The sequence below is a fragment of the Propionicimonas sp. genome (genome assembly GCF_049840635.1).
Lineage (GTDB): Bacteria > Actinomycetota > Actinomycetes > Propionibacteriales > Propionibacteriaceae > Propionicimonas.
Genome location: NZ_JASGKL010000005.1, coordinates 508,308 through 969,680, shown reverse-complemented (window position 1 = coordinate 969,680; position 461,373 = coordinate 508,308). Strand labels below are relative to the sequence as shown.

Sequence of the window (461,373 nt, the reverse complement as noted above, 5' to 3'; positions counted from 1 at the left end):
CTCGACGAGTTCGTGGCCGAGATGAACTCCGCCGAACTGGTCTGCGCCGACGGCGGTTCGGTGGTGCTCCTCGGCAAGCTCGCGGGCGCGACCCGGATGCAGCGAGTGCCGACCACCGACGCGGGCTGGGATGTGCTCAAGGCCGTGGGTGAGTTGCTCGGGCGCCCCACGCGGATCGCCCTGGTCGGAGCCCACCAGGAGGTGGTGACGGCCGCGGCGACGACACTGGTCGACGGTGGCGCAGGGGACGTGGTGCTGGTGGAGAACGGCTACCACGACGACTGGACTGCGGTGCTCGAGCGCGTGCGCGAGGCGGCCCCGGACGTGCTCGTGCTGGGCCTGGGTGCCCCCAAGGAGATGCTCTGGGTGCGGGACCACGCCCCCGAGCTCCCCGCCTGTCTCGTGATGACGTGCGGCGGCTGGTTCGGCTTCCTGAGCGGAACCGAGGCCAGGGCGCCCGAGTTCCTGCGCAAACCGGGCCTGGAGTGGCTCGCCCGGGTCGGACAGGCGCCGACCCGCCTGCTTCCGAGGTACCTTCGCGGTATGGCAACGACCGCAGTCCTCGCCGCAGGGATCCTCGTGCGGAGGAGCCGCTCATGGCTCGCGTCCCGCTGATCGTCACCGCCATCGTCGGGGTTGGCCTGTGCACGGGCTGCGTGGGTGCGCCGTCGACCACGGCGACTCCCGTCGCGCCGGCGTCGCCGACCCAGCGAGTCGTCCTGCGGCTGGACTTCGACGGTCCCGATCCGCTCGCGCTCACGGACGGTTCCGCGGCGGTGCGCGCCGCAAGTGTGTTCGGCGGCAAGCTTCAGCTGGTCACCCACGGAGAAGGGAAGGCCGTCGAGTTCCCCAGCTTCAGCTCGGCCGAGAACCCGCCGGGCCTGGTCCTGATCGCCACCGGCGAGGGCGACCAGTTGCCCGACCCCGGCGAGCGGGACTTCTCCTTCGGTGCGGACGTGCTGCTGCACAGTGATGCCGCCGACGCCGAGGACAACGGCGACAACGTCATCCAGCGGGGACTCGCGGCCGATCCGACCCAGTTCAAGCTGCAGGTCGACCACGGCGTCCCCAGCTGCGTGGTCGCGGGGGATGGTGGCCGCGTCATTGCCAAGGGGCACAAGCTGGACTCCGAGGTCTGGTACTCCCTCGCCTGCGCCCGCACGGGCGACACGCTCGTCCTCACAGTGACCCGCGGCGACTCCTCCGACCTCCCGGCGACGGCCTCAGGGAGCGGTCCGATCGGGGCGGTCACGATCGACGCCGATCGCCCGGTTTCGATGGGACGGAAGGTCACAGCCTGGGGCGAGCCGGTGGTGAACCAGCCGGATCAGTTCAACGGTGTGATGGACGCGGTCTGGGTCTCCATCGCCGAGTGACGCGACTGGTGCCGCTCAGCCGAGCAGCTGGGGGTCGTAGCCGGCCCCGACGAGCCAAGCGTTGCCCAACACGCGGAACTGGGAGATGAGGTCGAGGTCGCCCTCGTCCGCTGCCGCCTTGTTGATCTGCTTGGACAGGCTCACCATCTCGGGGAGCTTGTCCGCGCCCGGGCAGTCGGTCCCGTTGTCGGCCAGCTTCTCCACCGTCTTCACGAACGCCGTCGTGTACTTCGGGTGGTCATCGCGCCCGACGGTGTCGATCACGCGCTGCCAGTCCCTGGTGAAGTACGCGACCTGACGTCGGTTCACACCGCACTTCGCGGGGGTGGGATCGGTCTCCGCAGGATCCGGTGTGGCGGTCTCGGACTCCGGGAGTGGTGTCTGGATGGTCGAGGCCACGTCCGTGGGGGTGGCTGTGGCCGAGGGCGCCGGTACGGATGAGGTCGCATCGGGTGATGTCGGAGTGCAACCCGAGAACAGGACCAGCGCCGACGCAACGGCAGGCAACCATCGTCGCATGTTCACCCTCCCCCTTCGGTGACCGTGCAGTTGCCCACACTCTACTCGGCGCAGCAATCGGCTCGCCGTCTCTACTGCACGACGACGATCTCTCAGGCTCGTCTCAGGCTGAGAGCGAGAATTTGGCATTTTCACAGGTTTCGCTCTAAGCTTTCTCTCAGCGCGTCTGGGGTTGGTCCTTCGGGACAGGACCCCCGGGGGGATGCGTCGCTCACTGTCACCCATATAGAGGAATCCCCCCGAATATGTCTCGCTATGACTGGCGCTCGTTACGGCGCATGGCCACTGTGGTCGTCGCAGCCACCCTCGCGTTCGGCTTCCAGCCGTCACCGCTGGCACAGGGCGCTGCCAAGAACCTGGTGGACAACGGCACCTTCTCCGGTGGTGTCACCGGATGGAAGGTGAACGACTCCACCACGACCAAGCTCTCGACGAAGAAGGTCTCCGGCAACAAGGCGGCGCGGCTCACGTCCAAGGTGAAGGGGAGCACGCTCGTCCTGAACGATGCGGTGAACTCGGTCCAGAGCGGCGACGCCTACCTCGTCTACACGGCGACGGCGCGGGTGAAGAGTTCGGTCAAGAAGCGCAACTTCGAACTGCGGGTCCGCGAGGTGTATGCGGACCAGGTGCTCAGCCACTCGACCACTTACACCACGAAGAACAAGTCGTGGCACAAGCTCTCGCTGACCTTCACGACCACGATCCAGGGCGCAGCGCTCGACCTGAACGTCCTCGCCTACGACGTCGCCAAGTCAGCTCTCGTCTACGTCGACTCCGTCTCGCTGACCGTGACCGGAACCGCGCAGAAGAACGAGGCCGCCGAGACGCCGACGCCGTCACCGACGGCCACAGCGACCGCCACGGCCACAGCGACTGCCACAGCGAGCACGCCGGCGACGACGACAGGCGCGTACACGCTGTCCAACGGCTGCACGCTGAACGCCAGGGGCGTTGGCGCCTGCGACCCGCTGGTCGGCGGAGCGGTCGGTTCCAACACCGACCCCACCTCGATCGAAACGAGCGCCGGCGCCCACTTCGGCGTGCGCCGCACGTACTACCAGTCGAACCAGGTGGATGCCGCCATGCGGAACGCCGCGATCGACCTTGCTGCGGGCCGCATCCCGTGGATCAGCTTCAAGCTGCCGTACAACTGGACTGACATGGTCGCGGGCAAGGGCGACGCGTGGGCGACCGACATCGCCCAACGTATCGCCAAGCTGAACGGCCCCGTCTGGGTGGCCTTCCACCACGAGCCGGAGAAGGACGAGCCGGACATCACGAAATGGACGAAGATGCAGGAGCGCCTCGGCCCGATCATTCGGTCGAATGCCCCCAACGCGGCCTTCACCGTGATCCTCACCGGATGGAACCAGCTCTACGGGGCCTCGGAGTTCCGGTTCGACTCGATCTGGCCGAACACCACGGTCGACATCGCCGGCTTTGATGTGTACACCGCCTACGGAACCACCAAGAACGGCACCCTTCGGCTTGGGGATCCCAGCCTCAAGGCGACCTACTTTGACCAGAATCTCCGCCTGGGCCAAGAGCAAGGGCATCGCGTGGGGTCTCGCCGAAACCGGCCTGAACGACCGTGCCAGCGCCGACTACCCGCACTGGATTCGCGACACCTACAGCGAGTTGAAGGCGACCGGAGGCATCGCCCTCGCGTACTTCAACACCACCCTGAACAGCACCACCAACTGGGCGCTGACCACCACGGTCAAGATGAGTGACTTCACCGACACCCTGAAGCAGGCGCCGACTTTCCCCAAGCGCTGAGTGGGCGATTCCATCCGGCATCCGGCTCACCGGGCGACGGGATGCCGGATGGTAGCCTCACGATGGAGGTGGAACTGAAGAACGCAGTCCACCCGGGGACTAGGGGGGTCTCTTGTCGACGAGTGAGTCGGTGAGTTCCAGGTCGGCCTCGTTCAGGTCAGCCTTGGCGCGCGGTCTCGTGCTTTCCATCGCGATCGTGCTGGCTGCCGCTGTGGCCGGCGGGGTGTACGGGTGGTACCGCGAGCGCCTGTCCCAGGCCGAGGCTGTGATCCTGCTCAACCCCCTGGACGGCAACCCGTTCTCGACCTCCGGTCGTGGTGACAGCCTCACCAACCTCGAGACCGAGGCGCAACTGGTCAGGTCGTTCGACGTGGCGGAGCTCGTCCAGCAGAAGACCGGGACGACCCGGTCGACCGCGCAACTGTTCGCCAACCTCGACGTGTCGCCGCCGACCAACACCCAACTCCTCGAAATCAGCTACACCGACCAGGACCCGGACCAGGCTGTCGCTATCGCGCAGGCGTTCGCCGAGGAGTTCCTCTCCTTCCGCGAGTCCAGGGCGCGATCGCTCGTCGACGGCCAAATCGACCTGATCAATCAGCAGATTGACGAACGGAAGGCCGACCAGACTGACCTCGCCGAGGAACTGGCCAAGAAACAGTCCGCCGGCCAGACCGCAGTCCTCCAGACCCAGCTGGATGCGGTGACCACCCAGATCAACCAGCTCCGCGCACGAAGCGCCGAGTTGCAGATCAGCTCGTTCAATCCCGGCCAGGTGGTTACTCCGGCCCGTCTCCACACCGAGGGTCTGCTGGACTCGTGGATCGCCTACGCGGCCGCCGGTGCGCTCGGAGGAGCGTTGCTCGCCCTTCTCATCGCCTTCATCCGGTCCCGGATGGACAACCGGATCCACCACGTCGACGACATCCTGGTGACGGGCCGCACCATCCTGGGAACCGTCAGCCAGACTGACGCCCGCGCGGCCGAGTCGGCCACGGCCAGCGGCGCACCCACACCGGAGTGCTTCCGGAGCCTTCGGGTCGCAATGCTCACCGCAGAGCACCGTCGCCCGGCGGTGGTGCTGATCGCTCCCGGGTCGGACGATCCCGTGCAGAGCCCGGTCAGTGCGGTCGGGCTCGCGCTCGCGCTGGCCGGAGCGAACCTTCGCACCACCGTCGTGGACACGCTCGCCGTCTGGCCCGTGGCGCATGCACGGGAAGGGCAGCAGGGCCTCGCCCAACTGCTGGCCGACGGAGGCGACCCGCGGGACGCGCTGATCGCGGTGGCGGACAACCTGCGGGTGGTCTCGGCCTCGCACGGCGGGGACGGCGCCGACCTGTTCATGTCTCCCGCCATGGCCCGCTTCCTCGAGCGGCTTCGTCAGATCTCGGACATCGTGCTGGTCATCGGTCCCGGCATCGGCGACTCCGCCTCGCTGGCGCTCGGCGACCAGGCCGACGCGGTGATCACCGAGGTGGTCCAGGGCCATTCGCGCATCAAGGAGGCGATCCTTCCGCCGATCCTCAGCGGCCGCGACCTCGGTGTCGTGCTGGTCACCGGGGTGTCCCGGAAGCCCGAGCGGCCACGGCGTGGAGTGGGCGGACAGACGCCCGTGATCCCGGCGTCGATCCCCAGTGCCACGGCTGCGGAGGATCGCGTCGCCGACGATGCGTCGTCCGCGGAGTCTGGCGCGGTCCCGGAGGACCTGCCCGACACGGCTTCGGGCGAGCCGATCGAGTCTCCGGCGCTCGAGGCCGATGTCGATGTCGAGGCGGTGAGCCAGGTCGAGGCGGAAGCTGTGCAGGAGTCCGGCTCGCCAGCTGTCGCGGACTCGGATGCCGGCCCAGCCGCCCGGGTGAGGCGGCGTCGCAACCTGGGCCGGCTCGACGCCTCCCTCGATGCCGAGGACGGGGTGGGGACCCCAGCCAGCCCGACGTCGCCAGAGGACGTCGAGGCCGATGAGGACGCCACCCCCGATGAGGACAGCGTCCTGGACGACGACCACCCGTCTGCGGCGGACGACCATCCGGAGGGCGTCGTGCCCGCTGGCAGTGACGCCGCCTCCGCGTGACCGTGGGGCAGGATGACGACAAGCGCTGACCGCCACCTCGAGCGAATCGCCCGGGGTGGGGCGCTGAGCATCGCCGGGGCCGGGGTGTCGGCGATCGCGGGGTTCGTCGTCACAGCGGTGATCACGAATGCTTACGACAAGGAGACCGCAGGCGTCCTGTTCAGCGCGACGTCGCTGTACCTCGTGCTCGTTGCTCTCGGTGGTCTCGGGATCGAGGTGGGCCTCGGCCGGTTCGTGCCGCAGTTGGTGGTCGCCGGACGCTGGGCGGCGATCCGTATATGCCTGACGTGGACAGCCGTTGCTGCGCTGGTGTCGAGTGTGTTGATCGCCGTCGGGGTCTGGATCTGGGCGGAGCCAATCGCAGCGGCGATGTCGCTCCCTGCCGACAGCGGCCCCCTCGTCCTGCGCATCCTCGCGACGACGGTTCCACCGACAAGCCTTGGCCTGTGGGCGTTGGGCGCCACCCGGGCGTTCGCCAACATCCGGCAGACCGTCTGGTTCGACAAGATCTTCCGTTCGGTGGCCCAGCTTGTCCTCGTGGTCTGGTGCGCGGTCGCCGCGGGCAGCGTGGTGTTCCTGACCCTGGCCTGGGTCATTCCCTCGGTGCTGTTCGCGCCGCTGGCCATCATCGCGATGGTGCGGCTCGTACGGCGGCGCGCGGAACCGGTGGCAGACGAACCAACCTCGGCCGGAGTGATGGGCCAGTTCTGGTCGTTCACCTGGCCGAGGAGCGTGGCGATGGTCTCCCAGGTAGTCATCCAGCGTGCCGACATCATCATCATCGCCGCGTTGATCTCGCCCGCGGCGGCGGCCGTCTATACCGCGGCCACCCGCTTCGTGCCGCTCGGCCAACTGGGCGTCCAGGCCATCCAGCAGGTGATCCAGCCCCGGTTCACCCATCTCCTCGCGACGGGGGAGCGGGCCGCGCTCGACGAGGTCTTTCGCACGACGACGGCTTGGAGCATGGCCATGGCGTGGCCGCTCTACCTGGTGATCGCCGGCGTCCCGTCCCTGTACTTGAGCCTGTTCGGTGAAGGGTTCGACGATGAGGGTGTTGCCGTCGTCCTGGTGATGGCCGTGGCCATGCTGATCGGCGTCGCCTCGGGGCCGATCGACACCCTGCTGCTGATGTCGGGACGCAGCGGCTTGAGCCTGGTGAACTCGTTGGCCGCACTGACGGTGGACCTCGGCCTGTGCCTGGTGCTGATCCCGCAGATCGGCATCCTCGGTGCGGCGGTCGCCTGGTGCGTGGCCGTCGCCGTCCGCGCCCTGCTCGGGTGCTTACAGGTCTGGCGGCAGCTGCGCATCTCGCCCCTGTCCCGCGAGTCGCTCGTCGTCGCTGTCACCGCGATCGGCTGTTTCGCCGCGCCGCTGGCCGTCGCGTCGGTGTTCACGGACTCGATGGTGATGAGGATCGTCCTGATGGTCGTCGGTGCGGCGGCCTACGGTCTGGTCCTGTGGCGCAACCGCAGGAGGTTGAGGCTGGCGGCGCTGAGGTCTCTGATGCCCGGGGGTCGACGACGCCCGGACGGCAATTCCGTCGACCGGCCGAGCGACTAGCCTGAACAGCATGGGCACGGGGGGAGAAGTGTTGCTCTACATCGGCGGCTACGGCCGCAGCGGTTCGACGCTGCTGGAGTGCCTGCTCGCCCGACTGGACGGGGTCGTCGTCCTGGGTGAGCTCGAGCACCTCTGGGAGCGGGGCGTACGGCAGAACCAGCGCTGCGCCTGTGGTGAGCCCTTCGCCGATTGTCCGTTCTGGGCAGAGGTGGGACGAACCGCCTTCGGCGGCTGGGACCAGGTGGACGTGGAGCGCGTGCTCGCGCTGAAGGCCGCCGTGGTGCGCCAGCGTCACCTGCCCCGGATGCTCCGGCGCTCGCTCCCACCGGAGTTGGCGAACCAGGCCGCAGAGTTCACCGGTTACCACCACCGGATCTGCGACGCGGCGCAGCAGCTGACCGGTGCCCGTGTGGTCGTGGACTCCAGCAAGTTCCCGCCGCTCGCCGTCGCCCTTGCGCACGATCCGGCCATCGATCTGCGGATGATCCACCTTGTCCGGGACAGCAGGGGGGTCGCGTACAGTTGGTCCAAGACCGTGGCCCGCCCCGAGACCGAGGACGGCGAGGCCATGCCCCGCTACTCGTCCGTGCACAGCTCGGCGCACTGGCTGTCCCACAACCTCGCGATGCAGCTCGCCGGACGCCTGGGTCGCCCGGTCCTGCGAATTCGCTACGAGGACCTCGTGGCCGATCCGGAGGCCACGGTCTCACAGGCGTGGCGACGCCTCGGACTGCCGGGCCCGGGCACGCTGCCGATGGAGGACGCGCACACGATCGAACTTCTTCCCACCCACTCGGTAGCGGGGAACCCGATGCGCTTCACACGGGGGCGGACGGTGCTCCGCTCCGACGAGGCCTGGCGGCAGGGGATGCCGCGGGGGCGGCGTCTCCTGGTGACACTCCTCTCCGCGCCCCTGCTCCTCGCCTACGGGTACCGGCTTCGCTCCGCACAGGAGGGTTCCTGATGACGTCCGAGGCTGCGGCAGCACTCAGGGCCACGGTGGAGGACTTCCACCCCGGGGCATCGGTCAGCGAGGTCGCCACCCGCTCGGGTGATGTCCCGTTCCGGGGTCTGCCCGACCTGAACCGTCCGCGCCTGCTCGTGCCCGGCGCGCCGGGTCGCGCGGCTTCGCGCGCCCTGCTGCGGTTCAGTGTCGCGCTGAGCACCAGGGACGCGGTGTCCCGGATCGGCGCGGCCGCCGCGATCCGCGTGGCCGGCGTCGGCAGGGTGCTGCCGGCCGGCCTGGCGGTGCGCGGCGGGACCGCCGACGACCTGTCGTCGCACCTGGCCGGACAGTTGGGTGAGCCCGTGGTGTTCGGCGTGGGGGTCGGGACGGCCAGGGCGAACCGGAAGCCGGTCCTCGAGGTCTTCAGCAGGCGCAGCGGCGACACCCTCGCCTTCGCGAAGGTCGGCGACAACCCGGTGGCGAGCGAACGTGTCCGCGCCGAGGCCACTGCACTGGGGGAGATCGCCGGCAGGCTCGGTCCCCGGTTCGAGGTGCCGGAACTGATCTCGCTGACCCGCTGGAACGACCACGACGTGTTACTGCTCACCCCGCTGCGCACGGTGCCCCAGTTCTTCGCTGGCCGGCGCGTTCCGACCGGGCTGATGCGGGACTTCTCGGAGTCGTTCGACGCCGGCAGCGCGCCGCTGGTCGAGGCTCCCCAGTGGCGACGGATGCAGACCGCCGCGCTGCCGCCCGCACCGGTGGTGGATCGCTGGCGCGAGCTGTTCGACCGACTGGGCAACCTCGCGCACGACCGCCCCGACCTGCGGGTGGGCGCCTGGCACGGCGACTGGACCGCCTGGAACATGGCCTGGCGCGGTCGGCGCCTCCAGCTGTGGGACTTCGAGCGGTTCGAGACCGGGGTCGTGCGCGGGTTGGACGCCGTCCACTACCCGGTCAACGACGTGTTGCTGCGGAAGGGGCTGACCGCTGCCGCGGTGCTGGACGGGGTCGCGCGCGGGACGGCCGCGCTCGGGAACGGCGAAGAGGCCGACCTGATCGCGGCGGCCTACCTCGTGGCGATCACCTTCCGCTACCTAGAATCGGTGGGGCAGGGCGGCGAGAGTCTCGTCGCGGAGCGGACCAGGGTCATTCTGGATGCCCTCGAACTGTGGCTGGAGAAGTTGGTCGTCGGTGGGAGGGGCGGACGATGAGCGTGCGAGGGGCGGTTTCCAGGGCGAACAGGTCGATGCCGGCCTCGCTGAACCGGCTGGGACGATCGGCACTGACGGCGTGGGGAACGATCACGTCAGGGCTCCGGATGGAGCCTGACTTCATCATTCTGGGCGCCCAGCGCGCCGGCACCACCACGCTGTTCCGGGTCCTCAACGAACACCCGGACGTCGTCCGTCCCACTGTCACCAAGGGGACCGGCTACTTCGAGTCGAACTATGGCAAGGGTCGGGCCTGGTACCGGAGCCACTTCCCGATTCGGGCGCTGGCGCGGTGGCGGACGGGCGGCCGGGCCCGGACGTTCGAGAGCAGCGGGTACTACCTGTTCCACCCCCTGTCCGCATCGCGCATCGCGGCTGACCTGCCGAACGTGAGGGTGGTCGCAATGCTCCGTGACCCGGTGGAGCGCGCCTACTCGGCCCATCGACACGAACTGCGGCGGGGTTTCGAGACCGAGGAGTTCGAGCCGGCGCTCGCGCTGGAGGCCGAGCGGCTGGCAGGGGAGGAGGACCGGATCCGCACCCAACCGGGCTACGACAGCTTCGACCACCGCCACCACGCGTACGTCACGCGCAGCCGGTATGCGGACCAGGTCCAGCGCTACGTGGATGCCCTGGGACCCGAGCGGGTCTTCATCGTCGACGCGGACCGGTTCTTCACCGAGCCGCAGGACGAGCTCACCGAACTGTTCGCCTGGCTCGGTCTGAACCCGTGGCTCCCAGCCGAGGTGGAGCAGTGGAACGCCCAGCCCCGCGAACCCATGGATGACGAGCTCCGCGCCCGCCTGCGCGAGGAGTTCGCCGAATCCGACGAGAAGCTGCGCGGGTTGATGCGCAGGCCGCCGAGTTGGCGATCCGAGCCGGAGCGCCCGACCAGCGGAGCGTCCGAGGGAACCCAGGGCTGATGCGGGCCGTCATGGTGGCCGAGCGGCCGCCGAGCCGGGGCAGTTCGCCCCTGCTCACCCGGATCGATCGCCTCCCGCGGATCTGGCCCCTGGCTGTCGTGGTGATGGGCTACCCGCTGTGGTGGCTGCTCGGCGTGGCGTCCTTCATGCCCTTCGCCATGGCCGCCGTCATGGCCTGGCAGCTGCGCGGCCTGCGACACCTTCTGATTCCTCAGGGACTGGGCTGGTGGCTCGTCTTCATGGTGTGGGTGTGCCTCGGCGTTTTTGTGCTGTACACAAACGCGCCGGGCGCGGTGCCCGGAGGCGGTGCCGGGCGCATCCTCGTCTTCGCCTACAACCTCGGGCTGTACCTCGTATGCACGGTGGCGGTGGCGTGGGTGTTCAACTCGACCGAAGCCGAGTTGCCGACTTCCGAGGTCTCCCGGGTGCTGTCGTGGATGTTCGTCTTCACCACGGCAGGAGGTCTCGCCGGGACAGTTCTGGCGTCGGTCGACTTTCCTTCGCTGCTGGAGGTCGTGCTTCCCAAGAGCCTCGCGCAGAACAGCTTCGTCGCCTCTCAGATCCACCCCGGGTTGTCGGACATTCAGGACGTGCTCGGCACGCCGGAGGCACGGCCGAAAGCCCCGTTCGCCTACGCGAACACCTGGGGCAGCGTCATGGCGCTGTCGCTGCCGTTCTTCCTCGATACGTGGCTCAGGCGCGGGGGTCGGCTCCGCCGCCTTGTCGGCGTCGGGATACTGGTCAGCTCGCTGGTCCCGATCGTCTACTCGTTGAACCGCGGTCTGTGGGGCTGCCTGGCGGTCGGCGTGGTGATCCTGGTCCTGCTCCAGGCGAAGGACGGACGCTTCGGCACCCTGGCTGTCCTGGGTGGCGTTCTGGCCGTCGCTGCGGTCGCCTTCCTCGCCAGCCCCCTCGGCGACGTGGTCGGGGACCGGTTCGAGCACCAGCACAGCAACGACCGGCGCGAACAGCTCCTCGTGCAGACGGTGGTCAGCGCACTCGAGGGCTCGCCGATCATCGGTTTCGGCGGAACCAGGGACGTGCAGGGGAGCTTCGCGTCGATCGCCGGCACGTCCACCGAGGAGTGCCCCGCCTGCGGCGTGCCACCACTCGGCACCCAGGGGCACCTGTGGTTCGTGATCTTCGCGCAGGGCCTTGTTGGCGCAGCATTGTTCCTCGCCTTCTTCCTCTCGTCGCTGTTCCGCACCTGGCGATGTCGCACGACCTCGGAATCGTTCTCGACCACGCTGGTGGTGTTCTTCCTGGTCCAGATGTTCGTCTACGACACGCTGGGCGTCCCGCTGCTGCTGGTGATGGTGGCCATCGGGCTCGGCTGGCGCGCAGTGAGTGCCCGCGGTGAGCTGTCTGTCAGGACATTGCGCTACTGGCTGGATGCGCTGCGGGATAGCCGCCGCACGATCATCGCACTCGCGATCGTCGGGGGAGCGATCGGCGGAACGCTGGCGCTGTTCCCGCGGACCACCTACGAAGTGAAGGAGTACGTCCTGCTGGCGCCGTCGCCGTCCTACCTTCAGACGGACGCGAACAGCGATGACGCGCCACGAGACACGACGATCGACACCGAGGCTGCACTGGTGATGTCCGAGCAGACCCTTGCCCAGGTCGACAGCAGCGCGACTGCGCAGTGGCGGCTGCGGAGCGACCTGACGGTGACAGCGATCCCCAACACCCAGGTGTTGGTGATCTCCCTGCAGTCCGAGGATGTCGCGACGCTTCCCGCCCTCGCCGATCGAATTTCGAACGCCTACCTGAGTACGCGGCAGGCATTCCTGGAGAATCGCAGGACCCAGCTACTCGCGACCCTTCAGGCCCGCGCCGCGGAGTTGGACAGCCTCGGGGTGACTGCGGACAGCACCGAGCGGGAGAGCATCGATGACGCGATCAGCACCATTCTGCTGACCACCACGACCGCGGGTTCAACTCTTCGAACGGACCCCCCCACGGAGGTCCCGAGAGCATTCCCCCAGTTCGTCGGCAGTGGGATCGGAGTCGGCCTGATCGTCAGCCTGCTCTGGATGGAGCTCGTAGTGCGACGGCGGTTCGTCCTCTTACGTTCTCAGTCGGCGATCCGTTCACGGTCGGGTGCGCCGCGCAAGGTACACGTGGGCTCGTCCTAGAGTGCCGTGGCCCATCCACGCATGAGGCGCCGCCGGCTGTCGAGGACTGGAGGCCAGAGGACCTGGCCACCAGCATGACTGTTGCTCTGGCTGGCTCAGATCCCGTGGCCGCGTTTGTGGGCGATGTCGAGAACCTTCGGGGCCGAGATCAGCCGCGTGGTGACGAGAAGGGTGACATAGGCTCGCTTCTCCATGGGGGAGAGGCGCAAAGTCTTTCGCACATCTCGAAGCGCGTCCTGCGTGTCGCCCCGAGCAGCCTTTGCAAAGCTGCGCTGTCCGTAGAGCCTTGCCAACGCCTTCGGGTCGCGGTGGAACACTTCGTGCTTGTCGAGCATGTAGTCAATCGCGGCGATGATGGTGTCCCAGTCGCGCGAGAACATGGACTGTCCCCAGCGCACGACCACCAGCGGTTCCTCAACGATGGCGATCTGGCCGGCCTGTAGCGCACGGATGATGTAGTCGTAGTCCTCCCCGAAACTGCCGGGGAGCTCCTCGTCCACCAGACCGATCTTGTCGAGGATGGCATCCCGGCGCATCAGGACCGACGAAGGATGCGCCTCCATCAGCCGTTTGCGGACGAGGTTCTCAAGTGTGAAGGTGGATCGCGTTGGCACACGTTCGGTCTGGTGTCCGCCGTAGTCGATCTCGATCCCCGTCGCCGAAGTCAGAGCGGACCCGATTCCTGCCAGCTGCTTCGCGATCTTGGTGGGCCGCCAGTAATCATCGTCATCACAGAAGGCCACGTACTCACCGTGGGCCTGAAGGATGCCGGTGTTGCGCGCGCCCGCGAGCCCCGGGGTGCGGGTGTTCGGCATGACTCTGACGCTCCGCAGCGGCTCCTCGCTGTTCAAGGACTGGTCAACATCGGTCTGGTCGAAGACGATCAGGCACTCGATCGGGCCCTCATAACTCTGCGCAACGACGGCCGCGATGGCTGTTCGCAGCATCTCTGGGCGATTCCGTGTGGCGATGACGACGGAAACCAACGGCAGTTCGCTCATCTTCCAATCCCCCCGAGTCGGTTGCGGCTGCGCTGTCCAGCTAACTCTAGGGCACTTCCTGTGACCGGCAAGGCCCCGGGTCTGACCATCCTGGGCGATCCTGATCACAGAGGGCCCGGCTCACATTCGAGAGCCCGTCGGCTGCCCGACCGCTACCATTGGGTCGCAAGAGCCCGTCGGCATTGCCGCGGGCTTGACTCACGCAAAGGGGCAGGCAGATGCCGGGAATCGTGGTCGTCGGCGCACAGTGGGGCGACGAGGGCAAGGGCAAGGCCACCGACCAGCTGGGCGACCGTGTCGACTACACGGTCCGCTACTCCGGCGGCAACAACGCGGGCCACACCCTGGTGGTGAACGGGGAAAAGTACGCGCTCCACCTGCTCCCCTCCGGCATTCTCAACGACTCGGTCCCCGTGATCGCCAACGGCGTCGTGATCGACCTCGACGTCCTGTTCGAGGAGATCGACGGGCTGAACGCCCGTGGCGTCGACACCTCGAAGCTGCTGGTGAGCGCCAACGCCCACGTCATCGCGCCGTACCACAAGGTGATGGACAAGGTCACGGAGCGCTTCCTCGGCAACCGCCGGATCGGTACCACCGGACGCGGCATCGGCCCGGCGTACTCCGACAAGATCAACCGGCTCGGCATCCGCGTGCAGGACCTGTTCGACGACTCGATCCTGCGCCAGAAGGTCGAGGCCGCGCTCGAGCAGAAGAACCACCTGCTCGTGAAGGTCTACAACCGGCGCGCGATCGACGCCACCGAGGTCGCCGAGGAGCTCCTCGCGCACACCGAGCGGCTGCGTCCGATGGTCGCCGACACCGTCCGCGTCCTCAACACCGCGCTGGACGCCGGCCAGGTCGTCCTCTTCGAGGGGGCCCAGGCCCACCACCTCGACGTCGACCACGGCACCTACCCCTACGTGACCAGCTCCAACCCGATCGCCGGCGGGGCGAGCACCGGCGCGGGCGTGGGTCCCACCCGGATCGACCGCGTGATCGGCATCATGAAGGCCTACACCACCCGTGTCGGTGAGGGCCCGTTCCCGACCGAGCTGCTGGACGCGGACGGCGAGAAGCTGCGCCAGGACGGGGCCGAGTTCGGCACCACCACCGGACGCAACCGTCGCTGCGGCTGGTTCGACGCCCTCGTCGTGGAGGCGGCCGTGACGGCCAACGCGTTCACCGACATGTTCCTGACCAAACTCGACATCCTGACCGGCTGGGAGAAGATCCCGGTCTGCGTGGCCTACGAGGTGAACGGCGAGCGCACCACCACGCTGCCGATGACGCAGACCGACTTCCACCACGCGGTGCCCGTGTACGAGTACCTGGACGGCTGGACCGAGGACATCTCCGGTTGCCGGGAGTTCTCCGACCTGCCGAAGAACACGCAGGCGTACGTCCGCCGGCTGGAGGAGCTCGTCCGGTGCCGCATCTCCGGCATCGGCGTCGGCCCGTCCCGCGAGCAGGCGGTCATGCTGCACGACCTGCTCTGATCCTCGTGGTTCGTTCCTCACCACTCGTCAAGACTCCTCGGTTCCCCGCCGCTGGCGCGGCGGGGAACGTCGTCGTCTGATCGATGGCCAGGCGACCGCCCACCCCGACCCCCTGGTGGGTGCCGGTCCTGCTCGGCTTCCTCGGTCTCACCGCGTGCTTCCTCACGATCGCCTACCTCACCTGGGTGTGGGTGGACGGCCGGTTCTACTGGCTGGGGATCATGATGGTCGCGCTCAACCTCGGCGTGACGGTCGCTGCCGTCGTCGCCACCGGGATGGACGCCCGCACCGGCCGTGTCTCCTGGCGCTGGTGGACGACCCTGGGCGTCCTGGTGCTGTTCAGCATCGTGCTGTTCGGCTTCATGGGCCGCTGGGTGCCCGCCTGAGCGGGAGGTGAGCAGGAGGACAATTCCTGGTTACATTCCTGTGACGCAGCCCTCCCGGATTTGTGCGGGCGCATTCCGTGTGCTTACCGTGGATGCAGGGAAGGGCGAGGAGCCCGACCCTGACCAATGCCGGACCGGAGGATTCTCCGGGCCGGTTTCGCATTTTCCGGCGACGCCGCGGGTGTTCGCCGATGGGTGCACCCGTGGCGGCGAGAGATTGCACGAGGGGGCCACAGACAATGCTCAACCACGACCTCGCACGGGTCGACGACCGCGACCCTGAGACCCGCAGACGGCAGACCAGGAACCCGTTCTCCCCGGTGATCATGGTGCTCACCATCCTCGCCACGATCGGGGTGGTCGCCTACTCGCTCTTCCTTCTGAACCCGGCCAACCGCGGCGACTGGCTGCCGTACGTCCTGGTGATCACGGCCGAGAGCATCCTGATCGTCCACGCCGTTCTGGCGATGTGGACGATCCTCGCCGGCTGGCGCTCGCCGCGCACCGACGAGTACTACCTCGCCCGCAGGGAGCTGTTCGGTGACCGGCTGCCCACGTCCGCCGACCCGGCGCGCCCGGACTGGCCGCTCGCCCTCGACGGCCGCCCGATCTCCGTGGCCGTCCTGATCACCTGCTACGGCGAGCCGCTGGAGGTGATCCGGCGGACGGCGATCGCCGCCCGCGACCTCTGGGGCCAGCACACCACCTGGATCCTCGATGACGGCCGCTCGGACGCCGTCAGGGCGATGGCGGCGGAGGTGGGCGTGCAGTACATCCGCCGGCTGTCCAGCGGCGGAGCGAAGGCCGGCAACGTCAACCATGCGCTCAGCCAGGTGAAAACCGACTACTTCGCTATTTTCGATGCCGACTTCGTTCCGCGTCCAGAATTCCTCTACCAGACAATTCCGTTCTTCATCGACACGAATGTGGCCTTCGTGCAGACGCCCCAGAGCTACGGGAACATGAACAACCTCGTCTCCCGCGGCGCCGGCTACATGCAGGCCGTGTTCTACCGGTTCGTCCAGCCCGGGCGGAACCACTTCAACGCCGCGTTCTGCGTCGGCACCAACGTGGTGTTCCGGCGGGCGGCCGTCGATGACGTGGGCGGCATCTACACCGACTCCAAGTCCGAGGACGTGTGGACGTCGCTGATGCTGCACGAGCGCGGCTGGCGGACGGTCTACATCCCCGACGTGCTCGCCACCGGCGACGCGCCGGAGACCATCGAGGACTACACCAAGCAGCAACTGCGGTGGGCGACCGGCGGCTTCGAGATCCTCTTCACCCACAACCCGTTCAGCCCCCGCCACAAGCTGACGATGGACCAGCGGCTGATGTACTTCGTCACCGCCACCCACTACCTGACCGGCGTCGCGCCGGGGATCCTGCTCCTGGTGCCTGCGCTGGAGATCTTCTTCGACCTGCGCCCGGTGGTGCTCGGCACGACCTTCGCCACCTGGCTGCTGTTCTACGCCGGCTTCTACCTGATGCAGATCATCCTGGCATTCTACACGCTCGGCTCGTTCCGCTGGGAGGTGCTGATCCTCGCCACCTCGTCCTTCCCGATCTACATCCAGGCGTTCATCAACGCCTTCTCCGGCAAGGAGCAGAAGTGGCACGTCACCGGAGGGGCTGCCCGACGCACGTCCGCGTTCAACTTCATCCGGCCGCAGGTGTACCTGTTCACGTTCCTGCTGCTCACCTCGGTCGTCGCGGTCTGGCGCGACCTGGACAACCAGCAGCTCTCGCTCGCCACGGCGTGGAACATCACCAACACCGTCGCGCTCGGCCTGTTCCTGGTCGAGGCGTTCAAGGAGGGCCACCGCGCGAGGGTGGCCGAGCGGGCAGGGACGCGCGCCGCAAGCCCCGTCCCCGTCGCCCCCACCCCCGCGCCCGCACTACAGGGAGGACTGTCATGACCTGGGAGAACCGACTCCGCCTCACCCTCGGCGTCCTCGGCGTCATCGTCGTGGTCGGCCTGCTGACCGTGGTGTTCAACCAGCGGCAGAACCAGATCGCCAGCTTCACCGGCGCCGTGGGCGCCGACGTGTACACGGTCGGCGCCGACTACTCCGGCACGGTGGTGAAGCAGGACGTGGACGCCGGCGACAGCGTGACGAAGGGCGAGGAACTGTTCGTCGTGCAGAGCCTCCAATTGAAGGAGAACGTCGCCAACGGCCTGAAGGTCGGCAACACCGAGGCGTACCGCGTGGACCTGAAGAAGGGCACGATCACCTACTTCGCCGTGGTCGACGGGACGGTCCAGAGCCTCAACGCGCGGCTCGGCAACTCGCTCGGTGCTGGCAGCGCGCTGGCGACGATCGCGTCGAACGACCGCTACGTGCTGGCCAGCTTCCGGCTGTTCCCTCGGGACTACGCGCGCGTCCACACCAACTCCGTGGCACGGATCCGGCTGGCCGACGACGAGCTGATCACCGGCATCGTGACCCAGGTCAGCTCGACGACGGGCGACGACGGCACCGTCAGCCAGCTTCGGATCGAGTCCGGCGCGCTGCCGAAGGTTGCCGAGGGCCTGCGCAACCCGGGGGCGCCGGTGGGCGTGACCGTGACGCTCGCCGACTCGGGGCCGCTCGCGGGAGTGGGTGACGCCCTCACCGACTTCCTGGTGAAGATCGGCCTGAGGTGACCCGGACGCCCCGGCGGATCGCCGTGGCCCTCGTCCTGCTCATGGTCACGGGCTGCGCGGCCGTACCGGCGGGTCCGGCCACGCCGTCCACCGGGCCGACCGGCTCGGCGCCGCCCGCGGAGGCGGTGGTCCTGCCGGACACCCGGGTGGGGTCGCTGGTGGCCGGCCTGGCCTCGCGCACGCCGAAGCAGCTGGATGCGACGCGGCTGGCCGACGGCCGCGTCCCGCCCACCAACCGCTGGTACTCGGGGCTGGTGTTCGGCGACGCCCCGCAGCCGGTGTTCCCGCTCCCGCTGTCGTTCGCGCTCACCGGGGACGGGTTCGCGTTCGGCCTTCCCACCGTGGCGGCGACGGCCGACACGATCAGCGGGGGGTTCGCCGGAGACGTCACCGTGGGACTGGGCGCGACCCGCTCGGTGGTGGCGACCGACGACCCTGCCGTGGTCGGGATCGACAGCTACGCCGCCGACGGGACGCGGCTGGGGCGCACCACGATCGCGGAGGGCTCGCCGTTCGTCTCGTTCGTTGCGGCCGGAGCGACCTCGCTCACCGTCCCGGCCGGGTTCAGCGCGGCGGGGGACGTCTTCGTCGCGACGATCGGCGCGAGGAGGTACGCCTTCAGGGCGCCGTCGGCGACGGTCAACGGCACCCGGATCGACCTGGCCGCCGGCGGTGCGGTGACCTTCTGGGCCGTTCCCGAGGGCCACGACCCGGGCGAGCTGGCGCCCTACGCCACGCCGGTCACGGGTTCGACGGTCACCTACTCGGTGGGGACGGACGACGTGACCACCACCCTCGCCTACGCCGGCGAGGGGACGGCGATCGCCCGGCTGCCGCACCAGGGGACGGCGACCGGGTGCGACCTGGGCACCTACCCGTCGATCTACGGGCCGATGACGCTGTGCGCGGGGTCGTCCCTGACGTGGACGACCCCTCGGACGCGGGCGCGGGCAGCCCTCGACCTGAGCGGGCTGGACGCGACGCGGAAGGCGTCGCTGGCAGGGCAGCTGAGGTCGGACGTCGGTGCGCTGCCCGCGTTCCCGTCCGACACCTACTACGGCGGCAAGGTCCTGCAACGGACCGCGATGCTGCTGATGGTGGCGGAGGAATTGGGCGAACACGCGCAGGCCGCGACGCTCGCGTCCGCGCTGGACCAGCAGCTGTCGGCCTGGACCCAGCCGCAGGGGTGCACGCAGCGGGAGTCGTCCTGCTTCGTCTACGACCCTGAGGGCAAGGGCGTCGTGGGCCTGACGGCGTCCTTCGGGAGCGACGAGTACAACGACCACCACTTCCACTACGGCTACTTCCTCTACGCGGCCGCGGTGCTGGCCCGGTACGACCCGTCGGTCGTGGCGCGGTACGCGCCGGTCCTGGACCTGCTCGCTGCCGACATAGGAAGCGCCGGGAACTCGTACTTCCCCGACCGGCGCACCTTCGACGTGTACGCGTCGCACTCGTGGGCGTCCGGGACGGCCCCGTTCGCCGACGGCAACAACCAGGAGTCGGTCTCGGAGGCCGTCAACGCCTGGGCGGGCCTGAGCCTGTGGGCACAGGTGAGCGGGGACGCGGCACTGGAGACCGAGGCGGACTGGATGCTGTCACTGGAGGCGCACGACTCGTCCACCTACTGGCTGGAGCCCGACCTGTCGGCGTTCCCCGGCTACGCCCACCGGATCACCACGCTGAATTGGGGCGGGAAGCGCGATTACGCCACGTGGTTCTCCCCGACCCCGGCGGCCAAGCTCGGCATCCTGCTGCTGCCGATGAGCCCGACCTCGACCTACCTGGCCGGGGACGCGGACGCGATCCGCGCGAACGTCTCCGACGCCGTCGGCGACCAGTTCGACCAGGCCTTCGGCGACTACGCCCTGATGTACCTCGCGCTCGCCGACCCGGACGCCCGCAACCAGGCACTGGCCGCAGCGGCGAAACTGTCCGACGCGACCCTCGACGACGGCCTGAGCCGCACCTACCTCCTGGCCTGGCTCTACGCGCTCGGCTGAGCGCGGCGGGAGCGGCGGCCCGACGCGCGCCGTCGCTCCTCAGCGTCCGTGAGGCGCCCACGGGCCTGTCATCCCGGGCTTGACCCGGGATCTCCGCGTCCATCCCGTCGGCCCGCGGCGACGAGATCCCGGCTTTCGCCGGGATGACAGGGGGTCGGTCGACGAAGGGCGCTACGGCGGGCGGCGGCCAGAGGCGGGTTCTCGCTCCTCAGCGTCCGTGAGGCGCCTACGGGTTTGTCATCCCGGGCTTGACCCTGGATCTCCGCGTCCATCCCGTCGGCCGAGGCGACGAGATCCCGGCTTTCGCCGGGATGACAGGGGTGTCGGTCGACGAAGGAACGCGACGGCGGACGGCGTCCCGACGCGGGCGCTCGCCCTTCAGTGACCGTGAGGCGCCCACGGGTTTGTCATCCCGGGCTTGACCCGGGATCTCCGCGTCCATCCCGTCGGCCGCGGCGACGAGATCCCGGCTTTCGCTGGGATGACAGGGGTCGCCGGTCGACGAAGGTACGCGCGCCGAAACGGGCTTGCTTCAACGGTCCCTGAGGAGCCCCGTGAGGAACGAGCGGGGCGCCCGTGTTGGGCGGCCGTCCGCCTTCTCCTCGGTCGCTTCCGCGACGGCTGTCCTGGCGCGGGCGAGCGCATCGGGGGTCGCGCCGGCCGAACTCAGCGCGAGGAGGGCGGCGCCGACGATCGGGCGGTGGGCGAGCGTCACGAGGCGCGCGTGGGGGGCAACGTCGGCGATGCCGGCGGCGATGCGGGTGTCCAGCAGTGCGTTGCCCGCCTGCAGGACGCCGCCGCCCAGCACCACCGGGATCGCCGCGTCGGCCAGGTCGAGGCGCTCCACGCACGCCCGGACGTACGCCACCACCTCGTCGGCCTGCCGTTCGACGATCGAGCGCGCGACCGCGTCCCCGGCGTCCGCGGCGGCGAACACCGCCGGGGCGAGCGTGGAGAGCCGGTCCGACTCGAACTCGCCGAAGTGCAGCCTCTCGATCAGCTCCGCGATGGACGCCACGCCGGTGCCCTCCCGCACCACGGCGGTGAGCGCCGTACGCGGCCCGCGCCCGTCCTCGTCGCGGGCCGCGTGCCACAGCGCCTCCGCGCCCAGGCCGGAACCACCGCCCCAGTCGCCGGAGATGTGGCCGAGGGCTGCGAACCGGGCGGATGCCCCGTCCGACCGCACCCCGACGGCGTTCGACCCCGTTCCGCAGACCACGGCCAACGCGTTCGGGGCGTCGGTGCCTGCGCGGAGCAGGGCGAACAGGTCGTTGTCGACCAGGCTGTTGGCCGCCCACGGCAGGCCGGCGATCGCCGCGGTGTAGGCGGCGTGCTCGCGGGGCAGGTCGATCCCGGACAGGTACAGCTCCGTCCGTCGCACGGGGCGGCCGGACGCGACCGCGGTGACCAGCGCGTCCACGACGGCCACGGACCGCTCCAGCCCGAGTTGCTGGGGGCTGGAGGACGGCCCCCGGCGGTGGGCGAGCAGCGTCCCGTCGAGGGTGAGCGCCACCGCGTCGGTCTTGGTGCCGCCGCCGTCGACGGCGACGACCACGGGCTCTAGGTCCATGGCAGGAACCGTGCGTTCGCGGTGAGCAGCAGGTCCGTGAGCTTCTCGGCCCGGTCGTGCTGGAGTACGAGCGGGTGCGCCCGCATCGCCCGGAGGACGCGGCCACGCCCCCCGTGGATGGCCGCGTCCAGGGCGAGCCGCTCGTAGCCGGCAACCGCAGCGATCAGGGCGGCGACGTCGTCCGGCAGGGCGGCGATGGGTTCGGCGACGAAGCGTCCGCCGGCGAAGCGGGCCGGCACCTCCACGACGTGGTCGTCGGGCAGGAACGGCAACAGGCCGTCGTTGCGCAGGTTCACCACCCGCGGCACCGGCTGGGCGCCGGTGATCGCAAGGATCAGCTCGATCGCCGCCTCGGAGTAGAACGCGCCGCCGCGCCCCTCCAGCGCCGCCGGCTTGGTGTCGACGGTCTCGTCGGCGTAGGTGACCAGCAGTTCGTCCTCGATCGCCTTCACGGCCTCGGCGCGGGTGGGGGAGCCCAACTGCTCGGCCAGCACCTCGTCGTGCGCGTAGTAGTAGCGAAGGTAGTAGGACGGGACGAGCCCCAGGCCGCTGATCAGCTCGGGGGCCATCTCGGTGTCCTCGGCCAGCTCGCCCAGCTCCTCGCCGAGCAGGACGGGCAGCTTCTCGACCCCGTCCACCTTCACCGAGGTCTCCCAGGTGAGGTGGTTCAGCCCGACGTGGCCGAGGCTGACCTGCTCGGGCCGCGCGCCGAGCATGCCGGCGAAGCGCCGTTGGAAGCCGATCGCCACGTTGCACAGCCCGACGGCCTGGTGGCCGGCCTCCAGCAGGGCCCGGGTGACGATCCCGACCGGGTTGGTGAAGTCGATGATCCAGGTGTCCGGACGCGCGTGCGTGCGCACGGTCTCGGCGATCGACAGCACCTGCGGCACTGTCCGCAGTGCCTTGGCGAAGCCGCCCGGCCCGGTGGTCTCCTGGCCGATGCAGTGGACTTCGTGGGGCCAGGTCTCGTCCTGCTGCCGGGTGGCCTGGCCGCCGACGCGCAGCTGGAGCAGCACGAAGTCGGCGTCCGCGACGCCGGCGACGAGGTCGTTCCCGGACACGACCTTCGCAGGGTGGCCGGCGTGGGCGAGCATCCGGCGCGAGATGCCCGCGACCAGTTCGAGGCGGTGCGCGTCCGGGTCGATGAGGTGGACCTCGGTCAGGCCGAGCTCGGGGTGCCGTCCGAAGCCGTCGATCAGCTCGGGGGTGTAGGTCGAGCCGCCGCCGACGATGGCGAGCTTCATCAGTCCTCCTTGGTTCCGGACGCGACGATGGCGTCCTCGAGACGTTCGCGGATCCCGGCCACGAGCAGCCGTCGGGCTCCGAGCAGCACGGGCCGTTCCCCGGCACGGGCGGGTTGGACGGGCAGGTCCCTGCGGCGGCCCACCCGTTCCTGGACGAGCGCCGCGAGCTCGGTTCCGCCTGCGACGCCGGTGGGGCCGCCGAGGATGACCCGGGTGGGGTCGGCCACCGCGGCGACGACGTCGAGCAGCAGCGCGAGCCGGTCGGCCAGCGACTCCAGGGCCGCGTCGTTGCCGGGCAGCCGGGTCAGGGCGTCGGCGAGGTCCGTGCCGCCGAGCAGGGCGACGACGGCCTTGCCGCCGAGCAGGTCGGTGAAGTCCTCCGCGTCGGGCGCCAGGGTCGCTGCCGAGCGGGGCACCTCGAGATAGCCGATCTCGCCGGCCGACCCGGACGCCCCGCGCTGCACCACGCCGCCGACCTCGAGCCCCGCGCCGAGGCCGGTGCCCACCCACACGTAGGCGAAGTCGGACGCGCCGGTGGCGGCGCCCTCGGCCATCGTGGCGAGGTTGACGTCGTTCTCGAGCACGACGCCCAGGCCCGTGCCCTGTTCGATCAGGGCCCGCGCGCCGCGCTCGGGCCAGCCCGGCAGGGTGTCGGTGAAGGAGAGCCGGTCGCCCTCGTCGTCGACGGCGGCCTGGACGCCCACGACCACCATGCTGACCGTGTCGCGTCCGACCCCTGCGGCGTGGGCGGCCGCCTCGACCGCCCGCACGACGTCGGTGGCGGGGGAGCGGACGGCGCCGGCCACCGGCAGCACCACCGCCGGGTGGTCGGCGTCCGTCGGATCGACGAGGACGGCCTCGACCGCGGAGTCGAGGATGCTGACCGCGACCCCGGTGAGGCTGTCGGTACGGACGCCGTACGAGGTGGCGTTCGGTCCGCGCGCGCCGGTCACCTCGCCGACCGGGGCGATCAGGCCGGCGCGTTCCAGCCGGGCGATCATCTGCCCGGCCGTCGGCTTGGACGCCCCGGACAGCTCGCCGAGCTGGGAGCGGCTCAGCGGCCCGTGTTCGAGCAGCAGCCGGAACGCCGTCCGGTCGTTCTGGGTGGCCAGCCACGCCGGGCCGCCCGCCAGGTTCGTCATGCCGCGCCTCCGTCGGCGATCTCGGCGCGGACCTCGTCGCGGAGCTGGCCGAGCCGTTCGGGGTCGGCGGCGGCTTCGCGCAGCCGGCGGGTGTAGTCGTGCTGCGGGTGGAGGATCACCTCGTCCGCCGGGCCGCGCTCGACGATGTCGCCGCGGTACATGACCAGGATCTCGTCGGAGAAGTGGCGGGCCGTGGCGAGGTCGTGGGTGATGTAGAGCACGCCCAGCCCGTCCGCGCGCTGGAGGTCGGCGAGGAGGTTCAGCACCCCGACCCGGATCGACACGTCCAGCATGGAGACGGGTTCGTCCGCGATGATGAACCGCGCGCCGGGCGCGAGGGCGCGCGCGATCGCCACGCGCTGCCGCTGGCCGCCGGACAGCTCGTGCGGACGGCGGTTCAGGTAGGCCGGGCCGAGGGCGACCCGCTCGAGCAGTTCGACCGTCCGCTCGCGCACCTGGGCGGGCTTCAGCTCAGGGTGGTGGAGCTGCAGCGGACGCTCGATGTGGTGCGCGATCGAGTGGAAGGGGTTCAGGGACGCGAACGGGTCCTGGAACACCATCTGCACCTGGCGCCGATACGCGCTGTGGTCGCCGCGGAACTTCGTCGACGCGCCGTCGAGCAGCACCTCTCCGGACGTGGGGATTTCCAGCTTGGCGATGATCCTGGCGATCGTGGACTTGCCCGAACCGGACTCGCCGACCAAGGCCACCGTCCGTCCCGGCTCCAGGGTGAACGAGACGTCCTTGACCGCGTGCAGGGTGCTGAACCTCATGCCGTCGCGCAGCCGGAAGTCCTTGACGAGGTTGCGCACCTCGAGGCTGTGCCCGCTCACGGTGTCTCCTCCCCGGCGTGGTGCGGGTCTTCCCGGCCCTCGCCGTCGCCGTCCCGGCCGCCGTCCTTGTCATCCCGGACTTGATCCGGGATCTCGGTGTGGGTGTGGTCAGTTGTGTGGGTGAGATGCCGGGTCAAGCCCGGCATGACGGGGGCGGGGGTGTTGTCATCCCGGACTTGATCCGGGATCTCGGTGTGGGTGTGGTCAGTTGTGTGGGTGAGATGCCGGGTCAAGCCCGGCATGACGGGGGCGGGGGTGTTGTCATCCCGGACTTGATCCGGGATCTCGGTGTGGGTGTGGTCAGTTGTGTGGGTGAGATGCCGGGTCAAGCCCGGCATGACAGGGGCGGGTTCCTCGCTCGACCTCGAGCGGACGAAGCCGCCGCGCGACCCGGTCAGGCTCGGGAAGCTGGACAGCAGCTGCTTGGTGTAGTCCGCCCGCGGGTCGCGGTAGATCTGCTCGGCCGTGCCGACCTCGACGATCGCGCCCTCGCGCATGATCGCGATCCGGTCGCTGATCTCGATCAGCAGCGGCAGGTCGTGCGTGATGAAGATCACGGCGAAGCCGAGGCGCTCGCGCAGCCGCATGATCTGCCGGATGATGCCGCGCTGCACGAGCACGTCCAGGGCGGTCGTGGGCTCGTCCATGATCATCAGCTGTGGGTCGAGCGCGAGGGCCATCGCGATCATCACCCGTTGCCGCATGCCGCCGGAGAGCTCGTGCGGGTACGCCGACAGCCGGGACGGATCCACGCCGACCAGCTCCAGCAGCTCCGCGCAGCGGGCGTCCCGCTCGGCCCGTCCCATACCCGGGCGGTGGGTGAGGAAGACGTCGTCCAGCTGCGTCCGGACGGTCATCACCGGGTTGAGCGAGTTCATCGAGCCCTGGAAGACCATCGACACCTTGTCCCAGCGGAACCGGCGCAGGTGCTCGGCGTCCAGGGAGCCGACGTCGATGTCCTCGCCCGAGCGGTCGTGGAACGTGACGGTGCCGGACGTCATCACCGCCGGTGCCTTGAGGAGGCGATTCACCCCGTAGGCGAGGGTGGTCTTGCCGCAGCCCGACTCGCCGGCCAGCCCGAGGATCTCGCCCCGGTGCAGTGTCAGCGACACGTCGCGGACGGCGTCCACCGGCGGGTCGACCTCGTAGGTGATGGAGACGTGTTCTGCGGTGAGGACGGGTTCTGGGGTGCTCATGCGAACGCACCTCCTCCGGCGACGCCCTTGCCGGCCTTCATGGCCTTGCGCTGCTGCCTGGCGGCCTTGGGCGCGAGCCGCAGCTTGGGGTTGACGATCTCGTCGATGGCGAAGTTCACCAGGGACAGGCCGGTGCCGAGCAGGGCGATCATCACGCCCGGAGGGATGAACCACCACCAGGCGTGCGAGCCGACCGCCTGCCCGGTCTGGGCGTCGTTCAGCATCGTGCCGAGCGTGATCGAGTTCGTCGGGCCCAGCCCGAGGTACGACAGCCCGGCCTCGCCGAGGACGGCGGCCATCACGCCGAAGATCAGCTGGGCGGCGATCAGCGGCACCAGGTTCGGCAGGATCTCCACGAAGATGATCCGCAGCCCCTTCTCGCCGGCCACCCGGGACGCGTACACGTACTCGCGCGTCCGCAGCGACCGGGCGGACGCCCGCAGCACCACCGCCGAACCCGCCCAGCCGGTGACGCCGAGGATCATCGCCACCAGCGTGGACGACCGGGCGAAGTCGCCGAGCCCCTCGGTGTTCTGGACGTAGGCCGCGATCACCATCACCAGCGGCAGGCCGGGGATGACCAGCATGATGTTGGTGGCCAGCATCAGGATGTCGTCCGTCCAGCCGCCGAAGTAGCCGGCCAGGATGCCGAAGACGATGGCCAGGAACATCGCCACCAGGCCGCCGACGAGGCCGACGTACAGCGACTCGCGCGTCCCCGTCGCCAGCTGGGCGAACACGTCGTAGCCGAGCTTCGTCGTCCCCAGCCAGTGGTCGGCGGACGGGGGCAGCAGCCCCTTGTAGCTGGAGTCGCGCGGGTCGACGGTGAAGAACGGCCCGACCAGCCCGAACAGGACGATGACCACGACGATCACCAGGCCGACGCCGAGCTTGGCCGACCACTTCGGCATCAGGTAGCGGAGTCCCGCGAAACGGTCAGACATCCCACGCTCAGACATCGTTGCGCACCCTCGGGTCGATCAGGCCGTACAGCAGGTCCATCAGGAAGTTCGCGGCGAGCACGGTCAGCGTGATCACCAGGAACACCCCCTGCATCAGCGTGTAGTCCAAGCCCTGCACCGACTGGATCATCAGCTTCCCGATGCCCGGGTAGCTGAACACCTGCTCGGTGACGATCGAGCCGGCGACCACGAACGCCAGCGCGATGCTGAACCCCGCCAGGGAGGGGATCGCGGCGTTGCGCGCGGCGTACCGGTCGCGGATCCGGCCGGCCTTCAGGCCCTTGGCCTCCGCGGTGAGGACGTAGTCCTCGCTCATCGTGGACACCATCATGTTGCGCATCCCTAGCAGCCACCCGCCGATGGAACTGATCACGATGGTCAGCGCGGGCAGGAAGGCGTGCTGTACGGCCGAGACGAAGAAGTCCCAGCTCCACTCGGGTCCTGAGGGGAAGTCGAAGGGGTCGTACGCCCCGACGATCGGCAGCCAGCCGAGCTGGACGGCGAAGACGGCGACGAACACCAGCGCGAGCCAGAAGTAGGGGATCGACTGCAGCAGCGCGGTGGCCGGGACGAGCTGGTCGAGCCACGTCCCCCGCTTCCAGCCGACCCAGGCGCCACCCACGATGCCGAGGACGAACGAGATCACCGTCGCGATCCCGACCATGAACAGCGTCCAGGGCAGGGCGTTGCCGATCAGCTCGACCACCGGGTACGGGTACCGGGTGGACGACAGGCCGAGGTCGCCGTGCAGCAGGCGCCCCCAGTAGGCCAGGTACTGGTCCCACAGAGACATGTCCTTGCCCGCGCCCAGCAGCGTGTAGATGTCCTGGATCACCTGCGGTGACAGCTCGCGTCCGCCGCTGGCGCGGCGCAGCTTGCCGATCATGATCGCGGCGGGATCGCCCGGCATCATCCTGGGCAGCAGGAAGTTGAGCGACACTGCTGCCCAGACGGTGATGATGTAGAAGCCGATCCGCCGCAGGTAGAACTTCATTCCTGTCTCCCTGCGGCGGCCGCGGTCAGGCGACCGGCTTGAGGTTCAGCAGCACGATCGCCGGTGCCACCGACAGGTACGGCAGCGGGTCGGCGTACAGGTTGTCGTCGGCCGGCCAGCCGGTGAAGTTCTTCGTATTGAAGAACGCCTGGGACGCGTTCAGCACCACCGGGATGTAGGGCAGGTCGACGGCGATCTGGGCCTGGATCTTCGCGTACTCGGCCTTCTTGGTGGCCGCGTCGTTGGTGGCCCCGGCCGCCTCGACAGCCGCGTCCACGGTCGCGTTGGAGTAGCGCGAGTAGTTCTGGCCGCGGACGGGCGCGTCCCCGACCTTGGCGGTGGACTTGCCCGAGAAGTACTGGTCGTAGTTGCTGAACGGGTCGGCGACGACCGACTGGGTCAGGCCGTACATGGCCAGCTGGAAGTCGCCATTGGTGACCGGCGTCCAGTACTCGGCCTCCGACACCGTCCGCGGGGTGATCTTGATGCCCGCCTTGCCGGCCTCCTCTGCGATCAGCTTGGCGGCGTCGTTGTAGTCGGTCCAGCCGTCCGGAGAGAACAGGTCGAGGCTGATCTCCTTGCCGTTCTTGCCGTAGAAGCCCTTGTCGTCCTTGGTGTAGCCGGCGGCTTCGAGGATCTGGCCCGCCTGCTCGGCGTTCGCGGTCTGCGGGGACTCGGCCAAGCTCTGGTCGGTCAGCCACTGCTCGTCGCGCGGCAGCAGGACGAAGGCCGGGTTGGACTTGCCGACCAGGTTCACCCACGCCTTCTCGGCGAGCTGGCTGCGGTCGATGGCCACGTTGATCGCCTGGCGGACGGCGACGTCGGTCTGGTCGCCCTTGCAGCCCTTGGACGCGTCCGCGCAGGTGATGATGGTCGTCGGATCCTGCTGCTGGTTCATCGTGCCGATGGCGCCGGTGTTGGTGAGGTCGGTCGGGTTGGCGACGAACATGCCCGTCCAGTCGATCTGGCCGGTGCTCATCAGGTCCTGGCCGGACTGGTTGGAGTCGATGCCGAGGTACTGCACGTTCGTGATCGGGACGGCGTCGCGGTAGTTCGGGTTCGCCGTCAGCGTGTACGAGGCGTCCGAGGTGGTCTTAACGATGTAGGCGCCGGTGCCGACGGGGTTGTCGTTGGTCTCCTTCATGTAGCTGTCGACCTTCGACCAGATGTGCTCGGGCACGATCATCGTCGAGCCGAGCAGCTGGGACTCCGACGTGAACTGCGGCGTGGAGTAGGTGAGTACGACGGTGGTGTCGTCGGTGGCCTTGGCGGACAGCAGCTTGTCGGTCTTGTTCGGGCCGTAGCCCAGGGTGAACACGACGTCCTTGGCGGTGAACGGCTGGCCGTCGTTCCACTTCACGCCCGACTTCACCTTGATCGTGATCGTCTTGCCGTCGGCGCTGTAGGAGAAGCTGTCGCCGAGCATCGGGACGGGCGCGTCCGCGGAGAGTTGGTTGTAGAAGAACAGCGGCTCGTAGATCTGGCCGTACGTGCCGTACAGCGCGGTGTCGACGTGGAACGGATTGAAGTCGATGGTGATCGGCGTCATGCTGCCCGCCCACACCCGCAGCGTGGACTCCTTGGGTGCGGCGGTGCTCGACGCCGTCGTGCTCGCCGACGGTGCCGGGGACGAACAGCCCGCGAGGGCCAGGGACAGGGCCACCGCAGTGGCGGCCAGTGCCGACGGGATCTTCAACACGCTCGACTCCTCGCTGGAGAGACGTTGCCGCGACGGTGCGGCCCTGGCAGCAACATATCCGGAAAGAAGCTAACTGGAAAGAGTCTTTTCTGTTACGACTCGGTCACGATCATCGGGCCGGTCCCCGCTCGGTAGGATCGCGCCGTGACGCAGACGGTGTTGGTGATCGGAACCGGAGGCCGCGAGCACGCGCTCGCTTGGGCGCTCGCGCGCGACCCGGAGGTGTCCGTCCACATCGCCCCGGGCAACCCCGGCACGGCGTCGGTGGGCACGAACCACCCGGTGGACGCCTTCGACGGGGACGCGGTCGCCGCGCTCGCCGTCGAGGTTGGTGCGGACCTGGTCGTGGTGGGGCCTGAGGCGCCACTGGTCGCGGGCGTCGCGGACGCCGTCCGTGCCGTCGGGATCCCGGTGTTCGGCCCGTCCGGTGCGGCGGCGATGCTCGAGGGCAGCAAGGCCTTCGCCAAGGAGGTCATGGAGGCGGCCGGCGTCCCGACCGCGGACGCGCGGCTGTGCCTGGACATGGGCGAGGTCGTCGGGGCGCTGGACGAGTTCGGGCCGCCGTACGTGGTGAAGGACGACGGCCTCGCCGCCGGCAAGGGCGTCATCGTCACCACCGACAGGGACGCGGCGATCCGGCACGCGGCCGGCTGCCGGGCGGTGATCGTCGAGGAGTTCCTGGACGGCCCCGAGGTGTCGCTGTTCGCACTCTCGGACGGCGAGCACGTGCTGCCGTTCGAGCCCGCGCAGGACTTCAAGCGGGTCGGGGACGGCGACGCCGGTCCGAACACCGGCGGCATGGGCGCCTACACGCCGCTGCCGTGGGCGCCGGAGGGGCTCACCGACGAGGTCGTGCGGACGGTGATCCAGCCGACGGTGGACGAACTGCAGCGCCGCGGCACCCCCTTCGTCGGGCTGGTCTACGCGGGGCTCGCGCTGACGGCGCGCGGGGTGCGGGTGGTGGAGTTCAACTGCCGCTTCGGCGACCCGGAGACCCAGCCGCTGCTGACCCGGCTGCGGACGCCGCTGTACGAGGTGCTGCACGCCGCGGCCACGGGCGGCCTGGGCGGCCACGCGCCCCTGGAGTGGGGCAGTGGCGCCGCGGTGGGCGTGGTCGTGGCCGCCGAGGGCTACCCCGAGTCCCCGCGCAAGGGCGACCCGATCACCGGTGCGGACGCCGAGGGTGTCTTCCACGCCGGCACCGCGCGGGACGCGTCCGGGCGGCTGGTGAGCGCGGGGGGCCGCGTCCTCACCGTCGTCGGCACCGGCGACACCCTCGCCGAGGCCCGCGACGCCGCCTACGCCAAGGTCGCCGCGATCACCCTCCCCGGCGGCTTCCACCGCACCGACATTGCCTTGAAGGCGTCCGCAGCCCAGGAGGGTGCCCGATGATCCCCGACGTCCTGGCCACCCGGTACGCGTCCGAGGCGATGCGGCGGATCTGGTCGCCCGAGGCCAAGATCGTCGCCGAACGGCAGCTGTGGCTGGCCGTGCTGCGCGCGCAGGCCGAGCTCGGCGTCGACTTCGGCGGGGACGATCCGGACGCGGTCATCGCCGACTACGAGCGCGTCGTCGACCGGGTGGACCTCGCGTCCATCGACGCCCGCGAGCGGATCACGCGGCACGACGTGAAGGCCCGGATCGAGGAGTTCAATGCGCTCGCCGGCCACGAGCACGTGCACAAGGGCATGACGTCGCGCGATCTCACCGAGAACATCGAGCAGCGCCAACTGCTGAGCTCGCTCGAGCTCGTCCGCGAGCGGATCGTGACCGTGCTGGTGAACCTGTCCCGGCTCGCCGTGCAGTACCGCGACCTCGCGATGGCGGGGCGCTCCCACAACGTCGCCGCGCAGACCACGACGCTGGGCAAGCGGTTCGCGTCCGCCGCGGACGAGTTGCTGGTCGCCTTCGATCGGGTGGACGAGCTGATCCGCCGCTACCCGGCGCGCGGCATCAAGGGGCCGATGGGCACCGCGCAGGACATGCTCGACCTGCTCGACGGGGACGCCGGGAAGCTGGCCGCCCTCGAGGAGAAGGTGGCCGGCCACCTCGGCTTCGGCGGCGTCTTCACCTCGACCGGGCAGGTATACCCGCGATCGCTCGACTACGACGTGCTGACCGCGCTCGTGCAGGTGGCCGCGGGTCCGTCCAGCCTGGCCACCACGATCCGGCTGATGGCCGGCCAGGAGCTGGTCACCGAGGGCTTCAAGGAAGGCCAGGTCGGGTCGTCGGCGATGCCGCACAAGATGAACACGCGCTCGTGCGAGCGGGTGAACGGCCTGACGGTGATCCTGCGCGGGTACGCGTCCATGGCCGGCGAGCTGGCCGGCAACCAGTGGAACGAGGGGGACGTGTCGTGCTCGGTGGTGCGCAGGGTCGCGCTGCCGGACGCGAGCTACGCCCTCGACGGGCTGTTCGAGACGTTCCTGACCGTGCTGGACGAGTTCGGCGCCTTCCCTGCCGTGATCGAGGCCGAGCTGCAGCGCTTCCTGCCGTTCCTGACCACGACGAAGGTGCTGATGGCCGCCGTGCGCAACGGCGTGGGACGCGAGGCCGCGCACGAGGCGATCAAGGAGCACGCGGTGTCCGTCGCGCTGGCGATGCGGCAGGGCTCGGCCACGAACGACCTGTACGACCGGCTCGCCGCCGACCCGCGGCTGGGGCTGACCCGCGCGCAGCTGGACGCGGTGGTCGTCGACCCGCTGGAGCTCACCGGCTCGGCCCGCGACCAGGTCGACCGGATCGCCGCCCGCGTCGCCGGCCTGGCCGCGCAGTACCCGGAGGGGGCGGCCTACACGCCGGGTTCCGTGCTCTGAGCGGAGCCGGGCCCTCGCGAGGAGGGCGGCCACTATCCGCGACGTCGGCGCTGCGAACTGCGCAGCATGGTTCCTCCCGCGAGCAGGAGCAACAGCCCGGCAGCGATCAGCGGCAGCGGCTCGGATCCGGTGTAGGAGAGCTCCCCGCCCGGAAACGTGTTGGTCGCGACCACGTCGACGGTGGTGCCCGCGCGGACCGTGACCGTCGCAGGCTCGATTCGGGTGGACGTCGCGCCGCCGCTGGCGGTCTCGGAGAGCGTGCAGCGGGCACCGGCGGGAAGGTGGTCGAACACGGTGGCCAGGTCGTCCGGGGCCGACAGCGTCGCCACCCCTCCATCGGGGAGCGCGACCGGGGTGGGCGTGCCGTCGACGTCGCGCGTGCAGCTCAGCCGGAAGCCGAACCGCGTCCCGGCGTCGACCGCGCCGTGGACGCGCTTGTGCAGGCTGATCGCACCGGTGTCGAACCGGTTGGTGACGGTCACGACCGCAGGTCCCTCCCCGACGTCGGCGCCGACGAGGAACGGCCCTTCCGGCGAGATCGCGGAGTCGGTCGCCCCGCCCGTGCTGGGCTCGGTGACATCACAGCTGGCGGGTGCGTAGAGGTTCGTCACGTCCCAGACCAGCCCGTTCGCTCCGCCCAGCACGTGGTCGCCGAGGTAGACCGTGCGACCGGGGTCGTCGGCCGCCACGCAGGCAAGGCGGACGGTGAAGGGCCCCGTGCCGTAGGCCGACGCGCCGGCTCCCGTGACCTGCTTGGTGATCGTGAGCGACCCGGTCGCGAACGTGTTGGTGAAGACGCCGGTGTTCGTGGCCTGCCGGTTCGGGCCGTCGGCGGCGAGCACCAGCGGCCCGAGCGTCCGGTCGCCCGCGATGGGGGCCCGGTCGCTCGCTGTGCCCTCGGATCTGGTCGAGGACGCCGCGCCGGCATCGGTCTCGGTGGCAGTGCACGCTGCCCCCGCAGGCAGACCGGTGAAGCTCGCCGACTCCCCGCTCGAGAACGACGCGGTCATCTCGTGCTCCGCCGAGTAGCCGTCGGCGAACACCGGCTGGCCCCGATAGCTGCACGAGACGCCGAAGCGGAACGGTCCGTATCGCAGCGGATCGCCGTTGGCGTCCACCGCCGAGCCCTCGACCCGTTTGGTCAGGACGAGCGAAGCGGCCGGGTACGTGTTGGTGGCGAGCACGGTCGCCACGGGCTGGTCCGCGCGAGCCACGGTTGCCGTTGTCGCCGTGAAGACGGGGTTCCCCGATGACGGAGAGTCCTCCGATGCCGTGCACAGCGAGCCCAGGGGGAGGTTGTCGAGGCGGTACGGCTCACCGGGGACGACCGTGATCCGGCCGCCGTCGGGGAGGGGGACGTCCCGCGCCTGCCCGGCGTCGGAGCCGGACGTGCAGTGCACGGTGAGGGAGAAGCTGTCCGGCGCGAACGCCGCCGCAGGACCCCGGACAACCTTCTCGACGGCGAGCGGACCCGTGGCGAGGGCCACGCCGACCTTGTTGCCCTCGGACTTCGGGGACAGCCCCCTGGTCCCGCCGTCATCGGTGCGGGCTGCCACGGCAACCGTGTTCCAGGCGATCGGGTCCGCGCCTGCGGTGGGTGACACCGCCGGGGTGGTGGTCACGAGGTCGACCTCGACCCGACCATTGGGCTGGAACATCCGGGTGAAGAAGTCGGCCTCGATCTTGATCGCGGTCGCGTTCTCAGGAAGGGCGATGGAACTGCCCACGACCGGATCATCGACCTGGGTCAGGAGCGTCCACGTGCCGAGGGGACACGACTCACCGAGGTTGAGGTCGTCGGTGCAGAGGTCCTGGTCGGTGTCGTAGTAGACGCGCACGGCGCTCACTTCGCCGCCCGACACGCCGGCGAAGCGCACCAGGCGGGGGATCGGCGTCCAGGCGGAGTCGCGGGTGAGCGCGGTGATGCTACCGGTGTCGCCCGGCGTCGGCAGCCTGTCGATCGCGTACACGCGGTCCTGGGGCAGGTTGCCCGTGTTGGTGAACCGCAGCCGCCACACCTCGTCGCCGCCGGGCCTGGTGACGGGCACGCAGCCTCCTGCGGAGAAGCCGTCCGCGTCCGGTCGGCAGTCGTTCGCGTCGCCGCGAGTGTTCAGCACGCCCAGCGCGGGGTCGACGGCACGGACGAACTTCTCGCCGCGCAGTGCGCCGCCACGGGTCGGCCGGACGGTAGTGCGGGCCGTGCATTCGCCGGTGGCGGGGTCGAGAGTCTGGACGCAGCCGTCCCAGGGCCGCGTGCCCGTGATGCCGGTCGTGTTGGTGACCGGGGTGTTCCCGGCGAGCCCCGTCCGGAACTGCAGCGGCATCGAGATCGTGTACGTCTGGCCGACCTCGAGCACCGCCCCCGCGGGGAAGGTGAACGTGACACCGGTCGGAGTCTCGGCCACCGTGACCGCCGCCGGATCCTCGGGCAGCGCGGTGCCGTTCGACGGCGAGGGAGCCGCACCGGTGAGTGCGAAGGTGTACCCGGTGCCGGGCCCGGTGCGCGTCGGGCTGTAGACGAGGAGGGAGCCGTCGGCATCGGAAGGGAACCGGTCCGTGATCACCGGGTCAGTGATCGGGGTATCGCCCGAGTTGGTGAACGTCAGCCGGTAGGGGATGTCGGCGCCGGGTGGCTGGGCGCCGGTCGGAGACTTGGCGACCGTGACGGCGTTGCGCGAGTGCCGGTACACCACGGTGTCGACGGCGTCGTCGCTGGCGGTGAGCGGCAGGCCGCCGATCGTGTCGGCAGCCCGGTCCTGACCGTGCACAGCGTTGGTGGAGACCCCGGGCTCCCGCTCGCCGGGCAACGCCGGGTTGCCGGGCACATCGCTCAGCACGGGACCGCCGCTGCGCAATGTCGCTCGCCGCTCGAACACCAGGTTCACGACCTGGAGGGGGGTCGACGGGTTCTCCCAGAGAGCACCGTCCGCCCGGGTGAACGTGAACCGCAGACCCTGGACGTCGCCGGCGCCCACTCCGGCAGGCAGCACGAGGCCGGTTCCGGGGGTGCCGTCGACCCACCGGCCACCGGTGCGCTCCAACTGTCCGTTCACGGAGCTGTAGGTGGCGTCCACGAAGGCGTCCACCTGCACCCGGTTGATCGGTGCAGCGAAGGAGAAAGCGCCGAACCCCGCGAAGTCGTAGGCGTTGGAGAAGCGCGGGTCGGAGTCGGTCAGTTCCATCCACACCGCTCGGGACGGCCCGGACGGCCGTCCGGTGAGGCGAACCGCGACGGGACCGGCGGACGGCTCGGTCAGTTCTGCCGGCGTGATCGCCTTGTCGACCTGGAGCCCGATGCCGGCCGGCCGCAGGTCGATGGTGGCACCGGCGGTGTCGGTGCTCGTCCGCGGAGCCACGCCGGGATAGTCGATGAGGTCGGCAGCTTCCGCGCTCGCCTCGTCGCGCACCGTGACCGGCCCTGCCACCGGCCTGCCCCCGTCGCGGGCGACGTCACGGACGCGGGTGTCGACGCTGATCACGGCGGTTCCGGCCGCGACGATCCGGCCTGTGTACACGACGCTGAAGCCAACCACGTCGGCCAGTTCGGTCTCGGTCGCAGCCAGGGCCTGCGCGCGGCTGATCACCCTGCTCCCGCCGTCCTGCTGCTGCAGCACGACGACGACGTCCGTGGCACCGATGGAAGCGGGCGTGCTGATGGTCGTGAATCCGCGCAGGTTGAAGACCTCGAACGGGTCGCTGGTCCCGGTCGGCTCGCTGATGGTGAGTCGGTCGACCCTGCGTGGGGTGGTGTTCCTTGCCCGCAGGGTCACTCGCCCGGTCGGGTAGTCGGCGGGGAACACCGCGGTACCTGCCGCCGGGACTCCCAGCGGACCGCCGGTCCACTGCTTGGTGAGGTCGGCCGTCACGTTGACCGGGGTGATGGTGATGATGTCGGACGCGTCCTGCGACACGTAGACAGCGCCGTCGACGAGGACCTCCGCCCGTATCGTGTTGAGCACTTCGCCGGCCTCATCTGCGACGTTGTGGACGCGGTCGGCCAGCACGGGGATGGCGGGGTCGGAGCGCAGGTCGTCGCGTAGCTGGAAGACGGGATGGATCCTGCGGTCGTTGCCGCTGGAGCGGGCGACACCGCTGCCCACGGCGGGCGCGGACGGGTCGTCCCCGATTCGCTGCTGCCTGCTGGGGCTCTCGCCGAAGACCAGCCGGAAGGCGATGGTGTCGGCACGAGCCGTCGCGCTGAGCGTGTAGCCGGGGAAGGTGCCGTCGCAGGCCGAGGGGCAGGGGTCGCCCGGGGCATCCAGCCACGCGCCGGCCGCCGCGCTGAACAGTTCGACCCGCTCCACGCGGTCATAGGTGAGCGCGGGGTCCATGGACGCGGTGATCGGGTCGATCCGGACGAGGTCGAAACGGTCGAACGCGCTCTGCGGCAGCCCGGCCACCGACGGGTCGGGGACGTCACTGATCCGCATCTGATCGATCCCCGTCGCGCCGCTGGTGGACCACCTCAGCGTCGCTCCGTGCGTGGCCTCGGTCCGCTCACCGACGGCCTTCGGTGCGTCCCACCCCTTGTCGATGAAGTCGGCGTTGCCCGGGTTCGGGGGCACGAGGTCGATCCGCGGGCACTCCTCGCCCTCCTGCCTGGCCGCGGCGTCCCCGCCGTCCGGTGAGGTGGCGGTGGCGGCGGCACAGTCGGGAACGTCGATGTCCTCACCCGCGCAGTCGGCCTTCAGCTCGAAAGCGACATTCGGGTTCACCTGACTCCCCGGCGGGAGGCCCGCATCACTGTCGTACACGAACCGGATCCCGCGGGCGCCGGCCGTGACGTCCGCGGGGAGCCCGCCCGAGAAGACCTGGGGCCCGGCAAGGCCGGACTGGCCGGGAACGTCCACCCACTGGGTGCCGTTCCAGTACTGGACACTCAGGGTGGCGCCGGCGGGGATGGGTGTCTGGACGACCCCGGTGGGGGCGAAGCAGCCGTACCAGGCATCGGCGCCAGGCTCGGTCGGGTCCTGCACGATGATCCGGTTGGCCGAGGTGGTTGACGCGGGGAAGTCGCGCAACCGGCCGCCCAGCTCGGCGAGTGTGGTCTGCCCGGGGATCGAGAAGATCCGCCCCGGCACCACGCGCTTCGACACCGCGATGTCGACCCGCCGGACGACGGTGGTGAGGGTGTCCTGCGCCGTGGCGCTGCCGGCGTACCCGCCGGGTGCGGTCGAGGTGGCGGCCACGATGTTGGGGTGCTGCACCTCGTCGGAGCCCTGGCTGTCGGCGGCGGTCACCACGAACGGGATCGTGGCCTCCGCGCCCGGAACGATCGGGCCGGTGAACGTCACGGTGAACCCGACCACCACCCGACCCGACGGGGGGCCGGGCAGCGTGCCCTCGTCACTGCCGGCCAGGGTCTGGGTGGTGCCGTCGGAGAAGCGGTAGTCGACGCGCGCGCCGGTGGCTCCCCGCGGCCATGCGACGGACCCCCACCCGTCGAAGCGGACGCCGCTCTCGAACATGTTCGGCGCGGTGCCGGGCTCGGTGATGCTGAGGCTGTCCAGGGTCCTGCTGCTGGCGTTGGTGGCTCCGACCGTGACCGTGCTCGACGACCCGGCCGCGATCACGGAGGGGGCGAACGACTTGGTGGCGCCCACGGCGATGTTGCCCGAGGTGATCGTGTAGTCGTCGCTCGCGGTGACGGCATCGGAGGTGTCCCCGCCGGCGCTCACCGTCGTCGACACGACGTTGTGGATCGGTCCCTCTCCGGCATCGACAATGGTGCTCCGCTGGGTCAGTCCGGCGCTGAGCGAGCCGCTCGCGCCCGGAGGGATGTCCGCGCCGTCCGTGGAGAGGAAGTGCACCCGGATCCCACTGCACGCGGGTGGGTCGTCAACGCCTGCGGGAAGCCTCGCGGGTGGGGCGCCGGGCGTCCCCTCCTCCCAGGCACCGGCAAGGAAACAGTCGACCTGAACCTGTTCGGCTCCCCGGGGCAGGTCCACGTCCAGGTCGCCGGTCAGGCCCAGGTAGCGGAAGGCCCCTGGCGGATCGGTCGGGTCGGTCATCACGATCGCGTCGACCCCGACATTCGACGCGTTGCCGCCGCGCAGGGCCAGCCGGGTACCAGTTCCGGGGCTGGCGACCGCGCTGCTCGGCTCGAACGACTTGTCCGTCGACGCGCGCAGCTGGGTGGCGACGTCGGCGACCACCGTGAACGAGTCGGACGCAGGGCTCGCATTGGTCGCGTCGACGGTCGCCCGGTTGGACAGTTCGTCGCCGTTGCGGTCTGCCGGCAGGTCGTCCACCTGCACCGGTACCTGCACGGTGATCGTGGTGCCCGCCTGGATGCCACGAGCCCCCAACGGGTCAGCGAGCCGCTGGGTGAAGTCCACCACGATCTCTCCGCCGTCGAGGTCGACCGAACCCGCCCCCGACGGTTGTACCGCCACCGCGCCGGCGCCGCCGTCCAGCGAGATGCCGTCCGGCAGGGTCTCCCTCAGCGACGCAGCCGTGCACCCGCCCGAGCCGATGTTGGTACAGGTGATCGTGAGTGTGTAGACGAAGGTGTCACCCGGGGACACGTGATGGCGGTTCAGCCAACCGGTGACGCCCTTGTTGAGGGTCAACAGTGCCGGGTCCTCCGCATGCGCGGGCACGGGGGCCAGCAGCGTGGACGCCAGAGCGAGGAGCAGGGCCGCCACGGCTCCCACAGCCCACCGCGATCCGTTCCGCCGCGGTGGCACGGGAACCGCCATGATCGCCCTCCTTGGGCCGGTGGTGGGGTGTGGCCGTCGGCCGAAGTCGGGTTCGCGCCGGGCCGGGTCGCAGGGACCCTCGTCAGCCCGGTACCCCGGTTCCGGCGTCGTCACGCACCGGGACGGGATCCGGCAGGGCGCATCGACGTACGCCGCGCGGGCTCTGTAGTCTGCGAGCACACCTCGTGGGGGTAACGGGGAGCGAGGGGTGCACCATGCAACGCAGAGCTGTGGCGGCGGCCGTCGCGGGGAGCCTCGCTCTGGTGGCGACCCTCAGCGGCTGCGTCGTCGTGAACCTCGGCGGGGCGCGGTCACCGTCGGCGAGCGCGACCGCCGTGGCCACGTCCGCGACGCCGTCGGACAGCCCCACTCCCACGCCGAGCGACACCACCACGAGTGCGCCGACGGTCCTCGGACCCAAGGGGTACGGCGCGCTGAAGCTCCGCATGACCAAGGCGAAAGCACGGGCGACCGGCCTCGCCACGGGGATCATGGGGACGAAGGGGAGCTGCGGCGCGAGCAAGGACGGACGCCTGGTCGGCGCCGAGCCCAAGGACACCTACGACCTGGCGGGCAAACTGTTCTTCTCCGAGAACACCGGCAAGCTGGTGATCATCGGGGCGATGCCGGGCCTCGCCACCCCGGAGGGGATCCAGCTCGGCAGCAGCACGGCCGACGTGAAGGCTGCCTACCCGAAATGGAACGGCGACAAGAAGGACATGAACGGCGTCGGGTACGTGCTGGCGCCCGGCAGTAGTACTTCGTACTACCGGATCGCCGTCCTCGACGGCGGCGTCACCGAACTCACCCTGCAGGACATCGACCAGGACTGCGCGGAGTAGCCGACGGGCGCGAAACGAGAACCGTCCCCGGTTTCGCGCCGCGCCTCGGGACGGCCGGGGTCACTGCCAGCGGCGGGCGGTGAGCAGTTCCATCAGGTGGTCGATGACCTCGGTCCCCATCCGCAGGCCGTTGTGCTCGTACCCGCTGGTCACCCAGGTGCGGCAGTCGGGCAGCAGCGCGGCCGTCTCCATCGAGTAGCCGTAGGGGACGTAGGCGTCGCCGTGGTAGACCGCGGCGGCCACCGGCACATCGGCCTCGGCCAGCCGGTCGGGGAAGTAGAGCTGGTTCCACTCTTGGTCGGCGAGCAGGTCGGCGACCTCGGCGAACGGGGCGAGCTCGGAGTCCTCGGCGAACAGGCTGCGGTGCAGGTGCTCGCCGCCGAGCAGGGTGGCGTCCTCGCGGACGCGGTCGGGCATCGTCCGGTCGCCCGCCCAGCGCGTGGCGACGCCGTCGGCGTAGCTCGACTCGTGGATCACCGCGTAGAGCGGGTTGCGTCCCTCGAACGGCAGGGACGCGGCGAGGTCGTGCCGGAAGCCCGACGAGGTGTGGTCGAGCCCGAGCAGGTAGTGCAGCCGCTCGGCGCCCGGCTGCGTGCCGAGCAGGTGGCCGACGGTCCGGAACCGGTCGACGGACACCGCGTCCCCGTTCGGCAGCACGACCGCGCCCTGCGCGCACAGGCCGCTCAGCTCGCGCACCCGGTCGCGGTCGGACGGGAACCGCCGGTAGTAGGCCTCCGACTTGTCGATCATGATCTGCCAGGTGGTGGCGTACACGTCCTCGATGGGGTGCTGGACGGCGCTCAACCCGCCCGTGACCAGCGCTCCCGCCAGCGACTCGGGGTGGACGCTGAGGTAGTGCAGGGTGGTGAAGCCGCCGAAGGACTGGCCCAGCACCGTCCACCGCTCGGCGCCGAGCGTCTGCCGGACGAGCTCCGCGTCGTTGACGATCTCGTCGGCGCGCAGGTGGGTGAGGTACTCGGCCTGGCCGGCGACGTCGAGACCGGCCAGCGGCGCCTGCGTCGGTGACGAGACCGGCGTGGAACGGCCCGTCCCGCGCTGGTCGAGCATGACGACCTGGTAGTCGGCGAGCACACGGCCCAGCCACGGCGGGTTCATCGGGACCAGCGTGGGACGCGGCGCCTCGTGCCCGGGTCCGCCCTGCAGGAACACGAGGTAGGGCTTTTCGCCGCCACCCTCCCCGGTCACGACGCGGGCGAAGACCTCGATCGTCCCCGCGGCGGGGTTCGCGTGGTCGAGCGGCGCGTCGACGGTGAGGCTGGTGAGGGTCAGTCCGGGCAGGTGTTCGGTGGTCGTGGGCACGAGGTTCAGGCTATGCCAGCCGGGAGCACCCTCCGACCACCGGCCGGCCCTCCGGTCCGCCGGGCGAGGCTCAGCCGACCCACGCCCGCGCGTTGCGGAACATCCGCAGCCACGGGCTCGGGTCGTCCAGTGGAGCCGTGGTCCAGGACAGCTGGGCGTTCCGGGCCACCCGCTCGGGGTGCGGCATCATCGCGGTGAACCGGCCGTCGGGGGTGGTCACGGCGGTCAGGCCGTCGGGGGAGCCGTTCGGGTTCGCGGGGTAGCCGGACGCGGGCGTCCCGTCTGCGTGCACGAACCGGGCGGCGCGGACGACGGCGGCCTCGTCGCCCTGGGCCGAGAAGTCGGCCAGGCCCTCGCCGTGGGCCACGGCGATCGGCGCGAGCGTCCCCGCCATCCCCGCGAAGAACACGGAGGGGGACTCGAGAACCTCGACCAGCGACAGCCGCGCCTCGAACTGCTCGGACCGGTTCCGGGTGAACCGCGGCCAGGCCTCGGCGCCCGGGATGATCCCCGCGAGCGCGCCGAACATCTGGCAACCGTTGCAGATGCCGAGCCCGAAGGTGTCCGGGCGGGCGAAGAAGGCGCTGAACTGGTCGGTGAGGCGGTCGTTGAACAGGACCGAGCGCGCCCAGCCCTCGCCCGCCCCGAGCGTGTCGCCGTAGGAGAAGCCGCCGCACGCCACCAGCCCGACCGCGTCCGAGAGGTCGAACCGCCCGGACTGCAGGTCGGTCATGTGCACGTCCCACGCCTCGAAGCCCGCCCGCGCGAAGGCGTGCGCGGTCTCGACGTGGCTGTTCACGCCCTGCTCGCGCAGGATCACGACCTTCGGGCGCACCCCGGACGCGATGGAGGGTGCCGCGATGTCCTCGGTCACGTCGAAGCTCGGCCGGACGACGAGGGCCGGGGCCTCCGCGCCGAACGCCTCGTGCTCGGCGTCCGCGCACTCCGGGTTGTCGCGCAGGGCGGAGATCCGCCACGACACCTCGTCCCACGCCTGGGCGAGGTCGACCAGGTCCTCGTCGAGCAACGGCTCGCCGGCCACGCTCACCCGCACCCGCCGGTCCTCGCCGGTCTGGCCGACGATCCGGGCGAGCCCGCCCAGGCCGTGCGCGGCCAGAACTGCGAACACGGCGTCGACATCGTCATCGGCCACGCCGAGCACGACGCCGAGCTCCTCGCTGAACAGCGCCTCGATCCCCGCCACGTCCACGTCGACGCCGGTGCCACCCGCGAAGGCCATTTCGCAGACCGTCGCCCACAGGCCGCCGTCGGAACGGTCGTGGTAGGCGGTGACCACCCCGGTGCTGAGCGGAATTGCCCCGTCGATTCCCGAATCGGCCGGTTGGGGGCCCGAATCGGCGATCGAGTGTGCAATTCCTCCCAACCGCAGGTCGTTGAGGGCGGCGGCCAGGGCCACCACGCGGGCCGGGTCGTCGAGGTCGGGCATGACGTCGCCGAACTGGCCGGTGACCTGGGCCAGCATCGAGCCGCCGAGCCGGTCGGCGCCCGCGCCGAGGTCGACGAGGACGAGCGTCGAGCCGGGGCGCAGTTGCGGGGTCCACGTGCCGGCGACCGAGTCCAGGGACGCGAAGGCCGACACCACGAGCGAGACCGGGCTGGTCACCTGGCGGGTCTCGCCGGACGCGTCCTTCCACCGGGTGCGCATCGAGAGGGAGTCCTTGCCGACCGGGATCGAGATGCCCAGCGCGGGGCACAGTTCCATCGCGACAGCGCGGACGGTGTCGTACAGCGCCGCGTCCTCGCCCTCCTCGCCGCAGGCGGCCATCCAGTTGGCCGACAGCTTCACGCGGGGCAGCTCGACGGGGGCGGCGAGCAGGTTGGTCAGGGCCTCGCCGACCGCCATCCGGCCGGACGCGGGGGCGTCGACCGCGGCGAGCGGCATCCGCTCGCCGGAGGCCATCGCCTGACCGGCCAGCCCGTCGTGGTCGCTCAGCGTCACCGCGACGTCGGCCACGGGGACCTGCCACGGCCCGACCATCTGGTCACGGTGGTTCAGCCCGCCGACCGTGCGGTCGCCGATCGTGATCAGGAACCGCTTGGACGCGACGGACGGGTGCCGCAGGATCGCGTAGGCGGCGCCGCGGACGTCCACGCCGGCCAGGTCGACCGGCGGCGCGGAGCGGCGGACGCGGGTGACGTCGCGGGTCATCCGCGGCGGCTTGCCGAGGAGCACGTCCATCGGCATGTCGATCGGGCGGTCGTCGCTGTCCGCGTCCTCGGCCGAAGGGGCGAGGACGAGCTCGCCGTCGTCCCTCGCGACGCCCACGACGGCGAACGGGCAGCGCTCGCGCTGGCAGAGGGCGGCGAAGCGGGCCAGCGACTCGGGCGCGATGGCCAGGACGTAGCGCTCCTGGCTCTCGTTGCTCCAGACCTCCTTGGGGGCGAGCCCCGACTCCTCGACCGGCACGGCGGTGAGGTCGAAGCGGGCGCCGAGACCGGCGCCGTCCACGAGCTCGGGGAAGGCGTTGGACAGGCCGCCGGCGCCGACGTCGTGGATGGAAAGGATCGGGTTGTCCGCGCCGAGCAGCCAGCAGTGGTTGATGACCTCCTGGCAGCGGCGCTGGATCTCGGGGTTGCCGCGCTGGACGGAGTCGAAGTCGAGCTCGGCGGCGTTGGTGCCGGACGCCATGGACGAGGCGGCGCCGCCGCCCATTCCGATCCGCATGCCGGGTCCGCCGAGCTGGATCAGCAGGGTGCCGGGCGCGAAGTCGATCTTGGCGGTCTGGGAGGCGCTGATCGAGCCGAGGCCGCCCGCGCTCATGATCGGCTTGTGGTAGCCGCGGCGGACGCCGTCCACGGTCTGCTCCCAGACCCGGAAGAAGCCGCCGAGTCCCGGCCGGCCGAACTCGTTGTTGAAGGCGGCGGCGCCGAGGGGGCCGGCGGTCATGATCTCCAGCGGGGTGGAAATGTGGTCGGGGGCGCCGTAGGCGTCGCGCTCCCAGGGCTCGTCGGTGCCGGGGAGGTGCAGGTTGGAGACGGCGAAGCCGGTCAGGCCGGCCTTGGGGGCGGACCCGCGTCCGGTGGCGCCCTCGTCGCGGATCTCGCCGCCGGAGCCGGTGGCGGCGCCGGGGAAGGGGCTGATCGCGGTGGGGTGGTTGTGGGTCTCGACCTTCATCAGGACGTGTACGTCGTCGTCGCGTGCGCCGTAGGGGCTGGGGCCGTCGGCGTCCTGCGGCACCCAGCGGGAGACCCGTCCGCCCTCCATGATCGAGGAGTTGTCGGAGTAGGCGACGACGGTGTGCTGGCCGGCGACGGCCTCGGTGTGCCGGATCATGGCGAACAGCGAGCGCTCCTGCGGGACGCCGTCGACGACGAAGTCGGCGTTGAAGATCTTGTGCCGGCAGTGCTCGGAGTTGGCCTGGGCGAACATCATCAGCTCGACGTCGGTGGGGTTGCGGCGAAGGGTGGTGAAGGCGTCGACGAGGTAGTCGATCTCGTCGTCGCTGAGGGCGAGGCCGAAGGTGGTGTTGGCCTCGACGATGGCGTCGCGGCCGCGTCCGGTCACGTCGACGCGGGCCATGGGCTCGGCCTCGCGCTCGTCGAACAGGGCGGCGGACGCCTCGAGGTCGCCGAAGGCGGTCTCGGTCATCCGGTCGTGGAGGAGGTCGGCGCAGGCGGCGATCGCGGCGTCGCCGAGGGGGGCGTCGGACGCGATGGTGTATTCGGTGACGCGCTCGACCCGGTGGATCGGCACGCCGCAGCTGTGCGCGATGTCGGTGGCTTTGGACGCCCAGGGCGAGAGGGTGCCGAGCCGCGGCGCGACGACGAGGGAGGCGGTGTGGGGCGCGTCCGGGGAGGTCCCGGCGGGCGGGCCGTAGGTGAGCAGTCGGCGGACGGTGTCGGTGGTGGCGGCGTCGAGCGCGTCGGTGGAGGCGACCCAGTGAACGTGGCGCGCCGTCACGTCGGTGACGTCGGGCGCGACGGCCTGAAGCCGACGGACGAGTGCGGCGGCCCGGAAGGCCGACAACGCGTTCCCGCCGCCGAAGCTGGTCAGGACGAACGCGTGCGAGCGTGGCATGGCACCTCCGGGACGACAGGACGGGCGGCGGGAACAGGCTATCCGCCCCGGCGCGGAGCGAGCCTGCGCTCGAGCCTGCCGAGACGCGCCGGACGACGGGACACCGGCCTGCAACGAAAGGTCTGCAACGAACGTGGACGGCGTCGACTCTTTCTAGTGTGGAGGTCGTGGACGGTGCGCGAGCGCAGGCGGCCGTCGGTGTCGGCGGCCACCCGGCCTTCGACGTCTACGTCCGGGAGCGCTCCGAGGGCCTCGTCCGGCTGGCCTGGCTGATCACGCGCGACGGGGACGATGCCCGTGACGCGGTGCAGGACGCCTTGACGGCGCTCTATCCGCGCTGGACGCGGCTCCCGGCCGACGAGCGCCTGGAGGCGTACGTGTCGCGCAGCGTGGTGAACGCCTGCCTGTCGGTGCTGCGCCGTCGTCGCGCCGTCCCGGTGGCCGACCCGAGCCGGCTGGCTGACGCTCCGATCGGTGTGGACGTCTCGGGCCGCGTGGTGGACGCGGACCGGGTGTGGCGGTGGTGTGGCGAGTTGCCCGCGGTGCAGCGGGCCGCCGTGGTGCTCCGGTTCTACCGGGACCTGGACTATGCCGGAGTCGCGCAGGTGCTGGGCTGTCGCGAGGCCACGGCGAGGTCGCACGTGCACCGCGCGGTCGCCGCGATGCGGGCGAGGGCGAAGGCGGAGGAGGACCTGGCCGATGGATGAGTTCGAGCAGGAGATCAGGGACAGCCTTTCGCGGGCCAGTGGCGTCGAGATCGCGGCCGCACCGCTGGACGCCGACGAGATCGCGCGCCGGGCGGCGACGTGGCGGGCTCGGCCACGGGTAGCGCGTTCCGTCCGTCCGTGGCTCGCCGCGGCCGCGGCGGTCGCGCTGCTGGCCGGGACGGCGCTGGGGGTCGTGGTGTGGCTGGGAGGTGGCCGGACCGTGCCCGCGGTGCCGGCACCCGTGGCGACGCCGGCTGCGTCCGGTGACCGCGTGGTGGTGGAGCTGTACTCCGGACGGGAGAACCCCGAGGTCGCCCTCGACGCGGGGGTCGCGGACGAGCTCTACCGGATGCTCGCCGACCAGGAGGCGGCCGGGCTGCTCGAACCGGGCGATGCACCCACATCCGATCTCGGGTTTGCGGGGCTCCTGGTCGTGCCGGCCGACACCTCGCGTCCCTCGCTACGGGTGCTGCCGACCGCGGTCTACCTCGAGCAGGACGGACGCCCTTCGCGCCTTGACGACCCCGACGGCAACTTCTACAGCCGGGTCTACGACGCGATTCGCCCGCTGCTCGAAGACAGCGTCCGCCAGGCGCTGCCGGACACCGATCCGGCGGTCCCCACCGTGACCGCGACGGTCCCGCCCCAGCGCGGCGTCACGGCGACCTGGGTGCTCGCCGAGCCCCAGAAGCTCACAGCGGGTTCGACGACGGTCGTCATCGACGTGACCCGGCTGGAATGCTCGGGTGGCAGGACCGGAGAGTTGCTCGAGCCCGTCGTGTCGGTGGCAGCAGGCGAGGTGATCATCCGGGTCGACGCGGTGCCGCTCGGAGCGGGCCTTCGGACCTGCCCCGGCAACGACGCCGTCGAGGTTGCCGTCGGGCTCCCCGAGCCGCTCGGAGATCGCCGTCTGGTGGACGCCGCGTGCTTGGAGGGTGACGCCGTTCGCACGTCTGCCTGCTCGGCCGGCGCCGTCCGCTGGAAGCCGTGAACCGTGGCTTGGTGAGCAGACAAGCGAAGTGACACCGGTGGACTGTCACCTTCCGGAAGCGTGCGGACAAGACAGGGGTGTGGAGGTGCTGACCGACGAACAGGTCTGGGCGCGGGTGCGGTCCGGGGAGGCCGAGGGGTTCGGTTTGGTCTGGGACCGGCATCGTGAGCGGGTGTTCCGCCGACTGCTTCGGGAGGGGATCCGGTCGATCGAGGCCGAGGACCTGACCGCGGTGGTGTTCCTGGAGCTGTGGCGGCACCGGGAGTCGGTGCGGATCGTGGACGGGTCGTTGCTGCCCTGGCTGATCGTCACGGCGGGCAATGTGGCGCGGAATGCCCGGCGCAGCCGGAGCCGCTACCGGGCGTTCCTGGCCCGGCTGCCGGAGCCGGCTGAGGCTGCTCGTGCGGCGAGTGCCGGTGAAGAGGATGCCCGTGTGCCTGCGTTGCGCGAGGCGATGGCGGGCCTTGGCCGGGTGGATCGGGACTTGCTCGTGCTCACCGCGGTGGAGGGGTTCTCGGTCGCCACGTCCGCGCAGGCTGTCGGCTTGAGCGAGGGCGCGGCCAAAACGCGGCTGTCGCGGCTGCGCCGCCGGTTGCGCTCCACGATCGATGCGGCTGTGGTGGAAGGAGAACCATCATGAACGGCGAGTTCTCTGCGGAGCGGTCGCAGGCGATCCGGGATGGCCTGGTCGACGTGGCCTCGGCACGGCGGGCTCCGCGCCGGCGGTGGTGGCGGGCGGCCGGGCTCGTCGCGGTCGGTGTGCTCGCCGGCGCGGGCGCGACGGGTGGAGCGTTCGCTGCCGGGGTGGTGCCGAGCGGCCTGCCCTCAGCTGGCCCGTCCGCCTCCGCGTCCGTGCTGCCCTCGCCGGACGCGGACGGGTTCGTTGAGGCTCCGGCGGGCGTGGAGCCGGGTGCCTCGATCGTCTCGTTGCTGGGCACGCCGTCGTCCACGCTGGTGACGCGCCGCACGACGATCGGCCTGTCGCAACGCCCCGAGACCGCGACCGACGTACGGGTGACCGTCACCTGCGGCTCCGCCGGGGAGATCAGTTGGGGCACCGACGCCGGTGGAAACAACCCGTCGTCCGTCTGCTCGGACGCCGACGTTCAGACGCGACAAGGCGGCGCGTGGTTCGACTTCGCCCTCGGCGCGGACACCGACACCCTCTATGTCGAACCGTCAGATGGGATGCGGGCGACCGTCACGATCCAGTTCCTGGCGCAGGTGCCCACCCGGCTCGGGGTCAACGAGAACGGCCAGACCTACGGCGTCGGTGGGGGTCCGCAGGGCACCCCCGACCTCGTCCTGGTCGACGGCACGAGCCCGGAGGGCGAGTCGGTGTCCGGGTACGCAAAGTCCACGGACCTGGAGGCGTTCAGCCCCGAGCACGCGGGCCGGCCGGAGAACCCCCAGGAGGCCGTCCGCTGGCAGGCCGAACGCGACGCCAGGTACCCCCACGGCTGGGACGTGCCGGTCTATGCGAAGGACGGGACCACGGTCGTCGGCACCTTCCACATCGGTTGAACGCATCCTTCGACATCGGGCCGGTTCACGGACCGGGCGGCATCCGACGACCGTTGTGCCGCGGCGGTCCTCTCGTGGGCGTCTAGTGAGGACCGACGGAGGCGATGGCCGACACGGACGTCTCGTCGGGGTCGACGGTGACCAGGACGTCGCCACCCAGCCGATCCCGGAACGTGACTTGTTCGCCCAGGAACATGACCTCGATGTCCTCGTCGGGCCCGCCGGACGGGTCGCCGTCCGCGCCCCAGTCCCCCCGGCGGTGTGACATCTCCAGCGGTAGTTCCGACGGAGCACCGATGAACGCGTCCGACGGCAGGTCCGGATCGACGATGTCCGCCACCCGCCGGATCGATGCCTCCAGCCGGCTGTGCCAGTCCGGGACGCCGGTCAGCGATCCGCGAAACACCCAGCGCGTGGTCTGGAAGACCCGCCGGCGGTGCGTCGACGGGTCGCTCCTTGTCGGAAGGAACTCGACGCCGAACTCCTGTGACAGTTCCGCGGCCAGGCACTCCATCAGCGGTTCGTACCGGGAACGGGCAGCGTCGGCCGTGATCACTGGTCGTCGGTTGAGCTTTGCAGCCCGTCTGAGCTCGCGGAGGATGCGAAAGAGCCTGACGGGGCCGACGCGCTCGGTGTGCCACCGCTCTGCCTCCATGTGCGCATCGTCTCACCGCCGCCAACGGTCACGGGGCCGGACGCGCAGGTGGCCGCCGCCTGGAGGTACCGACGCAAGGCTGCGTCCGGCGCGCGTCGCAGGGAGACCGGTGGCGTCGCTCTAGGCTGCCGGGGTGGCAGTCAGCAGGACTCGCGCTGCGCGTGCGGCCCGGCGCAGGAAGCGCCGGCTCAGCCGTGTGGTGAACGACCTGACCAGCCATCAGTGGGCCGCGCTCCTGGATGCCTGGGGCGCGTGCGCCTACTGCGGTGCGAGTGGCGTGCCGCTGCAGCGCGACTGCCTTCAGCCGGTCTCGCACGGCGGCCGCTACACCCTCGCCAACGTCGTGCCCGCCTGCGCGTCCTGCAACACCAGCAAGTGGAACCTCGAGGTCACCTCGTGGATCCGTCGCAAGCACCTCGACGAGCGCGCCTTCCTGCTGCGTCACGCCGAGATCCAGGCGCTCCTGAGTGAGGAGTTCGCCTCGACCGTCGACGGCTGATCGGCGGCGACATCGGGCAGGGAGCGGATACGAACTGGTGGACGACCCGGCCGCCGGCCGGCGTCAGCTTCGGAACGCGGCGACCGCCTTCCACGCGGGATCGGACTGTGACTTCACCGTGACGACGCCCTGATCCCAGCCCACCACGGCGGCCTTGACCTGGCCGGCCGCCGGAGTCGTGGAGTCGACGTAGTAGTGGAGAGTCCGGACGCCGCCGCTCGTCTCCACCGCCACGAGTTGGCCGGACCCCCGCAAGATCCGGCCGAGGTGGTCCTCGAAGTCACGCAGGGCATCCAGTGACCCGGTCCCGGGCCAGCCGTCCTCGGTCACGTCGCGGAACGGCACGACGACGGCGACGTGTTCGTCGTGATCGGGCGCCTGTACGGGCGAGAGCCGGTTGAGACGGGACACGAGAACTGGACCGCGTGGGCCGTTACCGCGCTGGAGCGTCCACCCCATTTCGCCGTCAACAGTGGCGTCGGCGATTACCTCCGCCAGCTTCGCCGGAAGGTCGGCCAGCGGACGGCTGCCGGAGGGTTCGTGGGACATGCGATCGATCGACCCGATCCACAGCTCGACCGCCTCCTCGCCGAGGGCCGTGTCGAGGCTGAGGAAGGCAATCTGGGTCTGCACCTGCTCGGGGAGCCGCGCGAACAAGGGATGGTGCACCTCCACGTCGAGACCGCTTCCCCGCCGAGTCGCGGCCACCCGCACATCCCCGATCATCAGTTCGGCGTCCCCGACCCGAAGGACGGAGTCGAGAGCGGACGGTTGTCGCATGTCATGGAACGACCAGGTCCGGTCCGGAGGCGGGGCCGCGCGCAGCCATCGCCGGGCGACCCGGCGCAGGGAAGGGTCGCCCTCCGCAGTGACCGTCAGTCGGTGCTCGCTGCTCGTCCCCGGGCCGAACTCCCAGGCCAGGCCAGGGTCGATCGCGTGGACGTGGTGCGTCATGACCTCGACGTACCGCTCCACCGTGCCTGCGGGAATCGCCGCGGCGATCCCGAATGCGGCCCCGGACCACCATTCCCAGAACTCCGCGACAGCAGCACGGGCGTCGGCGGACGAGCGGGATCCCGACCTGCGGCGGCTGAACCACCCCACAACCGTCTCCTCACTACCCACAGCGATGCGGGCGTGCGCAGCCCATCGCGGACAATCGAGCGGCCGGTACGGCCCCGAACCTCATACTGACAGACCCTCCGCGCGACCCGACGACCCGCGTGGTAAGGGCGTCGAGCCCCGCGAGCTCATCGCTCACGGTGCGGCTCTCGCGGGGCCGTGGCGGGCGTGCCGGAGCGGCCTTCGCCGAGGGTCGAGCCGGGCCGGAGGGACGAACTCGGGCAGCTCGTCGTCAGCGATGTGGACCTGCCACTGGTCGCGGACGGCGTGCCGCGCGGGCTCGACGACCGGGTGGTGGCTGTGGCACAGCAGAACGAGGTTCGACAGCGCCGTGCGTCCTCCGGCCCACCACGGCACGATGTGGTGCGCCTCGCACACCGACGGCGTCGCATCGCATCCGGGGAACACGCAGCCTCCGTCCCGCGCGACCAACGCCGTGCGCAGCGCCGGCGTGACCAGCCGCTCCGCACGTCCCACGTCCAGCACCTCGGACGCCGAACCCAGCACCACCGGGACGATCTCGGCGTCACAGCACAGCCTGCGCAGTTCGCCGGCCGACAGCTGCTCGCCCGATCCGAGCAGGCCGGCGCCCGCCGCCGACCGCTGCAGCGCCTCGTAGTCGAGTTGGACGATCACCCGCGCGTCGGCGGGGCGTGGTTCCCTGCTCGCGGCGGACGGGGCCTGCGCCACGGCCCCAGCGGCAGGCCCGGCACCCCCGCGCGGCGCTCCCCGTTCGATCAGCTGGATCAGTGCGTCGGCCTTGCGTTGCGCGGGCGTCGTGGTCTCGGCGAGCGGGTCGCGGCGCTCCATCGCCGTGCGACGCGCCTGTTCTGCACACGCGTCGAGCTGCGCGATCCACCGCTCTGCCGCGATCCGGGGCAGCGAGCCGTCGAACCGCACCGAGCCGCCTTCGCGGAAGAATCGCAGCGACCGCTCGCGGTGCGCGCGCTCCGCCTCCCGCTGGAGCTTGACCTCGAGCAGTTCCCCGGCCGCCACAGGCGCCACCTCCTGCAGCACCCGGCCCGCTGACCTGGTGAGTTGCGCGGCGTCGAGGTGCGACGCCAGGTCGACCATCACCTGCTCCGCCCGCTCACTCTGCGCGGCGTCGAGTTCCGGTGCGAGGTCGTCGAGGACGCCGGCGATCGCGCGGGCCTGTCCCGTCCCGATCCGCCCGGCGACCGCCGCCTCGCCCACGAGCGGGTGTCGAGCGAGCGTGCGCGCCTGGTGCACCGCCCCCGAGGCCTCAGCGCGGGAGAGCGTCTCGCCCATGCCGAGCCAGGACACCAGCGGCGTGCCGGCCGCGTGCTCGGACGCCTTCGCCCGATCGGCCTCGGCGGTGAGCACCGCGCACAGGGCGTCGATGCGGCCGCGCACCCGTCGCGCCGTCCGCACCCACGCGAGTCGGTCGGCGCTCCCGGTCTCCGCACGGTTGGGCTCGATGCTGTCCAGCACGCGCTCGATCTCGGCCAGTGCGTCACCGGCCGGCATCAGGGTGCCGTTCGCCTCCATGTCCTCATCCAAACACCCGCCTCTGACACTCTCGCCCGAACTGCTTCATGAACTAGCTTGAAGACTGGTGAAATCTGGAAAGTAATAGAGCATATGAGCGACCACTTCCAGCGAGCGGTGACCCTCGATCCTCCTCGACCCGAAGGCAGGTCGCGCCATCACGATCAACCGCTCGGGCCGCAGGGCCTGTCCCCGCCGCCGTAGTGTGCAGGCGTGCAGTCGAGGTTCCGGGTCATTCCCGCGGCGTACGTCCTTTTCGTCCGCCGGCGGGATGACGTGAGCGAGATCCTCCTGCAGCTGCGGTCCGGTACCGGATACATGGACGGCTACTGGGCGACCGCGGCCGCAGGACACGTCGAAGCGGGGGAGTCGGTGGTCGACGCCGCGGTGCGGGAGGCCGCTGAGGAGTTGGGCGTGTCGGGCCTGGAGTTGCGGCCGCTGTGCGCGATGCATCGCCGCCAGGGGCAGGATCCGATCGGCCAGCGCGTGGACTACTTCTTCCTGGCCGAGAGCTGGAGCGGTGAGCCGACCATCAGGGAGCCGGGCAAGTGCGCCGACCTGCGCTGGTACGACATCACTGCGCTGCCAGACCGGGTCGTGCCCCACGAGTCGTACGTGATGTCTCGCTACCAGCAGGGCGCGCTCGAACCGATTGTGAGCTACGGCTTTGACTCGCGTTCGTAGCGACCTCACCCCGCACTGGCGGGGTTCGCTCGGTCGCGATGTCACCCGACTCAGACTGTGAGTTGGTCCACCGTGTTCGGTGGGTGAACTCACAGTCTCCAGAGGGAGGGCCGCGATGGGCGAGGCCGTGCGCCCCGCAGACGTCCCCGTGGTCCCGAGCGGAGCCACGTTAGGCTGACGGCGTGCTCGATGCCCCCATTCACTCCGGCAAGGTCCGGCGCCTGTACGCGTGGCCGGACAACCGCATCCTGATGGTCGCCACGGACGCGATCTCCGCGTTCGACCACGTGCTCGCCACCCCGATCCCGGACAAGGGCGCCGTGTTGACCCAGCTGTCGCTGTGGTGGTTCGAGCAGCTGGCGGGGCTCATCCCCAACCACGTCGTCTCCACCGACGTCCCGGACGAGGTCGCCGGCCGGGCGATCATCGTCGAGAAGCTGGACATGGTGCCCGTGGAGTGCGTGGCCCGCGGCTACCTCACCGGCTCCGGTTGGGTGGAGTACCAGCAGTCCCGCTCGGTCTGTGGCGTCCCCCTGCCTGAAGGGCTCGTGGACGGCTCGAAGCTCCCCGCGCCGGTCTTCACGCCTGCGATCAAGGCTCCGATGGGCGAGCACGACGAGAACGTCGACTTCGCCACCATCGCCGACCTCCACGGCGAGGACCTCGCCACCCGTCTGCGCGACGCCACCCTCGCCGTCTACGCCGGGGCCGCCGACCTCGCCGCCGGGCGGGGGATCATCCTCGCCGACACCAAGTTCGAGTTCGGCCTCCGGCCCGACGGGACGCTCGTCCTCGCCGACGAGGTGCTCACCCCCGACTCCTCGCGGTTCTGGGACGCGGCGGCCTGGCAGCCCGGGCAGAGCCTGCCCAGCTTCGACAAGCAGTTCGTCAGGGACTGGCTGGCCCACGAGTCGGGCTGGGACCGGGTCTCCGTCCCGCCCGCGCTGCCGGACGCGATCGTCACAGCGACGAGAAGCCGCTACCTGGAGGCCTACACCCGCCTCACCGGTCGCTCGTGGGAGGACTTTTCATCGCACGTCGGATAGGGCTATCCTGAGCGCAAGCTGAGAGTCTCTAAGGGAATCCCCCCGTGAACCTGGTGACTCCGGCGGCCCCCCGGATACAAGGAAGTTCACCACGATGCGTAGTTCTCGCACCCGTCTCGCTCGGGTTCTCACCGCGGCGTCCCTCGCCGCACTCCTCGCCGTCCCGACCTGGACGAGCTCGCCCGCCGCTTCGGCCGACGACACCGATTCCACGACGACAGCCGCCAGTTCCTCGCTCGTTGTCGCCACGTTCAACGTCCGTTGTGCGAACTGCTCCGCGAAGTCCAACAACTCCAGGGAGAAGAGCTGGGCGGTCCGTTCCGACGTCGTCGTCCGCCAGATCCTCGGCGAGAAGGTCGACGTGATCGGCGTCCAGGAGGCCTCGCCCGGACTCCTGCACGGTTCGGCCTACGGCGACTACGACGGGAAGTCCCAGTTCGAGAACCTCGTCGGCCTGCTCGGCAGCCCGTACAAGGTGACCAATGACGTCCGCTACAACTGCACGCGCACCGGCACCACCTTCACCCGGTGCGGCGGATTCCAGGACCGCGGGGCCTCCCAGGACTCCCGGATCATCTACAACTCCAACCGACTGACCCTGCTCGACAGCGGCTCGCTGCGCCTTGACAGTCGCGCCATCGGCAACGGCAGCGCCCGCTACATGACGTGGGCGAAGTTCACCGACCAGAACACCGGCAAGAAGTTCATCTTCGCCACTGCCCACTTCGAGCCGGGCGTCAGCAAGTCGAAGTCCGCGGTCCGGGTCAAGCAGGTCAAGAAGGCCACGGCCGAACTGGCCGACGTGAACACGTCCGGCCTGCCGATCATCTGGGGCAGCGACCTCGCCAGCAGCAAGCTCACCCACGTGGGCAACAAGTCCTACGACGCCTTCATCGCCAACGGGTTCGTGGATCCCCTCGGCAACTCCTACAAGGCGAAGACCATCCCCGCGAGCGCGGAGCTCACCGCGTCCACCGCGGTCAACGAGGAGTACTTCACCCTCAACAAGTTCAACAAGGCCCCCACGACCTACGAGGGCCGCGGCTACAAGCTGGGCGCCCACCTCGACTACATCCTCACCAAGGGCGACGTCGAGACGACCGCCTGGAAAGAGGTCATCAACCTCGACTCGTCGGGAGACTTCGCGGGCGTGATCCCGTCCGACCACAACATGGTGCGCGCCACCGTGACGCTCGGCTGAGCTGCTCTTCTTCTCGCTCCCGAAAGGCGGCCTTGCTCCCTGAATTCCGGGAGCAAGGCCGCCTTTCGGGAGCAAACGCGCGGACGGGGGACGAGCCCCGGGCGAGCGGCTCGGTGGCGCGGGGCCGTCAGAGTTCGGCGCGTGCCACCAGCGCGGCCAGCGGGCTGTCCTCGCCGAGGTTCGCCAGCAGCGCGGCCCCGTGCAGGGCGTTGCCGAGCGGTTCGGCGAGGCTCAGGTCCGGCCACTGCATGCGCAGGTAGCTGGTGAACCGGTCGCGGACGTGGGTCGAGCGCAGCACCTGGCCCAGCGCGCACACTTTCGGCGCCTCAGCGCCCATCAGTTCCACGCGGCGCAGGCCCGCGAGCACGGACTCACTCAGCTCCGCAGCCGCCGCGTCCATGATCCCCATCGCCACCGGGTCGGAGTCGGCGAGCTCGTCGACGACCTTGGCGAAGTCGGCGATCCGACTCACCTTCCTGCCGTCCGACTGCAGCTCGACGTAGGCGGCCGTCAGGTCGGGGAACAGCTGTTGCAGGCGTCCGGTGAGCGGTGTCAGCCGGCCGCGGCCGTCGAAGCCGCGCATCGCCGCGTCCATGCCTGCCCTGCCGATCCAGTACGCGCTGCCCGCGTCCCCGATCAGGTACCCCCAGCCGTCCACCCGCGCCACGGACGCCGCCCCGACGGCCAGCGTGACCACTCCGGTGCCCGCAGCGATCACCGCGCCGGACGCGTCGCCCAGCGCGCCGAGGTAGCTCGTCGTGGCGTCGTGCGCGACCGCGACCTCCCTGATCCCGTGGCGCGACACCAGACCCAGCAGTTCGGTCGCCTCCGGCGTGACCAGCCCGGACGTGCCCACGCCGACCACGGTGGGGGAGAGTCGGTGGCCGGTCACGAAATCGCCGATCGCCGCGGCCAGCTGGGGCATCAGCGGACGGTCCGTCAGGACCCCCGGCGCCCCGCCCTCGAGCCGTTCCTGGCCATGCTCCCAGCGCAGCCGGATCCCGGTCTGACCGGCGTCGAGCGCCAACAATCCACTCACGAGCGCACAGCCTAATCAGCGCCGGCCGACGAAGTGGTCCATGGTGTGATTCACGCCGAAGAAGTCCACGACCGCGTCGAACGCCCGGGTCGGCAGCGCCCGCAGCACGGGGAGCGTTCGCACCAGCGGCGGCATCGCCAGCACCGGACGGTCCCGCTCGATCGCGTCGAGCACCCTGGCGGCCACGTCGGCCTCCTTCAGGATCGGCAGCAACCGCGGGAACCTCGTCCGGACGCCCGCGAACATGCCGGTGTCGATGTAGAACGGTTCGACGGCCAGCGTCCCGACCCCGGTCCCGCGCAGTTCCGCGCGCAGCGACTCGGTGAACCCGATCGCCGCCCACTTGCTGGCCGAGTAGTCGGTCTGGCGGGCCACGCCGACGAGCCCTGCGGCGCTGGCGATCGTCACGACGGTGCCGCTGCGGCGCTCGAGCATGGCCGGAAGGAACGCCCGCGTGGTCCAGTACAGGGCGAGGGTGTTCACCTCGAACGTGCGCCGGATCTGCGCCTCGCTCGCGTCCAGCAGCCGCTGCCCGGAGACGACTCCCGCGCAGTTCACGAGGACGTCCACGGTCCCGGTGGCGCGTGCGGCCTCCACGACCGCTCCGCTGTCGGTGACGTCGACGACCTGGTGGGACGCCGCCGCGCCGATCTGCTCCGCCGTCGCGCGGCCCGCGGCCTCGTCCCGGTCCCAGATCACGATGCGCGCGCCGCGTCCCGCCGCCTGCACGGCGAGCTGGCGGCCCACGCCGCTGCCGCCACCGGTGACCAGCAGGGTGGCTCCTTCGAGGTTCATCGCCCCATCATGGCAGGCGGTTCAGCAGCCCCACGGCCCGGGCCAGCAGCGTCGCGTAGCCGGCGTTGTCGAGGCCGCCGAACGGTGCGATCGGGAACAGGCGCTGCTCGGCGACGGTCTGCGGCTCGGTGTACTTCAGCAGTCCGTGGCTGCCGTGCCGCCGTCCGATCCCCGACTCTCCCGCGCCTCCCATGGACGCCGCGTGCGAGCCCCACGCCGCCGCGTAGCCCTCGTTCACGTTCACGGTGCCCACCCGCAGCCGCGCCGCGACCTCCGGGCCGCGCCGGGCCGACCACACGCTCGCGTTGAGGCCGTAGCGGGAGTCGTTCGCTCGCGCGACCGCTTCGTCCTCCGACGCGACGCGGTACACCGAGAGCACCGGCCCGAACGTCTCGTCCCTGCACAGCGCCATGTCCTCGGTGACCCCGGTGAGCACGGTGGGTTCGTAGAAGAACGGTCCGAGGTCGGGACGCGCACGGCCCCCGGCCAGCACGGTCGCCCCCCTGGCCACCGCGTCGTCGACGTGGGCGGCGACCTTCTCCCGCTGCCCGGCGGACGCGAGCGAGCCCACGTCGACCGCCCAGTCGTAGCCGGCGCCGAGCCGCAGCGCCGACACCTGCGCGACCAGTTCCGCGACGTAGGCGTCGTAGACCGCGGACTCCACGTACGCGCGCTCGATCGAGATGCACAGCTGCCCGGTGTTGGCGAAGGCGGCGCGGACGGTCCCCGCCGCGGCCGCCCGCACGTCCGCGTCGGCGAGGACCAGCAGCGGGTTCTTGCCGCCGAGTTCCCCGGAGAACCCGATCAGCCGCTCCGCACACTGCGCGGCGAGCGTGCGTCCGGTCTGCGTGGACCCGGTGAACATCAGGTAGTCGACCTCGGCGACCAGTGCCGGCCCGAGCGTCCGCCCCGCGCCCGGCAGCACCTGCAGCAGGCCCTCCGGCAGCCCGGCGGCGGCGAACAGTTCGGCGGCGAGGAGCGCGGTGAACGGGGACTGCGAGTCCGGTTTGAGCAGGACGGCGTTGCCCGCCAGCAGCGCGTGCGCCGTGTCGGTCACCGGCAGCGTGAACGGGTAGTTCCAGGGCGTGATGATCCCCACCAGGCCGACCGGACGGTGGTACTCGACGGTCCGGGTCAGGACGGGAAACGCGCCCGGCCGCCGCGCCGGGCGGAGCAGTCCCGGCGCCGCCTGCGCGAAGACGCGGACGGCGCGCGCCGCGTCCGCCACCTCCTCGAACGCGCTCAGCCGCGCCTTCCCGGTCTCGGACTGGATCGTGTCGAGGATCCGGTCGCGCTGGGCGAGGACCAGCCGGCCCAGCCGCGTCATCACCCGGGCACGCTCACGGACGGGGACCCGCGCCCACGCCACCTGGGCCTCCCTGCCCCTGGCGGCAGCGGCCTGCACGTCCTCAGGGCCGGAGGCGGCGAGGATGCCGTGCACGGAGCCGTCGAAAGGGCGGCGGACCCGCAGCTGCGAGGTGGACGTCGGCGTCATGGCGCACACGCTACGCGTCGTGCCGGACGCAGGACGGCGCGGCCGCCTAGATTGACCCCGTGGCCGACGGCGAAGCGAAGGACGGCCGCGGATTCGGGCGGATCGACCCCGCGCGCATCCGCGAGCACATGGTGGACGTCAACGACGGCATCCTGGCCACCGCCGGCTTCGCGGAAGGGCTGCTGGGCGCCGGCCTGGCGAGTACCCAGGTGTACGCGATCATCGCGATCTCCGCGGTGGCGGGCGCGGTCGGCGTGGCCGGAGCCAAGTTCGGCGAGGAGTCGTCGAACCGCGAGGCCGAGCTCCAGCTGGTCGCGGAGGAGCGACGACTGCTCGACCTGAGCCCTGAGGAGGAGCGCGCCGAACTCATCGAGCACTACCGCGCGAAGGGCCTCTCGCTGGACACCGCCCAGAGGGTCGCGGACGAGCTGACCCTGGCCGACGCCCTCTCGGCCCAGCTGGAGACCGAGTACGGCATCCGCGAGCTGACCACGCGCTGGGACCCGTGGGTGGCCGCCCTGTGGTCGGGCCTGGGCTTCCTGCTCGGCGCCGCCGTCCCCGTCCTGGTGTCGCTGCTGATCCCCGGCGCCTGGATGGACGAGTTCATCCTTCTCGCCGTCGTGGTCTCGCTGGCGGTGACCGGGTTCGTGCTCTCCCGCCTCGGGCACACCCGGGTCGCCGCGACGCTGGTCCGCTCGGTCCTGATCGGCCTGGCCAGCCTGGGCGCCAGCTACCTGCTCGGCAGCTGGATCGGCTGAGCGACCCCGCGGGTCGGGGCTCACCCTGAGGGTTCCCGGGACTCGGCGGCGAACGCTGGGCGTGAACGTCGACGCTGCCTAGGGTGGGGTCATGGAACCGAGCAGCAGCACCCCGTCCGAGCACGACGACGTCGTCGAGGCGATCGAGCCCGCACCGACGGAGGCCGCCATCGAACCCCCCGTCGCCGAGCCCGAGCCCGTCGAGACGATTGCGGTCGAGCCGTCGGTCGAGCCCACTGTCGTCGAACCCGCACCCGAGCCCGTCGAGGCCACTGTCGTCGAGCCGGCTCCGGAGCCCGTCGCCGCCGAGCCCGCTCCCGTCCCGCCCGCGCCCGAGCCGGACGCGCCCGAGCCGGTCGCGCCGAGCGCGCTGAACCTGGAAGAGGCGGACGCGGTCGCGCCCGTAGCACCCGATCTGGGCGCTGTCGACGCGCCCACGTCGCAGCCCGGCCAGGCGACCAACCTCGACCTCCCCGACCTCGAGCTGCCCTACCCGGCCGCTCCGCGTCCGGCCGCCCCGTCCCCGACCCCGCAGGCGACGAGCGGGAGCGCCCAGGCCGCCGGCGCGTACGACGTCGAGAACCTCGCGCGCCAGTCGTACGGCGAACCCGCTCCCGAGCCCGCGACGCCGCCCGCCGCTCCGCCGTACGCGGACTCGCCCTACGCCACGTCTCCCGGTGCCTACGCGCCCACGGCCGCGCCGTCCTACGGCCAGCCTGCCTCCGGCCCCCAGTCCTTCGGCCAAGAGCCGACGTTCGGCCAGCCCGCCTACGGGCAGCTCGTCCCCGGTGGCGGGCTGTCGGCGACCGACCAGCAGACGTGGTCGACTGCCGCGCACTGGTCCTCGCTGCTGCTCAGCCTGGTCAGCCTTCCGTTCCTCGGCCCCCTGCTGATCATGCTGATCCAGGGCCCGAAGGACGCCCGCGTCCGCGCCAACGCCGTGGAGTCGCTGAACTTCGACCTGACCTGCATCATCGCGATGGTGGCCAGCTTCCTGCTGATGTTCGTCCTGATCGGCTTCATCACCGCCCCGATCGTCGGCATCTTCTGGCTGGTGTTCAAGATCGTCGCGACCGTCCAGACCTCGAACGGACGCGACTACCGCTACCCGTTCACCATTCGCATGGTGAAGTGATCCCCTGCCGGACCGGGGTCCGGCTGCCGGTAGACTTCGGGGCGTGCTGAGCCCGGGTGACGACTGGACCGACGACCCCGGGCCAAGGGACGCCTGCGGCGTCTTCGGTGTGTGGGCACCCGGCGAGGAGGTCGCCAAGCTCACCTACTTCGGCCTCTACGCGCTGCAGCACCGCGGCCAGGAGTCGGCCGGCATGGCCGTCAGCAACGGCGAGCGGATCATGGTCTTCAAGGACATGGGTCTGGTCTCGCAGGTGTTCGACGAACCGACGCTGAACTCCCTGCACGGGTTCATGGCGGTCGGCCACTGCCGTTACTCCACGACGGGTGCGAGCACCTGGGACAACGCGCAGCCGACCTTCCGCGGCACCCGCGACTTCGGGCTCGCGCTCGGGCACAACGGCAACCTCACGAACACCGACGAGCTCGAGGCGTGGCTGGGTGAGTCGGTGGCCGAGGCGGACGTCCCCCGCAAGAACAGGATGGACTCCACCTCCGACACCGCCCTGGTCACGGCCCTGCTCACCGCCCACGCGGAGAACGGGCTGCGGGACGCGGCCCTGACCGTGCTGCCCCGCCTTCAGGGGGCGTTCTGCCTGGTCTTCTCCAACGAGCGGACGCTGTTCGCCGCGCGGGACCCGCAGGGCATCCACCCGCTCGTGCTGGGACGGCTCTCCAACGGCTGGGTCGTCGCCAGCGAGACCGCGGCGCTGGACATCGTCGGCGCGTCCCTGATCCGCGAGGTCGAGCCCGGCGAGCTGATCTGGATCGACGAGTCCGGGCTGAACAGCACCCGGTTCGCCGAGGCCGACCCGAAGGGCTGCCTGTTCGAGTACGTCTACCTCGCCCGCCCCGACACCCTGATCTCGGACCGGCGCGTGCACGCCGTCCGCGTCGAGATCGGCCGGACGCTGGCGCTGGAGTCGCCGGTCGACGCCGACCTGGTCATCCCGACCCCGGAATCGGGGACGCCGTCGGCGATCGGCTACGCGGAGGCGTCCGGGATCCCGTACGGCATCGGGCTGGTCAAGAACTCCTACGTCGGCCGGACGTTCATCCAGCCGTCCCAGACGATCCGGCAGCTCGGCATCCGGCTCAAGCTGAACCCGATCCGCGACATCATCGAGGGCAAGCGGCTGGTCGTGGTCGACGACTCGATCGTCCGCGGCAACACCCAGCGCGCGCTGGTGAAGATGCTCCGGGAGGCCGGCGCCGCCGAGGTCCACGTCCGGATCTCGTCCCCGCCCGTGCAGTGGCCGTGCTTCTTCGGCATCGACTTCGCCACCAGGGCCGAGCTGATCGCGCCCGGCCTGAGCACGGAGGAGATCTGCCGCTCGATCGGCGCCGACTCGTTGGCCTACATCTCGCTGGAGGGACTGACCGCGTCCACCGGCATCTCGGGGCGGCGCCTGTGCCGGGCCTGCTTCGACGGTGTCTACCCGGTGCCGATCCCGGCCGACCGGGCCGAACAGATGGGATTGGAGCGGAAGTTTGGCTGCTGAGAGCGCGTACGCCGCCGCCGGGGTCGACATCGTCGCTGGTGAGCGGGCCGTGGAGCTGATGAAGGCGTCCGTCGCCGCCAGCCACCGTCCGGAGGTGCTCGGCGGGCTGGGCGGGTTCGCCGGGTTCTTCGACGCCTCGGCGCTCGCGCGCTACGCGCGTCCCGTCCTCGCCACCTCGACCGACGGGGTGGGCACGAAGGTCGCGATCGCCCGCGAACTGGGCATCTACGACACGATCGGGTGGGACCTGGTCGGCATGCTCGTGGACGACCTCGTTGTCACGGGCGCCGAGCCGCTGTTCGTCACCGACTACATCGCGTGCGGCAAGGTGCACCCCGAGCGGATCGCTGCGATCGTGTCCGGGATCGCCGCGGCCTGCACGGCGGCCGGAGCAGCCCTCCTCGGCGGCGAGACCGCCGAGCACCCCGGCCTGATGGACGCGGAGGACTTCGACGTGGCCGGCGCGACGACCGGCGTGGTCGAGTACGACCGGATCCTCGGCGCCGACCGGGTGCGTCCCGGTGACGTGGTGCTGGCGCTGGCCTCGTCCGGCCTGCACTCGAACGGCTACTCGCTGGTGCGGCACGTCTTCGCCAAGGCGGGCTGGGCGCTCGAGCGGGACGTGCCCGAGCTCGGCTCGACGCTCGGCGAGGCGCTGCTCACCCCGACCAGGGTGTACGCGAAGGACCTCCTCGCGATCATCGACGCCACGGAGGTCCACTCGATCAGCCACATCACCGGCGGCGGGCTCGCCAACAACCTGATCCGGGTGCTGCCGGACGGGGTCGCCGTCGACCTCGATCGCGGCACCTGGGCACCGTCCCCGGTCTTCGGCCTGGTGCAGGATCTCGGCGGGATCTCCCAGCCGGACATCGAGGCGACGCTGAACATGGGAGTCGGCATGGCGCTCGTGCTTCCTGCCGGTTCGGTGGCCGAGGCGCAGCGGGTGGCGGGTGCCGCCGGCATCGCGTCCTGGGTCGCCGGAACGGTGTCCGCGACGCCCGACGAACCGGCCGCCGTGAGGCTCCACGGAGCGCACATCGAGGCGTGAGAGTCGTCTTTGCGGCGGTGCCCCGAGCAGGTACCCTTGGCCTCACGACGAAACAGTGAATCTTGAAGCGGCTACGACCGCTGCGAAGGGGGCTGACCTCATGGGGCGCGGCCGTGCGAAGGCGAAGCAGACCAAGGTCGCTCGCGATCTGAAATACCGTTCCTACTCCACGGACTTCTCGTCCCTGGAACGGGAGCTCCGGGGCGACGCGTACGACCCCGAGATCGTGGCCGAGGAAGAAGCCGAGGACGAGGAAGAGGACGACCAGTACGGCGGTTACGTCGACCGGTACGCCGACGAGTCCGACGATGAGGACGACGAGGCCGGCGCCTACCGTCGCATCGGTTGAGGCAGCGTCCTACACACCCCTGAGCCCGCCGACGGTTCCCTGAACCACCCGGCGGGTTCGTTCGCGTCTAGTGCACGGCCTTCAGGCCGACCACGCCGCCGACGATCATCGCCAGGAACACCACGCGCAGCAGCGTCACCGGCTCGGTGCCCGTGACCATGCCCCAGGCGACGGTGATCGTCGCCCCGATCCCCACCCACACCGCGTAGGCGGTGCCCGTGGGCAGGTCGCGCATCGCGAACGCCAGCCCGCCCATGCTCATCAGCAGCGCCACGACGAAGACGACAGTGGGGACGGGACGGCTGAACCCCTCCGACCTGCCGAGCGCGACCGCCCAGACAGCTTCGAGGACACCGGAGAACACCAGGACGATCCAGGACATGACAGACCTTTCGATGGCCGTCTTGTCGCTCGCCGGGTACAGCTCCCTCGTCCGGTGCCTCGTTCCGAGGCTCCCTCGAGTGTCGCACACCCGCGTCCGCCCACCGAATCCGCACCAGCTCGGAGTGCGTCCCTCACCCCCCTGAGGTGCGGGACGCGCGCTGGTCCCTGTCGTCCCGGCTGGAAGCCGGGCTCTCGACGACACAGCCGCCACCACGGACTCGGAGATCCCGGGTCAAGCCCGAGATGACGAGGCCCTGTCATCCCGGCGAAAGCCGGGATCTCGGGTCGCGGTCCCGTTGTGCGGAGGTCCCGGGTCAGGCCCGGGATGACGAGGCCCTGTCATCCCGGCGAAAGCCGGGATCTCGGGTCGCGGTCCCGTTGTGCGGAGGTCCCGGGTCAAGCCCGGGATGACGAGGCCCTGTCATCCCGGCGAAGGTCGGGATCTCGGGTCGCGGTCCCTTTGTGCGGAGATCCCGAGTCAGGCCCGGGATGACGCCTACCACCCTGTCATCCCGGCGAAAGCCGGGATCTCGGGGACCCCGCCGCCTGCAGAGTCAAGGAGATCCCGGGTCAGGCCCGGGATGACGGGCACCATCGAACGGCGTCAGTACTGGCGGGCCAGGCGGGCGGCCTGGTCGCCGTAGCCGCCGCCGTAGAGGACGGCGTGGACGAGCAGAGGGTGCAGTTGGTGCAGGCCGATCAGGTCGCGCCAGTCCGGCGGCAGGTGCGCGCTCGCGTCCTCGTAGGCGGCGAGGACGTCGGGCAGGTGCGGGAGGCCGAACAGGGCGAGCATGGCGAGATCGGTGATCCGGTGGCCCCCGTGGGCCGCGGGGTCGATCAGGGTCACGGCGTCCTCGGTGAACAGGACGTTGCCGCTCCACAGGTCGCCGTGGATCCGCGCCGGGGGAGCGGCGTCGTCGAACTCGCCGGCGGCCACCCTTTCGGCGAGGGCCTCGATGGTGGCGAGTCCCTCGCGGTCGAGCGAGCCGGCCCGTGCCGCTGCCCGCGCGTAGGGCAGGACGCGTTGTCGGGCGTAGAAGCCGCCCCACGTGGCTTCGGGACGCAAGCTGAGCGGCGCCTCGCCGATGTAGCCGTCACCGCTCCACCCGTCCGGGCCGACGCCGAAAGCGGACGCTCCCGCGTCGTGCGTCACCGTGAGCTGGGCGCCGAACCGTGCCGCCGCCCGCGCGGTCGGCGGAGCCGTCGGCACCCGCTCGACGGTGATGCTGCCGGCGTCCACGTCCAACACGCGTGCGACCGGGACACCTCCCGGCACGTCCAGCCAACGCAGCCCCGCGGCCTCCACCTCGAAGAAGCCCGGGGGAGCGCCCGCCCCGCGCTTGGTGAAGCCGGTCACGCGCGGGGTCGGACGGACGGCAGGGACATGCGACGACGCTAGCAGCGGGGCGGCGTAGCCCCGCGACGCGGGATTTCGGGGGGAGTTGTCCACAACTTGTGTCACAAGGTCTTCCGGCCAGCCGGTCCGGTCGGCTCTACTGCGTCGATGCGGCTGCCACGACCTTTCATCCTCCCCGGCGAACCGACCACGAGGGGCGACCTGCTCGCCGCGGGCTGACGGCGGCAATGTTGCGCACCCGGCTGGCGAGCGGTGATCTCGTCAGGGTGCGTCCGGGCGTCTTCGTTGCCGCCGGGCAGTGGTCGGAGTCGGCGGTCGACCGGCACCTGGTGTGGGCGCGGGCCGAGCAGGCCGCCCATCCCCGCGCGGTGATCAGCCACGGCTCGGCTGCGCTCGGGCACGGCCTGCCGCACCCGGCGGGGTCGCCGTGGGAGGACGGTCCGGTGACCCTGCTCGTTGACGGCGGATCGCGGCCCTCGCGCCCGGGCGTGGTGTACCGCCACGGCCCGCTGCCGAGGGAGCAGGTGGTCCGTGACCCCACGGGGGCGCGCGTGACGAGCATCCCGCGGACCGCGGTCGACCTCGCCGACGGCATCGGGCTTCCCGAAGCGTTGGTGCTCCTCGACGCTGCGGCGCGGCTCACGTGCGGGCAGCTCGTCTCCCGTCCGCGCCGGACGGACTACCGGAACCCGCGGCTGGTGGCGGCCGCGCGTGAGCTGCTCACCAACGCCGCAACCACGATCCGCAGCGTCCGGGTTGTGCGTGCGATCGAGCTGGTCGAGCCGTGTCGGGAGTCGCCGATCGAGTCGCTGGCCGCCGGCCACTTCCACCTCGCCGGTCTGCCCCGTCCGCTGTTCCAGGAACCGGTGCGGACGCCGGTCGGCGTCCTGTTCCCCGACTGCCTGTGGCCCGAGCACCGCCTGATCGGCGAGGCGGACGGGGCGGTCAAGTACACGGGTCCGGAGCCCTATCTCGAGGAGAAGGAGCGGGAGCAGGTCTTCCGCGACCTGGGTTTCGGGGTGGTCCGCTGGCTCGGGAAGGAGATCACCTGGCGTCCGGGCGTGGTCGTCGACCGCGTGGCGAGGGCCCTGGGTGTCAGCTGATGGTGGTTGTGAGCGACGTGCTTCGAGCCGCCACGAGCGCGTGTCAGTCCGTGGTCGTTCTCAGGCCTCGAAAGGACGCCACAACCACCACGGACTGGCACGGAGTCCGAGCCGTCCGGCCGACCGGGCTGATAACCACCACGAACTGGCACGGAGGGCGCTGTTGGGTGGCGGAGGCGGTCCGCTCCCCTCACAGGGGTCGCGTGGACGGACGCGCCAGGGCGGCGAAGAAGGCCAGCACGGCGCCGGTCACGCCGATCGCCAGCAGGGGCGAGGCGACGGGCGCCGCGGTGACGGAGGCCACCGTGCCCGCGACGGCGGCGAGGTCGGGGGCCAGCGTGCCCTCGAGCAACCCCATCGCCACCCGCCAGCCGACCAGCAGGACGGCGGCCCACCCCAGCGCGGCCAGCCCCAGGCCGATCAGGGGGCCCCGCGCCCCCGGCCACACCCAGAGCGTGGCCGCCGCCAGCAGGGCGGTCAGCCAGGGGAGCCAGCCGCAGAGTCCGTCGAGCACGCGGTAGCCCGACTGCGCGAGCGGCAGGATCCGGGGGTCGATCGTCGCCAGCGTGAAGCCCCCGGTCACCTCGGGCAGCCGGTCGAGGAACGGCACCCCGGCGTCGGTGAGGCGTTGCGTGATCGCGTCCACGAACGGCGCGTAGGGGAGCCGGATCACCCCGTCGGTGATGTCCAGACGCCCGGTTTCCCCCTTGAGCTGCGCGGCGAGCTCCGAGTGGGCGAGGCGCAGGCTCGCGGTCGTAGCGGTCGCGAACGCGTCGCTGCCCGCCGCCTCGGTCACCGCCCGGGTCACGAGGGTGCGGGTGAGGATGTTGTCGCCCAGGCCCAGCTGGGTGATCACCGCGTCGGTCAGCCGCGTCGTCAGCGCCTGCTGCACGGCGGGACTGCTCACCACGGGCTGGTAGGTGGCGACGAAGGTGTCGGTGTCGCTGACCAGGGCGTGCGTCCACGACGCCACCACCGACAGGGACGCGGCGAGCCCGGCGAGGACGGCCAGCACGATGCCGACGATCGTCCTTACGACTCGCCCACCTGTTCGGCCAGTTCCAGCCACGTCTCCTCCAGGTCCTGCTGCCGACCCAGCGCCTCGTCCAGCTCGGCGCCGAGCGCGACCAGTCTCTCGTAGTCGGCGGCGTTCTCGCTCAACCGGACGTGCAAGTCGGTGATCTGCGTGCCGAGCTTCGCCAGTTGCGACTCCACGCGGGCGAGGTCCTTGCGGGCCTGCCGCACCCGGGCGGCGTCCGGCGCGGACGCCCGGGCCTGCGCGGCAGCGGCCTGCCCCGGGGTGGCGGTCCGCGTCCGGCGCCGGGCGAGGTACTCCTCGACGCCGCCCGGCAGCAGGACGCAGCTGCCATCGCCCATCAGCGCGTACTGCACGTCGCAGGTGCGCTCGAGGAAGTACCGGTCGTGCGAGACCACGACCAGCGTGCCGGGCCACCCGTCGAGGTAGTCCTCGATCACGGTGAGGGTGTCGATGTCGAGGTCGTTGGTCGGCTCGTCCAGCAGCAGGACGTTCGGCTCGGACAGCAGCAGCCGCAGGAACTCCAGCCGCCGGCGCTCGCCACCGGACAGCTCGCCGATCCGGGTCACCAGCCGCTGCCCGGTGAACCCGAAGTCCTCCAGCAGGTCGGACGCGGACGACTCGCGCCCGGTCGCCAGCTTCACCTGGCGCTGCAGCCGCTGCACCGACTCCAGCACCCGCTCGCCGAGGTCCGGACGGTCGGGTGGCGCGAAAGGAGTACCGTCCCCGTTTCGCGCCCGTGCGCCCGGACGCGCCACGGCGGCGGCATCCTGGGTGAGGTGGCCGATCCGGAGCGTCCGGCCCTGCTTGACGCGGCCGTGCTGCGGCGCCAGCTCTCCGGCCAGCAGGCGCAGCAGGGTGGTCTTGCCCGAGCCGTTCACGCCGACGATGCCGATCCGATCGCCGGGGCCGATCGACCAGTCGAGGTGGCGGAACAGCGTCCGCCCGTCGGGGAGTGAGTAGTCGACGCCCTCCAGGTCGAACACGTCCTTGCCCAGCCGCGTGGTCGCGAACTCCTTCAGCTGGAGGGTGTCGCGGGCCTCGGGGACGTCTCGGATCAGCACGTTGGCCGCGTCGATCCGGAACTTCGGCTTGCTCGTGCGCGCGGGCGGGCCGCGTCGCAGCCACGCGAGCTCCTTGCGGAGCAGGTTCTGTCGCCGGGCCTCGTTCGCCGCGGCCTGCCGGACGCGCTCCGCCCGCGCGAGGACGTAGGCCGCATACCCGCCGTCGTAGGCGTCCACGACCGCGTCGTGCACCTCCCAGACCCGCGTGCACACGGCGTCGAGGAACCACCGGTCGTGGCTGACCACCAGCATCGCGGTGCCGGCGGCCTGCAGCAGGTTCAGGTGGGACGCCAGCCAGTCGACCACCTCGACGTCGAGGTGGTTGGTCGGCTCGTCCAGCACGAGCAGGTCGTGCCCGGCCAGCAGGACCGCGGCCAGGCTCACCCGCCGCCGCTCCCCGCCGCTCAGCTCTGCCACCGGGCGGGCCAGGTCGAGCTCGCCCAGCAGGTGCGTCACGACGGCGCGCTTCGCGGCGTCCGCCGCCCACACGTGGTCGGGCCGTCCGCCGACCACCACATCGCGGACGGTCGCGCCGGACGCGAAGTCCTCCACCTGGCCGAGGTGGCCGATGGACGCCGACCGGTTGCGGACGACCTGCCCCGCGTCCGGCTCGCGCTCGCCGACCAGCAGCTCCAGGAGGGTCGTCTTGCCGTCGCCGTTGCGTCCCACGACGCCGACGACGTCGCCGTTGTCGAGCCCGAGGCTGACCTCGTCCAGCAGGATCCGGGTGCCGAAGGCCAGGCTGACCCTCTCGGCGTTGACCAGGTTCGCCAAGCTCAGCGCCCGCGCATCGCCCGGTTGACGCCCTTCATCGTGGGCATCGGGCCGCGCGGGATCGGCACCTTCGGCCGCACCGCGTCGAGGGCCCGCAGCCGGGCCTTCACGTCGGTGACCTGGCTGGCCTCCAGCTTCTTGGGCAGCTTCTTGATCACGTCGGCCAGCTTCGCGAGCGGCACCTGGCCCTCGCCGTCGCCCATCACGATGGACGTGACGGTGACGCCGTAGGCGACCTGCTCGTGCTTGCGGACCTCGGAAGCGAGCAGCGTCTTGACCCGTCCCGCCTGGCCCTCACCGATCAGGACGATGCCGCCCGGGCCGACCGCGCGGTGCACGACGTCCAGCTGCTTGGTCGCGGCGATCACCGCGGAGTACGCCCACTTCTTCGAGTCGAGCATGCTGAGCGCGACCTCGGCCGAGCCGGGCTGCCCGGCGTAGCGCACGAAGGTGGCCTTCTTGGCCCGGTTCAGCAGCACCCACAGGGCGGCAGTCATGCCGCCGGCGGTGCCGAGGATCAGCCACATCCACCACGGCTGGGCGATGATCCCGATCACGACGCAGATCACGAGTACGCCGACGAACGACCCGATCAGCAGCAGGTTCAGCTGCTTGTCGACCTCCGCGGTGACCTTGTAGGTCTGCCAGATCTGCTTGTACCAGGGCCAGTCCCTGGGGTTGGTCGAGGTCTTCTTCGCCAGCTTGGCGGCCTTGACCTCGGCCTTCTGCTTCGCGGCCAGTTCCTTGGCCTTCTCGCTCGCCATCTCTTTATGCGCTCCGTGTTGAATCCGTCGCCCGCTCGCGGGCAGCCATCGCCTGCCGGTACAGGCGGCCGGCTCGGTAGGAAGAACGTACCAATGGTCCGCTCAGGACGCCGACAAAGCCAATTGCGGTGGCGGCCTCGGCCAGTTCGTCGAACTCGGCGGGCGTGACCCAGCGGTCGATCGGGTGGTGGCGGACGGACGGACGCAGGTACTGCGTGATCGTGACCAGCTCCGTCCCCGCGTCGTGCAGGTCCTGCAGCGCGTCCACGACCTCGTCGCGGGTCTCACCCATGCCGAGGATCAGGTTGGACTTGGTGACCAGCCCCTGCTCGCGGGCCAGCGTGAGCACGCCCAGCGACTTCTCGTAGCGGAAGCCGGGCCGGATCTGCTTGAAGATGCGCGGGACGGTCTCCACGTTGTGGGCGAACACCTCGGGGCGGGTGTCGAAGATCTGCTGCAGCAGCTCGGCGCGTCCGGAGAAGTCGGGGGCGAGCATCTCCACCCCGACACCGGGGTTGCGGTCGTGGATCTGGCGGATCGTCTCCGCGTACAGCCAGGCGCCCTCGTCCTCGAGGTCATCGCGGCAGACGCCCGTGACGGTCGCGTAGCGCAGGCCCATGGTCCGCACCGACTCGGCCACCCGGACGGGCTCCGCGGTGTCGTACCCGGACGGCTTGCGGGACTCGATCTGGCAGAAGTCGCAGCGCCGGGTGCAGGAGTCGCCGCCGATCAGGAAGGTGGCCTCGCGGTCCTGCCAGCACTCGAAGATGTTCGGGCAGCCGGCCTCCTGGCAGACGGTGTGCAGGCCCTCGTCCTTCACCAGCTGCTGGAGTTCCTTGTAGTCCGGCCCCATCGTCGCCGTGGTCTTGATCCACGGGGGCTTGCGCTCGATCGGGGTCTGCGCGTTGCGCACCTCGAGGCGGAGCAGCCGCCGTGGCTGGGTGTCGGTCACCGGGCAATCCTAACTTGCCCGACGGCGATCCTCCCCAGCCGCCGCCGGCTCAGCGTCCCGCCACGGCGTCCACGTTGCCGTGCTCGTAGTGGAGCGGGGAGAGCGTTTCCGCAGACCAGATGGCCAGCACCCCGTCGGGGCCCTGGCTGAACGAGCCCGGGCCGGCCATCAGGATCCGGTCGGCACGTTCGCCGGCCTGCCGCACGACGGCGACCGAGCTGCCGAGCGACCGCGAGTCGGTGGGCTGCCCGGCGATGCCGTGGCCCTCCCAGAACTGGCGTGCCGGGCAGGACGTCGTGGTCTTCACCGGGATCACCCACACCGAACCGTCGGCGTCGTGGCCTCTGACGATGACCTCGTCGGGTCCTCCGACGACGACAGCGGGCACTCCGGTGCAGACCTGGCCGAGTTCCACCGACGACCCGAAGAGGTCGTGCGCCTCCGCCCTGCCCGGCACCCCGGTGGTGCCCTGCCAGAGCCGCCCGGCCGGCGTCACCGACGTCGCCCGGACCGTGAACAGCTGGACCGAGCCGGTCCTGGCCACGCCGCCGACGCGGTCACCGGGGGCGCCGACGGCGAGGGAGCCGTCCCTGGCAGCGAGGCTGTAGCCGAAGCGGTCGTGCGTGCCCGGCGCGCCGGAGACGCCCTTCGTGGCCTGGGTGACCACCTTCGCGGACGTCACCCCGGAGGCGCCGAAGACGATCTCGGTCACCGCGCCCGTTTCGCTCGTCGAACCGACCTTCGCGTACGGGGCGCCGACGAACAGCTGGTTACCGGAGGACGCCAGGCTCGTCCCGAACGAGCCACGGTCGGTCAGTTTGGGAATCCTGTCCGCTCCCGGGCGCAGGACGACGGGGTCGCCGGACGGGAGGCCGTCGGCGTCCAGCGGGTAGAGGACGACCACACCGGACTTCCCGCTCTCCAGCGTGGTCGTCGCGCCGACAACCAGGCGTGGCACCGGGCCGGCCAGCAGCTCCAGCGAGGACTCGGCGTGGGCAGCGTCCACCGCGGGAACAGCGTTCACGTGGAGCGTGCCGAGGTCGAGCCCGGACGCCGAGCCGAACACGACGCCCAGTTGCAGCTCGTCGGGCACCCCGTTCGCCGAGCCGCGCGCGGTGAAGGCGAGGTCGGTGTAGCCGTCGGCGTTCAGGTCGCGGGCAAGCGGGTGGCTGACGTCGCCCGAGGCCTTGGCGATCGTCACCTGCGTCGACAGGGTGAGCTCGCCGCCGGACCCGTAGCGCACGACCACTTCGCCGAAGCCGTCGCCCACGGAACCGAGGATCACGTAGTCGACGTTGCCGTCGCCGTCGAAGTCGGGACTCGCCGTGCTCGCCGTCGCTGCGGTCGGGCCGGTGGCGGACCCGGCGGAGGGCTCGGCCGATCCCGTCGGTGTGCAGGTCGCCAGGCTGGTCAGGGTCAGACCGATCCCGACCACCAGCGCTGTGGTCACCCTCCCGTGGTTCATGCCATCTCCTGTCGTGGTCTTCGGTTGTCTCTCAGCGTCCGGTGAGCCGTTCGACGCACTCCTTGACGTAGTAGCCGGCCTTTCGGGTCTGGGCCGACCACACGCCGAGGGCACCGATCGGGCTCATGTCCGAGAACAGTCCTTCGCCGGCGACGACCACCTGGTCCGCGCTGTCGCCGGCATCCCTCACGACCGCCAGCTGTTCGCCGAGGAAGCGTCCGCTCTGTGGCTTGCCGCCTAGTCCGTGGCCCTCGTACAGGGCCTCCGCCGCGCAGTCGGCGGCGGCGTCCAGCGGGATCACCGTGGCCGCCCCCTGCACCTCGCCGTCCGTGGTCACCGCCTCGTGCGGCGCCCCGACGATGACGCCCGTCACCCCGACGCAGACGGTGCCGATGGCCACGGACTGACCGAACCTGTCGCGGGGTTCGGAGGCGCCCGGCACGCCGGGGCTGGACTGCGAAAGCTGCTGCGCGGGGGTCACGGTGCCGGGGGCGAGCGTGAACAGCTGCACGGTGCCGGCCTCCTTCACCGTGCCCACCTTGTCGCCGGGGGTGCCGACCGCGAGGTAGCCGTCGCGGGCGGCGACGCCGGAACCGAACCGGTCACCCTTGGCCGCGGTCCCGGCCACCCCGGCCGTGTTCTGGGTGATCGCCCTCGCCGTGGTGACGCCGGACGTCCCGAAGCCGAGCGCCATCACCGCGCCGGCCTCCTTTGCCGACCCCACGGACGCCAGCGGGGCACCGACGAACAGCTGGTTGTCGGACGCCGTCAGTTCCCGTCCGAACGAGCCCGCGTCCGACAGCTTCGGCAGCTTCCCGGCCCCGGGCCGGACGATGGTCGGTGCACCGCCGGGGAAACCGTCCGCCCCGAGCGCGTAGACCGCGAGCTGTCCGGACGCGCCGGCCTTCGACGACACCTCGCCCATCACCAGCCGTCGAGTGGGCTGCTCCAGGAGGGCGAGCGACGCGACGTACCGCGTGCTGCTCAGGCCGGTCACCGTCCTGCACTGCAGCGAATCCAGCGGCAGCCCGGCGTCCGACCCGAAGAGGGCGCACAGGGAGGTCCCGGACTCCAGGCCCACGGCGATGAAGAGGAGGTCGGAGTGGCCGTCGTCGTTCAGGTCTGCCGCGAGCAGCGGGTTCCCGACCATGCCGATCTCGTCCAGGATTGTCCGCTGGGCGGTGATCATCACCGTGGTGCCGTTGCCGTAGCGGACGTGGATGCGCGTGTCCTCCCACGGCCCGAGGTACGACCAGGCGAGGTCGGCCTTCCCGTCGCCGTCGAAGTCCGGGGTGGCTGTCGTCGCGGGGACCGACGCGGGGTGGGACACCGACGTGGCGGAGGCCGAAACGGCGGTGGCGGGGACGGTGTCCGCGGCGGCGCCGGGAACGGCGCAGAGCGCTGCGGTCACGATCAGCGTGGCGAGGTTTCGTGGAGAGACCATTCCCGGCTCCTTGGTCAGCGTCCTGCGACGGACGTGGGGGACTCGTCGAGGGTCGCGATGGTGGTCGACGTCGCGGTCGACCACACGAACAGCCGACCCTGCAGCGTGAAGTGGCTGTAGCCCCGCCCGGCGATCACCAGGTTGTCGCTGGTCGAGTCCTGGTCGCGGATCAGCTGAACCGCGGTGCCGAGCTGCCGTTGGGCGGCCGCCTTCCCGGGGAGGCCGTGACCCTGGTACAGCTGGCGTGCCGCGCAGCCGGACGTCGGGGTGAGCGGGACGATCCACGCCGAGCCCTCCTGGCTCTTGGCAACGGTTTCCCCGGAGGCACCGATCGCCACGCCCGTCACGCCGGGGCAGACGGAGCCGACCGACACCGAGGCTCCGAACTGGTCACTGCCCTCGTCCTTGCCGGGGATGCCGGTGCTTCCCTGGGAGATCCAGCGGTCGGGCACGAGCGTGCCGTCGACGATCCGGAAGACCTGCACCGAACCGACGAACCTCTTCTTCCCCGCCCACTCGCCGGGCGTGCCCACCACCAGGTAGCCGTCGCCCGCGGCGAGCGCACGGCCGAACCAGTCGACCTCCTCGGGGTCGCTGCCCACGCCGGGCGTGGTCTGGTCGACGACCTGACTGGCGCTGACCCCGGCCTCGTCGAAGGTGAGCGCCACCACGGCGCCCGCCTGGGACGCGCCGCCGACCGTCGAGTCGGGTGCACCGACGAACAGCTGGTTCCCGGCGCTCGCCAGCGTGGCCCCGAACGCCCCGGAGCCGGTGAACGCCGGCACGCCATGGGCGCCGGGAGCGAGCACGAGCGGGTCCCCGGACGGCAGGCCGTCCCCGTCCAGCCGGTAGACCAGCAGGTTGCGGTAGGAGGTGCTGTTGCCGTCCGCGGAGAAGACGCTGATGACCAGTCGCGGAACCGGCAGGTCCACGACGGCCAGTGGACCCCAGGTGGCGTACTTGTTGGTGCTGGTCAGCGCCATCGTGTGCATCGAGGCGAGCTGCAGGCCGGAGGCGGAGCCGTACAGCGTGTAGAGCTTGTCGTCGTCGGAGTAGCTGGTGGCCGCGATCATCAGCAGGTCGGTGTACCCGTCCGCGTTGAGGTCGTGGGCGAGCAGCGGCCCGACGAGGTCGCCGTCGTCGCTGTCGGTCACCTGCACCGGTGTGAACACGGCGACCGTGTCGGTGCCGTAGCGCACCCGCAGGTCGCGGACGCCGGGGAAGTGCTCGTCGGTGAAGGCGACGTCGGCCTTGCCGTCCCCGTCGAAGTCCGGGCTGGCGACGGACGCGGCGGCCTGGGGCAGCGCGGGCATCGCGTCGGCACGATCCGGTGCCGACGGTCCGGTCAGGAGCGCGCCGGTGATCACCAGCGGCAGCAGCAGGCGGAGGTTCATCGGCAGCGCTCCTTCCGTGGTCAGCGTCCCGCGGGGTGGTCGTAGAAGCCCTCGACGGACGCCAGGCTGTTGAGGGTCTGCGCGGACCACACGTCCAGCACCCCGATCGGCCCCTCGCTGTAGCTGCCGCCCCCGACGATCGCGACCTGGTCGGCGCTCGCGCCCGCGTCCCGGAGGACGGCCAAATCCATGCCGATGAGGCGGTCATAGGTGGGCACGCCGGGCAAGCCGTGGCCCTCCCACAGCTGGCGGGCAGGACAGGTCGACGAGGTCTTCAGCGGGATGATCCACACCGAGCCGTCACCCTCGTGACCGTCAGCGACAGCTTCTCCGGGCCCGCCGACCACGACGGCCGCCTGGCCGTCGCACACGGTCCCGAGCGCCACCGCGTGGCCGAACAGGTCGCCGCGCTCCGCCTTTCCGGGCACGCCGGACGTGGCCTGGGTGATCCGGCGTACCGGCGTCACCTTCGTGCTGGTCAGCCGGAACAGCTGCACGGAGCCGGAGTGGGTGACCGTGCCGACCCGGTCACCCCTGCTGCCGACGGCGAGGTAACCGTCGCGGGCGGCGACCGAGTAGCCGAAGAGGTGGCTCTTCGCCGCGCTGCCGCCGACCCCGCTGGTCGCCTGCGTGATCCGGGTCACGGACGTGACGCCCGCCGTGCCGAAGGTGAGGACGACCACCGCTCCGGCGGACTTGTGCCCGGACACCGTCGTGAAGGGAGCGCCGACGAACAGCCGGTTCCCCTGGGCGGCCAGGGACTCCAGGTAGCGGGATCCGGTGGTGCCCAGCGACGGCATCTTCCCTGTTCCCGGCCGCAGGACCACGGGCGCGGCGCTGGGCAGCCCGTCACTTCCCAGGGTGTACACCACGACCTTGCCGGGCTTGTCGTAGCGCCCGGACAGAAGAACCAGGCGCGGGGTGGGCGACTCGACCAGGGCGAGGGCCCGGGGGGAGAAGTCCGCGCCGGTCGCCGACGCGCCGAAGCTGGCCTCCGCGGTGGCGTCCAGTCCGGAGGCCGATCCGAACAGGACCCCGATCGCCCCGTCCTCGTGGGCGGCCACGAGGTCGGTGTAGCCGTCGCCGTTCAGGTCGCGGGCGAGCAGGGCGCCGGCCGAGCCCAGTCCGGTGGCGGTCGTGCCAGAACCGTAGCGGACGGTGATCTGCGACCACTCCTCGTTGTCGTCCAGGGTCACGGCCAGGTCGGCCTTGCCGTCCCCGTCGAAGTCGGGCGATGCCGTCGACACGGGTACGGCCTCAGGCATCGCCTGCGGGGCGGCGTTGGCCGGCGTCGGCAGGACCGTGCAGCCGACGGCCAGGAGCGCGGCGAGCGTCAGGCTGAGGTGAGCGGTTCGGGACGACATGGAGCTACTCCTCGATCGTGTGGTTCACGGCTCAATCTAGGTACGCGCACGCGGGGGTGGCCCCGTCCGCACGGGGTTCGTACGACTTCGGCGCCGGCGGTCAGCGTCCGGCGATCGAGTACACGGATTCGGTCCAGGAACTGAGGACCTTGCGCGTCGTCGTCGACCAGGTGACCAGGCGGCCGGAGTCGTGGTCGTCGCCCGTCCCGCCGAGGACGACGGTGTCGCGGGTGGCGCCGGCCGCGCGCACGACCGCGACGGAGGATCCGAGCGACAGACCGTACCGGGGCTTCCCGGTCAGGCCGTGGCCGGGATACAGCTGGTGGGCCGTGCAGCGGGGACCGGCCTTGATCGGTACGACCCAGGCCGAACCCGCTGAGTAGTGGGATCCGAGCTTCTCGTTCGGTCCGCCGACCACCACGCCGGTCACTCCGCTGCACACGGTGCCGAGCGCGACGGAGGCTCCGAAGCGGTCGCTCTTCTCCGCGGTGCCGGGGACGCCGGCGGTCGCCTGCGAGAGACGCCGAACGGGCGTGATCACGCCGTTGCTGATCCGGAACAGCTCGACCGAGCCGGTGTTCTTCGTCCTGCCGACCGAGTCACCGGGGATGCCAACGGCCAGGTAGCCGCCCGCGGCGGCGAGGCTGGATCCGAAGCCGTCCTTGCGCGCCGGTGTGCCGGTGACCGACTTCGTGGCCTGGCTGACGATCCGACTCGCGGCGACCCCGTCGGCGTCGAGGGAGAGCACGGCGACCGCGCCGGCGTCGAGGACCGTCCCGACGTCGGCCACGGGAGCGCCGACGAACAACAGGTTGGCGGCACTGGCGAGGCTCTCGCCGAAGTGCGAGGAGGAATCGCTGATGCCCACCGAGGAAGGGGTGATCACCTGCGGGCTGCCGGACGGGCGCCCGTCCGCGTCGAGGTCGTACAGCACCACCGCGCCGACGAAGTCGCCGTAGACGTAGCCGACACCGATGGCCAGCCGGCGCACCGGCTCGTCCACCACGGCGAAGGACGCGCCGAAGGCGCCCTTGTCGCCGATCTCCGCCGGTGCGGGAATGACCACGGGCGTCTGCGGGTCGAGGCCGGCGGCGGAACCGGGGAGCAGGTCGACCTGCCGGCCGGAGGCGGTGGCGACGCTGACGACGAGATCGCTGTAGCCGTCGCCGTTGAGGTCGTGGGCGAACACCGCGCCCAGGCACTCGTCGCGGGCGCCGAGCTGGGCTGTGGTGAACGTGACGGTGCTGCCCGACCCGTAGTGGACGCGCAGGGCCGACTCATCCGCGTTCGGCGTCACGGCGGTAGCGACATCGACCATGCCGTCCCCGTCGAAGTCAGGGCTCGCCGCCGTCGCCGTCGTCGTCCCGGCCGGGCGGACGGGGGTTGCCGAGGCGGGGATGCTCGCCGTCAGCGTCGCGAGCGTGAGCCCGACGACGCCGGCGAGCGCGGTGAGTGCGCGGGAGGCTTGCATGGCCGTGGTCCTTTACCAGTGGGGGTGGTGGTTGGTCAGCGTCCTGCCGCGCCCGCGAAGAGGCCGTTCACTCCGAGGGTCTCGCCTGCGCTGGGGGACCAGCGGACGAGCCGTCCCTGGTAGTCCTCCGCGGAGCCGAACCCGCCGATGACCAACTCGTCCGTGGTGCTCGCAGCGTCGCGCAGGACGGAGACGAAGTCGCCCAGCGAGTGGCCGGCCGGCGATCCGCTGAGGCCGTGGCCCTGGTAGAGCTGTTGCGCGACGCACCCCTTGGCCTTCGCCAGCGGGATCACCCACGCCGAGCCGTCCCGCTCGTGGGACGCGACGATGACCTCGCCGGATCCGCCCACGACGGCCGACAGCACGCCGGCGCAGACGTTCGCGAGCTCGACCGAGCTGCCGAACTGGTCGTTGCGTTCGGCCTTGCCCGGCACGGCGGTGGTGGCCTGGGAGAGCCGGGTGACCGGCGTGATCTTCGACGACGTGAGCCGGAACACCTGCACCGATCCGGTGTCCTGGCGGGTGCCGACGTCGTCGAGCGGGGTGCCCACGATGAGGTAGCCGTCGCGGGCTGCGACCGAGAAGCCGAACGCGTCCCCGATTCCCGGGGCGCCGGGGACACCTGTCGTGGCCTGGCTCAGGACGACGGCTGCGCTCACCCCGGACGCCGAGAAGGTGACGGCCACGACCGCACCGGCGTCCCGCACACCGCCGACGTTCGTGTAGGGGGCGGCGACGAACAGCCGCTTGCCCCAGGACGTGAGGGCGGAACCGAACGACTCGGGGTTGGAGAGTTTCGGCAGCTTCCCCTTGCCGGGCCTCAGGACGACGGGATCGCCGGTCGGGACCCCGTCCGCGTCCAGCGCGTAGGCACGGACCGTCGAGAGCGAATCGGTCTGGACGCCGACCGCGAGCCGGGGCACCGGCGCGGTGACCAGGCCGAGGCTGGTGATCCGGGCGTCCTGGCTGTCGGGCAGCGGGAAGGCACGGCGGGCGGCGAGGTCGAGGCCGCCAGCGGAGCCGGGGACGATCTCGACGGCCGGACCCACGCCGCTCAACCGCGCGCTGAACACGAGGTCGGTGTAGCCGTCGCCGTTCACGTCGCGGGCGAGCAGGTAGGTGCCGATGCTCCAGGCGCCATCGACGTCGTCGGTGGTGATCTCGGCGGTGTCGCCGGAGCCGTAGTACACCGTGATCTGCCAGGCCTCGGTGTCGGCGGTGGCGTCGGTCACGGCAAGGTCCGCCGTGCCGTCGCCGTCGTAGTCGGGGGCCGCGGTCGCCGCGGGCGTCGCTGCTGGCGGGACGGCCTGGGCCGCAGGACTGGTGAGGACGGTCGATCCCGCCATGGTCAGGGCCGCGACACTGGCGGCCAGCAGTCGCTGAACGGACATTTCTGCCTTCCCCCGGGCAGCCTTGTGCGGCCCGGGAAATGTGGGGAATGCCTCCACGCTAGGCGTGCGCGGGCGGACACGCGCGACGGCACGGACTACTCGTACAAGGTTCGTACAGCCGGAACTCAGGCGGTGATGCCGTACCTGATCGTCGGCGCGTCCGTGGAGAGCGTCGTTGGCGCGGCGATGGTGGGGTGCAGGTCCGGAGACAGCTCGAACGGCCGGAACGCGAGCAGGTCGGCCAGGGGTGGCTCGAGGTCACGGGCCACCTCGGCGAGGCCGGGCGCCGGCCCGTCCATCTCCTGTGCCAGCGAGGTCACCCCCGCGTCGGCGATCCCGCACGGCACGATCCGTCCGAAGTCGGCCAGGTCGCTGGCGACGTTGAGGGCGAAGCCGTGCATGGTGGTCTGCCGGGACACCCGGATGCCGATCGCGGCGATCTTGCGCTCGGGGCGCGTCGCATCCGCTGCCAGCCAGACGCCGGTGCGGCCCGGGACGCGTCCGGTCGTGACCCCGTAGCCGGCGAGCAGCCGGATCAGGGCCTCCTCGACCCGGCGGACGTAGTCGACGACGCCCACGCCACGCGGCAGGAACACGATCGGGTAGCCGACCAGCTGGCCGGGGCCGTGGTACGTGATCTTTCCGCCCCGGTCGACCTCGACGACGGGGGTGCCGTCGGTGGGCCGCTCGTGCGGCTCGGTGCGGCGTCCGGCCGTGTAGACCGCGGGGTGCTCGACGTACAGCACCTGCGGTCCCCGGTCACCGGACGCCACGTCGGCGTGCACCGCGCGCTGCAGGTCCCACGCCTCGTGGTAGTCGGTCAGCCGCCCCTCGGCGAGGCCGAGGTAGCGGAACGTGACCGGACGGGGGTCGGCGACCTGCTCGCGCGGGGTCACAGCTCGAAAGCGCCCTCCTCGAGGCGGGTCTTGACCGCGCTCAGGAAGCGGGCCGCGTCCGCGCCGTCGACCAGGCGGTGGTCGTAGCTCATCGACAGGTACATCATGTCGCGCACCGCGATGATCTCGCCGAGGTTGGGGTCCTTGACGACCATCGGACGCTTCACCAGCGCGCCCGTGCCGAGGATCGCCACCTGCGGCTGGTTGATGATCGGGGTGTCGAACAGCGTCCCCGCCGAGCCGTAGTTGGTGATCGTGAACGTGCCGCCGGACAACTCGTCGGGGGTGACCTTGTTGCTGCGGCTGCGGGCGGCGAGGTCACCGATCTTCTTGGCCAGGCCGCTCACCGACAGGTCGCCCGCGTCCTTGATCACCGGGACCATCAGGCCCTTCTCGGTGTCGACGGCCACACCGAGGTGCTCGGCGTCGGCGTAGGTGATCGTGCCGGCCTCGGTGTCGATGGTCGCGTTCACCTTCGGGAACTGCTTGAGCGCCTCGATCGCGGCCTTCGCGATGAACGGCAGGTAGCTCAGGCCGACGCCCTCGCGGGCGCGGAACGCGTCCTTCTCCTTCGCGCGGAGCTTGGAGATGGCGGTCAGGTCGACCTCGACGGTCGCCGTCAGCTGGGCGGACACCTGCAGCGACTCCACCATGCGCTTGGCGATGGTGGCGCGGATGCGGGTCATCTTCTCCGTCGTCCCGCGCTTGCCGGCGTCGGCCGACGCCGCGGCGGCGGCAGGGGCAGGGGTGGACGCGGGCGCTGCGGCGGCCGCGGGGGCGGCGGCGGCCTTCTCGGCCTGCTCTGCGGCGCGAGCCGCCTCCTCCGCGGCCTTCTTGGCAGCCTCTGCGGCGGCGAGCACGTCCTGCTTGCGGATACGTCCGCCCACGCCGGTGCCGGAGATCGTGGCCAGGTCGACGCCCGCGGCGTCCGCCATCTTGCGCACGAGCGGCGTCACGTAGCCGGTGTCGGGCGTCTCCTCGGCCGCGCGACGGGCGGGAGCAGGGGCAGCGGCGGCCGGAGCCGGAGCGGCGGGAGCCGGGGCGGCGGGAGCCGGCGCAGGCGTCGGTGCGGGCTCCGCAGCCGGTGCGGGGACAGGAGCCGGCGTGGGCTCCGGGGCCGGGGCGGCGGGCTCCGGCGCGGGAGCAGGAGCCGGTGCGGCTGCCGCCGGAGCTGCGGCGGCGGACCCGATCACGGCGAGCACGGCCCCGACGGCTGCAACGCCGTCCTCGGGGACGCGGATCTCCAGGACGGTGCCGGACGCCGGCGAGGGGATCTCGGTGTCGACCTTGTCGGTGGAGACCTCGACGAGCGGCTCGTCGGCCTCGACCTGGTCGCCGACGCTCTTCAGCCAGCGGGAGATGGTGCCCTCGGTCACCGACTCGCCGAGCTGCGGCAGGACGACCTCGGTGCCGGACGCGGCCGGAGCGGCGGCGGCAGGAGCAGCGGGAGCAGCAGCCTCGGGCGCGGCGGGAGCCGCCGGCTCGGGAGCGGCCTCGGGCTCGGCTGCAGCGGGCTCGGGCGTCGCAGCGGGGGCCTCGGGAGCTGCCGGGGCCGCGTCGCCGCCGGCCTCACTCTCCTCACCGATGACGGCGAGCACTCCACCGACGGGCGCGACGCCGTCCTCGGGCACGCGGATCTCCAGCACGACCCCGGCGACCGGCGAGGGGATCTCGGTGTCGACCTTGTCCGTGGAGACCTCGACCAGCGGCTCGTCGACCTCGACGCGATCGCCCACCTGCTTCAGCCAACGGGAAATCGTTCCTTCGGTGACGCTCTCCCCGAGTGCCGGCAGGGGAACGGGAGTGGACATGCGCTGGCTCCTTCATCGTCTTTGCGAGTGCAGACGCCAGACTAGCCCGGATTCCGCCAGCCATAATGGGCGCCGTGGGGTGGTTCTCGAGAAAGCGCGACAGGGCGGGGGCGGCCGCACACGATGCCGCCATGGAGTCCGCGACGGTGGCACACCTCGAGGACTTCATCGCCAGCCGACGCGGCGTGGAGGCGTTCATCGAGCTCCCCACGTCCGTGACCAGGGCCACGTTGCTGCTGATCGCCCACGACGGCGAGTGGACGCGACGCAGCGTCGCGAGCGTCGAATGGGCCCGTCGCTTCGCGTCCCGGCACAAGCTGCCTGCCTACGACGCCGGCGTGGTCGGCTACCCGCAGCGCATGCGCGACTACAACGCCCGCCAGCGCCGCGCCCGCTGAGTCGGTCCGCCGGCTGAGCCGTCCGTCCCGCCGAGCCCCCGGCTTCCGCGCGCTCGTCCGCTGAGCCCGTCGGCCCTCCACCGCTCCGCCTGTTCTGTTCGCTTCCGGCCGCTCGCGCCGTCCCACCTGTCCCATCTGCGGCAAACGCTCCCGATACGCGCAGAAGCCACCGAAATTTCGGGAGCTTCTGCGAGTTTCGGGAGCGTTTGTGAGGGACGGGCCGGAGTTCGTGGGGACGCCGGAGCCGCCGTCCGTTCCGTCCCACCCGTCCCACCTGTGCGGTTTGCTCCCGAAAGGCGGCCTTGCTCCCCGAATTCCGGGAGCAAGGCCGCCTTTCGGGAGCAAACGCGGGCTGAGGCGGGACGGCGGGACGGCGCGCTAGGGACGCGGCTGGTCGGTGGCGGCGAGGAAGGCCTCCACGAGGGCCGCGCCCAGCGCGGCACCCGGTCCGGGCGAGGCGCCCTTGAAGATCGAGGCGGCGGCCCCGCCGCAGGCGTAGAGGCCGGCCAGCACAGATCCGTCCGCGCGGAGCACGCGGGAGCGCTCGTCGATCAGCAGGCCACCCTTGGTGCCCCGGTCACCGGGGTACACCTTGACCGCCCAGAACGGCGGCTTGTCGACCTTCGCGGGCTTGTGCCGCTTGGCGGTATCGCGGGTGCCCTCGGCCCAGGCGGACTCGCCGCGCGAGAAGTCGAGGTCCTTGCCCTTCGCCGCGAAGCCGTTGAAGCGTACGGCCGTCCCCAGCAGGCCTGCCCTGTCGACCCCGAGCGCCTGCGCCAGGTCGTTGAGCGTGTGGGCACGGACGATCTCGCCGGCCTCGATGGCCTTGCGCGGCGTCGAGCCGGCGGCCCACGGGCCCAGCTCGACGGACTGGCGGTGCCGGTTGTCCATGACCAGGAAGGACGGGACCGCGCGCATGCCTCGGCTCCGCTCGTACAACGCCCTGCCCGCGGAGTTCGCCGGCAGGGACTCGTCGAAGAAGCGGTCGCCGGCCGCGTCCACGATCACGCAGTGGGGACGCCCGCGCACGTCGTCGAGCGACCATGCCCTGCCCTCGGCGAGCATGACCGGCGTCCACCACGCCTCGTCGAGCCCGGCGGTCGCCGCGCCACGGTCGGTGGCGAGTTTCAGGAGGTCGCCGACGTTGTGGTCGGCGCCGGAGGTCGACCACGCCTCGTCGGTGGGCAGTGGCAGGTACTCCTCCCGCAGGCCCTGGTCGTGTTCGAAGCCGCCGCTGGCAAGCAGGACGCGGCCCGCCGTCACCGAGTGGTTGGCCCCGTCGTGGCGGACGACGACGCCGGTCACCGCCTCGTCCTCGGCGAGGAGGTCGATGACGGGGGAGTCCAGCCACACGTCGACCCCGTTGGCCGTCGCGCGGTGCAGGAGGTGGACGGTGAGCGCCTCGCCGGCTGTCCGCGTGGTGTTGCTGCCCGGCAGGAACCGGCCGAGACCGCCGGGGCGTTCCCCGGACGTCCGCAGCGACTCCTCCCACGGCCCGAGCACGCGGCGGTCGAGGGAGTGGGTGGACAGGACCCGGCCCTGTGGCCGGCCGCCGGGCAGGTCGGGCTGGTGGTCCGGCAGCCCCTTCAGCGCGGCGAGCGGCACGTTGGACGAGGTGAGCCAGCGGGCCAGCTTGGGTGCGGTCCGGGTGAAGGCGCTGCGGCGGGCGGCGGACGACGCCGTCGTGGTGTCGCCGAGGAGCGCGTCGAGGTAGGTGTCGGCATCCGCCGTCGAGTCCGGGGAGAGCTTGGCCGACAGGTGGTTGCCGGGCAGCCAGATGCGTCCGTCCGAGATGGACGTGCTGCCGCCGGCGAGCGGGTCGGCGTCCACGACGAGGACGCTGCTGCCGAGGCGGTGGGCGGCGACGGCTGCGAGCAGGCCGGCGGCGCCCGCGCCGACGACGACGAGGTCGTAATCCGGGGCCATGGTCAGCTGGCCAGCGCGTGCGCGAGCGCGACGAGCGTCCGCACGGCCGCTCCGGTGGCGCCGGAGGGCGTGTAGTCGTAGGCGGCGCCCTCGTTGAAGGCGGGGCCGGCGATGTCGAAATGGGCCCACGGGATGTCGGGGGGCACGAACTCGGACAGGAAGGCTGCCGCGGTCAGGGCGCCGCCGTACCGGTTGGCCGTCGACTTCAGGTCGGCCACCTTCGACTCCAGCTTGGGCCGGGCGTCCTCGGGGATCGGCAGCTGCCAGAACTGCTCGCCCGCGGCCTCCGCCGCGTCGAGGATCAGGTCGGCGGTCGCGTCGTCCCTGGCCATCAGCCCTGCCACCCGCTCGCCGAGGGCGACCATGCAGGCGCCGGTGAGCGTGGCCACGTCGAGGACGAGGTTGGGCTGCTCCTCGGACGCCTTGACCAGCGCGTCCGCCATGACGAGGCGTCCCTCGGCGTCGGAGTTCCCGTTCTCGACGGTCTTGCCGCCGTACATCGTGAGCACGTCGGACGGACGGTACGAGCTCCCCGACGGCATGTTCTCCGCCATCGACGCCCAGCCGGTGACCCGGATCCGCAGGCCGAGTTCCGCGATCGCGGAGACCGCGGCGAGGACGGCGGCCGCGCCGGCCATGTCGGTCTTCATCGTGTACATGCCGTCGGCGGGCTTGAGGTTCAGGCCGCCGGTGTCGAAGGTGATGCCCTTGCCGATCAGGGCGAGGTGGAAGCGGGCGCCACGGGGCGCGTACGACAGCTTGACCAGCCGCGGCTTGCGCTCGGAGCCGCCGCCGACGGCGAGGATGCCGCCGAAGCCCTCCTTCTCGAGCGCCTTCTCGTCCCAGACCTCCGCGCTGACCCTGGCGTTCCTCGCGAGCGACCTGGCGGCGTCCGCGAACGTCTCGGGGTAGAGCAGGTTCGCCGGGGTGTTCACCCAGTCGCGGGCGGTGTTGACGGCCGTCGCCGTGGTCACGGCGAGGTCCAGCGCCTGCCGGGCGTCGGGGCGCTTGTTGGGGCTGACCAGGGTGATCTGGCCGATGCCGGGGACGTCCGGGGCGACCGGGCGGTAGCTGTAGGCGCCGAGCAGCGCGCCCTCGACGGCGCCCTTGATCACCTCGGGCTCGGTCGTCTCCAGGCTGATGGTGACGGTCTTCGGGGCGGGGGCGGCGAGGCCGGCGACGACGCGGACGGCTGCGCCGGTCGCGCGGCGCACCTGCTCGGGCGTGACGTCGATCGGACCGAGGCCGACCACGACCACGCGCAGCGCGCCGGGGGCCGCCACGAGCACGGTCTTTCCGGGTTTGGCCGAGCCGCCGAGCTGGCGGGCGAGGTCGGCGAGGTCGGTGCCGAGCGCCTTGCTGAAGGACTTCGCGAGGTCGTCGGGAAGGCCGACGAGCACCTCGCCGTCGGACGCCTCGGCCAGCCCGACCACGAGGACGCCCGGGTCCTTGGCGACGCTGGTCGACAGGGTGATGGTGGGCACGGTGGTGGACGTCACGGCGGGATCCTCTCTTCAGCTGCACTGTCACTCCAGTGCGAGTCCTGAGCCTAGTCCGGAGTTGTCCACAGGTGCTCGCAACCGTCGCCGTGGTCTCGGGACACCCGACCCGGTTGAGGACGAGATCCCGGCTTTCGCCGGCCCCGCTCACTGTCATCCCGGGCTTGACCCGGGATCTCCGGCCCCCGCCCACTGTCATCCCGGGCTTGACCCGGGATCTCCGGTTCCGGTGCGGGTGGCTCGTCAGGGCCGATCGGCTCGACAGGGTGGGCGTCACCCGCACGACGACCCCCGCACGGAGTGTGGTGCAGACTTCCGCTGTGACCGACTTCACCTTCGCCACCGCCGGCCGGATCTCGTTCGGGGTCGGACGCCGCTCCGAACTCGCGGCCGCCGTTGCCGCGCTGGGCTCGCGTCCGCTCGTGTGCACGGGCTCCGACCCGACCCGGCACGCGGACCTGCTGGCGACCCTTCCGGACGCCGCCACCTTCGCCGTCGCCGGCGAGCCGACGATGGACGTCGTGCGCGCGGGTGCGCAGGCCGCCCGCGACCACGGCGCCGACGTCGTCATCGGCCTCGGCGGGGGAGCGGTGCTGGACGCGGCGAAGATCGTCGCCGCTCTCGTCACCAACGGCGGCGACCCGATGGACTACGCCGAGGTGGTCGGCGAGGGCCGTCCGCTGTCCGTTCCCTGCCTGCCGTTCGTCGCGGTGCCCACCACGTCGGGGACGGGGTCGGAGGTGACGGCGAACGGCGTGGTCACGTCCACGGAGCACAGGGTCAAGGTGAGCCTGCGCTCGCCGTCCATGCTGGCCAGGCTCGCGATCGTCGACCCCGAGTTGACGCTCGCCTGCCCGCCGTCCGTGACCGCGCACGCCGGCCTGGACGCGCTCGTGCAGTGCATCGAGCCGTTCGTGTCGCCGTTCGCGAGCCCGCTGGTCGACGGCTTCTGCCGCGAGGGCGTCCGGCGGGCCGGATCAGGGCTGCGGCGCGCGTACGCCGACGGCTCCGACCTCGACGCGCGGAGCGACGTCAGCCTGTGCTCGCTGCTGTCGGGGCTCGCACTGGCCAACGGCAAGTTGGGTGCTGCGCACGGCATCGCCGGCCCGCTCGGCGGGGCGATCGGGGCACCGCACGGCGCGATCACGGCCTCGGTGATGGTGGCCGTGTGCGAGTTCAACATCGCGCACGGGTCCGACGAGGTCCGTCGCCGCTACGCGGAGGTGGGCGAACTGCTCACCGGCAACCGCACCACCGACGCGCTGCTGGACTGGTGGAACGAGACCACCGCCGAGCTGGGCGTCGAGGGCCTGGCCGCCCTGGGCCTGGGCGAGGACGGGATCGGGCCGGTCGCGGAGGCCGCGGCGAACGCGTCCAGCACGAAGGGCAACCCCGTCCCGGTGACGCCCGAGGACTTCGCCGAAATCCTCCGCCGCTCGCTGTAGCCCTAGGCTGCTCGGTACAACGAAAGGCCCGCCGATGACCGAACCGCTCCACTCGCCGCTGCACGACCGCCACGTCGCCCTCGGCGCCAAGTTCTCCGAGTTCGGGGGCTGGCTGATGCCGCTGCAGTACTCCGGTGTCGTCGCCGAGCACCGGGCGGTGCGCACGGCGGTGGGCGTGTTCGACGTGAGCCACCTCGGCAAGCTGCGGGTGGCGGGGGAGGGCGCGTCCGACTTCGTGAACCGCTGTCTCACCAACGACCTGGGCCGGATCGCTCCCGGGCAGGCGCAGTACACGCTGTGCTGCAACTCCACGGGCGGCGCGGTGGACGACATCTTCACGTACCTGATCTCGCCCGAGGAGGTGTTCCTCGTCCCCAACGCCGCCAACAACGAGACGGTGTTCGGCCTGCTCTCCGCCGCGGCGCCGGAGGGGATCACGGTCGCCAACGAGCACACCGAGTACGCGGTGATCGCGGTCCAGGGCACCAGCTCGGACGAGGTGCTGGACGCCCTCGAACTGCCGACCGGCCACGACTACCTCACGTTCGTGACCGCCACGTACGCGGGCACAGAACTGATCGTGTGCCGCACCGGCTACACCGGCGAGCGCGGGTACGAGTTGATCGTCCCCGCGGCGACGGCCGGCCTGGTCTGGGACGCGGTGCTGGCGGCGGGGGCGGAGTACGACATCCTCCCGTGCGGCCTCGGGGCCAGGGACACGCTGCGCACAGAGATGGGCTACCCGCTGCACGGCCACGACCTGAGCCCGGAGATCTCGCCGGTGATGGCCAACATCAACTGGGCGGTGGGCTGGGACAAGCCCGAGTTCTGGGGTGCGGACGCGCTCCGCGCCCAGCGGGAGGAAAAGTCCGGCCCGTTGCTGCGCGGCCTGAAGGCGGTCGGACGCGGCATCCCGCGTCCGCACATGCGGGTGGAGGCGGCGGGCGAGCCGGTCGGCGAGGTGACGTCCGGCACGTTCTCCCCGACCCTTTCCACCGGCATCGCGCTCGCCCTGCTCGACCGGTCGGTCAAGCTCGGCGACGTCGTGGACGTGGTCGTCCGTGACCGGCGCGAGCCCTTCGAGGTGGTCAAGCCCCCGTTCGTGGAGCCCGGCGTCCGCGAGGCCTGAGGCACGCCAGGAACCGTCCCCTCGTGCCGGTTCCGAAGGAACCGTCCCCCGTGCCGGGTTCGCGGGGACGGTTCTTTCGTGCCGGGCACGCGGGGACGGTTCTTTCGTGCCGTCCTCGTGGCGCGGAAAAAGAACCGTCCCCGGTTTCGCGCCAACCCGTCGCGGCACGATGGGGACGGTTCCTGGCGTGCCGCTTTCGTGCCGTGGCGGACCTCGCCTCACCCGAGACTGGCTGCCCGCACCAACTCCGCGGTGTACTCGTGGGACGGTCGGGTCAGGACGTCTCGGGCGGGGCCGCTCTCGACCACGATGCCCTCCCTCAGCACGACGACGCGATGCGCGATCGCTGCCGCGAGTGCAAGGTCGTGCGTGATGAACACCATTCCCAGTCCCCGTTGCGCCTGGATGTGCTTGAGCAGCGCCACGATGTCGGCTTGGACGGACGCGTCCAGCGAGCTGGTCACCTCGTCGCAGACCAGCACCTCGGGGTCCGCGGCCAGCGCGCGGGCGAGCGCGGCCCGCTGTCGCTGGCCCCCGCTGAGGTGCTGCGGCATGGCGTCCGCGTGATCCGCCCGAAGCCCGACGTCCTCCAGCAATCGCACGGCGAGGACGCCAGCGTCCCTCCGGCTGAGGCCGCGGAGGTACTGGGCGGCGATCGCCACCGACGCGCCGACCCGGCGCCGCGGGTTCAGCGACCCCCACGGGTTCTGGAACACTTACTGCACGGCCCGACGTTGCGCGCGGTCGCGGCGAGCGATGTCGCCGGCCAGTGGCTCGCCGTGCAGCAGGACGCGCCCGTCGTAGTCGGGGTGCAGTCCGCAGATCGCCCGGGCCGTGGTCGTCTTGCCGCTCCCCGACTCTCCCACCACGGCCACGCACTCGCCGACGCCGAGGCTGAGGTCGAGGTCGTGGGTGACCTCCACCGAGCCGTAGCGGGCGGTCAGCCCGCGTACCGCGAGCACCTGGCGCTCGTGGGAGGCGGGAGCAGGGCTGCCACCGAGGCGCCACGCGTCCAACAGTCGCTGCGTGTAGGGGTGTGCGGCGTGGGCGAGGATGTCTTCGACGGTCCCGGTCTCGACCACTTCCCCTTCGTGCATGATCACGAGTCGCCCAGCGACCCGGAACAACAGCGGCAGGTCATGGCTGATGAACACCACCGCGGCCCGGTGCACCGCTGCGAGGTCGCGGGCGAGGTCGGCGATCAGGAGTTTCGTGGTGACGTCGAGACCGGTGGTCGGTTCGTCCATCACCACCAGCGAGGGATCCAGGCAGAAGGCGAGCGCGATCGCGACCCGCTGCTGCTGCCCCCCGCTGAGCTCGTGCGGGAAGCGCCGGGCGAACGCCTCCCCGATGGGAAGCCCCACCCGGGCGAAGAGTTCCGCCCGCCGCGCGGGCTCGAACACCATTGCGTGGGCGCGGTGGAGCTCCGCGAAGGCGTCCCCGATCCTCAGGTGCGGTGCGAGGGCGCCCGAGGGGTCCTGGGGGACGTAGGCCACGCGGCGCCCGCGCAGGCTGCGCAGGGTCCCTGCCGAAACGGGGTGCTCGCCGACGACCTCGGTCTCCACCACTTCGACGCTGCCGGCCCGTCGGCGCAGACCGGGGCCGAGGTGCCCCAGCAGCGCGAGGCCAAGGGTGGACTTGCCGCTCCCGGTCTCGCCGGCGACGCCCACGATCTCGCCCGGGACGAGTTCGAGGTCGAGCCCGGACAGGATCAGCGCCCCCTTCGTGCCCACCCCGATCCCGAGGTCGGCCACGCGCGCGACGGTGGTCACCGGGCCGACCTCGCGGCGAGGGCGCGGGCCACGGCGTCGCGGATGACGTTCATGCCCAGCAGGAAGGCGGCCAGGACCGCGACCGGCGCGACCACCGCCCACGGCTGGAGGGCGATCCCGCCCTGGTTCTCGTGGATCATGGCTCCCCAATCCACGTCGCCGCTGCCGAAGCCGAGGTAGCTCAGCGAGGCCAGCGCGACGAAGCTGATCGACAGTCGGACGCCGTACTCCACCAGCACGGAGGGCGCGACGTTGGGCAACACCTCGCGGATGACCAGCGCGCCGGTCCCCATTCCGACCGCGCGAGCCGCCCGGTAGTAGTCCTCGGTGACGACGCGTCCGGTCGCGGCGTAGATCACCCGTGCGGTGTACGCGACCTGGGCGAGGGCAACCGCGATCGTGAGTGTCAACGGGGCACTGCCGAAGGCGGCCAGGACCAGGAGCACCAGGAGGATCTGGGGGATCACCATCACCGAGTCGTTGCAGAACAGCAGGACGGCCGCCAACCGGGTCTGCGCGACTCCCAGCAGGATCCCCAGCAGGACGCCGGCGACGACACCGAGGGTCGCCGCTGCCAGCCCCTGCAGCAGGAACACCCTGCCGCCCACCAGCAGTCGGCTGAGCACATCCCTGCCGAGCACGTCGGTCCCCAGCCATTGGCCGGCACCCGGCCGGCTGTAGAGGCGGCCGACGAACTGCGCGGGGTCGTGAGGGGCGACGAACGGCCCGAGGAGCGCGAGCCCTGCCACCAGTGCGACCACGACGCCGCCGGCCCAGAACCGCGGGTCGCGCCGCAGGTGGTGCCACACCGAGGTGGACGCCCGGGAGTGCCGGGCATGAATCACCGTCATGTCGACCTCCTCAGCCGGGGGTTGGACAGGAGCCCGACGATGTCCGCCAGCAGGAAGGTGGCCAGCAGGACGGTCGCGATGCCCATCGCGATCACCTGCACCACCACGATGTCGCGGGACCCGACCGCGCTGACGAGTTCCGAGCCGATCCCCGGGAAGGCGAAGACGGTCTCCACAGCGACCACACCGCCGAGCAGGTAGTTCACGGTGACGCCGGCTACCTGGGCGACGGGTCCCCAGGTGTTGGGCAGGGCGTACCTGGTCAGCAGCCTCGCGTCGCCCAGGCCGCTCAGGCGCGCCCACCGCACGTAGTCGCTGGCGAGTTCCTCGCGCAGGAGGGTCTTGGTCGCCTCGGTGAGGTGGGGCAGCGCGATCAGCACCATGGTGGCGATCGGGAGCACCAGCAGTCGTGGCTGCGTCCACGCCAGGTGGCGCGGGTCGAGCGGGGATGTCGGCGGCAGCAGGCGGAACAGCCCGCCACCGAACAGGACCACGAGGAGGATGCCGACGACGAACTCCGGCAGCGAGAGGATCACCTGGACGACACCGGAGATGCCGACGTCCAGGGCGCTCCCCGCCCGGCGGGCGGCCAGGAGGCCCAGCAGCAGGCCCAGCGGCAGAGTGATAGCCAGGGCGACCAGCACCACGGTCGCCGAGTTCACCACCCGCACCCGCAGCAGCTCTGCGACCGGTGTTCCGGAGGCGAGGGACGTGCCCAGGTTGCCGCTGAGCAACCCGGACACCCAGTGAAGGTACTGCTGCCACACGGGAGCGTCGAGACCGAGTTCGGCCCGCAGCCGCGCCAACTGCTCTGGCGTCGCCCCTTGGCCGAGGATCGTCCGGGCGATGTCGCCGGGCAGCGCCTGGGTGGCCGCGAAGACGATGACGGAGACCGTCACCAGCATGGCGACACCGGTGAGCACCCGCCTGGTCACCAGACGGGTGCTCACCGTTCGGGAGTCCAGCATCGTTCCGGGTCAGCCCTGGAGCGAGAGGATCCGGAAGTTGTACCCGAAGGCCCCGTCCGAGTTCGGGTAGGCCTGCGCCCCGGTCACCTTCGCCGACATGCCGACCACCGTGCTCATGAACAGGGGCACGATGTAGGCGCCGCTGTCGTACTCGATGGTCTGCATCCGGGCCACCAGCTCCTTGCGCTTCGTGTCGTCGACCGTCTGGACGGCCTCGTCAAAGAGCTTGTCGAACTCCGGGTTGGTCCAGTGTGAGGAGTTGTACGGGGCGGTCTTCGTGACGGTGAACGCCGCCTGGTCGAAGATCCCCAGGAAGCCCCAGTAGCTGAGGGACAGCGGGTAGGTGCCGTAGGCGTCGCCGTAGAAGGTCGCGCTGTCGACGAACTTGTACTCGATGTCGAAGCCCGCCGCCTTGGCCTGCTCCACGAGTGCCTCGTTCTGTCGTTCGCTGGTGGGCTGGTTGTTGGTCCCGACCAGTTCGACCTTCACGGGCAGGGTGTAGCCGGCGTCCGTGAGCAGCTTTTTGGCCGCGTCCGGGTCGTACGTGCGCTGCGGCAGGCTCGCGTTGTACATCGGGTCGAACGGGTTGAAGATGTCGTTCCCGAGCTTGCCGTAGCCGTTGTAGACTTGGTCGATCAGCTGCTGCCGGTCGACGGAGAGCCGCAGCGCCTGACGCACGACCGGATCGTCGAACGGCTTCTTCTTGGTGTTCATCACCCAGGTCAGGGAGCCGCTGGTGGAGTAGTCGAACACCTGGTAGCCGTCCACACCCTTCACCGTGTCGACGAGGGACGGGTCGAGGCTGGCGTCGACGTCGATCTGGTCGGCGGTGAGGGCGGACGCCGCTGAGGCGGAGTCGGGGAAGCTCTTCACCTCCAACTGTTCGACGCCCGCCTTGCCGGCGAAGTAGTCAGGGTTCGCCGTGAAAGTGACCTGGACGCCGGGGTCATTGCTGGCGAGCACAAACGGTCCGGATCCGACCGGCTTGGTGGGGTCGAAGTCGGACGGCACGATCGCCATCGTGGGGCTGGCGAATGCCTCAGGGAACGTGACGGTTGGGTACTTCAGGGTGAAGGTGACGGTCTTGGCGTCGGTGGCCACCACTTTGTCGGGGTCGATGAACGGCAGCGAACCGGACGGAGGCAGCTTCTTGCTGAACCACCGCTTGACGGTGGCCACCACGTCATCGGCGGACACCGTCCGGCCGTCGGACCACTTCGCATCGTTGAGCACAACCGTCCACGTCTTCGCGGTGTCCCCCGGCGTCACCGACGCGGCGAGTTCGGGCTTCCAGGCTCCGTCCGTGCCGTACTCGGTGAGGGTGTCGAACAGCTGGCGGGAGAGGATGTAGCCGCCGGTGGTGGTGGCCTTGGCGGGGTCGAGGGCGTCGGAGTCGCTGAGTGAGACCACCCCGATGCGGAGGGCGGTGGGCTCGGCGCTGGCGGACGCGGACCCGGTCGTGGTCGGTTCGGCGGAGCAGGCGGCCAGCAGCGAAGCGGCTGCGGCCAGGGCGAGGAATCGGCCGAGGAGCCTCGGCCGTCGTCGGGCGGGGGCGCTGCCTGCGTTCCCACCCCGGGCTAGTGGTGCATGTCCCATGGTCATCTCTTTTCAGGTTCTGATGTGGACTCGGGGGAAGCGGAGGTGGCCGGGGAGGGGCGCAGGCCACCTTTCGGCGGCTCAGGAAGGCGTGGGTTCGGCCAGGGAGAGCCAGATCCTGGTGCCGGGCTCCAGCCAGGCGCGGGTGCCGATCTCGTCGAGCTTGTCGGCGCCCTCCACCACCCAGCCGATGGCGGAGACCGGGAGGGGCTCGGGCGGGATGTCGTTGCCGTACATGATGGAGATCTGCTGGCGGGGTCCGTAGTAGGAGACCGCGCCGCGGATCTCGGTTCCCTTGGCCGCCACTTCGGCGGCGAGGTCCTCGGGATAGAAGATGTTCTCCCAGTCGGCGAGGATCTTGGTCTGCATCAGCAGCAGGTCGCCGGTGAGTTTCCCGTGCTGCAGATAGGTCGCGAAAGGCAGGGCGTCCGCAATCTTGGCGGCGAGTTGAGGGACCTTGTCCTCCCAGATCTCGATGACCGCCACGTCCTCGCCGCCGAGGTTGAAGTTGATCCGCATGGACGTGCCTCCTCAGGCCTGCTGGGCGTCGGCGATCCGACGCAGGGGATTGACGCGCTTGAAGCCGTTGACCAGGCCCCAGGGGAAACCGATATCCACCCATCCGTGGACGCGGTTCATGTAGGTCATCACCGACTCGGTGAGATCGGCGAACTCCCGCAGGTCGGCGGCCTTACGGATGCCACCGACGTAGAGCTTCATCACCTCGCCGGCCTCGGGGAGACCGACGTAGTCATTCATGTTCGCCTTGTACTGCCCCATCTCGTCCATGTAGGCCACGAGCGTGGCGAGGTCGGACTCGGGGCGTCTCGTCGCGGTCACCCACGCGAACCAGAGGATCTCGTCGGTGAGCGTGCGCAACTCGTTCTCGGCGAAGATCATGGTCGAGAGGTAGTTGTTCTTCGCGCCGGTGCCTCGCGGGACGACGCCCGAGCACAGGTCGAGCACCTCCTGCGGCGGTGTCTCCCAGATCGCGTCACGGGCCTCGTCGATCTGCGCGATCACTTCCGCGACCGTGCCGACCTCGCGGCGGATCTCAGCTTGTGCAACCACGGGTTCCGTGCCTTTCTGCTCGCTGCCCGACCGGAGTGGCCGGGCGGATCTGCGGTGTCGTGCCCGCATCACGACGATAGGACGGAATCCACCGATTTTTCAGTACGTGTGATTAGCTTTCACTCCGTGGTAACACGGATGAAACACGGTGCCACTGGCTGGAAAATACAGTGTGGCTAGAAGACATGGAGGTCAGTCAATGAGCCAGAACCCACCCCCCACGCCTACCCATCGCCGGGTCGGTCGACCAGCGACCAATCCCGCGGCGGAGGCCGGATCCACCCGGACCGTCGACCGTGCCCTCAGCCTGCTCGATGCCGTGCTGGCCGCCGATGGGGCCAGCACGCTCAGCGGGCTCGCTCGTTCGGTCGCACTGTCACCGAGCACCGCCTCCCGCCTGCTGGACACGCTGGCCCGCCACGGTCTGGTGGGACGGGAGGAGGACGGCACCTACCGGACCGGAATCCGGCTGAAGCAGGTCGCCGCAGCCGCGCTTCGTGACGACCCGCTGTACGACCTCAGCCAGTCCCACCTCGAGGCGCTCGCCGCCCTGACGCGGGAGGTCGCGTCGCTCGGGATCCCCCTCGGTCCGGACGAGGTGCTCTACCTCCGGCAGGTCATGGCACCCGGGCAGCTCGTCCAGGCGATCGGCTGGGTGGGTCGGACGATCCCGCGGCGCGGCACCGCGCTCGGCATGGCCATGGACGGGCTGGTCGGCGCCGGCGGGTACGCGGTCTCCAGTCGCGACGAGAACGAGGTCGACGCGGTGGCCGTTCCGGTCCGTGACCATCGCGGCGTGGTGGTGGGCGCGCTGAGCGTGAGCGCGCCGCGCTATCGGACCAGCCTCGCCGACCTCGAGAGGTTCGGCGAGGCGCTCGCCGGGCACGGAACTCAGCTGTCCGCGAGCCTCGGGGCTCCGGAGGACGTCACCACCCGCGTGACCAGCGGGACGCCCGGGCGGTAGGCCAGGTGCAGGTGGCTGGGGGCGTCGAGCAGCGCCAGGTCGGCGCGCGCGCCGAGGCCGAGGTGGCCCACGTCGGTCCTGCGCAGGGACGCCGCTCCGCCCGCGGTCGCCGCGTGCAGCGCCTCGGTCGGTGTGAGGCCCATCTCGCGCACGGCCAGCGCGATGCAGAACGGCATCGACGAGGTGTAGCTCGTGCCGGGGTTGCAGTCGGTGGCGATCGAGATCGTCACCCCGGCATCCAGCAGCCGCCGGGCGTCGGGGTAGGGGTGCCTGGTCGAGAACTCCACCCCGGGTAGCAGGCCGGCGACGACGCCGGCGTCCGCCAGCGAGGTCACGTCCGCGTCGGTCAGGTACGTGCAGTGGTCGGCCGCGGCCGCGCCCACCTCGCACGCGAGCTGGACGCCCGGTCCGAACCCCAGCTGGTTGGCGTGGACGCGGGCCTGCAGCCCGGCGGCGATCCCGGCCTCCAGCACCGTCCGCGCGCGGTCGGCGTCGAAGGCACCCGTCTCGCAGAACACGTCCACCCACTTCGCCAGCGGCGCGCAGCGCTCCAGCATCTCGCCGGTGACCAGCGCCACGTAGTCGTCGGCGTCCCACCCCTGCGGCACCACGTGCGCGCCGAGGTAGGTCGTCTCCGCGGTGAGGCCGGACGCGACCCGCAGCAGCCGCTCCTCCGTGGCGGCGTCCAGCCCGTAGCCGCTCTTGATCTCCACCGTGGTCGTGCCCTGGGCCCGCAGTTCGGCCAGCCGGTGGCGCGCCAGCTGGTCGAGCTCGGCCTCCGTCGCCGCGCGCGTTGCCGCGACCGTCGTGCGGATGCCGCCGGCCTCGTAGCGCTGCCCCGCCATCCGCGCGGCGAACTCCTCCGCGCGGTCCCCGGCGAACACCAGGTGCGTGTGGGAGTCGACGAACCCGGGGATCACGGCCCGTCCGTCGACATCGATCACGTCATCGGCCGCCGGGGTGTCGGCGGACGCGCCGAGCCAGGCCACGCGTCCGTCCTCGACCACCATCCCTGCGTCGTGACGGACGGGACGGTCCTGCTCCCACGTGACCAGCTCACCGATGTGGGTGATCGCCGTGCTCACACCCGGCTCCAGACCTCGTCGATGACGGACGCCAGGTCCGCGGCGACCTCGTCCGGGTCGAGATCGGCCGGCGGCACCACGTCGGCGGCCGTGGCCGCCCACAGCGGTTCGCTCATGCCCGCAGTCTGCACCGAGTCGCGCAGCCCGACCACGTCCCCGACCGCGAACCCGAGGGACGCGTGCCCGTCCGCGGTCGCGGCCGCCCACAGCTGCGCGGCGTCCCAGCCGTCGCGGCGACCGGTGGCCAGGCGCTCGTGCATGGCCAGCCCGCGGGCCTCGGCGAACGGGTCGATCACGGTGTTCGAGTCCGAGCCGAGCGTGATCCGGACGCCGGCCCCACGCAGCGCGACCGACGGACCGATGCCGTCGGCGAGTTCGGCCTCGGTGGTCGGGCAGAAGCACGCGAACGCCCCGGACTCGCCCAGGACCGCGACGTCGGCGTCGGTCAGGTGGGTGGCGTGGACGGCGGTCGTGTGCGGCGACCACACCCCGGCATCGGCGAGCAGCTGGACCGGCGTGCGTCCGGTCGCTGCCAGGCAGGCCTCGTTCTCCGCCGGCTGCTCGGAGACGTGGACGTGCAGGGGTGCGTCCTGGCGCGTGGCCGCGGCCTCTGCGAGGTGCGCGGGGTCGACGGCGCGGACGGAGTGGATCGCGGTCCCGACCACCACGCCAGGGTCGGCGGCGTAGGTGGCGGCGAGTTCGTCCACCCGCCGCTGCCAGGTCTCCAGCGGGAGCACGAAGCCCTGCTGGACGGGGTGCAGCGGCTCGCCGGTGAAGCCCGCCCGCTCGTACAGCGTGCTGAGCAGACAGATCCGCAGGCCGACGGCCCGGGCTGCCTCGACGACCGCCTCGGCCATGCCGGGCGCGTGCAGGTAGTGGAACTCGCCGACGCTGGCGAACCCGGCCAGCCGCATCTCGGCGAAGGTGGCGCGGGCCAGCCGGTGGTACAGCTCCGGGTCGAGCGCGCCGGCGACCGCGTACATCCGGTCGCGCCACCCCCAGAAGTCGCCGCCGCCGACCGTCCGCGCGCGCAGCGCCCGGTGGAAGGCGTGCGAGTGGCAGTTGGCGAAGGCGGGGACGGTTCGCGCCTGGTCACCCGCGGGCATCGTCGCCTCCCTGCGTGGCGAGATCCCGGGTCAAGCCCGGGATGACGGGGATGGGGGCGGCCGGGGTCGCGTCCGTGGATGGGAGATCCCGGGTCAAGCCCGGGATGACGGGGATGGGGGCGGTCGCCGGCGACGGGATCTGACGGACCCCCCGTCCTGTCATCCCGGCGAAGGCCGGGATCTCCGGGAAGATCGCGGAGGTGGTCATCCGAGCTCCCGGATCACGTCGGTCAGGGCGGCGACGCCCGCGTCGATGTCGGCTGGCTCGGCCGACTCCTCGGGGGCGTGCGAGACGCCGGTCGGGTTGCGGACGAACAGCATCGCCGTGGGCAGCTTCGCAGCGAGGATGCCGGCGTCGTGGCCGGCGCCTGTCGGCAGGACGGGCGCGTCCAGCAGGCCGGCGATGCGGTGCCGCAGCGCATGGTCGAACTCGACGGCGCCCGTGGTCGACTCCGCCTTGACGGTCACGGTGGTGCCGTCCTCGGCCGCCGCCCATTGGGCGCGTGCGGTGATCCCGGCCACCAGCGCCTCCAGCGCCGGTTCGGCGTCCGCGCGCGCGTCCAGCCAGGCGGTGACGCGGGACGGGATCGAGTTGGTGCTGCCGGGGCCCACCCGGACGCGTCCGAACGTGGCCCGTGCACCCGTCGCCAGCTCGCGGGCGGCGAGGACGGTGGCGGCGTACGCCAGCATCGGATCATGGCGGTCGGCCATCGCCGTCGCGCCGGCGTGGTTGCCCTGGCCGCAGAAGTCGAAGCGGTAGCGGCCGTGCGGCCAGATCGCGGACGCAACGCCGACGGCCGCATCGTTCGGGGCCAGCCAGCGACCCTGTTCGACGTGTAGTTCGACGTAGTACTCGACGTCGTCCAGCCAGGACGCGACTCCCGCGGCGCGCGGATCGCGCCCCCGCGCGGCCATCACCTCGCCCAGCGACGTTCCGTCGTCGTCGCGCAGCGAGAGCGCGGCGTCGGGAGTGATCGCCCCGGTGGCCAGCCGGGAGCCGAGGCAGGCGACGCCGAAGCGGCCCCCCTCCTCGTCGCTGAAGTTCGCCACGGCGATCGGACGCGACGGCGCCCAGCCCGACGCCTTCAGTTCGGCGAGCGCAGCGAGCGCCGAGGCCACGCCGAGCGGGCCGTCCAGCGGACCGCCGTCCGGCACCGAGTCCAGGTGCGAGCCGAGCAGGAGCGCTCGGTTCCCCGGCAGCCCCGCGCCCCACCACGCGACCTGGTTGCCGTTGCCGTCCTCGCTGACCTCCAGGCCGAGGCCGGCCGCGGCGCCGACGAACCACTCCCGCAGGGTCATGGTCGCCCCGTCCCAGGCCAGGCGGGTGTAGCCGCCACCGGGGTTGCGTCCGACGGCGGCCAGCTCGGCCAGCAACTCGTTGGCGCCCATGTCAGAGCATCGGGATCCGGACGCCACGGTCGCGCGCGACGTCGCGGGCCCGCTCGTAGCCGGCGTCCACGTGGCGCATCACGCCGGTGCCCGGGTCGTTCAGCAACACGCGCGAGATCTTCTCCGCGGCGAGCTCCGTCCCGTCGGCCACGATCACCTGGCCGGCGTGGATCGAGCGGCCGATGCCGACGCCGCCGCCGTGGTGCAGCGACACCCAGGTCGCTCCCGACGCGGTGTTGAGCAGGGCGTTCAGCAGCGGCCAGTCCGCGATCGCGTCCGACCCGTCCGCCATCGCCTCGGTCTCGCGGTAGGGGGAGGCGACCGAGCCCGAGTCGAGGTGGTCGCGGCCGATCACGATCGGTGCGGACACCGCCCCGGACGCGACGAGCTCGTTGAACTTGAGCCCGGCCAGGTGGCGTTCGCCGTAGCCCAGCCAGCAGATCCGGGCCGGCAGGCCCTCGAAGTGCACCTTCTCGGCGGCGGCGGTGATCCAGCGGCGCAGGTGCTCGTCCTGCGGGAAGAGCTCGAGGATCGCCCGGTCGGTCGCGGCGATATCGGCGGGGTCGCCGGACAGCGCGGCCCAGCGGAACGGGCCCTTGCCCTCGCAGAAGAGGGGACGGATGTACGCGGGCACGAACCCGGGGAACGCGAACGCCCGGTCGTAGCCGCCCAGCTCGGCCTCCGCGCGCAGCGAGTTGCCGTAGTCGAAGACCTCCGCGCCGGCGTCCAGGAAGCCGACCATCGCCTCGACGTGCCGGGCCATCGACTCCCTGGCGCGGACGGTGAACCCCTCCGGGTCGGACGCGGCCAGCGCGTGCCACTCGTCCACCGACACCCCGACGGGCAGGTACGACAGCGGGTCGTGGGCCGACGTCTGGTCGGTGACGACGTCGACGGCCACGCCCTCGGCGAGCAGCCGCGGGAACACCTCTGCGGCGTTGCCGACGAGCCCGACCGACAGCGGACGCCGCTCGGCCTTCGCCGCCAGCACCCGGGCCACGGCGTCGGCGTAGTCGGTGGTGTACTCGTCGAGGTAGCCGTGCTCGACCCGGCGGGCCAGCCGGGACTCGTCCACGTCCACGATCAGCACCGCGCCCTCGTTCAGGGTCACAGCGAGGGGCTGCGCGCCACCCATGCCGCCGCACCCGGCGGTGAGCGTGAGGGTGCCGGCCAGCGTGCCGCCGAAGCGCTTGCGGGCGACCGCGCCGAAGGTCTCGAAGGTGCCCTGCAGGATGCCCTGGGTGCCGATGTAGATCCACGAGCCCGCGGTCATCTGGCCGTACATGATCAGGCCCTTGGCCTCGAGCCTGCGGAACTCCGGCCACGTCGCCCAGTCGCCGACGAGGTTGGAGTTGGCGATCAGCACCCGCGGCGCCCACTCGTGCGTCCGGAACACCCCGACCGGCTTGCCCGACTGCACGAGCAGTGTCTCGTCGGCCTCGAGGTCGCGCAGCGTCGCGACGATCGCCTCGTACGCCTCCCAGGAGCGGGCCGCGCGTCCGGTGCCGCCGTACACGACCAGGTCGTCCGGACGCTCCGCGACCTCGGGATCGAGGTTGTTCATCAGCATCCGCAGCGGCGCCTCCGTCTGCCAGGACTTCGCCGACAGCGTGGTGCCGCGGGGTGCGCCGACTGGTTCGTGGTTCATGCGTTCTCCTTCGGGCTGGACGGGAGATCCCGGATCGAGTCCGGGATGACGGGGTCGGTGCTGCTCAACGGTCCCTGAGGAGCGTCCGGGTGAGGAACGAGCCCGGACGCGTCACGAAGGGCCGCCGCCACGAGCGTCCCGTCCATCACCAGCCGGTACGCGGCCTCGATGTCGGGGGCGAGGAAGCGGTCGGGACCCGGGCCGGCCACGACCTCGCGCAGCGCGGCGATCGCAGCTCCCGTCGCGGGGCCCGGACGCAGCGGCGCCCGCAACTCGACGCCACGCGCGGCGGTCAGCACCTCGATCGCCAGGACGCGGGCGAGGCCGTCGATGGCCGTGCGCAGCTTGCGGGCCGCGGCCCACCCCATCGAGACGTGGTCCTCCTGGAGCGCGCTGGAAGGGATCGAGTCGACGCTCGCGGGGACGGCGAGCCGCTTCAGCGTCGAGACGATGCCCGCCTGCGTGTACTGGGCGATCATCAGGCCGGAGTCGATGCCCGGGTCGTCGGCGAGGAACGGCGGCAGCCCACGGTTGCGGGACAGGTCGAGGAAGCGGTCGGTGCGCCGCTCGCTGATGCCGGCGACGTCCGCCACCCCGATCGCCAGGAAGTCGAGGACGTGCGCGAGCGGGGCTCCGTGGAAGTTGCCGTGCGACTCGACCCGCCCGTCCTCGAGCACCGACGGGTTGTCGATCGCGGACGCCAGCTCGCGCTCGGCGACCAGGCCCGCGTAGTCCACCGCGTCCCGCAGCGCGCCGTGCACCTGCGGCGTGCAGCGCAGCGAGTACGCGTCCTGCACCACCCCGTCGCCCACCCGGTGGCTGGCCACGATCGGCGAGCCGGCGAGGAACCGGCGCAGGTTCGCCGCGGAGACGGCCTGCCCGACCTGCGGACGCAGCGCCATCAGGTCGGCGGCGAACGTGCGGTCGGTACCCAGCTGGCCCTCGACGCTCAGCGCGGCAGCCAGGTCGGCCACGTCCAGCAGCACAGCCAGGTCGGCCAGCGCCAGCACCAGCATGCCGAGCATGCCGTCGGTGCCGTTGATCAGCGCCAGCCCCTCCTTCTCGGCCAGCTCGACCGGCGCCAGGCCGTGCGCGGGCAGCGCGTCGGCCGACGGCCGGACGGTGCCCTGGTCACGCACCTCGCCCTCACCGATCAGTGCCAGCGCGCAGTGCGAGAGCGGGGCGAGGTCGCCCGAGCAGCCAAGGCTGCCGTACTCGTGGACGACGGGGACGAGCGGGGAGTTCAACAGGTCGGCATACGCGCGCGCTGTGGAGAGCCGGACGCCGGTGTGCCCGCTGGCCAGCGTCTTCAGCCGGAGCAGCATCATCGCGCGCACGACCTCGTCCTCCACCGCGGGCCCGTTGCCGGCCGCGTGGGAGCGGATCAGGCTGCGCTGCAGCCGGGCCCGCTCGGAGGCGGGGATGCTGCGGGTGGCCAGCGCGCCGAAGCCGGTGGACACCCCGTAGACGCCCTCCCCGGCGCTCGCCAGGGCGTCGATGTGGGTGCGCGCGGCGTCGATCGCGGCCTCGCCGGCAGGGGAGAGTCGCACCCTGGCGCCCTGGCGGGCCACGGCCACCACGTCCTCGCGCCGCACGGCGCCCCCACCTACCTCGACCTCGACCATGCAGCCATTGAAGAGGAAGGCGCATCCTCCGCTGAACAGGGTGGACGCCCTCAGTGTCTCGGATGCGAGACTTCTGCCATGACCCGTCCGGTCCCCGCTGCCACCGCGGCACTGCAGGTGCTGCGCTACCTCTCCCAGCGCACGTCCCCGGTGCCCGCGCAGCGCATCGCGCAGGACCTCGGCCTGCCCCGCTCGTCGGCCTACCACCTGCTGCGGGCGATGGCCGAGCAGTCGTTCGTCGTGCACTACCCCGACGACCAGCTCTGGGGCGTCGGGGTGGCGGCGTGGGAGGTCGGCCAGGGCTACACCCGGCAGGCCCCGCTGACCCGGCTTGCCCGTCTGCCCATCGCCCGGCTCGTCGACGGACTCGGGTTGTCGGCCCACCTGGCCGTCCTGCAGGGGGGCGACGTCGTCTACCTCGTCGAGGAGCGGGCGGCGGGCCGCCCCCGCCTGGTCACCGACGTGGGCGTCCGGCTGCCCGCGCACCTTCCGGCCAGCGGCCGGGCGATCCTGGCGGAACTGCCCCCGGCCCAGGTCCGTGCGCTGTACCCGTCGCGGGCGAGTCTGGTGCTGCGCACGGACGTGGGGCCGCGCAGCCTCGCCGAGCTGCGCGCGATCCTGGCCGCCACGAGGCGCCGCGGCTGGGCCGAGGAGGACTCCGAGGTGACGGCGGGGTTCGCGTCCGTGGCCGTGCCGCTGCGCTCGGCGTCCAACCAGGCCGCCGTCGCCGTCACGTGGGAGTCGCCGCTCCCGGTGGACCGCGAGGTCGTGCTCGAGCGGCTCCGGGCGACCGCCGCGACCATCGAGGCTAGGTTGCGTTGAGCCCCTGCTCGGAATTGCGCAGTCGATGCCCGTCCGGGCCCGATTCTGGCCGTCCTGGGCATCGACCGTGCAATTCCGACCCACCCCACGCAACTCGACCCACCCCACGCGATTAGGCTTCGCTGGGTGAAGACCTTCCTGCTCAACGGCACCGACATCGCCGTCCCCGCCGTCGTCACCGGCGTCATGCGCATCCAGGACAAGACGGACGCGGAGGTCCGCGCGCTGTACGACGCGTCCCTGGCGGCCGGAATCAACTTCTTCGACCACGCCGATGTCTACGGCTCGCCGCTGCACGGCTGCGAGCGGCAGTTCGCCGAGGCGTTGCAGCTCGGTCCGTCCGAGCGGGCGGAGCTCACCCTGCAGACCAAGGCCGGCATCGTGCCCGACGGCCCCTACTTCGACTTCTCCTACGAGCACATCGTCGAGTCCGTGCACGGCTCGCTGGACGCGCTGGGCACCGACTACCTCGACATCCTGCTGCTGCACCGTCCCGACGCGCTCGTCGAGCCGGACGAGGTCGCGCGGGCGTTCGACGAACTGCACGACGCCGGCAAGGTGCGCGCGTTCGGCGTCTCCAACCACACCCCGACGCAGATCGAACTGCTGAAGCGCTCCGTCCGGCAGCCGCTGGTGGCCAACCAGGTGCAGCTGTCGATCACGCACGCGCCGATCATCGCGCAGGGCGTCGCGATGAACATGGCCGGGCTCGAGCAGTCGATCAGCCGCGACCTCGGCGTGCTCGACTACTGCCGCCTCCACGACATCACCGTGCAGGCGTGGTCGCCGTTCCAGGCGGGCTTCTTCACCGGAGTGTTCCTCGGCAACCCGGACTTCGCAGAGCTGAACGAGGTGATCGACCGCCTCGCCGCGAAGTACGAGGTGCAGCCCGAGGCCATCGCGACCGCGTGGATCACCCGCCACCCCGCGCAGATGCAGGTCGTGCTCGGGACGACGACGCCCGCGCGGGTCACCGCGGCAGCGGCGGGGGCGGACGTCGTCCTCACCCGCGCCGAGTGGTACGAGCTGTACCGCGCCGCCGGCTACCTCGTCCCCTGACGCTCCGCGCCGGTGGTTCCCGGGGCTCAGGCCTCCAGGCTCATTGGGCCGTAGACGAGGCGGTCCGACTCGTACAGCGACACGTCGTGGACGCCAGCGTCCGACAGCTCCTCGTAGCTGGCGGTGAGCCAGGCCTCGGCGTCGCCCTGCTCGTCGAACTCGACCTCCAGGCCGAGCCCGCGCCGGACGTCCTCGGGCGGTTCCGGCGTGGCGGCCCAGTAGTAGCCCATCAGATCTTGTCGCCCGGCTTCACGCGCGGCGCGGGGGTGCGCAGCCGGCGCAGGTTGATCGACCGGTTCAGCAGGTAGGCCAGCAGTCCCTTCAGCGGGACGTTCGGCAGGCGCTCGGCGTGCAGCCGCTTGTACCCGCGCCACATGAAGAAGATGTCGGCGGCGATGACGAGGAAGATCGCGTAGGTCAGGCCGGTGACGAGGAACGCCAGGTCGCTGCTCACCGAGCTGACGAACAGCGAGAAGACCAGCGTGATCATCAGGATCGGCATCGCGTACTGGGAGACGCCGCGGTGGGCGTCGACGAAGTCGCGCACCAGCACCTTGCCCGGCGCCGCCTCGGCCTTGGCGAACTGCTCGTCGCGCTGGCTGGCCCTGGCCGCGCGCTCGCGGGCCTTGACCTCCTTGGGCGACAGGGTCGGGTTGAGCCGCTCCCTGCGGGCGGCTTCGGCGTCCCGTCGGGACGGGGTCGCGGACTCCTTCTTCGCCGGCTTCGCCGGGTTCGGGATGGTGACCGGAGTCGGCTCCGGCTCGGGCGTCTTCGCCTCGGCCTCGCGCTCGTAGGGGCGGAACAGTCCCACGTCGGATCCTCGCTTGGTGCCAGTATGACCCCAACATCCTAGGTCACCCGGAGCGGAGGAGCGGACGTGGTCGACGGCAGTGCCCGGGTCGAGGCGGAGCTCGCCTACCAGCGCGCCCTCACCGCACTCCACGACGTCAGGGCCGACCTCGCCGATGTCGCCGCCGCGCAGCGCCGGCTGGCCTACCAGCGCCTCCAGCTGTCGGCGGCGGAGGCCGCGGCGCTCGGGGAGGGGCTCGAGGCTCGCCGTGCGCAGCTGGCCGCCCGCGCCGCGGAGCTCCGCGAGGAGGCGATCCGCCTGCGCGAGGGCGTCCGCCGGTTCGCCGGGGACGCCGGCGTCGAGCCGGACGAACTGCCTCCGGCCGCGCCGCCCTCCGGGTTCGAGCAGCCCCCGTTCCAGGGGGAGGAGCGGTGAGCCCGCTGCACGTTGCTGTCGTGACCGGACGCGTGGGCGGGCTCGACCCCCTCGCGGCGGGGACCGCGCTGGCCCGCGGGTTCGCCGAGGCACGGGTTGCGGTCGTGCCGGTCGCGGCCGGGGGGCCCGACCTCGCCGTGGCCGCCGCCGCCCTGTGGGGGGTGGACGCGGAGCTCGGCACCGACCGCTGGCTGGTCCGTGGCGGGGGACGCGTCCTGCTGGGCCTTCGCGAACCCGACGTGCCGGACTGGGCGCCCGAGGCGTCCACGGCGGACCTCGGTGCCTGGGTGGCCGACAGCCTGCGTCCCGACGACGCAGAGGTGGCGCTCGACCTCACCGGCGTCACCGCCCACGACGGCGGTGCGGGGCTGCTCGCCGCGGCCGGCGAGGCGTTGGCCGGCCGCCGCATCACCGGCATCGTCGCGGCCGACGAACGGGACCTGCCCGCCACCGGGATCGGCGGAGGACTCGCCCGGCGTGCGTTCGGCGCGCGCCTGGACATCGCGCAGCTGCTGGCGGCGGACGCGGTCCTCGCCGGGCGGGCCCGGCAGCTCGGCGAGGGGCTCGAGGTCGCCCCTGGAGGGGGCGCGGCCGGCGGGACCGGGATGGCCGTCCTCGCACTGGGAGGGCTGCTCGTGTCGGGTACGCAGTTCTGCCACCATCTGGCTGGCCTGGACCGGACGCTCCGCGCGGCGGACCTCGTCGTCACCGGCTGCACGGAACTGTCCGCCCTCGACCGGGGCGGGCCGGTCGTGACGGCGGTCGCCGAGTGGGCTGAGGCGGCGCAGCGCCCGTGCCTGCTGGTCACCTCGGGGTCGGGGCTGGCCCGCAGGGAGCTGCGAACGATGGGGATCGAGGCCGCCCACCTGCTCCCCGCCGGTCCGGTCACGGCCGATGCGCTGACCAGCGTGGCGGCCCGCATCGCGGCGGGCTGGTACGTCGGTGGGGGTGGGCTCGCATAGACTCGTGCGCGATCCGGCGGAATACCGGCTCGAAGGGTCTGGTTGCACGAAGGACCAGTCCAGCCCGGAAGGAACTCAGGCAGATATGACGGTTGACGCACCCGCAACGACTGACGGCATCACCCTCACCCAGGTGGCCGCGAGCAAGGTCAAGGACCTGATCGCGAACGAGGATGTCGACACGCTCGCCCTCCGCATCTCGGTGGCCCCCGGTGGCTGCTCCGGCCTGCGCTACCAGCTCCAGCTCGACGACCGCGAACTCGACGGCGACGTGGCGAAGGACTGGTACGGCGTCTCCGTGGTCACCGACCGCATGAGCTACCCCTACCTGATGGGCGCGACGATCGATTTCGTCGACACCATCGAGCAGCAGGGATTCACCATCGACAACCCGAACGCCACGGGCTCCTGCGCGTGTGGTGACTCCTTCCACTGAGCAGGGCCGACGGCTAGGGTCTTGAGCCAACAAGCGTAGGGAAACTGACCGGAAGGGCGCCTCGTGGGTCGACAGCTTCGCCCGAAGAAGTTGCTGCTGGCCGCGACGGCCGCAGTCGGCGTGTTCGCACTCGCCGGCTGCAGTGCCGACACCGCGTCCCAGTGGGGACGCTTCGGCCTGCCGAACGGTGCGAGTGACCGCTCCGCCCTGATCGGGAACCTCTGGACGGGCGCCTGGATCGCGGCGCTCGTGGTCGGCGTCTTCGTGTGGGGCCTGATCTTCTGGGTGATGGTCCGCTTCCGCAAGAGGAGCGACGACGACCACCCCAAGCAGCGCCAGTACAACCTGCCGATGGAGCTGCTCTACACGCTGGTGCCGTTCCTGATCATCGGGGTGCTGTTCTTCTACACCGTCCAGACGCAGAACGGCGTGCTGGCGAAGGCCTCGCCCCAGCAGCCGATCCACACCGTCAACGTGATCGGCCAGAAGTGGTCGTGGACCTTCAACTACATGGAGGCCGACAACCCGGCCGTCGGCGCGGTCGTGCACGAGGCCGGAACGATCGACAAGATCCCCGACCTGTACCTGCCGGTCAACGAGGCGGTGCGGTTCAACCTGGTCTCCGGGGACGTCATCCACTCCTTCTACGTCCCGGCGTTCTACTTCAAGCTGGACGTGATTCCGGGGCGCACGAACTCCTTCGACCTGACCCCGGACCGGATCGGGGTCTACTCGGGCAAGTGCGCGGAGCTCTGCGGCACGTACCACGCGGCCATGCTGTTCACCGTCCACGTGGTCAGCGCGGAGGACTACGTCGCGTACCTGAACACCTTGAAAGCTGCCGGCCAGACCGGTGAGATCACGGCTCCGGAGTACCCGAACACGGTGCCCAGCGTGCCGGCGACCACGGAGGGGGAGAAGAAGTGACCGCCACCGTCGATCGCGTCGGGCTGGAAGAGGCGGACGTCCGGCCGCTCGTGGAGCGCAAGCGCTGGGGCGCCCTGGTGATGAAGCTGCTCACCACCACCGATCACAAGGTGATCGGCAACATGTACATCGTCACGGCGCTGTTCTACTTCGCCTTCGCCGGCCTGTTGGCCCTGGCGATCCGCGCCGAGCTGGCCTACCCCGGCCTGCAGTTCATGAACTACGAGACGTTCAACCAGTTCTTCACCATGCACGGCACGCTGATGCTGCTGATGTTCGCGACGCCGATGTTCGTCGCGTTCGCCAACGCGATCATGCCGCTGCAGATCGGCGCGCCCGACGTGGCGTTCCCCCGGCTCAACGCCTTCAGCTACTGGCTGTACCTGTTCGGGTCGCTGACGGCCTGCGCGGGCTTCCTCACCCCGGGCGGCGCCGCATCCTTCGGCTGGTTCGCCTACGTCCCGCTGTCGGACGCGATCAACTCGCCCGGCGTCGGCGGGGACCTGTGGATCATGGGCCTGTACGTGATGGGCCTGTCCACCATCCTCGGCGGCGTGAACTTCATCGTCACGATCATCACGCTCCGGGCGCCCGGCATGACGATGTTCCGGATGCCCATCTTCACCTGGAACATCCTGGTCACCTCGGTGATGATCCTGGTCTGCTTCCCCGTCCTCGCGGCGGGCCTGCTCGTGCTGGAGGCCGACCGGCGGCTGGGGACGCACATCCTCGACCCGGCCACGGACGGTGCGATCCTGTGGCAGCACCTGTTCTGGTTCTTCGGGCACCCCGAGGTGTACATCATCGCGCTGCCGTTCTTCGGCATCATCACCGAGATCCTGCCGGTGTTCAGCCGCAAGCCGGTCTTCGGCTACATCGGCCTCGTGGCGGCCACCCTGGCGATCGGCGCCCTCTCGATCTCGGTGTGGGCCCACCACATGTTCGTGACCGGCGCGGTGAACCTGCCGTTCTTCTCGTTCATGACGTTCATGATCGCGGTGCCCACCGGTGTGAAGTACTTCAACTGGATCGGCACGATGTGGGGCGGAGCCCTGAGTTTCGACACACCACTGATCTGGGCCATCGGCTTCCTCACGACGTTCCTGTTCGGCGGCCTGACCGGCATCATCCTCGCGTCCCCGCCGCTCGACTTCCCCGTCTCCGACACCTACTTCGTGGTCGCGCACTTCCACTACGTCCTGTTCGGGACAGTGGTGTTCGCGATGTTCGGCGGCTTCTACTACTGGTGGCCCAAGCTGACCGGGCGGATGCTCAACGAGCGCCTCGGCAAGCTGCACTTCTGGCTGCTGTTCATCGGCTTCCACACCACGTTCCTCGTCCAGCACTGGCTGGGCGTGGAGGGCATGCAGCGGCGGATCGCCGACTACCTGCCGGGGGAGGGCTTCACCTTCCTGAACCAGGTGTCCACCGTCGGTGCGTTCCTGCTCGGCGTCTCGATGCTGCCGTTCCTGTGGAACGTGTGGATCACCCGCAAGGCGCCGCTGGTGAACACCAACGACCCGTGGGGCTGGGGCCGCACGCTGGAGTGGGCGACCTCCTGCCCGCCGCCGCGGTTCAACTTCGACAAGGTGCCGAGGATCCGCTCGATCTCGCCGGCCTACGACCTCTCCCACCCGGACCCCGAGACCGACACCCCGGTCCAGGCCGCCGTCCAGGACGCGACCACCCCGGAGGTGACCCGGTGAAGGCCGAGCGGCTGATCTTCACGCTGATCACGGTGTTCTTCGTGATCGTGGCCCCGGTGTACTGGTTCGTCAGCCACGAGATCATCGGGACGGTCGCGCTGATCCTCACCCTGGCGTTCTTCGGGATGATCTCCACGTTCTTCTCCATCCAGTCGCGCAAGATCGACGCGCGCCCGGAGGACCGCAAGGACGCAGAGATCGTCGAGGGCGCAGGCGAGGTGGGCTTCTTCCCTTCGAAGAGCATCTGGCCGTTCTGGACGGCGCTCACCGTGCTGGTGATGGCCCTGGGTCCGATCTTCGGCTGGTGGCTGACCCTGCTGGGCATCGGGATGGGCATCTGGTCGGCCACCGGCTGGTGCTACCAGTACTACCGCAACGAGTACCAGCACTGACGCAGGCTCCGCCCGGACTCCTTTCCGTCACGGCCCGGCACGGTCACCCGGCCGGGGTCTGTGAGAAGCGCCTCCGCACTCCCTAGGCTCAGAGCTCCTTCACCCGATGAGGAGGCTGCCGTGGGAGCTCCGCAACGCACGTGGGTCTGGTTCGGCGCGGCAGCCGCCACGATGGTCACGCTCGTGGGGCTGAACAAGGCCGCAGCGACGCCCGCGGCCGGCCGGCAGTTGGCCGTCCTCGAAGCCGAGTCCCTCGCCCGCTGGTTCCCCGAGGCGTCGTGCGGCGCGGTGGAGGACCACCCTCCCGTGCCGCTCCGGGTCGCCGGTGGGACCCGCTTCACGGTCCTGCGCCGCCGGTTGGTGTGCGCGTCCGCCGAGGATGCGCGACGCGCGCTCGTCCAGGCCCGCGCGACCGCCCTGCGGGACGGCTGGCTGCCCCGGGCCGACTGCGGGTGGGAGAAGGCGGCGGCGAAGGCCGACCTCGGCCTCCACCTCGACGGCGCCACGCTGGTGATCACGCTGAGGTCCTTCCGGCGTCCCTCCTCCCCGGCCGACACCACCGACGACGTCCCGGTCGGCGTCCACCACTGACCCCGGTGACGCGGCGCACTGACATCCCGGCCCTGACCCGGGGTCTTTCCGGTGGTTCGAGATGCTGCCGGGACGCGACCAATATGCTCATCACGCGCAGGCGCACTCCGGCGGGGGAGGCAACATGAAGCAGGGGTTCGGGGACAGGGTGCGCTACTGGTTCGACAACCAGATGTCGCGAGGGCCAGTCGCGCTGATCGGGCTACTCGGCCTGGCTACCGTGGTCCTCGTTGTCGTCGTGAGCGGCGTGGTCTGGGTCTTCCGGGCGTTCCCCGACGACGCCTCCGACGGGGACTTCATCGACATCCTGTGGGGTGGCCTGATGCGCACCCTGGATCCGGGCACGATGGGGGGCGACTCCGGCTGGGGCTTCCGGCTCCTCATGCTCGTCATCACCGTTGGCGGCCTGATCATCGTCGCCAGCCTGATCGGCATCGTGTCGGGGGCGTTCGACGCGAAGGTCGAGGAGCTGCGCAAGGGCCGTTCGCGGGTCCTCGAGAGCGACCACACCCTGATCCTCGGCTGGAACCCGAAGGTCCACTCGATCATCCACCAACTCGCCATCGCGAACGAGTCCCGGGGGCGCAGCAGCATCGTCGTCCTCGCGGCCAGGGACAAGGTGGAGATGGAGGACGCGATCCGCACGTCCGCGGGCAAGCTCGGCAGGACGAGGGTGATCTGCCGCACCGGGGACCCGAAGTCGCTCACCGACCTCGCGCTGGTCGACCCGTCGAGCGCCAGAAGCATCATCGTCCTCGCTCCGGAGGACGCCGCCATGGCGGACGCCGAGGTGATCAAGACCGCTCTGGCCGTCACCAACAATCCGGGACGCTCCGAAGCGTCGATCCACATGGTCGCCGAACTGGCCGATCCGACGAATCTCGAGGTCGCCCGCCTGGTCGGACGCGACGAGGCCCACTGGGTGCTCGGCGCAGAGTTGATAGCCCGCATCACCATCCAGACCTGTCGTCAGTCCGGGTTGTCGGTGGTCTACGGGGAACTGCTCGACTTCGAGGGCGACGAAATCTACTTCACGTCCCAGCCCTCGCTGGCCGGCCGAACCTACTTCGACGCCCAACTGGCTTTCATCGACAGCACAGCGATCGGGCTCGTCCATGGTGAGGAGGTGCTGCTCAACCCGCCGCCCGACACGGTGATCGGTGAGGGCGACCAGGTGATCGTGATCGCCGAGGACGACAGCCTGATCACGCTCGGTGAACCGGGAACACCCGACGACGCGGACCTGAGCAGTCGCCCTTCGGAGTCGTCGCGTCCCGAACGCACGCTCGTGCTGGGGGTGAACCGGGGCCTTCCGCTGATGCTTCGTGAGCTCGACGACTACGTCGCGCCGGGGTCGGTCGTCACGATCATCGCGCCCGCCGAAGCACCGGAGTTGCCCGTGCTGGCCAACCTGTCGGCCACGTTCCACTGCGCAGACCCGACCCGGAGGGCGGTTCTGGAGGACCTTGACGTCGCGGGGTTCGACCACATCATTGTGCTGGCCGACAAGGAGGACCCCGATCCCCAGCGGGCCGACAGCCGCACGCTGGTGACCCTGCTGCAGCTCCGCGACCTCTCCCGAAATGGTGGCTTCGAGCTCAACATCGTCAGCGAGATGCTGGACGATGCGAACCGTGAGCTCGCCGAGGTGACCGAGGCGGACGACTTCATCGTGAGCGACAAGCTGATCGCGCTGATGCTGTCCCAGGTCTCTGAGAACAGGGGACTCACGAAGGTGTTCGAGACCCTCTTCTCCAGCGAGGGCAGCGAGATCTACCTGAATCCGGCGGGCGACTACATCGTGCCGGGACGCGACGTCCCATTCCTGGCCGTGATGGACGCGGCGCGGCGGCGTGGCGAGACGGCGATCGGCTACCGGCTCGCCGCCGACGCCCACAACAGCGCGCTGGGCTACGGCGTGCGCGTCAACCCGGGGAAGGACGAGGAGATCACCTTCACCACAGGTGACAGGGTGATCGTGCTCGCCCTCGGCAAGGCCTGAGGCGGCCGAGCTGCGTCCCCACCCATGACCCGCCATACCCGTGGGGGGTGTTGACGCGCCGGTCGGTCGGGAGGATGGTCGAGGCATGAGTAACGGTGAGCCTGTCGAAGGAGCCAGGCGCCGGGTCCTCGTCGGCGTGGACGGATCGGACGACGGCCTGCGGGCCGTCCGGTACGCCCTCCGCGAGGCGCTCGCCACGGACTCCGACCTGTGGATCGTGAACGTGGCGGACGCGTCCGCCCTGGTGGGTGGTCTGTGGGACATCGTCGTGCCGATCGACGAGATCCGCCAGATCGGCGAGTCGTTCGTTAAGGACGCGCTCGAGGTCGCGGGGACGGAGGGATTCCCCGCGGAGCGCGTCACCACCCAGGTGGTGCCCGGGCACCCCGCGCACGTGCTCGCCGAGCTGAGCGAGCAGGCGGGGATGCTGGTCATGGGCCGGCGGTCCATGTCGGGCCTGGAGCGAATGTTCGTCGGGTCGACGAGCGTGGCCGTCGCGGGCCGCGCCCGGTGTCCGGTGGTGGTGATCTCCGCGTCCTCCACGCCCGAGCGGACCGGCGGCCACGGCGTGGTCGCCGTGGCGATCGGCTCCCTGCTGTCGCACTCGGACGCGCTGGCCTGGGGCGTGCGGGAGGCCACCGTGCGCAACGCCCGGCTCCGGGTCGTGCACGTCGTGCCCGGCGACCCCGGCGTCCGGGCGTCGACCTACGCGGCGGGCACGAAGGAACTGGACGAGCGCCTCGACACCCTCCGCGCTGAACACCCGGACCTCGTGATCGAGTCCGAACTCGCCGCGGGCGCCCCGATCGACGAGCTGGTGGCCCGCAGCCGCGAGGTCGACCTGCTCATCCTCGGGGTGCAGCCGGAACGACTCAGCGGCCTCGCCCGTGGCGTCCTCGCCCACTCGTCCTGCCCGGTCGGCCTGACCCGCTGATCGGGGGCCGCCACGCGCACCGGGGGCGGCGTCGTGCAAGGTGAGCATTTACGCCTTGACCCCGCCGACGCCGAGGAGTTGCCTCGTGACGAGGTGTTCCGGTGTGGTCGCTCGAGCGGCGAGCAGCCCGTCCGGCACCGCAGGGGGCGCAACATGAGCAGGCGATCCATCACGTTCACGGTCGGCACGGCGCTGGCGGCGCTGGTCGTCCTCTTCGGCAGCGCGGGCGATGCGGCCGCCACAGACCCGATTCCCGTGGCTTCGCCACCGGTCCCGGCGCAGGACGCGAAGAAGGTCCAGGCGGCGGCCATCGCCGCGTCCTCCCCTGCGACCGACTTCGTGCCGATCGCACCGTGCGTGATCGTCGACACCCGGCACGGCAACAGCGCCAACAAGACGAAGCTCAAGAACAAGACCTCCCGCAGCTACGCGGTCGCGGGCGGCAGCGACCAGGGTGGGGACGCGGCCGGCTGCGGCGTCCCGACCATCGCGCAGGCCGTCGCCCTGACCGCGGTGGTCGTGAGCCCGTCGAAGAAGGGATCACTCAAGATCTGGGCCGCCGGAGCGGCCGAGCCGACGGCGACCTTTCTCAACTACGGCTCGTTCACGATGTCGGGCAACGGGGTGGTCGCGGTGCGGGCCGGGACCACCCCGGGCCTGACGGTGAAGAACTTCACCGCGACCACCAACCTGGTGCTCAGCGTCTCGGGCTACTACCTGCCGAAGCTCGCGGGCATGGTCGCACCGAACGGGACCATCTACGCCGGCTCGTCCGGCATCGTCTCGGCCGTGAACAACAGCCCCGGTGTGTTCACCGTGACGTTCGACCGCACGATCACCTACTGCACGCCGATGGTCGACACCTACAACGCCGGTTCCGGCGTGTACGGCGCCGCGTACGCGTTCGGAAGCAACACGGCGACGGTATTCACCTGGTACCTCAGCTCAAGCACCCACCTGGAGGTGCCGTACAGCTTCTACTTCTACATCACCGTGACCTGCTGAGCCTCACCAGCTGGAGTGCAGCGGGCGTCCCTCGTTGTAGCCGGACGCGGACTGGACGCCCACGATCGCCTGGCTCGCGAACTCGGTCAGGGTGCGGGCGCCCGCGTAGGTGCACGAGCTGCGGACGCCGGAGGTGATGAAGTCGAGCAGGTCCTCCACACCGGGACGCTCCGGGTCGAGGTACATCCGGGAGGACGAGATGCCCTCCTCGAACAGGCCCGCGCGGGCCCGGTCGAACGCGGACTGCGTGCGGGTGCGGGCCCGGACGGCGCGCGCGGACGCCATCCCGAACGACTCCTTGTACGGGCGGCCGTCGGACGCGTACAGCAGTTCGCCGGGGGACTCGTGCGTCCCGGCGAACCACGAGCCGATCATCACCGCGCCGGCACCCGCGGCCAGGGCGAGGGCGACGTCGCGGGGGTGCCGGACGCCACCGTCGGCCCAGATGCTGCGGCCGGCCTCGGCGGCCTCCTGCGCACACTCCAGGACGGCGGAGAACTGCGGGCGCCCGACGCCGGTCTGCATCCGGGTCGTGCACATCGCGCCCGGCCCGACGCCGACCTTCACCACGTCCGCGCCGGCATCGATCAGGTCGGCGGTCCCGTCCGCGGTGACCACGTTGCCCGCGACGATCGGGACGTTCCGGCCGGAGCCGGCGACGACCGCGCGGCAGCGTTCCACGGCGGCGATCATCCGCTCCTGGTGGCCGTGGGCGGTGTCCATGACCAGCACGTCCGCGCCAGCCTCGAGGAGGGCCTCCGCGCGGTGCTCGACGTCGCCGGAGATGCCGACGGCTGCGCCGATCCGCAGGCGTCCGTCCGCGTCCAGCGCGGGGGTGTAGAGGGCGGCGCGCAGGGCGCCCTTGACCGTCATCAGGCCGACCAGACGGCCGTCCTCGACCGCCAGGGCGGCCTTGTGGCGGCGTGCGGTCAGTTCGTCGAACACCTCGGTGGGGGTCGCCTCGGGTGAGACGACGGTGAGGTCGGTGAGCATCGCCTCGTGCACCTGGGCGAAGCGGTCCATTCCCGCGGCCTCCGCCTCGGAGACCGTGCCGAGCGGGGCCCCGTCCGCGTCGACGACCACGACGAGCCCGTGCGCGCGCTTCGGGAGCAGGTGCAACGCCTCGCCGACCGTCGCGTGCGGGCCGATGGTCAGCGCGGTGTCGAAGACGGTGTGGGCGGCCTTCACCTTGCCGATCGCGCCGGCGACGATGTCGACCGGCAGGTCCTGCGGGATGATCGCGATGCCGCCGCGGCGCGCGACCGTCTCGGCCATGCGGCGTCCGGCGATCGCCGTCATGTTGGCCACGATCAGCGGCAGCGGCAGCGCGAGCGCGTCCGTGGTGGTCAGGTCGACGTCGAGGCGCGAGGTGACGGACGAGCGCCGCGGCGCCATGAAGACGTCGTCATAGGTCAGGTCGTACTCGGGCTTGCCGGTGAGGAAACGCACCGCGCAATCCTACCGGCCCGCGCAACGCCGCCCTCCGAGTCACCGGGACGGCACGATGGGGACGGTTCCCATCGTGCCGTCCCGGGGCGGCCGGGGTGGTGTGGAGATCCCGGGTCAAGCCCGGGATGACAGGAACGCCGGAGGGTGGCAGGGGTGGTGTGGGGATTCCGGGTCAAGCCCGGGAGGCAGCGACCGTCTCCTGCGGAGTCTCGAGCCGCGTACTCGTTCGGCTTCCGCCCACCTCGCCCGGCTTCCGTCCACCGTGAAGTGGACGCTTCTGCGGCGCAGTCGCCTCTTTCGGTCCACCTAGAGCGCTGACGCGGCACCGTCCACCGTGAAGTGGACGCTTCCGGGGCGTAGTCGCCTCTTTCGGTCCACCTTGTCGTGGACGGCCGGCCGCGGACCCGCCCTCCACCCTTGTCATCCCGGCGAAAGCCGGGATCTCCGCGTCCACGGCGCCGACAGTTGAACCGGAGATCCCGGGTCAAGCCCGGGATGACAGGGACGGAGGGTGGCCACGGTAGCGTGGAGATCGGGGCTCAAGCCCGGGATGACAGGAACGCCGGGGAAGGACGGGGTGGCGTGGAGATCCCGGGTCAAGCCCGGGATGACAGGGACGCCGCCCGGGTGGACGGTCGGCGTGACCGGGTCAGCCGTGGACGAGGAGCAGGCCCGGGGAGCCCGTGGCCGACTCGGGGCCGTGGGCGAGCCGCCGGTAGCCCATCCGGCGGAACAGGCGGACGGCGGGAGAGTTCTCGTCGGGGACGAGCGCCCAGTGGACGGGCGCGCCGGACGCGATCATCAGGCGCTTCAACAGCTCGAAGCCGAGCCCGTGCCGCGTGAAGGACGGGTGGACGGCCAACAGTTGCACGGCGAACGCGTCCTCCAGGCCGGCCGCGTCCGCTCCCAGCCGCGCGGCGAGGTCGAGCGACCAGTCGTCGGTCTGCTCGGCCCAGCGCCACCGGTGCCCGTACCCGAACCCGACCAGCTCGCCGACCTCGCGCGCCGTCACGGCGACCACGTCGTCACGGTCCAGGGCGAGGTCGTACAGGGTCGCCGACAGCGCGGCGGCGTCCGACACCCCGGCGTCCCCGGCCGACCGGGACGCGAGCGCGTAGAGGTCCTCGACCTCGTCCGGACCGGGCAGCGCGGACCGCGTCCGCGCCACATCGACGATGGGGCTCAGTGCTTCTCCCCGGACTCGCCGCCCTCGAGCGACGGCACGTCGTGGTCCGCGCCCTCGACCTCGCCGTGGTGCGCGGCGTCCGCGATCTCCGCAGCGGTGGGCTTGGGCACCTGGCCGCCGGCGTACCACGCCGAAAGGCGCTGCCGCAGCCGGCCCACCTTCTTGCCGTTCGGCGTGAGCGCGGGCAACTGCGGGTGCCGGGTGAGCGTGTACGCCTCGGCCTGCGAGATCGGACGGTGCGCCTCGGTGAAGCCACCGTCGGGCGAGCGGACGATCACGCCGGTCTCCGAGCCGTGCAGGACGCGCTCGGCGTCCGCACGCTGCAGCGACAGGCAGACCCGCTTGGTCACGATGAACGCCAGCACCGGCACGGCGAACACCGCCACGCGCATGAAGTACGTCACGGCATTGAGCGAGACGTGGAACTGCGTGGCGAGGATGTCGTTGCCGCCCGCTAGCCAGAACATCGCGTAGCAGGCCATGCCGGCCACACCGATGCCCGTACGGACGGGGGCGTTGCGCGGCCGGTCGAGCAGGTGGTGCTCGGTGTGGTCACCGGTGATCCACGCCTCGATGAACGGGTACAGCGCCAACCCGGTGAACAGCAGGCCCATCAGGCCCATGAACGGGATGAACACGTTCCACGACCACGTGGTGCCCAGGACGTGCCACTCCCAGTTCGGCATGATCCGGATCGCACCCTCGACGAAGCCCATGTACCAGTCGGGCTGCGAGCCGGCGGTCACCTGAGATGGATTGTACGGCCCGAACAACCACACCGGGTTGATCTGCATGAACGCACCCATCAGGATCGTCACGCCGAACACGATGAAGAAGAAGCCACCGGCCTTCGCCACGTAGATCGGGAACAGCGGGTAACCCTGCACGTTGCGCTGGGTGCGGCCGGGGCCGGGCCACTGCGTGTGCTTGTGGTAGACCAGCAGCGCCATGTGGGCGCTGATCAGGCCGAGCAGCAGGCCGGGCACCAGCAGGATGTGCACCATGTAGAGGCGCGGGATCACGATGTCGCCGGGGAACTCGCCGCCGAACACGAAGAACTCCGCCCACGTGCCTATCAGCGGGATCGAGCGGATCGCTCCGTCCACGAACCGCAGGCCGGTGCCGGACAACAGGTCGTCGGGCAGCGAGTAGCCGGCGAAGCCCTCGATCAGCGCCATCGAGAACAGCCCGATGCCGATCAGCCAGTTCAGTTCGCGCGGCTTGCGGAACGCCCCGGTGAAGAACACCCGCAGCATGTGCGCGGTCATGCCGGCGACGAACAGCATCGCCGCCCAGTGGTGGATCTGCCGGACGAGCAGACCGCCGCGCACGTCGAAGCTGATGTGCAGCGTGGACGCGAACGCCTCCGACATCGGGATGCCGCGCATCAGCTCGTAGGTGCCGGCGTACTCCACTTCCGCCATCGATGGCTTGAACCAGATGGTCAGGAAGACGCCGGTGAGCAGCAGGATGATGAACGAGTACAGCGCGATCTCTCCCAGCAGGAACGACCAGTGGTCGGGGAAGATCTTGCGCAGGTTGCTGGCGAGCTTGGCGATGCCGACGCGCTCGTCCACCCACCCTGCCGGGCCGGCGAGCTTGTTGGAGCTCTGCTTCGTCGGCGGGGTGTGCACCTCCAGCGCGGGCGATTCCGGGTTCAGCTCTGCGGGCTTTGCCATCAGCGGTCACCCTCCTGGAAGTCCTTGGACGAGTCGCGCTCGAAGAAGCTCGGCCCGACCGGGACGGTGAAGTCGCTGCGGGCGACGAGGTAGCCCTCCGCGTCCGTGGTGATCGGCAACTGGGGGAGTGACCGGGCGGCCGGCCCGAACACGACCACACCGGAGTTGCCGAGGTCGAACGTCGACTGGTGGCAGGGGCACAGCAGGTGGTGGGTCTGCTGCTCCCACAGGCTGATCGGGCAGCCGACGTGGGTGCAGATCTTGGAGTAGCAGAGGATCCCGTCCACCTGCCAGTCCTTGCGCGACTCGGGGATCCGGATCGAGTTGGGGTCCATCCGAACGACGATGATCGCCGCCTTGGCCTTGGCCTGCTGGTAGGCCGCGCCCTCGAGGTCCTGCAGGTTCTCCGGCTCGGCGTTGACCAGCTGGCCGATCTCGAGCTCGCTGGCCTTGAGCCGGCGGTTGTTGACGTCGTTGACCAGGTGGATGCCCTCGGCCCAGATCGTCTTCTCGATGGTCTGGGCGCGGACGTCGGCGGTCGGCCACGGGCCGAGGTCGGCAAGGCTCACCACGGCGGGGACGACCATCAGGCCGAGCGCGCCGGCGATGCCGGTGCCGAGCAGCTTGCGGCGGCGGACGCCGGAGTCCTCGACGCCGGTGTTCCAGATCGCCGCGGCCTGCTCACGCGCCTCTGGCGGGGAGCCGGCGCTGTGCCGGTCCTCGACCATCTCGGCGTCGTTCATCAGGACGCGCGCCCACTGCACGGCGGACACGCCGATCAGGAGTGCGGCCAGGCCGGCGCTGAACCCGAGCAGGGTGGTCTGCATCTTCAGGTTGGCACCGAACAGCACCAGCTGGGCGTCCTTCGGCACGGCGAAGTACACGACCAGGAACACGAGCACGAGGACGGGCACCGCGGCCAGCAGCCCGACGATCTGGCGGTAGGCGCGGTTCGCCGCCTGCTCGTCGGTGTCGGTGAACCGCGGCGGGTGCTCCTCGATGCCGGGGTCCGCCACGGGTCCGGCCTGCTCGAGTTCGGCCGCGTCCCCGTGCGCCTTCTCGAGGTTGGTGTGGCTCATGCGCGCGCTCCCCTGGTTGCGATCCAGACCGCGAACAGCGCCAGCGAGCCGATGCCGGCCACCCACGCCCAGAAGCCCTCGGACACCGGGCCGATGCCGCCGAGGGTCAGGCCCGCGGACGGGGTCTGGTTCACCTGGTCGACGTAGGCGACGACCTTCTGGACGTCCTCGTCGGGGATCGCCCCGGAGGCGAACACCGGCATCTGGCCGGGGCCGGTCCGCATGGCCTCCCAGATCGTCTTCGCGTCCGCGTCCTGCAGGGACGGGGCGACGACGCCGTTCGGCAGGGCGCCACCGGCGCCCTTGAAGTTGTGGCAGGCCGAGCAGTTGGTGCGGAACAGTTCGCCGCCCTTGGCGACGTCCTCCGCGGTCAGCCCGGACGGGGAGTACTGGTCCTCGTCCGGCGTGGCGGGCCCGGAACCGAGGCTGGCTACGTAGGCCGCCATCGCGGCGATCTCGTCGTCGGTGAAGGTGTTCTCCTTCGGCGGGGCCTGGACGCCGGTGTCCGCGGCGGGCATGCGTCCGGTGCGCACCTGGAAGTCGACGGCCGCCGAGCCCACGTTGGTCAGCGCGGGCGCTCCCTGCTGCGCGAGCCCCTCACCGTTGAGGCCGTGGCACGACGCGCAGTTCACCGCGAAGAGGTCCTTGCCCCTGGCGATGAGTTGCGCGTCCGTCGCGCCCTCGGCCGAAGAACTGGTCGCCGGTGCCAGGGCGGCGTACACCGCACCGACCAGGACCAGGCTCAGCAGGAGCAGGACGGGACGTGCGGCCTTGTGCCGACGCAGGGACCTGCGCGTCGACGAGGACCGCTCTGGCCGCTCTCCTGGGGCCGGGGATCGCATTCAGGTTCCTCCTAGGACTCAGCGCAGCAGATAGATCACGCCGAAGAGCACGACCCAGATCGCGTCGACGAAGTGCCAGTAGTACGAGGTAACAATGGCGTGCACGGCCTGCTCGTGCGTGAACCGCCGGGAAAGGTACGTCCGACCGAGCATCAGCAGAAATGCCACCAGGCCGCCGATCACGTGCAGCCCGTGGAAGCCCGTGGCGAGGAAGAACGCCGACGTGTAGGCGTTCACAGAGGGCACGAAACCCTCGCCGACGAGGTTCGCGTACTCGAACGCCTGGCCGCCGATGAAGATCGCGCCCATCACGAACGTCAGCGTGTACCACTCCCGCAGGCCCCACCCGCCGACCTTCAGCAGCGAGCCGGTGCGACCCACCTGGCCGTGCTCCGCCGCGTGCACGCCGAGCTGGCAGGTGACCGAGGAGAGCAGCAGGATCGTCGTGTTGATCGTCGCGAACCACGGGAAGCTGATCCCGAACCAGTCGTTGAGTAGGTGACTCGAGCCCCACTCCCACATCGGGGTCGTGCCGGCCTTGGCCGCGGCGGCGTTCGTGGTCTCCCGCAGCGAGAAGTAGGCGGCGAAGAGGGCGGCGAAGAACATGAGCTCGCTGGCGAGCCAGATGATGACGCCGACCGCGAGCGGGTCGGGGCGTCCGCGCACGCCGTGCAGCCGACTGGGAGCCACCGGGTGCAGGGCACCGTGCGGGAGGCTGGTCGAGGCACTCAGCGGCGTGGTGTGGGCCATTCCGTCATTATGTCGAAGTGCCGCCGGGATGGGCACTACCCCGGCATGACATTCGGGTGTCGGGATTTGCGCCGGACGTGGGGGAGGCCGTAAGGGGCCCGTCGTTCGTCCCACCCGGAGAGGTGTCCCGCCGGGCGCTCGCCGGTCGCGGGCGCGGGCGGAGTGGCCGACCCGGAACCGTTACGATGGCGCGCAGGCGGACGCGGGGCAGCGACGCCGGATGAGGAAGGCAGATGAAGACGACGGCACGGGTGTTGCTCTACTCCGACGACCGGACCACCCGGGAGCAGGTGCGCCTGACCCTGGGCAGGAAGCTGGCCGCCGATCTGCCCGAACTGGACGTCCTGGAGGTCGCCACCCAGCCGGTGGTCCTTCAGGCGATGGACGCCGGCGGCATCGACCTGGTCATCCTGGACGGTGAGGCGACCCCGTCCGGAGGGATCGGGCTGTGCCACCAGCTGAAGAACGAGATCGAGGACTGCCCGCCCGTGCTGCTGCTGGTCGCGCGGGTCGCGGACGCGTGGCTGGCCACGTGGTCGAAGGCGGACGCGATCACGCCCTACCCGGTCGACCCGGTGCGGCTGCCCGCCGCCGCGGCCGACCTGCTGCGGGCCCGTCTCGCCGCCGAGGCCACCGCGTGAGCTTGACCTGGGCCGGCGTCCTGTCGGACCTGGTCCGCGGCAACGACCTCGACCCGCAGGCTGCGGGCTGGGCGATGGACCAGGTCCTCGCCGGCGACGCCACCCCTGTGCAGGTGGCCGGCTTCGCGATCGCGCTCCGGGCCAAGGGCGAGACGGTCGAGGAGCTCACCGGGCTCGCGAACGCGATGCTCGAGCGGGCGACGCCGATCCAGCTGCCGTCCGAGGCCGTCGACGTGGTCGGGTCCGGTGGCGACCAGGCCTTCACGGTGAACGTGTCGACGATGGCGGCGATCGTGGCCGCGGCGTGCGGCGTCCCTGTCGTGAAGCACGGCAACAGGGCCGCGTCCAGCGCGTGCGGCACTGCTGACTGCCTGGAAGCGCTCGGGGTCGCGATCGACGTGCCGCCGGCCGCGCAGGCGAAGGTGCTGGCCGACGCGGGGATCGTCTTCCTCTTCGCCGCGATGTACCACCCGTCGCTGCGGTTCGCCGCGACCGCCCGCAAGGAGTTGGGCGTCCCGACGACCTTCAACTTCCTCGGCCCGATGGCCAACCCGGCCCGTCCGGCCGCGCAGGCCGTGGGCGTGGCGGACGCCAGGATGGCGCCACTGGTCGCCGGCGTGATCGCCGGACGCGGCCAGCGCGGACTCGTCTTCCACGGCGGTGATGGTCTGGACGAACTCACCACGACGACCACCTCCGATGTCTGGCTGATCCGGGACGGCGAGGTCGTGCAGACCCGGCTCGACCCGACCGAGCTCGGCGTGACCCCCGTCCGCCGCGAGGACCTCGTCGGCGGCGACCCGGCGCACAACGCGCAGGTCGTGCGGGACGTGCTCGGCGGGGCGCCCGGCGCTGTCCGCGACATCGTCGCTCTCAACGCCGCCGCTGCCCAGCTGGCCTTCGCCGGACCTGACCTCTCGACGCCGGTCGCCGAGCAGCTCGCCGGCCCGCTCCAGCGCGCGTACGAGGCGATCGATTCCGGCGCGGCGTCCGCCGTCCTCGACGCCTGGATCGCCGCGACCAAGGCCGCGAAGCCGGCCTGAGCCGCTCTCCGGGCCCGCCTGACGCTCGCGGTCCGGCCAGACCTGTTCGCCGGTCCCGACCCGGACGGCCCCCTCTCGGAGAGCCCATCCACAAACGCTCCCGAAACTCGCAGAAGCTCCCGAAATTTCGGTGGCTTCTGCGAGTTTCGGGAGCAAATGCAACGGGTGGGACGGGTCGCGATCGGGGATGATCGTGGCGTGATCGCGTGCGCGGGGCTCCTGGTCGACCTGGACGGGACGCTGGTCGACCACGTGGGTGCGTCCACGAGGGCTGTCGTGGCATGGGCGAGGCGCCTGCCCGGGTGGGACGGGGACGCGGACGCCGCCGTCCGCCGCTGGCGGGAGCTCGAGGCTGTCCATTTCACCCGGTTCGAGCGCGGCGAGTGCAGCTACGTCGAGCAGCGCCGACGCCGGTTGCGGGGCTTCGACGAGACCTTCGCGCACCTCTCCGACGCCGAGGCGGACGCCCTGTTCGCGGGCTATCGGGTCGAGTACGAGGCCGCCTGGGAGGCGTACCCCGACGCGCTGACCTTCCTGCGTCGCGCCCTGGCCTCGGGGGCGGCGGTGGGCGTCCTGACCAACGGCGACGAGTTCCACCAGCGGCTCAAGCTCACCCGGGTCGGCCTGGACCTCCCGGGGCTGCGCCTGTTCGCGTCCGGAGGGCTCGGCATCGCCAAGCCCGACCCGAGGGCCTACCGCCACGCGTGTGCGGGACTCGGCACACCGCCCCCGCAGACCGTGATGATCGGTGACGACCTCACCAAGGACGTCCTCGGCGCGGAGGCTGCGGGCCTGCTCGCGCTCCACCTCGTCCGGGACGCAACGGGCGATCTCGCTGGCCACGAGTCAGCGGGCCACAACTCCGATCCTTCCGACCCGGTTTGCTCCCGAAAGGCGGCCTTGCTCCCCGAATTCCGGGAGCAAGGCCAGCTTTCGGGAGCAAACGTAACGGGTGGGGCGCGGGGGACAGCTGCGGCCCTGGTGGGCTCGCTCGACGAGGCCGCGGAGCTCTTGTTCGGCGGCTGAGCCCGGTCAGCGGCCGAACAGCTGCTGGACGACCAGGGCGAGGATCGGGCCCAGCAGGAGTGCGGGGCCGTAGGGGAACTCGCCGTCCACGCCGCGCCGGACGCGGGTCGCCAGGCCCCAGATCGCCCCGGCCGTCGTGCCGAGCAGGAACGACCAGAGCACCAGTGTGAGCCCGCCGGTGCCGGCCACCACGCCGATCAGCCCGGCGAGGCGGACGTCCCCGAACCCCATCCGGCCGCCGCTGAGCCGCCACGCCAGCCAGAACAGCGCCGCGGCGCCCGCGCCACCCGCGGCGCCCCACAGGACGGGGGCCACACTGCCCTGCAGCAGGGCCGTGACGGCCACGCCGACGCAGACCAGCGCCAGGGCAAGGTAGCTGAGGCGCAGCGGAAGGTAGGTCGTGCGCAGGTCGATCAGGCCCAGGAGCGCGCCGAGCGCTGCGAACGGCGCCCACGCGGGCCACAGGCTCGGAGCCGTGCAGTCGAGGGCCACGCCCCCGGCCACGGCTGCTGTCGCGAAGACTGTCCAGCGAAACCGCAACGAGTCGAGCTCGATGAACGGCGGCAGGTCCTCGGCCTCCTCGGGGACGGGGAGCCGACGCAGGATCGTGGGGGTGAGCAGTGCGACGACGCCCGCCAGCGCGACGGCCAGCAGGCCGGCCAGCAGCGCGGTGGGCACCTGCGCAGCCTAGCGGGCCGCGCTGCGCCGCAGGCGTCCCAGCCGGACGAGTTGGCCCTCGTCGAGGTCGAGCAGCCGCCGCGCGCAATCGCTGGGGATGCGCCCCGACGCCCGTCCGTCCCGCCCGTACAGGAGTCGCTGCAGGACGGCGGGCTGCACGCCGGCGTAGCTCGCGAGAACCGGCCACGGCAGGCCGGAGAGGTCGAGGAGGCGCCCGACGAGGGCGCGGAAGGGTGCGGCCTGCACCCAGTACTGGTTGTCCACACCGGGAGAAAGTCGAATCCGCGGGGCCCGTGTGAGTGGCCCCCGCGGATTCTCAGCTTCTTCTTCGGTTCCGACCGTTCCGCACGAGGGCACCGGCCCCGTGCGCTCGGCGGATCAGCGCTGGGCGCGGACGAAACCGGCCGCCTGCGCGGCCTCCTCGCTGTCGAACCAGACCTCGGCGATGGTGCGCTCGTACGCGGCGCTCCCCGGGAGGTGGTACTTCATCGAGCGGTCGTTGCCCTTGATCGTGAACCCCTCCGGCGGCTCGTCGCCAACGTACGAGCCGTCACCGTAGGGGCTACCGGCGAAAGGGGCGGCATCGCCGCCCTCGGCCTCGTCGGCCAACTGGTCGAGCTTGTCCTCGATGTCGTCCTTCACGTCCCCGACCTTGTCGGCGAGGTCTGCGGTCGCGTCCTCGGCCTTGTCGCTGACGTCCTTCGCGACGTCGGCAGCCTTGTCCTTCGCGTCCGCGACCTTGTCGGCGAGGTCTGCGGTCGCGTCCTGGGCCTTGTCGCTGACGTCCTTGGCGAGGTCTGCGGCCTCGTCCTTCGCGTCGTCGACGACGTCAGCGACCTTCTCGGCGGCCGCGGACGCCTTCTTCTTCACCGTGTCGGCGACGTCCGCCACCGGATCGGCGACATAGGCCGTCTTCGGCGTGTGCGTCTCCCACCCGGTCGACGGGTCGGCGAACAGCTTGCGCAGCGCCGCGACCACACCGGCGAGCACGGCGCCGGCCAGCAGGATCTTGCCGAAGGTCTTCCAGCCGGACTTCTTCGGCTTCGACACCTTGTCGAGCTCCTTCGCCAGGGCTGCGGACGCGGCGGCGACCTTCAACTCCTTGGCCAGCGGCTGGGTGGCGAGCTCGCGCAGGGCGGCAGCGAGGTGCGGCAGGTAGTCCGCCTGGACCTTCTCGCGCGCGTAGTCGACGGTCGGCGGGATCCTGTGCAGCACGTCCTCCACCGCCGGCTGGACCGCCTTGACCGTGGCATCGACCGCGGGCGACACCTTGTCCAGCGCATCGTCGATGACCGGGTGCACCTTCTCGAAGGTCTCCGAAGCCAGTCGGGCGCCGCGGATGCCGGCGTCCTTCAGCACGGGCCGGACGCGCGAATAGGCCTGGTCGGCGAAATCACCGCCGTCGCGGAGCGCCTGCTCGACGTAGGGAGTGAGGTACTCGACCGCGGTCTGCGTCCCGTCCTCGACCGCGTTGAGCAACTTCTTCGTCTTCACTGTGCCTCCCGGGATGCTCGAATGGAACCACCGTACCCGGTAGCGGGCCCCCTAGACATGGCATCTGTCAGGATGGGGCGACGCTCATCCACCGACTTGTCCGGCACGCGGGCGACGGTAGCCTGCGGTGAGTCTGAACATGTCTGAGAAAGGACCACTCGATGGCCAAGGCCACGCTTCACACCAACCACGGCGACATTGTGATCGACCTGTTCGCCGACCAGGCTCCCAAGACCGTGGCGAACTTCGTCGGCCTCGCGACCGGGACCAAGGAGTACGCCGACCCGCAGACCGGGCAGCGCACCACCGGGAACTTCTACGACGGTCTCACCTTCCACCGCGTGATCGACGGGTTCATGATCCAGGGCGGCTGCCCGCTGGGCACCGGCACCGGTGGCCCCGGGTACACCTTCGGTGACGAGATCCACCCCGACCTCGTCTTCAACAAGCCCTACCTGCTGGCCATGGCGAACGCGGGGCCCGGCACCAATGGTTCCCAGTTCTTCATCACGGTGGACGCCACCCCGTGGCTCAACCGCAAGCACACGATCTTCGGAGAGGTCGCCGACGACGCGTCCCGTGCGGTCGTGGACGAGATCGGCAAGGTCCGCACCGGCCGGATGGACCGTCCCGTGGAGCCGGTCGTGATCGAGACCGTCGAGGTCACCGAGGACTGACTCCCTCACACCGCGACGTTTCCCGGGTTATCGGGGAGGTCCGGCGGCGAAGGATTTCGGAGAGCGACGTTGCCCGGCTTTTCAGGCCTCACCCGAGGCTGAAAAGCCGGGCAACGTCGCTGTTTCACCCGCTGTGTCCGTTCTCAACTGCGAAAGGCCGGGAAACGTGGCGGTCACCCCGGCCGCGCCACACGCGCGTCCCCGAGCGGCGCCGAGGGCTCACGCTTCGGCGGGTCGACCAGCAGCGGCCCGGTCCCGGCCCCCCCCGCGCAGGGCAGGGACCGGCAGGGCGACGCGGAGCCGCTACTCGGCGCCGATCGAGAACGCGGCCTCCAGATCGTGGGTGGAGTAGGCGCGGAACGCGATGTGCGTCTCCGTGCCCTCCACGCCCGGCACCTTGTTCACCTGGTCGGCCACCGTCGTCGCGACCTGGTCGATGGTGCGGACGCGGACCAGCGCGATCAGGTCGACCTTCCCTGTCACCGAGTACACCTCGGAGACCCCGTCGAGGTCGGCGATCTGCTGGGCGACCTCGGGGATACGGGCCACGTCGGCCTTGACGAACACAATCGCGGTGATCATGCGCCGATCCTAATCTGCGCGGACGCCGCCGGGCCGATCCGGACGGGCCAGCTCCAGTCGCCCTCGATCTCGATCAGGCGGACGCCGGGGCGCTCGAGCCAGTCCGCGATCCGCTCGGTCTCCTCGATGATCGCCGCGGGGGCGGGACCGGGCGGCGCGGGGACCCACTCGGCCACGGTGACGGCGTCCCTGGCCACCTGCTGCGGGACCTCGCCGGGCCGGGCGAGGGCGGCGGCGGCCAGGCGGCCGTGGCGCACCACGTGGATCTCCCAGCCGGCCTCCGTGCGACAGGCCGCAACGATCTGGGGGCACGCGGCCAGGCTCGCCAATCGGTGGTGGCGCAACGCCGCGCGGCTGAACCCCTCCAGGCGCTCGGTGAGCACGGCCGCGTCCTCGTAGCGCTGGGCACTCACGAGCCGGCGCAGCTTCGGTTCGACGCCACGCACGACCGGACCCACATCGAGGGTGAGGCAGCGCCGCACCCGCTCGGTCAGCTCGGCGTACTCGGCCGGGGTCACGGCGAGCTCACACGGTGCGCAGCAGCGTCCCATGCCGGCCAGCGCGCAGGCGCTGGTGGGTCGCCGCGGCGACAGCCGGGTCGTGCACTGGCGGATCGGGAAGGTGTCGTACAGCACGAGCATCGCCTGCTCCGCGGCGGCCCGCCGCCGGAACGGCCCGAAGTAGAGGGCGTCGTCGGAGGCGATGGTCCGCACGATCGACAGCCGGGGAAACGGTTCCCTGGTGAGTTTCAGCCACAGTTGACGCTCGGGGAACTTCGAGCGCCGGTTGTAGCGGGGGGAGTGCGCGGCGATCAGCCGCAGCTCCAGCACGTCCGCCTCCAAAGGGGTGCGGCACACCGTGGTCTCCACGGACGTGGCGATCCGGACCATTTCGTCCATCCGGGGCCGGGTCTCGGCCGCGGTGAAGTAGCTCGCCACCCGCCGGTGCAGGTTGCGGCTCTTCCCGACGTAGAGCACCTGGCGCCGCGGCCGTCCGTCCGGGCCCTCGAGGTCGGCGACGAACTGGTAGATGCCCGGGGCACGGGGGACGCCCTGGGCCATGCCCCGCTTCGCGCGCCGCTGCGGCGAGACCCGCCGGGTGAACTCCTGCAGGTCCTCGAGCGTGCGGCAGCCGAGGTTGCCGACCCGCTCCAGGAGCCCGTGCAGGACGTCGACGGTGGCCCGGGCGTCGGAGAGGGCCCTGTGGTTGGGGGTGGTCGCGGCGTGGAAGTGGGCGGCGAGCGTCCCCAACTTCACGTTCGGAACCTCGTCGCGCAGCAGCACCTGCCGGGCGAGCGCGACGGTGTCGACCACGACGGGCTGCGGCCACGGGTAGCCGTGGGCCTCGCAGGCCCGTCGCAGGAAGCCGGTGTCGAAGCCGGCGTTGTGCGCGACGAGGACACAGCCCGCCGAGAACTCCAGGAAGCTCGGCAGTACCTCCGTCACCTTCGGGGCGCCCGCGACCATCGACGGGGTGATGCCGGTCAGCACCGCGACGAGTGCAGGGATGTGCATGTTCGGGTTCACCAGCGTCTGGAACTCGCCGAGCACCTGCCCTCCACGCACCTTGACCGCGCCGACCTCGGTGATCGCGTCCTCAGCGGTGCTCCCGGTCGTCTCCAGGTCGACCACGCAGAACGTGACCTGCGCCAGCGGCAGGCCGAGGTCGTCGAAGCTCGGCTGGAGGACGGCGGCACTGGTCACGATCACGACGCTAGACGGGGCCTGTGACACTGCGGTCGCCGAGGGCGGAGCGTGCGGATCCGCGCGACGGGGGCGGCCCGACCTGACCGAGCGTGCCGGATGCTCAGCAGGTCGGCGCGTCGGTGTGCCAGAGGGTGTCCCCGGCGACCGCGTACAGGTCGTGGCCCACGACGACGGCGGCGGACACGGCGGCGGGAGGCGTCCCGAGGTTGCGCCACGCGTCAGGGCAGCCGAGGTACAGGGACGGAGTCGCAGCGTTCGTGAACACCACGGCCCGTCCGGACGAGGTCGTGGCGACGGCCACCGGGTCGGCGTCGGCCGCCGGTTCGCCGGCCAGCACGATCGGGGCCCCCGGCGCCGGGTCGTCGCCGATCGTGACCGGCCAGACCACAGGGTGTCCGCGCACCCAGCCCGCGACCCAGCAGCTCGAGCCGGTGCCGAGGCAGGAGATCGACGTCGCCCTCGACAGCTGGCCCGCCACGGCCGCGAGGTCACCCGGGACGGGGAGCAGCACTTCGTCCCACGGGCCGCGGACGGCGCCGACGAAGATCGCCGGGAGCTGGGTGAGGCCGCCCTGCAGGCCCACCTCGTCGCCGGCGACGACCAGCCGGCCGCCGAGTTGTGCCAGCGCGGTGAACCCCAGCTCGCGGTCGGCGGAAGAGGTGAGCGCCGGCACCGGGTCCTGCGGGGTCCAGGTCTCGCGCTTGCGCGTCCAGAGCAGGCCGACCGTTCCCGTGGTGGAGGTGCGACTGCCGAAGATCACCGGAGCGCGGTCCACCACGACGGTGCCCAGCAGCGGGCCGGCGTCGTGGCCGCCGAAAGTGAAGAACTCCTGGGGCCGGCTCGTCAGGCCCTCGGCGGCGGAGCCGTCCCAGACCGTGAGCCTGGGGTTGGAGTGGGCGCCGGCGACCATCTTGCCGATCGCGTACACGCGGCGTCCGGAGGCGGTCAGGGCCACCAGGCTCGCCGTCGCCGCGTTGGGGTCGGCCGGGGTGAGCGGGACCTCCGCGGACACGCCTCCGGCCTCGATCACGAACAGCCGGGGCGCGGTGTCGGCGGAGGTCTGGCCGCTGCCGTCCGCCCCGCTCCCGACCGAGCCGCCGGCGAGGAGCGTGTCAGCGTCCGCGGCGAGGGACGCGATCCGGACGCCGTCCGGCAGGGTGACCCGGTCCCACCCGCGCGCGCCCGGTTCCGGGCCGCCCGTCGAACAGCCGGCCAGGACCGCGAGCGCCACCGCAGCGGCGAACACCCTGCTGCGCACGTCTTCAGCGTAGGTGCGGCGCGCGGGGGAGGGGAGTGTCAGAGGCGACCGCAATGCTTGTCGGCATGGACGTACTGCATGTGGATTGCGGCACCTGCCGGGCGCGTGGCCCCGCGTGTGCGGACTGCGTGGTGTCGGTTCTGCTGGGCCCGATGCCGGACGCGCTGGTGCTCGACGACCAGGAGCAGTCGGCGCTGCGAGCGATGGCGGACTCGGGTCTCCTTCCTCCTCTTCGCCTGGTCCGTGCCGACCACGGCGGCCTGTCCGGCACCGGCTGACCCCGAGGGTCCGGGTGGGGTCGTGATCCCGGACCTGACCCGGGATTGCCGGGAGGCGGCTGTCCGCACTGGACGCTGTGCTGGTCGCCAGGGTGGCGGCGGCCCTTCGTGACGCCGTCCCTCGTCCCTCGGGGCGGCTCCTCAGGGACCGTGTCGACTCCGTCATCCCGGGCTTGACCCGGGATCTTCCGGGGTGGCCGTCTGTACTGGACGGGAGCGGCCGGGGTCTTGTCATCCCGGGCTTGACCCGGGATCTCCGGGAGTGGCCGTCTGTACTGGATGGGAGCGGCCGGGGTCTTGTCATCCCGGGCTTGACCCGGGATCTCCGGGAGGGAGCCATTCCGCACTCGACGGGGAGCATGCCTCCTCGACAGGGTGGACCGAATCGGGCGACTACGCCGCAGAAGCGTCCACGACAGGGTGGACGCGGTCGCGTCCACGACAAGGTGGACCGAATCGGGCGAACTCGCCGCAGAAGCGTCCACCTTGAGCCGCCGCTGGTATCTGCTCTCGACAAGGTGGACCGAATCGGGCGACTACGCCGCAGAACTGTCCACGACAGGGTGGACGCGGTCGCGTCCACGACAAGGTGGACGGGAACGGGCGAACTCGCCGCAGAAGCGTCCACCTTGAGCCGTGGCTGGCATCTGCTCTCGACAAGATGGACCGAAACGGGCGAACTCGCCGCAGAACCGTCCACGACAAGGTGGACGCAGGCGTGGCGGCGGCCCTTCGTGACGCCGACCCTCGTTCCTCGGATCGGCTTCTCAGGGACCGTGGGCGGGTGTGGCTCGGGGCTCGGCTCCCAGCGCTACTCCCGGGGCGGTTGGGGCGCGCACCACTCGTCAGCTTGGGGGCGATCAGGCCGAGGGCTACTCCCCCTGGGTTGGGGTGCGCACCTAGAGTGGACGGTCGGTGGGGGACGCCCCGAGGGCTCGCGGGCCGCTCGGAACCGGGCCGAAGGTGCTCCGGGATCCGGACGGAGTTGCCATCCTGAAGTCTCCCCCTTAGGATTTTCTCAGTTTTGTTTCAGCGGGAGGGATTCGGGGCATGGGGGTACAGCAGGGTGCGCGCAACGCGATCGCCGTCGTGGCGGCGACCCTGGTGCTCTTCAGCGGCCAATCGGTGACCACCGCCGTCGCCACCCCCTCTCCGTCGCCGTCCCCCTCGCCCACGTCCACCACGGCAGCGAAGCTCGCGGACGCGAAGGACCAGGTGCAGGCGCTCGAGGAGCAGGCCAGCGAGGTCGGCGAGGACTACGACCAGGCCGCCCAGGCCCTGTCCGACAGCAAGGACCGGCTCAAGGTCCTCCAGTCCGACATCGAGGCGCAGCAGGCCAAGGTCGACGCGCTCGCCGAGCAGGTGCGCGCGATCGCCCTGATGCAGTTCCGCAACCGTGAGGTCGACACCACCGTCCAGATCTTCACGAGCGGCGACCCCGACACGATGCTGGACCGCCTGTCCACGGCCGACAAGGTCGACCAGGACATGAGCGCCACGCTCGCTGAGCACCAGTCCGAGCAGGCCAACCTCGCTGACATGCAGCGGACGCAGGCCGCAGAGACCGCTGCGCTCGCCGACCAGGAGAAGAAGCTCGCCGACCTCAAGCAGGAGGTCCAGGACAAGGTCGACCAGGCGCAGGCCCTCGTCCTGACCCTGACGAACCAGCAGCAGGAGGAGCTGAACGAGGCCGATGGCGGCAGCACCGGCTGGAGCCTCAACGACCTCGACGGCGCGACGGCGAACGCCAAGGCGCTCGCGGCCATCAAGTACGCGGTGTCCAAGGTCAAGAACAGCCAGTACGTGTGGGGCGCGTCCGGCCCGAACAGCTTCGACTGCTCGGGGCTCATGCTCGCCTCGTACCGTGCCGCGGGCATCAGCCTCCCGCACTCGTCGCAGGCCCAGTCCCACCTCGGCCGAGCCGTGTCGAGGAGCGAACTCCAGCCCGGTGACCTGATCTTCTGGTACCACCCCGTGCACCACGTCGGGATGTACATCGGCAACGGCAAGATCGTCCACGCCCGCAACACGCGTTCCGACCTGGTGATCCAGACGCTCGCCTCGTACCCGGCTCCCTGGGCCGGTGCCCGCCGGATCGTCGGCTGAGCCGGCGCCACCGGTTCCGACGTTCCCACCGGGCCAGCGGGGACGCCCTCCGCTCCACCCCTTCCTGACTGCGGTGCTGGTCGCGGCCGTCCTGGGCGCTGCCAGCGGCTGCACGGACCCCGTCGCCCCGACCGTTCCGGTCGCTGCCACGACGACCAGTTCGGCCGCGATCGCCGAACGCCTCGACGCGGCGATCGCCACCGGCTCCCAGACCGGGTTCGTCAGCGCGTTCTCCAGCGACGACCGGACGCGGGCGGTCGCGAGCAGCGGGTTCGGTGTCCTCACCGCGGGCTCCGCGTCCCTGACCTCCCCGGCGGACGGGCGGCTGCGGGCGGACTACCGGCTACCCGGTGATCGCGGGCCGGCCGCAGAGACCGTCCGTTTCACCCTTGAGCCGGGCACCGACCGGATCGCCTCGATGACCGCGGACGGCGACACCCTGCCACTCTGGGCCTACCCCGACGTCGTGGTCACGCCCGCGACGTCCGGCACCCTCGTCTCGGTGTCGCTGGACGCCGCCTCGCGCACCGGGTGGGCCGATCGACTCGACCGCGCGGCCCGCGTCGTCGACGCGGCCGGCGTCGGCCAGGGCTGGACGGGCGGCCTCGTCGTGGAGGTCCCGCCGCAGGGGCGCTTCGGCGAGGTCAGCGGCGCCTCCGCGGACGACGCGTCCGCCATCACGGTCTGCGGCAGCGGCACCCCGCGGATCGTGGTGAACCCCGCGGTCCTCAGCCAGCCCGCCGAATGGCTCGACAGCACGCTCGTCCACGAGGCCGTGCACGTGGCCACGAACTCTGCGTGCGTCGCGTCCGGCGCCTCGCTGGGCTGGGCGGTCGAGGGACTGGCCGAATCGGTGGCCGCGGCGTCGGATCGGGGCACGGCGTCCCGCAACCGTGCCCTCGTGGTCGCCCACCTCAAGGAGCACGGCGTCCCCGACGCCCTGCCCGCCGACCCCGAGAGCCTCACCGACTACGCGCTGGCCCAGTTCGCCGCCGACCAGGTCCGCGCGCACCTCGGCGCGGACGCCGACGAGTTCTGGCAACGGGCGATCCATGACGCCGACAGCGTCAGCTCCGCGGAGATCGCTCGGATCACCCGCTGGTACCGGGACGCGCTGGCCGACCTCGCCTGAGCTCCGGCCGCCGATGGCACGCCAGGAACCGTCCCCAACGTGCCGGAACCGCGCGTCAGCCGGAGTGGGCGGCGAAGAACTCCAGCGACTCGGTGAAGATCTGCTCCTTGTCGTGGTCCATCGTCGCCACGTGGTAGCTGCGGCCCAGGACGCGCTCGGAGATCTCGTTGCTCGACACGTGGCTCATCACGAACGCGGTGGACGCGGCGGGGACGACGTGGTCGGTCGCGGAGCGGAACAGCAGCAGCGGGCAACTGACCAGGTCGAGGCAGGCGCGCACGTCCACCCACATCCGCATCATCGAGTGGGCGGCCTTCAGCGGCGTCCGCTCGTAGGCCATCTCGTCGACGTGCTCGGCGGCGATGTCCGACCCGATGGCCTTGGTCGAGGCCATCACCTTGCTCACGACGGGCACCGCGCGCATCTTGGGGTAGCCGAGGACGGCGGGGTTCACCAGCACCAGGCCCGCGACGTCGTCGGGGTGCTTCTCCGCGAGCCGCAGCGCCAGCGCGCCGCCCATGCTCAGGCCCGTGACGAACACCACGTCGCAGGACGCCCTGAGTTCGCTGAACGCACGCTCCGCCGCGGCGTACCAGTCGCGCCAGCCCGTGAGGTTGAGTTCCTCCCAGGACGTCCCGTGGCCGGGCAGCCGTGGCAGCGACACCCGGTAGCCGGCATCGGCGGTGACCTGTGCCCATTCCCGCAGCGACCACGGCGACCCGGTGAACCCGTGGCAGAACAGCACGCCCACCGTGCCCTCGCCGCTGTGGAACGGCTGCGCGAAATCGCTCACCTGCATGGCGTCATCGTAGGCTGTCCGCCGTGTGGTACGCCTTCTTCAAGAACGTGCTGTTCCGGCCCGTCGTCCGGTTCGGTTTCAAGGCCCGGATCGAGGGTGAGGAGAACATCCCGGCGACCGGAGGGGCGCTGCTCGCGAGCAACCACCTGGCCGCCGGCGACACGTTCGTCCTGCCGGCGATGATGGAGCGCACGCTGACCTTCCCCGCCAAGGCGGAACTCTTCGCCGGCAAGGGCGGGCTCGGGGCGAAAATCGTTGCCTGGTTCCTGAAGGCGATCGGGCAGGTGCCGCTGGACCGGTCCGGCGGTCGGGTGAGCCTCGCCGGCCTCGGGCCCGTGCTCGAGGTGCTCGACCACGGCGGGCTGGTCGGCATCTACCCCGAAGGCACCCGCTCCCCGGACGGCCGCCTCTACAAGGGCCACACCGGCGGAGCGAGGATGGCGCTCGCCGCCGGCGTCCCGGTGGTGCCGGTGGCGATGTTCGACACCCAGGCCGTGCGGACGCGGATCGGCATCCCCTGGATCCGCCGGCCGCGGATCGTGGTCGGGAAGCCGCTCGACTTCTCCGCCTACGCGGGCCTGTTCGACGACCACCGCGTGCTGCGCTGGGTGACCGACGAGATCATGGCGGCGATCCAGGACCTGTCCGGCCAGACCTACGTCGACGCCTACGGCACCTCGGTGAAGGGCGGCTCGCTGTCGGCCGCCGAGGCGGACGCCCGGATCCTGCCCCGTCCCGGCTCCGGCACCCAGCCGCCCGCCGTTGGCGCCGGCGGGCTATCCTGACCGCCGTGTTCGAAGCGATCCCGTCCCTGGCCGAACTGCACCGTCTGGGCGCCGCCCAGCAGCCGGCCTATGCCGACGCCGCCGAAGTCGCCCGCGTGCAGGACGCGCTTCGCCGCCGGCCGCCGCTGGTCTTCGCCGGTGAGTGCGACGAACTCCGCGGCAAGATCGCCGACGTCGCCGCCGGGCGGTCGTTCCTGCTGCAGGGCGGCGACTGCGCGGAGACGTTCGAGTCGGTGACGGCGGCGAACATCCGCAACAAGCTGCGGGTGCTGCTCAGCATGGCCGTGGTGCTGACCTACGCCGCGCAGGTGCCGGTGCTGAAGGTCGGCCGGATCGCCGGGCAGTACGCCAAGCCCCGCAGCCGCGACACCGAGACCCGCGGCGACGTCACGCTGCCGGCCTACCGCGGCGACGCGGTGAACGCGCTGGCGTTCGACGCCGCGTCCCGCCGACCCGACCCGGACCGGCTGCTGGAGGTCTACAACCACTCCGCGGCCACGCTGAACCTGCTGCGTGCGTTCGTGAAGGGCGGCTACGCCGACCTGCGCGCCATGCACGGCTGGAACGCCGACTTCGTCCACAACTCCAACGTGGAGGCCCGGTACGAGGAGCTGGTCGACGAGATCAGCCGCGCGCTGGCGTTCATGGTGGCCTGCGGCGTCGACAACGAGTCGTTCCGGACGGTCGACTTCTACTCCAGCCACGAGGCGCTGCTGCTGGAGTACGAGCACGCCCTGACCCGGATCGACTCGCGCACGGCCACCCCGTACAACACCAGCGCCCACCTGATCTGGGTGGGCGAGCGGACGCGCCAGCTCGGCGGCGCGCACATCGAGCTGCTCCGCCACGTCCGCAACCCGATCGGCATCAAGCTGGGGCCGTCGGTCACCGGGGACGAGGCCGGAGCGCTGGTCGACCGGCTCGACCCCGACCACGAGCCCGGGCGGCTGACCGTGATCACCCGGATGGGCGCGGAGCGGATCCGGGACGCGCTGCCGCCGATCGTCGAGGCCGTTGAGAGCACCGGCCGCAAGGTCGCCTGGGTGTGCGACCCGATGCACGGCAACACCTTCGAGACCGCCACCGGCTACAAGACCAGGGCGTTCAGCCAGGTGGCGGAGGAGTTGAACGGCTTCTTCGACGTCCATGAGGCGCTCGGCACGTGGCCGGGCGGCGTCCACGTCGAGCTGACCGGTGACGACGTGACCGAGTGCGTCGGCGGCGTGGACGAGCTGGCAGAGGCCGACCTCGCCAACCGCTACGAGACCGCCTGCGACCCGCGGCTGAACCGCAACCAGTCGCTGGAACTGGCGTTCCTGATCGCCGACCGGCTGACCAGCGGACGGATCCGGCGGGTCAACCCGGTCCAGGAGTTCCTCGCGGAGGATTTCTGAGGATGATCGACCTGCGCAGTGACACCGTCACGCGGCCCACGCGCGGCATGCGCGAGGCGATGGCCGCGGCCGAGGTCGGCGACGACGTGTACGGCGAGGACCCGGCCGTCAACGCGCTCGAGGCGCGGGTGGCCGCCCTCCTCGGCCACGAGGCCGGCCTGTACTGCACGACCGGCTCGCTGGCCAACCTCCTCGGCGTGTGGTGTCTCGTCCAGCCCGGCCAGGAGGTGGTCTGCGACCGGCAGGCGCACATCGCCAGGGCCGAGATGGGCGCCCACGGCGCACTGCACGGGATCACGATGCGCACCTGGGACTCCGCGGACGGGGTGACCGACACCGCGACGATCGCGCGCACGATCACCCCCGACGCCGGCCCGTACCTGGTCTCGACCGCCGCGGTGGCGCTGGAGAACACGCACAACTTCGGCGGCGGCACCGTCCAGCCGTGGGACCACCTCGTCGAGGTCTCCGCGCTGTGCAGGGACGCCGGCGTCGGCCTGCACCTGGACGGGGCGCGGCTGTGGAACGCCCACGTCGCGACCGGGGTGCCGCTGGCCGACTACGGGCGGCTGTTCGACACCGTGAACGTGTGCTTCTCCAAGGGGCTGGGCGCCCCCGTCGGCTCGATGCTGGTCTCCTCCGCGGCGAACATCGCGCGCGCAAGGGTCCAGCGCAAGCGCCTGGGCAGCGGCTGGCGGCAGGCCGGCGTGCTCGCCTCGGCCGCCGACTATGCGCTCGACCACCACCTGCCCCGGCTGGGCGAGGACCACGCGGCCGCGGCGGCCTTCGCCGCGGAGGTGTCCGCGTCCGCGCCGGACGCGGTCGAGCTGTCCGCGGTGGTCACCAACATCGTCGTGCTCGACACCGGGACACTGCCGGCCGCAGAGGTGGCGCGCAGGGCCGCTGATGCGGGCGTACTGGTTTCCGCGCTCGGCGCGCACATGGTGCGGGCGGTGACCCACCAGGAGGTGTCGGTCGACGACGCCACGACCGCGGGACGCGTCCTCGGAGCCCTCCTCGCCGGGGTCCCGGCGACGTGAGGGCCGCGGTGCTGGGCTCACCGATCGCGCACTCGCTGTCCCCGGTGCTGCACGCCGCCGGCTACGCCGCCCTCGGGCTCTCGGACTGGAGCTACGGGCGCCACGAGGTGCGCGCCGAAGGGCTCCCGGACTTCCTGGCCGGGCTGGACGCCGACTGGCGCGGCCTGAGCCTGACCATGCCGCTGAAGGAGGCCTGCCTGGAGCTGGCCGCCGAGGTGACGCCGCTGGCCGCCCGCGCCCGTGCCGGCAACACCCTCGTGCGGCGCGAGGACGGCAGATGGCTGGCCGACAACACCGACATCCCCGGCATGGCGGACGCGCTGCGTCCGGTCTGGGACGCGGCGTGGCGACGCGTCGCCGTCCTCGGTGCCGGGGCCACCGCCCGATCGGCACTGCTCGCGCTCACCGACCTCGGCGTGACTGCCATCGACGTGTACGCCCGCGACCTCGGCAAGGCGTCCGCACTGGAGGCCTGGGCGCCGCCCGGGGTCGAGATCACCCCGTTACCGCTGGCCGAGTGGCCGGCGGGGGAGCAGCCGGTCGTGGTCTCGACACTCCCTGCCGGGGCACTCGACGACGTCGCCCTGCCCTCCCCGCGGCTGGGCCTGGTCTTCGACGTGGTCTACGCCGGCTGGCCGACCCCGCTCGCCCGGTCCGCGGAAGCGGCGGGCATGGCCGTGGTCGGCGGCCTCGACCTGCTCGTCCACCAGGCCGCGCGCCAGTTCACGCTGTTCACCGGCAGGGGGGCACCGCTGGACGCCATGTTCGCCGCAGGGCGGGAGGCGGTCGGCGGAGGGTCCGGGGCAACGCGGGAACAGCCCGGGTCGCCCGCACCGGAGGAGTCGGCATGATCGTCCTGGTCGGCTTCATGGGCGCGGGCAAGACGACCGTCGGTCGGCTGCTGGCCGGCGAGCTGGGGGTGCCGTTCGTCGACGCGGACGAGGCGATCGAGGCCGCGCAGGGACGCAGCGTCCCCGAGATCTTCGCCGCCGAGGGCGAGGAAGGCTTCCGCCGGATCGAGGCGGAGACGATCGCCGGGCTGCTGGCCGCCGACGACATCGTGCTCGCCCTGGGTGGGGGCGCGCTGGGCAGTGAGCGCGTCCGGGACGCGGTCACCGCCCACCGGGTCGTCCTGCTCGACGTCCCGCTGGCCGAGGCGCTGGCCCGGGTCGGCGGGGACACCAACCGCCCGATGCTGCGCAACCCCGACCTGCCCGCCCTCTACGAGGGCAGGCAGCAGGCCTACCGGGACGCCGCCCACCACGTGGTCGGCGCCGACGGCCTCGCTCCACGCGAGGTCGTCGACGCCGTCCTGGCAGCGCTCGGACGCCACGACCTCACTTGATCGTGAAGGCCACCTTCTTGCTGCCGGTGACGTAACCCGGCGCGACCAGGTCGAACCACGCAACCGACGAGCCGGACTTGAGCTTGTACCGCAGCGCGCCGGAGACCTCGTCGCGCACGGGGAGCGCGTCGAGGTCGGCCAGCAGGTCGTCGAAGGTCTCCTCGGAGTCGGAGTCCTCGGACCAGTCCTCGCACTCGTCCTCGTCGCAGAACTCGTCCGCGTCACTCGTCGCCTGCAGGGTGAACGTCCCGCTGGTCTTCGCCTTCTTCGACAGCTTGGCGGTGAACGGGTCCCCGTAGACCTTGCCCTTCGGCGTGTCGTTCGTGACCACGGAGTACACCGGGCGGAGCTGGTAGGTGGTGGCCGCCTTGAGCTTCGCCCCGCTCAGGGTGCTCCAGCTTCCCGAAGTGCCCTGGACCTGGACGCCGGAGGCCCGGTAGGACAGGGCGTCCGCGCTGAGGAGTTGCAGGGTCACCGTGACGCCCGTGATCGTGACATCCTCGAGGCCGCTGTCGCCGATCGTCCAGACATCCTCGGCGGGGTAGGTCGCCGCGGCGTCGGGGAAGTAGTAGGCGTCCTCGACGTACATCGAGTTCGTGAGGCTCTGCTGTTCGCCGGACTCACGGGTGAACTCGATCGTCCAGCTGATCTTCGCCGTCCCCGAACCGTACTGGTCGAGCTGCTCGTACGCCGCCTGGCCGACGAGGGCGCCCACGGCGGACGCCAGGACCTCGGGGTCGGCGACGTCCATGCTGTAGGTGTCCACCGGTGTCCCTGCGGCGTTGGTCACGTTCACCGTGACGGGCGTCGCTGTGGTGGTGCCCAGCGCTCCGCGGATCCCGAAGTAGCGGTCCTGGGTGATCGTGCCCACGGGCTCACCGAAGGCGGACACCTGCTTGTACGACCCGTAGGTTCCGGTCGCGTCCGGGACGATCAAAGCGGTGGACGCGTTGGACATGAACAGGTTGGTCTTGCCGGCGAAGTTCATCGGGTGGCCGAAAGCCCACACGGTGTCGCCACACACGGCGGTCACGGTGCCGACGGCACTGGCGATCAGGTCGCCGCTGGTGTAGCTGGCCGCGATCGTGCCGCCCGCGACCAGGGGTGCGGTCAGGTCGTCGTTCACGGCGGCGGCGGGCAGGAACGTCCCGCTGCGCAGCGAGGCCGCCGCCTTGGCCGTGCGCGGCGTGCGGGCCAGCGTCCGGTTGGTGAAGGCGTTCTGCTGGGTGCCGGCCGGGCCGGCCACCTGGACCGTCTTCGCCGGTGCGAACGTGCTGCCGGTCAGCGCGGAGGTGGTGGCGGCCGTCGCGGTGCGGAGGTTGGCGGCGCTGACCCGGATCTTCGTCGACGCGGTGCCCAGTGCCGTGGTGCCGATCGTCTTCATGTACTCCGCAGGCGTGACGCCCGCGACCGGAAGGTTGTCGCCATTGAGCGAGTAGGAGACCGCGCCGATGAGGCGTCCGTCGGTCGTGTAGACCGGGGAGCCCGACATGCCGGCCCAGATGCCCGCGGCCTTGAGGCCGGCGGTGCCGTCGATGACGGGGCTGCTCAGCGTGAACAGCAACATGTCCTTGCCCTTGCCGAGGCCGTCGGCGATGTAGCCGGTGTAGGTCCCGGTGAAGCCGCTCGGGGTGGTGCCGCTGGTCACGGTGAGACCGGTGACGGCCGTCCCCGCGCTGAACGACTCCACCTCCGAGACGGGCGCGTACGGGACGGTGTCGTCCGCGCAGAAATAGGTGGTGGCGGCGTGCGCGGCCGGCGTCCCTGTGAAGCTGAGGCCGATCGCCAGGGCTCCGGCCGCGAGGCCTGCCAGCAATCGGGACGGGCGGGGCCTGGATCCCCGGGATGGGTGGGTCATGGTTGGATTCCCTTCGTGTGTGCGCTCGCGGCGACGCGGTCGCGTCACCACTCTGAACCGCGACGGCCCCTTCCGGATACGACACGCAGGAAGTCGGACGGTTTCGTGCACCCGGTGGCACGCATCGAACCCGCCCGGTGTTGCACCCGTAGCCTGTCATCCCGGGCTCGACCCGGGATCTCTGGCAGCTGTCCGTGTCCCTGTCATCCCGGGCTTGACCCGGGATCTCTGGTCGGGGTGGGTCGGCAGCGTCGCCGGGGATCCCCGCGTTTGCGCCGGCGGGCGTCAGGCGCGGGAGCGGCTGATCTCGTAGAGGGCGATCGCCGCGGCCACGGACGCGTTGAGCGACTCGACCGCCGACGTGATCGGGATGTTGGCCAGGACGTCGCAGTTCTCGCGCACCAGCCGGGCCAGGCCCTCACCCTCGGAGCCGACCACGAGCAGCACCGGGCCGTCGATGCCGGGGAAGCCGGCCACGTCGGTGTCCGCGCCGCCGGCCAGGCCGACGACGGTGAAGCCCGCGTCCGCATAGGCGCGCAGCGTGCGGTTCAGGTTCGTCACCTGCGCCACGGGGACGCGGGCCGCCGCGCCGGCGGAGGTCTTCCACGCCGCCGCGGTCATCTGTGCGGACCGGCGCTCGGGGATGACCACGCCGTGCGCGCCGAACGCGGCGGCGCTGCGGATGATCGCCCCGAGGTTGCGCGGGTCGGTGATCGAGTCGCATGCGACGACCAGCCCCGGGGTGTCGGAGTCGAGCGCGTCGGCCAGCACGTCCTCGGCGTCCGCGTACTCGAACGGCGGCAGCTGGAGCGCCACGCCCTGGTGGACGCCGCCGCCGGTCAGCCGGTCGAGCTCAGAGCGCGTTGCCTGCAGCAGCGGGATGCCGTGCTCGGCGGCGAAGGTGAGGATGTCACGGAGCCGGTCGTCCCGCTCGACGCCGTCGGCGACGTAGGCGCGCTTCACCGGCAGGCCGGCCTGCAGCGCCTCCAGGACGGGGTTGCGCCCGATCACCCAGTCCGAACCCGCGGTGGCCGTGCGCGACCGCGACGAGGACCCGCCAGAGCGCGAGCCCTTCGGCTTCCCACCGGTCGTGCGGCCCGGCTCCTCGGGGCGGCGCTTGCGGTACGCCTTGTGGTAGGGACGGTCCTCCGCCTTCGGCGTGGGACCCTTGCCCTCGAGGCCGCGGCGGACGCGTCCACCCGAGCCCGCGGGCGTGGTCTTCCCCTTCTTGCGGACGGCGCCCTTGCGCTGGCTGTTACCCGGCATCTCTTCTCACTTCTCCAGGGACCAGCGCGGGCCGGTCGGGGTGTCCTCGACCTTCAGGCCGATCGCGGCGAGCTGGTCGCGGACCGCGTCCGCCGCCGGCCAGTCCTTGCGGGCCCTGGCCTGTTGGCGCTGCTCGAGCAGGGCGGCGACCAGCCCGTCCACCACGGGCTTCAGGTCGTCGGTCGCGGTCTGGTCGTCCCACTCCGGCGCGGAGGGGTCGAGACCCAGCACGCCGAGCATCGAGCGGACGGACGCGTACGCCGCGATCGCCTTCTGCGTGTCGCCCGCGTCCAGCGAGACGTTGCCCTCCTTGATGACGCCGAACAGCACGGCCAGCGCCCCCGGGGTGCCGAGGTCGTCGTCCATCGCCGCGGCGAAGGCGTCCGGGAGTGCCTCCCGGGGCGACCAGGCCGTCCAGCCCGCGGAGATCGCCTCCGCCCGGTCCAGGAAGGAGTCGATCCGGGACAGCTGCGCCGCGGCCTCGCCGAGCGAGGCGTCCGACAGCTCGATCGCCGAGCGGTAGTGCGGGCCGGCGAGGTACAGCCGAACCGCGCGTCCGCCGTAGGCCTCCACGGCGGCGAACACGTCCGCGGTGTTGCCCAGGGACTTGCTCATCTTCTCCCCGGCCATGGTGACCCACGCGTTGTGCATCCAGTAGGACGCGAACGGTCGGCCCGCGGCGCGGGACTGCGCGAGTTCGTTCTCGTGGTGCGGGAAACGCAGGTCGAGGCCGCCGCCGTGGATGTCGAAGGCATCACCGAGGTACTTGCCCGCCATGGCCGAGCACTCCAGGTGCCAGCCGGGACGGCCGCGTCCCCAGGGGGTCTCCCAGGCCGCGGTCTCGGGGTCGCCCTGCTTGTGTCCCTTCCACAGCGCGAAGTCGCGGGGATCGCGCTTGCCGCGGGGGTCGGCGTCCTCCGCGGGCTCCATCTCGTCCACCTTCATGCCGGACAGCTGGCCGTAGGCCGGCCACGACAGCACGCTGAAGTACACGTCCCCCGACCCGTCGGCCGCCGCGTAGGCGTGGCCGCGCTCGATCAGTTCGGCGATCAGGGCGACCATCTCCGGCACGTGGCCGGTGGCCCGCGGTTCGTACGTCGGCGGCAGCAGCCCGAGCGCCCGGTAGGCACGGTGGAAGACGCCCTCGAACTGGTAGGCGTGGGCCCACCACGGACGCGAAGCCTCCGCCGACTTGATCAGGATCTTGTCGTCGATGTCGGTGATGTTGGTGATCATCGTCACCTCGTTGCCCGAGGCCTCCAGCCAGCGGCGCAGGACGTCGAAGTTGACCTCCTTGCGGATGTGGCCCAGGTGCGGGGACGACTGCACGGTCGGGCCGCAGCAGTAGATCGAGACCTTGCCGGGCTGCAACGGCTGGAACTCGACCACGGCGCGGCGCGCGCTGTCGTACAGGCGGAAAGTCACCCGGGCATCCTATCCGGACGCGCTGGAGCCCTCAGCCCGGCGACGCACGACCGCCCAGAGTCCGCTCGACAAGGCTGATCGCCTCCGCGGAGCTCAGACCGAGTTCGCGGACGCGCCGCGCGTACTCGGCCGCGGCCTGCCGGGCCGCCCGGCCGGCCTCGTCCCCCGCGACGAACGTGCCGGCGCGCCCCCGGGTGTCGAGGACGCCGGACGCCTCCAGCTCGCGGTACGCGCGGGCCACCGTGTTCGGGGCCAGGCCGAGGTCGTCGGCGAGCCGACGGACGGTCGGGAGCTTGTCGCCGGGGTGCAGTTCGCCCGCCGCGACCAGCGCGGAGAGTTGGCGCTTGATCTGGTCGTAGGGGGCCTCGGCGAGCGAGGTGTCGATGGTGATCACGCCGTCGCCGCCTCGACGGTGATGGTGTCGCCGTCCGCCAGCGTGGGCCAGAGCCGGTGCCGGGTCCAGGTCATCCCGTAGGCCCGGATCCGCTTCGTGGCGATCCAGAGCACCAGCAGCAGCACGCCCGCGACCTGGAGCAGGGCGGAGGCCACGGGGTCAGGGACGAACCGCCACGTCACGACGATCGTCACGTAGCCGCCGAACCAGGCCGGCGCCTGGAACGCGGTCCCCGCGACGTCGGCGCGCCAGGCGTCCAGCGCGTAGAGCTCGGCGGCGTCGCGGGCGGGCTGTGGACGCCTCGCCGCACGCCGGCCGTTCCACTCCGACGCCAGCACGGACGCCACGACGCCGATCGACGGCGCGGTCCCCACCGCCGTCACGGCGGGCGGGGCCCCGGCCAGCAGGACGAGGACGATTCCGGCCAGGCACACGGCCCCGGACGCCCACGCGCACCAGCGGACGGGCGGGAACACGTAGTCCCTCAGGCTGACGGCGCGCGGGCGTGCGGACCGGGTCGGGCCCACCTCGAACCACGGCCGGGAGAGTTGCCAGGAGGCCGTGAGGGCTGCGACCACGCCGAGCGACACGCAGAGCGTCATCACGACCGCCCGCACGACGCCGTCGCCGGCCTGGACGAACGCCACCGGCAGGGCGACCAGCGAGAGCAGGAGCAGCAACACGCCGTCCAGGCGACGCCGACGCGCGAGTGCGGTGTCGACGGCGGTGGCGACGTCGGGTGTCAGGACGGCGAGGTGCTTCTCCGCCCAGGTCCGCACCCGTCGCTCCCTGCGCGCGACGGAGGCGGGCCAGAACATCGTGGCCGCCCCGACGAGCGGCACCAGGACCAGCGTGGCGAGGGTGAAGAGCGAGAGGGTGGTCGCACCGAACGGCATGTTCAGATGCTACAGAAGTCAATGGTCTGTAGCAATGCAAAGCCTGCGACAAAACGAGGAGGGTCAGCGGCGACGGGCGCGGAGGGCGTCGATGTCGAGGAAACCGGCGGGCACGGCAGGTTCCGCGTCCGCCGCGGCCTCCCACGGGTCGACGGGCATCGGCCCGTCGTCGTCGATGAAGCCCTGGGACGGGTCGTAGGGGTTGGCGAGCTGGCGCTCCTCGCCGATCGGGCGGGTGTCGTTCATGGCCTCGTCCGGCAGGCGGCGGAGGATGTCGTTGACGTAGCCGTGCGCGGCCTCCACCAGCGGCACCTCGCGGTTCTGCCGCTGCGACGCGTACCAGCGGTAGTCGAGCACCTCGTGGTAGAGCTGGGCGCTCTCCCGCTTCCCGCGCAGCTCGGGCGGCACGGCCGTCACGACGGGCTGGAAGCACTCGGTCAGCCACTGGTGCGCGACGACCGCCTCGTCCACGTGGCCCTGGTTCGTGCGGGCACGGAACGTGTCGAGGTCGTTCAGGAGGCGCCGGGCCTGGTGCTCCTCGACGTCCAGCCCCGTGAGGCGGAGCAGGCGCCGGGTGTGGTGCCCCGCGTCCACGACCTTCGGCTGGATCTTGATCTGCGAACCGTCGGGCGAGGTCTCGATCGACAGCTCCGCCACGTCGAAGCCGAGCGCGTTCAACCGCCGCACCCGGTTCTCGATCCGGAACACCTCCTCGTCGGAGAACTCCTCGACGCCGGTCAGCTCGGCCCACAGCTCGCGGTAGCGGGTGAGGATCGACTCGACGAGCTTCGCGGGGTCGAGGGACGCGTCCAGCATCTGCCCGGCCTCGAGGTCGCAGAACTCCCCGTACAGGTTGGTGGTGGCGATCGCGAGGTCGTGCTCGCGCTGTCCGGCGGTGAGGGTCTCGTGCATCTCCGCGGTCTCGGCGTCGACGAGGTACGCCGCGAACTCGCCCGCGTCCCTGCGGAACAGGATGTTCGACAGGGACACGTCGCCCCACAGGAACCCGACCAGGTGCAGGCGGGCGAGCAGCACGACCATCGCGTCCAGCAGCCTCCCGACGGTGTCGGGGCGGACGCCCTGGGCGAACAGCGAGCGGTAGGGGAGCGAGAACTCCAGGTGCCGGGTGATCAGGACGGGGTCGAGCTGCTCCCCGTCCGCTCCGACCCGGCCGGTGACGACCGCCAGCGGTTCGACGGCGGGGGTGTCGGTGCGGTGCAGGTCGGTCAGCATCCGGTACTCGTGGATCGCGAGGTCCTCGATGACCTCCTTGGCCGCGTACACCGAGCTGCCCACCTTGATGAAGCGGACGACGTGCCGGGAGATGCCGCGGGGGAGCGCGACCAGGTGCTCGGTCGGCCACTGCGCCAGCGGGAGCTCCCACGGCAGCGGGATCAGCCGTGAGTCCGGGCGCGAGGAGAGGAACCGGGGCACGCGTCTTTTGTACACCATCGGTCCCACCCGCCGTCCGGCGGGGGAACCCGGCCGGGCCCGCCGGCCCGGTGGCGCGAACGAGAACCGTCCCCGGTTTCGCGCCAGGCCGGTCGGGCGGACGCGGTCAGGCGCGGCGGCGGCGGAGCAGCCAGACACCCCCGAGCACGAACGCGAGGCCGAGCGCGGCCAGACCGCCGCCGGCGAAGCCGGTGTAGGCGAGGTCTCCGCTCCCGGCCGCGGTGGCCGGGTCCTTGAAGGTGTTCACCGCGGTGACCACCAGCTGCTGCACCGAAGCCGGTTGGCCGGTGACCACCGACAGCGCGGTCGCCGCGCTGTCGTGGTCGACGCTGTGCGCGTCGGCGCCGCCGGTGTCGGACTCCTTCGCCCAGCAGCTCGTCCCCGCCGGGAAGAGCAGCGGCTGGCCATCGTCGTCGCTGATGGTCCTCGAGCCGGCACCGACGATGCTGACCACGTCGGTGTAGGACGTGGAGCCGTCGGCGGCCGTGCACGTCACCGTGAACCGGAACCGCGTGTGGGTGTGGGCGGACGCGTCCGCGCCCCGCAACCGCTTGGTGATCGTCAGCGTCCCCGCGGAGTACTCGTTGACCACGTCGGCCACCAGGTCCACCGTGCCGGAAGCGACCACCACGCTGGACAGCTGGTCCGCGCCCGCGGCATCGGTCTGGGTGACCTCGCACACGGCGCCGACCGGGATCGGGGAGAAGGTCGCCGTCGCCACCGTCTCCGGCGCGGCGAGCGTGTGCGCGTCCGCGTCGTTCGGGTCGAGGGTGACCTCGTGGGCGAACGTCCAGCCCGTCGCGCCGTCGAGCGTGCAGGTGACGGAGAACGTCGCCGGTCCGGCGAACTGCGCCCCCACGCCGGCCACCGCCCAGTTCAGCACCAGCGAGCCGGTCCGGAAGTCGTTGGTGATCGTGATCCGCGCCGGATCGGTGCCCACGGTCACCGCGTCGCCGACCGTGACCTGGTCGGACGGGATGGCCAGGCTGCTGCCGGTCTCGGACGCGGAGCAGTCCGCCCCGAGCGGGAGCCCGGAGTACTCCACGCTGCCCGCCCCGGTGATCGTGCGGGACGCCCCGCCCGGGATCGTCACCGGCTCGGACACCCCGTCGACCAGGGCCGTGCAGGCCAGCGTGACCGTGTAGCTGCCGCTGGCGTAGGGCTCCGCCGAGCTCGGCTCACCGTCGACGGTGATCGCCTTGGCCACGACCACCGAGCCCACGTCGAAGGTGTTCGACATGGTCACGGCGCTGCCGCCCACGGCGATCGTCACCTCTGCCGGGTCGGCGGTGATGGTCGCCCCACCGGCCCCGGTCTCGGTCACCGTGCAGTCGGCGCCGACCGGGATCGGTCCGAGCGGGTCGCTGACCAGGCCGGCCGCGACGCTGAGCGTGACCGTGGTGTCGAACACGTCGTGCGGCACGTCCACCCCGTCCTCGGCGAGCGTGCAGGACACCGAGAAGGTGAAGGGGAACGTCGCGTGCGTCCCGGACCCGTCGCCGAGCACCCGCTTCGTCACCACCAGCGAGGCGGTCACGTAGTTGTTCACCACCCCGAGCGTGCTCGGGTCGTCGTTGTCGGCCGTGATCGCGGTCGTGCCCGAGCCCGGCCAGGGGTCGACGGCCTCGATGCCCGGTCCGGACGGGGCGCGGGGGGTGAACGCCACGTCGTGCGGGGTGAGCGACGCACTGGTCTGCTGCACCGCGCACTCTGCGCCCACCGGGAGCCCGGTGAAGACGTGCGAGCCGGGTCCGGTGAAGGTCCAGGTGTCGCCGTCGGGCACGGCCACGTCCTCCGTGACGCCGTTCACGACCCGGGTGCAGACCACCTGCGCGGTGAACCGGCCGCCCACGTACGGGCTCGCCGTGGTGGGTACGTCGTTGAGCGTCAGGCCGAGGGTGACCTTCAGCGAGCCGAGGCCGAAGCCGTTGGTCAGGGTCGCGACGTTCGCCTCCCCGTCCACGATCGTCACGTCGACCGGCCCGGCCGGGTCGTCGGCGCCACCGGTCGCCGTCTCGGTGACCGTGCAGTCGGCGCCCACGGGGATGCCGGTGAACACCTCGCTCGACAGCCCGTCGGCCTGGTTGAGCACGATGCCCGACCGCGAGAAGACCGCGTGGGGGGTGCCGGTCGTGTCGGCGAGCGTGCAGGCCACGGAGAAGGTGAAGTCGCCGGCCGACCAGTCCGGCACGCCGGCGCCGGTGAGCTGCTTGACGATCTGCAGGGTGCCGGTGTGGTAGTCGTTCGTGACCTGGACCGACGTGTCGGTGCCGACCCCGACGGTCGGGCTCGCGTCGTCGATGCTGACCTGGTCTTCCGGCAGCGGGAACGCCGCGTCCGTCTCGCTCACCCGGCAGGCCGCGCCCGTGGGCAGGCCCTCGTAGCGGGTGCTGCCCGAGCCGGTGATCGTCCGGACGCCGTCGAGGTCGTCCCCGAGCGGGTAGGCGTCCCCGGGGATGTCGACGCCGGTCCACAGCCCGTCGACCAGCCGCGCGCAGGACAGCTTCACGCCGAAGGACGCGGACGCGTAGGGCTCGGCGTCGCTGTCCTCGCCGTCCACCTGGACCCGCTTGTGGACCACGATCGTCCCGGTCGTGAACGCGTTGGTGACCTCGACCTGCACCGGATCGGTGGGGTCGTCGCCGACGACGGGCGTCGGGTCGGAGACGGTGGTGTCGTTCGCGCCGCCAGTGGCGGTCTCGGTCACCTCGCACGAGGCTCCCGCGGGCAGGTGCGCCACCGTCCAGCTCATCCCCAGGGCGTCGGACAGGTCGTGGCCGGCGTCGAACACGACCACGGCCGGGGTGGACGCGTCCGCGTCGGTGTCGAGCGTGCAGCGCAGGTGCACGGTGAACTGCTGGTCCGCACCCCACGCGTCCGCGCCGTCGCCGTCGAGGTGCTTGGCGATCGTGATCGCACCGGTGGTGTAGTGGTTGGTGAAGGCGGCGACGCTCACCGTGGCGGCGGACGGGGCGGCGCCCGAGCCGCGGACCAGCGTGAACCCGACCGAGGTCGCGGTCGTGCTCGCGCCGGCGGTCCCGTCCTGGGTCAGCCGGACGGAGGTGCTCGCCGCGTTCCCGTCCCCGCTCTCGGTGGCCGTGCAGTCGGCCCCGGCCGGGAGCTTCGTGAACGCCTTGCTGCCACCGTCGAGGAGCCCGAACGCCTCGTCCAGCACGGTGGACCCGTTGAACGTGCAGGCCGCATGGAACCCGAAGGTCGCCGGGCGGGTGATCGGGTCGCCGTCCGCGTCCACCGCCCCGCCGTCGTCGACGGCCTTGGTCACGGTGAAGCCGGCGTAGGCGTAGGTGTTGGTGACGCCCAGTTCCAGAGCCTGGAGGGTCGCGGGCGTGCCACCGGCGACCACCGCCGCGGTGTCCCAGTCGTGCTGGGTGACCGCGCTGGAGGTGGCGCCCTGGCTGTCGGTCTCCGTGGCCCAGCAGTGGCTGCCGAGCGGGACGCGGGAGGCGTGCCCGTCCGCGTCGGTGACGTTGACGTGCTGGCCGCCGGCGATCGTGATCGCACGGGAGAACACGGTGCCGCGGACGCCGTCCACCTCGGCCTGGCAGGTGACGAGGACGCCGAAGGTTGCGCCGGTCGCCCACGCCTCGTCCTTCGCCTCGCCCGCCAGCGTCTTGGTGACCCAGACGGTGCCCGCGCTGAACTGGTTGGTGAAGGTGGCGACATTCGCGGTGTCGTCCTCGGCGATGGTGATCGTGACCGGAGCGGGCGTGGCGTCCGCGCCGCCGGCCCCGGTCTCGGTGACGGTGCACACCGCGCCCACCGGGACCGGCCCGAGGCCGTCCTCGCGCAGGCTGGTGCCCGTGCCGCCGGCCACCCGGGACAGCGTCACGGTGTCGGTGTAGACGGGATCGGCCGCGCCGGCCAGCGCACAGCGGACCGAGAAGGTGAACGGTCCGTCGCCGAAGCTCGCCTGGCCTGCGCCTTCGAGCTGCTTGAGCACCGACATCGTCGCGGTGTGGAAGTCGTTGGTGACGGTCACCACCTGCGGGGCGGCCGGGGTGGAGCCGACCACGACGGCACCGCTCGGGCTGATCGCCGTGGCCTGGGCGGCCGGCGAACTGGCCGTCTCACTGACCTGGCAGGACGCGCCGGTCGGCAGGTCGGTGTACGTCACCGATCCCGCGCCGGTGATCGTGCGGGACGCGCCGCCGGGAACGGCGATCGCCTCCGCCACGCCGTCGTTGTCGAAGTCACGGGTGCAGGCCAGGGCCACGGTGTAGCTGCCCTGCGTCCACGGCGCCGCGGTGGTGGCGGTCCCGTCGAGGGTGAGTGCCTTGGTCACCGTCACCGCACCCAGGGTGAAGGTGTTGGTGATGCCGGTCTCGACCGTGGTCGCGGTGCCGATGGTCGGCGTCCCGTTGGTGATCGAGGTGCTGTTCGCGCCACCGCTCTGCGTCTCGGTGACCGTGCAGGACGCCCCCGTGGGCAGGTGGGCGATCGTCCAGGTCGGGTCGGCCTTGGACAGCGCACGGGTGGTGTCGAGCACCTGGTCGGGGTTGGCCGCGGCGAGCGTGCAGACCACGCGGACGGTGAACGTGCCCCCGCCCCACAGGTCGGCGCCGGCACCGGCGACGGTCTTGGTGACCTTCAGCGAGCCGACCGTGTAGTGGTTCGTGAACGCGACGGACGTGGCGTCCGCTCCGCCCGCGGCCAGGGTGAAGGTGGCGGCTGTCGTCCCGGTGCTCGTGGACGCGCCCTGCGTCACCACCACCGCGGTACTCGCCGCCCCGGACGTGCCGGTCTCTGTGACCGTGCAGCTGGCTCCGGTGGGGAGCCCGGTGAAGGTCTTCGTCGCGCCGGCGGCCAGGGTGAACGATGCGTCGGCCGGGGCAGTGATCACCTCGCTGCCACGGAAGGTGCAGGACGCGGTGAAGTGGGCGGCGTCGTACGCGATCGGGTGCCCGTCGGCGTCGATGGCGTCGCTGGTGACCGCCTTCGACACGGTGAACCCTGCGAAGTCGAACGTGTTGGTGAAGGACGCGGTCGTCGTGGCGTCCGCCGGCACGGCCGCCAGCGTGACGACCTTGCCGGCCGGACTGACCGGCGCGGCGCCGGCCGCGTCCGTCTCGGTCACCACGCAGTCGGAGCCCTGCGGGATCGGGCCGAGGTCGGCAGAGGTGAGGCTGGTCTGGCCCGCGGTCGGGGTCAGGGTGACGGCCGTCGGCCCGAAGACGGTGCCCGAACCGGTCAGGGTGCACTGCACAGAGAAGACGAACGGTCCGGTGCCCCACGTGGTCGCGCCGGTGCCCGCGATCGTCTTGGCGATGTTCACCTTCGCCGTCGAGAACGTGTTCGTCAGGGTCTGGGTGACGGTGGTGGCGTTGCCGACGGTGACGCCGCCGGAGGAGGTGACGGTCGCCGCCGGTTGCGCGGGCGTACCCGCGGGGTAGGTGGTGCCGGTCTCGGTCGCCGCGCAGGACGCGCCCTGCGGCAGGCCCGTCCACGTCACCGACCCGGGCCCGGTGACGGTCTTCACCGCGTTGGGGACGGTGATCGCCTCCGCGGTGCCGTCGCCGTCGAAGTCCTTCGTGCAGGCCAGGGTGAACTCGTAGGTCGCGTCCTTCCACGGCGAGCGGGTGCCCAGGCCGTTGGCGATCGCCTTGGTGACCTGCACCGAGCCGGTGTGGAAGGTGTTGGTCACCGTGACCGCCTGCACCGCGGTGGTGATCGTCGGGGACGGCAGGCTGACCACGGTGGTGTTGGCTCCGCCGGTCTTCGTCTCGCTCACCGCGCAGTGGGCGGCGGTGGGCAGCGTGCGCACCGACCACGTCTGGCCGTCGGCCAGGGAGTGCGTGGCGCTGAACACGGTGATCTCTGCCGTGGCGGAGTTCGCGTCGTGGTCGAGCGTGCAGGTGAGGCTCACGGTGAACGGTCCGGTGCCCCAGGCCGACGCCCCGGCACCGGCGACCGCCTTGGTGATGTCGAGGCCGCCGACGGTGTAGGTGTCGGTGTAGGCGACGACGGAGGCGGCCGGCGACGTCCCTTCCAGTGGCGACTGGCCCGCGACGAGGGTGAACGCGGCGCTCGTGGCGCCGTCGGTGCTCCCCGACGCGGTGCCGTTCTGGGTGATCACCGACGAGGCGTGCGCGTTGCCCGTGCTCGTCTCGACCACCTGGCAGGACGCGCCGACCGGCAGGTTGGCGAAGGCCCGCGAGCCGCCGTCGACCAGCGTGAAGTCGGACACGCTGAGCACGGTGGAACCGTTGAACGTGCAGGTCGCGGAGAAGTGGTAGGTCGCCGCGTACGTGATGCCGGTGCCGGACTGGTCGACCGCGCCGCCGTTGTCGACGGCCTTCGTGACCGTGAAGCCGGCGTAGTCGAACGTGTTGGTGAAGGACGCGGTGCGCGTCCCGCCGGCCTCGATCGCGTCCAGGGTGACCGCCTTCGACGTCGGGTCGACGGACGTCGCTCCCGCGGTGCCGGTCTCGGTCACCGTGCAGACCGCGCCCTTCGGGATCGGGCCGATCGCGGACGAGGTCAGGCCGGACGCCTTCGAAAGGGTGATCCCGGTCTGGCTGAACACCGTGCCCGTCGTGCCCTCGAGCGTGCAGCTCACCGAGAAGGTGAAGGCGCCCGTGCCGAAGGCGGACGCCGCGTCACCGGCCAGCGTCTTGACGATCTGGACGTTGCCGAACGCGAAGTCGTTGGTGACGGTCTGGGCCACGGTGGTGCCGTTGCCGACCGTCACGCCGGTGGCCTGGGTCGGGCTGTAGGTCACCGTCGGCGCGGGCTGCGCGGGCGTCCCGCTCGGGTAGTCGATCGACGCCTCGGTGACCGTGCAGGTCGCACCCTGGGGGAGCCCGGTCCAGGTGTAGGTGAAGCTGTTCGCCTTGCTGAGCACCTGGGTGGCGCTCGCGGCCAGCTTGGTCAGGTCGACCGCCTCGGAACTGCCGTTGACCGTGCGGGTGCACGACAGCGTCATGGTGTAGGTGGCGCTCTGCCACGGCTCGGCCGTGGTGGCCACCCCGTTCACCTTCAGCACCTTGGTCACCTTCACCGAGCCGGTGTTGAAGGTGTTCGTCACCGTGGTGGTGCTGGTCGTGTTCGTGGCGATCGTGACCGTCTGGTTGGTGTACGCGGTGGTGTTCGCGCCGCCGGTCTTGCTCTCCGTCGTCGTGCAGGACGCGCCGCGGGGCAGGTTGTCGACCAGCGCGATGCTGTAGGTCGCGCTGCTGGTGCTGAACGTGTAGGTCTTCGCGTACACCGAGGTGCCGGCCGCGGGGTAGCCGACCGTGCACAGCACCGAGACCGTGAACGGCGCGCTGGCCCACACCGAGCCGGTCGGGCTGACCTTCTTGGTGAGCTGCAGCTTGCCGACGGTGTAGGTGTTGGTGAACGCGGCGGTGTTGTCGCCCGCGACCCCGGTGACCAGGGTGAACGTGGCGCTCGTCGCGGTCCCCGATGCGTTCGTCTGGCCGGTCCGGGTCACCACGTAGCTGACCGTGGGCGACATCGCCGGGGTGGTCTCGGTGACTGTGCAGGATGCGCCGGAGGGCAGCTTGTCGAACGTCTTCGAGCCCCACGTGCCGTCACCGGTGCCGGTGATCGTGAAGCTGCTGTTCAGCACCGTGGAGGTCGCCGTGGCGTTGTTGAACGTGCACTTCGCCGTGAACGCGACCGACGTCGGGTAGGTCAGGCCGTTGCCGTCCTGGTCCTTGGCCAGTGTCGTGCCCGCGACCGTCTTCGACACCGTGAGGCCGGCGTAGGAGTAGGTGTTCGTCGCCGTGATCCCCAGCGCCTGCGCGACCGTCGGGTCGCTCTGTACGGTGACCGCGACGCCGGTGGCGAAGCTGGTCGCGCTGACCGCGGAGCTCGTCGCGCCGCCGGTCGTGGTCTCGGACGCCCAGCAGCGGGTGCCGACCGGGAACAGGCGTGGGCTGGCACCGTTCATCAGCGTCGTGCTGCCCGCGCCGGTGATCGTGACGTTCTGGGTGAAGGACGCCGTCGCGCTGGTGCCGCAGCTGACCGCGACCACGAACGTGCCGCCGGTCGCCCACGACTCGCCGGCCGCGTCGCCGGCGAGCGACTTGGTGACGGTGAGGGTGCCGGCGGAGAAGGTGTTGGTGAAGGCCGCCGTGGTCACGTCGCCGGTCGCGTCGTCCGGGCTGATCGTGACCACCTGGGGCGCCGGGGTGGCGTCCGCCCCGCCGGTGGCGGTCTCGGTGACCGTGCAGGACGCTCCGAACGGCAGCGGGCCGATCGCGCCGGAGGTGAGGGTGCCGGCGGGGACGGGGATGCCGGCCTGCGTGAACACGACCGAGCCGCCGAGCGTGCAGGACACCCCGAACGTCGCGCCGGTGAAGAAGGACGAGCCCGCCCCCACCAGGGTCTTGGTGATCTTCAGCGTGCCCGCGCGGTAGTTGTTCACCACGCTCACCGCCGCCGCGCCGGAGGCGTCCGGAACGGTGACGGACGCGGGCGAGACCGTGACGGTGGGGTCGGGCTGCCCGGTGACGCCGGTGATGCCGGCGACGTTCTCGGCGACCGCGCAGGTGGCGTTGGTCGGGAGGCCGTCCCAGGTCGCCGTCCACGAGCCGGCCTTCGTCAGGGTCTTGGTCGCTCCGCCGGGGACGACCACGGGCACGGTGGTCCCGTTGACCTGGCGGGTGCAGGTGAGGGTGACGGGGAAGCCGCCGTCGGCCCACGGCGAGGCGGTGGTGGCCGCGCCGTTGGCCTGCACGGTCTTGGTGACCGTGACCTTGCCGGTACCGAACCGGTTGGTCACGGTGACCGCGGCCGGGGTGCCGGCGTCGACGGTGAAGCTGCCGCCGGTGATCGTGGTGGCGGTCGCGCCGCCGTCGGCGGTCTCGGTGACCTGGCAGTGGGCTCCCGCGGCGAGGTGGTCGACCGTCCAGCTCAGGGTGGTCGCCTTCGACAGAGTCTTCGTGGCCCGGTACACCTCGGCGGGGTTCGCGTCGGCGTGCGTGCAGACCAGCTGGGCGGTGAACTCCTGGTCGCCCCAGGCGTCCGCTCCTGCGCCGGTGATCGCCTTGGTGATGGTCACCGAGCCAGCCGTGAAGGTGTTGGTGTAGGCGACGGCGGTCGCGTCCGCGCCGCCCGGCACCAGCGTGAAGGAGGTGGTCGCGGTCCCGCTGTCGACCTCGGTGCCGCCCTGCGAGGTGCGGACGCTGGTCGCGTCCGCCCCGGCGGCGTAGGTCTCGGTGACCGAGCACGTCGCCCCGGTGGGCAGCACGGTGAACTGCTTGCTGCCCCCGTCCCGCAGGCTGAAGGTGCGGTCGGCCGCGGCGAGCACCTCGTGGCCGAGGAAGGTGCAGCTGGCGGCGTAGGTGAAGTCCTTGAACACCACGGCGGAGCCGTCGGCGTACTGCGCGGGCCACGCGGCCACCGCCTTGGTCACCGTGAACCCGGCCGCCGGGTAGGTGTTGGTCACCTTCAGGGCCGCGGTCGGGCCCGTCCCGCTCCAGCCGTTGGCGACGTTCGCGATCCCCGCGTAGCTGCGCAGTGCCACCACGTCGGCGGACGTGGACGCCGTCGCGCCCTGGCCGGGGCTGGCCTCGCTGACCGCGCACGTGGAATTCCACGGCAGGTTGACGGTGTGGCCGCCGTTGTAGTTCACGACGGTGCCGTCGGCGAGCAGGGTCACCGTGGCCACGTCCCTGCCGGAGCTGTTGGCCAGCGCCACCTCCTGGCCCAGCGACGTGCACGCCAGCGTGGCGTCGTAGGACGTGGGCAGGTACGACAGCCAGGTCGCGTCGCTCGGGGCGACCACGGTCTTGGACAGGTCGAGCTGCCCGCTCGCGATGGCCACACCGACCTTGCGCGGCTCGGTGACCAGGGACGCGCGGGCGGGGTAGCTGGCCGAGTCGGCGGTCCGCGAGCCGACGGCGACCGAGTTCCAGGCGATCGGCTCGAGCGTGCTGGAGTCGGCGACCGGGGCGGACGCCGGCGTGCGGGTGTCGAACGAGACTGTGAACGGAGTACCCGGTTCGAGGCCGTCGGTGGGGTCGGTAAAGGTCGAGCAGGACCTTGATCGCCCGCGCCGTGGCCAGGGTGCTCGCGGCGGTGGCGTTGGTGAACGGCACCCAGGTGGTGCCGCACGTGGTCTGGCCGCCCGGCTTGGTGTCGTTGGCGATGTCGGCCTTGTTGCACGCCGCGCTCGGCGCGGTGGTCGAGTAGTAGTAGGCCAGCGTGTACGAGTGCGACGGCAGCCCGTCGAGGCCGGTCACCGCCATGTTCCCCAGGAACGTGGGGGCGAACCGGGACTTGCGCGCCGTGCTCACGATCACCCCGGTGTCGCCGGGAGCGGGCAGCACGTCGATCGCGCTGACGACGTTGGCCGCGACGTTGCCGTTGTTCGACAGGGACAGCCGCCAGGTCTCCGCGCCGCCGGGTCGGGTGATCGGCGTGCACGGGTAGGTGTAGTAGCCGTCCGCGTCCGGCGTGCTGCAGGCGGACGCGGTGGCGGAACCGACCGCGATGACGCCGAGGTCGTCGTGGTTGGCCTCGCCCTCGGCGGCGGCCGGGTCGCCGGCCGCAGAGCCCTTCACGGCCTTCGACACGGTGATCGGGGTGGACGCGGCCGCGACCACGGTGGTGCTCGACGAGCAGTCGGCCACGGCGGTCGTCGGCGTCTGCGCCTGCGCGTCCGTGGTGTACGAACACTGGTCGAAGTCGCGGTCGGTGCGCACGTCCACCGTGTTCGTCACCGTGGTGCCGGCGGCGAGCCGGTCGCGGAAGCGCAGGTTGGTGGTGATCAGGAGCACCTGGCCCGCGCCGAGGACGAAGCCGCTCGGCACCGTGACCTGGAGCTGCCCCGTCGTCGTGTCGAGCGCGGCGGCGAACCCGGTGACGGCCGACCCGTTCACCGTGAAGGTGAACACGGGGTCGACGTCGGCGGGGACCAGCGGGGAACTCCCGCCGACCGGACTGATCTGGTCGGAGATGGCCAGCCCGGTCATCGCCCAGGCGCCGCTGTTGGTGATCTTCACCTGGTAGGGGATCGTGGCGTTGAGGTCGTAGCGAGGGGCGACGGAGTCGGACCCCTGGCCCGGCGTCTTCTCGACGGTGATCCGGTTGGTCCGGTGCAGCAACAGGGTGGTGGCCGTGTCGGTGGCCCTGCCGGTGTAGGCGTTGCCGGTCTGGGTGCGCCACGCGGCGACCCCGTCCACCTCCAGCTCGTCGGTGGTCAGGCCCTGGACGGACTCGCCGGGGGCGGTGGCCATGCCGGGCAGGGTGCTCGGCACCGGGGTGTCGGTGGCCCCGTTGGTGCCGAAGACCAGCAGTGCGCGGCGGGTGGTGGTGAGGACGACGACGACCTTCGGGTCGGCGGGACGCTCCCACTGGACGGCGGTGCCGTTCACGACCCGGCGCACCTCGAAGCGGACGCCGCGCACCTGCGCCGCGTCGATGCCCGACGGAAGGGCGGGGGCGACCTTGCCGGACGCGTCCGCGTCCCGCCAGGAGTCGGCGTGCCAGCAGTCGCTCAGGTCGGAGCTGCCCGCGCAGGTGGCGACGAGCGTGCTGCCGTCCAGCCCGTAGTCGACACCGGTCAGCACCCACATCCGGAGCTGGTTGGTCGGGGCCGGCAGCGTGACCACGGGGGTGGCGCCGAGGTCGAACGCGTTCCAGAAGGTCGGCGTCGCGTCAGTGAGGGTGAGCAGCTGCGTGCGGGCGGTGCCGGTGGGCTGCCCGGTGAGGGTGAGCGTGTAGCTGGTGGACTGGTCCTCGTACCGCTGCGAGGAGCTGATCACCTTGCCCGCGGCGACGGTGTAGGTCGGCTGGGCGATGTCGAGGGAGCCCGAGTCGGTCGCGGTCGGGGAGTCGCAGTCGGTCACCTCGGCCGAGCAGCCGATCCCTCCCGCGCTGATCACGGACGCCCGCGCGCTGTTCGTGACGTCGTCGGTGGCGGCGATCGGGTCGCCGTCGCCGCCGTCGTCCGCCCGGAGCGTGGCGCGCAGCTGGTAGGTGAGCACCACCTCGACGGTCGTGTCGGTGGGGACCAGGCCCTTCGAGGCGTCGGCGAGGTGGTCCGCGTCCCCGTAGGCGACGCGGACGCCCACGACGTCGGCCAGGTCGGACGCGGAGGCGGCGAGCGCCTGGGCGTAGGTGAGGGTCTCGCTGGTGCTGTGCCCGCCGGCCAGCCGGGTCAGCACGACGGACACGTCGTCGGCCGTGATGCCCTCCGGGAGGGTGCCCAGCTCGATCTGGTACAGGTTGAACGAGCGGTACCAGGCCGTGGAGCCCGCGTCCGCCGGGTCGGTGATGTCGATCTCGGGCACGCCGCTTGCGGTGTTGTTGGTGGCCCTGAGGGTGGCGCTGACCAGCGGCCAGGTGTCGGTCGCGTTCTGCGGGATGCCGAGAGCGGTCTGGTCGAGGGTCTTGGTGAAGCTGACGTTCAACGGCCGGTCGTAGATGGTGATGTCGGCGGAGTCGAGGCTCTGGATGCGGGCCGTGCCGTCGGCCAGCGGGGTGGTGAGCGTCCCGGTGACCTGGACGGTGTTGCGCACGACGCCGGGGTCCCCGGAGTTGTAGGTGTGCGGGTGGCTGGTGCCCAGCACGTAGGTCGAGGAGTCGCTGCGCAGCGTCCGGCGCAGGCGGTAGTCGAGCAGCAGGCGGCGGTCGTGGGCGTCGCCGGAGCTGGTGACGGCGTCGGTGGTGCTGGCGCTGCCGGGACCGAAGGTGATCCGCACGGCGAGCGTGGACGCCCGCTGCGCGGCGGTCAGTTCGTAGCCGGGGAACCCGCCGTCGCACGCGGCGGCGGACGGGCAGGCCGCAGCGGTGACGTCCGTCCAGCCGGAGCCGTCGAGGTACAGCTCGACGGTGGTCACCTTGTCGGTGGCGATCGACGGGTCGAGGGCTGTCGTGATGGGGCGGATCCTGACCAGGTCGAACGCGTCGTAGGCCGAACCGGCGATCGACGCGTAGTGCGGGTCGTCCACCACCTCGACGCTGGACAGGATCAGGCCGTCCGTGCCCCAGCGCAGCGAGGCGGTGCGCTGCTCGTCGGAGAGGGCGGAGATGCTGGGGTTGGTGTCCTCGGCGCCCGTGTCGGGGTCGAGCCAGGACTTCTCGGCGAGGTCCACGCCGCCCACGCCGCCGCCGCCGACCGGCTTCAGGGTGAGGTCGTCGGACGCCTCGTCGGTGACGACGGGGAGGATCGCGTCGTCGTTGGCCACCTCGGAGGTGGCCTCGTTGGTGAGCGTGTCGGTGCCGACGGTCGCCGAGACGGTGTCGTCGCTGCGCAGGGTCTGGCGGAGCGCCACCTCGAAGCGGGGGACGACAGTGAAGCCGGGCGGCAGGAGGTCGCCGTCGGTCTTCGGCGTGAACACGAACCGGAGGCCCTGCACCTGGGCGCGCTGCGCGGCGGTGAGCCGCAGCGACCAGCCGTCCTGCGGGCCGGTGATCGGGGCGACCAGCTGCTGCCAGGCGGTGCCGTCCCAGTACTCGGGCGTCAGGATCGCGTTGCTGGGGACGTCGGTGGGCAGGATCCGGGTCAGGTCGACGTGGTCCCAGAAGGTGGCGTTGTCGTCGGTGATCGTGAGGTGGTCGGAGCCGATGGTCGAGTCGGAGGAGACCTTGCCGGTCAGCTGGACGGTGGCGGCTGCGCCGGCCGAGGCCCAGATGGCCGAGCGGTTGAACGCCTTGTCCAGGCTCGTCCGGACCCGCTGGGGCAGCAGGGCGAGGTCGGCGGACGTGGTGTCGGACGCGGAGCCGCTGCTCCCGGTGACGGTGGCGGCCACGGTGTTGGTCGCCGTGGTGCCGTCCTCGACGGTCACGGCCTTGGCCGTGACGGTGAACGGGAGGACGACCTCCGCGTGGGGCTCGATGCCGTCGGTGTCGGTGGAGGAGAACGTCACGCTGAATCGGCTGACCGACTTCGTGGGCGCGGGCAGCGCGTGCCGGTCGGTGCCCTCGAGGGTCTCGGTGGTGCCGTCGGTGTAGGTGTAGGTGATCGACGCCGAGCTGGCACCGTCCGGCCAGGTGAGCTGGGCATCGGCGTTGCTGTCGGTGACGAAGGCGCCGAAGGTGAGCCCCTGCGCGGTCAGGTCGGGTTCGCCGGCGGCCGGCTCGGTGATCGTCAGCGTGGAGGTCGGCATCACGCCGGTGTCGGCTGTGATCGTCGTGGTGGTGGACCTGCCGGCGACCAGCGAGGCCCCGTCGAAGGCCTTGGTGACGTCGACGTGGACGGCCTTCTTCTCGAAGGTGACCGTGGCCTTGGCGGTGTCGGAGGAGTCCTCGGAGCCGTGCGTCACGGTGGCGGAGGCCTTGTTCACGACATCGACCTGCTCGTCCTGGGCGAGGCTGTCGAAGACCCCGTCGCGGGCGGCGGTGGCCAGGACGATCGTTGCCGGGTCACCGGCGGGCAGCGTCCCGCCGTTCCTGGTGAAGGTGAACCGGACGCCCTGCACGGTGGCGAGGTCGATGCCGTCGAGCAGGTCGGACGGGTCATCGGGCACGGCGACCGCGTCCCCGTGGTGCCAGTCGCTGCCGTCGTACCAGGAGAAGGCGACGCGGTCCGCGCCGGCGGGGGCGTCGAGGCGGGTGATGCCGGTCAGGGCGAGGGTGCCGAACGGGTTCGCCGCGTCCACGTCGACCGGGTCGGCGATGACGATCGCGTCGACGCGCACGTTGGAGGTGTTCGCGCCGCCGAGGGTGAAGGTGACGGCGCGTCCGGCGATCGCGGGCTGCGTCGTGGTCGGCGAGACCGACTTGGTCGCCCTCGCCGAGAGTTGCTGGGGGATGTCGAGGTTGACCGAGGCCGAGTCGGAGACCGTGTCCGCATTGTCGGCCTTCGCTGTGAAGGTGGTCGCGGCGGACGTGCCGTTGTCGTCGGCGGACGCGGCGGACGGGAGCTTGGCCTTGACGGTGATGCTGACGATCTGGCCGGCATCGAGGCCGCCGTCGTCGAAGGTGACGGTGAGGTCCTGGCCGTCGATCGTGGTCGTGGCGATCGCGGGGCTGACGGTGACGGCGTCCGTGCCGCTGAAGACCAGCGGTGCGGGCAGCGTCGCGGCGACCTCGGCGTTGGTGCACTTCTCCGCGCTGCACTGGATGTTGATCGTGTAGCTGAAGGTTTCGCCGGGGGCGACGGTGGGTACCTCGCCCTGGTGGCCGGTGACGTAGGCCTCGATGCTGAGTTCGGCGTCGGTGTCGGCGAAGGCCGAAGGCGCTGTCAGGGGCAGCGAGAGGACGGCGAGGGCGAAGCTCAGCAGGAGGCCGAGGGCGGCGCGCACCCGTTCTGGGCGCAGGGCAGTACCACGCATGGCGTTTGGCAGTCTCTTCCGGTGGCTGGGATGGCTGTCCGAACGAATCGGGGGGCGCGCGTTGCACCCACCGCACGTCGTCCACTCCGGACAAACGGCGGCGGAGAATCACGCCCGTGCCGCAAGGCTTTCACCTTCGCACTTCTGCCCATCAGTCCCCGTACGGGGACAATTCCCCGCACGTCGAACCCCCGCGTCCGCCTCCGGCGCGTCCGCGGAGTGTCGCCCCGCAGGAATTCACCACCACGTCGGCCGGTCTGGCGCGTAGCAGGGGGCGGTTCTTGTTTCGCGCCAGATGGGGGTGGCGCGCAATCGGGGACGGTTCTGGCACTCTTCCCATGCCTAGACATCGACGGCCACCGTTCAGGCGCGAGAGCCACCGTTCGCGTCGAGAGCCCTTGTCCGGACCGGGGCCGTTGACGGGAATGGTGGCTCTCGATGGTGAGAGGTGGCCTTCGCCGGAGGACGCGAGCGACGGGCTTCGTCCGGCGCCGTCCCCGGTTTCGCGCCAGCCCCGTCCCGGGCTCTGCGTCGGGCGGCACGATCGGAACCGTCCCCATCGTTCCGCCGGTTCAGCGAGAGAGCCGGGACGCAAGAACGCCTCCGCTCCCTGGCGGGAACGGAGGCGTTCGGACGGGGCGTCAGGCGCTGAGGCGCTCCTGCGTCTTCTCGGAGAACACGTGCATCGTCGCCGTGTCGGTGTTCAGCTTGACGACGGTGCCGCGCTGCGGTGGCGTCCGGGCGGAGACGCGGGCCACGATCTGCTGCGCGGTCAGCTTCTGGTCGGCGTCGAGGCCGGAGAGCGTGCCGTACACGTAGCCGTCGGCGCCGAGCTCCTCCACGACGTCCACGTCGAGGCTGATGCCCTCGGTGGCGATCCGGAAGTTCTCCGGACGGATGCCGAGCACCAGGGTCTTCTCGTCGCCGGCCTTGGCCAGCACCTCACGGGCGACCGGCACGACGTAGTCGCCGACCTTCACGCCACCCTCGACGATGTCGCCGGTGATCAGGTTCATGGCCGGGGAGCCGATGAAGCCCGCGACGAACAGGTTGGCGGGGCGGTCGTACAGGGTCAGCGGGCTGTCCACCTGCTGCAGCACGCCGTCCTTCATCACCGCGACGCGGTCGCCCATCGTCATGGCCTCGACCTGGTCGTGCGTGACGTAGACGGTGGTGACGCCGAGGCGGGTCTGCAGGGCCGCGATCTGGGTGCGGGTGGACACGCGGAGCTTGGCGTCCAGGTTCGACAGCGGCTCGTCCATCAGGAACACCTGCGGCTGGCGAACGATGGCGCGGCCCATGGCGACGCGCTGGCGCTGGCCGCCGGAGAGGGCCTTCGGCTTGCGGGCGAGGAAGGTCTCCAGGCCGAGCAGCTTGGCTGCCTCCATCACGCGGGCGTCACGCTCCGCCTTGGGGACGCCGGCCATCTTCAGGGCGAAACCCATGTTGTCGGCGACGGTCATGTGCGGGTACAGCGCGTAGTTCTGGAACACCATCGCGATGTCCCGGTCCTTCGGCGGCAGGTCGGTGACGTCGCGGTCACCGATCAGGATCTTCCCCGCGTTCACCTCCTCGAGGCCGGCGAGCATCCGCAGCGACGTGGACTTGCCACAACCGGAGGGGCCGACCAGGACCATGAACTCGCCGTCGCCGATCTCGAGGTCGAGCTTGTCGACGGCGGGGTGGTCAGCGCCGGGATACACCCGGGTCGCTTCCTTGAAACTGACAGTGGCCATGCCAAACACACCTTTCCACGGGCAGGTACGTGCCCGACGATCCGTAGTGGAAACGAAGCGCCGCGGGTGCGGCAGGGCCCATCTTCGCACGAACCGGACGCCGCTGCCATGGTCTCGTTTCATTCCCCCTTACGGGGGACACCTGGGCGGTGTGGACGGGCTCCCGGAACCGGCGTGGACGGGGTGCCGCGCGGCCTCGGGTACGCTCGCGCCGTGACTGCAGACCAGCCCTCCGACGAGCCGACCGAGCCGGCGGGGGAACCCGCGTCCGGGGCCGCAGGGGAGTGGTGGGACGACCCGTCCCTGCCCTGGAAGCACAAGCCGACCCGCGCGGACATCGCCTGCTTCAGCTGGCTCGGAGTGGTCGCGGTCTACGGGATCGTGATCAACATCCTGCGTCCAGGGCTGCTGGGCAGCGCGCCGCACGTCCTCGCCTCCCTCGGCTCCTGGTCCGGTTCGGTGCTGGTCGGGGCGATGGCCCGCATCGGCGACCCGTGGTGGCCGCTGGTGTGGCTGCTCGGCACGCTCGGTCTGGTCAAGTTCGACTGGATCTACTGGTGGGCGGGGCGCCTGTGGGGGCGCGAACTGATCGAGGTCTGGTCGGGACGCTCCGAGCGGGCGCGGCGCACCAACGAGTGGGCGAGCCGGTTCGCGCGCAAGTACGAGACGCTGGCGCTGGTGATCTCGATGGTGCCCGGTGTCCCGGGCCGCGGCGTGGTCGTCGCCGTGCTGGGCGAGGCGGGCACCAGCCTGGCGAAGTTCCTCACCGTCTCGCTCGCCACGTCCGCGGTCGTGGTCGGCGGGTGCCTGGCCGCCGGCTACTGGATCGGCGAGCCCGCCGTCGCGGTGATGCAGACCTACGGCAGCTACCTCTGGTACGTGTCGCTGGCGCTGCTGGTGCTGGTCGTCGTCCAGTACGTGCGGACGCAGCGGAAGCGTCCGACGGAGGCCTGACCGGTCGCCGGGTCGCGTTCGTCAGCCGGCCGCCAGGTGCGCGAGCACGGCCTCGGCGTACGCCTGGGCCGCGTCCCCGGACCGGAAGGACAGCTCGGTCCCGTCAGGGCGGCTGGTGCGCACCTCGTAGCCGGTGACGTGCCTGGCCAGGCTGAGGAAGGCCGGCCCCAGCAGCTCGCGCAGCTGGTCCTCCCTGGGCAGCCACAGCGCCTGCTCGAGCTGGATCGAGTCCAGTGCCCACTCGGTCGTCCCGTTGAAGGCGAGGATGGTTCCCGTCGGGTACTCCCTGGCCTCGACCACCATGTCGGCCACGGTGAACACCTCGCCGTCGAGTTCGGCGGAACGGATGGCGAACTGGTCGCCCGACCGGGGCCGCCAGCGGACGCCCGCCAGCCGCAACCGGCGGGCCACGTCGACGGAGATCACGTCCGCATTATGCGCCTGGCCCCCGGCTGTGGGGAGGTGCTCACGCGCGGGTGAGGACGGCCACCAGGAAGTCGGCGTCGGCGGTGAACGGACGCAGGTCCCAGGTGGAGAAACGCGATTCGACCGCGAGCCCGGCGGCCGCTGCGTCGGCGAGGAAGTCGTCGAAGGCGTAGCCGCGGCCCGCGCCGAAGCCGACGACCGCGCGTCCGGTCGGGGCGAGCACGGACGCGAAGCCCGCCAGCACGGGGACGCGGGTGTCCGGGTGCAGGAAGCCCATCACGTTGCCCGCGCACAGGATCGCGTCGAAAGCAGGGGGTGCCTCGGCGGGCAGCGTGAGGCCGGCCAGGTCGGACACGACGTACAGAGGTCCGGGGGAGTCAGCCTGCGCGGCGGCGATCAGCGTCGGGTCCACGTCCACGCCGACCACCCGGTGCCCGGCGTCGGCCAGGTAGCCGGCATGGCGGCCGGGGCCGCAGCCGGCGTCGAGGATCGCGGAGCCGCGTCCGACCATCGCGTCGATCAGGCGCGCCTCCCCGTACAGGTCGTGCCCCTGCGCGGCGAGCATCCGGAACCGCCCGATGTACCGGGTCGAGTGCCCGGGGTCGCGGGCGATGATCTGCTGCCACTGGCCGAGAGGGTAGGTCACGGATCCGAACCTAGGTTCGGGCTCGCGGCTCTGGCAAGCCGGGGCCGGAGACGCTGGCATGGACAGAGCCGCGTGGGAGAATCGAACTCCCGACAACCGATTTACAAGATCGGAGCTCTACCAACTGAGCTAACGCGGCACGGGCCCGGAGGTCCGGCGCCCCATTGTGCCAAAGTCGGGCAGCCGGCGTTCACTGTGGATCCACCCACCGTCTTCGGTGGACGAACTCACACCATCCCGCCGGGCATCAACGGTCCCTGAGGAGGCCGGCGGGTGAGGAACGAATCCGCCGGCCGTCACGAAGGGCCGCCGCCACCCGGTGACCCGCCGTCGCGGACGGCACGGAGGAACCGTCCCCTCGTACCGCGCAAGATCCACCCCTGGTCGCCGAGGGCCACCCTTCCCGTCGACAGCCCTCGTCCAGACACGGCTCTCGACGCGAACGGTGGCTCTCGGATATGAGCGGTGGCGCTGAAGGCCCCGGTGGGCGCCCTTCGTGACGCGGTCGCTCGTTCCTCACGACCCCACTGTGGATTCACCCACCGTGTTCGGTGGACGAACTCACACCGCCCCGCCGGGCAGCACGAGGTCGGCCAGGTCCCGGGGGTGGTCGGCGAGCCAGTGGGCGGACTCCTGGGCGGCCCAGTCGTCCCAGTGGACGGCGAACAGGTCGCCGTCCCTGGCGATCGCCCGGTCGCGGCGGGTCGGGGCGTCCAGGTCGAGCCAGATCGCGAGGCCGGAGAGCGCGCGGCTGGCGGGCGTGATCGCACCGCAGCCCTCGATGACCAGGGGCAGTGCCGGGTCCAGGGGACGCCACGCGCCCGGCGCGCCCGCTCCCCCAGTCCCAGGTGCGGAAGCCGTTTCCGGTGATCAGGTCCGGAACAGCGGCGGCCGCCACCGACAGCCCGTCCCAGCCGGGGTAGAGCTCGTCGAGCCCGACGACCTGTACGCCGTCCTCACCCGGCCAGTTCCCGGCGAGCGAGGACGCCAGCGTGGTCTTGCCCGAGCCGGCGCCGCCGTCGATCAGCACGACGGGACGCGCCCCGGACGCGACGAGCCTGCGCAGGGCGCGGTCCAGGTCGTCCCGCACGGCCGTCACCCGCGGATGTCAGCGCAGGCCGGACGCGGCCACGAACGCGACCGCGTCGCCCCGCAGGGCCACGACGTCGTCGGGAGCGAGCAGTGCTGCGGCACCCCGGGGGAGCGACAGACGATCCTCACCGGCGACCAGCTCCGCGTCCCCGGACACCACCAGCAGCTCGCGCGCCGAACCCTCGCCGGGTACGGGGACGCCGTCGCCGGCGCCCGTGATCCGCCACACGTCGAACTCGGGGCAGGGGGTTGGATAACGGTCGACGCCGGGCGCGACCGCCTCGGGACGCGTCACCTCCGGCTCGCCGGAGGAGAAGTCGACGACCTTGACCAGCTCGCCCACGTCCACGTGCTTGTTGGTCAGCCCGCCGCGGATCACGTTGTCGGAGTTGGCCATCACCTCGATGCCGGTCCCGCGCAGGTGGGCGTGCATGTGGCCGGCGGGGACGAACACCGCCTCGCCCGGCTGCAGGACGACCCGGTTCATCAGGAGCGCCGCGAGGATCCCGGGATCGGCGGGGAACACCTCGTCGAGTTCGAGGACGGTACGGGCGAAGTCGCCGAGCTCGCCCTCGTCGTCCTTGTGCCGCATCGCGGCCGCGCAGACCAGCTCGGACAGCTTCGCGCGCTCCCCGTCCAGGCTGAGCACGTCAAGAAAGACCTCGGCCAGCGCGGCGGAGCCCTTGCGCTCGGTCAGCGGGCCGATCACGCTCGACAGCTCGTCCGACACCCCGAGGGCCTCGAACAGGGACGCGGTCCGGCGCGGGTCGCGGAAGCCGGACAGGGTGTGGAACTCGTCCAGCGCGACGAGGATCTCCGGCTTCGGCCAGTCGTCGCGGTAGGTGCGCTCCGGCGCGTCCATCGCGATCCCCGCCGCGTTCTCCCTGTCGTAGCCCTCGCGGGCCTGGTCGCGGGACGGGTGCACCTGCAGCGACAGCGCGTGCCGCGCCGACAGCACCTTCAGCAGGTAGGGAAGCTGGTCGCCGAACGCCTTCCGGCTCGGCTCACCGATCAGCCAGGGCTCGGCGGCGATCACCGCGTCCAGCTTCTCCCCGTCCACCTCGGACGGGGACAGGGGATGGGCGCCCAGCCGAGTACTCCGCGAACGGACGGCCGTCGGCGGGGATGCCGAGGATCTCCGGTATGGCGTCGGTGGTTCCCCACGCGTAGTGCTGGACAGTGCCGTGCAGCAACTGCATCGAGCATCCTCACTGTTGACTCTCGTTCTCGGCGCGCAGGCCGTCGTCGAGTCTAGCCAAGAGCGGAGAGGGACCCGACCGGGCCCGTCGACCGCCCGCAACGGACGAATGACATCGATGTTGTTCGCGCGGTACGCTGAGGCCATGTCCGACCCCATGGCCACCCCGGTCGCCGCCCTCTCCGAACAGCAGGCCGCCCTGCTCGACTTCGAGAAGCAGTGGTGGGCGCTGTCGGGGTCCAAGGAGTCCGAGATCCGCGAGCGGTTCGACATCTCGCCCACGCGCTACTACCAGCTGCTCAACGCCCTCATCGACACCGAAGAGGCGCTGGTCCACGACCCGCTGCTGGTCAAGCGGCTGCGCCGGCTGCGCGCCGCCCGCCAGAAGGAGCGCACGGCCCGCCGCCTCGGCGTGAACCTGAAGGCCTGAGACCTCCCCGGGCTGCGACCCGGGTCGACCAAGAGGACGTCAGCGGGTGGGCGCCTCCTGCACCACCTGGAGCAGGTGCCCGTCCGGATCGGTCAACCAGGCGATCAGCAGCCGGTCCAGCCACATCGACGGCTCGTGCACGGGCTCAGCACCCAGCTCGACGAGCCGGTCGAAACCTGCCCGGACGTCGTCCGTCCACAGCACCACTGCCGCCCGTTGCCCGGACGCGACCGGCTCCAGCCAGTGGTCCTCCCTGGCGGAACGCTCGGTGGCCAGCCCGATCCGGTAGCCGTCCAGTTCGAGGTCGACGTGGACGGCCTTCCCCTCGGCGGGCTCCCGGAACACCTCGGTGAAGCCGACGGCGCGGTAGAACGCCGCCGCGGCCTCGATCCGCTTGGTGAACAGCACCACCTGCGGTGTGCGGAACATGCCCCGATCCTCGCCCGGAAGGGCGCCGGCCACAACCCCTGCCCGTTCAGGCCCGCCGCGGACGCAGCGCTGCGGCGATCCGGTGCAGCCCCGCGTTGGTGACCGGACGCTCGGTGTAGCCACCCCGGACCAGCCCCGCGCCCCGCTCGAACCAGTTCCCCGACGCCGGGTCGCCGCGACGCAGCCATGACCACCCCGACGCGATCCCGTACAACGGCAGGAACGGCAGCCCCGCACACCAGAAATACTGCCAGGCGTGCACGGCCTCGTGCGCGAGCGTCCCGGGCTGCCGCAGTTCGACGCCGGCCAGCAGGCCGCGTGGCACCACGACCACGTTCCCCACCGTGAACGCCCCCGCACGCGGCAGCGGGAGCCGGTACCCCTCGGCGACCAGCAGGGCCTCCGGCCCCCGACGGACGCTGGCCCGCCCGGCGAGGGCGACGACGAGCCCCACGCCCGTGGACAGGTTGATCGCGTTGCCCGCGGCTCGCACCCAGTGGGCGGGGCGCACCCGCGAGGCGCGCTCTGGGTGCGGGGCCGTCGGCATGCGCCCATTCTGCCGTTGCCCCGCGGCGTCGCGACACTAGGCTGGCGGCCGGGGAGGCAGCCATGACCGCGAAGCTCGGCCACGTGCTCGTCGTCGACGACGAGGAGGTGCTCGCGGGCGTCGTCGCGTCCTACCTCGACCGGGCCGGCTTCGACACCACGGTCACCGGCGACGGCCTGGCCGCCGTCGAACTCGCCCGACGGCTCGACCCTACCGTGGTGATCCTCGACCTCGGCCTGCCGGGGCTCGACGGGGTGGAGGTGTGCCGCCGGATCCGGACGTTCAGCGACTGCTACCTGATCATGCTCACCGCGCGCACCGACGAGGTCGACGTCCTGATCGGGCTCTCGGTCGGCGCCGACGACTACGTCACCAAGCCGTTCAGCGCCCGGGAACTGGTCGCCCGCGTCCAAGCCATGCTGCGCCGGCCGCGGACCGGCGCCGACGAGGCGCCTCTCCCGGTGCGCCGCTTCGGTGCGCTCGAGGTGGACGCGTCCGCCCGGGTCGTGCGGGTGGACGGGAGGCCGGTGGAGCTGACCCCGACCGAGTTCGACCTGCTCAGCGTGCTGGCCGCGCGGCCGCGTCTCGCCCAGAGCCGGCGACAGCTGATCCAGACCGTGTGGGGCGAGGCCGGCGACGACCACCTCGTGGACGTCCACGTCGCCAACCTGCGGCGCAAGCTGGGCGACGACGCGGCGACGCAGCGCTACGTCGTCACGGTGCGCGGGGTCGGCTACCGGATGGGCGCGGGATGACGGCGGGGCGCGGGTGCCCGGGCTGAGGCCGGGGGAGCGGTTCACCCGCACCTTCTACGGGCGGCTCCTGCTGGGCCAGCTCGCGGTCGGCGTCGTCCTCCTGGTCACGGTGGCGGCGGTGACGACGAGCGTCGCCCCCGGACTGTTCGAGCAGGACCTCGTCGAGAACGGGCCGCTGGACAGCGCCGACCAGCTCCACTTCGTCGAGGGCGCCTTCCTCCGGGCGCTGTGGCTCTCGCTGGCCGTCGCGATCGTCGTCGCGGCCTCGGTCGCGGTGGCGATCGGGCTGGCCACCGTCCGTCCGCTGCGCCGGCAGCTGCGCGAGCTCAGCGGTGCGGCGCGGGCGGTCGCGGCCGGCGACTTCGCCCGGCGTGTCGAGCCGGGACCCGACGCGGGCGAGGAGATCCGGCTCCTGGCCTCCAGCTTCAACACCATGGCCACGCAGCTGGGGGACGCGGAGGAGGCCAGACAGCGGCTGCTGGCCGACCTCGCCCACGAACTGCGCACGCCGATCGCGTCGCTCTCGGTGACCGTGGAGGCGCTGGCCGACGGCGTCCGCGACGCGGATGAGGCGACGCTGTCGACCCTCTCCGAACAGGCGGGACGGCTGGCCCGGCTCGCCGGCGACCTGCGGGACATCTCGGACGCCGAGGGCGGCCTGTCGGTGCACACCGCGCCCTGCCGGGTGGCCGACCTGCTCGAGGACGCGCGGTCGGCCGCCGCGGAGGAGTTCGCCCGCAAGGGCGTGGCGCTGGTCGTGGAGGGCGAGCCCGGTGGCGAGGTCGACGCGGACGCGCAGCGGATCGGCCAGGTGCTGGCGAACCTGCTCTCCAACGCGCTGCGGCACACCCCGCCCGGTGGCCGGGTGACGCTCGCCGCGTCCCCGGTGGCCGGGGGGACGGCGATGACCGTCACCGACACCGGCGACGGCATCGACGCCGCGCACCTGCCGCGGGTCTTCGACCGCTTCTACCGCACGGACGCGGCGCGCAGCCGGGACTCCGGCGGCACCGGCATCGGCCTCGCCGTGAGCGCGGCCATCGCCAAGGCCCACGGCGGGACGCTCACCGTAGCCAGCTCCGGCGTCGGCCACGGCGCGGTGTTCACGCTGACGCTGCCGTCCTGACCCTGCGGTCAGGCACGCGCCCCACTACTGCGCGCTCGACCCGCGACGCGGCCGCCACCCCGACGCGGCGGCTGCGGGGCCCGTCCCGTCTCACCCGTTGCAAACGCTCCCGAAATTCGCAAACGCTCCCGAAATTTCGGGAGCTTCTGCGCGCTTCGGGAGCGTTTGCGCGTTTCGGGGCACCCGGCGGACGGCGGCGCCTTGACCGGATCTTGAGGATCGCTCGACCGGACCTGAAGGCGGGCGCGATGAGGTGGGGACGTGGCCGGTTCCCGCCGGCCACGGCCGGTCCGGCTCCGCCCGGGCGTCCGGGATGAGTGGCTAGCCTGCAGCCATCGGACGCCCTCGTGTCGAGCCGGCCGCCAGTGAAGGCCGTCGGCCCGGACCGCCATCCTCCGGCGACACCTCCTGGCGCCTCCGGCCCGAGCCTGGCGGGCGCGGGCCGGAGGTGGCACCCCCTCATCGTGCGAGCACCCGGTTGCTGACACCGTGGAGGCCGCGCGTCGGGCGGCGCTCCTTCGGGGGAGCGCCGCCCGGACAACTCCCTGAAGATTGTTTGCACTCGGGGTGGGTGAGTGCTAGACATGGAGTTAGCACTCTCAGGCTGAGAGTGCCACCAGTCTGACTCGATGAGATCCCTGGGATCGTCCGTCGCGGGCATCGAGGCGAAGACCCTGACAAGTCCATCCGTGGGGCGAAGCCCCCCGAGACGCCAAAGGATTGCCAACACAACATGGCGAAGCTGATTGAGTTCAATGTCGAGGCACGCCGCGGCCTGGAGCGGGGGATGAACACCCTCGCCGACGCCGTGCGGGTCACCCTCGGCCCCAAGGGCCGCAACGTGGTCCTGGAGAAGAAGTGGGGCGCGCCGACGATCACCAACGATGGCGTGTCCATCGCCAAGGAGATCGAGCTGGAGGACCCCTACGAGAAGATCGGCGCAGAGCTGGTCAAGGAGGTCGCCAAGAAGACCGACGACGTCGCGGGTGACGGCACCACCACGGCGACCGTGATCGCCCAGGCGATGGTCCGCGAGGGCCTGCGCAACGTCACCGCCGGCGCCAACCCGATGAGCCTGAAGAAGGGCATCGAGAAGGCCGTCGCCGCGATCGTCGACGAGCTGGGCAACCAGGCCGTCGACATCGAGACCCGGGAGCAGATCGCTGCGACCGCGTCCATCTCCGCCGCGGACACCACGGTCGGCGAGATCATCGCCGAGGCCATGGACAAGGTCGGCAAGGAGGGCGTGATCACCGTCGAGGAGAGCAACACCTTCGGGCTCGACCTCGAGCTCACCGAGGGCATGCGCTTCGACAAGGGCTTCATCTCCGGCTACTTCGTGACCGACCCGGAGCGCATGGAGGCCGTCCTCGACGACCCGTACATCCTGATCGTCAACTCCAAGGTCTCCAGCCTGCGCGACCTGCTGCCGCTGCTGGAGAAGGTCGTCCAGTCCGGCAAGCCGCTGCTGGTGATCGCCGAGGACGTGGACGGCGAGGCGCTCGCCGGCCTGATCGTCAACAAGATCAAGGGCACCTTCAAGTCCGTCGCCGTCAAGGCCCCGGGCTTCGGTGACCGCCGCAAGGCCATGCTCGGCGACATCGCCATCCTCACCGGTGGCCAGGTCGTGTCCGAGGAGGTCGGCCTGAAGCTCGACGCGGTCACCCTCGACCTGCTCGGCCGGGCGCGTTCCGTGCTCGTGACCAAGGACGAGACCACGATCATCGACGGGGCGGGCGAGGCCGACCAGATCCAGGGCCGGGTCGCGCAGATCCGTCGCGAGATCGAGAACTCCGACTCCGACTACGACCGCGAGAAGCTGCAGGAGCGGCTGGCCAAGCTGGCCGGCGGTGTTGCGGTGATCAAGGTCGGCGCGGCCACCGAGGTCGAGCTGAAGGAGCGCAAGCACCGCATCGAGGACGCCGTTCGCAACGCGAAGGCTGCCGTCGAGGAGGGCATCGTCCCCGGTGGTGGCGTGGCGCTGCTGCAGGCTGCGGCCAAGGCGGACGTCTCGGGTCTCGTCGGTGACGAGGCGACCGGTGCGCAGATCGTGTTCTCCGCGTGCTCGGCGCCGCTGAAGCAGATCGCCGTGAACGCCGGCCTTGAGGGCGGCGTCGTGGCGGAGAAGGTGTCGAACCTTCCTGCGGGCCAGGGCCTGAACGCCGCCACCGGCGAGTACGTCGACATGGTTGCGTCCGGGATCATCGACCCGGCCAAGGTCACGCGGTCGGCGCTGCAGAACGCCGCGTCCATCGCCGCGCTGTTCCTCACCACGGAAGCCGTCATCGCGGACAAGCCCGAGAAGGCCCCGGCGATGCCCGCCGGCGACGGCGGCATGGGTGGCATGGACTTCTGAGTCCAGCCGATCGACAAACGCGAGAGGGCGGTCCCGAAAGGGGCCGCCCTCTTCTGCGTCCCCACCGGAGGGCCCGCGCGGGACGTCCGGGCCACGAGGTCGGAGGTTTCCGCCCGGGCGAGGGTCCCGCCGGTTATGCTCGCGAAGGCGGGGCCGTAGACGGCTCGGCAGCCGACGGAGGAAGGCCGAGTGACGACCACGCGTGACACGCGGCTCGCCTGGCTCTCCGCGGTGGGCGTGGCCGCCCTGTGCCTCGCCCGGGTCTGGTACGTGGCCGGCCGACCCGACCTCGCCATCACGGTCGTGCCGGACGACGCGTTCTACTACCTCAAGCTCGCGCAGAACCGCGTGGCGCTGGGCGCGTGGACCTTCGACGGCACCGCCGTCACGTCCGGGTTCCATCTGCTCCACGAGTACCTGGTCGCGCTGGCGTACCTGGTCCTGCCCGTGGCCGGTGACGACTGGGTGGGAATGCTCAGGCTCATCGGGTCGGTCGCGTCCGTCTGCCTCGGCGCGGCCGCAGCGCTCACGATCCGTGCCGGCCAACGCCTCTATGGCGCGGCGGCCGGCTGGTGGGCGCTGGTGGTCTTCGTCAGCCCGCCCGTGGTGCTGCTCAGTCCGATGATGATGGAGGCGCCACTGGTGGTGCTGGGGGCGGCGGCGATCCTCTTCGTGGTGTCGGGCGGTGCGCCCCGCGGACGCGCTGCCGCGGTGGGCCCGTTCCTGGTGGGCTTCGCCGCTGCGCTGGCGCGGAGCGACGCCGTCCTGCTGCCCGCACTGGTCTGGGTCGCGTGCCTCATCCACCGCTCGCCCGGTTCGGACCCGCGACTCCGTCGGGCCGGTGCGGTCCTGCGGGGGAGCGCGACGGGTTTCGTCGCAACGCTCCTGCACACCCTGGTCACATCCGGCGCGCTGCTGCAGACCAGCGTCCGGACCAAGCTCCGGTGGTCCGGCGAGACCCGGTCGCTCCTCGCGGACGTGGTCGGCCCCGCCTACATCGCCGTCTTCCTGCTCGTCCTCGGCTTTGCGATCCTCGTGGTCCGTCGGCGCGGGACACCACGACTGCTCGCCGAGCCGATCACCCTCGCCTGCCTGCTCGCCGTTGTCGCCTACAGCGGCCTCTACTCGGTGGCCGGACAGGGGGTGCAGCCCTGGTACATCGCGTCCCTGGTCGCCCCGGTGGCGCTGGTCTTCGTCGCGGTCGGCTCGCTGGGTGCGCCCCGCCTGGTTCGCGTGGCGTTGCCGGTGCTCGCGGCGGTCAGCCTGCTGGCGACGACGGCCCAGTTCGAGCGCGAACTCTGGCCGTGGCAGCGGGGAGTCCTCCATGCCGCCCAGAAGGTGCACGAGGACGCGTCGATCACCCGGCTCGGTTCGTGGAACGCCGGCATTCTCGCGGTGGTGTCCGGAGCGGTCGTGACCAACCTCGACGGGCTGGTCGACGACCGTGCTGCCGCCGCGGGAGCCCGCGGGGACATCCTGGGCTATCTGCGGGAGCGTGGCATCGTCGACGTCGTGGACCACCCCGAGATGCTGACCAGCGCGCAGAACGGCGAGGCGGGAGGTCGCCTCGTGGACTGCCTGGTGGCCGTTGCTGCGCTCAGTGATCCCGACGACCCCGGCTCCGGCCCCGGACCCGTGATGCTGTTCCGGGTCCGCCCCGGGTGCGGGTGAACCGTCCCCAGGCCTCGCGCCCGGAATAACGACGTGCCCCCGCGGCATTGCAGGTGGGAGTGAGCGGCGAACGAGGGACGACAGTCGGGTTCAGGTCGGAGCGGGGCGCTGTCCTGATGGCGCTCATGCTCACGACGGGCCTGATCGCGATCGATGCGACGATCCTGGCCACGGCCGTGCCCTCGGTGGTGAAGGAACTGGGGGAGTTCGACCAGTTCCCGTGGCTGTTCTCGGTCTACCTGCTCGCGCAGGCGGTCTCCGTCCCGCTCTACTCCAAACTCGCCGACACCATCGGACGCAAGCCGGTCATCCTGTTCGGCGTCGCGCTCTTCCTGCTCGGCTCGATCCTGGCCGGCCTCGCCTGGAACATGTCCTCGCTGATCGCGTTCCGGGTCGTCCAGGGCCTCGGTGCCGGGGCCGCTGCCCCGATGACGATGACCATCGTCGGTGACCTGTACAGCGTCGCGGAGCGCGCCCTCGTGCAGGGCTACATCGCCAGCGTGTGGGCGGTGTCGTCTGTGGTCGGTCCGGCGCTCGGCGGCATCTTCTCCCAGTTTGTGTCGTGGCGGTGGATCTTCTTCGTGAACGTCCCGCTGTGCCTGGTCGCCGCGTGGGCGCTGGTCCGGTCCTACCACGAGAAGCTCGAGCGCCGGCCGCATCGGATCGACTACGCGGGCGCGGCGCTGCTCACTATCGGGCTGACCGCGGTGATCCTCGCGCTCCTCGAGGGTGGCAACGCCTGGTCCTGGCTGTCCTGGCAGAGCCTGCTCAGTTTCGGCATCGGCATTGCCGCGCTCGTCGCCTTCCCCGCCGTCGAGCGGAGGGCAGCCGAGCCGGTGCTGGACCTCTCGATCCTCGCCCGGCCGTTGATCCTCACCTGCACGCTGGTCTCCCTCGGTGTGGGCGCCCTGATGATCGGGGTGACCAGCTACGTCCCCACCTACCTCGAGAACGCCCTCAAGGTCGCCCCCCTCGTGTCCGGCATCGCCGTCGCGGCGCTCACCCTGGGCTGGCCGCTGGCCGCGTCCCAGGCCGGGAAGATGTATCTGCGCCACGGCTACCGGACGACCGTCCTCGCCGGCAGCTCGATCGCCCTCGTCGGCGCGATCGCGCTCGCGGCGTCCGGCCCCTACCCGAACCCGTGGACGGTGGCCGCCGTCGCGTTCGTGATCGGCTTCGGACTCGGCTGGACGGCCGCGCCGTCGCTGATCGCCGCGCAGGCGTCCGTCGACTGGAACGAGCGCGGCGTCGTGACCGGGCTCAACGTGTTCGCCCGCTCGGCCGGCAGCGCGGTCGGCGTCGCGGTGTTCGGCGCCATCGCCAACAACGTGATCTCCGCCGGCCGCGGCGAGGAGGACTACGCCACGATCGTGGCCGCGTCCACCTGGGTCTTCGTGGCGGTGGCGGTCGCGGCAGCCCTGATGCTGCTCGCGTCCACCCGGCTGCCCCACGGTGCCGTCGACTCCGCCGCGTACTCGGTCGCACCCGCCACCGACTGATCCCGTCCACCACAAGGTGGACGGAAGTGTGGTGAACTCGCCACGAAGCGTCCACGTTGTGGTGGACGGGAGTGCGCGGCGCTTCAAGGTGGACGGAAGTGTGGTGAAGTCGCGACGAAGCGTCCACGTTGTGGTGGACCCCGCCGCGTCCACCACAAGGTGGACGGTTCTGTGGCGAACTCGCGAGGATCCGTCCACCACAAGGTGGACGCGTCCGCGCGGACGTGGCGCCGGGAGCCCGATCAGCGTGTCGCGGGCGAGCCGCGGGCCGGCACCAGCGATCATGGAGGCATGAGCGGCCTGCTCGAGGTGATCGCGCTGCACCCGGCCGACGCCGAACGCGCCGAGGCCGGTGGTGCCGACCGCGTGGAGGTGTGCGGCTCGCTGGAGGACGGCGGCATGTCCCCGACCCCCCAGCTGGTCGCGCAGGTGCGCAGGGCGACCAGTATCCAGGTGCGGGTGATGGTGCGGCTGCGGGACGGCTTCGGCACGGACGGTGGCGAGGCGGTCCGGCTGCGCGGCCTGATGGCCGCGTACGCCGACGCCGGCGCGGACGGCATGGTGCTCGGCTTCCTCAACGGCCTCGGTGACGTGGACGCGGGCGTCTGCGCGGAGCTGGTGTCCGACGGCACGTGGCCATGGACGTTCCATCGCGCCATCGACGCGTGCCTCGAGCAGGACAGGGCCTGGGCGGCGCTCACCGGGCTCCCGCGGCTCGACCAGGTGCTCACCGCCGGCTCGGCGAGGAACGTCGAGCACGGCCTGGGGGACCTGCTCGCGAGGGCGAAGGCCGATCCGTGGGCGGCGTCGGTGATCATGGCCGGCGGCGGGCTGCAGCCCGATCACGTCCCGTGGCTCGCGCGGGCCGGCGTCCACGCGTTCCACATCGGCAAGCCGGCCCGTCCCGGGGGCTCATACAAGGCCTACGTCGACGAGGGCCTCGTCCGGTCGTGGCGCACGCTGATCGACGACGAGGTGCGACACCGCCCCGCGGTCCCGGCCTGACCGCTCCCGGCCTCACACCTTCCGGCGAGTGGAGTCAGCCCGCGCCGGGCTCGATGTGGACGAACGTCGTGGTGTCCGGGAGCGCGGCGCTGACGGCGTTCTCGACCTCGTCGGCGACATCGTGGCTGCGCTTGACCGTCCAGGAGCCCGGCACCGACAGCGTCGCGTACACGAACCGCTGCCGTCCGGACTCGCGGGTCTTCAGCTCGGTGATCTCCACGCCCGGGTCGTCGCAGACGTCGGCGAGGACGGCGGACACGATCGCGACCTCCTCGTCGGGCAGCGCCGCGTCGAGCAGCCCCACGACAGAGCGGCGGACGAGCCGGTAGCCGGTGAGCAGGATGTTGGCGCCCACGACCAGGGCGATGACCGGGTCGAGGACCTGCCAGTGCGTGAGCGCGACCAGTCCGATCGCGACGAGGACGCCGACCGAGGTCCACACATCGGTGAGGAGGTGCCTGCCGTCGGCCTCCAGGGTGATCGAGCGGTGCCGGCGCCCGGCCCGGAGCAGGAGGAGGCCGGTGCCCAGGTTCAGCAGGGTGGCGAGCATCGACAGGGCGAGGCCGAGGCCGAGTTGCTCGAGCGGGACGGGGTTGAACAGGCGCACGACCGCGCCCCAGATGATCACGGCGGCGGCGACGAAGATCAGGCTGCCCTCGACGGCCGCGGACATGTACTCAGCCTTGCCGTGGCCGAAGTCGTGGTTGAAGTCGGCCGGCTTGGCGGCGAGGCGCAGCGCCCACAGGGCGACCAGGGCCGCGACGAGGTTGACGGTGGACTCCATCGCGTCCGACCACAGGCCGACCGAGTTGGTCAGCCAGGCGGCGACCGCCTTGATCGTGACGGTGGCGACGGCCGTGGCGATCGAGAGCCAGATGTAACGCTCGAGGAAGCGAGGGTCCTGTGGTGTGGCGGCGGCGGGGAGGGGCGCGTCCTGCACGCGCTCACTCTACCGGCAGGGTCGACTCCTCCACGGTGCCGAGGTCGAGCGGCCAGGCGTCCGGGCGGGTGGCGAGCGCCACGAGCTCGGCCACGTTCGCCGGCCACACCGGCTCCGGCTGCGCGGAGAGGCCGGTCAGGGGCAGCCACGCCCACCCTGCGAGAGTGATCAGCTCGTCCGCGGTGAGGCCGTCCTGGCGGGGCTCGAACGGCGCGGCCACGGGCAGGACGAAGAAGTGCTCGACCTGGCTGAGCACCTGGTCGGAGTAGCCGTGCACCACGGTCCGGACCGCGACCGGGCCGAGCAGCCGCTCGGGGGTGACGTCGAGGCCGATCTCCTCGCCGAGCTCGCGGACGGCCGCCCCGACGGGCGTCTCACCCGGGTCGATGCCCCCACCCGGCGTGACCCACCAGCGGGAGCCCGGCAGGCCGGGGTCGGTGTCGGCGAGCATCAGCACGCTGGTCCCGTCGGTGACGACGACCCGTGCGGCGCTGCGGTGCCGCCGTGGACGCTCGGCCGGGGGGACCGGCCGGAACCGGCGGTCGCGGAAAGGCTCGTTCACGATGCGGTGCTCACGATCTGTGGCTCGTTCGCGGGGTGCTCATGGTGCGGGGATCCGGACCACGGCCAGGCTGCGCAGCGATTCGTCGAGGACGTGCAGTTCCACCGACCCGGGGACGAGGACGTACCCGACCTGGCCCTTGACGTGCTGGCCGGCCGTCAGCTGCCGGCCGCCGAGCGGCGCATCCAGGCTCGGCCCGAACCCCGGCAGGACGGACCCCGCGGCGACGGTGGCGGGCAGCAGGATCGGGTCGACCGGGACGCTGCCGTGGGTGCACGCGACGGTCACCTCCAGCACGAGGTAACGGCTGCCCTCCGGGGCGGCGACCTCGCCGGAGTCGGTCCACGTCGCGCGGGTGACGGTGAGGGTTCCGGTGCCGGTGGGCGCGGAGAAGTCGATGCCCGTGCCGACGTCGCCGCCGGTGACGTCCACGGCTGCGGCGCTCGCCGGCGCGGACGGGGTGACCGTGACGACCTCCATCGGCCCTCGGCTCGCACTGGCGGAGGCGGAGGGGTTTGTCGCGGGGAGGACGGGCAGCGCGCTGAGGATCCCGATCATCAGCAGGCTCGCGGCGAGCACGGACGCCACGGCCACCCGGCGGCCGCGCCGGGGGTGCGCGGGCCCGCGTCCCTTCGGTGGGGCGGCCGCGGTGGCCGACCGGCCCGTGGCGACGCGCGGCGACGTGGAGGTCGGCGGGGCAACCGGGGCCGGCGGCGCAGTGGGGGCCGGCGGGGGAGTTGGGGCCGGGGGAGGAGCAATCGGCGCCGCCGGCGCGGCGAAGTCGGGACGGCCCGTTCGCGATGTGCCGAGGCCCTCGGGGCGCGCGCCGCTCCCGGGACCCGCAGGCGGATCGGCCTGCGGCGCGGCGTCCCCCGACATCAGGCGAACCGGTCCGGGCGCTCGCCGGCCCGCAGTGCGGAGGCCACGATCAGGCCCACCACGAACGGCAGGATGATGCAGGCCACCTGGGCGCCGCCGGACAGCGCCTCGAACAACAGGTCGGCGTCGAAGCCGTTCGCGAGGATGGACACGACCCCGACCATCCCGAGCACCGCCATCGCGACCATGTAGCTACGCCGCACCGCGTCCCTGCGGTAGGGGATCCGGGCAGAGAGGGCGAACGACACAGCGAGCATGAGGATCGACAGCCAGGTGAAGAACATCCCGATCAACAGCGGGACGAGGACGCCGGCGGTGACCGCCTGCCAGATCTGGGCGATCGTGACCGGCGGCGGTGCAGCGGGGACGCGGGAGTCCGGCGGCGGCGCGAACCACTGCGGGGTGTTCGGGGCGGGGAACGGGGCCGGGTTCACCTGGGCGTGGGGCTGGACGGCGGGCTGCACGGGAAGGTAGCCGGTCAGCGAGGGCCCGGGCGCGGTGAACGGTTCGGTCGGCGGACGCACGGCCTGCCCGGTCGGGGCGGCCCACGTGCCCGCGGTGAGGGCGGCGGACGACACGTCGAACGGTGTCTTCGGGTTGCGTCCGGGCGCACCGGCGGGAACCAGCGCGGCAAGTTCCGGTTGGGCGTCCGACGGGGCGGTGAAGGACGGCTCCCCGTCCGGTGGCTCGACGGGTGGCGCGGAGGGCTCGGCGACGGCGAGCGGGGCGACGGGCGGGACGACGAACGCTGCGGGCCGCTCCCCGGGCGCGTACTCGGGTCCGTCCAGCCAGGTCGCCATGGGCCCATGGTAACCGGGCCGTCGGCGGCGCTCGCGGCCGCGTGCCGGGACTTGGTTCTCCCGATAGGCTTGTGGGACCGGTTCTGTGGAGCAGGCCGGGAAAGATTCAGGAGTTGAGGAAATCATGCCGCTGGGCAAGGTGCGTTACTACGACGCCGAGAAGGGCTTCGGCTTCCTGTCCAAGGACGAGGGCGGGGAGGACGTCTACGTGCGCGCGTCCGCACTGCCCGCGGGCGTGACCACCCTCAAGCGCGGCCAGAAGGTCGAGTTCGGCGTGGTGGACGGGAAGAAGGGCGAGCAGGCCCTGTCCGTGCGGCTGCTGGAGGCGCCGCCGTCCCTGTCCAAGGCCCAGCGGAAGTCCCCCGAGCAGATGGCGATCATCGTCGAGGACCTGATCAAGATGCTGGACGGCGTGGGCAACGGCTACCGCCGCGGCCGCCACCCCGACCCCAAGCTGGCCGAGAAGACGGCGGCCGTGCTGCGCGCCGTCGCGGACGAACTGGAGCTGTGAGGGTGGCTGCGACGCTGGAACTGGACGCGGCGTGCGCCGAGGCCGTCGACCTGGCCAGGGCTGCGGCCGTCCGCCGCGCCGGGGTGATCGAGGTCGGTGAGCACCGCGGCGTCGTCGCGGAGGACGTGCGGGTGGCCACCCACCTGTTCGAGTGCACCCACCCGGGCTACCCCGGCTGGGTGTGGTCGGTGACGGTCGTGCGGGCCTCCCGGGCGCGGGTCGTGACGGTCTCGGAGGTGACGCTGGTCCCCGGCGAGGGCGCGCTGCTCGCGCCGGCCTGGGTGCCGTGGGCGGACCGGGTGGGGCCGAAGGACCTCACGCCCGGTGTTCTGGCGCCCGCCGAGCCGGACGACGTCCGCCTCGAGCCCGGCTACACCGGCGGGGAGTTCGCCGCGGACGCCGACCCGGCCGAGGCCAGCCAGACCCGCGCGCTGGTCGCGGAACTGGGCCTGGGCCGCGAGCGCGTCCTCTCCGTCGAGGGCAGGGACGACGCCGTCGAGCGCTGGCTGGACGGCCCCGGCGGGTCCGACAACGCGATGACGCAGCAGGCGCCCGGCCTGTGCGAGACCTGCGGCTTCTTCGTGGGTGTCACCGGGGCGCTCGGGCGCGTGTTCGGGGTCTGCACCAACGAGCTGTCGCCGTCCGACGGCACCGTGGTCAGTCGGGCGCACGGCTGCGGCGGTCATTCCGACGTGGTGGCCCCGAGCAAGGGCGTCGACCTCTCGCTCCCCGTCTGGGACACGATCAGCATCGAAGAGGGCATCTTCCACTGATCCACACCCGGGTGTGCGTGGTGTGAACCGCGAGCGACGGGTCCGCCGGTGGCGGTCAGGACAGGGCGCGCCGCGGCGTCGTCCCCGGCTCCTCCTCGCCGGCCGGTTCCTCCGCGTCCGGCCCGTCGGCCTCGAGCACGGTGGTGGCGGCACTGTCGTCGAGCGGAATGTCCCCGCCGCTGCGACGCCGTGACTTGCGGAACAGCCCGAACGCCAGGCCCAGCAGGCCGATCACCGTCCCGGTGACGGCGACGCCGAGATACCAGCCCCTCTCGGTCGCAGCGAGCTGCGGATAGGTCCACCAGCAGACCGCGACGCCGACGGCGAAACCGATCGTCCCCGCGGTGACCACGGCCAGCCCGTCGGGGTCCAGCGCGCGCACGGGGGCCTGCACCATCAGCGGCCGGTGCGGGTGGTTGTTCTGGCTCACGGACACCACGATAGGGCCCGGCTCTGCGCCCCTACCATTCCGCCATGGCGAACCCTGGCACGACATCGGCGGCTCCAGCCCCACAGACCAACAAGACCATCGACAACTGGTTCGAACTCACCAAGCGTGGCTCGACCATGGGCCGCGAGGTCCGCGGAGGCCTGGTGACCTTCTTCACCATGGCCTACATCATCATCCTCAACCCGATCATCATCGGCACCCAGGTCGACGTGAACGGCAACCTGATCACCGGCGTGGCCCCTTCCGTGGACGGCGCGGTCGCGACATCGATGGCGATGGTGGCCGCGGCCACGGCGCTCATCGCCGGCATCATGACGATCATCATGGGCGTCTACGGGCGCTTCCCGATCGCCCTGGCGACCGGCCTCGGCCTGAACGCGCTGGTGGCCTACACGATCGTCAAGCAGATGACCTGGCCGCAGGCCATGGGCCTGATCGTCTGGGAGGGCGTCCTGATCACCATCCTGGTGCTCACCGGCTTCCGCAAGGCGATCTTCGACGCCGTTCCCCGCTCCATGCGGTCCGCCATCTCGGTCGGTATCGGCCTGTTCATCGCCTTCATCGGCCTGGTCGACGGCGGCGTCGTCCGCGCCGGCTCCGGCACCCCGGTGCAGCTGGGCGTCTACGGCAGCCTGCTCGGCTGGCCGATCGCGATCTTCCTGATCGGCCTCGCGCTGATCGTCGCGCTGTACATCCGCAGGGTGAAGGGCGCGCTGCTGATCGCGATCCTCGCCGCCACCGTGATCGCCGTGATCGTCCAGGCAGTGCTGAACCTTCCGCTGATGAAGGACGCCACGGGCGCGACCGTGAACCCCACCGGCTGGATCCAGAACCTCCCGGCACTGACCAGCGGCTTCTCGCTGCCCAACCTCGGCCTGCTGGGCCGGGTCGACCTGTTCGGCGCGTTCACCAGCGCGGGCAGCGCGGGCGCGATCATCGGCATCCTGTTGCTGATCTTCTCCCTGCTGCTGAGCGACTTCTTCGACACGATGGGCACGATCGTCGCCGTGGGCGCGGAGGGTGACCTGCTCCAGGAGGACGGGAACCCGCCGTACACGCAGGAGATCCTGCTCGTCGACTCGGTCGCGGCCATCGCCGGCGGTGTCGGCTCCGTCTCGTCGGCCACGTCCTACATCGAGTCGGCGTCCGGCGTCGGCGAGGGTGCGCGCACGGGCATCGCGTCCGTGGTGACCGGCCTGGCGTTCCTGCTCAGCTTGTTCCTCGCCCCGCTGGTGGAGATCGTGCCCGCAGAGGCGGCCACCCCCGCACTGTTCTTCGTCGGCTTCCTGATGATGTCGCAGGTCGTCCACGTGAACTGGGAGGACCCGGAGGAGGGCATCCCGGCGTTCCTCACGATCGTGCTGATGCCGTTCACCTACTCGATCACGACGGGCATCGGCGCGGGCTTCATCGCGTTCGCCCTGATCAAGGCGCTGAAGGGCAAGGCGAAGGACGTCCACCCGCTGATGTGGGTGGTCGTCGCGGCCTTCGTCCTGTACTTCGGCCAGGGCATCATCACCGGCCTGATCGGCTGACCACGAGGGCGGACGCGACCGCTCCGCCCACGGCACGAAAGAACCGTCCCCCCGTACCCGTTACGTGGGGACGGTTCTTTCGTGCCCTGCACGTTGGGGACGGTTCCTGTCGTGCCGCGCCTCAGGATCGACCGCCGGGATCCCGGCGTCCGGTGCGGTTGGTCGTCTCCCGGAGATCCCGGGTCAAGCCCGGGATGACAGCAGCAAGCCCGGGATGACAACAGGGGTCACCAGTCATCGTGACGGTCACGCCCCGCCCGGCCCTTGTCATCCCGGCGGAGGCCGGGATCTCGGCGTCCGGTGCGGTTGGTCGTCTCCCGGAGATCCCGGGTCAAGCCCGGGATGACAAAAGGCGCCCGACCCCGCAGCGACCGACCGCTCACTGGAGGGCGGACGTGAGCCTCGCGAGGTTGTCCAGCACGGTTGAGTGCAGCGGCTGCTGCTGCCACTCCTCCAGCGTCAGTTCCCTGGACGCGGCGCGGTAGTCGGCCTCCACCTCGCGCAGTTGCGCCACGAACTCGCGTCCGCGGACGAGCATCGAGATCTCCAGGTTGAGGCCGAAGGAGCGCATGTCCATGTTGCTGGAGCCGATGATCGCGATCTCGTCGTCGATCGTCATCGACTTGGAGTGCAGGATGAACGGACGTCGGTACATCCAGATCCGCACCCCGGCGCGCAGCAGCGCCTCGTAGTAGCTGCGCTGGGCGTGGTAGACCATGGCCTGGTCGCCGATCTCGGACACGAAGAGCTCCACCTGCAGCCCCCGCTGGCAGGCGGTCGTGATCGCGACCAGCAGGCCCTCGTCCGGGATGAAGTACGGCGAGACCATGATCACCCGCTGCTGCGCGGCGAAGAGCAGGCTCGTGAACAGCTTCAGGTTGTTCTGGTACTCGAAGCCCGGCCCGGACGGCACGATCTGCGCGTCCAGGCGGCCCGCGCGGGCGGGGAGGCGGTCGAGCCCGACCTCCTCGGTGAGCACCTCGCCGGTCTCGCTGTACCAGTCGCCGAGGAAGACCGCGTCGATGCTGGCCACCACCGGTCCCTGCACGCAGACCATCAGGTCGACCCAGTGCAGGCCCCGGCGCAGGTTCGCCGGCAGGTTGTAGGTGGAGTCGGTGAGGTTCTGCGAGCCGGTGAACGCGAGCCGGCCGTCCACGACGAGCAGCTTGCGGTGGTTGCGCAGGTCGGGCCGCTGGTAGCGGCCCTTGAGCGGCTGGACGGGGAGCATGAGGTGCCACGCCGCACCCATCCGGTCGAGCCGCTCGCGCGTCTGGCGGTAGTAGGGCTTGCTGCGGTTGGCCCAGTGGTCCATCAGCACGCGGACCGTGACGCCGCGGTCGACGGCCTCCTCGAGCGCATCGAAGAACACCCCGGTCGTCTCGTCCGCCTGCAGGATGTAGAACTCCACGTGGACGTACGAACTCGCGCCGCGCACGGCGTCCGCCATCGCCTGGATGCTGTCCTCGTAGCCCGGGTAGAGCTGCGCGGCGTTGCCGCTGGACAGGGGCAGTGCCCCCAGGTTCCGGTTGAGCCTCACCACGGAGGTGAACGACTCGGGAGCGTCCGGCAGCGGGGTGCCGAAGTCGACGTCCGCGGTCACCTCGCGGATCGCTGCGTTGATCTCGTCCTGCCGGGTCCGGCGGGTGCGGGGGAGCCGCGGGTTGCCGATCAGCAGGAACAGCAGGACGCCGATCTCGGGGATGAGGAAGATCGCGAGCAGCCAGGCCATCGCGGCGGTGGGACGCCGGTTGCGTGGCACGATCACCACGGCGGCCACCCTGATGGCCATCTCGAGGACCAGGAGGGCGACCACCCACCACGTCCCGTTGGCGCTGAAGTACCGCACCTGTTCCCGCCCCCCTGTTCAGTGGCTGCTCAGCGTAGCGGGGCTCCGCTCGTGTGCGGTGGCGACCAGCACCGGACCCCGCGACGCGAGCTCAGGCGCGGAGGACGGCGACGAGGTCGGGCGCTGCGCGATCCTGTTGGCGGGCGTCGGCGGCCCACCCGGGGAACCGGTCCAGCCAGGCGAGGATGGTCCCGGCCACCTCGCGGGTGGATGCGTCGAGCCGGTCCAGGGCCGAGCGCCAGGCGTCCGCGAGGTCGAGCGCCTGCTCGTGGCTCGCCCAGCCCGCGACGACGCCCGGCGCCGGCAGCAGCGTGATCTCGAGGTCGGTGCGCAGCAGGCTCCGCAGGCTGTACCGGGCCGGCACCTCCGCCCGCGCCAGCGCGAAGTCGAAGTCGTTGAGCTGGGCCTCCGTGCAGTCCCTGCCGATGCTGTCCCGGGCCAGGACGTCGATCCACGCCTCCAGCAGCGTCCAGCAGGCGTCGAGGCGGTGCGGCGGCACGTGGCGTCCCGACAACACCGCGTCGACGTCGGACCCGCTGGGGACGTCCGGACGCAGGACGGGGGCGTCCGGCGCGCGGCGCAGGACCGGACCGAGCTTCCCGAGCAGGCCGGGCAGCGCGGGCGTCGATCCGCCGAAACGGTCGGCCGCGACGGCCCTCAGGGCCGTGGAGGTCTCGTCCGAGGCGCCGAAGATGCCGCGGACCTCGGCGATCGAGATGGCGTAGAGCCGCACCGATCCCATGCACCCAACGCTAACCGTCCGGCATAGATTTGTGGATGTGAACCCGCGATCCCGCCGCCTCATCGTCAGCGGAGCGCTGGTGCTCCTGCTCATGCTGGTGGTGCTGGGAACCGTGCTGGGGGTGGGACGGTAGGCTCCGGGCCATGATCGTGGCAGTTCGTCGAGTCCTGGCCGTGCTGGCCGTGGCACTGGTCGCCGCACTCGGCGTCGCAGGCACCCCCGCTCTGGCCGAGACGCCCAGTCCCACCGCGACGGCGACCGCCGTCGCGACCGCGGACGCCACCAGTTCCGCGAAGGAGACCGGGACGGCCAAGGCCACCGGCACGGCGAGCCCGATCACTTCCGAGGACGACACCTCGGACTCCGACGACACCGCCGACACCACTCCGGACAACTCCCGCCAGCTGTACGCCATCGGTGCCGCGGGCGTGCTGGCCCTCCTCGCCGCGCTGGTCGTCTTCCTGCGTCGCCGCTGAGGCGTCGCCGGCCGGCATCCGGGTGGACCGGGAGGAACCGTCCCCGACGATCCACCGGGCCTCAGGCGAGTTCGTTCAGGTCGATCGGGACCCGCCGGAACACCTCAGCGAAGGACGCGAGCACGCCGGCATTGGGGTTCGGCACGGAGAACACGCCCAGCCGCGGCAGCCCGGTCAGTGCGCCCAGCGCCGGATGGCCCAGCACCGCGTGGACCGCGCTCCGGTCCCCACCGGTGGCGAGCGCCTCCAGCCGGTCGGCGGCGGGGAGCAGCACAGCCACCGCGTCGTCGGCGGCAGCGTCGAAGGACCGGGTGCTCTGGTTGGCCCGCCGGCGGGCGTACCGCTGCTGCGACCAGCCGCCGGCCTTCGTGCGCCCCTGCACGTAGTGGCTGCCGTGGCGTCCGTCCTGCAAGGTGGTGCCGGCGAAGACCCCCACGGCGTGGGCCTCGCGGCGGGCGATCAGCACCCCGACCACCCGCGGACGCGTCGCACTCTCCACCAGCGCGGCCAGCGGGTCGGGAGACTCCGCCGTCGGCCAGGGCGTCCTGATCCGGGCCCGCGCGCCGTCGGGAGAGCGCAGGACGACCGCGTCCCCCGCGTTCTCGACCGCGGGTGCGCCATGGCGGAGGCTGAAGCCGTCGAGCCAGCCCGCGAGCCGTTCGGGGGCGACGCCCACGGTTCGCCACCCCTGTGGTGCTCCCATGGCTATAGTCTGGCAACGAACCGCCGGGAGGAGAGCATGACCGACCTCATCGACACGACTGAAATGTACCTGCGCACCATCTACGAGCTGGGGGAGGAGGGTGTGCCTCCGCTCCGCGCCCGCATCGCCGAACGCCTCAAGCAGAGCGGCCCCACCGTCTCCCAGACCGTCGCACGAATGGAGCGCGACGGCCTGGTCAGCGTGCACCCCGACCGCCATCTCGTCCTCAGCCCGAAGGGGCTGGAGCTCGCCACCAGGGTGATGCGTCGGCACCGGCTCGCCGAGCGGCTGCTGACCGACGTGATCGGGCTCGAGTGGCCGCTCGTCCACGAGGAGGCCTGCCGCTGGGAGCACGTGATCTCCACCGACGTCGAGCGCCGGCTGGTCAGCATCCTCGACCACCCGGTCAGTTCGCCCTACGGCAACCCGATCCCCGCGCTGGAGGAACTCGATGTCGCACCGGCACCGGAGGGCTTCCTCGACGGGACCGAGCTCCTGTCGCTGCGCCTTGCCGACGGGAAGGCGCACCAGGTCGTCGTGCTGCGGATGAGCGAGCACCTCCAGAACGACCCGCGGACGCTGGAGGCCATCCAGGCGGCCGGCGCGCTGCCCGGAACGCCGGTGCGCGCCTCGCTGGTCGGCCACCACCTCCTGCTCGGCGCGGACGATCGAGAGGTCGCCCTGCCGGCGACCACCGCCGACCACATCTTCGTCGGGCTGGACTGAGCCGGACGCAGCACTGCGCGCGACCGCCTCGTCCCGTGGGTGGGACGTCTGACGCGCCCGCGAGCGGGAATACCGGGCGGGTCCTGCCGCGTTCAGCACGTGTAACCCGAGACCCGAAGGAATGACCCACATGGCAACCATCGCCCTCACCGAGGCCGAGTTCGGCGACACCATCAAGGACAACGGCATCGTGTTCGTCGACTTCTGGGCGTCGTGGTGCGGCCCGTGCCGCATGTTCGGCCCGGTGTTCGAGGCGGTCTCGGAGACCAACCCGGACGCGGTGTTCGCCAAGGTCGACACCGACGCCGAACGTGGCCTCGCCGGAGGGCTGGGCATCTCGTCCATCCCGACCCTGATGGCCTTCCGCGACGGCTACCTCGTCTACCGCGAGGCCGGGGCGCTCAACAAGAGCCAGTTCACCCAGCTCGTCGACCAGGTGAAGGCCCTCGACATGGAGAAGCTGGTGGCCGAGGCGGAGGCCGCGAAGCCCGCCTGACGAAACCGTCCGGAGCGTCGTGTCCCCCTTAGGGGTGACACGACTGTTCCGGCCACCTATACTCGAAGAAGGTTCCTGCCCCATCCCCCCGGGCAGGAACCATCTACTTTCCCGGGGCGGTTCGGCGGCCGGGCCTACTTCGCCGGAGCTCCCGGGTGGTGCCGGGACAGCAGCACCACCCCGGTGAGCGCCACCGCAGCGAAGACCAGCATCAGCGTGATCGCCACCGTGTCGCCGCGCAGGAGGGCGCCCTCGCCGAGGACCGTGATCCCGAAGACCACGCCGGCGATCGGGGCCCCGGCGTTCAGCCCACCGACCACGATCTCCGCCGCTCCCGCGGCGTAACCCTGCTGGATCCACACCCCCGCCAGGGCGATCCCGACCACGATCGCCGCGACCATGAACCAGAACGTGGCCGAACCCTGCCACGGCTGGGTGGCGAGGTAGGCGCCGATCGCCTTGGCGAGCCCCGACTCCATCCCGTAGATCACGGACGCGGCCAGGGCCCAGGCGAGGCACCGCCAGGCCAGCGGCCCCTTCGCGCCGACCAGGGCCAGGGCGAGGGCGATCGCGAAGCAGACCAGCGGGCCGGTCACCAGCAGGTCGTTGCGCAGCACGGGTGCGTCGGTGGCGTGCGCGATCGCCACCCACGCGACGGCGACCGTCCCGACGAGGGTCATCGCCGTCCCCGTCCACATGCCGCGGCTGACCGTGTTCTTGTGCACGCGCGCGGAGAGCAGGATCGTCCACGGCACCGCGAGCGCGCCCAACGGCTGGACGACGGTGACCGGCGCGAGCTGGAGGGCGGCCACCTGCCCGACGGCGCTCAGGCCGAGCAGCGCCAGGCCGGCCAGCCAGACCGGGTTCTTGACCACCGCGAGCAACTGGCGACCACCGAGCGCCTCCTTGTCCGCGGAGGACTCGTCCGCGACGGCCAGGTGCTGGACGACCGAGGACGCCGCGAAGGCGACGGACGCGAGCAGGGCCAGGACGACGGCCATCGTGATGTTGGAATGCATGCAACCCCCAGGACGACGAGGATCGGCGCCCGGAGCGTATCGATCACGCGGAACGGCAGGGTGGGACGTCGTCCGGGTCACCCGTGCACGGTGAAACCGTAGCGGTTCGCGCGCCGGATGGTCGGCGCCGAACACTCCGTGTCCGAGGCCCGTCCACGTCGGGGGCCGCCACGAGCGCGACGTCCGCCCGGGGCTGGCGGCGTGGCTGCGCCCCGGCCTAGAATTCAGGTCAATCGATTTAGCTGGCTCCCGCGAGCGAATTCCGGACGGTCGGCGTGCCGCCGGCGACAACCTGAGGAGTGCACATGGACGTGAGCTTCCCCGACGTTCCCGACCTCGCCGCCGTCCCCACGGGTGACATGCCGGGGGACAAGGTGCAGATCGGGGAGGGCCACGTCGACAAGGCGCGGGCGATCTTCCCGGAGCTGTGGCGGCAGCTGGAGCCGCTCCTCGCCGACGGCGGACGCGCGGTCGTGGCGGTCTGCGGCGGGTCGGGCGTGGGGAAGTCCGAGACCGGCTCGCTGCTCGCGTACGGTCTGAACGCACGCGGCGTCGGCGCCTACGTGCTGTCGGGGGACAACTACCCGCGGCGGGTCCCGTCCGCCAACGATGCCGAGCGGCTGCGTACCTACCGGGTCGGCGGCACCCGTGGCCTGGTCGCGGCCGGCCTGTACGACGACCGGGTGCGGGAGGAACTCGCCGCGCTGCAGGCGTCCGATGGGGACGCGGACCGCGCGCAGGTCGCGTCCCACCCGTGGCTGTCGACCTACCAGCGGGCCGCCCGGAAGGCACTCTCCGGCTACCTCGGCACGCCGGAGGAGACCGACTTCGACGAGGTGAGCGGCATCCTTGCCGCCTTCCACGCCGGCGCGCCCGCGCTGATGCTCAAGCGGATGGGACGCACGCCCGACGAGCTCTGGTACGACGCGGTCGACGTCCGCGACGTGCGCGTGGTCGTGATCGAGTGGACGCACGGCAACTCCGACCACCTCACGGGCGTCGACATCCCGATCCTGCTGAACAGCACGCCGAAGGAGACCCTCGCGCACCGGCGCGCCCGGAGCAGGGACGGCGCCGTCGACAGCCCCTTCACCACCACCGTGCTCGAGCTCGAGCAGGCGATGCTGCACGCCCAGGCGCCGAAGGCCCGGATCATCGTCTCCAAGGCCGGCGAACTGCTCGACTACCCCGGCTACCTCGCCGCCATGGGTGCCGACCTGCCGGGCGCGGGCCCGATGCTGAACGTCTACCCCGACAGCATCGGCGGCACCCTCGCCGACGTGGTCGCGTTCGTGCGGAGTCCCGAACTGGCGGACGTGTTCAGCTCGGCCTACCTGCTGCCCAGCGTGTTCAACACCGACCTCGACCGCGGCTTCTCCGTGATCGACTACAGCCTGTCCGACCGGTTCGCCACGCGCGCCGACCTGGACGCGCTCGCCGAGGCCGGCATCGACCTGAAGTTCGACTTCATCCTGAACCACGCCTCGGTACTGTCGCCGCAGTTCCAGGACATCCTCGCCCGCGGCGAGCGGTCGGAGTACGCCGACTTCTTCATCGACTGGAACGCCTTCTGGGCCGGCCACGGCGAGCTCACCGCGGAGGGCTTCGTCCAGCCGGACCCCGAGCTGATCCGGGACATGTTCTTCCGCAAGCCGGGGCTGCCGATCCTGATGGTGCGCCTTCCCGACGGGACGGAGAAGCCGTACTGGAACACCTTCTACCAGGAGGTGCGCTACACCGCCCCGGACATCCAGGAGCTGATCCGGGCCACCGGCCTGCAGTACGGCAGGGCCGAGGTGCTGGCCGGGCGGGTGGCGTCCGCGCTGGCGGAGGGTCTTCGCCCGGGGGAGGCCGACTTCACCGGGTACGCGGACGTGAGGGACGCGGTCGTCGACCTCGTCGAGGGCCGGCGGACGTACCTCGGCCAGATGGACCTGAACATCGCCAGCCCGCTGGTGTGGGACTTCTACGCCGACACCCTCGACCGGCTCGCCGGGTACGGCGCGCAGATCGTCCGGCTGGACGCGTTCGCGTACGCGCCGAAGGAGCCGGGGGCGAGGAACTTCCTGAACGACCCGGGCACCTGGGACCTGCTGGCGAAGGTGAAGGAGCTCGCCGACCGGCGGGGGCTGATCCTGCTGCCGGAGATCCACTCGACCTGGGCCGAGGGCATCCACGAGGTGATCGCGGGCAAGGGGTTCATGACCTACGACTTCTTCCTGCCCGGGCTGCTGATCGACGCGATCGAGCGTGCGGACGCGTCCGTCCTCAAGCGGTGGATCGCCGAGCTGCGGGACAAGGGCATCCGCACGGTGAACATGCTGGGCTGCCACGACGGCATCCCCGTCCTCGACCTGCAGGGGCTGCTGGAGGAGGACCGGATCCAGGCGCTGATCGCGACCATCGTGGGTCGGGGCGGCTACGTGAAGGACCTGCACGGCGCGAAGAACGTGTACTACCAGGTGAACGCGACGTACTACAGCGCGCTGGGGGAGCGCGAGGACCGGCTGCTGCTCGCGCGCGCGATCCAGCTGTTCATGCCGGGCAAGCCCCAGGTCTGGTACCTCGACCTGTTCGCCAGCGCCAACGACCACGCGGCGGTCGAGCGGGCCGGGGCAGGCGGCCACAAGGAGATCAACCGGACGAACCTGTCGGCGGCCGACGTGGCCGCCGGCCTCGGGCGTCCGGTCGTGCAGCGGCAGCTGGAACTGCTGCGGTTCCGGAACACGTTCGGCGCGTTCGGCTTCGCTGCGTCCTGCGAAGTGGCCGACACCGACCCGGACCGCCTCGTGATCACCTGGCGCAGGGACGGTCTCGCCGCGACGCTGGACGCCGACCTGGCGTCCGCGTCCTTCACGATCACGGCGACAGAGCTCGACGGCACCACCCGCACCATCTGAGCCAGCTGCTTCAGGCGGACGCCGTTCGGCGCGGCGTGAGCAGGAACGCGAGCAGGTAGAGGCCGGCGACCAGGATCAGCAGGTTGTTGTAGCCGGTGAGCAGCGCGCCGTACTCGAGGCAGCCGCCGACGATCGCGCCGAGCAGGTTCAGCCCGAACGCGCCCTGCGAGTCGTCGGACGCGGCGAAGCGCTTCGCGAAGGCGACGTTCGCGAGGAAGATCGGGATGAACCCGAGCAGCGTCGCGGCGATCAGCCGCGGAGCGAACGGCAGCGCCAGCAACCATTCCGGCTGGACGACGTAGGCCAGGGCCAGCGACCCGGCGATCAGCCCCCAGACGACCGGCAGCGGCGGCGTCCGCACCCTGCGCGTGGTCTCGACCGCGGCCAGCACCACGACCAGCACGCCCGCGAACACCAGCGCGTTCACCAGCCACGTGGTGCCGAACAGCAGGGCGAAGGTGGCGATGTTCTTGGTCTCCAGCAGCAGGAAGGCCGCCCCCATGAAGAACAGGTCCGCGTAGGGACGCATCGTCCGGAACGGCCCGCCGAGCGCGCGCACGGCGACCAGCGAGATCGCCAGGATGCCGCCCAGCGTCCACAGGTAGAGCGCAGGGATGCCGCCGCCCGCGTAGTACAGGAACGGCGCGTTGTCGGTGGCCGCCGCGATCACCACGCCGGACGGTGTGTAGGTGCCTGCGCAGCGCTGGTTCGCCTCGTCCACCGCGACGGTCACGACCGCCTGGGCGCTGTCGAACAGGTCGACGCAGGGCTGGTGGCCGAAGGCGGCGGCCGCCGTCCCGGCGAGCCGGTCGATCAGCCACGGCTCGCGGTAGTAGTTGTACATCGCGAACGCCCCGCCCGGATTGAGGTGCTCCCGGGCCGCGGTGAGCGCCTCCTCGGTGAACAGGAACGACTCGAGCCTGATCTGGGACGCGCCGTTCACCAGCGCCAGCGAGTCGGGCAGGGCGAACAGGATCAGGTCGTAGGTCGTGGTCGTGCTCTCCAGGAACGCGCGTCCGTCGTCGTTGTGGATGGTGACCCGCGGATCGGCGTAGGCGTGGTCGGGGTTGAGCTCGGTGCCGATCTGCAGGATGCGCGGGTCGATGTCGACCGCGTCCACGTGCCGGGCGCCCTTCGACAGCGCGATGGCCACGTCCGAGCCGGACCCGGCGCCGACGATCAGCACGTTGCCGAGGTCGCCGCTCCAGCGCTCGTAGGGCGTCCCGTACTGCTTCTCGCCCTGCTCGAGCTTCCACGCGGCCGGAGCCATCAGCTGGTGGGGCACCCCGTTCACGGTGATCAGCACGAGCGGCTGCCCGTCGAACTCGGCGACCTGCTGGGTGGTGACCTTGTAGTACGGCGACCACGACACCCCGGGGGTGAGGGACTCCAGCAGCAGCATCACGACCATGACGACGGCGCTGACGGTGGTGAGGATGCGCTGCCAGCGACCCTTCACGAGCCACAGGAAGAGCGCCGCGACGACGGCGCCCCACGCCACGGACGGGGCCTGCAGGAACGAGAGCAGCGTGAAGCCGCCGATGCCGAGCAGCGAGCCGACCAGGTCCCACCGGTAGGCGGTGAGTGGACGCAGCTGGCCGAAGCAGCGTCCGACGACCTCTGCGGGGCCGGCGAGGATGGACGCGGTGAGCACGAAGACGGCCGGGAGCACCAGCCAGGCCGGCGGGCCGGACGTCTGGAGCGAGGTGAAGTAGATGATGCCGCTGCCGGTGCGGTCGACGGTCACGGGGAACAGCCGGACGCCCACGACGAGCAGCGCGAGGACGACGGGAGCGAACGGCAGCACGCTCCAGCTCTTCCGGGAGATCAGGAAGCCGAGGCCGATGCCGAGGAACGAGCCCAGCAGCACGAAGTTGGAGAAGTAGGACAGGTGCACGATGTTCGAGCCGAGCCAGCGGATCAGCGCGAGTTCGAGGAACAGCATCAGCGTGCTGCCCGTGGTCAGCCGGACCACCACGCGGCGGTCGGCGGTGCGATCGGCACCCTCGGGCTCGTCGATCGCGACGAGGCGGAGGGGTTCGGTCCGTGCCCGGGTGGTCATTTGGCCACACGCTAGACCCTGGCCGGCACGCTGGGGACGGTTCCTGCCGTGCCGCGCCGAGTCGTGGCGTCGCGGAGCCCGGGGTCGTGGGGTCACGGATCCCGGGGTCGTGGCGTCACGGAGCCCGGAGTCGTGCGGCGAGAGGTGCCGTCCCGTCCGCTCCGGCCGGGGAAGCCGTCAGGCCCAGAGGCGGTGGTAGGCGTTGATCGCCGGCTGGCCGCCGAGGTGCGCGTAGAGGACGGTGGAGTCCTTGCCGATCTCGCCGGAGGAGACGAGGTCGATCAGGCCGGCCAGCGACTTGCCCTCGTAGACCGGGTCGGTGATCATCGCCTCGAGCTGCGCGCCGAGCGCCATCGCGTCCATCGTCGAGTCGACAGGGATGCCGTACAGGTCGCCGGCCCAGCCCTCCAGCACGGTGATCTCGTCGTCGCGCAGGTCGCGTCCGAGCTCGATCAACTCTGCGGTGTGGCGCGCGATGCGTCCGACTTGGTCGCGGGTCTGTTCGATGGTGGCGGACGCGTCGATGCCGATCACCTTCCGCTTCACGCCGGTGAGGTCCTCCAGCGCGGCGAAACCGGCGATCATGCCTGCGTGGGTGGAGCCGGTCACCGTGCACACGATGATCGTGTCGAACAGGACGCCGAACTGCTTCTCCTGCTCGGCCAGCTCGAACGCCCAGTTGGCGAAGCCGAGGCCGCCCAGCGGGTGCTCGGACGCGCCGGCGGGGATCGGGTAGGGCGTGCCGCCGGACGCCTCGACCTCGGCGAGGGCGTTCTTCCACGAGTCGCGGATCCCGATGTCGAAGCCCGCCGGGTCGAGCCGGGAGTCGGCGCCCATCATCCGCGAGAGCAGGATGTTGCCGACACGGTCGTTCATCGGGTCCTCCCACGGCACCCAGTGCTCCTGGACGAGGCGGCACTTCAGCCCGAGGTGGGCGGCGACGGCCGCGACCTGGCGGGTGTGGTTGGACTGGTAGCCGCCGATCGATACGAGCGTGTCGGCGCCGCTGGCGAGCACGTCCGGGACGATGTACTCCAGCTTGCGGACCTTGTTGCCGCCGAACGCCAGGCCGCTGTTGACGTCCTCGCGCTTGGCCCAGACCTGCGCGCCGCCGAGGTGCCGGCTGAGCCGCTCGAGGTGCTGCAGCGGGCTCGGCCCGAAGGTGAGCGGATGGCGCGGGAAGTCCTGGAGCTTCATGGGTTCCTCTCGGTCGGACCCCCGAGCCTAGGGATCGCCGCGTCGGCCGCCGGGTCGTCTCACCCGTCCACCTTGTCGTGGACGGAAACGGGCGACTACGCCGCAGAAGCGTCCACCTTGTGGTGGACGGGAGTGGTTTCGGCATCAAGGTGGACGGAAGCGGGCGACTACGCCGCAGAAGCGTCCACCTTGTGGTGGACGGCTGCGCAGACGCTCCTCCGTCCCTGTCATCCCGGGCTTGACCCGGGATCTCCACGACAACGCCGCAGAAGCGTCCACCTTGTGGTGGACGGGGTGGGTGGGACGCCTCCGCTGCCGCTCTCGCCTGTCGTCCCCGGCCAGGTCAAGGTGGACGGAAAGGGGCGACTACGCCGCAGAAGCGTCCACCTTGTGGTGGACGGGAGTGGGTTCCGCGTCAAGGTGGACGGATTGTCGCGACTACGCCGCAGAACGGTCCACCTTGTGGTGGACGGGGTGGGTGGGACGCCTCCGCTGCCGCCCGGGTCTCACCCGTCCTGGTCAAGGTGGACGGAAACGGGCGAGTTCGCCGCAGAAGCGTCCACCTTGACGTGGACACCTGCGCAGACGCTCCTCCGTCCCTGTCATCCCGGGCTTGACCCGGGATCTCCACGACAACGCCGCCACCAGCAGCACCGAGATGCCGGCCTCCGCCGGGATGACACACACGGGCGACCGCACCGTCCACGACAAGGTGGACGCATCGTCGCGACTACGCCACAGAAGCGTCCACGTTGTGGTGGACGGGGTGGGTGGGACGCCCGCGCTGCCGCCGTAGCCCCGTCTTCCCCGGCCAGGTCAAAGGTGGACGGAAACGGGCGACTACGCCGCAGGAGCGTCCACGTTGTGGTGGACGGGAGTGGGTTCGGCATCAAGGTGGACGGAAAGTCGCGACTACGCCGCAGAACGGTCCACCTTGTCGTGGACGAACGAGACCGACCGGGGTCAGTCCAGCGGGTAGGCGACGTAGGCGAAGCGGCGGCTGTCGGGGGCCCAGCTTGGGACGTTCATCGTGCCCTGGCCGCCGAAGAGGTGGACGAGGTCCGTCCCGGTGCCGTCGGGCCCGAGGCGGCGGATCACGACGTCGAGGTCGGCCGGGTGGCCCAGTGTGCCCGGCGGGAAGCTCACGTACACCACGGTCGAGCCGTCGGGCGAGACGTGCGGGAACCAGTTCACCCGCTCGTCGTGGGTCAACTGCTCGACCCCGGTCCCGTCCGGGCACATCCGGAACAGCTGCGCGTGGCCGGGCTCGCTCGAGCCGCGCTCGGAGTTGAACCAGATCCACTCCCCGTCCGGGCTGAACTCCGAGCCGTCGTCCGGGAAGTCGTCGGCGGTGAGCGGGACGTCCGCCCCGCCGCCCACCGGCACCGTCCAGATGTTCGTCCGGACGCCGCCGCCGGGCAGCAGGTCCATGCCGATGTAGGCCAGCAGCGTCCCGTCCGGCGACACCCCGTGCAGGAAGTGGACGAACGCGTCCCCGCGGTCGTTCGACACCCTCCGCGACGTCAGCCCGGCCAGGTCCACCTCGTGCAGGTGCCCGTCGAAGCCCGACACGTAGACCGTGCGCCCGTCCGGTCCCAGCACATGGTCGTTGTTCAGCCCGGGCAGCCCCGGCACCACCAGCGGCTCGGGCTCGCCACCACCGGCGGGGACGCGGAGCAGCAGCCCGTCCGCGTTCACCAGCAGCCACTCCCCGTCGAGGGTCCAGTTCGGTGCCTCGAACAGCCGCGTCGACGACTCGGTCACCAGCGTGTCGGTGCCTGCGTCGAGATCGTGGACGAACAGCTGTGCGCGCTGCCCCTGCCGCAGCCGGCGAGCTCCCTGCTCCATGGGTTCCTCCTCGGACCGTTTCGTGTGGCAGTCTATGAGAGCGATCTCACGAAGGAGTGCGAATGGCCGGCTACCGTGATCCGGCGGCCCCGACCGCCGACCGGGTCTCCGACCTGCTCGGCCGGATGACCCTCCCCGAGAAGGTCGGCCAGTTGCTCCAGCTGGACGCCCAGGGTGACCTCGACGACCTCGTCACCACCAAGAACGTGGGCTCACTGCTGCACGTCCCGCCGGACCGCACCGCCCGCGCCATCGAACTCGCCGCCGCGACCCGGCTCGGCATCCCGCTGCTGCTCGCCGACGACTGCATCCACGGCCACTCGTTCTGGCCCGGCGCGACCATCTTCCCCACCCAGCTCGCCATGGCCTGCAGCTGGAACCCCGACAACGCCCGCCGCGCGGCCCGGATCACGGCGATCGAGGCCACCAGCACCGGCTTCAAGTGGACGTTCTCCCCGGTGCTCTGCATCGCCCGCGACCTGCGCTGGGGCCGGGTGGACGAGACCTTCGGCGAGGACCCGTTCCTGATCGGCGAGTTCGCGTCCGCCATGGTCGCCGGCTACCAGGGGGACGGGCTGACCGACCCGACCGCGATGCTCGCCACCGCCAAGCACTTCGCCGGCTACTCCGAGACCCAGGGCGGCAGGGACGCCTCCGAGGCCGACATTTCGCGGCGCAAGCTGCGCTCGTGGTTCACCCCGCCGTTCGAGCGCGTGGCCCGCGAGGGCTGCCGCACGTTCATGATCGGCTACCAGTCGATGGACGGGATCCCGATCACCGCCAACCGCTGGCTGCTCAACGACGTGCTCAAGGACGAGTGGGGCTTCACCGGCGTCCTGGTCACCGACTGGGACAACGTCGGACGCATGGTCTGGGAGCAGAAGGTCTGCGCCGACCACGCCGAGGCCGCCGCCCGGGCGATGAACGCCGGCAACGACATGGTGATGACCACCCCGGCCTTCTACGACGGCGCCCAGGAGGCGATCCGCCGCGGGATCCTCGACGAGGCGACCATCGACGCCGCTGTCGCCCGCATCCTCGCGCTCAAGTTCGACCTCGGCCTGTTCGAGGACCCCGGTGCTCCCGACCCCGCCCGCCAGGCCGAGGTGATCGGCAGCTCCGCGCACCGGCAGGCCAACCTCGAGGTCGCCCGGGAGTCGCTGGTCCTGCTGGCCAACGACGGGACGCTGCCGCTGGCGGCCCCGTCCGGCACGATCGCCGTGATCGGGCCCAACGCGGACGACCGCGCCGCCCAGCTCGGCGACTGGGCGGGTGGCTCCGGCCAGTGCTCGTGGCTCGGGCCGGACTACGAGCCCGACGACGTCGTCACCGTGCTGGCCGGTCTGAGGGACGCCGCGTCCGCGCACGGCTGGCAGGTCACCCACGCGGCCGGCTGCGGGATCGCCACGCTGACGCCCGACCCGGCCGGCGACACGTTCCCTGACGGCCAGCCGCGGCCCCCGCTGATCACCCCCGTGCCCGCGGACGAGGCGCGCCTCGCGGAGGCCGTCGCGACGGCAGAGGCCGCGGACGTCGTCGTGCTCGTGCTAGGCGACAACGTCCTGCTCAACGGCGAGGCCCGTTCCACCGCCACCCTCGAGCTGCAGGGCGGCCAGGTCGAGCTGTGGACGCGGATCGCCGCGCTGGGCAAGCCGCTGGTGGTGGTGCTCGTGAACGGCAAGCCGCTCGTTCTGCCGCAGGGGCCGCTGGCGGCCACGTCGGCGCTGGTCGAGGCGTTCAACCCCGGCGCGATGGGCGGGCAGGCGGTCGCGGAGCTGCTGTTCGGCGACATCGAGCCGGTCGGGCGCCTGCCGATCTCGTTCCCTGTCCACGTCGGGCAGCAGCCGACCTACTACAACCAGCTCCGCGGCCAGCACGGCAACCGCTACGCCGACCTCACCCAGGAGCCGCTGTTCGCCTTCGGCGAGGGGCGCTCGTACGGACGCGTCGACTACGGCGCGCCCACCCTCGAAGCCGAAACGGTGCACACCGGGGACGTGGTCAGGGCGCGCGTCCGGGTCACCAACGCCGGCGCCCGGCCGGTCACGGAGACCGTCCAGTGGTACCTGCGCGACCTGGTCACGTCGCTCACCTGGGCCGACAAGGAGCTCAAGGGGGCCACGCGGGTGCAGCTCGCGCCCGGGGAGTCGGCTGACGTCGCCTTCGAGCTGCCCGTGGCGGCCTGTACGATCACCGACGCGGCCGGCGGGCGTATCGTCGAACCCGGCGATTTCGAGTTGCTCGCGGGGTGCAGTTCCCGCGACCGGGACCTGCGGGCGGCTCGCTTCACCCTGGAGGTGTCGTGAGACACGCCGGTGGTGGGGGAAGATACGCAACGGAGCACGCCCGGCTTGCGAGCACGGGGTACAACTTGATCGAGCCTGTGGAGAGCTGAGGAGAACGTCATGCCGAATCTGGGCGGTTGGGAATGGGTCATCATCGCGGTGGTGGCACTGGTGTTGTTCGGCGGGACGAAGCTCGCGAACTTCGGCAAGAATGCCGGCACCGCGATCCGCGAGTTCAAGGAGGAGACCAAGTCGCCCTCCGCCGTCGAGCCGCCGGCCGCCACGCCGCCGGTCGCTGCGCCTCCTGCCGCGGCGCCGCAGGCACAGGCGCAGCCGGCTCCGCACGTCACCGACGAGGGCCCCAGGGCCTGAGTCGCGGGACGGACCGGTGGTTCGTCCCAGTACCCGGACACCTGTCCGGACGGATTTTCGCACCCGCAGCGAGGCGGGTGCGCACCCGGCCGGCGCCCCTCGGAGGACGTCGGCCGCCCCCGCCGTCGCCGGCGTACCCCGCCCGGGCATTTTGAAACGTAACCAGTCCTCGGCTTGGGGAAACGCGTCCTCACGCTGCGCAGGTCTCGGACTGATAACGAATCGGACACGTGTCTGCAAAGTCTTATGAGAGCGTTTGCGGTCGGTGCTAACGTTCGTCCCGACCGCATGAGAGCGCGGTCATTGCCTGTCCCGGAAAGTCCCGGGAGAGCACGCTGAAGTGCAAGGGTCGAGGAGGACTCGTGGAGCAGGGGTGGCTGGATCTCGCGGGAGCGCGCTGGACGGTTCACGCGGATTCATCGGTCGAGGCGTTCGGTCTCGTCCCCGAGCCGCTGCGGAAGACTCTCGCCGGCGTCCCGGCGACCGTCCCCGGTGTCGTCCACACCGACCTGCTGGCCGCCGGCCTGATCGACGACCCCTACGTGGGCACCGCGGAGGACGACCAGCACTGGATCGGCCAGCAGACCTGGACCTACCGCTGCGAGTTCCACCTGGACGTGGGCGCTCCGGAGCTCACCCGCCAGCACACCGAACTGCTCTGTGACGGCCTGGACACGATCGCGGAGGTGTTCTGCAATGGCACTTCCGTGGGCCGGTCGGTCAACATGCACCGGCGCAACGCGTTCGCCCTGCCGAACCTGCGGCCGGGCCGAAACATCATCGAGATCACCTTCGCCCCCGTCCTGGAGTACGCGGCCGAGATGGCCGCGACGGTCGGGGAGCGGATCCACGTCGAGCGCGACCCCTACAACCTCGTCCGCAAGATGGCCTGCAACTTCGGCTGGGACTGGGGCCCACGGCTCGTCACCGCCGGCATCTGGAAGGCGATCGGCGTGCGCAGTTGGAACCGCGCCCGGATCGCCGACCTCGCCCTCTTCGCGACCGCCGAGGAGACGTCCTCCGGCTCCTGGACCGGCCACCTGAAGGTCTCCGCACAGCTCGCCGGCTACACGCGCTTCGGAGCGATGACCGTGCGGGTCCGCCGCGGCGAGGAGTACGCGGAGGTCGTCCTCCCCGCCACCGAGGACTTCGTCGAGGTCGACGTCACCATGAACCACGTCTCGCCGTGGTGGCCGCACTCCGTCGGCGCGCAGCCGCTCTACGACGTCGAGGTCGTCCTCCACGACGACGAGGCCATCCTCGACACCGTCTCCCGCCGGACGGGTTTCCGCACGGTCGAACTCGACACCACCCCGGACGCGGACGGCAACGGCGCCACCTTCGGCTTCCGGGTGAACGGCGTCCAGCTGTTCGCCCGCGGCATGGACTGGATCCCCGACGACTGCTTCCCCAGCAGGATCACCGCGCAGCGGTACCGCGAGCGCGTCCAGCAGGCGGTGGACGCCGGCGTCGACATGCTCCGGATCTGGGGCGGCGGCATCTACGAGCAGGCCGCCTTCTACGACGCCTGCGACGAACTCGGCGTGATGGTGTGGCAGGACTTCTGCCTGGCGTGCGCGGCCTACCCCGAGGAGGAGCCGTTCGCGACCGAGGTCGAGGCCGAGGCCCGCGACAACGTCCGCCGGCTGTCCCCGCACCCGTCGCTGGTGCTGTGGAACGGCAACAACGAGTGCAGCTGGGGCTTCTTCGACTGGGACTGGGAGGGCAAGCTCGACGGGAAGTCGTGGGGCGCCGGCTACTACTACGACCTCTTCCCGAAGATCGTCGCCGAGCTCGACCCGACCCGCCCGTACTGGCCGGGCAGCCCGTCCTCGGGCTTCAACGAGGTGCACCCGAACAGCCCCGACTACGGCTGCATGCACATCTGGGACGTGTGGAACGAGCGCGACTACACCGGCTACGACGACTACTCGCCGCGGTTCGTCTCCGAGTTCGGCTACCAGGGCCCGGCCACCTGGGCCACCTGGGCCCGCACGCTCGAGCCGGCCGACCGCAGCGCAACCTCGGCGGCGATGCTCGCCCACCAGAAGGCCGCCGGCGGCAACACCAAGCTCGACAAGGGGATCCAGGGCCACCTGCCGATCCCCGGTGACGGCGTCGACGACTTCGACGAGTGGCTGTTCGCCATGCAGCTCCAGCAGGCGCGCGCGGTCCGCTACGGCATCGAGCGGTGGCGCTCCCTGCGCGGACGCTGCCTGGGCTCGATCGTGTGGCAGCTCAACGACTGCTGGCCGGTCACCTCCTGGGCCGCCCTCGACCTGGGCACCGACGCGGCCGGCAACGCCGTCGCCCGCCGCAAGCCGCTGTGGTACGCGGTGCGCTCGGCCTACGCCGACCGGCTGGTCACCCTGCAGCACGACGCGGACGGCTGGCGTGCGGTGCTCGTCAACGACGGGATCAGCGACTGGGTGGCCAACGGGACCGTCCAGCTGCGCCGCCTGTCCGGCGAGGTGCTGTGGACGCTGTCGCTGTCCAAGCTCGTCCCCGTCCGCTCGAAGGTGGACGTGTCGCTCACCCCGGACGCCACCGACGTCCCCGCGGCCGACCTGGCCCTCGTCGTGACGCTGGACGGGGCGGAGCGGGCCGTGAAGCTGCTGGCCGAGGACGTCGACGCGCACCTCCCGGCCGCCGAGCTGGAGGCGTCCGTCGCCCGCACCGCCGACGGCGTCGCGGTGACCGTCACCGCGGGATCGTTCCTCCGCACGCTGTGCCTGTTCGCCGACCGGGTCGACGAGGACGCTGTCACCGACAGGCTCGGCGTCGACCTGTTCCCCGGAGAGCAGCACACCTTCACCGTCGCCGGCACCTTCGCCGACGACGACCTGGCCGCACTCACCGTCCGGCCGGCCCTGAGGTCCCTCACGAACCCACTGACCCCGAGTGAGGCCGTATGAGGGTGCCCTGAGCAGTCGGCCCGCTCAGGGCCGGGACGTCGAAGCAACATGCAGTGTCCTTGCAGTAAAGACAACCCAACCAACCACTCATTGAGGCCCACTGGCGGGCCGAACCAATGGAGGTAAATCACATGTCAGAGTCCATCTTCGAGAAGCCGTCGCGGCGCTCCTTCATCAAGCTCGGCGGCGTCGTCGCCGGCGGCCTGGCCCTCGCGGCCTGTGCGGGCGGCGGCACGACCAGCACCAGCACCGCGGGCGGCAGCGCCTCCGCGGCGGCGAAGCCCGGTATCGGCAACAACGGCCAGTTCGGCAAGGGACGCTCCGGCGCCACCGCCGACGCCCTGCTGATCGCCGGCTTCCAGTGGGGCGCCCCGGCGACCTTCAACCCGCTGTCCCCGACCGCTGCCTGGCCGGCATCCGCCAACGTCATGCAGATCGTCTACGAGAGCCCGCTGCGCTGGAACATCCTGACCGGCGAGATCATGCCCGGCCTCTGCTCCAAGTACGAGGTCAGCGGGACCGAGAGCGTCACCCTGACCATGCAGGACGGCGTCACGTTCTCCGACGGCTCCACCTGTACGGCCAAGGACGTCGTGTTCTCCTTCGAGCTGGGCAAGAAGAACACCGGCATCTCGGTCGCGTCGTTCTGGCAGCTCGCCGACTCGATGGAGGCCACCGACGACAAGACCGTCGTGATCAAGGTCAACCAGAAGACCAAGAACGTCTCCAACGTCCTGCGTATGCTCACCGAGACCTACGTCCTCCCGACGTCGCAGCTCGGCAGCATCGCTGACGACAAGCTGCCGACCGAGGTCATCGACAAGCCGATCGGTACCGGCCCCTTCACCCTCGACAAGGCCGACCAGACCCAGGTCGTCCTCGCGGCCAACGCCAACTACTGGGGCAAGACCTTCTACGGTGGCTCCCCGGTGATGAGCCAGATCATCCACCCGATCTTCAAGTCCAACGAGGACGGCAACATCAAGTTCCAGGCCGGCGAGCTGGACATCATGCAGCAGTTCGTCTCCCAGATCTGGAAGATGTGGGAGGGCGGCAAGCCGGTCGGCACCTACCTGAAGGACAAGCCGTACTTCGTGCCGGGTTCGATGCCGATGCTGCTGATGAACACGACGAAGAAGGGCCTCGACAACCCGGCCGTCCGCAAGGCCATCGCGACCGCGATCGACTACGCGTCCATCGCCGACACGGCCATGTCCGGCTACACCGACACCGTCCAGGCCAGCCTGATCCTGCCCAGCGGTGCGGAGGAGAAGTTCTTCAACAAGTCCGACGCCGAGGCCAACGGCTGGAAGTACGATGCGGCGGCGGCGGAGAAGCTGCTCACCGACGCCGGCGCCACCAAGGGCTCCGACGGCATCTACACCCTCGACGGCACCCGGCTGGGCCCGTGGAAGGTGATCACCCCGACCGGCTGGACCGACTGGAACGCGTCCTGCGAGATCATCGCCAAGAGCCTGAAGGCGATCGGCATCGACTGCGCGACCAACTTCCCGCAGCAGGCCGACTGCACCCAGCAGATCCAGGGCGGCACGTTCGACCTGGCCGTCTGGTACGTGTCCGGTGTGAACCCGGCCACGCCGTGGGCCCGGTTCAAGGACATCATGAGCCAGTCCGAGGTGCAGCCCGTCGGCAAGACCACCTTCGCCAACTACGGCCGCTGGAAGAACTCCGAGGTCGAGGCGATGCTGACCGAGGCCTCGCAGGCCACGGACGACACCGCGAAGAAGGCCGCCTACGACAAGCTGGACGCGCTGTACCGCAAGGAGGTGCCGGCCTGCCCGATCATGTACCGGCCTGACGAGTTCTACGAATACAACGCGACCAACTTCTACAACTGGCCGGACGAGAACAACAGCTACGCTCCTCCCATGTTCCGTGGAGCCGGGAACACCTGGATGTACAAGATCCAGAAGATCGCCGGCTGACACACACGACGAGGTAGGAGCACCATGGGTCTTCGGCGCTATCTGGCCAACAAGACCGTCTGGTACCTGGGTGCGCTGGTGGTAGCAGTGTTGTTGAACTTCCTGCTACCCCGGCTCATCCCGGGTAACCCGGTCGACGTGATCGTGTCCGGACTCGGCCAGGGCGGCCTGAGTTCCGAGGCACAGAAACAGATCTACGAGCAGTTCATGAAGGAGTTCGGGCTCGACCAGCCCATGTGGAACCAGTTCGTCACCTACGTGACGAGCATCCTCCACGGGAACCTGGGCAAGTCGTTCTCCTTCTACCCGACGCCCGTGTCCGATCTGATCAGCCAATCGCTGCCGTTCACCCTGGTGCTCCAGATCCCCGCCATCCTGCTGGGCTGGATCATCGGCAACGTCCTGGGCGCCGTCGCTGCATACAAGGGCGGCGCCTGGGACAAGTCGGTGTTCACCACCTCGCTGGTGTTCAACTCGATGCCCTACTACTGCCTGTCGATCATCCTGCTGTACGGCCTCGCCGTGGTGCTCGGCTGGTTCCCTCCCGGCGGGGCCTACTCGCTGGGCAACTCCCCGGAGTGGAGTTGGGCGTTCTTCTCCGACGCCCTGCAGTACTGGTGGCTGCCGTTCCTGTCCCTGCTGTTGATCAACATCGGCGGCCAGGCCGTCGGCATGCGCTCGATGGCGATCTACGAGCTCGGCTCGGACTACGTCAACTACTCCCGCAGCCTGGGCATCGGCGACAGCAAGATGACCGGCTACATCTTCAAGAACGCCATGCTTCCCCAGATCACCGGCCTGGCGCTGAGCATCGGCACCATGGTCGGCGGCGCGCTGATCACCGAGCTGGTGTTCAGCTACCCCGGCATGGGGACACTGCTGTTCAACGCGATCTCCTCCAACGACTACCCGGTCGTGCAGGCCGTGACGCTGATCATCACGGTGGCCGTGCTCGTCGCCAACTACCTCGTCGAGGTCCTCTACGGGTTCATCGACCCGCGGATCCGCGCCGCCAAGTCCGGGGAGAAGTGACATGACGAACATCCAGAGCAACGCCGTCACCGCCGAGGCGGAGGGCCCGCTGGTCCCCGTCGAGCCGGACGCCCCGAAGGGTGGCAAGCCGAAGCCCGCGTGGCGCAGCCTGAACTTCGGTCCCCGACTGTGGGTCTCGGCCGGCATCATCATCGTGATCGCCCTGATGGCCTTCATCGGTCCGCTCGTCTACCCGTTCGGGCCGGACGAGAAGGTCGGTTCGCTGTACGACGCCCCGAGCGCCCAGCACCTCCTCGGCACCGAGAACTTCGGCTACGACGTGATCGCCGTGCTGATGGCCAGCACCAGGAACTCCCTGATCAACGGCCTGCTGGCCGGCACGCTGGCCACCGTCATCGGCGTCGCGATCGGCATCCTCGCCGGCTACGTCGGCGGGTGGCTCGAGGAACTCCTGATGGGCTTCACCAACATCGTGCTGGCGATCCCGTCCATCGTGATCCTGATCCTCATCTCCATGTCGCTGCAGAGCACCGACATCGCCTTCCTGAAGGGCATCGTGGGCCTCGCGCTCGTGATCGGCTTCACGTCGTGGCCCTGGACGGCCCGAGCCGTCAGAGCCCAGGCGAGTTCTGTGGCCACGCGAGAACACATCGACGTGGCCAAGCTCTCCGGTGCCCGCACCCCCGGCATCCTGGTCTTCGACGTGCTGCCCTACCTGGCCAGCTACGTCGTGATGGCCTGGGTGCTCCAGCTGGCCAGCGCGATCCTCGCCGAGTCGACCCTGTCGATGCTCGGCCTCGGCCCGTCCGGCACGAACAGCCTCGGCATGCAGCTGCACTGGGCGCTCGCGTTCCAGGCGGTGGCGACCGGTGCCTGGTGGGCGTTCCTGCCCCCGACGATCGTGCTGACCCTGATCAGCTTCGGCCTGCTGTACCTGCAGTCCTCGCTGGACGAGGTGTTCAACCCGCGCCTGCGTCGCGGCAAGAAGAAGAACCTGGCGGCCGCAGCCAAGCGCCGCGAGGAGGCCGCACGGAAGCTGGCCGAACAGATCGACCAGCCCCGGGAGGTGTCAGCGTGACCGACATTCTGATGCGCGCGACCAACGTCACCTCGGTGTACGCCGCCGACAGTGGCCAGGACGTCCCCGCCGTCGACAACGTCACCGTGGAGGTGCCGGAGGGCAAGATCCTCGGCCTCGCGGGCGAGTCCGGCTGCGGCAAGACGACGCTGGGCAGCACGCTGGCCATGATCGCCAATCCGCCGCTGTACGTGGTGGCGGGCAAGATGGAGATCGACGGCCAGGAGATCGACCTGTCCACGCTGTCGAAGTCCGCCAACCAGCGGCACCGCGGCTACCGGGGCGCGACCGTGTCGCTGCTGCCGCAGGGCGCGATGAACGCGATCAGCCCCACGCTGCGGATCCGCGACCTCGTGGTGGACGTGATGCGCGCCCACAACAAGAACACGACCAAGGCCGAGGCGCTCGACCGGGCGAGCGACCGGCTGAAGATGCTGGAGATGCCCACCCGGGTGCTCGACTCCTACGCCCACCAGCTCTCCGGCGGCATGAAGCAGCGCATGGTGACGGTGATCTCCACGCTGCTGAACCCCGCCCTGCTGATCGCGGACGAGCCGACCTCTGCGCTGGACGTGTCCAGCCAGAAGGCCCTGATCGAGATGCTGCTGGCGATGGTCGAGGCGAAGATCATGCGCGGCGTGATCTTCATCACCCACGACCTGCCGGTGCTGAGCATGGTCACCGACCGGCTGGCCATCATGTACGCGGGCAAGATCGTCGAGGCCGGGCCGACCGAGGAGCTCGTGCACAACGCGCGGCACCCCTACACGTCGGCACTGCTCTCCTCGGTGCTCGACCCGACGGAGGAGACGCGCACCAAGCACGTGCTGGGGATCCCCGGCTCACCCCCCAACCTTGCCAACCCGCCCTCGGGCTGCCGGTTCCACCCCCGCTGCAAGTTCGCGATGCCGGAGTGCAGCACCAAGGACCCCGTCGACCTCTACGAGCGCGACCACCAGGTGGCGTGCTGGTGGGCCAACGAGCACGCGTTCGAGACCGTCCCCGTGGAGGTGAACCAGGCATGAGCGAGCCCCAGAAGTTCGCGGGACCGGTCCTTTCGGCCAGTCACGTGACCAAGCAGTTCCGGGTCGCCGGCGGCCACATCACGGCCGTCGACGACGTCAGCGTGGACTTCCACGCCGGAAAGGTGCTCGCCGTCGTGGGCGAGTCCGGCTCGGGCAAGTCGACGCTGGCGCGGATGCTGCTGCGGCTGATGCCGGTCACGTCCGGCACGATCAGCTACCAGGGCAAGGACGTCACGAACATCTCCGGTGGGGAGCTGCGCTCCTACTGGCGCGACGTGCAGGCCGTGTTCCAGGACCCGTTCGCGTCCTTCAACCAGTTCTTCACCATCGGCGCCACGCTGCGTCGCGGCATGGGGGCGGAGAAGCTCGAGAAGGAGACGCTCGACCAGCTGATCGAGACCTGCCTGGGCTACGTCGGGTTGAAGCCGGCCGACTGCGTGAACAAGTACCCGCACCAGCTGTCCGGCGGCCAGCGCCAGCGCGTGATGATCGCCCGTGCGCTGATGATGAACCCGAAGGTGCTGCTGGCCGACGAGGCCACGTCCATGCTGGACGCGTCGCTGCGTGTGAGCGCGCTGAACGTGCTCCAGGACCTGCGCGAGAACCTGGGCCTGACCGTGCTGTTCATCACCCACGATATCGGCCAGGCGTGCTACCTGGCCGACGAGGTCGTCGTGATGGAGCACGGCCTCGTCGTCGAGCGCGGCACCACCGACGCGGTCATCTTCAACCCGAAGAACGAGTACACCAAGCGGCTGCTGTCCGACGTCCCTGACCTCAAGGGCAGCCTGAAGGCCCGCAAGGACTGACCTCCCGCACCGTCCTGCCGGCGCCACGGGAGCATCGTTCCCCGTGGTCCCGGCAGGACGGACGGCGGGCTGGCCGGAAGGATCACCGATGAGCTTCGACTTCCCCGAGGGCTTCCTGCTGGGCTCGGCCACCTCGGCCTACCAGATCGAGGGGGCGATCGGTGAGGGCGGCAAGCAGGACTCGATCTGGGACGTGTTCTGCCGGGTTCCCGGCGCGATCGCCGGCGGCGAGGACGGGACCATCGCCTGCGACCACTACCACCGGTACGCCGAGGACGTGCAGCTGATCAGCGACCTCGGCATGAACAGCTACCGGTTCTCGGTGTGCTGGCCGCGGGTGCTGGACGGTGACCGGGTGCTCGAAGAGGGGATGGACTTCTACTCCCGGCTGGTCGACGAACTGCTCGCCCGTGACGTCACGCCGTGGCTGACCCTGTACCACTGGGACCTCCCGGCCGCGCTGCCCGGCGGCTGGAAGAACCGGGGCACGGCGGCCCGGTTCGTCGACTACGCGATGGCGTTGCACTCCCGGCTGGGCGACCGCGTCCGCACCTGGACGACGCTCAACGAGCCGTGGTGCTCCTCGTTCCTCAGCTACGGGGCGGGCATCCACGCGCCGGGGGAGACCGACATCGCCGACTCGATCCGGGCCGCCCACCACCTCCTGCTCGCGCACGGGTGGACGATCGAGGCGCTGCGCGCGGCCGACCCGTCCGCGACGCTGGGCATCACGCTGAACTTCACGCCCGCGATCCCCGCGTCCGACCGGCCCGCCGACGTGGACGTCGCGCGCCGCGTCGACGGCACGAACAACCGCTTCTTCATCGAGCCGGTGACGACCGGGCACTACCCGGCGGACGTGCTCGACGACCTCGCCGAGTACTGGCCCGACGACCTCGTCCGGGACGGCGACCTGGCGTCCATCAGTGCCCCGATCGACGTGGTCGGCGTGAACTACTACTCCACGAACGTGTTCCGCGCGGGCGAGCCGAGTGATCTCCCCACGCCGCACATCAGCGCCCCGGACGCGGTCCAGGTGCTGCGCGACCTGCCGGTCACCGACATGGGCTGGGAGGTCGACCCGGACGGGCTGCGCGACCTGCTGGTGCGGCTGCACGAGACCTGGACCGGGCCTGCGGGTGCGGCGCTGGTCGTGACCGAGAACGGCGCGGCGATGGACGACCACGCCGACGCCGAAGGCTTCGTCGACGACACCGACCGGATCGACTACCTGCGCTCGCACCTGCGCGCCGTCCGCCAGGCGATGGACGCCGGCGCCGACGTCCGCGGCTACCTCGCGTGGTCGCTGATGGACAACTTCGAGTGGTCGATGGGCTACGCCAAGCGGTTCGGCCTGGTCCGCGTCGACGAGGAACTGCGTCGGATCCCCAAAGCCAGCGCGCACTGGTTCGCGCGGGTGGCCCGCACCGGCCACGTCGAGGATGCGGCGGGCGCCTGACCCGTCCCTGAACTTCTGCAAGAACGTCTCACTGAGGAGCGAATGATGGTCGATGTCAACGCCAGGATCCGCCTGACCGGCGGGTCGGACTTCTGGCACACGCCGGCGGTGCCGGAGGCCGGGGTGCCCGAGCTGATGTGGACGGACGGTCCGCACGGCGTCCGCAAGCAGACCGGGTCGAGCGACCACGTCGGGATCAACGACTCAGAGCCCGCGACCTGCTTCCCGCCCGCGGTCGGGCTCGCCTCCTCGTGGAACCCCGACGCGCTCACCGAGGTCGGTGTGGCGCTGGGCGAGGAGTGCCGAGCGCTCGGCGTCGGCGTCCTGCTCGGTCCGGGCATGAACATCAAGCGTTCCCCCTTGTGCGGGCGGAACTTCGAGTACTTCTCCGAGGATCCGCTGGTGGCCGGCGAGCTCGCGTCCGCGCTGGTGAAGGGCATCCAGAGCCAGGGCATCGGCACGTCGGTGAAGCACTTCGCCGTGAACAACCAGGAGACCGACCGGATGCGCCGGGACTCCCAGGTCGATGAGCGGACGCTGCGCGAGATCTACCTGAGGGGGTTCGGCCGGGTCGTGCTGTCGGCCCAGCCGTGGACGATCATGTGCTCCTACAACAAGGTGAACGGGACGTTCGCGTCCGAGAACCACTGGTTGTTGACCGAGGTGCTCCGCGACGAGTGGGGCTTCGAGGGCGTCGTGGTGTCGGACTGGGGGGCGGTCTGGGACCGCGTCCGGGCACTGAAGGCCGGCCTGGACCTGGAGATGCCGGCGAACCAGACCCACGCCGAGGGCGTGCAGGCGGCGCTGGCGTCCGGCGACATCGACGAGGCGGCGATCGACCAGGCGTTCGGCAGGGTCGAGGCGATCGTGAAGCGGGCGGCCGCCAGCCTGGAGGGAGCCCCGGACGGCTTCGACGTGGACGCCCACCACGAGCTCGCCCGGAGGGTGGCGCGGGAGTGCATCGTGCTGCTGTCCAACGACGGCGTGCTGCCGCTGGCCCCGGAGGTGAAGGTGGCCGTGGTGGGCGAGTTCGCCCGGACGCCGCGCTACCAGGGCGCCGGTTCGTCGCGGGTGAACCCGACCCGGCTCGACAACGCGCTGGACGCGATCCGCGAGGTCGTGGGCCACGACGTCCCGTTCGCCCCCGGGTTCACGACGGCCGCGGGCCAGGAACTGCCCGCGACCGCGCTCGAGGACGCGATCGCGGTCGCCCGCGACGCCGACGTGGTGCTGGCCTTCCTCGGGCTGGGCGAGAACCACGAGTCGGAGGGCTACGACCGGGACAACGCCGACCTGCCGGCGGAACAGCTGGCGCTGCTGGACGACATCCTCGCGGTCAACCCGAACGTGGTCGTGGTGCTGAGCAACGGCTCGTCCGTGCTGCTGCCGTTCGCGGACCGGGTGCGGGCGGTCGTCGAGGGCTGGCTGCTCGGCCAGGGCGGCGGACAGGCGATCGCGGACGTGCTGTACGGCGCGGTCAACCCGTCCGGCAAGATCACCGAGACGATCCCGCACCGGCTGCAGGACGCCCCGAGCTACCTCAACTTCCCCGGCGACGCCACCGGCGTCCGCTACGGCGAGGGGCTGTTCGTCGGCTACCGCGGGTACGACGCGTCCGGCACCGACGTGGCGTTCCCGTTCGGCCACGGGCTGTCGTACACGAGCTTCGCGTACTCCGACCTGTCGGTGACCGCGGTGGACGGGGGCGTCCGCGTCGCGCTGACGGTCGCCAACACCGGCGATCGCGCCGGCCGCGAGGTCGTGCAGGTGTACGCGTCGATAGGCGCGTCGAAGGTCACGCGGGTGCCGCGGGAGCTGAAGGGCTTCGCGTCCGTCACGCTCGAGCCGGGGGCGTCCGCTGCGGTGGAGGTGTTCGTGCCCTCTTCCGAGCTCGCGTACTGGAGCGTGGTCGACCACGCGTGGGTGGTCGAGGGTGGCGAGTACACGTTCGAGGTGGGGTCCTCCAGCCGCGACCTGCGGGCATCGGGGACGGTGGCCGTCGCGGGTGACGAGCCGTTCCGTCCGCTCACGCTGAGCTCGACGGTGGCCGAGGGCATGGCCGTCCCCGCGTTCGCGGAGGTCGTCACGAACCTCGCCGGCGGCATCTTCAGCGGCGACCCCGACCTGATGCGGATGATGGAGTCGATGCCGCTGGCTGCCCTCGTCGGCTTCAGCGGCCAGCGCCAGTCCGACTTCGAGGCGCTCCTCGACCGCTTGAACGCCACCCGCGCCTGACCGGTCCGAGGGGACGGTTCTTTCGTGCCGGGCACGAGGGGACGGACCTTGCCGCGGATGGACCGCTGGGGACGGTTCCTAACGTGCCGCGGATGGACCGCTGGGGACGGTTCCCAACGTGCCGCGGATGGATCGCTCGGGACGGTTCGTGCCGTGGCGGTGCTTGTGATGGGCGGGCTCGGGGCCCACGCTTGACCCGTGGCTGACGAGGCGGACGGGAAGCTGGTCGACGAGGTCGTGGTCCGGTCGCTGTGGGCGTTCCCTGACGTCGCGCGAGCGGGGGAGCCGTTCTCCCATCGGGTCGTGGCCGACGGCGTCCTGGTCGGGTGGGCGGCACCCGGCGGCCAGCTGGGCGAGGACGTGTCGCTGGGCGCCGTGGACGCGCGTCGCGCGGCCGCTCTCGCTCCCGCCCGCGCCCGCGCCTTCCGGACGGGCCGCGCGCTGGTCGGGACGCTGCTGCGCGAGCTCGTCCCCGGCTCCTCGGCCTGGTCCGTGGACACCGCACCCTGCGTCCGCTGCGGCGGCGACCACGGGCCGGTCGCCGTGCGCGGGGTGCCCGCTCTGGCCTCGGTGGCCTACGCGGACGGGCTCGTGGTCGCGGCGGTGGCCAGCGCGGGACGCGCCAGCCGGCTCGGGGTGGACGCAGAGGCTGACCGAAGCGACCCCGTCCGTGCGTCCGACCTCGCGCGCCTGCTCTCCGTCCCCCCGGACGCGACCCTGCGCCGCTGGACGCAGGTCGAGGCGGTGCTGAAGGCCGCCGGCCTCGGCCTCCGCGTGGACCCTGCGCAGGTGCGCTTCCGTCCCGGCTCCGCGCGGATCGAGGGCACGTCGGCGGAGTACCGGCTGGCCGAGGTCACCGGTCCGGCCGGCTTCGTGATCAGCCTCGCGTGGAAGCCGGTCGCCCGCGTCCGCTGATCACCGGGACGTGGCCTGGGTGGCCGGCGGCGGCACGACAGGAACCGTCCCATCGTGCCGGGCACGAAGGAACCGTCCCCTCGGACCCGGCACGAAGGAACCGTCCCCGCGTGCCCTACTTCACGGCGGTGGTGTCGACCAGACCGGCGTCCACGAGGCGGCCGCCGGAGTACGCGCCGACGGCCACGTCACCGGACGCGAGCCCCGGCAGCAACCGCGACGTGTCGCGATCGACCCGCAGCGCGAGGTAGCCGGTGAGCTCCGGGTGCGCGGTCAGCACGGACGCCGGCAGCCCGGCCTTGTCGTAGTGCAGCACCGCCGAGTCGCCGCCGGTGATGTCCTCCGCGTCCACGCTCAGCGAGCCGGTCGCACCCCACGCCAGGCGGAAGTCGAGCCGCGACGGATCGACGGTCAGCGCGTCCGACGGCCACGCGATCAGGTCGGGCGACAGCCACACCCCGCGGACATCGTCGAGACTCGGCTCCGTGGTCGGCCGGGTCACCGACGTCGACACCGTGTGCGTGGTGATGTTGTAGCTCACCCGCACGACCAGGCCGGCCTTCGTTACCTCGACCGTGAGGTTGCCCGCCGGGTACGACTCGTCCCAGGCCAGGTCGTGCGCGACCTTGAACTCGTACTTGCCCACTGGCAGCTCGCTGCTCGCCCAGGTGTACGTCCCGTCGCCGTCGGGGTCCTCCAGCCACGGCCGCATGCAGTCGGGCGCCCAGTCCGCGCTGCAGCCGAGCTCGGAGTTCCAGCTGCCGGGAGCGGTGATGATCGGCCCCTCCGCGTCCGAGGTGACGTAGTGGGTGCGGTGGTCGTAGTAGAAGGTGACGGTCGAACCGTCCAGCGTCAGCGGGATGTTCGAGCCGTTCTTCACCGCGTTCGCCCCGTAGTTCTCGTCCCAGGTCCTGTTGATCGCGGCCTTGTACGAGTACGAGCCGGCCGGCAGCGTGTAGCTGCCCTTCCAGACCTGGTCGGACAGCGACAGCGTGAGCTGGGCCTGGTCGCACGCCGGGTCCCAGTCGCTGCCGCAGCCCATCTCGGAGTTCAGGTCGCCGGGGACGCTCACCGCGTCCGGCTGGGTCACCGGACCGACCTCCCCGTCGTCCCCGCCCGACGCCTCCGGCGTGCCGACCACCCCGTAGGACGCGGCCGCCGACACCCGCCCCGCCGCGTCCTTCACGACCACCCGGTACTCCAACAGGGTCCCGGTGGGGTAGCCGGACACGTCGTGGAACACCCGGTAGGGCGCGTTGTCGTCGGTGCCGAGCAGCTGCCACTTCGTGGTCCCGACCGGACGGAACCAGAAGCTCGCCTGCGCGAACGTGTCGGTGTTCAGTTCGGCGGAGATCTCGGCGCGGCCACCGACGACCCCGCCCGGCGCGGGCGCCGTCATCGTCACCGCGGTCGGACGCCAGCTCGCGTCCACCCTGCTGTTCGCCTTGTAGACCACCGCGGACAGCGCGGGCACGGTGACCGTGATCCGGGAGTCGCGGTCGGTGAACAGCGCCTTGGACGTGCCGTAGACCGGGGAGAACCGGGCCCGGGCGTTGAACGTGTCGAACGTCGCAGTCTTCGCCGTCGCGGCGTTGTTCAGCGCCACCACGTACTCGACGCCGGTCCTCCGGTCGACCCGGCTGAACGCGTAGATGCCCGCCTTGGCCGAGGCGTAGCGGTGCACCTGCGCGCCGTCCTCCAGCGCGGGGTTGGCCTCGCGCAGCGCGGCCAGCTTGCGGATCAGCCGGTAGAGCGGCGCGGAAGTGTCGTAGCGGTCCTTCGAGCCGGATGCACCGCCGAGCACGTCCTCGGTCGCGTACTGGTCGACCTTGGTCGCGAACAGGTCCTCGCGGGCGTCCTTGTCGCCACCGGCGCCGATGAAGCCCTGCTCGTCGCCGTAGTAGGTGATCGGCTGGCCGCGGGTCAGGTACATCAGCGTGTCGGCCAGCTGGACGCGCTTCATCAGGTCCGCGTCGTCGCTGATCCCGCCATTCTTCAGCAGGTAGCCGATCCGGCCCATGTCGTGGTTCCCGAGGAACGTCGGCAGCTGGTAGGCGTTGGAGTCCGCGTCGGTGTAGTAGTCGTCGTCGGCGTACAGGTCGCGCAGGCCGGTCGTGGCCTTGCCGAGCGCGAACGCCTGGGCCTGCGCCTGGAAGCCGAAGTCGAGCGTCGCCGGCAGCTTCGCCGTGGTCGTGTACGTGCTCATGAACGACGGCCGCGCGTCGTACACCTCGCCGAACAGGAAGAAGTCGGGGTTGCCGATCCGCTTCGCCTCCGTCTGCATCGCGGGGACGAACTCCTGCCAGAACGGGATGTCGACGTGCTTGACGGTGTCGATCCGGAAGCCGTCGATGCCGAGGTCGACCCACGCCTTGTAGACGTCGACCATGCCGTCGACGACCTTCGGGTTCTCGGTGAACAGGTCGTCGAGGCCGACGAAGTCGCCCCACTCGGTGGACTCCCCGGCGTACGTCGAGTCGCCCCGGTTGTGGTACAGCGTGGGGTCGTTCAGCCACGCCGGGGTCTTCGCCGTCGCGTCCGCCGGGGTGTCGAAGACGGGGTGGTAGGGGAACGAGGTGTTCACGTCGAGCGTGGGGAAGCTGGACGAGTTCGCCACCGCCGCCGGGTCGAAGACGTTGCCGGCGGCGTCCGTGTACGGCTTCACCGAGGTCGGGATGTACGTGTACTGCTTCTCGGAGTAGTCGATCACGTCGGCGGTGTGGTTGGTGATGATGTCGAAGAAGACCTTCATCCCCTTCGCGTGGGCGGCCCTGATCAGCTTCTTCATGTCGTCGTTCGTGCCCAGGTGCGGGTCGATGGTGGTGAAGTCGGTGATCCAGTAGCCGTGGTAGCCGGCGCTCTCGTTGCCGGCAGTGCCCTGCACGGGCTTGTTCTTGAACGAGGGCGTCAGCCAGATCGCTGTGGTGCCCAGGCCCTTGATGTAGTCGAGTTTGTTGATCACGCCCTTGAGGTCGCCGCCGTGGTAGAAGCCCTTGTCGGTGGGGTCGAAGCCCGTCTGCAGGCGGGTGCCGACCAGGTCGCCGGTGTCGTTGGTGGTGTCGCCGTTGGCGAACCGGTCGGCCATCAGGAAGTAGTAGCGCTCGTCGGTGAGCGGCTGGCGGAGCGAGTTCCGGGCCAGCGCCTTGTCGGCCGGGGTGGTCGCGCCACTCAGCTTCGCGGGCTGGACGCCGATCCGGTGGCTGTCGGCGTCGAAGCTGAAGACGATGTCTGCTGCGGCGACCAGGCTGAGGGGGACGTTCGCCCCGCCGGCCACGCCGTTGGCGCCGTAGTTGACGTCCCAGCTGTCGTTGACGGCGATCTTGAACTCCCAGCTGCCCGCAGGGACGTGGAAGGTCGCCTGCCAGGTGGAGGTGCCGGCGACCTGGCTGAGGTGGGTGGCCGCGCAGTCGGCCTGCCAGTCAGCCGGGCAGCCGAGCTCGCTCTGCAGCGAACCGGCGACCGTCACGGAGGTCGTGTCGGCCCGGGCGGACGGTGTGCTGCCGGCGGAGAAGAGGCCGACCGTGAGCGTGAGGGCGACGAGAAGGCTGAGCAGGGGACGACGCATGGAGATGCTCCTTCGCATCCGGTACCGGTGGCGGTCCGCTGAGGGGTGAACTGCGGGCAGACTAACCGCCGGTCGCCACGCTGCCTAGGCCAAGGCAGTAGCTGTGCGGAGCCCGAAAGCGCCGACGGACGGGCGCGGGTCCGCGGTGGGTCCCGTTCAAGGTGGGCGGTTGTGTGGCGAAGTCGCGCGTTTGCGTCCACCTTGTCGTGGGCGGGCCGGGTGTCCTGCACAAGGTGGACGGTTGTGTGGTGAACTCGCGCGTTTGCGTCCACCTTGTCATGGACGGGGCGGGGGTCCTGCACAAGGTGGACGGTTCTGCGGTGAACTCGCGCGTTTGCGTCCACCTTGTCGTGGGCGGGCCAGACGGCGGCGAGGCCGTCGACGGTGGCCTCGCGGCGTTGAGGGCCACGCTTCGCGTCGAGAGCCTGCATCTGGACAAGGGGTCTCGACGCGAGCGGTGCCTCTCGAGCGAGAGTGGTGGCCGTCGTTGGTGTGGCGGCGGCCCTTCGTGACGCCGCGGGTCTCGTTCCTCGCCCCGCGGCTCCTCAGGGACCGTTCCTGGCAGCCGCCGCCTTGTCATCCCGGGCTTGACCCGGGATCTCGGAACGGGACCCGCGCAGAGTGGACGGGTGTGTGGCGAACTCGCGGGTTTCCGTCCACCTTGTCGTGGACGGGCCGGGGTCCTGCTCAAGGTGGACGGGTGTGCGTTGAACTCGCTGGTTTCCGTCCGCCTTGTGGTGGGCGGGGGTCCCGTTCAGAGTGGACGGTTCTGCGGTGAACTCGCTGGTTTCCGTCCACCTTGCCGTGGGCGGGGGTCCCGTTCAAGGTGGACGGGTGTGTGGCGAACTCGCGCGTTTCCGTCCACCTTGTCGTGGACACGCAGGGGTCCTGCTCAAGGTGGACGGGTGTGTGGCGAACTCGCGACAAACCGTCCACCTTCTGGTGGACGGGCGGGCCGTCACCCCGTCGTCATGTCGGCGTCGCCTTCTGGCCACCGCGACGCACTACCTTGCCGGGCATGACCGAACCCGCAGCGGTGGAGCCGCTCGCTCCGGGCACCCGGCTGCTGCAGGTCGGCCCGTTCAAGACCGGGACGACCGCCATCCAGCACGTGGCGTCCGCCCGGCGTGAACTCCTCGCCGCCCACGGTGTCGTCTATCCCGGCCGTGGCCTGAACCATCGCTGGGGGCTCGCAGCCCTGACCGGGCTCACCTGGGGGTGGGCGCGGACGGACGCCACCGGCGCGCCGCCCCGGCACGGCTCCGAGCTCCTCCGTGAACTCGGCGCGGCATCGCGGCACGCCCGGCTCTGGCTCTCCTACGAGCGGCTCGCTGTGCTGGACGACGACGTGGCGACTGCCCTGTGCGAGCGGATCGGTGGGCCGGTGCACGTCCTCGTCGGACTGCGTCCGCTGCGTTCCCTGCTGCCGTCGGAGTGGCAGCAACTCGTGAAGTCCGGACGCCGCCCCGGCGCGCTCGACGACTGGGCGGGCGCAGCGATGGACGGGATCGCCACCGGGAGCAGCCGGTTCCGCCACCTCGACCACCTCGGCCTGGTCGACCGCTGGGCGCGCGTCGTCGGCGCAGGGGCGGTCACCTGCGTCGTCACGGATCCCGCCCGACCGGAGGAGACGCCGCAGGCCCTCGAGGCGCTCCTCGGGCTCCCGTCGGGGCTGCTGCAGCCGCCGACGAACCTGGGCGGCCACCGCAGCAACCGCTCACTGACCGCGGCGGAGGTGGCGCTGCTGGCCGCGGTGGCGCGCGAGCTGCGTGACCGCGGCGCCACCCAGGCCGACTACCAGGAGGTCGTCGGACGCGGCGTCGTGGCCCGCCTGCTGGCGCGCCGCCCTTCGGCGACGGAGGCAAGGATGGGGCTCGGCCCGCGCGCAGCGGAGCGGGCACGCGGCATCGACCAGGACGTGGCCGGCCGCCTGGCCGGCCTCGGCGTCCACGTGCGGGGCGACCTGGCCTGGTACGGGGGCGCGTCCTCGACCGGTGTCGAGGCCGGCCCACGGGTGGCCGACCTGCCGGACTCCGTTCCCCTCGAGGTGGCGGTCGCTGCCGTCCTCGGGGCGGCCGAATCGGCCCTGCGGGTGCGCAACGCCGGCGCACGGGTCCTCGCCAGGAGGCTCCTGCGCTCCGTGGCGGTCCCGCGGCGGGTGGGCCGAGCCGGTCGCCCCCTCAGGAGCGGTGTGGCAGCTTCGGCAGCCGGGGCCGGTCCAGCCAGTCGGTGAACAGGGCGCCGAGGCGCCAGCCGGCGACGTCCTCGGCGAGGGCGATGAAGTCGGCCGTGGTGCCGGTTCCGTGTCGCCGGGCGGCACTCCACGCGCGCAGGATCGCGAAGAACGCGTCGTCGCCGACGACCCGCCGCAGCGCGTGCAGGGTGAGGGCGCCACGCTTGTAGACGCGGTCGTCGAACATCAGGTCGGGGCCCGGGTCGGACAGCACGAGGTCCTGCGGGAGGTCGGCGAGGATCGCCCAGTGCTTCTTCGCCTGGTGGTGGGTGGACGGGCCGCCGGACTCCTGCGACCACAGCCACTCGGCGTAGCAGGCGAACCCCTCGTTCAGCCAGATGTCGCGCCAGGTCGTCAGGCCGACGCTGTTGCCGAACCACTGGTGGGCGAGCTCGTGGGCGACGAGCCGCTCGGACTCCCAGTGGCCGTCGGTGAAGTTGGAGCCGAACACCGCCATGCCCTGGCCCTCCAACGGGATCTCCAGCCGGTCCGCGGTGATCACCATGTCGTAGCGGTCCAGCGGGTAGGGGCCGAAGCAGCGCTCGAACAGCGCCAGCATCCCGGGGACGCGTCCGGCCGTCGCCGTCGACGGGCCCCGCAGCGCAGGCGGGTAGTGGACGGCGCCGGGCAGCGCGGGGAAGGGGATGGCCTCGGTGCGGTACCGGCCGATGTGGACCTCGACGAGGTAGGTCGAGGTGGGGATGTCCTCGACATAGGTCCAGGTGGTGCGGCCGCCCGCGGTCGTGCGGCCGGCGAGGCGTCCCGGGGCGACCACGGTGTAGGCGTCCTCCGTCGTCAGCTCGATCCGGTACCGCGCCTTGTCGGCCACCCGGTCGTTGCACGGGAACCAGGTCGGCGCGCCCACCGGCTGCGCGGCGACGAGGACGCCGTCCTCCAGCTCCTCCCAGCCGTGTCGTCCCCAGCGGGAGCCGCGCGGCTGGGGCGAGCCCGCGTAGCGCACCTCGAGCGTGAACCGCTGCCCCGCCTCGATAGGAGTGGCCGGCTTGACGGTCACCCGGCGGCTGTCCTGCCGGAAGCGGGTTCGCTTCTCCTCGTCCAGCCGCACCCGGGACGCGGTCAGCCCCACGAGGTCGAGGTGGACGCCGGCCAGCGGGGCGGTGGCCTCCGCGAGGATCGTCGCCTCGCCGTCCAGCCGGTTCGTCGCCACCTTGTAGCGCAGCGAGAGCCGGTACTCCAGGACGCGGTAGGACGCGTCCCCGCTCTCGGGGGCGTAGGGGTCGACGCTCACCGGGCGTCCGCCTGGTACGTCCGCACCTTCACCGCGCGCCAAGGCCCGATCGGGTTCCCGCTCCACCGGCTGCCGGTCGGCACCGACTCCCCGCGCATGACCAGGGACGCGGGACCGATCGTGGCGTGGGCGCCGATCGTCGCGCCCGGCAGCACGATGCTGTGCGGGCCGAGGGTGCCGCCCCGTTCGATCTCCACCGCGTCCATGCTCATGATTCGATCATGGAAGAGGTGCGTCTGCACAACGCAGCCCCGGTTCACCGTCGCCCCGTCGCCGAGCGTGACCAGGTCCGGTTCGGGCAGCCAGTAGGTCTCGCACCACACGCCCCGGCCGACCCTTGCCCCGAGGCTGCGCAGCCACACGGCCAGGGCAGGCGTGCCGGTGTTGGGATTGGCGAACCAGGGGCCGGCCACCATCTCCGTGAACGTGTCGGCGACCTCCGTGCGCCACACGAAGCTCGACCACAGCGGTTGCTCGCCCGCCCGGATGGGGCCCACCACAACCCATTTGGCGGCCGTGGTGAGAGCGGCGGCGACCACCCCCGCGAGCACCATCACCGGCCCGGAGAGCATCAGGGTCCAGCCCACGCCGACGGTCTCCGCGAGGCGGGCGAGGGTGAGCAGCACGACCAGGCCGATCACGCAGGTGGCGACCACGGCCAGCAGCCGGCAGGCCTCCCACGCGCCGCGCGCCCACTGCAGCCCGCGGGACGGACGGTAGGTGCGTTCGAGGTCGCCGCCCACCACCGTGCGCCGCAGGCGCACCGGAGGGGAACCGAGCCAGGACGAACCGGGCTTGGCCTTCACGGGCGCGACCGAGAGCACGGCGACCAGCCCGTCCCTGGGCACGACGTGGCCCGCGCCGGCGGTGCCGGAGTTGCCGAGGAAGGCGCGCTGCCCGATCGTCACCCTGCCGAGCCGCAGCCAGCCGTTGCGCAGGTCGTAGGACGCGACCATCGTGTCGTCGGCGAGGAAGGCGCCGTCCTCGACGGTGGTGAGCGAGGGGATCAGCACCACCGTGGACGCCTCGACGTTGCGTCCGATCCTCGCCCCGAGCAGCCGCAGCCAGACCGGGGTGGCCAGGCTCGCGTACAGGGGGAACAGCTGGGTGCGGGCCTGGTCGAGGAGCCGCTCGGTCGTCCAGGCCTGCCAGCCGACGCGACTGCGGACGGGGTACGTGCCCGGCGCCAGGCCGATCGACAGCAGCCGGACGAGGACGACGATCGCCGCCATCATCACCGTCCCCGCGACCACCACGCCCAGGGGCAGCCAGGGAAGGGCACGGGTGGCCGCAGCGGCCACGCCGACCGATCCGCGGGCACCGAGCGCCACGACCAGGCCGCCGAGGGAGTAGGCGAGGACGGGCAGCAGGCCCAGGGTGGTCGAGGAGAGCGCGTAGGCGGCCAGCCAGCGGCGCCGGGCCGGCGGCCGTTCGGTGGGCCAGTCGTCGCTGGGCTCTCCCGAGCGGGCGGCCGGGGACCCCGCCCACAGCTGGCCGGTGTGGACGCGTCCGAACACGGCCGAGCCGGGGGCCACCTCGGCGTCCGGCTCGATCCGGGTGCCCGGCGCGAGCGTGCTGCGGGCGCCGACGCTGGCCCGCGCGCCGATCCGGATCGCGCCGATCCGGACGGTGTCGCCGTCGATCCAGTAGCCGGCCAGGTCGACCTCGGGCTCGATCGCCGCGCCGTCGTCGACCCGCAGCATGCCGGTCACCGGGGGCAGCGTGTGCAGGTCCACGTCCCTGCCGATCCGGGCGCCGAGCGCCCGCGCGTACCAGGTCACCCACGGCGCGCCGGCGAGCCCGACCGGGTCCACCTGGTGGGCCACCTGCTCGGCCAGCCACAGCCGCAGGTGGGTGCGCCCTCCGCGCCGGTAGTCGCCGGGACGGACGCCGGCCAGCAGCAGCCGAGCGACGGCTGCGGAGATCGCCATCCGCCCGAACGGGACCGCGAAGAGCAGCAGCCCGACGAGGACGACCCAGCCGCCCACCGCGGGGAGGAAGGCGAACCCGCGCGGGTCGGCCGCCCGCAGGATCCAGCTCGCCGCCAGCAGGTAGGTGAGCCAGCGGGCACCGGAGATGATGAACAGGGGCACGCTCAGCACGGTCTGCGCCCAGCGGGTCACCAGCGGGGTGACGCCCGCCCTGCTGAACGACTCCCGCCACGGGGTGTCGACGGCGGTGTCGGAGATCGCGGCGGCCATCGCGGCGAGCCGCGGGTGGTCGTAGACGTCCGCAACGCTGAACTCCGGGGCACGCTGCCGGATCCGGGACACCAGTTGGGCGGCGGTCAGCGAGCCGCCACCGAGTTCGAAGAAGTCGCTCTGCCGGTCGAGGACGGGGGTGCCCAGCACGGCCACCCACTCCCTGGCCAGCCACCCCTCGTCGCCGGAGAACAGCGTGAGCGACTCGGTGATCTCCTCCGTCAACGCGGGCAGGGGCCAGGGCAGCGCGTCGCGGTCGACCTTGCCCGAGGTCCGGGTGGGCAGGTGGTCGACCGGTGCGAGCAGGGGGATCAGGGCCGCGGGCATCCGTTCGGCGAGGCTCGCACGGGCCGTCCTGCGGTCGAAGCCGTCGGAGGTGACCACGTAGCCGACGAGGACGGCGACGCCGGCTTCGGTGCGGCGGACGGCGACCGCCGCCGCGTCCACCCCGGGCAGGCCGGTGAGCGCCGCCTCGACCTCCCCGAGCTCGATCCGGCGCCCGCCGACCTTGACCTGGTCGTCGGCGCGTCCGTGGAAGGAGAGCCCGTCCGGCTCGAGCGCGACGAGGTCGCCCGAGCGGTAGGCGCGGTCCCAGCCGAGCGACGGCAGGGGCGCGTACTTCTCCGCGTCCTTGGCCGGGTCGAGGTAGCGGGCCAGCCCGACGCCGCCGATCACCAGTTCGCCGACGGTCCCCGGCGCGACCGGGGTGCCGTCCGGGCCGACCACGGCGATCGACCAGCCGGCCAGCGGCAGCCCGATCAGGACGGGCGAGATGCCGTCGAGGAGCGAGGCGGTGGCGACGACGGTGGCCTCGGTGGGCCCGTAGGTGTTCCACACCTCGCGGCCGTCGGCGACCAGGCGGGCGGCGAGTTCGGGCGGGCACGCCTCCCCGCCGAAGATCAGCAGCCGGACCTGCTCGAGCGCCTCGACCGGCCACAGCCCGGCCAGGGTGGGCACCGTGGAGACGACCGTGATCCGGTGCCGGACCAGCCAGCCGCCGAGGTCGGCGCCGCTGCGGACGGTGGCGCGTGGCGCGGGGACCAGGCAGGCGCCGTTCCGCCACGCCAGCCACATTTCCTCACACGACGCGTCGAACGCGACCGACAGGCCGGCCAGGACGCGATCGCTTGGACCCAGCGGCGCGCCGGCGAGAAAGAGGTCGGCCTCGGCATCGACGAACGCCGCGGCCGAGCGGTGGCTGACGGCGACGCCCTTCGGAAGGCCGGTGGAGCCGGAGGTGAAGATGATCCACGCGTCGTCGTCGGGCGTGGGGCCGCCGGGCGCCGGGGGAGGGGCGCCGGCGCGAACCGTCCGTGCGACATACCCCTCGACGGCGAGCACACCGGCCACGTCCGCCTCGCCGAAGACCAGTTCTGCCCGCTCGGCGGGATCGTCGGCGTCGACGGGGACGTAGGCGGCCCCGGCGGCGAGCACGGAGAGGATCCCCGCGTACAGCTCTCTGGTCCCCGACGGCAGGCGCACCCCGACGCGGTCGCCGCGCCGGACGCCCGCCGCGACGAGGGCGGCCGCCCGCTGCTCGACGGCGGCGAGGAGTTCGGCGTAGGTGAGGGTGCCGGCCGGGTCCTCGATGGCCGCCGAGTCCGGATGGCGTGCCGCGGTGGCGCGGAGGATGTCGACCAGCGTGCGGGCGGGAGCGGCCTCGTCCCTGCGGTCGATGATGGAGGACGTGGCCGGAAGGTGTCCGTCGACCAGGTTCACGACTCCGACGCTAGGCCAACCGAGGCGCTCGTCGCTGCCCGTCTTGCCGGGCGTGGACGCCGCGACGTCCGCGGGGACCCGCAGTCGACCCGTGGTCGCACTTGCGTGGGGCCGCATCGTGACCTAACCTCAGAGGAGTGCACAAATGCGCAGATGCATTTGCACTATATTGCAGAAGCTTGCAGCTGGATCAGTTCAAGGGAGTTACTGATGCCGTCCACACCGGTCCAGGTCGGGGGCCCGCCCTCCGCCGCCGCTCCGGCAGCAGCCGCACGAAAGGAAATCGTTGTGTCCGAGCCCATCTGGCGGTCCACCGTCGTCCATGTCGGCCCCGATGCCGCCGAGCTGTTCGATGCGGGGGTGTACATCCTGTTCGGACGGCCCGTGCCGGACGCGCTGGCCGAGGTGAGCCTCGTCCACTCGGGCCCGGAGGGTGACTTCGTCGGCGTCGAGGCCGGTGACGAGTTCTGGCTGGCCGAGAGCATGGTCACGATCACCGAGGTCGGGTCGCTGGCCAACGAGAACTTCGAGAAGCTCGGCCACATCGTCCTCTACCTGAACGTCGGCGAGGCCGACCTGCTGCCCGGTGCGGTCAAGGCGGTCGGGACGCTGCCGCAGCCCGAGGTCGGGCAGCGGGTCGAGATCCGCCGCGGCGGCCAGGCCTGACGAGAGAGAGGAAGACGGACATGGTGAGCTACGCGGAGCGGTTGCTGGAGCGGCAGAAGCAGGTCGGGCGTCCGGTGCGGGTGGGCGTCGTCGGTGCCGGCCAGATGGGCAGGGGCCTGATCGCCACGATCGAGCGGGCCGAGGGCATGGAGGTCTCGGTCGTGGCCGAGATCGCCGTCGACCGGGCGGTGGAGGCCTACGCCAACGCGGGCAGGCAGACCCCGGCGGTGGTCGAGAAGGACCTGGCGAAGGTGGCCGCGCTGATCGAGGCCGGCCGTCCGGTCGTGATCGACGACGGGCTGAAGGTGCCGGACCTGCCGGTCGACGTGGTGCTGGAGGTGTCGGGGCTGCCGGAGATCGCGGCGCAGATCGCACTCGCGTCCCTGCTGAACTCCAAGGACGTGGCGCTGATGACGGTGGAGGCGGACGTGACCGTCGGCCTGCTGCTGTCGCGGGTGGCCAACGCGGGGAGTCAGGTCTACACGATCTGCCGCGGCGACGAGCCGTCCGAGTGCCTGAAGCTGGTCGAGTACGCGCGCGACCTCGGCCTGACGGTGATCGCGACCGGCAAGGGGAAGAACAACCCCAACCGCCCGACCGACGTGATCGAGGACGTCCTGGAGGAGGCGCTCGCCAAGAACATGAACCCGCGCATCCTGTGCGAGTTCACCGACGGCACCAAGACGCAACTGGAGATGGCGGCGCTGTCCAACGCGACCGGGATCCCGGTCGACGTCGCCGGCATGCACGGCCCTTCGTGCAGCATCGACGAACTCGCCACCAAGCTGGTGCCTGTCGAGGACGGCGGGATCCTGACGTCCTACCCGGCGGTGGAGTACACCGTCGAGGGGGACGTGTCGCCCGGCATCTTCGCCGTGGTTCGGTCCGAGAACACGGTGGTCACCGAGGAACTCGACTTCCTGAAGCTCGGCAAGGGCCCGTACTACGCGATCTTCCGGCCCTACCACCTGGCGTCCATCGAGGCCCACCTGTCGATCGGCGAGGCCGTGCTCGACCGGCGGGCGGACTTCCAGGCGAAGGTGTGGCGGACGGAGGTGTCAGCGCGGACGAAGTTCGACCTGACGGCCGGAATCACGCTGGAGGGCATGGGCGGCCACCACGTCCGCGGCTGGGCGATCGACGCCGACGAGGCCCGCGCGCTGAACGCGATCCCGGTCGGCCTGGTCGGCGGCTGCGTCCTGAAGCGCGACCTGCCGGCCGGCGCGGTCGTGACCTACGACGACGTCGAGGTCGACGAGACCCGTCCGCTGGTCGCGATGCGGCGCCTTCAGGACTCGCTGCTGCGCACCGGCGTCCTGTAGCCCGGGTCCCGTCCCGCGTCCCTGGCACGTTAGGAACCGTGCCCAACGTTCCCCCGGCACGATGGGGGACGGTTCCTGACGTGCCGCTTTCCTGTCATCCCGGTGGGGGCCGGGTTCTCGCACTCACGTGCGGACAGGTGCCCTTCCGGAGATCCCGGGTCACGCCCGGGATGACACCGCCACCCTGTCATTCCGGCGGGGGCCGGGTTCTCGTACTCGCGTGCGGACAGGTGCCCTTCCGGAGATCCCGGGTCACGCCCGGGATGACACCGCCCCCCTGTCATTCCGGCGGGGGCCGGGATCTCGCACTCACGTGCGGACGGGTGCCCTTCCGGAGGTCCCGGGTCACGCCGGGATGACACCGCCCCCCTGTCATCCCGGCGAAGGCCGGGATCTCGCGGCAGCAGGCACAGTCGGACGCGGAGATCGCCGTTAACGGCCCGGAGTGAGCTGTCCCTTCAGCCACCGCCGGTCGGATTCACGGGCGGGCGGTGCGGCTTGCGGCAGTGGGCGAGAATGGGACGGTGAGGCCGAGCGCGACGACGATCCGGGTCGGCGTCGTCGCAGCGATCGTGCTGGTCGTGCTCGGCGCGGCCTCGGCCACGCCCTGGGTGGTCACGTTGACCCTGCCGCGTTTCACCAGCCCCGATCGCCCGGCCAGTGACGTCCCACAGATGACGATCGCGCCGCAGGAGGCGCCCGAGCGGGACCTGCCGGACGCGGAGCTGCTCGAGAAGGTGCTGCTGGTCCTCGCCATCGTGGTCGCCGTGGCGCTGCTCGTGCTCGGCGTGGCGTGGCTCGTCCGGCGCCTGCGCGACGCGTGGCAACCCGACGACGACGCGGTCGACACCGACCGTCTCGAGGGCAGCGACGTGCTCGGCGAGGTGGCCGAGGTCGACATCGCCTCGCTCGCCACCGCCGTTGCCCGGGCGGACGCGCACCTCGCCGGAGCCGTCGCCCCCGGTGACGCCGTCATCGCCGCCTGGGTCGCCCTCGAGGACGAGGCGACCCTCCAGGGCGCCGGACGCGCGCCCGCCCAGACCGCCACCGAGTTCGCCTCCGAGTTGCTCGCCCGCACCCCGGCACCGGCGGACGCGGTCGCCGTCCTGCGCGGCCTCTACCACCGCGCCCGGTTCACGTCCCGCCCGGTGGCGGCCGACGACGTCCGCCGCGCCCGCGTGGCCCTGTCCCGCATCGCCGAGGCCCTCGATGCCCACGCCGCGCAGCCCGCCGAGGCCGGCGACACCGGGGAGCAGTCGTGACGCACTCCCGGGCCGTCCTCGGCCGCGCGCTCGCGATCGCGGCCGTGTGCGCGCTCCTCGGTGCGGGCGGCGTGCTGGACGCCACGCACGCCGTCCTGCTCGGCTGCGCGGGGATCGCCGCCGTCGTGCTGTCCGCCGGACGGACCGAGGTGTCGCAGGAGGAGTGGCCCGACCGCCCCTACGCCAGCCGGGCCGGCGGACGCAGCGGCGTCAGCGACCTCGGCTGGCAGGTGTTCGGCCAGGACCGGCGCGTCCGCCCCCACGTCGTCCGCCGGGTGCAGGAGCTCGCCGACGCTCGGCTCGACCTGGCCGGCGCCGACGCGGACCCGGCGGACGCCACCCGGCTGCTCGGCGAGCGCACGGTCTCCGGCCTCGCGTCCGGGCAACCACCCACCGCACGAACCCTTCAGGCCTGGCTCGACGCGATCGACCGGCTCCCCGACGAGAGGAACACCCGATGACCGACACCCTTCCCGTCGCCGAGGTCGCGCGCGTCGGCTCCGAGATCCTGCGCGAGGTCGGGACGGCGGTCGTCGGCATGCGGGAGCCGCTCGAGCTCGCGCTGGCGACGATCCTCGCGGGCGGCCACGTGCTGTTCGAGGACGTGCCGGGGACGGGGAAGACCCTCGCGGCGCGCAGCCTGGCCACCGCGCTCGGCCTCGACTTCGCCCGGCTGCAGTGCACGCCGGACCTGCTGCCGAGCGACATCACCGGCTCCAGCGTGTGGGACCCGCAGCGCGCCGACTTCACCTTCCGTCCGGGGCCGGTGTTCACCGGGCTCTTCCTGGCCGACGAGATCAACCGCACGGCGCCCAAGACCCAGTCCGCGCTGCTGGAGGCGATGGCAGAGCGCCAAGTGACGGTCGAGGGGACGAGCCGTCCGCTCGCCCTGCCCTTCCACGTCGTCGCCACGTCCAACCCGGTCGAGTACGAGGGCACCTACCCGTTGCCGGAGGCCCAGCTCGACCGGTTCATGGTGCGGCTGGCCGTCGGCTACCCGGGAAGGGTCGACGAGCAGGAGGTGCTCGCCCGGCGGATCGCCCGCAGGCAGGAGGCCGCGCCGGTCGGGCAGGTGGTGGACGCCGCCACGGTCCGCGCGATGCAGGCCGGGGTGGAGGCGCTGGCCGTCGACCCCGACGTCCTCGCCTACTGCGTCGACCTCGCCGCCGCGACCCGCAGCCACCCCGCCCTGGAGGTCGGCGCGTCCCCGCGGGGCTCGCAGAACCTGGTCCTGCTGGCCCGCGCGGTGGCCGTACTCGAGGGACGCGACCTGGTCCTTCCCGAGGACGTGAAGCGCGTCGCCGTCCCCGTCCTCTCCCACCGCCTGACGCTCACCGCGACGTCGTGGGCGTCCGGGCGGCGCGCGGAGGACGTGGTCAACGAGCTGCTCGCGCACGTGCCGGGCCCGGCGACCGTGCGGCAGGCCTGATGGCCCGTGGCGGACCCGCGTGGCGGGACGGCGGATTGCACGACGCGGCGGTCGTCGCCGGCGTCGTCCTGCTGATCGCCGGCCTGCTGTTCGGCAGGGCGGACGTGGCGCTGCTCGGCGTCCCCGCGCTGCTGGCGACGGTGCTCGGCCGGACCCGGCCACCAGGGGAGCGGCTCACCCTCGCGGAGGAGGCCGCCGTGGGCGAGGCCGCGGGCGTGATCGAGTCGACGGTGCAGGTGCGGGGCGGTGAGCTCGTCCACGCCCGGGCGTCGGCGGCGGGTCACCGCCCCACGGAGTTCGTCGCCCGGACCGCCGGCGAGGGCGGACGCTCGTTCCGGCTCCGGCTGGCGTCGGTGCGCACGGGTCCGCAGGAGACCGCGGTCGTGGATGTGCGCGCGTACGAGGGCGTATGGGAGCACGACCCGCTGGCCGTCGGCGGTGCCCGCCGGCTGGTGCTGCCCTCGTCGATGCGGCTGGGGGGCGTCCCGGTCCCGCGCTCGCTGCGCGGCGTCACCGGGCCGCGGGTGTCGCGCCGGTTCGGCGACGGGAACGAGCTGAGGGACGTCCACCCCTTCCAGCCGGGCGACCGGCTGCGCCGCATCGACTGGCGCGCGACCGCGCGACGGTCACCCGACCTGGCCACGCTCTACGTGAGGCGGACGTTCGCGGACGCCGAGGCGGCGGTGATGCTGGTCGTCGACTCGCGCGACGACGTGGGCCCGGACGTGCGGACGTGGCGCGGCTACAGCGAGCAGCGGGTGGACGAGGCGACGTCGCTCGACCTCGCCCGGCACGCGGCGGCGAGCGTGGCGAGGGCCCTGGTCGAGCACGGCGACCGGGTCGGACTGATCGACATGGCCCGGGAATCGCGTCCGGTGCCACCCGCGACCGGTCGAAGGCACCTGCGCCGGGTGCTGCACGGGCTGGCGCTGGCGCACCCGGTGGGGCAGCCGAGCGCGCGGGTGCGTCCGCCCCAGGTGCCGGGGGACACGTTGGTGTACCTGTTCAGCACCGTGCTGGACGACGCCGCGGCCCAGCTCGTCCGGACGTGGCGGAGCCTCGGGCACCAAGTGGTGGTGGTGGACACGCTGCCGGACGTCCGTCCGGTGACCGAGCCGCACTTGGCGATCGCGTGGCGGATCGTGCGGATGGAGCGGCAGATGCGCCTCGACCGCCTCGCGCGGGAGGGTGTGCCGATCGTGTCCTGGGCGGGGTCGGGGCGGCTGCGGTCGGCGGCGAGCCTGGAGGCGCTGGCGCGCGTCGCCGCGCGGAAGCGGGACTGGCGATGAGGACGTGGCTGCGCCTGGCGAGGGCCGAACTGCCGCTGCTGCGCGACCTTCCCGACTTCAGCGAGCGCCCGCTGCCACGGATCGGTGTCGACCTCGGACCGACGGTCCCCGGCTGGGTGCTCCGGGCCGGTGCGGTCGTGGCCACGGGCGGCTGCCTGGTGATCGCGACGCAGCGCAGCGGCGTGGCGGACTGGTTGGCGGGGGTGCTGGTCGTTGTCGGCGTCGTGGTGATGGCGCTGTGGCCCTCGATGACGGCCGCGTGCACCGCCACGGTCGTCACGGGCCTGCTGGTCGCGGCGGACGGGTACGGCCCGTTCGACCCGGTGGTGTTCGGGCTGGTCCCGTTGGTGTGGGTGGGCATCCGGCTTGCGTGGTGGGCGGAGCGGGTCGCGCTCCCGGCGCGCGTCGAGGTGGCCGCGCTCGCTCGCGGGGTGCCGCGCGGACTGGTGCTGGTGGGCGGAACGCTCGTGGTCGGTGCGCTCGCGTTCGAGCTGGCCGGGCGACCATCGTCGGTTCTCGTGCTGATCGGGGGAGTGGCGCTGGTCGTCCTCGCCGGGCTGGTGTTCGCCCGCCGCCGGTGATTCGCGTCCCCGTTGCCAGCGAGCCGGCACCCGGCCCGACGTGCACCGTTTCCGCCCGTGTTCGGTTCACAACGGTGCACGCTGGTGGTGGATCAGAGGAGAGGACCCCATGAAACCCACCAAGGCCGCCGCAGAGATGTCGGTGCCGGAACTCGCCGCCTACATCGACCACTCGATCCTGAAGCCCGACTTCACCCCGAGCGACGTGCGCCGTGAGGTCGAGGCCGCGATCGGCTACGGCTGCAGGACGGTGTGCATCAATCCGGCGTCGATCGAGATCGCCGCCCCTCTCTGCGCGGGGACCGGCACGGGAGTGTGCGTGGTGGTCGACTTCCCGTTCGGTTGTTCGAGCACCGAGTCGAAGGTCGCTCAGACGAGGATCGCCCTGGCCGCAGGCATCCAGGAACTCGACGTCGTCGCGAACTACGGCTGGGTGCGGGGCGGAGAGCTGGCAAGGGTCGAGGACGACCTGCGCGCGGTCATCGAGCCGTGCCACGAGGCCGGCGTGGTGGTGAAGGTGATCTTCGAGACCGACGCGCTCAGTTACGACCAGATCGCAGCGGTGGCCGAGGCCGCGATCGCCGCCGGTGCCGACTTCATCAAGACCTCCACCGGCTTCTACACCGGGACGAACCAGCACGACCGGACCGGCGCCTTCGACGAGATGGTCGCGTTCATGATCGAGTGTGCCGCCGGCCGCTGCGCCGTCAAGGGCTCCGGCTCCATCCGCGACCGCGCCCATTTCCTGCGCCTCATCGACGCCGGCATCGACCGCATGGGAATCGGCTACCGGTCCACCCCGGTGGTCCTAGGCATCGAGTCCGGCGCTGCCGGAGCCTCGGCGCCCGGCGGCTACTGACGGCAGTGTCGGGGCCGTGGCCGATCACCCGGCAGGTGTCGGCTTGTTCACTACGTTCGTGTCAGTTGATGGTGGTTATGACCCAGGCTCGCGGTGCCGTCCCGAGTGCGTGTCAGTCCGTGGTCGTTGTGAGAGCCGCGGGTGGCCTCACAACGACCACCGACTGACACCCACCTGGCGGCTGCCCTGTCCGAGGCCTGATAACCACCACCGACTGACACCGAACAGGCCGTCGCGGACCGAGAATCGACGCGTCCTGCGATTCGCCCTCAGCGCGACTCGAAATACGGAAAGCTGGTCCCGGCTCCACCAGCATCGAGGACACCTGTGAACATCCGCCCCATCGCCATCATCGGCGCACTCCTCGTCCTCACGGGTTGCGCGATCACCCCGCCGGCCGGCGCGTTGCCGCCCGTTCCCGCACCAACTGTCACCGTGACCACCTTCGGAGACCCGGCTGATGAGCCTTCCGAGGAGCCGACCGTCGAGCCTTCCGAGGAGCCGACCGTCGAGCCGACGGGGTGGACCTCGGACGATGTGGGGGATCGTTCCGCCGGTCAGCAGACCCGGGATGCTGATGTCTCCCGATGGAGGCTGGTCAGCGATCTGCTCGGGAAGCCGGTGAAGGAGTCGTTCAGCGCGATCGTGCGCAGCGCCACCTACCACCCCGACGGCGCCGCTTCGAAGGCGGTGACCTTCTCGTTCGACCGGTTGAAGTGGAACCCGAAGTGGTCTGACGGCAGAGACGTGCCGATCTGGCTGAACCCTCAGGTGAAGTGGGAAACCGTCACGTCGGGCGACCTACTCGTCCTCGTGATGCCCGGCGACGGTCCACACCAGCTCCCTGTTGCGCAGCTGCCGACCTACCTGAAGGCTGAGGCCGCTCGCACCAAGGAGATGGGTCAGGACTACTGGACCCCATTCACCGTGTACACGGTGGAGGGCAAGCCGGTCGCGCTGGTTGAGTGGTACCTGCCCTGAGTGCTGCCGGGGTGGCGGTCGCAACGCTCATCCTCGAAGCCCGACACGTCCAGGCGATGTGGCAGATCACGTCGGGGGTCGGAGGACCGCATTCGTGCTTGTCAGAGCGACTAATCGTGTCGACAGCCGATGGCGACCCCAGCAAGATTCGAACTTGCGACACAAGGTTTAGGAAACCTCTGCTCTATCCCCTGAGCTATGGGGCCCGCACCCCTGCGGGGCCACACCAGCCTAGCGCCTCGGTGCTGCCTCCCGGACCCGGGCGGCGGGACCCGGCGAGCCCGTGAAGACTCTGTGAACCGGCTGGGAATCTCGGCGTTTGAGTTTGCTTTGCCTGCGGTGTCGGATACAGTCATGTACCGAGAGTGACGCACGCGATGTTGTCTCCTGGGGGTGGGTAGACGGCTTCTAGCCCTTCGAGGTGCGTCACTCTCACCTATTCTCCCCACGACGCTGCGGCCGGTCCTCGCGCCGATCGGCTCCGCGTCGAAAACAGGCCCGATCGGACGCCCGCACGCGCTGCCACTAGCATCAGGCCCATGAGCGAGACCGCCCTGGAACAGTGCCTGGACAAGATGCGCGCAGCCGACATCAACCAGGCGGCGATCGACAACTTCCGGCACTACTGGCAGCTGTGTGCCTCCGGCGCCACCGGCATCATCGCCGAGGACACGATCCGCCCGCTCCTCGACCCCCCGCAGCTCGACCAGCTCCACGTCGACGAGGCGGACGCCCGCGCCGCCATCCAGCAGACCGTGATGATCAAGCTCAACGGCGGCCTCGGCACGTCCATGGGCCTGGAGGCGGCCAAGACCCTCCTCCCCGTGAGAGACGGACGCACCTTCCTCGACCTCATCGTCGCCCAGGTCCTCGACGCCCGCCGCCGCTACGACGCCCGGCTGCCGCTGGTGTTCATGGACAGCTTCCGCACCCGCGACGACACCCTCGCGCACCTGGCCGGTCACCCCGACCTCGCCGTCGACGGTCTTCCCCTCGACTTCCTCCAGAACGCCGAGCCGAAGATCCTCGCCGACGACCTCAGCCCGGTCGCCTGGCCCGACGACCCCACCCTGGAGTGGTGCCCGCCCGGCCACGGTGACCTGTACCCCGCGCTGTGGGGGACCGGCCTCATCGACGCCCTGATCGCCGCCGGCTTCCGGTACGCCTCCGTCGCCAACGGCGACAACCTCGGCGCCGCCCCCAACGCCACCCTCGCCGGCTGGTTCGCCGCCTCCGGCGCCCCCTACGCCGCCGAGGTGTGCCCCCGCACCGTCAACGACCGCAAGGGCGGGCACCTGGCGATCCGGATCTCGGACGGGCAGCTGATCCTGCGCGACACCGCCCAGACCGCGCCCGAGGAGATGCACTACTTCACCGACGAGCACCGCCACCCCTATTTCCACGCCAACAACCTGTGGCTCGACCTCGTCCAGGTCCGCGACATCCTCGTGGCCCGCCACGGCGTGCTCGGCCTGCCGCTGATCCGCAACGAGAAGACCGTCGACCCCTCCGACCCCACCACGCCGAAGGTGATCCAGCTCGAGAGCGCGATGGGCGCGGCCATCGAGGTGTTCCCGGGCGCGACGGCGATCGCCGTCGGACGCGACCGCTTCCTGCCGGTGAAGACCACCAACGAGTTGTTGCTGCTGCGCTCGGACGTGTTCGACCTCGGCGCCGACGGACGCCTCCGCAGCACGGTCGGCCGGATCCCCGAGGTCGACCTCGGCCCCGACTACAAGCTGATCGACGACTTCGAACGGCTCGTCACCGTCGTCCCCTCGCTGCGCAACGCCGAGTCGTTGCGGGTCCGCGGGGAGTGGTACTTCGACGCGCCCGCCGGCGTCAGCGGGAGCGTCGACCTGCCCGACGCCGGCGAGCCGCAGCACTACCGGTGACCGCACGCTGGCACGCCGCCCTCGCCTGGGCGCTCACCGGGGTCGAACTCGCGCTCCCGGAGCCCGGGCGCCCGGACGTCGCCGCGCTCGTCGACGACCTCGCCCGCTCGGGCTGGCCCGTAGAACGGATCGCCGAACACGCCCGGGCCGAGGCGCGGGCTGAACGCGCGTGGCCCCACCCCGTCCCCGCCGGCCTGCGCGCCGGCTGCGGCGCGGCGCAACTCGCCGCGGCTCTCGGGGCCGCGCGTTCCACCCTCGGCCTGACCGCGCTGGAGACCCGCGCACCGTCCACCCGACGCACACTCAACGCCGACGAACAGCGCCTGATGCGGGAGGTGCCGCCGCACCACGTCGGGTGAGCGGTCGTCCTCCCGCCTCGGGGGCGCGCGTCCTACTGCTTGTTCGCCAGCAGGTCGCGGATCTCGGCGAGCAGCTCCTCGGACGTCGGTGCCCCCGGCTCGTCCGCCTTCGGCTTCTCGGTCAGCCTCTTGATCGTCTCGTACGGCCGCACCACGCCGAAGTAGAGGATCGCCGACATGATCACGAACGAGACCAGCGCGGTGAGGAAGGTCCCCACGTTGATCGGTCCGATCGCCACCGTGCTGAAGTCGGGGTTGCCGCCGATCAGGCCGATGATGTCCATGATGATCTTGGTGAACGCCGTCACCACGCTCCCGAACGATGCACCGAGAATGAAGGCGACGGCGAGATCGATCAGGTTCCCGCGCATCAGGAACTCCTTGAAACCCTGCACTTGATTTCTCCTCACGATGGCGACTCGGGCTTCGACCATAGGCGAACACCCCGTCACCTCAACGCGAAACTCAGTGCTGAGACAGAGGCGGACGCGGCGACCCGGGACGCTTCGTCCGGGCTCACCTCCAGCAGGATGACCGGCGAGTCCTGGTTGTCGAGCGGTCCTCCGCCGGCCGCGGACGCGACGGCGACCACCCGGACGTCGGAGGCCACCACGCCGAAGCCCGCGCCCCCTTCGGCCGCGCCGAGGACGTCCAGCCGGACACCGGGCCGGAGCAGGGCGACGCTCGCCGCCTCCCCGAACCGGACCGGGAGCGCGACCTTCCCCACCCCGACCTGGCTGGGGTCGCCGAGCAGGAGGGACGGGGTCACGACGGCCCGCGCCGGCACTTCGACCACCACCGTCCGCCCGACCAGGGACGAGGGGTCGGCCGGGGCGCCCTCCGGCACCAGTTCGACCGGCATGGTCGCCACGACGAGATCGGAGGCGGCCAGGGTCGAGCCCGCGGCGACCGTGCGGGCCGCGACGATGACAGGGACGCCGTCGCCCGAGCGGGCGGTGACGGCGTTCAGCCCGGCGAGGACGGCCAGGCCGGCGAGAACGGCCGCGAAGGTGCGGCGGCGCCAGCGAAACGCTCGGCGCAGGGAATCGAAGAGGTGCACGCCTGCATCTTCGGCAGGCGGCGCCGCGATCGGTCAGTCGTCCACAGGCTCAGGCCGCGCTGGACGCCCCTGTGGATGACGACCCGGAGGACGACGTCGGGGTGGACACCTTCGATGATGAGGAGGTGTCGCTGGAGGAGCCTGAACCCTCGCTCTTCGCCGCCGAACCGCCCTCCGACTTCGCAGGACCCGAGTCGCCCGACCGGGCGGCCGCCGCCTTGCCCTTGCTGCGGTTGTCGGTGGCGTAGAAGCCGGATCCCTTGAACACCACGCCGACCGCGTTGAAAACCTTGCGCAGATTGCCGTCGCACTCGGGGCATTCGGTGAGCGGGTCGTCGGTGAACTTCTGGACGACCTCCAATTCCGTGTTGCAGGCCGTGCAGCGGTACTGGTAGGTGGGCATGTTCTCTTCCTGCGGATCGCTCGGTTCGGCCGGATTCTACCCAGCCTCCTGCACAACCCCGAAATCGCGGCTACTATTCCGCGCGCGCGTCCAGCAGGCGCCGTTCGGTGACCACGAGGTGGACGTTGCGGTCCCACGGGTCGGTCGGGACGTCTGCCCGCACCTCGTCGTCGAACAACACCAACGCCAGCGTCGCGTCCGGGGCCGCCCACGCCAGCGCCCGGTCGTACCAGCCGCCGCCGGTGCCCAGCCGTCGTCCGTCCGGCGTGCCGGCGAGCCCCGGCAGCAGCACCACACGCGCCTCGCCCAGAGCGGCAGGACCGAGCGACGGCCCCCCCGGCGCCGGAATGCCGCGGGGTCCGGGGGAGAGGCTGCCCGGCCCGTCGTACCAGGCCCAGTCGGGCTGATGGCGCAGCACGGGCAGCAGGACGCGGGTGCCCCCGCGCCACAGCGCTTCCAGCAGGGCCGTCGTGTCGGGCTCGCCGGGGACGGAGGCGTAGGCGGCGACCACTGCTGCCTCCCCGATGACCGCGAGGACCCGCTGCGTGATCCGGTCGGTGGCGTCGGGGGAGGGGGGACGCCCAGCCCTGGCCGCCCGGAGCCGTCGGCGCAACTCGGCCTTGGATCGGCGCGCGTGCGGCTGGCCTTCCGGGCCTGCGGAGGTCATTGACTTATCGTAAGCGCATGCCCCTCTTCGCCCGTGCCAAGGAAGAAGCGCAGCCCGAGGCCGTGGTCGCAGCGCCGGAACCGCGCTGGCTGGCCGGTCCGCCCGAGGCTGCGCGGCGCAGCCTCACGGCGCACCGTGAGCTGCTGCTGCGCCACGTGAGCAGCCTGCGTCCGTTCGGCATCGGCCTGCTCGACGCGGCCGGCCTCACGCTGTGCGAGTCGATCGTCGCCGACCTCGACCTGCCCACCTTCACCGCGGCCACCACCGACGGCTGGGCCGTGCGGGCGTCCAACTTGGTCGGCGCGAGCACCAGGCTGCCGGTCGTGCTGCCGGTTGTCGACGAGATCGGCGCGGACGGCTACCGCGGCACCCCGCTGACCAAGGGCACCGCGGTGCGGGTGTCGGCCGGCTCGCCGATCCCGGAGGGTGCGGACGCCGTCGTGCCGCTGGCCGACGGGTTGGCCGCCGGCGACGAGGTGCAGTTCGTCGCCGAGGCGCGGTTCCAGCAGAACATGCTGCTCGCCGGGACGCGGATCTCCGACGGTGACCAGCTGGTCGCCGCCGGCACCGACCTGACCCCGCGCGTGCTGGGCCTGATCGCCGAGGTCGGTCACGACAAGGTGCTCGCGCGGCCGCGTCCCCGCGTGGTCGTGATCACCGCCGACAGCTCGCTGGTGGAGCCGGGCCTGCCGCTCACGCGGCTGACCGAGACCTACGACGGGTGCACGACGTTGCTCGCCGCGAGTGCCCGCCACGACGGCGCCCAGGTGTTCACCGCGGGGGTCGTGGCGTCCGAGCCGGCGGCGCTGGTCGCCACGCTCACTGAGCAACTGGTCCGGGCGGACCTCGTTCTCGTCGTCACCGACGCGACCGATGCGCTCGTCGAGGCGCTCGGCGCGGAGGGCACCGTCGACGTCACAGAGGTGGACGCACTCCCCGGGCGCCAGGTGTTCGCCCTGCTGGGGGAGGACCGTGCCCCCGTCCTCGTGCTGCCCGCCGGCGCCGTCCCCGCCTACCTGGCGTACCTGCTGCTCGGCCGGCCGCTCGTGCAGCGGCTCGCCGGCCTCGAGGTGGCTGGGCCGGACGCAGCGGAGGCGCCCGTCGCCGCCCCGCTGGACCCCGATCCGGAGCGCACCCGCCTGGTGCTGGGCCTGCACACGTCGCGGGGCGTCGTCCCTCTGCCCGCCCGTGAACCGGGAACCGTCGAGCTGGCGCAGGCCAACGCTGTGATCGTCGTCCCCGCGGGGACGGAGACGATCGCTGCGCACGGCGACGTCACCTGCTGGCTGCTGGACTAGCGTCCGGATGCCTGCGGCGTTCTGGCCGGTGCGACTGAGCCACGGGCCGGTGGCACTGCGTCCCCTGCGGCGCAGGGACGAGGTGGACTGGGCGAGGATCCGGAGGCAGTCGACGGCATGGTTCCGGCCCTGGGACTCCACCAGGCCCCCCGAGTCGCCCGAGCCGGGGCAGACGTTCGCCCAACTCGTGACGAGCTTCTCGCAGCGCGCCCGGCGCGGCCAGATGCTGCCGTGGGCCGTCGAGTTCACCCCGGAGGGCGGCAGGGCGCGCTTCGTCGGGCAGGTGACGGTGTCGGGCATCACCCGCGGCTCGGCGTGCTGGGCGCAGGTCGGTTACTGGATCGATCCCTCGTGGGCGGGTCGCGGCATCATCCCGACGGCGGTCGCGATGGCCACCGACTACTGCTTCACCGGGGCAGGGCTGCACCGCGTCGAGGTCGCCATCCGTCCGGAGAACACGAACAGCCTGGCCGTCGTCCGCAAACTCGGCTTCCGCTACGAGGGACGCCGCGCGCGCTACATGCACGTTGACGGGGCGTGGCGCGACCACGACGTGGTCGTGCTCACCCCGGAGGAAGTGCCCGGGGGTGTGCTGGCCCGCTACGAGGCCACCCTCCGTCCCCTCGGGCGCTGACGGTCGCGTCGTTGCGGCCCATCCGTCCGCCAATCGCCGACACTCCGCCGGTGGTCGGCCCGGAGCGGCCACCCGGCCAATAGCGTTCGGGTGTGGGTCTCACCGGGTTGGTCTTCGCAGGCATCGCTGCCGCCTGGTTGGTGTACCTGGTGCCGTACTTCCTGCACCGACGGGGTGACCTCCAGGAGGAGTCGCCGGCCGACGTCCCGTTCACGCCCGCGGTGACCATCGTGCGCAGCGGCACGTCCCTGGCGGAGGCCGACCCCGGCGCGGCGACGGTCTCGACCCCGCTCACGCGGCGCGCCCAGCTGCGCGAGCTGCACCTGCGCGACCTCCAGGCCGCCCAGCGCCGGCGTCGGGTGCTGATCTTCCTGCTGCTCGCGCAGGTGATCGTCGGCGGTCTGGCGATCTTCCGGATCGGGGCGTGGTGGGGAGCGTTGATCCCTGCCGGTCTGATCGTGGCCTTCCTCGTCGTGGCGCGGTTCAGCGTCCGTACGATGCGGGCGGACCTGGCCCGGCGGGCCGGGGCGATCCGGGAGTGTCCCGACGAGGAGACGGTCGCGATCACGCTCACCGCAGAGGACGTCGCGGAGCACGAGCACTCCATCGAGTTGAGCGTCCCCGTGGCGCAGGCGGTCTCGCTGTGGGACCCGATCCCGATCACGCGTCCCACCTACGTGTCGAAGCCGCTGGCCCCGCGCACCGTCCGCACCATCGACCTCTCCGCACCGGTGCCCACGCCCGGGCGGATTCCGGTCACGGCGGACCCGATCGAGCCGCCCACGGCAGAGCCGGACGCGCAGGAGGACGCGGGCTGACCGCTGGCGCCCGGAACCACGGCGTCGGTTGCCTACCCGATGCCCAGCCACGAGGCGGCGACAGCCAGTTCCTCGCGGAGGTAGTTGGCGGGCCAGAAGTACCAGGGGGTCCGGCTGCTGACGTGCGTGGCGTCCAGCCCCGCCGCAGCGGCGAGGCCACCAGCCCGGAACACGTGGAACTCGTCGGTCACGAACACCACTCGGTACCCGGAGGGCAGCCGCGCGTCCAGCAGCGCCTTCGAGAAGGCGAAGTTCTCCACGGTGGACGTGGCCCGGTCCTCCACGAGGATGTCCTCGGACGGAATGCCCCGGGCGAGGAGGTAGGCCTGCATCGCGTCCGCCTCCGGCAGGTTCTCCTGCGCCCCCTGGCCGCCGGTGACCACGATCACGGCGCCGGGGTTGCGCTGGTGGTAGGCGAGGGCCGCGTCGAGTCGGGAGGCCAGCGTCCGGGACAGCTCATCGCCGTGGACGGCCGCCCCGAGGACGATCACGGCGTCCTCCTCCCCCGTGGCGGTGTCGTGGGTGCCGGCCGAGGTGAGGAGTGCGGCGGAACCCGCGACGGCGGCGACCAGGACGACGCCGACAACGTTCAGCCAGCGCCGCCGGGGCAGCCAGCGTGCCCAGGCGAGGAGGCCGAGTCCTGCCAGCGCGGTCGCCGCCGTGCCGACCGTCAGGTTCGCGGTGAAGGCCAGCCAGACCGCGTTCGCGGTGAGGACGAGGCCCGCCGTCGCGAGGACGACGCGGGCCGCGGGCCGGGCCGGTCGTCGCACGCGCTGCACGCCTCCACGATAGGCCGGGGGTTGCGCGCGTCCTCGCGCGACCGTTGGATGGGGTCGTGCCCACCGCTCCGCCCGATCGCATCGACGCCGCCCGTGGTCTGCTGCTCCGGGTCCGCGAGGACGACGTGGCGGAGTTCATCGAGGCCGCAGCGGCGAATGCCGACCACCTGAGCGCGTTCATCCCGTGGGGCGCGGACCCTGACTACCGCGCGGAGCGGATCGGCGCGGCCCCGTCCGACTGGGCGGGACACCTCGCCTACCTCTACGCGTTCAGGGAGACCGACGACGGTCCGGTGGTGGGCGGGTTCAGCCTGCACCGCAGGGTCGGGCCGGACGGGCTGGAGATCGGCTACTGGCTGGCGGCGTCCCACACCGGACGCGGCCTCGCGACCGAGCTGGCGGGCGTGCTCACCGCTGTCGCGCTCGGCCTCCCCGAGATCGAACGGGTGGAGATCCACACCGACGAGGGCAACGCCCGCAGCGCCGCCGTCCCCCAGCGCCTCGGCTACCACCTCGTCCGCGTGGACGAGTTCGACCCCCGCACCCCCTCCGAGACCGGCCGCCTCCAGATCTGGGTCACTCCCTGATCGGGCTGTGGACCGCGGCGTAGGCGACGGCGATCTTCGGGCTCACTCCGTTTCCTGGTTCACGTCGTGCCGCCCTGCTCGCGCAGGTGTGCGATCGAACGTCCTGCGGCACTGTGCGAGCCAGGCAGCGGGATCGGGTGCGGTGAACAGGCCAGTGCCGCTGACCAGCCAGGTGGCGCCTGCCGCGGCCAGAGCGGGGAAACAGCCGGTGGTCACGCCACCGTCGACGCCGATGAGCGGGTTGCGTCCACGCTCGGCGAGTGTGCGCACGCGGGCCAGCACGGCGTCGTCGAAGGGGGAGCCGGCCTCGCCGGGGGTGATCGCCATCAGCAGCACCGGGAGGTCTGCCGGCACCTGGCCCAGGGGTGTCCCCAGCGAGAGGGCAAGTGCCGGTGTCACTCCGAGGGCGGCGATCCTGTCCACCGTCCGCGCCGCGCGAGCGCTCTCGAACGGCACGACAATGGTCGAGCAGAACTCGGCCCAACCAGCGAGGTCACGGCCCGGGTCGTGCATCATCAGGTGAGCCTCGGACAGCACCGCAGGTGAATGAGCGAGCAGGGCCACAGCCTCCGGTGCGGTGAATCCGCCGGGCGCGGCGAACCGTCCGTCGGTGGCGTCCCAGTGCACGACGGGGAGGCCGGCCGCGACCGTCGTGGCGAGAGCCCGGGACTGTTCGTCGGCGGGCACGGACCAGAGCGAACCGGCGATCCTCATCGGGGCGGCGCAACCTCGGCCACAGCAGGAAGCGAGAGGAGGGTCTCGGCCAGATCGGCGTCCACGACGAGTTCGGAGATCAGGTCTGCCCGCCACAGCGCCAGGATGGCCTCCGCCTTGCTGGGGTCCGACGCGATGGCGATCACCCTCGGGATCCGGCGCAGTTGCTCGGCCGAGATCGAGAAGATGTGGCCGGTCAGCTCGGGGTCGGCGAGGGAGCCGTCGGAGCGGAACGGCAACCCGCACACCTCCGCGATGGCTCCCGTGGCGAGCAGTCGCTCTTGGAGTGGGGGCGGAAGCAGTGGCAGGAACTGGGAGTTGATCCCGCCGTCCGAGGCGGGCCGGAAGCTGCCGACGGCAGCGATTGCGGTGGTGACCGTGTCGAAGAGGTCGAAGACCTCCTTGATGTCCGGTTGGTCGCGCAGTGCCTGCGCCGCCTGCAGGTTGTCGACGTACAGGGGCGCCATGATCGCCTTCGCATTGTTGCCTCCGATCAAGGAGGCCTTGCGCGCCAGCTCGATGGGGCTCTCGCGCAGGTTCGACCCCACGTGGCCCGTCAGTTGCAGCACCTGCACGTTCGGCAGCGACTCGAGGCTCTCGATCATGTGGGTGAGGGTGCGGCCCCACGTGAGGCCGAGGGTCTCGCCGGCCTTCAGTGTGCGCTGCAGGTGCGCTCCCGCCGCGATCCCGATCCGGTGACGAACTTCTTCGATTGTTCCGAAGGCATCGACGACGATCGCGGCCTGGAGCCCGAGGTGCTCGGACAACCGAGCAGCAAGGTCGGCGTCCTCGGCGCCACCCGTGTCGAGAGTGATGCGGACGAGCCCGGTCTCGCGTGCTTCTTTCAGCAGCCGCGCGACCTTGAAGCGGCTGACGCCGAGCTGGTCGCTGATCGAGACCATCGACTCGTCGTTGAGGTAGTACCGCCGCGCAATTTCCAGCATCTGCCGGGATCGGGCTCGTTGACTGCGACTCATAGTGCTCATTTGAGCACTATTGAACACGATCTGGTCACGAGAAAGCAACAGATGTTGCAAGGATCGTCCGGGTTCACCTAGGTTCGAACGCGTTGGAGACCTCGAGGTGGAGGAGTGGTGATGGCGAAGCGGCGTCGGTTGCCGGAGGAGATGGGCATCTTCGGGGTGCTCGTCCTGGTGGCACTGGTGATGTCCCTGCTCTCCCCGGAGTTCATGACCTTGGGCAACGTTCAGGTCCTGATGCTCAACGGCACCGTGGTGGCATTCCTCGCCTTGGGCCAGACCTTCGTGCTCCTCACCGGCGGTATCGACCTGTCGGTCGGCTCCAACATCGCCCTCACGGGGATGCTCGCCGCGATCTCGATGCAGATGGGTGCGTCATGGTGGCTGGCGGGCATCGTCGCCGTCGTGGTGGGTCTCCTGGTCGGCCTGTTCAACGGAAGCATCATCCACTTCGTCAAGCTGCCGCCGTTCATCGTGACGTTCTCGACGTACGGCATCTCCGCGGCGATCCCGCAGATCGTGACCGGCGCCAAGTCGGTGACCGTGGCCGACCCGATGTTCGCGATCTTCGGACGCGGCTCGCTGTACGGGGTACCCATCCCCGTGATCATGCTGGCGATCGCAGCCGCCATCTTCATCGTGATCCTCACGCAGACGCCCACGGGCGTGCACATCTACGCGGTCGGGGGAAATGCGGACGCGAGCCGTCTCGCCGGGGTGAACATCGGACGCCAGATCCTCACCGTCTATGCCATCTCGGGAGTTTGCGCGGGCATCGGGGGTGTGATCACCACGAGCCGGCTGATGGTGGGCTATCCCACCGCCGGCTCAGGCAACGAGCAGTTCTACAGCATCGCCTCCGCCGTCGTCGGCGGGGTGAGCCTGTTCGGTGGCGTCGGCACAATCCTGGGTGCGCTGCTCGGCGCGATCCTGATCGCGACGGTGTCCAACGGCATGAACGTCGTGGGCGTCGACAGCTTCTGGCAGCCCCTGGTGATCGGCGTGATCATCCTGCTCGGCGTGAGCCTCGACGCGATGCGGCGACGCATCACCCTCGCTGAGGGGATTCGCAAGCTCTTCTCGACCTCCGCCCCGCCTCCACCGGCGTCGGCGGCTGAAGTACCCCCGCCCATTGAGAGCCCGGGAGTCGTCCCGAGTGATTCAACCCGTTAGGAGAAGCAAGGATGCTCAACTGGAAGACGTTCACCGTCGTGGGAGTCGCGGCGATGTCGACCATGCTCGCCGGCTGCGGCGGTCTCAACACCGGCACTGGCAGTAGCACTCAGGCGAGTGGCTCAGCCGCTGCCGCGGCCAAGCCGGCCTCGTGTTCCGACTCACAGCCCTATCTCGCTGTTGCGCTGCCCAACTTGACCAACCCCTACTACGTGGCCATGAAGCAGGGCTTCGAGCAGGAGGGCGCATCGGCCGGGTTCAAGGTCGAGGTGCAGATCGCCAACGACGACGATGCGAACCAACTCGCCCAGGTGCAGGCGATGCTGCAGAAGAAGCCGTGCGCGCTCGCCCTCAACCCGGTGAAGTCAGAGCCCGCGGCAGCGATTGTCAAGGCAGCCAACGACGCCGGGGTCCCGGTCTTCACGGTGAACGTGATCGTCGACGAGGACGCGCTGAAGGCCCAAGGGGCGACGATCATGCAGTATCTCGGCGCCGACAACAAGGCCGGCGGCACCCAGACCGCAGAGCAGGTGCTCAAGGACCTCGGGGCCGACGCGAAGCTCAACATCGGCTTCGTGACCGAGCCCGACGAGCGTCCGGTCGTCATCCGCGACGAGGGCTTCACGGAGGGGATCAGCTCCAACCCGAACGCGAAGGTCGTCGCCAAGGTCGACGGCAACGTCAAGCCCGATGACTCGCTGAAGGTGACCTCGGAGATGATGCAGGGGCACCCGGAGATCAACGTGATCTTCGCCTCGACCGGGCCCGCCGCCTATGGCGCGATCCAGGCCACCCAGGGCATGGATGTGAAGGTGTACGGGTTCTGCGCAGCGGAGGAGAAGCTGACGGATTCCTACCCCGCTTGCGTCGCTCAGGAGCCGGAGGACTACGGGCGCCGTGTCGTCCAGCAGATCAGCCAGTGGAAGGGCGGAGCGAGCGTGGAGGCCGAGATCCTGCGTCCGCTGAAGCTGTTCCTGAAGCCGGAGACCCCCGGCGCCGGGTTCGTCGGCTGAACATCGCAGGCCGTCGCAGGTGAGCCAAGGAGGTGTGCGTCGTGGCTGAGGTGCTGCGCGCAACAGGGATTCGCAAGGTCTTCGCGGGTGTTCCCGCTCTCGACGGGGTCGACCTGACCATCACCGCCGGCAAGGTGGTGGGGCTGGTGGGCCACAACGGGGCGGGCAAGTCGACGCTGCTCAAGGTGCTCTCGGGCGCCTACCAGCCCGACGGCGGCGAACTGGCCCTCGGGGACGAGCGGGTCTCCTTCCACTCACCTGCGGCGGCCATCGATGCCGGTGTCTCGACCGTCTACCAGGAACTGTCCTTGCTCCCGAACCTCACGGTCGCGGAGAACGCCTTCCTGGGTCGGGAACTCCGCAGGGGCGGACGCCTCGACAAGGCGGCGATGCGGTCCTCCGCGCAGCAGCTGATGGACCGCTTCAGGATCGAGGCTGAGGCGGGCCGCCGGGTGGGCGACTACCCGGTGGCCACCCGCCAACTGATGGAGATCGCGATCGCCACCTCGCGCAACGCGCGCTTCCTTCTTCTCGACGAGCCGACGACCAGCCTCGAGGGCGAACAGGTCGAGCCGCTGCTGAAGCTGGTCCGTGGGCTGGCCACCGACGAGGGGCTCGGGGTCGTGTTCATCAACCACAAGCTGGACGAGTTGTTCGCGATCTCCGATGAGGTCGTTGCGCTCGTCAACGGCAGGGTGCAGATCAAGGGACCCACGGCGCGGGTGAACCGCGCCGAGGTGATCCGGGCGATCGCCGGCTCTGAACTCCCTTCCAAGGCCGCCGTGCCCACCGCAGCCGCCGTCGATTCCCGGACGGACGAGGGGCGAACGGTGGCGTTGTCCGTCCGCGGGTTGTGCAGCGACGAACTCAACGGTGTCGACCTGGAGGCGTTCCAGGGCCGAATCCTGGGCATCTACGGTCTGGTCGGTTCGGGCCGCACTGAGTTGCTGCGGACGCTGATCGGCGTCCTGCCCACCGGCCAGGGGGACATCTCGCTCTTCGGTGAGGCCTATCACCCCACCAGCCCGGCGGACGCGCAGGCGCGCGGGGTGGTGTACCTGACCGAGGAGAGGAAGATCGACGGCATCATTCCCGGTCTCGACTCGATCACCAACGTCGTCCTCCCCGTGGTCGGGCAGTACCGGCGGGCCGGACTGCTCGACCACGGAAGCCTGAACAGGGTGGCCCATTCCCTGCTCACCCAGCTCGGCATCCGTGGCAACATCCACGCGCCGGTGGTGACCCTCTCCGGGGGCAACCAGCAGAAGGTGCTGCTGGCCCGGGCACTCGCGCAGAAGCCCCGGGTGCTGCTGCTGGACGAGCCGACCAAGGGTGTGGACATCGGCGTGAAGGCCGAGATCCACCAGTTGCTGCGCGCCCTCGCCCACACCGAGGGACTGGCGGTGATCATGGTGTCGAGTGAGGAGGAGGAGATCCTCGAGGTCTCGGACGACGTCGTCACCTTCGTCCTCGGCTCCTGCGACGGCAAGGCCGTTCGTGCGTCGGACCTCAGCGTGCAGGAGTTGCGCCACAGCGCCTGGGAAGCGGCGTGAACCCGCCAGGGGACATCTACCACGGAACACAGATACGGAAAGTGCAATGAACCAGGAATTCCTCGACCTCGCCAACGAACGGATCGCCATCGAGGCCGGCGCCGTCCGGGCGGTCTCCGGTGTCTTCGATGACGTGACCGACGAGATCGTCGGCCTGCTCTACAGCTGCCTCGGCAAGGTGTTCGTGACCGGCTCGGGAACGTCCGGGACCATCGCTCGGCGGATGGCCCACCTGTTCTCGGTGAGTGGTACGCCGTCCGTGTACATGCAGCCGTCCGACGCCCTGCACGGCACGATGGGTGCCTTGCGCACGGGCGACGTGATGATCGCCATTTCGAAGGGGGGCGGCTCGGACGAGATCAACAACCTGTGCGCCCGCGCCAAGGAGCGCGGGGTGAAGATCGTCGCCCTCACCAGTGACCCGGAGTCCGAACTCGCGCGACTCTCCGACCACGTTCAGGTCTTCGACGTCGCAGACGAGGTCGATCCCGGAAACCTGATCGCGATGGGCTCCACGCTGATGCACGCCGTGTGGGGGGACTGCCTCGCGGTGGCACTGATGCGCATGCGGGGCTACTCCTGGTCGGACGTGGTGTTCACGCATCCGCTCGGTGCGGTCGGCAAGAGGGAGGAACTGCCGGATGCCCTGAGCAGCCTGCCCGCCCCGGACTCGGAGTAGGGACCCGGTGATGCCGGTCGTTGCCGGGGTGGACAGCTCCACGCAGTCCTGCACCATCGAGTTGCGGGACGCCGACACGGGGCGCTTGCGCGGCACGGGTCGAGCTCTCCACCCTTCCACGACCCCACCCGTGAGCGAACAGCACGTGAGCGATTGGTGGGACGCGCTCCGCGTCGCACTTCGTCTGGCATGCCGGGACGCGGGGGTAGACCCCCGGGAGATCGCCGCCATCAGCGTCGGTGCCCAGTGCCACGGACTGGTTGCCCTCGACGCGAGTGACAGCGAGATCCGTCCGGTCAAGTTGTGGAACGACACCACCTCGGCCCCCGACGTCGAGCGTCTGCTCGAGAGTCGCCCCCAGGAGTCGTGGGTCGGCGAAGTCCTCCTGCCTCTCAATCCTGCGCTGACGATTGCGAAGCTGGCCTGGCTGGCTCGCAACGAGCCGGAGAACCTGGCGCGAGTCCGGCGCCTCATGGTGCCGCACGACTGGTTGACCTTCCGACTCACCGGTTCGCATGTCACCGACCGGTCGGACGCCTCGGGCACCGGCTACTTCTCGGCCGACCAGGGACGCTTCCGGCCCGACCTGCTCGGCGAGCACGTCAGCGATGCGATCGACTGGGCGGGGGCTCTCCCGACCGTCCTCGGCCCGGAGGACGCTGCGGGGGTGGTGCGGGCCGACACCGCGGCGGAGCTGGGGTTGCGCGCAGACGTGGTGGTCGGCCCCGGCGGTGGCGATCAGCACCTGGCAGCCGTCGGAATGGGGTTGGCACGCGGAGAGGTCGCCTTCAGCCTGGGCACGTCAGGCGTGGTCTTCACCCCGACGTCGCTCCCGGACCACCGAGACTGGTCGGTGGACTACGTCTGCGATGCGACCGGTGGCTACCTTCCCCTGGTCTGCACGCTCAACTGCACGAAGGTGACCGACCGGTTCGCCCACCTGCTCGGGACCGACCTCGACGGTCTGGAGGGGCTGGCCCTGTCGGCGAGGCCCGAGCGGTCAGCCGTCCTGCTGGCCTACCTCGACGGCGAGCGCAGCCCGATGCGGGCCGGGTCGGCGGGAGTGCTGGCCGGGATCCACTCCGACACCTCGAGGGAAGAGGTCGCTCGTGCTGCCTACGACGGCGTGGTCCAGGGAATGGTGCGGGGAATGCAGACCCTCCAGGAGCTCGCAGGGACCTCCATCACGAATCGGGTTCTCGCTGTGGGTGGCGGGGCGAGGTCGCTGGCCTACCGGCAGTTCATCGCTGACCGATGTGGACGTCCGGTCACCACTGTTGACGCGCCGGAGGCGACCGCCCGCGGTGCCTGTGTCCAGGCGGCTGCTGTCCTCCACGGCGTCACGGTTGCCGAGCTCCGAGACCGCTGGATGCCGTCGACCCTGTCGGCGGTGGAGCCTCGGGACGACACGACACCCGGCCTGGACTCTTCCTTTCGGGAGCTCTCCGCCGCCTACGACAGCTGGTACTTCGCTCGACCCTGACGCGCCTCGGTCCGCAGGAGCACCCCTGTGATGAGGTTCGCGCGCCGGGGCAGCGTGGCGCGCGCAGACCGGACGGCCGGATCACCGCGCGAGTGAAGACGGCCAGGCACCCGATGGGCAGGGGACGTCCTCCGATTCGGGCGCTACGGCTTCCCACGTGGTGGTGGCCAGCGGCGCCCCGGAGGTCTGCACGACTTCGCCGTCCCCGCAGAGGGCCTCATGGTCGAACGCGCCGGCCACCAGGACGTCCGAGGTTGTGCCGGCTCGCCGCGTCAGCTGGAAGCCGAACCAGTGCTCCTCGCCCACGTCGCCGGGCACTCCGGCACTGGCCTCGGTGAGGGTGCGCGACCCGCCCTTGTCGAAATTCGTGACGAGGATCGAGCCGGCGACCTGCGCCGCACCGATGCCCTCCCGGGACGCAGCGACCAGGTCGTACGCATCGGGGCTGGTGAGTCCACGTGCCAGAAGCACCTGGTAGCCGAGTCGGTCCCAGGGCTCAGCGGTTCCGGCAACCCCCGTCGAGTTCTGGTTGACCGTGCGAAGAAACGTGTACGTGCGGGTGGTCTCGTGCCAGCGCAGCAGGAACAGCTGCCCCGCGTTGTTCGCCACGTTGTTCTTGCGCACGACCTGCTTGTCCGGGGCGGCGATGGCCAGGCGACCGTCGAGGTAGTCGACCGCCTCGCCGAAGGACGATCCGTCGACGGCGCGGCCGGGGATGTGCGCGCTGCTCTCGGTGATCCGGGAGTGCCGGAAGGTCGTCGGGGCCGCGTCGGTAGCGGTGAACAGGTGAACGGCTCCGACGGAGTACCGCTTGCCGAGCCTCTCGCGCGGGTTGCCGACCACGATGGTCCTGCCGGATGCGGCCAGGCTGATCCCGAAGCCGTACCCCGCGTTCTGCGCGGGCTTGATGCCCAATGATGCGGCGGTGATCGTGGCGAGCCCGGTCGCCGCGAAGGAGTCGCCGAGCGTCACGATGTGGAGCGCCTGGTCGCCGTCGTCCGACCGGGTGGTCACCGCGATCTGGCTCCCCGTCGTGTGCGGCAGGACGACAACGTTCTGGACCAGGTCGGCGGACAGGTCGATCCGGGTCGCCTGCGCCAGGACCAGGCCGTCCACCGATCCGGGCACGACATAGAGCCGCGCGGCCCCGGGGGCGGTGGCGTCGTCGGCGGCAAAGACCACGTCGGCGCACCCGTCCGCGTCCAGGTCCCCGATGGCCGCTCGCTCGAGCACGCCGGCCCGGTCGGGGTCGAGATCGGAGACTCCGAGGGAGAGGCGCTGTTCGGACGGGTACCGGACCACGTCGAACTCGGTGTGTTCGCCGGACTCCGGGTAGTTGTAGCGAGAGGCGCCGACGACCAGGTCGGCGACCCCGTTGCCGTCGAGGTCTCCGCGAACTGCGGAGCCGCAGCCGCTGGCTGCCGCGGCCTGTGGTGCGTCGAGACACGGAACTGTGGCGACGGCGAGCAGAACGGCGATGGCGAGCGAGCGGCGAAGCATGGGGTGATCCTTCACAGGCGAACCGACAGAGCCAACGCTAGTCGCCTCCGCCTCCGGGGACGGCCCAACCGGTCGATTGCCGAGGAGCCCGCCGGGGCCTCACGCGGGCGCGTAGGCCAGCCGGACCGCGTTGTCGCCGATCCGCTCGTCCGACAGAAGGCGGAGCGGGGGCAGCGGTCCGGCGAAGAGCGGCTTCCCGTGACCGAGCACCACGGGGTGCAGGTAGATCCGGTACTCGTCGATCAGGCCGAGTTCGCCGAGGGCGGCGGCAAGGACCGTGCCGCCCACCTCGATCTCGCCCTCGTGGTCGGCCTTCAACGCCCGGACCACGCGCTCCAGGTCGCCCCGGACCAGCGTGGCGTTCGGGCCCACCGAGGCCAGCGTCCGTGACACCACCCACTTCGGCAGGCTGCACCACGCGGCGGCGAAGGCGCTCTCCTCCTCGTCCCAGTCGGGGTCGGTGTCGTCCCAGTAGCTCATCACCTCGTACATCCGGCGGCCGTACAGGCAACCCGCCTCCGCCGCCGTCTGCCCGATGAAGTGCCGGAAGAGGGCGGGATCGGGCGCGAACGCCTCATGGTCGACGTAGCCGTCGAGGGACTGATTCATGCCGAACACGAGCCGGGCCATCCGCGGCACCTCCTTCTCCGGGGCCAGGTCGGCCCTACGGGACCACTATGACGTCGCGCCGCGGCCTGGGCGAGGGCTGGACGTGAGCACGACCAGCTCCCGGGTGGCCCTCGTCATCGCGACGTAGCGGTCCACGGCACCCGGGACGCCGACGCCGAACCGGTCGGGGTCGACCAGCACCACGAGGTCGAACTCGAGCCCCTTGACCTGGTCGGGTGCCAGCGAGTGGACGCGGTCGGTCGCAGCGAACGACGGGTCGCCGACCACGCAGGCGGTGCCTTCGGGATGTGCGGCGAGCCAGTCGGTGAGGACGGACGCGAGCTCGGACGTCGAGGCGTGCCGAACGGGGCGTCCGCCGACGCGGATGGAGGTCGGCACGGACGCGTCCGGCAGGACGGCCCGGATCACCGGTTCGGCCGCCGCCATCACCTCGGCCGGGGTGCGGTAGTTGACGGTCAGGGTGGACTGCCGGATCCCGGTGAGCCCGACTCGCTCCAGCCGTTCCTGCCACGTTTCTGAGAACCCCCGCCGGGCCTGCGCCCTGTCCCCGACGATGGTGACGCTGCGGGAAGGGCAGCGCCGCAGCAGCAGCTGCCACTCGGCGTCGGTGAGCTCCTGGGCCTCGTCGACGATGAGGTGCGCGAACGGCCCCGCCAGCCGGTCGCGGTCCTCGTGCGGGACGGCGTCCTCGTCGACGAGGTCGTCACGCAGGCTGTCCCTGCGCAACAGCTGGAGGCCGCTGTCCGGGTCGTCGTCGGTGGCCAGGATGTCCTCGACGACCTCGTCCATGTACGCCCTGTCGGCGGCGAGGACGGCCTCGCGCCGGCGGCGCCGCTGCGCCGCCTCCGGGTCGCCGAGCCGCTGTCGCATCGCGTCCAGCAACGGCAGGTCGGCCACCGTCCAGGGAGAACCCTCCTCCCGGCGCAGGACGCGCCGTTCGTCGGGCGTGAGCCACGGTGCGCAGCGGCGGAGGTAGGCGGGCACCGACCACAGGTCGGAGACGAGGTCGGGCGCCTCCAGGATCGGCCACGCCCGGGAGAAGGTGCGGACGAGGTCGCTGTTGCGGGCGAGCGAGCGGCGCACGTCCTCCTCCGACGCCTCGGTGTGGTCGTGCCGATCGACGAGGATGTCGACGAGGGCCTCCCAGATGTCCTCGCGCGCCTCGTTGTGCGGCGTGCCCGGCGCGGCGGAGTCGAAGGCCTCGGCCCAGTCGTCGGGGGTGAGGGTGACCTCGTCCCACCAGGTCTCGACGAGGAAGGCGTCGGTGGGCGGCTCCTCGTACAGCGCGACCGCCGGCTCGACGGCCTCGGCCACGCGCGCGTCCGACTTGAGGCGCTCGACCTCGGGGTCGGCCTCCGCGATGGCGTCGGCGCCCTCGGGCACGAGGTCGCGGATCGTGCAGGTCGCCACCCCCTCCTCCCCGAGGCTGGGCAGGACGTCGGCCACGTAGGCCAGGTAGGGCCGGTGCGGACCGACCACGAGCACGTCGCCGTGGCCGTTCCGGAGCCGCGGGTCGGCATAGAGCAGGTAGGCGGCCCGGTGCAGGGCGACCACGGTCTTGCCCGTGCCGGGGCCGCCGTCGACCACCAGGGCGCCGGGAGAGTCGGCGCGGATGATCGCGTCCTGGTCGGCCTGGAGGGTGCCCAGGACGTCCCGCATCCGCCCCGTCCTGCTGGCGCCCAGGCTGGCGATGAACGCCGAGTCGTCGTCGAGGGCGAGGCCCGTCGTTCCGTCCGCGGTGAACGCCTCGTCCCAGTAGTCGGTGACCCGCCCGTCGGTCCAGCGGTAGCGGCGCCGGCTGAGGAGCCCCTGCCGGTGGGCGGCGGTCGCAGCGAAGAACGGCTCGGCCGCGGGGGTGCGCCAGTCGACCAGGAGCTGGCGTCCGTGGCGGTCGGTCAGTCCGATCCGTCCGATGTAGGTCGGCTCGGGCCGATCGGCGGCGACGATCCGGCCCAGGCAGATGTCCACCCCGAACCGTTGGAGCAGGCGTGACCGGGCACTCAGCCGGTGGATCTCGAGGTCGCGGTCCATCGCGCCGCGGCCGCGACGCCCCGGTTCCCTCCGGAGGGCCTCCAGCCGGGCGGCCAGCTCTGCGACCTGCCCGTCGAGGCACGCCCTGATCGCGGCGAAGTGCTCCCGGTCGGCGCCGGTCAGCGCAGGATCGTTCTTCGCGGCGAGGCGGGCGGGGAGGGCGAAGACATCGGGCACGAGTCGAGATTCTGCGCCGGGTGGGGGGCCTTGCGGCAAGCCCCCCGTGTCGCTGTAGCTTGGAAGTGCAGGCACGTGAGCGCCGGGTTTCGACGCCTCCCGGATGCGGGGACGACAAGTACGCGCGAGCGCGGCTCTACGAGGTGCGGCCGGTCCGAGGCGACGTGCGTGCCAGTCGAGGGTGGCTATGACGGTGCCGGCGGCAGGTCGTCGCACTCCGTGCCAGTCCCTGGTGGTTGTGGGCGGCTTCCGACGCCTCACAACGACCACAGCCTGACACGCCGTCACCGCGGCCGCCGCGTCCGGCTCCATAACCACCACAGCCTGTCACGACCCTGTCGTGGATCCCGCCGGCTGCCGCCGGGGCCGCTGGCGCCGGGTGCGTCCGCCACCCGGGGTGTAACAACTGCTCAGCCGATCTCGCGCACGCTGCTCCCCGGTCCCTAGCATCAGCCCGGGGAGTGGGAAGGGGCGCGCACGGGCCTGCGAACGACGCGCCGACACCACATTGGTTGCGCACCAGCGGCGGTCGCACGAAGGCCGTCGAGGGCGCCGACGCCGGGGGGCAATGTGACAACCAACGTTCGAGGCAGGGGCGCGATTCGCCCGGGGCTCATCGGTCGGCTCGTGGCGGGAGCAGCGGTCTCCCTCCTCCTGGTGGGGGTTGCCGTTCCCGTGGTGGCGACCGCCGCCCCGGCACCCCCCGTGTTGCCGTCCTCGGTTCCCCTCGACGGCAGGCTCTTGGTGGTGCCGGCCGAGGCGCCGCCCGCCCACGACAAGGATCACGCCGCGTCGGTCCCGTCGGGCGACACGGTGACGCTGTTCACCGACGGTGGTGCCTCGGTGGAGATCACCGGGGACGCGCTGGCGGGTGCGCGATCGGGCGACCGGTTCCACGGCACGGTCGCCGTCGACCGGCCGATCGCGGACGCCATCGCCGACCACGCGGCGGTCCGGGAGGTGCCCGCCGACGAGGGAGAGCTGGGGGAGCTCGTGGCCGACACGAGCGCAACCCTGAGGCGTCCGCTCCGGACCGTGCAGGCCCGGATCACCGCGGTCTCCCACCCGGCCGCCACGGCCAAGGCGCACACCGTCGACATCTTCTACGCCCACACCGCCAGCCAGGCCGTGCCGACGACCGCCGAGGCTGACGCGATGGTGTCGCGCCTCGGTGAGTTCTGGAGTTCGCAGTCCGACGGCCAGGTCACGGGCATCACCCGTCCCCTCGCCATGAAGTCCGCCGTGGTCGCGTCCTCCAGGCTCTGCGACGCGAACTGGTTGTGGACGTACGCGGCCGGCCCGTCCGGCTTCAACCGCACCCCGGCCTATTCGGGGGGCACCGCCGACTCCTACTACTGGGGCAGCGGGAAGGCCGCCCACCTGCTCGTCCTCGTGCCCGGCGAGTCCTGCGGGGAGGGTTTCGGCTACGGCTCGATCGGCACGCTCGCGGCGGGCGGCACGGTGTGGGCTTCGCTGGCGCCCGATCCGCTCGACTGGGACCAGACCGTGTTCCACGAGGTCGGCCACAACCTCGGACTCGGCCACTCCAACCTCACCGCGTGCGAGGAACCGGACGTCGACGGTCCGTCGTGCGACCAGTGGGAGTACGAGGACTTCTACGACGTGATGGGCGGGGGCTTCGAGTACACGATCGGCGACGCCGTCTACACCAACGCGCGGAACGTCGCCGCCCTGAACGTCACCCAGAAGGTCAGCCTCAATGCGCTGTCGCGTGGCACGGGACTGAAGGAGGTGACCGCCGCCGGTGGCACCGCGCAACGATTCACCCTCGCCCCGGCGAGTGCGACGACGGGTGTCCGCGGTCTGGAGATCACCGACCCGCTCAACAAGGACAAGCTGTACGTCGAGTACCGCTCGGGAACCGGACGGGACGCGTCCTCGTTCTACACGCGGATCTCGGCCGACAACCCGGACATCATCGACTACCAGCCCGGCGTCCGGGTGCTGAAGCGCACCGGCGACTCCGACGAACCCTCCTCGACCGTGCTGCAGCGGTGGGTGGACGGGTCCACCACGCTCTCCTACCAGCCCGGCAACGGCTTCCTCTCCCGCAGCACGGACACGACCGGAGCCCACGGCGTCCACCTCACGGTGGTCTCGACCAACGCGTCGGGTGCGACGGTGGACGTGGCCTTCGACGCGGTGGCGAACGACCCGCCCGTGGCGGCGCAGACGCCGGTGATCACGGGCTCGCCGCAGGTCGGCTCGACCCTCACCGCCGTCGAGGGCACCTGGACGAGCGGCACCCGGTTCACCTACCAGTGGGCTGTCGCGGGTGCGGACGTGGCCGGTGCGACGGCGCGGACGTTCGTGCCCCGTGTCTCCGATGTCGGCTCGACGGTCACCGTGGCGGTGACCGGGTCGAAGGATGGCTACTCGTCGGTGACGCTTGCATCCGGCCCGACCAGCGCCGTCACCCCCGGCGTGCTCAAGGCGGGCACGCCCACGGTGTCCGGCACCGCCCGGATCGGGGTCACCCTCACCGCGAAGCCCGGCGCCTGGGACCCGGCGGCGAGCCTGGCCTACCAGTGGCTGGTGGACGGGGTCGACGTCACCGACGCGACCTCGTCGACGTTCGTCCCTCGGGTCGGCGACCTCGGCAAGGTCGTGGCAGTCCGTGTCACCGGGAGCCGCGAGGGCTACCAGGCCGTGACGAAGGTGTCGGCGCCGACCTCGAAGGTCCGCCCCCTGCTGTCGCTGTCGACCAAGAAGCCGAAGATCTTGGGCACCCCCAGGATCGGGGTCACCCTGACCGCCAAACCCGGTAGCTGGACCCGGGGCACGACCTTCAGCTACCAGTGGCTGGTCGCGGGAGTGGCCGTCGCGGGCGCGACGCAGGCGAAGTTCGTGCCGGACGCTTCCGCTCTGGGCCTGCGAGTGACGGTCCAGGTCACAGGGAGCAAGGCCGGCTACACGACGACGACCAAGGCGTCGAAGGCGTCGTCGAAGGTGCGGCCGCTCCTCTCGATGAAGGCGAAGACTCCCGAGATCAGCGGCACGGCCAAGGTGGGGAAGACACTCACTGCCAAGCCCGGCTCGTGGACGTCCGGAGCGAAGCTGAGCTACCAGTGGATGGTCGGTGGTGTGGTCATCGCCGGCGCCACGGCATCGAAGTACGTCCCGGTGGCGGCCGACGTGGGGCTGACGATTGCCGTCCAGGTGACCGGCACCAAGGCCGGTTACGTGACGACGTCCCGGACATCGAACCCCACCGCGGCCGTGGTCGCCTGAGGGGGATTGCCGGCACCACCTTGGCGTGAGTGTGAAGCAGTGCACCGTGTTCGGTGGGCTGACTCACAGCCTGTGCCATCGGGGGTCATGGGACCGTCCGCGATGCTCGTGGTCGCCGTTGGCCATCGACGGGAGATACGTGAGCGCCCGCCAGGCGAGCCAAGAGCACGGAGATCAGGGGTCAAGCCCGGGCTGACGAGGATCGCGGCTGCCGAAACACGGCGGCCTGATCCAGGGAGTTTGTGGTGGAGCTAAGGGGATTCGAACCCCTGACCTTCTCATTGCGAACGAGACGCGCTACCAACTGCGCCATAGCCCCATGCTGCGTCGGCAGCCCGTACAGGCTAGCACCAGGGCGGCGCAGGGGTGAAACCGGCGGCGGTCAGCCGAGCGGGAAGACCAGGCGCGTGACGAGGCGTTCGGGATCGGTGCCGGGAGGGCTGTCGTAGAACTCGATCATCGAGTCGCTGAGCTCGAACTCCTCCATCTCCAGCCACGGCATGAGCTCCCGGTAGCTCTCCGACAGACGCTCGTACGGGCCGACATGCGTCGCCACCACCGCCCGGGTCGGCGGGTGCGTCCGGACCTCGAACCCCTCCATCCCGACCACCCGGTCGACAGCGAGGCCGATCTCCACGTCGACCGTGTCCGTCGGCATCCCGAAGTACTCGGCGTAGGCCGGCCCGACCACCGTCGCGCCCACGGCCTCGACGGCAGCGGTGACCTGCTCGTACGTCGGGGCGAACGCGTCCGCCAGTTCGGACATCGGCAGGATTCGGCGAACCCCCGCCCCGATCCAGCCCTCGAGGTTCTCGATGTGCGGGTTCACTCCCATGGCGCCTCCTCGCGACGGATCCCTCCCACGCTAACCCGCTCGCGTCGGCGCGTCGAGGGCCCCCCGACCGTCCCCGGCCGAGGGCGCGCATGGATGTGCTCCGCGCCCCACAGGCGGTCCGCTATCCTTCCGCCATGCACAGCGACCGGATGCAGGGCCGAGTGGCCCGTACCGGTGCCTGTCGTCGGTGTTGGTGCTGACCGATCCCGGACGTCCCGTCGTCCCGCCGTCGAGCCCACTTCTCCAGCCCACACCCGTCCCGGCCGACCCAGGAGCCCACCAATGACCCGTCGCCTGCTCGCAGCCCTCGTCACCGTCCTGCTCCTGGCCGGCTGCTCGACCGGAACCGGCGCCCCGGGCTCGTCCGGTTCGCCGTCGGGGGCAACCCCCCAGCGCGGCGGGACGATCACCTACGGCCGCGCGGCCGCGGTGACGTCCTTCGACCTCAACAACGAGATCACCGCCAACAACGCGTTCGCCATCGACAAGGTGTTCGAGCCGCTGGTCTCCTTCGACACGACCGGCAAGATCATCCCGTGGCTCGCCGAGAAGTACACCGTGAGCCCTGACCTGCTCACCTACACCTTCATCCTGCGGCCGGAGCTGCAGTTCTCGGACGGCTCGCCCGTGACGGCAGCGGACGCGAAGTTCTCCCTCGAACGGCACCTCAAGGTGCAGGGGCCGCTGCCGCTGGAGGCCCCGATCGCGAGCATCACCGCCGAGGACGAGCACACCCTCACCATCGTCCTGAAGAGCCCCTACACCCCCTTCCTGTCCGAGCTGTCCGGCTTCTCCAACGGCATCTTCCCCGCCGACTTCGGCGGCCGGAGCGAGAAGGACTTCTTCGCCAGCCCGATCGGCACCGGGCCGTGGGTCGTCCAGTCCTGGGACCCGAGCGGCGACACCACCTTCACCGCCAACACCCACTACTGGCAGACCGGCAAGCCGTACGCCCAGAACCTCGTGTTCAAGGTCGTCGCCGACGACACCCAGCGCATCCAGCAGCTGCAGGCCGGCCAGCTGTCCGCGATCGAGGACGTCGCCCCGGCCACCATCTCCCAGCTGCAGGCCAGCCAGAACGTGACCGTGTCCGAACTGGGGTCCTGGGCGGTCGAGCAGGTGTTCTTCAACACCCAGAACCCGTACTTCGCCGACCGCCACGTGCGCAGGGCCGTCGCCTACGCCCTCGACAGGGAGGGCATCACGCAGGCCACCACCTTCGGAGCCGCGGAGACCGTCCACACCCTGATCCCTCCGACCATCCAGTACTCGGCGGACGTGCAGGCGCTCGACAACGACCAGGCCGCGGCCAGGACCGAGCTCGCCGCGTCCGCCTATCCGGACGGCTTCAGCGCGACCCTCCTCATCGCGTCCGGCGACTCCGCCCGCACCCAGGAGGCCCAGATCATCCAGGCGGCGCTGAAACCGCTGAACATCGACGTGAAGATCGAGGCCATCGAGCTCAACGCGTTCCGCGAGCGGTTCAAGGCGTTCAACTACGACTTCATGATCAACTCCGGGCAGTCGGACGCCCCTGACCCCAACGGGCTGATCACGTTCCAGGCCGACCCGGACGGGTTCAGCCACTCGTTCTGGACCCACTACACCAACCCGAAGGTCACCCGCCTGATGCGGGAGGGACGGGTCACCGCCGACGGCGCCGACCGGGAGAAGATCTACGCCGAGATCCAGCAGATCCTGGCCGACGACGTCCCCTACATCCCGCTGTACAACCCGAAGAACGTCGTGGCGTCGCTGGCCAGCGTCCACGACCTCACCCCCCGGATCAACGGCAGCGTCCTGTTCCAGGACGTCTGGCTGCAGCAGTAGGCCGTCCCGGTGAGGAACCGGCCCGTGGGGGCGGCACGAAAGGAACCGTCCCCATCGTGCCGGGAACGACGGGGACGGTTCCTATCGTGCCGGGAACGACGGGGACGGTTCCTATCGTGCCGCGCGAGGTCGGAGGTCCGGGGCGGGCGGGGGAGAATCTGACCATGCGCTGGCTCGGCCGCACGCTGCTCTCCGTCGTCCCCGTGGTCGTCGGCGTCGTGCTGTGCGTGTTCCTGCTGCTGCGGATCGTCCCGGGCGACCCCGCCGCCATGATCCTCGGCGACCAGGCCACCCAGGCGTCCATCGACGCGCTGCGGCAGCAGATGGGCCTCGACCAGCCGCTGGGACGCCAGCTGTGGGACTGGCTGGTCGCCGTGTTCACCCGCGGCGACGTCGGCACGTCCCTGGTCACCGGGCAGCCGGTGCTCGCCCTCGTCGGCTCGCGGGCCGGCATCACGGCGGCCCTCGTCGCGCTCAGCGTCGTGTTCACCGTCCTTTTCGCCGTCCCGCTCGCCCTGGCGGCCGCCACCCACGCCGGTGGCCCGATCGACCACCTCGTCCGGGTCGTCCCCACCGTCGGGATGGCGATGCCGGCCTTCTGGGTGGGCCTGATCCTGATCCTCGTCTTCGGGGTGAACCTGCACTGGTTGCCCGTCGGGGGCATCGGGACGGGGCCCGGCGAACCCCTGCGCAGCCTCATCCTCCCGTCCCTCACCGTCGCCCTGGGCATGTCGCCCCCGCTCGTACGCTCCCTGCGCGAGCAGCTCCTCGAGGTGCTGGACGCCGACTTCGTCGTCACCCTGCGCGCCGCGCGGCTGCCCCGGCGCCGGATCGCCACGCACGTCCTGCGCAACGCCGCCGTGTCGACCGTCTCGCTGCTCGGCCTCAACGTCGCCTACCTGATCGGCGGCACGCTGGTCATCGAGAAGGTGTTCGCGATCAACGGGCTCGGCGCGCTCCTGTTCTCCTCGATCAGTTCGCGCGACTTCCCCGTCGTGCAGGGCATCGCGCTGGTCCTCGCGTTGAGCGTGGTCCTGGTCACGCTGCTCACGGACGCGATCGTCGTGGCCCTCGACCCACGGCTGAGGGCGACGTGAGCGCCCCCGCACCGGTGGCCGCCCGCCCACTCGCCCGCTGGTGGACGCGGGCCCGCCGCACCCCGACGCTGCTCGCCGGTGCCGCGATCCTGCTCTTCATGGCGTTGCTCGCGGTCTTCCGTCCGACGCCCCACGACCCCAGCGCCCAGGACCTCACCAACGGCTTCGCTCCGCCGTCGGCCGCACACTGGTTCGGCACCGACCAGCTCGGCCGCGACATCCTCTCCCGGGTGATCGCCGCCGCCGGCACCGACCTGCGGATCGCCGTCCTCGCCGCGGTGGTGCCGTTCGTGGTCGGCGTGACGGTCGGGCTGGTCAGCGGCTACGCGGGCGGCTGGGTCGATTGGCTGATCTCCCGGGTGGTCGACACGTTCGTCGCGTTCCCGTTCTACGTCCTCGTCATCGTGGTGGTGTTCGCCGCCGGCACCGGTGAGCGCGGCATCTACGTCGCCTACGCCCTGGTCGGCTGGATCAGCTACGCCCGCGTGATCAGGGCCAAGACCCGCGCACTGTGCCGGGAGGGCTGGGTACAGGCGGCCTACGGCGGCGGCCTCTCCCACGCCCGGGTGGTCGGGCGCCACCTGCTGCCCAACGTGCTGCCGCAGGCGGTCGTGCTGCTGATGACCGAGATCCTGCTGATCATGGTCGCGGTCGTGACGCTCGGGTACCTCGGCATCGGCGTCCAGCCGCCCACCCCGGACTGGGGGACGATGATCAGCGACGGCCAGCTCTTCCTGACCACCAAGTGGTGGGTCTCGACGCTACCGGGGCTCGCCGTCGTCACCACCGGGGTCGGGCTGTCGCTGCTCGGGGACGGGCTCGCGGACGTGTGGAGGCTGCGATGAGGACCGGCGAACTCCTCATCGACGACCTGCGCGTGGCGGGGGACGCCGAACTGCTGCACGGCGTCAGCCTCGCGCTCGAGCCCGGCGGGGCGCTGGGTGTGGTGGGGGAGTCCGGATCCGGCAAGAGCATCACGCTGCGCGCCGTGATGGGCCTGCTGCCGCGGGGGCTGCGGGTGAGCGGGGGGACGATCGGCGTCGGCGGGACGGCGGCGATGATCTTCCAGGACCCGCTCACGTTCCTCGACCCGCTGGCCCGCGTGGGCGACCAGGTCGCCGAGGTGTGCGCGGTGACCAGGGGACTGTCGCGACGCGTGGCGCGAGCCCGGGCGCTGCGGCTGTTCGAGGACGTGCGGCTGCCCGACGCCGCCGACCTCGCCCGGCGCTACCCCCACCAGCTCTCCGGCGGCCAGCGGCAGCGCGTCCTGCTCGCCGTTGCGCTGGCCAGGGAGCCGGACCTGCTGCTCTGCGACGAACCCACCACGGCCCTCGACGTCACCGTCCAGCGCGGTGTCCTCGACCTGCTCGCCCACCTGCGCGCCGAGCGGGGCCTGTCGGTGCTGTTCGTCAGCCACGACCTCGCCGTGGTCGCCCAGGTCTGCGACCGCGTGGCCGTGCTGCACGAGGGACGCGTGGTGGAGAGCGGGGCCACCCTCGACGTGGTCACGCGTCCCGGCGACCCCTACACCCGCTCGCTGCTGGACGCCGTCCTCCCGCTGCCGGAGTTGGCGGGTGGCGATGACTGAGCCGCGCGCGCGGGAGACCGCCGGTCTCGAGGTCACGGGGGCCAGCATCGACTATGCCGGACGCCGGGTCGTCGACCATGTGTCCTTCGGTGTCCGGCCCGGCGAGATCCTCGGGCTGGTCGGCGAGTCGGGGTCGGGCAAGACGTCGCTGGCTCGGGCGATCACGGGGGAGGTGCCGCTGGCCACCGGCACCGTCCAGCTCGATGGTGCCGTGCTCGGCGCGCGCCGGTCTCCGGCGGAGCGCAGGGCGGTGCAACTCGTCCAGCAGGACCCGTTCGCGTCCCTCAACCCCCTGCTCACGGTCGGCCAGGTGCTTGACGAACTGCTGCGGGTGGGGGCGGGGGCCACTCGCGGCGATGTCCGGGCGGACGGGCGGCCCGGGGCGCCGGGCGAGCGGGCGGCGGACCTGCTCGCCCTCGTCGACCTGTCGCCCGACTCGCTGGCCCACTACCCGCGGGAGTTCTCCGGCGGGCAGCGCCAGCGGATCGCCATCGCCCGCGCGCTGGCCACCGATCCCCGCGTCCTGGTCGCGGACGAGCCCACCAGTTCCCTGGACGCGTCCGCCCAGGCCACCGTCCTGGACCTCCTGGCGGGGCTCGGGCGCGGGATCGGGCTGGCCGTCCTGCTGATCACCCACGACCTGTCCGTCGTCAACGCTGTCTGTGACGACGTCGCCGTGCTGCGGGAGGGCGCGCTGGTGGAGCAGGCCGGCGTCGACCGGTTCTTCCGCCACCCCGAACACCCCTACAGCCGGGCCCTGTTGGAGGCCGTCCCGCGCCTGCCGGAGCGACAGTGATCCCCGCGGTCGGTACCCGCGTTGATGCCGTCGTCGGCGGTGTCCTGCTCGGCGCCGACGGACGCTTCCGCGCCAACCACGGGGTGCGGCTCCCGCGCGACCACGAGATCCCGGGTCAAGCCAGGGATGACGGTTCCCACCCCCTTCTGTCATCCCGGCGAAGGCCGGGATCTCGTGGTGGCGAGGGGTCGGCTGTGTCGGAGATCCCGGGTCAGGCCCGGGATGACGGGGACGCTGGGCGGGATGATGGTTCTGACCCCCTGCTGTCATCCCGGCGAAGGCCGGGATCTCGTGGTGATGAGGGGTCGGCTGTGTCGGAGTTCCCGGGTCGGGCTCGGGATGATGGTTCTGACCCCCTGCTGTCATCCCGGCGAAGGCCGGGATCTCGTGGTGATGAGGGGTCGGCTGTGTCGGAGTTCCCGGGTCGGGCTCGGGATGATGGTTCTGACCCCCTGCTGTCATCCCGGCGAAGGCCGGGATCTCGTGGTGATGAGGGGTCGGCTGTGTCGGAGCTCCCGGGTCAGGCCCGGAATGACAGCCCTGGCGGGTGGGATGACCGGCGGGCGTCGGCGGCCACGGTCACGATCGACGCGGCAGGGCTGTGGGTGACGCCGGGGTTCGTGGACGCGCACACGCACCTCGCGTGGAGTGACTTCGACGAGGCTGGCCGGAGCACCGATCCCGACCAGCAGGCGTCGGCCGCCGCCCGCAATCAGCTCGCCACGCTCAGCGCCGGCGTGACCGCGGCGAGGGACGCCGGCGGCTACAGCTCCGACCTACTCGGTCGGCTGGCCGGGTCGCCCCGGCCACGCCTACAGCTCGCGCTGGAGATCCTCGGCGCCAAGGACGCCCAGGGGGAGCGGCACCTGCGCGACCGGGTGGCCGCGCTCGCCGACGCCGGGGCCCGGTGGGTGAAGGTCGCCGCCACCGGTGGCGTGGGAGCGGGGTCCGCCCAGCAGGAACCCGTGTTCACGCCCGGTGAGTTCCGCGCCATCGCCTCGGCGGCCGACCGGCACGGGCTGCCGGTGATGGTGCACGCGTGGGGCGGGCCGGCGATCGACCAGGCGATCGCGCTCGGCGTCCGCAGCATCGAGCACGCGGTCCACCTCACGGCAGGGCAGGCGGCGGCCGCCGCGTCGGCGGGGGTGTTCGTCGTGCCCACCGTGTGGATCTACACGGACGTGCTGCGCCTGGCCGAGGCGGGACGGCTGCCGCACACACTCGCGTCCGCAGCGCGCCGCGCCGTCGACGCCCACCCGGTCGCGCTCCGGCACTGCCTCGACGCCGGGGTCCCGCTGGCGATGGGCACGGACGCGGGGCTGCATTCCCAGCACGGGGCGAACCTGCACGAGGTGGCGGCGATGGTGGAGGCGGGCGTTCCCGCCGCGGACGCGTTGCGCGCGGCGACGACGGGCGGCGCCACCCTGCTCGGACTCTCCGCGGCCGAGCGGGCGGCAGACCTCGTGCTGTTCGACCGCGACCCGTCCGTCCCGTCGGTGGCGAGGGATCAGGGCGCGGTCGTCGCCGTCGTGCAGGCCGGACGCGTCGTCCACGTCCGCTGAAGGCCCGCGCGGCCACGAGGGAAGGGGAACCTCCCTCCGGGGTTGCTCAGCTGCCGACGGCCTCCGCGCGCACCGGGACCATCAGGCGGGAGATGTCGACCCTGCGGCGGAACAGGCCCCCGCTCGGCGCCGTGGCTCCCGGGTTGCCGGAGAACCGCTTCGCGGCGTAGGCGGCGGGATCGGGGAACGAGATTGCTGCGGCCGGGGTCGATGCCTCCACGGGCTCTTCTGCCAGCACCCTGGCGGCCATCGGCGCGTCGTCGAGGTCGTCGTCCTCGAACGGATCGTCGTCGCCGGCGCCCTGGAAGATGTCGTCGACGAACGGCATGCTCTCGGCCTCCACGTCGACCGGCACACCCTCGACGGGCGCGTCCTCAACCGTCCTGCTCTCCACCGGCGCCGCTGCGACCGGACGGAAGATGTCGTCCGGCATGACCGGCGGGTACACGACCAGCTCCGGAACGACCAGGCTCAGGTGGCTGTGGGCGGCGCCCTGCTCCACGACCGGCTCCGGGGCGACCGGGGTCGGGCCGGGCACGGGTTCGGGCGTGGGCATGGTGTCCCTGGCGAACGCCGCGTCCAGCGCCTGCTGGAGATCGGGCGAGAGCGTGACGGCGCGGAGGTGGCGGGGCGTGTACTCGACGTCGCAGTCGAACGCGTCCGCATCGAGGTCGAGGAAGCGGGAGCCTGCGATCACCTGGGTCATGTCGTCCACCTGTCTGGGTCGAAGTACGTCACGGGTGCGTCCCAGGAAGGGGGTGTCACAGCGCTGCCCACCGCCCGGACCGGGACGGCGAGTGGCCGTCGTGGCCCCGTCACCGCGAACACGCGGGTGAGCAGGGCTGCGAGCCGGCGCAGCGGTTGGCGCATTGTGTAGGACCCCTCCCGAGAATGCGCAATGAGCGTCTCACGGCGGTCCTTGCCCGAGTAAGGCCCCAAAAGGGTGACCGGGGAGGTCCCCCGCGAGGGGTGTCAGTCGGGCACCGCCAGTGCCGCTCGCAGCCGCTCGGCGTGGTCGGCCTCCTCGCCCGCCGCGTAACGGGTCCGCGGCCAGAAGAAGCCGCGCAGCCCGTCCCCCTTGGTGCGGGGGACGACGTGGACGTGGAGGTGCGGCACCGACTGGCTGACCACGTTGTTCAGGGCGACGAACGTGCCCTCGGCGCCGAACGCCGGCGTCATGGCGCGTGCGATCCGCTGCGCGACGGTGAACAGGGGCTGCATCAGGTCGCCGGGAAGGTCCAGCAGGGTCTCGACGTGGCGGGTGGGGACGACGAGGACATGGCCCTTGAACACCGGACGGTGGTCGAGGAACGCGACGACCCGGTCGTCGCGCCACACCTCGTGGGTGCTGAGCTCGCCGTCGATGATCTGGCAGAAGACGTCCGTGGCCATGCCGGGATTCTCGCACCCGGTAGCGACGAACCCGAGAACGCCGACGGCCCCCTCGCCGGAGCGAGGGGGCCGTCGGTCTCTACGTCAGAGCGGGGAGATGTTCGAGGCCTGCGGGCCCTTGGGGCCCTGGGTGATCTCGAACTCGACCTTCTGGTTCTCCTCGAGGGAGCGGAACCCGGAGGACTGAATCGCGCTGTAGTGGGCGAAGACATCGGGGCCGCCGCCGTCCGGGGCGATGAAACCGAAGCCCTTCTCGGCGTTGAACCACTTCACAGTGCCGGTGGCCATGCACAAACTCCTTCTTGATGCGTGCGGCGCCGCCTTCCGGAACCGCGTGTCGTCCCCGCACCCCCCGAAGGAGTTCGCCCGCATTCCCGGCTTGGGGATGCGAGCCGGTACAGCGACTACAGGCGCTACATTAGCGGGTGCGTGCCCTGCGCGGAACAGGTGCGTCCGCCGAGCGTGGCGCCAGTTCGCCCACGGCGGACTGCTCCGGCCTCAATCGGCGCCCTGTGGAGCCACCCGGACGGTGAGCGCAGCGGGACGCACCGAGCACGACATCCGCGTGCGCCGGCCGACGGCGTCCCCGTCCAATTGGGCCTCGACAGGCGCTTTCGTGACGATGTCGACCCGCTCCGAGGTGAGGTGGACGAGCGAGGGATGGCCGCGCCGGTGCACGGACAGCACGTGGAGGGCGATCGCGACCCAGGCGGAGATCGAGCGCGGGGTCGCGAGAATGGTGTCGAGCAGGCCGTCGTCCACCCGCGCGTCGGGAATCAGCTGGAGCCCGCCGGCGAGCTCGCCGCAGTTGGCGACCATCACCGTTCGCGCGTGCTGGCTGACCGCGCGCTGGCGGTCGGCCCGCACCCGGACGCCGAAACCGAGTCGGAACAGGGCTCCGACCCCGGACAACGCGTACGCCAGCCAGCCGACCCGCTTCTTCAGCCGTGGGTCGACGGCCGCCATCATCTCCGCGTCGAGGCCCATGCCGGCGGCGACGAGGAAGACCGCCGGCTCCTCGTCGTCCCACACGACCTCACCGACGTCGACAGCGAGGTCGGAGCCCGTCATCGCGACGGCGAGCGCGGCGTCCAGATCGTCGACGGGAAGGGAGAGGTTCCGCGCGAGCAGGTTGCCCGTCCCGCCGGGGAGGAGGCCCATCGGCAGGCCGGAGCCGAGCAGGCCGCTGGCGACCGCGCGCACCGTCCCGTCGCCGCCGAGGGGGCAGACGAGCTCCGCGCCGGCCTCGACGGCCTCTCGGGCCTGGCCCTCGCCGGGATCCTCGACGGTGGTCTCGTACCAGGTCGGCTCGGGCCAGCCGTGGTCGCCACACAGGCGGGCGACGTCGTCCCGGACGCGGGCGGGATCGTCGAACTTGGACGGGTTCAGCACGACGGCCCATGACGCCGGTGCCGATCGGGTCGCCGCATCCATGCGCGCACTCTACGCCGGGCCGGTGGCGCCGATGGGCCCGGCCCTCCTATGGTCTGGCCATGCGGACCAACAACGCCCTGCAGGTGATCTTCGCGTTCTTCCTCGGCCTCGTCGTGGTGGCCTTCGTGGGGATCGGGGTGAACACGTTCTACCCCGAGCCGGAGTGGACGGGCACGGGCGAGGGCTACCCGAACTGGCGGCTGACCACCGGCATCATCCTGCTGGTCTGCGCGACCGTGCTGCTGGTGATCTCCCTGATGCTCCCCGAGGCGCAGGGCGTGCTGTCGAACGGCGTCCTGCTCGGCGGCGTGTTCACCATGGTCTACGCGGTCGGCGTCACGGTCACGACCGACCGGAGCGTGCTCCGCTTCATCGTCGTCGCCGCGGCCCTCGCCGTCACGATCGGGATCGGCTGGGTGAAGTTCGCCCGTAGCCATCGCGTGGCGGGGAGCCGGACGGAGGTCGGGGAACCTGCGGCCGCGGTGCCCAGCGCCCCCGCGTCCGAAGCCGCGTCCGGGGCGCTCGCGTCCGCCGAGGCGTCCGGCGCGCCCGCGTCCGCCGACCTCGCCGGCCGCCTGGCCGCCGTCGAGCGCAGGCTGGACGCCCTCGCCCGAGCCCTCCAGCCCTGATCCCTCACACCGCTGGCGCGTAACCGGGGACGGTTCTCGTTACGCGCCAACCAGGTCGGTGGCGTGGAGGTAGAACCGTCCCCGATTACGCGCCGACGGACGCGGTCAGGTGCGGCTTGGCGCCGTCGGCGGTGGTGACGGCCGCGCGCCACGCGTCGGGGTCCCTGCGCCACCAGGCGCCCACCGTGGAGGGGAGCAGGATCGGGCGGGTGAACGCGACCTCGACCGAGTACGCCTCCGGCAGCCGGGGTTCGAGGGCGGCGAGCAGGCGGGCGTGCGTCCACATGCCGTGGATGATCGGACGCGAGAACCCGAACGCCCGCGCTGCCACCCGGCTGGTGTGGATCGGGTTCGGGTCGCCGGCCACCCGCCGGTACTCCCTGCCGAGGTCGGCCGGCAGCCGCCAGGTCGCGATCGGCGGACGCGGGACGAACTCCTCGCGCGCGGTCGCTTCCGGCTCACCCGGCACGGACGCGCCCTGCGCGAGGTAGGTGCTCACCCCGTCCCAGACCACCTCGTCGGCCACCCGCACCGCGGCGACCAGGTCGAGCAGCGCCCCCCGCTTGTGAGGACGCAGGTTCTCGATCCGCACCGAGACGTCGAGGCTCTCCGACACGGCGACCGGGCGGTGCAGCCGCATCCGGTTCGTCACGTGCACGGCCCCGGCGAGCCGGATGGTCGACTCCGGCCCCGACAGCAGGTGGACGTGCAGAGGGAACGCCAGCACGTGCAGCCAGGTCGGCGGCACGCGGTCCCGGACCGCGAAACCGCACACCCGGTCGTAGTCGCTGAGCCGCGCCACGTCCTGGGTGACGCCCCTGACCAGCGCGGTGCGCGACGGGACGCGCGCAGGGCCGCGGTCGAGGCTCGGCACCAGCGTCTTCGCGAACAGCGGCCCCAGCGCGGGCAGCGCCGGCAGCAGTTCGACGTCCGCGTCACTCACTGGCCGACCAGGTTCTGCCCGCACACCCTCACTACCTGGCCGGTGACCCCGCCGCTGGCCGGGTCGAGGAACCAGCAGATCGTCTCCGCGACGTCCACCGGCTGCCCACCCTGCCCGAGGCTGTTCGTGCGTCGGAACACCTCGCGCTGCACGAACGGGATCTTCGCCGTCATGTCGGTCTCGATGAAGCCCGGCGCCACCGCGTTCACGGTGATCCCGCGCCCGGCCAGCTCGGGGGCCAGCGCCCGGACGAGCCCGACCACGCCCGCCTTGGACGCCGCGTAGTTCGCCTGCCCGCGATTCCCCGCGATGCCGGAGGTGGACGCGATCCCGACGATCCGGCCGCCATCGGCCAGCCCACCGGGGCGGCCGTCGAGCAGGACGGGGTTGATCCGCAGCTCAGCAGCGAGGTTCACCTGGAGCACCTGCGCCCAGCGCTTCGCGTCGGTGTTCACCAGCAGCTTGTCGCGGGTGATCCCGGCGTTGTGGATGATGCCGTGGATGCGGGCGTCCGCGCCGTACCGGGACGTGACGTGCGCGGCGATCCGCTCGCCCGCGTCGGCCGCGGTGATGTCCAGCTGCAGCGCGGTCCCGTGCAGGCGGTTCGCCAGGGCGGCCAGCGCCTCCCCGGCAGCCGGCATGTCCACGCAGACGACGGTCGCGCCGTCCCGGGCGGCCACGGTTGCGATCTGCGCGCCGATGCCGCGGGCGGCGCCGGTGACCACGACGATCCGGTCGCGCAGCGGCGCCGGCGTCCCTTCGTGACGCTTCTTGGCTCGTTCCTCGCCCAGAAGCTCCTCAGGGACCGTTTCGGTTCCGGCGGCAGCCACCGTCCAGGCCTGGCCGTCGACGAACGCCGAGCGGCCCTCCAGCAGGAAAGAGAGGGTGGACGCGAGGTCCGCGGCGACCACGCCGGGCTCGACGAAGACCAGATTCGCGGTCGCCCCGCGGCGCAGCTCCTTGCCGACCGTGCGGACGATGCCGTCGAGCGCCTGGTGGACGGCCCGCGGCTCCAGGCCCTCCGCCTGCGCGTCAGCGACCACGACCACGCGCCCGGACGCCTCGAGTGCCCGCAGCGCCGGACGCAGCGCCGCCCGCAGCCCCTCCAGCTCGTCGATCCGGCTCAGGCCGCGCGCATCGACGACGACCGCGCCGATCCGGGAAGGATAGGTGGGCGGCTCCGGCCCGTCGTCCAGCAGCGCCGGGGTGGCCGCCACGCCGAGCAGGTCCAGCGTCTCCGCGACCAGGGTCGAACCGGCCAGGGCGGCCAGCGCGACCGGACCCTCGGGGAGCGTCCGGCCCCGCCGCAGCACGGGCGGCTCGGGCAGACCGAGCTTCGCGGCCACCGCCTGGCCGCCCCGGGAGTAGAACGCCTTCTCGAGCATGCTCGCCATCACACCGCCTCCAGGATCGCGACGACGCCCTGGCCGCCGGCCGCACAGATCGACACCAGCCCGCGCGCTCCCGCGCCGCGCTCGTGGAGCAGCTTCGCCAGCGAGGCGACGATGCGTCCGCCCGTCGCGGCGAAGGGATGCCCGGCCGCCAGCGAGGAACCGTTCACGTTCAGCCGCGCGCGGTCGATCGCGCCGAGCGGCGCGGCCAGGCCGAGCGCGTCCCGGCAGAAGTCCGCCGACTCCCAGGCGGCCAGCGTCGCCAGCACGGTGGACGCGAACGCCTCGTGCAGCTCGTACAGGTCGAAGTCGCCCAGCGCCATGCCCTGCCGCGCCAGCAGGCGGGCGACCGCGTGGGCGGGGGCCAGCAGCAGGTCGTCACCGGCGGCGTGGTCGACGGCCGCGACCTGGGCGTCCACCACCCGCGCCAGCGCCGGCAGGCCGCGCGCCTCCGCCCAGGCCTGCTCGGCCAGCAGGACGACCGCGGCCCCGTCGGTGAGGGCGGTTGAGTTGCCGGCTGTCATGGTGTCGCCGAAGACCGGCTTGAGTGCGGCCAGCTTCTCCACCGAGGTGTCCGGACGCAGGATGTTGTCCCTCGCCACGCCCAGGTACGGGGTGACGAGGTCGTCGAAGAAGCCACTGTCCCACGCCGCGGTGAGGTGGCGGTGGGACGCGGCAGAGAGCTCGTCCTGCGCCTCCCTGCTGATTTCCCAGGCCGCCGTGGTCCGCGCCTGGTGCTGGCCCATCGACAGCCCCGTCCGCGGCTCGACCACCTGGGGCGCCACGGGCGCGAGGTGGGATGGACGGATGGACGCGAACGCCTGCAGCCGCGCGGGCAGCGTCTTCGCCCGGTTGGCGGCCAGCAGCGCCCTTCGCAGTCCCTCGCTGACCGCGATCGGGGCGTCGGACGCGGAGTCGACGCCGCCACCGATCCCGACGTCTGCCTGGCCCAGCGCGATCTTGTTCGCGATGTAGACCACGGTCTCCAGCCCCGTCCCGCACGCCTGCTGCAGGTCGACGGCAGGGGTGGTGGGGGAGAGCGCGGACGACAGCACGGCCTCGCGAGTCAGGTTGAAGTCGCGCGCGTGCTTGAGCACCGCCCCCGCCGCGACCTCGTCCACGGTCTGGCCGGCCAGCCCGAACCGGGCGACCAGCCCGTCGAGGGCCGCCGTGAGCAGGTCGGCGTTGCTGGCGGACGCGTACGCGCCGCCCGCCTTGGCGAACGGCGTCCGGTTGCCGCCGACGATCACGGCGCTGCGCGGGAGCTGCATCGATCCTCCTTGGATTTACCCGATACCGAGGGTAGCAGGTACGGGCAGTACCGGGTAGTGTGGGCGTCGTGACCACCGATGGACGCGACACCCGCTGGGCCGAGCACAGGGAGACCCGGCGCCGCCAGCTGGTCGAGGACGCCCTCCGCGCGATCCGCCGGCACGGGGCGGGCGTGGGCATGGACGAGATCGCCGCCCAGGCGGGCACGTCCAAGACCGTCATCTACCGGCACTTCGGCGACCGCGCGGGGCTGTACGCGGCGGTCGTCGCGAACGTCCACGCGTTCATCCACCACGACCTCAGCGCGGCACTGCAGCTCACCGACCCGGGCGACCTGCCCGTCCTCGCGCACGACCTCGCCGACGCCTACCTCACGCTGGTCGAGCGGGACCCGGAGATCTACCGGTTCCTGCTCACCCCGCCGGACGCGTCCTCCGTCGACCCGTACGGCGGGCTGCCCGAGTTGATGGGCGAGCACGTCAGCGCGGCCATCGCTGACCACCTGACCCGCCGCGGCCAGGACCCGTCCTGCGCGCCCACGTGGGGGCACGGGCTGGTCGGGTTCATCCGCGCGGCCGCCGACTCGTGGATGGCCGCGGAACCGCGCGTGCCCCGGACCGAGGTGCTCGCCCACCTCGACGCCTTCTTCTCCCCGGCGCTGGCCACGGGGCTGGCCGCCGTCCCCCAACGACAGGAGTTGTGATGACCCAGGTGCTGGACGCCTCGACGACGAGCGCGCCGGACACGTCCCCGTCCCCCGGACTGGGCGCGGCCCTGTGCACCGCGCTGGACGGCCCGCTGGCCGATCGCAGGGCGCAGGCGCGAGCGGCGTTCCCGTCCGAACACCTGCTGCGCGACCCCGACCAGGGCATCGACGAGGCGCGGGACTGGGTGCTGAACCGGCTGACCGAGCTGTCGGACGCGGGCTTCGGCTCGGCCGGCGTCCCCCGCAACGCCGACGACGTGGCCGATCCCGCCGCGGCGGTGATCACCTTCGAGATGCTCGCGCACGGCGACCTGTCGACGCTGATCAAGTCCGGGGTGCAGTGGGGGCTGTTCGGCGGCGCGGTCACCAACCTGGGCACCCGCTGGCACCACGACACGTTCCTGCCCGACATCACGTCCATGAAGCTGCTCGGCTGCTACGCGATGACCGAGCTGGGGCACGGCTCGGACGTGTCCGGGCTGGAGACCACGATCACCTACATCCCCGAGACCGACGAGTACGAGGTGCGGTCGGAGACCCCGGAGGCCACGAAGGCCTACATCGGCAACGCGGCGCGCGACGGCGAGATGGCGGTGGTGTTCGGCCAGCTGCTGGTGCGTGGCAAGAACCACGGCGTGCACGCGGTGCTGGTGCCGATCAGGGACGAGGACGGCGCGGACCTGCCTGGCGTGACCTCGTTCGACCACGGGGGCAAGGGCGGACTGCTCGGGGTCGACAACGGCATGCTCCGGTTCGACCGGGTGCGCGTGCCCAGGGAGATGCTGCTGGACCGCTACGGCGGCGTGGACGCCGAGGGCCGCTACAGCTCGCCGATCGACAACCCCAACCGGCGCTTCTTCACGATGCTGGGGACGCTGGTGCGCGGGCGGGTGTGCATCGCGGCCGGGGGTGGCGTCGCTGCCCGGCGGGCGCTGTCCATCGCCACCCGGTACGCCCTGAAGCGGCGCCAGTTCGCCGCGCCGGGGCACCCGGACGGCGTGGTGCTGATGGACTACCTGATCCACCAGCGGCGGCTGCTGCCCGGGATCGCCCGCGCCTACGCGCTGGGGTTCGCCCAGAACGAGCTGACCGCCGCGCTGGTGCACATCCAGGGCGGGGGAGCGCACACCGAGCGCGAGCAGCGGCAGCTGGAGACGATGGCCGCAGGGCTGAAGGCCACCGCCACCCGGTTCGCGAACGACACCATCCAGGAGTGCCGCGAGGCGTGCGGCGGCGCCGGCTACATGGCCGAGAACCGGCTCGTCGGGCTGCGGGCGGACGCGGACGTGTTCGCGACCTTCGAGGGCGACAACACCGTCCTGCTGCAGCTGGTCGCCAAGGCGCTGCTGACCGACTACAAGCAGGTCTGGGGCGACCTCGACCGGGTCGGCATGGTGCAGGCCACCGCGCGCATGGTCGGAGGGACGATGCTCGAGCGGACGGCGGCGAACCTGCTGGTCGACCGGCTCGTGGCGACCGCGCGGCGGCGTCCCGATGAGCTGGCGCTGGTCGACCGGGGCTGGCACGCGTACCTGTTCGAGGAGCGCGAGCGGCACGCGCTGGAGTCACTGGCTCGCCGGATGCGGCGCGCGTCCAGCAAGGACTTCGACGCGGTGAACCGGCTTGGCGACCACATGCTGTTCGTCGCGAAGGCGCACCTGGAGCGGGTGCTGCTGGAGGCGTTCATCGCCGGCATCGAGGCGTGCACGGACCCGGCGGCGAAGGCCGTCCTGCAGCGGCTGTGCAGCCTGTACGCGCTGAGCAGCATCAACGACGACCGCGCGTGGTTCATCGAGCACAACCGGATCACCACCGGACGGGCGAAGGCCATCGGCGCCCAGCTGTCCGCGCTGTGCGGCGAGCTGCGTCCGGACGCCCTCGCCCTCGTCGAGGGCCTCGGCATCCCGGAGTCCTGGCTGGGCGCCACTTTCCTGGAGTAGGTCCCGTTCTGGCGCGTCATCGGGGCGGTTCCTGTTTCGCGCCAAGGAACGGGTTGGCGCGAAACCAGAACCGTCCCCGGTTTCGCGCCACAGTGGTGACGGCGGCCCTTCGTGACGCGTCCGCTCGTTCCTCGCGGCCGCTCCTCAGGGACCGTTCCGGTGGTGGGCCCTCCCCCCCGGCCTTGTCATCCCGGGCTTGACCCGGGATCTCCGGGTGGGTGCTCGCGGGTGAGGGACCGGAGAGGCGGCGCCGGGCCGGCGGTCCCGGTTTCGCGACACGCCGGGGGATGACGCAGGATGGGTTCATGACAGCGCGGTTCTCGAGGTGGCTCCGCCTCGTGGTGGCCACCGCGGCGATCGCGCAAGCACTGTGCCTGGTCCTGGTGTGGGTGGTGAACCTCTGGCTCTCCGCCGCCCTCGTGGACGAGGTGGGTTCCGACGGCATCGTCCTCACGCTCTCCGTGCTCGGCTGGGTGGAACTCGTGCTGGGTCTCGCGGTCCTCGGCGGGCTCGTGGTCGGCCTCTGGCTGCACAGACCGCTGTGGGCACGAGGGGTGGCGACCGTCACGATCGGCATGGTGCTGCACTGGGGCTGGTGGCTAGTCGACCGGCGGCTCGACCTGTTCGGCCTGGCGGGTATGGACGCCGGCGATCCCGCCTACCTGGGACGGGTCGAGGTCCGGCTGTGGACCAACCTCGGCATCGACGCCCTCGCGGTGATCGCGCTGGTGCTCGGCGGGATCCTGCTGCTGCGGCACCACCCACGTGACCTCGCGCTCACCCGAACCGACATCGCCGACGACGAGGAACGGCAGCCCGACGAGCTGCTGACCTAGGCGTCCGCGCTTCCTCCGAGTCCTTGGCTTCGGCTGACCGCGACGTTGCCCGGGTTATCGCCGGGGTGCGCCGACGGCGTCCGGGAGACAGCGACTTTTCCCGGCTTATGGGCGGGGCCCGCCCGCCCATAAGCCGGGCAACCTCGCGGTCACGCCGAGCGAGGCTCGGCACCGTCCCCATAACCCGGGAAACCTCGCGGTCACCGGACGGGATGGCCGGTCTCAGTCGCCGACGGCCTCCCTGCCGCGGGAGACCAGCAGCGGGTCGGGCTCGCCGACGATCGCCGCGTCCTTGCCCTCGTAGTCGAACAGGCCGAGGAACAGGCGCATCGCGTTCAGCCGGGCACGCTTCTTGTCGTTGCTCTTGATCGTGTGCCACGGCGCGGCGTCGGTGTCGGTGTGCAGGAACACCTGCTCCTTGGCCTCGGTGTAGTCGTCCCAGCGGTCGAGGCTCTCCAGGTCCATCGGGGAGAGCTTCCAGCGCCGCACCGGGTCGATCTGCCTGATCGCGAACCGCGTCCGCTGCTCCTGCCTGGTCACCGAGAACCACAGCTTGGTGACGTGAACGCCGGCGTCGCTGAGCATCTGCTCGAACACCGGCGCCTGGTGCATGAACGTCCAGTACTGAGCGTCCGTGCAGAAGCCCATCACCCGCTCGACGCCGCCCCGGTTGTACCAGGAGCGGTCGAACAGCACCATCTCGCCCGACGTCGGCAGGTGCGCGACGTAGCGCTGGAAGTACCACTGCCCGAGCTCGGTGGCGGTCGGTCTGGTGAGCGCGACGACCCTGGCCGCCCGGGGGTTGAGGTGCTCGACGAAGCGCTTGATCGTTCCGCCCTTGCCGGCGGCGTCGCGTCCCTCGAACACGATGACGTGCTTCTCGTCGTTGTCCTGGCACCAGTACTGCAGCTTCAGCAGCTCGACCTGGAGTAGGTACTTCTGGGCCTCGTACTCCTCGCGCGACAGCAGATCGTCGTACGGGTAGTTCTCGCGCCACGTCTCGACGGCGCTCCCGTCCGGGGCGATCAGGACGGGGTCGTCGCCGGAGTCGGCCCGGACGGTGTAGCCGGACTCGCGGAGGGCGTCGATGTGCTCGCGCAGCGACATGCTCATGGCAGAGCAGTACCACAGTCGGATGAACGCGGGGGCGAACTCAGGGAAGCCCGCAGCGCCGTCCGATCGCCGCGGCCACGGCGCCCGCGATCACGACCACGATGTAGGGGGCCTTCAGCTTCAGCGCGAGCGCGCCGGCGGCCAGCGAGAGCAGGCGCGAGTCGGGGGCGATCGCCTGCCCCTTGCCGACCGTGTTCATGACCGTGAGGGACGCGAGCAGTCCCACCGTCAGTGCGCCGGCCAGCGCGTGGACGACCGGGCGGTCCAGCAGCCGCTGGGGGAGCAGGTACCCGGCCAGCTTGATCACGTAGGACGCCGCGCACGCGAGCAGCACCCACCCCCACAGGCTCATCGGGGGCATCCGGAGGAGGGGAGGGGAGGGGGGTCGTGGGGGGTGGCCATCCGAGTGGCCGTCGAAGTGGTCATCCGGCCACCGCCGTCCGCTGCCGTCGCCACGCCCACCACGCAGCGGTCACCGCCGCGGCGATCAGGACGGGGATGCCCGGCGGCACCAGCGGCAGCGCGATCAGGGTCGCGGCCGCGGCGATCACTGCGATCGCGACCGGGTCGCGTCCGTGCAGGCGCGGCCACAGCAGGCCGAGGAACGCGGCGACAGCCGCGCCGTCCAGACCCCACTGGCCGGGGTCGCCGATCGCGTTGCCGGCGAGCGCGCCGATCAGGGTGAAGGTGTTCCACATCACGTAGACGCCGACGCCGGCCGTCCAGAAGCCGCGGACGCGCTCGTCGTGGTCCTCCTGCGCGGTGGCGGTGGCCGTCGACTCGTCGATGGTCAGCTGCGCCATCAGCGGGATCAGCTTCGCCGGGGGCCGGATGAGCGCTTTCAGCTGCATCCCGTAGATGCCGTTGCGGACGCCGAGCAGCGTGGCCGCAGCCCAGGCCGCCGCGCCCGTCCCGCCGCCCCCGATCACGCCGATGAACGCGAACTGCGAGCCGCCGGTGAACATCAGGGCGCTCAGCGCGCAGGTCTGCCAGACGTTCAGGCCCGCCGTGACCGAGAGCGCGCCGAAGGAGATCCCGTAGACCCCGACGGCCAGGGCGATCGACAGGCCCATCCGGACGGCGGGGGTGAGGCGGGACAGCACCGGCCCACGCTAGCGCCCCCGTTCCCGCCTGCTCGTCGGAATCTCAGCGGCCCGAGCGCCCGCTGCTCTGACAAGCCGGCGCCGGTGCGGCAGGATCGAGCCATGAGCCGCACGCTGACCCCGACCCGGATGGCCGAACGCCTGGCCACAGAGCGGGCCGACCTGGATGCCCTGCTGGACGAGGTGCTGGTCGCGCACATCGGGCTCAGCCTCGAGGACGGACCGCTGGTCATCCCCACCGGGTTCGCGCGCGACGGCGACCGGCTGCTGTTCCACGGCTCGACCGGCTCGCGGTGGATGCGGGCGCTGGCCGCGGGCACGCCGGTCTGCGTCACGGTGACGGCGCTGGATGCGCTCACGGTCGCGCGGTCGGCGTTCGAGTCGGGCATGCAGTACCGCAGCGCCTGCCTTTTCGGCACCTGCACGGCACTGACCGCGGACGAGGCCGCCCGCGCGCTGGACGTGTTCACCGAGCGGGTGCTGCCGGGCCGGACCGCCGAGATCCGTCCGAGCACGAGCAAGGAACTCGCGGCCACGATGGTGCTCGCGCTGCCGATCGACGTGTGGTCGCTGAAGCGCTCCGACGACTTCGCCCAGGACGCGGATGCCGACGTCGCCGGCGACGCGTGGGCGGGCGTCGTGCCGCTCGTCTCCGGCTACGGCGAGCCGGTCCCGAGTCCCGACCTGCGTGCGGGGATCGACGTTCCGCCGTCCATCCGCCGCCTGGCCACCCGCTGAGCCATCATCACGCCACAACGTCCCGGGAGGGTCGTCATCGACCTTCCCGGGACGCTGTGTTCCATGCGGCCTCAGCGCAGGGCGTCGGGCTCGTAGTCGGGGAAGGTGGGGCCGTCCTCGGCGGTGTCCTCGAGGACGTCGGTGCCGCGGGCCTTCGCGATCGACCGCATCAGGTGGTAGAGCACCAGCGCCGTGACCGTGCCGACGGTCACGCCGCCGAACGTCATCGAGCCGAACGTGAACGTGAAGTTCGCGATGCCCATGATCAGGCCGATGGCGGCCGGGATCAGGTTCACCGGGTTGGTGAACGCCACCTTGTTGTCGATCCAGATCCGGGCGCCGAGCAGGCCGATCATGCCGTACAGGACGGTGCCCGCCGCGCCGATCACGCCGGCGGGGATCGTCGCGATCGCCTGGCCGAACTTCGGGATGAACGACAGCACGATCGCGATGGAGCCGGCGATCCAGTACAGCGCGGTCGAGTACACCTTGGTCGCGGCCATCACGCCGATGTTCTCTGCGTAGGTGGTCGTGCCGGAGCCGCCGCCGAAGCCCGCGAGCGTCGTGGCGACGCCGTCGGCCAGCAGCGCGCGTCCCATCGTCTTGTCGTAGTTGTGGCCGGTCATCAGCGACACCGACTTCACGTGCCCGACGTTCTCAGCGATCAGGACGAGGACGACCGGAAGGAACAGCGCGGCGACGTTGAAGTCGGGCGTCGGCAGCTGGAAGTGCGGCAGGCCGATCCAGTCGGCCGAGCCGACGGCCGCGAAGTCGACCTGGCCCTGGGCGAGCGCGGCGATGTAGCCGACGACGACGCCGAGGAGGATCGACAGGCGTCCGATCAGGCCCTTGAACAGGACGGTGATCAGCACGATCGCGAGGATCGTGATCCAGCCGGTGAGCGGCGCGGCGGCGAAACCGCCGGTGACCGTGGTCTTGATCTGGCAACCCGTGGACGCGTCGGGGAGGCAGGCGCCGGACGCGTCGAGCGGGACGCTCTGCGCGCTGCTCTGCCACGCGGCGCTGGCGAGGTTGAAGCCGATCAGCATCACGATCGTGCCGGTCATCACCGGCGGCATCAGCGTGTCGATCCACTTCGACCCGGCCAGGTGCACGACCGCGCCGACGATCGCCAGCAGGATGCCGGTGAGCATGATCCCGAACAACGCCTTGCCGATGTCGCCGCCGGCCTTCGACGCGAGCACGGGGGAGATGAACGCGAACGACGAGCCGAGGTAGCTCGGCAGCCGGTTGCCGGTGATCAGCAGGAAGACGATCGTGCCGACGCCGCTGAAGAACAGGGTCGCGGGGATCGGGAAACCGGTGATCAGTGGAACGAGGAACGTGGCCCCGAACATGGCGACGACGTGCTGTGCGCCGAGGCCGAACATCTTGCCCCAGCCGAGCCGTTCGTCGGGTTTCACCACCGCCCCGGGCCGGATCGTCCCGTCACCGTGAAGCTTCCAGATGGCCATGTGATCCCCTTCTGCCGAGCAGGTCCAGCGCACTCTATTGGTCGCGGGGACGCCGACGGACCGGCTCCGGAATCTTGTGAGATGGCGCGCGGTGAGGTCCTCCCGCCCGCCAGAATGAGGGGACTGTTCCCTTGGTGAGGACGGCGTGCGACGTGGCCGCCGAACTCGAACCCCGATCTCCTCGGCGGGGCAGCGTGGGTGCCGCCGCCGTCACGAAGGGCCCCGACTTGGCGTGTACTTTCCGCCACGTCATCCCGGGCTTGACCGGGGATCTCCGCGCTGCCCTCCTGTCATCCCGGGCTTGACCCGGGATCTCCGCGTCAGTGGGGTCTGCGTGTGGACGTCGTAGGGCGGCGCCACGGCCCGTGCCCCAAGAACCCGTCAGATCCAGGAGCGCAGCCACATCCGGGCGAGCCAGTCCTTGTAGAGCATGAGCTGGTCGGTCAGCACGGGGTAGATGTAGGCGAAGTTCAGTGCTACGAGCGCCATCGCGACGCCGACGATGATCGCGCCGCGTCTTCGGTGGGGGCCGTTCGCCGGGCCGAGGATCAGCCCGAAGACCATGGCGAGGATCGTCACCGTGAACGGGATGATGCAGATCGCGTAGAAGAAGAACACCGGGCGATCGGCGTTGGGGAACCACGGCAGGTAGGTCGACATCGCCGCGATGATCGGGACGCCGAAGCGCCAGTCCCGGCCGGCGATCCACCAGATCAGGCCGACGAAGAGCGCGATGAAGGCCATCCACCACAGCACCGGCGTCCCCATCGCGGAGATCACCCGGATGCAGGTCGCGTCCCCGGTGGCCATGCACCCGTCCACGCCCGGCTTGATGTCGTTGACGGCGTCCACCCCGGTCGGCCGCGCCATGATCAACCACCCGATCGGGTGCGCGTCGTACGGGTGGGTCTGCTCCCTGATGTAGCTGCCGGTGTGGAAGTTGTAGATGTCCTGGTGGACCTTCAGGAACGAGGCCCACATCTCGCCCAGGTGGATCGTCCACGGGCTGTCGGGGTGCTTCACCCCCCAGTCGCGGTCGTAGCCGCCGGTCGTCAGCAGCCAGCCCGCCCAGGACGCGACGTAGACGATCGCAGAGACCACGACGAGCCGGATGAACGCGGGGATGCCGTCGATCAGCAGCGCCTGCCAGGCCCGCCAGTCCGCACCGGCCAGGCGCCGCGCGCCCACGTCCCACAGCACGCTCAGGACGCCCATGGACGCGAGGACGAACACCGAATTCCACTTCGTGCCCAGCGCGAGGCCGAACATCAGGCCGGCCAGCAACCGCCACGGACGCCACCACACGATCGGCCCGAAGCGGCCCCCGAAGTCCGGCTGGCCGAGCCGCTCGAGGTGGTCGGCCAGCTTCCCGCGGTACCAGTCGCGGTCGGCCACCACGCAGGCGACCGCGGCGACCAGGAAGAACGACTGGAAGATGTCCAGCAGCCCGATCCGGGACATCACGAAGGCGAGTCCGTCCAGGGTGAGCAGGACGCCGGCGATGCCGCCGATCAGCGTCGAGCGGGACAGCCGCCGCGCCATCCGGATCGTCATGAACACCAGCAGCGTCCCGAACACCAGCGAGGAGAACCGCCAGCCGAACGAGTTCATCCCGAACAGCTGCTCGCCGACCCCGATCAACCACTTGCCGACCGGCGGGTGCACCACGAACTCGGCCGCGTCCTTGTAGACGTCCACGTTGCCGGCGACGATCGAGCCGTTGGCGTCGCTCGGCCACTGCTTCTCGTAGCCGTACTTCCACAGCGTCCAGGCGTCCTTGGGGTAGTACGTCTCGTCGAAGACGAGCTTGTTCGGGTAGGCGATGTTCACGAACCGGATCACGAACGCGATCGCGGTGATGCTCAGCGTCACCACCCAACCGGCGACCTTGTCCCGCAGCGCGGCCTGGCCGTCCCGCAGGCGTTCGATCGTGCTCAGTTCGTCGTGGTCGGTGGGCCTTCGCAACCGTCGCCAGGGCGCCGGGGACGCGGGCGCGGGCACGGCCGCCTCCGCGTCCGGGTCGGGTTCGTCCCAGTCGAGCGGGGAGATGCTGTTCCCGGTGCTCACCGGCCCCTCGGGATCCCTCGGGTCGCCGGACGCGACGCGTCCACCGTCACCCCACTCCGCTTCCGTCACGCGGTCATCCTAGGCGGACGCCGGTCGGGGCCGACCGCGCGCGCCGGGAATCAGGAATACTGCACGGGTGGACGTGACGCGGGAGGCGGGACTGCTGGTTCTGGCCGGCACCCCCATCGGGAACCTCGACGACGCCTCACCGGCCCTGCGCGATGCGTTGGCGACCGCGGACGTGATCGCCGCGGAGGACACCCGCCGCCTGCACGGGTTGCTGTCCCGGCTCGGCATCACGACCTCGGCCCGGGTGGTCTCCTACTTCGACGGGAACGAGGCGTCGCGGGTCGGCGGGCTGCTCGGTGCGCTCGAGGAGGGGCGGACCGTGCTGGTCGTCTCCGACGCCGGCATGCCGACTGTGTCCGACCCCGGGTACCGCGTGGTCGCTGCGGCCGTCGAGGCCGGCCGGGACGTCCGGGTCGTGCCCGGGCCCTCCGCGGTCCTGGTCGCGCTCGCCCTGTCCGGGCTGCCGACCGACCGCTTCTGCTTCGAGGGGTTCCTGCCCCGCAAGGGCGGGGAGCGGCGCCGGCGGCTGGCCGAGCTCGCGTCCGAATCCCGCACGATGGTGTTCTTCGAGGCGCCGCACCGATTGGCGGAGTTCCTGGCGGACGCGCGCGCGGCCTTCGGCGACGACCGCCGCGGCTCGGTCAGCCGCGAGCTCACCAAGACCTGGGAGGAGACCCGCCGGGGCTCCCTCGCCGAGCTCGCGGAGTGGGCGGCCGACGGGGTGCGCGGCGAGATCACGGTCGTCGTGGCCGGTGCGGAGGCGTCCCTGCTGTCGGTGGCGGACGCGGTGCCGCTCGTGCTCGAACGGACCGCCTCCGGGGAGCCGTTCTCCGCCGCGGTGGCGGCCGTCGCCGCCGAGTCCGGGGTCGCGCGGAAGGCCCTCTACGCCGCCGCCCTCGAGGCCCGCGGGACGCGTCATGGCTGAGGTCGTGGAGTCGTGGCGGCGGCCCTTCATGACGCCGTCCGGCTCGTTCCTCGCCGCACGGCTCCTCAGGGACCGTTTGCGTCGACGCCCAATGGACGGGTCCTTTCTCCAACGCTCCCTGAGGAGCGCTCGCGAGGGACGAGCGAGCGCGTCACGAAGGGGCGCCGTCTGTGGAAGGAGCGCCGCATGGGTGGCTCGCGTAGTTCATTGAAGGACGAGCTGCCGGTTTCCCCGGAGGCGTTGCCCGCGCCCACGACGGACGCGCACACCCACGCGCTGAGCGTCGTGGAGTACAGCGGGCTGTCCGTCGCGGACGCGCTCGCGATGGCCGCCGCGGTCAACGTGTCCCGGCTGGTCGAGGTGGGCACCGACGTCGCGTCCTCCGCCGCGGCCATCGAGGTCGCGCAGGAGCACCCCGAGGTGGTCGCCGCGGTCGCGATCCATCCCAACGACGCCGCCCGGCTCGGCGATCGTCTCGGCGCAGAACTGGAACGGCTCGAGGCGCTGGTCGGGTCCTCCGACCGCGTCCGCGGGGTGGGGGAGACCGGGCTCGACTACTTCCGCACCAAGGACGCCGCCGCCCGCGCGCTTCAGAAGGAGTCCTTCGCCGCCCACATCGCGTGGGCGAAGCAGCACGACCTCGCCCTGGTCATCCACGACAGGGACGCGCACGCCGACATCCTCGACGTCCTCGACGCGGAGGGGGCGCCCGACCGCGTGCAGCTGCACTGCTTCTCCGGGGACGCCGACTTCGCGCGGCAATGCCTCGACCGCGGCTACTGGCTGTCGTTCCCCGGCACGGTCACCTTCACGCCCAACGAGTCCCTGCGGGAGGCGCTGGATGTGACCCCGTCCGACCGACTCCTGGTCGAGACGGACGCGCCGTACCTCACCCCGATGCCCTTCCGCGGCCGGCCGAACTCCAGCTACCTGCTGCCGCACACCGTCCGGTTTATCGCCGAGCGCAGGCGCGAGGACCTCGCCGGGCTCTGTGCGCAGCTGGCGGCCAACGCGTCCGCCCTGTTCGGGGAGTGGGGGACGCGATGAGCGGCCTGCTCGATCCGCGGACGATTCGCGAGCTCGCCGCGGAGCTCGACCTGCGTCCGACCAAGCAGCGCGGCCAGAACTTCGTCCACGACGCGAACACCGTGCGCCGGATCGTCGCCGCGGCGGGGGTGCGTCCTGACGATGTCGTGCTGGAGATCGGCCCCGGGCTCGGCTCGCTGACGCTCGGGTTGCTGGAGGTGGCCGCCGACGTCGTGGCTGTGGAGATCGAGCACAGCCTGGCCGACCGCCTCCCGCGGACGGTCGCCGAGCGGATGCCGGAGCGCGCCGACCGGCTGCGGGTGATCGAGGCGGACGCGCTCGGCGTCGACACCCTGCCCGACCCGCAACCGACGCTGGTCGTCGCGAACCTGCCGTACAACGTCAGCGTGCCGGTGCTGCTGCACGTCCTCGCCCGGTTCCCGACGATCCGGGGCGGGCTGGTGATGGTCCAGTCGGAGGTGGCCGACCGGCTGGTCGCGACGCCCGGCTCCAAGACCTACGGCATCCCCTCGGTGAAGCTCGCGTGGTACTGCGCAGCGCGGCGGGTGGGCAGCGTCCCCCCGACCGTGTTCTGGCCGGTGCCGAACGTCGATTCCGGCCTCGTCGAGCTCGTCCGCAGGGAGCCGCCCGCGACCCGTGCGTCGCGCCAGGAGGTGTTCGCCGTGGTGGACGCGGCGTTCGCCCAGCGCCGCAAGATGCTGCGCTCCGCGCTGGCGGGGACGTTCGGGTCGTCGGCGCAGGCGTCCGCGGCGCTGGAGGCGGCGGGGGTCGATCCGCAGGCCCGCGGCGAGGTGCTGGGCGTGGCCGATTTCGTGAGGATCGCGGAAGCCCGCGAGCGGCAGGTGGGATAGCCTCGCGACCATGGCAACCCCGGTGACCGAGCCCGAAGCCGTCCGCGTACGGGTGGCGGGGAAGGTGAACCTCGCCCTGCGCAGCGGACACCGGCGCGCGGACGGGTACCACCCGCTGGCGACGGTGTTCCAGGCCGTGTCGGTGTTCGACGAGGTGGAGGCCACCTGGGCAGAGCCGGGCACCTTCACCGTCCGGATGCTGGGGGAGCAGGCCGCCCTCGTGCCCGAGGGGGACGACAACCTGGCGGTGAAGGCCGCACGGCTGCTGGCCACCACGTGGGGCGCGGGGCGTCCGCTGGGTGCAGAGCTCGTGGTCCGCAAGTCGATTCCGGTGTCGGGAGGGATGGCGGGAGGCTCGGCGGACGCCGCCGGGGCCCTGCTGGCCTGCGCGGTGCTGTGGGACATCGACATCTCCCCGGACGAGCTGCGGGTGCTGGGGGCACGGTTGGGCGCCGATGTCCCGTTCTGCCTGGCCGGGGGGACAGCGCTGGGGACGGGGCGAGGGGACGAACTCGCGCCGGTGCTCAGCCGCGGCAGCTACCACTGGGTGCTGGCCTTCAGCGCGGGGGAACTGTCCACACCGGCCGTGTTCGGCAAGTTCGACGAGCTGGGCCTCGGAACCGACCCGCTCGAGGTTCCCGCGGAGATGCTGAACGCCCTGGTCAGCGGGGACGCGCAGGCGCTGTCCCGCTGCCTGGTGAACGACCTCGAGCCGGCCGCGCTGGCGCTGCGTCCCGAGCTGGCCCGGATCGTGGAGGCGGGCACCGAGCACGGTGCATTGGGCTCGGTGATCTCCGGCTCCGGCCCGACGGTCGCGTTCCTCGCCGCCAACGAGTCGGCGGCGGTCGACCTGTCCGTCCGGCTGTCCAGCGAGGGCCTCTGCCGCGCAGTGAAGCGGGTCAGCGGCCCCGTCCCCGGAGCCCGCCTGGTCGTCTGAGGTGATCGGGGCGCCTTTGTCATCGTCGAGATCCCGGCCTTCGCCGGGATGACAGGGTGGGGTGGGGCGTGACCCGGGATCTCCACCCCAACCCGTGTCATCCCGGGCGTGACCCGGGATCTCCGTCCCAACCCCTGTCATCCCGGGCTTGACCCGGGATCTCCGCGTTCGTGCCGAAGGCAGGCGTCCGTGAGCCGCGGCTTCCACCGGGATGGCTGGCGGCCGATCAGGCGGGGTCGGTCCAGGCGGTCTCTGCGTCCGCCGTCGGGATGACGTCCGCGTCCTTGCCCGGCATGATCCGGGCGACGAGCAGCAGGCCGGCCAGCAGGACGGCGGGGACGAACATCGTGTGCTGGATGCCGATCGTGCCGACGAGCCAGCCGATGATGCCCGGCGCGACCAGGAACGTGGCGTAGCCGAAGGTCACCACGACGGCGAGGCCGCGTCCACCCGCGGTGTGCCCGGCGACCGCGTACACCTGCGGGGCGATCATGCCGATGCCCAGCCCGACCAGCGACCAGCCGACGAGCAGGATCGGCAGCCCGCTGCCGGTGGCCGCGACCAGGTAGCCCAGCGCCGAGCACGCGCCGCCGAAGACCGTCACGGCACGGCGGCCGAACCGGGTGACGAGGCCGTCGCCGAGCAGCCGGATGACGACCATGAACGCGACCACGCAGGTGTACCCGAGGGCGCCGGTGGTGGGGTCGACGCCGGTGAGCTGGGTGACGTGCAGGCCAGACCAGTCGTTGGCGGTGCCCTCGCCGAGGCCGAAGGCGATCGCCATCAGGCCGAGCAGGTAGGCCGAGCGAGGGATCGGCGTCTTCGCCCCGCTGGCGTCGGTGTGGGCGATCACGGCGGTCTCCGGGGTGATCCGCCAGGCGACGAGGAACGCCGCGATGCCGAGGACGGCAGCCGTGACGCAGGTCGCGATCACGGTGGGGTCGGCCTGGCCGAGGACGGCGCCGAGCAGGACGAGCAGGCCCGCACCGACCAGGTTGCCGACCGACCACATGCCGTGGAAGAAGCTCATGATCGGCCTGGGCCGGTTCTGCTCGACCTGGACGCCGATCGCGTTCATGGCCACGTCGATGCCGCCGTTGCCGATGCCGAGCAGGATGCCGGCGACGAACAGCATGGGCACGGACGGCGCGAGGCCGATGGCGAGGATGGCGATGATCAGCACCGGGATCATCGCGAGGCTCACCCTGCGCGCGCCGAAGCGGTCGGACAGGCGTCCGGACAGCTGCATGGACGCGATCCCGGCCAGGCCCATGCAGATGAAGAAGATCGACAGCTGCCACGGCTGCAGGCCGAAGCGGGCTGTCAGAGTGGGGATGGACGCGGCGTAGGAGCCGATCACGAGGCCGTTGTAGGCGAACAGCAGGACGACGGCGGCGGCGGCCTGACGGGAGGCGAGGGAGGTGCTCACCGTCCAACTCTAGCTGAGAGCGCTCTCGAAAACCTAGCAGCCTTCGGTTTTCGTACCAGCTGTTGCGCGGCAGGAGCGAGCAGGGTGCAGCCTCAGTCGGCGGTGCGGCGGCGTCCGTGCAGGGTGGGGGACGGGTCGAGGTTGCGCATCCCGTTCCAGGCCAGGTTCACCAGGTGCGCGGCGACGACCGGCTTGGGGAGCGCGAGGTCCTCGCGGGTGTCCATCCACCACTGGCCGGCGAGCGCGACGAGCCCGACGAGCATCTGAGCGTAGATCGGCGCGGTCCCCGGGTCGAAGCCGCGCTTGGTGAACTCGTCGCCGAGGAGGTCCTCCACGCGGGAGGCGATGTCGGAAAGGATCGTCGCGAACGACCCCTCCGGTGAGGTGGCGGAGGAGTCGCGGGACAGGATCCGGAAGCCGTTGGGGTGGTCGTCGATGTAGTCCAGCAGGGCCAGCGTGCCGAGCTCGATCAAAGCCCGCGGCGTGGCGCGGGGGGTGGTGATCGCGGTCCGGATCGCGTCGTGCAGCGTCCGCACCTCGCGGTCGACGACGACGGCGTAGAGGCCCTCCTTGCCACCGAAGTGCTCGTACACGACGGGCTTGCTCACTCCGGCGTGGGCGGCGATCTCCTCCACGGAGGTGCCCTCGAGGCCGCGCTCGGCGAACAGGGCCCTGGCCACGTCGATCAGCTGCTCGCGGCGCTCGGCCCTGGTCATCCGGACGCGGGCCCGTCGCGCGCGTGCGGCCGCCGGGGCTGTGGACATGGCCCAAGTCTGGCCCGAGCAGGCAAGGTTTGCTAATCCGTCCCGCGCCCGGCGCGCCGGTGGTCGGCGTCCCGTCCGGCCCGGGTGCGGCCCCCGCCGGACCCCCGTAGAGTTGCCCCCGACCGTCGAGGCACGGTCGTTCCCCGGTTGGTCTGCCGGCAAGGCCCGCCTGACTTTGAATCAGGATTAGCGACGCAGGTTCGACTCCTGCCCGGGGAGCTCAGGGCCACGGTCATCCCGAGGCTGATCAGGGATCAGCGTGTCGGTGCGGTCGGTCGTCGCGGAGATCCCGGCTTTCGCCGGGATGACAAGGTTCCACGGTCATCCCGGGCTTGACCCGGGGTCTCCGGAAGCGGTCTGACCGCACCGACACGGAGATCCGGGGACCTTGTGCTGGCCGCCGTCTGGTCGACCCGCGCCCGACAAGGTGGACCGAAAACCGTGAACTCGCCGCATCGGCGTCCACTTTGTGGTGGACCTGCTCCGTCCCCGCGTCAAGGTGGACGGAAAGTCGCGAACTCGCCGCACTTCCGTCCACTTTGTGGTGGACGCGGCCCGTCCGCCTCTTCTCGGATCGATGAGCTTTCCCGGCATCTGTGAGTGGGCGAACGGGACTGGATAGGGTGACAGGGGAGTTCCCCGGGACGCCTCGAACCACGCGCAGAGACGCATGTTCGACGCGATTCCGGGGTGCGGGACACCAACCAGGGCTGGAGGTACCGGTGGTCGATCAGGACGCACAGCGCAGCGTGGCCGCGGTCGTCATCATGGCGGCGGGCGCGGGAACCCGGATGAAATCGGCGGTCCCCAAGGTGCTGCACCGGATCGCCGGCAGGTCCATGGTCGGCCTGGCCATCGACACCGCGGACGCGCTCAGCCCCGAGCACCTCGTGGTCGTCGTCGGCCACCAGCGCGACCAGGTCACCGCGCACCTCGCCGAGATCGCGCCGCACGTCACCATCGCCGTCCAGGAGCAGCCCCTGGGCACCGGGGACGCCGTCCGCTCCGGCATGGCCGCGCTGCCCGGCATCACCGGCGAGGTCGTGGTCACCTCGGGGGACGTCCCGCTGCTCGCCCCTGAGACCCTGGTCGAGCTCGTCGCGGCCCACCGCGCGGACGGCAACGCCGTCACCGTCCTCACGTCCGTCGTCCCCGATCCCACCGGCTACGGACGCGTCGTCCGCGACGGCGACGAGGTCGCCCGGATCGTCGAGCAGCGTGACGCGTCCGATGCCGAACTCGCACTGACCGAGATCAACTCCGGCATCTACGTCTTCGACGCGGCCACCCTGGCCGAGGGCCTGGAGGCGCTCGAACCCAAGAACGCCCAGGGCGAGCTGTACCTCACCGACGTGGTCGCCCACGCGCGCGCCGCCGGCCGCCGGGTCGGCGCGCGACTGATCGTCGACCACCTCCAGACCGAGGGCGTGAACGACCGCGTCCAGCTCGCCGAGCGCGCGGCGGAGTTGAACCGGCGCATCCTGGTCCACTGGATGACCGAGGGCGTGACCGTCCTCGACCCCGCCACGACGTGGGTGCACGCCGGCGTCGACCTCGCCGAGGACGTCACCCTGCTGCCCAACACCTCACTCGAGGGGGCCACTTCCGTCGCCCGCGGAGCGACCATCGGGCCGGACACCACCCTGATCGACGTCGAAGTGGGCGAGAATGCCCGCGTGCTGCGCACCCAGGCAGAGCTGGCCGTGATCGGGCCCGACACCACCGTCGGTCCGTTCACCTACCTGCGCCCCGGCACCGACCTGTCGGCGAAGGCCCACGTGGGCGCGTTCGTCGAGATGAAGAAGGCCGTGATCGGCGAGGGTGCCAAGGTGCCCCACCTCACCTACTGCGGGGACGCGGTCGTCGGCGCCGGCTCCAACATCGGGGCGGGGACGATCTTCGCCAACTACGACGGCATCTCCAAGAGCACCTCGACGGTCGGCGAGCACTCCTTCGTCGGCAGCGACTCGGTGCTGGTGGCGCCCGTCCACATCGCCGACGGCGCCTACGTGGCCGCCGGCTCGACGATCACGGTCGACGTCGGACCCGGGGACCTCGCGGTCTCCCGGGGGCAGCAGCGCAACATCAAGGGCTGGGTGTCGCGCAAGCGTCCCGGCACCCGCACCGCGGAGGCCGCAGCGGCGGCCCTGCACGAGACCCAGGGGACGGGCGAGATGGGTTCTGGCGAGTGAGCGGCATCAAGCGCCCCACCGAGAAGCACCTGATGGTGTGCACGGGGCGGGCGTTCCCCGAGTTGGCCGAGGAGGTGGCGTCCCTGCTGGGGGTCGAGCTGATCCCCACCCGCGCGCTCACCTACGCCAACTCCGAGATCTACGTCCGCTTCGAGGAGTCGGTGCGCGGCTCGGACTGCTTCGTGATCCAGGCCCACCCGGCGCCGGTCAACGAGTGGCTGATGGAGCAGCTGATCATGGTGGACGCGCTGAAGCGGGCGTCCGCGCGGCGGATCACCGTGGTGTCGCCGTTCTACCCCTATGGCCGGCAGGACAAGAAGCACGCCGGACGCGAGCCGATCTCCGCGCGCCTGGTCGCCGACCTGTACAAGGCCGCAGGCGCCAACCGGGTGATGTCGGTCGACCTGCACGCCGCCCAGATCCAGGGCTTCTTCGACGGCCCGGTGGACCACCTGCTCGCCCTCCCGGTGCTGGCCGACTACGTGCAGGCGCACTACGACACGTCCAACATGACGATCGTTTCCCCGGACGCGGGCCGCGTCCGCCTGGCCGACATGTGGTCGGACCGACTGGGCACGCCGCTGGCGATCATCCACAAGCGCCGCGACCCGAACAAGGCGAACGAGGTGGCGGTCGGCGAGGTCGTCGGCGACGTGGACGGGCGGGTCTGCCTGCTGGTCGACGACATGATCGACACGGCGGGGACGATCTGCCAGGCAGCGACCGCGCTGAAGAACTTCGGGGCGAAGACCGTGCTCGCCGCCGCCACCCACCCGATCCTGTCCGGCCCGGCGCCGGAGCGGCTGAACTCCTCCGACTTCGAGGAGGTCATCGTCACCAACACGCTCCCGATCCCGGACGGCGTCAACGTGCCCAAGCTGACCGTCCTTTCGATGGCGCCGCTGATCGCCCAGGCCATCCAGGCCGTCTTCGAGGAGGGCTCGGTCGCGTCCCTCTTCAACGGCCAGCACTGACGCCGCCAGCACTGACGCCGGCCTGAGCGTCCGCCCCTGGACGCCGCCGCCCCGGGCGGCTGACGGCCCCGTCCCCCCCGCCCACGCACAAACGCTCCCGAAACTCGCAGAAGCTCCCGAAATTTCGGGAGCGTTTGCGCGTTTCGGGAGCGTCTGTGGTCGCGGGGACGGGACGACGCCGCCGCGTCGGGCGCCGATTCGATCCCGCGCCCGCGCGGGCGCTAAGCTGTGGGGGTTGCCTCGGCGAGGGGCCTGTGGCCCGTGATCGACAAGGTTGGCGCTGGTCGCCGCCGGTCTCCCTCGTCTGGCCAAGGATTTCTGTACGAGGTTGAGGAGTGACGTAGGAAGTGTCCGAGAACAAGATCGCAGCGGTATCCCGCACTGAATTCGGCAAGGGCGCAGCGCGCCGCACCCGTCGGGCCGGGCTGGTGCCCGCCGTCCTGTACGGCCACGGGACCGATCCCGTCCATCTCTCGCTGCCGGGGCACGAGCTGCTGCTCGCCCTGCGCGTGGCGAACGCCGTGCTCGAGCTCAGCGTCGACGGTGGCAAGGACCAGCTGGCGCTGGCCAAGCAGGTGCAGCGCAACCCGGTCAAGGGCAACATCGAGCACCTTGACCTGGTCATCGTGCGCAAGGGTGAGAAGGTCACCGTCGAGGTGCCGCTGGTCGTCGTGGGCGACCACGCGTCCGACGGCGTGATCGTGATGGACCAGCAGACCATCGCCCTCCTCGTCGAGGCCACCCACATCCCGGCCGACATCGAGATCGACGTCACGGGCCTCGAGGTCGGTTCGACCGTCACCGCCGCCGACCTGAAGCTGCCCTCCGGTGCGGTCTTCCCCGGCGAGCCGGGCGACCTGATCCTCTCGGTGTCCGCGGCTCCGTCCCAGGCCGCCCTGGACGCCGAGCTGGCCGGTGAGGCCGGCGAGGCCGCCGCCGAGGAGTCGGAAGAGGCCGGGGAGGCCTGATCCCCTCGATGTCCACGTGGTTGTTGGTCGGGCTCGGTAATCCGGGCCCGACCTACGCGTCTCACCGGCACAACGTCGGCTACATGGTGGTCGACGAACTCGCCCGCCGCGCCGGCGTCCGGTTCACCGGTGCGGGTCAGCTGCGCGCGGAGACGGCCCAGACCCGGCTCACCGCGAGCGGCATCGGTGGTCTCGGTGCGGACGCCGAGCAGCTCGTGCTGCTGAAGTCGCGCACCTACATGAACGAGTCCGGCATCGCCGTCGGGAAGGCGCTGGGCTACTACAAGGTCCCTCCCGAGCACCTCGTGGTCGTCCACGACGAGCTCGACCTCGACTTCGGCCGGCTCAGGCTGAAGTTCGGCGGCGGCGACAACGGCCACAACGGGCTGAAGTCGATCCGCCGCAGCATCGGCACCGGCGATTTCTTCCGCGCCCGGTTCGGGGTGGGACGTCCTCCCGGCCGCCAGGACCCCGCCGACTACGTGCTGAGCCCGTTCCCGTCCTCCCTCGCCGCCGACCTCGCCGTCGAGGTCGACCGTTGCGCGGACGCGGTGGAGGCCCTCCTGACGATCGGCCTCGACGCCGCGCAGGGCCGTTTCAACTCCTGAGACGATCCCTCGGCACGCTGCCGGGGTTGATCAGGGCGAACGAATTCGTTGAGGAATTGATCCGGATCAATTCGCTGAGCGTGACCGTGCCGCCGACCGGTCCGCCGGCCGCCCCGTAGTCCCGATCCGGGGTCGAGATCCGGCGGCCGTTCTTGCCGAATCCCGAGAATCGGCCCTCGTGGGGCGCTAGTCTTTCGCGACGGTCACCGCTCGGGGGAGTTCACGGTGACCCGGTGCTCAACGGTGTGTGCTGAATTTGGGTTTCGGGGGATCCGGTTGTCTGTGCAGGGGCGTGGTCAGCGACGACGGAGCGGACGCTCGGTCGTGCGCAGGGTGACGTGCATCCTGGCGAGCTTCGCCGCGGCGGCCGGATTCGTGCTCTACGGCGTCCCTGCGACGAACGCGGACGCCTACGAGGTCAGCACCAACACCTGGGCAGGCAATACCACCAGCCGGTCGTCGACCCTCCCCTCCGGCCTCGTCGCGACCGTGGCGTCCACCGGATCCACCACCCTCGACACCGCCACCCTCGGCAGCCGCGGCTGGGTCGCGTCCCAGTACACGCCCAGCACGCTCGTCACCGGCGACCAGACCGCCGCGGTGAGCGTCGACACGGCGGGCTGCGCCGTGTCCGGGGCCTGCGCGAGCCGGGGGACGCTGACGATCTCGTTCAGCCAGCCCGTGCGCAACCCCACGATCCACATCGCCGGTCTCGGTGCCTCCAACTCGAACGGCAGCCTGCAGTCCGACATCCACGCCATCCTCGACCTGACCACCACGGGCGCCACCCTGTCCAAGGCCAGTGGCAGCTCGTCCTTCGCCGTCACGGGCGGCACCAGGATCACCACCACCGTGGGCAGCGTGTCCAACGTCTGCGACTCCACGTCCTTCACCGCCACCGGCTACGAGGACGCCGCGGACGTCGCCGGCTGCGGCAGCGTGCTGGTCACGGGGACCGTGAGTTCGCTGCAGTTCAGCATGAGCGCACTGTTCACGGTGAACGCCGGTGCCACCGGCGGCTACAACGGCGGCACCAGCACCGACGCGTTCAACCTCACCGTCACCGTGCCGCAGGACTTCGGGGACGCCCCGGCCACCTTCGACCCCACCCAGGCCGCCGCGCACGTGATGAGCGACCTCACCCTCGGCTCGGGCGTCACCCAGGACAACGCGAACGTCCGCAACGGCACCACGAGCCCCAACGCCGGTGCAGGGGCGAGCGGCGACACCGATGACGCGTTCACGTCGCTGCCGAACATCCTCGCCGGCGTCTCGAACACCTACACCCTCAGCGTTCCCGTCTCCGGGGTGAGCAAGGCCGCCTACGTCTGCGGCTACATCGACTTCGACAAGAGCGGCACCTTCTACAACAACACGAATGAACGCGCGTGCGCGACGCTCGCGTCCGGGGCCACCTCGGCGAGCCTGTCCTGGACGGTCCCTGCCACCACGACCACGGGCACCACCTACGCGCGGTTCCGGCTCGGCTACACCCAGTCGCAGGTGCAGGCAGCGGCAGGGCTCGCCGACTCCGGCGAGGTCGAGGACTACCAGGTCACCCTGGCCGGACGACCCACGATCACCCTCCGCAAGACCACCCTCGGCGCCGCCGGCGGACCGTTCGGCTTCACGCTCACCAACACCACCCAGACCACCGGCACGGTGACCACCACCGCGGCGGGCACCGCCGTCCAGGTGGACGGCGACACGACCACCACCGGCACCCAGGTGTTCACGATCTCCACGGTCAACACCGCAGCGACGATCGACGAGACGACGATCCCGAGCGGGTGGGCGCTGTCCAGCGCGACCTGCACCAACGCGGCCGGGACGACCGTCGGCACCCTCAGCGGCAGCAAGTACACGATCCCCGCCGCCGCGACCACCCCCGGCGCGGCGTTCACCTGCGACTACGTGAACGGCCGGCCTGCGATCACCCTGGCCAAGACGGCCGGCGCGATCACCGACAACGACGGGAACGGCCCGGACGTGGGCGACACCGTCGCGTACTCGTTCCTCGTCACCAACTCCGGCCAGACCCCGCTGGGCTCCGTCGCCGTCACCGATGCCAAGGTCGGCACGGTCAGCTGCCCCGCCACGACGCTGGCGATCGGTGCGACCACGACCTGCACGGCGTCCTACACGCTCACCCAGGCGGACGTGGACGCCGGCAGCGTAGCGAACACCGCCAGCGTCTCCGGCACGCCGCCCACCGGGTCGGCGGTGACCGCCTCCAGCACCGCGACGAAGACGATCACCCAGAACCCGGCCATCAGCCTGGTCAAGTCGGCCGGCGCGATCGTCGACAACGACGGCAAGGGGCCGGACGCGGGCGACACCGTCGCCTACAGCTTCGCGGTCACGAACTCCGGCAACGTGACGCTCACCTCGGTGGCGGTCAGCGACCCGACGGTGGGCACGGTGACCTGCCCGAGCACGACGCTGGCGCCGGCGGCCACCACCACCTGCACGGCCACCTACACGCTCACGCAGGCCGACGTGAACGCGGGCAGCGTGGTGAACAGCGCCAGCGTGTCCGGCACCCCACCGAAGGGAGCGGCGGTCACCGCGACCTCCTCGAAGACGGTCACGATCGCCCGCACCGCCACCCTCACCCTGACCAAGACCGCCGGCACCCCGACCGGGAACACCGCGGGGTCGACGATCGCCTACACGTTCGTGGTGAAGAACACCGGCAACACCACGCTGACGGCGGTCGCGGTCACCGACGCGAAGGTCGCCTCGGTCAGCTGCGCGGCGACGACGCTGCTGCCCGGTGCGTCCACCACCTGCACCGGTACCCACACCGTCACCCAGGCCGAGGTGGACGCGGGCACCGTCGCGAACACGGCCACCGCGACCGGCACTCCGCCGTCGGGGGTGAGCACCCCGACCGCCACGGCGTCCGCCACCAGCACGCTCAGCCGGACCGTGGCGATCACCTTCGACAAGCAGTCCTCCGGCGTGACCGACCTCGACGGCAACGGCCCGGACGCCGGTGACCGGCTCGGCTACACGTTCCTGATCACGAACACCGGCAACGTGACGGTGAACCCGGTGAGCGTCGCCGACAGCAAGGTGGCGACGGTGACCTGCCCCGTCACCTCACTCGCCCCGGGGGCGTCGACAACCTGCACGGGCAGCCTGATCCTCACCCAGGCGGACTTCGACGCCGGGCACGTGTACAACAGCGCGACGGCGTCCGGCGTCGGCCCGTCGGGCACCTGGACGGCGACCGCCACCGACAGCGTCGACACCACGCTCGCGGTCGGGCCGGCGATCACGCTGAAGAAGACGGCGGGGACGCCGACGGGCGGCCAGGCCGGCGCCACGATCACCTACACCTTCGTGGTCACCAACAGCGGCAACGTCACGCTGAACAACATCTGGTTGCAGGACAACAAGGTGTTCTCGGTCTCGTGCCCGCAGACCACCCTCGCGCCCGGCGGGACGATGACCTGCACGGCCGTCTACACGATCACCCAGGCCGACGAGGACGCCGGGTCGGTGGTCAACTCGGCCACGGTCAGCGGCTACGCGTCCGGGACCGGCCAGCTCACCCAGGCCACCGCCGGCACGACCACCGTGCTCACGGCGACCCCGTCCATCAGCGTCGACAAGCAGGCCGGCACGCCGAGCGGCAACACGGTCGGTTCGACGATCGCCTACACGTTCCTCGTGGTGAACACCGGCAACGTGACGCTCAGCGCGGTGAAGGTCACCGACGCGAAGGTGGGGACGGTGACCTGCCCGGCGACCTCGCTCGCCCCGGCGGGCAGCACCACGTGCACGGCGACCTACACGATCACCCAGACCGACATCGACGCCGGGCACGTGGCCAACACCGCCACCGCGTCCGGCACCCCGCCGACCGGCGCGGCGGTCGCCGCGTCCGACTCCACCGACACGACCATCACCCGCACGGCGGCGATCAGCCTCGACAAGCAGGCCGGGACGCCGAGCGGGAGCGCCGCCGGCTCCACCATCGCCTACGCGTTCGTCGTGGTGAACACCGGGAACACCACCCTGACCTCGGTGGCCGTCACCGACGCGAAGGTGGGCACGGTCACCTGCCCGACGACCACGCTCGCGCCCGGGGCCACGATCACCTGCGTGGCGACGTACGCGATCACCCAGGCGGACCTCAACGCCGGGGTGGTCAACAACACGGCGTCCGCCACGGGTACGCCGCCGTCCGGGCTGACGAAACCCACCTCGTCCGACAGCACGAGCACGACGCTCACCCGCACGCCGGCGATCAGCCTGGCCAAGACCGCCGGCACGCCGAGCGGGAACACCGCGGGGTCGACGATCGCCTACACGTTCGTCGTGCGGAACACCGGCAACGTCACGCTCACCGCGGTGAACGTGGCGGACGCCAAGGTCGGCACGGTCACCTGCCCGGCGACCACGCTGGCCCCGGGCGCCACCACGACCTGTACCGCGACCTACACGATCACCCAGGCGGACGTGGACGCCGGCACGGTCGCCAACACCGCGACGGCCACCGGCACCCCGCCGACCGGCCTGACGGCGCCGACCGCCACCTCGAGCGCCACAGCGGCGATCACGGCCGCGCCGAAGCTGATGCTGGTGAAGACGGCGGGCACTCCGACCGGCCAGGTCGCGGGCGCAACCATCCCGTACTCGTTCCTCGTCACGAACACTGGCAACGTCACGCTGCACGGGGTTGCGATCACGGACGCGCTGGTCGCCTCGGTGTCGTGCCCAGCGACGACGCTCGCGCCGGGGGCGTCCACGACCTGCACGGGCAGCCACACGATCACCCAGGCCGAGGTGAACGCGGGGACGGTCACCAACAACGCGACCGCCTCCGGCACCCCGCCGACCGGCGCAGCGGTCACGGCCACCGGCACGACCACGACCACGCTCACCCGCACGGCGACGATCGCGGTGGACAAGCAGGCCGGCGTCCCCAGCGGCAACACGGCCGGGTCGACGATCGCCTACGCGTTCGTCGTCACCAACACCGGCAACGTGACCCTGACCTCCGTCGGGGTGACCGATGCGAAGGTCGGCACCGTCACCTGTCCGGCGACCACCCTCGCGCCGGGGGCGTCCACGACGTGCACGGCCACGTACACGGTCACGCAGGCCGACGTGAACGCCGGGCACGTGGCCAACACCGCGACGGCCACCGGCACACCGCCGACGGGGCTGACGAAGCCGACGGCGAGCGACGCCACCGACACCACGGTCGCCCAGCTGCCCTCCCTCAGCCTGGACAAGCAGGCCGGCACCCCGTCCGGCACCAGCGCCGGCTCGACCATCGCCTACACGTTCATCGTCACCAACACCGGCAACGTCACCCTGACCCAGGTGGGCGTCAGCGACTCGAAGGTGGGCACGCTGTCGTGCCCGACCACGACGCTGGCCCCGAACGCCTCCACCACCTGCACGGCGACCTATGCGCTCACCCAGGCGGACGTGGACGCCGGCCACGTGGCGAACACGGCGACGGCGTCCGGCACGCCACCGGCGGGGAACGCCGTGACCGCGGGCGACAGCACCGACACCACTGTCGGCGCCGCACCGTCGCTCACCCTGCTCAAGAAGGCGGGGACGCCGACCGGCACGACGGCCGGTTCGACGATCTCCTACACGTTCCTCGTGACCAACACCGGCAATGTGACCCTGCACGCCGTGGGTGTGAGCGACGCGAAGGTGGGCGCGGTCTCCTGCCCGGCCACGACGCTGGCTCCGGGGAGCTCCACCACCTGCACGGCGACCTACACCCTGACCCAGGCCGATGTGGACGCCGGGCAGGTCGTGAACACGGCGACCGCGTCCGGGACGCCGCCCACGGGCGCGCCGGTGACCGGCCAGGGTTCCGTCACGGTGCCGATCGCGGCGGCGCCGAAGGTCGTGGTGGACAAGCAGGCGGCGACTCCGTCCGGCAACACGGCCGGTTCGACGATCGCGTACTCATTCGTGGTCACCAACACCGGCAATGTGACCCTGCACGCCGTGGGTGTGAGCGACGCGAAGGTGGGGGCGGTGTCGTGCCCGGTGACGACGCTGGCGCCGGGGGCGTCGACGACGTGCACGGCGACCTACACGCTGACCCAGGCCGATGTGGACGCCGGGCACGTGGCGAACACGGCGACGGTGTCGGGGACGCCGCCGACGGGCGCGGCGGTGACGGGGACGGACTCGACGGACACTGCGATCACGGCGGGTCCGGCGATCACGCTGGACAAGCAGGCCGGCACACCGTCCGGTCACACCGTCGGCTCCACGATCGCGTACACCTTCCTGGTGACGAACGCGGGCAATGTGACGCTGACCTCGGTGGGGGTGACCGATGCGAAGGTGGGCACGGTCTCGTGCCCGGCGACGACGCTGGCGCCGGGGACGTCCACCACCTGCACGGCGACGTACACGTTGACCCAGGCCGATGTGGACGCCGGCAGCGTGCTCAACACGGCGACCGCCTCGGGCAGGCCACCGACCGGTGCGGCGGTGACCGGCACCGACTCGACGAACACCTCGATCACGGCGGGTCCGGCGCTCACGGTCGACAAGCAGCCCGGGACGCCCTCGGGCAACACCGCGGGTGCCACGATCGCCTACACGTTCCTGGTCGCCAACACCGGCAACGTGACCCTGCACGCCGTCGGTGTGAGCGACGCGAAGGTGGGCGCGGTGTCGTGTCCGGCCACGACGCTGGCTCCGGGGGCCTCGACGACCTGCACCGCGAGCTACACGCTCACCCAGGCCGACGTGGACGCCGGGCAGGTCGTGAACACGGCGACCGCGTCGGGGACGCCACCGACGGGCGCGGCCGTGACCGCGACCGACACGGCCACCTCGTCGATCGTGGCGGCGCCGAAGGTCGTGGTGGACAAGCAGGCCGGGACGCCGTCCGGCAACACGGCCGGTTCGACGATCGCGTACTCGTTCGTGGTGCAGAACACGGGCAACGTGACGCTGCACGCCGTGGGTGTGAGCGACGCGAAGGTGGGGACGGTGTCGTGCCCGGCGACGATGCTGGCGCCGGGGGCGTCGACGACATGCACGGCGACCTACACGATCACGCAGGCCGATGTGGACGCCGGGCATGTGGCGAACACGGCGACGGTGTCGGGGACGCCGCCGACCGGTGCGGCGGTGACGGGGAGCGACTCCACCGACACCACGATCACCGGCAGCCCCCGCCTCATGCTCGACAAGCAGGCCGGGACACCGTCCGGCAACACGGTCGGTTCGACGATCGCGTACACGTTCCTGGTCTCCAACACGGGCAACGTGTCCCTCACCTCGGTCGGCGTGAGCGACCCGAAGGTGGGCACCGTCTCCTGCCCGGCGACGACGCTCGCCCCGGGAGCGTCCACCACCTGCACGGCGACCTACACCCTGACCCAGGCCGACGTGGACGCGGGGCAGGTCGTGAACTCCGCGACCGCGTCCGGCACTCCGCCGTCGACGGCCCCCGTCACGGCGTCGGACTCGACGACCACGCCGATCGCGGCCGCGCCGCAGGTTGCCCTGGACAAGCAGGCCGGCACCCCGTCGGGGACCGCCGCCGGTTCCACGATCGCCTACACCTTCGTCGTGACCAACACCGGCAACGTCACCCTGCACTCCATCGCGGTCACCGATGCCAAGGTGGGAGCGGTCACCTGCCCGGCCACGACCCTGGCTCCGAACGCGTCGATGACCTGCTCCGCGAGCTACACCCTCACCCAGGCCGACGTGGACGCCGGGCACGTGGCCAACACGGCCACGGTCTCGGCAGCGGCGCCGACAGGGGTGGCGGTGACCGGGACCGACTCGACGGACACCCCGATCACGGCGGGTCCCGCGATCACCCTGGACAAGCAGGCCGGTACCCCGTCCGGCACCTCAGCCGGCTCGACGGTCGCCTACACGTTCGTGGTCACGAACGCCGGCAACGTCACGCTCACCGCAGTCGGCGTCACGGACGCGAAGGTCGGCACGGTCTCCTGCCCGGTGACGACGCTGGCGCCGAACGCCTCGACCACCTGCTCGGCGACGTACACGCTGACCCAGGCCGACGTGGACGCGGGCCAGGTCGTGAACACCGCGACCGTCTCGGGGACGCCGCCGACGGGAGCGGCGGTCACGGGGCAGGACTCGGTCACCGTCCCGATCACCGCGGCGCCCGCGGTCTCGGTGGACAAGCAGGCGGGAACGCCGTCGGGCAGCACGGTCGGCTCGACGATCGCGTACTCGTTCGTGGTGCAGAACACGGGCAACGTGACGCTGCACGCCGTGGCGGTCAGCGACGCGAAGGTGGGGACGGTGTCGTGCCCGGTGACGACGCTGGCGCCGGGGGCGTCCACGACCTGCACGGCGACCTACACCCTCACCCAGGCCGATGTGGACGCGGGGCACGTGGCGAACACCGCGACGGCGTCCGGGACGCCGCCGACGGGAGTGGCGGTGACGGGGACCGACTCGACCGACACGGCGATCGCGGCCGGCCCGGCGATCACGCTCGAGAAGCAGGCCGGCGCGCCGTCGGGCAACACGGCCGGCTCGACGATCGGCTACACGTTCCTCGTCACCAACGCCGGCAACGTCACCCTGACCTCGATCGGTGTCTCCGACGCGAAGGTGGGGGCGGTGTCGTGCCCGGTGACGACGCTGTCGCCGGGGGCGTCGACGACGTGCACGGCGACCTACACGCTGACCCAGGCCGATGTGGACGCCGGGCACGTGGCGAACACGGCGACCGCGTCCGGGACCGCGCCCCGGGGGAGCGTGGTGACCGCGACCGACTCGCTCACCACTCCGGTCGTCGCCGCGCCGGTGGTCACGGTGGACAAGCAGGCCGGCGTCCCCACCGGCGACGCGGCAGGGGCGACGATCACCTACACCTTCCTCGTGCAGAACACGGGCAACGTCACGCTGCACGCGGTGGCGGTCAGCGACCCGAAGGTCGGTACCGTGACCTGCCCCGCGGCCTCACTGGCGCCGGGGGCGTCGACGACGTGCACGGCGACCTACACGCTGACCCAGGCCGATGTGGACGCCGGGCATGTGGCGAACACGGCGACGGTGTCGGGGACGCCGCCGACGGGTGCGGCGGTGACGGGGACGGATTCGACGGACACCGCGATCATGGCGGGTCCGGCGATCACGCTGGACAAGCAGGCCGGCGCGCCGACCGCGAACACGGCCGGGGCGACGATCGCCTACACCTTCGTCGTGACCAACACGGGCAACGTCACGCTCACCGGTGTCGGGGTGACCGACGCGAAGGTGGGGACGCCCAGCTGCCCGGCGACGAGCCTGGCGCCGCACACCTCGATGACGTGCACGGCCACCTACGCGCTCACCCAGGCCGACGTGGACGCCGGCGTCGTGAACAACACCGCCACAGCCAGCGGCACGCCGCCGACCGGCGCCGCGACCACCGCGACCGACTCGACGAGCACGCCCGTGACGTCCCGGCCCGTGATCACCGTCGACAAGCAGGCGGGCACGTCGTCCGGCACGACCGCCGGCTCCACCATCGCCTACACCTTCGTGGTCGAGAACACCGGCAACGTGACCCTGACCACCGTCGGGATCACGGACGCGAAGGTGGGGACCGTGAGCTGCCCAGCCACGACTCTGGCCCCGGGGGCGTCCACCACCTGCGCGGCGACCTACACCCTGACCCAGGCCGACGTGGACGCCGGCCACGTCGCCAACACCGCGACAGCGACGGGCGCCCCGCCGGCGGGCGACCCGGTCACCGCCACCGACTCCACCGACACCGCGATCGCGGCCGGGCCCGCGCTCACGCTCGACAAGCAGGCGGGCACCCCGTCGGGGGCAACGGTGGGCTCGACGATCGCCTACACCTTCCTGGTCACCAACACCGGCAACGTGACCCTGACCTCGGTGGGGGTGAGCGACGCGAAGGTGGGCACCGTGACCTGCCCCGCCACCACGCTGGCGCCGGGGGCATCGACGACGTGCACGGCCACCTACACGCTCACCCAGTCCGACGTGGACGCCGGCCAGGTCGTGAACACGGCCACCGCGTCCGGCACCCCGCCGACGGGCGACCCGGCCACCGCCGTCGACGCGGTGACCGTGCCGATCACGGCCGCGCCGTCGATCACGATCGACAAGCAGGCAGGCACCCCGTCCTCCGCCGCGGCGGGTGCGACCATCGCCTACACGTTCCTGGTGCAGAACACCGGCAACGTCACCCTGACGTCGGTGGGCGTCAGCGACCCGAAGGTGGGCGCGGCGTCCTGCCCGCTGACCACCCTGGCGCCGGGCGCGTCGATGACGTGCACGGCCACCTACACCCTCACCCAGGCCGACGTGGACGCCGGCGTGGTCGACAACACGGCCGCGGCGTCCGGCACCCAGCCCACCGGTGACCCGGTCACGGGCCGGGACTCCACGAGCACCCCGATCACCGCGGCGCCGTCCCTCCAGCTGGAGAAGCAGGCCGGTGTCCCGTCCGGGACGACGGCCGGCTCGACCATCCACTACACGTTCGTGGTGGAGAACACCGGCAACGTCACCCTCACCCTCCTGGAGGTCACGGACGCGCTCGTCGGCACCGTCTGCCCCGTGACGACGCTCGCCCCCGGGGTCACCACCACGTGCTCGGCGACCTACACGATCACCCAGGCCGACGTCGATGCCGGGCACGTCGTGAACGCCGCGACCGCGTCCGCGCAGCCGCCCTCCGGCGATCGCGTGACGGCGTCCGACGGCACGGACACCGCCATCGTCGCCGGACCCGGCATCGCGATCGACAAGCAGGCCGGCACCCCGACGGGTACGACAGCCGGCTCGACGATCGCCTACACCTTCGTCGTGACCAACCAGGGCAACGTGACCCTGCACGGCATCGTGGTGAACGATCCCACGGTCGGGACGGTGTCGTGCCCGGCCACCGTGCTCACGCCGGGGGCGGACATGACCTGCACGGCGACCTACGCCCTGACGCAGGCCGACGTGGACGAGGGGGAGGTGGACAACCTGGCGACCGTGTCCGGCACGCCGCCCACCGGCGCCGCGGTGACCGCCACCGACTCCACGCTGACCACGATCACGTCCCGCCCGGTGATCACCCTCGACAAGCAGGCCGGCACGCCGACGGGCACCCAGGCGGGTTCCACGATCGCCTACGCGTTCGTCGTGACGAACACCGGCAACGTCACCCTGCGCTCGGTGGGCATCACCGACCCGAAGGTCGGCGCCGCCTCGTGCCCGACGACGACGCTCGTCCCCGGGGCCTCCACCACCTGCACGGCGACCTACACGCTCACCCAGGCCGACGTGGACGCCGGACACGTCGCGAACAGCGCCTCGGTCGCCGGGACCCCGCCCTCGGGCGCCCCGGTGACGGCCGCCGACTCCACCGACACCCCGCTCGCCGCCTCGCCCTCGCTCACCCTGGACAAGCAGGCGTCCGCTCCCACCGGGAGGGCAGCGGGAGCGACGATCCAGTACTCCTTCGTCCTGCAGAACACCGGCAACGTGACGCTGTCGGCCGTGGACGTGACCGACGCGAAGGTGGGGGCGGTGTCCTGCCCTGTGACGACGCTGGCGCCGGGGGCGTCGACGACCTGCACGGCCACCTACACCCTCACGCAGTCCGACGTGGACGCGGGCGCGGTGACCAACTCCGCGACCGCGTCCGGGACCCCGCCGACCGGGAGCCCGGTGACGGCGACCGACTCGGTCACCTCGTCGATCGCGGCCTCGCCGGCGCTGACCCTCGACAAGCGGGCCGCGGCCCCGTCCGGGCACACCGCCGGGTCGACGATCGCCTACACGTTCGAGGTGGCGAACACCGGCAACGTGACCCTCACCACGGTGGGCGTGGCGGACGCGAAGGTCGGCACGGTGACCTGCCCGGCCACCACGCTGGCTCCGGGGGTGTCGACGACCTGCACGGCCACCTACACGATCACCCAGGCCGACGTGGACGCCGGGCACGTGCCGAACTCCGCGGTCGCGTCCGGCACGCCGCCGACGGGTGCGGCCGTGACGGGATCCGACGCCACGGACACCCCGATCACCGCGACGCCGTCCCTCACGTTCGAGAAGCAGGCAGGGACCCCGTCCGGCGCCACCGCCGGATCGACCATCGCGTACACGTTCGAGGTCACCAACACCGGCAACGTCACGCTGTCGGCGGTGGCCGTGACGGACGCGAAGGTGGGCGCGGTGACCTGCCCGGCCACCACGCTGGAACCGGGGGAGTCCACGACCTGTTCCGCCAGCTACGCGCTCACGCAGGCCGACGTGGACGCGGGACACGTCGACAACACCGCCTCGGTCGTGGCGACGCCGCCGTCCGGCTCGGCGGTGACGGGCTCGGACTCGACCACGACGCCGATCGCGTCGGCGCCGCAGCTGACGCTCGACAAGCAGGCCGCGACGCCGACCGGCACCGCCGCCGGCTCGACGATCGCCTACACCTTCGTCCTCCAGAACACCGGCAACGTCACCCTGGCCACGGTCGGCGTGACGGACGCGAAGGTCGGCGCCGTCAGCTGCCCCGTGACGACCCTCGCACCGGACGCGTCGACGACGTGCACCGCGACCTACGTGCTGACCCAGGCCGACGTGGACGCCGGGCACGTGGCGAACACCGCCACCGCCTCCGGCACCCCGCCGACCGGCGCCCCGGCGACCGCCCAGGACTCCACCGACACCCCGATCACGGCGGCCCCCGTCCTGACGCTCGACAAGCAGGCCGGGACGCCGACCGGCAGCACGGTTGGTTCGACGATCGCCTACTCGTTCGTGGTGGCCAACAACGGCAACGTGACCCTGTCCGCCCTGGGCGTCACCGACGCGAAGGTGGGCGCGGTCTCCTGCCCGGTGACGACGTTGGCGCCGGGGACTTCCACGACCTGTTCGGCGACCTACACGCTCACCCAGGCCGACGTGGACGCCGGGGTCGTCGACAACACGGCGACCGCGTCGGCCACGCCGCCGACGGGCGCGGCGCTGACCGCGTCCGACTCGACCTCGACACCGATCACGGCCTCCCCGTCCCTGACGCTGGACAAGCAGGCCGGGACGCCGTCCGGCACCGGCGCGGGCTCGACGATCGCCTACTCGTTCCTGGTCACGAACACCGGCAACGTGACGCTGTCCGCCGTGGGCGTCGCGGACGCGAAGGTGGGCACGGTCTCCTGCCCGGTGACGACGCTGGCCCCGGGGGCGTCCACCACCTGCACGGCCACCTACGCGCTCACCCAGGCCGACGTCGACGCGGGCCACGTGGAGAACACCGCCACCGCCACAGCCACCCCGCCGACGGGCGCGGCCGTGACCGGAACCGACAGCACCGACACCCCGATCGCCGCCACGCCGTCGATCACCCTCGACAAGCAGGCCGGCACCCCGACCGGCCAGGTCGCCGGCGCGACGATCGCCTACACGTTCGTGGTCGCCAACACGGGCAACGTGACCCTGTCGAACCTCGCGGTCACGGACCCGACCGTGGGCACGGTGACCTGCCCGGCCACGACCCTGGCGCCGGGGCAGTCGACGACCTGCGCGGCCACCTACGTCCTCACCCAGGCGGACGTGGACGCCGGCCAGGTCGTGAACACGGCCGCCGTCAGCGCTGCGACCCCGTCCGGCGGGACCGTCGGCGCGCAGGACGCGACCACCACCCCGATCACGGCGGCCCCGTCGTTGACCCTGGACAAGCAGGCGGGGACGCCGTCCGGGAACACCGCCGGTTCGACCATCGCGTACTCGTTCGTGGTGCAGAACACCGGCAACACCACCCTGGCCACCCTGTCGATCTCCGATCCGAAGGTGGGCACGGTGACGTGCTCGGCCACGACCCTGGCTCCGGGCCAGTCGACCACCTGCACGGCGACCTACGTGCTGACCCAGGCGGACGTCGACGCGGGCACCGTCCACAACGCGGCGTCCGCCACCGCCGCGCCACCGACGGGGGCGGCGGTCACGGCGACCGACGCCACCGACACCGCCATCACGGCGGCGCCGTCGTTGACCCTGGACAAGCAGGCCGGGACGCCGTCGGGGAACACCGCCGGGTCGACGATCGCCTACACCTTCGTCGTGGCCAACACGGGCAACGTGACCCTGGCTCCGATCGGAGTCACCGACCCCAAGGTGGGCGCGGTGGACTGCTCGGCCACCTCGCTGGCGCCCGGCGCGTCGACGACCTGTTCGGCGACCTACACCGTGACGCAGGCCGACGTCGACGCCGGCACCGTCGACAACACGGCGACGGCGTCCGGCACCCCGCCGACCGGTGACCCGGTCACCGCGGGTGACTCGACCAGCAGCACGATCGCTGCGGATCCGTCGCTCGTGCTGGACAAGCAGGCCGGGACGCCGTCGGGGAACACCGCGGGGGCGACGATCGCCTACACCTTCCTGGTCCAGAACACCGGCAACGTGACCCTGTCGACGGTCGGCATCGACGACCCGCTGCTGGGTCCCGTGTCGTGCCCGACCGCGACGCTGGCCCCCGGCGCCTCGACGACGTGCGCCGCGACCTACACGCTCACCCAGGCCGACATCGACGCCGGGCACGTGGCCAACAGCGCCACCGCCTCCGGGACGCCGCCGCGCGGCGCCGCGGTGACCGGCGTCGACGCCACCGACACCCCGCTGACCGCCGCTCCCGTGCTCACGCTGGACAAGCAGGCCGGAACGCCCTCGGGTGCCACGGCGGGTTCGACGATCGTCTACACGTTCCTGGTGGCGAACGCCGGCAACGTGACGCTGTCCGCGGTCGGGGTCGCCGATGCGAAGGTCGGGACGGTGGCCTGCCCGGCCGCCACGCTCGCCCCCGGAGCGTCGATGTCCTGCACGGCCACCTACACGCTCACCCAGACCGATGTGGACGCCCGTGCCGTGGTCAACACCGCGACCGCCTCGGCGGTCTCACCCGGGGGAGCGCCGCTCAGCGCGACCGACTCCACATCCACGACGATCACCGCTGCGGCGGCGCTCACGCTGGACAAGGCCGCCGGCACGCCGACCAGCCAGGTGGCCGGGGGAACGATCACCTACACCTTCCTGGTCACCAACACCGGCAACGTGACGCTCTCCTCGGTCGGCGTGGTGGACGCGAAGACCGGCCCGGTGACGTGCCCGCAGACCACCCTCGCGCCCGGTGCCGCCACCACCTGCACGGCGACGTACACGCTCACCCAGGCCGACGTGGACGCCGGACACGTGGCGAACACCGCGACCGCGTCCGGGACCTCGGCGGGGGGTGCGGCCCCGGCTGCCACCGACTCGACCGACACCCTGCTCACCCCGGCCCCTGCGCTCAGCCTGGACAAGCAGGCGGGCACGCCGTCCGGCAACAGCGCCGGCTCGACGATCCCGTACTCGTTCCTGGTCACCAACACCGGCACCGTGACCCTCTCCCCGGTCGGCGTCTCCGATCCGAAGGTGGGCGCGGTGTCGTGCCCGGCCACGTCGCTCGCGCCGGGGGCGTCCACCACCTGCACGGCGAGCTACACGCTCACGCAGGCCGACGTGGACGCCGGCGTCGTGGTGAACACGGCGACCGCCCACGGCAACCCGCCGGGCGGCGACCCGGGCTCGCCTGCCGACGACGCGACGGCGTCCAGCACGGCGACGACCCCGGTCGTGGCCGCCCCCGGGATCGACCTGGTCAAGACGGGCGTCGCGCGAGGCAGCCAGCCGGGCTCCCAGGTCGACTACAGCCTGCTGGTGACGAACACGGGCAACGTCACGCTGACCTCCGTCGTCGTCTCCGACCCGACGGTGGGCCCCGTGGACTGCCCTGTGACGGTGCTCGCCCCCGGCGCGTCGATGACCTGCTCGGCGAGCGACACGCTCACCCAGTCGGACGTGGACGCCGGCCGCGCCCACAACGAGGCGTCCGTGACCGGCACGCCCCCCGTGGGAAGCGCGGTCAGCGACACCGCAGCAGTCGACGTGCCGGTGACCCCCGGAGCGTTCATCAGGCTCGTCAAGCGGGCCGGCACGCCGTCCGGCGACACCGCGGGTTCGACCATCGACTACACCTTCGACGTGACCAACACCGGCAACGTGACGCTCAGCGACATCGAGGTGACCGACCCGAAGGTGGGCGCTGTCAGCTGTCCCGCCACGACCCTGGCAGCCGGGGCGTCCATGACCTGCACCGCGACCTACACCCTCACCACGTCAGACGTGGACGCGGGCACGGTGACCAACGTGGCGCGGGTGACCGGCCTTTCCCCGACCCGTGACCCCGCCGACGACGCCGACGAGGTCACGACGCCGCTGGCCCAGGTCCCGTCGGTGGCACTGGTGAAGAGCGCCGATGTCGCCTCGGACGTCCGGGCCGGTGACCTGATCAGCTACACCTTCCAGGTCACGAACACGGGCAACGTGACGCTGACCGGGCTGGCGGTCAGCGACCCGATGCTCGGAGCCATCACCTGCCCGTCGACCACGCTCGCCCCTGGCGCGGCGATGACCTGCACCGGCCCCGCCTACACGGTGACGAAGGCGGACGTCCGCCGCGGCCGGATCACCAACGAGGCGTCCGTCACCGGCTCGCTGTGCCCCGTCGACATGGGCCTGGTCGGGGTGCTGGCGGCGGACCCCTGCCGGGTGGTGGCCGCGAGCGCGTTCGCCGTGGTCACGACGGTGGCGAGCGACCAGGACGGTGACAACGACGGCGACGGGAACCTCGCCTACACCGGCTTCGGCGGCGGGCAGGGACTGCTCTACGGCGGCGGTATCCTCGCTGCGGGCGTGCTGCTGGTACTTGTCGGGCGGCGTCGCAAGGCATGAACAACGGACACTCAGGCCCACCAGTCGGTAGACCCAGGGAGATCATGAACATAAAGCTCATCGTCGGCGTCCTGCTCGCTCCGGTGCTCGTGGGCGCCCTCGCCGGATGTACGCAGGCAACGCCGACCCCGACCCCGACGGCCGTGTCGGTCGACCCGAGCCGGGTGTCTCCCACCGACCTGCCGACGCCGCCGGTCGTGAAGGACTCCCAGGGCGACGTGAAGGACCTGACGCTGGGCGAGTGCGCCACGGAGGCCGGCACCCAGAAGGTGTCCGGCTCGCTGACCTCGACGCTGCCCGACACGCAGGACTTCCTCGTCACCGTGAGCTGGACGACCGCCTCGGGTGACGTGATGGGACGGGGCTTCGCCGTCGTCCAGGACCTCGCCCCTGGCAAGACCGAGTCGTTCGAGATCACCGCCGACGTCGCCCCCGGCGCCACCCAGTGCGTCAAGGGCGTCGAGTACGGCACGATCAAGCGCTGACGTCGCGTCGCCGTCGACCGAGGAGGGGACGGTTCCTCTTTCGGTCCACGGTTCGTGAGGGCCACCCCGTCCTGACCGAGGACCACTGTTCCCGTCGAGGACCACGGCCCCGACAAGGGCTTTCGACGCGAACGATGGCCGTCAACGCCGGGCCGGCGAAGGCGGGATTAACCCTTGTTAACGCGGGTGCGCGTCCGGTTGATCGGCGTCCGGCCCAGAGTTTTCGAAAACTCCGGGGCCGCTCGAGCGCACGGTGGTCGTCGCACGCGGTCGTCGACGCCCCCATCCGGGAGCCTGGCACCCTGCTGACTAGTGGAAACGCTCTCGACGGGGTGTGGCCCGGGCCCGCGGAACCCCGTCCGACTAGGACAAACGCCGTCCCAAGGGGTGGACGCGGGTCCCCCCGACGGGGACGGAGTCACCCGCGCGGGTCTCGTTAGGCTCCGCTCCGGTCGATCGACGACTCGCCGGAGGGGTCCCGGGCGGGTCCTGACCACCGCCATCGTGCCGGGGACCCGTGGCTGAGAGCTGAGGACATGGCGCACTACGGGACCAGGAAGGCGATCTCTGCGCTGCTGGCGCTGCCCCTGACGCTGGGGCTGGCACTGTCCGGGCCGACCACGGCAGCGACCGCTGCCACCGGCGACCTGGTCTGCGGCAACGGCTACGTCTACGCGGTGCGAGACGGCGGCGCGAACGTCACGGAGAACGGTGACCTGATCCGGGTCAACACCTCGACCGGGGCCGCGTCCGCGATCGGCAACTTCGCCAGCGGCACCACGGTCAAGCTGAACGCGCTGGGGATCTCCGGCGACGGCGGGACGGCCTACGCGATCAGCGACGCGGCGTCCGGGTCGGCCACCGTCTACACCTGGAAGAACGCGACCGGGGCGACCACGTCCACGCCGATCACCGGCCTGAACAGCTCGCTCGTCACGATCAAGGCGGGCGCGGTCGACCCGTCCACGGGCGCCTACTGGCTCGGTGCCGGCGTCGGCTCGACAAGCGGCGAGGCCTTCTACCTGTACAAGGTCGACCTCTCGAGCGGCAAGGCCGTGCTGGCCGCCACGACCACCTGGCTGGGCAAGAACGCCGACATGGCCTTCGACGCGAAGGGGAACCTGTACCTGGCGGTCTCGTCCACCGCCGAGGCGGGGGCACTGCGCGAGATCAAGGCCGGCGACCTGAGCGGCACCAACCCGACCTACACGACCCTGGCCAACAACCTGCCGAAGAGCCAGTACCCGGGGGTGGCCTTCGCGTCCGACGGCTACCTGTACATGTCGCTGAGCGGCTCGACCTACTCCACGCTGTACAAGTTCAACCCGACCAGCGGCGCCAGCGTCTCCTCGCAGGAGATCACCTCCTACGGGCGCTTCTTCGCCGACCTGGGCTCCTGCGCGACCCCGACCGTGATGGACGCGGTCAAGAAGAAGGTCGTCGACCGCAAGGCGTCCGGCGACCAGTTCACGGTGTCGCTGTCCGGGAACGGTGTGCCCGCCACCGCCACCGCCACCACGACGGGCACGAACACCACCGTGGCGACCGACTCGGTCCTCGTGCTGCCGGGGCTCACCTACACGGTGGCCGAGGCCGCGTCCGGGACGACCACGCTGAGCAACTACGTGAGCACCTACGACTGCGTGAACGCCAACACCGGCCTGTCCTTCGCCTCCGGATCGGCCACGTCCGCGACCGTCACGATGCCCACGACCGGCTCGGACGGGCAGGGCGCGTACATCACCTGCACGTTCACCAACGAGGTGAAGAACCCGCAGATCACGCTCACCAAGACCGCGACGGGGACGCCGACGAAGGCGGGCAACACGATCTCCTACAGCTTCACGGTCGCGAACACCGGCAACCGGGACCTGACCGCGGTGGCGCTCACCGACAACCTGCTCACCGGCGTCAGCTGCCCTGCGACGACCCTCGCGGTCGGCAAGTCGATGACCTGCACGGCCAACGCCTACACCGTCACGCAGGCGGACGTCGAGGCGGGCAAGGTCGTCAACACCGCCTCCGTCGCCGCGTCCCCGCCGAGCGGTGAGGGTTCCGCCGGCTCGGTCACCGATTCCGACAAGGTCACCGTCACCATCGCGCAGACCGCCACGCTGAAGATCGTCAAGAGCCTGTCGAGCGGCAACCCGTTCCGGGCCGGCGACCAGCTGACCTACGGCTTCACCATCACCAACACCGGCAACGTGGCGGTGACCGGTGTGGGGGTGGACGACACCCTGCTCACCGGTGAGGCCTGCGCGGCCACCACCCTCGCGCCGGGCGCGTCCACGACCTGCACGGCCGGCGCCTACACCGTCACCGCGGCCGACGTCACCGCGGGCAAGGTGGTCAACACCGCGGCTCCGACCGGCAGCAGCGTTTCCGGCAGCCCGTCCACCGACTCCGACTCGACCACGACGGTGACGACGAAGATCGGCACCCCGCCCGCCGCCACGGGCGACACGAAGACCACCAAGCAGAACATTGCGACCACCGTGAACCCGCTGGCGAACGACACGGCCGGCGTTTCCGGCACCGGCACCGTCGGCGCGCTCGATCCCACCTCGGTGGTCCTGGTCGCGGGCAGCGGCGACACCGTCAGCAACGGCGGCAGGAAGCTGGTCAACTCCGACGGCACCTACGAGGTCGACGCCGCCACCGGCGTGGTCACCTTCACCCCGGCGTCCAACATCGCCCGCATCGCGAAGGCCATCACCTACCAGGTCACCGACTCGACCTTCGGCCTGACGGCCACCAGCGGGATCATCATCACGATCACCCCGATCACCCCGACCGCCGCCGCCGACTCGGCCACCACCGCCTACCGGACACGGGTCACCTTCGGCATCCTCGGCAACGACGCGGCCGGCGACGTGAGCGTCCCGCTCGTCGCTGCCAGCGTGGTGTTCACCGCCAGTGGCACCGACACCCTCACCACCGCCCAGGGCACCTACAGCGCCGACGACTCCGGAAACGTCACCTTCACCCCGGCCGCCGGCTTCACCGGCACCACCACCGCCGTGCCGTACAGCGTCGCGGACGCCAACGGGACGGTCGCGACGGCGAACCTCACCGTCACCGTCGCGAAGCCGCCGGCCCCGTCCGCGTCGGACGACAGCGGCTCCGGCCTGCAGGGGAGCCCGGTCACGGTCACCCCGGTCACCAACGACACTGCCGGTGGCAAGGCCACGCTGGACGCGACCACGGTCGTCCTCAAGAAGTCGGACGGGAGCTACGCCCAGACCCTCGTCGTCGCAGGCAAGGGCACCTGGACGGTGAACGCCGACGGCACGGTCACGTTCGCGCCGCTGCCCGGCTTCACCGGCTCGGTCACTGCGCCGTACCGGATCGCCGACGAACTCGGCCAGACCGCGACCGCCACCGTCACGGTGACCATCACCGGCGTGACGCCGGTCGCCGCCGCGGACACCAACCACGCCCCGTACGGCACCGCCTCCGTCGACACCGACGTCCTGGCCAACGACACCGCCGGCGACGGCAGCGTCCCGCTGGTCAAGGGTTCGGTCGTGTTCAGCGACGGTTCCACCACGCTGACCAACGCTGACGGCACGTACACCGTCGACACCGCCACCGGCCACATCGCCCTCGCCTCGGCGTCCGGCTTCACCGGCACGGCCACCCCGGTCACCTACCGGGTCGCCGACACCAACGGCACCACCACCACGGCCACCCTCACCGTGACGATCGGAGCGCCGCCGTCGGCGGCGAAGGACGCGGCGACCACTCCCCAGAACACCCCGGTGACGTTCGACCCGCTCGCCAACGACGAGGCCGGCACCGATGGGGCGGGCCACTCCGGCACGCTGGTCGCCACCTCGGTGGGGTTCACCGGCGCCGGCGTGACCGACGCCGGCAGGACGGTCGTGCTCGCCGGCAAGGGCACGTTCTCGATCAACGCCACCACGGGCGCCATCACCTTCGCCCCGGACGCCGGCTACACCGGCACCACGCCGGAGGTTCCCTACGCCGTCACCGACAGATTCGGCAACGTCGCGGCCTCCACCGTGAAGGTCACCGTCACCCCGATCGTCCCCGATGCGAAGGACGACACCAACCACGCCCCCTACGGCACCGCGTCGGTGGCCACCGACGTCGTCGCCAACGATGTCGCGGGCGCGGTCGGCGTCCCGCTGGTCCCCGCCGGCATCACCTTCGCCGACGGCACGACGACGCTGGCCACCGTCGACGGCACCTGGACGATCGACGCGGCCCACCCGGGGCAGATCAGCTTCGCGCCGGCCAGCGGCTTCAGCGGCACGGCCTCGGCGGTCAGCTACGTCGTCGCCGACACGAACGGCACCACCGACACCGCGACCCTGACCGTGACCATCGGCCAGCCGCCGGTGGCCAGCCCGGACGTCGCGTCCACCCCGCAGGACGTGGACGTCACGGTCGACCTCCTCGGCAACGACGCCGCCGGCTACGACGGCACCGCAGCCGGCGGCCTCGGCAACCAGGGGACGAAGCTCCCCGCCTCGGTGGTGTTCACGTCCTCCGACGCGACGAACGCCGGCCGGACGCTGGTCGTCCCCGGCGAGGGCACGTACACGATCGCTCCGGCGACGGGCGCGGTCACGTTCGACCCCGAACCGGCGTTCACCGGCACCGCCACTGCGGTCGGCTACCGGTTCACCGACAGCTTCGGCAACACCGCTGCCTCGACGGTGACGATCACCGTGGCGGCGATCACGCCGTCCGCCGACCCGGACACCACCCACACGCCGTATCGCACGCCGGTGACCACGACCGTGCTGGCCAACGACTCCGAGGGCGCCGCCTCGGCGCCGCTGCAGCCGGGCACCGTCACCCTCACCACCGCGGGCAGCACCGATGCCGGCAAGACCCTGGTCGTGGCCGGCGAGGGCACGTGGGCGGTCAAGGCCGACGGCGCGATCACCTTCTCGCCCGCGAACGGTTTCAGTGGCGTCGCCCTGGTCGCCTACCAGGTGCTCGACGAGAACGGGACGCCGGCGTCCGCCACGCTGACCGTGACGGTCGGCACCCCGCCGACCGCCGCCGACGACTCCGGCACCACGCCCCAAAACGTGGACATCACCCTGAGCGTCCTGTACGGCGACCACGCCGGTGACGACGGCGCGGGCATCACCGGCACACTGGACCCGGCCTCCGTGCGGTTCACCGCGGCGGCGGCCATGCACGGCGGTCGCACCCTGGTCACGTCCGAGGGCACGTGGACGATCGATGCCGCCGCAGGCACCGTCACCTTCGACCCGGACACGTCCTGGACCGGCACCACGGCGGCCGTGGGGTACGAGGTCACCGACAGCTACGGGAACCCCGCGACCGCGGGCATCCGGGTCACCGTCACCCCGGTCGTCCCTCTCGCCCACGACGACAGCGCCTCGACCGCCTACCGGACGCCGGTCACCGTCCCGGTGCTGACCAACGACCTCGAGGGCGCGGCCTCCGCGCCGCTCGACCCGACGTCCGTCGTCATCACCACCACGGGCGCGGACGCGGACGGCAAGGGGCTGGAGAACGGCGACGGGACGTGGTCGGTGAACGGGACCTCGGGGAAGGTCACCTTCGCCCCGAAGGAGGGGTTCACCGGCGACGCCGTGATCACCTACCGGGTGGCTGACGCCAACGGCACCACGACGTCCGCCACGGTGACCGTGACCGTGCACAGCCCCGCGGCCCCGACCGCGGTGGACGACACGGACGCCACGCCGTACCTCACCGCCGTCACCACGCCGGTGCTGGCCAACGACACCGCGGGCGGCCTGGCCGCCCTCCAGACCGGCAGCGTGGTGCTGACCGGTGCCGGGGCGAGCCCCGACGGCAGGACCCTGACGAACGCCGAGGGCACGTACACGGTGAACGCGAGCGGAACGGTCACCTTCACCCCGGCGTCCGGCTTCAGCGGGACGGCCACGGCGGTCACCTACCAGGTGAGCGACGAGCTCGGGCAGACCGGCACGGCCACGCTGACCGTCACCGTCGGCACCCCTCCGGCAGCGGTCGACAACACGGCCACCACGCTGCAGGGCATCCCGGTGACGATCGCCGAACTCGGCAACGACACCCCAGGCACGGACGGCGCCGGCACGTCCGGCACGCTGACCAAGACGTCGGTGGAGTTCACCTCCGCTTCCGCGACGGACGGCGGCAGGACGCTGGTCGTCGCCGGTGAGGGCACCTGGACGATCGCAGCGAACGGCCAGGCGACCTTCACGCCGCTGCCGGCCTTCACCGGCACGACCACGGCCGTCGGCTACCGGGTCACGGACAGCTTCGGCAACACCGCGTCCGCCGCGCTCACCGTGACCGTGACCGGCGTCAGCCCGGTCCTGGTCGCCGACAACGGTCACGAGCCGTACGGCACCCCGGTCGTCGTCGACGTGCTCGACAACGACACCCCCGGCGACCCGGCCGTCCCGCTGGACCCGACCACCGTCGTGATCACCGACCCGGCTGCGGCCGTCGGCGGCCGGACGCTGGTCACCGACGACGGCACCTGGACGGTCAACGCGACGACCGGCGTGATCACGTTCACCCCGGCGGACGGGTTCTCCGGCACGCCCGACCCGGTCACCTACGCCGTGTCCGACGACAACGGCACCACGCGGACCACGACGGTCACCGTCTCGGTCGGCAACCCGCCGGAGGCGGACAACGACTCCGCCGTCACCCCGCACGACACGACCGTGACGCTCAGCCCTCTGGGCAACGACACCGCCGGCGACGACGGGGACGGGGTGCCCGGCACCCTCGACAAGGCGTCCGTCGTGTTCACGCCCGCTGCCGCGACCGACGGCGACCACACGCTGGTCATCGCCGGCCAGGGCACCTGGACGATCGACCCGGCCACCGGCACGGTCAGCTTCGACCCGCTGCCGTCCTTCACCGGCGCGAGCACGTCCGTGCAGTACCAGGTGACCGACAGCTTCGGCCACGACACCACCGCGTACCTGACGGTGACCGTCGGCGCGGCGTCGAAGGCCGTCGACGACTCGGCCACGACCCCGCAGAACGTGACGGTCCAGATCGCCACCCCGCTGGCCAACGACACGGCCGGCGACGACGGCGCGGGCGTCCCGGGCACGCTGGATCCGACGTCCGTCGTCCTCACCTCGGCGGACGCCACCCACTCGGGCAGGACCCTGGTCGTCGACGGTGAGGGCACCTGGACGATCGACCCGGTCACCGGCGTCCCGACGTTCGACCCGGACGCGGACTTCGTCGGCACCACCACCGCGGTGCAGTACGCGGTCACCGACAGCCACGGCACCACCGCGAAGGCCTCCTGGACGATCGTCGTCACCCCGATCACCCCGACCGCGGACGACGACACCAACCACGCGCCCTACGGCACGCTGTCGGTCACCACCACGGTGCTCGACGGCGACCTCCCCGGTGCCGCCTCGGCCCCGCTGGTGCCGGGCAGCGTGGTGATCACCACGGCCGGCGTATCGGCCGACGGCAAGACCCTGGTCGTGGACGACGAGGGCACCTGGACGGTGCACGCGGACGGCACGATCACCTTCGCGCCCGAGACCGGCTTCCATGGCGAGGCGACCCCGGTCGACTACACGGTCAGCGACCAGAACGGCACCACGGCGTCCGCAACGCTCACGGTGACGATCGGCGAGCCGCCGGCCGCAACGGACGACTACCCGACCACGCCGCAGGGCGTCCCGGTGACGTTCGACCCGCTGGCCAACGACCTCGCCGGCGACGACGGCACGGGCACCCCGGGTCGCGGCACGCTGGTCCCGACCACTGTCGTGTTCACCTCGCCGGACGCCACCAATGGTGGCAGGACCCTGGTGATCGCTGACAAGGGCACCTTCACCATCGACCCGGTCACGGGTGCGGTCACCTTCACCCCGGACGCGACGTTCGAGGGCACCGTCCCCGCGGTGACGTACGAGGTGACCGACAGCTTCGGCAACCCGACCACGGCGAAGATCCACGTGACCGTCGCCGAGATCATCCCGACCGCTGCCAACGACACCGCCACCACGCCGGCGAACACCCCGGTCACGCTGACGGTGCTCGGCAACGACACCGCCGGGGCGGCGTCCGCGCCGCTGTCGGCCGGCAGCGTGGTGATCACGGCCGACGGTGCGAGCGCGAACGGCAAGACCCTGGTCACGACCCAGGGCACGTGGAAGGTGAACGGCAGCGGGACGGTCACGTTCACCCCCGCCGACGACTTCACCGGCACGACCGATCCCGTGCAGTACCGGGTGGCCGACGCCAACGGCACCCCCGCGGTTGCGACCATGACGGTGACGGTGGGCGGGCTGCCGACGGCGCTGGACGACAGCGGCACGACGCTGCAGAACGTGGACATCACCCTCTGCCCGCTGTGCAACGACACCGCCGGCGACGACGGGGCCGCGCGCAGGGGCACGCTGGACGCGGGCTCGCTCGGGTTCACGTCCGCCGCCGCCACCCACGGGGGCACGACCCTCGTGGTGGCCGGCGAGGGCACCTGGACGGTGAACGACGACGGCACGGTCACCTTCGACCCTGAGCCGGCGTTCACCGGAGTGGCGACCCCGGTCGACTACGAGGTGACCGACAGCTTCGGGAACTCGGTCAGCGCCACGATCACCGTCACGGTGACCCCCGTGGTTCCGGAGGCGGCCACCGACAGCGGCTCGGGCGCCTACGACACGCCGGTGACGATCAACCTGCTCGGCAACGACGTCCCCGGTGACGACTCGGCGCCGCTGGTCGCGTCCAGCGTGGTGTTCACCTCACCGGACGCGACGGACGGCGGCAGGACGCTCGTGGTCGCGGGCGAGGGGACCTGGAGGGTGAACCCGGACGGCTCGGTCACGTTCACCCCGGTGGCCGGCTTCACCGGTACGACGACGCCGGTCGCCTACGAGGTCGCCGACACCAACGGCGTGGTGACCACCAGCACGGTGACCGCGGTGATCGCGGCCGGACCGGCGGCGAGCGCCGACCAGGTGAAGGGCACCGAGCCCGACCAGCCGGTGGTCATCGACGTGATCGGCAACGACACCGGGGGCAGCGGCTGCACGCTCCTGGCCACCTCGGTGGTGCTCCTCGTCGGCGATCCCGCTCGGGAGGTCACGTCGCTCACGGTGGACGGAGAGGGCCGCTGGGTGGCGAAGAGCGACGGCACCCTGGTGTTCACCCCGGAGTCCGGCTTCCACGGCTGGACCAGCTGGGTGGGCTACCGGGTCACGGACAGCTGCGGGAACCCGACGTCGGCGCAGGCCCGTGCCTGGGTCCCCAATGCGGCCGCGTCCGACTCCGACAGCTCGTCCGGCAGCGACTCGCTGGCGTACACCGGTGCCGAGGTCGGCGGAGCGCTCGGCCTGGGCCTCGCCCTGCTGGTCGCCGGCGTCGCCCTGGTGGCCTGGCGCCGCCGCCGCACCGCCTGACGCCGCCGAGGAGATCCCGGGTCAAGCCCGGGATGACAGCACTGCCACTCTGTCATCCCCGCGAAGGCGGGGATCTCGGCGGCGGTGCGGCCTCGTGGGGGTTCGAGATCCCGGGTCAAGCCCGGGATGACGGGGGAGGCGACTGTGTCATCCCCGCGAAGGCGGGGATCTCGTGGACGGTGGCGTCTCGTGGGGGTTCGAGATCCCGGGTCAAGCCCGGGATGACGGGAGAGGCGACTGTGTCATCCCCGCGAAGGCGGGGATCTCGTGGACGGTGGCGTCTCGTGGGGGTTCGAGATCCCGGGTCAAGCCCGGGATGACGTGGGGAGGCGACTGTGTCGTCCCGCCCTCTTTCCTTGTCATCCCCGCGAAGGCGGGGATCTCGTAGACGGTGGGGTCTCCTGCGGTTCGAGATCCCGGGTCAAGCCCGGGATGACGGGAGAGGCGACTGTGTCATCCCCGCGAAGGCGGGGATCTCGGGGTCGGTGCCGTCTCGTGGGGTTCGAGATCCCGGGTCAAGCCCGGGATGACAGCGAAGGGTGGTGGTGAACGGTCCCTGAGGAGCGGCGGGGTGAGGGACGAGCCCCGCCGCGTCACGAAGGGCCGCCGTCTCGGTGGATCGGGAGGGCGCCGGTGCCGGCGTCGTGGCGGCTTGCACGACGAGCCGGTGTCGGTGGCGCTGGGTAAGGTGTGCCGGTGATCCTGAGCGGCCTGGTCGACCTCGTCGGCGGCGAACCGGTCCTGGCTGAAGCCATCGCCGACGCGCGGTCCGGACGCGTCCCCGCGCTCGACCTCACGCTGCCCGACGCGGTCCGTCCGCTGTTCGTCGCGGCGCTGGCCGCGCAGACCGCCCGTCCGCTGCTGCTGGTCACCTCCACGTTCCGGGAGGCGGAGGCAGCGACGGCCGCGCTCGGCTCGCTGCTGGGTGCGGACGACGTCGCCTACTACCCGGCCTGGGAGACGCTCCCGCACGAGCGGCTCAGCCCGCGCTCGGACACCGTCGGACGCCGGCTCGCTGTGCTGCGCCGACTGGTCGGCAACGACGAGCTGCCCGCGCCGCGCGTGGTGGTCGCGCCGGTCCGCTCCGTCCTGCAGCCGCAGGTGAAGGGCCTCGCCGACCTCCTGCCTGTGACCCTTGTCGCCGGCCACGACTACGACCTCGCCGAGGTCGCGCAGGGACTGGTGGACGCCGCCTACATCCGCGTCGACCTGGTCGAGCGGCGCGGCGAGTTCTGCGTCCGCGGCGGCATCATCGACCTGTTCCCGCCGACGCTCGAGCACCCCGTCCGGATCGACTTCTTCGGTGACACCGTCGAGGAGATCCGGCCCTTCGCCGTGGCCGACCAGCGCTCCTTCGACACCACGCTGGACGAGGTCGTCGCGTCGCCCTGCCGCGAGCTCCTGATCACCGACGACGTGCGGGCGCGCGCGGCCGAGCTCGCCGCGACCCAGCTCAACGAGCCCGGCAACCTCGGGGAGTTGTTCGAACGGATCGCCAACGGCCACGCCGTGGACGGCATGGAGTCGCTCGCGCCGGTCCTCGTCGACGGGCTGGAACTCCTGATCGACGTGCTGCCGGCGAACACGCAGGTGCTGCTGTCCGATCCCGAACGCATCCGGGCTCGCGCGCACGAGCTCGTCGTCACCAGCGAGGAGTTCCTGCACGCGTCCTGGGCCGCGGCCGCCGAGGGTGGCAGGGCGCCGATCGACCTCGGCGCGTCCGCCTACCGCAGCCTCGCCGACGTCCGCGCGCACGCCCTCGAACTCGGCCAGTCGTGGTGGAGCCTCTCGCCGTTCAGCGCCGGGGAGGACGTCGCGCCGGACGCGACGTCGGGAGCCCCGGTGGGGGAGCGCATCGACTTCGGCGTCCCCACCCGGACGCTGGAGGCCACCGAGGCCCCGGTCTGGCGCGGTGACACCGAGGCGGCGGTGGCGACGATCCGCGCGTCGGTCGCCGCCGGCCGCCGGACGGTCCTGGTCGCCGACTCCACCGGCCTCGCCTCCCGCATGGAGGAGGTGCTGAAGGGCGCGGACATCCCGGTCACCCGCCCCGACGAGCTCACCGGGCCGCCGCCCAGCGGGCTGGCGTGCATCGTCCGCGCCGAGCTGCGCCACGGCTTCAGCCTGCCCACGATCGGGCTGGAGCTGTTCACCGCCGGAGACCTGTCCGGGCAGCGTGAGGCCGACAAGGCGTCCCGCAAGATGCCGGCCCGGCGCAAGAACCAGATCGACCCCCTCGAACTCAGCCCCGGTGACGCGGTCGTCCACGAGACCCACGGCGTGGGGCGGTACGTCGAGATGGTCCAGCGGACGGTGGCCGGCGCCACCCGCGAGTACCTGGTCGTCGACTACGCGCCGTCCAAGCGCGGCCAGCCCGGCGACCGGCTGTACGTCCCGATGGACCAGCTGCACCTGGTCACCCGGTACGTGGGCGGGGAGAGCCCGACCCTGGACAAGCTCGGCGGCGCCGACTGGACCAAGCGCAAGTCGCGGGCCCGCAAGGCCGTCCGCCAGATCGCGGCCGAACTGATCAAGCTGTACGCAGCGCGGCAGGCGTCCCGGGGGTTCGCGTTCAGCCCCGACACGGTCTGGCAGGGCGAACTGGAGGACGCGTTCGCCTACGTCGAGACGCCCGACCAGCTGGCCGCGGTCACCGAGGTCAAGCACGACATGGAGCAGCTCGTCCCGATGGACCGGCTGATCTGCGGCGACGTGGGCTACGGCAAGACCGAGATCGCGGTGCGGGCGGCGTTCAAGGCGGTGATGGACGGCAAGCAGGTCGCCGTCCTCGTCCCAACGACCCTCCTCGTCCAACAGCACCAGGCCACGTTCGCCGACCGGTACGCGGGTTTCCCCGTGACCGTCGCCGCGTTGAGCCGCTTCTCCACCGACGCCGAGAAGAAGAAGGTGATCGCCGGGATCGCGGACGGCGGCGTGGACGTGGTCGTCGGCACCCACGGCCTGCTGGCGCAGGACGTGGCGTTCAAGGACCTCGGCCTGGTCATCATCGACGAGGAGCAGCGGTTCGGCGTCGAGCACAAGGAGCAGCTGAAGAAGCTGCGGCTCAACGTCGACGTGCTGGCCATGTCTGCCACGCCGATCCCTCGGACGCTGGAGATGGCGATCACCGGCATCCGTGAGATGAGCGTGATCGCCACGCCGCCGGAGGAGCGGCACCCCGTCCTCACCTTCGCCGGACCGTACGACGCGAACCAGGTGCGGGCCGCGATCCGCCGCGAGCTCGCCCGCGAGGGCCAGGTGTTCTTCATCCACAACCGGGTGCAGAGCATCGAGAAGACCGCCCAGCAGCTGGCGGAGCTCGTCCCGGAGGCCCGGATCGCCGTCGCGCACGGCCAGATGAACGAGCACGCGCTCGAGCAGGTGATGGTCGACTTCTGGGAGCGGCGCGCGGACGTGCTGGTCTGCACGACCATCGTCGAGGCCGGGCTCGACATCTCCACGGCCAACACGCTGCTGATCGAGCGGTCCGACCTGCTCGGCCTCTCCCAGCTGCACCAGCTCCGTGGCCGGGTCGGACGCGGCCGCGAGCGCGGCTACGCCTACCTCTTCTACCCCCCGGAGAAGCCGCTCACCGACACCGCGCACGACCGGCTGGCCACGATGGCAGCCCACACCGACCTGGGCGCCGGCATGGCGATCGCGATGAAGGACCTCGAGATCCGTGGCGCGGGCAACCTGCTCGGCGGCGAGCAGTCCGGCCACATCGCGGAGGTCGGCTTCGACCTGTACATCCGGCTGGTGGGGGAGGCGGTCGCGGACTTCCGGGGCGAGGAGGCCGAGCCCGAGCCGGAGATGCGGATCGAGCTCCCGGTGGACGCCCACCTGCCCGGCGACTACATCGAGTCCGAGCGGCTGCGGCTGGAGATGTACAAGCGGCTGGCCGCGGTGGCGGCCGACGCCGACATCGCTGCGGTCAGGGACGAACTGCTGGACCGTTACGGCCCGCTGCCCGCCCCGGTGGAGGCGCTGCTGGCGGTCGCGTCCTTCCGGCTGCAGGCCCGCCGGCACGGCGTCCACGAGGTGGTCGCGCAGGGGAACATGATCCGTTTCGCCCCGGCCGACCTGCCCGAGTCGGCTCAGCTGCGGGCGTCCCGGCTGTACCCCGGATCGCAGTACCGCAAGGTGCAGCAGGTCCTGCTGGTGCCGCGCCCGGTCACGCGCCCGATCGGCGGAGCGCCGGTCACGGACGCACCGTTGCTCGCGTGGGCGGCCAAGGTGATGGCCGACGTCTTCACCCCCGTCGCCAGCGGGTAGGATCGCGCAGGCGGGCCGTCCGCCAGGTCGGGCGGGACGGGCCGGAACCGGATCGTGATGGGACGGAAGATGAAACTGAAGCTCGCGGCACTGGCCACGACGGGAGTGCTGGCGCTCACGGGCTGCGCGACCGGCAACCCGCAGATCGCCGCCTACGTGAACGGGACGCCGATCAGCCAGGCGCAGGTAGACGGCCCGGCGCAGGCGCTCGCCAACGCGAGTTCGGACACTGCCGACACGGGCAGTGCCTTCAGCGCGACCGTGCTGTCGATCATGATCCAGAGCAAGGTGGCGGCCGCGGCTGCGGCCGCGGACCCCTCGCTCGCCGTCACGCAGGAGAAGCGCGACTCCGAGATCGCGGGCAACGAGACGCTCGCGGCGCTGGTGAAGGACCCGGCGGCGACCGATTTCATCAACGACTACGTCGAGGCGAGCCTGATCGTCAGCACCGACGCGGGGAAGGCGGCGTTCACCAAGCAGTTCGCCGCGACGTCGGTGGACCTGAACCCGCGCTTCGGCACCTGGGACCCGACCCAGTTCTCGATCGTCGACGGCAGCAACGGCTCGTTGTCGTCCGAGGCCCCGATCAAGCAGGAGTGAGCGAGCTCGAACGCCTCGTGGCGGTGATGCACCGCCTCCGTTCGGGCTGCCCGTGGGACGCGGAGCAGACGCACCTGACCCTGGTCCGCTACCTGGTCGAGGAGACGCTCGAGGTTGTCGAGGCGATCGAGGCTGGCACGGACGAGCACCTGGCCGAGGAGCTGGGTGACCTGCTGCTGCAGGTCGTGTTCCACGCCGAGATCGCCGCGGAGGACGGTCGCTTCGACATCGAGGACGTCGCCCGCCGGATCGCGGACAAGCTGGTCTCCCGGCACCCCTACGTGTTCGGTGACGGTGCGGTGCCCGACGACCTGGTCGGGTCCTGGGAGCGGGCGAAGGCCGTCGAGAAGTCGCGCGCGTCCGCGCTGGACGGGATCCCGGAGCAGCTGTCCGCCCTCACCCGCGCCCACAAGGTGCTGGTCCGGGCCCGCAGCCACGGCCTACCGCCGGAGTCGCTCGGCGTCCACGCCACCGAGGTTCCGGCGGACGCCCTCGGCGGGGAGTTCCTCGCCCTGGTTGCCCGCGCCGAGGCCCTCGGCCTCGACCCCGAGCAGGAGGCCAGGTCCGCCCTGCGCGCCCTGGAGTCCCGCGTCCAGTCCGCCGAGTCGCAGGCCTGACCCGGAGATCCCGGGTCAGCGTCTATGGAGTGCGTCCGACCGGTCATGACGTGATCCGGCCACTCTGCTCGTCCCTTCCGCACCACTGGTCACTCTTCGGCCCGCTTATGGCTGGATCGCGTCATGCGTGTCCGTCCGCGAGGCCATCGTGCGACCCGGTGGGCTGACTCCGGCCGCGGCCAAGCAGGTGGTGGACGTGACCCGTCTCGCTGCCACCCTGACGTGATCCGGCCGTTCGGGGCGCATGCCGTAACGGGTGGGACGAGTGGGATGGACAGAGGGGCGGAATCGCGCCATGGATGACGTGGGGCGTGCGCTGGTTGACGGTCCCTGAGGAGCGGCGGGGCGAGGGACGAGGCCCGCAGCGTCACGAAGGGCCGCCGCCACGAGCGTGTCCGCGCGCAGGACTTCGCGCACATCCGGCCACGGTTCGTTGGCGCGCTGTTCACCCTTCCACCTTGCTCCCCGCGGGAGCTGTGCAGGGCGCCTGCCGGTAGGGTAGGGACCGTTGACCACATCGTCTGAAAGGCATGAATAGTGGCAAGTATCGAATTCGTAGACGCCCGCCAGATCCTCGATTCGCGCGGCAACCCGACCGTCGAGGTGCAGGTCGTCCTCGACGATGGCTCCGAGGGCCGCGCGGCGGTTCCGTCCGGTGCCTCCACCGGTGCCTTCGAGGCTGTCGAGCTGCGTGACGGCGATGCCGCGCACTACGGCGGCAAGGGCGTGCTGAAGGCCGTCGAGAACGTGATCGAGCAGATCGCGCCCGAGGTCATCGGCATGGAGGCGGACGAGCAGCGCCTGCTCGACCAGGCCATGATCGAGCTGGACGGCACCGACAACAAGGCCAAGCTCGGCGCGAACGCCATCCTCGGCGTCTCGCTGGCCGCAGCGCACGCCGCCGCGGAGTCCGCCGGCCTGCCGCTGTACCGCTACATCGGCGGCCCGACCGCCAACCTGCTCCCGGTCCCGATGATGAACATCCTCAACGGTGGGTCGCACGCCGACTCCAACGTCGACATCCAGGAGTTCATGATCGCCCCGATCGGCGCGGCGACCTTCGCCGAGGCGCTCGAGATGGGCGCCGGCGTCTACCACGCCCTGAAGGCCGTGTTGAAGGCGCGTGGCCTCGCTACCGGCCTCGGCGACGAGGGCGGCTTCGCCCCGAACCTGGACAGCAACGCCGAGGCGCTCGACCTGATCGTCGAGGCGATCGGCAAGGCCGGCTTCAAGGCGGGCTCCGACGTCGCGCTGGCGCTGGACGTGGCCGCGTCCGAGTTCTACGAGGATGGCAAGTACTCGTTCGAGGGCGGGCACAAGCAGGCCGCCGAGATGATCGAGTACTACGAGAAGCTCGTCGCCGACTACCCGCTGGTCTCGATCGAGGACCCGCTGAACGAGGAGGACTGGGACGGCTGGGGCGCCATCACCAAGGTGCTCGGCGAGAAGGTGCAGCTCGTCGGTGACGACCTGTTCGTGACCAACGTGACGCGCCTCCAGCGCGGCATCGACGCGAAGACGGCCAACTCGCTGCTCGTGAAGGTGAACCAGATCGGCTCGCTCACCGAGACGATCGACGCCGTCACGCTGGCCCACCGCAGCGGCTACTCCACGATGATGAGCCACCGCTCCGGCGAGACCGAGGACACCACGATCGCCGACCTGGCCGTGGCGCTCGGCTGTGGCCAGATGAAGACCGGCGCACCGGCTCGTACCGAGCGCGTCGCGAAGTACAACCAGCTGCTCCGCATCGAGGAGGACCTCGACGACGCCGCGCGCTACGCCGGTGCGTCCGCGTTCCCGCGGTTCAAGGCCTGAGCGCCCACGCAGCAGTACCGGACGCCGGCGGGGAACACCCCGCCGGCGTCCTGCCGTTCCCGGGTGGCACGAGAGGAACCGTCCCCGTCGTGCCGGGTCCGGGGGGACGGTTCCTTCGTGCCGGGTACGAAAGAACCGTCCCCGCGTTCCGGCGGTGAGGGTCACTCGAGGCGCGCGGCATCGGCGGCGCCCCGCGCGTCCCGGACGGATGCGCCGGACGGCCCGCCTATCCTTGACGCGATGAGGACCGGGAACCATGGCACGCGCACCGCGTAGTCCACGCAGCACCAGCACCGGTCCGGGACGAACCCCCAGGCGCTCCCGGACCGGGGCGCGCGCGTCCAGTTCTCCCACCCCGGGCGAGCCGGTCACCGACTCCCGTCCCGCCGCGGTTCCGGTGTGGCGGCGAGGCCTGCACCTCACCCGGCGCGCCCTGGTGATGGTGATCGTCGTCGTCGTGCTGGCCATCTCCTTCGGCAGCTCGCTGCGGATCTACCTCACCCAGCAGCACGACCTCGCGGTGGCCGAACAGGAGATCCGCGAACGGTCCGCGCAGATCGCCGACCTGCAGTCCGAGCTCGCCCGCTGGGACGACCCGGCCTACGTGAAGGCCCAGGCGCGCGAGCGGCTCGGCTGGGTGATGCCCGGCGAGACCGGCTACCGCGTGGTCGGCGAGGACGGGACACCGCTCGGCGGCGGCGCCGTGATCACCTCCGAGGAGGCGCTCCCGTCCGGCGAGCACGACCCGGTCTGGTGGGACCGGCTGTGGGGTTCGGTCCAGACCGCGGACGCGCCGACCCGCAAGGTCTCCACCCCCTGACCGCCGTCGCCACCTCCCCGGAACACCCGCGGGACGGGGTCGCCCCGACGTCCGTGCCAGAATGGCGGCCGTGCGCGAGCCGATGACACCCACCGACGAGGCGACCATCGCCACCCAGCTCGGACGGACGCCACGTGGCGTGGTGGCCGTCGCCTGGCGGTGCGCGGACGGGCATCCCGGCGTCGTGGTGACCGAGCCCCGGCTACCGGACGGCACGCCGTTCCCCACCACCTACTACCTGACCTGCCCCGCGCTCACCGCCGCCACGTCGACGCTGGAGGCGTCCGGCCTGATGGCCGAGATGACCGACCGGCTGGCTGCCGACCACGACCTCGCCGCCGGCTACCGTCGCGCCCACGAGGCCTACCTCGCCGACCGCGCGCAGCTCGGCGAGGTGGCCGAGATCGAGGGGATCAGCGCCGGAGGCATGCCGACCAGGGTGAAGTGCCTGCACGTCCTGCTCGCCCACGCGCTCGCCGCCGGCCCGGGCGTGAACCCGCTCGGCGACGAGGTGGTCGCGCTCCTCAAGGCCGACGCCCTGCCCTGCCTGGCCGACCATGGCTGAGCTGTTCGCCGCGGTCGACTGCGGCACGAACTCCGTGCGGCTGCTGGTCAGCCGGCGCGAGGACGGTGGCCTGGTCGAACTCGACCGGCGCCTCCACCTCACCCGGCTGGGCCAGGGCGTGGACGCGACCGGCCGGTTCCGCCCCGACGCGCTGGCCCGCACCCTCGACGCGATGGCCGACTTCGGTGCGGAGCTCGACCGACTCGGCGTCCCCGCCGCCCACCGGCGGGTGGTCGCGACGTCGGCGGCGAGGGACGCCGCCAACTCCGACGAGTTCTTCAGCGGGGCCAGGCTCCGGCTCGGCGTGGACGCGGAGGTCATCCCCGGGGAGGAGGAGGCGCGGCTCTCGTTCGCCGGGGCCACGTCCGGCCTTCCCGGCACCGCCCAGCCGGTCCTGGTGATGGACATCGGCGGCGGTTCCACCGAGCTCGTCCTCGGCAGCGACGGCGTCCCGGCCCACGCGGTCTCCCTCGATGTCGGCGCCGTCCGCGTGCGCGAGCGGTTCCTCCCCTCCGACCCGCCCGCGCCGGCCGAGATCGGGGCCGCCCGCGCGCACGTGGACGAACTGCTCGACGGCAGCGGCATCGCCTTCGACCGGGTCGCCACCTGGGTCGGCGTGGGCGGCACCGCCACCAGCCTGTCCGCACTCGCCCTGCACCTGCCCGCCTACGACCGCGCCCGCGTGCACGGCTCCGTCCTCGCCCACCGCGACCTGGACTCCCTCACGGCCGAACTGCTCGCGATGCCGGTGGCCGAGGTCGCTGCCCTCCCGACGATGGTCCCGGGCAGGGCGGACGTGATCTGCGCGGGCGCCCTGATCTGCGCGGCGGTGGGGGACCGCGTCGCCGCCGACCTGGTCGTCAGCGAGGCCGACATCCTCGACGGGATCGTCCTTACCCTGACGGCCTGACGGAGCCCGGAGCCTGCTTTGTGAGCGTTTCACACACGGCTTGGTGTTATCGCTACCGCTCAGCCCAGAACGCTTGATAACGACTTCATAACGGATTCACAGACCGGATTGTTAGGGCTCACATGTGAGCCTTAACATTTTGCTACGGCCACGGGCGGCCGTGCCGGGGCGGTGGGTCCAGTCCACCCTTCGGCTACGAACAAGGAGGTTTGTGACATGAAGAAGGCCCTCGGTCTCTTCACAGCGGGCGCCCTGATGATGGCGCTCGCCGCCTGCAGCAGCAGTGGCACTCCCGCAGCGTCCGGCTCAGCAGCCGGCGGGGCGCCCAACAAGGCGCTCGGCGACATCGTCGTCGGCTTCGCTCAGGTCGGCGCGGAGAGTGGTTGGCGCACCGCCAACACCAAGGACATCCAGGACTCGTTCAAGGCGGCCGGGATCCAGCTCAAGTTCTCCGACGCCCAGCAGAAGCAGGAGAACCAGATCAGCGCGATCCGCTCCTACATCCAGCAGGGCGTCGACTACATCGCGTTCTCCCCGGTCGTCCAGACCGGCTGGGACGCGGTCCTCGGCGAGGCCAAGGCCGCCGGTATCCCGGTGATCCTGACCGACCGCGCGGTGGACTCCAAGGACACCTCGCTCTACAAGACCTTCCTCGGCTCCGACTTCGTCAAGGAGGGCAAGGAGGCCGGCGACTGGCTGGTCAAGGAGTACGAGGGCAAGTCGGACGCGGTGAACATCGTCCAGCTCGAGGGCACCACGGGCTCCGCCCCCGCTATCGACCGCGGCACGGGCTTCGCCGACGCGATCAAGGCCAACCCGAACATGAAGGTCGTCGCCAGCCAGACCGGTGACTTCACGCGTGCGGGCGGCAAGCAGGTCATGGAGGCGTTCCTGAAGTCCCAGCCGAAGATCGACGTGGTCTTCGCCCAGAACGACGACATGGGCCTGGGCGCCATCGAGGCGATCGAGGCGGCCGGCAAGGTGCCCGGCAAGGACATCAAGATCATCACGGTGGACGCGGTGCACGACGGCATGCAGGCCCTGTCCGAGGGCAAGATCAACTTCATCGTGGAGTGCTCGCCGCTGCTCGGTGCCCAGCTGATCGACATCATCAAGAAGCTGAACGCCGGCGAGACCGTCCCGCAGCGGATCGTCACCGACGAGACCACCTTCACCCAGGAGCAGGCCACGGAGGCGCTGCCCAACCGCAAGTACTGAGCCGCCGGCGCAGTACGCAGTTCCCCCCGCCCCAGGTGGGTGTGCGGCGTGGCCGCGCACCCACCGCGGGGCGTGCCCCATGATGGGATCCGAGTCCGAGCGAGATGAGCAACGATGCCTGACCCTGTGACGACCCGTCCACCGGCTCCCGCAGCCGCCCCGCAGCCCGTGATCGAGATGACCGACATCTCGATCAGCTTCCCCGGGGTCAAGGCGCTGGACGGCGTCGACTTCCGGATGTTCCCCGGCGAGGTGCACTCGCTGATGGGGGAGAACGGTGCCGGCAAGTCCACCCTGATCAAGGCGCTGACCGGCGTGTACAGCGTCGACAGCGGCGTGATCCGGCTGGACGGCGACCAGGTCACCTTCGCCGGGCCGGCGCAGGCGCAGGCCGCCGGGATCTCCACCGTCTACCAGGAGGTGAACCTCCTGGGGAACCTCACGGTCGCGGAGAACGTGATGCTCGGACGCGAGCCGCGGCGCTTCGGCGGCATCGACTGGCGGGCCATGCGCCGCCGCGCCGCCGAGATCCTCGAGGGGCTGCACCTCGACATCGACCCGTCCTCGCTGCTCAACGCGCACTCGCTGGCCGTCCAGCAGCTCGTCGCCATCGCCCGCGCGATCGACGTCCAGGCCAAGGTGCTGATCCTCGACGAGCCGACGTCCAGCCTCGACGTCGAGGAGGTCGCTGAGCTGTTCCGCGTGATCCGGTCGCTGAAGGAGCGCGGGGTCGCGATCCTGTTCGTCAGCCACTTCCTCGACCAGGTCTACGAGATCAGCGACCGCCTCACCGTGCTGCGCAACGGCGCGCTGGTGGGGGAGTACCTCACCGACGAGCTGCTGCGGATCGACCTCGTCCAGGCGATGATCGGCAAGGAGCTTTCGGCCCTGGACGACCTGGAGAGCCGCGTCCACGCCACCGAGCCGGGCGCCGCGGACGCCAGCGCCCCTCCCGCCTTCCTCAACGCGACGGCGATCAGCCGCAAGGGCGCCATCGCTCCGGTGGACCTCACGATCGGCGAGGGCGAGGTGGTCGGCCTGGCCGGTCTGCTGGGCTCGGGACGCACCGAGCTCGCCCGGCTGATCGGGGGCGTCGACAGGCCGGACAACGGACGTCTGACCGTCGCAGGGACGCCGCTGAAGCTGCGCACGCCCCGCCAGGCCATCAAGCACCGGATCGCCTACTCCTCGGAGAACCGCAGGGCCGAGGGGATCGTCGATGAGCTCACCGTGCGCGACAACATCGTCCTGGCGCTGCAGGCCGACCGCGGCTGGTTCCGTCCGATCCCCCGCAAGCGGCAGGACGAGCTGGCGGCCAGCTACATCGAGGCGCTGAACATCAAGACGCCGAGCGCCGACGCGCTCGTCCGCAACCTGTCCGGCGGCAACCAGCAGAAGGTGCTGCTCGCGCGCTGGCTGGCGATCGCGCCCCGGCTGCTGATCCTCGACGAGCCCACCCGCGGCATCGACGTCGGGGCGAAGGCCGAGATCCAGAAGCTCGTCTACAGCCTGGCCGAGAACGGCATGAGTGTCCTGTTCATCTCCGCCGAGCTGGAGGAGGTGCTGCGGCTGGCCAACCGGATCGTGGTGCTCCGCGACCGGCGCAAGGTCGCCGACCTGCGCAACGAGGGGCTCGGCGTCGACGACCTGCTGGCCGTCATCGCCGAGGGCTCCACCGACCCTGAACTCGAGACGGGAGTGGCATCGTGAGGTCCGCAATCGGCAAGGCGATCACCCACCGGCTGTTCTGGCCGCTGGCGATGCTGGTCGTACTGCTCGTCATCAACGTGGTCGCGGTGCCCGGGTTCCTCTCGATCACGATCAACAGCGAGGGCCACCTGTTCGGCAGCCTCATCGACATCCTGCGCAACGGGGCCCCGACCCTGATCATCGCGATCGGCATGACGCTGGTGATCGCCACCCGGGGCATCGACCTGTCGGTCGGCAGCCTGTGCGCGATCGCCGGCGCGATGGCGTGCTCGATCATCCTCGCCTCGCCCACCCCCGACGACCTCGGGACGGTCACGTTCGCCGTGCTGGTCTCGCTGGCGCTGGCCCTCGTGCTGGGTCTGTGGAACGGCTTCCTCGTCTCCGTGCTCGGGATCCAGCCGATCATCGCGACCCTGATCCTGATGACCGCAGGACGCGGCATCGCCATGCTGATCACCGAGGGCCAGATCCTGACCGTCTCCAGCGCGCCGTTCAAGTTCCTGGGCTCCGGCTTCCTGCTGGGGATCCCGGTCGCGACGCTGGTGGCGGCGGTGCTGCTCGGGCTGGTCGCGCTGCTCACCCGCAGGACGGCCCTCGGCATGCTGATCGAGAGCGTCGGCATCAATCCGGAGGCCAGCCGGCAGGCCGGCGTCCGGGCGCGCGGGCTGCTGTTCGCGGTGTATACGCTCTGCGCGGTGCTGGCGGCGGTCGCAGGGCTCATCCTCACGTCCAACCAGACCGCGGCGGACGCGAACAACACCGGCCTGTTCATCGAGCTGGACGCGATCCTCGCCGTCGTCATCGGCGGCACGTCGCTGAACGGTGGCCGCTACTCGCTCACCGGCACCCTGGTCGGGGCGCTGGTGATCCAGACGCTGGTGACGACGGTGTACACGGTGGGGATCCCGCCGATCGCCACGATGGTGTTCAAGGCGGCCGTGGTGACCGCGGTGTGCCTGCTGCAGTCGCCGAGGACGACCGCGGCGATCGCCCGATGGCGGGCCAGGTCCGCGCCGCCGCAGGCCGTTCCCACGACCGGAGCGGTGGTGACCCGATGACCGTCCTGACTGCCCCGTCCAGCCCGCTGGGACGCGCGTGGGGCCGCGTCGTCGACGTGTTCACCAGCCCGAAGTCCGGCCCGGTGCTGGTGACCGGGCTGCTGTTCCTGCTGATGTTCCTCGCCGGGGGAGCGCGGTACCGCGGGTTCCTCTCCGCCACGACGATCCTGAACCTGCTGGTCAGCTACTCCTACCTGATCGTGCTCGCGGTCGGGATGAGCTTCGTGATCATCAGCGGGGGCATCGACCTGTCGGTGGGCGCGGTCCTGGCCCTGTCGACGATCATCGCTGCGCGCCTGCTGCAACTGGGCTGGAACCCGGTGGTCGTGATCGTGCTGATCCTCCTCACCACGTCGGTGCTGGGCCTGCTGGTCGGGTTGATGATCCACGTCTTCGATGTCCAACCCTTCATAGCCACGCTCGCGGCGATGTTCCTCGCTCGCGGCCTGTGCTACATCATCGCCAAGGAGTCGATCAGCATCACCGACCCGTTCTTCACGTGGATGGCGACGACGCGGATCGTGCTCGGGCCGAAGATGAGCATCACCCCCAGCGTGATCATCGCGCTGGTGGTCCTGGCGATCGCGGTGTGGGTGCTGCAGTACACCCGGTTCGGGCGCACGGCGTACGCGATCGGCGGCGGGGAGCAGTCCGGCATGCTGATGGGCCTGCCGACGTCGCGGACGAAGGTGCTGGTCTACGTGATCAGCGGCTTCTGCTCGGGGCTGGCCGGCGTCCTGTATGCGTTCTACACGCTGTCGGGCTACGCGCTCACCGGGGTGGGGACCGAGCTGGACGCGATCGCCGCAGTGGTCATCGGCGGCACGCTGCTGACCGGCGGCTACGGGTTCGTGCTGGGGTCGGCGCTGGGCGTCCTCGTCCTCGGCCTGATCCAGACGATCATCACCTTCGAGGGGACGCTGAGCTCCTGGTGGACGAAGATCTTCATCGGCGCGCTGCTGCTGGTGTTCATCATCCTGCAGAAGGTTCTGACGTCGCGGCGGGCCTGAGTGGCATCGTGTCGATAACATCAGGGCCCGGGAAGACGTCCGCCACACGCAGACCCGGGACGGCAGGCACGGTGACGACCGAAGAGGAACGCACGAAGGCCGCCACGATCTTCGACGTGGCGCGCCTCGCCGGCGTGTCCCACCAGACGGTCTCCCGGGTGCTGAACGACCTGCCGAACGTGCGTCCGGCCACGCGGGAGCGGGTGGAACGGGCGATCAAGCAGCTGCGCTACATCCCGTCCCCCGCGGCGAGGGCGCTGGTCACGCGCCGGTCGCGGACGATCGGCCTGATCACGACCGGCCTGCCGGAGTTCGGCCCGTCCACGACCGCCGTCCACTTCAACGAGGCTGCGAGGGACGAGCGGTACGCGGTGATCATGGCCAGCCTGCTGCAGGCGGACGCGGCCGCGCTGCGGCAGGCGGCGGAGACGCTGGTGCGGCAGAACGTCGAGGCGATCGTGCTGATCACGTCCAACCGGTCGACGCTCGGCCTGCTGCAGGGGATGGACCTGGGCGTCCCGTTCCTCGCTGTGGTGTCGCAGGGCAGTGGCCTGCACCGGGTCTCCCTGGACCAGTACGCGGGGGCGCGCAGGGCCGTCCGGCACCTGATCGAGCTGGGCCATCGGGACATCCGCCACCTCGCCGGGCCGGTGGAGTCGATGGACGCGCTGGAACGGATCCGGGGCTGGCGGGACGCGCTCGGCGAGCACGACCTGGTCGCGCACGAGCCGGTCTTCGGCGACTGGACGGCGGCCAGCGGCTACGCGGGCGGACAGCGGCTGCTGGGCGAGGACTTCACCGCGGTGTTCTGCGCGAACGACCAGATGGCGCTCGGGCTGATCCACGCGCTGACCGAGGCCGGCCGGCCGGTGCCGGGCAGGGTCAGCGTGGTCGGCTTCGACGACATCCCCGAGGCCGCGCACTTCACGCCGCCTCTGACCACCATGCACCAGGACTTCGCCCAGCTCGGTCGCGACGCCATGGAGGTGATGCTGGCCGTCCTCACCGACGAGGAGGCGCCCAACCCCCTGCTCCGGGTGCCGCAGCTGGTGCTGCGGGCGAGCACGGCGCAGCCGCCGTCCTGAGCGGTCGCTGTCCGCGGTTGCTGACCAGAGCGGATGTTGACCGGGATCGCCGACGGTCCACCTTGTGGTGGACGCTTCTGCGGTGTAGTCGCGCGTTTTCGTCCACCTTGTGGTGGGCGGGGCCCGGGTCCACGTTGTGGTGGACGGTTCTGCGGTGTAGTCGCGCGTTTTCGTCCACCTTGTGGTGGGCGCGGCCCCGGTCCACCTTGTGGTGGACGGTTCTGCGGTGTAGTCGCGCGTTTGCGTCCACCTTGTGGTGGGCGGGGACGCGAGCCGCACGCTGCGCCGGCCGCAGCCTAGAATCAGGCCGGGCCCCCATGGCCCAACCGGTAGAGGCAGGCGGCTTAAACCCGCCCAAGTATGGGTTCGAATCCCATTGGGGGCACGGGTCTGAACGACCGGCGCCATTGCGGCGCACCGTCGGCGCGCAGGCTCAGTCCTGCGGCGTCGCCTGCTGTCCGCGAGGGGTGTCGGTGCGAGCCTCGGACTCCTGTGCCGTCGTCCATCGGTGCAGCAGGGCTGCGTCCACCGCGGACACGAGCAGCGCGACGCCGAGGATGCAGCCGACCATCCCGACGATCTGGAGGACGACACCGACCACCTGCCAGGTGTCGTGGGCACTGCCGGACAGTCCGATGAGGACGTTGGTGAGCTGGCCGGCGAACAGGACACACAGGCCGCCAACGATGAGCCCTGCGGACCTGGTCGGCTTCTCGTAGATCACGGTGGCCCCTCCATTCCGGTTGTTCTGCGCGTGAACCTACTCCGCCGACTCCTCACAGGTCGCTCTCAGATCGGCGAGGCACAATGGGTGATCAGGCAACTCGGGGGGAGCCAATGACCAATCTGATCGATGACACGCAACTACTGCTCGCGGTGCGCCCGGACGCCCAGCTGGCCGACGAGGACGCGCTGGTGAGGGTGTCCGAGGCCGTCGTGACGCGGGCGTCGCTGCGGGCCAAGGCGCAGGCCTACGACCTGCGGATCACCCGCACGATCGCGATCGCGGCCAACGACGGGGCCCCGCTGGCGGAACTCGCCGAGGCCGCCGGCATGAGCCAGGACGAGGTGCGCGAGCGCCTCGCCGCCCACTCCGAGCTGCTCACGCCCCTGACCAGGGAGCGGCTCGTCCCGCCGGCCCGCCGTCGGCGGTGGTGAGGCGGCCCGTCGGGCTCGCCGCAGCGTCCCCGTCCTGATCAGGGTCCGCGATCAGGGACGGTTCAGGGTGGAACACAGCCACCCCACAACGTTGTTACCTACCATGGAAGTCCGACGACGGCGTGGCCGTCGCCCGCCAAGGAGGAATGCAGGAGATGCAGAGCACCAACCCGGTCCTTTCCCGGCCCGACGCGTGGCAGGTCGACACGACGCAGCCGCAGTACGGGCAGGGCCAGCAGTACCAGGGCCAGCCGTACCAGGGCTACCCGCAGCAGGGGCAGCAGCCGTACGGCTACACCGACGCCAACGCCCCGCAGTTCGGCCAGCCCGGCCAGGTCGCCGGACGGATGACCATCGATGACGTCATCACCAAGAGCGCGATCACGCTCGGCGTGCTCGTCGCCGTCGCGGGCCTCACGTTCCTGTTCCTGCCGACCGCGTTGATCTTCCCGGTCTGGATCGTGACCGCCATCGTGTCCTTCGGCGCGGCGATGCTCGTCGCAGCCCGCCGCAAGGTCAACCCCGGCTTCGTGCTCGTCTACGCCGCGATCGAGGGCGTCTTCATCGGCGCCATCAGCAAGGCCTACGAGTCGCTGTGGGACGGCATCGTCCCCGCCGCGGTGCTGGGCACCCTGGTCGCGGCCGCCGCCACGCTGGCCGCGTACAAGTTCTTCCGGATCAAGGTCACCGACAAGTTCCGCAAGATGGTGATGATCGGGACCATCGCCTACGCGGGCGTGCTGCTGGTCAACCTCGTCCTCTCGCTGTTCGGGATCGGGAACATCTTCGCCTCCGCGAACATCGGCCTGCTCCTGCTGATCTCCGCGATCGGCGTCGGGCTGGCCGTGTTCAACCTGATCCTCGATTTCGACTTCATCGAGCAGGGCATCGCGATGGGCGCTGCGTCGTCGGAGTCGTGGCGGGCCGCGTTCGGCCTCACCGTGACCATGGTCTGGCTCTACATCGAGATGCTCCGCCTGCTGTCGTACTTCCGGCGGTAGGTCACGGACGCCACGAGGGCCCCGGCAGAACCTGCCGGGGCCCTCGTGCGTCGTTCGCCGTGCTCAGCCCTCGGCAGGGACGGTCCGGGTCAGCGTCCGCAGGTGCCGTTCCAGCAGCGTCCGTGCCCCCGACGACCAGGGCACCCGCATCCACTGGCCGATCGGCAGCCAGGCCGCGGCTGCCGTCGTCCCGCCCTGGTCGTGCACGACAGGGTCGGTCGGCTCCGGGCAGGTCGCGGCGTAGATGATCCGGACGGCGTGGAAGTCCTCCACCACCCGGTTCGGCGCGCGTCCGATCCAGTGGTCGGTCTGGACGTCGATCAGCTGCGAGATGTCCGGCTCCTGGCCGGCCTCCTCCCCGACCTCGCGGAGCAGCGCCTGGCTGGGGCTCTCGCCGGGATCGATCCCCCCGCCGGGGAGCCCCCACAGGCCGGGGACGGCCGTGCGGTCCGAGAACTGGGTGGCCAGCAGCCCGCGGCTCGAAAGGACGATGCCGTACGCGGCCAGGCGCTGGCGGACCACCGGCTCCGTCCCGTCCGACAGGTCGAGACCGGGGTCGACGGCGCGCGTCCGTGGCGGCTGGAGGGTGGCGTCGCGTCCGTGTCGGCTCACCTGGACGGTGAGGCTCAGGTCCGGCGCGCTGCCGGTGGCCGAGAGGGGACGGATGATCCGGAACCCGAGTTCCCACGCGATCCGGTGTGGGTCGGCGCCGTGCGAGAGCGTCCCGGTGAAGACAGGGGCACCCCCTGCCACCTCGACGCCGATGATCCGCATCGATCCATCATGACCCGCGGGGGGTGGGGATCCAAGTCGGCTCTCCGGCCGACATGAACCGGTAACGCCGGACCGACCCCGGCTGGCCGGCGATCGGGGACGGTTCCCCTTCCGCGCCACCCCGCCGAGGTGCGCCGAAGGACAGAGCCACGGCCGGGCTTGACCGTTATGCTCGGACCACCGACCGGCGCGGAGGTGTGCGGTGCAGTACAACGAGAACGCCAAGCTCGATCCGTCCCAGGTGAGTGGCGGAGGGGGCGGACGCAGGGGTACGACGATGGCCCTCGGCGGTGGCGGCATCCTGGTCGTGATCGTCGCGCTGCTGTTCGGGCTCAACCCCGGTGACCTGCTGGGTGGCTCTGCCACCGACACCGGGACACAGACGAGTACGTCCAACCCCTACGCCCAGTGCACGACCGGCGCGGACATCGCCAAGGACAGGGACTGCCGCTTCGTCGCCTACACCAACTCCATCCAGTCCTACTGGCAGAGCGTCTACTCCGGCTACGAGGTCACCCAGACCAAGATCTTCTCCGGCCAGATCGCCACCGGCTGCGGGACGGCGACCGCCGACGTGGGCCCGTTCTACTGCCCCGAGGACAAGTTCGTGTACCTCGACGACAGCTTCTTCGACGACATGCTGGAGGGCCAGCTCGGTGCCGAGGGCGGGGACGCCGCCGAGGCCTACGTGATCGCGCACGAGTACGGGCACCACATCTCCGACCTGACCGGGACGCTGGCGAAGGCGCAGGCATCCGGCAACAGCACCGGCCCCAAGTCGGCCCAGGTACGGCTGGAGCTCCAGGCCGACTGCTTCGCCGGCGTCTGGCTGGCCAACGCGGCGTCCGACCCCGACTCGCCGATCAAGGCGATCACCGCCGACGACGTGAACCGCGCGGTGGACGCGGCCCTCGCGGTCGGCGACGACCGCATCCAGCTGAAGTCGACCGGGTCGGTCTCCCCGGAGTCCTGGACCCACGGCTCGTCGGCGATGCGCAAGCAGTGGCTGGCGACCGGGTTCAACTCCGGCGATCCGTCCAAGTGCAACACCTTCGCGGCGAACGCCCTGGGTTGATCAAGTACCTCGGCTCCAAGCGCCGACTGGTCGGCGAGTTGGGCCGGCTGTTCACCGCAGCGGGTGCGGTCACGGCGCTGGACCTGTTCACCGGCACCACCCGCGTGGCCCAGGAGTTCTGCCGGCGCGGGGGCCGCCCCACCTGCGTCGACACGGCGGCCTACTCCGAGGTGCTGGCGCAGTGCTACGTCGTCACCGACGAGGCGGACGTGGACGCGGCGGAGCTTGCCGACGCGTTGGCCCGGCTGCAGGCGCTGCCCGACCGGCGCGGCTACGTCACCGAGGTGTTCTGTGAGCGGGCGCGGTACTTCCACCCCGACAACGGGGTGCGGATCGACGCCATTCGCGACGGCATCGACGAGTTCTACGGCGACCATCCGCTCCGGCCGGTGCTGCTGACCGCCCTGCTCGAGGCCGCCGACCGGGTGGACTCCACCGTCGGGCTCCAGATGGCCTACCTGAAGGAGTGGGCACCGCGCGCGCTGCGTCCGCTGCGGCTGGTGGCGCCCGTGCTCACCCCGGGCACGGGGCGGGTGCTCCGCGGGGACGCGTCCGCGCTGGCCCCGACGCTGGACCCGGTGGACCTGGCCTACCTCGACCCGCCCTACAACCAGCACCGCTACTTCACGAACTACCACGTCTGGGAGACCCTCGTGCGCTGGGACGCCCCCGCGTACTACGGCGTGGCCTGCAAGCGGGTGGACGCCAGGGACGCCGAGTCCCGCAGCCTGTTCAACTCGCGCCGGACGATGCCGTCCGCCCTCGCCGGGGTGATCGCGGACGTCCGGGCGACCACTGTCGTCGTGTCGTTCAGCAACGAGGGGTTCGTGCCGCTGGCCGACCTGGTCGAGCTGTGTGCCGTCCGGGGGTACCCGGTGGAGGTGCTCGCGTTCGACACCCGGCGCTACATCGGGCAGCGGCTGGGCGTGTTCTCGCCCGGGGGGCAGCGGGTCGGGGTGCCCGGCCCGGAACGGAACGTCGAGTACCTGCTGGTCAGCGCGCCGGAGGACCTGAGGGCCCACCTGGTCAGCCGATGACCTCGTTGCCCTCGACGTCGGTCACCAGCACCTTGGTGCCGATGCTGAAGTACATCCGCGGCACGCCGAGGTTGCGCCGGTCGTCGATCACGACGCTCCACCCCACGTCGTCGGCGATGTCCTCGGACGCGCGGACCCGGTCGACGACCTCGACGATCCGGGCTGGCTCGACCTTGGTGGCGAGGAACACCGGCAGGTCGACCGCCGGCACCGCGACGTTGGTCGTCACGGGGACCTTCGCCGTGCGCGTCCGCCGGACCGTGGTGCCGGTCGCCCCCGGGTAGTCGACGGTCACGCCCTGGGTGGAGTCGACGGTGATGGAGTAGACGGTCAGCCGGGGGCCGAGCGCGTCCTTGATGCCGGCCTCGACGCCCCCGGAGGTGTCGAAGTTGAGCGTCTGGAGGATCGAGCCGCTGGCGTTGAAGAAGACGGTGCGTGACTCGGGGACCGTCGAGACCGACATCATCACCTCGCCGCCGGAGTAGTCGACGATCGTGAGGGACTGGTTGGAGGCGGAGCCGGACTGCCCCTCGGCCGCTCGGAAGAGGCCGCCGACGTCCGAGATGTTGAACCGGGACACGTCGAAGGTGGCCTGGTCGACGTACTGCTGGTCGGTCGTGACCCGGCCGGTGGTGCCGTCGCGGTAGGCCCAGGCGACCGGGAGTTCGTCGGAGTTCAGGACAGTCACCTCGACCGTCGTCTTCGTGATCTCGACCGTGAGCGCGCGCTGGCTGCCCGCGTCCTCGAGCAGCTGCGTGACCATGGCGGACGCCGCGCCGGGCTGGGTGAAGTCGGGGCCGGTCGGGGTGGGCGTGGCGGTGGGGGACGGCGAGGTGGTGCCGCAGCCGGCGAGCAGGAGCCCGCACAGCCAGCCCGTGAGGAGCAGGAGGCGCGGGCGGATCGTCACCCGTCGAGGGTAGCGCGGGGCGCCGACGGGGGCAGACTGGGCTCGTGTACGACCTCACCCTCGCTGCGACGGAACTCGGTCCACTCCTGGTCGGGGCGTTCGTCAGCGCTGGCGGCGTCACCGTCCAGCTGACCGAGGTGGAGGCGTACGCGGGGGCCGATGACCCGGCCGCCCACGCCTACCCCGGCCCCCGGCCACGGACGAGGGACCTGTTCGGGCCGCCGGGAACGCTGTACTGCTACCTGTCCCACGGCCTGCACATCTGCGGCAATGTGGTGTGCGGGCGGACGGGGGAGGGCTCGGCCGTCCTGCTGCGGGCGGGACGGGTCGTCGAGGGGGTGGAACTCGCGCGCGAGCGGCGTCCGGGGGTGGCGGACGTGGCGCTGGCCCGCGGGCCGGGCAACCTCGGCCGCGCACTGGGCTGGTCGCTGGCCGACTCCGGGCGCACCTTCGGTGCCGGCGGCCTCGAACTGCGTCCGGGCCCGCCGTCGGGGACAGTGGCGTCCGGCCCGCGCGTCGGCGTCAGCGTGGCGCACGCCCGTCCGTGGCGCTACTGGGCGGAGGGAGATCCGACCGTGTCCGCTTACCGCCGCAGCCCCCGGATCGTCCCCGGCCGCCACGACTGGTGAGCGTCCGGTGGCACGTTAGGAACCGTCCCCATCGTTCCACGCGGCACGATGGGGACGGTTCCTAACGTGCCACCGGCGGGTCAGGTCGGGGTGTTGTCGGCGTCGTCGGCCTGGTCCTCGGCGAGCTGGTCGATTCCGATCCGCTCCCTGTCCCACTGGCCGGTGCGGTGGGCGGTGCGCGAGACGAGGTGGCCGGAGACCGGCGCGGTCATCACCTGGAGCAGGACGGCCAGCGTCAGCAGGGTGATCACCTTCGGGTCGCGCAGCGTGAGCGACACCCCGGCCAGCACCAGCAGCAGGCCGAAGACGGCCGGCTTGGTCGCTGCGTGCATCCGGGTGAGTGGGCCGGGGAAGCGGACGAGGCCGAGCGCCGCGGCGAGCGCGAACACCGCCCCGCCGAGCAGGCAGAGCGCGCCGAGGACGTCCATCACCAGCTCAGGCGCCATCGTCATCGTCCTCCTCACGCATCGCCTGGCGGCGGTCGAACAGCTGCCGCACGCCGTCGGAGGACGCGACGAGCCGGGCCACACCGACCGCCCCTGTGAACCCGATCAGGCACAACCCCAGCAGGATGGGCAGCCCGGTCGCGTTGCCCGTGAACACCGAGTAGACGGCGACGACCGCGATCACGATCGCCACCATCACGTCGGAACTGATGATCCGGTCCAGCGAGGTCGGGCCGACGACCATCCGCCACAGGGTGAGGCCGGCGGCCACCGCCAGCAGCGCGACCGCCACGCCGAGGATCACCGTGATCATGACACCGCCTTGATGTCGGCGGCGCTCCCGAAGGCGCGCACCAGCCGCCGCTCGATCGCCAGCGCGTGCGAGCGCTCGTGCTCGATCGCGTGCTCGTCCGGCAGGTCGAAGACGTGCAGGTAGAGCAGCCGCGGGTGCCGGCTGGTCTCAACGACGAGGGTGCCGGGGACGATCGAGATCAGCTGGGCGACCATCACCTGGTAGAGGTCGTTGTTGCTGCGCAGTTCCACCCGGATGATCCCCGGGTGCAGGTCGACCCGCCGTCGGAACGACACCGCGGCGAGCTGGACAGCCGCCACCGCGAGGTCGCGCAGCTGGGCGAGGACCAGCACGAGCAGCCGCCCCGGGTGGACGCGTCCGTAGTAGCGGATCGGCGGCAGCCAGAACACCACCGTGACCAGCCAGCCGAGCACCAGCCCGTACAGGATGTTCAGCAGCGAAGGGTTGCCCCACAGCATCACCCAGACCAGGGCGAGCAGCAGCACGGCCCGCCACTGGAAGCGGAACCGGAGCCGGCGGGTGGGCGTGATCATCGCGAGCCTCCGCCCAGCACGGCAGCGATGTAGCTGCGGTCGAACAGCGCGGACGCCGATCGCTCGACGTAGTCGTACATCGGGCCGGCCGCGACCGTGAACGCCAGCGCCAGCGCCACGAGCCCCATCGTCGAGCCGACCATCAGCCGCGGCAGCGGACGGCCGAGCTCGGGGGAGTCGAAGCTCTCCACCTGGGCGAGGACGGACGGCGGCGCGACTCCCCAGAACGCCCGGTTCCAGATCTTCGCCATCGCATACAGCGTGAGCAGCGACGTCACCACCCCTGAGATGACCAGCGCCCAGGCCAGCGGGCCGCCGTCGGCGACGCCGGCCTGCAGCAGGGCCAGCTTCGCCACGAAACCGGACAGTGGCGGGATGCCGGCAAGGTTCATCGCGGGGATGATGAACAGCGCCCCGAGCAGCGGGGACACCCGGGCCAGGCCGCCGAGCCGGTCGAGCGAGTTCGACCCGCCGAGTCGCTGGATCAGGCCCGCGACGAGGAACAGCGTGGCCTGGATCGTGATGTGGTGCGCGGCGTAGAAGATCGCGCCGGCAAGGGCGGGCGCCGTCGCGAGCGAGATGCCGAACACCATGTAGCCGATGTGGCTGACCAGGGTGAAGGAGAGCATGCGCTTGATCTCGACCTGCGCGACCGCGCCGAGGATGCCGAGCAGCATCGTGGCCACGCCGGCCACCCCGAGCAGGCCGCTGAGCGGCTCGGTGGGGAACAACAGTGTCTGCGTCCGGATGATCGCGTACACGCCCACCTTCGTGAGCAGGCCGGCGAACACCGCCGTGACCGGGGCCGGGGCGGTCGGGTAGGAGTGCGGCAGCCAGGCCGACAGCGGGAAGATCGCGGCCTTGATCGCGAAGACCGTCAGCAGGAGAACCTGCAGGACGCCGCGGACCTCGAGCGGGAGTTCGCCGAGCCGGACGGCCAACTGGGCGAGGTTGACCGTGCCGGTCGCCGCGTACGTGCTGGCCAGCGCCACCAGGAACAGCGCGGACGAGACCAGGTTCACCACCACGTACACGCTGCCGGCGCGGATCCGCTCCCTGGTCCCGCCCATCGTCAACAGCACGTAGGACGCGAACAGCAGCAGCTCGAAGCTGACGAACAGGTTGAACAGGTCTCCGGCGAGGAAAGCGTTCGACACGCCCGCGACCAGCAGCAGGAAGGTCGGGTGGAAGATCGAGACCGGGGTCTCCCTGCGCAGCTCGTCGGTGTCCTGGCCGGTCGAGTAGACGAGCACGGCGAGCGAGACCAGCGCTGCGACGAGCAGCATCAGGGCCGACAGCCGGTCGGCGACCAGCACGATGCCCAGCGGCTGCGGCCAGTCACCCACCCACAGCACCACGGTGGCCGCGTCGGTGAGCCAGACCAGCAGCCCTGCAACGATGCTGACGACGGCCACGGCCGTGATCGACACGATCCGCTGGAACGTGGGGTGGCGGCCGGCGAGGAAGGCGGCGCCCGCGCCGGTGAGGCAGACCAGGACGGGGACGGCGAGCAGGTTGTTCATTCGCTCACCACGTCCTCACCGGTGTCGGAGAACCCGAGGTCCTCGAAGCTCCCGGACGCCTGGTCGGCGCGGGCGAGCGCGGCGATCCGGGAGTCCTCGATGTCGTCGGCCACCTCGTCGTCGCCGTTGATCTGGAAGCTGCGGTAGGCCATCGTCATCACGAACGCCGCCACGCTGAGCGTGATCACGATGGCGGTCAGCACCATCGCCTGCGGCAGCGGGTCGCTCATCGCGCCCGCGTCGGTCAGCCCGATGATCGGCGGCCCGCCGGGGGGGCCGGACGCGACCAGGAACAGCACGTTCACCCCGTTGCTGGCCAGCACGACGCCGATCAGGATCCGCGACAGCGACCGCTCGGTGATCAGGTACACCCCGCACGCGATGATGAGCCCGGCCACGATGGCGAGGGTGAGGTTGGCGCTCACCGGTCCCACCTCCGCCCGGGGATGGCGCGGGTCGACTCCGGCTCGGGCGCGGGGGTGAGCCCCTCGCGGGCCTGCGCGTCGATGCCGCTGCCGAGGCTCCGGCCCAGGTCGAGCATCATGCCCAGCACGACGAGGTACACCCCGATGTCGAACGCGGTGGACGAGACCAGGTGGATGTCGCCGAGCAACGTCCACGTCCCCCACGGCAGGGTGAGGTGGTCCCAGCCGGGCACGTGCAGGTGCACCTCATAGCTCTGGAAGATCACTCCGCCGAAGGCCAGCGGCGAGATCGCGGTGAGGACGGACAGCACCAGCCCCGAGCCGATCAGGGCTCCGGCAGGGACGGGCATGGCCTCGTCGAGTTCCTGGCCGCCACCGGCCAGGTAGCGCACGAGCAGCGCCGTCCCCGCCACCAGGCCCCCGGCGAAGCCGCCGCCGGGGAGGTTGTGCCCCGCCACGAGCAGGTACACCGAGACGACGATCATCACCGGGAACAGCAGCCGCGTGACCACCTCGAAGATCAGCGAACGCTGGTCCGGCGGCAACGAGCGGCTGGCCCGCAGCCACCCGCGGTTCGGGTCGAGCTCCGTGCGCTGGACGCGGGAGTGGCGGCCGCGCAGGAAGATCAGGCTGGCCACGCCCGTGGCCGCGATGCCGAGCACGGAGATCTCCCCGATGGTGTCCCACGCCCTGGTGTCGACGAGGACGACGTTGACGATGTTGTTGCCGTAGCCGAAGGACTTGGCGACTTCGGGGTAGTCCGCGGAGACGGGGGTCGCCGTGCGGGAGCCGATCATCAGCAGCGCGACCAGCGTGAACGCCAGCCCGGTGCCGGCCGAGATCACGATCCGCCACCAGCGGCCGGACGTGAGCGGACGCTCGGTGAAGAACTTCGGCAGCTTGCGCAGGACGAGCAGGAAGACCAGCAGCGACACGGTCTCCACCAGCACCTGGGTGAGGGCGAGGTCGGGCGCGCCGTGGAGGAGGAACAGCACGGCCGTGCCGTACCCGGCGACGCCGAGCAGGACGACGGCGCGCAGGCGTCCGCGGGAGGTCGCGACGAGGAACGCGGCGACGATCACGATCGCCCCGACCAGCACCTGGCCGGCGTTGTCGGCCAGGTGGACGGCCGGCCACGCGTGGACCCGCGACAGGGTGTACGCCAGCGCGGCGGTCAGGACGACGAGGATCGTGCCCACGTAGTGGGCGAGCGAGCCGCGCTGGGTGCGGTCGGTGACCTCGACGGCGAGCTGGTCGATGCCCCGCATCGTCGCCCGGTAGAAGTCGACCGCCCCGGGAACGGCGGGGAACGTCTGCTGCACGCCCGTGATCCACTCACGCCGCCAGAACAGGACGAGGCCGCCGAGGATCGCGACGCCCGAGGCCAGCAGCGGGGCTCCGAACGCCGGGATCAGCGCGAGCCCGTGGCTGTGCTCGCCAGCCGTGAGCGTCTCGGAGTAGTGCTCGAGGAAGGAGGTGAGCGGGTCGCCGAGGAAGCCGCCGACCAGGCAGGCGGTGCCGAGCAGCACGGGCGCGGCGACGAAGCCCGGCTTCGGCGGATGCACGAGTTGCGACTCGGCGACCCCGTCCTTCGTGCCGAACGCACCCCACCAGAACCGCAGCGAGTAGGCGACGGTGATCGCGGAGCCGACGACCACCACGGCGACCAGCGCCCACGCCGGCACCGGGGCGATGCCTGTTCCGTCCCCGGTCAGCGCGAGGTTGGTCACTCCTTCGAGCCCGGCCTCCTTGGCGATGAAGCCGAGGGTGGGTGGCAGCCCGGCCATGGACGCCGCGGCGAGCGCCGCCACGGTCGCGGTCACCGGCAGCCGCCGGTACAGGCCGCTCAGCTCGCTGAGCTGGCGCGTGCCCGCGGAGTGGTCGATCACGCCGACGACGAGGAACAGCGTGGCCTTGAACAGGGCGTGCGCGACGACCATCGCCAGGCCACCGAGGGCCGCCGCCCTGGTGCCGGTGCCCAGCAGTAGCACGAGCAGGCCGAGCTGGCTGACCGTCCCGTAGGCCAGCAGGAGTTTGAGGTCGTCCTGGCGCAGCGCCCGCCAGCCGCCCAGGAACAGCGTCAGCGCGCCGAGCACCCACACCGCGGGCCGCCACCCGGGCGAGGAGGACAGCACCGGGGCGAGAACGGCCACCAGGTACACGCCGGCCTTCACCATCGCCGCGGCGTGGAGGTAGGCCGAGATCGGGGTCGGCGCGGCCATCGCGCCGGGCAGCCAGAAGTGGAAGGGGACCAGCGCCGACTTGCTCAGCGCGCCCGTCAGGACGAGGAGCGCGGCGACCGCCACGACCGGCCCGGACGGGGGAGCGGCGAGGATCGCGGACAGGCTGTAGGTGCCCGCAGCGTGGCCGAGCGCGAGGAAGCCGACCAGCATCGCCAGGCCGCCGGTGGTCGTGACGATCAGCGCGGTGAGCGCCGCCGAGCGGTTGGCCCTGCGGGTGGGGTCGTGGCCGATCAGCAGGTAGGAGAGCACCGTGGTGGCCTCCCAGAACACGTAGACCACCACCAGATCGTCCGCGGTGACGAGCCCGATCATCGCGGCGCAGAACGCCGTCAGCAGGCCGATCACCCTTGCCTGGGGCGGGTCGGCCTCGAAGTACCAGCGGCAGTAGAGCAGGACCAGCGTCCCGATCCCCGTGACGACCAGGGCGAGCACCCACTGGACGAGCCCGATCCGGAAGTCCAGCGCCACGCCGAGGGCGGGGATCCAGTCGATCGCCTCGGACAGGGGCGTCCCCGCCAGCACCGGCCCGGCGAGCTGGATCAGCCAGGCGAACGTCACGGCCGGGGCGAGGGCCACCAGCCAGAACGCGCGCTGGCCGAGCAGGCGCGCGAGCCATGGCGCGACGACCGCCAGGCCCAGGTGGGCGGCGATCAGGGCCATGAGCACGGGCAACCTCCGTTCCGGGGGGTTGCCCAACCCTACCGGGCCCGTGTGACACGCGCGTGACCGGACCCGGGGGCAAAGGCGAAGGCCGGACCAAGTATGAGTTGGTCCGGCCTTCAATGTTGTCCCGGGACTGGACGCCCCCGAAACCCGCTCGGCGCGCCCGCCCACCCTCCGTCCCGAGGGCTCCCGCGGATTGCTCCGCAGGAAGAGGACTGCGTTTGCCGTTCGGCCGCTGACCCGGTTTCCGATCCCTTTCGGGTCCGGCTCCGCGATCTGCGTAGGACAGTTCTACGCCCGCCGCCATGCGCGCGCAAGCGGTTCGGACGAACTTTCGACGGGGGTTTTCGGGACGCTGTCACAGGCGCACCGCGCGTCCCGGACGGCACTCCTGTTCGGGCGACGGGCCACGGGGTCGGCGTCCCGGAGAAGGTGAAAGCCGGACCATCTCATACCTGGTCCGGCCTGACACCATGTCTATCCTGCGCGGCGTCCCCGGCCCGGGAGCGACACGCGCGGAGGGCCGAGAAATGTGCGTCGGCCGTGGGTTCGCCGTGGGTTCGCGGACCCCCTTCCGTGGGTCCGTATCCCGAGTAGGGTGTCGGTACCGACCCAATGGAGGGCCGGGTCGAACCACTGAGTGGAACGAGGTATCGGATGACCGAACAGCAGGGCGACACGCTCGTGAACCCCGTGGACACCACCGTGACTGTGAGCCGGTCGGTGTCCCAACCCGTCAAGGAAATCTGGAAGTTGCTGGCGACCCGTGAGGGTGCCGAGGCCCTGCTCGGGGCCGGTGGTGAACTCGGCGACAAGGGCGACAGCTGGCGTGCGGCCGACGGCACGTTCGGCGTCGTCCGGTCCTTCCACCCGCTGGAGCAGATCCGGTTCAGCTGGCACGCCGCCGAGGAGGCGCCGAAGACGCTGGTCGAGGTCGACCTGTCCGCCGCCGACGACGGCCAGACCCGGGTCGAGATCCGGCACGAACACATCCCCGCCTACTTCGACGCCGCAGCGCTCACCCGCAAGTGGGAGAGCGCCCTGGAGAAGCTGGCGGCAGCGGCGAACTGAGCCGATTCGTCGGGCCGTCCACAACGATGCGGGCGGTCCCGGCTGGCGGTCCGGACGGACGCCACCGGACTGGCGGGCGCGCCTCTCGCGCACCCACGCGCAGCGCGGTGGCGTCCTGTGCCTCCGGCCTCAGGCGCTCGCGCTGACCGCGTAGCGGGACGCCGACCTGGCTCGCGCCTTGGCGGCCTCCTCCTCGCGGTTCCTGGGCGGGGCGGAGGTGGTCAGGTGGTCGAGCAGGTGCTGGGTGGCGTGCGCGATCGCGTGCACGGCCTCGTCGAAGGCCTCCTGGTTGGCCCGCGAGGGACGCGTCGTCCCCGCGACCTTGCGGACGTACTGGAGGGCGGCGGCGTTCACCTCGTCGCTGGTGGCGGCGGGCTCGAAGTTGTGGAGGGTGTGGATGTTGCGGCACATGCCTTCCGAGGCTAGGCGCTGCGACGGACGCCTCCAAGGTGGCGAATGTGCTGCCTACTCGCCCGGCGGCGGGTTGGTCGAGGACCGGTGGATGATCGTGCACGGCTCGTACGTGCGGGACGGCAGGTGGCCGACGGTCCCGTCGAGCAGGTGCTGCGCGGCGATCCGTCCCATCTCGTAGAAGGGGATCCGGACGGTGGTCAGGGCGGGGGAGAGGTCGGCGGCGAGCGGCTCGTCGTCGTAGCCGACCACCGAGACGTCGTCGGGGATCCTCAGGCCGAGCCGCGCGAGGGCGATGTAGGCGCCGGTGGCCATCTGGTCGTTGCCGAACAGCAGTGCGGTCGGTGGCTTGCGCTCGCGCATCACCCGCAAGGTGATCTCGTACCCGCTGTCGATCCGGTAGTTGCCGAGGTGGACCGGGCAGCGCAGCGGGTCGATGCCCGCCGCCTCCAGGCCCTCCCGGTAGCCGCGGATGCGCATCCTCGTCGCCCACGCCGCGTCGCGGCCGGCGAGGAAGGTGATCCGGCGGTGGCCCATCGCCAGCACGTGCTCGACGGCCGCCCGTCCGCCCGCGATCTCGTCGGGGAGGATGCAGGGCAGCCGCCCGTCCGGGGTGAACGCGTTGACCAGCAGGGTCGGCGTGGACGCGGGAACGAGCGGGAAGTCGACCTGGCGCGTCCCCATCGCCGCGAACAGCAGGCCGTCGACCCTGCGGTCGAGCAGGTCCTCGACAGCGGCGCGGAGCCGGGTGGGGTTCCGGGTCGTGTTCACCATCAGGAGCAGGGAGCGCTGCTCCCAGGCGAGGTCGTGGATGCCGGCGATCATCGGCCCGGAGAACGGCTCGATCGCGATCTCGTCGGTCAGGAAGCCGATCGTGCTGGTGGTGCCGAGGCGCAGGCCCTGGGCGGTGCGGTTCGGCCGGTAGTCGAGGTCCTGGACGGCGGCCAGCACCCGCTCCCTGGTGGCATCGCTGATCTTGGTGTCGCGCCCGTTCAGGACGAGGGAGACCGTGGTCGGGGACACGCCCGCCACACGGCCGACATCGGCCATCGTCGGCCGGTTAACCAGCTCGTCCTTCATCACTCCCACCGCTCGCCGGACCCGCTGCCAGTAAACCGACCGACCGGGGAGCGGTCAATCGGTTCACCTGCGCACCGGCGGTCAGCCGCAGGCCACGCCGGTGGCGTGCACGGGGCAGTAGCCGTTCGGGTTCTTCTCGAGGTACTGCTGGTGGTAGCGCTCCGCGTAGAAGAAGGGTCCCGCCTGGGCCACCTCGGTGGTGATCGTGCCGAAGCCGGACGCGGTCAGCCGCGGCTGGTACTCCGCGATCACCCGACGCGCGGCGGCGTCCTGTTCGGGGCCGGTGACGTAGAGGGCCGACCGGTACTGGGTGCCGTGGTCGTTGCCCTGGCGCATGCCCTGGGTCGGGTCGTGGTTCTCGAGGAAGACCTTCAGCAGCGCCTCGTAGCTGGTCTTCGTCGGGTCGAACACCACCTTCACGGCCTCGGCCTGCCCGGTGCGTCCGGAGCAGACCTCCTCGTAGGTGGGGTTCGGCGTGTAGCCGCCCTGGTAGCCGACCGCCGTCGTGATCACGCCGGGCTGGTTCCAGAAGAGCTTCTCCGCGCCCCAGAAGCAGCCGAGCGCGAAGTAGGCGACCTCGGCGCCGGCGGGGACGTCGTCGATGCGGGTGCCGAGCACCTCGTGGAACGTGCTGCCCGGGGTCAGGATCGGGCGGTCGCGGCCGGGGAGGGCGGCATCGGGGGCCACCATGCGGGACTTCGTGAAGCTGAACACGTCCGCCTCAACGCCGGAGCGGCGGCGGGCATTCCGTGGCGGACGGCATCAGGCGCCCGCCTCGAGGCGCCAGTCGACCGGCGCTCCGCCCTGGGCGACGAGCGCCTGGTCGGCCCTGCTGAACGGGCGGGAGCCGAAGAAGCCGGAGTGCGCGGACAGGGGGGACGGGTGCGCGGACGCGATCTGCGGGACGCCGGCCAGCCGTGGCGCCAGCGACTGCGCGTCGCGTCCCCACAGGATCGCAACCAGCGGACCGCCGCGGGCGGCGAGGGCGCCGATCGCGCACTCGGTGATCTCCTCCCACCCCTTGCCGCGATGCGATCCAGGCGATCCGGGCCGCACGGTCAGCACACGGTTGAGCAGCAGGACGCCCTGCTCGAACCACGGCGTCAGGTCGCCGGAGGTGGCGGGCGGAATGCCGAGGTCGGCCTCGAGTTCCGCGTAGATGTTGGTCAGGCTGCGGGGGAGCGGGCGGACGTCCGGGGCGACCGAGAACGACAGGCCGACCGGGTGCCCGCGGGTGGGGTAGGGGTCCTGGCCGACGACCAGCAGCTTGACGTCGGCGAGGGGACGGGAGAAGGCGCGCAGCACGTTCGGACCTGCCGGCAGGTAGTCGCGACCGGCGGCGAGCTCCGCCCGCAGGAAGTCGCCCATCGCCGTGATCCGGTCCGCGACCGGTGCCAGCGCCTCTGCCCAGTCGGGCGCGATCAGTTCCGGCAGCGGCTTCCTCACGGCCGCCACCCTACTGCCGGGGCTGATCGCGTCGTCGGCGTCCGCCGGCGCGCGTCCCTTCCCTGGCGTTTGCTCCCGAAAGGCGGCCTTGCTCCCCGAATTCCGGGAGCAAGGCCGCCTTTCGGGAGCAAACCGGACGGGTGGGACGGGTGGGACGTGGCCCCAGGGCGGGACGTGGGCTCGGCGAGGTGCGGGCCCGGGGACGGATCGGGGCGATCCCCGGGATTGGGGGCGTGCGTTGCTGGCTACAGTTCCCCCATGCTCACTCCCCGACCTCGGCGCCAGGGCAATCCGGGCTCCCGCGTCCCCCAGGGTGTGGTCACCGCGTCCGACTGGGCCTGGCGAGTGCTGGTGATCGCCGGCTTCGTCGCGCTCGCGTGGTGGCTGCTCACCTACTTCTCCGCCGTCTCGGTGCCGCTGGCCGTCGCCACGCTGCTGACCGCCCTGCTGACCCCGCTCAACCGCGTCCTGCGCCGTTGGAAGTGGCCGGCGCCGCTGGCGTCCATCGGCTGCCTGCTGGCGATGGCGCTGGTCGTGGTCGGCGTGTTCGCCGCGATCGGGACGCAGATCGCGAAGGAGTGGCCGCAGCTGTGGGACAAGGCGCTGGCGGGGTTCAGCACGTTCCTGAACTGGCTGGCCAGCGGCCCGCTCCAGATCGACCAGACCCAGCTCAACGACTACCTCAACCAGTTCACGGCGTGGGTGAACAGCTCCCGCGCGGACCTCGCCGCGGCCCTGGCGTCCGCCGGCGTCGGAGTGGGGCACTTCTTCGCCGGCCTCGCGATCGCCCTGATCGCGAGCTTCTTCTTCCTCGCGTCCGGGCGCGAGATCTGGGCAGCGCTGACCCGAATCGTCCCCGCCCACTACGTCGTCCCCACCCGCAGGGCGGCCGACCGCGGCTGGGCGTCCCTCGTCGCCTACATGAGGGCGCAGGTGCTGGTCGCGCTCGTGGACGCGCTCGGCATCCTGATCGGCGCCCTGGCGCTCGGGCTGCCGATGGCGTGGGCGCTGTTCGCGCTGACCTTCGTCACTGCGTTCATCCCCGTCGTCGGTGCCGTCCTGGCCGGGACGGTCGCGTGCGCGCTCGCCCTCGTCACCTACGGGCCGGTCAGCGCGCTGATCATGCTGGCGATCACCGTCCTCGTGATGGAGATGGAGGGCCACTTCCTCCAGCCGATCCTGCTCGGCCGCGCGGTGTCCCTGCACCCGCTGGCCGTCCTGATCGGCCTGGCCATCGGCGCCACGATCGCCGGCATCGTCGGGGCGCTGCTGGTGATCCCCGTCCTTGCGTTCAGCGTGGCCTTCATCCGCGGGCTCGACCCGGATCGGTTCGACACTCCACACGCCGAGTTGTCAAAGTAGAAAGCTCGCCTTTCCTTTCTGGCAAGTGTGACTATCATTGAGGGTATGAGCACCCCAGAACTGGGCCCGATCCTGGAAGACCTCGCCGCCGGCCGGATCGACGCGTCCGAAGCGGCCCGCCGGATCGACGCGATCAAGGCGGCGACGCCGGACCCGGCGCCGGCCGAGCCGACCAACGAGGAGCTGGGCGAGGACCCGTCCCGCCACGAGTACTCGCCCTACGCCCGCGAGGTGTTCGGCCAGCCCGCCGAGGACGCGCCGCCCGCGTCCGGGCGTCGCCGCCCGACCGGCAGCAAGGGTGTCGACCGGATCACCGTCCGCGCCGTGGGCCGCCGGGTGCGAATCGTGGGCGACCCCGCGGTCGCGACCGTCTCGGCGGAGGGCCCGCACGTGCTGCGCCGCAACGGCTCGGTGCTGGAGGTGACCAGCGACGGCGAGCTCGGGCCGAGCCTGGACGGGTTCAGCATCCTGCGTCCTCCGCGCAACCTGGACGACATCCGGGCGATGGGCCTGGGCAAGGAGCTGTACCTGCGGGTGAACCCCTCGATCATCGTGGACGTCGAGGTGACCGCCGGCCACCTGACCTGTTCGGACCTGCCGTACCTCGGCAAGGTCCGGGTCACGGCGGGCGGCGCGGAGCTCACCGGCGTGGCCGAGGTCAGTGACGCGCTCGTGCAGGCCGGCTCGGCGACCGTGAAGGGAACGATCACGACCGGACGCTCGCGGGTGCGGGTCGAGTCCGGGCAGCTGACCGTCGAGCTCACCGACAACTCCAACGTCACGGTGCGCGGGGAGTCCCAGCTCGGCAGGGTCAGCTGGAGCGGCGCCCACAGCGGCCAGGTGGACGAGGTCGTGCTCGGCAACGGGTCGGCCCGGCTGGACGTCGGCGTCGTCATGGGCTGGGCGAACATCGTCGCGGGGAGCGCGGCATGAGGACGTCGCTGCGCTTCCCCGGACAACCCGCCGCGGGTTCGGACACAGCCGGCGGTCGCCTCGTCCGCTGCGCACCGCGCGATTCGGCGGGGACCCCGCGATGAGCTACCGCGCGCCGTCCGAGTGCCCCGTCTGCGGGGGCGAACTGGTCACCACCCGGCTCGGCTGCCACAACTGCGGCTCCGAACTGGCCGGCGAGTTCGGCCACTGCGACTTCTGCGCGCTCGACGACAAGGAGACCGAGCTGCTGCGGGTCTTCCTCGCCTCGCGCGGCAACCTGCGTGAGGTGGAGAAGCACCTCGGCGTGTCCTACCCGACCGCCCGGGCCCGTTTCACGGCGCTGCTGGTGAAGCTCGGCCTGGCCGGCGACGTCGAACCGGCCCCTACGATGACCCGCGACCAGGTGCTCAGCGAGGTCGCGTCCGGCGCCCTGTCCCCGGCCGAGGCCGCCGACCTCCTCGCCGGCCTCTCCTGACGCGTCCGTCCCACACCCACAAACGCTCCCGAAACCCGCAGACGCTCCCGAAATCTCGGGAGCGTCTGCGCGTTTCGGGAGCGTCTGTGTGGACGGTTCAGAAGACCTGGCGGAGGTTGGCCTTCGTCAGGTCCAGCAACTCGTCGCCGCGTCCGGACAACAGGGTCCGCATCGCGTACAGCGCGAACCCCTTCGCCTGGTCGAGCTTGATGCTCGGCGGCAAGGTCAGCTCCTCCCTCTCGGTGACCACGTCCACCAGGGCGGGGCCGTCGTGCGCGAACGCCGCGGCCAGGGTGGGCCGAAGCTCCTCGGAGTTCTCCACCCGGAACCCCTTCACCCCGGTCGCCTCCGCGATCGCGGCGAGGTCGGGGTTGTGCAGGTCTGTGGCGAAGTTGACGAAGCCGGCGGCCTTCATCTCCAGTTCGACGAAGTTCAGGGAGGAGTTGTTGAAAACCACCAGCTTCACCGGCAGGCGGTTCTGGGTGAGGGTCAGCAACTCGCCCAGCAGCATCTCCACCCCGCCGTCCCCGGACAGCGCGACGACCTGGCGTCCGGGCAGGGCCGCGGCAGCTCCCACCGCCTGGGGCAGCGCGTTCGCCATCGAGCCGTGGATGAAGGAGCCGAGCAGCCGGCGGCGTCCGTTCATCTTCAGGTACCGGGCGGCCCAGATCACCGGCGAGCCGACGTCGGGGATGAACACGGCGTCGTCGGCGGCCAGCTCGTCGATCATGCGCGCCACGTACTGCGGGTGCAGGGGCTCCCCGGCCGCGCGGGGCGTGGCCAGCTCGTCCAGCTTCGTCCGGGTGGTCGCGTAGTGGGCGAGGGACTCCTCGAGGTGGCGGCGGTCCCTGCGGTGCTTGAGCAGCGGGAGCAGCGCGCTCGCCGTCGCGCCGGCGTCCCCGACCAGGCCGAGGTCGAGGGGCACCCTGCGGCCGAGGTGCTCCCCGCGCAGGTCGACCTGGACGATGGTCGCGCTGGTGGGCAGGAACGGACGGTAGGGGAAGTCGGTGCCGAGCATCAGCAGGGTGTCGCAGCGTTCGAGCGCGCGATAGCCGGACGCGAACCCGAGCAGCCCGGTCATGCCGACGTCGTAGGGGTTGTCCGGCTCCACCCACTGCTTGCTGCGCAGCGTGTGGACAATCGGGGCGGCGAGCCGGTCGGCCAGCGCCATCAGCGGCTCGTGGGCGTCCTCGCAACCGGCACCGGCCAGGATCGTGACGCGGCGGCCCTCGTCCAGCAGCTCGGCGGCGCGGGCGAGTTCGGCGTCCGAGGGACGCACGACGGGGTTCGTCCCGGTCACGGGCGTCACGGTGGTGTCGACGGCGTCGGCCAGGGCCACGTCCCCGGGGATCACGACGACCGCGACGCCCCGGCGCTCGATCGCCGCCTGCATCGCCGTGCGGAGGATCCGCGGCATCTGGACGGGGGAGGCCGCGTACTCCACGTACACCGCGCACTCACGGAACAGTTCCTGCGGGTGGGTCTCCTGGAAGTAGCCGCTACCGATCTCGGAGGTGGGGATGTGGGCGGCGATGGCCAGCACCGGGACGCGCGTGCGCTGCGCGTCGAACAGGCCGTTGATCAGGTGCAGGTTGCCGGGTCCGCAGCTGCCGACGCAGACCGCGAGCTTGCCGGTCAGCGCGGCCTCCGCGGACGCGGCGAACGCCGCCGCCTCCTCGTGCCGGACGTGGAACCAGCCGATCCCGGACTCGCGCAGGGCGTCGGTGAGCCCGTTCAACGAGTCTCCCGGGATGCCGTACATCCGCTTCACGCCGGATGCCGCCAGGGTGTCGACGATGTTCTGGGCGACCGTGGTCAAGACGGTTCCTCCTCCATGCCGGTGTCCTGGTCTCCGCTATACCCCGGTTCGGGCCCCCGCGCGTTGCATCCCGTTCCGCGGGCCCGGCCGGGGGAGGAGGGCAGCCGTCCCGGGACCGCCCGGTAGGTCGAAGGCTCAGGCCTGGAAGGGCTGCACCTCGACGATTGTGACCTCGATGGGCTTGCCGGTCGGTGCGGTGTAGGTGACGGTCTCGCCGACCCGGCGGCCGAGGATCGCTGCGCCCAGCGGGGACTGCGGGCTGAACACCTCGATGTCGACCGAGTCGTCCACCCCGACGAGCTCGCGCGAGCCCAGCAGGAACGTGTCGGTGTCGTCCGGGTCGTCGTCGTAGTAGATCGTCACGGACGCCCCGGGCACGACCTCGTCGGAGTCGGCGGACGGTGCCTCGCCCACCTGCGCGTTCTCCAGCATGGCGGCGAGCTGGCGGATGCGGGCCTCCTGCTGGCCCTGCTCCTCACGGGCGGCGTGGTAGCCGCCGTTCTCGCTGAGGTCGCCCTCCTCGCGGGCCTGCGCGATCTTGGCTGTGACCGTCGTGCGTCCCTCGGTCTTGAGGTACTGCAGTTCCGCGGTCAGCCTGTCGAAGGCCTCCTGGGTCAGCCACGTGGTCGAGTCAGTCATGCGGTGCAGGCTATCCGATGGGCCGATCAGCCGGTCCACTGACACGAGTCGACCACGGCGGTCGTCGCCCGCTTGAACGTCTTCAGGTCGACCTCGAGCTGGGTGAGTCCCGTCCCGCCCGGCGGGACGCTGACCGTGAGCTCGCCCACCGTGTCGTAGGTCACGGCCTGCGCGGACAGGGCGCACTCGGCACCCCTGTTCGGGTCGGGACGGTCCACCGTCACCGTCACATGGATGAGGGTGTCGGACCGGACGTCGAACGCATCCACCCGCGCCGTCGGAACCTGGGTCGCCCAGTGCCCACCGGAGACCACCAGCCAGGCCAGGCCCACCACCGACAGCACGATCGCCACCAGGATCCACCAGCGCCGGCGGGGCGCGGGGTACCGGCGGGCGAGGCGGGCAGCGGCTTCGGTGTCGGTCACGCCGTCCATTCTCCCTGCCCGGGTTGGGAAGGTGGCCCCTCGTTCCGCAGAATGTGTGCATGAGCCTGCGGCTGCTGCACGTCCACGCGCACCCCGACGACGAGTCGAGCAAGGGCGCGGCCACCACCGCCTACTACGTCGCGCAGGGCGTCGACGTCGTCGTGGCGACCTGTACCGGCGGGGAGCGCGGCTCGATCCTCAACCCCAAGATGGACACCCCGGAGAACTGGAAGAACCTGCCCGCCCTCCGCAAGGCCGAGATGGAGAAGGCGGCGGGGATCCTCGGCATCCGGCAGGTCTGGCTGGGGTTCGTCGACTCCGGCATGCCCGACGAGGGCGAGGAGCTCCCCCCGGACGCGTTCGCGCGGCTCGACCCCGCGGTCGCCGCCGGGCCACTGGTGAAGGTGATCCGCGAGCTGCGTCCCCAGGTGCTCACCACGTACGACGAGAGCGGCGGCTACCCGCACCCCGACCACATCCAGTGCCACCGGGTCTCGATGGCCGCCGTCGAGGCCGCCGCGGACCCGGACGCGTGGCCCGAGCACGGCGAGCCCTGGCAGGTCCCGAAGGTCTACTACGACATGACGCTGCACCGCGGCCGGTACGCCGCCTTCGACGCCGCCATGCACGAGGCGGGCCTCGGCCGCCCCTACGCGGAGTGGCTCGCCCAGTGGTCGGAGGACACCGACCGGCTGTCGCGGCTGACCACCTTCGTGCCGTGCGCGGACTACTTCGAGGTCCGCAACGCCGCGCTGCTCGCGCACGCCACCCAGATCGACCCGGACGGACGCTGGTTCGCGGTGCCGCTGGAGATCCAGAAGGCCGGCTGGCCGACCGAGGACTACCAGCTGGTGCGCTCCACCGTCCCGGCGAAACTGCCCGAGGACGACCTGTTCGCCGGCGTCCGTGACGAGCCGGACGACTACTCGATCTGACAGCGTGCACCGTTGTTGACCGAGTTCGGTGCACAACGGTGCACGCCGGTGGACGCTAGCCTTGGCGCATGGTGCAACTGATGCTGGTGACGCCCGACTGGCTGCCGCTCGCGATGGTCGGCGTGCTGGTCCTGCTGCTGGCCTTCCTGTACTGGAGCATGCACCGCAACATCAACCGGATCGACTTCGACGACGAGCAGGCGCCCACCTCGCCCGTCTCTCCGCTCGACTGACGTCCGCGTCCCGCTGCCCCCGCCCCGGTCGGGCGGCCGCCGCGGCTGACCTATGCTGACGGGCGTGAATCGCCTTGCCGAGGCCATGTCCCCGTACCTGCGGATGCACGCCGACAACCCCATCGACTGGTGGGAGTGGGGGCCGGAGGCGCTCGCAGAGGCGCAGGCGTCCCAGCGCCCGATCCTGCTGTCGGTGGGGTACGCGGCCTGCCACTGGTGCCACGTGATGGCGCACGAGTCGTTCTCGGACGCGGCGGTCGCGGCGATCGTGAACCCGAACTTCGTCGCGATCAAGGTCGACCGCGAGGAGCGTCCCGACATCGACGCGCTCTACATGAAGGCGACCCAGGCGCTGACCGGCTCCGGCGGCTGGCCGAACACGGTCTTCCTCACCCCGGACGGGCGTCCGTTCTTCGCCGGCACCTACTACCCGCCCGTGCCGAGCGGCGGCATGCCGTCGTTCACCCAGGTGCTGGAGGCGATCGACGCCGCGTGGAGGGAGCGCCGCGACGAGGCGGACGCGAGCGCGTCCGCGATCACCTCGCACCTGGCCGACGCGTTCGCCCCGCCCGCTGCGGAGGGCGACCGGCTCGACGTGTGGGCGGTGCTGGACGAGGTGAGCCGCGAGTTCGACCCGATCCACGGAGGTTTCGGGACGGCCCCCAAGTTCCCGGCCCCGCTGCTGGTGGACGCGTTGCTGGTGAAGGGGGAGCCGGGCTCCCTTGACGTCGCCCAGCGCACGCTGGACGCGATGGCGCGCGGCGGCATCCACGACCAGGTCGGCGGCGGCTTCGCCCGGTACAGCGTCGACGCCGGGTGGGTGGTGCCGCACTTCGAGAAGATGCTCTACGACAACGCGCTGCTGCTCGGCGCCTACACCCGCGGCTGGCGGCGCGTCCCCGACCACGACCCGCTGCTGCGCGCGCAGTTCGAGCGCGCGGCGCGGGGCATCGTGGGCTGGCTGGAGCGCGAGCTGCGGGTGCCGGAGGGGGGCTTCGCCGCGTCCCTGGACGCCGACAGCCTGGACGCGCACGGCCGGCAGCACGAGGGCATCTACTACTGCTGGACCCCCGAGCTGCTGGCCGACGCGCTCGGCGAGGAGGACGGCGCGTGGGCGGCCGAGGTCTTCCACGTGACGACGTCGGGCACCTTCGAGCACGGACTCTCCACATTGCAGCTGCGCGGCAACCCGGACGCGACGCGGCTCGCGTCTGTCTCCGATCGGCTGCTGGCCGAGCGGCAGCACCGGTTCGCTCCGGCCCGCGACGACAAGGTGGTCGCGGCGTGGAACGGCTGGGCGATCGACGCGCTGGTGTGGGCGGCGGAGGTGTTCGGCGAACCGGGCTGGCTCGACCTCGCGCTCGGCGCGGCGGAGTGCGTGTGGCGCGACCACTGGGACGGCCGGCTGCACCGCTCCTCGCTGGGTGGCGCCGCGTCCGCGGTGGCCGGTTTCGCCGAGGACTACGGCGCGGTCGCGCTGGGCTTCGCGCGGCTGGCGGCCGCGCGAGGGGACGCGGAGTGGCTGCGCCGCGCAGAGCTCCTCCTCGACCAGGCGCTGGAGCTCTTCGGCGCGGACGACGGCGGCTTCTTCGACGCGGCCGCCGACGCCGAGCAGCTGTGGGCGCGGGCCAGGGACGTCAGCGACAACCCGACCCCGTCCGGCACGAGCGCGCTCATCGCGGCGCTGCGGCTGGTGGCGCTGCTCGCCGAGCGTCCGGACCTCGAGGCGCGGGCGAACGCGGCGGCGGCCACCCTGGTGGGCATCCTCGAGCAGGCGCCACGGTTCGCCGGCTCGGCGCTCGTGGACGCCCTGGTCGCCGACGAGGCGCGGACCGGGCTGCGTCCGGCGGTCGCGGTGGTCGTGGACGACGACCCGATGGGGGAGCGGGCCAGGGCGACCTGGCGGATGGCCCCGATCGGCACGGCCGTCCTCACCGGTCCGGGGGGGACGCCGGGCTTTGCCCACCACTTCGACGACCGCTCCGAGCCGGACGTCTACGTGTGCCGCGGGACGACCTGCTTCGCGCCCACGTCCGACCTGGCCGAGCTCCGCACCGCGCTGTGGAGCCGCGTCTGACGCGGCGCCACCCACCACCGTCCACCCCGGGCGTCCGCCTTGGACATCCGCTTGCGACGGCCACCCACGGACCCCCCGCGCAAACGCTCCCGAAACTCGCAGAAGCCACCGAAATTTCGGGAGCGTCTGCGAGTTTCGGGAGCGTTTGTGAGGACGCCACCGGGGACGCGGGACGGGGAGGAGCGCGGCAGAGAGCGACGGCGGACGCTTCAGTCGGCGTCCGGGATCCGGGTGCGGTGGAAGTTCAGGTACGAGCGGCTGGCGGTGGGGCCGCGCTGGCCGAGGTACCGGGAGCCGTACGCGCTGGACCCGTAGGGGTGTTCGGCCGGCGACGACAGCCGGAAGAAGCACAGCTGCCCGATCTTCATGCCGGGCCACAGCTTGATCGGCAGGGTGGCGACGTTCGACAGCTCCAGGGTGACGTGGCCGGAGAACCCCGGGTCGACGAAGCCGGCGGTGGAGTGGGTGAGCAGGCCGAGGCGTCCCAGCGACGACTTGCCCTCCAGCCGGGCCGCGATGTCGTCCGGCAGCGTGACGACCTCGTAGGTGCTGGCCAGCACGAACTCGCCCGGGTGCAGGACGAACGGCTCGTCCGCGGCGACCTCGACGAGGTGGGTGAGGTCGGGCTGCTCCTCCGCGGGGTCGATCACCGCGTACTTGTGGTTGTCGAACAGCCGGAACAGCCGGTCGATCCGGACGTCGACGCTGGACGGCTGGACCATCGCCTCGTCGTACGGTTCGAGCACCACGCGTCCCGCTGCCAGTTCGGCACGGATGTCACGGTCGGAGAGCAGCACGGCCCCGAGAATACGCACCTCTGGCCGCCCGGGCACCGTGTCCCGACGCGGACGCAGCGAACGGACGCCGCTCAGCCGAAGATGGCCACCGCGATCGCGGCGAAGTGGCAGGCGGCCGCGGCGATCGTGCAGGCGTGGAAGACCTCATGGAAGCCGAACCAGGTCGGGGACGGGTCGGGACGGCGGCGTCCGTAGACCACCGCGCCGAGGGTGTAGACGAGGCCGCCGAGCAGGATCAGGATCACCACCGCCGGGCCGCCGGACGTCCAGAACGCCGGCATCCAGCCGATCCCGGCCCAGCCGAGCAGCAGGTAGCAGGCGACGTCGATCCAGCGTGGGGCGTTCTGCCAGAACACCCGGACCAGTACGCCGACGACGGCCACCGACCAGATCAGCGTGAGCAGCACGGTCGCGCTGGCCGGCGTGAGCAGGGCGAGGGCGATGGGGGTGTAGGTGGCGGCGATGAACACGAAGATGTTCGCGTGGTCCCAGCGGCGAAGGGCGGCCTTCACGCTCGGGCGCCAGCCGCCGAGGTGGTAGGTCGCGCTGGTGCCGAACAGCAGCAGCGAGCCACCGAGCCAGACCGCGCTGCCCACCTTGGTGGCCAGGGTGGGCGAGAAGACGACCAGCAGGATGCCGCCGACCAGCACGAGCGGCGTCATGCCGAGGTGCAGCCAGCCGCGCAGGCGGGGCTTCGGCAGTGCCGGGGCGAGTGGTGCGGTCATCGGGGACTCCATAACCTACGGTGAAGTAACTTACGCCAGCGTAGGTTGTGGTGACGCCACTTGCAAGCCCGAGGGTCGCGTGTCCGCGGACCGAGCAGGCCGGCGTTCTTCGCGGCCCGACCGCCCACCGCCGCGTCCTGCCCGGTGCGCGACGCTAGGCTGGCAGCCATGTCGCTCGGGCTGCGGATTCGCGAAGCAGTGAACCGCCTGCAGCCACTCGGCTTCCTGTACTCGGCCTACGAGACCCAGGTGCTCGCCCAGCTCGACCGGTCGGCGCTGCCGCGCCACGTCGCGGTGCTGGCGGACGGCAACCGCCGCTGGGCCCGGGCCAACGCCCCGGACGGGCCACTGGTCGTCGGCTACCAGGCCGGCGCGGACAAGCTGCGCGAGTTCGTGGACTGGTGCGCGGACCTCGGCATCGGCGTCGTCACCCTGTGGGTGCTGTCGACGGAGAACCTCACCCGCTCCGGCCCGGACGAGGTCGGTCCGCTGCTGCAGGTGATCGAGCGGCTGGTGGCCGACCTCGCGCACACCTACAACGTCCAGGTCGTCGGCGACGTGAGCCTGTTGCCGCCCGGGATGGCCGCGCACCTGTCGGACGCCCAGGCTGCGTCCGGCGTGCACGAGGGGATCCACGTGAACGTGGCCATCGCGTACGGGGGACGCCACGAGTTGCGAGACGCCGTCCGCTCACTGCTGGCCAGCGAGGCCGAGAAGGGGACGACGCTCGACGAACTCGCCGGGACGCTGGAGATCGACCACATCGCCGAGCACCTCTACACGGCCGGCCAGCCCGACCCGGACCTGATCATCCGGACCTCAGGAGAGCAGCGCATGTCGGGCTTCCTGATCTGGCAGTCCGCCCACTCCGAGTACTACTTCTGCGAAGCGCTGTGGCCCGACTTCCGGAAGGTCGACTTCATCCGCGCACTGCGCTCGTACGCGCAGCGCGAGCGCCGCTACGGCCGCTGACCCGGTCGCACCGACGACCCGGCGGCAGGCAGGGTGGGTCAGGCGTCGGCGAGGAGCAGTTCGAGCAGGGCGGACGCGAGCGCGGGCGCGAGGTCGAGCGACTGGAGGGCGGCGACGCGGCGGGCCGGGGTGGTCTCGTGCTCGATGGCGTGCCAGATCTTGCCCTTCACCTCGTACTCGATCTGGGCGGCCGACAGCAGCGTGAAGATGAGCGACTCGACCCGGTTCTTCGTGGGCTCGCCGTCGACGACGACGGTGGTGCCGGTCGCGGTGGCCACGTCAACCTCCACCGGCTGGGCGTCCAGGCCGTGCACCAGCACGCGGTAGCGCCGCTCTGCGGGCAACAGGTCGAGCGCGCCTTCCGCCGGCTCGATCGTCAGCGTCCGCTCGGCCTGTGACCAGCGGAACCGGGTGGTCACGGCCCGCGGGTCGGCCGCGTCATCGTCCTCGTAGAGGGTGAAGTCCCCGTCCGCACCGGTGAAGACGTGCAGTTCGATGGCCGCGGGGTTGCCGGTGCCGTGGTCGTCGGGCCAGGTCAGCGGGACGATCCCGCCCGCCCGCGCCAGCACGGGGTAGCCGGACAGCGGACGGTGCAGGTCGACGACACGTCCTCCCGTGTATCGGACGCCGGTGAAGAAGTCGACCCACTCCCCGGCCGGCAGCCACGTGCTGACCCGGCCGAGCCGGGTCTCGCCGTTGGCGGGGGTGGTGATCGGCGCCACCAGCAGCTCGCTGCCGAACGCGAAGGACGTCCGCGCGGCCAGAGCCTCGGGACGCGGGTCCAGCCAGTACAGCGGACGCACCAGCGGCTCGCCGAGCAGGTGCGCCCGCTCGGCCATCGTGTAGAGGTAGGGGACCATCCGGTGCCGCAGCCGCAGGGCGTCCCCCATCGCCGCGCGCGCGTCCGCGGAGTACTTCCACGGCTCCTTGCCCGCGAACAGGTCGTCGGTGGAGTGCAGCCGGTTGATCGGCGAGAACGCGCCGAGCTGGAACCAGCGGGCCACCATCTCGTCGTCCCGGTAGCCGAAGCAGTGGCCGCCGATGTCGTGGCTCCACCAGCCGTAGCCGATGTTCGCAGCGGTCGCGGTGAAGTATGGCTGGAAGTCCAGGCTCGGCCACGTCGCGATCGTGTCACCGGAGAACCCGACCGGGTAGCGGTGCGAGCCCGGGCCGGCGTAGCGGGAGAAGGTGAGCGGACGCTTCCCGTCCCTCGCCGAGTCGAGGAAGTGGAAGTGGTTGAGCATCCACAGCGGGTCCAGGCCGGGGACGGCGGTGTAGGAGCCCTGCTGCCAGTCCAGCCACCAGAAGTCGACGCCCTCGTCCTCCAGCGGGTGGAGTACTTCATCGAAGTACGCCACGAGGAACTCGGGACTGGCGATGTCGAAGTTGACGGGGTCGCCGGCGTCCGCGTCCACGCCGAGTCGCCCCGCCAGGGCGGCGTACCGGTCCTCGTAGGCGCGGACGCCATCGGCGGGGTGCAGGTTCAGCGACGTCCGCAGCCCGTGGGAGTGCAGCCAGGCCAGGAACGCGGGCGGGTCCGGGAACAGGTCGGTGTTCCAGGAGAACCCGGTCCAGCCGTGGCCGAACCGCGGGTCCACGTCGACCCAGTGCCAGTCCATGTCCACGACCGCGACGCTGAACGGCAGCTGCTCTGCCTCGAACCGCTCGACCAGCTCCTGGTACTCGGACGCGGAGTAGGCGTAGTAGCGGCTCCACCAGTTGCCCAGCGCCCAGCGGGGCAGCAGCGGCTGCGGCCCGGTCAGCCGGTAGAAGTCGCGGACGGCGCCCGGGGCGTCCTTGCCGTAACCGAAGTAGTACAGGTCGGTGTTGCCCTCGATCCGGGGCGCCACCCAGCCGTCGACCAGCGGAAGCGTGGTGTCCTCCAGGACGGCGTAACCGGTGGTGGAGACCAGACCGTCCTCGAGCGGGAGCGCGCCGTCCACCCCGTCCAGCGTCCGCGCGGTGCCGCCGAGGTTGCCCTGCTGCCACTTGTCCGGACGGAAGCGGACGCCGTAGCGCCAGTCGCTGTGGTAGCCGAGCCCGCCGGCCTGGCGGACGAGCAGTCCGGACGCCGAGAACGGGCCCTCGTCGTAGTCCACGACCAGCGCGCCGGTGAACAGGTGCAGGCCCGCGGCGTCCCTCGTCACCCGGAAGTCGACCGGGCCGAGGTCGCGGTGCAGCGCGAAGGGGGTGGCGCGGTCCTCGAACCGCCCCGTGGGCGAATACTCCAGGCGCAGCATGCGCGGGGTCAGGACGGTGATCCGGTAGTGGTCTCCGACGACCTGGTTGGCGTCCGGCGCCACCGGGGAGGTCTCGATCCTCAGGTACTCGGGAAGGTCGGCCATGGGCGCGAGTCTAGGTGGGCCGTCGTGAACGGGGCCCTGCCACAGCGTCCGAACCGCGCCGCGAGCGGGACTGCCCGTCCGTGAACCGCCAGGAACCGTCCCCATCGTGCCGGGTACGAGGGGACGGTTCCTTCGTGCCGGGTACGAAAGAACCGTCCCCTCGTGCCGGGATCGGGGGGACGGTTCCTTCGTGCCGCGGGCGTCCGGGAACGACGTGTGACAGCTGCGTGAACTCCCACCCCGCGGACGGCGTGTCGGGGGTGTGCGCCCCGGGGCCGCGCCTACTCTCGGACCACGGACGGGTGCCCATCCGTCCGACGAGAGGCATCGCATGCGCCGTCCTGCTCGAGAGAGCGTGACCCGCGGGCCCGCGCCCGGGCCCCTGCCCTTCGGCTGACCACTTCGGTAGAGCCGGACGGGTGGCGATCCGGCTCGGACAAGGATCGATATGCCGTCGACCAGGACCGCCTTCACCGGTACCCGTGAGTCCGCGCTGGCGCTGAAGACCTACGTCATCGACACCTCCGTGCTGCTCAGTGACCCGAACGCCCTGCGCAATTTCGCCGAACACGGCGTCGTCGTGCCGGTGGTCGTGATCACCGAGCTGGAGGCCAAACGCCACCATCCCGAGCTCGGCTACTTCGCCCGGACGGCGCTGCGCTACCTCGACGACCTCCGCGTCCGCTACGGCCGCCTCGATGCCCCCGTCCCCGTCAACGAGGTGGAGGGCACCCTGCGGGTCGAGCTCAACCACACCGATCCCGAGGTGCTGCCGCCGGGCTTCCGGCTGGGCGACAACGACTCCCGGATCCTCGCCGTCGCGCTGAACTACCGCGCCGAGGGCCACGACGTCGTGCTGGTCAGCAAGGACCTGCCGATGCGCGTCAAGGCGTCCGCCGTCGGTCTGGCCGCCGAGGAGTACCGCCACGAGCTCACCCCCGACTCCGGCTGGACCGGCATGGCCGAGATCGACGTTCCCGCGGCCACCATCGAGCGGCTGTACGCCGACGGCTCGGCCGTCGTGCCCGAGGCGATCGACCTGCCCGTCCACACCGGCGTCGTCCTGCACGGCACCGGCTCCTCTGCGCTCGGCCGGATCGTCGCCGACGGCTCGGTGCGCAGGGTGCTGGAGCGGGAGGCCTTCGGGATCCGCGGACGCTCCGCGGAGCAGCGGGTCGCCCTCGACCTCCTGCTCGACCCCGAGGTCGGCATCGTCTCCCTCGGCGGGCGCGCCGGCACCGGCAAGTCGGCGCTCGCGCTGTGCGCGGGGCTGGAGGCCGTGCTGGAGCGTCGGCTGCACTCGAAGGTGATCGTGTTCCGTCCGTTGTACGCGGTGGGTGGGCAGGAGCTCGGCTACCTGCCCGGCAGCGAGACCGAGAAGATGTCGCCGTGGGGCCAGGCGGTGTTCGACACTCTCGGCTCGGTCGCGAGCAAGAACGTCGTGGACGAGGTGATCGCCCAGGACCTGCTCGAGGTGCTGCCGCTCACCCACATCCGCGGCCGCTCGCTGCACGACGCCTTCGTGATCGTGGACGAGGCGCAGTCCCTCGAACGCAACGTCCTGCTCACGGTGCTCAGCCGGATCGGGCAGAACTCCCGGGTCGTGCTCACCCACGACGTCGCGCAGCGCGACAACCTGCGGGTCGGCCGGCACGACGGGGTGGTCGCGGTGGTCGAGCGGCTCAAGGGGCACCCGCTGTTCGCCCACGTCACGCTCACCCGGTCCGAGCGCTCGCCGATCGCGGCGCTGGTGACCGAGATGCTGGAGGACGTCGGCATCTGAGCCGGCGTCGCGTGGGTGGGTTGGTCCTCCCGGGCCTGACCGGGGATTTCGCGGACGAGGCGGGCTGACGGACACCGGAGATCCCGGTTCTCGCCGCGATGACAGGCGGGGTGGAGGCGTCAGGCGTCCACGAGTTCCCGCTGACCCTCGGTGACGGTCGAGCTGCGCGCGGGGCCGAGTTCCGGCGCGGTCCGCGGCGCCCGACGCGGCCGTGTGGCGTCGAACAGCAGGGACGTCTCGTGCAGGAACAGCGTCACGGGGAAGCGCGAGCGGGCGCCGGCGAGCAGCGCGACGACCCCGCAGGTCGCGACGAGCCAGCCGCGGGTGCCGATCGCCGCTTCGTTGAGAAGGCGCCACGGCGTGTACGCCGTCATGTTCCAGGTCGCCGCGGCGAGGACCAGGAAGTGCCAGCTCCAGTACAGGACGACGTCCACGACGACCAGGCTCACGGTGGCCCACGCGCGGAAGCCGGCCAGCACGAGCAGCGGCAGGATCCAGAGCATGTACTGGGGTGAGAAGACCTTGTTCAGGAGCACGTACGCGGCCATCAGCGCCACCGAGGAGCCCAGCAGCGGGAACTCGCCGAGCCGTCGCGAGATCCGTCCACCGACCGCGAGGACGGCGACCAGGCCGACGGCGGTCGCGACGCTCGCCAGCGTCATCAGCGTCCGCTGCGGGATCGGGACCCAGGTCGCCAGGAAGTACCAGATCGACATGGTGTCCTGGGTGATCGTGCGGGACGCCTGGTAGGCCAGCGGTGCCCACCAACCCTGCGGGTTGGCGAGGGCGACCGGAAGGTTCACGGCCACGAGCAGCGCCAGCGCCGCCCCCGCCGCCTCGGCGCCGCGCCGGAGCCGCCGTCGCAGCGGCGTCTGCCGGGCGCCGGGGCGTCCGATCACCAGCCAGGCCACGAGGGCGGGGCCGAGGACGAGGGGGAACAGCTTCAGCGCTCCGCCCAGCGCGAGCAGCAGCGCCGCACCCAGGTAGCGCGGACGCGACACCGTCCGCGGGTCCCGGCCGATCACCAGGGCGAGCGCCCCGACCATGCACAGGACCGGCGGCAGGTCGAAGTTGTAGGTCAGGTAGAGGACGAGGGCTGGCGAGAGGGCCCACACCCAGGCCCGCGGCCCGGCGAACCGGTACGCCACGACGGTGAGCACGACCGCCAGTGCCCCCATCACCACGGCCGTGATCGCGACGAACCCCGCGAAGGTGGTCGCGGGAAGGCTGAGGACCCACATCAGCAGCCCGGTCAGGACGGGGTACTCGATCGTCGCCGGGGAGGAGGTCGTGCCCGGCAGCAGGTTGAGGTAGGGCAGGACATGGTCCCTCAGCCCGCGCTGGAACCACATCACCTGCAGGTCGCTGTCGCAGCCGTGGGCCGCGGAGAAGCTGAGCGCCTTGCTGTAGCTGCCGAAACAGGGCGAGCGCAGTGCGTAGCTCAGCCACGCGGCGAGGACCGTGGTGGCGACCATCGCCGCCAGCTGCCAGCTCAGCCGCAGCGGTCTGCGGCGGGGCGGCGGTTCGGACATCTCCCCCGGACGGTAGCGCCGTGACTTGTGGAACTCGCGAGCGCCGTCTGTGCGTGGACTGTCAGGGCGCCGCGACCTCGATGACTTAGGTCGCGGCGCTGACGCGCAGATCCCGGGTCAAGCCCGGGATGACGTACACGGCGCACCTGGTCCGGGACGACGTCTGCGTGCTTCCTCAGCCGCGATCACAACAGGGTGGTGGCCTCGGTCAGGACGCTGCGCAGGGTGGCCGTGATCTCGGCGAACTCGGGCTCGCCGATCGTCAGCGGCGGGGCGAGCTGGATCACCGGGTCGCCGCGGTCGTCGGCGCGGCAGTACAGGCCCGCGTCGAAGAGCGCCTTCGACAGGAACCCGCGCAGCAACCGCTCCGACTCGGCCTCATTGAAGGTCTCCCTGGTCGCCTTGTCCTTCACCAGCTCGATGCCGTAGAAGTAGCCGGCGCCGCGCACGTCCCCCACGATCGGCAGGTCGAGCAGGGTCTCCAGGGACGCCTTGAAGGCGGGCGCGAGCGTGGCGACCCGGTCGTTGAGGCCCTCGGCCTCCATCAGGTCGAGGTTCGCGAGCGCGACCGCTGCCGACACCGGGTGGCCGCCGAACGTGTAGCCGTGCGAGAACGTCGTGGTGCCGCTCCGGAACGGCTCGAACAGCCGGTCGGACGCGATCATCGCGCCGATCGGGGAGTAGCCGGAGCTCATCCCCTTCGCGCAGGTGATGATGTCGGGGACGTAGTCGAAGTCGGTGCAGGCGAACATCGAGCCGATCCGCCCGAACGCGCAGATCGTCTCGTCCGAGACCAGCAGGACGTCGTAGGCGTCGCAGATCTCGCGCACCCGCTGGAAGTAGCCGGGCGGCGGAGGGAAACACCCGCCGGAGTTCTGGACGGGCTCGAGGAACACGGCCGCGACCGTGTCAGCGCCTTCGAACTCGATCGCCTCCGCGATCCGTTCCGCCGCCCACTGCCCGAACGCGTACTCGTCGTCGCGCAGGTGCTCCGGCGCCCGGTAGAAGTCGGTGTTGGGCACTTTCAGCGCGCCCGGCACCAGCGGCTCGAAGACCGCCTTCGCCGAGGGGATGCCGGTGATCGACAGCGCCCCGTGCGGAGTGCCGTGGTAGGCGATCGACCGCGAGATGACCTTCGTCTTCGTCGGCTGGCCGGTGAGCTTGAAGTACTGCTTGGCCAGCTTCCACGCCGACTCCACGGCCTCGCCGCCGCCAGTGGTGAAGAACACCCGGTTCAGGTCGCCGGGCGCGTAGCCGGCGAGCCGTTCCGCGAGCTCGATCGCGCTCGGGTGCGCGTAGCTCCACAGCGGGAAGTAGGCGAGCTTCGCCGCCTGCTCCGCCGCGGCCTGCGCGAGCTCGGTGCGTCCGTGCCCGACCTGGACGGTGAAGAGGCCGGCCAGGCCGTCGAAGTACTCCCTGCCCGCGTCGTCCCAGATCCGGTGGCCCTGCCCGCGGACGATGATCGGCACCTTCGCGCCGAGGCCGCCGGCGTCGGCCGGCTCGTACACCGAGTGGCGGGTGAAGTGCCCCCACAGGTGGTTGCGGGCAGCGTCGGCGAGCGGGGTTCCGCCGCGCGTCGTGTCGGTCATCTGGTTCCCCAGTCGTAGTGCTGTTTGTTGAGCTTGAGGTAGACGAAGGTCTCGGTGTCGGTGACGCCGGGAATGGTGCGGATCGTCGTCATGAGGACGTCGAGGAGTTCCTGGTCGCCCTCGCAGACGAGTTCGACCAGCAGGTCGAAGCTGCCGGCCGTGGTGACCACGTAGTCGACCTGCGGGATCGCGCACAGCGCGTCCGCGATCGGTCCGACGTCCCCACGCGTGCGGATGCCGATCATGGCCTGGCGGGTGAAGCCGACGACCATCGGGTCGGTGACCGCCACGATCTGCATGACGCCCGACTCGATCAGCTTCTGGACGCGCTGGCGCACCGCACCCTCGGAGAGGCCGACCTCGGTGGCGATGCTGACGAACGGCTTGCGGCCGTCGGTCTGGAGCAGCTCGATGATCCGCTTGCCGGTCTCGTCCAGCAGCGGCGCGACGGCGCGCGACGGCGCGGGCTGCGCCCCGGCCGAGCCGTTCTGCGGTTGTGCCATGGCACAGATCCTGCCCTGCGATAGTCGGAGTTGGCAAACGTTGTGGATACGATTTTCGTTGTAACTCCGTCGAAACGATTGCGGATTAGGGTGCTGGGCACCAAGATGCTCATCCATCGGTGAAGCCGTGCAAGGAACAAGGAGGCGATATGCCGGAACGACCGGATCCCCTGCTCACATCCTTCGCCAGGGCGGCGATCTCGCGCCGCTCGGCGCTGACCGGGCTCGCAGGGGTGGCGGCAGCGGGACTGCTGAGCGCGTGCGGGTCTCCGGGACGCAACGCGACAGCGTCCGGTTCCGGCTCCGCGTCCGCCAGCCCGACGCCGAGGGAGGCGACCGACCTCTCCGACAGCGAGAAGGTCGTGAACTGGTCGAACTGGCCCGAGTACATCGACATCGGCGCGAAGGGCAACCACCCGAGCATCGACGCGTTCACCAAGCAGACCGGGATCACGGTCAACTACAGCGAGGACTACAACGACAACGACGAGTTCTTCGCGAAGGTCCGGCCGCTGCTGGAGGCCGGCCAGGACACCGGCCGTGACACCTGGGTCAGCACCGACTGGATGGTCGCCCGGCTGATCCGGCTCGGCTACGTCCTGCCGCTGAACCAGGCCAACATCCCGAACTTCGCCAACCTCGAGCCCACGCTGTCGAACGTCGAGTTCGACCCGGGCCGCACCTACTCGCTGCCCTGGCAGAGCGGCTTCACCGGGATCGCGTACAACCCGAAGGCGACCGGCGGCAAGCAGGTCACGAGCATGGACCAGTTGCTCCACGACACCTCGTTGAAGGGCAAGGTGACCCTGCTCACCGAGATGCGTGACACCGTCGGCCTCGTCCTGCTCGAGCAGGGTGTCAGCCTCGACAGCGTCACCGCCGACCAGTTCTCCGCCGCGATCGACGTGATCCAGGCCGCGAAGGACGCCGGCCAGATCAAGGGGTTCACCGGCAACGAGTACACCAAGCCGCTCGCCTCGGGTGACACGGCGGCCTGCGTGGCGTGGACGGGGGACGTTGTCCAGCTCCGCGCCGACAACCCGTCGCTGGGCTACACGCTGCCGGAGAAGGGCTTCCCGATGTTCTCCGACAACTTCGTGATCCCGGCGATGGCCCAGCACAAGACCAACGCGGAGAAGCTGATCAACTACTACTACGACCCGGCCGTGATGGCCCTGGTCACGGAGTACGTCAACTACATCTCCCCGGTCGCGGGCGTGAAGGACATCCTGGTCAAGAAGGACCCGGGCACCGCGAACAACCAGCTGATCTTCCCCAGCGAGGAGACCCTGGCCAGGGCCCAGGTGTTCCGCTCGCTGAGCGCGGAGGAGGAGACCTCCTTCAACCGGCTGTTCCAGTCGGTGGTGACGGGCTAGTCATGGCCGGTCCCGCCGCCGGCCTGCGCCTGTCCCGGCGCGGTGTGCTGTCCGGCCTCGCCGGTGCCGCCGCGGCGGGGGTGCTCGCCGGGTGCGGGAGCCCCGGACGCAACGCGACCGCGTCCGGGTCGGCGTCCGCGAGCCGCACGCCGCTGGTGGCCAGCGACCTCTCCGACACTGAGAGGATCGTGAACTGGTCGAACTGGCCGCAGTACATCGACATCGGGCCGAAGGGCAACCACCCGACCATCGACGCCTTCACGAAGAAGACCGGGATCAGCGTCACCTACAACGAGGACTTCAACGACAACGACGAGTTCTTCGCGAAGGTCCGTCCGCTGCTGGAGGCGGGCCAGGACACCGGACGCGACACCTGGGTGGCCACCGACTGGCTGGTCGCCCGGCTGATCCGGCTGGGCTACCTGCTCCCGCTCGACAAGGCCAACATCCCGAACATCGCCAACCTCGAGCCGTCGCTGGCCGACCCCGAGTACGACCCCGGCAGCGTCTACTCGCTGCCTTGGCAGGTCACCTTCGCCGGGATCGCCTACAACGAGAAGGCCACCGGCGGACGGGCCGTCTCGACCATGGACCAGCTCCTGAACGACCCCACGCTGAAGGGGAAGGTGACCCTCCTCACCGAGATGCGCGACACCGTCGGCCTCGTCCTGATGGAGCAGGGCAAGAAGCTCGACAGCTTCACCGCCGACGACTTCTCCGCGGCCATCGACGTGATCCAGCAGGCCAAGGACTCCGGCCAGATCAAGGGGTTCACCGGCAACGAGTACACCAAGGCGCTGACCTCCGGCGACACGGCGGCGTGCCTGGCGTGGACGGGGGACGTCGTCCAGCTGCGTGCGGACAACCCCGCCCTCGGCTACGTCCTGCCCGAGGCCGGCTACTCCACCGGCACCGACAACTTCGTGATCCCCTCGATGGCCAGGCACAAGACCAACGCGGAGAAGCTCATCAACTACTACTACGACCCGGAGGTGATGGCAGAGGTGGTCGCCTATGTCAACTACGTCGGCCCCGTGACCGGCCTCAAGCAGGTGCTGGCCGCGTCCGACCCGTCCCTGGTGAAGAACGAGCTGATCTTCCCCAGCGAGGAGACCCTCGCCCGCGGGCAGCTGTTCCGCTCGCTCACTGCCGAGGAGGAGACCTCCTTCACCCGGGCAGTTCCAGACCCTGGTGAGTGGTTAGCATGACGGCCGCACCCACGCCGCGGAAGGCGTCCGGAGAACTCCGGCTGGTGGAACTGGTCCGGAAGTTCGACGACTTCGTCGCCGTCGCCGGCATCGACCTGGTCGTCCCGCCCGGGTCCTTCTTCGCGCTGCTCGGCCCGTCCGGCTGCGGCAAGACCACCACCCTGCGGATGGTCGCGGGGCTGGAGGAGCCGACCGCGGGACGGATCTTCCTCGGGACCGACGACATCACCCACACGCGCGCCTACCAGCGCCGGGTGAACACGGTGTTCCAGAGCTACGCGCTGTTCCCGCACCTGAACATCGTCGACAACGTGGGCTTCGGACTGCGCCAGCTGAAGGTCGCGGACTGGAAGAAGAAGGCGATGGAGGCCCTCGAGCTGGTCAAGCTCGCCGACCGGGCCACGCAGCGTCCCCGGCAGCTGTCGGGCGGCATGCAGCAGCGTGTCGCGCTCGCCCGCGCGATCGTCAACGAGCCCGAGGTGCTGCTGCTGGACGAGCCGCTGGGCGCCCTGGACCTGAAGCTGCGCCGCGAGATGCAGCTGGAACTCAAGCGGATCCAGTCGGAGGTGGGGATCACGTTCATCCACGTCACCCACGACCAGGAGGAGGCCATGACCATGGCCGACACCGTCGCGGTGATGAACGCCGGCCACCTTGAGCAGGTCGGCGCGCCGGCGGACCTCTACGACCACCCCGCCACCACCTTCGTCGCCAACTTCCTCGGCCAGTCGAACCTCCTCCCGCTGGAGGGCTTCACCGATCCGGGCGGCGAGTTCGTGACCGCGCACGCGCACGGCAACGGGCTCGTCGTGGAGCGGGCCCAGTTGCCGGACGGTGTCGTGCCCGGCGTGGGCGAGGTGCCCACCGGCGGCGAGGGCGTCCAGCTCGGCATCCGGCCGGAGAAGCTCCGCATCCTCGGCCCCGCCGACCCGCCCAGCGCGAACCGGCTCGGTGGGACGGTGACCGACGCGTCCTTCACCGGGGTGGCCACCACCTACCTCGTGGCGATGCCGTGGGGCCAGGAACTCACCGTGACCCGTCCCAACGACGGCTCCACACCCGCCCGCCCGGGCGAGCAGGTCACGCTCGGCTGGGACCCGCACCAGGCGTTCCTCGTCCCGGCGGCCGGCTGATGGCCTTCGCGACCCCGCTGGGCGGCGCGGCGCCGCGGCGGACGGCGCGGCGCCGCGGGTACTTCGCCCCGATCCTGCTGCTGACCCCGGCCATGCTGTGGCTGACGATCTTCTTCATCGTGCCGACGATCTCGCTGGCGTCCCAGTCGCTGCAGACCGGCGACATCGACAACGGGTACACCCTGACCTGGAACTTCGCGATCTACGGCGACGTCCTGAGCCGGTACTGGACCCAGTTCGTCCGCTCGATCCTCTACGCGGCGACCGCCACCGTGGGCACGCTGCTGCTCGGCTACCCGCTGGCGTGGTTCATCGCGCACCGGTCGGGCCGGTGGAAGAACATGCTGCTCGTGCTGGTGGTGGCGCCGTTCTTCACCAACTTCCTGATCCGCACGCTGGCCTGGCAGATCATCCTGACCGACGAGGGCTGGGTGGCCGGGTTCTTCCGGGCCACGGGGCTCACCCACGTCCTGCAGTGGCTGCAGCTGACCAGCAACGACTCGCTGCTGTTCTCACCGTTCGCCGTCGTGTGTGGCCTCGTCTACAACTTCCTGCCGTTCATGGTGCTGCCGCTGTACACCTCGCTGGACCGGCTCGACACCCGGCTGCTGGACGCGGCGGGCGACCTCTACGCGAACGGCTGGAACACCTTCTGGAAGGTGATCTGGCCGCTGTCGTTGCCGGGCGTGGTGTCGGGGACGCTGCTGACGTTCATCCCGGCCGCGGGCGACTACATCAACTCCAAGCTGCTGGGCAACACCCAGACCGTGATGATCGGCCAGGTCATCGACGCGCAGTTCCTCCGGGTGCTCGACTACCCGGCGGCCGCAGCGCTGTCGTTCATCCTGATGGCGACGATCATCATCCTGGTCGCGGTCTACGTCCGCATCGCCGGAACCGAGGAGCTCGTCTGATGGCCTGGCTGCGACGCAATCTGGTGGTGATCGCCGGGGTGCTGGTGATGGTCTACATCCTCGTTCCCAACCTCGTGGTCATGATCTTCTCGTTCAACAAGCCCGGTGGCCGCTACAACTACCAGTGGACCGAGTTCTCGCTCGACGCCTGGCTGAACCCGTGCGCGAGCGCGGGCATGTGCGATTCGCTCGGCCTGAGCCTGTGGGTGGCGGTCGTCTCGTCCCTGGTGTCGACCGTGATCGGCACGGCGGCGGCGTTCGCGCTGGGCCGGTACCGGTTCCGGGGACGCGCGGCGACCAACCTGCTGGTCTTCTTCCCGATGGCGACGCCCGAGGTCGTGATGGGCTCGTCGCTGCTCACGCTGTTCGTGGCGATGGGCGTCCCGACCGGCCAGACGACCATCCTGATCGCGCACATCCTGTTCACGCTGTCGTTCGTGATCACGACGGTGAAGGCGAGGGTGGCCTCGCTCGACCCGGCCCTGGAGCAGGCGGCAGCCGACCTGTACGCCACGCCGGCGCAGGCGTTCTGGCGGGTCACGTTCCCGCTGGTCGCGCCCGGCATCGGCGCGGGCGCGCTGCTGGCCTTCGCGCTCAGCTTCGACGACTACATCGTGACGAACTTCAACGCGGGGGCCACCACGGTGACCTTCCCGATGTTCGTCTGGGGCGCGTCGCAGCGCGGCGCCCCCGTCCAGGTCAACGTGGTCGGAACGGTCATGTTCGTGGGCGCCATCGCGATCGTCGGCATCGCGCAGGCGATCGGCGCCCGGAGGAGGAAGGTGGCGCAGTAGTGCGCATTCTGGTGGTGGGTTCCGGCGGGGTCGGCGACGCAGTGGCGCGGATCGCGGCCCGACGGGGGTTCTTCGAGTGCATGGTCGTCGCTGACTACGACCTGGCCAGGGCGGAGGCGACCGTCGCCGCGGCTGTGGCCGCCGGTGGCGGGGAGCGGTTCGTCGCTGCCCGGGTGGACGCGTCCGATCCGGCGTCGGTGGCGGCGCTGGCGAGGGAGCACGGGATCACGCACGTGCTGAACGCGGTCGACCCGCGCTTCGTGATGGGCGTGTTCACCGGCGCGTTCGACGCGGGCGCGGACTACCTCGACATGGCGATGAGCCTCTCACACCCGCACCCCGAGCGGCCCTACGCCGAGGTCGGGGTGAAGCTCGGCGACGAGCAGTTCGCCGTGGCCGGGGAGTGGGAGGCGGCGGGCCGGCTGGCCCTGGTCGGGATGGGCGTCGAGCCGGGCCTCTCCGACGTGTTCGCGCGGTACGCGTCCGACCACCTGTTCAGCGAGATCGACGAGCTGGGGACGCGGGACGGAGCGAACCTCGTGGTGCGCAACGAGGCGGGGGAGGAGATGTTCGCCCCGTCCTTCTCGATCTGGACGACCATCGAGGAGTGCCTGAACCCGCCGGTCGTCCACGAGGCCGGCCGCGGCTGGTTCACCACGCCACCGTTCAGCGAGCCCGAGGTCTTCGACTTCCCCGAGGGCATCGGCCCGGTCGAGTGCGTGAACGTCGAGCACGAGGAGGTGCTGCTGATGCCGCGCTGGCTCGACGCCAGGCGGGTGACCTTCAAGTACGGCCTCGGCGAGGAGTTCATCGGCGTCCTGAAGACGCTGCACGCGCTCGGCCTGGATCGCACCGACCCGGTGCGGGTCAAGGGCGTCGAGGTGTCGCCGCGGGACGTCGTCGCCGCCGTCCTGCCCGACCCGGCGACGATCGGGCCGCGGATGACGGGCAAGACCTGCGCGGGGCTCTTCGTCAGCGGCCGCGGCGTGGACGGGCAGCCGCGGAAGGTGTACCTCTACCACGTCGCCGACAACGGGACGACGATGGCGGAGTACGGCGCGCAGTGCGTGGTCTGGCAGACCGCGATCAACCCGGTGGTGGCGCTGGAACTGCTGGCGACCGGGGCGTGGTCGGGGACCGGCGTGCTCGGGCCAGAGGCGTTCGACGCCGTCCCGTTCCTCGACCTGCTGGCTGCGCCGGCTCCGTCCGGGTACGGCTCGGCCTGGGGAATGGAGGAACGATGAGCGTTCTCACGAAGGAGCGCCGGCTCGTCACCGGGCTGCCGGGGCCGGCCTCGCAGGCCCTGGCCGCGCGCAGGCGCGCGGCCGTGTCGTCGGCGGTGAGTGTCGGCAACGACATCTACATCGACCACGGGGACGGCGCGATCCTCGTCGACGTCGACGGCAACCAGCTGATCGACTTCGGTTCGGGCATCGCGGTCGCGTCCGTGGGGCACGCGGCGCCGGCGGTGGTGGCCGCGGTCAGCGAGCAGGCGGCGCGGTTCGCCCACACCTGCTTCATGGTCAACCCGTACCCGGGCTACGTGGAGGTCTGCGAAAAGCTCAACGAGCACACCCCGGGCGACCACGAGAAGCGTTCCGCCCTGTTCAACTCCGGCGCCGAGGCCGTCGAGAACGCGGTGAAGATCGCCCGCGCGGCCACCGGCAGGCAGGCCGTGGTCGCGTTCGACCACGCCTACCACGGGCGGACGAACCTGACGATGGCGCTGACCGCGAAGGTGCAGCCGTACAAGGACGGGTTCGGGCCGTTCGCTCCCGAGGTGTACCGGATGGGGATGGCCTACCCGTACCGCTGGCCGGGCGGACCGGAGCGGTGCGCGGAGGAGGCGTTCGCGGAGTTCACGTCCCGCGTCCATGTGCAGGTGGGGGAGGAGCACGTGGCCGCCGTCCTGCTCGAGCCTATCCAGGGCGAGGGCGGGTTCATCGTGCCGGCGCCGGGCTTCCTGAAGCTGCTGTCGGAGTGGTGCGCGGCGCACGGTGTGGTGTTCATCGCCGACGAGGTGCAGACCGGCTTCTGCCGCACCGGCGACTGGTTCGCGTCCGAGTTCGAGGGGATCGTGCCCGACCTGGTCACCACGGCCAAGGCGATGGGTGGCGGCCTGCCGCTGGCCGCGGTGACCGGCAGGGCGGAGCTGATGGACGCGCCGGTGGTCGGGGGTCTGGGCGGCACGTTCGGGGGCAACCCGATCTCGTGCGCGGCCGCGCTGGCTGCCATCGGGATGATGGAGGCCGACGACCTGGCCGGACGGGCACGGCAGATCGGCGGGCTGCTCACGAGCCGACTCGGAGAGCTGGCCGCGGCCCACCCGCAGATCGGCGAGATCCGGGGACGCGGGGCGATGGTCGCGGTCGAGATCGTGGCCCCGGACGGCACGAAGACGCCGGACGCGGCGCTGACGAAGGCGCTGCTGGCGGGTTGCGCGAGGCGGGGCGTGGTGATGCTGGGCTGCGGCACGTTCGGCAACGTGATCCGGATGCTGCCGCCGCTGGTCATCGACGACGCGCTCGTCGAGGACGCGATGAACGTCCTCGCCGACTCGTTCGCCCAAGCGCTCGCCTGACACGTCCCGCTGCACTCCGCACCCGTTTCTGGACCGCTGGGGACGGTTCCTAACGTGCCGCGCGGCACGTTAGGAACCGTCCCCAGCGTGCCGGATCCGGTGAACCGCGGGGACGGTTCTTCGTGCCGGGCACGAAAGAACCGTCCCCTCGTGCCGTCCCGCAGCGGCGGTCAGGCGAGGGCGGGCTCGGCGGCGTCCAGGGACGGGGCGGTCGCCCGGCGGCGCAGGACGAACAGGCCGATCGCGATCGCGAAGCACGCCACTTCGGAGACCGTGATCGCCCAGATCGTCCCGGTCAGGCCGAACCAGGCATGCGCCCCGAACAGGACCGGGACGAACAGGACGCCCTGCGTGACCGAAAGGATCGTGGCCGGCCCGGCCTGGCCGGTCGCCTGGAACCAGGTGATCGCCAGCCCGGTGAAGCCGTTGAACAGCGCGGACACCAGCAGCGCGGTGAGGATGGTCGCACCCATCGAGAGCACGGCCGGGTCGGTGCTGAAGAACCCCAGCGTGTCCGCCCCGAAGACGAACAGGGGCAGGGCGAACACCGCGACGATCACGGCCACCCAGGCCGCGCTGTGGGCGAGCGCCCGGTAGGAGCGCCCGGTGCGGCCGGCGCCGAACGTCGTGGCGATCAGCGGCATCGCCCCCAGCGCGACACCCATCGCGAGCGACTCGGGCAGCTGGACGATCCGCTGCGCGACGCCGAACGCGGCCAGCAGCGAGTCGCCGTAGGACATGGCGACGTTGTTGAACACCAGCGAGCTCACGATCAGGAAGCCGCTCATCAGCAGCTCGGAGACGCCCACCCCGAACACCTCCTTCGTGGTGGCGAGGTCGGGACGGAACCAGCGCAGGCCGATCCGGAGTTCCGGGCTCTTCCTGTGCAGGTACCAGACGAGGTAGCCGACGGTGACGACGTTGGAGAGCACGATCGCCAGTCCCGCGCCGGTCACATCCAGGTGCAGGACGAGGATCAGCAGCACGTCGAGGACGAGGTTCGCCACGGTCGAGGCGATGATGGCGATCATGGACGCCCTGGCCGCGCCCTCCGAGCGGACGAGTTGCTCGATCGCGAACGCGACCGTCAGCACCGGCGTCCCTGCGAGCAGGACGCCGACGTAGGCGGCGGTGGGGCCGGCGGTGTCGCCGGAAGCGCCGAGCAGGGCGACCAGCGGGTGCAGGAACACCAGCCCGAGCACGGCCACCACGACGCCGGCCAGGGCGGCACCCCAGACGGTGAAGGCCGAGTAGGCACGGACCTTGGCGCGCAGCGTCCCCGCAGCCTCCGGGGTGGCGTTCTCGAGTTCGCCAAGGTAGCGGGAGACGGCCGAGCTGCCGCCGGTGCCGAAGACGCCGCCGACGGCCATGACCAGCGCGGTCAGCGGCAGGCCGAAGGTGATCGCCGCGAGCAGCGGGGTGGAGCCCAACGAGCCGATGAAGCCCGCGTTGATGATGCTGTAGACCATGCCGGCGGCCACGGCCGCCATCATCGGCACGGCGAGGTGAACGAGCGCCCTGGTGAGCGGCGCGTCCATGAGGTAATACCGATCGTCCCTTGTCGGGACCAGGTTCTCGGTGGTCATGTCGGTTCCCCTTCCGGGAGCCTGCGGGCACGGCGACAGGGCGCCGTGGCGGCACAGGAGTAGTGGTTTCGGTTCGGTCGGGAGGTCCGCCCTGGCGGGCGGGGTCCTCCGGGACCCGTTCTCAGTTCAGTCGGCCAGTTCCTGGTCGAGTTTGGTCAGGAGCCGGCGCAGGTCGTCGGCCTCGGCGTCGGTGAAGCTGTCGAGGTGGAGCCCCGCTCCGGCCCAGATGTCGGACTCGAAACGCCGCACCCGCTCGCGCCCCTTCGGGGTCGTGTAGAGGGTCTTGCGCCGGGAGTCGGACGGGTCGGTGCGACGTTCGATCCAGCCGTCGCGCTCGAGCACCTGCAGCAGGCTCGAGACGCTCGCGGCGCGACTTCCCATCACGTCGGCGATGTCACGCTGGATCACGCCGCGTGCCTCGTTGGCCTCGATCCACCCCAGGATGCGCGCCTGGTGCGGGGTCAGCCCGTCGAGTTCGACCTGGTCCATCGCTGTGGTCATGTTCTGGCGGGAGCGCATGGCGATCCGTCCGATCAGTTCGGCGATCTGCGCTGCGTGCTCGTTCGGGGCCACATCAGGAGACTAGATCGTTAGGAGTCGAATAGTCAAGTACCTAACTATTCTGTCCGGATCGCGCGGTACAGGACGTAGTCGAAGCGCCGCTCGCCGCGGGTGACGGGGACGCTGATCGCCTCCGCGGTGCCGAAGACGTCCGCCAGCGCGGAGGCGAGGTCGGGGCTCGCGCCCTCGCACCACACGACGAGGCGTCCCTGCGGCGCGAGGGCGTCCCGGCAACGACGGAGGAACCCCGCGCGGTAGAGGTCGGCGTTGTGGTCGTGGATCAGGAAGGTCGGCCCGTTGTCGACGTCGAGCAGGATCGCGTCCCAGCCGCCCTGCCGTTCATCCCGGGCTCGACCCGGGATCTCGTCGTCCGCTGCGGTGCCGACCGCGTCCGCGATGTCGCCGACGAGCAGTTCCACGCGGGGGTCGGACGCGAGCGCGCCGAGCTGCGGCGTCGCTCCGGAGCGGGCCGCCTCGACCAGCGCGGCGGACAGTTCGACCACGCACACGTGCTCGGCCCCTCCGTCCAGCAGGCGCGCCGCGGTGTAGCCCAGGCCGAGCCCCCCGACCAGGGCCCGCCGGGCGCCCGCGACGGCGTCGGCGAGCGCGAGCTCTGAGCCGACCTCGGTGGAGTCCATCGCGAAGACGCCGTTGACGATCAGCTCGGTGACCCCGTCCCTGCGGCGCAGCACGATGTCGTCGTCCACCCCACCATCGTGCCAAGCCGGCGGCGCTGACGCGATCCTGCCGCGGAAGACGCGATCTGGGGCAGCGGGAGGCTCGTGGGACGCGGAGAGTGGCGGGATCGCGTCACGAGGGACGGCGGAGCTCCGCGGACGGCGAGAAGAGGGGTTCCCGCGCGCGGGGCCGCGGCCTAGGCTCGCGGCGTCACCTATCGATGGAGGATGCATGGACGACGCTGTCTACCCCGATCCCGCGCTCTACGGGACGGAGGACCTGGCCCTGCGCGAGGCGGCTGCGGCCGACCCGGTCGGCTTCTGGGCGGACCGGGCCGCGGAACTCGAGTGGTACCAGCCGTGGGACACCGTGCTGGACGACTCGAACCCGCCGTTCTTCCAGTGGTTCCAGGGCGCGAAGACGAACATCGTCCACAACTGCATCGACCGGCACCTGGCCGGCCCGTACAAGAACAAGCTGGCCCTGATCTGGGTGGGCGAGAACGGCACGGACTACCAGACCTTCAGCTACTTCAGCCTGAACCGCGAGGTCACGAAGATGGCGAACATCTTCAAGGCGATGGGCGTCGGCAAGGGCGACAAGGTCACGATCTACCTGCCGCGGATCCCCGAGGTCGTGTTCGCGATGCTCGCCTGCGCGAAGCTCGGCGCGGTCCACTCGGTGATCTTCGCCGGCTTCTCCGCGGACGCGCTGGCCAGCCGCATCGACGATTCCGAGTCCAAGCTCGTGGTCACCGCCGACGGCTCCTGGGTCAACGGCGGCATCTTCAAGCTCAAGGACATTGTGGACGAGGCCGTCCGGTTCTCCCCGTCCGTCGAGAACGTGATCGTCGTGAAGCGCACCGGCCACGAGGTGAACATGGACGCGCTGCGCGACCACTGGTACCACGACCTGACGGCGCTCCCGATCGCCAACGGCGCCTGCCCCACCGAGCAGATGGACGCGGAGGACCCGCTGTTCATCCTCTACACGTCCGGCTCGACCGGGAAGCCGAAGGCGATCCTGCACACGCACGGCGGCTACATGGTCGGCACGTATACGACGTTGAAGTACACCTTCGACATCCGCGACGAGGACCGCTGGTGGTGCACGGCCGACCCCGGCTGGATCACCGGGCACTCCTACCTCGTCTACGGGCCGCTGCTGACCGGTGCGACGACGTTCATGTTCGAGGGCGGCCCCACCTACCCGTACCCGAACCGCTGGTGGCAGCTGATCGAGTACTACGGGATCACGACGTTCTACACCGCGCCCACGGCGATCCGCTCGCTGATGCGGTTCGGGGAGGCGTGGCCGAACCGGCACGACCTGTCCTCGCTGCGGCTGCTCGGCTCGGTCGGCGAGCCGATCAACCCGGAGGCGTGGCACTGGTTCCACCGGGTGATCGGGAAGGAGCGCTGCCCGATCATGGACACCTGGTGGCAGACCGAGACCGGCATGTTCCAGATCTGCCCGACCCCGTCCATGCCGCTCAAGCCGGGCTCGGCGGGCAAGCCGTTCTTCGGCCAGGTGGCGGAGATCCTCAACGAGGCCGGCGAGCCGGTCCCGGACGGCGAGGAGGGGTTCCTCGTCCTGACGAAGCCGTGGCCGGCGATGCTGCGCACGCTCTACAACGACGACGAGCGGTACGTGAACACGTACTGGTCGAAGTACCCGGGCAAGTACCTGGCCGGCGACTCGGCACGGCGGGACGCGGACGGCTACTACTGGGTGATCGGACGCACCGACGACGTGATCAAGGTCTCCGGGCACCGGCTCGGCACGGCCGAGGTCGAGTCGGCGCTGGTCTCGCACCCCGCGGTCGCCGAGGCGGCGGCGATCGGCCTGCCGCACGAGGTGAAGGGCAACGCGATCCACGCCTTCGTGGTGCTGCGGATGGGGTACGAGGGCAGCAACGAGCTCGCCGAGGACCTGCGCAAGCACGTCTCCGTCCACCTGTCGCCGATCGCCAAGCCCGACTGGATCGACTTCACCGACAAGCTGCCGAAAACGCGCTCGGGCAAGATCATGCGGCGCGTCCTCAAGGCCAGGGCGCTCGGCCAGGACGAGGGCGACCTAACCACGCTGGAGGAGTGAGGACCTCGGCGCAGCGTGTGAGTTCATCCACCGTGTTCGGTGGACGAACTCACGGCCGGGCGCCGGGGACGTCGAGCGGTACCGTGGCGAGAGTCCGGAGCCACCCCACCGAGAGGACGCACCGTGTCCGAACCGCGCACGCTCCCTGACCCGTCCACGCGGGCGTCCCGTGCCGCGCGGATCGCCCGGGCGATCCTGCTGGTGACGCTCGCGGCGTCGATCGTGTACGCGTCCGTGCGGCTCGCGCAGGCGCCGGCTGAGTCCACTGACCCGTCGGTGCGCGTCCAGAGCGACTACGTGCTGATGCTGATCCAGTGCGCGGGCGGCATCATCGTGATGTTCCTGCCCGCCTTCATCGACCGCCGGTTCGGGATCCGGGTGCCGGGCGGAATGCAGGTGGCCTACTTCGCCTTCCTGTACGGCGCGATCTACCTCGGCGAGGTGCGTGGCTTCTACTACCGCTTCCCGAACTGGGACACGGTGCTGCACTTCTTCAGCGGCGCCATGCTCGGAGCCCTCGGGTTCCTCCTGGTCCGCCTGCTCAACGACGCCGACAACCGCCACGTCCGGCTGAGCCCCGAGTTCGTGGCCTTCTTCGCATTCTGCTTCGCCGTCACCTGCGGCGTGGTCTGGGAGATCTACGAGTTCACGGTGGACGGCATCGCCGGCACCAACATGCAGAAGGTGATCACCGACGCCGGGGAGGTCCTGGTCGGCAGGGCGGCGCTCGCCGACACCATGGAGGACCTGATCGTGGACGCTCTGGCCGCCCTGACCGTGACCCTGGTCGGCTACCTCGACCTGCGTCGCCGGTGGGCGCGGACGCAATCGGCCGTCGGCGTGGGCGTCCCCACGAACGCCGAGGCGACCACCGGGACCGACACGGCCGCGGACGCGGAGGTCGACACGGACGCCGAGGCGACCACCGGGACCGACACGGCCGCGGACGCGGAGGTCGACACGGACGCGTCCGCCCGCTGACCCGGGGGCGCGGGAGGCTGGTGGCGACGGCCCGGCCCGACGAGAATGCCGCCATGGCCGAACTCACGCAGCGCGTGTCCCTGACCCTGCCCGACGGGACGCTGAACCCCGACGCCGTCGGGTGGGCGTGCCGTCCGCTCGTCGACACCTCGGGCATCGGCGGCCGGCACGGCTGGGGACGCAACAAGCGCTGGGAGTACTGGAGCGTGGTCAGCCCGACCCACGTGCTCACGCTGACCGTGTCCTCGATCGACTACGCGGCCGTCCACTCGGTCTGGGTGTTCGATCGCGCCATGCGCAGGCCCCGGGCCGGCGAGGCGACCGTGCTGCCGTCGCGGGGCGTCCGCCTCGCGCCGTCGCTCGGCGACGGGCCTGCCTACGCCCGCGCGCACGATCTGGCGATCGCCGTCGAGCCGGACGGGGCCAGCACCCGGCTGCGGGCGCGGATCCCGGGGGTGGAGTTCGACGTGGTCGTCACGCGTCCGCCCCGGCGGGACTGCCTGGCCGTCGTCGTGCCGTGGACGGAGCACACCTTCCAGTACACGGTGAAGGAGATCGGCCTGCCGGCCGCCGGTTCGGCGACCATCGACGGCGTCCGGCACGAGGTGCCGGCGGGGGAGTCGTGGGCGGTGCTCGACCACGGCCGCGGCCGCTGGCCCTATCGCGTCCACTGGAACTGGGGCGCGGGGTGGGGCTGCAGCGGCGGCCACGAGATCGGCGTCCAGGTCGGCGGCCTGTGGACGGTGGGCACCGGCGCGACCGAGAACGGGATTCTCGTCGACGGCGTGCTGCACAAGATCGACGAGGAACTCGACTGGAGCTACGACCTCGCGGACTGGCGCCGGCCGTGGCGGGTCGTCGGCGGCGGCCTGGACGCGACGTTCACCCCCGAGTACGACCGCAGGGCCTCGACCAACCTCGGCGTGGTGGCCTCGCGCACCGACCAGTGCTTCGGACGCTGGTCCGGCACCTTCGGCGAAGTGTCCTTCGACGGGCTCTACGGCTGGGCGGAGGACGTCACCAACCGCTGGTGAGCCGATGTTCGGAATCGGCGCACGAGCGGGTCTTGTGCATGTGCAGATTCTGCATATACTCAGGACATGGACGACAACGGGTGGCGTGAGAGCGCGCAGCAAGCGGCGGACGCGATCAGCCGGGCGCTCGCCGAGACGGACGCCGAACAGGTCGTCGCGGAGTTGAGCCGGGCTGACCGGTCACTCGGCGATGCGACCAGGGAGGCGATGGCCGCGGCGGTGCTCGAGGGGACCAGCATGCGCAGGATCGCGGAGATTTCGGGGCTCGCGCCCAACTCCGTCCCGCCGAGGCTGGCCCGCAGCCGGTCGCTGGCGAAGTACGCCGACGACGGTGCGGTCACCGCGCAGGGGATCGCCGTCGCCCGCTACGAGGCCGCCGCGGAGGCCGGCCGCCCACCGCTGAAGTTCACACCGAGACGAAAGGAAGCCCGTCATGACGAATCCTGACCGGACCCACATCGAGTTCGTGCTGGACCGTTCCGGGTCGATGCACTCGATCAAGTCCGACATCGAGGGCGGCTTCGACGCGTTCGTCGCCGACCAGCGCACGCACCCCGGCCGCACGACCGTGAGCCTCGCGCAGTTCGACGACCGCTACGAGGTGGTGTTCACCGCTGTCGACGTCGCCGAGGTCGGCCCGCTGGACCTGCAGCCGCGGGGTTCGACTGCCATGCTGGACGCGATCGGACGCAGCATCACGGCGCTCGGCTCGCGGCTGGCAGCGCTGCCCGAGGACCAGCGCCCTGGGACGGTGATCGTCGCGATCATGACCGACGGGCTGGAGAACGCGTCCCGGGAGTACACGCACGCCGCGGTGAAGGCCCTGATCACGCAGCAGGAGCAGGTCTACAACTGGCAGTTCCTCTACATGGGCGCCGACCAGGACGCCATCGAGGTCGGCGCGAGCATCGGCATCGCCCCGGGACGCGCGCTCAGCTACGACCGTGGGAAGTCGAAGGAGGCGTTCGGCGCACAGACCCGGCTCGCCAACAAGCTGAGGGCGGCGGCCGCCGCCGGCGCGCCGCTGTCAGCCGTCGCGTTCGAGCCCGAGGACCGTTCCGCCACGCAGGAGTGATCCGGGCCAACCCCCAGTGGGGCGGACGCCGAGAGCCCCCGTTCCTGGGCGAGGGCCACCGCTCACGTCGAAGGCTCTTGTCCGGGTGCGGGCTGTGGACGGGATGGGTGGCTCTCGGCGAGGGAGGGTGGCCTTGGTCCGCCGGGTGGTCTGAGCGGGCCTGCCCGGTCGGGTGCGCGGTGAGATGCCGGGTCAAGCCCGGCATGACAGGGATGGCGGCGGCCCTTCGGGACGCCGTCCCTCGTTCCTCGGGGCGGCTCCTCAGGGACCGTGGAGCCGTGGTTGTCATCCCGGGCTTGACCCGGGATCTTCGGAAGGGCGTTGTCCGCACGGTTCTGCGGCGGCTCGTGTCGTCGAGGGCCTTGTGTCGTGGGTGGGGGCCACTGTTCACGTCGAGGGCTCTTGTCCGGGTGCGGGCTGTGGACGGGATGGGTGGCTCTCGGCGAGGGAGGGTGGCCTTGGTCCGCCGGGTGGTCTGAGCGGGGCTGTCCGGTCGGGTGCGCGGTGAGATGCCGGGTCAAGCCCGGCATGACAGGGATGGCGGCGGCCCTTCGGGACGCCGTCCCTCGTTCCTCGGGGCGGCTCCTCAGGGACCGTGAATGCGTGGTTGTCATCCCGGGCTTGACCCGGGATCTTCGGAAGGGCGTTGTCCGCACGGTTCTGCGGCGGCTCGTGCCGTCGAGGGCCTCGTGTCGTGGGTGAGGGCCACTGTTCACGTCGAGGGCTCTTGTCCGGGTGCGGGCTGTGGACGGGATGGGTGGCTCTCGGCGAGGGAGGGTGGCCTTGGTCCGCCGGGTGGTCTGAGCGGGGCTGTCCGGTCGGGTGCGCGGTGAGATGCCGGGTCAAGCACGGCATGACAGGGATGGCGGCGGCCCTTCGGGACGCCGTCTTTCGTTCCTCGGGGCGGCTCCTCAGGGACCGTGGAGAGGTGTTCGGTCCGTGTGGCGGGTTCCTCGCCGGGGGCGGGCGCCTTTCGGGTGTGGTCAACGCTCCCTGAGGAGCCGGTGAGGGACGAGCCGGCGTCACGAAGGGGCGTCCGCCACCAGCCTCTGGCGCAGGAGGGCGAGGTCGGCGTCGGTGGCGCCGTGCCGGGTCAGGTAGGCGGACGCGCCGCCTTCGGCGTCCAGGCCGTCGAGGATGCCCTCCATGACCTCGGCGGGGGAGCTGGTGGCAAGGCCGGCGATCTCCGGCGTCGCCGGGACGCCCATCGCCGACAGGCCCGCGAGCATCCGCTCCGTCCACGCCCCGGAGAGCTCCGCCTGCGTGGCGGCGTAGTCGGCGACCACGGCCTCGCGCTGCGCGCCGATCGCGTCCAGCAGCAGGGCGACCGCGATCCCGGTGCGGTCCTTGCCTGCCGTGCAGTGCACGAGCACGCCGCCTTTGGCGGTCGCCGCGACCTGGGCGACCTCGGCGAACACCGGGCCACCGTCCGCCAGCATGTCGGTGTACAGCTGGCCCAGCGTCGGGACGCGGCTCAGGTCGCCCCCAAACTGGCGGAACAACTCGGGGCTCATCGCCCCCTCCAGCAGCGGCAGTTCCCGCACGACCATCGATGGCGGCGGGGTGGTCGGCGCGAGCGCGCGCTCTGACGGCGTGCGCAGGTCGACGATCGTGGCGATGCCCAGGTCGGCCAGCGCACCCCAGGCCGCCTCGGGAAGTCCGGCGGGTGCCGCGGACCGGAACAGGACGCCGGCGCGGACCGCGCCGCCGGCCACCGGCGTCCCGCCGAGGTCGCGGAAGTTGACCAGCCCGGGGACGGTGCCGCTCACTGCCCCTGCTCCTGGCCGCGGGCGGCGTCGATCTTCGCCTTCGCGCCGTCCAGCCACTGCTGGCAGATGGCGGCCAGCTTCTCGCCCCGCTCCCACAGTGCCATCGACTCCGACAGCGGGACGCTGCCCGCCTCCAGGCGACGGATCACGTCGACCAGCTCGTCGCGGGCCGCCTCGTAGCCGAGCTCGGGTTCCTTGCTCACGGTTCCTCCGTCGTCGTTGCAGGGAGATCCCGGGTCGAGCCCGGGAGGACAGGGATGGGGGGTGCCTCGGCGGCGGAAGTGGGGTGCGGATCCTCCGTCACGGCGGTGACGGCGAGGTCGAGGTGGCCGTCGGCGAGGCGGGCGGTCAGTGCGGCGCCCGCCGAGGTCGCAGCGACCCGGTCGACCGTGCGTCCCTCGGTGTCGGTGAGGATCGCGTAGCCGCGCTGCAGGGTGGCTCGGGGGGACAGCCCGCGGACGCGCTCGATGGCGTGCGTGAGGCCCAGCCGCTCCTCCCGCAGCCGAGCGTCGACCGCGCGGGCGAGCCGCTCGCGGGCCAGCTGCAGACGCTCTGCGTGCCCGTCGATGACCGCGGACGGGTCGCGCAGCACGGGCCGGCTGCGCAGCTCGCCCAGCCGCCGCGACTCGGCGTCCACCCTGGCGACGATCGCGCTGCGGACCTGGCCGAGTGCGCGAGCGACCAGTTGCGCCTCGGCGGCCGCGTCCGGCACGACCCGCTTCGCTGCGTCCGTCGGTGTCGAGGCCCGCAGGTCGGCGACGAGGTCGAGGATCGGGGTGTCGGTCTCGTGACCGATCGCGCTCACGACCGGCGTGCGGCACGCGAACACCGCCCGGGCCAGCGCCTCGTCGCTGAACGGCAGCAGGTCCTCCAGCGAGCCCCCGCCGCGCGCGACGATGATCACGTCCACCTCGGGCGCGGCGTCCAGCGACCGGATCGCCTCGATCAGCTGCTCGACCGCCGCCGGCCCCTGGACCAGGGAGTGCCGCACCTCGACGACAGCCGCCGGCCAACGGCGGGCGATGTTCTCCACGACGTCGCGCTCGGCGGCGCTCTGCGCGCCCGTCACCAGCCCGATCCGTCGCGGCAGGAACGGCAGACGGCGCTTGCGGGCGACGTCGAACAGGCCCTCGGCCTGGAGCATCCGCTTGCGCTGCTCGACCATGGCCAGCAGGCGTCCCTCGCCGGACGGACGCAGCTCGCGGCACTCGAAGACCAGGCTCCCCGACTTCAGCCACAGGGTGGGCTTCACCCAGGCCGCCACGACCGTGCCCTCGGTGATCGGCCCGGCGGCGTCCAGCACGGCCTGCGTGGTGGAGATGCTCACCGACACCTCCGCGAGGGTGTCGCGGAGGGTGAGGAACTGCATCACCGTGCCGCTGCGCCGCTTGATCTCGATCAGCTGGCCCTCCACCCACACCGCGTTGAGCCGGTCGACGTACTCCTTGGTCAGGTTGACCACGACGCGCAACGGCTGCGGCTGCTCGGGCGAGCTCGCCAGCCGCTGTCGTGGTTCGGGTGCCATGGGGCCACCGTAGCGGGCGTCACCGACGCCCGCCGGTCAGAGGGAACGCTCGAGGATGCCGGCGGCCGCAGGATCGTGGGCCGCACAGATCGCCAGGCCCGGGTGCCCCCGCCGGAACACCTCGACGGCCCTGGTCGACGCGCGGAGCGCGGCGTGGCTGCCGATCCCCGGCAGGTGGTCCTCGTCGAACTGCGGGGCGTCGAAGGTCAGGTCGCCGACCAGCAGGACGGGGGGCCGTCCCTGCCGACGCACGAGCAGCGAGACCGATCCCGCGGTGTGCCCCGGGGTGGGCAGCACGACCAGCGAGCCGTCGCCGAACACGTCGTGGGACGCCGTGAACGGTGCGAGCGCGGGGTCGGACGTCGGGGTGAGCGAGACGGGGTGCCAGCGCGGACCGGCGGCGTCGATGTGCTCGCGCAGGTAGCCGTTCACCTCCGCCCCCGGGCGCTGCGAGGTGTCCCACTCCGTCCGCGACACCAGCAGGTCCGCCTGCGGGATGTCGAGCACGCCGCCCATGTGGTCCTGGTGAAGGTGGGAGATGACGGCGAGCGCGACGTCGTCGGGCTCGTGGCCCGCCGCGCGCAGCAGCGCGGGCAGGGTCTCGTCCTCTGCGATCGCGAATTCGGCGAGCCGCCGGTAGACCAGCCCCGCGGCGCCGCCGGGATAGTAGTCGGGATCGGTCACCGAACGGCGGTGCTGGCCGGTGTCGAAGAGCACCAGGCCGTTCTCGTGCTGGATCACGTACACGTTGATCGGCAGCGGCGGCGTCCAGCGTCGCGAGGCGAACAGCCACAGCGGCAGCGGACGCCACGTCCGGTGGCCGTGCTCGGGGCGGATCCGGACGGTGCCGGTGCTGAGCACGGAGAGCCGTCTGACCGGTCCGGCGCCGGGTGAGTCCATGCACGGCACGATAGGGGGCGGCCTCCCGGGGCGGGAGGGGGACTCTTGCCCACCCCACGTGGCGTCCACCGGGGTGGCAAAGGTACGGCTACGGGCCGGTCGCCCGGGCTCGGGAGAATGAGCCATGGCGGCGAGGACGGTGGCCGAGGGGCAGCGGATCCCCAGGCCGCCGCGGGCAGTGAAGGGGGGCAACACGGCGGGCCGGATGACGGCCCTCACCCTGTTCACCCCCATCCGCACACAGTGGGTCGGTGTGCTGCGCGCGGCCTTCGCGGCCGTCCCGCACCTGCCGGTGAAGGTGCACATCATCCAGTTCAACTTCATCAAGTTCGTCCGCTGGGTGGTCGTGGACAAGCTCGACGACGAGCGACTCGGCTACCCCTACCTGCTGTTCGAGAGCAACTTCGACGGCCCGTGGCAGCACTACATCGACGCGTTCGCGTACGTCATCCCGAAGGACATCCGGTTCGTGTGGGGACGCGGCGTCGACTTCCCCTACCCGCCCCCGGCAGAGCCCCTGAAGGCCTGGATCGCGGCCAACAGCATGGAGGGCGGGACCTACTACTGCGCGCACCCCGACCTGTCGACGCGGCAGATCCAGAGCGCGATCGCGGTCAGGGACGGGTTCGAGCAGTTCGCCATCGACGCCCAGGGCCTCGGGCCGGAGCAGTTCAAGAAGGCGTGGGAGGAGTTCCTCACCACGCACCAGGCACACCTGTAGGCCGGACGCGGGCCGGCGCAGCATCGGGGGACGAATGAGCAACCGCACGGGAACGGCCTACGCGCTGACCACCATCGCCCGGATCAACGACGACGCGGAGGACGACCTGGAGGACTACCTCGCCGCCCTGCCGCGAGGGAAGGACAGCCCGCTGGCGCGGGTGGGCGGCCTCCACCTGTCGCGGCTGCACATCATCCGCAGGCTCGTGCACCAGGGCCCCATGCAGCGCCATCGCGACACCCTGCGGCACGCCCACCTGGTGTTCACCGCGACCTTCAACGGCGAACTCGGCGACTTCCTCGCCGAACTGGCGGCGAAGGTGCCCGAGTGCGACGAGTGGTGGGGACGCTGTGTGCGCTATCCGGGGCGGGCCGACCAGGCGGCGTTCGACGACTACGTCGCCTCGATCCAGGTGGAGACGACGCTCTTCCAGTCGCCCATCCCGACCACCACCGTCAGCGAGGTGCGCGACGCGGTCGCGATCAGGGAGCGGGTCATCGACTTCGCCGTCTCCACGCAGGGCCTGGACGCCGCAGCGCTGCGCCAGCGGTTCTCGGAGGTGTTCTGATGCTCGGCCGTCCCGAGAACCTGCCCCGGCGCCGCACCGAGCCGCCCCGGTTCGACCTGTCGGACATCCAGGGCAACGTCCTGCGCGGGTACACGCTGCCGGCGTGCGCGTACGTCTTCGTGAGGATCCTCGACATCGGCAAGGCCTGCCGGCTGCTGGAGCGCACCCTGTCGATGGTGATGACCGCCGAGCCGTGGGACGCGCCGCCCGATCGGGCGCTCAACGTGGCGGTGGGCTACTCGGCGCTGGTGAAGCTGGGCCTCGACCCGACCGTGCTGGCCTCGTTCCCCGAGGTGTTCAGGGACGGGATGGCGTCCCGCGCCGAACGGCTGGGCGACCTCGGCCCGTCCGCGCCGGAAGGGTGGGAGATCCCGGACTTCGACTTCATGGTCACGGTCTACGCGAAGGACCTGGAGACGCTGAAGGGCGCCCTCGACGAGGTGATCGCCACGGACGTCGAGGGCGGCGTCGACCCGGTCTACATCCAGCTCGCGCAGGACCGTCCGACCGGCCAGGACCACTTCGGCAACTTCGACGGGGTCTCCCAGCCCGCGCTGGCCGGTTCGGGTGTGCTGGGGCGTCCGGGCGACGGCCAGCCGGACGGGGCCGGCGGCTGGCGGGACGTTGCTGTCGGCGAGGTGCTGCTCGGCTACGAGGACGAGGACGGCACGCTGCCGGCCGCTCCCGCAGAGCCGTTCGACCGCAACGGCACGTTCGTCGTCGTCCGCAAGCTGCGGATGGACGTGGCCGCGTACCGCCGCTTCCTCGAGGACGCCCACTTCCCGGGCGGTCCCGACCTGCTGGCGGCGAAGCTGCTCGGACGCTGGCCCGACGGCACCCCGCTGGCCTCCTCGGCTTCTCGCCCCGACCCGGCGCTGGTCGCCGACCCCGCCCGGATCAACAACTTCCACTACGAGTCCGACCCGGTCGGGCTGGCGTGCCCCGCGGGGTCGCACATCCGGCGCACGAACCCGCGCGACTCGAAGGGGTTCTTCGACGGCCGACTCACCAACCGGCACCGGATCGTCCGACGGGGAAGGGCCTACGGCGACCCGTTGGCTGCGGGCAGCACGGAGGACGACGGCGTCGACCGCGGGCTGATGTTCGTGTGCTTCCAGGCCGACATCTGGCGCCAGTTCGAGACCATCCAGGCGCTGTGGGTCAACGACGGCAACCCGTTCGGGATCGGTGCGGACAAGGACCCCCTGATCGGTGAGCACCACGCCTCGGCGGGCAAGCTCACCATCCCCGGCCACCCTCCCTTCTTCGTCAAGCCGCTCCCCACCTTCGTCACGCTCCGCGGCGGCGGCTACCTCTTCCAGCCCTCGATCAGCGCCCTGCGCTACATGGCGTCCCTCGCCTGACCGAGTTGATCCCATGCCGGGCTTGACCCGGCATCTGGTCCAACCCCCTGTCATGCCGGGCTTGACCCGGCATCTGGTCTTTGGCGGTGGTGAGATCCCGGCTTTCGCCGGGATGACAGGGGTGGGTGGGTGTCATGCCGGGCTTGACCCGGCATCTGGTCTTTGGCGGTGGTGAGATCCCGGCTTTCGCCGGGATGACAAGTGGGTGGGGTCGCTGTCATGCCGGGCTTGACCTGGCATCTCTGACGTAGTCCAGGACGGCCTGCGTCACCCCGATGGACGCCGAGAGGTCGTGCCATCCGGGGTTCTCACGAGCGACGAGGGCGTTCTTCCACTCGCGGTGCCACTTCTTCAACTGCTTCTCGCGGTTGAGGGCTGCGTAGAGGTCGTCCGTCGCCTCGTAGTAGACGAGTCTGTGACAGTGGTACCGCGCCGTGAAGTCGGACGCGTCCAGCTTGTGCTCCGCCACCCGCCGGATCAGGTCGGTGGTGACGCCGACGTACAGCACCGTGTTGCTCGCATTGGTCATGAAATAGAAACAGGCGGTTCGGCCCATGATTGCCTCCTGATCCGGAAGCGCTCACCGTAGGCGTCGGCTCCGACACGCCCCTCAGAGATGCCGGGTCAAGCCCGGCATGACAGGGTCCTCTCCTCGTCATCCCGGCGGAGGCCGGGATCTTGCGTTTCGCGGGGGTGAGATGCCGGGTCGAGCCCGGCATGACTGCAACCCACCCTCTGTCATCCCGGCGAAGGCCGGGATCTCGGGACACAGCCGACTGCACCGACGCGGAGATGCCGGGTCAAGCCCGGCATGACAGCAACCCACCCTCTGTCATCCCGGCGGAGGCCGGGATTCTCGCGTTTCGTGGGGGTGAGATGCCGGGTCAAGCCCGGCATGACAAGAGGGGGCCGGCGGAGGCCGGGATTCCGCGTTTCGCGGGGGTGAGATGCCGGGTCGAGCCCGGCATGACAAGAGGGGGCCGGCGGAGGCCGGGTCAAGCCCGGCATGACAGAGGGGGCCGGGTCGTGCCCCGGCACGACAGGGCGGCGGGACGCCTCGGGTCAGGGGTGCCAGAGGGCGTCGTGGGCGGCCTGGCGGGTGTACTGGGCGGGGTCGAAGTAGCGGTCGTAGTACTCGAGTTCGAGGTGGGAGAACTGGAGCCACATGCCGGGGGTGTAGAAGGCGTCGACGTGGGCGGGGAAGCGTCCGTAGGTCTCGTAGATGTAGTTGCAGGCGTCCTTCACGTACTGGATCTGGCGCGGGCCGAACCTGCTGCCCCGATCCGTGTACGTCCGCGCGTCGTCGGCGTTGCGGTACACCCGCGACCACAGCTCGCTGTTCGCGTAGCTGAAGCCGGCCTGGTTGCGGTACTTCTCCTCGACCACCCGGTCCACCGCCTCGTCCATGGACGCGACGTACGGCGGGCACAGACCCTCCAGGACGCCGTCGATCCCCACCGGGTTCGGCTGGGACGCCGGCACGGGCGCCCAGCGGCGGTGCTGCCTGGCCGGCTCCATCCGGAAGCCCAGGCCGTGCCAGCCCTTCGCCGGGTCGTCGGCATAGAGGTAGGGCGGGAACACCGAGCCGTGGATCCAGCCGCCCAGGCCCATCGACTGTCCGAGCAGCATCAGGTTCTGCAGGTAGAAGAACGGCTCGTAGTCGGTGCGCAGCGCCTTCCCGAACCCCAGCGGCGCGACGTTATCGGGGTTCACGAACTTCTGCCGCAGCCACTTCATCCCCCCGACCGGCTGGTACGGGATCTTCGGGGTCAGCCCGATCTCGCCGGTCAGCTTCGCCAGCCACTCGTACGGCGTCCGGGGGTGGAACGTGTTCCAGTCGTCGACGATGAGCGAGCGCTTGCCGTCCGGCTCGGACGCGATGATCAGCAGCGCGTTGATGTACTGCCACGTGCAGTCGACCATCGGGAGGAAGATCGTCGTCCCGGGCTGGTTGGACGCCTGCGCGTTCCAGCCCAGGTAGTAGGGCCACTCCCTGGGGAACTCCAGGCGACGGCCCGAGATCTTCGTCGTGACCTCGGCCGCGGACGCGAGCCAGTCGGCCTCGGTCCAGTCCGCCCACTTCGGCGGCAGCTCCTTCAGCAGTTCCAGAGCCCGCTCCCCGGTCGGGTGCTTGAGCACGGAGATGCCGTCGTCGTTGATCAGGAAGAAGTAGGTCGCTTGGGCGTTGTCCGCCGAACTGCCCGTCCGGGCGGCGATGTTCAGGAACGGCGTGGCCAGTTCCGGCGCGCCGTTCGCCTTGATCAGCGGCCCGTCGTGGGTGGTCAGGCCGGTCACGCCCGTGACGGACGTGATCAGCACGGCCTCCTCCAGTGGGCTCAGGGGCGCCGGTTCGTTGGGGCTCTGGTAGTCGAGCGCGCCGGCCGAGTGGACGGAGAAGCCGCGCGGGATCCGACGGGTCCTGCGCTCGGTCAGCGCGGACATGAACGGGTACGCGAACAGGTCGGCCAGCGCCGGGTTCGGCCCGGACGTGGTGGGTTCCGCTTCGCTGCTCATCGGTGTCCTCCCGGCTCAGTTGTGGCGGTCGAGCTCTGCGGTGATCACGGGGTACACGTCGCGGACCGCGTCCTTGCCGACGAAGCAGTCCATGTGCGCGTAGCCGGGGATCAGGTGGTAGCTGTAGTACTCGGGTCCGTTGCGCTCGCTGAGCATCTCGAACGTCTCCCTGGTGCCCGCGGGCAGGAACATCCGGTTGTGCTCGCCGTGGATGAACGCCAGCGGGAGCTTCAGTCCGGACACGTCGTCGAGGTAGTCGTGCGTCCCGTCCGCGGACACCGCGTGGTTGGCCCGCAGGATCGCCGTGACGTGCTCGAACGCGGTGATGTTCGCGACCCCGAACGCCTCGTGGAGGTGGTCGTGGGTGGCCTCGTTCAGCTGGTCGTGGTCGTACACCTCGCCGTACATGAAGTTCACCCTGCGGCAGAACGGACGGTCGCACGGCTCCGCCCCGGCCGGGTACAGGCCCAGCAGGTGCGTGAGCATTCGGTCGCGGAACGTCGGGTCGTCGTCCACCTCGGTGGTGAGGGTGTCGAAGCCGAGCAGGTCGAGGACGTTGGCCGCGTGCAGCTCGGAACGGAACTCGTTCAGCTCTCCGGCCCGCATGTGCAGGCTCACCTGGGACGCGACCGCCGAGCGCACCCCCTGCAGGCCCAGGCACAGCGCCATCTGCATCGACAGCGAGCTCAGGCAGTGCGCGACGAGCTGGACGCTGTCCGCCCCGGTCTCGGCCCGCACGGTCGCCACCGCGGCGGGGAAGTCGTACTGCGCGACGTCGTCGAACGTGAACTGGGTGCTCGCGGACGGCAGCGCGGGGCTCGAGCGGTAGTCGAACACCCACACGTCGTAGCCGTGCTCGAACAGGTACTCGGGGAAGTTCGTCTCCGTCGTGTCGAGCGTGTACGCCAGCTCGGACGTGCCGTAGCCGGGGGAGAGGATCACCGGGCCCTTGTCGCCGCCGCGGAAGCGGGACAGCCGCAGCCCCACGCCGTCCGCGGTGGTGAACGAGTAGCGGGACGGCTCCCCGCACCGCAGCGGACGCCGCACGCGCCCGCCGGTGGACACCCCTGTGCTCATCGCGCACCCCCGTTCAGCTCGGCAAGGATCAGCGGGAACACCTCGGCGTGGGCGAGGCGCCCGATGAACACGTCCCCGTGGCTGTAGCCCGGCAGGACGTGCAGGCTGTCGACGCCCGGCCGGTGCCGGCCCAGCCACTCGTGGGTGGCCCGCTGCCCGGCGGGGAGGAAGGTCCGGTTCCGGTCGCCGGTGAACAGGGCGAAGCGTGCCGACGTCCGCGGCGGTGCGTCGGCGTAGCGCCGCGGCAGCACGTCGGTGTCGGTGACCGCGACCAGCTGCCCCGCCCGCTCCGAGAGCGCCAGCTGGTGGTAGTAGCTCATCGGGATCTTGCCGATCTCGTGCCGCAGCCACTCGTGGGTGTCGTCGTCGAGGTTCGCGTGCACCCACAGCGAGTCGCGGCCCGAGCCGATCGCGAACGAGGCCAGGTTGCAGGTCGGGTTCGTGCACTCGGTGTGCCACAGCCGGACGGCGGTCCGCGTGACCAGCGGCACGAAGGTCTCCGGCCCGTCGCCCCAGGCGGCGTCGATGTACGGCTCGTAGTGCTGCAGCAGCGGACGCAGGCCGCGCAGCTTCGCCCTCCCCAGTGGCGGGAGGACCGGGTGCAGGCTGACCCCGTTGGCGACCACCACCTCGACCTTGGGCACGAGCCCCGCCACCGCGGCCATGCTCAGCGCGGCAGCCCCCGCGCAGTGGCCGACCGCTGGCAGGGCGTCCGCGCCCGTCTGCTCGCGGACGTACCGGACGGCGGCAGGGACGTCGTACCGCGCGACGTCGTCCAGCGTCCACGGCAGCGGGTCCAGGTCGAGCGAGCCGCGCCAGTTGAGCAGCCACGGGTCCCAGCCGTCGTCGAGGAGGGCGTCGACGAACGAGCGGGGCACCGGGGGACGGAACGACTCCGCACGCATCCCCAACCCGTGCAGCACCAGCACCGGCCCCTTCGCCGGCTCCGACGCACCACGCACCCGGATCAGCGTGAGCGGCACCCCGTCGTCGGCCCGCACGAAGTGCGCCTCGTCGCGCCGGGTATCGCCCGGGAGCGGGGTCGTGGTCATGACGGATCCTCCGCCGTCGTCGTCGGGGGTCGCTCCGGCTGCGGGGCCGGCTTCAGGTAGACGTCGCGCAGCGCCTTCAGGAAGAACGCACCGAAGCCGCCGACCGCCCGCAGCGGTGTCTGCCCAGAGCCCTTGAAGGTGGTCAGCTGGCGGGCGAAGTCCTGCGGGAGGATCCGCAGCATCCCCGCGCCCACGACCTCGCCGTCGGCCTCCGGCGGGACGTGCCCGCGCAGCAGCGTGATGTAGAGGGTCGAGGTGTCGGTCCACAGGTCGAGGCCCGGGTCGTCCCTGACCACCTTGAACCCGTACATCGTGATCGGGGTGCCGGACAGGTCGCTGAACCACAACCGGTAGCGCATCTCCCTGGTCCGGTCGTCCGCGCCGGCGACGAACAGGTTGAACCAGCCGCGCTTCACCGGGAGCTGGCCACCGAGCAGGTCGCAGTCCACTAAGCCCGTCGCCGTGCCCTCGTGCCTGCTGCTGGCGACGAACCGCTCCACGTCCGGGGCGTCGATGGTCAGCTCGAACATGAACCGCTGCGCCAGTTGGCGGCCGCGCGTCCAGCCGGTCATCGGGTCGGTCTCGCCGAGGGTGACGAAGCCCTTCATCTGCTCGGTGAACTGCGTCCCCGAGCCGGCCAGCGGGCCCGCGTCGGGCTCGGCGGCCTCCACGTCGGCAGCGATGGACGCCGCGGAGCGCCGCCGCCGCGGCTGCTCGAGCAGGTGTTCGGTGATCCGGTCCGACAGGGCGGCGATCGTCAGGGACGGGTTCGGCCCGACCGGGCCGGGCAGCGCCGCCCCGTCCACCACGAACAGCCCGGGGTGGCCGAACGACTCGCCCCACGCGTCCACGACACCCTCGTGGACGTGCCGCCCCAGCGGCGCGCCGCCGAGCGGGTGGACGGTGACGACGCGCTTGGTCCACCACAGCGGGTTGTCCTTGAACTCGGCCCCGAGGGTGTCGGAGATGGACCGCATGGTCTCCCGCATCGCGTCGAAGTACTTCATCGACGTCTCCGAGGTCCAGGCGATGTCGAGCTCGCCGTCGTTGAGGGTGATCCGGCCGTCGGGGGTGTCCCTGCCCATGCCCAGCAGCGGGATCGAACTCGAGGTGAGCCGGCCCTGGCCGATCAGCTTGGCGATCTCGGCAGAGATCGTCGACTCGTTGCGCCGCTTCAGCCGGTAGGCGAGCAGGTCGCGCACCATCGAGACCGTGCGCTGCAGCTGGGAGCCGACCTGGGCGGTCTCGATCAGCCAGTTCGCGAACTCGGGGAAGCCTGCCTCCTCCACGTAGTAGCCGCGGCCCGCGCCGGCCTCGTCCACCCCGTCGGGCCTGCGGATCGCCGTGGTGATCACCGGTCCGTAGCTGCCGTTGATCAGGCGGACGCCGCCGCCCGCGGTCGTCGCCTTCGCGTCCATGCAGAAGGTCAGCAGGTCGCCGTTGCCACTGAAACGGCTGCCGACGGCGCGCCCCAGCGCGGGCAGGCCGACCCGGTTGCGGAGCAGCAGGGACGTGGTGCCGAAGGTGCCGGCGCCGAGCAGCAGGTGCGCGCAGGTGATCCGGCACTCGGTGCGGCCCCGTTTGCCGTCGTCCCCGGGCCCTTCGGAGTAGCGGGTGTAGCGCACCTCGTAGCCGCCGCCGGCCAACGGGGTGATGCCGTACACGTCGCAGAGCGTGCGGATGTCGGCGCCGTGGTGCTTCGCCGCGGAGAGGTAGGTGTGGTCGAGGGTGTTCTTCGACCCCTCGTTGCAGCCGATGTCGCACTCCCCGCACAGCCGGCAGGTGAGCCGGGTCGACCCGTGGTAGTTGCCGTAGGCGGGTGGCTCGATCACCTGCTTGGGCTGCGGCTCCGCGCCCGGTCGGGGCGCGAACGCCACCGCCAGCGGAGGGGAGAACACCTCCAGTCCCAGGGAGGTGGCCGCGTCCCGCAGCGCCTTGGACTTCGGCAGGTCGGGGTACGGGTTCGGCACCGGGGCGAGCATCTGCTCGACCGCGTCGTAGTGGGGGTCGAGGTCGCGGCGTCCGATCGGCCAGTGCTCGTAGCCGCCGCCCGGCAGCGGGGAGTCGTGGACGAACCAGCGTTCGTCCTTGCGCAGCAGCACGTTGGCGTAGATCAGCGAGCCGCCGCCCAGGCCGGCGGACACGATCGACTCGATCTTGCGGAAGGATCGCACGTCGAACAGGCCGAACAGCTCGTCCTTGGGCTCCCAGAACGCCTTGCTCATCTCGTAGGGGTTGCGGGCGAAGCTGCCCGGCGGGTAGGCGCGGCCCCTCTCGAGGACGACGACCGACCGTCCGGCCTCCGCCAGCCGGTACGCGGCGACGGACGCCCCGAAGCCGGACCCGACGACGACAGCGTCCACGTGCTCAGCGGCGGCTCCCATGGGCCTGCCCTCTCTCGCCGATCCAGTACGCCCGCGGAGAGGTGGGCCGGGGGAGCTCAGCCCCCGGGAGCGGCCCCCGTCCGCCGACCCTGACGCGCTCACGCTATTGGCGCCCGTGCCACCCGGCCAGCGGTTGGGCCGGCGCACAATTGCGGCACGCGTGAGTATCCGGCCCGTGGGCATGGCTGCCGGGACCGACCCGTGGCTAGGATCCGGCCGCGGGACTGCGTCCCGCAGCCACGGACGGGGGTGGTGGAGATGGCGAGAGGGCGACCCCTGCCGCCGGGGCGCTACGGGCTGCCGTGGGTGGGCGAGATGCTCGACCTCTTCCGCAGCAACCACGGCTTCCACATCGACCGCGTCGCGAAGTACGGGCCGATCTACAAGACCCGGCTGCTGGGCAGCAAGTTCGTCGTGTTCTCCGGTCACGAGGCCTTCCACACCTTCGCCACCGACCCGAGGATCCGGCGCGGGGACGCCGACCCGCTCCCGGCGCAGCAGGTGTTCCTGGACTCGGTCGCCCTCTACGACGGCGGTGACCAGCCGGTCCGCAAGACCGTGATGTTGAAGGCGGTCTGGTTCCGCGACGCGATCGAGGCGTACCTGCCGACCATGCAGGAGTTGATGGAGAAGACGGTCGCCGAGTGGGCGCGGACCGGCCGCGGGCACCTGCGTCCGGACCTCGAGCATTTCGCCGACCGGCTGACCGGGGCGCTGCTGACCGGAGTCACCACGGAGGAGCACGCGCGGGAGCTGCACGAGGTGCTGGGCGCCATGCAGAAGGCGTTCATGACGCTGCCGTTCGCGCTCCCCGGGACCACCTACGGCAGGGCGATGAAGGCGAGGGACCGGCTGACCGGGATCATCGACGCCGCGATCGAGCGCCACCGCAGCGGTGAGTGGGACGACATCACCTCCCGCATGCTGGCCGCGGCGGCGGAGGCGGGGGTCTCCCAGGACGCCGTCCGCGCCGACCTGCGGCACCTGGCCTTCACGGCCGAGCCCGGCTACTCCGTCCCGCTGCTGCTGGTCACCCTCGCGCTGGCCGAGCACCCGGACGTGCGGGATCGGGCCAGGGCGGAGGTGCTGGCGGTCGCGCCGGAGGGCCCCGTCACGATGGCGCAGCTCGACCGGCTGCAGTATGTGCGGCAGGTCGCCAAGGAACTGCGCCGCTACTACGCGATGAACGCGGCCACGTTCTTCGGCCGGGTCACCGAGGAGATGGAGGTGGGCGGCTACCGGATCCCGAAGGGGTGGGGCGCGATGGGGGCCGTCCACATGACGCTGCGGAACCCCGACGAGTTCCCGCAGCCCGACGTGTTCGACCCCGACCGGTTCGAGCCCGCGAAGGAGGCCGCGTTCCCGCCGGGACGCTACGTTCCGCACGGCGACGGGCCGCCCACGTCCCACCGCTGCCCGGGCGAGGACATCGTCACGGTCGCCGTCCAGCTGTACCTCGTCGTGCTGCTGCGCCGGCTGGACTGGACGCTGCCCGCCCAGGACCTGACGCTCACGAACGAGATCTTCCCGGTGTCGGCCGGCGGCCTGCTCGTCGACTTCACCGAGCGGGACGCGACGGCCTGAGGACGGCGTCCGCGCGGGCCGCACGTAGACTTCCCCCATGTCTACCAAGCGAGTCGTGGTCGCTGCGCCGCGCGGTTACTGCGCCGGCGTCGACCGGGCCGTCGTCACCGTGGAGAAGGCGCTGGACGTGTACGGCCCGCCCGTCTACGTGCGCAAGCAGATCGTCCACAACCGGCACGTCGTGGAGGACCTGGAGGCCCGTGGTGCGATCTTCGTCGAGGAGCTCGCCGAGGTGCCGGAGGGCGCGACGGTGGTGTTCTCCGCGCACGGGGTCTCCCCGGCCGTCCACGCCGAGGCGGCGGCGCGCGGGCTGAAGACGATCGACGCGACCTGCCCGCTGGTGACCAAGGTGCACAACGAGGCCAAGCGGTTCGCGGGCCAGGGCGTCCAGATCCTGCTGATCGGGCACGCCGGCCACGAGGAGGTCGAGGGGACGACGGGCGAGGCGCCCGAGCACATCACGCTCGTCCAGCACCCCGACGACGTGGACGCGGTCGAACTCGACGACCCGGACAAGGTCGCGTGGCTGAGCCAGACCACGCTGAGCGTGGACGAGACCTGGGAGACGGTCAGCCGGCTGCGGGAGAAGTTCCCCGCGCTGATCGACCCGCCCAGCGACGACATCTGCTACGCCACCCAGAACCGGCAGTCGGCGGTCAAGCAGATCGCGGGGCACTCTGACCTCGTGATCGTGGTGGGCTCGAAGAACTCGTCGAACTCGGTGCGGCTGGTCGAGGTGGCACTGGAGTCCGGCGCGAAGGCCGCGCACCGCGTCGACAACGCCGGCGAGATCGAGGAGGCGTGGCTGGAGGGCGTCCGCTCTGTCGGCGTCACCTCCGGGGCGTCCGTGCCCGACGCGCTCGTGCAGGGCGTCCTCGACCACCTCACCGAGCGCGGCTTCCCGGCCGCCGTCGAGGAGCGCCTGACCGAGGAGAACCTCGTCTTCGCGCTGCCCCCCGAGCTCCGCAAGGACCTGCGCCGGAAGGCCGACGGCGACTGACGCCCCGTCCCACCCGTCGCGTGTGCTCCCGAAAGGCGGCCTTGCCCCCGAATTGCGGGAGCAAGGCCGCCTTTCGGGAGCAAGGACGGGGCTGGAGACGGTGGAAGGGGCGGGAATGTCAGAGGGACTTCCTAGGGTTGGGTAACGAGCAGGGTGGGACGGCCGTCCCGACGTAGCAGTTCGCGACCAGGAGGACCCGGCGATGATCCGCTTTGCCGACGTCACGAAGGTCTACCCCGGTGGCACCACCGCCGTGGGTGGGCTGTCGTTCGTCGCGCCGACAGGGAAGATCACCGTGCTCGTGGGCCCGTCCGGGTGCGGCAAGACGACCTCCCTGCGGATGATCAACCGGATGATCGAGCCCACCAGCGGCACCATCGAGATCGACGGACGCGACACGTCCACGCTGGAGCCCAACGAACTGCGCAGGGGGATCGGGTACGTGATCCAGAGCGGCGGCCTGTTCCCACACCGCACGATCCTCGACAACATCGCGACCGTGCCCCAGCTGCTCGGCTGGGACCGGCGCCGCGCGCGGGCTGTCGCGTCCGAACTGCTCGAACGGGTGGGGCTGGCCCCCGAGCTCGGCCGGCGCTACCCGAACCAGCTGTCGGGCGGCCAGCAGCAACGCGTCGGGGTGGCCAGGGCGCTCGCCGCGGACCCGCCGGTGATGCTGATGGACGAGCCGTTCAGCGCGGTCGATCCGGTCGTCCGCGACCAGCTCCAGCAGGAGTTCCTGCGGCTGCAGGCGGAGCTCGGCAAGACGATCGTGTTCGTCACCCACGACATCGATGAGGCCGTGAAGCTCGGCGACCAGGTCGCGGTGCTGCGCGTGGGCGGCACGCTCGCCCAGCTCGCCGGCCCCGCCGACCTGCTGGCCGACCCGGCCGACGACTTCGTCGCCGACTTCCTCGGCCGCGACCGCGGCTACCGGGCGCTGGCGTTCCAGGCCGCGCCCGACCTGCCGGTCACCCCTGAGCCGGCCGTCCCGCTCGGGGCGGACGCGGAGTCGGCGCGGCGGGCGGCGTGCGGGGGCTGGGTGCTGGTGGTCGACGGGGCCCGCGCACCGCTCGGCTGGGTGCGGCCGGCTCACCTCGCCGGCGTGGTCACGCGCGACGACCTCCACCGCGGCGGCACCGTGGCGCCGGTCGGCGGGACGCTGCGGGCCGCACTCGATGCGGCGCTCTCCTCGCCCAGCAGGCGCGGCGTCCTCGTCGACGACGACGGTCGCCTCGTCGGCACGGTCCGCGCCCAGGACGTGCTCGCGGAGATCGAGCGCGAACCGGTGGGGGAGGCACCGTGAAGTGGTTCCTCGCCCACGTCGACGACGTCGCGTCCCTGATGGCCACCCATGCGGTGCTGGCCGTGGTCCCGCTCGTGGTCGGGCTCGCGCTCGCGCTGCCGCTCGGGTGGCTCGCGCAGCGGTACCGGTGGCTGCGGACGCCGCTGGTGGCCGGTACGGGGCTGCTCTACACGATCCCGTCGCTGGCGTTGTTCATCCTGATGCCGCTGGTGCTCGGCACGGGGATCCTCGACCCGCTCAACGTGGTGGTGGCGCTGACGGTCTACACGGTGGCGCTGCTCGACCGCACCGTGGCCGACGGGCTCGGCGCGGTGCCTGACGAGGTCGCGCAGGCCGCGACCGCGATGGGGATTGGACGGGTGCGGCGGTTCTTCACCGTCGAACTGCCGCTCGCCGTGCCGGTGATCGCCGCCGGACTGCGCGTCGCAGCGGTCAGCAACGTGTCGATCGTTTCCGTGGCCGCGCTGCTGGGGATCGCGCAGCTGGGTTCGCTGTTCACCGACGGTTTCGCGCGCGACTTCGTCGACCCGATCGTCGTCGGGATCATCGCCTGCATGGTGCTGGCGCTGGCCCTCGACCTCGCCATCCTCGGGGTCAGCCGCGTGCTGACCCCGTGGCTGCGCGGGGAGCGTCCGGTGGCGGGGAGGACGGCATGAGCACCCGGCGGTGTTCTTCGCGTCCGCCGGGCCCGCCCGCGCGACGGCGAGGGGGCGCGGCATGAACCTCCTCTGGGACTGGCTGGCCGACCCGGCGAACTGGCAGGGCCCGTACGGGATCCCGGTCCGGGTGGGCGAGCACCTCGTCTACTCCGGGATCACGCTGCTGCTGGCCGCGCTGGTCGGGGTCCCCCTGGGGCTGTGGATCGGGCACACCGGACGCGGGCGCGTCGGCGTGGTGAACCTCGTCAACGGGATGCGCTCGGTGCCGACGCTCGGCCTGCTGTACGTGGCCGTGCTGGTGGCGGGGCCGCTGCTGGCCGGTGACATCGCGTTCGTGGTGCCGTCGATCTTCGTGCTGGTGGTCCTCGCCGTGCCGCCGATCCTCGCCGGCGCCTACGCCGGGGTGGAGGGCGTCGACCCGGGGGTGAGGGACGCGGCACGCGGCATGGGGATGAGCTCGCTCGAGGTGCTGGTCCGGGTCGAGGTGCCGTGCGCGCTGCCGCTGATCTTCAGCGGGCTGCGGTCGGCGGCCCTGCAGGTCGTGGCCACCGCCACGCTGGCCGCGTCCGTGAGCCTCGGGGGGCTGGGCCGCTTCCTGATCGACGGACAGGCCTACCGCGACTACGGGCAGATGGCCGGCGGCGCGCTGCTGGTGGCCGCGCTCGCGATGCTGGTCGACCTCTGCTTCGCGCTCGTGCAGCGGGTGGCGGTCTCCCCGGGGCTCGCCCCCGTCCGTTCGTCCCGGCGCGCGCGCCGGGCCCTCGTCGTCAACCCGACCTGAGCAGGCAGGCACAACGAAAGAAGGATGAGATGAGAAAACCCCTCGCGATCATGACGGCCGTGGCGGCGGCGCTGACCCTGGCGGCGTGCTCCTCCGGCAACCCGCTGGCCAGCCCGTCGACGGCCGCGTCGACGTCCGGGTCCGCCGCGGCGGTCTCGGTGGTGGTCGGCTCGGCCAACTTCCCCGAGAACGAGCTGCTCGCCCAGATCTATGCGCAGGCGCTCAAGGCGAAGGGGGTCGAGGTCAGCACCAAGTTGAACATCGGCTCGCGTGAGACGTACGTCCCGGCGCTGAAGAACGGCGAGATCAACCTGCTGCCGGAGTACACCGGCGCGTTCGCCAAGTACCTCAACCCGGACGCCGACACCAGCACGACCGAGGCGGCGCTGGCGTCGCTGAAGGCCGCGCTGCCGGACACGCTGACGGTGCTCGACCCCGCGCCCGCGCAGGACAACGACTCGATCACGGTCACGCGCGCGACGGCCACCCAGTACAGCCTGACCACGATCGAGGACCTGGTCCCTGTCGCCGGCCAGCTGGTGCTCGGCGGGCCGCCGGAGTGGAAGACGCGCAGCTACGGCGTCCCCGGCCTGCAGAAGACGTACGGGCTGGAGTTCAAGTCGTTCAAGGCGTTGGACACGGCGGGCCCGCTGACCGTGCAGGCGCTGAAGAACGGCCAGGTCCAGGCGGCGAACCTGTTCACCACCGACCCGGCGATCAAGGCGAACGACTTCGTCACCCTCACCGACACCAAGAGCTTCTTCGGCTCGCAGAACGTGATCCCGGTGATCACCAAGTCGCTGGCCACCCCCGAGGTGACCGCGGCGCTCAACGCGGTGTCGGCCAAGCTCGACACCGACACGCTGGCGACGCTCGTCAGCAAGGTCGTCACCGACAAGGAGGACGCCGACCAGGTCGCCGCCGACTGGCTGACCAGCGTCGGCCTCGCCTGATCCGGGCCCTCGACACGAGCCGGGCGGCACGCCGGGGACGGTTCCCATCGTGCCGCCTCAGAAGGAACCGTCCCCTCGTGCTCGGTCCGCGGGGACGGTTCTTTCGTGCCGGGTCCGCCGGAACCGTCCCCTCGTGTCGGACGCTGAGGGCCACCTCCCGTCGCCGAGAGCCACCTCCCGTCGCCGAGGGCCACCGCTCCCGTCGAGGGCCTGTGTCCGGACAAGGGCCCTCGACGCGAACAGGGGCTCTCGATGTGGTGGGCCACTCGAATCGCGGGGACGCTCCCTTCGTGCGGGTGGCGGCGGCCCTTCGTGACGCTCGGGCGGCTCGTTCCTCGCCGTCCGAGCTCCTCAGGGACCGTGACGTGATGTGGCCAGGAGACGACACCTTCGTGCCGTGATCTGCTTCCTGTGGTCGTCAGCCAGGGCCGGTCAGCGGGGCTTTCGCCACAGCAGCGCGTAGCGCCACAGCGGCAGGTGGCGCCAGCGGACGCCCGGAAGGGCGCGGCGGGCGATGTCGTGGACCTCGCGGTAGGTGTGCGGCGGCGGCCAGACGGTCGGGGCGGTGTGGTCCCAGTAGCCGCGCCTGCGGCTGAGGACCTGGTGCTGGACGATGCCGGCCATTTCGTACGCGTAGTCGACGGGCGTCGCGCTGCGGGCGAGCCCGATGACGGCCAGCAGACCACCGGGTGCGGTCAGGTCCGCCATCCGGGCCAACGCATCCGCGGGGTCCGCGAAGTGATGCAGGACGGCGATCGACGCCACCACGTCGAACGGCCCGGGGAACGGGTGGGTGAGCGCGTCACCGTGCACCCACCTCACCCCCGGGTCCTCCGTGCGCGCCCGCTCGAGCACGTCCGCGTCCAGGTCGATCGCGGTCACCGCTGGCACGACCCTGTGCAGGTCCTTGGCCAGCAGCCCGTCCCCCGTGCCCACGTCGAGAGCGCTGTGGGCGCCGGCCGGGACCGCGTCCAGCACCAGCCGGTGGTAGTGCAGGTTGTGGTTCCAGCGACCCCCGCTCACACCAGGAACCGGTAGAACGGGCTGTCCGAGGCGACCACCTCGAAGGTGATCGGGCTCTCGTCCATCCGCATCAGCAGGTTGCCGAACGAGTCGGGATCGCCGAGTTCGATGCCCACCAGCGCGGGGCCGGTCTCGCGGTTGCTGCGCTTGACGTACTCGAAGTGGGTGATGTCATCGTCCGGACCGAGCACCTCGTCGAGGAAGCGGCGCAGCGCGCCGGGCTCCTGCGGGAAGTTCACCAGGAAGTAGTGCTTGCGGCCCTCGTAGACCAGCGACCGCTCGACGATCTCCGCGTACCGGGAGACGTCGTTGTTGCCGCCGGAGACCAGCACGACGACGGTCTGGCCCGGCTCGGGGCGGAAGCTCCCGAGGCTGGCCGCTGCCAGCGCCCCGGCCGGCTCGGTGACGATGCCCTCGGTCTGGTAGAGCGCGAGCATCTCCGAGCAGATCCGTCCCTCGGGCACGGCGACCAGCTCGGGTCGGGACCGCCGCACGATGTCGAAGGTGAGGTCCCCGACGCGCCGGACGGCCGCGCCGTCGACGAACGTGTCCATGTCGGCGAGTTCGACCGGACGGCCGGCCTCGAGGGCGGACGCCATGGATGCGGCCCCGGCGGGCTCGGCGCCGACGATCGTCGTGGTCGGGTGCCGTTCGCCCAGGTAGGTCAGACAGCCGGCGATCATCCCGCCGCCGCCGACCGGCGCGAGCAGGACGTCCGGGGCGTAGCCGAACTGGTCCACGATCTCCTTCGCCACCGTGCCCTGGCCGACGATCGTGCGGGCGTCGTCGAAGGCGGGGACGACGATCGCCCCGGACGCGTCGGCGTCGGCCGCAGCAGCAGCTGCCGCGGCGTCGTAGGTGTCGCCGACGACCGCCAGGTCGACCCGGCCCTCGCCGATCGCCAGGATGCGCTCGCGCTTCTGGCGCGGGGTGGTCGCGGGAACGAAGATCCGGCCGCTGATGCCCAGGCGGGCGCACGCGAACGCCACCCCCTGGCCGTGGTTTCCCGCGGACGCGCACACGACACCGGCGCGGCGCTGGTCGGGCTCGAGCTGGGAGATCAGGTTGTAGGCGCCGCGGATCTTGTACGAGCGCACCGGTTGGAGGTCCTCGCGCTTGAGCCACACGTTGGCCCCGGTCGCGGCGCTGAGCCGCTCGTTGCGCTGCAGGGGAGTGCGGGTGACCACTCCGGCCAACCGCTCAGCGGCCTCGTCCACGGCCAGGGCGTCGATCGTCACCGGGCCATTCTGGCACCCGGGTCGTCTGCTACCCCTCAGGCGGTCTGCGCGCCGGCGTCGGGGAGCGTCGCCGCCTCGCCCTCCAGCAGCTCGTCCAGTCCGGGCTGGGATCGTGCCAGCAGGTCGTCGGCGGCCCGGGTACGGCCGATCATCGGGGTGACGCCGACCGCGTCCTCGACGAGTTCGGCGCCGGTCAGCGGGCGCACCCCGGCCTCGACCACGCGGACCGGGTCGAGCTCCCTCTCCGTGACCTTGAGGTCGCGCAGCTTCCTCGCGGTGGGGAAGACGCGCCCCTCGATCGAGCCGACCGCCTTGTTGTAGGAGTCCACCGCCGAGGTGAGGGAGCGGCCCACCTTGTCGAAGTGGGAACCCAGCGTGCCCAGCCGGTCGTACAGCTCCCGCCCGAGGCTGAACACCTCCTGCGCGGACTCGGCGAGCGCCGCCTGGCGCCACGAGTAGGCGACCGTCTTGAGCATCGCGATCAGCGAGCTCGGCGTGGCGACCATGACCGCGCGGTCGGACGCGTACTCCAGCAGCGACGGCATCCGGTTGAACGCCTCCGCCGCCAGCGCCTCACTGGCCAGGAACAGCACGACGAACTCCGGCGTCCCCCCGCCGTCGGCCTTGTAGTAGTCCTTGCGGGAGAGCTGGTCGACGTGCGTCTGGACGTTCTTCGCGAACTGGCCCAGCAGGCGCGACTGCTCGGCCGGCTCGGACGCCTCCTGCGCGTCCAGGAACGCGCTCAGCGGCACCTTGGAGTCGACGTAGATGAACCGTCCCTCGGTGAGCGTCACCTTCAGGTCCGGGCGGATCGTCGCGCCGGACGTCGTGTGGGTGGTCTGCTGCTGGACGAAGTCGCAGTGCTCGACCATGCCGGCGAGCTCCACCACCCGCTTGAGCTGCAGTTCGCCCCACGCCCCGCGCACCTGCGGCTTGCGCAGCGCGGTGACCAGTGCGGCGGTCTCCCTGCGCAGGCTCTCGCCCGTCAGACGCACCTCGCTGACCTGGTTGCGCAGTTCCGTGGACAGGACCACCCGCTCCTTCTCGACCTCGGTGAGCCGGTCGTTGAAGCGCTGCAGGCTCTCCCGGACCGGCGTCAGCAACTGGTCGGTGGCCTGCTGGCGTGACTGGGCGGACTCCTCCAGCTGGCGGGTCTGGCGCTCGATGGTCTCCGCCGACAGCGCCTTGAACTGGTTGAGCAGCTGCTCACGGTCCGCCGCGATCTCGGCCGCGCGCTGGACCGCGGCGTCCCGCTCGGCCAGGGCCCCGGCGACGGCGGCACGCGCCTCGGCGAGTTCCGCCATCGCCTCGGCGCGCTCGGTGCGGGCGTCGGCCGCCTCCCCTTGGGCGACGGCAACGCTGAGCTGCACCTGGGCCGCGTCCGAGCGGGCCTGCGCGGCCTCAGCCCGGGCGTGCGCGGCGTCCGCGCGGGCCCGCTCCGCCTCGGCGGCGCGACCGGACTGGTCGGCCCCGGCGCGGGCGCGCACCAGCAGCCACGCCACCGCTCCACCGAGGACGACGCCGGTCACCAGCCATGCCAGAAACTCCATGCCCCTGATCTTGCCGGGTGCCTCTGACACTGGGGCTCAGGCTCGCGCGGGAGCGGTCGAACCGGCCCGGGGAACACGGTCGCGCCGGGTAGCCTGAGCGTGTCCTGCGGCACCCGCGGGCCGGCCGAGGACGGAGGACCCATGGCGGACGTGAGCGGAGAACTCCCGGCCGGGATCCTGCCGATGCCCGAACTCGGTGAGGGCGTCGTCGGGGTGCGCATCGCGGAGTCGGCCCGGTGGCTGCTCTGGGCGAAGGGCGTGCTGTGGGGCCTCCTCGCCGTCGTCGCCCTCGTCCTCGCCGTGCAGAGCCTCAGTTCGTTCTTCGGCTTCCTGCTCGGGCTGGGCATCACCGCGGCCTGCGCCTTCCTGGCCACCAACAACCTCGTGCTCGCCCGACTGGGGACGCGGCCGGCGCTCACCGTGGACGCGGACACCGTCCACAGCCACGTCCCGCTGAACCGGGCCGACATCAGGCTCGACGCGATCACGAGGGTCGAGCGGGTGCGCCGTGACCTGCTGATCGAGGCGAAGGGCGGGATCAGCCGCAAGGGCCGCCCGAGCCGTGCCCGCTGGATCGGCCTCAGCCAGATGCACACCCTCGAGGCGAAGCGGCCCGAGCTCGTCGCTTACCTCTCGCAGCGGGCGACCGCGAGCCGCGCGCCCCGCTGATCGGTGCGTCCACCACAAGGTGGACGGTTCTGCGGCGTAGTCACGACATTCGGTCCACTCTGTCGTGGACGGATGCGGCGGTCAGCTCAAGGCGGACGTTCGTGCGGCGTAGTCACGACGATCCGTCCACGACAAGGTGGACCGGTCGGGTTACACAACAAGGTGGACGTTCGTGCGGCGTACTCACGACGATCCGTCCACGACAAGGTGGACGGGTGGACGCGGGCGCGGGTGCAGACTGTCGGCATGTCCGAGAGCGCACACATCCACGACCTGGCGGCCTTCGTCAGCGCGTCACCGTCCAGCTACCACGCGGCGGCGGAGGTCGCACGGCGCCTCGACGAGGCCGGGTTCACCGTGCAGCGCGAGACCGACCCCTGGGAGGCGGGCGGTGCCCGCTACGTGGTGCGCGACGGCGCGGTCATCGCCTGGCGGTCACCGGACGCGGTCGCCGGCCCGGTCGGCTTCCGGATCGTCGGCGCGCACACCGACTCGCCCGGCTTCAAGCTCAAGCCCGAACCGTCCGCCTACGCCTACGGGTGGTCGCAGGCAGGGATGGAGGTGTACGGCGGACCGCTGCTGAACTCGTGGCTCGACCGTGAGTTCGGGCTCGCCGGACGCGTCGTCACCCGCGACGGCGAGGTGCGGTTGGTCCGGACGCCCGCGTGGCTGCGGATCCCGCAGGTCGCCCCGCACCTGGACCGCAGCGTCAACGAGAGCCTGCACCTCGACCGGCAGGTGAACCTCAAGCCGGTGTTCGGCACCGCGTCCCTGGACCTGCTCCAGGCGGTGGCGGGCAGCCTCGGCCTGCACCGTGACGAGATCGACGGGCACGACCTGTTCGCCGCCGTCACCGAGGCGCCGCAGGTGATCGGCGTGACCGGGGAGTTCCTCGCGTCCGCGCGACTCGACAACCTGACCAGCGTGCACGCGGGCGTCGTCGCCCTCGCCGACGCGGACGCGGCCTCCCAGGTGCAGGTGCTCGCGTGCTTCGACCACGAGGAGATCGGCAGCGGGTCGCGCAGCGGCGCGTCCGGGCCGTTCCTCGAGAGCGTGCTGCGCCGGATCGCGTCCGGCCTGGGCTGGGGGAGCGACGAGTTCGAGCGGGCGCTGGCGAACTCCTTCGTGGTGTCGGCGGACGCCGGCCACGCCGTCCACCCGAACTACCCGCACCTGCACGATCCCGACCACCGGCCGACGGTGAACGCGGGGCCGCTGCTGAAAGTGAACGCCAACCAGCGCTACACGAGCGAAGGGCCCTCCACGGCGCGCTGGCTGCGGATCTGCCGCGCAGCCGGCGTCCCCACGCAGCCGTTCGTGTCGAACAACGCGGTGCCGTGCGGATCGACGATCGGCCCGCTCACCGCCACCCGGCTGGGCATCGAGAGTGTGGACGTGGGCGTGCCGCTGCTGAGCATGCACTCCGCGCGCGAGCTGTGCGGGGTGGAGGACCCGGCCTGGCTCGCCCAGGCGCTCGGGGCGTTCTACGCGGAGGCCGACGCCTGAGTCGGGACGCGGCGGGCGGAGGCGGCGGCCTTTCGTGACGCGGCGGCTCGTTCCTCGACGCCGCTCCTCAGGGACCGTTGCCCATGGGCCGACACGGTCCCTGAGGAGCGAGCGCAGCGAGCGTTACGAAGGGCCGCCGTCACCGCGAGGCCGCACAACACGGACGCGGTCGACTGGCAGCGGCGCGAACAGGTGCGGGTAGCCGTTCTCGACCACGACGGGCAGGGCGGACGCGTCGAATTCGAGCAGCGCCAACCCGTCGTCGGCGACGCCAGGGTGGACGCGCCGCCGCGTCTCCTCGACCTGGTTGGCGAACGAGCAGTGGACGAAACCCTCCCGCTCGTAGCTCACGCCCGAGGTCGACCACGGGTACTCGCCGGCGGCCAGCGCGGCGTCCCAGAGGTCCCGAAGGGTGAGGTGGAACACGGGGCCGGTCACCGCAGCGGGCTCGCCGAGCAGGCCGAGCCCGAGCAGGTCTGACCGCAGGTGCCCGGCGTCGGTGAACCGCAAGCCCGTCATCCCCAGCGCTGTCGCGGCCTCGACGTTGGCCGGTGCGTCGTCGATGAACACCGCTTCCTCCGGTTCGACGCCCATCCGCTCGCAGGCGAGCCGGAAGATCGCCGGGTCGGGCTTGGCGATCCCCTCGGAGCCGGAGACGACGATGTCGGCGAACCGGTCGAGAACGCCGAAGCGGTCGCGGGTCAGCAGGAACGTCTCCTCCACCCAGTTGGTGAGCGCGCCCAGCCGGACGCCGCTCCCGGCGAGCTCAGCGATGACGGCCGCCGTCCCCGGGACCATGCCGGTGACGCTGTGCAGGAAGTGGCGCCGGTAGCCGCGAATGCCGTCCTCGTCGGCGGGGAAGCGGCGGACGAGTTCGTCCTCGGCATCGCCGATCCGGGCGCGGAGGTCGTTGGCCCGGTTCCACGCCGCGAAGCCGACCCGCTCCAGGAAGCCGGGGACGTCCGCGGCCGGCATGACCTGTTCGAAGGCGCGCTCGGGCTGCCAGTCGAGGACGACGCCGCCGAGGTCGAAGATCACGGTGGTCAGCTGCATGCGTCCACCCTCTCGTGGCCGGGGGCAGAAGGTGTGAGTTCACCCACCGTGTTCGGTGGACGAACTCACAGTGTCGGCCCTGGCCGCGTCGGGCGCCGGGCCACGGCGAGGAGTGTCCCCGGCGCCCGATAGGCTGTCTCCTCGTGGCTCTCACCATCGGCATCGTCGGGCTGCCCAACGCGGGCAAGTCCACCCTCTTCAACGCTCTCACCCGCAACGACGTCCTCGCGGCGAACTACCCGTTCGCGACCATCGAACCCAACGTGGGGGTCGTGGGCGTGCCGGACGAGCGGCTCCCCGTCCTGTCGGACCTGTTCCACTCCGAGCGAATCGTGCCCGCCACGGTGAGCTTCGTCGACATCGCGGGCATCGTGAAGGGCGCGTCCCAGGGCGAGGGGATGGGCAACGCGTTCCTGGCCAACATCCGCGAGGCGGACGCGATCTGCCAGGTCACGCGCGTGTTCCGCGACCCCGACGTGACCCACGTGGACGGGGCGGTCAACCCCGGCAACGACATCGAGACGATCCGCACCGAGCTGATCCTCGCCGACCTGCAGACGATCGAGAAGGCGCTGCCGCGGGTGGAGAAGGAGGCGCGGATCCGCAAGGACCGCGTCCCGACGCTGGAGGCGTTCAAGGCCGCGCAGGCGACGCTCGACTCCGGGGTGGGCGTGCACGCGGCCGGGCTCGACCTCGAACCGCTCAGGGAACTGTTCCTGCTCACGGCCAAGCCGTACCTGTACGTGTTCAACTGCGACTCCGACGAACTCACCGACACCGACCTGCTGGACCGGATGCGAGCGATCGTCGCGCCGGCGGAGGCGATCTTCCTCGACGCGAAGATCGAGTCCGAGCTGGTGGAGATGGAGCCGGAGGAGGCACGCGAGTTCCTCGTCGAGATGGGCATCGCCGAGCCGGGCCTGGACACCCTCGCCCGGGTCGGCTACGAGACCCTCGGCCTGCAGAGCTACCTCACCGCGGGTCCCAAGGAGTCGCGGGCGTGGACGATCCGGAAGGGCGCGACCGCCCCCGAGGCCGCCGGCGTGATCCACACCGACTTCCAGAAGGGCTTCATCAAGGCGGAGATCGTCAGCTACGACGACCTGGTCGCTGCCGGCTCGGTGAACGCGGCCAGAGCCGCAGGCAAGGTCCGCATGGAGGGCAAGGACTACGTCATGGCCGACGGCGACGTGGTGGAGTTCCGCTTCAACGTGTAGGGGCACGTCTCCGTCCCCCGCATCCACGGTAGCCCCGACGGTATACCGCTTGGTACCGTCGGCAGATGGCGACCACGACGATCAAGGTGCCGGTCGAGCTTCGAGACCGGATCAACCACGACGCGCGCGAGCACGGCACCACCGCGGCCGGATTCATCGAGAGGCTGCTGGACGCCTACGAGCGCCGGCAGCGCATGGAGGCGTTCGGGCGCGCCGTCAGGAGCGCCGACCTGACCTACTGGGACGAGTTCCGGTCGTGGGACGTGATGCTCGAGGACCCGCGGGAGCACGGTGAGTGAGCTGCGGCGGGGGTCGGTGGTCTGGGCGGAACTCGATCCGGCGCGTGGCCTCGAACAGGCGGGGCGGCGACCCGTGCTCGTCGTCGCGAGCGACCTGTACCTTGAGCAGGCCGACACGCTCGCGATCGTCGTCCCTGCAACGACCACCGACAGGGGGTGGCCGAACCACGTCCCGCTGCGCGGGGAGGACCTGCACCTGCCGCAGCCGACCTTCGCGATGACCGAGCAACCTCGGACCGTCAGCCGTGACCGGCTCGGCGGCCGGATCGGCGTGGTGGACGCGGCGACCATGCGGGACGTGGACCGGTGGCTGCGCGACTTCCTGGGCCTGCCATGAGCCCGGAGGTGAGTGGGGTCTCCGTCATCCGGCTCGGCCTCGCCGACGCCGGCGAGGTCTTCACGCTGCAGCGGGCCGCCTACGTGAGCGAGGCGCAGCTGTACGGCGACCCGGAGCTGCCGCCGCTCGTCCAGGCGCTTGACGATCTCACGTCCGAGCTCGCCGACCCGGACGTGATCGCGCTCGGGATCCGCGCCGGGGGTCGGCTGGTGGCCGCCGTGCGGCTCCTCGTCCGGGGTGCGACGGCGGAACTCGGGCGGCTCATCGTTGCCCCCGACCTGCAGGGACGCGGGCTGGGGACGCGGCTGATGGAGGACGTCGATGCCGCCCTGCCGGCGTCCGTGCGACGGGTCGAGCTGTTCACCGGCGAGCGGAGCACGGCGAACCTGAGGCTGTACCGCAGGCTCGGCTACACCGAGTTCCGGCGCCGTCCCGCCGGAACCTACGACCTCGTCTTCCTCGAGCGGGCCGTCCGTGACCGCTGAAGTCAGGGTGCGGGCCGCCCGGGCCGAGGAGGCCGCGGCGTTGTCCGACCTCGCGCTGCGCTCCAAGGGCCACTGGGGCTACCCGGCGGAGTTCCTCGAGGCCTGCCGGGCCGAGCTCACGCTCACCGCGCAGGAGTGCGCGTCGGGCGACGTCCTCGTCGCCGAGCGGGACGGGGTGGTGCTCGGCTTCGCCGCACTCGGCGGAACGGCGCCCGCGGGGCGGCTGGACGCCCTGTTCGTCGACCCGCCGGCCATCGGTACCGGTGTCGGACGCCTCCTGCTCGAACACGCCCTGGCCGAGGCCTGCCGGCGCGGGTTCGCCACGGTCACCCTCGACGCCGACCCGGGTGCCGCGCCCTTCTACGCCAAGCACGGCGGCGTCCGGACGGGCACCGCGCCCAGCGGCTCGATCGCAGGACGCGACCTGCCGGTCTTCACCTTCGAGCTGGACGTCGCCCGCTGAGGAGCCCAGTGGCGGCGCGAAATCGGGGACGGTTCTCCTCTCGCGCCAGAACGGTCCCTGGCACCGGTCGGTGAGGGCCGGAACGGTGGCTTTCGACCTGCACGAGGGAACCGTCCTCGTGCCTGGCACGTTAGGAACCGTCCCCATCGTTCCCCCGGCACGATGGGGACGGTTCCTAACGTGCCGCTTTCGAGGAGGTCCGTCCCCTCGTGCCGGGTACGAAGGAACCGTCCCCTCGTACGGGTGCGTCAGGGAGCGGGACGGCGCGGGGCGCGGGCGAGGCGGCTGGGGTACCCTCATCCGAAACGGGGGTTCGGGCGGCGCGTTGCGCGTGGTCGGTGCCCCACCAGTGCCGCTGAAGCTCTTCCGGGGGAGCCTTGCCGACTCGTCCACCGACGACCGCCCCAGTACTGTCCGGGTTCTCCTACCTGCGACCCCTGGGCTCTGGCGGGTTCGCGGACGTCTACCTCTACGAGCAGGACCTGCCCCGCCGGCAGGTCGCCGTGAAGGTGCTGCCCCCGGCCCTCGCGGACGCCGACGTGCGCCGCATGTTCAACGCCGAGGCCGATGTCCTCGCCCGGCTGAGCGCCCACCCGTCCATCCTCACCGTCTACCAGGCCGGCGTGTCCGCGGACGGGCGCCCCTACATCGTCATGGAGTACTGCCCGACCTCCCTCGGCGAGCGCTACCGCCGCGAGCGCATCCCCGTCGCCGAGGCCCTCGCGGTCGGCGTCAAGGTCGCCGGTGCGCTCGAGACCGCCCACCGGGTCGGCCTCATGCACCGCGACGTCAAGCCCTCCAACATCCTCCTCACCGAGTTCGGCGTCCCCGTCCTCTCCGACTTCGGCATCGCCGCCTCCCTCACCGCGAGCGGCGCGGACGAGCTGTTCGCCATGTCCGTGCCGTGGAGCGCCCCCGAGGTGATCGCGGAGCACACCGCGGGCAGCGTCGCGTCCGAGGTGTGGGGGCTCGGCGCCACCGTCTACTCCCTGCTCGCCGGACGCAGCCCCTTCGAGCGGGACGGCGCCGGCCAGAACACCGCCGAACAGCTGCGGCGACGCATCGTGCGCGCCGCCTACGTCCCGACCGGACGCACCGACGTGCCGCCCGCTCTCGAGGAGGTCCTCGCGAGGGCGCTGCAACGTGATCCCGGCGCCCGCTTCGCCACCGCCGGCGAGTTCGCCGCCGCCCTCCAGGCCGTCCAGCGCGACCTCGGCCAGCCCCAGACCGTCCTCGACGTGGCCCCCACCCACTGGGCGGACGCCGGCGTGGACTTCTCCGACAGCGAGCTGCGCGGGCCGGTCCGCGCCAGCGTCGCCCACCCGACGTCCCGGAAGCCGTCGGGAGCGCCTCGCCTCGGCAGCCGCACCGCGGAGAGCGGCACCCCGGACGCGACCGCCGCGGCGACCCGCCCGGCCTGGCCGTGGCTGCTGGTGGGCGCCGGCGCCACCGTCGCCGTCGTGGTGCTGTTCGTCCTGCTGCACCTGTGGAGGGTGGTGTGATGCGCGCCCGCCTGCTCACCGTGGTCGGCGTCGCCGTCGCCGTTGCGGCCCTCGTCGTGGGCGACGTGCTCTGGCCGGGGCTGGACGCCCGGCGCACGGCGGGCACCGACGTGTCGGTCTGGGCGCTCCAGTCCGGGGACGGCCAGCGCTACGCGAGGGTGAACACCGAGCTCGGCGAGCTCGACACCGTCCGGCAGGTCCGCAACGCCACCCGGGTCGCGCAGGGGGACGGCGCGTCCTACCTGGTGGCCGACGGGGTCGGGCGGATCGTCCGGATCGACGCGTCGAGTCCCGCCGACCTCGACGCCGACGCGCTGGAGGAGGCGCCGGCCACCCCGTCCGGTACCGTCGACGTCGCCCAGGCCGGCGACTTCGTGGCGTTCCGCAGCGACGCGGGGACCGTCTCGTTCGGACGCCTGGGCAGCCCGACCTCGCTCAACCAGCTGCGCGACCCGGACACCACCGGCGCGGACGCCGCCCCCTTCAGCGCCGACGCCGTCTCCGTGGACGACCGCGGCGTCCTCACCGCCTACGCCGCGAGGACCGGGCGCGTCCTGCGCTACGACATCCCCGGCGCCACCCTGCTCTCCCTCGACCACATCGCCGACGCGCCCACCGGCACCGGCCTCCAGGTCACCGGCGTCGGCGACCACTGGGCGCTGCTGGCCGCTGACGGACGCCGCGCGTGGGTGTCCGGCGTGGCGAGCCCCGTCAGCCTGCCCACCACGGGCACCGTCCAGCTGCAGCGGGCGGCCGCGGAGGGCACCTCGTTCGCCCTCGCCGACGGCCAGGGCCTGGTCACCATCGACGACCAGGGCGCGGTGAGCCGGCCGTTCCAGGCGACCGCGAGCCTGGGCGTGGCCGCCGTGCCGGTCGTCGTGGACGGACAGCTGACCGCGGCGTGGCTGCCCAGGGATGGTGCGGGGACGTTGTGGCGTGACGGCGCCACCAGCGAGCTCGACTACGCGGGCCAGCGGCTCACCGAGGACGCGGTCCCGCAGTTCCAGGTGGGATCGGACCGGGTCATCCTCAACGAGACGCGCTCGGGCTGGGTGTGGACGCTGCCCGACGGCCGGCTCGTCCCGTCCAGCCAGGACTGGTCGCTCGCCGAGCCACAGCAGCAGGACAGCTCGGAGCAGGGCAACCGCGCCGAGGTCGTGCTCGACCCTCGTCCCCCGGTCGCGGAGAACGACCGGTTCGGCGTGCGGGCAGGGGAACTGGTCAGCCTCCCCGTCCTGCTGAACGACCACGACCCCAACACCGACGTGCTCACCATCGACCCGGCCCGCGTCAGCGGCCTCGACGCCGCGTTCGGCCGACTCACCCTCAGCGACAACGACCAGCGGCTGGCCGTGCGGGTCGCCGCCGACGCGCGGGGCAGCGCCACGTTCACCTACCGAGTGAGCGACGGCACGGCGGCCGACGGCCGCTACTCCGACACCGCGACCGTCACGCTCACCGTGGCCGGGGGCACGGCCAACGAGGCTCCGGTGTGGTGCCCGGACGACTGCCTGGCCGCCTGGCCCCAGCCCGAGGTCGCCCCCGGCGGGACGGTGACCGTCCCCGTCCTCGACGGCTGGGTGGACCCCGAGGGCGACCCGCTGCTGGTCCTGGGCGCCACGTCGACGAACCGCTCGGTGTCGGTGGCTGCCACGCCCGAGGGCGACGTCGTCGTCCAGCACCACGACGCGTCCGCCACGGAGGCCGAGAAGGTCCCGGTCGAGGTGACGGTCGCCGACACCCGCGGCGGCACCACGACCAGGCAGCTGACCGTCCGCGTCACCGCGCGCCCGGCGCTCACCGCGGAATCGTTCGCGACCACGCAGGCTGCGGGGGAGTCCCGCAGCATCGCCCTCGGCGGGCACGTCACGGGGACGGCGTCGACGCTGGAGCTCAGCGACGTCAGGGTCCACGGCGACGGCACGGCCGCCGTCACCACCGGGTCGCTCGCCTTCACGTTCTCCTCGGGCGAGGTCGGCACCCGGATCATCGACTACACGGTCAGCGACGGCACGACCAGGGCGACCGCCCAGGTCCGGGTCACGCTCACCGATGGCACCGAGGCCGGGCTGGCCACGGCGCCGGTGCTCGCCTTCGTCCGGCCGGGTCAGGACGCGACGGTCGACGTGCTGGCACCGGTGGACAACCCGACCGGGAGGGTCCTGCTGCTGAGCGGCGTCACCTCGACGTCCGACCCGGGCGCCACCCTGACCGTCGACGTGGTCGGCCAGTCGTCGCTGCGGGTGCTCGGCACCACCCCCGACGGGGCGCCGGGACGGCTGGGCACCGTCGAGTACACGGTCTCGGACGGGGAGAGCGCGCGCGTCCGCGGCGAGGCCACCGTCTACCTGCTGCCGCCGGCGGCCCAGGTCGCCCCGATCGCCGTCGACGACACGGTCACCGTCCGCGCGGGTGCGCAGCTCGACATCCCGGTCACGGCCAACGACATCGCCCCGTCGGGCAGCACGGTCACGCTCGACCCGCGTTCGGTCCACAGCACCGAGCCCACCGCGCTGGCGTTCGCCTCGGGCAACCTTGTCCGCACCCTCGCCCCCGCCACGCCCGGCAGCTACCGGATCACCTACTCGGTGTTCGCCTACGGCAGCCCCGACCTGGCCGCGGACGCCACCGTTCGTCTCACCGTGCTGGCCGACGAGGAGAACCGCGCGCCGCGTCCGCCCGCCCTCACCGGACGGGTGCTCAGCGGGGAGACCGTCGAGATCGGCTTCGACGACCTCGGCGTCGACCCGGACGGTGACGCCGTGCGGCTCGACCGGGTGCTCACCCAGCCCGCCCGGGGGTCGGCGTCGGTCTCCGCCGACGGCCGCAGCATCGTCTACACCAGCGTGACCGGGGACGAGGGCGGCCAGGTGGCGTTCACCTACCGGGTCGTCGACAGCCAGGGCGCCACCGGCGAGGGCACCGTCCGGGTGGGCGTGCTCGACGAACAGGCCAGCCCCGCACCGGTCACCTACACCGACTACGTGCAGGTCCAGGTGGGCGCGGGCAACACCGTGCGGGTCGCCGCGGTCGCCAACGACATCGATCCGACGGGAGGGACGCTGCGAATCACCGGCGTGCAGCCGAACGTCCCCAAGACCCTGTCGGACGGCTCGGCGAACCCCGAGTTCGCCCGGTTGCTGGCGCTGCTGGGCGAGCGGACCGACAGCGACGTCGTGATCTCCGCGGGGGAGGCGCCCGGCACGCTGTCCTACCGCTACGACGTGGAGAGCTCCTCGGGCAACACCGGCAGCGGCCTGATCGTGGTGAAGGTCGTGACGAAGGAGGTGCCGAACTTCCCCGTCGTCGCCGACACCGTGTTGACCGCGGAGACCCGCGAGCAGTTCCCCGCGGGTGTCGACGTGGTCACGGAGCGGGCCAGCTGGCCCGGCGGCGACGTGTCCCGGCTCCGGCTGAGCCTGTGGGACGGGGCCGGCGCGATCACCGACGCCACGGCCGACGGCTGGTCGGTCTCGGGGGAGGCGCCCGAGCGCACCCGGACCATCCCGCTCCAGTTCACGGCCACCGCTGCCGACGGCACGCCGCTCACCACCGCCGACGGCACAGTCATCGCCACCTGGGCCTTCCTCGTCGTGCCCGGTGCGAGCGACGTGCAGCTCACCCTGCGCAGCGGCGTGGAGCCGCAGAAGGTCGCGGAGGACCAGTCCGTGCGCTTCGACCTGGCCGGGCTGGTCGCGCTCCCCAGCGGGGCCGCGCTGGAGGTGGGCGACGAGGGGCTGGCCGCGTCCGGGGCCCGCGCGGACGCGTCCTGCCGGCCGGTGTCGGGCACGGTCGTGGAGTACCGCGCGGGCCGTGGAGCGCCCTGGACCGACTCCTGCTACGTGCCGGTCAGGCTGGCCGGCCAGGACTCCTGGACGATCCTGGCCGTGCCCGTCCGGGTCACGCCCGCCGCGCCGCAGCCGAGCCTCGAGCCCGCGTCCCTGACCGTCAGCCCCGGCGACGACGCCACCTACGACCTGGCCAGCATGACCACCTGGGACGGGACGTCGGACCAGCCGGCGGTCACCTACACCGTGACGCCCGGTGGTGCCGGCCTGTTCGACGTGGCGCTGAAGGGCCAGCGGATCTCGATCACCGCGCACGACGACGCCGTGCCCGGGCGCGACGAGCAGGTGCTGGTCCGGATCACCAGCCACGACGGCGTCCGGCCGACCGCGCTGACCCTCCGGGTCGGGCCCGCGCCGAGCCAGCTGCCCCAGGGCGGCACCGCGGGCGAGCAGTGCTCGCAGGCCAAGGGGACGTCCTGCGAGGTGACGGTCGTCGGGGCCGCGGGGGAGGTGAACCCGCTGCCGCGGACCCCGCTGGTGCTCACCGACGTCCGCAGCGCCGGCGACTGCCCCGGCGTGAGTTGGGCGGTGGCGTCCGCGACCTCGGTGCGGGTGAGCTGGACGGAAGGGACGCCGGGCGGTTCGTGCTCGGCGACGTTCTCGGTCCGCGACGCCCAGCGCCGCACGACCGCGGGCGAGCGGGACGGCAGAGTGACCATCGACCTGCTCGGGTACCCGGAGGCGCCGGACAGCGCCAGCCAGATCGCCTTCTCCGCCGACTCCGTCACGCTGCGGGTCAAGCCGGGTGCGGCCCGCAACGCCTATCCGGAGCTGAAGGGGTTCATCGTCCGCCGTGGCGGGGACAAGGTCGGCACCTGCGGCGCCGACGGCGACTGCGACCCGATCTCCGCGCCGATCGGCGACCGCCGCTCCTACCAGGTCACCGCCTACAACGCTGTCGGGGAGTCGAAGGACGGGGTGAGCGTGGACGCGTGGGCGTACGGCACTCCGCCGGCGCCCGGCGGAGCGACCGCAGAGCCGGTGGTGACCTCGTCGGGACGAGGGCAGGTGGTGAAGCTCACGATCACGGGCGTCGACGCGTCCCAGACCGACCGGCTGCGGATCTCCTCCGAGGCCGGCGGCTCGACGACCGTGGGCGTCGACCGCGACCAGAGCACCGTCGAGGTGCCGGCGTACGACGTCGGGTCCAACAGCCGCACCCGGATCACGATCACCCCGGTGTCCCGCTACGACTCCCCGCCCGACCTCGGGGGCTCCGGGGACGGGAACAGCATCACGGTCTACGGCAACGGCATCGGCGCCCCGAAGGACCTCTCTCTCGACCTCACCTCGACCGTCGCCGCGGGCGCGACGACGGCCGACCTCACCGCGACCGGCTCGGCGTCGGCCAACGGCGAGGGCTCCGAGGTCCGCTACGGCTTCGCGCGGGCCGGCCAGTCCTGCCAGCCGACCGGGACGGCGACCAGCCAGGTGTTCAGCGGCGTGCAGGCCGGCGACGCCTACGACATCACGATGTGTACGGCCTCGGTCTTCAACGGGCAGGTGTACGGCACCAGTGAGGTGACTGAGACCGTCCGGGCCGTGCAGAAGCCCGCCGCGCCGACCGGCTACACCTTCGTCGTCAGGGCCTTGGCCTCGGGCTCGTCCAGCCGGCCCCAGTGGCTGGTCACCGCCACGCCGACCTCCGCGGAGCAGCCGCCCTACCGGAACCGGGCGGTCTTCGACGAGCCGTCGGGGAGCTTCGGTGCCGACTTCGCCTCGGGCTTCCGCGTCCGGTACTGCCACGAGCAGTGGACCGACGAGTGCGGGGCCTGGGGCGCCGTGACGGCCAACGCGGACGCCGCGGCAGGGCCGACGGCGCCCTACCAGGTCCAGGTCACCGGGCTGGGCCTCGGCACGTGCACAGGTGGCAAGGTGCCCACCGCGGCGGGGGACTCGACCGGAGGGAAGGCCACGATCTCGGCCGACGCGACGAACGCCGACTACTGGGTGCCGGACGCGGCCGGTGGCGGCGCCTGGGTGGACGCCGGCACCGACGGCTCGGCACCGGCGACAGCGACGAGGGTGCGCAACCTGACGCTGACCGTGGCCTGGCCGGCGGCCTGGGGCCTCAACCCGTACAGCACCACGACCTCCGGCGCCTGCGACGCCACCGCCACCCCGACCCCCACCCCGACCGAAACCCCCTGACCAGGAGGACCACCCACCATGCCCCTCTCCGCCGACCAGGCCAGCTGGTTCCAGAGCACCTTCGCCGGGATCGCCGACAACGTCGAGCAGGTGATCGTCGGCAAGCGCCACGTCGTCGAGCTCGTGCTGACCGCGATGCTCAGCGAGGGCCACGTGCTGCTGGAGGACGTCCCCGGCACCGGGAAGACCTCCCTGGCGCGGGCACTCGCGCAGTCGGTGGAGGGCACCAGCACCCGGATCCAGTTCACCCCCGACCTGCTGCCCGGCGACGTGACCGGCATCACGGTCTACGACCAGAAGACCGGCGAGTTCGAGTTCCACGCGGGCCCGGTGTTCGCCAACGTCGTGCTGGCCGACGAGATCAACCGGGCCAGCCCCAAGACCCAGTCCGCGCTGCTGGAGGTGATGGCGGAGGGCCGGGTGACGATCGACGGCGTGACCCGTCCGGTCGGGCGGCCGTTCCTGGTGATCGCCACCCAGAACCCGATCGAGCAGGCCGGCACCTACCGGTTGCCCGAGGCCCAGCTGGACCGGTTCCTGCTGCGGACGTCGCTGGGCTACCCGGACCGGTCGTCCACGGTACGCATCCTGGAGGGGTCGGCCGTGCAGCGGCGTGACGTGGGCCCGGTGGTGTCCCCGCAGGCGATGCTGAACCTCGCCGCGATCGCCAACGACGTGTACATCGACCCGCTCGTCTACGACTACATCGCCCGGCTCGTCGAGGCCACCAGGGACGCCGAACAGGTGCGGCTCGGCTCGTCCATCCGCGGCGGGATCGCGCTGACCAGGGCCGCCCGGACGCGCGCGGCGTGCCAGGGCCGCGGCTACGTCGTTCCCGACGACGTCAAGCTGCTCGCGCAGCCGGTGCTCGCCCACCGGCTGATCCTGCACCCGGAGGCCGAGTTCGACGGCGTCACCGCCGAGGCCGTGGTCGCCCAGGTCGTCCTCTCCGTCCCGCCGCCCAGCGAGCGCGCCGCCGGCTGACGATGGAGTCCACCGAGTCCCGCCATGGCCGAACCACCGGCCAGACCGGCGCCACCCGCACCCGGACGGTCCCTGCGACCGGGCCCGGGAGTGCGCTCGCGGACGCGGCCGCCTCCTGGCTGCGCGGGTGGCCGGTGGTGAGGACGCGGCTCGCCGCCGCGGGGCGGACGATCGCGCAGACCGTCACCCCGGCAGGCTGGCTGGTGGTGGTGGCCGCGAGCGCCGGCCTCGGCGTGGGGTGGGCGTTCGGCTGGGTGGAGTGGATCGTCGCAGGGCTCGCGTCGCTGGTGCTGGTCGTCCTGGCCGTCCCGTTCCTGCTGGGCCGTCCCGACTACGACGTGGACCTCGGCATCACCACCCAGCGGGTGGTCGCGGGCAGCGAGGTCAGCGGCGCGGTGCGGGTCGCCAACGTCGGCCGCCGCAGCGCCCTTCCCGGCCGGCTCGAGGTGCCGGTCGGCGCAGGGCTGGTCGAGCTCGCGCTCCCGCTGCTGCGCCCGGGAAGGGCACATGAGGCAGACCTCGTCGTGCCCGCGGCCCGGCGCGGCATCGTCACGGTGGGGCCGGTGACGGCCGTCCGCGCAGACCCGGTGGGCGTGTTCCGCCGCGAGATCGCCTTCGACGACGTCCACGACCTCTACGTGCACCCGCGGACGGTCGCCGTCCCCTCCACGAGCGTGGGCCTGGTCCGCGACCTGGAGGGCACGCCGACCCGCCAGCTGGTCGACTCCGACGTGTCCTTTCACGCGATCCGGCCGTACGTGGCCGGTGACTCGCGCCGCCAGATCCACTGGAAGTCGACCGCGCGGACCGGCGACCTGATGGTGCGCCAGTACGAGGAGTCGCGGCGCTCCCGGATCGCCGTCGTGCTCAGCTGCGCCGCCGACGAGTACCTCGACGACGACGAGTTCGAGCTGGCGGTGAGCGCGGCCGCGTCGATCAGCCTCCAGGCGATCCGGGACGGCCGGGACCTGGAGGTGATGGCGAGCGCGGAGGTGCCCGAGTTCGCCCGCTCCCGCGTGCAGGCGATCCGGACGCTCCCGTCCACGTCCCCGCGAGCCCTCCTCGACGGCTACTGCACGGTCGCGGCCACGGCCTCGACGATGCCGCTGGGCGAGGTGTGCCGGCTGGCGGCCGAGGCCTGCGACCAGCTGTCGCTGGCGGTGCTGGTGTGCGGCTCGCCGGTCGGCCTGCGGACGCTGCGGCAGGCGGCGCTGGCCTTCCCCGTCGACGCGGCGGTGATCGCCGTCGTGTGCGACGAGCGCGCGCGTCCGACCATGCGACAGTTCGGCAGCATGGCCGTGCTCACCGTGGGGGTGCTCGGCGACCTCACCCGGCTGCTCGTGCGGGGAGCGCAGTCGTGACCGGCGCCCATCCGGTGCGCGCCCTGCGGGACGGCGTCCGCCCGCGCCGCACCCGGCGGGATCGCGCCCCGGGGCGCGGGAGCTTCGGCCGACTGGAGGTGGGAGGAGCGATCTACGTCCTCGCCGCGACCGCGCTCGCCGCCTGGGCGGCCTGGCCGGTCTACGCCTCCACCGCCTACCTGGTGCTGGTGGGGACCGCTGTCGGCGTCGCGGCGGTGCTGGCCGTCCTCGCGCACCGGTTCCGCTGGCGGGCGGTCGTGGTCGCGGGCTCCGGCCTGGCCGCGCTCGTCGTGCTCGGCCTGGTGGTGGCCGTCCCGGTGTACCGGGTGGGCGTCGCCCGGGCCGCCGGGTCGTTCGTGGCGGGGCTGGGGACGGCCTGGAAGGACCTGCTGACCGTCGACCTCCCGGTGGGGGACTACCGCAACCTGCTCGTGCCGGCCCTGGTGGTGTTCCTCGTCGGGCCGCTGGCCGCGCTGCTGCTGTCGTGGCTGCGCACGCGGGTGTTCGTCGCCGCCGCACCCGTCGCGCTCTCGATGGCCTGGTTCGGGCTGGCCTTCGGCGCCGACGCCACGACCGCACCGGTGCGCGTGGGCGGTGTGCCCGTCGCGGCGCCCCGCGAGGCGCTGCTCGGCGGGCTCTCGCTGCTGCTGGCCCTGGCCTGGCTGACCTGGCGCGCCCGGGCAGAGCGGACGGAGGCCCTGCAGCGAGCGGCGCGGGCGAGCGGCGTGCGGCTGGCCAGGGTGCGAGGCGCGGCCGCGTTGCGTGCCTCGGCGCTGGTCTGGCTGATGGTCGGGCTGGCAGTCGCGGTGGCGCTGGTCGGCACGCCGGTGATCGCCTCCGGCCAGGCGCGGACGGTCCTGCGCAGCGGGTCGGGGCCGGACCTCCAGGTGGCCAGGGCGGTCAGCCCGCTGGTCGGGTACCGCCAGTCGTTCGCCGACGACCGCTACGACGCGGTCCTGTTCCGGGTGGCCGCGACCGGGGCGATGCCGGATCGCGTCCGCCTGGCCACGCTCACGCACTACGACGGCGTGGTGTTCTCGACCTCCGGCGAGGGCGGGTCGACCTTCCGCCGCGTGCCCTACCGGCGCGACCCCGGCGCGGGGGAGCGCACGTCCCTCACGGTCACGACGGGGGACCTCGGGACGCTGTGGCAGCCGATGGCGGGCAACCTGGCGTCGATCACCTTCGCCGGGGCACGCGCGCAGTCGCTCGGTGACGGGTTCTACTACGACGCGTCCACAGGGTCGGCCGTGAACACGGTCGCGGGCGGCCTGGCCGAGGGCGACTCCTACACCGCCGACGTCGCGCTGGGCGAGCCGGCGGACGTGACCGCCCTCGCCTCCCCGGGGCACGGACCCGTCCACGACGTGCCGGACAGCCTGCGGCAGTGGCTCCGCGCGCAGGACCAGCCGGCCACGGGGGCGGGGCTGGCCGAACTGGCGTCCCGGCTGCGCGAGCGCGGCTACCTCAGCCACGCCCTGACCGTGTCCGGTGACGCGCTGTGGGTGGCCGGACTGGGCGCCGACTACGCGTTCCGCCTCAGCACGGCGGGCCACTCGCTGTCCCGGATCGACGCGCTGTTCACCGCCTTGAACACCCGGGAGGACGCGGTCGCGGATGCCGGTGGCACCGGCTCGCTGGTGGCCGCTGTCGGCGACGACGAGCAGTTCGCCGTCGCGCTCGCGCTCGTCGCCGACCAGCTGGGGTTCCCGGCCCGGGTCGTCGTGGGGACGCGACTCGTCGCCGATGACGGCAGCGGCGTCCCCGCCTGCACCGACGGCGTGTGCCGGGGCCGCAACCTCACGGCATGGGTCGAGGTGCAGGGGGCGGACGGTGCCTGGGCAGCGGTGGACGCCACCCCCCAGCACGTCGAGGACGTGGCGGAGGAGACCGAGCAGCGCCGCGACCCGGAGAACCCGACCCAGGTGCGTCCCCTGCCCGCCGAGGAAGTGGATCCGCCCGACCCGGCCGGTACGCGCGGGGATGCGGCGCCGCCCTCGCCGGCGTCCGGCGTGAACCTGGCCTGGCTGTGGGCGGTGCTGCGGATCGGCGCGATCGGCCTGTTGGCGCTGCTCGTCCTGCTCGGTCCGGCGCTGGTCGTGGTGGCGGCGAAGGCACTGCGTCGGCGGTCGCGGCGGCACCGTCCCGACCCGGTCGCGAGGACCACCGGGGGTGGGACGAGTTCGTCGACGCGCGGATCGACGCCGGTGGGGTGGTTCCGACCCACCAGACCCGCAGCGAACTGGCGTCCGGTTATGGCAGTGTTGCCTCGCTCCGGCTCGCCGAGGGCGCCGATCGTGCGGTGTTCGCTCCGGATCCGCCGGCGCCGGCGGATCCGGACGGGTACTGGCGCGAGGCGGACGCGGAGCGCCGCAGGCTGGCGGCAGGAGGAACGCGATGGCAGCGGGTGCGCGCGGCGGTGTCGCCGGCGTCGTTCCTGCGGCGGCATCGCTCGGGGAAGGAGGGGGCGTCCGCGGACGCCTGAGCGCGAGATGACCGATGTGAACGCCCTGGGGCAGGTCGCCGGCACGCTGGTCGTGCTGCTGGTGTCCCTCGCCCTCTACGTCTGGACGTCCCTCGCGCTGGCCGGGGTGTTCGGCAAGGTCGGCGAGGAGCGCTGGCAGGGGTGGGTGCCGGTGTGGAACACCGCCGTGCTGCTGCGGATCGGCGGGTACTCGCCCTGGCTGGTGCTGCTCGTGCTCGTCCCGGTCCTCGGCGCCATCGCGCTGGCCGTCGTCCTGATCATGGCCTTCCACCGGATCAACACCGGCTTCGGGTACGGCGCCGGCATGACCGTCGTCGCGGCACTCTGGAGCCCGATCTGGGCGAGCGTCCTCGCCTGGGGCGGCGCCACCTGGTCGGGCGGCCCCGTCCGCCCCGTCACCCGGCCTGCGTGGCAGCCCCCGCCGAGCGCCCCCGCCTGGGCCCCGCCCGTGCAGCCCTCGCCCGTCGTCTCTGTGGAGGCCGGCGTGTCGTCCTGGGTGGGCCGGGCAGAGATCCCGGGTCAAGCCCGGGATGACGGGCTGGGGGCGGCGGAGACGGTCGCGGGCGCGCCGGACCTTCGCCCGAGCGATCAGCTGCCCTCTGTCATCCCGGCGAAGGCCGGGATCTCTGTCGCGCCGGACTCGGGCTCGACCGCCCAGCCGTCGTCCGTCGGGGCGGAGGCGGGGGTGGCGTCTTCCGTCGGGTGGGCAGAGATCCCGGGTCAAGCCCGGGATGACGGGGTGGGGGCGTCGGAGACGGTCGCGGGCGCGCCGGACCTTCGCCCGAGCGATCAGCTGCCCTCTGTCATCCCGGCGGAAGCCGGGATCTCCGTGGCGCCGGACTCGGGCCCGACCGCCCGGCCCTCGTCCGTCGGGTGGGTAGGGATCCCGGGTCAAGCCCGGGATGACGGGGTGGGGGCGGCGGTGGCCGGGAGCGGGGACCCGACATCCGAAGGGCGGACGCCGGTGCCTCCGCCGGCGGGGCCGCGGCAGTGGTTTCCGGTTCCGCGGACGGTCGACGGGGCAGATGTCGCCGATGTCGGTGCGTCCGAGCCCTCGCCGGTGCTGTCGCCGACCGGACCGCTGTCGCCGACCGACCCGCTGTCGATCGGGAACTGGCTGACCGACACGGCGGCGGTCACGCAGTGGGCGGGGCCCGAGCCGTCGGGGTCCGTGCCCGAACCGGAGCCGGCTCCGGAGGTCGCCCCGCACATCGAACCTGCGCCGCAGCCCCTCCCCGAGCCCGCTGCCGAGCCGGCACCCCCGGCAGAGTCCTCCGCACCCCCGGCGGACCTCCGGTGGGCACCGCCGCCGGAGGTGTTCCGGGCCGCACCCGGCGTCTTCGGGGCTGCTGCTCCTGCCCCGGACCTCCTCGCCGCGGATCCACCCGCACCCGCGCCACTGTCGGCCGAGCCCAGTGCCGATGCGGTCACTGGGCCCGAGGAACCGGAGGAGTTCGACGACCGCACCGTACTGGCGTCGCGGCTGCGCCCGAGGTGGCGGCTCGTCGCTGTGACCGGCGAGGAGTTCGTCCTCACCGGCACGGAGGTCCTGGTCGGACGCCTGCCCGCTCCCGACCCCGCGCATCCCGGCGCGCAGGTGCTCCCCGTGTCCGACAGCACCCGGACCGTGTCGAAGGCCCACGCGCTGCTGACCCTCGTCGACGGCCGCTGGCTGGTCAGCGACCTCGGCTCGACGAACGGCGTCACGCTGGTCGCCGCCGACGGCGGCGAGCGCACGATCGGCCCGGGAACAGCGGTGCCGCTGACCGTCCGCTTCTTCCTCGGCGACGCCGAGTTCGCCCTGCGTGAGGTGCCGCCGGGGTCATGAACGGCGTCGAGACGAGGTGGGGAGCCGGGTCGCACCCGGGCCTGCGGCGTCCCGTGAACGAGGACTCCGCGCTCACCGCCGCAGGGCTGCTCGTCGTCGCCGACGGCATGGGCGGCCATCGGCACGGCGACCTCGCCAGCGCTGCCGTGGTGCGGGCCTTCCAGCCGCTCGCCGGGCGAGCGCCCCTGAGCCGGGCGGCACTGGAAGCCACGGTGGCGGAGGCCCACGCCGAGGTGTCGGCGCTGGGGGAGGGCGTCCCCGGCGGCGTGGGGAGCACGCTGGCATGCCTCGCCCTGGTGGCCGACGAGCGTGGCCCGGAATGGATCATCGCCAACGTGGGCGACTCCCGCGTCTACCGGTACCGTGCCGGCCTGCTCGAACAGTTCAGCGTCGACCACGTCGCCACCGTCGGCGGCGCGCGCCCCCGCAGCATGCTCACCCGCGCGATGGGCATGGCCGCCGTGCTCGAGCCGGTGTGGGCTGCCGACTACCGGGCGTCCGCCGTGGTCGCAGGCGACCGCTGGCTGGTCTGCTCGGATGGCCTGACCAAGGAACTCACCGACGCCGCGATCGCCGCCGCCCTCGCCACGTCGGCCGACCCGCAGGACGTCGTCGACGGGCTGATCGACGCGGCGCTCGCCGCCGGAGGCCGTGACAACGTGACCGTCGCGGTCCTCGACGTCCTCGCGTCCGACCGGTCCGCGGTCGACGCCGCCACCGAGGACACCCTGGTCGCCGTGCGAAGGGACCGCCGGTGACCTCGCCCGACCTGCCGCCGGCGACCGACGCGACCCGGATCGCCCACCACCCGCGCGCCACCGCTCCTGCCGGCCCGGACGCGACGGTGCCGGCAGGGCGGGCCACGCCCGCCGCGCCCGCGCGGCCACCGGCCGGTGTCGACCGCGAACCGCCCGCCGAACTGCCCCTGCCGACTGCTGCCGAAGCCCGCGCCCCCGCGCTGGACCGCGAGCGCTACGCCACCCGACTGCCACCGCCGCCGGCCGGACGTCCGGGCACGGTCGCCATCGACTCTGGCGGGACACTCGTCGGGGCGTCGCGTCCGCACGAGGACGGGACGCTGCACGCGCGCCGGATCGCCGCCTCGCGGCGGCGCCAGGCGGCTGGCCTGGTGGTTGCCGTCGTGGCGGTGGTCGCCGTCGCCGCCACCCTGCTGGTGCTGCTGGTGCTCGGCCCCTGAGGGTGGTGACTGTTCCCCCGTCGTTCACCGACTCGTGAACTCTGCGTGGGCTGCGGGGCCCCGGGCGTGCCTAGCGTGAAACCGTGATCACGACAAGCACGGTGGCCCCGGGAACGCGTGGAACCGGCGAGGTCCTCGCCGTCATCCCGGCCCGGGGCGGCTCCAAAGGAGTCCCCGGCAAGAACCTCGCCCGCGTCGGCGGGGTTCCCCTCGTCGTGCGCGCGGTCCGCGCCGCGCGGGCGGCGGGCCGGATCAGCGCCGTCGTCGTGTCCACCGACGACCCGGCGATCGCCGCCGCGGCCACCGCCGCCGGCGCGATCGCGGTCGAGCGTCCCGCCGACCTGGCCGGGGACACCGCCTCCAGCGAGTCGGCCGTGCTGCACGCCGTCGAGACACTGTACGGGGGCCACACCGACGAGCTCGACGTGATCGTCCTCGTGCAGTGCACGAGCCCGTTCCTCACCCCGGCCGAACTGGACGCCGTCGTGGCAGCGGTGACGGACGAGGGCGCGGACACCGCCTTCACCGCCGCGCCCTTCCACGGCTTCGTCTGGCGCGACGCGGACGCCGCCGCCGGCGTCAACCACGACGCCGGCGGCCGCCAGCGCCGACAGGACCGCGCACCCGAATGGCTGGAGACCGGTGCGGCCTACGCCATGCGCGCTGCCGGCTTCGCGGAGCTGCGCCGCCGCTTCTTCGGCCGCACGGTCGCCGTCCCCACCGACCCCGACCGGGTCCTGGAGATCGACGAGCCGGGTGACCTCGAACGTGCTCGCGTCCTCGCCCCCCTCCTGGACGCGACCACCCGCCCCGGACCCGGCGAGGTCGATGCCGTTGTGCTCGACTTCGACGGCACCCAGACCGACGACCGTGCCTGGGTCGCGGCCGACGGGACCGAACGGGTCGCGGTGCACCGCGGCGACGGTATGGGCGTCGCCGCGATGCGCCGGGCCGGCCTGCCCGTCCTGATCCTGTCCACCGAGGTGAACCCCGTGGTGGCCGCGCGGGCGGCCAAACTCGGGGTGGAGTGCCGCCACGGCATCCCCGAGAAGGGCGACGAGCTGGCCGCCTGGCTCGACGAGCAGGGGCTCGCCGCGTCCCGCGTCCTGTACCTCGGCAACGACATCAACGACCTGCCCTGCTTCGCGCAGGTCGGCTGGCCGGTGGCTGTCGCCTCGGCCCACGCAGCGGTGCGGGCCGCAGCCCGCTCCGTCACCACCGTGCCGGGAGGGCACGGAGCCGTCCGCGAGATCGCCTCGTGGATCCTCGGAAAGGACCTGTCATGACCTTCAACCCGCGGCTGCGTCGCATCGGTGACCGCCTGGTCGGACCCGGCCAGCCCGTCTACGTGATCGGCGAGATCGGCATCAACCACAACGGCGACCTGCGCACGGCCCTCGCCCTCATCGAGGCGGCGAAGACCGCCGGGATGGACGCGGTCAAGTTCCAGAAGCGGACCCCGGAGGTGTGCACCCCCAGGGACCAGTGGGAGCTCGAGCGGGACACGCCGTGGGGCCGGATGACCTACATCGAGTACCGCCGCAGGGTCGAGTTCGGCGCGGACGAGTACCGCCAGATCGACGACTACTGCCGCGAGGTGGGCATCGACTGGTTCGCCTCCCCGTGGGACGTGGAGAGCATCGACTTCCTCGGCGGCTACAACCCGCCGGCCTACAAGGTGGCCTCGGCCAGCCTGACCGACGACGCCTTGCTGCGGGCGCTGCGGGCGACCGGCCAGACCGTGATCCTGTCCACCGGCATGTCCACGCCCGAGCAGATCCGGCACGCCGTCGAGGTCGTCGGCAGCCGCAACATCGTGCTGCTGCACGCCACCAGCACGTACCCGTGCCCGCCCGAGCAGCTCAACCTGCGGATGGTGAACACGCTGGAGGCCGAGTACCCCAACGTCCCGATCGGTTACTCCGGCCACGAGGTCGGCCTGCAGTCCACGCTGTGCGCGGTGGCGCTGGGCGCCTGCATGGTGGAGCGGCACATCACGCTCGACCGTTCGATGTGGGGGTCTGACCAGGCCGCGTCCGTCGAGCCCGAGGGTATGCGCCGGCTCGTCCGCGACATCCGGGTGATCGAGACCGCGCTGGGTGACGGCGTCAAGCAGGTCTACGACGGCGAACTCGGCCCGATGAAGAAGCTGCGCAGGGTCGCCGGCGTCGTCGCCGACGCGGCGTCCGGAGTGGCCTGAGCGCCGACCTCACCGGGGATCCCTGATGCGCACGCACACCCTGGCGCTGGTCGAGAGCCCCGCCCAGTTCCTGCACGTCCTCGAGTGGTGCCACGCCGAGCAGGCGGCCGCGCGGACGCGGCTGGCGGTGCTCGCCCCGTCCGACCCGACCACGGTCGCGCAACTGGAGGCGATGTCGGACTTCGCGGCGGAGGAGGGCATCGCGCTGAGCTGGCACACCCCGCGCCGCTCGGCGACCGCCGCCGTCCGCACGGTCGCAGAGCTGCGGGCGGACGTGGCCGCTGCCGCCCGGCTGGTGGTCGGCGATCCGTTCTCGGGGATGATCCAGTCCCTGCTGCCCTTCTCGCACGCGGACGAGGTCGTCGTGGTCGACGACGGCACGGCGACCCTGGAGTTCGCCACCCAACTCGTCCACGGCGAGCCACTGCGACGGTGGCACGCCGGCCTCACCGCCGTCCGCTCGCCGCTGGCCCGGCATGCCCGGGCGTTCTTCTCCGGGCCGCGGCTGCGGCTCTTCACCGTGATGTCGGTCACGTCCGTGCCGGGCAGCCGCGTCCAGCACCACACCTACGACTGGACGCGACGCCGGTTCGGCCCGCCGCGGCTCCTGCGGGGTGTGGACGTGCTCGGGTCGTCGCTGGTGGAGACCGGCGTGGTCGAGGTCGAGGGCTACCTGGACGCCGTCGCGCGGATCGCCGAGCGGACGGGCGCGGCCGGACGCTACTTCGCGCATCGCCGCGAGCAGCCGGAGAAGCTCCGTGAGTTGTCCCGGCGCACCGGCCTTCGGATCGTGCGTCCGCGGGTGCCGCTGGAGATCGAGCTGCGCCGGGGGCCGGTGGCCGCAGAGCTGGCGAGCTTCCCGTCCTCGGTCGGCTTCACGCTGCCGCTGGTTCTGGCGGGGGTCGGGACCCGCGTGTCCGTCCAGCCGCTGCCGGACTCGATGCTCAGCGCGCGGGTGGGGGAGAGGGCGCGCAGCTTCCTCGACCGGATCGGTCAGGACATGCAGAGGGTCGCCGTCCAGCCCGCGGCGGTCAGCTGGTCGTGACCGGGGGCCGGCCGCCCGTCACTTCTTGGTGAAGACCGGCAGGACGCCGTTGAACGTGATCGTCCAGCCCAGGCCGTGCGCGACGATGTAGCCGATGCCGGCGAGGACGGCGAGGACCACGACGCCGAAGATCGTGTAGGCGATCACCCGTCCCACCGGGTGCGGCTTGAGCGCGACACCGTCCGTCATCACCTCGGCCTCGCCGCCGGTGCCCCAGGCGAGGGCACGAACGCCGAACGCGAACAGCGCGGGCAGGCCCGCACCGAGGATCAGCCCGACCAGGAGGACCCGCCAGGCCCCGTCGAGTGCCGCCCAGAGCTGGCCCATCAGTGCACCCCTCCCGAGACCGGCACGTCCACGTTCGCCTGGTCCTTCTCGTCGACCCACTCGTCGTTGACGTTGTGGTGGCTGATCCGGTTCGCCCGCGACTGCCACCACATGAAGAGCGCGGCGAGCGCCATGATCCCGAACACCACGAAGGCGCCGGCGGGGCCGCCGATCAGGTGGCCGACGAACCACATCGCTGCGCCGACCAGGCCGGCCAACGGGAGGGTGGTGAGCCAGGCCAGGCCCATCCGTCCGGCCACGCCCCAGCGGACGGTGGCGCCCTTGCGGCCCAGCCCCGAGCCGAGGATCGAGCCGGTGCAGACGTGCGTGGTGGACAGTGCGAAGCCGAGCTGCGAGGAGGTCAGGATGACCGCGGCCGACGCGCTCTCCGCCGCCATCCCCTGGGGGGAGGAGATCTCGACGAGGCCCTTGCCCATCGTCCGGATGATCCGCCAGCCGCCGATGTAGGTGCCGGACGCGATCGCGAAGGCGCAGGCGAACTTCACCCAGATCGGGATCTCGGTGGTGTCCGTCCAGTAGCCGGAAGCGATCAGGGCGAGGGTGACGACGCCCATCGTCTTCTGGGCGTCATTGGTGCCGTGGGACAGCGAGAGCAGCGACGCGGTGCCGATCTGGCCCCAGCGGAAGCTGCTCTCCTGGTAGCGCTGTGCGACGCCCTCGGTGATCTTGAACACGAGCCTCGTGCCGACCATGGCGACGAGGATGGCGATCGCGGGGGAGAGCAGGGCGGGCAGGATGACCTTGCCCACGACGCCGTCGAGCTGGGTGCCGTCCCCGACCCACTTGACGCCGCCCCAGCCCATGGCCGCGACGGTCGAGCCGATCAGGCCGCCGAACAGGGCGTGCGAGGAACTCGACGGCAGGCCCCACAGCCAGGTCAGGATGTTCCAGATGATGGCGCCCGCGAGGCCGGCCATCAGGATCAGCAGCAGCCCATGGCCCTGGTCGGCCATCAGCTCCGGCTTGGGGCTGCCGTCGGCGTTCTGGATCCGGATCACCGCGTTGGTCACGGTGATGGCGACCTCGACCGAGAGGAAGGCGCCGACGAGGTTGAGGATCGCGGACAGGGTGACGGCCGCCTTGGGCGTCAGCGCCTTCGTCGCGATGGATGTGGCCATGGCGTTCGCCGTGTCGTGGAACCCGTTGGTGAAGTCGAAGGCCAGCGCCGTGATGACAACGAGGGCCAGGAGTACGAACTCGGGGGTCACGCATTCATGGTACGGGTTAGTTCCCCAGATGTGGAACGCGGCCGTTCCGGGCCACATTCTGTTCACATCCGTCTCACAAGGAGCGTGGTTCACGCGTGCGCCGCCCACGACAAGGTGGACGGATCATCGCGACTACGCCGCACTTCGGTCCACCTGGACGTCGACTCCAGCCGCCATGTCATCCCGGGCTTGACCCGGGATCTCATCCTTCCCACCACAACAAGGTGGACGGTTCGTCGCGACGACGCCGCACTTCGGTCCACCTGGACGGCGACTCCAGCCGCCATGTCATCCCGGGCTTGACCCGGGATCTCATCCTTCCCACCACAACAAGGTGGACGGTTCGTCGCGACGACGCCGCACTTCGGTCCACCTGGACGGCGACTCCAGCCGCCATTGTCATCCCGGGCTTGACCCGGGATCTCATCCTTCCCACCACTACAAGGTGGACGCTTCGTCGCGACTACGCCGCACTTTCGTCCACCTTGTGGTGGATGCGGGCCGCCGCACACGTCAAGGTGGACGGTTTGTCGTGAGTTCACCGCAGAAGCGTCCACCTTGTGGTGGACGCGTCTGCGGCGTCGACGGTCAGCGACCCTGACGTTGCGGCGACACGGGGCAACGCCGACAGGGCTGGAAGGGCTCTCGCCAGCCTCGGACGCTCAGGGCCTCCCACACCTGGCGGGAGACGAGGCACGCCCGGCCGCGGACGTCCGCGCTGCCGTACCGCAGGGTCGCCTCATTGCGGGTCGCGTGACGGTTGTCGCGGCGGAGGTCGCGGAAGCCTGACGCGGCGTCCACGTGGCCGAAGCGACCGTCCAGTTCGACGAGCAGGGCGTACTCGTCGTAGAGCACGTCGCTGCGGCTGCCGTCGGACGACGACTCCTGCCGCTTCCCCTCCGGCAGGCCGTGCGCGCGCTCGACATCGCGGCGATACACGAACTCGAGCGTGCTCTCGATGCCGGAGAGATCGGCGAGGATGTCCGAGATCAGCGCGCGGTGCCGGACCCGCTTGCGTCCGTCGACACACTTCTGGAGACGCTCGAGGGTGGTGATCCTCAGCCGCACCGCGTCGGAGAGGAGCGTGACCAGCGGCTCGACAGCGAGGTGCTGCCCGACATCGACGACGGCGTCGTCCGCCCGGATCCGCACGGGGACGCCGGTGGCCCGCTCGACACGTCCGAGGCGGTCGCGCCGGACGACGCCCTCGGCTGCCGATCTCGGACGGCGATCAGGCGGCACCCAGACCAGCACCCGTCCGACCGGCCGCTCGAGCCCGTGCAGCACGAGCGCGGCGTCGCCGCCGATCGCGTACGGCTCCTCGACCTCGAGCGCCGTCGCCCAGATTCGCTTCGTGACCGATTCGTGGCCCGGGGCGAGATCGAACAGGCCGCTGCCGCGACGCTCCCAGTGCCCGTCGCGCATCATTCGCTGCACCCCGTCGCGCCCGAATCCGGCGGCCCTGGCCTGCCGTGCTGTGACGAGGTCTGCCTGCTGCCGCGCCTCGGCGCGGAGTTCGCTGGTCGGTACCTGTGCGTTCTTCATGGCGGGATCGTCCTTCCGGTCGGACGCCTGGTCCAGACCCCCGGACACATCTGTGGATGAAGAAAAAAGTTGTCCACAATTCGCGATCCGGACTCACACCCTCGCGCGTCCATCACAAGGTGGACGGAAAGTCGTGAGTTCGCGGCAGAGGCGTCCACTTTGTGGTGGACGGGGATGGCGGGCCGGTCAAGGTGGACGGATCGTCGCGAGTTCGCGACAGAGGCGTCCACCTTGTGGTGGACGGGGATGGCGGCTCGGTCAAGGTGGACGGATCGTCGCGAGTTCGCGACAGAGGCGTCCACCTTGTGGTGGACGGGGATGGCGGGCCGGTCAAGGTGGACGGAAAGCCGTGAGTTCGCGGCAGAAGCGTCCACTTTGTGGTGGACGGGACGCGCCGAGCCGGGCTCACCCCAGGCGGGCGAGGGCCGCGGGCATGCTCAGCGGCTCGAAGCCGGCGGCGACGGCCTTCCGCTTCAGCGCGGGCTGCGCGCGCCAGAGCGCGAGGCCCCTGCGCAGCAGGATCAGCGGCGGCTTGCGCTTCTTCGCCAGGTCGCGACGCAGCCGCAGCACGAACACGACGAAACCCGGCCGGTCGAGGTAGATCGCCTCCGCGTCCAGCCCGGCGGCACGGCAGGTGGCGAGGAACTCGATCGCAAAGATGCCCTCGGCGGTGAGGCAGTCCGCGCCGTCCAGGTGCACCTCGTGCACGCCGGTCCTCCGGCTCTCCGAGATCGAGTACGCGGGCACCTCCGCCCGTCCGGTGGCCAGCAGCGCGCGCAGCGCGGCGACCGCGCCGTCGGCGTCCCAGCAGCGCGGGTCGTCCCAGTCGGGGATGCCGAACTCCGTGCGCGGCAGGTCGGGGTGGTCGGCGTCGAAGTAGAAGTCGTCCAGGCGCAGCGACGGGCAGCCCGCCCGGTGCGCGAGCCGCGACTTGCCGCTCCCGGACGCCCCCGCGATCAGCACCAGTCGCGGCGCGGACGCGGTCACAGCCCGAGCGCCGCGGCCATGTCGGCCCGCGCGGACGCCATCAGCTCCGCGGCCCTCGCCCGGTCGGACGCGAGGTCGCCACCGGCCGGCAGCCGAACCTGCAGGTAGCACTTCAGCTTCGGCTCGGTCCCGGACGGACGCACCACGACCCGCACCGACCGGCCCTCGAACAGCATCCCGTCGGTCGGCGGCAGCTCGACCCCACCCTCCGCGAGGTCGGTGGACGCCACCGCCTCCCCGGCCAGCGTGGACGGGGGCGTGGCCCGCACCCTGGCCATCGCGTCGGCGATCAGCGACAGGTCGGCGACCCGGAACGACAGCTGTGACGTGAGGTGCACCCCGTACGTGCGGGCGATCTCGTCGAGCCGGTCGGCCACCGTCGTCCCCTCGGCCTTCAGCCCTGCGGCGAGGGTGAGGATCCGCACCAGGGTGGTGATGCCGTCCTTGTCCGGCACCGCGGACGCGTCCGTGCAGTAGCCGATCGCCTCCTCGTAGCCGAACGCCAGCCCGGGCACGCGGCCGATCCACTTGAACCCGGTCAGGGTCGTCGTGAACGGCTGCCCGTGCGCGGCCGCCATCGTGCCCAGCAACGTGCTCGAGACCACAGAGCACGCGTACGTCCCGGTGACCCCGCGGCGCAGCAGGTCGTCGGCCAGCAGCGCGCCGAGTTCGTCGCCGGTGAGCATCCGCCAGGCCCCACCGACGACGGCCGCAGCCGCGCACCGGTCGGCGTCCGGGTCGTTGGCGATGGCGATGTCCGCGCCGACCTCGAGGGCGAGGGCGAGGGCGAGGTCGATGGCCCCCGGCTCCTCGGGGTTGGGGAACGGGACGGTCGGGAACGCCGGGTCGGGCTCGATCTGCTCGACGACCCGGTGCGGCTCGCCGAACCCGGCGGCCGCGACCACCCGGTTGACCACGGCGGCGCCGACGCCGTGCATGGCTGTGTACACCCAGGTCAGTTCTCTGGGCGCATCGGACGGGACCAGCGACGCGGCCCGCGCGACGTAGGCGTCCACGAGTTCGTCGCCCACGAGCGGGTAGTCGTCACTGCGCGCGACGTCCGCCAGCGGGGACGCGGCCACCTCGGCGATCCGGGACGCGATCTCGCCGTCGGTCGGCGGGATGATCTGGGAGCCGTCGCCGAGGTACACCTTGTACCCGTTGTCCTGCGGCGGGTTGTGGGACGCGGTCACCACGACGCCGGCCGCGCACTCGAAGTGCCGGATACCGAAGGCCACCACCGGGGTCGGCAAGGGACGCGAGCACAGCAGCGGCTGCAGGCCGGCGCCGGCGAGGATCTCGGCGGTGTCGGAGGCGAACACGTCGGAGTTGTAGCGGGCGTCGAAGCCCACGATGACCCGGCCACCCTCGTGCCCGGCGTCCACCAGGTACTTCGCGAGGCCCGCGGCCGCCTGTCCGACCACCACCCGGTTCATGCGCCCCGGGCCGGGGCCGAGCGCGCCGCGCAGGCCGGCCGTCCCGAAGCTGAGCGGGCCGGCGAAGGCGTCGGTGAGCTCCGCGGCAGCTGCTTCGTCCCCGGCGTCCGCGCGGACGAGGAGGTCGTCCAGCGCGGCGACGGTGGCCACGTCCGGGTCCTGGGCGCGCCACGCCTCGATCCGGTCGCGCAGGGAGTCGTCGATCACGGCAGCCTCCCTACAGGCGCTCGAGCAGCCCGGCGAGCAGGCCGCGCAGCCGCGGCTCGGCGGCCTTGCCGGCCGCGATCACCTCGGCGTGCTCGAGCGGGGTCGGGGAGATGCCGGCGCCCGGGTTGGTGACCAGCGAGATGCCGAGCACCTCCAGGCCGGCCTCGCGGGCGGCGATGGTCTCCAGCGTCGTGGACATCCCGACCAGGTCGCCGCCGAGAATCTGGGCCATCCGCACCTCGGCGGGGGTCTCGTACTGGGGGCCGCGGAACTGGACGTAGACGCCCTCGGCGAGGGTCGGGTCGACCTCGTGGGCGAGCGCGCGCAGCCGCGGCGAGTAGGCCTCGGTGAGGTCGATGAAGGTGGCGCCCTCCAGTGGGGTCGCGCCGGTGAGGTTGATGTGGTCGCGGATCAGGACGGGGGTGCCCGGTGCCCACTCGACGTGCAGGCCGCCGCAGCCGTTGGTGAGGACGATCTGCTTCGCCCCGGCCGCCGCAGCGGTCCGGACGCCGTGGACGACGGCGGCGACGCCGCGTCCCTCGTAGAAGTGGGTGCGTCCGGTGAACAGGGCGGCGGTGCTGCCCTTGGGCGTGCGGATCAGCTTGAGCGCGCCGCCGTGGCCCGCGACCACCGGCTTCGCGAAGCCGGGCAGCTCGTCCAGCGGGCACTCGCCGAGCGGCTCGCCGAGGCCCTCGGAGGCGCCGGACCAGCCGGATCCGAGCACGAGGGCGAGGTCGATGGACGGGACGTCGAACCGCTGCAGCAGTGCGGCGGCGGCCTCACGGGCCAGGGTCTGAGGAGGAGTCTGGTCGCTCACCCGACGACTATAACGACGAGCCCCGCCACCAGGGAGCCGGGGCCTCTTCGACCTCGTCGGACTCGTCGAGGTGGAACCGGGTGACGCGCTGTCGCGGCTGGCGCCGGATCATCACGATCAGCCCCGCGAGCAGCCCCAGCCAGACCAGAAGCTGGCCGTTGTGGACGAGGTCCCGCGGCCCGGCGAGGTACGCCCAGGCCATCATCACGAGCCCGAAGGCGACGGCCGCACCGCCCGCGGCGAGTACCACGCGCGACCTGGGGCCCACCGGGCGGTCGGCCCGGCGGTGCAGCATGAGGATGCCCACGCCCACCGACACCGACAGCGGGAGCGACGAGAGCTCGAGCAGCACGGACTGGACGGGATTCGCCTCCGGCAGCCCGATCACCACGAAGCACACGCTGACGAGGACCCCCGCGAGCGCGACGGCGGGCAGGAGGACGCGTGACGGCACGCCCAGAGCGTAACCCGGCCCGTCCGCCACGCTGCGGAGCGAACCGCCCGCGCCCTGTTTGTGATCCCGGGCGTGACCCGGGATCTCGGTGTGGACGTGGCGGGTGTGTCGTCGAGATCCCGGCTTTCGCCGGGATGACAGTGGGGGGACTCTGTTTGTGATCCCGGGCTTGACCCGGGATCTCGGTGTGGGTGGTGGCGGGTGTGTCGTGGAGATCCCGGCTTTCGCCGGGATGACAGGGAGGGAGGCCGGGATGACAGGGGGTGGCGCGCCGGTCTTCTTGTCATCCCGGGCTTGACCCGGGATCTCCGTGTCGACGGTGGCGTTCGGAAGGGGGTCGGCGGACAGGGCGGCTCGTACGCGCGAAGTTCGGGCGGGCGTCCGATCCGGGGCCGGGCGTGGGAGAGTTCTCTCGTGGCGGACGTGGTGATCATCGGCGGCGGACCGGGGGGCTACGAGGCGGCGCTGGTCGCCCGGCAGCTGGGCGGACGGGTGACGCTGGTTGAACGCCGCGGCCTCGGGGGCTCCGCCGTCCTGACCGACGTGGTTCCGTCCAAGACGCTGATCGCCGCCGCAGAGGTGATGACCAAGATCCGCGACGCCGAGGAACTCGGCCTGCACCTCACCGGCGAGGACCGCCGGCTCGATGCGGCGGTCGGGGTCGACCTCGGCAGGGTGAACGCCCGGATCCGCGGACTCGCCAGGGCCCAGTCCGCCGACATCGCCGACCGGCTGCGGGCCGACGGCGTCCGCATCATCTCCGGCACCGGACGCCTCGACGGCAGCCAGCGGGTGATCGCGTCCACGAAGGACGGGGACGAGTCGCTGCCGGCCGACATCGTGCTCGTCGCGACCGGCGCCCACCCGCGCGAGCTGGACGCGGCCCGTCCCGACGGCGAGCGGATCTTCACCTGGGCCCAGCTCTACGATCTCGACAGCGTCCCGGAACGGCTCGTCGTCGTCGGCTCCGGCGTGACCGGCGCGGAGTTCGCCAGCGCCTACGCCGCGCTCGGCGTCCCGGTCACGCTGGTCTCCTCGCGGCACCAGGTCCTCCCCGGGCACGACGACGACGCGGCGCGGGTGATCCAGCACGTGTTCGAGAACAGTGGCATGACCGTCCTCAACGGTGCCCGCGCCGTGGCCGCGGACCGGCACGGCGACGAGGTCGTCGTCCGGCTGGCCGACGGGACGACCGTCGTGGGCTCGCACTGCCTGATGGCGGTCGGCGCCGTCCCCAACACCGCCGGAATCGGACTGGAGGAGGCCGGGGTGAGGCTCACGGCGTCCGGCCACATCGAGGTCGACCGGGTGTCCCGCACGAGCGCCCGCGGCGTGTACGCGGCGGGCGACTGCACGCCGGTGTTCGCGCTGGCCAGCGTGGCCGCCATGCAAGGCCGGATCGCGATGTGGCACTCCCTGGGCGACTCGGTCGCCCCGCTCGACCTGCGCACGGTGTCGTCCAACGTGTTCACCGCCCCCGAGATCGCCACCGTGGGCTGTAGCCAGGCCGACATCGACTCCGGCATCGTCCGCGGGCTCACCATGATGCTCCCGCTGCGCGGCAACGCCCGGGCGAAGATGCAGGCCCTCACCGACGGCTTCGTGAAGATCTTCTGCCTTCCCACCACGGGCATCGTGGTCGGTGGCGTGGTGGTCGCGCCGTCGGCGTCCGAACTGATCCACCCGCTGTCGCTGGCCGTGCGCAACAAGCTCACGGTCGACCAGCTCGCCGAGACGTTCACCGTCTACCCGTCGCTGTCCGGCTCGCTGGCCGAGGCCGCGCGCCGCCTGCACGGCCACTCCAGCGAGCAGGTCCTGACCTACTGACTCCTGCCCACAGGGGTTGAGGGACGCAGCAGCCGGGCGCAGGCTGGAGCCGTGCAGACCGTCTACGAGGCCGCCGGCGGAGCGCAGGGCCTGCTCGCCCTCGCCACCGCGTGGCACGAGCGCTGCCTCGCCGATCCGGTGGCCAACCACCCGTTCACCCACCACCCCTCGCACCCGCAGCACCTGGAACGGCTCGCCGCCTACTGGGGCGAGGCTCTCGGCGGGCCACCGGCCTACACCGCAGGGTTGGGGACGGAGACGCGCGTGCTGAAGATGCACGCCGGCAACGGGGAGCACCGCGACCTGGACGCTGCGGCCATCGCCTGCTTCGACCTCGCGCTGGACGACGTCGGCCTGCGCGGTCCGGTGCGGGCGGCCCTGCACGACTACTTCGCCACCTCGACCCACCGGATGGGGGAGCACCCCGACTCACCGGCGTCGGTTCCCGGGGACGCCGTGCTGCCGCACTGGGGCTGGGCGGGGCCCGCGTCCGCCTGAAGGCCGGGCCTGTTGACGCGCGACAGGGTGCGGGTCAGTTCGCGATCGACGCCGGGTCCTCCAGCAGGGGACGGAAAGCCAGCCCTGCCGCGCCGATCATCAGCAGGTCGGCGCCGAGCTCGGCGGGGGTGATTCGGACGCCCTCGCGGGACGGGGCGAGCGCGGACGCGGCCACGGCATTCTTCCAGCCCGGAGGAGTCGTAGGCCTGCAGGGCGGCGAGGAAGCCGCCCAGGGCGATCACCTCCGGGTTGAAGAGGTTGATCGCCGCGGCGAGCGCCGTGCCGAGGTGGCCGAGCTGGCGATCGACGATGCGCGCGACCTGCTCGCTCCGGTCGGCGAGCAGTGCCGCCTCGAACTCGGCCGGGTCGGCGCGGTCCAGCTGCAGCGCGTCCATCAGTTCGGCGCGGGTGACCTCGGCCTCCAGCGTCCCGGCGATGCCTGCGGAATCGATGACGGGGGAGCTCGACACCCGGACGTGGCCGAGCTCGCCGGCGTACCCCGACATTCCGCCCAGCGGGCGACCGTCGATGATCATGCCGCCGCCGATCCCGGACGCGCCGCCGTTGAGGTAGATCAGGTGGGCGTGCTCGCGTCCGGCCCCGAAGTCGTGCTCGGCGAGCGCTCCCAGGGCCGCGTCGTTGGCGACGGAGACGCGCTGGCCGGTCAGGGCGGCGAGCGGCTCGCCGAACGGCTCGTCGTGCCAGTCCAGGTGCGGGGCGTTGCGGACGACGCCGTCGTCCGTCCGCACCTGGCCGGGGACGGCGACACCGATGCCGGTGACGACCAGGCCGTCGAGCTCCACCTTCATGCCTGCGATCACGGCCGACGTGATGCTGAGCACCTCGGCAGCCGTCGGGATGCGGTCGTACTCGTGCCGGATCGTCCGGCGGACGACGCCGTCGAGGCCCACCAGGCCGATCGTGAGCGCGTCGATCTCCGGGTTCACCGCGATCGCCGTCACGGTGGGCCGGAGCGACACCACCGGACTCGGCCGGCCCACCTGGCCGGCGGGGTCGGGGTCGCGCTCGGAGGCCAGGCCGAGGTCGACGAGGTCGGCGACGAGGCTCGCGATCGTGGAGCGGTTGCGTCCGGTGTGTCGGCCCAGGGCCGAACGGGACGCCGGCCCGCCCCGGTAGAGGAGGCCCAGCAGGGCGGAGAGGTTCTGCCGCCGCACGTCCTCGGTGGTCCCCTTCGGCACACCGCTCCTTCCTTCGCGCTCCCGGGTAGCACACTATCGAAGGGATGGGATATGTTGTGAATCACAACGAATGCTCACCGTCGAGAGATTGGAATCCCGTGCCCCTCACTCCCACACCTGCTGACCAGTTCACGTTCGGCCTGTGGACGGTCGGCTACAACGGCACCGACCCGTTCGGTGGCCCCACCCGTGCACCGCTCGACGTCGTGCACGTGGTGGAGAAGCTCGCGTCCTACGGCGCCTACGGCCTCACCTTCCACGATGACGACCTGTTCGCGTTCGGGTCCACCGACGCCGAGCGCCAGACCCAGATCGACCGCCTGAAGGGCGCGCTGGCCGCGACCGGCCTGAAGATCCCGATGGTCACCACCAACCTGTTCAGCGCGCCGGTGTTCAAGGACGGCGGCTTCACGTCCAACGACCGCGCCGTGCGCCGCTTCGCACTGCGCAAGGTGCTGCGCAACATCGACCTCGCCGCCGAGCTCGGCGCGAAGGTCTTCGTGATGTGGGGCGGACGCGAGGGCGCGGAGTACGACGCGGCCAAGGACATCCGCGCGGCGCTCGAGCGCTACCGCGAGGCCGTCAACATGCTCGGCCAGTACGTGACCGACAAGGGCTACGACCTGAAGTTCGCGATCGAGCCGAAGCCGAACGAGCCCCGCGGGGACATCCTGCTGCCGACGGTCGGCCACGCGCTGGCCTTCATCTCCAGCCTCGAGCGTCCCGAGCTGGTCGGCCTGAACCCCGAGGTCGGGCACGAGCAGATGGCCGGGCTGAACTTCGCCGCGGGCATCGCCCAGGCGCTGTACCACGGCAAGCTGTTCCACATCGACCTGAACGGCCAGCGGGGCATCAAGTACGACCAGGACCTGGTCTTCGGCCACGGTGACCTGCACAACGCCTTCGCGCTGGTCGACCTGCTGGAGAACGGCGGCCCGAACGGCGGCCCGGCCTACACCGGCATGCGCCACTTCGACTACAAGCCGTCCCGCACCGAGGACGAGAGCGGCGTGTGGGACTCCGTCCAGGCCAACATGCGGACCTACCTGCTGCTGAAGGAGCGGGCCGCGGCGTTCCGCGCCGATCCCGAGGTGCAGGAAGTCCTCGCGGCGGCCAGGGTGCCCGAGCTGTCCGTGCCGACGCTGGGTGACGGCGAAGGCTACGCCGAACTGCTGGCCGACCGCTCGGCGTTCGAGGACTTCGACGCGTCTGCGTACTACAACGGCAAGGGCTTCGGCTTCGTCCGCCTCCAGCAGTTGGCCACCGAGCACCTGCTGGGCGCCCGCTGACGATTCGGCGGTGCCCGTCATCCCGGGCTTGACCCGGGATGACGGACACACTGCGGGCTGCACCGTCCAGCCGGGTCGGCACACTGCGGATCGTTCCGTCCGGCCGGGCCGGCCACCGTCATCCCGGGCGTGACCCGGGATCTCGGGCACACTGCGGATCGTTCCGTACACAGAAAGGTTCGTCGATGACGAAGGTGATCGGGGTCGACTCCTCGACCCAGAGCTGCAAGGTCGTGGTGCGGGACGCGGAGACCGGCGTGCTGGTCGCGTCCGGACGTGCGTCGCACCCGAACGGGTCGGAGGTCGACCCCGCGCACTGGTGGACGGCCCTTCAGTCGGCGCTGGCCGAGGCCGGCGGGCTGGACGGCGTGGCGGCCGTCAGCATCGGCGGCCAGCAGCACGGCATGGTCGTCCTCGACGCGGACGGGCGGGTGATCCGTCCGGCGTTGCTCTGGAACGACACGCGCTCGGCGCAGGCGGCGCTCGACCTGATCGACGAGGTGGGCGGGGACGAGTTCGTCCGGCGGACGGGCCTGCTCCCGGTGGCCTCGTTCACGATCACCAAGCTGCGCTGGCTGCGCGACCACGAGCCCGAGAACGCCGCGCGGGTGGCCGCGGTCGCGCTGCCGCACGACTGGCTGACCTGGCGCCTGCGCGGGTACGGGCCGGCGGGGGACTCGGAGCTCGGCCCGGTCTTCGACGAGCTGGTCACCGACCGCTCGGACGCGTCCGGGACGGGCTACTTCGACCCGGTCAGCGGTGCGTACGACCGCGACCTGCTGGCGCGTGCGCTGGGCCACGACGCGGTCCTGCCGCGGGTGCTCGGCCCGCTGGACAGCGTCCCCGGGCCCGGTTTCCTGGTCGGTCCGGGAGCGGGCGACAACGCTGCTGCCGGGGTGGGGCTGGGGTTGCGCGCGGGCGACGTGGTGGTGTCGCTCGGCACCAGCGGGACGGTGTTCGCCGCGTCCGCGACCCCTGCGGCCGACCCGACCGGGACGGTGGCGGGCTTCGCCGATGCCGAGGGCGGCTACCTGCCGCTGGTCTGCACGCTGAACGCGGCCCGGGTGCTCGACGCGGTCGCCGAGGTACTGAGCGTCGACCACGAGGAGCTCAGCCGACTGGCGCTGGCCGCAGCGCCGGGCGCCGGCGGAGTGGTGCTGGTGCCGTACTTCGAGGGCGAGCGGACGCCGAACCTGCCGGACGCCACCGCGACCTTCTCGGGCCTCACGCTGGCCAACACCACGAGGGAGAACCTCGCCCGGGCCGCTGTCGAGGGCATGCTCGGCGGCCTCGGCGCCGGTCTGGACGCCGTCCGGGAGCAGGGCGTCGCGGTCAACCGCGTCCTGCTGATCGGCGGCGCGGCGGCGAGCCCCGCCGTCCAGCAGATCGCCGCCCAGGTGTTCGACGTGCCGGTCGTCGTGCCGGCGCCGGGGGAGTACGTCGCCGACGGCGCAGCCCGGCAGGCCGCGTCCTCGCTGGCGGGCCACCCGGTGACCTGGGACGTCGAGCTGACGGCGTCGCCGGCGTCCGACCCCCACCCGGAGATCCTGGCCGCCTACCGCGAGGCCGCCGCCCGCTACTGACACCCGCGCCCCCGCTGGCGCGGAACCGGGGACGGTTCTTGTTTCGCGCCAACGGCTCTGGCTCCGTCCACCACAAGGTGGACGGTTCTGCGGTGTACTCGCGACAAAGCGTCCACCTTGTGGTGGACGGCGGCCCGAGCCACGTCAAGGTGGACGCTTCTGCGGTGTAGTCGCGATGATGCGTCCACTTTGTGGTGGACGGCGGCGCGGCGCCCTTCGTGACGCCGTCGGGGCTCGTTCCTCGCCCCCGTCGGCTCCTCAGGGGCCGTTGAGGCTGGTGTCCACGTCAAGGTGGACGGTTCTGCGGTGTAGTCGCGATGATGCGTCCACTTTGTGGTGGACGGCGGCGCGGCGCCTAGCTGGGGCCGTAGCGAGCCCAGAGGTCGGGCTGGTGGACGGCGGGGGCGGGGCGGGCCTCGTAGACCCGGTTCTGGACGTCGAGCAGCTCGAAGCGGCCCTTCTCGAGGTCGGCGAGGACGCTCCAGACCGGGCCCGAGTCGAGCAGCGCCCGCTCCCGACGGCCATCCGGCCAGCACACCCGGTACCAGAGCTGTTCGCGCCGCGCCCACAGGTGGCGCACCGACATCACCCGACAGACCAGGTGGGCCACCACGCGGCCATCCGTGGAGAGCTCCCAGACCGTGTCACGGAACGGGTCGAGGCGCGGGTCGCGCGGCCAGTCGCGGGAACTCACCCGGCCATCGTTCCACGCCGTGGGCCGCCGCCCCCGTCCACGCGCGCCGCCACGACCGTCCGCCGCCTACAACCGCTCGCGCAGCCACTCCACCTGGCGCTGCCAGTGGAACGTCTCGCCGCCCTCGTGGCCGTTGAACTCGTAGGCGGCGATGTCCCGGTCGTCCGCCGCGTAGTTGTGGAAGGCGGCGAACACCGTGGAGGGCAGGACGATGTCGTCCATCATCCCGACCGAGAACAGCGCGGGCGCGCTCGCGCGCCGGGCGAACACCGCGCCGTCGAAGTACGACAGCGTCCGGAACACGTCGGCCACCCGGTCGCGATGGACGGACAGGTAGCTGCGCACCTCCGTGAACGGACGCCCCGGCGTGAGCTCCACCGAGCGTCGGAAGTGGCACAGGAACGGCACGTCCGGCATCGCGGCGAACACCCGGTCGCCGAGCAGTCCCGCCGCGGCGAGCGTGATGCCGCCGCCCTGGCTGCCGCCGGTCACCGCGATCCGGCTGCCGTCGACGAACGGCAGCTCGGCCACCGCCTCGACCAGCCGCGCCGCGTCGGTGAACACGCGCCGGTAGAAGTAGTCCTCGGGGCTCTCGATGCCCTTCGTCATGAAGCCCTCGAACGCCGGGCCGCTGCCGTGCGGGTCCGGCGTCCCGCCGCCCGAGCCCCAGCCGCTGCCCTGGCCACGGGTGTCCATGACGACGTGGACGAAGCCGCTCGCCGCCCAGCGCAGCTTCTCCGCCGGCAGGCCGCGGCCGCCGTTGTAGCCGATGAACTCCACCACCGCGGGCAGCGCCGAGGTCGTCCGCGGCCGCACCACCCACCCGCGCACCGGGTCGCCCCCGAAGCCGCGGAACGTCAGGTCCTCGACCACCAGCTCGGTGATCGGCCCGGAGACGGGAACCAGCGACAGCTCCTGCGGCACGGCCCGCGCCCCGGCCAGCGTCCCGGCCCAGAAGTCGTCGAAGTCGTCCGGCTCCGGAACGACGGGGCGGTAGTCTCTGAGTTCGGCGAGGGACAGGTCGGTCAGTGGCATCAGGCGTCCTTGCGGTGAGTGGGTGCAACCGGAATGTACTGGAACGGGCCGACCTCCATCGCCGTGCCCGCCGGGCCGCCGTTCGTGGTGCCGTACACGCCCAGCCACAGGCCGAGGAAGCCGCCCGTCGCGACGCTGTCGAGCGTGCGCCCGTCCGCCGTCGCGACCCGCACGCCGTCGACCACCAGCCCGTAGTCCTGGCCCCCGATGTCCAGCCCGAGTTCGACCGCCGCGCCCGCCGTCACGTCGGGACGCACCTCGCCGAGCACCGACTCCACGCCCGCCCTCCGGTGCACGGCCCGGGCCACCAGCACCCCGTCCTCGACGACCAGCGCCAGCCGGACATGGTCCGCCTCCGACTGCCGGACCACCAGCCCTGCCTCCTCGCCGGGTTGCAGCGCCACCGTCACGGCGACCCGCACGTCCACGTCCTCGTGCTGCTGGCGGACGCCGAGGAACGCCGGCGTTCCCGTCCCGACGAGCGACTCCGGAATCAGGTCCAGCCGCCACCCGTCCCCGACCGGCGTCGCGAAGCCCGCAGGGCCGCGCAGCGAGGTCCAGCGCGGGTCTCCCGGACGGATGACCCCGGCCACGCCACCCTGCGCCGCACCCCTGGCCGCGTCCGACGCGAACGGGACCTCGACCTCGTCGGGGATCCGGCCGACCCCCGGCGCGAACACCGGCCAGCCGTCCTCCCAGACCACCGGCACCAGGAACGTCTCCCTGCCGAGCGGGTAGTGGTACCCGCCGTAGGTGCGCATCGCCAGCAACACGGCCCACCAGCTGCCGTCGGCCGCCTGCACGAGGTCGGCGTGGCCGGCACCGACGACACCCGCGTCCCGGCCGAGGTGCCGGTGCGTGAGGACCGGGTTGCTCCGGTTGCCCTCGTACGGGCCGGTCACGGACGCGGACCGCGCCACGCCCACACTGTGGTGGAACTCGGTCCCACCCTCGGCGGCCAGCAGGTAGTAGGTGCCGTCCACCTTGTACAGGTGCGGGCCCTCCGCCCACACCACGCCCCGCATCGCACCCGTCCACACGACGTGCTCGGGCCCGACCAGGGTCAGCGTCGTCAGGTCCAGCTCACGGATCCACACCTCGGTCTGGTCGTGCCACTCCGGTTCGCGGGCCAGCCGCGTCCCGTGCAGCCACGCCCTGCCGTCGTCGTCGAAGAACAGGGACGGGTCGATGCCGTCGGCGTCCAGCCACACCGGGTCCGACCAGGGCCCGGCCGGAGCAGTGGCCGTCATCAGGAAGTTGCCGCCGCGGGACGCGTCCTGCTGGTCGACGAGCGTGCAGACCACCCAGAACCGGCCGTCGTGGTGGCGGATCGTCGGCGCATACAGGCCGCCGGACGACGCGATGCCCGCGTAGTCGAGCTGCCCTGCGCGGTCGACCACGTGGCCTATTGGCTCCCAGTGCGCGAGGTCGGTGCTGTGAAACACCGGCAGCCCGGGGAAGTACTCGAAGGTCGAGGTGACAAGGTAGTAGTCGTCCCCGACCCGGCAGATCGACGGGTCGGGGTGGCAGCCGGGCAGGATCGGGTTGGCGACCCTGCTCACTGGAAGCTCATGCGATCTCGACGCCGACCAGCCGGGCGTCGTCCGTGCCCACCGGGTACGCGTCGCCGGTCACGACCAGCGTCGCGCGGGCGGTGGCGTCACCGGGCAGGTGCCGCTCGCGGGCGCGGCGGGCGTTCGAGATCACGCCGCCGGTCGACTCCTCGCCGGGGCTGTGCAACTCGGCGGCCGCCGCGTGGGCACCCACCCAGACCTCGACGTCGCCCGGCTCGACGACCCGCACCATCCGCCGGTCGCTGAAGGCGAGCCGCGTGGTCGGCACGGTGAACGTCACCCGCCGCGACTCCCCGGCGCCCAGCGGGACGCGGGCGTAGCCGAGCAGCTGCGCGACCGGCCGCACCACGGACGCGACCACGTCGTGCCCGTACAGCTGCACCACGTCGGTCCCGGCGACCGCGCCGGTGTTGGCGACCGTCACCGCGGCGGTGAACGCATCCCCAGCGGCCACGGAGGCGTCGACGACCAGGTCGGAGTAGGCGAAGCCCGTGTAGGACAGCCCGAACCCGAACGGACGCAGCGGCGTCGGATCGGTGGACGTGACCTCGGACGGACCGCCGAGGATCGGCCGCAGGTACGAGTACGGCTGCGCGCCGGCGGCGCGGGGGAGCGAGACCGGCAGCCGCCCGGACGGGTTCACCGCGCCGGTGAGGATGTCGGCGATCGCGAGGCCCCCGCCCTCGCCCGGGAAGAAGGCCTGGACGACGGCGGCGGGCCGCGGGCCCTCGGCGTCCAGCGCCCAGCCGATCGCGTACGGGCGTCCGGTCAGCAGCACCATCACGACCGGGGTGCCGGTGGCAACCACGGCCTCGACCAGTTCGCGCTGGACGCCGGGCAGGTCGAGCGACTCGCAGTCGTTGCCCTCGCCGACGGTGCCGCGTCCGAACAGGCCGGCCTGGTCGCCGACTACCACGACCGCGAGGTCGCTGGACGCGGCGGCCGCCACGGCCTGGGCGAACCCGCCGGTGTCGGGGTCCTCGACCGTGCAGCCCTCGGCGACGACCAGCTCCGGCTGCGGCAGTCCCGCCTCGCCGAACGCCGTGGCGAGCGCCTCGGCGACGGTGGGGATGGCGATCCCGATCGGGACCTCAGGGAAGCCGGCCAGGACGTGGTTGGCGAACGAGTAGCAGCCCTGGAGGGCCTCGACGCGGTCGGCGTTCGGGCCGATCACGGCCAGCCGGCGCACGGGCTCTGCACGTCCGGCCAGCGGCAGCGTGCCGTCGTTGGCCAGCAGGACGAGCGACTCCGCGGCCAGCCGGCGGGCGAGGTCCTGGTGGGCGGGCGGGTCGAGGTCGATGCTCGCCGGCGGCTCGTCGGCGTACGCGGCCGCGTCCAGCAGGCCGAGTTCCTCCTTCTGGGTGAGGACGCGCAGCACCGCGCGGTCGACGTAGCCGGGATCGATCGCGCCTGAGCGCACCTTCTCCGCCAGCGGCGCGAGGTAGGCGTCGCCGCCGGGGAGTTCGACGTCGATGCCGGCCCGCAGGGCGAGCGTCGCGGCCTCGCCGCGGTCGGCGGCGACGGCGTGCATGACCTCAAGGAACGCTACGGCGAAGTAGTCGGCGACCACGACGCCGGTGAAGCCCAGCTGCTCTCGCAGCACCCCGGTGAGGTAGTCGGTGCTGGCGGCCATCGGGACGCCGTCGATGTCGACGTAGGCGTTCATCACCGACTTCACGCCGCCGTCGAGGATCGCCATCTCGAACGGGGGCAGGAACACGTCAGCGATCTCCCGCGGCCCGGCGTGGACGGGGGCGTGGTTGCGTCCGGCCGTGGAGGCCGAGTAGCCGAGGAAGTGCTTGAGGGTGGCGTGGACGCCGGCCTCCTGCAGCCCCTGCACGTAGGCGGTGCCGACCGTCCCGACCAGGTACGGGTCCTCGCCGATGCACTCGTCCACGCGGCCCCACCGGGGGTCGCGGATCACGTCCAGCACCGGGGCGAGGCCCTGGTGGACGCCGAGGGCCCGCATCGACGTCCCGATCGCCGCCCCGACCTCGCGGACGAGCGCCGGGTCGAACGACGCGCCCCAGGCCAGCGGCGTGGGGAAGGTGGTCGCCTGCCAGGCGGCCAGGCCGGTCAGGCACTCTTCGTGCACGATCGCGGGGATCCCCAGCCGGGTCTCGCGCCGCAACCGGCGCTGCTCGGTCCACAGCCACGCCGCGCGCTGGGCGGGCTCGACCGGACGCGTCCCGTACACGCGGGTGTAGTGGCCCAGGCCGTGGCGGGTGCGCTCGGCGAGCTCGTCCGAGCCGCCGGAGCGGGTGGCCATCTCGCCCTGCATCGGCGCGACGACGTTGCCGCCCTGGTCGAGCCAGTAGCTGGTCAGCTGGGCGAGCTTCTCCTCCAGCGTCATCGCAGCGACGAGGTCGCGGACGCGCGTGGACGCCGCGGGCATGGCCGGGACTCCGGCGTGGGATGTGGACACGGGGTCCGTCTCCTTCAGTGGTGGGGATACGACGCGGATGCGGGCGCTCAGCCCTTGACCGCGCCGGTGAGGCCGCCGACGATGCGCCGCTCGAAGATGCTGAAGAACAGCAGGGCGGGGATCATCGACAGGGAGGTGAACGCCAGGACGGCAGCGGTGTCGACCGAGTGTTCGGACGAGAACGCCTGCACGCCCAGTGGCAGCGTGTAGAGGCTGGCCTTGTTCAGGATGAACAGCGGCAGCATGTAGCCGTTCCAGGCGCCGATGAAGGCCAGGATGCCGGTGGTGATCACCCCGGGCAGCGACAGGGGCAGCACCATCCGGAAGAAGAAGCCCAGCCGGCTGGCGCCGTCGATGGCGGCGGCCTCCTCCAGCTCCTTGGGGATCGCGGCGAGGAACGGCACCAGGATGATCACCGTGGTCGGCAGCGCGAACGCGATCTGCGGGAGGATGATCCCGAGCAGGTTGTCGGTCAACCCGAGGTTCCTGATCAGCAGGTACAGCGGGGTGATCGCGACCGTCATCGGGAACATCAGGCCTGCGGCGAACAGCGAGTACATCGCGTTGCGGCCCTTGAAGTCGTACCGGGCGATCACGAAGCTCGCCATCATCGCCAGCGCGACCGCGCCGACCGTGGTGGACACTGCGGAGATCGTCGAGTTGCCGAACTGCTGCCAGAACTGCGCGCTGGCGAGCACCTGTGTGTAGTTGCTGAACACCCAGGGATCGGGCCAGCCCGACGGGTCGACGGTGATCTGGCTGTTCGTCCGGAAGCCGCCGACGATGATGTAGAGCACCGGCGCGATGCAGATCGCGATCAGGACGGTGGCGATCAGGTAGGTGGCCGGGCTGCCCCAGGTGGCGCCAGAGCTGCGCCGGACGCGGCGCCCGGCGGGACGTGCGGTGAGTGCTGCCTGGGACATCACGCCTCCTTCTTCGTCGACTTCTCGGTGAGGGCGCCCTCGGTGTCCCTGCGCAGGACGAACCGCTGGTAGACCAGCGCGATCACCAGCGAGATCAGGAAGATCACCACCGCGACGGCGTTGCCGTAGCCGTAATTGCCGGCCAGGCGGCCCTCGCGGACCATGTAGGTCGCCATCGTGGACGTGCCGGCGGTGGCGGAGACGTACTGGCCCCAGATGATGTAGACGAGGTCGAACAGCTGGAGCGAGCCGATGATCGACAGGAACGCCCACACCCGGATCGTGGGGCCGAGCAGCGGCAGGGTGATCCAGCGCTGGATCTGCCAGTAGGACGCGCCGTCGATGGCGGCCGCCTCGTACAGCTCGTCCGGGATGCCCTGCATGCCGGCGAGCATCAGGATCACGGCGAACCCGATGTACTTCCAGGAGATGATCAGCATCAGGGTCCAGATGGCGATGTTGGGGTCCGCGATCCAGTCGGTGGCCAGCCAGCCCAGGCCCATGTTGGTGAGCATCGCGTTGACGGCACCCTGGTACTGCAGCATCAGGCTCCAGCCCGTGCCGACGATGACCTCGGAGATGACGTAGGGGACGAAGATCAGGACGCGGATCAGCGAGCGGCCCTTGATGTTCTGGTTGAGCAGCAGGGCGAACGCGATCGCGGCCGGCCCCTGCAGGATCAGCGACCAGACGACGATGAAGCCGTTGTGGGAGAGGGCCTGCAGGAAGGCCTGGTCGGTGAAGATCGTGACGTAGTTCGCAAATCCCACGAAGTTCGTCGGGGCGCCGAAGCCCTTCCACTTGAAGAACCCGTAGTAGGCGGCCATGAACACGGGAAAGATGACGAAGGCCAGGAACATGATGATCGCCGGTCCCGAGAGGATCGTGATCTCGAGGCGTTTGCGCCACTGCGCCCTGGCCCGGTCGGACCGGGACGACGCCTTGGCGGCGCCGCCCCGGACCGACGGCGAACCTGGTGAGCGGTGTGGCAGTGCGTTGACTGTGTCGCTCATGAGGTTCGTACTATCCCTTCGCCGCAGCCGACTTCACCGCGGTGACGATGTCGGCAGCAGTGCCCTTGCCCGCGAGCATGTTCACCACGCCGCCGTTGAGGGCGTTGCCGACGTTCTGGCCGTACTGGGTGTCGAGCCACAGGACGACGTACGAGGCGCTGTTGTAGGCGTTCAGGACGTCCTTGAGCGCGCTGTCGGTGACAACGCCCTGCGACTGCTGGTTGGCCGGCAGGGTCTGGAACGCCTTCGCGTAGCCCTCCTGGTTGGCCTTGCTGGCGATGAAGTTCAGGAACTCCACGCACTCGGCCGGGGCGTTCTTGCGGCAGGCGAACCCGTCCACGCCACCCATCATCGCGCTGGCATCGCCCGCGCCGCCGGTGACCGACGGGAACGGGAACCAGCCCAGGTCCTCCAGCGGCTTGCCGTCCGGGGTGAGGGACGCGACCACGCCGGGCTGCCAGGCGCCCATGAGCTCCATCGCGGCCTTGTGGTTGGCCAGCATGCCGGCAGAGGAGCCGGCGCCCTGCTGGGCGGACGTGGTCAGGAAGCCCTTGTTGAACGGGTCGGTGTCCGAGAACGCCTTGAGGTCCTCCCCGGCCTTGGTCCAGCAGTTGTCGGAGAAGTCCTGGTTGGCCAGCGGGGTGGTGATGACCTCCTTGGAGCAGTTCCGCAGCGCGAAGAAGTAGTACCAGTGCGCGGCGGGCCAGGCGTCCTTGCCACCGAGGGCGATCGGGGTGATCCCGGCGGCCTTCAGCTTGACGATGGCGGCGTTGAGCTCGTCGAAGTTGGTCGGGGTCGCGGTGATCCCGGCCTTCTCGAACAGGTCCTTGCTGTAGTAGATGCCGCCGGGCAGCACCGAGGTCGGCATGCCGTAGACCTTGCCGTCGATCGTGTAGGCGTTGAAGACGGCGTCGCCGTACTGGCTCTTCACGTCGGCGCTGATCTGGTCGGTGATGTCCATCACCTGGTCGGCGGCGACCACGTCGGCGAGCTTGCCGCCGCCGCGGGCCATGAAGACCGTCGGCTCGTCGCCGCCGGAGTTCAGGGCGGTCTGGAGCTTGCCGTCCATGTCCTCGTTCTGGATGGCCTGGATGGTGATGGTGACGTTCGGGTGTTCCTTCTCGAACGCCGCGACGGTGTCCTCCCAGTACTGCTTGCCGTCGCCGGTGGTGGAGTTGTGCCAGAACGTCATGGTGACGGGGGCGGCGCTCGCTCCGTCCGTCGCGCTGGTCGTGCTGGTTGCGCCGGTACTGCAACCGGCAGCGATGAGGGCGACACTTGCGCTGAGAGCGACCAGTGCCGTGCCCCTGATTGTCTTCTTCATCGAGACCTCTCAGTCCTCCTCGACTGTGGCAGGGGTTCCTGCCACTGGGGATCCTGTCACCGGGTTTGTTGTGGTGTCAAACGTTTTCGATAACGTTTTCGTTGCGATCATGGGCGTGCGTTTCGGCATGGGCTACGGTTACCCGCGTGATCACTGACGTCGGCAGGCCGCATCGCAGCGGGCCCCGGGCCGGCGCCTCGCGCGTCACGATCGTGGACGTCGCCCGCGTGGCCGGCGTCTCGGTGTCGACGGTCTCCAAGGTGATCAACGACCGCTACGGTGTCGCTGCGCAGACCCACGAGAAGGTGATGGGCGTCGTCGAGGAGCTCGGCTACGAGACCTCCCTGGTCGCCAGCTCGCTGCGGCGGACGAGCACCAACGTGATCGGCATCCTGATCCCGGAGTTCGAGCCGTTCTCGACCGAGCTGCTGAAGGGGATCTCCAGCGCGGCGGAGGGCACGGGCTACGAACTGCTGGCCTACTCGGGCAACCTCGGCCATGACCAAGTCGGCTGGGAGCGCCGCTCGCTTTCCCGGCTCGCCGGGACGCTGATCGACGGGGCCGTCGTCGTCGCCCCGACCGCGACCGTCACCGACGCCCCGATCCCCGTGGTCGCCGTCGACCCCCACACCGGCAGGACCGGCCCGTCCACGATCGAGGCCGACAACGTCGGAGGGGCCCGGGCGGCCACCCAGCACCTGATCGACCTCGGCCACCGGCGGATCGCCCACGTCCGGGGCCGTGAGGACCTCGTCTCGGCGAGCCTGCGCGAGCAGGGCTACCGGGAGGCGCTGGAGGCCGCAGGGATCCCGTTCGACCCCGACCTGGTCCGCGTCGGCGGCTACCGCGCCGCGGAGACCACGGACGCGGCCCACGAACTGCTCGCCCTGCCGCAGCGTCCCACCGCGGTGTTCTCCGCCAACGACCTGTCGGCGATCCGTGTTCTCGAGATCGCGGCGGAACTCGGCCTCCGGGTGCCGGAGGACCTCAGCGTGGTCGGCTTCGACAACGTCCCGGAGGCGGCCAACGCGGTGCCGGCGCTGACCACGGTCGCGCAGCCGCTCCATGAGATGGGGGCGGAGGCGGTCCGGATCCTGCTGGGGCTGCTCGGCGGCGAGCCGGTCGAGGAGCACCTGCACCTGCCCGCCACCCTGGTGGTGCGGGCCAGCACCGCACCGCCCACCGGCTGAGGCCGGCAGCCGGGGCCGGCGAGGCCGTGATCGGCGACGCAGCGAACGAGGAGGAGCCCATGAACGCGCTTTCCGCCGGGGTGCCCGGCCTGACCGGCCTGAAGGTGCTCGTGCTGGGCGGCACCGGGGTGATCAGCTCTGCCGTCGTGCGGCGCGCCGTCGAGGTCGGGCACGACGTGACCGTGCTGAACCGTGGCACGGGGCGAGCGGGCGCCGTCCACACCCCGCCGGAGGGGGTGCGGACGCTGACGGCCGACCTGCGCGACCCCGCGTCCGTCCGCGCGGCGCTCGGCGCGGAGGAGTTCGACGTCGTGGCGTCCTTCTTCTGCTTCGTGCCCACGCACGTGCAGGCGGAACTCGAGCTGTTCGCGGGGCGCACCGGCCAGTACCTGTTCATCAGCTCGGCCTCGGCGTACCAGACGCCGCCGCGCCGGCTGCCGGTCACGGAGGCCACGCCGCTGCGCAACCCGCACTGGCAGTACTCGCGCGACAAGATCGCGTGCGAGGACCTGCTGGTCGCCACGTACCGGGAGACCGGCTTCCCCGTGACGATCGTGCGGCCGTCGCACACCTACGACGCGACCCTGGTCCCGTTCGACGGCGGCTGGACGGTCGTGGAGCGGATGCGCCGCGGGGCGCCCGTGGTCGTGCCCGGCGACGGCACGTCGCTGTGGACGCTCACCCACAACACCGACTTCGCCAGGGCCTTCGTGGGACTGTTCGGGAGATCGGCCACGATCGGAGGGGCGTTCCACATCACCTCGGACGAGGCGCTGCCGTGGAACGAGATCTATCGCACGGTCGGCGCGGCGGCAGGGGTGGAGCCGGTGCTCGTCCACGTGCCGTCGGACGCGATCGCCGCTGCGGACGCCGACCTCGGCGCGTCCCTGCTCGGCGACAAGGCGCACTCGATGGTGTTCGACAACAGCGCCGTCCGCTCGATCGTGCCGGGGTGGCGGGCCGTCGTCCCGTTCGCGCAGGGCGCCCGCGAGATCGTCGCGTGGCACGACGCCGACCCGTCGCGCCGGACCGTCGACGCCCGCCTGGACGCCCTCTTCGACCAGCTGGCCGCCCGCTTCGCCGCCTGACGCGCGGCGCGCCGCGTCCCCGTCCCCCTCAACGTGGACGCTTCTGCGGCGTACTCGCGACGATCCGTCCACCTTGTGGTGGACGCGGCGGGTTTCGGGTCAAGGTGGACGGATGCGGGTTTGGGGTCAAGGTGGACGGTTGTGCGGTGTACTCGCGACGACCCGTCCACCTTGTAGTGGACGCGGCGGGTTTCGGGTCAAGGTGGACGGTTGTGCGGTGTACTCGCGTCGATCCGTCCACCTTGTGGTGGGCGCGGCGGGTTTCGGGTCAAGGTGGACGGTTGTGCGGTGTACTCGCGACGATCCGTCCACCTTGTGGTGGACGCGGGCTGCCGGAACGACGAAGTGTCCCGAAGGCGACGTTGACGACACCTTCGGGACACCTTGTCGCACGCGGCGAACATCGCCGCGTCCGGCGGGGCGCTCACCGCAGCGTTCGGTAGAGGGCTCCGGTGTGGAACAGCATCACCACGTCCTGGCGGAGACGCTCCTTGCGGAGTTCCTCGTCCAGCCGGGCGCGGTCGCGCAGCAGTTCCTCGCTCTCGAGCCGGACATGCCGGCGCGCGGCCTGCCGTTCCTCGGCCCGGTCCGCCCACTCCAGCAGGGCGACCCCGAAGCGGAGCGCCAGCCGGTCGAGCAGGGTGTGGGGCGGACTGGTGGTGGTGTGGTGGAAATGCCCGGTCTCGGGCAACACATTCGTGGGCATGACAATTCCTTCATCATTTCTTGGGGTCGCCAAAGAGAATGGCGGACGATAATCCGGACGCG

At 71.4% G+C, this 461,373-nt stretch carries 364 protein-coding genes, 5 tRNA genes, 4 pseudogenes and 1 riboswitch; of the genes and pseudogenes, 201 read left to right on the top strand and 172 right to left on the bottom strand.

The window, feature by feature from the left end:
* The first annotated feature begins 21 nt into the window (after positions 1 to 21).
* Together QM779_RS10340 and QM779_RS10335 are read left to right on the top strand one after the other, a co-directional pair.
* Positions 22 to 615, top strand: a complete 594-nt coding sequence (locus tag QM779_RS10340; protein ID WP_428538402.1) for a WecB/TagA/CpsF family glycosyltransferase — start codon at positions 22 to 24, stop codon at positions 613 to 615.
* Positions 597 to 1,376 (top strand): hypothetical protein, encoded by a 780-nt coding sequence (locus QM779_RS10335; protein WP_428534854.1) that lies wholly within the window; start codon positions 597 to 599, stop codon positions 1,374 to 1,376. Before QM779_RS10340 ends, QM779_RS10335 begins: the two co-directional genes overlap by 19 nt.
* A 15-nt stretch (positions 1,377 to 1,391) precedes the next feature.
* Here QM779_RS10335 and QM779_RS10330 read toward each other — a convergent pair whose 3' ends face one another.
* Complete coding sequence (locus QM779_RS10330) at positions 1,392 to 1,685, bottom strand: hypothetical protein (protein WP_428534852.1); 294 nt, start codon at positions 1,683 to 1,685, stop codon at positions 1,392 to 1,394.
* A gap of 488 nt (positions 1,686 to 2,173) precedes the next feature.
* On the opposite strand from QM779_RS10330, the gene QM779_RS10325 reads away from it, so the two are divergent.
* From QM779_RS10325 to QM779_RS10295, 7 genes are all read left to right on the top strand, one after another.
* Positions 2,174 to 3,628 (top strand): hypothetical protein, encoded by a 1,455-nt coding sequence (locus QM779_RS10325; RefSeq protein WP_428534851.1) that lies wholly within the window; start codon positions 2,174 to 2,176, stop codon positions 3,626 to 3,628.
* Positions 3,629 to 3,870: 242 nt separating this feature from the next.
* The gene (locus QM779_RS10320) at positions 3,871 to 5,745 is read left to right on the top strand and encodes a hypothetical protein (protein ID WP_428534849.1); all 1,875 of its coding nucleotides are present in this window, start codon (positions 3,871 to 3,873) and stop codon (positions 5,743 to 5,745) included.
* A gap of 12 nt (positions 5,746 to 5,757) precedes the next feature.
* Positions 5,758 to 7,305 (top strand): polysaccharide biosynthesis C-terminal domain-containing protein, encoded by a 1,548-nt coding sequence (locus QM779_RS10315; protein WP_428534847.1) that lies wholly within the window; start codon positions 5,758 to 5,760, stop codon positions 7,303 to 7,305.
* Between the two features lie 10 nt (positions 7,306 to 7,315).
* The gene (locus tag QM779_RS10310) at positions 7,316 to 8,269 is read left to right on the top strand and encodes a sulfotransferase (protein ID WP_428534845.1); all 954 of its coding nucleotides are present in this window, start codon (positions 7,316 to 7,318) and stop codon (positions 8,267 to 8,269) included.
* A complete protein-coding gene (locus QM779_RS10305) occupies positions 8,269 to 9,465 on the top strand; it encodes a hypothetical protein (protein WP_428534843.1) in 1,197 nt (398 codons plus the stop codon). Before QM779_RS10310 ends, QM779_RS10305 begins: the two co-directional genes overlap by 1 nt.
* A 107-nt stretch (positions 9,466 to 9,572) precedes the next feature.
* Positions 9,573 to 10,388 (top strand): sulfotransferase family protein, encoded by an 816-nt coding sequence (locus tag QM779_RS10300; protein ID WP_428534841.1) that lies wholly within the window; start codon positions 9,573 to 9,575, stop codon positions 10,386 to 10,388.
* Positions 10,388 to 12,526, top strand: a complete 2,139-nt coding sequence (locus QM779_RS10295; protein ID WP_428534839.1) for a hypothetical protein — start codon at positions 10,388 to 10,390, stop codon at positions 12,524 to 12,526. The genes QM779_RS10300 and QM779_RS10295 overlap by 1 nt, the downstream gene beginning before the upstream one ends.
* A 95-nt stretch (positions 12,527 to 12,621) precedes the next feature.
* Here the strand turns inward: QM779_RS10295 and QM779_RS10290 are convergent, their stop codons facing one another.
* A complete protein-coding gene (locus QM779_RS10290; RefSeq protein WP_428534837.1) occupies positions 12,622 to 13,527 on the bottom strand; it encodes a glycosyltransferase family 2 protein in 906 nt (301 codons plus the stop codon).
* Between the two features lie 218 nt (positions 13,528 to 13,745).
* Here QM779_RS10290 and QM779_RS10285 point away from each other — a divergent pair, with 218 nt between their 5' ends.
* The 5 genes from QM779_RS10285 to QM779_RS10265 all read left to right on the top strand — a co-directional run bounded on the left by QM779_RS10285 (position 13,746) and on the right by QM779_RS10265 (position 20,062).
* Entirely contained in the window at positions 13,746 to 15,026 is a 1,281-nt protein-coding gene (locus QM779_RS10285) for an adenylosuccinate synthase (protein WP_428534835.1), read from the top strand.
* Between the two features lie 83 nt (positions 15,027 to 15,109).
* Positions 15,110 to 15,412, top strand: coding sequence for a hypothetical protein (locus QM779_RS10280; RefSeq protein ID WP_428534833.1), 303 nt, complete (start codon positions 15,110 to 15,112; stop codon positions 15,410 to 15,412).
* A 239-nt stretch (positions 15,413 to 15,651) separates the two neighbouring features.
* On the top strand, positions 15,652 to 17,331 hold the full coding sequence (locus QM779_RS10275; protein WP_428534831.1) for a glycosyltransferase: 1,680 nt from the start codon (positions 15,652 to 15,654) through the stop codon (positions 17,329 to 17,331).
* A complete protein-coding gene (locus tag QM779_RS10270) occupies positions 17,328 to 18,059 on the top strand; it encodes an HlyD family efflux transporter periplasmic adaptor subunit (RefSeq protein WP_428534829.1) in 732 nt (243 codons plus the stop codon). Before QM779_RS10275 ends, QM779_RS10270 begins: the two co-directional genes overlap by 4 nt.
* Positions 18,056 to 20,062: a glycosyl hydrolase gene (locus QM779_RS10265; RefSeq protein WP_428534827.1), complete on the top strand. Its 2,007-nt coding sequence runs from the start codon at positions 18,056 to 18,058 to the stop codon at positions 20,060 to 20,062. Before QM779_RS10270 ends, QM779_RS10265 begins: the two co-directional genes overlap by 4 nt.
* 532 nt (positions 20,063 to 20,594) lie before the next feature.
* On the opposite strand, the gene QM779_RS10260 is transcribed toward QM779_RS10265, so the two are convergent.
* From QM779_RS10260 to QM779_RS10225, 8 genes are read right to left on the bottom strand one after another with little or no spacing between them, the layout of a single operon-like run.
* On the bottom strand, positions 20,595 to 21,632 hold the full coding sequence (locus QM779_RS10260) for an N-acetylglucosamine kinase (protein ID WP_428534825.1): 1,038 nt from the start codon (positions 21,630 to 21,632) through the stop codon (positions 20,595 to 20,597).
* Positions 21,623 to 22,876 carry a 6-phospho-beta-glucosidase gene (locus QM779_RS10255; protein ID WP_428534823.1) on the bottom strand — a complete coding sequence of 418 codons (1,254 nt, stop codon included), beginning with the start codon at positions 22,874 to 22,876 and terminating at the stop codon, positions 21,623 to 21,625. The genes QM779_RS10260 and QM779_RS10255 overlap by 10 nt, the downstream gene beginning before the upstream one ends.
* Complete coding sequence (locus QM779_RS10250) at positions 22,876 to 24,018, bottom strand: ROK family transcriptional regulator (protein WP_428534821.1); 1,143 nt, start codon at positions 24,016 to 24,018, stop codon at positions 22,876 to 22,878. Before QM779_RS10250 ends, QM779_RS10255 begins: the two co-directional genes overlap by 1 nt.
* A complete protein-coding gene (locus QM779_RS10245; RefSeq protein ID WP_428534819.1) occupies positions 24,015 to 24,851 on the bottom strand; it encodes an ABC transporter ATP-binding protein in 837 nt (278 codons plus the stop codon). The genes QM779_RS10250 and QM779_RS10245 overlap by 4 nt, the downstream gene beginning before the upstream one ends.
* Positions 24,848 to 26,047, bottom strand: a complete 1,200-nt coding sequence (locus QM779_RS10240) for an ABC transporter ATP-binding protein (RefSeq protein WP_428534817.1) — start codon at positions 26,045 to 26,047, stop codon at positions 24,848 to 24,850. Before QM779_RS10240 ends, QM779_RS10245 begins: the two co-directional genes overlap by 4 nt.
* Complete coding sequence (locus tag QM779_RS10235) at positions 26,044 to 26,991, bottom strand: ABC transporter permease (RefSeq protein ID WP_428534815.1); 948 nt, start codon at positions 26,989 to 26,991, stop codon at positions 26,044 to 26,046. Before QM779_RS10235 ends, QM779_RS10240 begins: the two co-directional genes overlap by 4 nt.
* Positions 26,992 to 26,998: 7 nt before the next feature.
* Positions 26,999 to 28,003, bottom strand: coding sequence for an ABC transporter permease (locus QM779_RS10230; RefSeq protein ID WP_428534813.1), 1,005 nt, complete (start codon positions 28,001 to 28,003; stop codon positions 26,999 to 27,001).
* Between the two features lie 25 nt (positions 28,004 to 28,028).
* Positions 28,029 to 29,702, bottom strand: coding sequence for an ABC transporter substrate-binding protein (locus QM779_RS10225; protein WP_428534811.1), 1,674 nt, complete (start codon positions 29,700 to 29,702; stop codon positions 28,029 to 28,031).
* 144 nt (positions 29,703 to 29,846) lie between these two features.
* Between QM779_RS10225 and purD the strand changes: the two genes are divergently transcribed.
* Positions 29,847 to 31,094 carry a phosphoribosylamine--glycine ligase gene (purD, locus tag QM779_RS10220; protein ID WP_428534807.1) on the top strand — a complete coding sequence of 416 codons (1,248 nt, stop codon included), beginning with the start codon at positions 29,847 to 29,849 and terminating at the stop codon, positions 31,092 to 31,094.
* Positions 31,091 to 32,518: an adenylosuccinate lyase gene (gene purB, locus QM779_RS10215; protein WP_428534805.1), complete on the top strand. Its 1,428-nt coding sequence runs from the start codon at positions 31,091 to 31,093 to the stop codon at positions 32,516 to 32,518. The genes purD and purB overlap by 4 nt, the downstream gene beginning before the upstream one ends.
* Before the next feature lie 32 nt (positions 32,519 to 32,550).
* On the opposite strand, the gene QM779_RS10210 is transcribed toward purB, so the two are convergent.
* Positions 32,551 to 39,165 carry a DUF5979 domain-containing protein gene (locus tag QM779_RS10210; RefSeq protein ID WP_428534803.1) on the bottom strand — a complete coding sequence of 2,205 codons (6,615 nt, stop codon included), beginning with the start codon at positions 39,163 to 39,165 and terminating at the stop codon, positions 32,551 to 32,553.
* Between the two features lie 269 nt (positions 39,166 to 39,434).
* On the opposite strand from QM779_RS10210, the gene QM779_RS10205 reads away from it, so the two are divergent.
* Positions 39,435 to 40,061 (top strand): hypothetical protein, encoded by a 627-nt coding sequence (locus QM779_RS10205; protein WP_428534801.1) that lies wholly within the window; start codon positions 39,435 to 39,437, stop codon positions 40,059 to 40,061.
* Positions 40,062 to 40,121: 60 nt separating this feature from the next.
* Here the strand turns inward: QM779_RS10205 and QM779_RS10200 are convergent, their stop codons facing one another.
* Positions 40,122 to 41,381, bottom strand: a complete 1,260-nt coding sequence (locus QM779_RS10200; protein WP_428534799.1) for an alpha/beta fold hydrolase — start codon at positions 41,379 to 41,381, stop codon at positions 40,122 to 40,124.
* A gap of 70 nt (positions 41,382 to 41,451) precedes the next feature.
* Positions 41,452 to 45,420, bottom strand: a complete 3,969-nt coding sequence (purL, locus tag QM779_RS10195) for a phosphoribosylformylglycinamidine synthase (RefSeq protein ID WP_428534797.1) — start codon at positions 45,418 to 45,420, stop codon at positions 41,452 to 41,454.
* Positions 45,421 to 45,587: 167 nt separating this feature from the next.
* On the opposite strand from purL, the gene QM779_RS10190 reads away from it, so the two are divergent.
* From QM779_RS10190 to QM779_RS10175, 4 genes are all read left to right on the top strand, one after another.
* Positions 45,588 to 46,127 carry a sigma-70 family RNA polymerase sigma factor gene (locus QM779_RS10190; RefSeq protein WP_428534795.1) on the top strand — a complete coding sequence of 180 codons (540 nt, stop codon included), beginning with the start codon at positions 45,588 to 45,590 and terminating at the stop codon, positions 46,125 to 46,127.
* Positions 46,120 to 47,118, top strand: a complete 999-nt coding sequence (locus QM779_RS10185) for a hypothetical protein (protein WP_428534793.1) — start codon at positions 46,120 to 46,122, stop codon at positions 47,116 to 47,118. Before QM779_RS10190 ends, QM779_RS10185 begins: the two co-directional genes overlap by 8 nt.
* 79 nt (positions 47,119 to 47,197) lie before the next feature.
* Positions 47,198 to 47,758 carry an RNA polymerase sigma factor gene (locus QM779_RS10180; RefSeq protein WP_428534791.1) on the top strand — a complete coding sequence of 187 codons (561 nt, stop codon included), beginning with the start codon at positions 47,198 to 47,200 and terminating at the stop codon, positions 47,756 to 47,758.
* The gene (locus tag QM779_RS10175; RefSeq protein WP_428534789.1) at positions 47,755 to 48,642 is read left to right on the top strand and encodes a hypothetical protein; all 888 of its coding nucleotides are present in this window, start codon (positions 47,755 to 47,757) and stop codon (positions 48,640 to 48,642) included. Before QM779_RS10180 ends, QM779_RS10175 begins: the two co-directional genes overlap by 4 nt.
* Positions 48,643 to 48,724: 82 nt before the next feature.
* Here the strand turns inward: QM779_RS10175 and QM779_RS10170 are convergent, their stop codons facing one another.
* Positions 48,725 to 49,156, bottom strand: a complete 432-nt coding sequence (locus QM779_RS10170; protein WP_428534787.1) for a hypothetical protein — start codon at positions 49,154 to 49,156, stop codon at positions 48,725 to 48,727.
* Positions 49,157 to 49,430: 274 nt separating this feature from the next.
* On the opposite strand from QM779_RS10170, the gene QM779_RS10165 reads away from it, so the two are divergent.
* A complete protein-coding gene (locus tag QM779_RS10165) occupies positions 49,431 to 49,796 on the top strand; it encodes an HNH endonuclease (RefSeq protein WP_428534785.1) in 366 nt (121 codons plus the stop codon).
* 63 nt (positions 49,797 to 49,859) lie between these two features.
* On the opposite strand, the gene QM779_RS10160 is transcribed toward QM779_RS10165, so the two are convergent.
* Together QM779_RS10160 and QM779_RS10155 are read right to left on the bottom strand one after the other, a co-directional pair.
* Positions 49,860 to 50,900, bottom strand: a complete 1,041-nt coding sequence (locus tag QM779_RS10160; protein ID WP_428534783.1) for a DUF695 domain-containing protein — start codon at positions 50,898 to 50,900, stop codon at positions 49,860 to 49,862.
* 153 nt (positions 50,901 to 51,053) lie between these two features.
* On the bottom strand, positions 51,054 to 52,427 hold the full coding sequence (locus QM779_RS10155) for a DUF222 domain-containing protein (protein ID WP_428534781.1): 1,374 nt from the start codon (positions 52,425 to 52,427) through the stop codon (positions 51,054 to 51,056).
* A gap of 213 nt (positions 52,428 to 52,640) precedes the next feature.
* Here QM779_RS10155 and QM779_RS10150 point away from each other — a divergent pair, with 213 nt between their 5' ends.
* From QM779_RS10150 to QM779_RS10140, 3 genes and pseudogenes are all read left to right on the top strand, one after another.
* Positions 52,641 to 53,111, top strand: coding sequence for an NUDIX hydrolase (locus QM779_RS10150; RefSeq protein WP_428534779.1), 471 nt, complete (start codon positions 52,641 to 52,643; stop codon positions 53,109 to 53,111).
* 182 nt (positions 53,112 to 53,293) lie between these two features.
* Positions 53,294 to 54,121, top strand: a pseudogene (locus tag QM779_RS10145) (phosphoribosylaminoimidazolesuccinocarboxamide synthase); the annotation flags it as partial.
* 130 nt (positions 54,122 to 54,251) lie between these two features.
* Positions 54,252 to 55,358, top strand: a complete 1,107-nt coding sequence (locus tag QM779_RS10140; protein WP_428534777.1) for a hypothetical protein — start codon at positions 54,252 to 54,254, stop codon at positions 55,356 to 55,358.
* Positions 55,359 to 55,485: 127 nt separating this feature from the next.
* Here QM779_RS10140 and QM779_RS10135 read toward each other — a convergent pair whose 3' ends face one another.
* Genes QM779_RS10135 through QM779_RS10125 form a run of 3 tightly spaced genes read right to left on the bottom strand, consistent with a single transcriptional unit; the run spans position 55,486 to position 58,696 of the window.
* Positions 55,486 to 56,397: an N-acetylglucosamine kinase gene (locus QM779_RS10135; protein WP_428534775.1), complete on the bottom strand. Its 912-nt coding sequence runs from the start codon at positions 56,395 to 56,397 to the stop codon at positions 55,486 to 55,488.
* Between the two features lie 15 nt (positions 56,398 to 56,412).
* A complete protein-coding gene (locus tag QM779_RS10130; protein ID WP_428534773.1) occupies positions 56,413 to 57,192 on the bottom strand; it encodes an SDR family oxidoreductase in 780 nt (259 codons plus the stop codon).
* Positions 57,193 to 57,199: 7 nt separating this feature from the next.
* A complete protein-coding gene (locus tag QM779_RS10125; protein ID WP_428534771.1) occupies positions 57,200 to 58,696 on the bottom strand; it encodes a succinic semialdehyde dehydrogenase in 1,497 nt (498 codons plus the stop codon).
* A 50-nt stretch (positions 58,697 to 58,746) separates the two neighbouring features.
* On the opposite strand from QM779_RS10125, the gene QM779_RS10120 reads away from it, so the two are divergent.
* The 5 genes from QM779_RS10120 to QM779_RS10100 all read left to right on the top strand — a co-directional run bounded on the left by QM779_RS10120 (position 58,747) and on the right by QM779_RS10100 (position 63,481).
* Complete coding sequence (locus tag QM779_RS10120; RefSeq protein WP_428534769.1) at positions 58,747 to 59,445, top strand: VIT1/CCC1 transporter family protein; 699 nt, start codon at positions 58,747 to 58,749, stop codon at positions 59,443 to 59,445.
* 91 nt (positions 59,446 to 59,536) lie between these two features.
* Positions 59,537 to 60,580 (top strand): DUF4870 domain-containing protein, encoded by a 1,044-nt coding sequence (locus QM779_RS10115; RefSeq protein ID WP_428534767.1) that lies wholly within the window; start codon positions 59,537 to 59,539, stop codon positions 60,578 to 60,580.
* A 4-nt stretch (positions 60,581 to 60,584) separates the two neighbouring features.
* Positions 60,585 to 62,081: an amidophosphoribosyltransferase gene (gene purF / locus QM779_RS10110; protein WP_428538399.1), complete on the top strand. Its 1,497-nt coding sequence runs from the start codon at positions 60,585 to 60,587 to the stop codon at positions 62,079 to 62,081.
* Positions 62,071 to 63,132, top strand: a complete 1,062-nt coding sequence (purM, locus tag QM779_RS10105; RefSeq protein WP_428534765.1) for a phosphoribosylformylglycinamidine cyclo-ligase — start codon at positions 62,071 to 62,073, stop codon at positions 63,130 to 63,132. Before purF ends, purM begins: the two co-directional genes overlap by 11 nt.
* A gap of 100 nt (positions 63,133 to 63,232) precedes the next feature.
* Positions 63,233 to 63,481, top strand: a complete 249-nt coding sequence (locus tag QM779_RS10100; RefSeq protein WP_428538396.1) for a DUF3073 domain-containing protein — start codon at positions 63,233 to 63,235, stop codon at positions 63,479 to 63,481.
* A 67-nt stretch (positions 63,482 to 63,548) separates the two neighbouring features.
* Here QM779_RS10100 and QM779_RS10095 read toward each other — a convergent pair whose 3' ends face one another.
* Positions 63,549 to 63,863: a DMT family transporter gene (locus QM779_RS10095; RefSeq protein WP_428534763.1), complete on the bottom strand. Its 315-nt coding sequence runs from the start codon at positions 63,861 to 63,863 to the stop codon at positions 63,549 to 63,551.
* A 12-nt stretch (positions 63,864 to 63,875) separates the two neighbouring features.
* A riboswitch (guanidine-III (ykkC-III) riboswitch) is annotated at positions 63,876 to 63,939 on the bottom strand.
* Positions 63,940 to 64,469: 530 nt separating this feature from the next.
* Positions 64,470 to 65,222, bottom strand: a complete 753-nt coding sequence (locus QM779_RS10090) for a fructosamine kinase family protein (protein WP_428534761.1) — start codon at positions 65,220 to 65,222, stop codon at positions 64,470 to 64,472.
* A gap of 227 nt (positions 65,223 to 65,449) precedes the next feature.
* Here QM779_RS10090 and QM779_RS10085 point away from each other — a divergent pair, with 227 nt between their 5' ends.
* The gene (locus tag QM779_RS10085) at positions 65,450 to 66,325 is read left to right on the top strand and encodes a hypothetical protein (protein WP_428534759.1); all 876 of its coding nucleotides are present in this window, start codon (positions 65,450 to 65,452) and stop codon (positions 66,323 to 66,325) included.
* 190 nt (positions 66,326 to 66,515) lie between these two features.
* Here QM779_RS10085 and QM779_RS10080 read toward each other — a convergent pair whose 3' ends face one another.
* The 12 genes from QM779_RS10080 to sucB all read right to left on the bottom strand — a co-directional run bounded on the left by QM779_RS10080 (position 66,516) and on the right by sucB (position 82,151).
* Positions 66,516 to 67,340, bottom strand: coding sequence for a hypothetical protein (locus QM779_RS10080; protein WP_428534757.1), 825 nt, complete (start codon positions 67,338 to 67,340; stop codon positions 66,516 to 66,518).
* A gap of 17 nt (positions 67,341 to 67,357) precedes the next feature.
* Positions 67,358 to 69,205, bottom strand: a complete 1,848-nt coding sequence (locus QM779_RS10075; protein ID WP_428538393.1) for an ABC-F family ATP-binding cassette domain-containing protein — start codon at positions 69,203 to 69,205, stop codon at positions 67,358 to 67,360.
* Entirely contained in the window at positions 69,202 to 69,963 is a 762-nt protein-coding gene (locus QM779_RS10070; RefSeq protein ID WP_428534755.1) for a DUF4191 domain-containing protein, read from the bottom strand. The genes QM779_RS10075 and QM779_RS10070 overlap by 4 nt, the downstream gene beginning before the upstream one ends.
* A 4-nt stretch (positions 69,964 to 69,967) precedes the next feature.
* Entirely contained in the window at positions 69,968 to 70,915 is a 948-nt protein-coding gene (gene lipA, locus QM779_RS10065; protein ID WP_428534753.1) for a lipoyl synthase, read from the bottom strand.
* Positions 70,916 to 70,964: 49 nt separating this feature from the next.
* Positions 70,965 to 72,380, bottom strand: coding sequence for an FG-GAP repeat domain-containing protein (locus tag QM779_RS10060; RefSeq protein WP_428534752.1), 1,416 nt, complete (start codon positions 72,378 to 72,380; stop codon positions 70,965 to 70,967).
* Positions 72,381 to 72,411: 31 nt separating this feature from the next.
* Positions 72,412 to 73,824 carry an FG-GAP repeat domain-containing protein gene (locus QM779_RS10055; RefSeq protein WP_428534750.1) on the bottom strand — a complete coding sequence of 471 codons (1,413 nt, stop codon included), beginning with the start codon at positions 73,822 to 73,824 and terminating at the stop codon, positions 72,412 to 72,414.
* 14 nt (positions 73,825 to 73,838) lie between these two features.
* The gene (locus QM779_RS10050; protein ID WP_428534748.1) at positions 73,839 to 75,218 is read right to left on the bottom strand and encodes an FG-GAP repeat domain-containing protein; all 1,380 of its coding nucleotides are present in this window, start codon (positions 75,216 to 75,218) and stop codon (positions 73,839 to 73,841) included.
* A 20-nt stretch (positions 75,219 to 75,238) separates the two neighbouring features.
* Complete coding sequence (locus tag QM779_RS10045; protein WP_428534746.1) at positions 75,239 to 76,582, bottom strand: FG-GAP repeat domain-containing protein; 1,344 nt, start codon at positions 76,580 to 76,582, stop codon at positions 75,239 to 75,241.
* 100 nt (positions 76,583 to 76,682) lie between these two features.
* Entirely contained in the window at positions 76,683 to 78,053 is a 1,371-nt protein-coding gene (locus QM779_RS10040; protein WP_428534744.1) for an FG-GAP repeat domain-containing protein, read from the bottom strand.
* A 35-nt stretch (positions 78,054 to 78,088) separates the two neighbouring features.
* Complete coding sequence (locus QM779_RS10035; RefSeq protein WP_428534742.1) at positions 78,089 to 79,444, bottom strand: hypothetical protein; 1,356 nt, start codon at positions 79,442 to 79,444, stop codon at positions 78,089 to 78,091.
* Between the two features lie 125 nt (positions 79,445 to 79,569).
* The gene (lipB, locus tag QM779_RS10030) at positions 79,570 to 80,340 is read right to left on the bottom strand and encodes a lipoyl(octanoyl) transferase LipB (RefSeq protein ID WP_428534740.1); all 771 of its coding nucleotides are present in this window, start codon (positions 80,338 to 80,340) and stop codon (positions 79,570 to 79,572) included.
* Positions 80,337 to 82,151: a 2-oxoglutarate dehydrogenase, E2 component, dihydrolipoamide succinyltransferase gene (gene sucB / locus QM779_RS10025; protein WP_428534738.1), complete on the bottom strand. Its 1,815-nt coding sequence runs from the start codon at positions 82,149 to 82,151 to the stop codon at positions 80,337 to 80,339. Before sucB ends, lipB begins: the two co-directional genes overlap by 4 nt.
* 131 nt (positions 82,152 to 82,282) lie before the next feature.
* Here sucB and QM779_RS10020 point away from each other — a divergent pair, with 131 nt between their 5' ends.
* The gene (locus QM779_RS10020; protein ID WP_428534736.1) at positions 82,283 to 82,549 is read left to right on the top strand and encodes a hypothetical protein; all 267 of its coding nucleotides are present in this window, start codon (positions 82,283 to 82,285) and stop codon (positions 82,547 to 82,549) included.
* 378 nt (positions 82,550 to 82,927) lie between these two features.
* Here QM779_RS10020 and QM779_RS10015 read toward each other — a convergent pair whose 3' ends face one another.
* On the bottom strand, positions 82,928 to 84,475 hold the full coding sequence (locus QM779_RS10015; RefSeq protein WP_428534734.1) for an FAD-dependent oxidoreductase: 1,548 nt from the start codon (positions 84,473 to 84,475) through the stop codon (positions 82,928 to 82,930).
* 2 nt (positions 84,476 to 84,477) lie between these two features.
* Complete coding sequence (locus QM779_RS10010) at positions 84,478 to 85,974, bottom strand: leucyl aminopeptidase (protein ID WP_428534732.1); 1,497 nt, start codon at positions 85,972 to 85,974, stop codon at positions 84,478 to 84,480.
* Positions 85,975 to 86,294: 320 nt separating this feature from the next.
* Here QM779_RS10010 and QM779_RS10005 point away from each other — a divergent pair, with 320 nt between their 5' ends.
* Entirely contained in the window at positions 86,295 to 87,419 is a 1,125-nt protein-coding gene (locus QM779_RS10005) for an iron-containing alcohol dehydrogenase (protein ID WP_428534730.1), read from the top strand.
* A gap of 34 nt (positions 87,420 to 87,453) precedes the next feature.
* Entirely contained in the window at positions 87,454 to 88,548 is a 1,095-nt protein-coding gene (gcvT, locus tag QM779_RS10000) for a glycine cleavage system aminomethyltransferase GcvT (RefSeq protein ID WP_428534728.1), read from the top strand.
* A 218-nt stretch (positions 88,549 to 88,766) separates the two neighbouring features.
* Here gcvT and QM779_RS09995 read toward each other — a convergent pair.
* From QM779_RS09995 to QM779_RS09970, 6 genes and pseudogenes are all read right to left on the bottom strand, one after another.
* Positions 88,767 to 90,281 (bottom strand): annotated as a pseudogene (locus QM779_RS09995) (ABC transporter ATP-binding protein).
* A 35-nt stretch (positions 90,282 to 90,316) separates the two neighbouring features.
* The gene (locus tag QM779_RS09990) at positions 90,317 to 91,171 is read right to left on the bottom strand and encodes an ABC transporter permease (protein WP_428534726.1); all 855 of its coding nucleotides are present in this window, start codon (positions 91,169 to 91,171) and stop codon (positions 90,317 to 90,319) included.
* Positions 91,168 to 92,121: an ABC transporter permease gene (locus tag QM779_RS09985; protein ID WP_428534724.1), complete on the bottom strand. Its 954-nt coding sequence runs from the start codon at positions 92,119 to 92,121 to the stop codon at positions 91,168 to 91,170. The genes QM779_RS09990 and QM779_RS09985 overlap by 4 nt, the downstream gene beginning before the upstream one ends.
* Before the next feature lie 27 nt (positions 92,122 to 92,148).
* Positions 92,149 to 93,735 carry an ABC transporter substrate-binding protein gene (locus QM779_RS09980; RefSeq protein ID WP_428534722.1) on the bottom strand — a complete coding sequence of 529 codons (1,587 nt, stop codon included), beginning with the start codon at positions 93,733 to 93,735 and terminating at the stop codon, positions 92,149 to 92,151.
* Between the two features lie 81 nt (positions 93,736 to 93,816).
* Positions 93,817 to 94,254: a hypothetical protein gene (locus QM779_RS09975; RefSeq protein WP_428534720.1), complete on the bottom strand. Its 438-nt coding sequence runs from the start codon at positions 94,252 to 94,254 to the stop codon at positions 93,817 to 93,819.
* Positions 94,255 to 94,266: 12 nt separating this feature from the next.
* Complete coding sequence (locus QM779_RS09970; RefSeq protein WP_428534718.1) at positions 94,267 to 94,806, bottom strand: hypothetical protein; 540 nt, start codon at positions 94,804 to 94,806, stop codon at positions 94,267 to 94,269.
* A 199-nt stretch (positions 94,807 to 95,005) separates the two neighbouring features.
* Between QM779_RS09970 and QM779_RS09965 the strand changes: the two genes are divergently transcribed.
* On the top strand, positions 95,006 to 95,770 hold the full coding sequence (locus QM779_RS09965; RefSeq protein ID WP_428534716.1) for an IclR family transcriptional regulator: 765 nt from the start codon (positions 95,006 to 95,008) through the stop codon (positions 95,768 to 95,770).
* On the opposite strand, the gene hutI is transcribed toward QM779_RS09965, so the two are convergent.
* From hutI to hutH, 5 genes and pseudogenes are all read right to left on the bottom strand, one after another.
* Positions 95,698 to 96,855 (bottom strand): imidazolonepropionase, encoded by a 1,158-nt coding sequence (hutI, locus tag QM779_RS09960; protein WP_428534714.1) that lies wholly within the window; start codon positions 96,853 to 96,855, stop codon positions 95,698 to 95,700. The genes QM779_RS09965 and hutI overlap by 73 nt on opposite strands.
* Complete coding sequence (locus QM779_RS09955; protein WP_428534712.1) at positions 96,852 to 97,961, bottom strand: formimidoylglutamate deiminase; 1,110 nt, start codon at positions 97,959 to 97,961, stop codon at positions 96,852 to 96,854. The genes hutI and QM779_RS09955 overlap by 4 nt, the downstream gene beginning before the upstream one ends.
* A 204-nt stretch (positions 97,962 to 98,165) precedes the next feature.
* Positions 98,166 to 99,350 carry an allantoate amidohydrolase gene (locus tag QM779_RS09950; RefSeq protein WP_428534710.1) on the bottom strand — a complete coding sequence of 395 codons (1,185 nt, stop codon included), beginning with the start codon at positions 99,348 to 99,350 and terminating at the stop codon, positions 98,166 to 98,168.
* A 1-nt stretch (position 99,351) separates the two neighbouring features.
* Positions 99,352 to 100,998, bottom strand: a complete 1,647-nt coding sequence (hutU, locus tag QM779_RS09945; RefSeq protein ID WP_428534708.1) for a urocanate hydratase — start codon at positions 100,996 to 100,998, stop codon at positions 99,352 to 99,354.
* 119 nt (positions 100,999 to 101,117) lie between these two features.
* A pseudogene (gene hutH, locus QM779_RS09940) lies at positions 101,118 to 102,623 on the bottom strand (histidine ammonia-lyase); the annotation flags it as partial.
* A gap of 78 nt (positions 102,624 to 102,701) precedes the next feature.
* Between hutH and QM779_RS09935 the strand changes: the two are divergent.
* Both QM779_RS09935 and QM779_RS09930 read left to right on the top strand, forming a co-directional pair.
* Positions 102,702 to 103,445 carry an IclR family transcriptional regulator gene (locus QM779_RS09935; RefSeq protein ID WP_428534706.1) on the top strand — a complete coding sequence of 248 codons (744 nt, stop codon included), beginning with the start codon at positions 102,702 to 102,704 and terminating at the stop codon, positions 103,443 to 103,445.
* Between the two features lie 126 nt (positions 103,446 to 103,571).
* A complete protein-coding gene (locus tag QM779_RS09930; RefSeq protein ID WP_428534704.1) occupies positions 103,572 to 104,504 on the top strand; it encodes an aldo/keto reductase in 933 nt (310 codons plus the stop codon).
* A 26-nt stretch (positions 104,505 to 104,530) separates the two neighbouring features.
* Here QM779_RS09930 and QM779_RS09925 read toward each other — a convergent pair whose 3' ends face one another.
* On the bottom strand, positions 104,531 to 104,734 hold the full coding sequence (locus QM779_RS09925; RefSeq protein WP_428534702.1) for a hypothetical protein: 204 nt from the start codon (positions 104,732 to 104,734) through the stop codon (positions 104,531 to 104,533).
* The gene (locus tag QM779_RS09920; RefSeq protein ID WP_428534700.1) at positions 104,734 to 105,315 is read right to left on the bottom strand and encodes a DUF3043 domain-containing protein; all 582 of its coding nucleotides are present in this window, start codon (positions 105,313 to 105,315) and stop codon (positions 104,734 to 104,736) included. Before QM779_RS09920 ends, QM779_RS09925 begins: the two co-directional genes overlap by 1 nt.
* 66 nt (positions 105,316 to 105,381) lie before the next feature.
* Between QM779_RS09920 and QM779_RS09915 the strand changes: the two genes are divergently transcribed.
* The 10 genes from QM779_RS09915 (at position 105,382) to QM779_RS09870 (ending at position 114,684) form a co-directional block, all read left to right on the top strand.
* The gene (locus tag QM779_RS09915) at positions 105,382 to 105,729 is read left to right on the top strand and encodes a hypothetical protein (protein ID WP_428534698.1); all 348 of its coding nucleotides are present in this window, start codon (positions 105,382 to 105,384) and stop codon (positions 105,727 to 105,729) included.
* Positions 105,726 to 106,691 carry a glycerate kinase gene (locus QM779_RS09910; RefSeq protein ID WP_428534696.1) on the top strand — a complete coding sequence of 322 codons (966 nt, stop codon included), beginning with the start codon at positions 105,726 to 105,728 and terminating at the stop codon, positions 106,689 to 106,691. Before QM779_RS09915 ends, QM779_RS09910 begins: the two co-directional genes overlap by 4 nt.
* Positions 106,692 to 106,776: 85 nt before the next feature.
* Positions 106,777 to 107,127 carry a HesB/IscA family protein gene (locus tag QM779_RS09905; protein WP_428534694.1) on the top strand — a complete coding sequence of 117 codons (351 nt, stop codon included), beginning with the start codon at positions 106,777 to 106,779 and terminating at the stop codon, positions 107,125 to 107,127.
* Between the two features lie 63 nt (positions 107,128 to 107,190).
* On the top strand, positions 107,191 to 108,054 hold the full coding sequence (gene ctaC, locus QM779_RS09900; protein WP_428534692.1) for an aa3-type cytochrome oxidase subunit II: 864 nt from the start codon (positions 107,191 to 107,193) through the stop codon (positions 108,052 to 108,054).
* Positions 108,055 to 108,134: 80 nt separating this feature from the next.
* Entirely contained in the window at positions 108,135 to 109,760 is a 1,626-nt protein-coding gene (ctaD, locus tag QM779_RS09895) for an aa3-type cytochrome oxidase subunit I (RefSeq protein ID WP_428538390.1), read from the top strand.
* A complete protein-coding gene (locus tag QM779_RS09890) occupies positions 109,757 to 110,152 on the top strand; it encodes a cytochrome c oxidase subunit 4 (protein ID WP_428534690.1) in 396 nt (131 codons plus the stop codon). The genes ctaD and QM779_RS09890 overlap by 4 nt, the downstream gene beginning before the upstream one ends.
* A 120-nt stretch (positions 110,153 to 110,272) precedes the next feature.
* Complete coding sequence (locus QM779_RS09885; protein ID WP_428534688.1) at positions 110,273 to 110,743, top strand: hypothetical protein; 471 nt, start codon at positions 110,273 to 110,275, stop codon at positions 110,741 to 110,743.
* A gap of 124 nt (positions 110,744 to 110,867) precedes the next feature.
* A complete protein-coding gene (locus QM779_RS09880; protein ID WP_428534686.1) occupies positions 110,868 to 112,745 on the top strand; it encodes a CASTOR/POLLUX-related putative ion channel in 1,878 nt (625 codons plus the stop codon).
* Positions 112,746 to 112,830: 85 nt separating this feature from the next.
* On the top strand, positions 112,831 to 113,679 hold the full coding sequence (locus QM779_RS09875; protein WP_428534684.1) for a universal stress protein: 849 nt from the start codon (positions 112,831 to 112,833) through the stop codon (positions 113,677 to 113,679).
* 153 nt (positions 113,680 to 113,832) lie between these two features.
* Complete coding sequence (locus QM779_RS09870) at positions 113,833 to 114,684, top strand: hypothetical protein (protein WP_428534682.1); 852 nt, start codon at positions 113,833 to 113,835, stop codon at positions 114,682 to 114,684.
* A 3-nt stretch (positions 114,685 to 114,687) separates the two neighbouring features.
* Here QM779_RS09870 and QM779_RS09865 read toward each other — a convergent pair whose 3' ends face one another.
* The 6 genes from QM779_RS09865 to ctaE all read right to left on the bottom strand — a co-directional run bounded on the left by QM779_RS09865 (position 114,688) and on the right by ctaE (position 121,669).
* Positions 114,688 to 116,133 carry a GuaB1 family IMP dehydrogenase-related protein gene (locus QM779_RS09865; RefSeq protein WP_428534680.1) on the bottom strand — a complete coding sequence of 482 codons (1,446 nt, stop codon included), beginning with the start codon at positions 116,131 to 116,133 and terminating at the stop codon, positions 114,688 to 114,690.
* Between the two features lie 649 nt (positions 116,134 to 116,782).
* Entirely contained in the window at positions 116,783 to 117,301 is a 519-nt protein-coding gene (locus tag QM779_RS09860; RefSeq protein WP_428534678.1) for an N-acetyltransferase family protein, read from the bottom strand.
* 14 nt (positions 117,302 to 117,315) lie between these two features.
* Positions 117,316 to 118,998, bottom strand: coding sequence for a cytochrome bc1 complex cytochrome b subunit (gene qcrB / locus QM779_RS09855; protein ID WP_428534677.1), 1,683 nt, complete (start codon positions 118,996 to 118,998; stop codon positions 117,316 to 117,318).
* Positions 118,998 to 120,077, bottom strand: a complete 1,080-nt coding sequence (gene qcrA / locus QM779_RS09850) for a cytochrome bc1 complex Rieske iron-sulfur subunit (RefSeq protein WP_428534675.1) — start codon at positions 120,075 to 120,077, stop codon at positions 118,998 to 119,000. Before qcrA ends, qcrB begins: the two co-directional genes overlap by 1 nt.
* Positions 120,074 to 120,919, bottom strand: a complete 846-nt coding sequence (gene qcrC / locus QM779_RS09845) for a cytochrome bc1 complex diheme cytochrome c subunit (protein WP_428534673.1) — start codon at positions 120,917 to 120,919, stop codon at positions 120,074 to 120,076. The genes qcrA and qcrC overlap by 4 nt, the downstream gene beginning before the upstream one ends.
* A gap of 18 nt (positions 120,920 to 120,937) precedes the next feature.
* On the bottom strand, positions 120,938 to 121,669 hold the full coding sequence (gene ctaE / locus QM779_RS09840; RefSeq protein ID WP_415152499.1) for an aa3-type cytochrome oxidase subunit III: 732 nt from the start codon (positions 121,667 to 121,669) through the stop codon (positions 120,938 to 120,940).
* A 233-nt stretch (positions 121,670 to 121,902) separates the two neighbouring features.
* On the opposite strand from ctaE, the gene QM779_RS09835 reads away from it, so the two are divergent.
* The 3 genes from QM779_RS09835 (at position 121,903) to QM779_RS09825 (ending at position 124,379) form a co-directional block, all read left to right on the top strand.
* On the top strand, positions 121,903 to 122,310 hold the full coding sequence (locus QM779_RS09835) for a response regulator (RefSeq protein WP_428534671.1): 408 nt from the start codon (positions 121,903 to 121,905) through the stop codon (positions 122,308 to 122,310).
* Positions 122,307 to 123,353: an anthranilate phosphoribosyltransferase gene (gene trpD, locus QM779_RS09830; RefSeq protein ID WP_428534669.1), complete on the top strand. Its 1,047-nt coding sequence runs from the start codon at positions 122,307 to 122,309 to the stop codon at positions 123,351 to 123,353. Before QM779_RS09835 ends, trpD begins: the two co-directional genes overlap by 4 nt.
* A 156-nt stretch (positions 123,354 to 123,509) precedes the next feature.
* On the top strand, positions 123,510 to 124,379 hold the full coding sequence (locus QM779_RS09825; RefSeq protein ID WP_428534667.1) for an HAD family hydrolase: 870 nt from the start codon (positions 123,510 to 123,512) through the stop codon (positions 124,377 to 124,379).
* Between the two features lie 6 nt (positions 124,380 to 124,385).
* Here QM779_RS09825 and QM779_RS09820 read toward each other — a convergent pair whose 3' ends face one another.
* From QM779_RS09820 to QM779_RS09810, 3 genes are all read right to left on the bottom strand, one after another.
* Positions 124,386 to 125,057, bottom strand: coding sequence for a prepilin peptidase (locus QM779_RS09820; protein WP_428534665.1), 672 nt, complete (start codon positions 125,055 to 125,057; stop codon positions 124,386 to 124,388).
* Positions 125,058 to 125,066: 9 nt separating this feature from the next.
* Complete coding sequence (locus QM779_RS09815) at positions 125,067 to 125,321, bottom strand: hypothetical protein (protein WP_428534663.1); 255 nt, start codon at positions 125,319 to 125,321, stop codon at positions 125,067 to 125,069.
* A gap of 114 nt (positions 125,322 to 125,435) precedes the next feature.
* The gene (locus QM779_RS09810) at positions 125,436 to 126,551 is read right to left on the bottom strand and encodes a YtxH domain-containing protein (RefSeq protein ID WP_428534661.1); all 1,116 of its coding nucleotides are present in this window, start codon (positions 126,549 to 126,551) and stop codon (positions 125,436 to 125,438) included.
* A gap of 161 nt (positions 126,552 to 126,712) precedes the next feature.
* On the opposite strand from QM779_RS09810, the gene QM779_RS09805 reads away from it, so the two are divergent.
* Positions 126,713 to 127,228, top strand: coding sequence for a peptidylprolyl isomerase (locus QM779_RS09805; protein ID WP_428534659.1), 516 nt, complete (start codon positions 126,713 to 126,715; stop codon positions 127,226 to 127,228).
* Positions 127,229 to 127,531: 303 nt separating this feature from the next.
* On the opposite strand, the gene QM779_RS09800 is transcribed toward QM779_RS09805, so the two are convergent.
* From QM779_RS09800 to QM779_RS09790, 3 genes are all read right to left on the bottom strand, one after another.
* Positions 127,532 to 127,810, bottom strand: a complete 279-nt coding sequence (locus QM779_RS09800) for an Lrp/AsnC family transcriptional regulator (protein ID WP_415152493.1) — start codon at positions 127,808 to 127,810, stop codon at positions 127,532 to 127,534.
* The gene (locus tag QM779_RS09795) at positions 127,807 to 129,513 is read right to left on the bottom strand and encodes a DEDD exonuclease domain-containing protein (RefSeq protein WP_428534657.1); all 1,707 of its coding nucleotides are present in this window, start codon (positions 129,511 to 129,513) and stop codon (positions 127,807 to 127,809) included. Before QM779_RS09795 ends, QM779_RS09800 begins: the two co-directional genes overlap by 4 nt.
* 103 nt (positions 129,514 to 129,616) lie before the next feature.
* On the bottom strand, positions 129,617 to 130,774 hold the full coding sequence (locus QM779_RS09790) for a hypothetical protein (RefSeq protein WP_428534655.1): 1,158 nt from the start codon (positions 130,772 to 130,774) through the stop codon (positions 129,617 to 129,619).
* Positions 130,775 to 130,839: 65 nt separating this feature from the next.
* On the opposite strand from QM779_RS09790, the gene QM779_RS09785 reads away from it, so the two are divergent.
* The 3 genes from QM779_RS09785 (at position 130,840) to QM779_RS09775 (ending at position 134,290) form a co-directional block, all read left to right on the top strand.
* Positions 130,840 to 131,052, top strand: a complete 213-nt coding sequence (locus QM779_RS09785) for a hypothetical protein (protein WP_428534653.1) — start codon at positions 130,840 to 130,842, stop codon at positions 131,050 to 131,052.
* Positions 131,053 to 132,102: 1,050 nt separating this feature from the next.
* Positions 132,103 to 133,158 carry an NlpC/P60 family protein gene (locus QM779_RS09780; RefSeq protein WP_428534651.1) on the top strand — a complete coding sequence of 352 codons (1,056 nt, stop codon included), beginning with the start codon at positions 132,103 to 132,105 and terminating at the stop codon, positions 133,156 to 133,158.
* A gap of 73 nt (positions 133,159 to 133,231) precedes the next feature.
* Positions 133,232 to 134,290: a hypothetical protein gene (locus QM779_RS09775; RefSeq protein ID WP_428534649.1), complete on the top strand. Its 1,059-nt coding sequence runs from the start codon at positions 133,232 to 133,234 to the stop codon at positions 134,288 to 134,290.
* Positions 134,291 to 134,345: 55 nt separating this feature from the next.
* Here the strand turns inward: QM779_RS09775 and QM779_RS09770 are convergent, their stop codons facing one another.
* Positions 134,346 to 135,089, bottom strand: coding sequence for an alpha/beta hydrolase (locus QM779_RS09770; RefSeq protein ID WP_428534647.1), 744 nt, complete (start codon positions 135,087 to 135,089; stop codon positions 134,346 to 134,348).
* Positions 135,090 to 135,112: 23 nt separating this feature from the next.
* Between QM779_RS09770 and QM779_RS09765 the strand changes: the two genes are divergently transcribed.
* The 5 genes from QM779_RS09765 to QM779_RS09745 are packed head-to-tail and all read left to right on the top strand — an operon-like array spanning position 135,113 to position 139,653.
* Entirely contained in the window at positions 135,113 to 135,874 is a 762-nt protein-coding gene (locus QM779_RS09765; protein ID WP_428534645.1) for a lysophospholipid acyltransferase family protein, read from the top strand.
* Positions 135,875 to 135,879: 5 nt separating this feature from the next.
* Positions 135,880 to 137,268 (top strand): class II 3-deoxy-7-phosphoheptulonate synthase, encoded by a 1,389-nt coding sequence (locus QM779_RS09760; protein ID WP_428534643.1) that lies wholly within the window; start codon positions 135,880 to 135,882, stop codon positions 137,266 to 137,268.
* Between the two features lie 2 nt (positions 137,269 to 137,270).
* A complete protein-coding gene (locus tag QM779_RS09755) occupies positions 137,271 to 138,308 on the top strand; it encodes a threonine aldolase family protein (RefSeq protein ID WP_428534641.1) in 1,038 nt (345 codons plus the stop codon).
* Between the two features lie 8 nt (positions 138,309 to 138,316).
* Positions 138,317 to 139,159, top strand: coding sequence for a shikimate dehydrogenase (locus QM779_RS09750; RefSeq protein ID WP_428534639.1), 843 nt, complete (start codon positions 138,317 to 138,319; stop codon positions 139,157 to 139,159).
* Positions 139,156 to 139,653, top strand: coding sequence for a shikimate kinase (locus QM779_RS09745; protein WP_428534637.1), 498 nt, complete (start codon positions 139,156 to 139,158; stop codon positions 139,651 to 139,653). The genes QM779_RS09750 and QM779_RS09745 overlap by 4 nt, the downstream gene beginning before the upstream one ends.
* Here the strand turns inward: QM779_RS09745 and QM779_RS09740 are convergent.
* The 9 genes and pseudogenes from QM779_RS09740 to QM779_RS09700 all read right to left on the bottom strand — a co-directional run bounded on the left by QM779_RS09740 (position 139,646) and on the right by QM779_RS09700 (position 163,925).
* Positions 139,646 to 141,511 (bottom strand): hypothetical protein, encoded by a 1,866-nt coding sequence (locus QM779_RS09740; protein ID WP_428534635.1) that lies wholly within the window; start codon positions 141,509 to 141,511, stop codon positions 139,646 to 139,648. The genes QM779_RS09745 and QM779_RS09740 overlap by 8 nt on opposite strands.
* 285 nt (positions 141,512 to 141,796) lie before the next feature.
* The gene (gene rlmB, locus QM779_RS09735) at positions 141,797 to 142,777 is read right to left on the bottom strand and encodes a 23S rRNA (guanosine(2251)-2'-O)-methyltransferase RlmB (RefSeq protein ID WP_428534633.1); all 981 of its coding nucleotides are present in this window, start codon (positions 142,775 to 142,777) and stop codon (positions 141,797 to 141,799) included.
* A 6-nt stretch (positions 142,778 to 142,783) separates the two neighbouring features.
* Positions 142,784 to 144,202 (bottom strand): cysteine--tRNA ligase, encoded by a 1,419-nt coding sequence (gene cysS / locus QM779_RS09730; RefSeq protein ID WP_428534631.1) that lies wholly within the window; start codon positions 144,200 to 144,202, stop codon positions 142,784 to 142,786.
* Positions 144,203 to 144,233: 31 nt separating this feature from the next.
* Entirely contained in the window at positions 144,234 to 144,596 is a 363-nt protein-coding gene (locus tag QM779_RS09725) for a GntR family transcriptional regulator (RefSeq protein ID WP_428534629.1), read from the bottom strand.
* Entirely contained in the window at positions 144,593 to 145,492 is a 900-nt protein-coding gene (locus QM779_RS09720; protein ID WP_428534627.1) for a hypothetical protein, read from the bottom strand. The genes QM779_RS09725 and QM779_RS09720 overlap by 4 nt, the downstream gene beginning before the upstream one ends.
* Before the next feature lie 63 nt (positions 145,493 to 145,555).
* Positions 145,556 to 146,944, bottom strand: coding sequence for a DUF4032 domain-containing protein (locus QM779_RS09715; protein ID WP_428534625.1), 1,389 nt, complete (start codon positions 146,942 to 146,944; stop codon positions 145,556 to 145,558).
* Positions 146,945 to 147,050: 106 nt separating this feature from the next.
* Positions 147,051 to 156,323 (bottom strand): DUF5979 domain-containing protein, encoded by a 9,273-nt coding sequence (locus tag QM779_RS09710; protein WP_428538387.1) that lies wholly within the window; start codon positions 156,321 to 156,323, stop codon positions 147,051 to 147,053.
* Positions 156,324 to 156,401: 78 nt separating this feature from the next.
* Positions 156,402 to 156,695: pseudogene (locus QM779_RS09705) on the bottom strand (hypothetical protein); the annotation flags it as partial.
* A 6,135-nt stretch (positions 156,696 to 162,830) separates the two neighbouring features.
* Positions 162,831 to 163,925: an ABC transporter ATP-binding protein gene (locus QM779_RS09700; protein ID WP_428534623.1), complete on the bottom strand. Its 1,095-nt coding sequence runs from the start codon at positions 163,923 to 163,925 to the stop codon at positions 162,831 to 162,833.
* A gap of 213 nt (positions 163,926 to 164,138) precedes the next feature.
* Here QM779_RS09700 and QM779_RS09695 point away from each other — a divergent pair, with 213 nt between their 5' ends.
* Positions 164,139 to 164,879 carry a DedA family protein gene (locus tag QM779_RS09695; protein ID WP_428534621.1) on the top strand — a complete coding sequence of 247 codons (741 nt, stop codon included), beginning with the start codon at positions 164,139 to 164,141 and terminating at the stop codon, positions 164,877 to 164,879.
* Positions 164,880 to 164,900: 21 nt separating this feature from the next.
* Here the strand turns inward: QM779_RS09695 and QM779_RS09690 are convergent, their stop codons facing one another.
* The 4 genes from QM779_RS09690 to manA form a co-directional block, all read right to left on the bottom strand.
* Positions 164,901 to 165,305 carry a pilus assembly protein CpaE gene (locus QM779_RS09690; RefSeq protein ID WP_428534619.1) on the bottom strand — a complete coding sequence of 135 codons (405 nt, stop codon included), beginning with the start codon at positions 165,303 to 165,305 and terminating at the stop codon, positions 164,901 to 164,903.
* A 40-nt stretch (positions 165,306 to 165,345) separates the two neighbouring features.
* A complete protein-coding gene (locus tag QM779_RS09685; protein ID WP_428534617.1) occupies positions 165,346 to 165,951 on the bottom strand; it encodes a class I SAM-dependent methyltransferase in 606 nt (201 codons plus the stop codon).
* A gap of 66 nt (positions 165,952 to 166,017) precedes the next feature.
* A tRNA-Thr gene (locus QM779_RS09680) sits at positions 166,018 to 166,090 on the bottom strand.
* A gap of 969 nt (positions 166,091 to 167,059) precedes the next feature.
* Complete coding sequence (gene manA / locus QM779_RS09675) at positions 167,060 to 168,388, bottom strand: mannose-6-phosphate isomerase, class I (RefSeq protein ID WP_428534615.1); 1,329 nt, start codon at positions 168,386 to 168,388, stop codon at positions 167,060 to 167,062.
* Here manA and QM779_RS09670 point away from each other — a divergent pair.
* Complete coding sequence (locus tag QM779_RS09670; protein WP_428534613.1) at positions 168,387 to 168,671, top strand: DUF3263 domain-containing protein; 285 nt, start codon at positions 168,387 to 168,389, stop codon at positions 168,669 to 168,671. The two genes, manA and QM779_RS09670, sit on opposite strands and share 2 nt — an antisense overlap.
* Before the next feature lie 39 nt (positions 168,672 to 168,710).
* On the opposite strand, the gene QM779_RS09665 is transcribed toward QM779_RS09670, so the two are convergent.
* Both QM779_RS09665 and QM779_RS09660 read right to left on the bottom strand, forming a co-directional pair.
* The gene (locus tag QM779_RS09665; RefSeq protein ID WP_428534611.1) at positions 168,711 to 169,100 is read right to left on the bottom strand and encodes a VOC family protein; all 390 of its coding nucleotides are present in this window, start codon (positions 169,098 to 169,100) and stop codon (positions 168,711 to 168,713) included.
* A gap of 46 nt (positions 169,101 to 169,146) precedes the next feature.
* Positions 169,147 to 169,647: a hypothetical protein gene (locus tag QM779_RS09660; protein ID WP_428534609.1), complete on the bottom strand. Its 501-nt coding sequence runs from the start codon at positions 169,645 to 169,647 to the stop codon at positions 169,147 to 169,149.
* 62 nt (positions 169,648 to 169,709) lie between these two features.
* Between QM779_RS09660 and QM779_RS09655 the strand changes: the two genes are divergently transcribed.
* From QM779_RS09655 to QM779_RS09630, 6 genes are all read left to right on the top strand, one after another.
* Positions 169,710 to 170,402 (top strand): response regulator, encoded by a 693-nt coding sequence (locus QM779_RS09655; RefSeq protein ID WP_428534607.1) that lies wholly within the window; start codon positions 169,710 to 169,712, stop codon positions 170,400 to 170,402.
* 13 nt (positions 170,403 to 170,415) lie between these two features.
* Positions 170,416 to 171,528: a sensor histidine kinase gene (locus QM779_RS09650; RefSeq protein WP_428534605.1), complete on the top strand. Its 1,113-nt coding sequence runs from the start codon at positions 170,416 to 170,418 to the stop codon at positions 171,526 to 171,528.
* A 733-nt stretch (positions 171,529 to 172,261) separates the two neighbouring features.
* Positions 172,262 to 173,884: a chaperonin GroEL gene (gene groL / locus QM779_RS09645; protein WP_428534603.1), complete on the top strand. Its 1,623-nt coding sequence runs from the start codon at positions 172,262 to 172,264 to the stop codon at positions 173,882 to 173,884.
* A gap of 189 nt (positions 173,885 to 174,073) precedes the next feature.
* Positions 174,074 to 175,555: a hypothetical protein gene (locus QM779_RS09640; RefSeq protein ID WP_428534601.1), complete on the top strand. Its 1,482-nt coding sequence runs from the start codon at positions 174,074 to 174,076 to the stop codon at positions 175,553 to 175,555.
* A 116-nt stretch (positions 175,556 to 175,671) separates the two neighbouring features.
* Positions 175,672 to 177,054: an MFS transporter gene (locus QM779_RS09635; RefSeq protein ID WP_428534599.1), complete on the top strand. Its 1,383-nt coding sequence runs from the start codon at positions 175,672 to 175,674 to the stop codon at positions 177,052 to 177,054.
* A 291-nt stretch (positions 177,055 to 177,345) separates the two neighbouring features.
* Complete coding sequence (locus QM779_RS09630; RefSeq protein WP_428534597.1) at positions 177,346 to 178,059, top strand: copper homeostasis protein CutC; 714 nt, start codon at positions 177,346 to 177,348, stop codon at positions 178,057 to 178,059.
* Between the two features lie 34 nt (positions 178,060 to 178,093).
* Here the strand turns inward: QM779_RS09630 and QM779_RS09625 are convergent, their stop codons facing one another.
* The 4 genes from QM779_RS09625 to QM779_RS09610 all read right to left on the bottom strand — a co-directional run bounded on the left by QM779_RS09625 (position 178,094) and on the right by QM779_RS09610 (position 181,240).
* Positions 178,094 to 178,999 carry a cation diffusion facilitator family transporter gene (locus tag QM779_RS09625; protein WP_428534595.1) on the bottom strand — a complete coding sequence of 302 codons (906 nt, stop codon included), beginning with the start codon at positions 178,997 to 178,999 and terminating at the stop codon, positions 178,094 to 178,096.
* A gap of 4 nt (positions 179,000 to 179,003) precedes the next feature.
* Positions 179,004 to 179,561 carry an NUDIX hydrolase gene (locus QM779_RS09620; RefSeq protein WP_428534593.1) on the bottom strand — a complete coding sequence of 186 codons (558 nt, stop codon included), beginning with the start codon at positions 179,559 to 179,561 and terminating at the stop codon, positions 179,004 to 179,006.
* 39 nt (positions 179,562 to 179,600) lie between these two features.
* The gene (locus QM779_RS09615; protein WP_428534591.1) at positions 179,601 to 180,149 is read right to left on the bottom strand and encodes a hypothetical protein; all 549 of its coding nucleotides are present in this window, start codon (positions 180,147 to 180,149) and stop codon (positions 179,601 to 179,603) included.
* Between the two features lie 290 nt (positions 180,150 to 180,439).
* Positions 180,440 to 181,240, bottom strand: a complete 801-nt coding sequence (locus QM779_RS09610) for a hypothetical protein (protein WP_428534589.1) — start codon at positions 181,238 to 181,240, stop codon at positions 180,440 to 180,442.
* A 124-nt stretch (positions 181,241 to 181,364) separates the two neighbouring features.
* Here QM779_RS09610 and QM779_RS09605 point away from each other — a divergent pair, with 124 nt between their 5' ends.
* Both QM779_RS09605 and QM779_RS09600 read left to right on the top strand, forming a co-directional pair.
* Complete coding sequence (locus QM779_RS09605) at positions 181,365 to 181,751, top strand: cold-shock protein (protein ID WP_428534587.1); 387 nt, start codon at positions 181,365 to 181,367, stop codon at positions 181,749 to 181,751.
* A gap of 2 nt (positions 181,752 to 181,753) precedes the next feature.
* Positions 181,754 to 182,524 (top strand): DUF3027 domain-containing protein, encoded by a 771-nt coding sequence (locus tag QM779_RS09600; RefSeq protein WP_428534585.1) that lies wholly within the window; start codon positions 181,754 to 181,756, stop codon positions 182,522 to 182,524.
* A 55-nt stretch (positions 182,525 to 182,579) separates the two neighbouring features.
* Here the strand turns inward: QM779_RS09600 and QM779_RS09595 are convergent, their stop codons facing one another.
* The gene (locus tag QM779_RS09595; RefSeq protein ID WP_428534583.1) at positions 182,580 to 182,954 is read right to left on the bottom strand and encodes a hypothetical protein; all 375 of its coding nucleotides are present in this window, start codon (positions 182,952 to 182,954) and stop codon (positions 182,580 to 182,582) included.
* Between the two features lie 44 nt (positions 182,955 to 182,998).
* Here QM779_RS09595 and QM779_RS09590 point away from each other — a divergent pair, with 44 nt between their 5' ends.
* The gene (locus QM779_RS09590) at positions 182,999 to 184,510 is read left to right on the top strand and encodes an NCS2 family permease (protein ID WP_428534581.1); all 1,512 of its coding nucleotides are present in this window, start codon (positions 182,999 to 183,001) and stop codon (positions 184,508 to 184,510) included.
* A gap of 379 nt (positions 184,511 to 184,889) precedes the next feature.
* On the opposite strand, the gene cls is transcribed toward QM779_RS09590, so the two are convergent.
* Complete coding sequence (cls, locus tag QM779_RS09585; protein ID WP_428534579.1) at positions 184,890 to 186,356, bottom strand: cardiolipin synthase; 1,467 nt, start codon at positions 186,354 to 186,356, stop codon at positions 184,890 to 184,892.
* Positions 186,357 to 186,447: 91 nt separating this feature from the next.
* Complete coding sequence (locus tag QM779_RS09580) at positions 186,448 to 187,098, bottom strand: DUF7691 family protein (RefSeq protein ID WP_428534577.1); 651 nt, start codon at positions 187,096 to 187,098, stop codon at positions 186,448 to 186,450.
* A gap of 143 nt (positions 187,099 to 187,241) precedes the next feature.
* Here QM779_RS09580 and QM779_RS09575 point away from each other — a divergent pair, with 143 nt between their 5' ends.
* Positions 187,242 to 187,574 carry a hypothetical protein gene (locus QM779_RS09575; protein WP_428534575.1) on the top strand — a complete coding sequence of 111 codons (333 nt, stop codon included), beginning with the start codon at positions 187,242 to 187,244 and terminating at the stop codon, positions 187,572 to 187,574.
* 61 nt (positions 187,575 to 187,635) lie between these two features.
* Here the strand turns inward: QM779_RS09575 and QM779_RS09570 are convergent, their stop codons facing one another.
* Positions 187,636 to 188,277 (bottom strand): acVLRF1 family peptidyl-tRNA hydrolase, encoded by a 642-nt coding sequence (locus tag QM779_RS09570; protein WP_428534573.1) that lies wholly within the window; start codon positions 188,275 to 188,277, stop codon positions 187,636 to 187,638.
* 36 nt (positions 188,278 to 188,313) lie between these two features.
* Here QM779_RS09570 and QM779_RS09565 point away from each other — a divergent pair, with 36 nt between their 5' ends.
* Together QM779_RS09565 and trxA are read left to right on the top strand one after the other, a co-directional pair.
* Positions 188,314 to 189,003, top strand: a complete 690-nt coding sequence (locus QM779_RS09565) for a metal-dependent transcriptional regulator (RefSeq protein ID WP_428534571.1) — start codon at positions 188,314 to 188,316, stop codon at positions 189,001 to 189,003.
* A gap of 130 nt (positions 189,004 to 189,133) precedes the next feature.
* A complete protein-coding gene (trxA, locus tag QM779_RS09560) occupies positions 189,134 to 189,499 on the top strand; it encodes a thioredoxin (protein WP_428534569.1) in 366 nt (121 codons plus the stop codon).
* Between the two features lie 134 nt (positions 189,500 to 189,633).
* Here trxA and QM779_RS09555 read toward each other — a convergent pair whose 3' ends face one another.
* Entirely contained in the window at positions 189,634 to 190,518 is an 885-nt protein-coding gene (locus tag QM779_RS09555; protein ID WP_428534567.1) for a DMT family transporter, read from the bottom strand.
* A gap of 305 nt (positions 190,519 to 190,823) precedes the next feature.
* On the opposite strand from QM779_RS09555, the gene QM779_RS09550 reads away from it, so the two are divergent.
* Positions 190,824 to 193,418, top strand: a complete 2,595-nt coding sequence (locus QM779_RS09550; protein ID WP_428534565.1) for a sucrose phosphorylase — start codon at positions 190,824 to 190,826, stop codon at positions 193,416 to 193,418.
* Positions 193,419 to 193,428: 10 nt separating this feature from the next.
* On the opposite strand, the gene QM779_RS09545 is transcribed toward QM779_RS09550, so the two are convergent.
* The 3 genes from QM779_RS09545 to QM779_RS09535 form a co-directional block, all read right to left on the bottom strand.
* Complete coding sequence (locus tag QM779_RS09545; protein WP_428534563.1) at positions 193,429 to 195,480, bottom strand: spermidine synthase; 2,052 nt, start codon at positions 195,478 to 195,480, stop codon at positions 193,429 to 193,431.
* A gap of 177 nt (positions 195,481 to 195,657) precedes the next feature.
* Entirely contained in the window at positions 195,658 to 196,677 is a 1,020-nt protein-coding gene (locus QM779_RS09540) for a 1-aminocyclopropane-1-carboxylate deaminase (protein ID WP_428534561.1), read from the bottom strand.
* A gap of 963 nt (positions 196,678 to 197,640) precedes the next feature.
* The gene (locus tag QM779_RS09535; protein ID WP_428534559.1) at positions 197,641 to 198,525 is read right to left on the bottom strand and encodes a TolB family protein; all 885 of its coding nucleotides are present in this window, start codon (positions 198,523 to 198,525) and stop codon (positions 197,641 to 197,643) included.
* A 62-nt stretch (positions 198,526 to 198,587) separates the two neighbouring features.
* On the opposite strand from QM779_RS09535, the gene QM779_RS09530 reads away from it, so the two are divergent.
* The 11 genes from QM779_RS09530 to QM779_RS09480 all read left to right on the top strand — a co-directional run bounded on the left by QM779_RS09530 (position 198,588) and on the right by QM779_RS09480 (position 214,557).
* Positions 198,588 to 200,831, top strand: a complete 2,244-nt coding sequence (locus QM779_RS09530) for a glycoside hydrolase family 3 N-terminal domain-containing protein (protein ID WP_428534557.1) — start codon at positions 198,588 to 198,590, stop codon at positions 200,829 to 200,831.
* A gap of 99 nt (positions 200,832 to 200,930) precedes the next feature.
* Positions 200,931 to 201,182 carry a Sec-independent protein translocase subunit TatA/TatB gene (locus tag QM779_RS09525; RefSeq protein ID WP_428534555.1) on the top strand — a complete coding sequence of 84 codons (252 nt, stop codon included), beginning with the start codon at positions 200,931 to 200,933 and terminating at the stop codon, positions 201,180 to 201,182.
* Positions 201,183 to 201,544: 362 nt separating this feature from the next.
* Positions 201,545 to 204,097 carry a glycoside hydrolase family 2 protein gene (locus QM779_RS09520; protein ID WP_428534553.1) on the top strand — a complete coding sequence of 851 codons (2,553 nt, stop codon included), beginning with the start codon at positions 201,545 to 201,547 and terminating at the stop codon, positions 204,095 to 204,097.
* Between the two features lie 131 nt (positions 204,098 to 204,228).
* On the top strand, positions 204,229 to 206,043 hold the full coding sequence (locus tag QM779_RS09515) for an ABC transporter substrate-binding protein (protein ID WP_428534551.1): 1,815 nt from the start codon (positions 204,229 to 204,231) through the stop codon (positions 206,041 to 206,043).
* A 24-nt stretch (positions 206,044 to 206,067) separates the two neighbouring features.
* Positions 206,068 to 207,075 (top strand): ABC transporter permease, encoded by a 1,008-nt coding sequence (locus QM779_RS09510; RefSeq protein WP_428534549.1) that lies wholly within the window; start codon positions 206,068 to 206,070, stop codon positions 207,073 to 207,075.
* A gap of 1 nt (position 207,076) precedes the next feature.
* The gene (locus QM779_RS09505; RefSeq protein ID WP_428534547.1) at positions 207,077 to 208,114 is read left to right on the top strand and encodes an ABC transporter permease; all 1,038 of its coding nucleotides are present in this window, start codon (positions 207,077 to 207,079) and stop codon (positions 208,112 to 208,114) included.
* Entirely contained in the window at positions 208,111 to 209,139 is a 1,029-nt protein-coding gene (locus QM779_RS09500) for an ABC transporter ATP-binding protein (RefSeq protein WP_428534545.1), read from the top strand. Before QM779_RS09505 ends, QM779_RS09500 begins: the two co-directional genes overlap by 4 nt.
* Positions 209,136 to 209,948 (top strand): ABC transporter ATP-binding protein, encoded by an 813-nt coding sequence (locus QM779_RS09495; RefSeq protein ID WP_428534543.1) that lies wholly within the window; start codon positions 209,136 to 209,138, stop codon positions 209,946 to 209,948. The genes QM779_RS09500 and QM779_RS09495 overlap by 4 nt, the downstream gene beginning before the upstream one ends.
* 88 nt (positions 209,949 to 210,036) lie before the next feature.
* Complete coding sequence (locus QM779_RS09490; protein WP_428534541.1) at positions 210,037 to 211,407, top strand: GH1 family beta-glucosidase; 1,371 nt, start codon at positions 210,037 to 210,039, stop codon at positions 211,405 to 211,407.
* A gap of 45 nt (positions 211,408 to 211,452) precedes the next feature.
* Positions 211,453 to 213,642 carry a glycoside hydrolase family 3 C-terminal domain-containing protein gene (locus QM779_RS09485; RefSeq protein WP_428534539.1) on the top strand — a complete coding sequence of 730 codons (2,190 nt, stop codon included), beginning with the start codon at positions 211,453 to 211,455 and terminating at the stop codon, positions 213,640 to 213,642.
* A gap of 198 nt (positions 213,643 to 213,840) precedes the next feature.
* Positions 213,841 to 214,557 carry a hypothetical protein gene (locus QM779_RS09480; RefSeq protein ID WP_428534537.1) on the top strand — a complete coding sequence of 239 codons (717 nt, stop codon included), beginning with the start codon at positions 213,841 to 213,843 and terminating at the stop codon, positions 214,555 to 214,557.
* A 115-nt stretch (positions 214,558 to 214,672) separates the two neighbouring features.
* Here QM779_RS09480 and QM779_RS09475 read toward each other — a convergent pair whose 3' ends face one another.
* Positions 214,673 to 218,122, bottom strand: coding sequence for an alpha-amylase family glycosyl hydrolase (locus tag QM779_RS09475; protein WP_428534535.1), 3,450 nt, complete (start codon positions 218,120 to 218,122; stop codon positions 214,673 to 214,675).
* Positions 218,123 to 219,140: 1,018 nt separating this feature from the next.
* Between QM779_RS09475 and QM779_RS09470 the strand changes: the two genes are divergently transcribed.
* On the top strand, positions 219,141 to 220,355 hold the full coding sequence (locus QM779_RS09470; RefSeq protein WP_428534533.1) for a hypothetical protein: 1,215 nt from the start codon (positions 219,141 to 219,143) through the stop codon (positions 220,353 to 220,355).
* Here QM779_RS09470 and QM779_RS09465 read toward each other — a convergent pair.
* Both QM779_RS09465 and QM779_RS09460 read right to left on the bottom strand, forming a co-directional pair.
* On the bottom strand, positions 220,303 to 221,604 hold the full coding sequence (locus QM779_RS09465) for a M1 family metallopeptidase (RefSeq protein ID WP_428534531.1): 1,302 nt from the start codon (positions 221,602 to 221,604) through the stop codon (positions 220,303 to 220,305). The genes QM779_RS09470 and QM779_RS09465 overlap by 53 nt on opposite strands.
* Positions 221,601 to 225,524 (bottom strand): Pls/PosA family non-ribosomal peptide synthetase, encoded by a 3,924-nt coding sequence (locus QM779_RS09460; RefSeq protein WP_428534529.1) that lies wholly within the window; start codon positions 225,522 to 225,524, stop codon positions 221,601 to 221,603. The genes QM779_RS09465 and QM779_RS09460 overlap by 4 nt, the downstream gene beginning before the upstream one ends.
* Before the next feature lie 288 nt (positions 225,525 to 225,812).
* On the opposite strand from QM779_RS09460, the gene QM779_RS09455 reads away from it, so the two are divergent.
* The 9 genes from QM779_RS09455 to QM779_RS09415 all read left to right on the top strand — a co-directional run bounded on the left by QM779_RS09455 (position 225,813) and on the right by QM779_RS09415 (position 233,913).
* Positions 225,813 to 226,190: a PTS glucitol/sorbitol transporter subunit IIA gene (locus QM779_RS09455; RefSeq protein ID WP_428534527.1), complete on the top strand. Its 378-nt coding sequence runs from the start codon at positions 225,813 to 225,815 to the stop codon at positions 226,188 to 226,190.
* A 20-nt stretch (positions 226,191 to 226,210) separates the two neighbouring features.
* Positions 226,211 to 227,512 carry an NAD(P)H-dependent oxidoreductase gene (locus QM779_RS09450; RefSeq protein ID WP_428534525.1) on the top strand — a complete coding sequence of 434 codons (1,302 nt, stop codon included), beginning with the start codon at positions 226,211 to 226,213 and terminating at the stop codon, positions 227,510 to 227,512.
* Between the two features lie 524 nt (positions 227,513 to 228,036).
* The gene (locus tag QM779_RS09445) at positions 228,037 to 228,774 is read left to right on the top strand and encodes a DUF4129 domain-containing protein (RefSeq protein WP_428534523.1); all 738 of its coding nucleotides are present in this window, start codon (positions 228,037 to 228,039) and stop codon (positions 228,772 to 228,774) included.
* A complete protein-coding gene (locus QM779_RS09440; RefSeq protein WP_428534521.1) occupies positions 228,771 to 229,235 on the top strand; it encodes a hypothetical protein in 465 nt (154 codons plus the stop codon). The genes QM779_RS09445 and QM779_RS09440 overlap by 4 nt, the downstream gene beginning before the upstream one ends.
* Positions 229,232 to 230,203, top strand: a complete 972-nt coding sequence (locus tag QM779_RS09435) for an AAA family ATPase (RefSeq protein WP_428534519.1) — start codon at positions 229,232 to 229,234, stop codon at positions 230,201 to 230,203. The genes QM779_RS09440 and QM779_RS09435 overlap by 4 nt, the downstream gene beginning before the upstream one ends.
* Positions 230,203 to 231,492 carry a DUF58 domain-containing protein gene (locus QM779_RS09430; protein WP_428534517.1) on the top strand — a complete coding sequence of 430 codons (1,290 nt, stop codon included), beginning with the start codon at positions 230,203 to 230,205 and terminating at the stop codon, positions 231,490 to 231,492. Before QM779_RS09435 ends, QM779_RS09430 begins: the two co-directional genes overlap by 1 nt.
* On the top strand, positions 231,489 to 232,073 hold the full coding sequence (locus tag QM779_RS09425; RefSeq protein WP_428534515.1) for a hypothetical protein: 585 nt from the start codon (positions 231,489 to 231,491) through the stop codon (positions 232,071 to 232,073). The genes QM779_RS09430 and QM779_RS09425 overlap by 4 nt, the downstream gene beginning before the upstream one ends.
* Positions 232,074 to 232,182: 109 nt before the next feature.
* Positions 232,183 to 232,932, top strand: a complete 750-nt coding sequence (deoC, locus tag QM779_RS09420) for a deoxyribose-phosphate aldolase (RefSeq protein WP_428534513.1) — start codon at positions 232,183 to 232,185, stop codon at positions 232,930 to 232,932.
* Between the two features lie 327 nt (positions 232,933 to 233,259).
* Positions 233,260 to 233,913 (top strand): hypothetical protein, encoded by a 654-nt coding sequence (locus QM779_RS09415; protein WP_428534511.1) that lies wholly within the window; start codon positions 233,260 to 233,262, stop codon positions 233,911 to 233,913.
* 130 nt (positions 233,914 to 234,043) lie between these two features.
* On the opposite strand, the gene QM779_RS09410 is transcribed toward QM779_RS09415, so the two are convergent.
* Positions 234,044 to 234,119, bottom strand: a tRNA-Arg gene (locus QM779_RS09410).
* Between the two features lie 333 nt (positions 234,120 to 234,452).
* Between QM779_RS09410 and QM779_RS09405 the strand changes: the two genes are divergently transcribed.
* Positions 234,453 to 235,808: a UTP--glucose-1-phosphate uridylyltransferase gene (locus tag QM779_RS09405; RefSeq protein WP_428534509.1), complete on the top strand. Its 1,356-nt coding sequence runs from the start codon at positions 234,453 to 234,455 to the stop codon at positions 235,806 to 235,808.
* On the top strand, positions 235,805 to 236,167 hold the full coding sequence (locus QM779_RS09400; protein ID WP_428534507.1) for a hypothetical protein: 363 nt from the start codon (positions 235,805 to 235,807) through the stop codon (positions 236,165 to 236,167). The genes QM779_RS09405 and QM779_RS09400 overlap by 4 nt, the downstream gene beginning before the upstream one ends.
* A gap of 32 nt (positions 236,168 to 236,199) precedes the next feature.
* On the opposite strand, the gene mscL is transcribed toward QM779_RS09400, so the two are convergent.
* The 4 genes from mscL to QM779_RS09380 all read right to left on the bottom strand — a co-directional run bounded on the left by mscL (position 236,200) and on the right by QM779_RS09380 (position 238,297).
* Positions 236,200 to 236,562 carry a large conductance mechanosensitive channel protein MscL gene (gene mscL, locus QM779_RS09395; RefSeq protein ID WP_428534505.1) on the bottom strand — a complete coding sequence of 121 codons (363 nt, stop codon included), beginning with the start codon at positions 236,560 to 236,562 and terminating at the stop codon, positions 236,200 to 236,202.
* A gap of 53 nt (positions 236,563 to 236,615) precedes the next feature.
* Positions 236,616 to 237,227 carry a Flp pilus assembly protein CpaB gene (gene cpaB / locus QM779_RS09390; RefSeq protein WP_428534503.1) on the bottom strand — a complete coding sequence of 204 codons (612 nt, stop codon included), beginning with the start codon at positions 237,225 to 237,227 and terminating at the stop codon, positions 236,616 to 236,618.
* 49 nt (positions 237,228 to 237,276) lie between these two features.
* Positions 237,277 to 237,630, bottom strand: coding sequence for an FmdB family zinc ribbon protein (locus tag QM779_RS09385; protein ID WP_428534501.1), 354 nt, complete (start codon positions 237,628 to 237,630; stop codon positions 237,277 to 237,279).
* Positions 237,631 to 237,703: 73 nt separating this feature from the next.
* Complete coding sequence (locus QM779_RS09380) at positions 237,704 to 238,297, bottom strand: 5-formyltetrahydrofolate cyclo-ligase (protein WP_428534499.1); 594 nt, start codon at positions 238,295 to 238,297, stop codon at positions 237,704 to 237,706.
* A gap of 17 nt (positions 238,298 to 238,314) precedes the next feature.
* Here QM779_RS09380 and QM779_RS09375 point away from each other — a divergent pair, with 17 nt between their 5' ends.
* The 3 genes from QM779_RS09375 to QM779_RS09365 all read left to right on the top strand — a co-directional run bounded on the left by QM779_RS09375 (position 238,315) and on the right by QM779_RS09365 (position 241,047).
* On the top strand, positions 238,315 to 239,595 hold the full coding sequence (locus QM779_RS09375) for a molybdopterin molybdotransferase MoeA (protein WP_428534497.1): 1,281 nt from the start codon (positions 238,315 to 238,317) through the stop codon (positions 239,593 to 239,595).
* Between the two features lie 7 nt (positions 239,596 to 239,602).
* Positions 239,603 to 240,229, top strand: coding sequence for a GNAT family N-acetyltransferase (locus QM779_RS09370; RefSeq protein WP_428534495.1), 627 nt, complete (start codon positions 239,603 to 239,605; stop codon positions 240,227 to 240,229).
* A gap of 92 nt (positions 240,230 to 240,321) precedes the next feature.
* Entirely contained in the window at positions 240,322 to 241,047 is a 726-nt protein-coding gene (locus tag QM779_RS09365; RefSeq protein WP_428534493.1) for a hypothetical protein, read from the top strand.
* Between the two features lie 32 nt (positions 241,048 to 241,079).
* Here QM779_RS09365 and QM779_RS09360 read toward each other — a convergent pair whose 3' ends face one another.
* Complete coding sequence (locus QM779_RS09360; RefSeq protein WP_428534491.1) at positions 241,080 to 241,826, bottom strand: YdcF family protein; 747 nt, start codon at positions 241,824 to 241,826, stop codon at positions 241,080 to 241,082.
* 56 nt (positions 241,827 to 241,882) lie between these two features.
* On the opposite strand from QM779_RS09360, the gene QM779_RS09355 reads away from it, so the two are divergent.
* Positions 241,883 to 242,413, top strand: a complete 531-nt coding sequence (locus tag QM779_RS09355; protein WP_428534489.1) for a GNAT family N-acetyltransferase — start codon at positions 241,883 to 241,885, stop codon at positions 242,411 to 242,413.
* Positions 242,414 to 242,455: 42 nt separating this feature from the next.
* Here QM779_RS09355 and QM779_RS09350 read toward each other — a convergent pair whose 3' ends face one another.
* Both QM779_RS09350 and QM779_RS09345 read right to left on the bottom strand, forming a co-directional pair.
* Positions 242,456 to 243,127, bottom strand: a complete 672-nt coding sequence (locus QM779_RS09350) for a hypothetical protein (protein ID WP_428534487.1) — start codon at positions 243,125 to 243,127, stop codon at positions 242,456 to 242,458.
* Entirely contained in the window at positions 243,124 to 244,113 is a 990-nt protein-coding gene (locus QM779_RS09345; protein WP_428534485.1) for a sugar-binding transcriptional regulator, read from the bottom strand. Before QM779_RS09345 ends, QM779_RS09350 begins: the two co-directional genes overlap by 4 nt.
* 111 nt (positions 244,114 to 244,224) lie before the next feature.
* Between QM779_RS09345 and QM779_RS09340 the strand changes: the two genes are divergently transcribed.
* From QM779_RS09340 to QM779_RS09320, 5 genes are read left to right on the top strand one after another with little or no spacing between them, the layout of a single operon-like run.
* A complete protein-coding gene (locus tag QM779_RS09340) occupies positions 244,225 to 245,280 on the top strand; it encodes an ABC transporter permease (RefSeq protein ID WP_428534483.1) in 1,056 nt (351 codons plus the stop codon).
* 11 nt (positions 245,281 to 245,291) lie between these two features.
* Positions 245,292 to 246,293, top strand: a complete 1,002-nt coding sequence (locus tag QM779_RS09335) for a substrate-binding domain-containing protein (protein ID WP_428534481.1) — start codon at positions 245,292 to 245,294, stop codon at positions 246,291 to 246,293.
* Positions 246,294 to 246,334: 41 nt separating this feature from the next.
* Positions 246,335 to 247,846 carry a sugar ABC transporter ATP-binding protein gene (locus QM779_RS09330; RefSeq protein WP_428534479.1) on the top strand — a complete coding sequence of 504 codons (1,512 nt, stop codon included), beginning with the start codon at positions 246,335 to 246,337 and terminating at the stop codon, positions 247,844 to 247,846.
* 46 nt (positions 247,847 to 247,892) lie between these two features.
* Complete coding sequence (locus QM779_RS09325) at positions 247,893 to 248,525, top strand: SIS domain-containing protein (RefSeq protein WP_428534477.1); 633 nt, start codon at positions 247,893 to 247,895, stop codon at positions 248,523 to 248,525.
* Positions 248,526 to 248,535: 10 nt separating this feature from the next.
* Positions 248,536 to 250,008 carry a xylulokinase gene (locus QM779_RS09320; RefSeq protein ID WP_428534475.1) on the top strand — a complete coding sequence of 491 codons (1,473 nt, stop codon included), beginning with the start codon at positions 248,536 to 248,538 and terminating at the stop codon, positions 250,006 to 250,008.
* An 81-nt stretch (positions 250,009 to 250,089) separates the two neighbouring features.
* On the opposite strand, the gene QM779_RS09315 is transcribed toward QM779_RS09320, so the two are convergent.
* The 3 genes from QM779_RS09315 to helR all read right to left on the bottom strand — a co-directional run bounded on the left by QM779_RS09315 (position 250,090) and on the right by helR (position 254,346).
* Positions 250,090 to 251,508 carry a hypothetical protein gene (locus tag QM779_RS09315; protein WP_428534473.1) on the bottom strand — a complete coding sequence of 473 codons (1,419 nt, stop codon included), beginning with the start codon at positions 251,506 to 251,508 and terminating at the stop codon, positions 250,090 to 250,092.
* A 99-nt stretch (positions 251,509 to 251,607) separates the two neighbouring features.
* The gene (locus QM779_RS09310; RefSeq protein ID WP_428534471.1) at positions 251,608 to 252,138 is read right to left on the bottom strand and encodes a dihydrofolate reductase family protein; all 531 of its coding nucleotides are present in this window, start codon (positions 252,136 to 252,138) and stop codon (positions 251,608 to 251,610) included.
* A 45-nt stretch (positions 252,139 to 252,183) separates the two neighbouring features.
* Positions 252,184 to 254,346 (bottom strand): RNA polymerase recycling motor ATPase HelR, encoded by a 2,163-nt coding sequence (gene helR, locus QM779_RS09305; protein WP_428534469.1) that lies wholly within the window; start codon positions 254,344 to 254,346, stop codon positions 252,184 to 252,186.
* 747 nt (positions 254,347 to 255,093) lie between these two features.
* Between helR and QM779_RS09300 the strand changes: the two genes are divergently transcribed.
* Positions 255,094 to 257,598 (top strand): hypothetical protein, encoded by a 2,505-nt coding sequence (locus QM779_RS09300; RefSeq protein ID WP_428534467.1) that lies wholly within the window; start codon positions 255,094 to 255,096, stop codon positions 257,596 to 257,598.
* A 243-nt stretch (positions 257,599 to 257,841) separates the two neighbouring features.
* On the opposite strand, the gene QM779_RS09295 is transcribed toward QM779_RS09300, so the two are convergent.
* Together QM779_RS09295 and QM779_RS09290 are read right to left on the bottom strand one after the other, a co-directional pair.
* A tRNA-Ala gene (locus tag QM779_RS09295) sits at positions 257,842 to 257,917 on the bottom strand.
* 63 nt (positions 257,918 to 257,980) lie between these two features.
* On the bottom strand, positions 257,981 to 258,433 hold the full coding sequence (locus QM779_RS09290) for a GyrI-like domain-containing protein (RefSeq protein WP_428534465.1): 453 nt from the start codon (positions 258,431 to 258,433) through the stop codon (positions 257,981 to 257,983).
* Positions 258,434 to 258,715: 282 nt separating this feature from the next.
* Between QM779_RS09290 and QM779_RS09285 the strand changes: the two genes are divergently transcribed.
* From QM779_RS09285 to QM779_RS09260, 6 genes are all read left to right on the top strand, one after another.
* The gene (locus tag QM779_RS09285) at positions 258,716 to 260,263 is read left to right on the top strand and encodes an ABC transporter substrate-binding protein (RefSeq protein WP_428534463.1); all 1,548 of its coding nucleotides are present in this window, start codon (positions 258,716 to 258,718) and stop codon (positions 260,261 to 260,263) included.
* Between the two features lie 164 nt (positions 260,264 to 260,427).
* Entirely contained in the window at positions 260,428 to 261,360 is a 933-nt protein-coding gene (locus QM779_RS09280; protein ID WP_428534461.1) for an ABC transporter permease, read from the top strand.
* Positions 261,357 to 262,205, top strand: a complete 849-nt coding sequence (locus QM779_RS09275) for an ABC transporter permease (RefSeq protein ID WP_428534459.1) — start codon at positions 261,357 to 261,359, stop codon at positions 262,203 to 262,205. Before QM779_RS09280 ends, QM779_RS09275 begins: the two co-directional genes overlap by 4 nt.
* Positions 262,202 to 262,948, top strand: coding sequence for an ABC transporter ATP-binding protein (locus tag QM779_RS09270; RefSeq protein WP_428534457.1), 747 nt, complete (start codon positions 262,202 to 262,204; stop codon positions 262,946 to 262,948). Before QM779_RS09275 ends, QM779_RS09270 begins: the two co-directional genes overlap by 4 nt.
* Complete coding sequence (locus QM779_RS09265; protein ID WP_428534455.1) at positions 262,941 to 263,744, top strand: ABC transporter ATP-binding protein; 804 nt, start codon at positions 262,941 to 262,943, stop codon at positions 263,742 to 263,744. Before QM779_RS09270 ends, QM779_RS09265 begins: the two co-directional genes overlap by 8 nt.
* Positions 263,745 to 264,247: 503 nt before the next feature.
* Entirely contained in the window at positions 264,248 to 265,306 is a 1,059-nt protein-coding gene (locus QM779_RS09260; RefSeq protein ID WP_428534453.1) for an amidohydrolase family protein, read from the top strand.
* A gap of 46 nt (positions 265,307 to 265,352) precedes the next feature.
* On the opposite strand, the gene QM779_RS09255 is transcribed toward QM779_RS09260, so the two are convergent.
* From QM779_RS09255 to QM779_RS09240, 4 genes are all read right to left on the bottom strand, one after another.
* A complete protein-coding gene (locus QM779_RS09255; RefSeq protein WP_428534451.1) occupies positions 265,353 to 266,012 on the bottom strand; it encodes a hypothetical protein in 660 nt (219 codons plus the stop codon).
* Positions 266,013 to 266,278: 266 nt separating this feature from the next.
* A complete protein-coding gene (locus QM779_RS09250) occupies positions 266,279 to 266,698 on the bottom strand; it encodes an HIT family protein (protein WP_428534449.1) in 420 nt (139 codons plus the stop codon).
* Between the two features lie 84 nt (positions 266,699 to 266,782).
* The gene (locus QM779_RS09245; protein WP_415154382.1) at positions 266,783 to 266,986 is read right to left on the bottom strand and encodes a cold-shock protein; all 204 of its coding nucleotides are present in this window, start codon (positions 266,984 to 266,986) and stop codon (positions 266,783 to 266,785) included.
* A gap of 210 nt (positions 266,987 to 267,196) precedes the next feature.
* Entirely contained in the window at positions 267,197 to 268,132 is a 936-nt protein-coding gene (locus QM779_RS09240) for a diacylglycerol/lipid kinase family protein (protein WP_428534447.1), read from the bottom strand.
* 59 nt (positions 268,133 to 268,191) lie between these two features.
* On the opposite strand from QM779_RS09240, the gene QM779_RS09235 reads away from it, so the two are divergent.
* A complete protein-coding gene (locus tag QM779_RS09235; protein ID WP_428534445.1) occupies positions 268,192 to 268,761 on the top strand; it encodes a hypothetical protein in 570 nt (189 codons plus the stop codon).
* 85 nt (positions 268,762 to 268,846) lie between these two features.
* On the opposite strand, the gene QM779_RS09230 is transcribed toward QM779_RS09235, so the two are convergent.
* Genes QM779_RS09230 through QM779_RS09220 form a run of 3 tightly spaced genes read right to left on the bottom strand, consistent with a single transcriptional unit; the run spans position 268,847 to position 272,366 of the window.
* Positions 268,847 to 269,704: a MaoC/PaaZ C-terminal domain-containing protein gene (locus QM779_RS09230; protein WP_428534443.1), complete on the bottom strand. Its 858-nt coding sequence runs from the start codon at positions 269,702 to 269,704 to the stop codon at positions 268,847 to 268,849.
* On the bottom strand, positions 269,701 to 271,098 hold the full coding sequence (locus QM779_RS09225; RefSeq protein WP_428534441.1) for a 3-oxoacyl-ACP reductase: 1,398 nt from the start codon (positions 271,096 to 271,098) through the stop codon (positions 269,701 to 269,703). Before QM779_RS09225 ends, QM779_RS09230 begins: the two co-directional genes overlap by 4 nt.
* The gene (locus QM779_RS09220) at positions 271,098 to 272,366 is read right to left on the bottom strand and encodes an acetyl-CoA C-acetyltransferase (protein ID WP_428534439.1); all 1,269 of its coding nucleotides are present in this window, start codon (positions 272,364 to 272,366) and stop codon (positions 271,098 to 271,100) included. Before QM779_RS09220 ends, QM779_RS09225 begins: the two co-directional genes overlap by 1 nt.
* Positions 272,367 to 272,434: 68 nt before the next feature.
* On the opposite strand from QM779_RS09220, the gene QM779_RS09215 reads away from it, so the two are divergent.
* The 3 genes from QM779_RS09215 to QM779_RS09205 all read left to right on the top strand — a co-directional run bounded on the left by QM779_RS09215 (position 272,435) and on the right by QM779_RS09205 (position 275,849).
* Positions 272,435 to 273,070: a TetR/AcrR family transcriptional regulator gene (locus QM779_RS09215; protein ID WP_428534437.1), complete on the top strand. Its 636-nt coding sequence runs from the start codon at positions 272,435 to 272,437 to the stop codon at positions 273,068 to 273,070.
* The gene (locus QM779_RS09210; protein WP_428534435.1) at positions 273,070 to 275,013 is read left to right on the top strand and encodes an acyl-CoA dehydrogenase; all 1,944 of its coding nucleotides are present in this window, start codon (positions 273,070 to 273,072) and stop codon (positions 275,011 to 275,013) included. Before QM779_RS09215 ends, QM779_RS09210 begins: the two co-directional genes overlap by 1 nt.
* A gap of 305 nt (positions 275,014 to 275,318) precedes the next feature.
* Complete coding sequence (locus QM779_RS09205) at positions 275,319 to 275,849, top strand: hypothetical protein (RefSeq protein ID WP_428534433.1); 531 nt, start codon at positions 275,319 to 275,321, stop codon at positions 275,847 to 275,849.
* A gap of 222 nt (positions 275,850 to 276,071) precedes the next feature.
* On the opposite strand, the gene ppk2 is transcribed toward QM779_RS09205, so the two are convergent.
* The 3 genes from ppk2 to QM779_RS09190 all read right to left on the bottom strand — a co-directional run bounded on the left by ppk2 (position 276,072) and on the right by QM779_RS09190 (position 278,065).
* Entirely contained in the window at positions 276,072 to 276,962 is an 891-nt protein-coding gene (ppk2, locus tag QM779_RS09200) for a polyphosphate kinase 2 (RefSeq protein ID WP_428534431.1), read from the bottom strand.
* A gap of 40 nt (positions 276,963 to 277,002) precedes the next feature.
* The gene (locus QM779_RS09195) at positions 277,003 to 277,323 is read right to left on the bottom strand and encodes an AzlD domain-containing protein (protein WP_428534429.1); all 321 of its coding nucleotides are present in this window, start codon (positions 277,321 to 277,323) and stop codon (positions 277,003 to 277,005) included.
* Between the two features lie 61 nt (positions 277,324 to 277,384).
* Complete coding sequence (locus tag QM779_RS09190) at positions 277,385 to 278,065, bottom strand: AzlC family ABC transporter permease (protein ID WP_428534427.1); 681 nt, start codon at positions 278,063 to 278,065, stop codon at positions 277,385 to 277,387.
* A gap of 102 nt (positions 278,066 to 278,167) precedes the next feature.
* Here QM779_RS09190 and QM779_RS09185 point away from each other — a divergent pair, with 102 nt between their 5' ends.
* The gene (locus QM779_RS09185) at positions 278,168 to 278,803 is read left to right on the top strand and encodes a pyridoxamine 5'-phosphate oxidase family protein (RefSeq protein ID WP_428534425.1); all 636 of its coding nucleotides are present in this window, start codon (positions 278,168 to 278,170) and stop codon (positions 278,801 to 278,803) included.
* A 71-nt stretch (positions 278,804 to 278,874) separates the two neighbouring features.
* Here QM779_RS09185 and QM779_RS09180 read toward each other — a convergent pair whose 3' ends face one another.
* Together QM779_RS09180 and QM779_RS09175 are read right to left on the bottom strand one after the other, a co-directional pair.
* A complete protein-coding gene (locus QM779_RS09180; protein WP_428534423.1) occupies positions 278,875 to 280,278 on the bottom strand; it encodes a uracil-xanthine permease family protein in 1,404 nt (467 codons plus the stop codon).
* Between the two features lie 381 nt (positions 280,279 to 280,659).
* Entirely contained in the window at positions 280,660 to 282,177 is a 1,518-nt protein-coding gene (locus QM779_RS09175) for a dolichyl-phosphate-mannose--protein mannosyltransferase (RefSeq protein ID WP_428538384.1), read from the bottom strand.
* Between the two features lie 310 nt (positions 282,178 to 282,487).
* Here QM779_RS09175 and rsmI point away from each other — a divergent pair, with 310 nt between their 5' ends.
* From rsmI to QM779_RS09155, 4 genes are all read left to right on the top strand, one after another.
* On the top strand, positions 282,488 to 283,339 hold the full coding sequence (gene rsmI, locus QM779_RS09170) for a 16S rRNA (cytidine(1402)-2'-O)-methyltransferase (protein WP_428538381.1): 852 nt from the start codon (positions 282,488 to 282,490) through the stop codon (positions 283,337 to 283,339).
* Between the two features lie 186 nt (positions 283,340 to 283,525).
* A complete protein-coding gene (locus QM779_RS09165; protein ID WP_428534421.1) occupies positions 283,526 to 284,386 on the top strand; it encodes a TatD family hydrolase in 861 nt (286 codons plus the stop codon).
* Positions 284,383 to 285,237, top strand: a complete 855-nt coding sequence (gene rsmA, locus QM779_RS09160) for a 16S rRNA (adenine(1518)-N(6)/adenine(1519)-N(6))-dimethyltransferase RsmA (protein WP_428534419.1) — start codon at positions 284,383 to 284,385, stop codon at positions 285,235 to 285,237. Before QM779_RS09165 ends, rsmA begins: the two co-directional genes overlap by 4 nt.
* Positions 285,238 to 285,247: 10 nt before the next feature.
* The gene (locus tag QM779_RS09155) at positions 285,248 to 286,174 is read left to right on the top strand and encodes a 4-(cytidine 5'-diphospho)-2-C-methyl-D-erythritol kinase (protein WP_428534417.1); all 927 of its coding nucleotides are present in this window, start codon (positions 285,248 to 285,250) and stop codon (positions 286,172 to 286,174) included.
* A 226-nt stretch (positions 286,175 to 286,400) separates the two neighbouring features.
* On the opposite strand, the gene QM779_RS09150 is transcribed toward QM779_RS09155, so the two are convergent.
* Both QM779_RS09150 and QM779_RS09145 read right to left on the bottom strand, forming a co-directional pair.
* Positions 286,401 to 287,603, bottom strand: coding sequence for an MFS transporter (locus QM779_RS09150; protein ID WP_428534415.1), 1,203 nt, complete (start codon positions 287,601 to 287,603; stop codon positions 286,401 to 286,403).
* Between the two features lie 92 nt (positions 287,604 to 287,695).
* Complete coding sequence (locus tag QM779_RS09145) at positions 287,696 to 288,367, bottom strand: TetR/AcrR family transcriptional regulator (protein ID WP_428534413.1); 672 nt, start codon at positions 288,365 to 288,367, stop codon at positions 287,696 to 287,698.
* 140 nt (positions 288,368 to 288,507) lie between these two features.
* Between QM779_RS09145 and QM779_RS09140 the strand changes: the two genes are divergently transcribed.
* The 21 genes from QM779_RS09140 (at position 288,508) to QM779_RS09040 (ending at position 335,833) form a co-directional block, all read left to right on the top strand.
* Positions 288,508 to 288,586 (top strand) — tRNA-Gln (locus QM779_RS09140).
* Between the two features lie 503 nt (positions 288,587 to 289,089).
* The gene (glmU, locus tag QM779_RS09135; RefSeq protein WP_428534411.1) at positions 289,090 to 290,559 is read left to right on the top strand and encodes a bifunctional UDP-N-acetylglucosamine diphosphorylase/glucosamine-1-phosphate N-acetyltransferase GlmU; all 1,470 of its coding nucleotides are present in this window, start codon (positions 289,090 to 289,092) and stop codon (positions 290,557 to 290,559) included.
* Positions 290,556 to 291,533 (top strand): ribose-phosphate diphosphokinase, encoded by a 978-nt coding sequence (locus QM779_RS09130; protein ID WP_428534409.1) that lies wholly within the window; start codon positions 290,556 to 290,558, stop codon positions 291,531 to 291,533. The genes glmU and QM779_RS09130 overlap by 4 nt, the downstream gene beginning before the upstream one ends.
* A 347-nt stretch (positions 291,534 to 291,880) precedes the next feature.
* Positions 291,881 to 292,501, top strand: a complete 621-nt coding sequence (locus tag QM779_RS09125) for a 50S ribosomal protein L25/general stress protein Ctc (protein WP_428534407.1) — start codon at positions 291,881 to 291,883, stop codon at positions 292,499 to 292,501.
* An 8-nt stretch (positions 292,502 to 292,509) separates the two neighbouring features.
* Positions 292,510 to 293,109 (top strand): aminoacyl-tRNA hydrolase, encoded by a 600-nt coding sequence (gene pth / locus QM779_RS09120; RefSeq protein WP_428534405.1) that lies wholly within the window; start codon positions 292,510 to 292,512, stop codon positions 293,107 to 293,109.
* Positions 293,110 to 293,433: 324 nt separating this feature from the next.
* Positions 293,434 to 309,870: a DUF7507 domain-containing protein gene (locus QM779_RS09115; RefSeq protein ID WP_428534403.1), complete on the top strand. Its 16,437-nt coding sequence runs from the start codon at positions 293,434 to 293,436 to the stop codon at positions 309,868 to 309,870.
* Positions 309,871 to 309,914: 44 nt separating this feature from the next.
* Positions 309,915 to 310,355: a hypothetical protein gene (locus QM779_RS09110; RefSeq protein ID WP_428534401.1), complete on the top strand. Its 441-nt coding sequence runs from the start codon at positions 309,915 to 309,917 to the stop codon at positions 310,353 to 310,355.
* A gap of 536 nt (positions 310,356 to 310,891) precedes the next feature.
* On the top strand, positions 310,892 to 319,762 hold the full coding sequence (locus QM779_RS09105; protein WP_428534399.1) for an Ig-like domain-containing protein: 8,871 nt from the start codon (positions 310,892 to 310,894) through the stop codon (positions 319,760 to 319,762).
* Between the two features lie 696 nt (positions 319,763 to 320,458).
* On the top strand, positions 320,459 to 324,037 hold the full coding sequence (gene mfd, locus QM779_RS09100) for a transcription-repair coupling factor (protein WP_428534397.1): 3,579 nt from the start codon (positions 320,459 to 320,461) through the stop codon (positions 324,035 to 324,037).
* A gap of 69 nt (positions 324,038 to 324,106) precedes the next feature.
* Entirely contained in the window at positions 324,107 to 324,637 is a 531-nt protein-coding gene (locus QM779_RS09095; protein ID WP_428534395.1) for a hypothetical protein, read from the top strand.
* Between the two features lie 26 nt (positions 324,638 to 324,663).
* Positions 324,664 to 325,254, top strand: coding sequence for a MazG family protein (locus tag QM779_RS09090; protein WP_428538378.1), 591 nt, complete (start codon positions 324,664 to 324,666; stop codon positions 325,252 to 325,254).
* 537 nt (positions 325,255 to 325,791) lie between these two features.
* Positions 325,792 to 327,072 (top strand): phosphopyruvate hydratase, encoded by a 1,281-nt coding sequence (eno, locus tag QM779_RS09085; protein ID WP_428534393.1) that lies wholly within the window; start codon positions 325,792 to 325,794, stop codon positions 327,070 to 327,072.
* A gap of 256 nt (positions 327,073 to 327,328) precedes the next feature.
* Complete coding sequence (locus QM779_RS09080) at positions 327,329 to 327,892, top strand: FtsB family cell division protein (protein WP_428534391.1); 564 nt, start codon at positions 327,329 to 327,331, stop codon at positions 327,890 to 327,892.
* A gap of 70 nt (positions 327,893 to 327,962) precedes the next feature.
* Positions 327,963 to 328,457, top strand: coding sequence for a DUF501 domain-containing protein (locus QM779_RS09075; protein ID WP_428534389.1), 495 nt, complete (start codon positions 327,963 to 327,965; stop codon positions 328,455 to 328,457).
* Entirely contained in the window at positions 328,450 to 329,367 is a 918-nt protein-coding gene (locus QM779_RS09070; protein WP_428534387.1) for an exopolyphosphatase, read from the top strand. Before QM779_RS09075 ends, QM779_RS09070 begins: the two co-directional genes overlap by 8 nt.
* 216 nt (positions 329,368 to 329,583) lie before the next feature.
* Complete coding sequence (locus QM779_RS09065; RefSeq protein ID WP_428534385.1) at positions 329,584 to 330,585, top strand: ABC transporter substrate-binding protein; 1,002 nt, start codon at positions 329,584 to 329,586, stop codon at positions 330,583 to 330,585.
* 114 nt (positions 330,586 to 330,699) lie between these two features.
* The gene (locus QM779_RS09060) at positions 330,700 to 332,295 is read left to right on the top strand and encodes a sugar ABC transporter ATP-binding protein (protein ID WP_428534383.1); all 1,596 of its coding nucleotides are present in this window, start codon (positions 330,700 to 330,702) and stop codon (positions 332,293 to 332,295) included.
* Entirely contained in the window at positions 332,292 to 333,353 is a 1,062-nt protein-coding gene (locus tag QM779_RS09055) for an ABC transporter permease (protein ID WP_428534381.1), read from the top strand. Before QM779_RS09060 ends, QM779_RS09055 begins: the two co-directional genes overlap by 4 nt.
* Entirely contained in the window at positions 333,350 to 334,363 is a 1,014-nt protein-coding gene (gene yjfF / locus QM779_RS09050; RefSeq protein ID WP_428534379.1) for a galactofuranose ABC transporter, permease protein YjfF, read from the top strand. Before QM779_RS09055 ends, yjfF begins: the two co-directional genes overlap by 4 nt.
* 71 nt (positions 334,364 to 334,434) lie before the next feature.
* Positions 334,435 to 335,448, top strand: a complete 1,014-nt coding sequence (locus QM779_RS09045; protein WP_428534377.1) for a LacI family DNA-binding transcriptional regulator — start codon at positions 334,435 to 334,437, stop codon at positions 335,446 to 335,448.
* Positions 335,449 to 335,759: 311 nt separating this feature from the next.
* A tRNA-Leu gene (locus QM779_RS09040) sits at positions 335,760 to 335,833 on the top strand.
* Positions 335,834 to 335,881: 48 nt separating this feature from the next.
* Here the strand turns inward: QM779_RS09040 and QM779_RS09035 are convergent.
* Positions 335,882 to 336,172: a hypothetical protein gene (locus tag QM779_RS09035; protein ID WP_428534375.1), complete on the bottom strand. Its 291-nt coding sequence runs from the start codon at positions 336,170 to 336,172 to the stop codon at positions 335,882 to 335,884.
* 113 nt (positions 336,173 to 336,285) lie between these two features.
* Between QM779_RS09035 and QM779_RS09030 the strand changes: the two genes are divergently transcribed.
* Together QM779_RS09030 and QM779_RS09025 are read left to right on the top strand one after the other, a co-directional pair.
* On the top strand, positions 336,286 to 336,606 hold the full coding sequence (locus QM779_RS09030) for a hypothetical protein (RefSeq protein WP_428534373.1): 321 nt from the start codon (positions 336,286 to 336,288) through the stop codon (positions 336,604 to 336,606).
* A 146-nt stretch (positions 336,607 to 336,752) separates the two neighbouring features.
* The gene (locus tag QM779_RS09025; protein WP_428534371.1) at positions 336,753 to 337,607 is read left to right on the top strand and encodes a Bax inhibitor-1/YccA family protein; all 855 of its coding nucleotides are present in this window, start codon (positions 336,753 to 336,755) and stop codon (positions 337,605 to 337,607) included.
* A 63-nt stretch (positions 337,608 to 337,670) separates the two neighbouring features.
* On the opposite strand, the gene QM779_RS09020 is transcribed toward QM779_RS09025, so the two are convergent.
* A complete protein-coding gene (locus QM779_RS09020; RefSeq protein ID WP_428534369.1) occupies positions 337,671 to 338,381 on the bottom strand; it encodes an NUDIX hydrolase in 711 nt (236 codons plus the stop codon).
* A gap of 202 nt (positions 338,382 to 338,583) precedes the next feature.
* Here QM779_RS09020 and ypfJ point away from each other — a divergent pair, with 202 nt between their 5' ends.
* Both ypfJ and QM779_RS09010 read left to right on the top strand, forming a co-directional pair.
* Complete coding sequence (gene ypfJ, locus QM779_RS09015; RefSeq protein WP_428534367.1) at positions 338,584 to 339,456, top strand: KPN_02809 family neutral zinc metallopeptidase; 873 nt, start codon at positions 338,584 to 338,586, stop codon at positions 339,454 to 339,456.
* On the top strand, positions 339,453 to 340,493 hold the full coding sequence (locus QM779_RS09010; RefSeq protein ID WP_428534365.1) for a DNA adenine methylase: 1,041 nt from the start codon (positions 339,453 to 339,455) through the stop codon (positions 340,491 to 340,493). Before ypfJ ends, QM779_RS09010 begins: the two co-directional genes overlap by 4 nt.
* Here the strand turns inward: QM779_RS09010 and QM779_RS09005 are convergent.
* The gene (locus tag QM779_RS09005; protein ID WP_428534363.1) at positions 340,483 to 341,400 is read right to left on the bottom strand and encodes a hypothetical protein; all 918 of its coding nucleotides are present in this window, start codon (positions 341,398 to 341,400) and stop codon (positions 340,483 to 340,485) included. The genes QM779_RS09010 and QM779_RS09005 overlap by 11 nt on opposite strands.
* Before the next feature lie 44 nt (positions 341,401 to 341,444).
* On the opposite strand from QM779_RS09005, the gene QM779_RS09000 reads away from it, so the two are divergent.
* Entirely contained in the window at positions 341,445 to 342,029 is a 585-nt protein-coding gene (locus tag QM779_RS09000; protein WP_428534361.1) for a DNA-3-methyladenine glycosylase, read from the top strand.
* Between the two features lie 80 nt (positions 342,030 to 342,109).
* Here the strand turns inward: QM779_RS09000 and mnhG are convergent, their stop codons facing one another.
* The 6 genes from mnhG to QM779_RS08970 are packed head-to-tail and all read right to left on the bottom strand — an operon-like array spanning position 342,110 to position 348,172.
* Positions 342,110 to 342,481 carry a monovalent cation/H(+) antiporter subunit G gene (gene mnhG / locus QM779_RS08995; protein ID WP_428534359.1) on the bottom strand — a complete coding sequence of 124 codons (372 nt, stop codon included), beginning with the start codon at positions 342,479 to 342,481 and terminating at the stop codon, positions 342,110 to 342,112.
* Complete coding sequence (locus QM779_RS08990) at positions 342,465 to 342,788, bottom strand: monovalent cation/H+ antiporter complex subunit F (RefSeq protein WP_428534357.1); 324 nt, start codon at positions 342,786 to 342,788, stop codon at positions 342,465 to 342,467. The genes mnhG and QM779_RS08990 overlap by 17 nt, the downstream gene beginning before the upstream one ends.
* The gene (locus tag QM779_RS08985) at positions 342,785 to 343,321 is read right to left on the bottom strand and encodes a Na+/H+ antiporter subunit E (RefSeq protein WP_428534355.1); all 537 of its coding nucleotides are present in this window, start codon (positions 343,319 to 343,321) and stop codon (positions 342,785 to 342,787) included. Before QM779_RS08985 ends, QM779_RS08990 begins: the two co-directional genes overlap by 4 nt.
* Positions 343,318 to 344,844, bottom strand: a complete 1,527-nt coding sequence (locus QM779_RS08980) for a Na+/H+ antiporter subunit D (protein ID WP_428534353.1) — start codon at positions 344,842 to 344,844, stop codon at positions 343,318 to 343,320. Before QM779_RS08980 ends, QM779_RS08985 begins: the two co-directional genes overlap by 4 nt.
* On the bottom strand, positions 344,841 to 345,269 hold the full coding sequence (locus QM779_RS08975) for a Na(+)/H(+) antiporter subunit C (protein ID WP_428534351.1): 429 nt from the start codon (positions 345,267 to 345,269) through the stop codon (positions 344,841 to 344,843). Before QM779_RS08975 ends, QM779_RS08980 begins: the two co-directional genes overlap by 4 nt.
* On the bottom strand, positions 345,266 to 348,172 hold the full coding sequence (locus QM779_RS08970) for a Na+/H+ antiporter subunit A (RefSeq protein ID WP_428538375.1): 2,907 nt from the start codon (positions 348,170 to 348,172) through the stop codon (positions 345,266 to 345,268). Before QM779_RS08970 ends, QM779_RS08975 begins: the two co-directional genes overlap by 4 nt.
* A 660-nt stretch (positions 348,173 to 348,832) precedes the next feature.
* Here QM779_RS08970 and QM779_RS08965 point away from each other — a divergent pair.
* Positions 348,833 to 349,246, top strand: coding sequence for an SRPBCC family protein (locus QM779_RS08965; protein ID WP_428534349.1), 414 nt, complete (start codon positions 348,833 to 348,835; stop codon positions 349,244 to 349,246).
* A 129-nt stretch (positions 349,247 to 349,375) separates the two neighbouring features.
* Here QM779_RS08965 and QM779_RS08960 read toward each other — a convergent pair whose 3' ends face one another.
* The 4 genes from QM779_RS08960 to QM779_RS08945 form a co-directional block, all read right to left on the bottom strand.
* Positions 349,376 to 349,657, bottom strand: coding sequence for a DUF2277 domain-containing protein (locus tag QM779_RS08960; protein ID WP_428534347.1), 282 nt, complete (start codon positions 349,655 to 349,657; stop codon positions 349,376 to 349,378).
* Between the two features lie 54 nt (positions 349,658 to 349,711).
* Complete coding sequence (locus tag QM779_RS08955; RefSeq protein WP_428534345.1) at positions 349,712 to 350,737, bottom strand: LacI family DNA-binding transcriptional regulator; 1,026 nt, start codon at positions 350,735 to 350,737, stop codon at positions 349,712 to 349,714.
* A gap of 81 nt (positions 350,738 to 350,818) precedes the next feature.
* Complete coding sequence (msrA, locus tag QM779_RS08950) at positions 350,819 to 351,427, bottom strand: peptide-methionine (S)-S-oxide reductase MsrA (protein WP_428538372.1); 609 nt, start codon at positions 351,425 to 351,427, stop codon at positions 350,819 to 350,821.
* Between the two features lie 72 nt (positions 351,428 to 351,499).
* Positions 351,500 to 352,183: a uracil-DNA glycosylase gene (locus QM779_RS08945; protein WP_428534343.1), complete on the bottom strand. Its 684-nt coding sequence runs from the start codon at positions 352,181 to 352,183 to the stop codon at positions 351,500 to 351,502.
* 258 nt (positions 352,184 to 352,441) lie between these two features.
* Here QM779_RS08945 and QM779_RS08940 point away from each other — a divergent pair, with 258 nt between their 5' ends.
* The 3 genes from QM779_RS08940 (at position 352,442) to QM779_RS08930 (ending at position 354,953) form a co-directional block, all read left to right on the top strand.
* Complete coding sequence (locus QM779_RS08940; RefSeq protein ID WP_428534341.1) at positions 352,442 to 353,545, top strand: AI-2E family transporter; 1,104 nt, start codon at positions 352,442 to 352,444, stop codon at positions 353,543 to 353,545.
* A 45-nt stretch (positions 353,546 to 353,590) separates the two neighbouring features.
* Positions 353,591 to 354,478, top strand: coding sequence for a hypothetical protein (locus QM779_RS08935; protein ID WP_428534339.1), 888 nt, complete (start codon positions 353,591 to 353,593; stop codon positions 354,476 to 354,478).
* A 100-nt stretch (positions 354,479 to 354,578) separates the two neighbouring features.
* Positions 354,579 to 354,953 (top strand): DUF2089 domain-containing protein, encoded by a 375-nt coding sequence (locus tag QM779_RS08930; RefSeq protein ID WP_428534337.1) that lies wholly within the window; start codon positions 354,579 to 354,581, stop codon positions 354,951 to 354,953.
* Positions 354,954 to 355,050: 97 nt separating this feature from the next.
* Here the strand turns inward: QM779_RS08930 and poxB are convergent, their stop codons facing one another.
* The 3 genes from poxB to QM779_RS08915 form a co-directional block, all read right to left on the bottom strand.
* Positions 355,051 to 356,772: a ubiquinone-dependent pyruvate dehydrogenase gene (gene poxB / locus QM779_RS08925; protein ID WP_428534335.1), complete on the bottom strand. Its 1,722-nt coding sequence runs from the start codon at positions 356,770 to 356,772 to the stop codon at positions 355,051 to 355,053.
* Between the two features lie 135 nt (positions 356,773 to 356,907).
* Complete coding sequence (greA, locus tag QM779_RS08920) at positions 356,908 to 357,411, bottom strand: transcription elongation factor GreA (RefSeq protein ID WP_428534333.1); 504 nt, start codon at positions 357,409 to 357,411, stop codon at positions 356,908 to 356,910.
* Between the two features lie 26 nt (positions 357,412 to 357,437).
* Positions 357,438 to 357,836 (bottom strand): DUF4307 domain-containing protein, encoded by a 399-nt coding sequence (locus QM779_RS08915; protein WP_428534331.1) that lies wholly within the window; start codon positions 357,834 to 357,836, stop codon positions 357,438 to 357,440.
* Between the two features lie 59 nt (positions 357,837 to 357,895).
* Here QM779_RS08915 and mca point away from each other — a divergent pair, with 59 nt between their 5' ends.
* The 3 genes from mca (at position 357,896) to QM779_RS08900 (ending at position 361,081) form a co-directional block, all read left to right on the top strand.
* Positions 357,896 to 358,771, top strand: a complete 876-nt coding sequence (gene mca, locus QM779_RS08910; RefSeq protein ID WP_428534329.1) for a mycothiol conjugate amidase Mca — start codon at positions 357,896 to 357,898, stop codon at positions 358,769 to 358,771.
* A gap of 68 nt (positions 358,772 to 358,839) precedes the next feature.
* On the top strand, positions 358,840 to 359,004 hold the full coding sequence (locus tag QM779_RS08905) for a hypothetical protein (RefSeq protein ID WP_428534327.1): 165 nt from the start codon (positions 358,840 to 358,842) through the stop codon (positions 359,002 to 359,004).
* A gap of 64 nt (positions 359,005 to 359,068) precedes the next feature.
* Positions 359,069 to 361,081: a thioredoxin domain-containing protein gene (locus QM779_RS08900; RefSeq protein ID WP_428534325.1), complete on the top strand. Its 2,013-nt coding sequence runs from the start codon at positions 359,069 to 359,071 to the stop codon at positions 361,079 to 361,081.
* Positions 361,082 to 361,290: 209 nt separating this feature from the next.
* Here QM779_RS08900 and dcd read toward each other — a convergent pair whose 3' ends face one another.
* Both dcd and trhA read right to left on the bottom strand, forming a co-directional pair.
* Complete coding sequence (gene dcd, locus QM779_RS08895; protein ID WP_428534323.1) at positions 361,291 to 361,878, bottom strand: dCTP deaminase; 588 nt, start codon at positions 361,876 to 361,878, stop codon at positions 361,291 to 361,293.
* A 71-nt stretch (positions 361,879 to 361,949) separates the two neighbouring features.
* A complete protein-coding gene (gene trhA, locus QM779_RS08890; RefSeq protein ID WP_428534321.1) occupies positions 361,950 to 362,603 on the bottom strand; it encodes a PAQR family membrane homeostasis protein TrhA in 654 nt (217 codons plus the stop codon).
* A gap of 168 nt (positions 362,604 to 362,771) precedes the next feature.
* Between trhA and uppS the strand changes: the two genes are divergently transcribed.
* Positions 362,772 to 363,575, top strand: a complete 804-nt coding sequence (gene uppS / locus QM779_RS08885) for a polyprenyl diphosphate synthase (protein WP_428534319.1) — start codon at positions 362,772 to 362,774, stop codon at positions 363,573 to 363,575.
* A 38-nt stretch (positions 363,576 to 363,613) separates the two neighbouring features.
* Here the strand turns inward: uppS and QM779_RS08880 are convergent, their stop codons facing one another.
* Positions 363,614 to 365,920, bottom strand: a complete 2,307-nt coding sequence (locus QM779_RS08880) for a TIM-barrel domain-containing protein (protein ID WP_428534317.1) — start codon at positions 365,918 to 365,920, stop codon at positions 363,614 to 363,616.
* 448 nt (positions 365,921 to 366,368) lie between these two features.
* Between QM779_RS08880 and QM779_RS08875 the strand changes: the two genes are divergently transcribed.
* On the top strand, positions 366,369 to 367,703 hold the full coding sequence (locus QM779_RS08875; protein WP_428534315.1) for a PhoH family protein: 1,335 nt from the start codon (positions 366,369 to 366,371) through the stop codon (positions 367,701 to 367,703).
* Positions 367,704 to 367,822: 119 nt separating this feature from the next.
* Here QM779_RS08875 and QM779_RS08870 read toward each other — a convergent pair whose 3' ends face one another.
* The 3 genes from QM779_RS08870 to QM779_RS08860 form a co-directional block, all read right to left on the bottom strand.
* Positions 367,823 to 369,235: a hypothetical protein gene (locus QM779_RS08870; protein WP_428534313.1), complete on the bottom strand. Its 1,413-nt coding sequence runs from the start codon at positions 369,233 to 369,235 to the stop codon at positions 367,823 to 367,825.
* A gap of 185 nt (positions 369,236 to 369,420) precedes the next feature.
* On the bottom strand, positions 369,421 to 370,824 hold the full coding sequence (locus QM779_RS08865; protein WP_428534311.1) for an aspartate aminotransferase family protein: 1,404 nt from the start codon (positions 370,822 to 370,824) through the stop codon (positions 369,421 to 369,423).
* Positions 370,821 to 371,327 (bottom strand): Lrp/AsnC family transcriptional regulator, encoded by a 507-nt coding sequence (locus QM779_RS08860; protein ID WP_428534309.1) that lies wholly within the window; start codon positions 371,325 to 371,327, stop codon positions 370,821 to 370,823. The genes QM779_RS08865 and QM779_RS08860 overlap by 4 nt, the downstream gene beginning before the upstream one ends.
* Positions 371,328 to 371,476: 149 nt before the next feature.
* Here QM779_RS08860 and QM779_RS08855 point away from each other — a divergent pair, with 149 nt between their 5' ends.
* From QM779_RS08855 to gabT, 7 genes are read left to right on the top strand one after another with little or no spacing between them, the layout of a single operon-like run.
* Positions 371,477 to 372,703, top strand: a complete 1,227-nt coding sequence (locus tag QM779_RS08855) for an extracellular solute-binding protein (protein ID WP_428534307.1) — start codon at positions 371,477 to 371,479, stop codon at positions 372,701 to 372,703.
* 2 nt (positions 372,704 to 372,705) lie between these two features.
* The gene (locus QM779_RS08850; protein WP_428534305.1) at positions 372,706 to 373,911 is read left to right on the top strand and encodes a polyamine ABC transporter substrate-binding protein; all 1,206 of its coding nucleotides are present in this window, start codon (positions 372,706 to 372,708) and stop codon (positions 373,909 to 373,911) included.
* On the top strand, positions 373,908 to 375,044 hold the full coding sequence (locus QM779_RS08845) for an ABC transporter ATP-binding protein (RefSeq protein ID WP_428534303.1): 1,137 nt from the start codon (positions 373,908 to 373,910) through the stop codon (positions 375,042 to 375,044). The genes QM779_RS08850 and QM779_RS08845 overlap by 4 nt, the downstream gene beginning before the upstream one ends.
* Complete coding sequence (locus tag QM779_RS08840) at positions 375,044 to 375,958, top strand: ABC transporter permease (protein ID WP_428534301.1); 915 nt, start codon at positions 375,044 to 375,046, stop codon at positions 375,956 to 375,958. Before QM779_RS08845 ends, QM779_RS08840 begins: the two co-directional genes overlap by 1 nt.
* On the top strand, positions 375,958 to 376,752 hold the full coding sequence (locus QM779_RS08835) for an ABC transporter permease (RefSeq protein WP_428534299.1): 795 nt from the start codon (positions 375,958 to 375,960) through the stop codon (positions 376,750 to 376,752). The genes QM779_RS08840 and QM779_RS08835 overlap by 1 nt, the downstream gene beginning before the upstream one ends.
* Positions 376,752 to 377,996 (top strand): saccharopine dehydrogenase family protein, encoded by a 1,245-nt coding sequence (locus tag QM779_RS08830; RefSeq protein ID WP_428534297.1) that lies wholly within the window; start codon positions 376,752 to 376,754, stop codon positions 377,994 to 377,996. Before QM779_RS08835 ends, QM779_RS08830 begins: the two co-directional genes overlap by 1 nt.
* Positions 377,993 to 379,333 (top strand): 4-aminobutyrate--2-oxoglutarate transaminase, encoded by a 1,341-nt coding sequence (gabT, locus tag QM779_RS08825; protein ID WP_428534295.1) that lies wholly within the window; start codon positions 377,993 to 377,995, stop codon positions 379,331 to 379,333. Before QM779_RS08830 ends, gabT begins: the two co-directional genes overlap by 4 nt.
* Before the next feature lie 170 nt (positions 379,334 to 379,503).
* Here gabT and QM779_RS08820 read toward each other — a convergent pair whose 3' ends face one another.
* The 3 genes from QM779_RS08820 to QM779_RS08810 all read right to left on the bottom strand — a co-directional run bounded on the left by QM779_RS08820 (position 379,504) and on the right by QM779_RS08810 (position 382,187).
* Positions 379,504 to 380,919 (bottom strand): MATE family efflux transporter, encoded by a 1,416-nt coding sequence (locus QM779_RS08820; RefSeq protein ID WP_428534293.1) that lies wholly within the window; start codon positions 380,917 to 380,919, stop codon positions 379,504 to 379,506.
* A gap of 126 nt (positions 380,920 to 381,045) precedes the next feature.
* Positions 381,046 to 381,492, bottom strand: a complete 447-nt coding sequence (locus QM779_RS08815; RefSeq protein WP_428534291.1) for a MarR family winged helix-turn-helix transcriptional regulator — start codon at positions 381,490 to 381,492, stop codon at positions 381,046 to 381,048.
* A 44-nt stretch (positions 381,493 to 381,536) separates the two neighbouring features.
* Positions 381,537 to 382,187, bottom strand: coding sequence for a spermidine synthase (locus QM779_RS08810; RefSeq protein WP_428534289.1), 651 nt, complete (start codon positions 382,185 to 382,187; stop codon positions 381,537 to 381,539).
* 202 nt (positions 382,188 to 382,389) lie between these two features.
* On the opposite strand from QM779_RS08810, the gene acs reads away from it, so the two are divergent.
* The 5 genes from acs to QM779_RS08785 all read left to right on the top strand — a co-directional run bounded on the left by acs (position 382,390) and on the right by QM779_RS08785 (position 387,345).
* Complete coding sequence (gene acs, locus QM779_RS08805) at positions 382,390 to 384,255, top strand: acetate--CoA ligase (RefSeq protein WP_428534287.1); 1,866 nt, start codon at positions 382,390 to 382,392, stop codon at positions 384,253 to 384,255.
* A gap of 123 nt (positions 384,256 to 384,378) precedes the next feature.
* A complete protein-coding gene (locus QM779_RS08800) occupies positions 384,379 to 385,236 on the top strand; it encodes a hypothetical protein (protein ID WP_428534285.1) in 858 nt (285 codons plus the stop codon).
* 53 nt (positions 385,237 to 385,289) lie between these two features.
* Complete coding sequence (locus QM779_RS08795) at positions 385,290 to 386,270, top strand: DUF2804 domain-containing protein (protein ID WP_428534283.1); 981 nt, start codon at positions 385,290 to 385,292, stop codon at positions 386,268 to 386,270.
* Positions 386,271 to 386,336: 66 nt separating this feature from the next.
* Complete coding sequence (locus QM779_RS08790; protein ID WP_428534281.1) at positions 386,337 to 386,717, top strand: hypothetical protein; 381 nt, start codon at positions 386,337 to 386,339, stop codon at positions 386,715 to 386,717.
* Entirely contained in the window at positions 386,704 to 387,345 is a 642-nt protein-coding gene (locus QM779_RS08785) for a vWA domain-containing protein (protein ID WP_428534279.1), read from the top strand. The genes QM779_RS08790 and QM779_RS08785 overlap by 14 nt, the downstream gene beginning before the upstream one ends.
* Positions 387,346 to 388,367: 1,022 nt before the next feature.
* Here the strand turns inward: QM779_RS08785 and QM779_RS08780 are convergent.
* Genes QM779_RS08780 through QM779_RS08765 form a run of 4 tightly spaced genes read right to left on the bottom strand, consistent with a single transcriptional unit; the run spans position 388,368 to position 391,539 of the window.
* Complete coding sequence (locus tag QM779_RS08780) at positions 388,368 to 389,114, bottom strand: tyrosine-protein phosphatase (RefSeq protein WP_428534277.1); 747 nt, start codon at positions 389,112 to 389,114, stop codon at positions 388,368 to 388,370.
* Positions 389,111 to 389,317 (bottom strand): exodeoxyribonuclease VII small subunit, encoded by a 207-nt coding sequence (locus QM779_RS08775; RefSeq protein WP_428534275.1) that lies wholly within the window; start codon positions 389,315 to 389,317, stop codon positions 389,111 to 389,113. The genes QM779_RS08780 and QM779_RS08775 overlap by 4 nt, the downstream gene beginning before the upstream one ends.
* Entirely contained in the window at positions 389,314 to 390,639 is a 1,326-nt protein-coding gene (xseA, locus tag QM779_RS08770) for an exodeoxyribonuclease VII large subunit (protein ID WP_428534273.1), read from the bottom strand. The genes QM779_RS08775 and xseA overlap by 4 nt, the downstream gene beginning before the upstream one ends.
* Before the next feature lie 36 nt (positions 390,640 to 390,675).
* Positions 390,676 to 391,539 (bottom strand): N-acyl homoserine lactonase family protein, encoded by an 864-nt coding sequence (locus QM779_RS08765; RefSeq protein ID WP_428534271.1) that lies wholly within the window; start codon positions 391,537 to 391,539, stop codon positions 390,676 to 390,678.
* A gap of 124 nt (positions 391,540 to 391,663) precedes the next feature.
* Here QM779_RS08765 and QM779_RS08760 point away from each other — a divergent pair, with 124 nt between their 5' ends.
* From QM779_RS08760 to QM779_RS08750, 3 genes are read left to right on the top strand one after another with little or no spacing between them, the layout of a single operon-like run.
* Entirely contained in the window at positions 391,664 to 392,260 is a 597-nt protein-coding gene (locus QM779_RS08760) for a hypothetical protein (RefSeq protein WP_428534269.1), read from the top strand.
* Between the two features lie 34 nt (positions 392,261 to 392,294).
* Complete coding sequence (locus tag QM779_RS08755) at positions 392,295 to 392,828, top strand: hypothetical protein (RefSeq protein WP_428534267.1); 534 nt, start codon at positions 392,295 to 392,297, stop codon at positions 392,826 to 392,828.
* Positions 392,828 to 394,192, top strand: coding sequence for a Dyp-type peroxidase (locus QM779_RS08750; protein WP_428534265.1), 1,365 nt, complete (start codon positions 392,828 to 392,830; stop codon positions 394,190 to 394,192). The genes QM779_RS08755 and QM779_RS08750 overlap by 1 nt, the downstream gene beginning before the upstream one ends.
* A gap of 217 nt (positions 394,193 to 394,409) precedes the next feature.
* Here the strand turns inward: QM779_RS08750 and QM779_RS08745 are convergent, their stop codons facing one another.
* From QM779_RS08745 to QM779_RS08725, 5 genes are all read right to left on the bottom strand, one after another.
* Entirely contained in the window at positions 394,410 to 394,721 is a 312-nt protein-coding gene (locus QM779_RS08745; protein ID WP_428534263.1) for a GIY-YIG nuclease family protein, read from the bottom strand.
* A gap of 533 nt (positions 394,722 to 395,254) precedes the next feature.
* The gene (locus QM779_RS08740; RefSeq protein WP_428534261.1) at positions 395,255 to 396,706 is read right to left on the bottom strand and encodes a hypothetical protein; all 1,452 of its coding nucleotides are present in this window, start codon (positions 396,704 to 396,706) and stop codon (positions 395,255 to 395,257) included.
* 15 nt (positions 396,707 to 396,721) lie between these two features.
* The gene (locus QM779_RS08735) at positions 396,722 to 397,783 is read right to left on the bottom strand and encodes an alpha/beta fold hydrolase (protein ID WP_428534259.1); all 1,062 of its coding nucleotides are present in this window, start codon (positions 397,781 to 397,783) and stop codon (positions 396,722 to 396,724) included.
* Positions 397,780 to 398,835: an alpha/beta fold hydrolase gene (locus QM779_RS08730; protein WP_428534257.1), complete on the bottom strand. Its 1,056-nt coding sequence runs from the start codon at positions 398,833 to 398,835 to the stop codon at positions 397,780 to 397,782. Before QM779_RS08730 ends, QM779_RS08735 begins: the two co-directional genes overlap by 4 nt.
* On the bottom strand, positions 398,832 to 401,219 hold the full coding sequence (locus tag QM779_RS08725; protein WP_428534255.1) for a GMC oxidoreductase: 2,388 nt from the start codon (positions 401,217 to 401,219) through the stop codon (positions 398,832 to 398,834). The genes QM779_RS08730 and QM779_RS08725 overlap by 4 nt, the downstream gene beginning before the upstream one ends.
* 258 nt (positions 401,220 to 401,477) lie before the next feature.
* Here QM779_RS08725 and QM779_RS08720 point away from each other — a divergent pair, with 258 nt between their 5' ends.
* From QM779_RS08720 to QM779_RS08695, 6 genes are all read left to right on the top strand, one after another.
* Positions 401,478 to 402,803, top strand: coding sequence for a cytochrome P450 (locus tag QM779_RS08720; protein WP_428534253.1), 1,326 nt, complete (start codon positions 401,478 to 401,480; stop codon positions 402,801 to 402,803).
* 37 nt (positions 402,804 to 402,840) lie between these two features.
* A complete protein-coding gene (locus QM779_RS08715) occupies positions 402,841 to 403,803 on the top strand; it encodes a 4-hydroxy-3-methylbut-2-enyl diphosphate reductase (RefSeq protein WP_428534251.1) in 963 nt (320 codons plus the stop codon).
* Positions 403,804 to 404,005: 202 nt separating this feature from the next.
* A complete protein-coding gene (locus tag QM779_RS08710; protein WP_428534249.1) occupies positions 404,006 to 405,106 on the top strand; it encodes an ABC transporter ATP-binding protein in 1,101 nt (366 codons plus the stop codon).
* 38 nt (positions 405,107 to 405,144) lie between these two features.
* The gene (locus QM779_RS08705; protein ID WP_428538369.1) at positions 405,145 to 405,762 is read left to right on the top strand and encodes an ABC transporter permease; all 618 of its coding nucleotides are present in this window, start codon (positions 405,145 to 405,147) and stop codon (positions 405,760 to 405,762) included.
* 61 nt (positions 405,763 to 405,823) lie between these two features.
* Entirely contained in the window at positions 405,824 to 406,546 is a 723-nt protein-coding gene (locus tag QM779_RS08700) for an ABC transporter permease (RefSeq protein WP_428534247.1), read from the top strand.
* A gap of 29 nt (positions 406,547 to 406,575) precedes the next feature.
* On the top strand, positions 406,576 to 407,499 hold the full coding sequence (locus tag QM779_RS08695) for an ABC transporter substrate-binding protein (RefSeq protein ID WP_428534245.1): 924 nt from the start codon (positions 406,576 to 406,578) through the stop codon (positions 407,497 to 407,499).
* Between the two features lie 432 nt (positions 407,500 to 407,931).
* Here QM779_RS08695 and QM779_RS08690 read toward each other — a convergent pair whose 3' ends face one another.
* The 3 genes from QM779_RS08690 to QM779_RS08680 are packed head-to-tail and all read right to left on the bottom strand — an operon-like array spanning position 407,932 to position 411,310.
* A complete protein-coding gene (locus QM779_RS08690; RefSeq protein ID WP_428534243.1) occupies positions 407,932 to 408,522 on the bottom strand; it encodes a class I SAM-dependent methyltransferase in 591 nt (196 codons plus the stop codon).
* On the bottom strand, positions 408,519 to 409,760 hold the full coding sequence (ilvA, locus tag QM779_RS08685) for a threonine ammonia-lyase IlvA (protein WP_428534241.1): 1,242 nt from the start codon (positions 409,758 to 409,760) through the stop codon (positions 408,519 to 408,521). The genes QM779_RS08690 and ilvA overlap by 4 nt, the downstream gene beginning before the upstream one ends.
* Positions 409,761 to 409,795: 35 nt before the next feature.
* Entirely contained in the window at positions 409,796 to 411,310 is a 1,515-nt protein-coding gene (locus QM779_RS08680) for a DNA recombination protein RmuC (RefSeq protein ID WP_428534239.1), read from the bottom strand.
* Between the two features lie 141 nt (positions 411,311 to 411,451).
* On the opposite strand from QM779_RS08680, the gene QM779_RS08675 reads away from it, so the two are divergent.
* Both QM779_RS08675 and QM779_RS08670 read left to right on the top strand, forming a co-directional pair.
* Positions 411,452 to 411,979 (top strand): hypothetical protein, encoded by a 528-nt coding sequence (locus QM779_RS08675; RefSeq protein ID WP_428534237.1) that lies wholly within the window; start codon positions 411,452 to 411,454, stop codon positions 411,977 to 411,979.
* A 246-nt stretch (positions 411,980 to 412,225) separates the two neighbouring features.
* Positions 412,226 to 413,485, top strand: a complete 1,260-nt coding sequence (locus tag QM779_RS08670) for a M18 family aminopeptidase (protein ID WP_428534235.1) — start codon at positions 412,226 to 412,228, stop codon at positions 413,483 to 413,485.
* Between the two features lie 123 nt (positions 413,486 to 413,608).
* Here the strand turns inward: QM779_RS08670 and QM779_RS08665 are convergent, their stop codons facing one another.
* A complete protein-coding gene (locus QM779_RS08665; RefSeq protein ID WP_428534233.1) occupies positions 413,609 to 414,538 on the bottom strand; it encodes an HAD-IA family hydrolase in 930 nt (309 codons plus the stop codon).
* 143 nt (positions 414,539 to 414,681) lie between these two features.
* Between QM779_RS08665 and ychF the strand changes: the two genes are divergently transcribed.
* From ychF to QM779_RS08590, 15 genes are all read left to right on the top strand, one after another.
* Positions 414,682 to 415,755 carry a redox-regulated ATPase YchF gene (ychF, locus tag QM779_RS08660; protein ID WP_428534231.1) on the top strand — a complete coding sequence of 358 codons (1,074 nt, stop codon included), beginning with the start codon at positions 414,682 to 414,684 and terminating at the stop codon, positions 415,753 to 415,755.
* 65 nt (positions 415,756 to 415,820) lie between these two features.
* Entirely contained in the window at positions 415,821 to 416,054 is a 234-nt protein-coding gene (locus tag QM779_RS08655) for a hypothetical protein (RefSeq protein WP_428534229.1), read from the top strand.
* The gene (locus tag QM779_RS08650; protein WP_428534227.1) at positions 416,047 to 416,391 is read left to right on the top strand and encodes a type II toxin-antitoxin system PemK/MazF family toxin; all 345 of its coding nucleotides are present in this window, start codon (positions 416,047 to 416,049) and stop codon (positions 416,389 to 416,391) included. The genes QM779_RS08655 and QM779_RS08650 overlap by 8 nt, the downstream gene beginning before the upstream one ends.
* A gap of 8 nt (positions 416,392 to 416,399) precedes the next feature.
* On the top strand, positions 416,400 to 416,876 hold the full coding sequence (locus QM779_RS08645) for a GNAT family N-acetyltransferase (RefSeq protein ID WP_428534224.1): 477 nt from the start codon (positions 416,400 to 416,402) through the stop codon (positions 416,874 to 416,876).
* On the top strand, positions 416,866 to 417,339 hold the full coding sequence (locus QM779_RS08640) for a GNAT family N-acetyltransferase (protein WP_428534222.1): 474 nt from the start codon (positions 416,866 to 416,868) through the stop codon (positions 417,337 to 417,339). Before QM779_RS08645 ends, QM779_RS08640 begins: the two co-directional genes overlap by 11 nt.
* Before the next feature lie 377 nt (positions 417,340 to 417,716).
* The gene (locus QM779_RS08635) at positions 417,717 to 418,841 is read left to right on the top strand and encodes a serine/threonine-protein kinase (RefSeq protein ID WP_428534220.1); all 1,125 of its coding nucleotides are present in this window, start codon (positions 417,717 to 417,719) and stop codon (positions 418,839 to 418,841) included.
* Positions 418,841 to 424,840, top strand: a complete 6,000-nt coding sequence (locus tag QM779_RS08630) for an Ig-like domain-containing protein (protein ID WP_428534218.1) — start codon at positions 418,841 to 418,843, stop codon at positions 424,838 to 424,840. The genes QM779_RS08635 and QM779_RS08630 overlap by 1 nt, the downstream gene beginning before the upstream one ends.
* A gap of 18 nt (positions 424,841 to 424,858) precedes the next feature.
* The gene (locus QM779_RS08625) at positions 424,859 to 425,824 is read left to right on the top strand and encodes an AAA family ATPase (protein WP_428534216.1); all 966 of its coding nucleotides are present in this window, start codon (positions 424,859 to 424,861) and stop codon (positions 425,822 to 425,824) included.
* A 2-nt stretch (positions 425,825 to 425,826) separates the two neighbouring features.
* Positions 425,827 to 427,185 (top strand): DUF58 domain-containing protein, encoded by a 1,359-nt coding sequence (locus QM779_RS08620; protein ID WP_428534214.1) that lies wholly within the window; start codon positions 425,827 to 425,829, stop codon positions 427,183 to 427,185.
* The gene (locus QM779_RS08615; RefSeq protein ID WP_428534212.1) at positions 427,182 to 431,498 is read left to right on the top strand and encodes a DUF5684 domain-containing protein; all 4,317 of its coding nucleotides are present in this window, start codon (positions 427,182 to 427,184) and stop codon (positions 431,496 to 431,498) included. The genes QM779_RS08620 and QM779_RS08615 overlap by 4 nt, the downstream gene beginning before the upstream one ends.
* Positions 431,495 to 432,256 carry a PP2C family protein-serine/threonine phosphatase gene (locus tag QM779_RS08610; RefSeq protein WP_428534210.1) on the top strand — a complete coding sequence of 254 codons (762 nt, stop codon included), beginning with the start codon at positions 431,495 to 431,497 and terminating at the stop codon, positions 432,254 to 432,256. The genes QM779_RS08615 and QM779_RS08610 overlap by 4 nt, the downstream gene beginning before the upstream one ends.
* Complete coding sequence (locus QM779_RS08605; RefSeq protein ID WP_428534208.1) at positions 432,253 to 432,696, top strand: hypothetical protein; 444 nt, start codon at positions 432,253 to 432,255, stop codon at positions 432,694 to 432,696. The genes QM779_RS08610 and QM779_RS08605 overlap by 4 nt, the downstream gene beginning before the upstream one ends.
* Before the next feature lie 83 nt (positions 432,697 to 432,779).
* Positions 432,780 to 433,982 (top strand): cytidylyltransferase domain-containing protein, encoded by a 1,203-nt coding sequence (locus QM779_RS08600; RefSeq protein WP_428534206.1) that lies wholly within the window; start codon positions 432,780 to 432,782, stop codon positions 433,980 to 433,982.
* Positions 433,979 to 434,896 carry an N-acetylneuraminate synthase family protein gene (locus QM779_RS08595; RefSeq protein ID WP_428534204.1) on the top strand — a complete coding sequence of 306 codons (918 nt, stop codon included), beginning with the start codon at positions 433,979 to 433,981 and terminating at the stop codon, positions 434,894 to 434,896. Before QM779_RS08600 ends, QM779_RS08595 begins: the two co-directional genes overlap by 4 nt.
* A 25-nt stretch (positions 434,897 to 434,921) precedes the next feature.
* Positions 434,922 to 435,941, top strand: coding sequence for a hypothetical protein (locus tag QM779_RS08590; protein ID WP_428534202.1), 1,020 nt, complete (start codon positions 434,922 to 434,924; stop codon positions 435,939 to 435,941).
* An 18-nt stretch (positions 435,942 to 435,959) separates the two neighbouring features.
* On the opposite strand, the gene QM779_RS08585 is transcribed toward QM779_RS08590, so the two are convergent.
* From QM779_RS08585 to QM779_RS08555, 7 genes are all read right to left on the bottom strand, one after another.
* Positions 435,960 to 436,268, bottom strand: a complete 309-nt coding sequence (locus QM779_RS08585; RefSeq protein ID WP_428534200.1) for a hypothetical protein — start codon at positions 436,266 to 436,268, stop codon at positions 435,960 to 435,962.
* Positions 436,268 to 437,497 carry an anion permease gene (locus tag QM779_RS08580; protein ID WP_428534198.1) on the bottom strand — a complete coding sequence of 410 codons (1,230 nt, stop codon included), beginning with the start codon at positions 437,495 to 437,497 and terminating at the stop codon, positions 436,268 to 436,270. The genes QM779_RS08585 and QM779_RS08580 overlap by 1 nt, the downstream gene beginning before the upstream one ends.
* 588 nt (positions 437,498 to 438,085) lie before the next feature.
* Complete coding sequence (locus tag QM779_RS08575) at positions 438,086 to 439,042, bottom strand: hypothetical protein (RefSeq protein WP_428534196.1); 957 nt, start codon at positions 439,040 to 439,042, stop codon at positions 438,086 to 438,088.
* Positions 439,043 to 439,447: 405 nt separating this feature from the next.
* Positions 439,448 to 440,029, bottom strand: coding sequence for a uridine kinase family protein (locus tag QM779_RS08570; protein ID WP_428534194.1), 582 nt, complete (start codon positions 440,027 to 440,029; stop codon positions 439,448 to 439,450).
* Positions 440,026 to 441,672 (bottom strand): phospho-sugar mutase, encoded by a 1,647-nt coding sequence (locus QM779_RS08565; RefSeq protein WP_428534192.1) that lies wholly within the window; start codon positions 441,670 to 441,672, stop codon positions 440,026 to 440,028. The genes QM779_RS08570 and QM779_RS08565 overlap by 4 nt, the downstream gene beginning before the upstream one ends.
* A gap of 10 nt (positions 441,673 to 441,682) precedes the next feature.
* Positions 441,683 to 442,489, bottom strand: a complete 807-nt coding sequence (locus tag QM779_RS08560; RefSeq protein ID WP_428534190.1) for a purine-nucleoside phosphorylase — start codon at positions 442,487 to 442,489, stop codon at positions 441,683 to 441,685.
* Between the two features lie 7 nt (positions 442,490 to 442,496).
* Positions 442,497 to 442,943, bottom strand: coding sequence for a hypothetical protein (locus QM779_RS08555; protein WP_428534188.1), 447 nt, complete (start codon positions 442,941 to 442,943; stop codon positions 442,497 to 442,499).
* 414 nt (positions 442,944 to 443,357) lie between these two features.
* On the opposite strand from QM779_RS08555, the gene QM779_RS08550 reads away from it, so the two are divergent.
* Together QM779_RS08550 and QM779_RS08545 are read left to right on the top strand one after the other, a co-directional pair.
* Entirely contained in the window at positions 443,358 to 444,770 is a 1,413-nt protein-coding gene (locus tag QM779_RS08550; protein WP_428534186.1) for an NAD(P)H-quinone dehydrogenase, read from the top strand.
* 51 nt (positions 444,771 to 444,821) lie between these two features.
* Positions 444,822 to 445,268: an oxidoreductase gene (locus QM779_RS08545; protein WP_428534184.1), complete on the top strand. Its 447-nt coding sequence runs from the start codon at positions 444,822 to 444,824 to the stop codon at positions 445,266 to 445,268.
* On the opposite strand, the gene QM779_RS08540 is transcribed toward QM779_RS08545, so the two are convergent.
* Complete coding sequence (locus QM779_RS08540; RefSeq protein WP_428534182.1) at positions 445,157 to 446,467, bottom strand: ROK family protein; 1,311 nt, start codon at positions 446,465 to 446,467, stop codon at positions 445,157 to 445,159. The genes QM779_RS08545 and QM779_RS08540 overlap by 112 nt on opposite strands.
* 98 nt (positions 446,468 to 446,565) lie before the next feature.
* Here QM779_RS08540 and xylA point away from each other — a divergent pair, with 98 nt between their 5' ends.
* Positions 446,566 to 447,756, top strand: coding sequence for a xylose isomerase (gene xylA, locus QM779_RS08535; RefSeq protein WP_428534180.1), 1,191 nt, complete (start codon positions 446,566 to 446,568; stop codon positions 447,754 to 447,756).
* Between the two features lie 185 nt (positions 447,757 to 447,941).
* A complete protein-coding gene (xylB, locus tag QM779_RS08530) occupies positions 447,942 to 449,339 on the top strand; it encodes a xylulokinase (protein WP_428534178.1) in 1,398 nt (465 codons plus the stop codon).
* A gap of 355 nt (positions 449,340 to 449,694) precedes the next feature.
* Here the strand turns inward: xylB and QM779_RS08525 are convergent, their stop codons facing one another.
* From QM779_RS08525 to QM779_RS08495, 7 genes are all read right to left on the bottom strand, one after another.
* Entirely contained in the window at positions 449,695 to 450,033 is a 339-nt protein-coding gene (locus QM779_RS08525) for a hypothetical protein (RefSeq protein ID WP_428534176.1), read from the bottom strand.
* 66 nt (positions 450,034 to 450,099) lie between these two features.
* The gene (locus QM779_RS08520) at positions 450,100 to 451,068 is read right to left on the bottom strand and encodes an acetylxylan esterase (protein WP_428534174.1); all 969 of its coding nucleotides are present in this window, start codon (positions 451,066 to 451,068) and stop codon (positions 450,100 to 450,102) included.
* Complete coding sequence (locus QM779_RS08515; RefSeq protein WP_428534172.1) at positions 451,068 to 452,630, bottom strand: family 43 glycosylhydrolase; 1,563 nt, start codon at positions 452,628 to 452,630, stop codon at positions 451,068 to 451,070. Before QM779_RS08515 ends, QM779_RS08520 begins: the two co-directional genes overlap by 1 nt.
* A gap of 7 nt (positions 452,631 to 452,637) precedes the next feature.
* Complete coding sequence (locus tag QM779_RS08510) at positions 452,638 to 455,067, bottom strand: beta-glucosidase (RefSeq protein ID WP_428534170.1); 2,430 nt, start codon at positions 455,065 to 455,067, stop codon at positions 452,638 to 452,640.
* A gap of 47 nt (positions 455,068 to 455,114) precedes the next feature.
* Entirely contained in the window at positions 455,115 to 455,990 is an 876-nt protein-coding gene (locus QM779_RS08505) for a carbohydrate ABC transporter permease (protein WP_428534168.1), read from the bottom strand.
* Complete coding sequence (locus QM779_RS08500; RefSeq protein ID WP_428534166.1) at positions 455,990 to 457,003, bottom strand: carbohydrate ABC transporter permease; 1,014 nt, start codon at positions 457,001 to 457,003, stop codon at positions 455,990 to 455,992. The genes QM779_RS08505 and QM779_RS08500 overlap by 1 nt, the downstream gene beginning before the upstream one ends.
* Positions 457,004 to 457,013: 10 nt before the next feature.
* A complete protein-coding gene (locus tag QM779_RS08495; protein WP_428534164.1) occupies positions 457,014 to 458,327 on the bottom strand; it encodes an ABC transporter substrate-binding protein in 1,314 nt (437 codons plus the stop codon).
* Between the two features lie 146 nt (positions 458,328 to 458,473).
* Between QM779_RS08495 and QM779_RS08490 the strand changes: the two genes are divergently transcribed.
* The gene (locus QM779_RS08490; protein ID WP_428534162.1) at positions 458,474 to 459,517 is read left to right on the top strand and encodes a LacI family DNA-binding transcriptional regulator; all 1,044 of its coding nucleotides are present in this window, start codon (positions 458,474 to 458,476) and stop codon (positions 459,515 to 459,517) included.
* A 59-nt stretch (positions 459,518 to 459,576) separates the two neighbouring features.
* On the top strand, positions 459,577 to 460,605 hold the full coding sequence (locus tag QM779_RS08485; RefSeq protein WP_428534160.1) for an SDR family oxidoreductase: 1,029 nt from the start codon (positions 459,577 to 459,579) through the stop codon (positions 460,603 to 460,605).
* 424 nt (positions 460,606 to 461,029) lie between these two features.
* Here QM779_RS08485 and QM779_RS08480 read toward each other — a convergent pair whose 3' ends face one another.
* Positions 461,030 to 461,311: a hypothetical protein gene (locus QM779_RS08480; protein ID WP_428534158.1), complete on the bottom strand. Its 282-nt coding sequence runs from the start codon at positions 461,309 to 461,311 to the stop codon at positions 461,030 to 461,032.
* Positions 461,312 to 461,373: the final 62 nt, after the last annotated feature.

Bases quoted from the DNA above. Each gene is read 5' to 3' on its own strand.
- QM779_RS10340 (WP_428538402.1), top strand. From the start codon at position 22: ATGAACTCCGCCGAACTGGTCTGCGCCGACGGCGGTTCGGTGGTGCTC.
- QM779_RS10335 (WP_428534854.1), top strand. From the start codon at position 597: ATGGCTCGCGTCCCGCTGATCGTCACCGCCATCGTCGGGGTTGGCCTG.
- QM779_RS10325 (WP_428534851.1), top strand. From the start codon at position 2,174: ATGGCCACTGTGGTCGTCGCAGCCACCCTCGCGTTCGGCTTCCAGCCG.
- QM779_RS10315 (WP_428534847.1), top strand. From the start codon at position 5,758: ATGACGACAAGCGCTGACCGCCACCTCGAGCGAATCGCCCGGGGTGGG.
- QM779_RS10310 (WP_428534845.1), top strand. From the start codon at position 7,316: ATGGGCACGGGGGGAGAAGTGTTGCTCTACATCGGCGGCTACGGCCGC.
- QM779_RS10305 (WP_428534843.1), top strand. From the start codon at position 8,269: ATGACGTCCGAGGCTGCGGCAGCACTCAGGGCCACGGTGGAGGACTTC.
- QM779_RS10300 (WP_428534841.1), top strand. From the start codon at position 9,573: ATGGAGCCTGACTTCATCATTCTGGGCGCCCAGCGCGCCGGCACCACC.
- QM779_RS10295 (WP_428534839.1), top strand. From the start codon at position 10,388: ATGCGGGCCGTCATGGTGGCCGAGCGGCCGCCGAGCCGGGGCAGTTCG.
- QM779_RS10290 (WP_428534837.1), bottom strand. From the start codon at position 13,527: ATGAGCGAACTGCCGTTGGTTTCCGTCGTCATCGCCACACGGAATCGC.
- QM779_RS10285 (WP_428534835.1), top strand. From the start codon at position 13,746: ATGCCGGGAATCGTGGTCGTCGGCGCACAGTGGGGCGACGAGGGCAAG.
- QM779_RS10280 (WP_428534833.1), top strand. From the start codon at position 15,110: ATGGCCAGGCGACCGCCCACCCCGACCCCCTGGTGGGTGCCGGTCCTG.
- QM779_RS10275 (WP_428534831.1), top strand. From the start codon at position 15,652: ATGCTCAACCACGACCTCGCACGGGTCGACGACCGCGACCCTGAGACC.
- QM779_RS10270 (WP_428534829.1), top strand. From the start codon at position 17,328: ATGACCTGGGAGAACCGACTCCGCCTCACCCTCGGCGTCCTCGGCGTC.
- QM779_RS10260 (WP_428534825.1), bottom strand. From the start codon at position 21,632: ATGGACCTAGAGCCCGTGGTCGTCGCCGTCGACGGCGGCGGCACCAAG.
- QM779_RS10255 (WP_428534823.1), bottom strand. From the start codon at position 22,876: ATGAAGCTCGCCATCGTCGGCGGCGGCTCGACCTACACCCCCGAGCTG.
- QM779_RS10250 (WP_428534821.1), bottom strand. From the start codon at position 24,018: ATGACGAACCTGGCGGGCGGCCCGGCGTGGCTGGCCACCCAGAACGAC.
- QM779_RS10240 (WP_428534817.1), bottom strand. From the start codon at position 26,047: ATGAGCACCCCAGAACCCGTCCTCACCGCAGAACACGTCTCCATCACC.
- QM779_RS10235 (WP_428534815.1), bottom strand. From the start codon at position 26,991: ATGTCTGACCGTTTCGCGGGACTCCGCTACCTGATGCCGAAGTGGTCG.
- QM779_RS10230 (WP_428534813.1), bottom strand. From the start codon at position 28,003: ATGAAGTTCTACCTGCGGCGGATCGGCTTCTACATCATCACCGTCTGG.
- purB (WP_428534805.1), top strand. From the start codon at position 31,091: ATGATCCCCGACGTCCTGGCCACCCGGTACGCGTCCGAGGCGATGCGG.
- QM779_RS10205 (WP_428534801.1), top strand. From the start codon at position 39,435: ATGCAACGCAGAGCTGTGGCGGCGGCCGTCGCGGGGAGCCTCGCTCTG.
- purL (WP_428534797.1), bottom strand. From the start codon at position 45,420: ATGCCACGCTCGCACGCGTTCGTCCTGACCAGCTTCGGCGGCGGGAAC.
- QM779_RS10185 (WP_428534793.1), top strand. From the start codon at position 46,120: ATGGATGAGTTCGAGCAGGAGATCAGGGACAGCCTTTCGCGGGCCAGT.
- QM779_RS10175 (WP_428534789.1), top strand. From the start codon at position 47,755: ATGAACGGCGAGTTCTCTGCGGAGCGGTCGCAGGCGATCCGGGATGGC.
- QM779_RS10170 (WP_428534787.1), bottom strand. From the start codon at position 49,156: ATGGAGTGCCTGGCCGCGGAACTGTCACAGGAGTTCGGCGTCGAGTTC.
- QM779_RS10155 (WP_428534781.1), bottom strand. From the start codon at position 52,427: ATGGAGGCGAACGGCACCCTGATGCCGGCCGGTGACGCACTGGCCGAG.
- QM779_RS10140 (WP_428534777.1), top strand. From the start codon at position 54,252: ATGCGTAGTTCTCGCACCCGTCTCGCTCGGGTTCTCACCGCGGCGTCC.
- QM779_RS10130 (WP_428534773.1), bottom strand. From the start codon at position 57,192: ATGAACCTCGAAGGAGCCACCCTGCTGGTCACCGGTGGCGGCAGCGGC.
- QM779_RS10115 (WP_428534767.1), top strand. From the start codon at position 59,537: ATGGAACCGAGCAGCAGCACCCCGTCCGAGCACGACGACGTCGTCGAG.
- QM779_RS10100 (WP_428538396.1), top strand. From the start codon at position 63,233: ATGGGGCGCGGCCGTGCGAAGGCGAAGCAGACCAAGGTCGCTCGCGAT.
- QM779_RS10095 (WP_428534763.1), bottom strand. From the start codon at position 63,863: ATGTCCTGGATCGTCCTGGTGTTCTCCGGTGTCCTCGAAGCTGTCTGG.
- QM779_RS10085 (WP_428534759.1), top strand. From the start codon at position 65,450: ATGTTGCGCACCCGGCTGGCGAGCGGTGATCTCGTCAGGGTGCGTCCG.
- QM779_RS10070 (WP_428534755.1), bottom strand. From the start codon at position 69,963: ATGGCGAGCGAGAAGGCCAAGGAACTGGCCGCGAAGCAGAAGGCCGAG.
- QM779_RS10060 (WP_428534752.1), bottom strand. From the start codon at position 72,380: ATGAACCACGGGAGGGTGACCACAGCGCTGGTGGTCGGGATCGGTCTG.
- QM779_RS10055 (WP_428534750.1), bottom strand. From the start codon at position 73,824: ATGGTCTCTCCACGAAACCTCGCCACGCTGATCGTGACCGCAGCGCTC.
- QM779_RS10050 (WP_428534748.1), bottom strand. From the start codon at position 75,218: ATGAACCTCCGCCTGCTGCTGCCGCTGGTGATCACCGGCGCGCTCCTG.
- QM779_RS10045 (WP_428534746.1), bottom strand. From the start codon at position 76,582: ATGTCGTCCCGAACCGCTCACCTCAGCCTGACGCTCGCCGCGCTCCTG.
- QM779_RS10040 (WP_428534744.1), bottom strand. From the start codon at position 78,053: ATGCAAGCCTCCCGCGCACTCACCGCGCTCGCCGGCGTCGTCGGGCTC.
- QM779_RS10035 (WP_428534742.1), bottom strand. From the start codon at position 79,444: ATGTCCGTTCAGCGACTGCTGGCCGCCAGTGTCGCGGCCCTGACCATG.
- sucB (WP_428534738.1), bottom strand. From the start codon at position 82,151: ATGTCCACTCCCGTTCCCCTGCCGGCACTCGGGGAGAGCGTCACCGAA.
- QM779_RS10020 (WP_428534736.1), top strand. From the start codon at position 82,283: ATGGAGTCCGCGACGGTGGCACACCTCGAGGACTTCATCGCCAGCCGA.
- QM779_RS10015 (WP_428534734.1), bottom strand. From the start codon at position 84,475: ATGGCCCCGGATTACGACCTCGTCGTCGTCGGCGCGGGCGCCGCCGGC.
- gcvT (WP_428534728.1), top strand. From the start codon at position 87,454: ATGACCGAACCGCTCCACTCGCCGCTGCACGACCGCCACGTCGCCCTC.
- QM779_RS09990 (WP_428534726.1), bottom strand. From the start codon at position 91,171: ATGACGGTGATTCATGCCCGGCACTCCCGGGCGTCCACCTCGGTGTGG.
- QM779_RS09980 (WP_428534722.1), bottom strand. From the start codon at position 93,735: ATGGGACATGCACCACTAGCCCGGGGTGGGAACGCAGGCAGCGCCCCC.
- QM779_RS09975 (WP_428534720.1), bottom strand. From the start codon at position 94,254: ATGCGGATCAACTTCAACCTCGGCGGCGAGGACGTGGCGGTCATCGAG.
- QM779_RS09965 (WP_428534716.1), top strand. From the start codon at position 95,006: ATGAGCCAGAACCCACCCCCCACGCCTACCCATCGCCGGGTCGGTCGA.
- QM779_RS09955 (WP_428534712.1), bottom strand. From the start codon at position 97,961: ATGCCCGCGGGTGACCAGGCGCGAACCGTCCCCGCCTTCGCCAACTGC.
- QM779_RS09950 (WP_428534710.1), bottom strand. From the start codon at position 99,350: ATGGGCGCCAACGAGTTGCTGGCCGAGCTGGCCGCCGTCGGACGCAAC.
- hutU (WP_428534708.1), bottom strand. From the start codon at position 100,998: ATGAACCACGAACCAGTCGGCGCACCCCGCGGCACCACGCTGTCGGCG.
- QM779_RS09935 (WP_428534706.1), top strand. From the start codon at position 102,702: ATGACCCGTCCGGTCCCCGCTGCCACCGCGGCACTGCAGGTGCTGCGC.
- QM779_RS09925 (WP_428534702.1), bottom strand. From the start codon at position 104,734: ATGGGCTACTACTGGGCCGCCACGCCGGAACCGCCCGAGGACGTCCGG.
- QM779_RS09905 (WP_428534694.1), top strand. From the start codon at position 106,777: ATGACGGTTGACGCACCCGCAACGACTGACGGCATCACCCTCACCCAG.
- ctaD (WP_428538390.1), top strand. From the start codon at position 108,135: ATGAAGCTGCTCACCACCACCGATCACAAGGTGATCGGCAACATGTAC.
- QM779_RS09880 (WP_428534686.1), top strand. From the start codon at position 110,868: ATGAAGCAGGGGTTCGGGGACAGGGTGCGCTACTGGTTCGACAACCAG.
- QM779_RS09875 (WP_428534684.1), top strand. From the start codon at position 112,831: ATGAGTAACGGTGAGCCTGTCGAAGGAGCCAGGCGCCGGGTCCTCGTC.
- QM779_RS09870 (WP_428534682.1), top strand. From the start codon at position 113,833: ATGAGCAGGCGATCCATCACGTTCACGGTCGGCACGGCGCTGGCGGCG.
- qcrB (WP_428534677.1), bottom strand. From the start codon at position 118,998: ATGGCAAAGCCCGCAGAGCTGAACCCGGAATCGCCCGCGCTGGAGGTG.
- qcrA (WP_428534675.1), bottom strand. From the start codon at position 120,077: ATGAGCCACACCAACCTCGAGAAGGCGCACGGGGACGCGGCCGAACTC.
- qcrC (WP_428534673.1), bottom strand. From the start codon at position 120,919: ATGCGATCCCCGGCCCCAGGAGAGCGGCCAGAGCGGTCCTCGTCGACG.
- ctaE (WP_415152499.1), bottom strand. From the start codon at position 121,669: ATGGCCCACACCACGCCGCTGAGTGCCTCGACCAGCCTCCCGCACGGT.
- QM779_RS09835 (WP_428534671.1), top strand. From the start codon at position 121,903: ATGAAGACGACGGCACGGGTGTTGCTCTACTCCGACGACCGGACCACC.
- QM779_RS09825 (WP_428534667.1), top strand. From the start codon at position 123,510: ATGCAACGGGTGGGACGGGTCGCGATCGGGGATGATCGTGGCGTGATC.
- QM779_RS09805 (WP_428534659.1), top strand. From the start codon at position 126,713: ATGGCCAAGGCCACGCTTCACACCAACCACGGCGACATTGTGATCGAC.
- QM779_RS09800 (WP_415152493.1), bottom strand. From the start codon at position 127,810: ATGATCACCGCGATTGTGTTCGTCAAGGCCGACGTGGCCCGTATCCCC.
- QM779_RS09785 (WP_428534653.1), top strand. From the start codon at position 130,840: ATGGACGTACTGCATGTGGATTGCGGCACCTGCCGGGCGCGTGGCCCC.
- QM779_RS09780 (WP_428534651.1), top strand. From the start codon at position 132,103: ATGGGGGTACAGCAGGGTGCGCGCAACGCGATCGCCGTCGTGGCGGCG.
- QM779_RS09770 (WP_428534647.1), bottom strand. From the start codon at position 135,089: ATGCAGGTGAGCGATTTCGCGCAGCCGTTCCACAGCGGCGAGGGCACG.
- QM779_RS09755 (WP_428534641.1), top strand. From the start codon at position 137,271: ATGATCGACCTGCGCAGTGACACCGTCACGCGGCCCACGCGCGGCATG.
- QM779_RS09745 (WP_428534637.1), top strand. From the start codon at position 139,156: ATGATCGTCCTGGTCGGCTTCATGGGCGCGGGCAAGACGACCGTCGGT.
- QM779_RS09740 (WP_428534635.1), bottom strand. From the start codon at position 141,511: ATGACCCACCCATCCCGGGGATCCAGGCCCCGCCCGTCCCGATTGCTG.
- rlmB (WP_428534633.1), bottom strand. From the start codon at position 142,777: ATGCCGGGTAACAGCCAGCGCAAGGGCGCCGTCCGCAAGAAGGGGAAG.
- QM779_RS09720 (WP_428534627.1), bottom strand. From the start codon at position 145,492: ATGCCGTTCGGTGCGACCACCCTCTCGCTCTTCACCCTCGCCACGCTG.
- QM779_RS09715 (WP_428534625.1), bottom strand. From the start codon at position 146,944: ATGGTGTACAAAAGACGCGTGCCCCGGTTCCTCTCCTCGCGCCCGGAC.
- QM779_RS09700 (WP_428534623.1), bottom strand. From the start codon at position 163,925: ATGGCCACTGTCAGTTTCAAGGAAGCGACCCGGGTGTATCCCGGCGCT.
- QM779_RS09670 (WP_428534613.1), top strand. From the start codon at position 168,387: ATGTCCGACCCCATGGCCACCCCGGTCGCCGCCCTCTCCGAACAGCAG.
- manA (WP_428534615.1), bottom strand. From the start codon at position 168,388: ATGGCCTCAGCGTACCGCGCGAACAACATCGATGTCATTCGTCCGTTG.
- QM779_RS09665 (WP_428534611.1), bottom strand. From the start codon at position 169,100: ATGTTCCGCACACCGCAGGTGGTGCTGTTCACCAAGCGGATCGAGGCC.
- QM779_RS09660 (WP_428534609.1), bottom strand. From the start codon at position 169,647: ATGCCGACGGCCCCGCACCCAGAGCGCGCCTCGCGGGTGCGCCCCGCC.
- QM779_RS09655 (WP_428534607.1), top strand. From the start codon at position 169,710: ATGACCGCGAAGCTCGGCCACGTGCTCGTCGTCGACGACGAGGAGGTG.
- groL (WP_428534603.1), top strand. From the start codon at position 172,262: ATGGCGAAGCTGATTGAGTTCAATGTCGAGGCACGCCGCGGCCTGGAG.
- QM779_RS09635 (WP_428534599.1), top strand. From the start codon at position 175,672: ATGGCGCTCATGCTCACGACGGGCCTGATCGCGATCGATGCGACGATC.
- QM779_RS09630 (WP_428534597.1), top strand. From the start codon at position 177,346: ATGAGCGGCCTGCTCGAGGTGATCGCGCTGCACCCGGCCGACGCCGAA.
- QM779_RS09610 (WP_428534589.1), bottom strand. From the start codon at position 181,240: ATGGCGACCTGGCTGGACGGACCCGAGTACGCGCCCGGGGAGCGGCCC.
- QM779_RS09605 (WP_428534587.1), top strand. From the start codon at position 181,365: ATGCCGCTGGGCAAGGTGCGTTACTACGACGCCGAGAAGGGCTTCGGC.
- QM779_RS09590 (WP_428534581.1), top strand. From the start codon at position 182,999: ATGGCGAACCCTGGCACGACATCGGCGGCTCCAGCCCCACAGACCAAC.
- QM779_RS09580 (WP_428534577.1), bottom strand. From the start codon at position 187,098: ATGGGATCGGTGCGGCTCTACGCCATCTCGATCGCCGAGGTCCGCGGC.
- QM779_RS09575 (WP_428534575.1), top strand. From the start codon at position 187,242: ATGATCGTGGCAGTTCGTCGAGTCCTGGCCGTGCTGGCCGTGGCACTG.
- QM779_RS09570 (WP_428534573.1), bottom strand. From the start codon at position 188,277: ATGGGAGCACCACAGGGGTGGCGAACCGTGGGCGTCGCCCCCGAACGG.
- QM779_RS09565 (WP_428534571.1), top strand. From the start codon at position 188,314: ATGACCGACCTCATCGACACGACTGAAATGTACCTGCGCACCATCTAC.
- trxA (WP_428534569.1), top strand. From the start codon at position 189,134: ATGGCAACCATCGCCCTCACCGAGGCCGAGTTCGGCGACACCATCAAG.
- QM779_RS09555 (WP_428534567.1), bottom strand. From the start codon at position 190,518: ATGCATTCCAACATCACGATGGCCGTCGTCCTGGCCCTGCTCGCGTCC.
- QM779_RS09550 (WP_428534565.1), top strand. From the start codon at position 190,824: ATGGACGTGAGCTTCCCCGACGTTCCCGACCTCGCCGCCGTCCCCACG.
- QM779_RS09545 (WP_428534563.1), bottom strand. From the start codon at position 195,480: ATGACCACCCGGGCACGGACCGAACCCCTCCGCCTCGTCGCGATCGAC.
- QM779_RS09540 (WP_428534561.1), bottom strand. From the start codon at position 196,677: ATGAAGCTCCAGGACTTCCCGCGCCATCCGCTCACCTTCGGGCCGAGC.
- QM779_RS09535 (WP_428534559.1), bottom strand. From the start codon at position 198,525: ATGGAGCAGGGAGCTCGCCGGCTGCGGCAGGGGCAGCGCGCACAGCTG.
- QM779_RS09530 (WP_428534557.1), top strand. From the start codon at position 198,588: ATGGCCGGCTACCGTGATCCGGCGGCCCCGACCGCCGACCGGGTCTCC.
- QM779_RS09525 (WP_428534555.1), top strand. From the start codon at position 200,931: ATGCCGAATCTGGGCGGTTGGGAATGGGTCATCATCGCGGTGGTGGCA.
- QM779_RS09515 (WP_428534551.1), top strand. From the start codon at position 204,229: ATGTCAGAGTCCATCTTCGAGAAGCCGTCGCGGCGCTCCTTCATCAAG.
- QM779_RS09510 (WP_428534549.1), top strand. From the start codon at position 206,068: ATGGGTCTTCGGCGCTATCTGGCCAACAAGACCGTCTGGTACCTGGGT.
- QM779_RS09505 (WP_428534547.1), top strand. From the start codon at position 207,077: ATGACGAACATCCAGAGCAACGCCGTCACCGCCGAGGCGGAGGGCCCG.
- QM779_RS09495 (WP_428534543.1), top strand. From the start codon at position 209,136: ATGAGCGAGCCCCAGAAGTTCGCGGGACCGGTCCTTTCGGCCAGTCAC.
- QM779_RS09490 (WP_428534541.1), top strand. From the start codon at position 210,037: ATGAGCTTCGACTTCCCCGAGGGCTTCCTGCTGGGCTCGGCCACCTCG.
- QM779_RS09485 (WP_428534539.1), top strand. From the start codon at position 211,453: ATGGTCGATGTCAACGCCAGGATCCGCCTGACCGGCGGGTCGGACTTC.
- QM779_RS09475 (WP_428534535.1), bottom strand. From the start codon at position 218,122: ATGCGTCGTCCCCTGCTCAGCCTTCTCGTCGCCCTCACGCTCACGGTC.
- QM779_RS09470 (WP_428534533.1), top strand. From the start codon at position 219,141: ATGACCGAACCCGCAGCGGTGGAGCCGCTCGCTCCGGGCACCCGGCTG.
- QM779_RS09450 (WP_428534525.1), top strand. From the start codon at position 226,211: ATGGTGAGCTACGCGGAGCGGTTGCTGGAGCGGCAGAAGCAGGTCGGG.
- QM779_RS09435 (WP_428534519.1), top strand. From the start codon at position 229,232: ATGACCGACACCCTTCCCGTCGCCGAGGTCGCGCGCGTCGGCTCCGAG.
- QM779_RS09430 (WP_428534517.1), top strand. From the start codon at position 230,203: ATGGCCCGTGGCGGACCCGCGTGGCGGGACGGCGGATTGCACGACGCG.
- QM779_RS09425 (WP_428534515.1), top strand. From the start codon at position 231,489: ATGAGGACGTGGCTGCGCCTGGCGAGGGCCGAACTGCCGCTGCTGCGC.
- deoC (WP_428534513.1), top strand. From the start codon at position 232,183: ATGAAACCCACCAAGGCCGCCGCAGAGATGTCGGTGCCGGAACTCGCC.
- QM779_RS09405 (WP_428534509.1), top strand. From the start codon at position 234,453: ATGAGCGAGACCGCCCTGGAACAGTGCCTGGACAAGATGCGCGCAGCC.
- QM779_RS09385 (WP_428534501.1), bottom strand. From the start codon at position 237,630: ATGCCCACCTACCAGTACCGCTGCACGGCCTGCAACACGGAATTGGAG.
- QM779_RS09380 (WP_428534499.1), bottom strand. From the start codon at position 238,297: ATGACCTCCGCAGGCCCGGAAGGCCAGCCGCACGCGCGCCGATCCAAG.
- QM779_RS09375 (WP_428534497.1), top strand. From the start codon at position 238,315: ATGCCCCTCTTCGCCCGTGCCAAGGAAGAAGCGCAGCCCGAGGCCGTG.
- QM779_RS09370 (WP_428534495.1), top strand. From the start codon at position 239,603: ATGCCTGCGGCGTTCTGGCCGGTGCGACTGAGCCACGGGCCGGTGGCA.
- QM779_RS09350 (WP_428534487.1), bottom strand. From the start codon at position 243,127: ATGAGGATCGCCGGTTCGCTCTGGTCCGTGCCCGCCGACGAACAGTCC.
- QM779_RS09345 (WP_428534485.1), bottom strand. From the start codon at position 244,113: ATGAGCACTATGAGTCGCAGTCAACGAGCCCGATCCCGGCAGATGCTG.
- QM779_RS09340 (WP_428534483.1), top strand. From the start codon at position 244,225: ATGGCGAAGCGGCGTCGGTTGCCGGAGGAGATGGGCATCTTCGGGGTG.
- QM779_RS09335 (WP_428534481.1), top strand. From the start codon at position 245,292: ATGCTCAACTGGAAGACGTTCACCGTCGTGGGAGTCGCGGCGATGTCG.
- QM779_RS09325 (WP_428534477.1), top strand. From the start codon at position 247,893: ATGAACCAGGAATTCCTCGACCTCGCCAACGAACGGATCGCCATCGAG.
- QM779_RS09320 (WP_428534475.1), top strand. From the start codon at position 248,536: ATGCCGGTCGTTGCCGGGGTGGACAGCTCCACGCAGTCCTGCACCATC.
- QM779_RS09315 (WP_428534473.1), bottom strand. From the start codon at position 251,508: ATGCTTCGCCGCTCGCTCGCCATCGCCGTTCTGCTCGCCGTCGCCACA.
- QM779_RS09310 (WP_428534471.1), bottom strand. From the start codon at position 252,138: ATGGCCCGGCTCGTGTTCGGCATGAATCAGTCCCTCGACGGCTACGTC.
- QM779_RS09290 (WP_428534465.1), bottom strand. From the start codon at position 258,433: ATGGGAGTGAACCCGCACATCGAGAACCTCGAGGGCTGGATCGGGGCG.
- QM779_RS09285 (WP_428534463.1), top strand. From the start codon at position 258,716: ATGACCCGTCGCCTGCTCGCAGCCCTCGTCACCGTCCTGCTCCTGGCC.
- QM779_RS09280 (WP_428534461.1), top strand. From the start codon at position 260,428: ATGCGCTGGCTCGGCCGCACGCTGCTCTCCGTCGTCCCCGTGGTCGTC.
- QM779_RS09270 (WP_428534457.1), top strand. From the start codon at position 262,202: ATGAGGACCGGCGAACTCCTCATCGACGACCTGCGCGTGGCGGGGGAC.
- QM779_RS09265 (WP_428534455.1), top strand. From the start codon at position 262,941: ATGACTGAGCCGCGCGCGCGGGAGACCGCCGGTCTCGAGGTCACGGGG.
- QM779_RS09255 (WP_428534451.1), bottom strand. From the start codon at position 266,012: ATGACCCAGGTGATCGCAGGCTCCCGCTTCCTCGACCTCGATGCGGAC.
- QM779_RS09250 (WP_428534449.1), bottom strand. From the start codon at position 266,698: ATGGCCACGGACGTCTTCTGCCAGATCATCGACGGCGAGCTCAGCACC.
- QM779_RS09245 (WP_415154382.1), bottom strand. From the start codon at position 266,986: ATGGCCACCGGCACTGTGAAGTGGTTCAACGCCGAGAAGGGCTTCGGT.
- QM779_RS09240 (WP_428534447.1), bottom strand. From the start codon at position 268,132: ATGGATGCGGCGACCCGATCGGCACCGGCGTCATGGGCCGTCGTGCTG.
- QM779_RS09235 (WP_428534445.1), top strand. From the start codon at position 268,192: ATGCGGACCAACAACGCCCTGCAGGTGATCTTCGCGTTCTTCCTCGGC.
- QM779_RS09225 (WP_428534441.1), bottom strand. From the start codon at position 271,098: ATGGCGAGCATGCTCGAGAAGGCGTTCTACTCCCGGGGCGGCCAGGCG.
- QM779_RS09220 (WP_428534439.1), bottom strand. From the start codon at position 272,366: ATGCAGCTCCCGCGCAGCGCCGTGATCGTCGGCGGCAACCGGACGCCG.
- QM779_RS09210 (WP_428534435.1), top strand. From the start codon at position 273,070: ATGACCCAGGTGCTGGACGCCTCGACGACGAGCGCGCCGGACACGTCC.
- QM779_RS09205 (WP_428534433.1), top strand. From the start codon at position 275,319: ATGACAGCGCGGTTCTCGAGGTGGCTCCGCCTCGTGGTGGCCACCGCG.
- ppk2 (WP_428534431.1), bottom strand. From the start codon at position 276,962: ATGAGCATGTCGCTGCGCGAGCACATCGACGCCCTCCGCGAGTCCGGC.
- QM779_RS09195 (WP_428534429.1), bottom strand. From the start codon at position 277,323: ATGCCCCCGATGAGCCTGTGGGGGTGGGTGCTGCTCGCGTGCGCGGCG.
- QM779_RS09185 (WP_428534425.1), top strand. From the start codon at position 278,168: ATGAGCCGCACGCTGACCCCGACCCGGATGGCCGAACGCCTGGCCACA.
- QM779_RS09180 (WP_428534423.1), bottom strand. From the start codon at position 280,278: ATGGCCATCTGGAAGCTTCACGGTGACGGGACGATCCGGCCCGGGGCG.
- QM779_RS09165 (WP_428534421.1), top strand. From the start codon at position 283,526: ATGGGTGGCTCGCGTAGTTCATTGAAGGACGAGCTGCCGGTTTCCCCG.
- rsmA (WP_428534419.1), top strand. From the start codon at position 284,383: ATGAGCGGCCTGCTCGATCCGCGGACGATTCGCGAGCTCGCCGCGGAG.
- QM779_RS09155 (WP_428534417.1), top strand. From the start codon at position 285,248: ATGGCAACCCCGGTGACCGAGCCCGAAGCCGTCCGCGTACGGGTGGCG.
- QM779_RS09145 (WP_428534413.1), bottom strand. From the start codon at position 288,367: ATGTCCACAGCCCCGGCGGCCGCACGCGCGCGACGGGCCCGCGTCCGG.
- pth (WP_428534405.1), top strand. From the start codon at position 292,510: ATGTCCACGTGGTTGTTGGTCGGGCTCGGTAATCCGGGCCCGACCTAC.
- QM779_RS09110 (WP_428534401.1), top strand. From the start codon at position 309,915: ATGAACATAAAGCTCATCGTCGGCGTCCTGCTCGCTCCGGTGCTCGTG.
- QM779_RS09105 (WP_428534399.1), top strand. From the start codon at position 310,892: ATGGCGCACTACGGGACCAGGAAGGCGATCTCTGCGCTGCTGGCGCTG.
- QM779_RS09095 (WP_428534395.1), top strand. From the start codon at position 324,107: ATGAAACTGAAGCTCGCGGCACTGGCCACGACGGGAGTGCTGGCGCTC.
- QM779_RS09090 (WP_428538378.1), top strand. From the start codon at position 324,664: ATGCACCGCCTCCGTTCGGGCTGCCCGTGGGACGCGGAGCAGACGCAC.
- QM779_RS09080 (WP_428534391.1), top strand. From the start codon at position 327,329: ATGGCACGCGCACCGCGTAGTCCACGCAGCACCAGCACCGGTCCGGGA.
- QM779_RS09070 (WP_428534387.1), top strand. From the start codon at position 328,450: ATGGCTGAGCTGTTCGCCGCGGTCGACTGCGGCACGAACTCCGTGCGG.
- QM779_RS09065 (WP_428534385.1), top strand. From the start codon at position 329,584: ATGAAGAAGGCCCTCGGTCTCTTCACAGCGGGCGCCCTGATGATGGCG.
- QM779_RS09060 (WP_428534383.1), top strand. From the start codon at position 330,700: ATGCCTGACCCTGTGACGACCCGTCCACCGGCTCCCGCAGCCGCCCCG.
- yjfF (WP_428534379.1), top strand. From the start codon at position 333,350: ATGACCGTCCTGACTGCCCCGTCCAGCCCGCTGGGACGCGCGTGGGGC.
- QM779_RS09030 (WP_428534373.1), top strand. From the start codon at position 336,286: ATGACCAATCTGATCGATGACACGCAACTACTGCTCGCGGTGCGCCCG.
- QM779_RS09025 (WP_428534371.1), top strand. From the start codon at position 336,753: ATGCAGGAGATGCAGAGCACCAACCCGGTCCTTTCCCGGCCCGACGCG.
- QM779_RS09020 (WP_428534369.1), bottom strand. From the start codon at position 338,381: ATGCGGATCATCGGCGTCGAGGTGGCAGGGGGTGCCCCTGTCTTCACC.
- mnhG (WP_428534359.1), bottom strand. From the start codon at position 342,481: ATGACGATGGCGCCTGAGCTGGTGATGGACGTCCTCGGCGCGCTCTGC.
- QM779_RS08990 (WP_428534357.1), bottom strand. From the start codon at position 342,788: ATGATCACGGTGATCCTCGGCGTGGCGGTCGCGCTGCTGGCGGTGGCC.
- QM779_RS08985 (WP_428534355.1), bottom strand. From the start codon at position 343,321: ATGATCACGCCCACCCGCCGGCTCCGGTTCCGCTTCCAGTGGCGGGCC.
- QM779_RS08980 (WP_428534353.1), bottom strand. From the start codon at position 344,844: ATGAACAACCTGCTCGCCGTCCCCGTCCTGGTCTGCCTCACCGGCGCG.
- QM779_RS08970 (WP_428538375.1), bottom strand. From the start codon at position 348,172: ATGGCCCTGATCGCCGCCCACCTGGGCCTGGCGGTCGTCGCGCCATGG.
- QM779_RS08965 (WP_428534349.1), top strand. From the start codon at position 348,833: ATGACCGAACAGCAGGGCGACACGCTCGTGAACCCCGTGGACACCACC.
- QM779_RS08960 (WP_428534347.1), bottom strand. From the start codon at position 349,657: ATGTGCCGCAACATCCACACCCTCCACAACTTCGAGCCCGCCGCCACC.
- QM779_RS08955 (WP_428534345.1), bottom strand. From the start codon at position 350,737: ATGAAGGACGAGCTGGTTAACCGGCCGACGATGGCCGATGTCGGCCGT.
- msrA (WP_428538372.1), bottom strand. From the start codon at position 351,427: ATGGTGGCCCCCGATGCCGCCCTCCCCGGCCGCGACCGCCCGATCCTG.
- QM779_RS08940 (WP_428534341.1), top strand. From the start codon at position 352,442: ATGCTCACTCCCCGACCTCGGCGCCAGGGCAATCCGGGCTCCCGCGTC.
- QM779_RS08935 (WP_428534339.1), top strand. From the start codon at position 353,591: ATGAGCACCCCAGAACTGGGCCCGATCCTGGAAGACCTCGCCGCCGGC.
- QM779_RS08930 (WP_428534337.1), top strand. From the start codon at position 354,579: ATGAGCTACCGCGCGCCGTCCGAGTGCCCCGTCTGCGGGGGCGAACTG.
- greA (WP_428534333.1), bottom strand. From the start codon at position 357,411: ATGACTGACTCGACCACGTGGCTGACCCAGGAGGCCTTCGACAGGCTG.
- mca (WP_428534329.1), top strand. From the start codon at position 357,896: ATGAGCCTGCGGCTGCTGCACGTCCACGCGCACCCCGACGACGAGTCG.
- QM779_RS08905 (WP_428534327.1), top strand. From the start codon at position 358,840: ATGGTGCAACTGATGCTGGTGACGCCCGACTGGCTGCCGCTCGCGATG.
- trhA (WP_428534321.1), bottom strand. From the start codon at position 362,603: ATGACCGCACCACTCGCCCCGGCACTGCCGAAGCCCCGCCTGCGCGGC.
- uppS (WP_428534319.1), top strand. From the start codon at position 362,772: ATGTCGCTCGGGCTGCGGATTCGCGAAGCAGTGAACCGCCTGCAGCCA.
- QM779_RS08880 (WP_428534317.1), bottom strand. From the start codon at position 365,920: ATGGCCGACCTTCCCGAGTACCTGAGGATCGAGACCTCCCCGGTGGCG.
- QM779_RS08875 (WP_428534315.1), top strand. From the start codon at position 366,369: ATGCCGTCGACCAGGACCGCCTTCACCGGTACCCGTGAGTCCGCGCTG.
- QM779_RS08870 (WP_428534313.1), bottom strand. From the start codon at position 369,235: ATGTCCGAACCGCCGCCCCGCCGCAGACCGCTGCGGCTGAGCTGGCAG.
- QM779_RS08865 (WP_428534311.1), bottom strand. From the start codon at position 370,824: ATGACCGACACGACGCGCGGCGGAACCCCGCTCGCCGACGCTGCCCGC.
- QM779_RS08860 (WP_428534309.1), bottom strand. From the start codon at position 371,327: ATGGCACAACCGCAGAACGGCTCGGCCGGGGCGCAGCCCGCGCCGTCG.
- QM779_RS08855 (WP_428534307.1), top strand. From the start codon at position 371,477: ATGCCGGAACGACCGGATCCCCTGCTCACATCCTTCGCCAGGGCGGCG.
- QM779_RS08850 (WP_428534305.1), top strand. From the start codon at position 372,706: ATGGCCGGTCCCGCCGCCGGCCTGCGCCTGTCCCGGCGCGGTGTGCTG.
- QM779_RS08845 (WP_428534303.1), top strand. From the start codon at position 373,908: ATGACGGCCGCACCCACGCCGCGGAAGGCGTCCGGAGAACTCCGGCTG.
- QM779_RS08840 (WP_428534301.1), top strand. From the start codon at position 375,044: ATGGCCTTCGCGACCCCGCTGGGCGGCGCGGCGCCGCGGCGGACGGCG.
- QM779_RS08835 (WP_428534299.1), top strand. From the start codon at position 375,958: ATGGCCTGGCTGCGACGCAATCTGGTGGTGATCGCCGGGGTGCTGGTG.
- gabT (WP_428534295.1), top strand. From the start codon at position 377,993: ATGAGCGTTCTCACGAAGGAGCGCCGGCTCGTCACCGGGCTGCCGGGG.
- QM779_RS08820 (WP_428534293.1), bottom strand. From the start codon at position 380,919: ATGACCACCGAGAACCTGGTCCCGACAAGGGACGATCGGTATTACCTC.
- acs (WP_428534287.1), top strand. From the start codon at position 382,390: ATGGACGACGCTGTCTACCCCGATCCCGCGCTCTACGGGACGGAGGAC.
- QM779_RS08795 (WP_428534283.1), top strand. From the start codon at position 385,290: ATGGCCGAACTCACGCAGCGCGTGTCCCTGACCCTGCCCGACGGGACG.
- QM779_RS08790 (WP_428534281.1), top strand. From the start codon at position 386,337: ATGGACGACAACGGGTGGCGTGAGAGCGCGCAGCAAGCGGCGGACGCG.
- QM779_RS08785 (WP_428534279.1), top strand. From the start codon at position 386,704: ATGACGAATCCTGACCGGACCCACATCGAGTTCGTGCTGGACCGTTCC.
- xseA (WP_428534273.1), bottom strand. From the start codon at position 390,639: ATGGCACCCGAACCACGACAGCGGCTGGCGAGCTCGCCCGAGCAGCCG.
- QM779_RS08765 (WP_428534271.1), bottom strand. From the start codon at position 391,539: ATGGACTCACCCGGCGCCGGACCGGTCAGACGGCTCTCCGTGCTCAGC.
- QM779_RS08760 (WP_428534269.1), top strand. From the start codon at position 391,664: ATGGCGGCGAGGACGGTGGCCGAGGGGCAGCGGATCCCCAGGCCGCCG.
- QM779_RS08755 (WP_428534267.1), top strand. From the start codon at position 392,295: ATGAGCAACCGCACGGGAACGGCCTACGCGCTGACCACCATCGCCCGG.
- QM779_RS08750 (WP_428534265.1), top strand. From the start codon at position 392,828: ATGCTCGGCCGTCCCGAGAACCTGCCCCGGCGCCGCACCGAGCCGCCC.
- QM779_RS08745 (WP_428534263.1), bottom strand. From the start codon at position 394,721: ATGACCAATGCGAGCAACACGGTGCTGTACGTCGGCGTCACCACCGAC.
- QM779_RS08740 (WP_428534261.1), bottom strand. From the start codon at position 396,706: ATGAGCAGCGAAGCGGAACCCACCACGTCCGGGCCGAACCCGGCGCTG.
- QM779_RS08735 (WP_428534259.1), bottom strand. From the start codon at position 397,783: ATGAGCACAGGGGTGTCCACCGGCGGGCGCGTGCGGCGTCCGCTGCGG.
- QM779_RS08730 (WP_428534257.1), bottom strand. From the start codon at position 398,835: ATGACCACGACCCCGCTCCCGGGCGATACCCGGCGCGACGAGGCGCAC.
- QM779_RS08725 (WP_428534255.1), bottom strand. From the start codon at position 401,219: ATGGGAGCCGCCGCTGAGCACGTGGACGCTGTCGTCGTCGGGTCCGGC.
- QM779_RS08720 (WP_428534253.1), top strand. From the start codon at position 401,478: ATGGCGAGAGGGCGACCCCTGCCGCCGGGGCGCTACGGGCTGCCGTGG.
- QM779_RS08715 (WP_428534251.1), top strand. From the start codon at position 402,841: ATGTCTACCAAGCGAGTCGTGGTCGCTGCGCCGCGCGGTTACTGCGCC.
- QM779_RS08710 (WP_428534249.1), top strand. From the start codon at position 404,006: ATGATCCGCTTTGCCGACGTCACGAAGGTCTACCCCGGTGGCACCACC.
- QM779_RS08705 (WP_428538369.1), top strand. From the start codon at position 405,145: ATGGCCACCCATGCGGTGCTGGCCGTGGTCCCGCTCGTGGTCGGGCTC.
- QM779_RS08700 (WP_428534247.1), top strand. From the start codon at position 405,824: ATGAACCTCCTCTGGGACTGGCTGGCCGACCCGGCGAACTGGCAGGGC.
- QM779_RS08695 (WP_428534245.1), top strand. From the start codon at position 406,576: ATGAGAAAACCCCTCGCGATCATGACGGCCGTGGCGGCGGCGCTGACC.
- QM779_RS08680 (WP_428534239.1), bottom strand. From the start codon at position 411,310: ATGGAGTTTCTGGCATGGCTGGTGACCGGCGTCGTCCTCGGTGGAGCG.
- QM779_RS08675 (WP_428534237.1), top strand. From the start codon at position 411,452: ATGGCGGACGTGAGCGGAGAACTCCCGGCCGGGATCCTGCCGATGCCC.
- QM779_RS08670 (WP_428534235.1), top strand. From the start codon at position 412,226: ATGTCCGAGAGCGCACACATCCACGACCTGGCGGCCTTCGTCAGCGCG.
- QM779_RS08665 (WP_428534233.1), bottom strand. From the start codon at position 414,538: ATGCAGCTGACCACCGTGATCTTCGACCTCGGCGGCGTCGTCCTCGAC.
- QM779_RS08655 (WP_428534229.1), top strand. From the start codon at position 415,821: ATGGCGACCACGACGATCAAGGTGCCGGTCGAGCTTCGAGACCGGATC.
- QM779_RS08630 (WP_428534218.1), top strand. From the start codon at position 418,841: ATGCGCGCCCGCCTGCTCACCGTGGTCGGCGTCGCCGTCGCCGTTGCG.
- QM779_RS08625 (WP_428534216.1), top strand. From the start codon at position 424,859: ATGCCCCTCTCCGCCGACCAGGCCAGCTGGTTCCAGAGCACCTTCGCC.
- QM779_RS08620 (WP_428534214.1), top strand. From the start codon at position 425,827: ATGGAGTCCACCGAGTCCCGCCATGGCCGAACCACCGGCCAGACCGGC.
- QM779_RS08610 (WP_428534210.1), top strand. From the start codon at position 431,495: ATGAACGGCGTCGAGACGAGGTGGGGAGCCGGGTCGCACCCGGGCCTG.
- QM779_RS08595 (WP_428534204.1), top strand. From the start codon at position 433,979: ATGACCTTCAACCCGCGGCTGCGTCGCATCGGTGACCGCCTGGTCGGA.
- QM779_RS08590 (WP_428534202.1), top strand. From the start codon at position 434,922: ATGCGCACGCACACCCTGGCGCTGGTCGAGAGCCCCGCCCAGTTCCTG.
- QM779_RS08585 (WP_428534200.1), bottom strand. From the start codon at position 436,268: ATGGGCCAGCTCTGGGCGGCACTCGACGGGGCCTGGCGGGTCCTCCTG.
- QM779_RS08575 (WP_428534196.1), bottom strand. From the start codon at position 439,042: ATGAAGAACGCACAGGTACCGACCAGCGAACTCCGCGCCGAGGCGCGG.
- xylB (WP_428534178.1), top strand. From the start codon at position 447,942: ATGACGAAGGTGATCGGGGTCGACTCCTCGACCCAGAGCTGCAAGGTC.
- QM779_RS08520 (WP_428534174.1), bottom strand. From the start codon at position 451,068: ATGCCACTGACCGACCTGTCCCTCGCCGAACTCAGAGACTACCGCCCC.
- QM779_RS08505 (WP_428534168.1), bottom strand. From the start codon at position 455,990: ATGTCCCAGGCAGCACTCACCGCACGTCCCGCCGGGCGCCGCGTCCGG.
- QM779_RS08500 (WP_428534166.1), bottom strand. From the start codon at position 457,003: ATGAGCGACACAGTCAACGCACTGCCACACCGCTCACCAGGTTCGCCG.
- QM779_RS08495 (WP_428534164.1), bottom strand. From the start codon at position 458,327: ATGAAGAAGACAATCAGGGGCACGGCACTGGTCGCTCTCAGCGCAAGT.
- QM779_RS08485 (WP_428534160.1), top strand. From the start codon at position 459,577: ATGAACGCGCTTTCCGCCGGGGTGCCCGGCCTGACCGGCCTGAAGGTG.
- QM779_RS08480 (WP_428534158.1), bottom strand. From the start codon at position 461,311: ATGCCCACGAATGTGTTGCCCGAGACCGGGCATTTCCACCACACCACC.